The sequence below is a fragment of the Tropicimonas aquimaris genome (assembly GCF_042676185.1).
In the GTDB taxonomy this organism is placed as follows: domain Bacteria; phylum Pseudomonadota; class Alphaproteobacteria; order Rhodobacterales; family Rhodobacteraceae; genus Tropicimonas; species Tropicimonas aquimaris.
The window spans coordinates 55,644-504,364 of record NZ_JBHTJT010000008.1; the positions used below are offsets into that span (position 1 = coordinate 55,644).

Below are 448,721 nucleotides of genomic sequence, written 5' to 3' on the forward strand. Positions count from 1 at the left end.
GGTTCTAAGAACTGGATCACCAACAGCCCGATCGCCGATGTCTGCGTGGTCTGGGCCAAGTCCGAGGCGCATGGCGGCAAGATCAAGGGCTTCCTGCTGGAGCGCGGGATGAAGGGGCTGGAGACGCCGAAGATCGAGGGCAAGTTCAGCTTGCGGGCCTCGATCACCGGCATGATCATGATGGACGAGGTCTTCGTGCCGGAAGAGAACCTGTTGCCGGAAGCCAGCGGCCTTGCGGGGCCCTTCGGCTGCCTCAACCGCGCCCGTTACGGCATCGCCTGGGGTGCGCTCGGTGCTGCGGAGGCCTGCTGGCACATGGCGCGCGACTACACGCTCGAGCGCAAGCAGTTCGGCCGCCCGCTCGCCGCCAACCAGCTGATCCAGAAGAAGCTCGCCGACATGCAGACCGAGATTGCCCTGGGCCTGCAGGGCGCGCTGCGCCTCGGCCGGCTGATGGACGAGCACCGCGCGCCCGCGGAGCTGGTGAGCCTGATGAAGCGCAACAATTGCGGCAAGTCGCTCGCCATCGCGCGCGAGGCGCGGGATATGCTGGGCGGTAACGGGATCTCCGACGAATACGGCGTGATCCGGCACGTGATGAACCTCGAGGCCGTGAACACCTACGAGGGCACCCACGACGTCCACGCGCTGATCCTCGGGCGGGCACAGACCGGGATCCAGGCGTTCCAGTAGGCAGGCGGGACCTGCTGTCACGGAAATTTCGCAACACCCCCATCGACGGTGGGCCGGCCATCGGCCATCCTCGTCGTCGGGCCGTTGTGCGCCCGCCTGACAAAGAGTGCCGACGCCACCCGCCGGCATGCCGAGGCACCGATCATTCCGGGGGATTGCACCGATGACACAGGGAACCACCTTCGAGAACCGCACCTACGAGGAGCTGAAGGTCGGCGACGAGGCCAGCCTGGTCCGGATCGCCCGCGAGGAGGATTTCCTGGTATTTGCCACGGCCTCCGGCAATCACAACCCGATGCACCTCGCGGCCTATGACGGCGATGGCGACGGGGTTCCGGAGGCGATTGCGCCGTCGCTCTGGGTCGGCTCGCTCGTATCGGCGGTGCTGGGCAACTTGCTGCCCGGCGCGGGCACGCTCTATCGCCACCAGAGCTTCGACTTCTCCGGCCATGCCCAGGCGGGCGACGAATTGGTGGTGACCGTGCGGGTGCTGGAGAAGCTGCCGGAGCACGAAGTCCGGCTTTCCACCGAGGTGCGGCGGGCTGCAGACGGGGCGGTGATCGTCTCCGGCGAGGCGCTCATCTCCGCGCCGACCCGCAAGCTGCGGTTCGACGCGCTCGACGTGCCGGGCCTGATCGTGCAGCGCCACCGGCATTTCGAGAAGCTTGTCGCGCTGGCCGCGCCGCTGGACCCGCTGGTCACAGCCGTTATCGCCCCGGAGGAACCGCGTTCCCTGGGCGGTGCGCTGCTGGCCCACGCGCAGAACATCATCACGCCGATCCTGGTCGGTGCGCCGGACAGGATCGCCGCCGCCGCGGCCGAGACCGGGCTTTCGCTGGAAGGCGTCGAGATCATCGACGAGCCCGATCACGCGCTGGCCGCGCATCGCGCGGTGGACCTGGTGTCCGACGGCCGGGCCGGGGCGCTGATGAAGGGGCACCTGCACACCGACGATCTGCTGCGGGCGGCGCTTCGCAAGGAGCGCGGCCTGCGCGCCGGGCGGCGCTTCACCCATGTCTTCGTCATGGACGTGCCCGGCGTGCCGCACCCGCTGCTGGTGACCGACGCCGCGGTGAACATCCAGCCGGACCTGAAGACCAAGGTCGACATCGTGCAGAACGCCATCGATGTCGCGATCTCCATCGGGATCGCGGTGCCGCGGGTCGGGGTGCTGTCGGCGGTGGAGACCGTGAACCCTGACATTCCGTCCTCGATCGACGCGGCGCTCTTGTCCAAGATGGCCGATCGCGGGCAGATCACCGGCGGGCTGGTCGACGGGCCGCTGGCCATGGACAACGCCGTCGACATCGGCGCCGCGCGGACCAAGGGGATCACCTCGGAGGTGGCCGGGCGCGCCGAGGTGCTCGTGCCGCCCGACATCGACTCCGCCAACATGCTCGCCAAGCAACTGGCCTATATCTCGCACGCCGAGGGGGCAGGTCTGGTGCTGGGCGCCAGCGTGCCGATCATCCTCAACTCACGGTCTGATGGCGACATGGCGCGGCTGGCCTCGTGCGCGGTGGCGGCGCTGCACCATGCGCGCATCCGTGGTCTCACGCCCGAACATTGAGCCCGGGGCGCTGCTTCGGCCGGTTCAGGCCGTCCCACGCGCGGGGCGGTCGTGGGCGATGTTGAACTTCATGCCGTCCAGCAATTCCGCCAGGTCAGGGCGTGCGGCGGGGCCGTTCGACAGGCAGACCACCTGGATGATCCCGTCGGGGCGGACGCAGAACACCGCCGGCTCGGCAAAGCGGCGGTCGGTCTCTTCGGGCGACAGCGGTTCGGAGACGTAGAGGCCGAGCGTCCGCATCTGCGCCTCGCCCAGGTCGTAGCCGACATCGAAGCTCCAGCCGAACTCGGCCACGTCGGACTGCGCCTTCGCCTCGGGATCGGCGGAGACGGCGATCACGTCGAAGCCCGCGTCCTCCCAGTCGCCCTTGAGCGACTCCAGGCCCGCGAGGTATTTCTTGCAGCGCCCGCAATGCTTGCCGCGGTAGACCACAAGCAGCGTGTGGCGTTCCCGCGGGCCGCCGACCGCGATCTGCCCACCGCCGAGCTTCGGAAAGGCCATCTGGGGCAGCGGGCCGCCGGCGGCGGGTTTGGTGTCGGTCATCTGGTCTCTCGCTTCGTGAAGGGGCGTTACTTGGTGTCGATCGGCTGCTTGCCGTCGCCGATCTCGTCATAACCGGCCCAGCCGTAGTCGCCGCCCGTGGGAGGCAGATCGCGCTCCTTCACGTCGCGGTGCATGTGGGCTTTCGCGACGAAATTGGCGGTGATCGGCGCGGTGATCAGCAGGAAGGCGGTGATCAGCAATTCATGGAACGACACGCGCTCCATGACGACGGCGAAATAGACCATCGAGGCGATCAGCACGCCGCCGACGCCCAGCGTCGTGGCCTTGGTCGGCGCATGGAGCCGGCGCATCGTGTCGTTGAGCTTTACCAGCCCCCAGGACCCGAGCAGGCCGAAGATCCCGCCGACGATCAGCATGAACGAAATGACTATCTCGGCAATCAGGTTCATGGCTTCCTCACTCGATGATGTTGCCGCGCAGGATGAAGCGGCAATAGGCGACGGTGGAGACGAAGCCGAACATGGCGATCAGCAGCGAGACCTCGAAATAGACCGCGGTGCCGACGAGGATGCCGTAGATGTTCAGCAGGGCGATGGCGTTGATGACCATGGTGTCGAGCGCCAGGATCCTGTCGACGACGCCTGGGGCGAAGCGGATGCGCCAGAGGTTCAGCAACAGGCCGATCCCGTAGCAGGCGATGGCGAAGTAGAGCGCAAAGGTAATCATTCGAAGATCTCCTTCAGGCGCCGCTCGTAGCGGTGCTTGATCTCGTCGCGCACGGCGTCGGGATCGTCCGTATCGAGGCAGTGGACCAGCAGGTGGCTGGCGTCGGCCGAAAGCATCGCGGTCACGGTGCCCGGCGTCATGGTGATCGTGCCGGCCAGCATCGTGATGGCTTCCGGCGAGCGCAGCTCCAGCGGCACCGCGATCCACTGGCTGTGGGTGTTCGCGTTCGACTTGAACAGGATGATCTTCGCCACCGCGATGTTGGCGATGCAGATGTCCCACAGCACCAGCAGGATGTATTCGGCCGCCTTCAGCGGCTTGCCGACCTTTGGGCGGTCCGGCCAGAAGGGCTGCGTGATGCCGGGGATCAGCACGCCCAGAACGACGCCCAGCAGCAGGTTGCCGAGGGTGATGGTGTTGACCAGCAGAAGCCAGATGATCACCAGGAAGCCGGTCAGCTGTGGGTGCGGGAAGACGCGTCTCAGGATGGCTCCGATCATGGTCCTACCCTTCCTCCTGCGGCCCGAGCACCGCCTCGATATAGCGATCCGGATCCCAGATCTGCGCCGCGGTGTCCTCCATCGCCTGCAGCACCGGGCCGGCGGCCAGGGTCAGCAGCACCATCATCGCCAGCGGGATGCCGGCGGCGGTCAGCGCCAGCGGGCGCAGCGGGTGCGCCGGGATCGGGTTGCCGTCGAGATCGAGGTTCTTGGGATTGGCGAAATGCGGATCGAGCGGTTTCCAGAAATACCGGCTGCCGCGCAGGGTGAAGCCCACGATGACCAGCAGCGATGTGATGAGGATGATCGCCCAGATCGTCGGCATCCAGGCCGCGTCCCTGCTGGCGTCGAGGATCAGCAGCTTGCCGAGGAAGCCGCTGAGGGGCGGCATCCCCGCCGAGGCGATGGCGGCGGCAAAAAACAGCGAGGCGACGAAGCCGCCCGGTGCGCGGACCGTCGGCCCTTGCGAGGCGAGGATCAGGTCCACCACCAGGAACAGGGCGGCTGCGGCGAAGGTCGAGTGCAGCAGGTAGAACAGCGCCGCCGCCGTCGCCTGCTCGGTCCCGAGGCCGATCGCGGTCAGCAGCGTGCCCATCGAGGCCAGCACCGCGAAGGCGGCCTGCCGCGGCGGCTGTTTCGCTCCAAGCACGCCGATGGCGCCGATTATCAGCGTCGCCAGGCCTGCCGGCAGGATCAGCCCGATGAAGAAGTCTCCGATCGCCGGCGAACCCGTGCCGAAGACCAGCGTGTACATGCGGATGATCGAGTAGGCGCCGACCTTGGTCAGAATGGCGAAGAGCGCGGCCACCGGCATCGGCGCGTTGCGGTAGGTTCCGGGCAGCCAGAACTGCACCGGAAATGCCGCCGCCTTGATGCCGAACACGATCAGCAGCAGCGCCCCGCCGACCAGCAGCAGCGCCTGGTTGCCCGCGGGCACCTCCCGCACGCCCAGGGCCATGTCGGCCATGTTGAGCGTGCCCGTGACCGCGTAGAGCGTGCCCATCGCGAACAGGAACAGCGTAGAGCCCGCGAGGTTCATCACCACGTACTGCAGGCCCGCGCGCAACCGCACGCCGCCGCCGGCGTGGATCATCAGCCCGTAGGAGGCGATCAGCAGCACTTCGAAGAAGACGAAGAGGTTGAAGGCGTCGCCGGTCAGGAAGGCGCCGTTCACCCCCATGAGCTGGAAGGCGAAGAGCGCATGGAAGTGCCAGCCGCGCCCGTCCCAGCCACTGCCCATCGCGTAGAGGACCACGCCGATGGCCAGAAGCGAGGTGAGCACCAGCATGGTCGCGGCCAATCGGTCCAGCACCAGCACGATGCCGAAGGGCGCCGGCCAGTCGCCCAGCCGGTACACGTGTATGGTGCCGTCGAGGGTGGAGATGTAGAGCCCGCCCGCGATGGCGATGAGCGCCACCGTCATGGCGACGGAGAACACGCGCTGCAGCACGAGGTCGTGGCGCATGGCCATCGCCATGACCGCGGCCACGATGGCCGGCATCACGACGGGAGCGATGATCCAGTTGTTCATCCGAAATCTCCCCTCGGCCGTTGCAGGCCCGGTTCGGTGGGGTCCTCCTCCCAGGGGATCTCGTCCGGATCGAGGTCCATCTCACCCGGCGAGCGGCGCAGGTCGATATGGTCGGTGTCGGATTCGAGGAAGGCCCCGAGCGCGATAAGCACCGCCACCGCCGTCATCCCGAAGGAGATTACGATGGCGGTCAGCACGAGCGCCTGGGGCAGGGGGTCGGTGTAGCCTTCGGCATACTTGGAATAGACCGGCGGCATGTTGATCGCAAGCCGGCCGCTGGCGAACAGGAACAGGTTCACGGCATAGGTCAACAGCGCGGTGCCGACGATGACCGAGAAGGTCCGCCGCCGCAGGATCAGGTAGATCCCGCCGGCGGTCTGAAGCCCGATAACGAGTGCGAGAAGTGCTTCCATCTCAGTTCTCCGGGCCGTCGTCGGCGGCCAGCGCCGAGGGGTCGTAATCCATCGGCGAGACGTTGACCGATTCACCGGTGCGCCGCGCCAGCCGGCTCAGCGAGTAGAGCGCCAGCATCACCGCGCCGACCACCGTCAGGAAAACGCCGAGGTCGAATGCCATTGCCGTCGCCAGTTCGAATTCCTCGATCGGCGGGATGTGGAAATAGCCGTAGGCGCTGGTCAGGAACGGCAGGCCGTTGAACCAGGCGCCGATCCCGGTGATCGCCGCGATCAGCACGCCCCAGCCGATGAAGGCGTGGTAGGGAATGCTGATCCGCTCGGTGGCCCAGGCGAAGCCGGAGGCCATGTACTGCATCAGCAGCGCGATCGCGACGACGAGGCCGGCAATGAAGCCGCCGCCGGGGTCGTTGTGGCCGCGCAGGAAGATGTAGACCCCGACCATCAGCGAGATCGGCATCATCACCCGGGTCGCGACCACCATCATCAGCGGGTGGCGATCCTTGGAATAGCGCATCTCGTGGACCCAGTTGGCCAGCTTGCGCGAGGCCCGCCCTTCCATCAGCGCCTCCTCCAGCGCGTAGATCAGCAGGGCGGCGATGCCGAGCACGATGATCTCGCCGAAGGTGTCGTAGCCGCGGAAGTCCACGAGGATCACGTTCACCACGTTGGTGCCGCCGCCTTCGGGCTTGGCGTTGGTAATGTAATAGCCCGAGATCGTCTCGAAATCGCGGGTCATCAGCGCCCATGCCAACGCCGCCACGGCGATGCCGGCCGCCCCGGCGACGGCCATGTCGCGTCCGCGCCGGCTCCAGCTCGATTCCCGCGGGGTGTGCTTGGGCAGGAAGTGCAGCGCCAGCAGCATCAGGATCAGCGTCACGACCTCCACGGTCACCTGCGTCATGGCGAGGTCGGGGGCCGAGAGCCGCACGAAGATGATCGACACGATCAGGCCGTTGATCCCGATCAGCACCAGCACCAGCAGGCGGGAGCGGTGGTAGGTCATGATCGCCATCGTCGAGGCCGCGAGCAGGATCGCGCCGATGTAGTCGACCATGGTCGGATCCAGGGTCGCCCGCGTGCCCGGCGTGTGCGTGCCCGAGGAGAAGGCATAGAGCCCGGCCGCCACTGTCGCCGTGCCGAGGATCGCCACGAACTTGGTGAGGCGCCCGTCATGCAGGTTGTTGGACAGCCGGCCGGCGCTGCGGTGCAGGGTTTCCACGAGGGATTCGAAGATCCGCTTCGCCTCGGGTTTCGGCATGGCCGCCCAGATCCGATCGAGCGGCGCGAAGGCATAGAGGATCGCAAGGCCGCCGATCGTGGCGATGACGCTCATCAGAAGCGCCGGGGTGAAGCCGTGCCAGATCTTGAGCTTGTGCGCCTCGAGGTGCTGCGCGGTCGTCGCATCGGCCACGACATGCAGGAAATTGCCCACCGTCGCCTGCGGGAAGATCCCGATCACCACTGCCATCACCGACAGCAGGGCGGGCGCGGCCCACATGCCGAACGGCGGATCGTGCGGCTTGGACGGGTAATCGTCGCGCACCGGGCCGAGGAAGACGTGGCCGACATAACGGAAGGAATAGGCCGCCGACAGCGTCGCACCGAGCGTCGCCAGCATCGGAATCACCCAGTAGCTCCCGGCCCATGCGGTGTGCGAGGCCTCCTCAAGCATCAGCTCCTTCGAGAGGAAGCCGTTGAGGAGCGGAATGCCCGCCATCGACAGCGCGGTCACGGTGGCCAGGGTGGCGGTGATCGGCATCAGGTGCCGAAGCCCGCCCAGCCGCTTGATCGAGCGGGTGTGGGTCTCGTGATCGACGATGCCGGCGGTCATGAAAAGCGCGGCCTTGAAGATCGTGTGGTTGATGATGTGGAACACCGCCGCCGTCGCCGCCGCCGTCGTGCCGAAGCCTAACAGCATCGTGATCAGCCCGAGGTGGCTGACGGTCGAATAGGCCAGCAGCGCCTTGAGGTCGTCCTTGAAGATCGCGATGGCCGCGCCAACGACCATGGTCACGAGGCCCGTCGTGGCGACAAGGTAGAACCAGAGGTCGGTGCCCGACAGCACCGGCCAGAGCCGCGCCATCAGGAACAGACCGGCCTTCACCATGGTGGCCGAGTGCAGGTAGGCGGAGACCGGCGTGGGGGCCGCCATGGCGTGCGGAAGCCAGAAGTGGAACGGGAACTGCGCCGACTTGGTGAAGGCGCCGAGCAGGATCAGCAGCAGCGCCGGGACGTAGAGCGGCGAGGCCTGGATCGCCTCGCGCTGCGTCAGGATCTCGGAAATGTCGTAGGTGCCGGCGGCTTCGCCCAGCAGCAGCATCCCCCCGATCAGCGCCAGCCCGCCCATCCCGGTCACCGCGAGCGCCATCCGTGCGCCCTGCCGGCCCGCGCCCGTGTGCCGCCAGTAGCCGATCAGCAGGAACGAGGAAAGCGACGTAAGTTCCCAGAAAATAACCATCATCAGGATGTTGTCGCTCAGGACGATGCCTAGCATCGCCCCCTGAAACAGCATCAGGTAGGTGTAGAACTGGCCCATCGGTTCTTCGCGCGAGAGGTAGAAGCGCGCGTAGAGGATGATCAGCAGGCCGATGCCGAGGATCATCGTGGCGAACAGCAGCCCGAGCCCGTCCAGCATGAAATGCGCGTTGAGCCCGAGCAGCGGCATCCAGTCGAGCCGGTAGGTGACGATCTCGCCGCGCCAGACGGCGGTGGAATGGATCCCCAGCAGGATCAGCGCGGAGAGGGTGGCCCAACCGGCTGACAGGGCGCAGGCGTTCCTGCCGACGCGGATCATAAGTCCGGGAAACAGCGCGCCGATGAACGGCAGGGCCGCGATCAGGGCAAGCGTCACATCCGTGTGCTCTGTCACGTCATCGTCCCCATCTTCTCCTGGTAGGCTGTCGCGCAAGCGTTTCGGGGATTAGTAGGAAATTTGTCGGGAAAAGCAAATCGGTCCTTGTCGAAACCGGCGTCGCAGGCGGGATACATCAACGAATTCGCAGGTTGCAGGAGGGCGCCAGATGCCCCCGTGAGGCGTCGGCGCGCAGGGTGGCTCGGCGCGGCGGCCGGGTCTTGATTCGAAGGCGTCCGGACGATCCGGCCCGGCTGCTTCCGGGAACATGGGAGCGAGGGGGCGTTCCCGGCGGGATCGGGCTGCGCGGCTCCGCTCCTGCGCCGAGATGCCGCTCCGGGGCCGCTCAGGGCCGCTGCGATGGCCTGCTTGCATGACGGCCATTCCGCGGGCTGGTGGCGCGGCGGACGATTGCGATTCCGCTGATCCTTGCCCCGTGGTAAGCGGACACCCTGCGAGGGGTGCATGGGAGCGATCCGGCGCCTATGGCCCGTCGCAGCAATCCCCCCCGGCCGCGCCATCTTCCCTGCGTCGGCCTATCCCAGGAGCCCCAAGATGTACTCGTCCATTCTGCTTGCCATCGACCTGAACGATGGCCCCTCCGCGCACAAGGTCGCCGAGGTGGCATTCCGCCTGGCGAAGGATCACGGGGCATCCCTGCACATCGTCAACGTGATCCCGGATTTCGGCATGTCGATCGTGGGGTCGTATTTCAGCGCGGCCCAGAAGAAGCAGATCATCGACGACGAGCGCAAGCGCTTCGCCGCCTGGGCCGAGGAGGAAGTCCCGGAGGGCATTTCTTACGACCTCACGGTCGTGAAGGGCAGTGTCTACGACAACATCCTCCGGACCGCGGACAAGATCGGCGCCGATGTGATCGTGCTCGGCTCGCACAAGCCGGGGCTGGAGGATTACCTGCTCGGCCCCAACGCCGCGCGCGTCGTACGGCACGCCAAGCAATCCGTGTTCGTGGTGCGCAACTCGGACTGACGCGCCCTGTCGGCCGGTCAGTTCGTCGCGCGGTTGGCGACCCGTGCACCCTCGGCAAGGCCGGGGGCCGGGTAGAGCACGATCTGCTCGCCGGGCTCGAGGCCCGAGGCGACGGCAGCCTCCAGCCCGTTGGAGCGCTCGATCTCTACCGGACGAAGCCGCGCCACGCCTTCCTCGACGACAAAGACGACCTGTCCGCCGTCCTGCCGGAACAGCGCGCTGGCCGGCACGATGGTCGCGTCCCCCGTCTCCCAGACCACGATCCGCACCTCGACGCGGAACCCGTGGCCAAGGGCCGTGCGGGTGTCCGGCGGGTCGGTCAGGGCGATCCGCGCCCGCACCCGTTGCTCCTCCACGCCAAGCGCCGAATACTTGGTGAAGCCCCAGGGATCTATGCGGATCACCTCTCCGGCCAGCGGCTGCGGCCCGCCCCACTTGTCGACGATCACCCGGTCGCCCTCGCGCACCTGCACCGCATCGGTCGACAGGAGTTCGACCACGACCTCGAGATCCTCCTCGATGTTGCCGATCTCCATGAGCGGCGTTCCGACGGGCAGGGTGGTCTCGCTCTTCTGCATGACCTGCAGGATGCGGCCGGTGGCAGGGGCGAAGAGCGGCGTCGCCTTCTCGGTGTTGATCTGCAGCGCGGTGGCCAGCCCCTGGTCGTCGAAGCCGATGAGCTGGGCGCGGGCGTTGGCGACCTCGGCCTCTCGCATCGAGATCGCGGCCTCGGCGGTGTCGAGCGCGGCCTGCGCGGCCCGCGCCGTGCCCTCGGCCCGCTCCAGCGCCGCCTGCGCCAGCGTGCCGGTCTGGGCAAGCTGCTGGGCGCGCTCCAGGTCCGACTGGGCCACGTCGTTGTCCGCGATGGCCTTGTTGAGGTCGGCGCGGGCTACCCGGAGCGCGGCCTCGGCCGCGGTCACGGCGGCGCGGGCCTGTTCACGGGTCCGGATGTCGAGCGCCGAGGGGTTGATGGGCAGCATGTGGGCCACCACGGTCGTGCCGCGCACCACCGCGTCGCCCGGTTCCACCGCGACCCGCAGCAGCCGTCCGGTGACCGGGGTGGAGACGACATAGGGGTCATGCACGCGGGTGCGCGCCTCCTCGTCGATGGTGACGACCAGCGGGCCGCGCGTGACCTCGCCGATATCCACCAGCATCGGGCGCGGCCAGAAGGCGAAGGCCAGGGCACCCGCAACGAGCGCCAGCACCACCAGCGTCAGCAACCTGCGGGATCGTTTCCTGCGTGCCATGACGGTCTCACTCCCCCATCTTGAGCGCCGTGACCAGGTCCACCCGGTCGAGATCGCGCTTCACCAGCCAGCCCGAGAACGCAGCGCTGGCAAGAACGGCGAGCGCGGCCGAGCCCACCGACTGCGCATCGAAGGTCAGCGGAATCGAATAGACCTCGGTCGAAAAAGCCGCCGACACCGCCGCCGCCATGCCATATCCGAGCAGCGCCCCCAGCGGCAGCGCGGCCAGCGTCACGAGGCCGAGCTCGCCCAGCAGCACGAAGGCCGCCTCGCCCCGGCTGAAACCGATCACCCGAAGGCTGGCGAGGTCGTGCACCCGCTCGGCAAAGGCGATGCGGGCCGAGTTGTAGACGATGCCGAAGGTGACCACCCCGGCAATCGCCAGCATGATGTAGCGCATCATCCCCATGCCGCTGTCCATCATCGTCTGTATGGAATCCCGGGTCTCGGCCTTGAGCGCCACCCCGGCGACGCCCGGCATGTCCTTGATTGCCACGAGCACTTCGTCCCGCACCGCGCTGTCGATCCGCAAATAGGCGCCGGAGACCCGGCCCGGCTCCTTCAGCGCGGCGTTGAGGGCCTCCATGTTCATGTAGGCCGGCGAGCCGAGCAGGCTGTCGGCCACCGCCACCACCGGGATGTCGAGCACCGGCCGGCGGCCTTCGCGCACTTCCGCCGTCACCACGTCGCCCGGCGCCGCTTCCAGCACGCGGGCCAGGGTGGTGGAGAGCACGATGCCTTCCTCGGGCAGGGTCAGGGGGCGCTGCGCCTCGTCCATCGCGCGGGCGAGCCGCGGCGCGGACAGCATCCCGTTGATGGTGCCGCGGTGATCGTTCAGCCCGTGGCGCAGCAGCACGGGCACGTTCCGGACCGGCTCTACCTCCTGCACGCCGGGCAGCCGGCCGAGCTCGTAGATCGCCTTGTCGGATTGCGGATGGGTGAAGCTGACCTGCGCGTCGGATCGGTCGAGCACGCTGAACCCCAGATCGATCGATTTCGAGAAGCCGGCCTGGACCCCGATCATGCCCACCGAGAGCGCCATGCCCGTGGCGATGCCGAGCGCGCCGCCGGCCATCCGCATCGGCTGCCGCTGCAACCGGCGCAGCACCATCCGTCCGGGCTGGTCGAGCAGCCGGCTCCAGAGGCCCGCGAGCCGCCCGGTGCCGCTGTAATCGGCCGGGGCGGGCGGGCGCATTGCCACCGCCGGGGCGAGGCGGAACACCCCGCGCAGCACCCCGAACCCGCCCGCGCAGGCCGCGAGGATCGAGGTCATCACGCCGATGACGAAGCTGCGCGGATCGAGCTGGAACACGAGGAAGGGGAACTTGTAGTAGTCCTGGTAGACCCCGGCCATCGCCCGCCCGGCCGCGATGCCGCCGAGCGAGCCCGCAATGGCTCCGGCAATCGCGATCGTCAGCATCAGCTTCAGGTAATGGCTCGCAACCTCCCAGTCGGTATAGCCGAAGGCCTTGAGCAGCCCGATCTCCTCCCGCTCGGCCTGCACGATCCGGCTGATCACGATGTAGAGCAGGAAGGCCGAGACCCCGAGGAAGATCGGCGGCACGGCGATAGCGTTCTTGCGGCCGCCCTCGATCTCCTCCGTGACGAAGAAGTTCGACGGCAGGTCCTCCAGCCCGTAGGCGCCGAGCCCGCCGCGGGGCTCGAGCACCCGGTCGATGGCGTCGAGCGCGCTTTGCAGGTTCACCCCGCGCTCCAGCCCCAGTAGCGCCTCGTTGAAGGCGCCCTGCATGTCATAGGCGGCGGACAGGGCGTCGCGCCCCATCCAGATCACTGCGAAACGAGCGTCGTCCGGCACGATCTCTCCCGGCGCGGTGGTGTAGAGAAACTCCGGGCTCTGGGCGAGGCCGGTAACCCGAAAGGTGTGCCGGGCGCCGTTCATGGTCGCCTGCAGCCGGTCGCCGGGGGCGAGGCCGCGGGCATCGGCGAACCCCTTGAGCAGCAGGATCTCGTCGCCGCGATCCGGGTCGGGCATCCGCCCCGCCGTCAGGTGGATGTCGTTGAGCCGGGCCGGGCCGTGATCCGGCAGCGACACCGCCTGCGCGCGCACCGGCACGATCTCGCCCTCCAGGTCGATCAGCGCCGAGCCCGTGACCCGGCCGACCGCCACGGCGACGCCCGGGATCTCGGCCAGCCGTTCCAGCACCCGGTCGGGCGCGCGCTCCACAGGGGCGAAGACGTCGGCGAGACGGTAACGGTCGTAATAGGCCCGGCGCGTCTCCTCCAGCGTGTTCACGAGGCCCGTCATCATCACCAGCATCAGCACGCCGAGCGCGATGACGGCGGCGATGGCGAGCGCCTGCCCCTTGATCCGCCAGAGGTCGCGCAGGAGCTTTCGGTCGAGCGGGGCGAGCAGGGTCACCATTCGATTTCCTCCGGCGCGAGGCGGGTCTCGTTGACCTGCACGTCACGGATCGCACCGTCCGCGAAATGGATCACCCGGTGTGCCATTGCGGCGGTGGCGGCGGCATGGGTGACCATCAGGATCGTGGTCCCGAGCGAGGCGTTCACATCGGCCAGCACCTTGAGCACCGCCCGGCCGGTGGCGCTGTCGAGCGCGCCGGTGGGCTCGTCGCAAAACAGCACGTCCGGCTGCTTGGCCACGGCCCGGGCGATGGCGACCCGTTGCTGCTCGCCCCCCGAGAGCTGTGCCGGGAAATGGTGGCGCCGCTCGCCGAGCCCCACGAGACGCAGCGCCTCTGCGGGGTCCATCGGGGCGCGGGCGATCTCGGTCACCAGCTCCACGTTCTCCTCGGCGGTGAGCGAGGGCATCAGGTTGTAGAACTGAAAGACGAAACCGACGTGGTCCCGCCGGTAGCGCGTGAGCGCGCCGTCGCCCATCCCGGTCAGCTCACGGTCGCGGAACCGGGCGGTGCCGCCGCTGGCGCGGTCGAGGCCGCCGAGGATGTTGAGCAGGGTGGACTTGCCGGAGCCGGAGGGGCCGAGCAGGACGACGAGTTCGCCGCGCGGCACCACGAGATCCACCCCGCGCAGCGCGTGTACGGCGGCTTCGCCCGCGCCATAGACCTTGGTCAGGCCCTCGGTGCGGAAGGTCGGCAGGGACATGGGATCGTCTTGGCCCGTCATGACCGGAACTCCCTTCCTTTCACGTAGGATAGCGGCTGCAACGAAACAAGCCACGCCCGCCGGGCGGGGCGCGGGGTCGCACGGAGAAGCCACCGCTGGTCTGGCGAGCCGGGCAGGGCGCGACACCGGCCGGAGCGGCTCCCGCCGACGTCCTCCCCCTTGCGGGGTCGGACGCCGTTGGGCCGGGCGCCCTTCGGGCGAAGCGCGGTGTCCTCGGTGTGGGAGGCGGCGACTGGGTATCCGGGCGCGTGTTCGGCCGTTGCACGCTTTGGTGTTCCAGCCTGCACTTGCGATAGAGGAGTTACTTCGCAAAACGGTTCATGTCTATCGTGTAGTGCGCTGAAAATTCGCAGAAATGCCCTGGGGCAGGCATCGAGCCGCGCGCGCAGCGCGCGGCTCGGCCCAACGGGAGGAGACGCATCTGCGATGCGCCGACAACGGGCGGGAGCCCTTCGAGCCCGCGGTCCCTCGGTCAGAGCTGGACAATGGCGAGTTCCACGTTCTTCGAACCGATCACCGAGGAGACATGCCCGCTTCCTCCGGTGTCCTCCATCCGCCAGATGCCGCCCGGGCCGATCTCTCGCACCTCGCCGTCCCCGGCCACCACGCGCAACCGGCCCGCGAGGCAGAAGGCCACCTGCCGGCGCGGCGAGGGATGCTGCGCGCCGCTCCAGCCGGCGGGCAGCACGAGGTAGAGCAGGGCGGCGGCCGGTTCGGCCTCGGAGACCGGCATCGGCGGGGCCGGGGGCGCGAAGTCGGCGGCGCTCATCTCGATCGGGCAGTCCTCAAAATGCGAGATGCCCTCCGCGTCCTCGGTCAGGTGCAGGTAGTTCATCCGGGTCTCCTCCCAGGCAGCGCCATAAATCTGTTTCCTCGCTCAGTCGCCTTCGCAGGCTTGCAAGAACCGTTCGCCAAGCACCAGGTCCCAGCCCTCGTCGTAGTTCGCGGCCGCCGCCTCGCCGGCCGTCCCAAGCCGCTCGAACCCGCCGTGGGTCAGCAGGAGCCGGGTTGCTTTCGGGCTATCGGCGGCGAAATCCAGCGTGATCGATGTGGCGTCGGCCCTGGCGCGGCCGACATACCAGTCCAGTTCGAGCCGCTCATGGGGAAACCAGGTGGTCAGCGTCGCCCAGTCGACGACGCTTCCGTCGTGGCGCCGTTCCCGGATCCTGCCGCCCTGCCGCTTTTCCATCCAGATCTCCAGCGGCAGGCGGCCTTCGGCGGCCGAGAGAGAATGCGACCCGACCGGCCACCACGCGCCGATCTCGGCCGTGAAGAGCCGGAAAGCAGTTTCGGGCGTCACCGGAAGGGCAAGGGTTTTTCGAACGATCAGAACGGTATCGGGCATCGGGCCGGGCTCCTCCTGGGAGATGGGAATGGGCTTCGGTTTGGGCACGGGCGCCGGTCGGGAAGGGGAGGAAAATCGAGCACGGGCGAAGAAACAGGTACGCCGGCGTCGCGGGAAGATAGTTGACCCAAGGTAAGTCTCCGGGTGGCCCGGAGTCAAATCCGATCGTGCCGCCCGCCCTTGCAGCCCCCGGTGCCCGACACTAAGACTCAGTGACAGAACCGCAGCGGCGTTTGCGAGAGCGACCGCCCCCCACCGAGGCAGACCCCCATGCAGCACCCCATTGAGACCTACATGAACCTCGTCCCGATGGTCGTCGAACAGACCAGCCGCGGCGAACGCGCTTATGACATCTTCTCGCGTCTGCTCAAGGAGCGGATCGTATTCGTCAACGGCCCGGTGCACGACGGCATGAGCCAGCTCGTCGTGGCACAATTGCTGCACCTGGAGGCGGAGAACCCCTCCAAGGAGATCTCGATGTACATCAACAGCCCCGGAGGCGTCGTGACTTCGGGCCTGTCGATCTACGACACGATGCAGTACATCAAGCCCAAGGTCTCCACCCTCGTGGTGGGGCAGGCTGCCTCGATGGGTTCGCTCCTGCTGACCGCTGGCGAAAAGGGCATGCGGTTCTCGCTGCCCAACAGCCGCATCATGGTGCATCAGCCCTCCGGCGGCTACCAGGGCCAGGCAACGGACATCATGATCCACGCCCAGGAGACCCAGAAGCTGAAGGACCGTCTTAACAATATCTACGTTAAGCACACTGGTCAGACGCTCAAGAAGGTCGAGGCAGCGCTGGAGCGCGACAACTTCATGTCCGCCGAAGACGCCAAGGAATGGGGGCTGATCGACGAGATCGTCGAGAGCCGAAAGACGGCGGAGGATGGCGCCAAGAGCTGAGGCGCCCCACGACGATCCGGCGCGTCCAAGGCGTGGCCTTGCCCATAGACATTTGGGCATTGTGCCTCGCCGGGGCGTGCCATACTCTTTCCGGGACGGGGCGATCAGGACCGTTCCCTCATATGGGCCGCGGTGCGGCTGAGACAGCGGGCACAGGGCCCTAGAGGATTGGCATGGCGAATTCATCCGGTAGCGACAGCAAGAACACCCTCTACTGCTCCTTCTGCGGAAAGAGTCAGCACGAGGTGCGCAAGCTGATTGCAGGGCCGACGGTGTTCATCTGCGATGAATGTGTCGAGCTCTGCATGGACATCATTCGCGAGGAAACCAAGTCGTCCGGCCTGAAGTCCTCCGACGGGGTGCCGAGCCCGAAGGAGATCTGCAATGTCCTCGACGATTATGTGATCGGCCAGGCCCGCGCGAAGCGCGTGCTCTCGGTCGCGGTCCACAACCATTACAAGCGGCTCAATCACGCGTCCAAGAATGCCGAGATCGAACTGCAGAAATCGAACATCCTGCTGATCGGCCCCACCGGCTGCGGAAAGACCTATCTGGCGCAGACGCTCGCGCGGATCCTCGACGTGCCTTTCACCATGGCAGACGCGACCACGCTCACCGAGGCCGGCTACGTGGGTGAGGATGTCGAGAACATCATTCTCAAGCTGCTGCAGGCATCGGAATACAATGTCGAGCGGGCGCAGCGCGGCATCGTCTATATCGACGAGGTAGACAAGATCACCCGCAAGTCCGACAATCCCTCGATCACACGCGACGTGTCGGGCGAGGGCGTGCAGCAGGCGCTCTTGAAGATCATGGAGGGTACCGTGGCATCCGTGCCGCCGCAGGGCGGGCGCAAGCACCCTCAGCAGGAGTTCCTGCAGGTCGACACGACGAACATCCTGTTCATCTGCGGCGGCGCCTTTGCCGGGCTCGACAGGATTATCGCTCAGCGGGGCAAGGGCTCGGCGATCGGCTTTGGAGCGGACGTCAAGGATGAGGGAAACCAGGACATCGGCGAGCTTTTCCGGCATCTCGAACCGGAGGATCTGCTGAAGTTCGGCCTGATCCCCGAATTTGTAGGCCGTCTGCCGGTGATCGCCACGCTGGAGAACCTCGACGAGGACGCGCTGGTTACGATCCTGACCCAGCCCAAGAACGCCATCGTCAAGCAGTACCAGAGGCTCTTCGAACTGGAAGACACCGAACTGGCCTTCACTGAAGATGCGCTGCGCGCCATCGCCCACCGTGCGATCGAACGCAAGACCGGTGCGCGCGGGCTGCGGTCGATCATGGAAGACATCCTGCTCGACACGATGTTCGATCTTCCCAGTCTCGAGGGCGTTGACGAGGTCGTCGTGAACGAGGAGGCAGTGACCTCCGAAGCCCAGCCGCTGCTGATCTATGCCGAGAACAAGGACAGCGCCTCGGCGAGTTGAGCCATCACGGATCAGGATTGTGAGGGCCTAGCGGTTTCCGCCAGCCCCCGCGAAAAATATTGAAAGCGCGCGACCAGTAAAACCGGTCGCGCGCTTTTTCTTTGGTTGCAATACAATCATCCGAGCGAAACGCGCAGATGACTGCGTTCAGCCCCGGAGCCGCTGTCTGGGGCGGGGCGGCAGTCGCGCTTGCAGCATTCCGGCAGACGAAATGACCTGCCACCTTATGCCCATCGGCATAGCCAATTGAACGTCCTGAGTTCCCAACGAAAGATCTTCAGCCGTACGGTAACACTTCTGGAAAATGCCAGCTCCCATCCAGGATTTCCGCGCGGGGCTGGTAAAGACGGACCGTATAGTTCCAGCCCGGAGTGATGGGGATGCAGTTGATCCGCCCATCGTCACAACCGCCGAAATGGATGGTGTAGGAGCCGTCGTCATTGGGCGCGGCAGACGTATTGTTGTAGCTGTTGCGGCCGAGCTCGTTCGGTTCCAGATATCCGTCGGCATTGTAGACGGTGACCGACCAGAACGCGTCCACGGGTACGTCCCTAACCGTAACGACGTGCGGGGTTTCGCCGTCATTTGCGTCGACGCTTTCAATCACGGCGGAGGCCGTCGTCGCGGGCTGACCGGCCCATCCGGCCATGGCGCCGACCAGGTGGTCGATGGGGTCGACCTCGTCCTTGCGGCCGAAGGCGCGGGCAGCGTCGAAGCCAACCGCGCTCGCCAGATCGCTTACGGCTTTGCGCGCTTCTGCCAAGCTTTCGAGATCCCAGTCCGGAGCCTCGAACGGTCCATCGCCGCCGCCGCTCAAGGCGATACCGTCCTGCGCCGCGTGCGCGACGGCGAGGTCATCTGGATTTGCGGCATCGACGAAGGTGCGAAACAGAACGAAGGAAAAACGCGTGCCCACCTCGTCTTCGGTCAGTTCGTAGGTTCCCGGCGTCGCTTCCACGAAGCTGTAGTGATCCTGATTGATCACCAGCATGGACTGGAAGCGGCCTCCGGCCTCGGGCAGCGTGATCTTGGCCGGTTCGGACAGATCAAGGACAACAGCGGAGTAAAGCGTGTCCTGGTTGGCGCGAATGATCGGCTGATACTCCTCGGCAGATACAACCTGACGTTCATGGGCGATTTCTCCCAAACCGACACCCGGGGCCGTCAGGTGGGCCCGGATCATTGTATCGGATTCGGCGCGCACCAGGCTCCCGATTGTGACCGGCTCAGCAAAGGCGATGGCCGGCGCGCATAACGCAATCATGAATATGGACATTTTCATCTTCATGTCTCCTGTCAGTTCACAAGGCGCGGATCACGGAACTCATGGATGCCGTAGATCATGGTCACCCCAAGTGCCATGATCTCAGTCAAAGGCTTTCTTCCTCCTCTCCGGCTACCGAACGTCTTTGTCCCCAGCGTTCCGTTTTCCGAATGACTTGCTGGCGGTCTCCGCTCCTTGAGTGCTTGTCCGCGAAAGGCCGATTTGTCTGCGCTCCTTCAACTGCGAAGAAACCTGCGAGCGTCGGACGGGCGCAATCAGCGGAGCTCCCGAAAAGATCTTTGAGACAGATTTCTGGCAACGCGGCCTGTGACGCGCAGCTAGACGTCAGGTTGAGAATGAAATTGCCCCGACAAGCAAGTGACTCGGGTGGTCAGTTTCAGCATTTTCCGCAGCGGCTGGCCGGTGCCCCGGGCGGCTTTTTCGGTGCGGTGTGCTGCACGACGCAAGCTCCGATGCGCTCCGTCACAAGGGCCCTCCCTTGATTGAAATCATGTCGGGATCGGGCCTGGCCGTTTAGTCTTACCTTGGGTTAAGCATGGGAGGAGGCAATGACACGGACACTCAACCTGGTAAGCGTTCTTCTGGCGATGGGCGCGTTTGCCATCCAGCCGGCGGAGGCGGAAACCGTCGGCCAGGACGAATACATGAACAGCTGTGCGCAATGCCACGGGGTTGGGGGCAAGGGAGACGGCCCGATGGTCGGATTCCTGACCGGCACCATGCCGGACCTGACCATGTTGGCCGCCGGAAACGGGGGCGTCTTCCCGATCACACGGATCTTTTCGATGATCCAGGGGACGGCCGAGCCCGGGGCCCACGGGACCCGCGAAATGCCGATCTGGGGAAACCGCTACCGGACGAAGGGCGAAGCGGCGGGCAATCCCGATTTCGCGCTGACCGAGGCGGACACCTATGCCCGGTTCCGCATTCTGGCGTTGGTCGAGTATCTCTCGACGATCCAGGCGGAGTAGGACGGGGCGAAACGGAGCGCCGCGGCTGAAAATCCTGCGTGAGGCATCACTATCCGCCTGACGGCGCTACCCGTTCTGCGGCATGGTCCGGATGAACCAAATTCCGCAAGGGGGTGGACCGGACCATGCCAAGGCAGTTGATTTCCACAGGATCGCCCTTCGAGGAGCAGATCGGCTATTCCCGCGCCGTGGTCTGCGACGGATGGGTCTTCGTTTCCGGCACCACCGGCTACGACTACGCGACGATGCAGATGCCGCAAGACGTCGAGGCTCAATGCTCTAACGCGTTGGCCACGATCGGCCGGGCGCTGGCCGAGGCGGGGGCGAGCCTCGATGACGTGGTGCGCGTGCGCTACATCCTGCCCGATGCCGGTGACTGGCCGGCCTGCTGGCCTGCCACGCGGGCGGCGTTTGGCAGGGCCAAACCGGCGGCGACGATGATCACCGCGGGCCTTCAGGAGCCGGAGATGAAGATCGAGATCGAGGTGTCGGCCCGCCTGCCGGACTGATCGGCGGGCTCTGCCGCGCTGATCACTGGACCTCGGGGCGCAGTTGGTCCATACCGGATCGCGACACGCATCCGGAGGCTTTCATGGGTATCCTCAATTCGGTTCTCCGCGCCATCATCTGGTGGGACGGCCAGACCTACGGCACCCAGCTTTTCACCTCTCGCCACGGCCAGAAGGTCGGCGAGGACAAGGACGGCAACGTCTATTACCGCAATGCCGACGACAGCAAGCGGTGGGTGATTTACGATGGGGAGATCGAGGCCAGCAAGGTGCCGCCAGAGTGGCATGGCTGGCTGCACCGGATGTACGACGAGCCGCCCAGCGACCGGCCGCTGCCCCACAAGCCGTGGGAAAAGCCGCATGTCGAGAATCTCACCGGGGTGCCGGAGATGGCCTACAAGCCGGCCGGCTCCCTGCGTCGCACCGATCCGGTGGCACGCAGCGATTACGAGGCGTGGACGCCTGAATGACCATTGCGTTCGCGCGGCGTTGCGACCTCGGGCCGGCCACAATCCTGAGGCGCGGAGGTAGCCATGTCTGAAAGTCCCGGAGAAATCCTCGCCGGTGCGGCGACCCTTGCCGTCGCTTTCGGCTTCCTCGTCTATGCCAGCCAGGGCGCAGGCATGTCGTCGAGCCAGGGCGCGGGCTATGATCTCACCGCCAGTTTCCGCTCGGCCGAAGGCATAAGTGTCGGCACCGACGTTCGGCTCGCCGGTGTCAAGGTCGGCACGGTGTCCGGGCTCGACCTCAACCGTCAGACCTTCCGCGCCGATGTCACGCTAAACGTGGCGGGCGACCTCGAAGTGCCGGAGGACAGCTCCATCGCGATCTCCTCCGAAGGTCTGCTTGGCGGCAACTTCGTCGAACTGGTCCCCGGTGGCTCGCCTTTCAACCTCGAACCGGGATCGGAGATCGAGGATACGCAGGGCGCGCTCAGCCTTCTTGGACTGCTTGCAAAGTTCGTCAGCTCGACCGAGGACGAGTGATGCGCTGGCTGGCGATCGCGTTGCTCGCGGCTGCGCCCGCTTTCGCCCAGCAGGAGGCGCGAAGCGCCAGTGGCGGCGAGATCCGCCTGCTCGACAAGATCAACGGCGAGACCACCGACATCCGGATCGGGCGTGGAGAGACCAAGCTCTTCGGCCGTCTGTCTATCACGCTCGGCGATTGCCGTTTTCCTGCAAGCAATCCAAATTCGGACGCTTTCGGCTGGCTCGAAATTCGGGACGAAGGCACCGGAGAACCGGCCTTTTCCGGCTGGATGATCGCCTCGTCGCCGGCGCTCAAGGCAATGGACCACCCGCGTTACGACGTCTGGCTGCTGCGCTGTAGCAACGATTGAGCCGATGGCAGGGGCCCGGGCGCGTCGAAATCGGCCTGCACGGTCAGGGCCTCGGCCAGTCGCTTTCGATACTCCGCCTGCGTTATCTCCTTGGCCCCGAGGCTGGCGAGGTGCGGCGTCAGGAACTGCGCGTCGAAGAGCGTGAAGCCGCCCTGCCGCAAGCGATCCACAAGGTAGGCCAGCGCGACCTTCGAGGCATCGGTGCGCCGCGAGAACATGCTCTCGCCGAAGAAGGCGCCGCCGAGCGTCACGCCATAGACGCCGCCAACCAGTTCCTCGCCGTCCCAGACCTCCAGCGAATGCGCATGCCCCCCAGCGTGGAGCTGGGTGTAGAGATCGAAGATCGTGCGGTTGATCCAGGTCTCTGGCCGGTCGGCACAGCCCTTCAGGACGCCAATAAAATCTCGGTCGGTCGACACGGTGAAACAGCCGCTGCGAAGTCGCCGCCGAAGGGAGCGGGATATCCGGAAGCCATCGAGGGGAAAGATGCCGCGCATCTTCGGCTCGACCCAGAACACCTCCGTGTCTTCCCGGCTCTCGGCCATCGGGAAGATACCGGAGGCGTAACCGCGCAGGAGGAGGTCAGGGGTCAGGTCCATCGCGGCCGCGTCCGGTAGGCAGAGGCTGCGATGCAGGCCGGCCCGAAGCCGTTGCTCCGGGCGCGGCAGGGTTCGTTGTGCGGGCGTGTCACGCGCCCTGGGCGGCCAGCCATTTCTCCAGCCAGTGGATGTCGTAGTTCCCCGCACGGATGTCGGGTTCGGCCAGCAGGCCGTCGAACAGCGGCAGGGTCGTGTCGATGCCCTCGATCACGATCTCGCTGAGCGCGCGTTGCAGGCGCGACAAAGCCTCTTCGCGGTCCCGGCCGTGGACGATCAGCTTGCCGATCAGGCTGTCGTAATAGGGCGGGATCGTGTAGCCGCCATAGAGCGCCGAATCCATCCGCACACCCAGCCCGCCGGGTGCATGGTACATGCCGACGGTGCCGGGGCTGGGAGTGAAGTTCGGCAGTTTCTCGGCGTTGATCCGCACTTCGATGGCGTGGCCGTTCACGACCAGGTCATCTTGGGTGAACGAGAGCGGCAGCCCTTGGGCTACGCGGATCTGTTCGCGCACGAGGTCGACGCCGAAAATGCCTTCGGTGACCGGATGCTCGACCTGAAGCCGCGTGTTCATCTCGATGAAATAGAACTCGCCGTCCTCGAACAGGAACTCGATTGTACCAGCGCCGATGTAGTTGATGCTGGCCACAGCGTCGGCGCAGATCTTGCCGATGCGCTCGCGGGTGGCGGAGTCGATCGCCGGGCCGGGCGCTTCCTCGAACACCTTCTGATGCCGGCGCTGGAGCGAGCAGTCGCGCTCGCCGAGGTGCACGGCATTGCCCTTGCCGTCGCCAAAGACCTGAATCTCGATGTGGCGCGGCTTGGTCAGGTATTTCTCGATGTAGACCTCGTCATTGCCGAAGGCCGCCTTGCTCTCTGAGCGGGCGGTGCGGAAGGCGTTGGGCAGGTCCGCCGCCGTCCTGGCGAGTTTCATCCCGCGACCGCCGCCGCCGGCGGTGGCTTTGACGATCACCGGGTAGCCGATCTCGGCGGCCACCTTCTCGGCGGTCTCGAGGTCCGGAACGCCGCCGTCGGAGCCCGGCACGCAGGGCACGCCGAGGTTCTTCATCGTCTCCTTGGCGGTGATCTTGTCGCCCATGACGCGGATATGCTCGGCCTTGGGGCCGATGAAGGTGATGTCGTGGTCTTCCACGATCTGCACGAAGGCCGCGTTCTCCGACAGGAAACCGTAGCCCGGGTGAATCGCATCCGCCCCGGTGATCTCGCAGGCCGAGATGATGTTGGGGAAAGACAGGTAGCTCTGGGGCGAGGGCGGCGGGCCGATGCAGACGCTCTCGTCGGCCAGGCGCACATGCATCGCATCGCTGTCCGCGGTTGAATGCACGGCGACCGAGCGGATGCCCATTTCGCGGCAGGCCCGGATCACGCGCAGCGCGATCTCGCCGCGGTTGGCGATCAGGATCTTGTCGAACATCATTCGATGATCATCAGGGGGGCGCCGAATTCTACCGGGGCGCCGTTCTCGACCAGGATACGCTTGACCGTGCCGGCACGCGGCGCGGGGATCTGGTTCATGGTCTTCATGGCCTCGACGATCAGTACCGTCTGACCCTCGGTCACGGTGGTGCCCACTTCGACGAAGGGCGCGGCGCCGGGCTCGGCGGCCATGTAGACCGTGCCGACCATTGGCGAGGTGACGGCGCCGGGCAGTTGTGCCGGGTCCTCGACGGGGGCTGCGGCCTCAGCGGGGGCTGCGGGTGCCGCTGCCGGAGCCGCCGGAGCGGCATAGGCGACCGGTGCCGGCGCCGCGAACAGTTGACGGCACACCCGTACGTTGAGGCTGTCGTCCTCACCGTATTCGCGTTTGACTTCCAGCTCGGTCAACTCGTTTGCCCGCAGCAGCTCCGCGAGCGCCTCGATGAAGGCGACATCCGCGTCCTGACTCTTCCTGGTCATGTGGCCCTTGCCTCTGGTTCCTGAAAAATATGCTTCCATGTAACGGAACGTCACGGCCGTTAAAAGGGACGTTGCGCATAGAAGGCGCCCGCGCCGATGCCCGGAGTCGGGTTTTTGAACGCCGGCTCTGCCTTCTGAGCCACCAATCCACCCGTTCCGCTGCCCAAAATCGCGCCTCTCGCGGAATGCAGCCCTGGCCGCAGGCAAAATCACAAAATTTACCGTTTGATAAAAAATTTGACATGTGCCAGCGTTGAAGAAAGGAAATGTCTCCAGCAGGGGTTTGCACGATGCAAAACAGCCAGAGGACGCCAGGGGTCGTGCCCGGACGACTCGATCAGGCCAGCTACAACCGGAATTTCGACGAGCTTCACCCGCCGCTTGACGCGCACGAGGCCCATGTCGCGGCGGACCGTTGCTACTTCTGTCACGACGCGCCCTGCGTTACGGCCTGCCCGACCGATATCGATATCCCGATGTTCATCCGGCAGATCCAGACCGGCACCCCGGACAACGCGGCCCGGACGATTCTGGAGCAGAACATCCTCGGCGGCATGTGCGCCCGTGTCTGCCCGACCGAGACGCTCTGCGAGGAAGTCTGCGTCCGGCAGGTGGCCGAGGGCAGCCCGGTGGAGATCGGCCAGCTTCAGCGCTACGCGACCGACCACCTCATGGAGCAGGGCATCCACCCCTTCACCCGCGCCGCCGAGACCGGCAAGCGCGTCGCCGTCGTCGGCGCCGGGCCGGCCGGGCTGTCCTGTGCCCACCGGCTGGCGATGCGCGGCCATGACGTGGTGATCTTCGACGCCCGCGAAAAGGCGGGCGGTCTCAACGAGTTCGGCATCGCCGCCTACAAGACGGTCGGGGATTACGCCTCCTTCGAGGTCGACTGGCTGCTGAAGATCGGCGGGATCGAGCTGCGGACCGGCATGAAGCTCGGCGAGAACCTGACACTGGACGAACTCCGCGAGGGTTTCGACGCCGTCTTCCTCGGCATCGGCCTGCCGGGGGTGAACGCCCTGCGGGTCGAGGGCGAGGCCCATGCCCATGTGCGCGACGCGGTGGATTTCATCGCCGAGCTGCGACAGGCCGAAGACCTCTCCAAGCTGCCCGTCGGCCGCGAGGTGGTGGTGATCGGCGGCGGCATGACCGCGGTGGACGCCGCGATCCAGAGCAAGCTGCTGGGCGCTGAGCATGTCACGATGGTCTACCGGCGCGGGCGCGAACGGCTCTCCGCCTCAACCTTCGAGCAGGAACTGGCGGCGGCGCGCGGCGTGCGGATCATCCTCAACGCCCAGCCCGTGGCCTTCAACAGCACGGACGGGCAGACCGTGTCCTCCGTGACTTTCGCCTATACCGAAGACACGCCAAACGGCCTGCAGCCCTCCGAGGAGACCTTCACGCTGCCGGCCGACCAGGTTCTCAAGGCCATCGGACAGTCCCTCCAGGGCGTGCCCGGTGTGGTCGAGACCGAGGGCGGCAAGATCGTGGTGACCGGCCCGGGCCGCACCTCGCTCGACGGCGTCTGGGCCGGCGGCGACTGCGCCGCGGGCGGTGACGACCTGACGGTGACTGCGGTCGCCGATGGCCGCGACGCGGCCGAGGACATCCACCTGGCGCTGGTCGGCGAAGCCGCCGTCGCAGCCGAGTGAGGGAGATTTCACAGATGGCAAATCTTGCGAGCGAATTCGTCGGCATCAAGTCGCCCAACCCGTTCTGGCTGGCCTCCGCCCCGCCGACCGACAAGGAATACAACGTTCGCCGCGCCTTCGAGGCCGGCTGGGGCGGCGTGGTCTGGAAGACCCTGGGCCAGGAAGGCCCGCCGATCGTCAACGTCAACGGTCCGCGCTACGGTGCCGTCTGGGGCGCCGACCGCCGCCTGCTCGGGCTCAACAACATCGAGCTGATCACCGACCGTCCGCTGGAGGTGAACCTCCGCGAGATCAAGGCGGTGAAGCGCGATTATCCCGACCGCGCCGTGGTGGTGAGCCTCATGGTCCCCTGCGAGGAGGAAGCCTGGAAGGCGATCCTGCCGGTGGTCGAGGAAACCGGCGCCGACGGGATCGAGCTGAACTTCGGCTGCCCGCACGGGATGGCGGAGCGCGGCATGGGCTCGGCGGTGGGGCAGGTGCCCGAGTACATCGAGATGGTGACCCGCTGGTGCAAGCAGAACACCCGGATGCCGGTGATCGTGAAGCTGACGCCCAACGTCACCAACATCGTCTACCCGGCCGAGGCGGCAAAGCGCGGCGGGGCGGATGCGGTCAGCCTGATAAACACGATCAACTCGATCACCTCGGTCGACCTCGACGCGATGAGCCCGGAGCCGATGATCGACGGCAAGGGCACGCACGGCGGCTATTGCGGCCCGGCGGTGAAGCCGATCGCGCTCAACATGGTGGCCGAGATCGCCCGCAACCCCAAAACCGCCGGCCTGCCGATCTCGGGCATCGGCGGCGTCACGACCTGGCGCGACGCGGCGGAGTTCATGGCGCTCGGCGCCGGCAACGTGCAGGTCTGCACCGCGGCGATGACCTATGGCTTCCGCATCGTGCAGGAGATGATTGCCGGGCTGTCCGCCTGGATGGACGAGAAGGGCTACACCTCGGTCGACGAGGTCGTCGGCCGCGCGGTGCCGAACGTCACCGACTGGCAGTTCCTGAACCTGAACTATATCACCAAGGCCGAGATCGACCAGGAGGCCTGCATCAAGTGCGGCCGTTGCTTCGCCGCCTGCGAGGACACCTCGCACCAGGCCATTGTGATGAAGGAAGGCCGCGTCTTCGAGGTCGATGACAGCGAATGCGTCGCCTGCAACCTCTGCGTCAACGTCTGTCCGGTGGAGGGTTGCATCACCATGCGGCGGCTCGATGCCGGCGAGGTCGACCTGCGCACCGGAGAGAAGGTCCCGGCCGAGCCCGGTGACTGGACGACCCATCCCAACAACCCGCAAACGGCCTGCGCCGCCGAATGAGGGTCTGACATGGTGGGATATTCAGCGGGGCGCTTCGGCGCCCCGTTCTCGTTTGCCGGGGCTCAGGGCGTGAGCAGCTTGGTGAAGAGCGCCACCAGGTAACGTTCGGCTTCGGGAAAGGGGTCCGAGCCCTCGTCTCCCAGAACGGTGCGCACCTGCACGTCGAAATCCGCGTAGTGCTGGGTCAGCGACCAGATCGAGAAGATCAGATGATAGGGGTGCACCTCGGCGATCCGCCCGGCGGCGATCCAGCCCCGGATCACCTCGACCTTCTCGTCGACCAGCGGTTTCAGCACCGTGCCCAGGGTATCGCCCAGATGCGGGCCGCCCTGCAGCACCTCGTTGGCGAAGATCCGGCTTTCGCGCGGCATCTCGCGACTCATCTCCAGCTTGCGCCGCACGTAGCCCAGGATCTCCGACACCGGATCGCCCTGCGGATCGAGCGTGCGCAGCGGGTCGAGCCAGACGTCGAGCAGCGTCGACAGGAGCGCCAGGTGCATCGTTTCCTTGGTCGGGAAGTAGTAGAGCAGGTTGGGCTTGGAGAGGCCCGCCGCCTGCGCGATCTCGTCCACGGTCGCGCCGCGGAAGCCCTTAGAAGAAAAGACATCCAGGGCCGCGTCAAGGATGGCCTTGTGGTTGCGACGCTGGATGCGGGTGCGGGGCTCGCTCGGGATTCGGGGCGGAGACTTCTCTGAATTCATGCGTCGCTCAAGTTTCCATCAAACTGCCTGCAAAAACGGGAGTCCTGTGAGGCATCTGACTGCGTTTCGTGCCCCGCGCTTGACTGCCCCCCGACCCGTGGTAGCGTGTTCCTGACCATTTGGTCAAACAAACAAGCTCGCACCCCGCAAGAAGGGCAGCCAGCAGGGAGACAACATGGCGCTCGATCGCAACCCCGCACCAAACGATCTCAGTGCGTTCTGGATGCCGTTCACTGCAAACCGCCAGTTCAAGCAGGCCCCGCGCATGTTCGTGGCTGCCGAGGGTATGCATTACACCACAGACGACGGCCGCCAGGTTCTGGACGGTACCGCCGGCCTCTGGTGCTGCAACGCCGGTCACCGCCGCCCGAAGATCGTCGAGGCGATCCAGGCACAGGCGGCCGAGCTGGACTATGCACCGGCCTTCCAGATGGGCCACCCCAAGGCGTTCGAGCTCGCCTCCGCAGTGCGGGACATGGCGCCCGAGCCCTTCGAACATGTGTTCTTCACCAACTCCGGGTCCGAATCCGTCGAGACCGCGCTGAAGATCGCGCTCGCCTATCACCGTGCCCGCGGCGAGGGGCAGCGCACCCGCCTGATCGGCCGCGAGCGCGGCTACCACGGTGTCAACTTCGGCGGGATCTCCGTCGGCGGCATCGTCAACAACCGCAAGGTCTTCGGCACCCTCCTGAACGGGGTGGACCATCTGCCGGCGACGCATCTTACTGAAAACGCCATGACCCGCGGCCAGCCGGAACACGGCGCGCATCTGGCCGACGAACTGGAGCGGATCTGCGCGCTGCATGGCGGCGAGACCATCGCCGCGGTGATCGTGGAACCGATGGCCGGCTCGACCGGCGTGCTGCTGCCGCCCAAGGGGTACCTTGAGCGCTTGCGCGAGATCTGCACCCGGCACGGCATCCTGCTGATCTTCGACGAGGTGATTACCGGGTTCGGCCGGCTCGGGTCGTCCTTCGCCGCGGAGCATTTCGGGGTGATGCCGGACCTCATCACCTGCGCGAAGGGGCTGACCAACGGGGTGATCCCGATGGGCGCGGTGCTGGCCACGGGCCAGATCCACGACGCCTTCATGACCGGCCCGGAGCACATGATCGAGCTGTTCCACGGCTACACCTATTCCGGCAACCCGATCGCCTCGGCCGCCGGCCTCGCCACGCTCGAGACCTATCGCGAGGAAGGGCTGTTCCAGCGGGCGGCGGATCTTGCGCCCTACTGGGAGGACGCCCTGCATTCGCTGGCCGATTGCCGGCATGTCGTCGAACTCCGCAACATGGGGCTGATCGGGGCGATCGAGCTGGAGCCGATCGCCGGCGCGCCGACCAAGCGGGCCTTCAGCGCCTTCCTCGATGCCTATGACAAGGGGTGCCTGATCCGGACCACCGGCGACATCATCGCGCTCAGCCCGCCGCTGATCATCGAGAAGCCGCATGTCGACCAGCTCGTCGGCACGCTGCGCGATGTGCTGAACGCGCTGGACTGAGGCGGGCGCGGTGACCGAGCGGGTGAAAGAAGGGCAGGCGATGGTGCGGCAGATGGCGCCGCGCCTCGTGCCGGGCCATTTCGCCTTTCGCACGCTCCTCGATCCGGATGAGCTGGCCGAGGTCCTGCCGCGCGCGCAGGGCATGTTCCGCGAGGCCGAGGGGATCTCGGTGATCGTGCCGGTGCCGCCCGGCGCGCCCCTCGCGATGCGACAGATCACGCTGGAGGTGCATTCCGCCCTCGACGGCGTCGGGCTGACCGCAGCGGTATCAGGGGCGTTCGCCGCCCTTGGCATCCCCTGCAACATGGTGGCCGCCCACCACCACGACCATGTCTTCGTGCCCGAGGACCAGGCCGAGGCAGCGCTCGACGCGTTGCGCGCCCTGGCCGAGGGCGCGAGTTCGTAGCGAAGAACGGAGAATGAGATGCCTGCACCTGGCGCGAACCTGAAGATCAACGGCACCCGCCTTTGGGACTCGATCATGGAAATGGCAAAGATCGGCCCTGGCGTGGCGGGCGGCAACAACCGCCAGACCCTGACCGATGCCGATGCCGCGGGCCGCGCGCTGTTCCAGAAATGGTGCGACGAGGCGGGGCTGACCATGGGCGTCGACAAGATGGGCACCATGTTCGCCACCCGCGCGGGCGAGGATCCGGACGCGCTGCCCGTCTACGTGGGCAGCCACCTGGACACCCAGCCGACGGGCGGCAAGTACGACGGCGTGCTCGGCGTGCTGGGCGCGCTCGAGGCGGTGCGGACGATGAACGACCTCGGCATCAAGACAAAACACCCGATCGTGGTGGTGAACTGGACCAACGAGGAGGGCGCGCGCTTTGCCCCCGCCATGCTGGCCTCCGGCGTTTTCGCCGGGGTGCACACGCTTGACTACGCCTACGACCGCGAGGACCTCGAGGGCATGAAGTTCGGCGACGAGCTGAAGCGGATCGGCTGGGTCGGCGACGAGGAAGTCGGCGCGCGCAAGATGCACGCCTATTACGAGCTGCACATCGAGCAGGGGCCGATCCTCGAGGCCGAGGGCAAGGACATCGGCGTCGTGACCCATTGCCAGGGCCTCTGGTGGCTGGAGTTCAGCCTCACCGGCAAGGAGGCGCATACCGGCTCCACGCCGATGGCAATGCGGGTGAACGCGGGGCTTGCCATGAGCCGGATCTTCGAGATGGTGCAGGAGGTCACGATGGCCGCGCAGCCCGATGCTGTGGGCGGCGTGGGGCAGGTGACGTTCAGCCCCAACTCTCGCAACGTGCTGCCGGGCAAGGTGGTCTTCACCGTCGACATCCGCACCGTCGACCAGGCCAAGCTCGACGGGATGCGCGACACGATCGAGGCCCGCGCGGCGGAGATCTGCGAGGAGCTCGGCGTCGGCTGCGCCGTGGAGCGCGTGGGCCATTTCGACCCGGTCACCTTCACGCCGGAGCTGGTGGAGAACGTCCGCGCCGCGGCGGAGCGGCTGGGCTACTCGCACATGAACCTGGTCTCCGGCGCCGGCCACGATGCCTGTTGGGCAGCGAAGGTGGCGCCGACGACGATGGTGATGTGTCCCTGCGTCGGCGGGCTGTCGCACAACGAGGCCGAGGAGATCACGCCGGACTGGGCCGCCGCCGGGGCGGAAGTGCTCTGCCACGCGGTGCTGGAGACGGCGGAGATCGTGGAGTGAAACGGCGCGGCCGGGGGCGCTGCCCCCGGTCCCCCGGGATATTTTGCAACAGATGATGCGGGAGCCGTGCAAAAGTGGCGCGGCAGCTCGACAGGGAGACAGACCATGACCACTCTCATCAAGAACGGAACCATCGTCACCGCCGATCTGACCTACAAGGCGGATGTGCTGGTGGACGGCGGCAAGATCGTGGAGATCGGGCCGGACCTGAAGGGCGACGAGGTGCTCGACGCCACCGGCTGCTACGTGATGCCGGGCGGGATCGACCCGCACACCCATCTCGAGATGCCTTTCATGGGCACCTATTCGAGCGACAATTTCGACAGCGGCACCCGTGCCGCGCTGTCGGGCGGCACCACGATGGTGGTCGATTTCGCCCTGCCGAGCCCGGAGCAGGGGCTGCTCGATGCGCTCAAGATGTGGGACAACAAGTCGACCCGCGCGCATTGCGACTATTCCTTCCACATGGCGATCACCTGGTGGAGCGAGCAGGTCTTCAACGAGATGGAGGAAGTGGTGAAGCGCGGCATCACCACCTTCAAGCATTTCATGGCCTACAAGGGCGCGCTGATGGTCAATGACGACGAGCTCTATGCCTCGTTCCAGCGCTGCGCCGAGCTGGGGGCCATTCCGCTGGTCCATGCCGAGAACGGCGACGTCGTGGCCGAACTCTCCGCGCGGCTGCTGGCCGAAGGCAATACAGGCCCCGAGGCACATGCCTATTCTCGCCCGCCGCAGGTGGAAGGCGAGGCCACGAACCGCGCCATCATGATCGCCGACATGGCCGGCGTGCCGCTCTACGTCGTGCACACCTCCTGCGAGGAGAGCCACGAGGCGATCCGGCGGGCGCGGATGCAGGGGAAGCGCGTCTGGGGCGAGCCGCTGATCCAGCACCTGACTCTGGACGAGAGCGAGTATTCCAACCCCGATTGGGACCACGCCGCGCGGCGCGTGATGTCGCCGCCGTTCCGCAACAAGCAGCACCAGGACTCGCTCTGGGCCGGGCTGCAGTCGGGCTCGCTCTCGGTCGTGGCGACGGACCATTGCGCCTTCACCACGGAGCAGAAGCGCTTCGGCGTGGGCGATTTCACCAAGATCCCTAATGGCACCGGGGGCCTGGAGGATCGGATGCCGATGCTCTGGACCCATGGCGTCGGCACCGGGCGGCTGACGCCGAACGAATTCGTCGCCGTCACTTCAACGAACATCGCCAAGATCCTGAATTGCTACCCGAAAAAGGGCGCGATCATGGTGGGGGCGGACGCCGATATCGTGGTTTGGGACCCGGAGAAGACCAAGACCATCTCGGCCAGCACCCAGCAGTCGGCGATCGATTACAACGTCTTCGAGGGCAAGGAGGTGAAGGGCCTGCCGCGCTACACGCTCACCCGTGGCCGCGTGGCCGTGGTCGATGGCGAGGTGAAGCCCAAGGAAGGCCACGGCGAGTTCGTGGCCCGCGAGCCGAACGGCACCGTCAACAAGGCGCTGTCCACTTGGAAGGAACTGACCGCGCCACGGCCCGTGGAGCGGTCCGGCATTCCGGCGAGCGGGGTGTGATGGCGAAAGCACTCCCATCCGGCCTTCCGCGCTCCTGCCGGAGCGCGGCGCAGGGATGACCGGAATCGCGGCGATCTCGGGCGTGCTGGAATCGGCGGTCTATGTCGACGACCTCGACGCGGCCGAGGCCTTCTACGGGGAGACCCTGGGCCTGCCTCGTATCGTCCGGGTCGACGGCCGGCACGTCTTCTTCCGCTGCGGCGCGGGCGTTGTGCTGACCTTCATCCCAGAGGTCACCCGCGTCCCGCCAGCGGACGGCGCGCTGCCGGTGCCGCCGCACGGGGCGGCCGGCGCGGGGCACATCTGCTTCGCGGTGGCGCCATCCGAGATGGACGCCATGCGTGCGGGCCTCGAGACCGCCGGAATCGAGATCGAGGCGGATTTCGCTTGGCCGAATGGCGCACGGTCGATCTACGTTCGGGATCCGGCTGGAAACAGCGTAGAATTTTCCGAACCACACCTGTGGGGCGGGACATGACAAAAAGAGGATCCGCCATCAATGTCGGACCACAGAAGCAGCGGCGAGGGACATGAGCGAACCCAGCATGGAAACCGATAGCGTGAGAACTTCCGGGGCCAAGGCGTCCGAGCGTTCGCCGGTCATCGAGGCCCGCAAGCTCGACCTCACCTTTCAAACCAACGACGGCGCGGTGCAGGCGCTGCGGGACGTCAACCTGACGATCAACAAGGGCGACTTCGTCTCCTTCATTGGCCCGTCCGGCTGCGGCAAGACCACGTTCCTGCGGGTGGTGGCGGCGCTGGAGCATCCGACGGGCGGGCAGATCACCGTGAACGGCATGAGCCCCGACGAGGCGCGGCGCAAGCGGGCCTATGGCTACGTGTTCCAGGCAGCCGGCCTCTATCCGTGGCGGACCATCGCCAAGAACATCAAGCTGCCGCTGGAGATCATGGGCTATTCCCGGGCGCAGCAGGACGAGCAGGTGGCGCGGGTGCTGAAGCTGGTGGACCTCGAGGGCTTCGGCGAGAAATACCCATGGCAGCTTTCGGGCGGCATGCAGCAGCGGGCCTCCATCGCGCGGGCGCTGGCCTTTGATGCCGAGATCCTGCTGATGGACGAGCCCTTCGGCGCACTGGACGAGATCGTCCGCGACCACCTGAACGAGCAGCTGCTGGCGCTCTGGGGCCGGACCGGCAAGACCATCGGCTTCGTCACCCATTCGATCCCCGAAGCGGTCTATCTCTCGACCAAGATCGTGGTGATGTCGCCGCGGCCGGGGCGGATCACCGACGTGATCGAGAGCACCCTGCCGCGGGAGCGGCCGCTCGACATCCGCGACACGCCGGAATTCCTCGCCATCGCGCACCGGGTGCGCGAGGGGCTGCGGGCGGGGCATGCCTATGACGATTGATCCGAAGTCCGGGCGGAGGGCCGTCCGATGAAGAATGCATTCCCCGTTCTCGTGGTGCTCGCCGCGATCCTGGCGCTCTGGTACGCGGCCGTGGCGCCGATGAACATCCGAACCGCGCTGGATCAGGCCGAGCGGGCCGGGGCCGCGGTGGAGCCTGCGGGGGCGCGCGAGCGGCTCGAGGTCTCGGTCTGGCGGCTGATGATCGACAATCCGGACCATGTCTCGGAAGGCTATGCGCTTGACCGTCCCCGCCTGCCCACGCCCGTCCAGGTCGGCGAGGAACTGTGGAAGACCACTGGCGAGATGGTGCTGAAGGGGCGAGCCCTGTCCAAGCGCTCGCTCATCTATCACGCCGGCATCACCCTGCAATCGACGCTCTGGGGCTTCCTGCTGGGCACGACGCTTGGCATCCTTGGCGCGGTGGCGATCGTGCATTCGCGTGTGATGGACATGAGCGTCATGCCCTGGGCGATCATCAGCCAGACGATCCCCATCGTGGCGCTGGCGCCGATGATCATCGTGCTCAGCTCGCAACTCGGGATCGAGGGGCGGGGCGTGCCCAAGGCTATCATCTCGGCATACCTGTGCTATTTCCCGGTGCTGGTCGGCATGGTGAAGGGGCTGCGTGCGCCCACGGCCTCGCAGCTCGACCTGCTTCGCACCTATAATGCCTCGCAGCGGGAGACCTTCTTCAAGCTGCGCCTGCCGGCCTCGCTTCCCTATCTCTTCACCTCGCTCAAGATCGGCATCGCCTCGGCGCTGGTCGGGACCATCGTCGGCGAACTGCCCACCGGCGCGATCTCCGGGCTCGGCGCGCGCATTCTGATCGGCGACCAGTTCGGCACGCCGCTTGCGATCTGGGCGGCACTGCTGGCTGCGGCGATCCTGGCCGGGGCGCTGGTGACGCTGCTTGATGTGCTGCAACGCGTCACGCTCAAGCGGATGGGGATGCAGACATGAACCTTCTGATTTTCTCCGTCATCCTGTGGTGCGGCGTCTGGGCCATGAACCGGCAGATCGCCAATTCCCCGGACCGGGACGACCGCGCGGCGCGGATTTTCGTGCCGGTGGTGCTGGGCGGGGCGACGCTTTTTCTCTGGGAAGGGCTGGTGACCGGGCTCGGGGTATCGCCAGTCATCCTGCCCGCGCCCTCGGACATCGCGGCCACCTTCGCCGCCTCGACGGCCACGTTGTGGGAGGATTTCGTCCAGACCGTGCTCAAGGGGGCGCTCACGGGCTATGTCATCGGCTGCACCGCGGCCTTCGTCATTGCCGTGCTGATCGACCGCTCCAGCTTCCTCACCCGCGGGCTGCTGCCCATCGGAAATTTCGTGGCCGCGCTGCCGATCGTCGGCATCGCGCCGATCCTGGTGAGCTGGTTCGGCTTCGACTGGCAGTCCAAGGCGGCGGTCGTCGTGGTGATGGTGTTCTTCCCGGTCCTGGTGAACACGGTGCAGGGCCTGCGGGAAACCGACGCAATGCAGCGCGACCTGATGCGCACCTATGCGGCGGGCTACCTCCAGACCCTTATCAAGCTGCGGCTGCCGGCGGCGATGCCCTTTGTTTTCAACGGGCTCAAGATTGCATCAACGCTGGCGCTGATCGGCGCTATCGTGGCCGAATATTTCGGCTCGCCGACGCGCGGCATGGGGTTCCGCATTTCCACCGGGGTCGGGAGCTTGTCCATTGACCTCGTCTGGGCGGAAATCGCCGTGGCGGCCATCGTAGGGACGTTGCTTTATGGCGGCGTTTCGTGGATCGAAAAGGCGGTGACCTTCTGGCACCCCTCGCAACGCAGGTAACCAAGCTGCCGAAAAGGCAGATAAAAACTGAAGAGCCAACAAGGAGAGAGAAGATGAAGAAATTTCTTGCGGGAACGGCGCTGTCGCTGATCGCCGGCACGGCCATGGCGGCCGACGAGGTGAAGCTGCAGCTCAAATGGGTCACCCAGGCCCAGTTCGCGGGCTATTACGTGGCGCTCGACCAGGGCTTCTACGAGGAAGAGGATCTGGACGTCACGATCCTGCCCGGCGGCCCCGACATCGCGCCGACGCAGGTCATCGCCGGCGGCGGCGCCGACGTGACCATCGAATGGATGCCCGCCGCGCTCGCCGCCCGCGAGAAGGGGCTTCCGCTGGTCAACATCGCCCAGCCGTTCAAGTCCTCCGGCATGATGCTGACCTGCTGGAAGGACACCGGCATCGAAGAGCCCATGGACCTCGTCAACCGCACGCTGGGCGTCTGGTTCTTCGGCAATGAGTTTCCCTTCATGAGCTGGATGTCCTCGCTCGGGATCTCGACCGACGGCAAGGCCGAGATGGGCGTCGAGGTGCTCAAGCAGGGCTTCAACGTCGATCCGCTGCTGCAGCGGCAGGCCGACTGCATCTCGACCATGACCTACAACGAATACTGGCAGGTGATCGACGCCGGCGTGTCTCCGGACGAGCTCATCACCTTCAAGTACGAGGATCAGGGTGTCGCGACGCTGGAAGACGGCATCTACGTGCTGGAAGAGAACCTCGCCGACCCGGAATTCGAGGACAAGATGGTACGCTTCGTGCGGGCCTCCATGAAGGGCTGGAAATGGGCCGAGGAGAACCCGGACGACGCGGCGATGATCGTGCTCGACAATGACGAGACCGGTGCCCAAACCGAGACCCACCAGAAGCGCATGATGGGCGAGATTGCCAAGCTGACCGCGGGCTCCAACGGCGCGCTCGACCCTGCTGACTACGAGCGCACGGTGTCGACGCTGCTGACCGGCGGCTCGGACCCGGTCATCAGCAAGGAGCCCGAAGGCGCCTGGACGCACCAGATCAGCGACAAGGCGCTGAACTGATCGACGGGACGCCCCGGATGACATGACCTGCCGCTGATGGCAGGCGCGGCGCCGCCCCTCGGGGCGGCGTCGTCGTTTTCGCGGCCGGGTTAGCGGGTGATGTCCAGCGTCGGCGTTCCGGGCGTCTGGATCTGCCGCATGGTGCCGAGGCTGGTGCCGATCCTCCGTGCCGCTTCCCGCTCGGGGTCCGTGCCTGCGGAGGGTGGGACGGTCTGCGCCTCGCTTTCCGTGCTCGCCGATCTGGCCTCCTCCCGCAGGCGTTGGATCTCCGCCGTGGTTTCGGTGGGGATTTCCACGAACTGGGTCAGCGGCGGCACCGGCTCCCGGATATGCGCGACTTGCGATTCCACGCCCTGTGCCTCGCCGTCCCGCTCGCCGAGATCCGCCAGCGGGCGCTCGGGCTCGGAGCGGGTGCGATCCGTGGCGGATGGCCCGCCTGCGGGAACCGGCTGGAGTACCCGGGGATCGGGCTGGGCCGTGGTGGCCCCCTGAACGGTTCCCTCTGCGACTTGCGAGGTGGGCGAGACGGAAGAGGAAGGGGATGTGGCCCGTCGGTCTTCGGCGGTGGCGCTGTGCGGCCCACCGACCGCCGGCAGGAACGGGCTGGAGCCGATGGAGATCATTTTCGGAGTCCTGTCTCGAGGAGCCCCCACCCGGGAGAAGGATGGCGCGAGACTGTGAACCAGGAGTTAACGCGTGGCGCTGGCGACCGGTCGAATCGACCGGAACATGCGGTCAATTCGACTCAAATCCGAGCTGGCCGGGACAGCGGCTCAAAGCGCCTGCGACTGCCGCCAGGAGTTCAGCGGCGCCAGGCTGGAGACCCCCTTGCTGTGATGCCGCGCCATTCGGCGCAGGATCCCTTGCAGGAACGTGATCGCCTGAGGGGCATAGGGGCCCTTGTTCAGCATCACGCAATCGGCGCGCTGGCCCATCGCGGCGTCGGTCACCTCCGCACGGCTGGCGCGCCCCTGTTTCATCATGTTTTCCAAGACTTGCGTCGCCCAGACTGTCGGCACATGGGCCGCCAGGCACAGCCAGAGGATCTCCTCCTGCATCTCCGAGGTCCGGTCCATGCCCAGTTCGACCGACAGGTCGCCGCGGGCGATCATCACAGCCACCGGCAGGCGGCCTCCGGCCTCGACGAGCAGGCGGGGCAGGTTGCGCACGGCGAGGTCGGTCTCGATCTTGAGCATCACCGCCGGTGGCGGCGCGCCGTCGAGCCGCGCGTCGAGCGCGGCGAGCAGATCGCGGACATCGCGGGGCGACTGGACGAAGGAGAAGCCGATGGTGTCGGCGTGCCCCAGTACGAAGTCGAGATCCTGCAGATCCTTTTCCGTCAAAGCGGGGATGTCGACCTCGACGCCGGGCAAGTTGACGCCCTTGCCGTGCTTGAGCTTCTCGCCCTTGGGCCGAACGGAGGTGACGAGGAGGACCACGTCATCGCCGCTTCGGCTGTCGATGCGGGCGCCGATCTTGCCGTCATCGAACCAGACTTCGGTACCCGGGTGAAGCGATGCGACCAGCTCGGGGTGGTTCAGGCTCAGTGCAGGCAGTACGTCCGTGTCCGTGGGCTGGGCAGCGAGGTTCTGCGCGAGCCTAAACCGGTCGCCCTGCCGCAGCTTGATAGGCTCAGTCCGGCCGCCGAGGTCGGTGCGCACCTTCGGCCCGCCGAGATCCATGTTGATGCGGATCTGGCGGCCCAGGTCGCGGGAGACCCGGCGGACATTGGCGATCATCGCCGCCCATGTCTCGGCATTGTCATGGGCGCAGTTGATGCGGACGCAATCGGCGCCGGCGAAGATGAAGCTGCGCGCGATTTCCTCGTCTGCAGCGGCCTCGGTCGGCAGGGTCACCATGATGCGCGTGCCCGGTTCGCCATCGCCGGTGCCGAACATCTCGGCCTGGGCGGCGGCAACCCGCTGCCGGCCCTTGGTGAACTCGGCGGCCGGCGGGTAGCCTTCGGGCGTCAGCCCGGCAATCGAGGCGAGGGAGGCGCAGGCGGCGTCCAGCGCGGGGCGCACGGCCTCCTCGCAATGGCCGAGCGAAGAGAGCCCAAGCGCGATGAGCCTGTCCTGATGCGGACGGAGGTCGATCTTCCGCAGGGCGAGGAAATGCGCGAGATTGCGGGCCGAGGGCAGGAAGTCCGGCCGGTGGATCGCCGGCTGCCAGCTTGCGAGCGTCGCCTCGGCCTCGCGCGAGATGGCGGCGCGGATCTGGGAGACAGAGGCGTAGAGGTCGGCTGCGCTTTCGGTTGGCGGAAGCGGGGGAGCATTCGGCGAGATGTCCATGACGTGCCTCGTCACAGTTCATGTCTGAGACGGCGGTCGCGGCGCTGTCGCTCCAAGGTCTTTCGCCGGTGCCTCCTCAAGTCAACGGAAATCTTGACGCAGCGGCCCGTGAGAGATCATCGGATAGGCGCCGGACCTCAGAGGCCAGGCCCCCGGAACTCGCCAGTATCCACGCCGCCCACGGATTCCGTCGCCATCCTCGCGTAGTCGGGCTCGACCGGACTGCCCGGCTCGTTCACGGCATAGGTGCCGGTGGCCGCGCAACTGACAAGCATGAGAAAGGCGAGGCTGGCGGTAAGAATGCGCATCGGTGTCTCCTGATTACGGCGAGGCAGTCGCCACCACGTCGCGCGGCGATTACTCTCATGGCTAACCGTGAGCGGGGCGTCCGTCCAGCATTTCGCGGCGACGGTGCGTCGCAGGGGGGGCAAAATCGTCGGATATCGCTCAGGAAAACGGCCGCGCAGGGCGCGGCCGGTATCAGGGTTGCCCCTCAGGGCGCAGGACGGGCCTCTCTTCGCGGAGGCGCCGCGAACCTGTGGTCAGATCGCGAGGTATTCCGCCCGCAGCTCGGCGTTTTCCAGCACCTCGGCGGCGGTGCCGTCGAAGACGATGGAGCCGGTGTCGAGGATCACCGAGCGGTCGGCCAGTTCCAGAGCGCGCACGGCGTTCTGCTCCACGATAACCGTGGTGATGCCCTGTTCCTTGATGTGGATGAGGGTCTTCTCGATCTCGTCGACGATGACAGGGGCGAGACCCTCGTAGGGTTCGTCGAGGAGCAGCACCTTGATGTCCCGCGCCAGCGCCCGGGCGATCGCCAGCATCTGCTGCTCGCCACCCGAAAGCGTCACGCCCTCCTGCTTGCGGCGTTCGCCGAGCCGGGGGAAGAGGTCATAGAGCCGGTCGAGCGTCCAGCCGATGGGCTCGACGATCTGTGCCAGCTGCAGGTTCTCCTCGACCGTCAGGCCGGGGATGATCGAACGGTCTTCGGGAACCAGCCCGATGCCCGCCACCGCGGCCTGGTGGCTCTTCATCGTGTGCAGGTGCTGGTGGTCGAGCCAGATCTCGCCATGGGTGACCTGCGGCGAATCCATCCGGGCGATCCCGCGCAGCGTGGTGGTCTTGCCGGCGCCGTTGCGGCCGAGAAGTGCCAGGATCTCGCCTTCGTGCACGTTGAAGGAGATGCCCTGGATGATGTAGCTCTCTCCGTAATAGGCGTGCATGTCATAGATCGACAGGAAGGCCGGCGCGGTCGCCGCAAGGTTGGCGTTCTTTGAAAAGTCCGGTTTGACGTTCATGATTCAGCCTCCGTCCCGGCCGGTGCGCTGACCGCGAGTGCGGGAGCCTCCAGCGGGGATATTTTCGGACAGAAGAAGGGCAGGGCGCGGCATCAGGCGGCCTCGCCGAGATAGGCTTCGCGGACCTTGGGGTTGCCGCGGATGTTTTCGGGGCTGTCCTCGACCAGCGGTGAGCCCTGGGCCAGTACGGTGATCCGATCGGCGAGGCTGAAGACCACGTGCATGTCGTGCTCGATGATGCAGATGGTGATGTCGCGCTTCTCTTTGATCTCCTTGAGCAGGTCGATCGTGTTGTTGGTGTCGGCGCGCGCCATCCCGGCGGTGGGCTCGTCGAGCAGCAGCAGCCGGGGCTCCTGCAGCAGGCACATGGCCATCTCCAGACGGCGCTTGTCGCCGCGCGAGAGGGAGGCGGAATGCATGTGGAGCTTGTCCAGCATGTTGACCTCCTCCAGCATCTGCTGCGCGCGCTCGACGATTTCCCGCTCCCGGGCGACGCTTTCGAAGGCGTGCAACCGGAAGGCCCCGTCGCGCTTGGCGAAGGCGGGGATGACCATGTTCTCGAACACGGTCAGGTCCCCGAAGATCTCGGGCGTCTGGAACACGCGGGAGATCCCCATCTGGTTGATCTCGTAAGGCGTGCGGCCCAGCACCGACTTGCCGTCGAACATGACCGATCCGGTGTCGGGGATCAGCTTGCCCACGAGGCAGTTGAGCAGGGTGGACTTGCCGGCACCGTTGGGGCCGATGATCGCGTGGACGGTGTTTTCCTGCACGCTGAGGTTCACGTCGCCGAGGGCCTGCAGGCCGCCGAAGCGCTTGTTCACCCCTTTGACTTCAAGAATTCCCATCTGTCAGGTCTCCTCATTCCGCCACATGGGGCGTTTCCTTGGGGTGATGCTCGGGATCGGGCGTGTCGGTCTTCTTCTTGCCGCGCCGGAACAGCCGGGCAATCCGCTGGCCGCCTTCGACAAGGCCGCCGGGCAGGAAGGTCACCACGAGCATGAACAGGATGCCGAGCGTCAGGTGCCAGCCCTTGCCGACGAAGGGATGGACGATGAAGACCATGAAGTCTTCCATCCCGTCCGGCAGAAAGGCGAACCACTGGTGCAGGACGTTGTCGTTGATCTTCGAGAAAATGTTCTCGAAGTACTTGATGAAGCCCGCGCCGAGGACGGGACCGATCAGTGTGCCCGCGCCGCCGAGGATGGTCATCAGCACGACCTCGCCGGAGGCGGTCCACTGCATGCGCTCGGCGCCGGCCAGAGGGTCCATCGCGGCGAGCAGGCCGCCGGCGAGCCCGGCATACATGCCGGAAATGATGAAGGCGGCGAGCGTGTAGGGCTTGGGGTTCAGGCCGGTGTAATTGAGCCGCTGCTGGTTCGACTTGACCGCGCGCAGCATCAGGCCGAAGGGCGAGCGGAACAGCCGGATGGCGAGGTAGAACACCACCAGCAGGAGGACGGCGCAGAGGTAGTAGCCGTTGTTGAACGTGAATTCCCAGCCGGCGACCTCGAGTTCGAGGAAGTTGTCGCGCATCGCCCAGCCGAACAGGTGCGGCACGTCTGGCAGGCCGGCGCGATGCAGGATCTGCGGGTCGTCGCCATAGACCTGCAGCCCGGTTTCGCCGTTCGTGAGGTTGAACTTGGGGTTCGACAGCACCGAATAGGCGAGGGCAAAGGACATTTGTGCGAAGGCGAGTGTCAGGATCGAGAAGTAGATCCCCGAACGGCGCAGCGAAACATAACCGATGAGCACGGAGAACAGCCCGGCCACGATGACCGCCAGGATGATCGCCGGGATCACGTTGTAGCTGAGCAGCTTGAACATCCAGACCGCGGCGTAGGACCCGACGCCGAGGAAGGCCGCGTGACCGAAGGAGAGGTAGCCAGTGAGGCCGAACAGGATGTTGAAGCCGATGGCGAAGATCCCGAAGATCGCGAAGCGCTGCATCAGGTCCGGGTAGCCGGCGTTGAATTGCGCGAGCGAGCTGTTCGTCGGGAAGGGGTTGAGAAGGAACGGAGCCGCGAGCGCCAGGAAGGCGACAACGATCAGCAGCATCGTGTCCTTGGAGTTGAGACCGAGCATGTGATTATTCCTCCATCACGCCCTTGCGGCCCATCAGGCCCCGCGGACGGGTCAGCAGAACGATGATGGCGACCAGGTAGATGATGATCTGGTTGATCCCCGGAAGGGTGGTGGTGGCCCATGTGGTGGAGGCGAAGCTCTCCAGGATGCCGAGCATGAAGCCTGCGAGCACGGCGCCGGGCAGCGAGCCCATGCCGCCGACCACGACCACGACGAAGCTGAGCACGAGGAAATCCATCCCCATGTGATAGTTCGGCGCAACGATCGGCCCGTACATGACGCCCGCGAGACCGGCCACGGCGGCGGCGAGGCCGAACATGATGGTGAAGCGGCGGTCGATGTCGATGCCCAGGAGGCCCACGGTTTCACGGTCGGCCATGCCGGCGCGGACCACCATGCCGAAGGTCGTGAATTGCAGGAAGGAGAAGACGCCGCCGATGACCACGACCGCGAACAGGAAGTAGACCAGTCTCCAGATCGGGTAGGGCAGGTCGAGTCCGAGCCAGGAGCCGAGATTCACCACGCCCATCAGTGCGTCGGGCGGCGGGGTCTGGATCGGGTTGGCGCCGAAGAAGTACTTGATGACCTCCTGCAGCACGATGGCCAGGCCGAAGGTCACGAGGATCTGGTCGGCATGGGGGCGCTTGTAGAAGTGCTTGATCAGGCCGCGCTCCATTGCGAAGCCGATGCCGATCATGATCGGAATGGCGACGAGGATGGACAGAGGCACCGCCCAGTCGATGATTGCACCGCCGATCTCCGGGCCGAACCATGACTCGACGTATGGCGATTTCACCTTGAGGGGATTGCCGAGGAAGTCCGTTTTGGTCTCGTCGATCGTCTCGAAAGACAGGCTCAGCAACCGCTGCAGTGTCACTGCGCAGAAGGCGCCGAGCATGAAGAGCGCGCCATGCGCGAAGTTCACGACGCCCAAGGTGCCGAAGATGAGTGTAAGCCCGAGCGCGATCAGCGCATAGGCCGAGCCCTTGTCGAGCCCGTTCAGAATCTGAAGGAGGATCGCGTCCATGTTCCCCACCTGTATCGTGTCCGGGGCCTCGGCTGGGAGATGCCACCAGAATTCAGAGGTGCCGGTCGCGTGTGAAACGCGACCGGCGAGAGTTGTGTGAGCGGATCAGGCGCCGTCGTTGCACTCGCCGAGCGAGGCTTCGTCGCCACCGAACATCGGGTGGTTCGGCGGATACTCGACCTGCGCACGCGGCGTGACTTCAACGACCTCGAGCGTGTCGTACTCGTTGGTCGGGTTCTCGGCGCCCTTCACCACGAGCACGTCCTTGAAGCACTGGTGATCCTCGGCGCGGTAGAGCGTCGGGCCGTTGCCGAGACCGTCGAACTCGAAGCCTTCGAGTGCCTCGACGACGGCGCAGGGCGCAAACGAGCCGGCGCGGGCGACGGCATCGGCGTAGAGCAGGACCTGCGCGTAGCAGGTGTGGGCCGAGTTCGACGGCGGACGGCCGTATTTCTCGCCGAAGGACTTGACGAAGGCCTTGGAGCCCTCGTCCGTAAGCTGCCAGTTCCAGTTCATCGAGCCCAGTACGCCCTTGATGTTCTCGCCAGCGCCGGCTGCCATCAGTTCGGAGTAGAGGGGAACGACGATCTCGAACTGCTTGCCGTTGACCATCTTGTCACGCAGGCCGAACTGCACGGCGTTGGTGAGCGAGTTCACCATGTTGCCGCCGTAGTGGTTGAGTACGAGCACGTCGGCGCCGGAGTTCAGAACCGGCGCGATATAGGACGAGAAGTCGGTTGACGCGAGCGGCGTCAGCACGTTCTCCACGGTTTCCCAGCCCAGTGCCTCGGTCGACGCCTGGATCGACTCCTGTTGGGTCCAGCCCCAGTTGTAGTCGGCGGTCAGGTGATAGGCGCGGCGTTCCTTGCCATAGGCGTTCGCCAGCACCGGGGCCAGAGCAGCGCCCGACATGTAGGCGTTGAAGAAATGGCGGAAGCCGTTGGCCTTACGGTCCTTGCCGGTCGTGTCGTTGGCGTGGGTCAGGCCAGCCATGAAGATGATGCCGGCTTCCTGGCAGAGGCCCTGCACGGCCACCGCAACACCCGAAGAGGAGCCGCCGTTGATCATGACCGCGCCGTCTTTTTCGATCATCGACTTGGCCGCTGCGCGCGCGGCGTCGGACTTGGTCTGGGTGTCGCCGGTCACGAAGGTGACCTTCTTGCCCAGGATGCCAGTTCCGTCCAGCGCCTTGGACGAGAAGGTGTTCAGCATGCCGCCGTCGCCTTCGCCATTGAGGTGCTCGACCGCGAGCTGCTGAGCGCGCAGTTCGTCGGCTCCCTCGTCGGCATAGGGGCCGGATTGCGGAACATTGAAACCCAGGGTGACGGTCGAGCCGGTGGGCTCGTTGGTGAACGCGTGGGCCGAGCTGGCCGTGAAGATCGTGGGCAGTGCCAGGCCGGCACCTGCGGCGGCACCAGTCTTGAGCGCGCCACGGCGCGTCACGTTGTATTTCGACATGTAGTCCTCCCAATGTAGTGTCGCCCGGAGAGTCCTCGGTCCCCGGCTGCCCGTCTTGCAGGCCAGTTCAGTATCCGCCCCAATTGTCAAAGCTGGCAACAAATGCTTTTGTTCGAACGATTTTTTTGTAAAGTTATATACACGCGTTACGAAAATCTTGTAAAAGCATTCTCAATGCAGCGCAGAAAGCCATTGGGATGATGGGGAAAAGTCTATGGCACGTCCCTCACTGACAGGCAGTCGAATCCGCGAGCGACGGACGATGACCGGCCGCAAGCAGGCCGATCTGGCGCGATCGGTGGGTATTTCTGCGTCGTATCTGAACCTGATCGAGCACAATCGGCGAAGAATCGGGGGCAAACTCTTGAGCAATATTGCGCGAGAGCTTGGGGTAGAGCCCTCCGCGCTGTCCGAAGGGGCGGAGGCGGCGCTGCTGAACGCGCTCAGGGAGGCCGCGGCGGACCACGAGGGTGCGGCGGAGGATCTGCCCCGCCTGGAGGAGTTTGTCGGCCGCTTTCCCGGCTGGGCACGGTTGCTCGCCGAGACACGCCAGCGCGCGACCGGGCTGGAACATGCAGTGGATGTACTGTCGGACAGGATGACCCACGATCCGTTCCTTTCGGCCTCGCTGCACGAGGTGATCTCCACCGTGACCGCGATCCGCTCCACGGCGACGATCCTGGCCGAGACGCGGGACATCGATCCGGAATGGCGGGATCGGTTCCACCGCAACATGGCCGAGGAATCCGCCAGGCTGGCGGAGAGCGCGGAGGCGCTGGTGCGCTACCTCGACGAGGCGAGTTCGACCGAGTTTGCAGCCTCCACGCCGCAGGAGGAACTCGACGGCTGGCTGCGGCAATCGGGCTACCATGTCGCCGAGCTGGAAGACGCTCGGCCGACCGATCCGGAAAAGCTCGTCGAACGTGCCGAGAACCTGCGGAGTGCCGCGGCGCGCTCGCTGGCGCTGAACTATCTGCGGCGCTACCGAGAGGATGCCGAGCACATGCCGCTGGGAGCCTTCCAAGAAGAAGCCCGGAAGGTCGGGTTCGATCCGGCGGCGGTGGCGATGCGTTTCGGCGTCGATCTGGGCGCGGTGTTTCGTCGCCTCGCGACGCTCCCGGCGGATCGGATCGGCGGCGAGATCGGGCTGGTGTCCTGCGACGCCTCGGGCACGCTGACCTTCCGCAAGCCGGTGGACGGGTTTCCCATGCCGCGCTACTCGGCGGCCTGTTCGCTCTGGCCGCTTTACCAGGCGTTGTCTCGACCGATGGCGCCCGTGCGGCGGCTGGTCGAGATGGGCGGGCGCAATCCGCGCCTGTTTCTCACCTATTCGGTGTGCCAAAGTCGCCAGCCGGCGGGGTTCGACGGGCCACAAGTCCTGGAGGCGGCCATGCTCATCCTGCCGCAGGACATGGTCGATACGGCCGAGGCGCGGGAGCCTCTGGAGATCGGCACCTCCTGCCGGATCTGCCCGCGCACGGCCTGCGCTGCCCGTCGCGAGCCGTCGATCATGGCAGAGGCGTTTTGACACGCACCTCGTAAGGGGTGATAGTGCGCTCAAGCGGCCGCGGGGAGGCGTGCCGCTTCTTCGGGGGGATGCCGGATGGAAAAACGCGTTTTGCTTGTAGAGGATGAGCCGAACATCATCGAAGCGATCCGGTTCATCCTGTCGCGGGACGGATGGTCGGTGGAGACGCATGTGGACGGCGCGACTGCAGTGGAAAAGGTGCTGGCCGCGCCGCCGGATGTGTTGGTGCTCGACGTGATGCTGCCCGGGCGCTCCGGTTTCGAGATCCTGCGCGACCTGCGCGCCGATCCGGCGACGGCCGAACTGCCGGTGCTGATGCTGACGGCCAAGGGGCAGGAACGCGACCGCGAACAGGCCGAACGCTACGGCGTGAGTTGTTTCATGAAGAAACCCTTCGCCAATGCCGAGGTGCTCGAGACCGTCAATGCGCTGCAGGCCGGCGCCATGGGTCGGGTTTGAGCGGGAAGACCGGATCGGAGACCGATGCCCTGCCGGGCGGCGCATCGCGCCCGGCGCCATCGGCCACGCCCGAGCCCACCAAGGATGGGTGGGAGGAATGGGAGAACCTCGCCCTCGAAGGAGATGACCGCAAGCGTGCCCCGGTGTTTCTCGGGCGGGACATCTATCGCCGGCGGCGCATCATGGACGCGGCCCGGCTGCTTCCGGCGCTCGGCACGGCGCTGCTTCTGCTGCCGATGCTCTGGGCGCGCAATCATGGGACGGCAGCGGGTGTCGTCTATCTTTTCCTGGTCTGGTTCGGTCTGATCCTGGCGGCGGCCTACCTGTCGCGCCGCCTGTCGGAGCCGTTGCGGCAGGTCGACCGACCAGAACAGGACGCTCCCGAGGTCGCAAGCGAGCCGGGATCGGGCTGAGTCATGTCGTTCAACGCGCTCGTCGTCATTTCGCTGGCGTATGTGATCTTTCTGTTCAGCGTGGCCGCCTTCGCCGACCGACGGGCGCGCAGAATCGGTGGCGGCTGGCTGGGCTCACCGCTTGTCTATACACTTTCGCTCTCGGTTTATTGCACGGCCTGGACCTTCTACGGCGCGGTCGGCTACGCGGCGCGCTCGGGGCTGGAGTTCATTACGATCTACCTCGGCCCGACGCTCGTCTTCACCGGCTGGTGGTTGCTGCTGCGCAAGCTGGTACGGGTTGGGCGAAGCCAGCGCATCACCTCGATCGCGGACATGATCTCCTCGCGCTATGGCAAATCGAATTCCCTTGGCGTGCTGGTGACGATGATGGCGGTCGTCGGTACGACGCCCTACATCGCGCTGCAACTGCAGTCGGTGACGTTGTCCTTCGGGGTCTTTGCCATCGAGGACCCGCATGGCTGGAACCCCGCGAACCCGGCTTCGACCGGACTCTGGGTCGCGGGCGGTCTGGCGCTCTTCACCATTATTTTCGGCACCCGCAACCTCAACACGAACGAACGGCACCATGGCGTGGTAATGGCGATCGCCATCGAGGCGGTGGTCAAGCTGCTCGCGCTCATGGCCGTGGGGGTCTTCGTGGTCTGGGGGATCGCGGACGGGCCGGCCGACATGCTGGCGCGGATCGACGCCTCCTCGATCGCCGGCTGGGATATCGAGCCGTCCCGCTGGGCCGGACTGATCTTCACCTCGGCGGCGGCGATCCTCTGTCTGCCGCGGATGTTCCAGGTCATGGTTGTCGAGAACACCGACGAGGCGCATCTCGGCGTCGCCTCCTGGGCCTTTCCGCTTTACCTGTTCCTGATGAGCCTCTTCGTGGTGCCGATCGCCGTGATCGGGCTGGAACACATGCCGGCGGGCTCCAATCCGGATCTCTTCGTGCTCACCTTGCCGCTGCAGGAGGAATGGGACTACCTCGCCGTCTTCGCTTTCCTCGGCGGGTTCTCTTCGGCAACATCGATGGTGATCGTGGCGGCGCTGGCGCTGGCGACGATGGTGTCGAACCACGTGATCATGCCGCTCTACCTGTCGCGCCGTCCCGGCGGCGCGACGATGGCAGGCGATGTGCGAAGGGTCGTTTTGCGGTCGCGGCGCTTCTCCATCGGCGGGGTGCTGCTGCTGGGTTACCTTTACTACCGCTTTTCGGGCGGGTCGACGGCGCTGGCCTCGATCGGTCTGATCTCATTCGTGGGCGTCAGCCAGGTGCTTCCGGCCCTGTTGGGTGGGTTGTTCTGGCGTGGCGGGACGCGGGTCGGCGCGGCGGCGGGGCTGCTCACCGGCTTCGCTGTCTGGGCTTACACGCTGTTCCTGCCGAGCTTCGGCCCGGCCGGCCCGTTCAACGCCGCGATTCTGGCCGATGGCCCGTTGGGTGTGTTCTGGCTCCGGCCACAGGCGCTATTCGGGATCGGCGGGATGGACCCGTTGATCCACGCGGTCTTCTGGTCGATCCTGCTCAACACCATCGCCTATTGCGGCGTTTCCATCGCCACCTTCCCGACCCCTATGGAGCGGCTGCAAGGGGCGCAGGTGGTCAATGTGTTCGAGCACACGCTGGGCGCGCGCGGCTGGAGCCGGGGCAGTGCCGAGGCGGAGGATCTGCTGATGATGGCGCAGCGTATCCTTGGCGCGACCGAGGCGCAGGCGCTGTTCCACGGCGAGGCCGCGGCACAGGGCAAGGCGGGCTACCTGCCGGATACGACGCCGGAATTCCTCGACCGGCTGGAGCGGGAGCTGTCGGCCAGCGTCGGGGCTGCGACGGCCCACGCGATGGTGGCGCAGATCGCGGGCTCCTCCTCGGTGCTGGTGGAGGACCTGATCCGCGTCGCCGACGAGGCGCAACAGATTCTCGAGTATTCCAACCGGCTGGAGGCGCAGTCCGAAGAGCTCGAGCGCACGGCGCGTCAGCTCCGCGAGGCCAACCAGAAACTGACCGAGCTGTCGATCCAGAAGGATGCCTTCCTCAGCCAAATCAGCCACGAACTGCGCACGCCTATGACCTCGGTCCGGGCGTTCGCGGAGATCCTGCGCGAAGGCGGGCTCGCCGAGGAGGAGACGACGCGCTATGCCGGGATCATACACGACGAGGCGATCCGGCTGACCCGCCTGCTCGACGATCTGCTCGACCTGAGCGTGCTGGAGAACGCGCAGGTCAGCCTGACGCTCGGCCCCGCCCGGCTCAAGGAACTGATCGACCGGGCGATTGCGGCAACCGGCGCGATGACGGAGGTGCGCGCGAGCATCGGTCTCGAACTTCACCGGACGCCGGCCGACGAGCAGATTCACCTGGTAACCGATGCGGACCGGCTGACGCAGGTCTTCATCAATCTTATCGGCAACGCGCGGAAATATTGCGATGCCGAGCATCCGGAACTGACGATCCGCGTGCGGCGTCAGAACGGGCAGGCGGTGGTGGATTTCATCGATAACGGCACGGGCATTCCGGCGCGCAGCCAGGATATCATCTTTGAGAAATTCTCGCGCCTGTCCGACCAGTCCGCCGCGGGCGGGGCTGGGCTCGGGCTGGCGATCTGCCGCGAGATCATGGCGCGGCTGGGCGGCGCGATCGAATACCTGCCGGGGCAGGGCGGCGCGGCCTTCCGCGTGACCCTGCCGCTGACCGAGGCCTCTGACACGGCGCGCGCGGCGGAATAGTCTGCGCGAACGGGGCGGGTCTTAACCCTTTGCCAAGGGAGTTCGGTGCAACCTGTTGCGGAACCCTCCCTGCCGCGATCCCGCCGGCGGACCAAGGACAATGTCGCAATGGCCGAGACAGAGGCGCAGTCTGTGCTCCAACGCATGGCGTCTGCCGGACGGGATGCCGCTCCGCGCAGCCAGGCAGTGGTGCCGGCCCGCGTCCTGGCCAACGGAATTAGCCGGGCCCTGCAGTCGGCGATGTCGCTGGGCGCGGTGGCGAACGGCAGCTCGGATCGCACAGGGTCGCTGGCGGAACTACTGGAGCTTCTGCCCGAGAACGGGCTGCTTGCCGTGCTCGACGGCCCGGGAGAAACACAGGGGCTGATGGCGCTGGACAACGCGCTTCTGTCCTCCCTGATCGAAATGCAGATGACCGGCAGCCTGGGGAACCGTCCGCCGCCGCCGCGTCGCGTGACACGCACCGACGCGGCGCTTGTCGCGGATCTGATCGACGCCGGCCTGCGCGAGTTCGAAGCGCCATTGATGGCCGGCCCGGAGTCAGCATGGGCGGTCGGTTTCGGATATGCCAGCCATGTGGAGGATGTGCGTCCTCTCGGTCTGCTGCTGGAGGATCAGGACTACCGGATGATCGCGCTTGATCTCGAGCTGGCGGAAGGGCATCGCAGGGGGAGTGTCGTCCTCGCCTTGCCCGCTGAGGGGCGCGGCCTGCCCGGGCAGGCAACCGCCCCACGGGAGGAGCCGCGCGACAGCGGCTGGGAGAACGCGATGGAGGCCGCGGTGATGGGCGCGGATGTGCGGCTGGAAGCGATCATGCATCGGTTCCGAATGCCCTTTGCGGACATCGCACGGCTCAAGGTGGGAGATGAGATACCGTTACCCGCGGTCTCCATCGATCAGGTGCGGCTGATCGGCCTCGAGGGAGGCACATGTGCCATGGGTCGGCTGGGACAGAGCCGGGGAAACCGTGCTTTGCGGCTCAATTCGCTCGGCGATCTGCCGCTGCGCAGGGAGATCGATGCGGGGGCTCAGGCCGGAACGCATCAGCAGGGGCTGCTGCAGACGGCTGCACCTTTCGAGCCCGTGGCTGTTGCCGGAAAGGCGGGCTCGGACCACGGGGCGGTGACGATGCCCGAGCCGCCGGCCCCGGTATTGCAAGCGAGCGATGTTGGTTTGTTGGACCTCGGGCCGCTGCCAATGGCCGGAGTGCCACCGTTATCGGGCAGTTGAGAGGCCTGGTGTCGCGAACTCCGCCCCCCCCCCCCCGATGGAAGGGCTTGAAGTAGAGATTTGCCACGCGCACCGGCTGCATGGACCACGGATCGGGAAATGACGCGTTCCCGAAATGATGGGACGTTTGCGCTTCCACCCCGAAAAGCGGCGCAAGGCGCAGATTTCTCCGGTCAGGAGGCCTTGCGGACGAGTGCGCCGATGTGATCGAGCTGGTCCCGCAGATTGCCCAGCGGATAGCCGGCGCGTTCGGCGGCCGCCACGAGTTCGTCGGCAGGCTGGGACCCGGCGTTGCCGAACATCCAGGCGACGGTCGATCGGGTTCCGGACGCGCAATAGGCCAGCACCGGTCCCTCGGCCCCCGCAATCGCGTCGCGATTGGCGCGGACGTCGGCTGGCGTCATGTCACGCGAGGCGAGCGGCACGCAGACAAACGCGATCCCGGCCGTCTCGGCCGCAGCGCGCACCGCCTCGGCGTGCATCGGGGGCGGGATCTCCTCGTCTGGGCGGTTGCACAGGATCGTGCGGAAACCGGCCGCTGCAATGGCGGGGATGTCCTCGGGGGTGATCTGGGGCGAGACGGCGAAGGCCGGTGTCAGTGCGCGTATATCCATGCGCTCAATTTGCGTGGCAACGGGGCAAGGTCAAGCGTCATCGGTGTTGATTTGCGTCAAGGACGAAACGCCGCCCGTTTTCTAGCCTGTCGGTCCAGGAACCTGCTCGAAGGAGAACAACAATGGTCGCGGTTCTGGAACGCAAGGCCCAGCTCGAGGCCCGGCTCGTGGCGCTGGAGGAGAAACTGCGCGGGATCGACGCCGAACTCGACAGCCACCAGTCGCGCGACTGGGAAGAACTAGCGGTGGAGCGCGAGACCGACGAAGTTCTCGAAGGCGAGGGCAGGGCCGGTCAGGTCGAGATGGCTGCCATTCGCGCTGCCCTGGCGCGGATCGAGGAGGGCAGCTACGGCGAATGCGTCAAATGCGGCGAGGATATTTCCGAAGCGCGTCTGGACCTTCTGCCCTACACGCCGTTCTGCGCCGATTGCGCGCGCGCCGTCGCCAAGTAAGCCGAGAGCGTTCGGCCCGATGTCGGCCGCAAGGTGGCTTGCCACTTCCGCGGGTCGCGGGTTTGATGGGCGCACCGGTCGAACCTGTCGCCCGGTAAGGGAGTTTCGGGATGGCGGCGCGGCCGGTCGAGGTGGAACGCATTGGATCGGTCGGATTGCTGGCCCTTGCGCCGGGCTGGCCGGGGCCGCGTGTGCGCGCAGGTCTGATGGCCGCCCTTGACGCCTTCGAGGAGGATGCCGAGGTCAAGGCTGCGGTGCTTCTGTTGCCCGAGGTGGCCGGCCGCTGGCGCCCCGAGGCCACCTTGCCCGCTTTGCCTGACCTTTGCGGCAGCCTCGAAAGCTGCCGGTTTCCCGTCGTCGCTGCGCTTGCAGGTTGCGCGCGTGGACCGCTCGCCGAGCTGGCGCTGGCCGCCCATTTCCGCCTCGCCGCCGATGGCCCGTGCCTGGAGTTTCCGGGTATCGCGACCGGCACGCTCGAAGGCGGCGGCGCGACCCAGCGGTTGCCGCGGATTGCGGGAGCCGCGGTAAGCCTGAACCTGTTGCTGGGCGGAGCGCCGTTGTCGGCGGAGGCGGCGAAGGAGGCCGGGCTGCTGGACGGGCTGGTGCGGGGCGATCTGGTGGAGACCGCCCTGGCGCTGGCGGAGCGCCTTGCCGAGGGCGGCGTCGCGCCGCTGCGCGCCCGTGACCGGCGCGAGGGGCAGGCAGACCGGGATGCCTATCACGCCGCCATTTTCGCGGCGCGCGAGCGTGCCGAGCAGCCGGGCTCTGATCGGATCATCGAATGTGTCGAGGCGGCGTTGCTGTTGCCTTTCGAGGCCGGCGTCGGTTTCGAGCGGGCGGCGGCGGATGCACTGCGCAATTCCGACGAGGCCCGCGCCTTGCACCATGTGGTGACGGCCGAGGAGCGGTCAGCCGCGGCCCGGCCCGCGGGGGCGCCTGAGACGGCAACAGTGTCGCTTGAGGCGGATGATGCGGCTGGGGCTGATCTGGCTCTCGCGCTGCTGGAAGCAGGGGTGGCACTGCGGGTTCGCGAACCCGAACCGGGGCGCGCCGTACTCTCGCGCATCGGCAGGGCGCTGTCCGATGCCGTCGGCGAGGGCCGGATTGGGGAGGCCGAGCGCCGCGCCCGACTGGCGCTACTGCGGTCCGATGGTGGTGCGGCCGGATTTGCCCGCAGCGATCTGCACCTGCGTGTCGCATCGGGCGATGGACGCCTGCCGCGTTCGACAGCGCGCCGTGGGGCGCTCGCCACCGTGATCGCGCCGCACGATCCCGTACAGGCGGGGGATGGGGCGAGGATCGTCCTAGGCCGGCCGTTCCGGGTTGGCGATGTGGCGGAGCTCCTGCCTGACCCGCAGGGCTCTGCCACCGAAACGGAATCGCTCGCGGCCCTGCTGCACCGGGTCGGTGCCCGCCCGCTGATCTGCCGGAGGCCTGGGCGCTCTGCCCTGGGGCGGCTCGTCGAGCGGTTCCGGGCTGCCGCCGAGCACTTGCTGGAGGACGGCGCGAGCCCGTCAGAGATCGATGCCGCCATCGAGGCCGCGGGGTTTTCCCTCGGACCGTTCCGGTCGTTGGATCGCGAAGGGTTGCTCGGACCGGTCCGGCGCCGGCAGCAGGCGGCCCACACTCGCGATCCAAGAGACAGATATGTGACCGTCCTCGACCGCCTGGTCGCTGCAGGGCGGCTGGGTCAGGCCAGTGGCAAGGGATTCTACGACTATCCGGCCGCAATCCCGGAGGGACTGCCCTCGGGCGAGGTCGAGCAACTGTTGAACGAGGCTCGGCGGCATGCGGGCACGGTGCCGCAACGGATCTCGGCCGAGCGCATCGTCGAGCGCATTGACCTCGCACTCGCGCTCGCGGGGCTGGAGGTGATCGGCGATGGCCTGTTGCGCGATCCGGCCGAGGTAGACCTTGCGGCCGTTCACGGGCTCGGGTTTCCGCGTCATCGCGGCGGACCGATGTATCAGGCGGGTCTGATTGGATGGAGCGAGCTGCGACGGCGGCTCGGCGTCCTTGCAGCGCGAGAGGATGCCCGTTTCTGGGCGCCGCCCGCGATCCTAGACGAAGCCGTTGCGCGGGGGGGCGGGCTCTCCGCGCTGGCGCCCGCGGCCTGAGCCGCTAGCTCAGGATGACGCCGACGGCCACCATCGCCAGCCCGATGGCCGAGGTGAAGAGCGAGCCGAGATTCCAGGCCACGACCTTCTGCAGCCGCGCGCGCATCGCCTCGTCGCCCAGCCCGGCGCGCTTTGCGCGGGTCACTGCCACGACACAGCCGACGATGCCTGTCAGCCCCAGGAGCGAGATTGCCGCCCCGATCCAGATCAGCAGCTCCATCGAGCCTCCTCCGTCTTGCCTCGCGCCTGCGCTACAGCCTGCGCGGACTGGGCGCAACCGCTCTTGCAGGGGGCTGCGCGGCTCGGTAGGACGGGGTTCCCAAGCGTATTTCACACCGAGAAACAGGGCAGGGGCGGCAATGAGCGACATGACAGGCGATATCGAGAGCGGATCCTCGGCGGATGCGACCTACAAGGTTGCGGCAGGCGAGTTGCGCCAGTTCATCGAACGTTTCGAGCGGCTTGAAGCCGAGAAAAAGGACATCGCCGAGCAGCAGAAAGAGGTGATGGCCGAGGCCAAGGCGCGCGGCTACGACACAAAGGTGATTCGCAAGGTCATCGCGCTGCGCAAGCGCGAGCCCGATGATATCGCCGAGGAAGAGGCGGTGCTGGAGATGTACAAGGCCGCGCTCGGCATGTGAGCTGGCCCCGCCGGAGGGCGATCATGCGCGCAGGAAGCGCACGCCCTCCATCGCGGCCACCTCTGCCACCTCGGCTTCGTAACGTTCGCTGAGGCGGGCAATCCGGTCGGCCGTCCATCCGGGCAGATCGTATTCCTCTTCGACGGCCTCCGGGGTAGCGAATTCCTCGAGGAAGGTTGCAACCACGCGGCGACGCTGCTCGGCGTTGTCCGACGGGTGGGTCTCGAAATAGCGTTCCATTCGTTCGAGGCCTTCCTCCGACATGATGGTCCGGTGGAACTCGTGAACGCCCTGCAACTCCAGCGCGTTCGGATACCCGGAGAGCGTCTCCAGGATATCGTACCAGATCAGCGGCGTATCCTCGTTGCACCAGATCGTCAGCGGGCAGTCGGGCACCGCCCGCTGGAAGCGCGCGACCATGTCGGCCCAGGAGACGTCCTCGGGCTGGATGCGGGCGAGATAGGCCGCGAAGTCCTCTTCCTCCGCGAAACGGGTCTGCAGCGCCGGGATCAGCGTTGCCGGGTTGCGTATGGCGAAGGCGAATTCCGCCGGATCGTCCGGAAAGAGGTTTCGGATCCAGGGCGCGCGTTCCTCCGCGAGGGGGTAGAGCGCCCCGCCGGTGATGGCGCGTTTAGGGACACAGAGAAAGCTGTCGTTTGAAAACAGGAGCCGCTCGGCGGTGTCGTGGTCGATCACCTCGTCGAGCACCTGTTCCTGGATGTGCCGGCTCGCCGGAGCGCCGCGAAGGTGGATCATCGCCTGCCGCAGCACCGGACGGAAACGCCCCGGCGCAGGGGCGAAGGTTCCAGCCTCGGCCAGCATCTCGGTATTCTGGAGCAGGCATCGCAGCGCGCGATCTTCATCGGTGCTGTGGAGTCCGATGTGATAGACGAGCTTCATCGCTTCCCTCATCAAGCCGGCCAAGCGCCGGTGCACGGCCCCTCGGGCAGGGCAGATTTTTGCCGCAACTATAAGCGCTTCGCGGGCAAGGTAAACCTCCGCCCGCCACCGCTTCGGCGCGCGTCGCGCCCAACCTCTTGCACTCGACGCCGCTGTCGGCGTATCTGGACGCTGAGTGCCCCTATAGCTCAGCTGGTAGAGCATCTGATTTGTAATCAGAGGGTCGGGAGTTCGAGTCTCTCTGGGGGCACCATAATCCAAATCTAATACATCGTCTTTTGTCTTTGTTTCAGGTTTGTCGACTCTCTGGTCCACGAACTCTCTTGCGCTTGCCCTTGTTGCCAAATCCACGGGAAGGACTTGTGTCGAGCAGGTCGTTTGCCGGCCAGACTACCGCTTTCAGGATGCTCCGGATCACGGCAAGGGGCCGAGTGCTGTCAACGTGAGGAGTGCTGTCATTGTGATTGGCTCACGTGGTTCTCTTCGACGTCTCGAGATCGGCACCGATCTGATCTCGTACCTCGCCTTCATCGTCTGCTGTTAAGGCCTTTCATGAGCCGTTCGTCGATAGATGGCCCTCGGGTGCACGTTCCGGTCAGTAATAGGCGCGCTGGCCGCAAATATGTTCGATGGTCGAGCGTAGCGCTGCGACCGGATCACAGTATTCAAGGCCGCAGCCATTGCCCCTGCGATGAAGCTTTCGGTTAGGGCCCTGCGGGTGGCAAGGCATTGCCACATTCTCGACCAAATCGACCTGCAGTTTCCTCCCGGGGATGCTCAGATCCGAATGTTTGTGATGAAGGAGGAAACATGACTGCTGCCATCAACACCGAAACGCTGGCCGTAGAACTCAAGACCTATCTGGCCAGCACCATGCCCACCTCGCTTGAAGGCGTTACGGGAGATCTCTGGGATTGGCTTGACCGCAATGAGGAGCGGCTTGGCGACTGGCTCGACAACCTCATGGAACACCTCGGCGACTGGGTCGACCGAAAGTCCGACACGCTCTCGGACGCGAAAGCGGATGCGCTTGGCGATTGGCTCGACAACCTTGAGGCCGATCTCGAGGAGTTCATCGAGAATGGGCTTGGCACCCTCGGGGATCTTGTTGATGACGCAAGCGAAGGCGCCGATACCGACATAGGCCCGATTGTCGGCGACACGGACCTGAACACGCTGGCCGCCGAACTCAAGACCTACCTGGCCAGTTCCATGCCCACCTCGCTTGATGGCGTTACGGGAGATCTCTGGGATTGGCTTGATCGCAATGAGGAGCAGTTGGGCGACTGGCTCGACAACCTCATGGATCACCTCGGCGACTGGGTCGACCGAAAATCCGACACGCTCTCGGACGCGAAAGCGGATGCGCTTGGTGATTGGCTCGACAACCTGGAGGCCGATCTCGAGGAGTTCATCGAGAGCGGGCTTGAGGCGCTCGATGATCTTATCGACGGCACGGAGGGCGATGATGAGATACGCGCCGGCGACGGTGACGACGAGGTCTATGCTCTAAGTGGCGATGACACCGTTCTTGGCGGCAAGGGAGCCGACCGGCTCAAGGGCGGCGCCGATAACGATAGGCTCATCGGTGGTGCCGGTCGAGATAAGCTTTTCGGCGGCGCTGGCGATGACGTGATGCTGGGAGGAACGGGCAAGGATGTCTACCGGGGCGGTGCCGGTGATGACAGCTTCGTCTTCAAAACGCTCAACCATTCCTCCGTCGGCAAGAAGCGGGATATCGTTCACTTCGAGGAAGGTGACGAGATCGACTTGTCCGACATCGATGCTTGCGTGACCGAGGGTGGCGACCAGGACTTCGACTGGATCGGCCGTCAGGGGTTCTCTGGCGAGGAGGGCGAGCTGCGCATGAAGGGAGGCGTGCTCCGCGCTGACGTGGACGGAGACGGAAAGGCCGACTTCGCCATCGAGATCCAGGGGACCATTTCGCTAGACGACCTGATCCTCTGACGCTGAGATCGAATGCGACCAACGGATGCTACTCGTCCGGTGGTCGCAACTTACGGCCTGGCGACGATACTTCAGCGCTCGTCCAGACCAGGCCGCTTTAGGACAGAATGCGAGTACACACGGTGCCTTTGGATCTCGTTGGATAGACGCGGAGATCAAGGTCGAGAGAGACGAACTCGCTGGCATAGCACCTCGGGAAGAAGCGCTGTCTTGAGCTTGTGGCCGCGTGTGCAGCCCAACTTCAACCAACCCGAAAGGTCGCATGACGACCGGACCAGAAACGGGGTGAAGTACCCCGTATCCGAAGCCTCCAGCTTCAAACGGTCCGGTTGTCTGGGGGCAGTGCATCCACTGCCCAGTTCAGGAACGTGGCTGAACCAGCATGTTGGACACTGACCTGATCTGTCCTAGAACTGTTCGGGATAACTGGTTCAGGGAGGATCACCATGAAATTCGCCAACCTTTTGGCGGCCGGAGTTCTACTGGCCGCTCCGCTGCCCGCGCTCGCTCAGGAGCAGCTGTCGATCGCGACCGGCGGCACCGGCGGCGTCTACTACCCGATGGGCGGCGGTCTCGCCGAGGTCATCAACAACCATGTGGAGGGATATGCCGCGACCGCCGAGGTCACCGGCGCCTCGGTGGAGAACATGGGTCTCATCGCCACGGGCGACGCCGATCTGGCTCTTGCGCTCGGTGATACGGTTCAGCAGGCCTATACCGGCACGGGCCGTTTCGAAGGTCAGCAACTCGATATGATCCGCGGCCTGGCCTCGATGTATGCCAACATGGTACAGATCGTGACGCTCGAAGGCTCGGGCATCTCGACACTCGAGGATCTGGTCGGCAAGCGCGTTTCGGTCGGCGCCCCCGGCTCCGGGACTGAGGTGAACGCCCAGGAGATTCTGAACGCCAACGGCATTACCTACGACGACATCGACGAACAGCGCCTGAACTTCAACGAGACAGCTGACGCACTCGCCAACGGCGACATCGACGCCGGCTTCTGGTCGGTTGGCGCGCCGACCTCGTCGATCCTCAACTTGGCGACCACGAACGATATCATCGTCATCGAACTGACCGACGCGCAGATCGAGGCCGCTCAGGAGATGGTTCCGATCTTCGCACGCACCACCCTTGCCGAGGGCGTCTACAACGGCGTCCCCGCCACAACCGTTATCGGCGTCCCCAACGTGCTGGCCGTGTCCTCCGAGATGCCGGAGGAGCTCGCGTACGGAATCACGCGCGCGATGTTCGAGAACATCGCGGACCTGCAGGCCGTGCATCCGGCGGCGAACCAGACGACGGTCGAGTTCACGATGGTGGCGACGCCGGTTCCTCTGCACCCCGGTGCAATCCGCTACTATGAGGAGATCGGGGTTACGATTCCGGACAACCTGCGCCCGTGAGGGGCAGCATTGGAGGAGGGCTGATTGCCCTCCTTCTTTTCGCCACGACCGCCGCGTCCGGCGACCTCGTCGTGACGCGGGAGGATGGTGCAGAGATCGCGCGACTTGCCGTGCCCGAAGGCGATGGCTGGTGCGTGCTCTGGCACCACTCCGTGCAAGGGTTCGAAGTGTCTGACTGCTACGAGAACCGGGGCGGGCACATGGTGCTCGTCCGCTCGCACCTGCCCGATTTCGCGGCGGGGCTCGACCATATTCCGGGCCGGGGCAGGCAGGTCTCGGATGGACAGGGCGGATACTGGATCCTCGACATCGACGAGCGCGTACCTGGCGATGCCTACGTGCTGCGCCCGGGCAGAGGTGCAGTGGACCACAGGCTTCGCGTGCGAGAGACCACCGTTTCGCTATCGCAGGCAGCGCCCCGCGCGCGCCTGCGGATCGAACTGACCGGGAGCGAGGACTGATGGTCACTGATACCGATACCGGTACGGAAGCACGGCGAATCCGGCCTGCGCATCCCCGACCGGTGCTGCGCGCCATCACCGTGATCGGCATCACGCTGTCGCTGTTTCATCTCTATGCCGCGGGCGTTCAGCCGCTCGGTCTGTTTTACCAGAGGCCCATCCATCTGGGCTTCATTCTCGTCCTTTGTTTTCTGATCTACCCGGTCTGGGGGCCGTCGCGGCCGCGCGGGGCGCTCGGTTGGATGATCGACGGCACGCTCGTCGCCTGCTCCGTCCTCGTCGGTGCCTGGCTGCCCGTCAATATCGACACGATCGCAAACCAGATCTTCCCGCGGGACATGGACGTCGTTGTCGGGGTGATCACCGTCCTTGTCGTCCTCGAAGCCGCAAGGCGCGCCGTCGGCCTCGGCATGACGATCATCGGCGCGGTCTTCGTCGTCTACGCCTTTGCCGGATCCCGCGGCGAGTTGCCTTTCCTCGCCGACTGGATGCCCGGAATCCTAAACCACCGCGGCTACTCGCTCGACCGCGTGGCGAGCCAGATGGTCCTGGGTGCAGAGGGCATCTTCGGCATTCCGCTCGGTGTCGCCGCCACGTTCATCTTCGTCTTCGTCCTGTTCGGCGCGTTCCTCGAAGTGACGGGGGCGGGCAAGTTCTTCATCGACCTCGCCTATGCCGCCACGGGCCGGCAGAGGGGCGGCCCAGCCAAGGCCGCGGTGATCGCGAGCGCGGGCATGGGGTCCATCTCCGGCTCGGCCATTGCCAACGTGGTGACGACGGGCGCCTTCACGATTCCCCTGATGAAGCGGCTGGGCTACCGGCCGGCGCAAGCGGGCGGGATCGAGGCCGCGGCCTCCACCGGCGGGCAGATCATGCCGCCGCTCATGGGCGCGGGCGCGTTCTTGATGTCCGAGTTCACCCAGGTGCCCTACGTCGACATCGTGCTTGTCTCGATCTTCCCCGCGGTTCTTTATTTCGGCGCTGTGTACCTGCTGGTGCACATCGCGGCGGCCAAGCAGGGGCTGACCGGCATGGCGCCGGAGGAGCTGCCGAGCGTACGCAACGTTCTCGCCGAGGGCTGGCATTTCCTGCTGCCGCTCGTCGCGTTGGTTGCGTTTCTCGTGGCGGGGTACTCGCCGATGCGAGTGGGGTTTTACGCCATCGTCTCAATCATCGCGGCCGCTGTGGCGCGGGCGCTCTGGACCTTTGCCACCAGCGGACCGACGCTCGACGGATTCGCGGCGCTCTGCCGGCGCGGCGGTGAGCTGTTGATCAAGGCGCTGGAACTCGGCGCGCGCAACGCGGTCGCGGTTTCGATGGCATGCGCGGTGGCGGGGATCATCGTGGGCGTTGTCGGGCTTACGGGGCTCGGGCTCAAGTTTTCCGCCATGATGATCGCCTTCTCTGGCGGCAACCTTGTGCTGGCACTCATCCTGGTCATCCTGGCGAGCCTGATTCTTGGTATGGGCCTGCCGGTGACGGCCGCCTACATCGTCCTTATCATCCTTGTCGGCCCCGCGCTGACGCAGGAATTCGGCATGCCGATCCTGATCGCCCACCTCGTCGTCTTCTGGTATTCGCAGGACAGCAATGTGACCCCACCCGTCGCGCTTGCAGGCTTCGCCGGTGCGGCCATCGCCGGGGCAAAACCGATGGAAACGAGCTTCCAGGCCTGGAAATATGCCAAGGGTCTCTACCTCGTCCCGCTCTTCATGGTCTTCAACGAGTCGATCATCCTCGGCGGCCCGCTGCCTCTGGTGCTCTGGAACGGTGCTATCGCGATCGTGGCGATGTCGGGGTTCGCCGTGGCGCTCGAGGGGTATCTCTGGCGCCCCATGCCGCTCTGGCAGCGAAGCCTTCTCGTTCCCGCCGTCGTGGCCGTCTTCTGGCCATCGATCGCCGTCGAAGCTGCGGGAACCGGGATCATCCTTCTGGTCCTGGGAATGAACTGGAGGCAGTCCAGAAAAGACGGCGGGACGACCGAGGTCCCGCGTCCAACGGGCGCTTCGGCGCCATCGGACTGAAGCCGGCTGACCTGGCCGCAGGGGACAAGACATTCTGCCATTTTACATCGGCCCTTGCGTCTCGGTCGGGACCAGTTGCGGTGCTGGATTCGACACACCGCTCGACCCGTTCGTGCGTCGCGTCGGGCAGCCTCCGGTTCCTGTGCTTTGCGGACAGTGTCAGGTCCGTGGGCTGTCGGCTTCCGCCACGACCGTGCCAGATGCGACTGGAGCGCAAATGTCAGCAAGCTCCCGTGCTTCGGAAAACGGGGCAGCTTCGGACTTGCCGCGCCGCCGCAAATATCGGAGCCTTGTTTCACGTATAGGCAAACCGCCCCATCTTGAGCGATAGCAGGTCGACTTGAGGAGACCGAACCATGGTCCCGGACTTCATCTTGATCGGCGCGGGGCGCAGCGGGACAACCTCGCTCTATCATTATCTTGCCCAGCATCCCCAGATCGCCATGAGCCAGGTGAAGGAGACGAACTATTTCTGCTGGTGTGTCGAGGGCGAGGCCATCGACGACGTCGAAACCGCGGAGGTCACGTATCTTGTGCGCAGCGACGCGGATTACACAAATCAGTTTTCCCACGCGCTGCCCACGCAGTTGTGCGGCGAAGCTTCGCCACGTTACCTGTATGCGCCGGGCGTGGCAGAGCGGATCGCGTCGGATGCGCCGCATGCGCGTCTGATCGCGATCCTCCGCAATCCGATCGAACGCGCCTGGTCGAATTGGATGGGGCTTCGTAACGCAGGGGCGGAAGACCGGAGCTTCGAGCAAATGATCGAAGCCGAGATCAGATCGCTTGAGCGGCCGCTTCAACCTGGCGAACGCTCGATCCTACGTGCAGGAATGTATCACGAGCACCTTTCGCGGTATCTCGAGGTTGTCCCGCGCAACCGGCTTCTCGTGCTCCTGTTCGATGACTTCAAGAGGGCGCCCGGCGACGTTCTGGCATCTGTGTTCAGATTTCTGGAAGTTGACCAAAGCGCTGTCATCAACGTGAGCGTCCGATTCAACCCGACCGGAGTGCCTCGAAATCAGTTCCTGGACAGGATAACCGCAAAGTCACCCCTCACGGCTGCCTTGAAGACATCACTGCCGACCCCGATTGCGCGTCCGTTGTATCGGACAGCGATGCGGCTTCGGGCATCGAACCGGGCGCGTCCCGACATGTCGGCGCAGGCACGAACGAAACTGCAAGAGCTCTACCGGGCAGACACCGAGGCGCTGGAATATTTCCTGGGCCGTGATCTCTCAGCCTGGCTCGGACGATCCGAAGGGTAGGACGCCGCGGACAGGCGGTCCGAATTGGCCAGTGATGCAGCTTGAGATCGCTGTATTGGCCGCGCTGACAGCGCATATCAATGTGCTACGGGCGCGTCGCAATCCTGCCCCGGAGAACCACCGTCGATGCCAAGGAAGACGCGGTTTCGTGACGGTGGTGTGTCCGGGCTGATGACGGCGGCGAGGGGGAAGTCTCTTTCCATATATCGAAACTAAAAGGGAGGAACGCTCAATTGACTTAACGCTTTGAGTGGTTGATCGTGGTTGGAAGGTTATATGTCATAATCAATTTGCGGAGGCGCCGCGGTTCGGCGAATTCGCCAGATTGACTGACAGGTTGATCGACCAGGGAGGACACGATGATCAACACGCGCAGGAGTATTCTGCAATTCATGGGGGCGAGCGCCCTGACGGCCGCGGGACTTGCCAGCATGGCGACCGATGCCTGGGCGGCGGATGTCACGTTGCGCCTGCACCAGTTCCTGCCGGCGCAGGCCGCCGTCCCGAAGAACGTTCTTCAGCCTTGGATGGACAAGATCACGGCGGAATCCGACGGGCGGATCGAGTTCCAGCATTTCCCGGCGATGCAGCTCGGCGGCAAGCCCCCGGAGCTATATGACCAGGCGGTGGATGGTGTCGCCGACATCATCTGGACGCTGCCCGGCTATACCCCGGGCCGTTTCCCGCGCACCGAGGTTTTCGAGCTGCCTTTCACCATGACATCGGCCGAAGCCGCGTCGCGCGCCTATTGGCAGCTCGCCGAAGAAACCATGATGGATCAGGATTTCAAGGACGTGAAAGTCCTCGGCCTGTGGATGCATGGCCCCGGCGTGATCCATTCCAAGGATCCTATCGAGACGGTTGCGGACCTCAACGGGGTCAAGCTGCGGGCACCCACGCGTGTCACCAACCAGATGTTCAGCGCGCTCGGCGCCACCGCGGTCGGGATGCCGATCCCCGCCGTGCCGGAGGCCCTCTCCAAGGGGGTCATCGATGCGACCGTCATTCCCTGGGAAGTGACCGGTGCGCTCAAGACCAGCGAGCTGGTGAAGAACCACACGACCTTCAACGGCGAAGCGCTCTATACGGCGACCTTCGTGCTGGCGATGAACAAGGATCGCTGGGAATCGCTGCCCGACGACCTGAAGGCGGTGATCGACGCCAATTCCGGCCTTGAGTTCTCCGCGATGGCCGGCAAACAGACCCAGGCCGACGACGAGGCACCGCGTCAAATGGCGGCCGACCTTGGGAACAACATCATCGAGCTCACCGCGGAGCAGGTTTCCGAGTGGCGAGAAGCGTCGATGCCGACCATTGATGCCTGGATTGCGGAGATGGATGAGAAGGGTCTCGATGGCACCGGCCTGCGCAAACGTGCGCTGGAACTGATCGAAGCCAATTCCAACTGATCCCGTGGGTCTCCGGGCTCGCGCCCGGAGATCGCCTCCACCAACCTGGAGCCCGGTCCCATGATGTTGAAACACTTGGAACGTCTGGCCCGTTTCATGGCGGTCCTGGGCGGCGTTGTGCTGACAGCACTTGTCGTGTTGACCTGCGTGAGCGTACTGGGCCGCGGTCTGAACACGTTCGGACATTCCGCCTTCCTCGCCTCGATCTCGGAAGGGGCGGCGGGCGCGCTGATCGCCACCGGGGTTGCCCCGGTTACCGGCGATTTCGAGCTCGTGGAGGCCGGTATCGCCTTCGCGATCTTCGCCTTCCTTCCCTATGCGCAACTGCACCACGCCCATGCCACCGTCGATATCTTCGCCACGACGTTTCCACACTGGTTCAACCGCTTCCTTGTGATCTTCTGGGAATGGATTCTGACCGCCGTGATCCTGCTCATCACCTGGCGACTCTACGCCGGGATGGAGGGCAAGATCTCGAACGGCGAGACGACCTTCCTGCTGCAATTTCCGGTCTGGTGGGCCTATGCGGCAAGCCTGGTTGCTGCCGTGGCGGCCTCGATCGTCGGGATCTACTGCGCCATCGCGCGGGTGCTGGATGTCGTCACCGGCCGGAGCCACCTGCCTCACTCCGAAGGAGCGCACCATTGAGCATGCTCGAGCTGGGATACCTGTCCTTCCCGATCCTGCTGGCGATGATCTTTCTCCGGGCGCCGATCGGGCTGGCGATGCTGCTCTGCGGGATCGGCGGGCTCTACTTCGCCATGGGCGGCTCGAACATGTTCATGTCGAAGCTCAAGACCGAGACCTACTCGACCTTCTCAAGCTATTCGCTGTCGATCATCCCGATGTTCCTTCTGATGGGGCAATTCGCAACCCTCTCGGGCATGTCCTCCGCGCTGTTCAAGGCGGCCGAGAGCTGGCTCGGCCACCGCAAGGGCGGGGTGGCGATGGCGGCCGTGGGCGCTTGCGCGGGCTTCGGCGCGATCTGCGGCTCCTCGCTGGCGACTGCCGCCACGATGAGCAAGGTCGCGCTGCCGGAACTGCGCCGCTACGGTTACTCGGGGGGCTTCTCCACCGCGACGCTGGCCGCCGGCGGCACGCTCGGCATCCTGATCCCGCCCTCGGTGATCCTCGTGATCTATGCCATTCTGACCGAGCAGAACATCGCCAAGCTGTTCCTCGCCGCCTTCATCCCCGGCATTCTTGCCGCCATCGGCTATATCATCACCATCTCGATCTATGTCCGCGTGAACCCCAAGGCCGCGGGCACACGAGAGCCGATCCCCTATGCCGAACGGTTCAAGGCGCTGATCGACGTCTGGCCGGTGCTGCTGGTCTTCGGCCTCGTCGTCGGCGGCATCTACCTGGGCTGGTTCACCCCGACCGAAGGCGCGGCTGTCGGCGCCGCCGGGACCGGTGTGATCGCGCTCCTCTCGGGCAGCCTGAGCTGGAGGATCTTTGTCGATGCGATCCTGCAGACGGCGCTCAGCACCGCGATGATCTTCTTCATCGTGCTTGGGGCCGGTCTCTACAATTCCTTCCTCGCGCTCAGCCAGGTGCCGCAGGAATTGTCCGGCTGGGTCGTCGGTCAGGGGTTCAGCCCCTGGACGGTGCTGACTCTGATCCTCGTGTTCTACCTGATCTTCGGCTGTCTGATGGACAGCCTGTCGATGATCCTGCTGACCATTCCGATCTTCTTCCCGGTCATCAGCACGCTTGATTTCGGCATGAGCCCGGAGCACGTGGCGATCTGGTTCGGCATCCTCGTGCTGATCGTCGTGGAAGTCGGGCTCATCACGCCACCGGTGGGGATGAACCTGTTCATTATCAACGCGATGGATCGGCAGACCGCCATGAAGGACACCTACAAGGCCGTTTTGTGGTTCGTGACCTCGGACATCGTCCGGGTGATCCTCCTGGTACTCTTCCCCGCAATCACCCTTTTCCTGCTGCCCGGCTAGACCACGGGCAGCTCCCACCGCGGCTTGATCCGCGCGCAGATAGGTATGACGCATAACAATGATCCCGGATAACGACATGGAGGTGAACCGATGCTGATCGAGGGAAAGGTGGCAATCGTGACCGGTGCGGCAAGCGGCCTTGGGGCGGCGACCGCGCGGCATCTGGCCGAGAGGGGCGCGCGCGTGGGCGTTCTCGACTTCGACGGCGAGCGGGCCGAAGCCGTCGCCGCCGAGGTCGGCGGGGTTGCCGTGCAGGTCGATGTGGCCGACGAGACCGCAGTGGACACGGCCATTGGCGCCGTCGCCGGGCATTTCGGCACCGCTCCCCGCATTGCGGTCAACTGCGCCGGGATCGGCCCGGCGGCCCGGATCGTCGGTCGCGAGGGCAAGACCTCGAGCGATCTGTTCGAGCGGACCCTGCGGGTAAACCTCTTCGGCACCTATTTCGTCATGAGCCACGCGGCGAAGCGGATGATGGAGCTGGAGCCGCTCGAGGATGGCGAGCGCGGCGTGGTCGTGAACACCGCGTCGGTGGCCTGGGAAGACGGTCAGCTCGGACAATCCGCCTATGCGGCGTCCAAGGGCGCCATAGCGTCCATGTGCCTGCCGGCGGCGCGTGAGTTCGCCCGTTTCGGCATCCGCGTCGTGGCGATCGCCCCGGGGCTGTTCCACACCCCGATGATGGAGGGGCTGCCGAAAGAGACCACGGACGAAATCGTCGCAAACATTCCCTTCCCGCATCGCCTTGGCTTGCCGAAGGAATACGCGCTGCTGGCCGAGCAGATCGTCACCAATCCGTTCCTCAACGGAACGACCATCCGGCTGGACGGCGCCGTGCGCCTGCCACCGCGCTGAGGAGCCCGCCATGTCCGAAGAGATGCTCGGGATCGAGGTCGAGGATGGCATCGCCGTCCTGACCATGAACCGTCCCGCCAAGCGCAACGCCATGTGCGATGCGCTGCTCGAGAAGATCGACGCCGTCTTTCGCAATCCGCCGGAAGGGGTGAAGGTTGTCGTGCTGACCGGAACGGCGGGGCATTTCTGCTCCGGCCTGGACCTGAGCGAGCATGTCTCCCGCGATGCCGAAGGCACCATGCGCCATTCGCGCGGCTGGCACGAGGTGATGAACCGGATCAAGTTCGGCGGGTTGCCGGTGGTCTCGGCGATGTTCGGCGCGGTGATCGGCGGCGGGCTGGAGCTGGCTTCCGCCACGCATGTCCGCATCGCCGAGCCGTCGACGATCTTTCAGCTTCCCGAGGGGCGGCGCGGGATCTTCGTCGGCGGTGGGGCCTCCGTGGGGGTGGGACGCATCCTCGGCGCCGACCGGATGACAGAGATGATGCTGACGGGGCGCAAGTACAGTGCCGACGAGGGGCTGGCGCTCGGGCTCGCCCATTACAGCGTCGGCGAGGGCGAGGCACTGCCGCTGGCAATGGAGCTGGCGCGCAAGATCGCGTCGAACGCGCCGCTTTCGAACTACATCATGATCCAGGCGCTCTCCCGGATCGAGGACATGCCGCGCCACGAGGGGCTCTTCACCGAGAGCCTCTGCGCCGCGCTCACCCAGACCAGCCCGGATGCGCTCGAGGGGCTCGCCGCCTTCCTCGAGAAGCGCGCTCCGAAGTTCCGGTAAGCCCATGCCGGATGCCCTCACCGCGACAGATGACGTCCATCACGTCGACGATAGCGCCCTTCGCGCATTCTTCGGCTATCGGATGAAGCGCAGTTTCAACGTGATACAGGCCGATCTTGCCTTGGCGCTGAAGCCATTCGAGTTGCGCATGCTCACCTTCACGGCGCTGACGCTGGTCGTGAGCAATCCCGGCCTGCGCCAGTCGCAGCTCGCGGAAGCGATGGATGTCGAACGGCCGAACCTCGTCACCATTGTCGAGGAACTGGTGCGCCGGGACCTGATCTCCAAAGAGAGGGTTCCGACGGATCGGCGGGCCTATTCGTTGCAGGCGACGCGGCAGGGGCGGATGCTTTGCGCCGAGGCGACGATGGCCGTGACGGCTCACGAGGAGGCGCTACTGGGAGGGCTGGGCGAAGAGATCCGGGCCGGTGCCATCGAAGCAATGAACAGGATCGAACAGGGACGCCAGCGCGACTGACCCCGGAGGGAGGACATTCCGATGAAACGGACGACGAGATTTCGCCCGCATTCCGTGACGCGTGAGGATCGCGCGGACGGAAGCATTCTCCTGACATCGAACCACGCCCTTGGCCCCGTGGTCGAGACGACCGGGGACTGGCTGCACCGCTGGGCGAAGGAGGCGCCCGACCGGGTGTTTCTGGCAGAGCGCTACGGCGCCGGCTGGCGGCGGGAGAGCTACGTCTCGGTTCTGGAGAAGGTGCGCGCCGTCGGGGCGTCGCTGCTGGCGCGGGGCATGGGGGCGGACACGCCGATCCTGATCATGTCCGGCAACGGGGTCGACCACGGGATCCTGTCGCTGGCGGCGCAATACGTCGGCGTGCCGACCGCGCCGGTCGCGGAGCAATACGCGCTGATCCACGGGGCGCACGGACGCCTGCGCGGGGCGATTGATTTGCTGCAGCCGAAGATGGCCTATGTGGTCGATGCCGACCTCTACGTCGAGGCGCTCGGTCTCGATGCTCTGGTCGGGGTGGAGATCGTCTCCAGCAAGCCTGGCCACGTGCTGGGCGTCACGCCCTTCGAGGAACTGCTTGAGGGCGACGCCTCGGTGGACGTCGATGCAGCCCATGCGCGGGTGACGCCCGACACGGTAGGCAAGATCCTGATGACCTCCGGCTCGACCTCCAGTCCGAAGGGGGTTCTGACGACCCAACGGATGATGTGCACCAACCAGACCCAGCTCGCCGATGCGCTGCCTTTCCTGCGCGAGCGTCCGCCCCGGATCGTCGATTGGCTGCCCTGGAACCACGTTTTCGGCGGGTCGCACAATTTCAACATGATGCTCGCCAATGGCGGCTCGCTCTACATAGACGACGGCAAGCCGGTGAAAGGGCTGTTCGAGCGAACGCTGGAGAACCTGTCGCTGGTCACCGGGACGCTCGCGTTCAACGTGCCGCTCGGGTTCGGCATGCTGCTGGGGGCGCTTCGCAAGGATGCGGAGCTGCGCCGGCGCTTCTTCGAGGACCTGGATCTTATCTTCTACGCCGGTGCCTCGCTGCCGCAGGGCGTCTGGACCGGCTTCGAGCGGATGGCGATGGAGGTGAAGGGCGAGGTGCCGCTGATCACCTCCTCCTGGGGGCTGACGGAAACCGCGCCGTCGGCAATGATGCAGATGGAGCCGACGGATCGGTCGGGGATCGTCGGCGTCCCGGTCACCGGAGTGACGGTCAAGCTCCTTCCGGACGCGGACCAGCGCTGCGAGGTGCGGGTGAAGGGGCCGAACGTGATGACCGGCTATTTCGAGGACCCGGAAAAGACCGCGGCCGCCTTCGACGCGGAGGGTTTCTTCATTACCGGTGACGCGATGGTCTTTATCGATCCCGACGATCCGAACAGGGGGATGCGCTTCGACGGCCGGATCTCGGACGACTTCAAGCTGCTGACCGGCACCTGGGTTCGCGCCGCGCAACTCCGGCTCGACATGCTGGCCCATCTCGCGCCGCTGGCCGCGGACATCGTGATCACCGGGGCGGACCGCAACCAGATCGGGGTGATGATCTTCCCGGACCGCGCGGAGCTGGAACGCGAGGGGTTCGAGCTGCACGAGGACCGGGGCGCGCTGACCTGCAGGCTGCTGCAGGGCGAGATCCACCGCCGCCTCGCCGAGCGGGCGCGGGAGGTGTCCGGCAGTTCGTCGCTGGTATCCCGGGCCATCGTCCTGTCGGAGCCGCCATCGATGCCGGAAGGCGAGATGACCGCCAAGGGCAACCTCAACTTCCGCAAGGTGCTGACCCGCAGGAAGGACCTGCTGGAGCGGCTTTACGACGACAACGATCCGGCCGTGGCGCTGGCCTGAGCCCCAACCCATTCCACCCGAAAGGAACGACCCATGGTCGATATCTCCAAGGTCCGCGCGATCGACATTCACACCCATGCCGAGGAACCCTGCGGCTGCCATGCCGACGACGGCTACGACGACCTCCAGGCGACGATGGCGAAGTATTTCCGCGCGCCCTGGGAGCATCCGCCGACGGTGCCGGAAACCGCCGCGCACTACCGGGAGCAGAACATCGCCGCGGTGATCTTCCCGGTCGATGCGGAGCGCGAGACCGGCTACCGCCGCTACAGGAACGAGGAAGTGGCGGAACTCGCCGCCGAGAATGACGACGTCCTGATCCCCTTCGCCTCGATCGACCCGCACAAGGGCAAGATGGGCGCGCGGGAAGCCCGGCGCCTGATCACGGAGTTCGGCATCAAGGGGTTCAAGTTTCACCCCACAATGCAGGGCTTTTTTCCGAATGACCGCATGGCCTATGACCTCTACGAAGCCATCGCCGAGGAGGGCGGCATCGCGCTCTTTCACACCGGGCAGACCGGCGTCGGCTCCGGCATGCGAGGCGGCAACGGGATGCGGCTGAAGTATTCCAACCCGATGTATATGGACGACGTTGCGGTGGATTTCCCGGACATGAAGATCATCCTCGCGCACCCGTCTTTCCCCTGGCAGGAAGAGGCGCTGGCCGTCGCCCAGCACAAGCCGAACGTCTACATCGACCTCTCCGGCTGGTCGCCGAAGTACTTCCCGGAGATCCTGGTGAAGTATTGCAACTCGATCCTGCGGAAGAAGGTGCTCTTCGGGTCCGACTGGCCGATGATCACGCCGGAACGCTGGCTTGCCGATTTCGAGAAGATCGCGATCAAGGACGAGCTGCGCCCGGACATCATCAAGGGCAATGCGGCGCGGCTGCTCGGGCTGGCATGAGATGAAACCGTTCCAGGCGCCCTTGGAGGATATCCTCTTCACCCTGAACCACGTGGCCGCCGCAGGGGAGCTGCCCGATTACGACGCGGAGCTCACGGCCGAGATCGCCGGCCACTTCGCCAGTTTCGCCGAGGCCGAGATCGCGCCGCTCGACGAGCCGGGAGACCGGCAGGGATGCCGGCTCGAGGGTGGGCGGGTGCTGATGCCCGATGGCTTTGGCGAGCTCTTTCAGGCGTTTGCCGAACAAGGCTGGCAGGGGCTGACGGCGCCCGAAGCCTATGGAGGGCAGGGGCTCGACGCGACCTTGCTGGCCGTCACCTCGGAGATCTTCACCGGGGCGAACCACGCGCTGCAGATGGTGACCGGGCTGGTGCCGGGCGCGATCCGGACATTGCTCGCCCACGGCACCGAGTCGCAAAGGGCAGCGCATATCCCGCGGCTGGCGTCGGGCGGCATGCTGGCCACGATGTGCCTGACGGAGCCCGGTGCGGGGTCGGACCTGTCGCGCATCCGCTGCCGTGCGGAACCCGCCGGCGATGGCTGGCAACTGACGGGCGAGAAGATCTTCATCTCGGGCGGCGACCAGAACCTGAGCGAACGCATCCTGCATCTGGTGCTGGCCCGCACCTCGGACGACGGGATCAGGGGGCTGTCGCTCTTTCTCTGCCCCTGCACGCGGCAGGACGGCCGCCGGAACGGCGTCTCGGTCACGCGGATCGAGGAGAAGATGGGGCTGCACGCCTCGCCGACCTGCCAGCTCGTCTTCGACGGTGCCGAGGCCGAGTTGATTGGCGAGGAAGGGCAGGGGCTAAAGGCGATGTTCACCATGATGAACCACGCCCGCGCCGACGTTGCGTTGCAGGGCGTGGCCCATGCCGCCCGCGCCACCGATATCGCACGCCACTACGCGATCGAGCGGGTTCAAGGGCGCGGCCCGGACGGGGCGTCCGTGGCGCTGGAGGCCCATGCCGATGTTGGGCGGATGCTCGACCGGATGGACGCGCTCGCACTTGGCGGCCGGGCGCTCGCGCATCTGGCTGTCGTGGCGATGGAGCGGGGCGATGCGGAAGATCTCGTGGAGGCCCTGACGCCGATTGCCAAGGTTCACTGCACTGAGGCCGGGATCGAGGCGGCGAGCCTCGGTATCCAGGTCCTCGGCGGCTACGGCTATCTGGCTGAATACCGGATCGAGCAGACCTATCGCGATGCCCGCATCACGGCGATCTACGAAGGGGCGAATGGCATCCACGCGCGCGCCCTCGTCACCCGCCTATTGCCCGGTCGCTCCGGCGACGCGCTGGAACGCTTCCTCGAGGCGGAGGCGGGCGAGGCCGTGGAAGGTGTTGCGACCTGGAAGGCCGCGCGGCGGGACCTTCTCGGACGTACTGACCCGACGCCCGCGGCCCATGACTTCATGGCACTGACGGCGGAGGTCCTGTTGCAATGCCTGTGGCAGCGGATGCTCTCGGCCACGGAGCATCACCCCGACCCCGAGAGGATCCGGCGCGTCGGCGCGACGGCGGTTGCGACCGGGCGGGAGCGCATCCTGTTTCACGCGGCGATGGTGCGCCTTGCGGCGTGACCGGTCTGGGTGGGGCGCTAGGCGGGCAGCTTGGCCACGACGTTGTTGATCGCCACGCGAAACACCTGTTCCTCTGGCGTCGACTGTCCGTCCGGGCGCGCCATCAGGCCCACCGGCCCGGATGTGATCGCGTTGTCGAAGGGCAAGCGCACCAGCGATCCCTCGGCGATCTCGTTCGCCACCACGCCCGCAGAAATGATCCAGATCGCATCCGATCGGCGCGCGAAGTTCCTCCCAAAGGCGCCGGAAACGCTCTCGATCCGATGCGGGATGTCGCCCACCCCGTGGGCGATGAGCACCCGCTCCACCAGCGAGCGAATGGCCGACGCTTCCGGGGGGAAGATCACCGTCCACTCTCCGATCCTGCGCATGTCCGGGTCGTCCAGCAACGGGTGGCCGCAGCGCACAACGAACTCGACATATTCGTTATAGAGCTGGGTGAAGGAGATGCCCTTCATCGTGTCGGGCGGGCCGAGGCGGCCGATCACCAGGTCGAGGTTGCCACGCCGGAGCTGGTCGATCAGGTAGGCGTGCGGTCCGTCCGTGATCCGCAGCGTCGTCTCGGGAGCAAGCTCGGCGAACTCGCGCGCCACGTCCGGCATCAACCGCGCCGCCACGCTCGGCAGCGCGCCGACCGAGAGCGTCGCCCTGTCCCCGCGGCCAAGCTGCTCGACACCGTCCAGCCCCTGCTGGAGCGCCGCCACGCTCATCTCGGCGAAGTGGAGAAAGACCTCTCCCTGACGGGTCAGGGCCACGCCGGCCCGGTTCCGCACGAGGAGCGCGGCGCCGATGATCTCCTCCAGTTCCTTGAGTGTCTTGGAGATCGCCGGCTGGGTCAGGTGGAGCCGCTCGGCGGCGCGTTTCATGCTCTGCTGCCGGACGATCTCCACGAAACACTGGATGTGCCGGAATTTGATGCGTCGGTCGATCATGGTTTCATTCCAATTTCGGAAATCAAAGGGTCGAATATCTCATTTTACTTTGTGTGTTCAACAATTCATTTTTTCGGAGAAGCAGGAGGGTCGAACATGCGAACACAGGTAGCGATCATCGGCGGCGGGCCGTCCGGGCTGCTGCTGTCGCAGCTTCTTCATCGCAAGGGGATCGATACGGTCGTGCTGGAGCGGAAAACCCGGGACTACGTCCTGAGCCGCATTCGCGCCGGCATCCTCGAGACGGGCATGGTCGAGCTGATGCGGAAAGCGGGCGTCGGCGCGCGGATGGATGCCGAATGCTTCACCCACGAAGGCACCGTCATCGCCTATGGCGACGAGGAGTTCCGGGTCAGTTTCCGCGAGCACACCGGTAGCGACGTGATCGTCTACGGCCAGACAGAGCTGACGCGCGACCTCTATGACGCGCGCGAGGCCGAAGGCGGCAAGATGGTGTTCAATGTCGAGAACGTCGTCATCAATGACGCCGACAGCGACGCCCCGTTCGTGACCTATACGGTCGACGGTCAGACGCAGCGCCTCGACTGCGATTACGTGGCCGGTTGTGACGGGTTTCATGGTGTCAGCCGCCAGACAATCCCGCTCACCGTGCGCCGCGAATACGAGAAGGTCTATCCCTTCGGCTGGCTCGGCGTCCTGTCCGAAACGCCGCCGGTGCATGAGGAGCTGATCTATTCCTGGTCCGAGCGCGGCTTCGCGCTCTGCTCGATGCGGAATGCAAACCTCAGCCGCTACTACATCCAGTGCTCGCTTTCCGACAGCCCGGAGGACTGGAGCGACGACAACTTCTGGGAGGAACTCAAGCGCCGCATTCCGGCCTGCCATGCCGAGGCGCTCGTCACTGGCCCCTCCATCGAGAAGAGCATCGCGCCTCTCAGGAGCTTCGTGACCGAGCCGATGCGGTGGGGGCGGCTGTTCCTGTGCGGAGACGCGGCGCATATCGTGCCGCCGACCGGCGCCAAGGGGCTGAACACCGCCGCCTCGGACATCCACTACCTCTACCACGGGCTCGTGCAGTTCTACGAGGAGGGCGATCCGGAGGGGATCGACCGCTACTCCGAGAAGGCGCTGGCGCGGATCTGGAAGGCGGAGCGCTTCAGTTGGTCCACAACCAACCTGCTGCACCGCTACCCCGACCAGTCCGGGTTCGATCTGAAGATGCAGCGCGCGGAAATCGAGTTCCTGCGCAGCAGCGAGGCCGCGCAGAAGGTCTTTGCACAGAACTACGTGGGGCTGCCATATTGATGCGGATGATAGTTGCAAATGGCGTTGCGCTGCATGTGCGCGAGGAGGGCGATCCGGACGGGGCGCCGGTTGTCTTCTCCAACTCGCTGGGGACGGACCTGCGGCTCTGGGATGCGATCCTGCCGCACCTGCCGGCAGGCCTGCGGATCATCCGCTACGACAAACGCGGCCACGGGCTGTCGGATTGTCCCGAGGGGCCGTACCACTTGGAGGACCTGGTGTCCGATGCCGAGGGGCTTCTGGAGGCGCTCGCAATTCGGGACTGCGTGTTCGTCGGCCTCTCGGTCGGCGGATTGATCGCCCAGAGCCTCGCCGCAAGGCGCCCGGACCTCATCCGCGCCGCCGTGCTTTCCAACACAGCGGGCACGATGGGCGACGCCGCCATGTGGGAGGCGCGCATGGAAGCGATCCGCATGGGCGGGCTCGACGCCGTCGCCGAGGCCGTCATGGACCGCTGGTTCGGCAAGAGCTTCCGGCAGGACCCGGCGGTCGCGTTGTGGAAGAACATGATGGCCCGGACGCCGCAGGACGGATACCTTGGCTGCTGCGCCGCCATCGCGGCCGCCGACCTGACCGAGAGCACCTCGGCGCTGACCTTACCCGTTCTTGGTATCGCAGGGGCGGAAGACGGCGCCTGCCCGGCGGAGCGGACCGCCGCGACCGTGGGCAGCATCCGCGGGGCCCGGATGGAGACGATCCCGGCCACGGGCCATCTGCCCTGTGTCGAGGCGCCGGGTTCCTATGCCACCCTGCTTACCCAGTTCCTGAAGGAGACCGGACATGTCTGAACGCTACGAGGCCGGCATGTCCGTCCGTCGCAAGGTGTTGGGCGATGCCCATGTCGATCGGGCGGAAGCCAGCAAGTCGGAGTTCGACGCGCCGTTCCAGCAACTGATCACCGAGAGCGCCTGGGGCACGGTCTGGGCGGGCGAAAGCATAAGCCTGCGGGAGCGCTCGATGCTGACGCTGGCCCTGCTGGCTGCGGCCGGGAATTTCGACGAGATCCCGATGCACATCCGCGCCACCGCGCGCACCGGGGCCAGCAAGCAGGATGTGCTGGAGGTGTTCCAGCACGTGGCGATCTATTGCGGTGTGCCGCGGGCCAATCACGCGATCAGGCTTGCCAAGCAGACCTACGAAGAGATGGAAAAGGAGTGAGCCGGTTTCGGCCGGCCGGGGGAGGAGACAGACGATGAGACAGCCTGGGGAGTTCCACCAGCGCGATCGGGAATGGCACCCGCCTGCGGCGACGCCGGAGTACAAGACCTCGGTCACCCGTTCGCCGGAGTACTCGCTGCTGAGCCTCGAACAATCGGCGAGCGAGATCACCGGGCCGACCTTCGGGCACAACGACATCAATCTGCTCGACAACGACATGATCCACAACTACGCCCAGCCCGGCGAGAGCGCCATCGGCGAGCGGATCATCCTGCATGGCCGGGTGCTGGACGAGAACGGGCGCCCGGTGCGGAACACGCTGGTCGAGGCCTGGCAGGCCAATGCCGGCGGGCGCTACCGGCACAAGAAGGATACCTACCTCGCGCCGATCGATCCGAATTTCGGCGGCTGTGGCCGTGTGCTGACCGATGAGGAGGGCTATTATTTCTTTCGTACGGTGAAGCCCGGCGCCTATCCCTGGCGCAACTGGGTCAACAGCTGGCGGCCGGCGCATATCCACCTGTCGATCTTCGGCACATCGTTCAGCCAGCGGCTGATCACCCAGTGCTATTTCGAGGGCGACCCGCTGATCGCCCGATGCCCGATCGTGAACACGATCCCCGATCAGGCGGCGCGGGATCAGCTGGTGGCGGCGCTCGACATGAACGCCACGATCCCGCTCGACTCGATCGCCTACAAGTTCGACATCGTCCTGCGCGGGCGCCGGTCGACCCTGTTCGAGAACCGGCTGGAGGGGAACTGACGATGGTGCAGAAGCTCGACTACCTCAAGGAGACGCCTTCCCAGACAGCTGGGCCCTACGTCCATATCGGGCTGGCGCCCGGCGCGGCCGGCTTCGAGATCTACGACAAGGAACTCGGCTGGGACATCGCCGGGCCGAACGCGAAAGGCGAGCGTATCCGTGTGGAGGGCATCGTCATCGACGGCATCGGCTCGCCGATCAAGGACGTGCTGCTGGAGGCCTGGCAGGCCAATGCCGACGGCATCTACGCCCATCCCGAGCATCCGGGCGAGGTCGAGGACGGGTTCCGCGGCTGGGGACGCGTGATCACCGATTTCGAGACCGGCGAATGGGGGTTCGACACCATCAAGCCCGGCCGCGTGATGGGCCGCTCGGGAAAGCTGATGGCGCCGCATATCAACCTGTGGATCGTCGCCCGCGGCATCAACGTGGGGCTGAACACCCGGATCTATTTCGACGATGAGGCGGAGGCCAACGCCAGCGATCCGGTGATCAACCTGATCGAATGGGAGCGCCGTCGCGCCACGCTGATCGCCAAGCGCGGCGAAAGCGACGGCCAGGTCGTCTACCGTTTCGACATCAAGCTGCAGGGGCAGGACGAGACGGTTTTCTTCGATATCTGAGCCGAAACCGGCGCGCCCCGGGGAGCGTTCCCCCGGATATTTTTGAGCATATGATGAGATAGGGGTCGCACAGGACGGACCCGTAACCGGAGGCCCCAATGACAAAACCCTGTATCCTGTGTTGCGCCATCACCGGATCGGTTCCGACCAAGGCCGACAACCCGGCGGTGCCGATCACGATCAGTGAGCAGATCGAAAGCAGCCAGGAGGCGTTCGAAGCCGGGGCCTCGATCATCCATGCCCACGTGCGAAACGACGACGAGACCCCGTCGAGCGATCCGGAGAAGTTCGCGCGCCTCAAGGAGGGGCTTGAGGTGCATTGCCCGGGGGTGATCGTGCAATTCTCCACCGGCGGGCGGTCGGGGGCAGGCAAGGCGCGTGGGGGGATGCTGTCGTTGCGGCCGGACATGGCCTCGCTCTCCGTCGGCTCCAACAACTTCCCGACCCGCGTCTACGAGAACCCGCCCGACCTCGTGGTCTGGCTGGCGGCCGAGATGCGAGCCTTCGAGATCACGCCGGAGGTGGAGGCGTTCGACCTCAGCCACATCCTGCAGGCAATCCGGATGCACGCGGCGGGGGAGCTGTTCGGCAAGCTCTATGTCCAGTTCGTCATGGGGGTGAAAAACGCGATGCCCGTCGATCGCGAGGTCTTCGACTTCTACGTCCGGATGATGCGGTCCCGCGCGCCCGATGCGGAATGGTGCGCGGCAGGTATCGGCGCGGCGCAGCTCACCGTGAATGAATGGGCCATCGCCGCGGGCGGGCATACGCGGGCGGGGCTGGAGGACAACGTGCGGCTAGATCGGGAGACGCTCGCGCCGTCCAACGCCGCCCTCATCCGCCGCGCCGCCGAACTTTGCGAGAAATACGAGCGCCCGGTTGCCACGCCCGCGCAGGCACGCGAGATCCTCGGGCTGCGTCCGGCATGACGGAGGCGATTGACCCCCGGGCTTGGTCGGGGTTCCAATGGCCTGGATCTGACCGAGACTTTCCGACCTCCCCACAAGGCCAAGAGGCATGAACCCACTGAGCCGGCAAGACCACCTGTTCGGGGCATTGTTTGCCGACCCGGAGGTCGAGAGCCATTGGTCGACGGAGCGCTTCCTTTCTGCCTTTCTGCAATTCGAGAGCGCACTGGCGCGAGCGCTGGCAGAGAGCGGCGTGGTGACCGCGGAGCAGGCCGGTGCGGCGGTGGAAGACATCGCCAGCTTCGCGCCGGATGTCGCGAAGGTGGCCGCGACGACGCTGGTCGACGGTGTGCCGGTGCCGGAGCTGCTTCGGCAACTCCAGGCTCATAGCCGGGAAGAATGCCTGCCGGCGATCCACCGTGGGGCGACCTCACAGGACCTGATCGACACCGCCTTCGTGCTGATCCTGCGGGACATCAATGCCTTGCTGGAGGCCCGCATAGAGTCGGTGATCGACGGCTTCTCCGCGCTCGACGCGAAATGGGGGGCGGGTTCCATGATGGGGCGCACGCGCATGCAGGCCGCCGTGCCGATCTTGGTGTCGGACCGGATCCGGGCCTGGACGGCGCCGCTCAGTGACCATCTGCGCTCCCTGACAGCCTTGCGGCCGCGGCTGGAGGTCCTGCAATACAGCGGTGCGGTCGGAAACCGATCGGCGCTCGGGCCGGACGGCGACGCGGTCGCCCGGGTGCTGGGCCGCGAACTTGGGCTCGGGGAGCCGGGGCGTGGCTGGCACACGGAGCGCGGCGTGTTCGCGGAATACGCGGGGCTGCTGTCGATGATCTCGGCAACCCTTGGAAAGTTTGGCCAGGACATCTGCCTGATGGCTCAACAACAGGACGGCGAACTGGAGATGCTCGGCGGTGGAACCAGTTCGGCCATGCCGCACAAGCAGAATCCCGTGCTTGCCGAGCTTTTGGTCACGCATGCCCGGTTCAACGCGACCATGCTGCCGAACATGCACCACGCGATGATCCACGAGCAGGAGCGCTCCGGTGCGGCATGGACGCTGGAATGGATGACCCTTCCGCAGATGACGGTCACGACCGGCAAGGCTCTGCGGATGGCGGATGATCTCCAGCGCAAGATCGTTCGGCTTGGGGCCTGACCCTTGGGCGCGCCGGCACGACGCTGCGTCGAGACGATGGGTTCTCAACCGGCAGTCAGATTCCGAGTGGCCGGGACCTGCAGCGGCGGCACTGCAACGAGCGGAAGGGCCCTCGAAATACCGCACGCAGGACGGCGTTTGTCCGACTGTCTCATTCGGTCAACGACATTCGAAGTCACCGAAATGTGATATACTGGCGACCAGGAGGCGCAGAGCCTTGTCGGGCATCTGCAAACTGGGAGGATCAGGACATGACCGACGTGAAATCCTTGGCGTTGGCCTGCATTACAGGCGTTGTTCTCTGTGCTGTCGCTGGCCCGCTTCGGGCTCAGCACGTAGCGCCGGAAGCGGACCTCCAGACCGGAGACACGGCCGGGCCGGGTGCGCCGGAGCCAAACCCTCTCGGTATCTTCTCGCATGGCTACGTTCGGGTCGGCGTCGGCTCGACCGACGATGATCCGATGCTTGCCTTCCAGCTCGATGGCGCCGAGAGCAAGTATCGGCTGGGCAACGAAAGCGACTTCTATGGCGAAGCGTCGCTGGGCATCCGCACACCGATGGCCGGCGGCTCGGACTTCGTCGCCGAGATTATGCTCAACGGATGGGCCGATTCCAATTTCCTCGTCTGGGGCGATGATCCGAACGAGGACGGTGGCGTCGCCCAGGCCTATGCCGGCATCGAGCGGCTGGGCAGTGGAGCAGCGGCGGAGGCCTTCCTGTGGGCCGGGCGGCGCTATTACCGGCGGCGCGATGTCCACATGACCGATTTCTATTACGAGAATTATTCGAACGACGGGATCGGTCTGGAGAACCTCGACTTCGGTGGTTTCCACCTCTCCTCGGCACTGTTCTACTACGACGACGACGACCTGGATTACGAGGCCGGGACCCTCGATCTGCGCATCCATGACATCGCGCTCGGCGGCGCATGGCTTGGCGAGATCGGCCTCTCCTATACAGGCACCGATGGGCAGGATGCGCCCTCAGACAACGATGGCTATGCGATCCGGCTCCACGCGGCGAACCTGGAGCTGCCCTGGGGTGAATGGCAGAACGCGCTCATGTACGGGCGGGGATCGGGCATCGGTTTCAACTCTTCCGGCAATCCCGGTGTCTCGTCCGATGACGACCGCTGGCGCTTCGTCACACAGGCTCTCTTCGCCACCACCGAAGAGTTCCAGACCCAGGCAACGGGCGTCTGGCAACGCACACGGATAGGCGATGATACGGAAACCTGGTGGTCGGTGGGCGCCCGCCCGCAATACAACATCACCGACAATTTCGGCCTCGCGGTCGAATTCGGCTACGACGTCGTGGTCCCGGAGGATGGGGACAGCGCGACCCTCGGCAAGGTCACCTTCGCGCCGTTCTACAGCTTCGGAAAGACCGGGTTCTTCGCCCGGCCCCAGCTGCGCGCCTTCGTGACCTACGCCAAGTGGAGCGACCCCGGCGTGATTACCCAGCAGGCAGCTCTCGGGAATGCGACGGACGGAACCACCTTTGGCATTCAGTACGAGAACTGGTGGTAGGATCCGGACCTCGCCCGTGCGCGTGACGTAGGGGCCGAGTGGCCGACCCGGTGCCGCAATGCGGCGCGGCCCGGCCACGAGGGGCGTCAGTTCGAGAGTGTGAGCGCGGGGACGAGGATCACGATCAGCAGCGCCACGCCCATCGTCAGGGCGAAGGGCAGGGCGCCGATGAAGATATCCTTCAGCGAAATGGACCGATCCTCGAGCGATCCCTTGATGACGAAGCAGGCGATCCCGAGCGGCGGGGTCAGCAGTCCGATCTCGACACCGATCACGGTGACGACGCCGAGCCAGACCAGGTCGACCTCGTAGGTCAGGAAGGCCGGGATGAAAAGCGGCACGAGCAGGAGGATGATCGACGTCGAGTCGAGGATGGTCCCGAGGAACACCATCAGCGCGACGTAGATCAGCAGGACCATCGCAAAGCTCGCCTCCATGCCGGTCAGTTCGCTGGCCAGCAGCGAGGGGATGCCGAGGACGCCCAGCATCCGGGAGTACATGCTCGCCGCGATGATGAGAAACAGGATCGATGCGGTGACCCGGCCGGTATCGGCGGCGAGCCGCCAGAGCACGGGAAGCGACAGCTTGCCCTTGAGCGCCGCCGTAATCATCGCGGCAAAGGCGCCGGCCGCGCCCGCTTCGGTCGGCGTGAAGATACCGCCGTAGATGCCGCCCAGCACCAGAACGATCAGCACGATCGCCGGCGCAAGCAGGCGCAGCGATTCAACCAGTCCGAGCCCCGGCCCGTCGTCGGCCACCACGGCACGCCCGGTGAAGCCGGGCGCGAAACGGCAGAGGCCGAGGATGAGCAGGCAATAGAGCGCGGCCAGAACCAGGCCGGGCAGGATGCCGGCGGTGAACATGTCGGCGATGGAGACCTCGGCGATCAGGCCGTAGACGATCAGCAGGACCGAGGGCGGGATCAGCATTCCCAGCACCGAGGAGCCGGCCACGACCCCGACCGAGAAGCGCGCGGAATGGCCGTAGCGCATCATCTCCGGCACCGCGATACGGGTGAAGATCGCGGCCGAGGCGATGGAGATCCCGGTGATCGCCGCGAAGACCGCGTTGGCGGCCACCGTCGCGATGCCCAACCCGCCGTTGAGCTTGCGGAAAGCCGAGTTCGCCACGGTGTAGATGTCCCGGCCGAGGCCGGCCTCGTTCACGAACATCCCCATGAGGACGAACAGCGGCACCACGCCAAAGGAGTAGGAGGCGATGGCGTCCTTGGTGACCAGCGTCATCAGCGACAGCGCCAGCTCGGCATTCGACTTGTAGAGCCAGAGCGCGACGAAGGAGACGGAGGCGAGCGCGATCGCGACATGCATCCCCAGGTAGATCAGGCCGATCATCGCCAGCAGCGAGATCGTGCCCAGCTCAAGTCCGGTCATTGGGTGCCTCCTGCGGGCCGAGAGTGCGGCCCCGCGCAGCGGCATAGCTGCGGGCCAGGTAGTTGAGGCTTCCGAGCGCCGCCCCGACCACGATGCAGGCCAGCGCGGGCTAGATCGGGGCGGTGAAGATGCCGGGGTTGCCGGTAAACAGGTTCCGCTCGATCGCCCCGGTCAGCTTGAACCACATGCCATAGGCGATCCCCGCCATGACCGCGGCGCCGACCATCGAGAAGGCGGTATCGAGGATCCGGCCAAGAACGAGGCTCCTGGCCGCAAGTGTGTGAAACAGGCCGTCCGACCGGATGAAGGCATCGGTCGCGATGGCATTCGGGATCTGCAGGAAGACGAGCGCGACGATGGCAAGCTCCACGATCTCGGGCACGCCCGCGATGGGTTGGGAGGCGAGCGTCCGCATCGCGATGTCGCAGCAGATCAGGATCATCTGTGCGACGACCAGCGTGGTGCCGATCGCCGCACAGGACCGGTTGGCAAGGTTCAGGATCATCCGGATCTCCGGGAGTCGGCGCCGCCGCGAGGGAGGGGGGGGGACGGCGGCGCCGGGGCCCTTACCTTGCCGACCAGTCGCGCAGGACCGGTTGGCCCGCCGCGCGCATGGCCTCGATATAGGCCGACAGGATCTCGTCGCCCGGCGCGCCCATGGCGGTGACCTCCTCGGCCCATTCTCCTGCGATGTTGTCCATGCCCTCGGCCCAGGCGGTGCGCTCCTCGACCGGCACCTCGACGATCGTCGCGCCGCTGGCCTGCATGTTGTCGAGCGCCTTCTGGGCTTCGCTCATCGAGTATTGCGCGAGTTCCTTCCGGTAGATCTCGGCTGATGCCTCGATGGCTGCCTTCACCTCGTCCGGCAGGCCGTCCCAGGTCTGCAGGTTCATGCTGAGCGCCATGGAATTCACGCCGCCGAAGTCGACCTTCACGATGGTCGGCGCGGCTTCGTAGATCTTGAAGGATTCCGCCGCCGTGGCCCAGACCATCGCCCCGTCGAAGATGCCGGTGGCGACCCCGTTGTAGAAATCGGCCAGGGTGGAGGACACGCCCGTCGCCCCGACGCTTTCGACGTACCGCAGGTTCATCCCCGCGCCGCCGAGCTTGTGACCGGAGAGGCTTTCCTTGCCCGCGTAATCGCCCTTGAGGAAGATCTGGTAGTTGTCCACCGCGGCGAGGCTGGTCAGCATGTGCTGGTTGTTGTCGTCCCAGACCTGCAGCATCGCCGGGAACTTTTCCGACAGGTCGTTCACGGTCGCGGAGATCAGGTCGATATCCGTCGACACGAAGGGGGTCGCGTAGGCGATGTCGTAGACCCGCAGGCGGTCGGGATGAAACACCGTCTGGACCACGCCGATATCGGCCAACCCGCTTTCGATGGCTTCGAGCTCTCCCTTCGGCGCGACGATTGCGCCGCCCCAGCCGTAGGTCCATTCGATCTGGTAGGCGCCGGTCTCGGCGAGGCGCTTCTCGACCTCAGGCACGAAGATCTCTTCGAACTTTCCGACCCAGGCCGCCGTGGTCGGGTAGCCCGAAACGGTCGTCAGCCGGATCGTCTCTTGGGCGGTTGCGGTCGCCGTCGCGGCCACGGTCAGCGCGAGCGCCAACGCGAGCGTTGTGCATTTCATGGACTGGTTCTCCTCCCAGTATTTAGCAATGTGCAAATCAGCTTGCTATATGCAAACGAATAAATCAAAAAATACCATGATGCAAATCAGGTGCACCGCAATACGGTGCAACTCGCACATCAGGAGGAGACGCAAGTGCCGGGAAAACATGGGGATGACATTCTTGGAGCAGAGGGCGGCGAGCTCATTTTCGATGCAGGTGCCAGCGCCGCTGCCGCAGAATCATCCGGGGTCGGGGGCAATGCCTGCCGGATGATCGGCTGGTCGCTGTCGGGCTTCCAGAAGGTCGGCGTCCTGACGAATGGCGCGACCGGGCGCAGTTGGCGCATGGCGAGCGACGAGGGGCCCAATCTCAACGGCTGGGACGCCGCGCCGCCGCCGCTCGGGTTTCTCTCGGTCGGCTTCGCGCTCGCCTTTGCCGAGGAGATCGCGGCCCTCGCGCGTCTTCGGAAGGTCGATCTGGGCACCTACGGGATCGAGGTCGACAATTTCTACACGATCGAAGGGCGGATGCGCGACAAGACCATGCGCGGCGGAGCGCTGCCCGTCGTCGTCTCGATCGTGCCGGATCGCGAGATCGACCACGAGGCGGTGGTCGGGCTCGTGCAGGACGCGGTCCATGTCGCCTCGGTGACCGGCGCGATCCGGGGCAGTCACGTGGGCCGGTTCCGCGCCGTGCTCAATGGCGCGGAACTGGACCTGCAGCACGCCAAGCCAACGGGCGCCTTGCCGACGGACCCGCTACCGAACTGCGCCGCCTTTCCTCCCGTCGGGGCGACCGACATACTGATCCCGAACGGCTGGTCGCGAAAGTCCGAGAGCCCGCATCCCTTGCACGTCTCCGCGGCGGGGCATGTCCGGTCGGACCTCGTGCTGGAGCTGACGCAGGAGTTGCGCGCGCCTTGCGGTAGCGCATGGCGGTTCAGGGCAGGGGGAGCGGGCGCCCCGGATGCGGTGTCCTATGTCTCCGCCGGGATCGGGTTCTGTTTCATGACGCAGATGGAGATCCTTGCCGGGATGCACGGTGTCAACCTCGACGCGGTTCGGATCGTTCAGGACACGCGCTTCGGGCCCGGCGGTGCATCATCGGGGACCGGGCGCGTCGCGGCGTTCGAGCCGGTGGAAACTCATGTCTTCATCGAATCGAGGACCGCGAGTCCCGCGCAGGTGGTTGAACTGATCGACTTGGCCGAGCGTGCATGTTACCTTCACGCGCTCTGCCGCACGCCTTTGAAACCGCAGGTGCGCGTGCGCGACCGGATTGGCGAAGCGGGTTGAATGACGGGCGAAAAGGTTGAGAAAACATCGCGCGGCGTCGGCTCCGTGGAAAAGGGCGGGGAGATCCTGCGCGCCCTCGCGCGGCATGGCGCCCCGATCAAGCTGACCGAGCTCGCGGGGCTCACGGGGATGCCGTCGGGGCGGCTGCATCCCTATCTTGTCAGCCTTCGCAACGTCGGCCTGGTCGAACAGACCCTCGACGGCAGCTACCAGCTCGGCCCTTTTGCGCTCGAGATCGGCCTCGTGCGCCTGCGCACGTTGAATCCGGTCAGGATGGCCATTCCCCGCGTGGCCGCGCTGTCAAAATCGCTGGCGCTGAACATCTCCGTCGCCGTCTTCGCGCCGCAGGGTCCGACGATCATCTACATCCAGGAGCACTCCGACATCCTGCATTTCAATATCCGGGTGGGCGGGGTCTATTACATGACCATGTCCGCGACCGGCATATTGTTCTCGGCCCTTCTGCCGCCGTCCATGACCTCCGACCTGATCGAGGCCGAGTTCGCGAGCCGCGAGACCGGGGGCCGGCAGGAGTGGTTCCGGGCGGACCGCGAGACCTTTGCAAGGGAAACCGAACTGGCGCGGCAGCGCGGCTATGCCGTGACCGTCGACATGCCGGTTCCCGGCATCACCGCGGTCTCGGCCCCGGTCTATGACCATACCGGGCAGGTCCAGCTCTGCATCGCCGCGATCGGCCCCAAGCAGATGGTCGATGCAAGCGCCGACGGTCAGGTGGTCCGCGAGCTTTGCGCATTCACCTCGAAGCTGTCGGAAGACCTTGGGCATTTCTGAGGATCTGCCAGCCGGGACGCCCGATCCTTCCGCACTGGCTGAGATCAATGCGCTGATCGGCAGTCGGTTCAGTCAAAGCGCCAGAGGGACCGAGGCGTGCGTCAGCCGTGCATTCGAGAACGCCATGTTCTGGAGGGCAGGGAGGCCACAAGGACCCGCTCCGGAGCCTGAGCCGGGCAGCGTCTTCGAAAGGCTTCAGTCCTGACCCGTATCCCTCGAAAAGGATTTCTCGATTTCGTGCCGGGTCTTCAGCAAAGCTTCTTCGGTCCGTTTGCGGGTTTCCGCAAGGCGGGTCGAGGGCACGGGCACGGAGATCGCATGAAGTTCGCCGCCCCAGTCACGGAACGCGAAGCCTATGCCTGAAATTCCGGGCGTGTGCTCGTCGAGGTCATAGGCAAGCCCGGTCTGCCGGACGCGGGCCAACGTCGTCATCAGTTCCTCCGGGTCCGTGTCGATCCCCCTGCGATCCCACTCGTTCCGGATCAGCTTGCGCGCGACATCCTCCGGAAGCTCGGCGAGGCATGCCCGCCCGTTGGCGCTGGTTGTCAGCGGAAAGACCTCGCCGACCTTGGACACTGTCGTCAGCCGGTGTGTGCCGGGAACCTGATCGAGAAAGACCATTCCCGCCCCGCGCATCACGGCGAGATCGGCGGTTTCGCCCGTGCGTTGCGTCAGCTCGGTCAGAAGAATCCTGCAATGCTCTACGATGTTGTAGCGCGCTGCACCGGCAAGAGAACTGAGCTCCGGGCCGAGCCGCAATCCGCGCCCTTCAGGGTCGCTTATCACGAACTTTTCCGCCGCCAGGGCGCCCGTGATTCTCTGTACCGTAGAGCGGGGCAGTTCAACCTTCTCCGCGATCTGCCCAAGGCTCATTCCAGACTTCGAACTCTTCAGCACACGCAGAATCGCGGCCGCCCTCGAGATGACCTGAATTCCGGATCGTCCATTTTTATCTTCTTTATCAGTCATTTGATTTGGTTCTCGTGGGTCTTTCAAACTGCTCCGAGAACCTTAAGGGCAGAATTTCTGTATCGCAATGCGGTTCTTGTGTTTCGTTATGCGATTTATTTATTGACCGTTATGCGGTGCGAATGCATCATCATTCGGGACAGGTGGGAGGAGCCATCCTGACAATCAAAAACCGACAGCGCCGGGATTCCGGCGAACAGAGGAGTTGTGCCCAATGGTCAAAATTCGCGGCATCGAGTTCCAGGGAAACACCGACAACACCATGGGGCTGGAGTTCTACAACCTGAGCCATCGGTTCGGCTTCCAGAACCCGAACTGGCCCTATTTCGAAGACACCAAGATCGAGCGCATTCACTACATGGCCAAGTCGGGTGTGCTGAGCCAGCGCATCACCACCACGATGCACGCCACTACTCACATCGACGCGCCCGCCCACGTTGTTCAGGGCACGCCCTTCATCGACGAGGTGCCGCTGCCGCATTTCTTCGGCACCGGCATCGTGGTCTCGCTGCCCAAGAAGATGTGGGAGCCGATCACCGGCGACGACCTGGAAAAGGCCTGTGGGCACGCCATTCGCAAGGGCGATGTGCTGATCATAAACACCGGCTGGCACAAGCAGTACGAGGATGGCGACTACTTCGCCTATTGCCCGGGCTTCGTGGCCTCCGCCGGAGAATGGATGGTCGAGAAGGGGGTTAAGGTCGTCGGTCACGACACCCAGGCCAACGACCACCCGCTGGCCACCGCGATCGGCCCGCAGCGCAACGGCCCACTGCTTCCGCACCTCGCGGAAGAGTACAAGGAATGGTCCGGCGGCCGCGATTGGAAGGATGACTTCCCCGACTGGGAGCCCGTCCACAACATCCTGTTCAAGAATGGCATCATGGGCATCGAGAACGTCGGCGGCGACCTCGACGCCGTGACCGGCAAGCGCTGCACCTTTGCCTTCTTCCCCTGGAACTGGGACCGCGGCGACGGCTGCATCGTTCGCCTCGTGGCGATGATCGACAAGGGCCAGAACTACCGGATCGAACCCGGCGAGGACTTCTGAATACTCCCCGACTGGTCGCCGGGAGACCGGCGGCCACTTTTCCACGTTCGCCTGCAGGGAGGAGCAGATGCATCTGAAACGTTTCCAGGACGCCGGAACCTATGAGGCGCCAAACCATCGTGGCTGCCACGGTCTGCGGCTGCAGGGATTCGAAGAAGGCGGGCCGACCAACCAGTGGGTCGGGCTGAGTCAGTTCCTGCCGGGCGGCGGCGCGGGGCCGGACTCGACGCCGTTCGAGAAAGTTTATGTGGTTCTGGACGGAGAGATGACCGTCGTCATCGACGGTCAGGAAACGGTGCTTGGCAAGTATGACAGTTGCACCATCGCACCGAACGAGGTCCGCACGCTCGACAACCGCTCGAACCTGACCTGCACCATGCTGGTCGTCATCCCCTATCCGGCGCCGCAGGCACAGGAGGCCTGAGACATGAATGTTATGGCGAACCCCCTTTCCATGTTCGACGTCAAGGACAAGGTCGCCTTGATCACCGGGGCGTCGGGCGCCTTCGGCATGGTCGCGGCGCGCGTGCTTGCGGGCGCCGGGTGCCGGCTGGTGCTAGTGGCAGGCAACCAGGTCGCGCTGGACGAGATCTCGGAGGAATGCCGCGGAATGGGCGCGGAGGTGCTCGCCGTCAACGCCCGCCCGACCGATGAGGAAACTTGCGAGGGGCTGGTCTCCCAGGCTGTCGATGCCTTTGGCGCGCTCGACATCCTCGTCATCGCCTCGGGCATGAACAAGGTGGCGCTCGTCACCGACATGGAACCCGAGACCTTCACCTCGGTCATGGATGCCAATGTCACGCAAAGCTGGCTGATGGCGCGCGCCGCCGCACGGCGGATGAAGGAGCAGGGCAGCGGCAAGATCGTGCTCGTTTCCTCGGCTCGTGGCCTGCTCGGTCATCCGGCGGGATATACGGCCTATTGCGCTTCCAAGTCCGCCGTCGACGGGATCACGAAGGCCCTTGGGTGCGAACTGGGCGCCTCCGGCATCACCGTGAACGCCATCGCGCCGACGGTCTTCCGCTCCCCGCTGACTGCCTGGATGTTCGAGGACACCGACGAGGCGAAGAAGGTGCGTTCGGGCTTCCTCGCGCGCGTGCCCGTCGGGCGGCTCGGCGAACCCGAAGACCTCGCCGGTCCGCTGCTCTTCTTGTCGAGCAAGGCGTCGGATTTCTACACCGGGCATATACTTTATGCCGACGGCGGCTACACGGCGGGTTGAACCATGGTCGCGAAGAAACAGCAGATGGCGGTGATCGGCGCGGGGCTCATGGGGCACGGGATCGCCCTGACCCTCGCGCGGGCCGGGCACTACGTGGCCATCACCGATCCGGTGAAGGAGGCGCGCGACGGCGTCGCCGCCCGCATTCGCCAGAGCATGGAAGCGATGGGGATCTCCGAGTCGGAGATCACCCGCGCCCTGAAGATGGTGGAGATCTTCGACAGCACCGCCGCGGCGGTCCGGCGGGCGGACGTCGTCTTTGAAGCCGCGCCGGAGAAGATGGCGCTCAAGCAGGCGATCTTTGCCGAGGTCGAGGCGCACGCGCCCGAGACCTGCATCCTCGCCTCCAACACCTCGGTCATGCCGATCACCGAGATCATGTCGGGCCTGCGCCTGAAGGCGCGCGCGCTTGGCACCCACTGGTGGAACCCGCCGCACATGATCCCGCTGGTCGAGGTCATCAAGACCGCCTGGACCGATCCGGAGGTCGCGCAGCGGATGGTCGACCTGCTCGCGGATGCGGGCAAGACTCCGGTGATGGTCGAGAAGGACGTGCCCGGCTTCATCGGCAACCGGCTTCAGCACGCGCTCTGGCGCGAGGCAATAAGCCTTGTGGAGAACGGGATCTGCGACGCCGAGGCCGTGGACACGGTCATCAAGGCGAGCTTCGGGCGTCGGCTTGCGGTTCTCGGGCCGCTGGAGAATGCCGATCTCGTCGGCACCGACCTGACACTCGACATTCACGAGAACGTTCTGGCCGACCTCGAAACCCGCAGGGGGCCATCGCCCTACCTGCGCTCGCTCGTCGAGACGGGAAAGTTGGGGATGAAGTCCGGCGAGGGGTTCCGGACGTGGACGGACGCGGAGGCTGAGGCGGTGCGCGCCCGCGTGGCAAGCCATCTCCGCAAGCTTGAAGGCATACAAGAGACCTGAGGCGAAGCCGGCGAAAAGCCGGGAAAGGGAGGACACATGACCAAGCATTTCAAGACGCCGAACCGCAGGGGCTTCCTGCTGGGAGCGACCGCCACACTGGCGGCGCCGGCCATCCTGCGAAGCACCCGTGCCTACGCGGCCAATCCGGTGCTCAGGGTCGGGCACGTGAGCCCGCGCACCGGCCCGCTTGCGGGCTTTGCCGAAGCCGACGATTACGTTCTGGAGGCCATCCAGAAGACCTTCGCGGCCGGGCTGGAAAACAACGGCAAGACCTGGAGCGTGGAGATCATCTCCAAGGACAGCCAGTCCAACCCTAACCGCGCCGCCGAGGTGGCCGCGGACCTGATCCTCGGTGACGAGGTCGATATCATCGTCGCCGCCTCGACGCCGGAGACGGTGAACCCGGTCTCCGACCAGGCCGAGATCAACGAGGTTCCCTGCATCACCACGGACTGCCCCTGGCAGCCCTACTTCTTCGGCCGCAACGGCGTGCCCGGCGAAGGTTTCATGAACACCTACCATTTCTTCTGGGGGTTGGAGGACGTGATCGCGGCCTTCCTCGACATGTGGGGACAGGTCGATGTCGAGAAGTCGGTCGGCGGCCTCTTCCCGAACGACGCCGATGGCAATGCCTGGGGCGACGCGGAGAACGGGCTGCCCAAGCCGCTCGCCGCGGCGGGCTACAGCCTTGTCGATCCCGGCCGCTACCAGCCGCTGTCGGACGATTTCTCCAACCAGATCGCCGCCTTCAAGGAGGCGGGATGCGAGATCGTCACCGGCAACATGATACCGCCCGACTTCGCGACCTTCTGGTCGCAGTCGGCGCAGCAGGGTTTCGCGCCCAGGATCGTCACCATCGGCAAGGCTCTGCTCTTCCCGTCGGTGATCGAGAGCCTGGGGGAGCGGGGCGAAGGCCTCAGCTCCGAGGTCTGGTGGTCGCCAAACCATCCCTTCTCCTCGTCGCTCACCGGAGCCTCCGCGAAAGACCTGGCCGAGGGATATTCCGCGGCGTCGGGCCGGCCCTGGACGCAGCCCATTGGCTTCAAGCACGCGCTCTTCGAGGTCGTGGCCGACGTGATCCGGCGCGCCGAGGACCTGGAGGACCCGGCGGCTATCGTCGAGACCATCGCGGCCACCAACCTCGATACGATCGTGGGGCCGGTGAACTGGGCCAACGGACCGATCAACAACGTCACCAAGACGCCCCTGGTTGCCGGTCAGTGGCAAAAGGACGGCGACGCCATGGAACTCAAGATCGTCGCGAACTCGACCGCCCCGGAAATCCCGACGACCGGCGAGCTGAAGCTTCTTGGCTGACGCAACTGGGCGACCGGACACGGTCGCCCGAACTCTCCGAGGACCGGATGACGACAATTCTGAAACTCGACGCCGTCTGCAAGGCATTCGGCGCGGTCAAGGTCGCCGATGACCTGAGCTACGAGGTGGCGCAGGGCGAAGCACTGGGCGTGATCGGCCCGAACGGCGCCGGCAAGACCTCGATGTTCAACCTGATCACCGGGACGCTCGCGCCGAACAGCGGCCGGGTGGTCTTTGCCGGCAACGACGTGACATCGCACAACGCGGCCCGGCGCTGTCATGCCGGCATCGCGCGCTCCTTCCAGGTGCCGCAGCCGTTCAGCCACATGACCGTGTTCGAGAACGCGATGGTCGCCGCGACCCAGGCGGCCGGCCTGCGGGAGCACGCGGCGGAGCGCTTCTGCATCGAGGTGCTCGAGCAGACCGGACTGCTGGCCAAGGCGAATACCACGGCAGGGTCGCTCACGCTGCTCGAACGGAAGCGGCTGGAGCTGACCCGCGCACTCTGTGCGAAGCCGAAGTTGTTGCTGCTCGACGAGATCGCTGGCGGGCTGACCGAGGCCGAATGCGTGTCCCTGATCCGCACGATCAAGGACATCCATGCCTCCGGCGTCACGATCATCTGGATTGAACATGTTGTGCATGCGCTTCTTGAGGTCGTCGACCGGCTGATCGTGATCGATTTCGGGCGGCTGATCGCGGAGGGCGAGCCGCATGCGATCATGGACAGCCCGGCGGTCAAGGAAATCTACCTGGGGATCGAAGCCGATGCCTGACGACATTCTCCGGATGCAGGGGCTCGACGCCCATTATCAGGATTTCCAGGCGCTCTACGGCGTCGACATGCATGTCGAGACCGGCGAGGTCCTCGCCATTATCGGCGCCAACGGGGCCGGCAAGACCACCCTGATGCGCTCGATCACCGGGCTGATCGCCAACGGGCCGGGGCAGATCCTCTATCGCGGCGTCGATATCGGCGGGATGCGCGCGGACCAGGTCGCGCGCCTCGGCCTGGCCATGGTGCCGGAGGGCCGCCAGCTTTTCCCCTCGCTCTCGGTTGAAGAAAACCTCGTCATCGGCGGCCAGATGGGGCGGCGGGGGGCGTGGAGCCTCGAGAAGGTCTTCGCGCTGTTCCCGATCCTCAAGGAACGCCGCGCGGTGCCCTCGACCTCGTTGTCCGGCGGACAGCAGCAGATGGTCGCCATCGGCCGGGCGCTGATGTCCAACCCGGACATCATCCTGTTCGACGAGATCAGCCTCGGGCTCGCCCCGATCGTGATCAAGGACATCTACAACGCGCTGCCCGGCATCATCGGCGAGGGCATGAGCGCGGTCATCGTGGAGCAGGACATCACCAAGGCGCTGTCGGTCTCCAGCCGGGTCTACTGCCTGCAGGAAGGGCGCGTCTCGCTAGAAGGGGCGTCCGCCACAATCTCCCGCGAGGAAATCTCCCGCGCCTATTTCGGGATCCAATGACATGGAATGGTTGAACGCAATCGTGCAGGGCGCCCTGCTTGGCGGGCTTTACGCCCTGTTTGCCGCGGGGCTTTCGCTGATCTTCGGCGTCATGCGTCTGGTCAACATCGCGCATGGGGACCTGATCGTGCTGGCGGCCTATCTCGGGCTCACCGTCACCGCCGCGACCGGGCTGCACCCGCTGCTGGCGCTCGTGGTCGTGGTCCCGGCGATGGGGGCGATCGGCTACGCGCTGCAGCGCGGCCTGCTGAACCAGACGCTCGGCGACGACCTGCTGCCGCCGCTGCTGGTCACCTTCGGGCTGAGCGTGATCATCCAGAACGGCTTGCTCGAGGTCTATTCCGCCGATCCGCAGAAACTCGACGCCGGCGCCCTCGAAACGGCCAGCCTGTCCGTCGGGGGGCTGTCGCTGGGCATCCTGCCGGTTCTGACGTTTGCGGTCGCGGTCGCGGTGATCTGGGCGCTGCAGTGGACCTTTTATCATACCTCCCTCGGGCGGGCTTTTCGGGCTGTCTCCGACAACCAGGACATCGCGCAGCTCATGGGGCTCAACCGGCGCCACGTTTTCGGCCTTGCGATGGCGCTTGCGCTGGTGGTCACGGGTATTGCCGGCATCCTGCTCGGTATCCGGACCAGCTTTGACCCCTCGATCGGCGGCGGCCGGCTAATCTTTGCCTTCGAGGCGGTGATCATCGGCGGGCTCGGTAATCTCTGGGGCACGCTGGCCGGGGGGGTCATCCTGGGGGTGGCCCAGACCGTCGGCGCAAAGATCGATCCGGGCTGGCAGCTCCTTGCCGGGCATCTGGCCTTCCTGTTCATCCTGGCGGTTCGCCCGAACGGCCTCTTCCCGAGGGTCGCGGCATGAGCAATCAGGAATACCAGGTCACACGTTCCTCTAAAGCCGCGCGGGTTGCAGCGATCCTCGGCGCCATCGTCGTGGTCATTCTGATCGCCGCGCCCTGGTGGGCCGGGCGTGCCGACATGCGGCTGATGGGCGAGATGTTCCTTTACCTCGCGCTGGCCAGCCTGTGGAACCTGATGGCGGGCTATGCCGGGCTGGTTTCGGTGGGACAGCAGGCCTACGTGGGCTTCGGCGGCTACATGCTCTTTGCACTGACGATGTTCGCCGGGCTGCATCCGCTCACCGCCATCGGTCTCGCCGGGGTGCTCGGCGCGCTGATCTCGGTGCCGGTCGCGGTGCTGATCTTCCGGTTGCGGGGGGCCTATTTCGCCATCGGGACCTGGGTGATCGCCGAGGTTTTCCGGCTCTCTTTCGCGCAGGTCTCGGCGCTTGGCGGCGGCTCGGGATCGTCCCTGCCGGTGGGCATCGTGAAGTCGCTCGCGGATGCGCGGGACACGCGCGAGGCGCTCAGCTACTGGCTGGCGCTCGGCGCCGCCGTGCTGGTGGTGGCCGCCGTCTATTTCTTCCTGCGATCCCGCAGGGGGCTGGCGCTCACGGCGATCCGGGACAACGAACTCGCCGCCAGTTCGCTCGGCATCGACATCTGGCGGACCAAGCTCGTGGTCTACATCGTTTCCGCCGCGCTCACCTCGATGCTGGGGGCTCTCATCTTCCTCCAGAAGCTGCGGATCTCGCCCGACGCGGCCTTCAGCGTCAACGACTGGACAGCCTTCGTGATTTTCATCGTGGTGATCGGCGGCATCGGCACGGTCGAGGGACCGATCATCGGCACGCTGATCTTCTTCGCGCTGCGCGAGACGCTGGCGGATCTCGGCACGGTCTACCTCATCGTCCTCGGGCTTGTCGCGATCGTGGTGATGCTCAAGGCGCCCCGCGGTGTTTGGGGCCTGATCCGCAGCCGCTTCGACCTGCAACTCTTCCCGCTCCGGTATCGCGTGATCCGCAGCGGGTCATCCAAGGGAGCCTGATCCATGGCACGCCAGAAAACCATTATCACCTGCGCAATCACCGGCGCGATCCATACGCCGACCATGTCAGATGCGCTGCCCTACACTGCTGACGACATCGCCGCCCAGGCGGTCGCGGCCTCCGAGGCCGGCGCCTCCGTCCTTCACCTGCACGCCCGCAACCCCGAGAACGGGGCGGTGTCGATCAACACGGACGATTTCGCCAACTTCCTGCCGCGCATCAAGCAGGCGACGAACGCGGTGATCAACATCTCTACCGGCGGCAGCCTCAAGAACACGATCGAGGAACGCATCGCCCCGGCGCTGCGGTTCTCGCCCGAGATGTGTTCGATGAACATGGGCTCGATGAACTTCTCCTTCCATCCGCTGGCGAAGCGCTACGACAGCTTCAAGTTCGACTGGGAGAAGGACTACATCGAGAACTCGGACACCTATATCTTCCGCAACACCTTTGCGGACATCCGGAACGCCGCCACGCAGCTGGCCCCGCACGACATCAAGTTCGAGCACGAATGCTACGATGTAGGGCACCTCTACAACCTGAAATTTTGCATGGATATCGGGCTATTCAAGGCGCCGATCTTCATCCAGTTCATCTTTGGCATCCTCGGCGGGATCGGTCCCGAGGTGGACAACCTCGTCTTCATGAAACGCACGGCCGACCGACTCTTCGGCGAGAACTATCGCTGGTCGGTTCTGGGGGCCGGCGGGGCGCAGATGTCGCTCGCCACGACGGCGAGCCAGATGGGCGGGAACGTGCGGGTCGGTCTCGAGGACAGCCTGTTCATCTCGCGCGGCAAGCTGGCTGAGAGCAACGCCCAGCAGGTCGCCAAGATCCGACGCATCGTCGAGGACCTGGGGTGCGAGGTGGCGACCCCGGACGAGGCGCGCGAGATGCTGGCGCTCAAGGGCGGCGACCGGGTGGCGTTCTGAGCCCGACGGCCGTACGTGGTGATCCGTTCAGGCACCGTAGCGTGCGGCCGCCTGCGCCCGAAGGTGCGCCTTGAAATCCGATGTCAGCTTGGATTCCGCGCGTTCCGCAAGGGTAATGGCGCTGATCACATGTGGCTGTGTCGGAAGTTCGATGGGCGCGATGGCAAGTCCGTCGCCCCCATCGGCCTTGATCGCATAGTTTGGCAGCACGGTCAGGAAATCCGACTGCTTCAACAGCTCGAGAACTGCCTGGGCGGACTCGCTCTGGAAGGCGACGCGCGGCGATCTCACGCCCAGCATCCGCAGCGCGTCTTCCATGTCGGCGAGCAGGATGCTCCGCTCGGAATGGCCCACCCAGGTGATGCCGTCGAGGTCGCCGACGGACGGAGCATCGACCTGCATGACCGGATGTCCGGCCCGGCCGACGATGACGATCCGGTCGCTGAACAGCGGCTCGAGCACGAGTTCGGTGTTTCCCTTGTCGACGAATTTCGACGGCCCGACCACGATGTCGAGCTGGTTCCGGTAGATCCGCTCCATCAGCCCGGAGCGGTAGTCCGGCGTCAGGTCGATCCGGATGTTCGGCCGGGCGGCGAGAAAGCTCGCGACCGCATCGGACATCAGGCTTCGGCACAGGAACGGCGGCGCACCCAGCTTCAGCACGCCGAAGAAGCCGCGGGAACCGAAGTCGACCGTCTCGATCGCCCGGAGCCGCGCGGTTCGGATCGCGCGGCCTTGGTGCGACAGCTCCAGCCCGAGCGCGGTCGGGGTCAGTGGCCGGGTGCTGCGCTCGAAAAGCGGCATGCCGATCCGCGCCTCGAGCGTGCCGATCATGCGGCTCAGGGCCGGCTGCGAGGTGCCGATCCGCTCGGCGGCAAGCTGAAGCGTTCCTGCCTCGACGATGACGGCGAGTTGTTCGAGGTGCCGGGGGTCAATCTGCATATCAAAACCGAATGCTATCATACCGAGATGTCATTGGACTGATATGATAGCGCAGCCAATACTCAGTCAAGCCATGGGGAACGGCGCTGTCGTTTCCAACGCAAGGGAGGAGACTTGCGATGCCCGAGATCGAACCCAAGGACCGGAGTCTGAAGGCTCTGAAGGGCCTGCACCTGTGGCACGCGCCGATGTCGAGCTGTTCGCAGCGCGTCCGCATCGTGATCGAGGAGACGGGTCGGGCGTGGGAAAGCCATCCGATCGATCTCGAGAAGGATGAGCACGCGACGGAAGCCTACCAGGCAATCCACCCGAAGGGCCTTGTGCCCGCGCTGGTCGATGACGGGCGGCTGATGATCGAGTCGATCGACATCATCCAGCATGTCGCGGGCGAAGGGTCCGAGCTGCTGGAGAACGCCGAGGCCGATCTGCTGGAACGTGCGAACGCGGCCCAGGCGGATCTCAAGCTTCTGACTTTCGAATTCCTGTTCAGGGCGGGGCCGCCGCCTTCGAAGGAGCAGGTCGCGGCCTTCGAGGACGGGCACCGGAACACCTGGCTCAAGCAGTTTCGCCGCGATTTCGCAGAGGGCTTCGGCCGCGAGAGGATCGATGCCGCCGTGCGCCGAACGGCGGAGGGCTTCCGGCATCTGGACGCGCTGCTCGCGGACGGAAGGCCATTCCTGTCGGGCGAGACGTTCTCGCTGAGCGACGTTGCCTGGATGCCGAATGTGCATCGCTTCGCCCTGATGGGCTGGCCCTTCGAGCAGACGCCGCGGCTTCAGGACTGGTTCGACCGGGTGTCCCGGCGCCCGAGCTATGGCGCGGCCCTGCTTTCCTGGCAGAACGAGGACGTGGCCGGGATGTTTGCCGAGTACACCCGGACGTGGAGGGCCGAGGGCACCGATATCCGCACATTCGGCGGGCTTCAGAGCTGACAGAACGGCCGCAAAAGATTGCGGATCAAACCGGATCGGCCGCCCCGCGCGCGATCCCAAGGGAGGACTACCATGAACAAGACGCTGATCGTGGCGACACTCGCCCTGACACTTGGAACGACGGCGGCGGACGCGAAAACCCGCCTGCTGGTCAACTGCTTCTGGCCGTCCAGCCATTTCGCCTGCAGCGAGGTCCTGCCGGCATGGATCGACGAGGTCGAGCGCGTGACGGAGGGCAGGGTCACCGGGATCATCCCGCCGAAATCCGTGGCGCCGCCGCCGGATCAGGTCGCCGCGGTGCAAAAGGGCATCGCCGACGTCTCCGTGATGTTCAACGGCTTCTTCGGCGAGAGCGTCACCGGCCCGCTGGTGGCCATGCAGCCCTTCGTGGGGTCCAACAGCGCCGAGGCCATGTCGCGGGCGCTGTGGAGGACGAACCGGGAGTTCTTTGCCGACGAGATCGACACGGTGCACCTGCTGTCGCAATTCGTGATCTCTCCGGCCGAGCTCTACAGCCAGACGGACACGCCGATCAATTCGATCGAGGACCTCGCCGGCCTCAAGATGTGGGTATTACCTGGGCCGCTCGCCGAAATCGCCAAGAAGCTCGGAAGCGGCGTGGTGTCCAGCCCGGCGGTCAGCTCCAACGAGATCATCTCCCGTGGTGTCGTTGACGGGCACCTCGGCCTCGACCCACAGGCGGTGCAGGCGTTCCAGCTCATGCCCTACACGAAATCGACGACCGCCTTCTCGACCCCGATCTATTCGACCTCGTTCTCCGTCTTCGTGAATTCCGACAAGTGGGCGGAGCTCTCGCCGGAAGATCAGGAAGCCATCATGAGCGTGTCGGGGGAGGCCCTGGCGACCGCGTTCGGCGCCCGCTGGGACAAGGCCGCCGCAGCGGCCGTGGCCGCCTATCCCGAGGCCGGCATCGAGGTTGTCGAGGCCGACCCGGCCTTCGAGGCCGCGCTGACCGAGGCCGCCGCCTTCGTGACCGAGGGCTGGCTCAAGGCCGCCGCCGATGCCGGGATGGACGGGCAGGGGGTTCTCGACTTCTACACATCGCAACTTGCCCAGTGATCAACCGAAGCGAAGGGAGGAGGGATCATGGCGGCAAGAACGCTGAACGCGATTGTCCGGGTGCTGGAAGTGTTCTGCAGCGTCGAGCTGCTGGCGATGATGCTCCTGACCTTCGTTGACGTGGTGGGGCGCTACCTGCTGGGCGCACCGGTCTTCGGGGCCTCCGAGATGATCTCGACCATGCTGGCGCTGACGATCTTTCTCGGGCTTGGCATCGCCAACGCGAGGGACAAGCACATCGTGGTCGAACTCGTCGATCATCGCGTGCGGTCTCTTGCGCCGAGGGCCTATGACGTCGTCGTCCAGGGCTTCTCGATTGCCGCGATGTGCCTGATCGTCTTCGTGCTATTCCAGCAGGCCATCGAGGCGGCCCATGCGGGCACGACCACCATCGTTCTGGAATGGCCGCTCGCCTGGATCACAGGCACCGTTGCGGGACTGGCGGCGCTCAGCGTCGTCAGCCAGGTCCTCGGCCTCGTGGTCGGGCGCGGCGGCGCGGCCGGGCATCACCTGGAGGACGTGTGATGGCGACCGCGCTGATCGGATTTGCCGCCCTCCTGCTGCTGTGCTTCGCCGGCTTCCGCGTCGGGTTTGCCACCCTGATCGTGGGCTTCGTCGGCTTCGCCATGGAGCGCGGCTGGGAAGCGTCGTTCGCCATGGTGGGGCAGCAGGTCCTGCATGATTCCATGAACTACAACCTCAGCGTGATCCCGCTCTTCATCCTGATGGGGGTGCTGATCGTGCACGCGCGCATCAGCAAGGATCTCTACGATGCGGCCTATGCTGCGCTCGGCCGTTTCCGCGGCGGCCTGGCCCTGGCCACGGTGCTCGCAGCGGGCGGGTTCTCGGCAGTCTGCGGATCGACGCTCGCCACCGCCGCCACGATGGCAAAGGTCGCCATGCCGCCGATGCGCGCCTACAACTACTCGCGCCGCCTGGCTTCCGGAACCATAGCGGCGGGCGGCACGCTCGGGATCATGATCCCGCCCTCGGTGCCGCTGGTCATCTACGGGCTGATCGCCGAGCAGGACATCGGGCTGCTGTTCATCGCCGGCATCCTGCCGGGGCTGATGCTGGTGGTTCTGTTCCTGATCTGTGTCGGCATCGTGGTCCGCCGCGACCCGTCCGCCGCACCGCCGTCGCCGCCGCTCGACCCTGAGCGCCGCAAGGCGGCGATCCGTGGCACTATGCCTGTCCTGATCCTGTTCCTTGTCGTGCTGGGCGGTATCTACACAGGTGCCTTCACCGCGACTGAGGCCGCCGGGATCGGCTCCTTCGGAGCCGCCGTGATTGCCGTCCTGCGCGGGCACATGCGCAGCTTCTCGGAGTGGCGCGAATGCCTGGTGGATGCGACGACGACCACCGCAACGATCTTTATCGTCCTGCTCGGGGCCATCGTCTTTTCGCAGTTCATCAACCTCTCGGGGATGCCCTACGACCTGCTGGACTACGTGGAGGCATGGGAGCTCTCTCCGACCGGGCTGGTGATTTTCGTCTGCGTCATCGCGATCCTGATGGGGATGGTGTTCGAGGCGATCGGTATCCTCGTCCTGCTGGTGCCGGTGTTCCTGCCCGCGCTGATGATAAACGGGGTCGACATGATCTGGTTCGGGATCCTCGTGGTGCTGGTCAGCGAGATCGGCCTGATCACGCCCCCCATCGGCATGAACGTCTTCGTGGTGAAGTCCGTCCTGCCGGACGTGCCGCTCGGCAAGATCTTTCGCGGCGTGACGCCCTACATCATCGCCCTGACGACCGGCCTCATCCTGGTGCTGGCCATCCCCGGTATCGCGACCTTCCTGCCCAACCTGATGAGGTAATCCCGGTGACGAAGATCAAGAACATCCTCTTCATCATGGCCGACCAGCTCCGGTGGGACTACCTGAGCTGCTACGGGCACCCGCACCTGCACACGCCCAACATCGACAGGCTGGCGGAGCGGGGCGTGCGGTTCGACCGCGCCTATGTGCAGTCGCCGGTCTGCGGTCCGTCGCGGGCCTCCTGCTACACGGGGCGCACGGTGTTCAGCCACGGCGCGACCTGGAACCGGGTGCCGCTGCCGATTGGAGAGCTGACGCTCGGCGATTATCTGCGGCCGCTCGGCGTAAGAACCGCCGTGGTCGGCAAGACCCACATGGTGCCGGACCGGGAGGGCATGGCGCGGCTGGGCCTGAACGGCTCCACCGAGATCGGCATCCGGGTCAGCCAGCCGGGCTTTGATCCCTACGAGCGCGACGACGGCCTGCACCCGACGCCGATGCTGCGCAACAAGGGCGGCACGCTGCATTACAACGACTGGCTGCGGCAGCAGGGCTACGAGGGCGAGAACCCGTGGAACGATTATGCCAACGCGGCCGAAGGGCCCGATGGCGCGCTTCTGTCCGGCTGGCACCTGAAGAATTCGAACCTGCCGGCGCGGGTGCAGGAAGAGCACTCGGAAACCGCCTACATGACGATGCGGGCGCGCGAGTTCATCGAGGAGACGGGCGATCGGCCCTGGCTCTGCCATCTGAGCTACATCAAGCCGCACTGGCCCTACATGGCGCCGGCGCCCTACCACGACATGTTCGGCCCGGAGACCTGGCTGCCGGCGGTCCGCAGCGAGCCGGAGCGCGAGAACCCGAATCCGGTCTACGGCGCGTTCATGGGCATGGAGGTCAGCGAGACCTTCTCCATGCAGGGGGTGCGGGAAACCGTGCTTCCCGCCTACATGGGGCTGATCAAGCAGATCGACGACCACCTCGGGCGGCTGTTTTCCTGGCTGGAAGAGACCGGCAAGGACAAGGACACCATGATCGTGTTCACCTCCGATCACGGCGATTACCTGGGCGACCACTGGATGGGCGAGAAGGAACTGTTCCACGAGGTCTCCGTCCGGGTTCCGCTGATCATCTACGATCCGCGCCCCGAGGCCGATGCCACGAGGGGCACGGTCTGCGATGCGCTGGTCGAGGCAATCGACCTTGTGCCGACCTTCCTCGAGGCGACCGGCGCGCCGATTGCCAGTCACCGTCTCGAAGGGCGCTCCCTGCAGCCGTTGCTGCACGGCTGCACCCCGGAGGACTGGCGCGACGCGGTGTTCTCCGAGATCGACTATGCCTTCTACGCAGCCCGCGAGGCGCTCGATGTCGACGTGTCCGAGGCGCGCGGCTACATGCTTCGGACGGCTCGCTGGAAGTACATCCATTTCAAGGGATTCCCACCGCAGCTCTTCGACCTGCGCCACGACCCGGACGAGTTCGAGGATCTGGGCCGCAATCCAGATTACGAGATGGTCCGTCAGGAGATGCACAGCCGCCTGCTGGACAGGCTCACCAGCCGCAAGAACCGTGTCACGATGACGGACGAGGGCGTGCGCGCGCTGCGGCGGGACGAGGACAGCTCGGGCATCCTGATCGGCAAATGGGCGCCATGAGCCCGTCGTGACCGACCGGATCGACAAACTCGCCAGCCGTGTTGCCGGGTTCGAGTGGTTGGCGCTGGTCAAGCGAACCAGCCTGCGGACGGACGCTTTCGCCGGACTGACCGGCGCCGCGGTGGTCCTGCCGCAGGCGGTGGCCTTTGCCGCCATCGCGGGCCTGCCCCCGGAATACGGGCTCTACACGGCGATGGTGACACCCGTGGTCGCGGCCCTCAGCGGGTCGTCGCTCGTCATGGTCTCCGGTCCGACGACCGCGATCTCCGCCGTGGTCCTGTCGGCGCTGGCGGGCCGGATGGAGCCGGGGTCAGCGGAATTCATCGAGGCCGCGATCCTGCTCGCGTTCCTTGTCGGCCTGTTGCAGACGGCCTTCGCGCTGGTCCGCGTCGGGCGGCTGGCGGGGTTCGTGTCGCATTCGGTGATGACGGGGTTCACGGCCGCAGCGGCGCTGCTGATCGCGGTCAGCCAGCTCGGCCCGGCGCTTGGACTGGAAGGCGGCGGGGCAGGGGGCATCGGCGAACGCCTCGCCTCGGTCGCAGGCCGCCTGCCGGCCTATGACCCGGCGGCCCTGGTCTGCGCCGGTCTGACCTTCGCGACCGTCCTGCTGTGCCGCAGGTTCCTTCCCCGCTGGCCCGGTTTCCTGATCGCGATTGCGGTCGGCACCATCGCCGCAGCCTTGATGGGCGACATGGCCGGCCAGCTCGCCTTCGTCGGGGAGCTTCCGGCTGCATACCGGGCTTCCGGCTGCCGGATTTCGGCGTCGGCAACATGGCGGAGCTGCTGGAGAGCGCCTTCGCCATCGCGCTGATCGGCCTGCTGGAGGCGATCGCGATCGGCCGCAGCCTGTAGCACCGGACCCGCACCGATTTCTCCGCCAACCGGGAGGTCCTCGGACAGGGGCTCTCCAACATCGCGGGCGGCATGTTCCAGTGCTACCCGGCATCCGGCTCCTTCACGCGTTCCAGCGTGAACCTCGAGGCCGGCGCGAGCACCCCGTTCGCGGCTGTCTTCGCAGCTATCTTCCTCGTCCTTCTGGTAGTCCTGTTTCGCCCGGTGATCGAGCATGTGCCGATTGCCTCGGTCGCCGGGCTGATCCTCTACGTTGCGTGGAAACTGCTGGACTTCGCGGAGTTCAATCGCCTGATCCAGACCAGCCGCCGCGAAACGATCATCGCCGGGCTGACCTTACTGACCGGTTTGTTCATGGACCTGGAGTTCGCGATCTACATCGGGACCTTCGCGTCGCTGGCCGTGTTCCTCAACAAGAGCGCCAACCCCGATCTCGCGATCGGCGCGCCGGATCCGGGCGCGGAGCACCGCAAGATCCGCAATGCTCAGTTGTTCGAACTCGAGGAATGCCCGGCAATTGTCATCGCCCGGCTGGACGGGCCGCTCTTCTTCGGGTCGGTGGACTCGCTTAACGGGAAGTTGCGCGCGCTGGCGCGGCGGCGTCCCGAGCAGACCAACCTCGTTCTCATCCTCCACGGCGTGGGCGACGTGGACCTCGCCGGCGTGGAATTACTGGAAATGGAGGCAGAGAGGCGCAGGGCCGTTGGCGGGGATGTCTTCGTCGGCGTCCATTATCCGCCGCTGGCGAAGCGACTCGAGCAATTGGGACTGGTGGAAATGCTCGGGCGCGACCGGATCTTCGATGGCAAGGGCGCCGCAATTGCCGCCGCGGTGAGCCATGTTCCCCTGTCCAGATGCGAGGTCTGCACGGCGCGCGTGTTTTCCGAATGCGCCGCGCGCCCGCAGCCGCCGGAGTTGGACGACAGCCCGGCCCTCGTGGCATGAGTTTTCGTGTCTCCGGAGTGGCTTATCAATGCCGCCCGGGATGGACCGAACCGCGGCCCGCGGATAGATTGCCGATATGACGGCCGACCAGACACTCCTCTTCGCGCTGTTCGGCGCGGTCTTTGCGATGCTGCTCTGGGGGCGGCTGCGCTACGATATCGTTGCCTTTGCCGCGCTCATGGTGGCCGTCGTGCTCGACCTCGTTCCCGCCGACGCGGCCTTCGCCGGTTTCGGACATCCCGCGACGCTCGTCGTCGCACTCGTGCTGGTGGTCTCGGCCGGGTTGGAGCGGTCGGGGGCGGTCTTTCTGATCACCCGGACGCTGGTGGATCCCGCCCGAAGCCTCGGGGCGCATATCGCCTTCATGGGAGGGATCGCCGCGGCGCTGTCTGCGTTCATGAACAATGTTGCCGCCCTGGCGCTGCTGATGCCCGTGGACATCCAGACGGCCCGCAAGGCGGGGCGGGCGGCGCGGCTCTCGCTGATGCCGCTGTCCTTCTGCACGATCCTCGGGGGCATGGTCACGCTGATCGGCACGCCCCCCAACATCATTATCGCCGGCATTCGCGAGGATCAGCTCGGCGAGAGCTTCACGATGTTCGATTTCGCGCCCGTGGGCGGGGTGGTGGCGCTGGCAGGGCTCTGCTTCGTCGCGTTGATCGGCTGGCGGCTGATCCCGAAAGCAGAAGGCGAGGGTGCCTTGTCAGAGACGCGCGAGCGGGTGAAGGACTACATCGCCGAACTCAAGGTCCCGGCTGGGTCGGAGCTGATCGGCAAGCGTCTGTTCGAGACCTACGAGGCGGCGGAAAAGAACGACGTCGCTGTGCTCGGTCTCGCACGGGAGGGCAAGCGGCTTTACGGGACGCAGCGCAACACGATCCTGCAGGCGGGCGACGCGCTCGTGCTGGAGGCCCGGCCCGAGGCACTGGACGAGTTCCGCGCAGCGACCGGTCTGAAGTTCCTCGACGGCGACGAGCAGGAGGTGACCGGCATTGCCGGGGAGGGCCTGTCGATCATGGAGGCGGTGGTGCCGGACCGGGCGCGGATCGTCGGCAAGTCGGCCCGGCAGGTGGGGCTTGCCCTGCATCAGCGCACCGTACTTCTAGGGATATCGCGCGGCGGGCAGCGGATCACGAGGGAAGTGCGCACGACCATCGTGCGGTCGGGCGACATCCTGCTGCTGCTGATGCCGGAGGGAAATGAGGAATCGGTGACGGACTGGCTCCGCGTTTTGCCGCTGGCCGACCGCGGCCTCGTGGTCACGGACCAGCGCAAGGTCTGGACGGCGACCGGGATCTTCGCCCTGGCCGTGGCGGCCGCCTCGCTGGGGCTGATCTACCTGCCGGTGGCGCTCGGCATCGTCGTGATCGCTTACGTGCTGACCGGGGTTCTGCCGATCTCGGAACTCTACGACCGGATTGAATGGCCGGTGATCGTGCTGCTGGGGTCGATGATCCCGCTCGGTGCGGCGCTCGATGCCGCCGGGGGCACGGCGCTGATCGCCAATGCGCTAGTCGACCTGGGGGCGGGCTGGCCGGCCTGGGCGCTGCTGGCGCTGCTGATGGCCGTCACAATGACGCTTTCGGACGTGCTCAACAACACCGCCACAGCCGTGGTCGCCGCACCCGTGGCGATCCAGATGGCCCAAAGCCTCGGCGTCAGCCCCGATCCCTTCCTGATGGCGGTCGCGATCGCTGCGTCCTGCGCGTTTCTCACGCCGATCGGCCACAAGAACAACACGCTGATCCTCGGGCCGGGCGGCTACGCCTTTGGCGATTACTGGCGCATGGGGTTGCCGCTGGAGATCCTCGTCGTGGTAATCGCGGTGCCGATGATTCTGCTGGTATGGCCGCTGTAGCCCTCCGTCTCAATTGAGCAGCGCGCGGTGGGCGTGCCGTGTTCCAGAGCGGTGTCGAGAGGTTGCCGCGCAACGCATCCGCGCCCGTTTGGTTCCCGAAATTATTAGAGAATTTTGCAGCCCCCCAAAGGAACTCACCGGGGGCGTCGTCGTTGTTCGGACAGATGCAAACGGCACCGATGCGCCGCTTGCGAAGCATGTGAAAGGAGACATTCGATGACCCGCTTTTTCACTACGACCGCGACCGTCCTTCTGCTGACCCTGCCGGCCTATTCCCAGGCGCAGACCACGGTCGGTGAAACCGGCGAGGCGAGCCAGCCCGCCGACACGATGAACCAGACCCCCGTGCTTGACGGTCAGGCTGCGCAGTCCGGCGACATGATGTCCGAAGAGCCGTCCACGCTTGCCGGTGACATGTCGATCCCGGCGTCGGACCTGATCGGCCACAGCGTCTACATCCGCTCCGATGCCGAAGTCGGCGCCGATATCGCCACGAGCCTCGAGGATGTCCCGGCCGAGTGGGAGCAGATCGGCGAGGTTGGCGACGTGATCCTGTCGCCCGAGGGCGAGATCGACTCGGTTGCGCTGGATGTCGGCGGTTTCCTCGGTATGGGCGAGAAGAACGTCCAGACCGGGATGGACTCGCTGGAGTTCGTGAAGGAAGCCGACAGCGAGGACTCGTTCTTCGTCGTTTACACCGGCGACCGTTCCAAGCTGGAGATGGAGCGCGACTACGACGAGACCGTTCTGGAAGAGAGCGGCTACAGCTCCTGGACCGCGCAGCGCGAGACCGCGCTGATTGCGAGCGACACCGGCGAGATGTACGAGCCCGAACAGGCCGAAGCCGCAACTGACGAAAGTGCCATATCCGATGACGCGGATCCGATGATGGCTGATGCTGCGGATTCCCCGCTGACCTCGGAGGAACTGCAGGGCATGCCGGTGATCGGCATTGATGGTGAGCGCATCGGCGAAGTTTCCGAAATCGTTCTGGCCGAAGACGGCAAAATCGAGAACCTGATCGTCGAAGTCGGTGGTTTCCTTGGAATTGGCGAAAAGCCGGTCGCGATCCCGTTCGCCGAAATCCAGGTCGAGGAAAATGACGGTCTGGCAGATCAGGTCGTGCGGATCAACAGCACCGAGGAAGAACTCGAGTCCATGGACGTCTGGGAGAGCTGATCCCCAGACGCTCCGCGAAACCGCGCCTTGCTCCGTGGCGCAGCCGGTCCGGCGGTGGAATGCCGCCGGACTTTTGCCTCGCTATTCGCCCCGGAGTGGTCGGGGCCGGGAATTGGCCATTGAGCCACCAAGGCAAATCTCACCCAGATTCATTCCGGCAGGAGGATGCAATGCAGCTCAATTCGAACTTCGGAACGCAGGCAGAGACGGGCAAGCGGGCACTAAGCGCAGCTCCCAAGGTGATTCACGTCTATTCAGACAGCCGGGCCGTCGTCGACTTCGATTCCGCGTCGGAGCGGGAGGGACGGCGGCAAAGAGGCCGCATCCGTCTGCCGCTGGACGCCGAGAGCGTCGGGCCGAGCGCTCCTGATCAACGCGCCGTCAATGCATTGGACGAGACGTCCTTTCGCGACGCTTCCGGCGCCGGTGTGGCTGATGTCACGTCGGGCCGGAGCCCGACCTAGATGGCGGCTTTTCTGGCGGTCGGGGCCACGCTTCTGGCCGGGCTGATCTTTATCGCTGTCACCTCATGAACCTGGGCGGCCGCTGCGCGTCGCGCAATCGGCCGGGATTGACGGGAGACTTTCAATGCAAGGCTGCATTACAGGGAATGAAACCGATGCGGAGCGCCCGGTGCGCAGCATCGTGGAAAAGCTCTCCGACTTCGCGGACGAAGAGTGCGTTTCGATAGGCGACATTGCGGACGCCTTTGGCGCACAATCCTTTCTGCCGATGGTGATGATCCCGGCCATCCTCGTCGTGACCCCGTTGAGCGGTATCCCCCTGTTCTCCTCAGCCTGCGGGCTGACCATCGCGATTGTCGCCGCTCAAATGTTGTTCGGACGCAACCACCTCTGGCTTCCCGGGTTTCTGATGAGGCGGGAGATCAACGGCGAGAAGGCCCAGGGCGCGATGAAGTGGGTGCACCGAATGGCCGACTGGCTGGACAGTCACTCCCGCAAGCGTCTTTCCCCGCTGACGCGTTGGCCGATGCGCAAATGGATTCAGGCACTCTGCCTTGTCTGTGGTCTTTGCATGCCCCTCCTTGAAGTGGTGCCCTTCTCCTCCTCCATTCTCGGCGCGGCGGTATTGCTGCTCTCGACATCCCTGATGACCCGCGACGGGCTCTTCGCCTTGCTGGGGATCGTCGCGATGGGAGGCGCGCTCGTACTGCCGCTGACGGCCTTAGGAATGTTCTGAGCGTTTCAGCGCGCTCCGGACTGGAGGGCAATATCGAGAAGGTTCCGGAAGGCGCGTTCTTCGTCCGCCTTGGCTTGGCGGATCGCAAAGGCTGTCGCGTCCACCGCGTCCTCGGCCGACGCGCCGGGATCTTCCTGGCCGTCCTGCACCATGGTGTCGAACGCGGCCAGAAGATCCGCCCCCGTATCTCCGGCAGCGAGCCGGCAGAGGACATGACGCAGGGCAATGAGCCGGCCTTCGAGCAGGGGATCCGAGACTTCGGACTTGGCGGGCCTCCAGGGTGTCGGGAACGTCAGGAGGCAGTCTGACACGGGCGGAGGCCGCTGTTCAATGGCAGGCGGCAGGAACCAATGGGTCTCGTCAGCGTTGTCCGATTGCCTGAAAACACCTGCGAAGGGAGGTTCGGATGCTTAAGTCCCTGAGAAACCTGCATGGCGGCCCACTTTACGTCGGAGATCGGGACGGCACGTTCAGTGATGCGTTCTTTCGGATCGAGGATGGCGGTCTGACCCACATTCTCGTCGATATCGGCGGGTGGATAAGCTCCGACAGGGTGCTCGTTTCCAGCGAATTTCTTTCTCCGCCGGAGGACGTCCAGGCCGACGCTGGGTGGAGGGTTGCTCTCGACGAGCAAGCACTCGACGCCGCTCCGCGATGGGGCGAGTCCGATGGGGGCGGGGGTATCGACCTGCTGAAATGGCCGCCTGTGATCGTTGGCCCCTTCGGCAGCACAGTGTCGCCGATCCTGATGTACGAGCAGGTCCGCGCATTGCAGGAGCGGGCAGAGACAGCCCCGGCGCCGGCAGCGGCCAGGCCGCAGATGTCTCGAAACCTGCAACGTGTCAGCGCCTGGTTCGGCCTTCCCGCGTTCGACGCATCCGGGGAACTGGGCAAGGTGCATGATCTCGACTTCGATCCGGATAGCCGCCGAATTGTCGCCGTCGTGCTGGAGGCAGACGGAGCGCTTCCAACCCGTGGTCGGGAAATCCCCTATGGCGCCTTGCGGCACCTTGGTGGGGAGGGCACCCATCTTGTCTTTCAGGATCTCGGGGGGCGCGCTGCCGATCCAGCGGGGACCGGCGAGAGCAGGCCGGGCCGAAGGGCATAGTGGCAAGAGCGCCTTCTAGAGTGTCCACGCGGCGCGGTCTCACCATGACTCACGGACCATGTGTTCCGCCATCGCCTCATCATTCCACGATTTTTCCGCGGGAGAGACTCGCCGCGCCTCGGGGTGGCGAGTCTTCAACGGGAACTATTGTTGCGCGTGCTGCCCTTCCGGTTCTCCAAAGTGTCGCCGCGAAACAAATGCAATGCTGCAGGGCAGAATTCGAAAGGTGGTGACCCGGCGGATTCCATGCGTGGCGCGCATTGCCGACCTGATCCATTTTGCAACGTATTGATAAATATGAAATATTTATTTTTCAACCCGACTTGCGCCAGTTGAACGAAAACGTGTTCACACGATATGTTAGCGTAGCGACAGCGCAAAGGTGGCGTTGTCGACCGGGCCGGGAAGACGCCTTTGAAATACCTCCCCGGCAGGCCTCCAACTAGGCCGACCACGCAGACCGAGACACCGTCGCGGACCAATGATCGCTGTCCGCCCGAAATGTAACGCCAGGAGGCGACCATGAACGCACATTCATCCACCACGATTTCCGAACCTTGGGACGGCTTCTCCAATGGCACATGGCGCCAGGCGGTGGATGTGCGTGGGTTCATCCAGGAGAACTACACCCCCTACGAAGGCGACTACAGCTTCCTCGCCGGTCCGACCGAGCGCACCGAGAAGCTCTGGGCCCAGCTGGGGGAGCTGCTGAAGAAGGAGCGCGCCGCCGGCGTCCTTGACGTTTCTGCCGACCGCCCTTCCACGATCACGGCCCATGACGCCGGCTACATCGACAAGGATCTCGAGATTATCGTCGGCCTGCAGACCGATGCGCCGCTGAAGCGGGCGATCATGCCGAACGGCGGCCTGCGGATGGTCGAGAACGGCCTCGAGGCCTATGGCTTCAAGCCGGACGAGATGGTCCACGAGATCTGGACCAAGTACCGCAAGAGCCACAACCAGGGCGTCTTCGACGTCTACTCCCCCGACATCATCGCCTGCCGCAAGTCCGGTGTGATCACCGGCCTGCCGGATGCCTATGGCCGCGGCCGGATCATCGGCGACTACCGTCGGGTCGCGCTTTACGGCATCGACTTCCTGAAGGAAGACAAGAAGCGCGAGCATCGCGAGCTTGACGACGCCGTCTTCGACCACGAGACGCTGCGCCTGCGCGAAGAGCTGAGCGAGCAATATCGCGCGCTCGAGGAACTGCGCGAGATGGGCCTGAAATACGGTGTGGACATGTCCAAGCCGGCCGCCACGGCCCGCGAGGCGATCCAGTTCACCTACCTCGGCTACCTCGCCGCGGTGAAGGAGCAGAACGGCGCCGCGATGTCGATCGGCCGGGTCTCGACCTTCCTCGACATCTACATCGAGCGCGATTTCGCCCGCGGCACGCTGACCGAGAGCGAAGCGCAGGAAATGATCGACGACATGGTCATGAAGCTGCGCATCATCCGCTTCCTGCGCACGCCGGAATACGACGAGCTGTTCTCCGGCGACCCGACCTGGGTGACCGAGGCGATCGGCGGCATGGGCCTCGACGGCCGCACGCTGGTGACCAAGAACTCCATGCGGATCCTGCACACGCTCTACAACCTCGGCCCGGCGCCCGAGCCAAACCTGACGGTGCTCTGGTCCTCCAGCCTGCCGCGTGGCTTCAAGGATTTCTGCGCCAAGGTGTCCAAGGACACCTCCGCCATCCAGTACGAGAACGACGATCTGATGCGCCCGAAATGGGGCGACGACTACGGCATCGCCTGCTGCGTCTCGGCCATGGCCATCGGCAAGCAGATGCAGTTCTTTGGCGCCCGTGCCAACCTCGCCAAGGCGCTGCTCTACGCGATCAACGGCGGCGTGGACGAGAAGTCGGGCAAGCTCATCGCAGGCGGCTTCGAGCCGATCACCGGCGACGTACTCGAGTATGACGAGGTGGTGGCAAAGTTCGACAAGACGATGGACTGGCTGGCCAAGACCTACGTCAAGGCGCTGAACTGCATCCACTACATGCACGACAGATACGCCTACGAGCGGATCGAGATGGCGCTTCACGACCGCGACATCCTGCGGACAATGGCCTGCGGCATCGCCGGCCTCTCCATCGCGGCAGACTCACTCTCGGCGATCAAGCACGCGAAGGTCCATGTGGTGCGCAACGAGAAGGGCCTGGCCGTCGACTACAAGATCGAGGGCGAATACCCGGCCTTCGGCAACAACGACGACAAGGTCGACAGCATCGCCGTCTGGCTGACCGAAGTCTTCATGAAGAAGGTCGAGGCCCAGCCGCACTTCTACCGCAAGTCGATGCCGACGCAGTCGGTGTTGACGATCACGTCCAACGTGGTCTACGGCAAGAAGACTGGCGCCACTCCGGACGGCCGCGCCGCCGGCGAGCCCTTCGCCCCCGGTGCGAACCCGATGAACGGCCGCGACAAGAACGGCTTCGTCGCCGCCGGCGCATCGGTCGCCAAGCTGCCCTATGAGTTCGCCAAGGACGGCATCTCCTGGACGGCCTCGGCCACGCCGACCTCGATGGGCCACACCGAAGCCGAGCAGGTGCGCAACCTGTCCAACTGCCTCGACGCCTATGTCGACGCTGGCGGCTTCCACGTGAACGTCAACATGCTCAGCCGTGAAACGCTGATGCACGCGATGGATCACCCGGAGGAACATCCGCAGCTCACGGTGCGCGTGTCCGGCTATGCTGTGAACTTCGTGAAGCTGACCCGCGAGCAACAGCTCGACGTGATCGGTCGGACGTTCCATAACAAGATGTGAGATAGTCGGGGGGGCCACGTGGCCCCCCCGTCTGCACCGGAGTGAGGACATGACGATTTCCTATCCAGACGACACCTTCGACGGCATCCATGAAGCCGCCTGCCACGGGTTCCTCCATTCGGTGGAATCCGGCGCCGCCGTCGATGGCCCGGGGATGCGCTTCGTGTTCTTCATGGCGGGCTGCCAGTTCCGCTGCCTTTATTGCCACAACCCCGACACCTGGAAGCTGCACAACGGCACCCGGGTGGAGGTCGACGACATGCTGGCCCAGGTCGGCAAGTATTCCCGCTTCCTCAAGTTCGCCGGGGGCGTGACCTTCTCCGGCGGCGAGCCGCTGATGCAGGCGGAGTTCGTCGGCGCCACGGCGCGGGCGATCAAGGAGCGTTGGGGGCTGCACATCGCGCTCGACACCCAGGGCTTCCTGCATGGCAAGGTGCCGGACAGCTGGTTCGACGCGATCGACCTGGTGATGCTGGACATCAAGCATATCGATCCCGTGCGCTACAAGGAGCTGACCGCGCAGGAGCTGCAGCCCACGCTCGATTTCGCGCAGCGGCTGGTGCGGCTGGGCAAGCAGATGCGCATCCGCTACGTGCTGGTGCCCGGATGGTCCGACGCGCCCGACGACGTGGCGAAGATGGCCGACCTCGTCGCCAGCTACGGCGATCTGGTAGAGCTCGTCGAGGTGCTTCCGTTCCACCAGCTCGGCATCTCGAAATGGGATCGGCTCGGGCTCGACTACAAGCTCCGCGACACGCCCACACCGACACATGACGAAGCCGAAGCGGCGCGGGACATCTTCCGCGCTCGCGGGCTCGTCGCGACCTGATCCGCGGGCAGGGCGGGCCGGACGACCCGCCGCCCGCCTGACGACGGACTTCGACACAGATGCAGCATCAGACTTTCGACGCCCTGCTTCCGCAGGCGATGGCCTGGAAAGCCGAGGACATGGGCGTGGCCAAGGCCACCAAGAACCCGGTCTCGACCTTCGTCCTGGCCATCACGGCCGGCGCCTTCATCGGCATCGCCTTTATCTTCTACACCGTGGTCACCACCGGCAATACCGGCATGGGCTGGGGCGCCAACCGCCTGATGGGCGGGCTCGCGTTCAGTCTCGGGCTGATGCTGGTGGTGGTGAACGGCGGCGAGCTCTTCACCTCGACCGTGTTGACGGTGGTCGCCCGTGCCAGCCGCAAGATCACCTGGGCCCAGCTGGCGCGCAACTGGGCGCTGGTCTACGCCGGCAACTTCGTCGGCGCCTTCGGCCTCGTGTTGATCATGCAGATGGCCAAGCACTATGAGCTGGCCAACGGGCAACTGGGGCTCAACTACATGTCCATCGCCCAGCACAAGCTGCATCACGAGTTCGGGCAGGCCGTGGCCCTTGGCGTGATGTGCAATGTCATGGTCTGTCTCGGCGTCTGGATGACCTTCTCGGCGCGCACGGTGACCGACAAGCTGCTGGCCGTCGTCCTGCCGGTGGCGATGTTCGTGGCGGCAGGGTTCGAGCACTGCGTCGCCAACATGTTTCAGATCCCGATGGCGATCCTCACACGGGACGCCGTGGGTCCGGAATTCTGGGAGGCGACCGGCGCGAGCGCCGCGCAATTCGCCGATCTCACCTGGTCGAACTTCCTGATGCACAATCTGCTGCCCGTGACCCTCGGCAACATCATCGGCGGCGGGCTGCTTGTCGGGCTACTCTACTGGTTCATTTACCTGCGTCCCTCCGAAGGACAGCGGCCCTAGTCCGACCGGCTGGGGCGTCGACGGCGCGCAAGCGCCACGCCGGCGGCCAGGCAAGTTCCCAGCATCACCCCCGGGGCCGGCAACGGCACGGGGGCGGTCGGGGAAGGGGCGAAGGAGTCGATGGCCACGACCATACTGAACCCGTCGCGGAAATCGTAGACCCCGGTCGTGTTCGACCAGGCATGCCTGGTGTCGTCGGTATAGCTGTATTCGGTCGCGGTCAGCCGGAACTGCAGGTTCGACGCCGCCGAATGGATCGGGAGAACCATGGCACCGTCCTGCACCTGCGCGACACCGAGGCCGCTACAGAACAGCGTCAGGAAGCCCCGGCACTCCGACCGCTCGACCATCGCCCAGCCGCCGCGCGCCTCCCGAAGTTCCAGATCGACCGAAGCTGTCTGGCTCAGCAGCGCCGCGCCGCCCGACCAGTTCTCCAGCCGCCGGTCGCCGGCTGCGAACTCGGTTATGTAGGGGCCGCCGTCCGCACCGAAGAACCGGAGCCGGGTGACGGTTCCGGTCGCCTCGATGGTCACGGCCAAGCATGGCGATGCGGACAGGCATGCCAGCAGCAATAGTTGGAAAAGGACAGGAGTTTTCACGGATTCACTCGTCAACACGTCGCGACTCCGGATCGTCGCTGATCTCAGGTCTAGCATTAACGGTTTGTTAATACGTCCGGAAACCGCGGCGATGGTTAACGGAACGAATGAGCGCCCCGTTCTGGCGCGATACCCTCAAAAGATCGGAAAAAGACAGACTGCGCTGACCGGAAGTTCCCGGTCAGTGCCGTCGTTGCTTGCTCAATCGGCCGCCAAGCGCCCTGTCAGGCTTCGGCCTCCGCCTCCGCGACCAGTCGCTTCACCGCCAGGAAGCTGTCGGGCGTGACCGAGACCGAGTCGATCCCGTACCCCACCAGCAACCGAGCGAAGGCCGGATCGTTGCTCGGCGCCTGGCCGCAGAAGCCGACCTTGGAGCCGACCTGGTGGGCGCGGGTGATGACGTTTTCGATCATCCACTGCACCGCCGCGTCGCGTTCGTCGAAGAGCTCCGCCAGCATCTCGGAATCGCGGTCGACCCCGAGCGTGAGCTGCGTGAGGTCGTTCGAGCCGATGGAGAAGCCGTCGAACCGCTCGGCGAAATCCTCCGTCCGGATCACGTTCGACGGGATCTCGCACATCACGTAGACCTGCAGCCCGTTCCTGCCGCGCTCCAGCCCGACGCCCTTCATCACCTCCAGCACCCTGTCGGCCTCGGTCGGGGTACGGCAGAAGGGGATCATCACGATGACGTTGTCGAAGCCCATCTCCTCGCGCAGATACCGGATTGCCCGGCATTCCAACTCGAACCCTTCGCGGTATTGCGGCGAGTAGTAGCGCGACGCGCCCCGGAACCCGATCATCGGGTTCTCCTCCGCGGGCTCGAACTGCCGGCCGCCCAGCAGGTCGGCGTATTCGTTGGTCTTGAAGTCGCTCATCCGAACGATCACCGGCTCCGGATGGCAGAAGGCTGCGATCCGGCTGAGGCCGCGGGCCAGTGTCTCGACGAAGTAAGTGGCCTTGTCTTCGTAGCCCAGGGTTAGCGCCTCGATCTCCCCGCGCACGTGCGGGTCGGTCAGGTCGTCGAACCGGGTGAGCGCCAGCGGGTGGACCTTGATCGTGTTGGAAACCACGAACTCCATACGCGCCAGCCCCACGCCCTTGGTCGGCAGCCGCCACCACCGCGCCGCGGCAGAGGGGTTGGCGAGGTTGAGCATGATGTTGGTGCGGGTCTCCGGTATATGTTCCAGAGACAGGTCCTCGACCGTCACCTCCGCGATCCCTTCGTAGATGTTGCCGGTGTCGCCCTCGGCGCAGGACACAGTGACCTCCTGCTCGTCATGCAGCAGGTCGGTGGCGTTCCCCGTGCCGACGATCGCCGGCAAGCCAAGCTCGCGGCTGACGATGGCGGCGTGGCTGGTGCGCCCGCCGTGGTCGGTGATGATCGCCGCGGCGCGTTTCATGATCGGAACCCAGTCAGGGTCGGTCGTGCCGGTGACGAGGATGGCGCCGTCGACGAAGCGGTCGATCTCGGCCGCGCTCTCGATCAGGCAGACATGGCCCGTCGCCACCGCCGAGCCGACGCTCAGGCCGGTCAGCAGCAGCTTGCCCTTGTTGCCGATCCCGTAGGAGCGGATCGCGCCCTTCTCGGCCTGGCTCTGAACCGTCTCCGGACGCGCCTGCACGATGTAGAGCGGTCCGCCTTCGCCGTCGCGGGCCCATTCCATGTCCATCGGGCAGCCGTAGTGGTCCTCGATGGTGCAAGCCATGCGGGCGAGGTCGAGGATCTCGGCATCCGACAGCACCAGCCGCCGCCGCTCGTCGCGCGAGGTCGGCACGTTGCGGGTCGTGGTCTCGCCGTGCGGACCACGGGCATAGACCATCTTCTTCTCCTTCTTCCCGCGACGTTTCTCGAGGATCGGGACCAGATCGGGGCGGTCGAGGAAGGGTTTGAAGACCTGGTATTCGTCGGGCGTTACCGTGCCCTGCACGACGTTCTCGCCCAGCCCCCAGGCCGCGTTGATCAGAACCACCTTGTCGAAGCCCGACTCAGTGTCGATCGAGAACATCACGCCCGAGCCGCCCTTGTCGGAGCGTACCATCTGCTGCACCCCCACCGAGAGCGCCACGTTCCGGTGATCGAAGCCCTGCAGCTTGCGATAGGTGATAGCCCGGTCGGTGAAGAGCGAGGCATAGCAGCGCCGGCAATGGTCGAGCAGGCTTGCCTCGCCGGTGACGTTCAGGAATGTCTCCTGCTGGCCAGCGAAGCTCGCCTCCGGCAGGTCCTCGGCGGTGGCCGAACTTCGGACCGCGACAGAGGGGGCGGCCTGGCCGAGCCGCTGGGCAAGCGCGACATAGGCCTCGGAGATGGCGGCGCGGATGGCGTCGGGCCACTCGCCCTCGGCCACCGCCTCGCGGATGCGTTGTCCGGCCTGGTGCAGGGTGATCCGACCGCTTTCCAGCCGGTCCATGTTGCGGTCGATCAGGGCGTCGAGGTCGTTGTGGGCGAGAAAGGCGCGGTATGCGTCCGCCGTGGTCGCGAAGCCGCCCGGAACCCGGATGCCCTTCGCGCCAAGTTTCTGCACCATCTCGCCAAGCGATGCGTTCTTGCCGCCGACCAAGCCGACATCTTCGCGGGCCAGATCCTCGAACCATATGACAAAATCGGACATGATCTTCCTCCCCGATCGCGCCTTTCCGCGAGCCGGAGCGTATCACATCCGCCGGATGACCTCGTTGACAGGCATCAAGCCCGGGTCCGCATCCGGCCTTCGCCTGTCCGGAAATATACTCGGGGGGAGGCCGGCGCCGTTGCACCGGACGGGGGGCAGACAGCCCCCCGGCAACGCCAACGTCAGGTGCGCACGTCCGGGCCGTTGCGGCCGGTGCGCTCGGAAATGCCGGCAATGGCGTCGGCGGCGGCGATGATGTCGGAAAGCGCCTCCTGTGGGTCCCGGTGCATCGCCGCCGGGTCCTCGCAGAGGTCTTCGAGGTACACCCGCAGCGTCGCGCCGACAGTGCCGGTGCCCGACAGGCGGAACACGGCCCGTCCGCCGCCCTCGAAGCCGATGCGGATGCCCTGGCCGGCGGAATGCGAGCCGTCAACCGGGTCGTCATAGGCGAATTCGTCGGCGCTGGCGACGGTCCGCCCGGCAAAGCTCTGACCCGGCAGGCTGTCGAAGCGGGCGCGCAGGTTGTCCATCAGACCTTCGGCCGCGGCATTGTCCACGCCCTCGTAATCGTGGCGTGAGTAGTAGTTGCGTCCGAACTCCGCCCAATGGTCGTCGAGCATCTGCTGCACCGACTTGCCGGTCGCCGCCAGGATGTTCAGCCACAGGAGCACCGCCCAGAGCCCGTCCTTCTCGCGCACGTGGTCGGAGCCGGTGCCGGCGCTTTCCTCGCCGCAGAGCGTGGCGCGGCCGGCGTCCAGCAGGTTGCCGAAGAACTTCCAGCCCGTGGGCGTCTCGTAGCAGTCGAGCCCGCGCTTCGCGGCGACCCGGTCCACCGCGCCCGATGTCGGCATGGAGCGGGCCACGCCCTTCAGCCCTGCTGCATAGCCCGGAGCCAGATGCGCGTTGGCAGCCAGCAGCGCCAGTGAATCCGAGGGCGTGACATAGGCGCCGCGGCCCACGATCATGTTGCGGTCGCCATCGCCGTCGGAGGCGGCACCGAAATCCGGCGCGTCGTCGCCGTACATGACGTCCATCAGTTCCTTGGCCCAGATCGGGTTCGGGTCCGGATGGCCGCCGCCGAAATCGGGCGAGGGCACGGCGTTCACCACCGAACCCACAGGCGCGCCCAGACGCTCCTCGAGGATCGCCTTGGCATAGGGGCCGGTGATCGCGTGCATCGCGTCGAAACGGATGCGGAAGCCGCCCTTCAATAGCCCCGCGATCGCGTCGAAATCGAACAGCTTCTCCATCAGCGCGGCGTAATCCGCGACCGGGTCGACCACCTCGACCACCATGTCGGCAAGCCGCGTCTCGCCGAGCGTGGCGAGGTCGATATCCTCGCCGACGAGGATGTCGTAGCTCGTGACGGTCTTCGTCGCGTCGAAGATCCTGTTGGTCACCTCTTCCGGCGCGGGCCCGCCGTTGGGTGTGTTGAACTTGACGCCGAAATCCTCCTTCGGCCCGCCCGGGTTGTGCGAGGCCGACATGATGATGCCGCCGTCGGTCTGGCGGATGCGGATCATGTTGGAGGCGGCCGGGGTCGACATCAGCGCGTTCTGACCGACGATGATCCGCGCGCAGCCCTGTGCCGCGGCCATGCGCAGGATCACCTGCGCGGCACGGTCGTTGAAGTATCGGCCATCGCCGCCGAGCACGAGGGTCTTGCCCTCCACGCCGCCGATGCCGGTGAAGATCGCCTGAACGAAGTTCTCGAGGTAGTGCGGCCCCATGAAGACGTCGGTCTTCTTGCGGAGACCGGAGGTTCCGGGCTTCTGCCCCTCGATCGGCTGGGTCTGGACGGTAATGCGTTCCATGGCTCACTCCTGTCGGCCAGTTGCGTCTTGGCCAGTCAATCTCAGGCCTGTGTCATCTTGGGGCAAGTCTACTCTGATCCGACCCGGTTGCGACCGGTGTCGCTCATGATCTCCGCTGCGCGCCGGACCGCGGGGTGGCCGCCAAGCTCTTCGGCCGGAACGGTCAGGCGTCTGCGCCAGTTCGGATGGGTGTCGACGGTGCCGGGCAGGTTTGCCTGCTCGGTCAGGCCGAGGATGTCCTCGAGCTGGAGGGCCACCAGCCGGCTGCGCACGCCGCCAATGAAGCGATGCATTGGGTCGGGATCGTCGCCTTCTGCGCCGGAGAGCGCGTCGAAGCCCCGCACCTCGCCCGCACGCCAGTCCAGACCGTTGTGAAAATCCTCGTCCGATAGGATCCCGATCTCGTGCCGGACCTCCACGTCGCGGCCCCGTCGCCAGCCCACCCAGGTCGGCAGGTCGTGGGTGCCGAAGGAGGCCAGGGCGGCCTCGGTGTATTCCTCCGGGCGGCGGAAGTTGCCGTGGTGATATTGTTCGAACATCGCGACCCGGCAGCCCAGCACGCCGGAGGCCGCCAGTTCCGCCTGCAGCCCGTCGGGGATGTTTCCCAGATCCTCGCCCACCACCGTCGCGCCGGCGCGGGTCGCCTCGATGCGAACCACCGCCAGAAGCGCGTCGCGCGGCATGGCGACATAGGCGCCGGGCTCGGCCCGGTCGTCGGGCACCCAGAAGGCGCGTTCGAAGCCCAGCACATGGTCGATTCGGAGCAGCCCGGCATAGCGCAGCTGGCGGCGCAGGGTCTCCGCGAAGGGGCGGAAGTGCATCCGGGCGAGCGCATGCGGGTTGAACGGCGCCAGGGCCCAGACCTGTCCGTCGGGCGAGAAGGCGTCGGGCGGCGCGCCGAGCGAAACACCGGTGGCAAAGCCCGCGCCCTCGGACCAGGTCTCGGCGCCGTGGGGGTGGGTGCCGACAGCGAGGTCGAGGTAGAGCCCGTACCGCATTCCGGCCTCGCGGGCGATCTGCGCCACATGGCCGAGTTGGGTTTCGCTGCGCCATTGCAGCCAGGTGTGGAACAGGACCGCGCGGGCGTTCTCGGCGCGGAACTCCGTGACCGCAGGTGCGCCGTGGTGCTGCAGCGGTTCGGGCCAGTCCAACCAGTAGGGGCCGTGACGGTCGGCCAGCGCCTGGTAGGTGGCGAACCGTTCAAGCGAGGCGCCCTCGGCGGCGCGCCAGGCCTCGAACGCAGGGTCGCCGCCAGCGGCTTCGAAGGCGGTGAACTCGTCTTCCAGACGCACGCGCAGGCGAAGTCGGGTGTCGGGATAGTCGATCAACGCCCCACCACCGTTCAGCCGCGCGCCCTCCAGCGCGATATGCATGGTGTTGAAGCGCCGCCGGTGTGACGGAGAATAGGGGCTGAAGGCGTTGGGATCGCTCGGGAAACCGGCATGGACCGGGTTCAGGCCGACGAAATCCGCACCGGCCCGGGCGAGCCCCTCGGTGGCGCGGGCAAGGTCGGCGTAGTCGCCGAAGCCGCCCTCTGCCTCGGTTCGCAGACCATAGAGCGGCAGGGTGACACCCCAGCCCGGTTCGGGCAGCGGCAGGCTCGGCGGGGCGACGAGCAGCGTGGTCGCGTCGCCTTCCAGTTCCAGCCTGTGGATGCCGAGCGGCAGCGCCGGCAGGTCCAGCACCGCTCCGGCCGCGAGCGGCATCTCGGTGCCGTCCTCCAGGACCAGCTTGCCGCCATCGGTCGGACGGGCGAGCGGATGGTGGCTTGGATGACCGGGTTCCAGGATCAGCCATCGGGGCAGGGCGCGCCGCGCGGCCTCCGCGAGCAGGCGGTCGAGGGTTTCGCGGGCCGCGTCGTCCGTCTCGGCCGACAGGCCCATGGCGGCAAGCAGCCTGCGCGCCGTGCCGTCCGAGGTCGGCACCTGCGTGCCGTTCTGGTCCCAATAGTCGAAATGGATGCCCGCCAGGTCGGCAAGCGCGACCAGTACGTCGTTCATTCGGCGGCCTCCAGCACGAAAACCGAGACCGACTGCGCGCCGATCAGCACTTCGGTCTTGCGGACCGGTTTCTCGGGGGCGTCGGGGGTCGCGGTGTTGATCGACCAGACCCAGTTCTGACGCTTGGGTGGCACGGGCAGCCGCACCTTGGTGTCGCCGCCTGCGTTGAACACCATGAAGATCGCGGATTCGGTCGCCGCGAAGACGGGGGTTCCTGAGGCTGTGCGCATTTCCACGCAGACGATCCGGAGCGAGGGGTCCACCCAGTCGGACGTCGACATCGGCTTGCCGTCGGCGCGCCACCAGAACAGGTCTTCGCGCCCGTCGATGCGGCGCTCGCGCGAGTGCAGGAACACCTTCTGGCGCAGGATCGGGTGCTCGCGGCGGAACCGGATCAGCCGGGCCGTGAAGGCCATGAAATCCGTGTCCGCCTCGGCCCAGTCGATCCAGCTGGTAGGGTTGTCCTGGGCATAGGCGTTGTTGTTGCCGTTCTGCGAATGGCCAAGTTCGTCCCCCGCCAGCAGCATCGGCGTGCCTTGGGAGAGCATCAGCGTTGCGATCATCGCGCGCTTGCGGCGGTTGCGGCCCTCGATGATCTTGGGGTCGTCGGTCGGGCCTTCCCAGCCGAAATTGTCGCTGTAGTTCTCGGAATGGCCGTCGCGGTTGTCCTCGCCGTTGGCCTCGTTGTGCTTGCCGTTGTAGCTGACCACGTCGTGCAGCGTGAAACCGTCGTGGGCGGTGATCATGTTGACCGACGCGGTGGCCGGGCGGCCGGAATGGTCGAACTCTGCCGCCGAGCCGGTGAGCCGGCCCGCGAGGTCGGGTGCGCGGCCCGGGTCGCCGCGCCAGAACCGGCGCACGCCGTCGCGGAACCGGTCGTTCCACTCGTGGAACGGGGGCGGGAAGCCGCCGAGCCGGTAGCCACCAGGGCCCACGTCCCAGGGCTCGGCGATCAGCTTGACCTGGGTCAGTACCGGGTCCTGCCGGATCGCGTCGAAGAAGCTCGCACCGGGGTCAAACCCGTGATCGGTGCGGCCGAGCGTGGAGCAGAGGTCGAAGCGGAAGCCGTCCACATGCATCACCTCGACCCAGTAGCGCAGGGAATCCATCACCATGCGCAGCACCATCGGGTGGTCGAGATTGAGCGTGTTTCCGGTGCCGGTGTCGTTGATGTAGTAGCGCCGGTCCTGGATCAGCCGGTAGTAGCTGAGGTTGTCGAGGCCGCGGAAGCTGAGCGTGGGGCCAAGCTCGTTGCCCTCGCAGGTGTGGTTGTAGACCACGTCGAGGATCACCTCGAGCCCGGCATGGTGGAGCCGCGCCACCATCTGCTGGAACTCGCTGATGCGGCCTTCGGAGAGGTAGCGCGGGTCCGGCGCGAAGAAGCCGAGCGTCTGGTAGCCCCAGTAGTTCGACAGGTTCTTCTCGTGCAGGAACCGGTCGGTCAGGAAGGCGTGCACCGGCAGCAGCTCGATCGCGGTAATCCCGAGCTTGTGGTAGTACTCCAGCATCGGGTCGGTGGCGAGCCCGAGGAAGGTGCCCTCGGGTGCCACGTGGGGGTGCATCTGGGTCAGCCCCTTCACATGGGCCTCGTAGATCACCGAATCCGCGATCGGGGTGCGCGGCGGGTGGTCGTAGCCCCAGGAAAAGGCGGGGTCTTCGACCACGCAGCGCGGCATGTAGGGGGCGCTGTCGCGGGTGTCGAAGCTCAGATCGCGGGCGTTGGAGCCGATCTGGTAGCCCATCAGCGCATCGTGCCAGACTGGCGTCCCGGTCAGCCGCTTGGCGTAGGGGTCCAGCAAAAGCTTGTTGGGGTTGAAGCGGTGGCCGACGTCAGGCCGGTAGGGGCCGTGGGCGCGCAGGGCGTAGTATTGCCCGGGCCGGAGACCGGAGACATAGCCATACCAGACATCGCCGTCCCGTTCCGGCAGGCGCAGGCGCTGCAGCTCGGTCTTGCCGTCCGCGCTGAACAGGCAGACCTCCATGGCCGTCGCATGCTGCGAGAACACGGCGAAATTCACGCCGTCGCCGTCAAAGGTCGCGCCGAGCGGCGCCGGGCGCCCTCCGGAAATAGCGTATTCGGGATGCCTCACGGGTGTTTTGCCGCCTCTGCAAACAGGGCCGCATAGGCGGCGGCCGATGTGTCCCAACCGACCGGGAACTTCATGCCGTTGCGCTGCATCTGCTGGTAGGCCTTGGGGTCGGCCCAAAGGTCGCAGAGTGTGTCGATGGCGTCTTCCAGCGCCTCGACGCTGTCAGGGGCGTGCTGGATGCCGGTGGCGACCTTCGCCGTCAGCGTGGCAACGGTCGCCGGAATAACGGTATCGGCCAGGCCACCGGTCTTTGCGACCACCGGAACCGTGCCATAGCGCAGCCCGTAGAGCTGGGTCAGCCCGCAGGGTTCGAAGCGCGACGGCACCAGGATCGCGTCGCCGCCTGCGATGATCCGGTGCGAGAGCGGCTCGTCATAGCCGATCCGGACTGCCACGCGGCCAGGATGGCTGCCAGCCGCGGCGAAGAATTGGCTTTCGAGCCACGGGTTGCCGGAACCGAGCAGGGCGAGCTGGCCGCCGCGCTCGATCAGCCGGGGCAGGGCGGCCAGCAGCAGGTCGAGCCCCTTCTGCTCGGTGAGGCGCGAGACCACCACGCAGAGCGGCCCGCCGTCGGGATCGAGCCCCATCTCCGCGATCAGCGCCTCGCGCGCCCTGGTCTTGGCGCGCGGCGCCTTGTAGGTGGCGATGTTCGGGTCGGTCTCCGGGTTCCAGGCGTCTGTGTCGATGCCGTTCAGGATGCCGGTGAAATCCTTGCCCTTGTACTTGAGCGTGCCGTCGAACCCCATGCCGAAGGCTTCGGTGGTCAGCTCCTTCGCATAGGTCGGGCTGACCGTGTTGACCTTGTCGGCATAGGAGATGCCGGCCTTCAGCGCCGAGATCCGGCCGTAGAATTCGTAGCCGCCGGCATTGTAACCTTGCATCGGCAGGCGCAGGCGGTGGATCATGTCGGCGCCGGCCGAGCCGGTGAAGGCGATGTTGTGGATCGTCATCACCGAGCCGGTTGTATGCGACGCACCCATCCGCTGCAGGTAGACCGGTGCGAGGCCGCCCTGCCAGTCGTGGGCCTGCAGGACATCGGGTTTCCAGCCGTGCAGGTGCCCCTCGGCGCATAGCCGCGCGCCCATCCAGCAGAGCGCCGCGAAACGCTCGGCATTGTCCCACCAGTCGTAGCCGTCCGGCGCCGCGTATGGGCCGCCCTCGCGGTAGAACAGGTGGGCCGCGTCGAGCACGTAGAGTTCCAGCCCCGCGGCCTTTCCGAACACCACCTGCGCCGGACCACCGTAAAGGTCACCGTCGGTGATAACCTGCCGCCCCTCGCCGAGCGCGTCGAGCACCGCCGGATAGCCGGGCACCAGGGTGCGCATCTCGACGCCCTGTGCCTTGAGCGCGGCCGGCAGCGCGCCGGCCACGTCGGCCAGCCCGCCGGTCTTGATCAGAGGGGCGATTTCCGAGGCGACGGAGAGAACCTTCATGAGAGCGCGGCTTCCCTTCTGTCGAGCATGTCCTGCGTGATCAGCGTGATCCCCTTGCCGGAGACCCGGAACCACTTGGCGTCTTCCTCGGGATCCTCGCCCACGATGAGCTTGTCCGGGATGATCACGCCGCGGTCGATCACGCAATTCTTCAGCCGCGCATGGCGGTTGATCGTGACATACGGCAGCACGACGGCGTGATCCAGTACCGAGAAGGAATTGGATCGCACCATGGTGAAAAGAAGCGAATTGCGGACCTCGGTGCCCGAGATGATGCAGCCGCCCGAAACCATCGAGGACACGGCGATGCCGCGCCTGTCGGCCTCGTCATGGATGAACTTGGCCGGAGGGACGGATTCCGAATAGGTCCAGATCGGCCATTCGTGATCCCACAGGTCGAGTTCCGGCGTGAAGTCGGTGAGATCGATATTGGCCTTCCAGAAGGCGTCCACGGTGCCGACGTCGCGCCAGTAGGCCGGGGCATCGGGGGTGGATTTCACGCAGCTGTCGGTGAAGCGGTGGGCGACGGCCTTGCCGCCCTTCACGAGCTTCGGGATGATGTCGTTGCCGAAATCGTGGCTGGAGTTCGGGCTCTCGGAATCCTCGATCAGGATCTCGCGCAGGAACTTCCAGTTGAAGACGTAGATCCCCATGGAGGCCAGCGTCACGTTGGGATCGTCCGGCGTTCCCGGCGGATTGGCGGGCTTCTCAAGGAAGCTGATGATGCGCCCCGTTGCATCGACGTCCATCACGCCGAAGGCGCTGGCCTCTTCCCGTGGCACGGTCAGGCAGCCGATGGTGACGTCGGCGCCCGAGTCGACGTGCTGCTGCAGCATCATCTCGTAGTCCATCTTGTAGATGTGGTCGCCGGCGAGGATCAGGATGTAGTCGATGTGGTAGCTGTCGATGATGTCTATGTTCTGGGTCACCGCGTCGGCTGTGCCCATGTACCAGTTTTCGCCGCCTGTCCTTTGCGAGGCCGGCAGGATGTCGAGATACTCGTTGCGCTCGGCCCGGAAGAAGTTCCATCCGCGCTGACAGTGCCGGATCAGCGAATGCGCCTTGTACTGGGTGGCGATCGCCATCTTGCGGATGCCGGAGTTGAGTGCGTTGGAGAGCGCGAAGTCGATGATGCGGCTCTTGCCGCCGAAATAGACCGCGGGCTTGGCGCGCTGGTCGGTCAGTTCCTTGAGGCGGCTGCCCCGTCCGCCGGCCAATACAAAGGCCATCGCCCTCGAAGACAGTCTCACATGTGAATTCGGCATGGTTGGTTTCCCTCCCTCAATGTCTTTCTACGGGCGCTACTCAGTCCTCGTCGTGCACCAGGATGATCGTCGATAGCGGCGGCAGCGTCAGCGGCGCGGAGTGATCCTGACCATGCCAGTCCTTCTCCTCCGTGGTCACACTCCCCATGTTGCCGCGCCCCTGTCCGCCATAGGGCTCGGCATCGGTGTTGAGCGCCTCCCGCCACCGCCCCGGAAGGGGGAGGCCCACGCGATAGCCGCTGCGTTCGACCGGCGTGAAGTTGCACACCACGACCACCGGCGGATCGTCGGGCCCGCCGCGGCGAACCCAGGCATAGATCGAATTGTCCATGTCGTTGGCCTCGAGCCACTCGAACCCGCCGGGCTCGCAGTCCTTGAGATACAGGCTCGGCGTCTCGCGGTAGAGATGGTTGAGATCCCTGACCAGCCGCTGCACGCCGGCATGGGTGTGGTACTCGGCCGCCTTCCAGTCGATCTGGTCCTTGTAGTTCCATTCCGACCACTGGGCGATTTCGCAGCCCATGAAGAGCAGTTTCTTGCCCGGGTGCCCCCACATGAACCCGTAGTAGGCGCGCAGGTTGGCAAACTTGTCGCCCTCCAGCCCCGGCATCTTGGTCAGCATCGAGCCCTTGCCGTGCACCACCTCGTCATGGCTGATCGGCAGGATGAAGTTCTCGCTGAAGGCATAGTGGATGCCGAAGGTCATCTGGTGGTGGTGATGCCTGCGGTGGATCGGTTCGCGCTCGATATAGTCGAGGGTGTCGTTCATCCATCCCATGTTCCACTTGAACCCGAAGCCGAGCCCGCCCGCGTCCACCGGCTTGGAAACGCCAGGGAAGGAGGTGCTTTCCTCCGCCGCGGTCAGGATGCCGGGCACCTCGCCGTAGCAGATCATGTTGGTGCGCTGGAGCAGGCTGATCGCCTCGTAATTCTCGCGGCCCCCGTCCTTGTTGGGGATCCACTGACCCTCCTGGCGGGAATAGTCGCGGTAGAGCATCGAGGCGACGGCATCCACCCGGAGCCCGTCGACGTGGTATTCCTCCAGCCAATACAGAGCGTTGGAGATCAGGAAGTTGGCAACCTCGGTGCGGCCGAAGTTGTAGATCATCGTGTTCCAGTCCTGGTGGAACCCCTCGCGCGGGTCGGCATGCTCGTAGAGCGCGGTGCCGTCGAACTGCGCCAGCCCGTGAACGTCGGCCGGGAAATGCCCCGGCACCCAGTCCAGGATGACGCCGAGCCCGGCCTTGTGTGCGGCATCGACGAGGTCGCGGAACTCGTGGGGAGGCCCGTGGCGGATCGTCGGCGCAAAGAGCCCGATCGGCTGGTAGCCCCAGGAGCCATCGAACGGGTGCTCGCTGATCGGAAGGAACTCGACATGGGTGAAGCCCATGTCCTTGGCATAGCCGACCAACTCGACGGCCGCCTCCTTGTATGACAGCGGGCGGTTGCCCTCTTCGGCAATCCGCTTCCAGGAGCCGAGGTGCACCTCGTAGACCGAGATCGGGGCGTCATGGGCGTTGCTGGCGGAGCGGGATTTCATCCACTTGCCGTCGTGCCAGCCGTAGCCGGAGATGTCGCGCACCACGCTCGCCGTCTCCGGCGGATGCTGCGAGCCAAATCCGACCGGATCGGCCTTCTGTGCTATCAGCTGCCCCTGGGCGCCGATCAGTTCGTACTTGTAGGGAGCGCCCTCGCCGATGCCGGGAATGAAGATCTCCCAGACCCCGGTGGAGCCCCGCAGCCGCATCGGATTGCGGCGGCCATCCCAGCAATTGTAGTCGCAGACGACGGACACCCGCCGTGCATTCGGCGCCCAGACCGCGAAATGGGTGCCGCGGACGCCCTCGTGCTCCATCACGTGGGCGCCAAGCACCTTCCAGACGCGCTGGTGGGTGCCTTCGGCGAGCAGGTATTCGTCCATCTCGCCGATCACCGGGCTGAAGCGGTAGGGGTCCTCGTGCTCCCAGGTCTCGCCGGCGGCGTTGCGGCCACGCAACATGTAGGGCGCGCGTGCGGGCACCGGGCCGCAGAACACCCCGGGCGCGCCATCGACGGGTGGCAGCGGGTGGCCGGTGCCGTCCATGACCGCTTCCATGGCGCGGGCCCCGGGGTCGTAGGCCGTGACCCAGACCTGGCCCGCGTGGTCCTGCGGGCCAAGGATCGCAAAGGGATCGTGCAGCGCGCCATGGGCGATCTGCTGTGCGGTCTCGTGAGACAGCGGCGCTTGCGGGGGTGGGGCGGAGGTGTCGGTCATCATGATTTCAGGCTACTCCTTCGCACCACTTCCGCAAGCAAAGACCTCAACCTGCGGCGTCTTCGACCGTCGGCGCGGCCTCGGCGTGCCAGACATCTGCCATGTAGCCGCGGATTGTCCGGTCAGAGCTGAACCAGCCCGACCGGGCCGTATTGAAGGCCGCCATCCGCGCCCAGTCCTTCGGTGCCGCAAAGGCCGTGTCGGCCTCGCGCTGCGCCCGCCAGTAATCGGTGAAATCGGAGCAGACGAGGAAGTAGTCGTGGTGCACGAGGTTGTCGACGATGCCATGATAGCGGCCCGGTTCGTCGGGGCTGAATCGGCCGGCGCGGATCGCCTCGATCGCGCGCGCAAGGCGCGGGTCGGCGGCGATCGCCTGGCCGGAATGGCCGCCGATCTTGCGGCGCTCCATCACCTCGTCGGCGGTCATGCCGAAGAGGAAGAAGTTCTCGGGCTTCACATGCTCGCGGATCTCCACGTTGGCACCGTCCAGCGTGCCGATCGTCAACGCGCCGTTGAGGGCGAACTTCATGTTGCCGGTGCCCGAGGCTTCCTTGCCGGCGGTCGAGATCTGTTCGCTGAGGTCGGAGGCCGGTATCAGCTTCTCGGCGAGGCTCACGTTGTAGTTCGGCGGGTAGACCACCTTGAGATAGCGCGAGGTCAGCGGGTCGCTGTTGAGCACCTTGGCGACGTCGTTGGTCAGGCGCACGATCTCCTTGGCGAAGACGTAGCCCGGCGCCGCCTTGCCGCCGAAGATCTTCACGCGCGGCACCCAGCCCTGGTTGGGGTTGTCTCGGATCTCCAGCCAGTGGGCGATGGTCTCCAGCAGGTTCAGGTGCTGGCGCTTGTATTCATGAATCCGCTTGATCTGCACGTCAAAGATGGCCTCGGGGTCGATGCCGACCTCGAGCTTCTCGGCGATCCAGTTCGCGAGGTCGTTCTTGTTCTGCCGCTTGGCAGCGGCGTAGCTCTCGAGGAAGGCCGCGTCGTCGATGTGGGGCTCGAGCTTCTCGAGCTGCTCCAAGTCGTCGACCCAGTCGTCGCCGATCGCGTCGGTGATCAGCGTCGACAGCCGCGGGTTGCACGACAGCAGCCAGCGGCGCGGGGTGACGCCGTTGGTCTCGTTGACGATACGGTTGGGATGAAGCTCGTGCAGGTCCTTGAAGACCGTCGACTTCATCAGCTCGGTGTGCAGCGCCGACACGCCGTTGACCCTGTGCGCCATGATGAAGCTGAGCTCGCCCATCTTGACGTGCCCGTCGTCCACCGCGGTCACCTTGCGGGTGCCCACGTCCTTCATGTGCAGCTCGTTGATGCGGAAGATGAGCTGCAGGTGGCGGGGCAGGAGGCGGCCCATCAGGCCCTCGTCCCAGCGTTCCAGCGCCTCGGGCAACAGCGTGTGGTTGGTGTAGGAGAGCGTGTTCCGGGCGATGCCGACGGCTTCCTCGAAATCGATCCCGCGCTCGTCCACCAACAGGCGCACCAGCTCAGGCCCGGCGATGGCCGGGTGGGTGTCGTTCATCTGGATCGCGGCCTTCTTGGGCAGCAGCCTCAGGTCGTCATACTCGCTCTCGAAGCGGCGCAGGATGTCGCGCAGGCTCGCGGAGGTGAAGAAGAATTCCTGCTTGAGCCGCAGCTCCTTGCCCTGTTCGGTCGTATCGTCGGGGTAGAGCACGCGGGAGAGCGTGCGCGCCAGCGCCTCGGGCTCGGCGGCGGCGGCATAGTCGCCGCGGTTGAAGCGCTGCAGGTCGAAGCCGTGCATCGGACGCGCTTCCCACAGGCGCAGCGTGTTGCCCCAGCGGCCCCGCCAGCCGATGATCGGCGTGTCGTGGCCCATCGCGATCAGCATCTCGGAGGGATACCAGTTCGCCCGCTTGCCGATCTCCTGGACGTGGCCGCCGAAGCCGATGTCGATGGAAACCTCGGGGCGCTCGAATTCCCAGGCGTGGCGCTGGCTCAGCCAGTCTTCGGGCTCCTCCACCTGTCGGCCGTTCTCGAATCGCTGACGAAACAGGCCGTTTTCGTAGCGGATGCCGTAGCCCATGGCCGGGCAACCGATGGTCGACATCGATTCCATGAAACAGGCCGCGAGTCGTCCGAGGCCGCCGTTGCCGAGCGCGGCATCCGGTTCGTCCTCGAGGATCGCCTGGTAGTCGACCTTGAGCTCCTGCAGCGCGTCGATCGCCGCCTCCTCGAGGCGCATGTTGATGATCGCGTCCTTCAGCAGGCGGCCGATCAGGAACTCCATCGACAGGTAATAGACCCGCTTGTGCTGGCCAGCGTAGGTGCGGCGGGTGGCCTCGAACCAGCGATCGACGATCTTGTCGCGGACGGCAAAGGACAGGGCCATCCGCCAGTCATAGGTCTGCGCGTGCGCAGCGTCCTTGCCGAGCGTGTAGACAAGGTGATGGAGGATCGCGTCTTTCATCTGGGCGGGTGTCATCTGTCGTCCTCGGTTGGTGCCACGGGAGGGGAGGGCGGCACGTGTCGTTCAGCGAGGTTATTCCCGAGCCACCGAACCGGCGCAACCCCGGCCGCGCCCACAGGGCCGCCGCCCCGCCCAACGGAGCGGGGCTGTTGCGGAATCGCTCACGGCACAACGCCACCCGGGCGCCCGCTGCCGTGAATTCAGGCAGGCTGCGTGAAGCGGGTGAAGGGCTCGGCGCCGGTCGCGGCGGGGGGCAGGGCGTCGAACCCCGGGCCGGCCTCCGCCAGCCAGCGCTCCGAGGCGGGCAGCAAACGGCGGTAGTGCTCGGCCACCGTCCGGCGCAGGTCGGTGTCGCCGGTCGGGTCGACCCCGGCGGGCAGATCCGGGAACTTCAGCACCAGCCGCCGCCAGCGGTGCAGGAGCAGCAGTCGCGCCGCCATGGCGTCGAGCGGGGCGAGGTCGGCGGGGAAAGCGTCGAGGGCGGCGAGGTCGCTGCGCATCCGGCGGCGGGCGTCGAGGTGCTGTCGTGGAAGCGGGATGCTGCCCGAGAGGTCGAGCTTGCCGGTGATGCTGAGCCCGGACCCCTGCTTCGGGGCGGCCTCGGCCGGCCAGAGCACCGTGCCCGGCGCGAGCAGCAACCCGCCGCGCGCATCGGGCGCCACCCCGATCGTCAGCACCCAGTCCTGCATGTCGCCTGTTCTGGGCGCGGCATAGATCTCACGCGAGGCCTTGCGGTATTCGCTCAGCCGGTCGCGGCTCAGGCGGTGAAAACTGGCGCGGCCTTCCCGCTCACGCTCCAGCCATCCGTCGGCAGCAAGCCGCGAAAGCGCCGCCCGCATGGCGCCAGACGCAATTCCCACGCGTTCGAGCAATTCCGACAGCCGCGCGGAGGCGATCCGGCCGCCATGCGGCTCCACCGCGTCGCCCAGAACCGTGACAATGAGAGACCAGACACGCGGTCGCCCTTCGGCAAGCAGCGATCGTATGAGGGGGGCGACTGGGTCAGGCGACGGCAGGTCCATGAGCGGCACATTCTGCCAGCCCATGGGGGGATGCAAGTGGCTGTTCGCCGAGCGAAAATGTTAGCCGTTCAGTCACCCGGATGGCTGGGTGAGAAGCGCCCGTAGGAGCCGAGCGCGAAGACGAGCGGCGAGCCCGGGGTATGGGTGACCCGGTCCACCTGGCCGATGACCACGGTATGGTCTCCCGCGCCATGGGCGGCGAAATGCCGGCACTCCAGCCGGGTCAGGCAACCGGCGATCTCGGGCACGCCACGCGCGTCCTCGCGCCAGTCGATACCGTCGAAATTGCGCGCCTCGGCAGCGAAACGCTCCGACAGGTCGAGCTGGCGGGCTTCCAGCACATGGATCGCGAAATCATGCGCCGCGACGAAGGCGTCGTGGCGGGGCGAGGTAATGGCCGGCGACCACAGCACCAGCGGCGGGTCGAGCGAGACGCTGGTGAAGCTGTTGGCGGTGAAGCCGAGCGGCCCGTCGGCATCGCGGCAGGTGACGACGGTTACCCCCGTGGCGAAGGCGCCAAGAGCGGTGCGGTATTCGCGCTCGCGGCCCGGTCCGGGGGCGAAACTGTCGGTCATCTGTCGGTCCTTCCGGCTCTGTTCGACGCGCCGCCTGGTGCGGATCAGGGAACCTCGTGCCCGAGCGCGGCGGTATAGAGCGTGAACCACGTCTGGCGGTCCATGTCGACCTTGAAGGCGTCGGGAATCCTGCGGATTCGCTCCAATGTGTTGGTGCCGATCACCGGCAGGATGCAGGCGGGATGCGCCAGCAGCCAGGAGATCGCCACCGCCATCGGCTCCACGCCGTCTCGCTCGCCGATCGCGCGCAGCGCCTCGTTCATCGTGTTGTGCCCCGAGGACAGCAGCGCGCCGCCCGCGAGCGGGGACCAGGCCATCGGCGCGACGTCCAGTTCCTGCAGGAATGCGAGGTCGCCGTTGGTCATCGGGGCGTTGGCCAGCAGGCTGATCTCGATCTGGTTGGTGGCGAGCGGCGTGTCCATCGCGCTCTGCAACAGTCGCCAGTCATGCGGGCGGAAGTTCGATACGCCGACCGCGCGCACCTTTCCCGAGGCGACCGCTTCGTCCAGCGCCCGGCCGGTTTCGTAGTGATCCATCATCGGGTCGGGGCGGTGCAGCAGCAGCAGATCGATCCGCTCGATGGCCATGTTCCGCAGCGACGCCTCTATCGAGGACAGGATGTGCGAGGCGCTGGTGTCGTAATACTTGACCCGCCGGTCGGCATACCGGCCCATGGGGGCCACGATGCCGCATTTGGTCACGATCTCGATTTGCCGGCGCAAGTGGGGCGCTGCCGTGAGCGCGGCACCGAGCCGCGCCTCCGCCGAATAGCCGCCATAGATGTCCGCCTGGTCGAAGCTGGTGAGGCCGGCCTCGAGGCAGGTCTCGATCTTGGCCTGCACCCGGGCGGGCGAGGGGTCGGGGTCGTCCAGCAGCCGCCACATCCCATAGACGATCCGGCTCAGTTCGAGGCCGACGGTCAGTTCCACGCGCTCCATGGCGATCCCTTCCAAGATGTGTCACGGCGAGTCTGCGATGCCCCAACACGACCACAAAGGGCGGCCTGCGAACACCCCTTTCGGCAGGGTAAAGGCGCATCGCCTGTAAGCCTCGGCTCCTGCCCGTGTACCGTGCGATGCATGCCACCCGTGCGGCGTCGCGCCCCCGGCTTTGGGGATGCACCCGCGCGCCGCCTGTGGTTGAGTGCGCCACGAAGGGCCCTGTGGCGGGCCGGGCAAGTGCGGAGGCGGGCGCATGAACGGTGCGGAATCCCTGGTGAAAACCTTTCTGGCCGGAGGCGTGGACGTCTGTTTCGCCAATCCCGGCACGTCGGAGATGCATTTCGTCGCGGCGCTCGACACCCATCCCGACATGCGGTGCGTGCTGAGCCTGTTCGAGGGCGGCGTTACCGGGGCGGCGGACGGCTATCACAGGATGAGCGGCAAGCCCGCGGCGACCCTCCTGCACCTCGCGCCGGGGTTCGGCAACGGCTACGCCAACGTGCACAACGCCCGCAAGGGGCACAGCGCGATGATCAACGTCGTGGGCGAGCATGCAGACTACCACCTGAAATACGACGCCCCGCTGAAGGGCGATATCGAGGGTGTCACGCGCGGGGTCTCGCATTGGTTGCGCACCTCGGCCGACGCGCTCTCCGTGGCGCAGGACGGGGCCGAGGCGATCCGGGCGGCGCGGGCCCGCAATGGCCAGATCGCGACACTGGTGCTGCCGGCCAACACCGCCTGGGAGGAGGCCGGGGCGCCGGCCAAGCCGCTGCTGCCGGTGCGCCTGCATCGCCCACGCCCGGATCAGATCGCCGCGGCCGCCAAGGCTCTCCACGCGCCGGGGGCGGCGCTCTTCGTCGGCGGCCTCGCGCTTCATGGCGAGTTGGCGCGCGTGGCGGGCCGGATCGCGGCCCATACCGGGTGCCGGCTGATGGCCGACCTCTTCGTGCCGCGCATCGAGCGTGGGGAAGGGGCGGTGGCGATCGAGTGCCTCCACTACCCGGTGCTGGAGAATGTCGAGATCCTGCGGGACGTTCGGCACATGGTGCTGCTCGGCGCCGGAGAGCCTGTGGCGTTCTTCGCCTATCCCGACAAGCCCTCGACCCCCACACCCGCGGATTGCCGGATCCTGGATCTCTGCGGGCCGGACATGGACATCGCGTGGACGCTGGAAGCGCTTGTCGAGGCGACGGGCGCATCCGGAGCCGCGCCTGCCACGCTTCCGCTCGATCTGCCGAACCTGCCCACAGGCCCGATCGATGCGGTGAAGGTGGGGCAGGTTATGGCGGCGCTGATGCCCGAGGGGGCCATCGTGGCCAACGAGGCGATCACCTCGGGCCACCCCCTGGCCAAGGTGACGCGAACGGCTCGCCGACACGACTGGCTGACCAATCCCGGCGGCGCCATCGGCGCGGCCCTGCCGCTCGCGGTGGGCGCGGCCGTCGCCTGCCCGGACCGCCGGGTGATCGCTCCCACGGGCGATGGCTCTGCCATGTACACCCTGCAATCGCTCTGGACCATGGCGCGCGAGCGGCTGGACGTGCTGGTCATCGTCTTCGCGAACCGCGGCTACCAGATCCTCCGCGGCGAGCTTGCCAACGTCGGCGTCAACAGCGTTGGGCGCAATGCGGAACGCATGTTCAACGTCGAGGATCCCACGCTCGACTGGGTGGCGCTTGCCGCCGGTCACGGGGTGGAGGCCGCGCGGGTGACGGATGCGGAGGGCTTTGCGGAGGCCTTCCGTCGCGGTGTCGGCGAGCCTGGCCCCTTCCTGATCGAAGTGGTCCTTTGACGCTTCGCCCGGCCAAGCCGTGGGAATTGGGTATTTCAGCCAAGAAGAAGCCCCCGCTCTCGTCTTCTTGGTGAAAGTACCCGGACCGGACGCTTGCAGCATGCCTCGTTGCCGGGAGCGGAGAGCTATTCGGCGGCCATGTCCAACATTGCGGTGAAGCCGGCGAAGCGCCGGGCCGCGCCTTCGCCGAGATGAGTGACAACGCCTCCCGCAATCGTCATCTCGACCGCGCGGGTCTGGGTGTTGACTGCGACGACATCGGCACGGCAGCCGAAATCGAGAGAGCCGCGATCGGTCAGGCGCAGGATCTCCGCCGGACGTGACGAGATCATCGCCCAGGCGCCGGGCAGGCTGCGCAGGCCCTTGTCGACCAGCGACCACGCCGCGGCCGCCAGCGAGGGGTAGTGCTCGTCGGATACCAGCGCATCGCAAAGCTGTTGTTCGACAAGATCCACGGCGCGGATGCCTCCGGTCTTGTTCCCGCCGGACAGAACGTCGTATGCCGAAAGGATCACCGGGTCGTTCATGGCCTTGGCCGCCGCGGCGGCCTGGCGCGAGCTGGGCATGGCGGCGATGTTGGCGCCGATCATGGAGTAGGTCTCGCGGGTCTCTCCGTCCGGATCGGCCTTGCTGCCATAACAGACGCCCAGCACGTCGAAGGCTTCCGCAAGCCGGCAGAGATGCCGCGGAACCTCGGAATGGCGCGCGATCATCTCCTCGATCCCGTCCCGGAGATCGCTCGGTGTTCGGCCGGCCCGCCGGGCGCGAACGGCGAATGCCTCCGGGTCGCAGCGCGCCATTTCCAGTGCCTGCTCGAGGCTATTGTCGAAGAGCACGAAATCGACGCCATACCGGCGGATGGCGGCCAGCATGCGGTCGGCAATGCCGAGAAGATGCGTCTCGCATCTCAGTTGCAGCCGAAGATCGGTGCCGAGGGCAGGCTTGCAAGCAAGATGAGACGCCAGCAGTCGCTCGGCGAAGTCCGGTCCTTCGGTGCCGCCTTCCCAGGACCAGCCCTGTGTCAGCCAGCCCGTGGTGACGCCTTGCGCGGCGGCGTAGCGGTCGATGGCGGACAGCACACGCTTGAGGTCGGCATGCGGTTCGGGCGAGAGGTGGCGCGGGAGCGCATTGCCATTCAGATCGATGATGCCCGGCAGCAGCAGGTAGCCCCGCATGTCCACCTCCGGCAACGGACCCTTGGTGATCCGGCCATCGGCAATCGCCAGCGAACGGCGCTGGATGGCGCCGTCGCGGAGGATATGCGCGCCGGTCAGGCGCACCGGGGGCAAGGCCGTGTGCATCGGGTGAGTGCTCTTAGTTGCCGCTTCGTCACTTTGTCTCACCGGGATACGCATATTCTGTATCGCGATTGTGACGAAACGACCGGTTTTCAGGGCGTTTTCGCAGGAACGTGATGTGGTCTGAGGCGTGCGATCCCGTGCCAGGCTACGTTCTTGCACGCGCGGTTCGTCGGGGCACGGACGTGACAGCTGAGCTGCGTCGCACAGCTGTCACTCAAGGGGGCGCAGCAGTTCGTGCGCCGCAGACGGGGCCGTCAGTCCTGGTCGCCGGTATCGATGAGCCAGCCGCCCGGGCCGGCGAGATGGTCCGGCAGGACAACGACCAGCGTTTCGTGGATCAGGCAACAGGCGAGGAAGGTCATGATGACTTCTCCGACGGTGATCTGCGACAGCCAGTCCATGATGTCTTCCTCCGCTACCTGATACAGCGCTGACCATGCCGCCCAATTGGGGCGGTGGCGTGGCGGCGGAGGGTTCGAACGGGGACAATTCGGACCGCCCCGTGTCCTACCGTGCCTTTGACCGCCGATTGTTTCGCCAATCCCGTGCGCAGGCATCCGGCCGAGGGCAAGGGGGGCTTGGATCATAGGTGTCGTGGGTATACCCAGAGCCTGATTTCATCGACTGGCGGGTCGCTCGCATGCTCCATGCCTACCGGAACACCGAACGGGGCCTGCGCCCGATTACGTCGCAGGACGAGGGGCTCGAGGATTGTGTCTGGATCGACCTGTTCGGTCCCCAGCCAGGGCAGATCGAGCGGGTCGAGGCGCTCGGCGTCACGGTTCCGAGCCTGATGGAACTGGAGGAGATCCAGATCTCCAGCCGGCTCTACCGGGAAGGCACCACCGATTACATGACCGTCGTGCTGCCCGGTCTGACGCCCGAGGGGCGCCGGCGCTCCCTGCCGGTCTGTTTTATTCTGGCTCCCGAGCGGCTGGTCACCGTCCGCTACCACGATCCGGAGCCTTTCCGGCGATACGTCGCCAATTCCGGGCGGGACGGCATCGGCTCGGCCACGCCGGGACGGGTCGCCATGGGGCTGGTCGAGGATATCGTCGACCATCTCGCCGACACGCTCGAGGAAATCGGGCGCAAGCTCGACGAGGTGTCGCTGCAGGTGTTCGACGAAGGCGGGCTCGGTCGCGCCAACATCTTGCAGCGATCGTTGATTGCGGCCGGTCTGCTGGGGGAGCGGATCGGCAAGGTGCGGCTCGCGCTTCTGACCCTCGAACGGGCGCTCAACTATATCGAACAATTTCCGACGGAGAAGGAAACCAGCCGGGACGCCAAGCGGCTCGCCCGCGGACAGGCGCGGGACATCGCGGCGCTGGAGGTCCATGCCGATTTCCTGTCGCAGCGCGTTTCCTTCGTCACCGACGCGACGCTGGGGCTGATCGACCTGGAGCAGAACAAAGCGGTTTCGGTGCTCTCCGCACTGGTGGCGCTGTTTGCGCCTGCGACTCTGATATCGTCGATCTACGGGATGAACTTCGCCTGGATGCCCGGGCTCCACAGCGAGTGGGGGTTTCTTCTGGCCGTCCTTCTGATGGTGGGGTCCGGGGCGATCGGGTATCTGTATTTCAAATGGCGGGGCTGGCTCTGAATCGGGGGGGCGGCTGAGGGAGGGCAGGATCATGTGTAATGAGGCAGGCAGTTGGGACCGCCGCCGCGGGGCGCCGTGGATGCGAGGCGTCCCGACACGGTGGGCGCGGTCGGGATTCCGGGCCGGAATGGTGAAAGAGGGCTGACATGGCGGGGCGGCTGTTCGCAGTGGTCGGACCTTCGGGCGCCGGAAAGGATACCCTGATGGCGGAGGCCAGGCGCCGCCGGCCAGATCTGCATGTCGTGCGCCGGGTCATCACCCGGCCCGAGGTGCCGGGGGGCGAGCAATTCGACTCGGTCAGCGTGGAGGAGTTCCAGCGTCGCAAGGCCGCGGGCGATTTCGCCCTAGACTGGGAGGCGCACGGGCTGTTCTACGGGATCCCGAGCAGTATCGACCGTGCAGTGTCCGAAGGGCGCGACGTGCTGTTCAACGGCTCTCGCGGTGTGATGGGGCGGGCCTGGGAGGAATTTCCCGGCCTGTCGGTGATCCTGGTAACGGCTTCCGTACCGGTGTTGGCCGAGCGTCTGGCCGCGCGCGGGCGCGAGACCCGGGATGGCATGGCGACGCGGCTGGCACGAGCGGCCTATGAAATCCCCTATGGCCCGCCGATCCGTGTTGTCGAGAACAACGGAGAGCTCGAGGCCGCGGTGCAGGCCTTCCTATCCGTGCTTCAGCCGTTCAACGTATAGCGGTGCAGGTTGTGGAAACGCCCGTCCTGGCCTTCGCCGAAGAGGCAGATGTCCCGGATACGCAATGGGGCGGGCAGGATCGGTTCGAGTACGGGGGAGAGAAGGATTTTGATCTCCTCGGCCTCCTCGTCGGGCAGCGGGCCGGAGAGCGTGAGGTGAAAGCGGTATTCCTCCATCACGTAGGGATAGCCCCATTGCTGGAGCAGCACCTCCTGCCGTTGGCTGAGGCCTGCCTGCCGCCGCCGTTCCAGTTCGGCCTCGCTCGGCACGGCGCGGAAGGCGTCGAGCGCCTCGACCACGCGGGCGGCCAGCAACGCGAGCGGGGTGGGGTCGCCCTCGGGGACGAGGGCAAGAAAGCCGTCGATCCGGTCAAGCCGCAGCCCGTCCACCATCACCGGTTCGAGAGAGGAGGCGAGCGCCTCGACCGCGTTGTGCAGCTCGGAGACGTCGAAGCCCGGCGCCAGCCGGAAGGGCGGTTTGAGCGTGGCGTGCAACCCGTATCGGTGCGGGTTTTCGGTGATCTTCGCCACCGGCATCGGCAGGCCGGGCAGGGTGGTGCGCGCCACCTTGCGGCCGCCGCGCGGGTCCCAGCCGAGCCACGCGGCACCGAAATCCGCAAGCGCACCGGGCGGCGGAGCATAGTAGAGCGCGTATCGCGTGAAACCGTCCATGGCTTGCCTCCTGTCTCGCGCCTAGCACGTCACGGCTCTGGCCGCGAGATCATAGAAGAACGGAACCTCTCATGTCGCTGACAATTCTCGCCAATGCCCGCATCGTGCTTCCCGACAGCGTGCAGATGGGCAGTCTGAGGATCGACGGCGGGCGGATCGTCGATATCGCGGCGGGCGGCGGCGTGCCCGAGGGGGCGGTCGATTGCGAGGGCGACCTTGTGATGCCGGGGCTGATCGAGCTGCACACCGACAACCTCGAGCGGCACATACAGCCACGGCCAAAGGTCGACTGGCCCCACGCGGCGGCGATCGTGGCCCATGACGCGGAACTGGCCAGCGTCGGCATCACAACGGTCTTCGATGCGATGCGGGTGGGCTCGGTGCCGAACCCGCGCAACGATTACGCCGCCTATGCCCGCGGTCTGGCGACGGAGTTGCTGCAACTGCGCGCCGAGGGCGTGCTCCGGATCAGCCATTACCTCCACCTGAGGGCCGAGATCTGCTCGCAGACCCTGATCGAGGAAATGGCGGCCTTCGGCCCTGTGGACCGGATCGGCATCGTCAGCCTGATGGATCACACACCAGGACAGCGACAGTTCCGGGATGTCTCACGCCTGAAGCAGTACGTGCAGGGCAAGCACGGCATGTCCGACGGCCAGTTCCTGCAGCACGTGGCCCATCTACGCGCTCTCCGCGACAGGTATGGGGAAGCCCACGAGGCCGCGGCGGTGTCGGAGGCGCGGCGCTATGGTGCGGTGCTGGCCAGCCACGACGACACCATCGGCGAGCATGTCGAGGTCTCGGCGGCACACGGGGTCCGGTTGGCGGAATTCCCGACCACGCTGGAGGCGGCCTCCGCCTGCCAGGACCACGGGATCGCGGTGATGATGGGGGCGCCCAACCTGATCCGGGGCGGCAGCCATTCCGGCAATGTCGCCGCCAGTGCCCTGGCGGAGGCCGGGATGCTGGATATCGTCAGTTCGGACTACGTGCCCTCGGCGCTTCTCTCGGCGGCCTTGATGCTGGGCGATCTCTGGGGGGATCTGCCGCGCGGCGTGCGTACCGTGACCACGGCGCCGGCGGATGTGGTCGGGCTTACGGATCGCGGGCGGGTGGAGATTTGCGCCCGCGCCGATGTGATCCGGGTGCACAGCATCGCTGGCGCAGGCGCGGTTCGGGGCGCCTGGGTTGCCGGTCGTCGCGTGGCCTGACCTGCGGAGGCGGGAGCCCTAGGCGCCCGCCCGAAGCTGTCAGAGCCCGAAGCCCACGTCGGTGCGGCTGCTGGCGTTGAGCACGGCCATGCAATCCGGCGCCTCGCCTTCGGTGGCGGAGCATTCGGTGACGTTGTTGATCAGAAGGCGGTTGATGCCTTCACAGGGCTGATCGGCGAGATCGAACTGGACGACCTTGGTCTTGCCGTCGGTCAGCGCCCCGAACTCGAGGATCAGCAGCCGCGAGACGATGTCGCTCGCGTCGAAGACGGCAACCTCGAACGAGATCGCATCGAGATCCGTGCCGGTTGCGTTGCGCGCGACATAGGTCATGCGGCAGCCGTTCTCGGAATCCCGGACGTTGTTCAGTTCCAGCCCGAAGCCGCTGTCCTGGGCAAGTGCAGGGGCGGCGCTCAGGCCTGAAATGGCGACCATGGCCAAGGCCGCAATGGATTTCGGCATCATCGGATTGCTCTCTCAAGGTAACCAAAAAAACGCTCGTTCCTTAGGGTTAGCACGTTGCCGGCGGTGCGCAAACCTTTCTGAGCAGGGCGGTTGCGACCGCGTGGGGTGCGGCGCGGGCCTTTCAGGGGCGCTGCATTCGGGAAACACCCGGCCCGAGAGGCGGCCTGCGGCGACAGATCGTCTGTCATGGACTTGCGGCCCTGAGATAGGTCTTGGCGGGCAACACCTGTCGATGCACTGGCCGCCCGGGGGCCGCCGCATCTCACGACAACCGCAACCGGGACATGGGATGTGACGATGACGACCATCAGGAACACGCCTTGGGACGCGCTGGAAGTGGGGATGGAGGCCGAGCTGCGCCGGGTCTGCCGAGCCGACGACTTCTTCGTCTTCGCCAACATCACCGGCAACATGAACCCCAAGCACTTCCCACGGTTCAAGAATGTCGAGGGGGCGCTTCAGGAGCCGGTGGCCCCGGCGATGTGGATCGCCACGCTGGTCTCGTCGGTGCTCGGCAACAAGCTTCCCGGGCCGGGCACACTCTACAAGTCCCATTGCCTGGAGTTCTTTGAACGCGCCTTCGCCGGTGACGAGGTTGTCGTCCGGATCAAGCTGACTGAGAAGAAGGACGATTGCATCGCCGTTTTCGAATGCGCCATCGACACCACCGACGGCAAGAAGCTGGCGCGGGGCGTGGCCGAGGTGATCGCGCCGACCGACCCGATGGACTACAGCTTCGACGACATCCCCGGCCTGATCGTCGAGCGGCATGTCCATTTCGACAAGCTGCTGGCGGAGGCGCGGCCGCTGCCGCCGATCCGGACGGCCGTTGTGGCGCCCGAGAGCGAAGACGCGCTGCTCGGGCCGTTGCTGGGTTACGACAACACGCTGATCGATCCGATCCTGATCGGCGATGCTGCCAAGATCCGGGAGGCGGCCGCCAAGGTCGGCCGGGACATCTCTGCCTTCGAGCTGATCGACGAGCCACGCCACCAGGCGGCGGCAGCGCTCGGTGTCCGCCTTGTCAACGAGGGGCGTGCGGCGGCGCTGATGAAGGGCAACCTGCACACCGACATCCTGCTGGCGGAGATCGTTAAGCGGGATGGCGGGCTGCGGGTGGGGCGGCGGCTGAGTCATGTCTTCGTGATGGACGTGCCGGGGCTCACCCACCTGCTGCTGATCTCCGACGCCGCGATCAACATCGCGCCGGACCTCGAAACCAAGGTGGACATCACCCAGAACGCCATCGACCTTGCCCATACGCTTGGCATGGCCGAGCCCAAGGTCGGCATCCTCTCGGCGGTAGAGACGGTGAACCCGAGGATCCCCTCTACGCTCGAGGCCGCAGCCCTTTCCAAGATGGCCGAGCGCGGACAGATCACCGGGGCGCTGGTCGATGGGCCGCTGGCGATGGACAACGCGATCAACCTCGAGGCAGCCCGCACCAAGGGCATCCAGTCGATGGTCGCGGGGCAGGCCGAGATCCTGATCGCGCCGAACCTCGAATCCGCCAACATGCTCGCCAAGGAGCTGACCTTCATCGCCCATGCCGAGGCCGGCGGCATCGTAATCGGGGCGAAATGCCCGGTGATCCTGACCAGCCGTGCCGATGACGACAAGGCGCGGCTCGTCTCCTGCGCCGTGGCTGCGCTTTATGCCCATCGCAAGCCGCCGGCCTGACCCGGATCGACCTTCGCAAATCCGCGCAGTCCCCTGAAAACACGGGAGTCATTCGCAAACATGTAGCGCGCTCGGGCGCGATCTGCTCATACTAAAATCGAGGAAATCCTGCTGGGGGACGGGGACATGGAAACGACCGGCGTTGCGGCGTTGTACGAGAATATCAGCATGCCGCTCTTCTCCATCGGGATGGCGTTTCTGATCCTTCTGGTGTCGCTGCCGGGGGCGGCAGTGCTCGGCTATTTGACCGGCGCCCGCCGGCGTCGGGTTCTGCTCGATTCCGGTCGCCCGGTGGACAAGGTGACAGGGGAGACCACTTTGGGGGCGGCACTGGCATTGCTCGGGCTTCTGCTCGCCTTCAGCTATGGCAACGCGCTGAATCTCTCCCAGACACGGAAGGCGTTGCTGACCTCGGAAGCTGCGGCTATCGGAACCGCTTTCCTGCGAGCGGATTACCTGGCCGAACCCGGCAGGACAAACCTGCAGGTTGCGCTGCTCGAGTATGCTCGGACACGGCTTTTGCCGGGGGACGACTCCATCAACACGCTTGAGGAAGCGCAAAGCTTCCTTTCCACGACGCTGGAGTTGCAGGCGAAACTCTGGCCCCTGACGCTGGAGGCCACGGCCGACCCGCTGCCTCCGCCAATGAAGGCCTTTGTCGCAGGCGCGGTGAACGAGGCGTTGGATGCACATCTCTACAGGGTGGAGACGCTCTCTGTCCCGGTCTCCGAGCTGGCACAGGCCATGTTGCTCGCTGCGGCTTTGCTGGCGTTGTTCCTGCTAGGCAACCGGGCTGGGACGATCGGGCGAAGGCTCAGCTGGCGCACGTTTGCTTTCTCGGGCTTCCTGTTGTTGGTGATGGCCTCGATCCTGGACATACAGCGGAGCAGCGAGGGTCTGATCCGGACCGATCCCACGGCAATGCTGGTGACGATATACGACATGGAGCAGGCGCTCGCCGGCCGCAGCTGACCGGCCCGCCCGGGGGGCGCGTCCGATCGTGCAATTGACCCTCTCCGGCAGGGCGCCGATAACCCGCCCGAGGTCCGCTGTCCTCCGCAGGGGTGTGACGGCGCGGGGCCCAATCTGCGAGGCATTCATGAAGACGAGACAGCTGGGCGCGAAGGGATTCGACGTGAGTGAGGTGGGGCTGGGCTGCTGGCAGCTTGGCGCCGACTGGGGCAGCGGCGTGGCGCGCGACATCGGGCTCGAGATCCTGACCACAGCCGCAACGCATGGCGTAAGCTTCTTCGACACCGCCGATGTCTATGGGGCAGGGCGCAGCGAGGATATGATCGGGCAGTTTCTGAAGCATTGGGACGGAGCTCCGATCCGTGTGGCCACCAAGTTCGGGCGGGGCCCGGACGTCTATCCGGACGGCTATTCCGAGGACGCCCTGCGCCGTGGGGTCGAGGCATCGCGTGAACGTCTGGGCGTGGAGGCCTTGGACCTCGTGCAACTCCATTGCATCCCGACCGAGGTGATGCGTCAGGGCGAGATCTTCGACTGGCTGCGCAAACTGCAGGACGAGGGCGCGATCCGGCATTTCGGCGCCAGCGTCGAGACGGTGGAAGAGGGGCTGATTTGCCTTGAGCAGGAGGGGCTGCTGTCACTGCAGGTGATCTTCAACCTCTTCCGGCAGAAGCTGGTTACCGAACTGCTTCCGCAGGCGGCGGCGAGAGGCGTCGGGATTATCGTCCGGCTGCCTTTGGCGAGTGGCGTGCTCAGCGGCAAGTTCAATGCCCAGACGACCTTCGATGCGAAAGATCACCGCAACTACAACCGCGACGGCGCGGCCTTCAATGTTGGCGAGACCTTCTCCGGCCTGCCGTTCGAGAAGGCGGTGGAATTGGCCGAGGCGCTCAAGGGAATGCGGCCGGAAGGCATGACGCTGGCCAAGATGGCGCAGCGCTGGATTCTCGATCATCCTGCGGTGTCCACGATCATCCCGGGGGCCTCGGCGCCGGACCAGATTCTGCGCAATGCTGCGGCCTCGGACGTGACGCCTTTGCCCAAGGCATTGCACGAGGAGCTTGCAGCGTTTTACGCGGCGGAGATCAAGGACCACATCCGCGGCGCGTACTGAGGCGTCTGATCGCGGGGGGCTGTTAGGCCCCCGATGGTCTTTCCGAAAGGCCGCCGGGGCGTCAGAGCGGGGCGAAGCCGTGGATCAGCTGTCGCAGCCCGAGCCAGGCGCCGATCATGATCGCGCCGAGGGTCAGTGGGGCCGAGAAGGCTAGCAGCGAGAAGGCCGAGAGCCCCTGTCCCACGGAACAGCCGATCGCGACGGCGCCGCCCGCGCCCATCATGACCGCGCCGCCGATCTGGCGGCGGAGTTCCCTCGGGTCCTCGCAGGCTTCCCAGCGGAAATGCCCCTTGCGCAGGCTGCCGATGAAGGCGCCGCAGAGCACGCCGGCCACCGAGCCGACGCCGAAGGAGAGGTTCATGCCCGAGGCGAGCATGGCGTAGAGCACGGTGTCGCCGAGCGGGGCCGAGAAGGTATGGCTCTCGACCGGGATGGCGCCGAAACTGCGGTGGGACATGTAGGCGGTGGCGGCCCAGCCCGAAACGATCGACAGGCCGACGACCGCCGCCCAACCCATCGCCTTGCGGCTCGCTCGCACCCGCGCTGGCGCAAGCGCGGCGGCAAGGATCGCGGCCCCGATCAGGATCCCGATGGCGGCGGGGGTGAGGCCCGTTGCGTCGGACAGAAGATGCGCGAAGCCCGCGGGCGTGCCGGTGCCCAGCAGGGTGTCGGGAAAGACCGCGACCCGCAGCGCGGCAAACGGACCGGAAATCACCGAATAGGCGGCGATCGCCATGACTAGGACGATGATGAAGGCGCGCAGGTCGCCGCCGCCAACCCGGGCGAGCACCCCGTAGCCGCAGTTTCCGGCCAGCGCCATGCCATAGCCGAAAACGAGGCCGCCGACGATATGGGCGACCGGGTTCCAGCCGGTTCCGAGGTTGAAACTGTCGGTCGGCTCGAAGATCCCGGCTCCGGCGAGGCCGAAGGCGCCGATGATCGCGACGCCGATCGCAACCGCCCACATGCGCATCCGGATGTCGGACCCGCCGTAAAGAGCGTCTTCGATTGCCCCAAGTGTGCAGAAGCGGCCGATACGGGCTGCAAGCCCCAGGCCCAGGCCTCCCACGAAACCAAGCAGCGCGACAAGCACGCTGTCTTGCAGGATCTCGCCCATAAACAGCCCTCCCCAGCTGTTCAGGCCGGGTCGATGCCCTGTCGTGGCAGTCGGCCGACGGCCTAGTCTGCGCTCTCTTCCTTGCAGAAAAGGTCGTAAACGACCTCGAGTATCTTGCGGGGCCGGTCATCGGTCAAGGAGTAGTAGATCGTCTTTCCGTCGCGCCTCGGGGTTACGAGACCCTCGAGCCTAAGCCGGGACAATTGCTGGGAAACCGCTGCCTGGCGGACCGACAGCAGGTTCTCGAGTTCGGTGACGGATTTCTCTCCCGTGACCAGGTGGCACAGGATCATCAGCCGCCCCTCGTGGCTGATCGCCTTCAGGAAGTTCGACGCCGTGGTCGCCTTGGAGACGATCTTGTCGATTTCCTCTTCGGTTGTCTTGGCGTCGATGATCGGCAATCCCATGGCGTCCAATCTACTTTCATCAGCTTCACAGAGCCCAAAATTGCATTTGGGCGCGGAGTTTTCAATGCTGTCTGGTGGCGTTATCGGCATTCCTGAAGGCGTCTTGGCGGAAACGCCAGCGGATTGTGCGGGTTTGACCGCATTTCCGGCCGGTTCGGTCGTGTCCGGCCGGTGTGTTGGCGGCTTAGCCACCGGTAGCTGCAGGAGGGCGGTAGGCCGTATTGTCCTGCAGCATCCTTTCGATCAGGCCCCAGAAAAAGTCTTCGCCGGGGTAACCTTCAAGCCTGGAAATCTCCTGCCCGTCGGCGTCGATCAGGATGAAGGTCGGAGTGAAATTGACCCGCCGTTTCAGGCGCAGCGCGTCGATCTGGTCGCCGCGCAGATCGACTCGGCGCAGCGGCGCTTGGGCGCCTTCCGGCGTCTTGGGGTAGATCGGTCCGATCTCCTCGTTCCAGCGGGCGCAATAGCTGCAACCGACCTGCTCCACCATCACCAGTTCCAGGGCCTGACCAGGCAGCGCAGCCAGCGCCATCAGGGCGGAAACGGCGAGGGTGCGAAGAATTCCGGGCATGGGGCTACGCCTCTGATTGACGGGTCACATTCGGTAAAGATAATATGAATATATCAATGGGACAAGGGAGGGACGTCCATGCTCGAGGTTTCCTGGGCGGGAGCCGCGCTGGCGGGCCTCTTGTCCTTTCTGTCTCCCTGCATTCTGCCGATCGTGCCTTTCTACCTGTCCTACATGGCTGGCGTGGGCATGAACCAGATCAGCACCGAGGGGGCAATCCCGCCGGAAATTCGCCGCCGCGCGGTGATTTCGGCGATCTTCTTCTCGGCCGGGATCATCACGATCTTCATGGCGCTCGGCGCCTCTGCCTCGGCTTTCGGACAACTCGTGTCGCAATACATGGACGTGCTGCGAATCGTGGCGGCGGTCGTGATCATCGCCATGGGGCTGCATTTCCTGGGCATTGTCCGGATCGGCTTTCTCTACCGACAGTTCAGGGCGGAGGCCGGGGACACCGCCCGGATGTCCTGGCTCGGGGCCTATGTCATCGGCCTGGCCTTCGCCTTCGGCTGGACGCCCTGCGTCGGCCCGGTTCTGGCGGCGATTCTGTTCACGGCAGCGACCGAGGCCGAAGGCGCAATGCGGGGCGCGATGCTGCTTCTGGTCTACGGCATCGGGATGACGCTGCCCTTCGTGCTGGCAGCCTTCTTCATTGGGCCGTTCATGCGCTGGATGAAAGGCTTTCGAAAGCACCTTCCGAAGATCGAGAAGGCGATGGGTGTCCTGCTGATCGTCTTCGGGGTGCTGATCGGGACGAACTCGGTGAACCTGATTGCCGAATGGATGCTGAATTACCTGCCTGCGGTCGGCTGAGACCGTAGGGCCATCTTATTGTCATGGGAGGATATGCGGAATGTTTAGGAGAATGTTCGGTGCCATGGTGGCGCTTCTGCTGGCCGCGCCGATCCTGGTTGCGGCCGAGATCGGCGACGACGGTCTGCACAAGCAGCCCTGGATGCGCGACACTTTCAAGGATCTGCGTGAGGATCTGGGCGAGGCCAACGCCGAGGGAAAGCGGCTGATGGTGATCTTCGAGCAGCGCGGCTGCATTTACTGCAAGAAGATGCATGAGGAGGTTTTCTCCAGGCCCGAGATTTCGGACTTCATCGCAGAGAACTACTTCGTCGTTCAACTCAACATGCATGGACAGACCGAGGTCACCGATTTCGACGGCGAGGTCCTAAGCGAATCGGACATGGCCAAGAAGTGGGGCCTCATGTTCACACCGCTGATTCTTTTCCTGCCGGAGGAGGTGCCGGAAGGCGAGCCTGCGAACCGCGCCGCCGTAGCCAACATGCCGGGCGCCTTCGGGGCCAGCACCACAATGGATCTGCTGGTCTGGGTCAAGGAACAGGGCTACGAGACCGACGAGGACTTTCAGCGCTATCACGCACGCAAGATCAAGGAGCGGCAGGGCTGAACGACCTTTTGTGTCTGATTTCGAAGGGAAAATGAAACCTTTGTCTGCCGGATCGGGTTCGCGCGCACAGATCGACAGCATCGCAAAATTCAAAAAACAGAATTTGTTGTTGCGTGGATCGTTTTCTGTGCGCTACGGTACGCGGAGCGATCCAGATCAGACATCGCACGAAACGCGAAGGCGTCGCTACGGGAGGACATATGAAACGCGCTATTTCAGCGGCAGTCGCCGCCATGACTCTGGCTATCCCGGCCATGGCCGAGACCGTCGATCCGAACGACGTGGTTTACGAGGAGGGTGCTGTAACGGCGTCCCTTTCAGGTGCACCGGGCAACCCGGAGGAGGGAGCCAAGGTCATCAGTGAGAAGTCGGTCGGCAATTGCGTGTCATGCCATCAGATCAGCGCGATGCCGGACGTGCCCTTCCAGGGCAATGTCGGCCCGACGCTCGACGGTGTGGCTGATCGCTGGTCGGAGGCCGAGATCCGCGGGATCGTTGCCAATGCCAAAATGACCTACGACGGTACGATCATGCCCTCGTTCTACAAGACAGGGGATTTCATCCGGCCCGGTGTCGGCTTCACGTCGAAGCCGCTGGCGCCGGAAGACGTCACCCCGCTGCTCACAGCGCAGCAGATCGAGGATGTCGTCGCCTATCTGGTGACGCTCAAGGAATAGCATTGTCCGACCGGGCTGGCCCGTTCCTGGTCAACCGGTCCCAACCAAGGAGAGAGAGATGAACTTCTCACGACGCGAGACGCTGGCCCTGGGCCTCGGCGCCGCCGCGATGGGCTTCATGCCCTTCCGTGTGAACGCCGCCGCCGAGGATGCCATTGCCGCCTTTACCGGGGGCGCCGAGCTCGGCTCCGGCGGGCTGACCCTGACCGCACCGGAGATCGCCGAGAACGGCAACACCGTTCCGATCGCTGTGGATGCTCCCGGCGCGGCCGCAATCCTGCTGCTGGCCACCGGCAACCCGACCCCCGGCGTGGCCGAGTTCAAGTTCGGCGAACTCGCGGGCAGCCAGATGGCCTCTACCCGCATTCGCCTCGCCGGCACGCAGGACGTCGTCGCAATTGCCAAGATGGCGGACGGCAGCTTCGTTCAGGCTTCTTCGACCGTAAAGGTCACCATCGGCGGCTGCGGCGGCTGAGAGAACAGGAGACATAGAAAATGGCAGATGGTGTCAAACCCCGCGTCAAGGTGCCGAAGTCTGCGGCCGCCGGTGACGTGATCGCGATCAAGACGCTGATCTCGCACCCGATGGAATCGGGGCAGCGCAAGGATGGCGACGGCAATCCGATCCCGCGCTCGATCATCAATCGGTTCACCTGCGACTTCAACGGCAAGAACGTCATCGACGTGACGCTGGAGCCGGCGATCTCGACGAACCCGTATTTCGAGTTCGACGCGATGGTGCCGGAAGCGGGTGAATTCAAGTTCACCTGGTACGACGACGACGGCTCCGTCTACGAAGACGTCAAACCGATCTCGATCGGCTGAGCCTCGCCAGGGCAAGGGAAGGAAAGCCCGGCTCCCGGAAGTACTCCGGGGGCGGGCAACCCACAGGGAGGACACGAGACATGAAATTCAAGGCAATGACGGCGCTTGCCGGTGCACTTGCCATCTCCGCCGTCGGAGCCGCGAATGCTGACCCCGTCGAAGATACGCTGGTGATCAACGACGAGCTCGAGATGGTCACCAAGACGGCCGCGCCGGAGCACATGGAATATATCGACGAGATCTATTCCGGCTGGCATTTCCGCGAGGATGACACGCGCGACATGCAGCGGGACGATTTCGACAACGCGGGCATGCTCGGGGTCGAGGCGGCCATGGATGCCTGGGACACGGTCGAAGGCACAGCCGGCAAAGCGTGCTCCGACTGCCACGGTGCGATCGACGAAGACCAGATGGTAGGAGTCAGGGCGGTCTATCCCAAGTGGAACGAGGCCGCGGGTGAGGTCTGGACCATCGAGATGGCGATGAATTCTTGCCGTACCGAGCAGATGGGCGCCGAGGCTTGGGGCTATAACAGCGCCGACATGATAAACATGACTGCGTTGATGTCCTATGTCTCCCGCGGACTGCCCGTCAATGTGGCCATCGACGGCCCTGCCGCCGAGACCTGGGAGAAGGGCAAGGAGATCTACTACACGCGGTTTGGTCAACTGGAGCTCGCCTGTGCGAACTGCCACGAGGACAACTACGGCAACATGATACGTGCCGACCACCTGAGCCAGGGCCAGGTCAACGGCTTCCCGGCCTACCGCCTGAAGGACGCCAAGCTCGTCGGGTTGCATAACCGGTTCAAGGGCTGCATCCGCGACACCCGCGCCGAGCCGTTCGACATCGGCAGCCCGGAGTTCGTGGCGCTGGAGCTTTATGTGACGTCTCGCGGCAACGGTCTGTCTGTCGAGGGACCGTCGATCCGCAACTGAGCTGACATGCCCGCATCGGCCAGAAGCCGGTGCGGGTTTTTTGTGTTCAGAAATATTCAAAATTGCGCATGTTTGCCGCATTGACAGGGCAGCCCGCGCCACCACGAGGAAAAGAATCGCATGATCTCGCGCCGTGACTTTCTGCAGGTCTCGATGGCTGCCTCCGCCATCGTCGGGGCTTCCGGTTTCGGAAGCTGGGGCCGGCTTGCCGCCCAGCAGGCGTTGACCCAGGACCAGCTCCTGGACTTCGACACCTTCGGCAACGTGACCCTGATCCATGTCACCGATATCCACGCGCAGCTCAAGCCAATCTATTTCCGCGAGCCGGAGATCAACCTCGGCGTGGGCGATGCGCGCGGCCAGATCCCGCACATCACCGGGGCGGAGTTCCGCAAGCTCTATGGTATCGAGGATGGCAGCCCCTCCGCCTATTCGCTGACCTACGACGATTTCGCGGCGCTCGGGAAGGAATACGGGCAGGTCGGGGGGCTCGACCGGGTCTCCACCGTGATCAACGCCATCCGCGCGGCACGTCCCGACGCGCTGCTGCTCGACGGCGGCGACACCTGGCACGGCTCCTATACCTGCTATCACACTCAGGGCCAGGACATGGTCAACGTGATGAACAAGCTCGCGCCCGACGCGATGACCTTCCATTGGGAGTTCACCCTGGGCTCGGAAAGGGTGCACGAGATCCTCGCCGATCTGCCCTTCGCGGCGCTCGGCCAGAACATCTTCGACCAGGAATGGGACGAGCCCAGCGAGAATTTCGAGAGCTACAAGCTGTTCGAGCGTGGCGGAACGCTGGTCGCGGTGATCGGCCAGGCCTTCCCCTACATGCCGATCGCCAACCCCGGCTGGATGTTCCCCGAATACTCCTTTGGCATTCGCGACGAGCGGATGCAGGAGATGGTGGACGAGGCGAGGGGAGAGGGCGCCGAACTGGTCGTCGTGCTCAGCCACAACGGCTTCGACGTCGACAAGAAGATGGCTTCGCGCGTGTCGGGCATCGACGTGATCCTCTCAGGCCACACCCACGACGCCGTGCCCGAGCCGGTGCTGGTGGGCGAGACGATCATCATCGCCTCCGGTTCCAACGGCAAGTTCGTCTCCCGCGTGGATCTCGACGTGCGCGACGGCAAGATGATGGGCTTCAAGCACAAGCTGATCCCGATCTTCTCTGACGTGATCGAGCCCGACGCCGAAATGACCGCGCTGATCGACGAGCAGCGCGCGCCCTATCTCGACCAGCTCACCGAGGTGATCGGCCAGCTCGACATGGACGCGGTGCTCTACCGCCGCGGTAATTTCAACGGCTCCTGGGACGACCTGATCTGCGACGCGCTGCTCTCGGAGCGCGAGGCCGACATCGCCATGTCGCCCGGCGTTCGCTGGGGGCCGTCGCTGATGCCGGGGCAGGAGATCACCCGCGAGGACATCTGGAACGTCACTTCGATGACTTATCCGAACGCCTACCGCACCGAGATGACCGGCGAGTTCATCCACGTCATCCTCGAGGACGTGGCCGACAACCTGTTCAACCCCGATCCGTATTACCAGCAGGGTGGCGACATGGTCCGGATCGGCGGCATGGGTTACGACATCGACATCACCAAGCCGCAGGGCAGCCGTATCACCAACCTGACCCTGCTCAAGACCGGCGAGGCGATCGACCCGGCCAAGACCTACATGGTCGCTGGCTGGGCGAGCGTGAACGAGGGCACCGAGGGCCCGCCGATCTGGGACGTGGTCGAGAGCCACATCCGCAAGCTCGGCACCGTCTCCACGCGGCCGAACAATTCCGTCACCGTCACCGGCGCCTGACGCCGGCGTCACCAAACATCGCCGCGGGGCCACCCCGACGGCCGAACGCAACATCAAGGAGGGACATCCCCGATGACCACCAAAGACAAGGCGCCCAGCCCGTCGCGGCGGCAGTTCCTGACCGGCGCCGCCGCTGTCGGTGCCGGCGCCGTGGCGGCCGGCGCCAGCCGCGCCGCCGGACCCGATCCGCTGATCACCGAGGTTCAGGAATGGGCCACTGGCATGGGGGCTGGCGTCGATGCGACGCCCTACGGCCTGCCGATCGAATTCGAGGGCGACGTGGTGCGCCGCAACGTGGAATGGCTGACCGCCGACACGATCTCCTCGATCAATTTCACGCCGATCCACGCGCTCGACGGCACGATCACCCCGCAGGGCTGCGCCTTCGAGCGGCACCATTCGGGCGCGATCTCGCTGCGCAAGGAAGACTACCGGCTGATGATCAACGGTCTCGTCGATCAGGAGCTGGTCTTCACCTATGCCGATCTCGAGCGCTTCCCGCGCGAGAACCGGGTCTATTTCTGCGAATGCGCGGCGAACTCGGGCATGGAATGGGCCGGGGCGCAGCTTAACGGCGCGCAGTTCACCCACGGCATGATCCACAACATGGAATATTCCGGGGTTCCGCTTCGCACGCTTCTGAACGAGGCGGGCGTGAAGCCGGAAGGCAGCTGGGTCTATGTGGAAGGCGCCGACGCCTCATCCAACGGCCGCTCGATCCCGCTGGAAAAGGCGCTGGACGACGTTCTGGTGGCTTTCAAGGCCAATGGCGAGGCGCTGCGCATGGAGCATGGCTACCCGGTGCGCCTCGTGGTGCCCGGCTGGGAAGGCAACATGTGGGTGAAGTGGCTGCGCCGGATCGAGGTGACGGACGCCGCCGTGGAAAGCCGCGAAGAGACCTCGAAATACACCGACACGCTGGCTGACGGTACCAGCCGCAAATGGACCTGGGAGATGGACGCGAAATCCGTCATCACGTCGCCCAGCCCGCAGGCCCCCATCACTCACGGGCCGGGGCCGCTCGTGATCACCGGCCTGGCCTGGTCCGGTCGCGGAGCGATCACCGGGGTCGACGTTTCGGTCGACGGCGGCAAGAACTGGCAGAAGGCCCGTCTTGCCGCACCAGGTCAGGACAAGGCGCTCACGCGCTTCTACCTCGACACGGTCTGGAGCGGCGAGGAGATGTTCCTGCAATCGCGGGCGCGCGACGAGACCGGTTATGTCCAGCCGACCAAGAACCAGCTCCGCGAGGTGCGCGGGCTGAACTCGATCTATCACAACAACGGTATCCAGACCTGGTGGGTCAACGCCGACGGGGAGGCCGAAAATGTCGAAATTTCCTAACCAGCTTGCCCTAGTGAGCCTGGTCGGCGTCTCGGCCATCGCTCTGGCGGTCGGGATGTCGGAGCGCGCCGCCCACAAGGCGGCGGAGACGGCCCACGAGGCGGCGCTGCATGCCGAGGCGGTGGCGAAGTCCGCCGTGCCGCACGATCCGGCGGGAGCCGAGGTCGCCGATGCGGCACCGGCGAAAGAAGCCCCGGCCGAAGAGGTGGCCGAAGCACCCGCTCCGGACGCCCCCGCGGAACCGGTGGCCGTGGCCGTGGTCGATGGCGCGACCGACAAGCTCGACGGCCAGGGCGACACCGATGCGATGACGGGCGAGGACACCGCTGCCGCGCATGGCAAGTTCGGCCTTGGCCGCGCCGCGCTGCCCGAGGAGGTCGCCGCCTGGAACCTCGACATCATGCCCGACGGCACCGGGCTGCCCGATGGCGAGGGCGATGTCTGGACCGGCGAGGAGGTCTTTGCCGACAATTGCGCGGTCTGCCACGGCGACTTCGCCGAGGGCGTCGACAACTGGCCCAAGCTGGCGGGCGGCATGGACACGCTGGACCGTGAGGATCCGCTCAAGACGGTCGGCTCCTACTGGCCCTACCTGTCCACGGCCTTCGACTACGTTCGCCGCTCGATGCCCTTCGGCGCGGCCCAGACGATGAGCGACGACGACGTCTATGCAATTGTGGCCTACATCCTCTATTCCAACGACCTGGTGGATGACGATTTCGTCCTCTCGAAAGAGACCTTCCTGGAGGTCGAGATGCCCAATGCCGAAGGGTTCATCGTCGACGACCGGGCGGAAACGGAGCTGGGGATGTTCAGCGCCGAGCCTTGCATGGAGAACTGCAAGGAGAGCGTCGAGATCACCATGCGCGCGGCCGTCCTCGACGTGACGCCGCAGGACGCGGGCGTCCCAGCGGGAACCGCCGAGGCCGAGCCCGTGCAGGTCGCTGCCGCGGCAGAGCCGGCGGCCACGCCGGAAGCGGTGGCAGCCCCTGCTGCCGAGGAAGCCCCTGCTGCCGAGGAAGCCGCCGCAGCCCCTGCTGCCGAGGAAGCCGCCGCAGCCCCTGCCGCTGCTGCCGATGCGCCCGATCCGGAGCTCGTCGCCGCAGGCGAGAAGGTGTTCAAGAAGTGCCAGGCCTGCCACCAGGTGGGCGAAGGCGCGGTGAACAAGGTTGGCCCCACGCTCAACGGGATCGTCGGCCGCGCTGCCGGTTCCGGAGAGGGCTTCAAGTATTCCAAGGTGATGGCGGGTGCCGGGGCGGACGGCCTCGTCTGGACCGACGAGACGCTTGCCGAATACCTGGCCAACCCGAAGGCCTATCTGAAGGGCAACCGAATGTCCTTTGCCGGCCTGAAGAAGGCGGAGGATACTGCAGCGGTCATCGCGTATCTCAAGGCGCATCCCTGAGGGGGACTGACGCAAGACCATCTGCTTCGGCCCCGTGGGGCCGGGGCTGACTGCGCAGGACGCCACCTCGGGGCCACGGATCGGTCGGGGCAGGGCTGTCAGGGACCAGAAGACGGACAACAGAGGAGGAAGAAATGCGCTACCATATCTCTACCATCGCAGCGGCGGCTTTCGCGCTGGCGTTGCCGGCCAGTGCCCAGGAGGCTGTTCTGCATGATTTCGACGGCTCCTTCGAGGATGCGACCTTTGCCATCGAGTCGGCCATCGTCGGGCGAGGGCTGGTTGTCGACTACGTGAGCCATGTCGGCGAGATGCTCGCCCGCACCGGCGCCGACGTGGGCAGCGACGTGACCATCTTCGATGCGGCCGACGTCTTCCTGTTCTGCTCCGCGGTGGTGTCGAGGAGCGTGATGGAAGCCGACCCGATGAACGTGGTCCACTGCCCATACAACGTCTTTGTCCTGGAAAAGGACGGGAAGGTGCAGGTCGGTCATCGGACCTATCCCGAAGGTCCGATGCAGGAAGTGCAGCAATTGCTGGACGAGATCGTGCGGGAGGCCGCCGACGGGTAGATCCGATCCGGGCCGGGTGACCCGGCCTGCGAATTCGTCAAAGCCAGATAAAGGCGAGGACGGGGGTGCTGCCTCCGTCGCGGCATAAGGCGCGCCATTTGCGGGCTATTTGCACGCAGGCGATGCGGCGGACCTTGTCCGGATGGTCCAGTGCGATTTCATGGCGTCGCACCCGGGGGCTCGGCGCTTGACCTCGGGCGCGGGAACCGCAACCTGAGTGCAAGTGCGCTCGTTGCCCGGGCGAGAGTTCCCGTCCGCGGCACGGCAGGGGAGCCGCCATCATGCACGCCGCCGCTCAGGACGCCGTCATCGCTTTTCTGACCGATCCCGCCAACGAGCGCGGGGCGGAGCCGGTGAAGGTGATCCGAACCCACATCTCGGTCGTCGTGCTGAACGGGGACCGGGCCTACAAGCTCAAGCGCGCGGTCCGGCTGCCTTACACGGATTTTTCGACGGCCGACCTGCGGCTCGCCACCTGCAAGGCGGAATTCGCGCTCAATACGCCCACGGCGCCCTCGCTCTATCTCGGCGTGCGACGGATTACCCGTGCGGCGGGGGGCGGGCTGGAGTTCGACGGGCCGGGAGCGCTCGTGGATGCGGTTGTCGAGATGGTGCGGTTCGACGAGCGCGACCTGTTCGACCGGCTGGCAGAAGGGGGCGCGCTGACGCCCGGGCTCATGGCCACGCTGGCGCACGGGATCGCGCAGTTCCACGCCGAAGCTCCCGTGATCCGAGCGGGTGGCGGGGCAGAGAACATGGCCGGCGTCCTGGACATCAACCGGGCCGGCTTCGCGACCGGCGAGGTGTTCGGCGAGGCCGAGGTTGCCGCCTTCGACGCCGCCTTTCGCCAGCGTCTGGAGCGGCACGCGGCCGTTCTGGACGCGCGCGAGGCGAGGGGGCTCGTGCGGCGATGCCACGGCGACCTGCACCTGCGCAACATCTGCCTTTTCGACGGCCGGCCGACCCTGTTCGACTGCATCGATTTCAACGACCAGATCGCCACGGTCGACGTGCTCTATGACCTCGCGTTCCTGCTGATGGACCTCTGGCATCGCAACCTGGGCGGCCTGGCAAACCTCGTGGCCAACCGCTATTTCGACGAGATCGGGGAGGATGCCGGCTATGAGTTGCTGCCGTTCTTCATGGCCGTGCGGGCGGCGGTCCGGGCGCATGTAACGGGGACCTTCGCGAAGGATTGCGGGGCGGATGCGCCGCGCCAGGCGGCCATCGCGCGGGAATACTTCGATCTCGCGCTGGAGCTGCTGGACGCGGAACCCTGCGGGGTAACGGCCATCGGCGGATTCTCCGGCAGCGGCAAGACGACAATCGCCGAGACGCTGGCCCCGCGGATGCCGCCGCCGCCCGGCGCGCGGGTGGTGGAAAGCGACCGCACCCGCAAGGCGATGTTCGGCGTGCCGGCCGAAACGCCGCTGCCGCCCGAGGCCTATGACGCCGAGGTATCCGACGAGGTCTACGGCCGGCTGGCGGCCCGGTCGCGGGCGCTTGTCGAGGCCGGTGCGAGTGTGGTCGTCGACGCGGTCTTCGACCGCTCGGATCGCCGCGCTGCGCTGGCGGAGGCGTTGTGCGGGCACCGGTTTGCCGGTTTCTGGCTGGCGGCGGATCCGGATGTCCTCCGCCACAGGATCGAGGTCCGGCCCAAGGGCCCGTCCGATGCCACGGTCGAGGTGCTGGAGGCCCAGTTGGCCCGCGCGACCGGTTCGGTGGAATGGTCCGCGATCCCGAGCGAGCAATCCGCCGAAGAGGTGGTGCAGGCGATGCTGGCAGGATGCCTCCAGGGCCGGTGACGCGGATCGAGCGTGGCCTGCGCTCCGCAATCCCGGCACTTTGTCGAAACACTGTGCCCTGAATTCCGGCCGGGCGTGTTAGGCTGGCCGAAATCGCTCGCGGCGCGCAAGCCGTCGCCTTTCCGTCACCAGGGAGCGCCCCATGCCGATGATTTATGTCGAAGCGAGACCAGTCGCGCTCGGGCTCGTTCCGCTCGGGGCCGATCACCTCTATCTCGTCTATCGGAGCGACTTCGGCCAGGACTACGTCATCGGCGGCGGCCCGGACGGGCCGGAGGGTGTCGTGGGCGGCGGGTTCGACATTCAGGTTAACCAGCCCATCGAGAGCTCTCCGGAAGCGCGCGGCGGCGAGAGCCCGTCGGATCGAGATGCGGTGGCGCTTGACTTTCCGGACCTGACGGTGGACGAGGCCTGGGCGCTGATGGTGCGTTACGCGCGGATGATCGACGAGGCCGACATCCGCTACGATTTCACCTCCACCAACAGCAACGCCCTGATCGGCGCGCTGGTCGAGGCGGCAGGGGGTGATGACGATTTTCCGCCCGATACCGGCAGCCCGCTCGGCCCGGTGGGGCTGTCATCTGCGGAGGATATCCTGTCCAGCGTCACGCCGCCGGCGGACGGCGTGCTGCGCGGAACGGCGGCGGACGATTCCTTCGTGATGGCAGAGGTGCATGGCGAGGAGATCCGCGGCCGCGGCGGCGACGACCTGCTGGTGGGCGGCGGCGGGGACGACAGCCTCTATGGCGGTGCGGACGACGATGTGGCCCGCGGCGGTACCGGCAGCGACCTGCTCGCCGGTCAGCGCGGCGCGGACCGGTTGTTCGGCGGGCGCGGCAGCGATACGCTTGCCGGCGGAGCACAGGCCGACCTGCTGAACGGCGGGCTGGGGGCGGATGTGCTGACGGGCGGTGGCGGCGCGGATCGGTTCATCTTCAGCGCCAAGGTCTTCGGGCAGGACATCATCGCCGATTTCCGCCCGGTCGCATTGGGCGGGGCCTCGGACCTTCTTGTCCTGTCCACGGACGAGGTTGCGGATGCGGACGCGTTTCTCGCAGCCTGCCGAGAGGAGGGCGGGGACACCGTCTTCGATGCCGGTGGCGATGGGCTGAACACGATCACTCTGGCGGGCGTCAGCCTTTCGGACCTCGGGGCGGCGGATCTGGAGTTCGTCTGAACCTCGCCTGGTTCAGGGCATCAGCACATCCCTACGGGTATAGATGGCCTCATCGGCCATCCCGTCGTCATAGGTCAGCCGCAGCCGGATTGTCTCGACGCTGCCGAGCGGTGCGGTGACATAGATCGGATGCGCATCGCCGGTGATCGCATTCGGCGTGGCGGTGTCGGTGTGGCAGGGCTCCATCTCCAGCGGCGTCTCCGCTGGCGCGTCGTTGAAGCCGTAATGCACCGTCTCCAGCCCGCAACGCCAGGCGAGGACGGAGGTGAAGTAGACGAGGTCCTGACCATCGTATTCCCGCACGGCGATCCAGCTTGCCCTTTGCATGTTCAGGATCGGGCGAACCTCGGCGGCGGTCGTGAAATCCTCCGCAGCGAGCGGCGTGGCCAGAAGCGCGGCAAGGCAGGCAAGGGCGGGGCGGATCATGGCGGCCTCCTGAGCGTCTGTGACGACGGGAAAAGCCTGCATCGGGGGCGGCCGTCTGGCAACCAGGGAGAGGCACGGCGCCGAAAATTGCCGCGCTCGGTTCTTCATCTGGCCCTTGTTGCCGCCTATGGTCGCGGGAAGAACGAACCGCGGACGGCACGGGCAGGATGCAGACCATTTCGGGGAAACCCTTCAACATCGCGGCCATCGCCCAGGGCGGTCGGCTGCAATACGAGGCGTTGCTTCTGGTTGCCTCCCTGCGGGCCTGCGATCCGGACTTCCCGGGCCGGATCATCCTGCTGGAGCCGCAGCCCGGTGGCGCCTGGCCGGAGGATCCCCGGATCCGGGGCGAAGCGACCCGTGTCGCCCTCGACCGGCTTGGTGCAGAAATCATCCCCTTCGAGGCCCGTCATTTCGGCGCGGCCTATCCGCAAGGCAACAAGATCGAGGCACTGGCGGCCCTGCCGGAAGGGGAACCCTTTCTCTTTCTCGACAGCGACACGCTGATCACCGGCCCGCTCTCTGTTGTGCCCTTCGACTTCGACCGGCCCTCGGCCTCGATGCGGCGGGAACCGACCTGGCCCGAGATCGAGCTTTATGGACCGGGCTACAACGAGATCTGGAGCAGCCTCTACCGCCGCTTCGGGCTCGATTTCGACAGCTCGCTCGACCTTTCCCAGTCCGACGGCTACTGGCAGCGATACCTCTATTTTAACGCGGGCTGGTTCTTCTTCCGCGACCCGCAGGCATTTGGCGCGCGGTTCCTCGAGTTCGCCCGGTCGGTGCGGGGTGACCCGCCGGAGGAACTGGTCTGCCAGTCGCTCGACCCCTGGCTTGACCAGGTCGTTCTGCCGCTGGTGATTCATTCCTTCGGGGGCGGCCGGCCGGGGCCTGAGCTCGCGGGAATGGACGGCGATGTAACCTGCCACTGGCGGGTCATGCCGCTGCTCTACGCGCGCGAAAGCGACCGGGCCGTCGAGGTGCTCGAGCAGGTCGCGGCTCCGAACTGGATCAAGAAGGCGCTGAAGGAGCACGAGCCCTTCCTGCGGATGATCTACCAGGGGCGCGGGCACAAGGTGCGGGCCATGTTCGACCGCGCGAACCTGCCGCGGCCGGAGCAGAAGATCCGCAACAGGATCAAGGCCGCGAAGCTCTGGATGCGCTGATCCCGGCCACCTGCCGGACGGGGTGCGCCAAGCCGCTTTTCGCAGGCGCAGCATCTTTTGCTTGATCGCGGAGGCCGGGCGCGTTTAATCTGGCGTTGGTGGCAACGGCGCCGCCTTTCCCGAAGACCGGGCCCATGAGCAAGGCTGCTCGACCTGTCGCGACATTCGTCGCGCGCATGTCGGCGGCCTTTTTGCATTTGAAAGGCGATCAAGATGAAGAACTTTCCGATGTTCCTCCGCATGGACGGTCGGCGGGTGGTGATCTGTGGCGGTGGGGGCGAGGCGGCGCGCAAGACGCGGCTGGTGCTCAAGACCGAGGCCGAGATCGTCGTTTTGGCGCCGGAGCTGGACCCGGAACTCTCGGGGCTGGTGGCCTCGGGGCGCGCGGTGCACCATCCGGCATTGCGCGAGGATACCTTCGACCGCGCCGCGCTGGCCTTTGTCGCCACCGGCTGCCCGGGGCTCGACGCTGCGCTGGCGGATGCCGCGCGCCGGGCAGGGGCCGTGGTCAACGTGGTCGACCGGCCTGGCATGTGCGATGCCTTCACGCCTTCGATCGTGGACCGCGACCCGGTTGTGGTGGCAATCGGCACAGAGGGCGCCGCGCCGGTGCTGGGGCGTGCGATCAAGACCGAGGTGGAAACCATGCTGCCGCCCCGTCTCGGGCCGTTCGTGGCGCTGGCCGGGCGCCTGCGGGATGCAGTCGCCGAGCGGATCGCGCCGTCCGCGCGCCGCGGCTTCTGGGAATGGGCGTTTTCCGGCGAGGCCTATCGCGCGCATATCGACGGGCGGGAGACGGCTGCGGCCGAGCTGCTGAAGGCGGCCATCGAGGCCGCGCAGGTTCCGGCCACCACCGGCCATATCGCGCTGGTCGGCGCGGGGCCGGGGGCGCGGGACCTGCTGACCCTGCGGGCCGTACAACGGCTGCAGCAGGCCGACGTGATCTTCTATGACCGGCTGGTCGACCCGGAGGTGCTCGAGCTGGCCCGGCGCGACGCGGATCGGGTGTTCGTGGGCAAGGAGGTCGGCGCCAGCAGTTGGCCGCAGGACCGGATCGACGCGCTGATCGTCGCCGAGGCGTCGCGCGGGCGGCGGGTTGTCCGGCTCAAGTCCGGCGATCCGTCCGTCTTTGGCCGCGCCGGGGAGGAGCTCGCCGCCGCCCGCGCCGCGGGCATCGAGGTCGAGCTCGTTCCAGGCATTACCGCCGCCTCGGCGGCTGCCGCAAGCCTGCAGCAGCCGCTGACCGAGCGGGGCGAGATCGACACCTTCGTCGCCACCACCGGCACCTGTCGCCCCGGCGACGCCAACCCGCAGCGCGCTGGGCTGGCGCGTCCGGGCAGCTCGGTGGCGTTTTACATGGCCGTGGAACGAGCCGCACAGGTGGAGTCCGACCTGCTGGCCGATGGGGTTCCGGCCTGCTGCCCGGTCGACATCGTGGCCTCGGTCAGCACGGAACGCGAGCGGCATGTGCGGGCGACGCTCGGCACGCTGTCGGAAACGGTCGCGGGCGAAGGCATCCAAAGCCCGGCGATCCTGTTCCTGCGCTATCCAAAGTCGATGGCGGTTGCCGGTTCCGAACAGGCCCGCGCGGTGGCCTGAGCAGGCAGCTCGCGCTGTCCTGTCGTCTGGACATGCCACGCGCATTGCCGCATCACGGCTGCGTAGTGAGCTTTCCCGAGGATCCGACCATGACGACCCAGGCTTTGGCGCACGGCGTGGCGCGGGCAGAGACAGGCATCGCGCGCGTCGAGGTCGACACCGGCACCGGCGGGTTGAACAGCCTGAGCTTCGCCTTCGGCGGTGGCGAGATCGTGCCGCTGCACCGCGCGCCGTGGGTGGACGAGGGGCGCGAGGACGAGCTTGCGTTGATGGACCCGGTGGAGCGCCGGCTCGCCGGCGATTTCTTCTGCGCGCCTTTCGGCGGCAACGATGTGGAGCCGGGGCCGATCCACGGCTGGGCCGCGAACAGCCCCTGGCGGGTCGTGAGCGCGGGGGACGGGGCGCTCGACCTGCGGCTCGATCGGCTGGTACAGGGGGCCCAGATCACCAAGTCGCTGCGGCTTGGCCGGCAGGTGCCGGTTCTCTGCCAGGAGCACCGCATCCTCGGCGGCGAGGGGCGGCTGCCGGTGGCGCATCACCCGATGATCCGGATGCAGGGCGGGGCGCGGTTTTCCTGTTCTGCCAAGCGCTTCGCGGTCACACCTGATGCGCCGCTCGAGGCTGGCCGCAACCGGCTGGCATGTCCTGCACGGGGAGCGGACCTTTCCGCCTTTCCGGCGGCGGGCGGCGACACTGTCGATCTCCACGCCCTGCCGATCGCCGAGGGTTGCGAGGATTTCATCCTGTTGGTGGAGGCGGCGGGTAGCCCGCTCGGCTGGAGTGCTGTGGTGCGCGATGCCGAGGACGACGTGGTGTTGATCCTGAAGGACCCGGCGACGCTTCCGGTGACGATGCTCTGGCACTCCAACGGTGGGCGGGACTATGCGCCCTGGGACGGGCGTCATACCGGCGTGCTGGGCATCGAGGACGGGTGTGCGCCCGGCGCAGGCGGACACAGCGCCGCGTTTCACCCCAACGCGGTCTCGGCCGCAGGGGTGGCGGATGCGCTGGACCTGGCGCCGGGGCGGGAGCACCGGATCGCCCATGCCATCCTCGCCTTCCCGCGCCCCAGGGGCTGGCGGGAGGTGGCCGAGGTCACGCTGGAGGGCGGGCGCCTGCGGGTTGCGGACCAGTCCGGCGATGTGCTGCAGTTCGAATCCGAGCCGGCGTTTGCGGCCGTCGGCCTCTAGCGCCGCGCCTGCGCCCCCGCCTCAGCGGATGCGCAGGGTGGTCTCCGGATCGAAGAACACGGCCTTCGTCATGTTGAAGGAGATCGGGGAGAAGCTCCCGAGCTGGATTTTGGCGTCGGCGCGGAACCGCGCGATGCATTCCTTCCCGCCGAGCGGCGTCAGGGCAAAGGTGTCCGATCCGGCGGGCTGGCTGACCTCGATGTAGCAGTCGCGGGTCTCGATCCGCGGCGAGGTACGGTCCGCGCCGTCGGGGTCGGTCATCGCCTCCGGGCGGATGCCGAAGACAACCGGCTTGCCGAGACGCTCGCGCATCGCGGCAGTGTCGGGGGCGGGCAGGGCGATCTCGCTGCCGCCATGGCCCTTGATCCGGACCTCAAGCCCCTCCGGCCCCTGGTCCAACATCCCGTCGATCAAGTTCATCGAGGGCGAGCCCATGAAATCGGCCACGAACATGTTGTTTGGGTTGTTGTAGACCTCGTCGGGCGTTCCGAACTGCTGGAGATAGCCCGCCTCAAGAACCGCGATCTTCGTGGCCAGCGTCAGCGCCTCGATCTGGTCGTGCGTCACGTAGACGATGGTGGTTCCCATCCGCTGATGCAGCCGCTTGATCTCGGTCCGCATGTCGACCCGCAGCTTGGCGTCGAGGTTGGAGAGCGGCTCGTCGAACAGGAAGACCTGCGGATGGCGCACCAACGCCCGACCCATGGCGACACGCTGGCGCTGCCCGCCGGAGAGCTGGGAAGGTTTGCGGTCGAGCAGTTCGCCGATCTGCAGGATTTCGGCCACTTCTTCGATGGCTTTTTCGCGCTCCGCCTTGTCGATCCCGCGGATCTCCATTCCGAAGGCGATGTTTCCGCGCACAGTCATGTTCGGGTAAAGCGCGTAGGACTGGAACACCATCGCGATATCGCGCTTGGAAGGGTGCAGCCCCTCGACGTTTCGCTCGCCGATGCGGACCTCGCCGGAGGTGATCTTTTCCAGCCCCGCGATGCAGTTGAGCAGGGTGGACTTGCCGCAGCCCGATGGGCCGACGAGCACGAGGAAGCCGCCGTCCTCGATCTCGAGGTCGATGCCCTTCAGGACATCCACAACCCCGAAGCTCTTGGTCAGTTTTTCGATGGTCAGTGAGGCCATGGGATCATCCCTTCACGGCGCCGGCCATCAGGCCACGCACGAAGTAGCGTCCGGAGACGATGTAGACAACAAGGGTGGGAAGGGCGGCGAGGATCGCGCCGGCGAAGTGCACGTTGTATTCCTTCACACCCGTCGAGGAGTTCACCAGGTTGTTCAGCGCCACGGTGATCGGCGTGGAATCGTAGCTGGAGAAGGACGCCCCGAAGAGGAAGTCGTTCCAGACGTTGGTGAACTGCCAGATGATGGTGACGACGAAGATCGGCCCGGAGGAGGGCACGAGGATGCGCCAGAACACTTGGAAGAACGAGGCGCCGTCGATCTGCGCCGCACGCACGAGTTCTGTAGGGAAGGCGGCGTAGTAGTTGCGGAAGAACAGCGTGGTGAAGCCGAGCCCATAGACCGTATGCACCATCACCAGCCCCGGGATCGTGCCCGCCAGCCCCAGCATGCCGAGGATCCGCGCCATCGGGATCAGCACGATCTGGAAGGGGATGAAGCAGGCCAACAGCATCAGCCCGAAGACGAGGTTGGCGCCGCGGAACGACCACTTGGTCAGCACGTAGCCGTTGAGCGCGCCGAGGAAGGTCGAGATCAGGACCGCCGGCACGACCATCAGGATCGAGTTGAGGAAATAGGGGCGCAGCCCCGTCGCCTCGACCCCGACCTGAGTGGTGGACCAGGCGGCCTTCCACGGCTCGAAGGTGATCGCCTTGGGAGGCGCGAGCATGTCGCCGCCGTGGATTTCGTCCAGCGTCTTGAGCGAGTTCGAGACCATCACCCAGAGCGGCAGCAGGTAATAGAGCACGAAGAAGATCAGCAGCGTGTAGATCAGCGCCCGCACCAGGCGGCCGGACTGGATCGCGTTGTCCTGGCTTGGAATGCTCATCGTCTGTCGGCCCCCGCCCGGATTTCGCTGTAGAGATAGGGGATGATGATCGAGAAGATCATCACCAGCATGATGATCGCCGAGGAGGCGCCCACGCCCATCTGGTTACGGGTGAAGGTGTAGGAATACATGAAGGTCGCCGGCATCTCGGTCGCCCGGCCCGGGCCGCCGCCGGTCATCGCCACGACGAGGTCGTAGGACTTGATCGCGAGGTGGGTCAGCACCACGAAGGCCGAGAGGAACACCGGGCGCATCATCGGGATGATGATGCGGCGGTAGATCAGCACGCCCGAGGCGCCATCGACCTGCGCGGCCTTGATGATCTCGTTGTCGACCCCCCGCAGCCCGGCGAGGAACATCGCCATCACGTAGCCGGAGCTCTGCCAGATTGCGGCGATGACGATGGTGTAGATCGCCATGTCACTGTCCTTGATCCAGGTGAACTCGAAGCTCTCCCAGCCCCATTTGTGCATGGTGTTCTGAAGCCCGATGCCGGGGTCGAGGAACCATTTCCAGGCGACGCCGGTGACGATGAAGGAAATCGCCATCGGATAGAGATAGACGGTGCGGATGAAGCCTTCGTTGCGGATCTGCTGGTCGAGCAGGATCGCGAGGAAAAGGCCGAGCACCGAGCTGATGAGGATGTAGAGCGTGCCGAAGATCGCCAGGTTGACCAGGGCGATGTTCCAGTGCTTCAGCCCGAACAGCTTGACGTAATTGGCCAGCCCGATGAAGTCGTTGTTGGGCAACATGCGCGAGTTCGTCATCGACAGCCATCCCGTGTAGAGGATGAAGCCGTAGACGAACAGCAATACGGCGGCGAAGCTAGGGGCCAGCACGATGCGTGGCACCCAGTCCTGAAGGCGGTCTCTCATGAAGGCTCCCTCGGTCCTGAGGGGCCGGCAGACAGGCCGCCGGCCCGGATCGCGGTCGCGCGGGGGCAGGCCCCGCGCGGCGAGACGAGGTTACTGCGCGGCCTCGACGGCGGCGGCGAGTTCTTCGGCGGCTTCCTCGGCGCTGTATTCACCGTTCAGATGCGCGGTGACGACGTCGAAGATGGCGCTCTTGATGTTGGAGCTGGCGCCGTGGCCATGCGCCATCGAGCCCTGCAGCGTGCCGTTGGCAGCGGCTTCGGCCAGGTCGGCCATGCCCTTCTTGCCGCAATCGTCGAAGGCTTCGTCCGAGATGTCGGTGCGTGCGGGGACCGAGCCCTTGACCGTGTTGAACGCGACCTGGAAGGCCGGGTCCATCACCGCCGACGCCATCAGCTTCTGTGCGGCGACCTTGTCCTCGGAGACGTCGAACATGGCGAACTGGTCGGAGTTGAACAGGACGCTGCCTTGCGTGCCGGGGAAGCGGATGCAGACGAAATCCTCGCCCGGCACCTGCTCGGCCCGCAGGAACTCGCCCTTGGCCCAGTCGCCCATGGCCTGCATCCCGGCCTCGCCGTTGATCACCATTGCCGAGGCGAGGTTCCAGTCGCGGCCCGAGAAGTTGTCGTCGAAATAACCGCGCAGAACTTCCATGCGCTTGAAGGCCTCGACCATCTGCTCGGAGGAGAGCGCCTCCGGGTCCTGCTCGATGATGGCGGCCTTGTAGAAATCGTCCCCGAGGCCCAGCACGACCGAGTCGAAGATCGTGCCGTCCTGCCAGGGCTGGCCGCCGTGGGCGAGCGGGATGATCCCGTTCTCCTTCATCTTGTCGAGCACGGCGATCAGCTCTTCCCAGGTGGTCGGAGCTTCGCCGCCGGCGGCATCGAGCGCCTCCTTGTTGATCCACATCCAGTTCGTGGAGTGGACGTTCACCGGCGCGGCGATCCACTTGTCGTCATACTTGGAGAATTCCTGCAGCGCCGGCGGCACCACGTCGGCCCATCCTTCTTCCGCAGCGAGATCGGACAGGTCGCCCAGGAAGCCCTCGGCCGCCCAATCCTTGATGTCGAAACCCAGCATCTGCACGGCGGTGGGCGGGTTGCCCGAGGTGACGCGAGAGCGCAACACGGTCATCGCCTCGACGCCGGAACCGCCGGCGACCGGCATGTCCTGCCAGGTGACGCCCTTGGCCTCGAGGTTCTCCTTGAGCACGTTGAGCGCCGCGGCCTCCCCGCCGGACGTCCACCAATGCAGGACCTCCACTTCTTCGGCCTGGGCCAGCGGCGCGGCGGCACAGAGTACGATTGCCGAGGCCGTAGCCTTCAGGGCTAGTCTGAGTTTCATGGTTTCCTCCCAATGAAAACACGCAGGTTCGAAAGTGAGCTTTATAACGATTTAACTTGGCATATCTGTCAACACTGTTTTCGCAAACAGTCTTTCGCTATCTTTCATTGGCGGTATGATCCAAGGTCAAGCCGCGGTGTCGCGGGATTTGAATCGTTTTAATCTTCGATGTCGAGCCAGCCCATGCCGACCGGCGACCACGAACAGCCCTCCGTCCGAAGCGGCCCCCCGAGGCCCACGCTCAAGACCATCGCCGAGATGTCGGGGCTGGCCGTGGCAACGGTGTCGCGGGCCTTGGCCGATGATCCCAAGATCGCCGAGGCGACCCGCAAGCGGGTGGCCGAGATCGCGCGCCTGGTCGGCTACGAGCCGGACCGCGCGGCGCGGCGCCTGCGCACCGGCCGGACGATGGTGATCAACCTGATCCTCGACCCGCATTTCGAGGTGCTGGGCTTCGGCAACGCGCTGCTTGTCGGTCTGACCGGCGCGCTGGAAGGCACCGGCTACAACCTCGTGGTGACGCCCCATTTCACCGAGGAGGATGTCCTGCCGCCGATTCGCCGGATCGTCACCAACCGGCAGGCCGACGGATTGATCTTCACCCGGACAGCGCCTTTCGACGAGCGGGTGCGGTTCCTGATGGAGCAGGGCTTTCCCTTCGTCTGCCATGGGCGGACAGAGTTCACCGAGCAGCACCCCTGGGTCGATCATGACAACGAGGCCTTCGCCTATGCCGCCGCCAGCCGGCTGGTCGCGCAGGGTTGCCAAAGGATCTGCGCGCTGTTGCCGCCCGAAACCCTGACCTTCCGACAGCACCTGCGCTACGGCCTCATGCGCGCGGTGCGCGAGACCGGGGTGGGATTCCATATCCCCGAGGAAGTCACGCTCGACTCCCCGATGGACCGGATCCAGGCCTGGGCGCAGGCCATTGCCACCACCCCGGACAGCCCGGACGGTTTCATCTGCGGGGGCGAGGCATCCTGGCTCGCGATCCGAAACGGCTATCGCGCCGCGGGGCAGGGCGCACGCTTTCGTGCCGTAGCGAAATCCATCTCCGGCATCCTCTCCCAGATCGACGCCGGCGCCGACGTAATCCACGAAGATATCGAGGAGGCCGGCCGGCTCCTGGGCGACCGCCTGCTGCGCCGCATCGCCGAGCCGCACCTGCCCCCGCCGCAGACGCTCCAGGCGCCGGTCATCCAGTTCCGGGACTGACCACAAGCGCGGCCGGAGCGCACAGCGCGCTCCCAGCCTCTTCTTGGCTCAAATACCCAATCCGACAGTTTGCTCCCGGCGCGTGGCGGGGGCAAGTCGAAGCGGCGTCAATGAGCGATCATCACGTGCCGCACGGCGGTGTAATCCTCCAGCGCGAACATCGACATATCCTTGCCGTATCCCGATTGCTTCAACCCGCCATGCGGCATCTCGTTGACCAGCATGAAATGCGTGTTGACCCAGGTGCAGCCATAGCTGAGCCGGGCCGAGGCCTCCATCGCCCGCCCGATATCGGTGGTCCAGACCGAGGAGGCGAGCCCGTAGCGGCTGTCGTTGGCCCAGGAGATCACGTCGTCGTCCGCGCCGAAGCGGGTGATCGAGACGACGGGACCAAAGACCTCGCGCTGCACGATCTCGTCGGTCTGCAGCGCGCCGGCGATGACCGTGGGCTTGTAGTAGAAACCGGGCCCGTCATGCAGCCCGCCGCCGGTGGTGACCTCCATGTGGCCCTGGTCGGCGGCGCGCTGCACGAAGCTGGCGACGCGGTCGCGTTGGCGCTGGCTGATCAGCGGCGGGATCTCGTTCACGGTGTCGTCTGCATTGTCGTAGATGATGCCGGAGACCGCCCCGGAGAGCTCCGCCACCAGCTTCTCGTAGATGCCGGCGCCGGCATAGATCCGGCAGGCGGCGGTGCAGTCCTGGCCGGCGTTGTAATAGCCGAAGGCGCGCAGCCCCTCGACGACGCGGGCAAGATCGGCATCGTCGTAGACGATCACCGGCGCCTTGCCCCCCAGCTCCAGGTGGGTGCGCTTGACCGAATTGGCCGCCGCAACAAGCACCTTCTTGCCCGTCGCGATATCGCCGGTGATCGAGATCATGTCGACGCCGGGATGGTTGATCAGCGTGTTGCCGACGCTCGCCCCCTGGCCGACGATGACGTTCACGACGCCCTCGGGCAGGATCTCGGATAGCACGCCGGCCAGCTTGAGCGCGGTGAGCGGCGTCTGTTCGGAGGGTTTCAGGACGACGGTGTTGCCGCCCGCCAGCGCCGGGGCGAGCTTCCAGGCCATCATCATCATCGGGTAGTTCCAGGGCGCGATGGAGGCCACGACGCCGACCGGGTCGCGCCGGATCATCGAGGTGTGGCCCTCCATGTATTCCCCCGCCAGCGGCCCGTGCATGTTGCGCACCGCGCCCGCGAAATAGCGGAAGCAATCGGCGATGGCGGGGATCTCGTCGCCGCGCACCGCGCCGATCGGCTTGCCGCAGTTGAGCGCCTCGAGCTGCGCCAACTCCTCCGCATTCGCCTCGACCGCGTCGGCAATCGCCAGCAGCTTTTCCGAGCGCTCCGCCGGGGTAGTGCGGGACCATTTGGCAAAGGCCTTGCGCGCCGCCGCCACCGCCCGGTCGATCTGCTCGCCGCTGGCTTCCGGCATCTTGACGATCAACTCGCCGGTTCGCGGGTTGAGCACCATCTCCTCGGTCTCTGTCCCGGCCTCGAAATCCCCGCCGATCAGCATGTTGGTTTCCATGGTTGTCTCCCTGTTGTCATTTGCCCTGTCCGGCCACCGTGTCGGTGCCGCGGGTCAGGTAATAGGCGCCGAGGATCGGCAGGAGCGTCACCAGCGCCACCATCATGGCGACGACGTTGGTGACCGGGCGTTCGCGTGGCCGGACCAGCTCTTCGAGCATCCAGATCGGCAGCGTCTGCTGCTGGCCCGCGGTGAAGGTAGTGACGATCACCTCGTCGAAGCTGAGCGCGAAGGCGAGCATGCCGCCGGCCAGCAGGGCGGTCGCGATGTTGGGCAGGATCACGTATCGGAAGGTCTGGAACCCGTCCGCGCCGAGGTCCATCGAGGCCTCGATCAGCGAGCCCGACGTGCGCCGGAACCGCGCCACCGCGTTGTTGTAGACGACCACGACGCAGAAGGTCGCGTGGCCTAGAACGATGGTCCAGAAGCTGAACGGGATGTCGGCGAGGTGGAAGGCCGAGCGCAGCGAGATGCCGGTGATGATGCCGGGCAAGGCGATCGGCAGGATCACCAGCAGCGACACCACCTCGCGCCCGAAAAACCGCGTGCGGCTGACCGCGGCGGCGCAGAGCGTGCCCAGCACCAGCGCGATGGCGGTCGAGATGGCGGCGACCTTCAGCGAGAGCACCAGCGCCTCCCAGACGTCGGGCCGTTCCCAGGTGACACCGATCCACTTCGTCGTGAAGCCCGGGGGCGGCCACTGGTAGGACTTGTCCTCCGTGGTGAAAGCATAAACGAAGATCAGCAGGATCGGCAGGTGCATGAAGGCCAGCCCGGCGGCGGCGGCGATCTTGAGGGCGAGGGGCGCGCGGTCAGAGTGCATCGAAGGCCCCCATGCGCTTGGCCGCCCAGAGGTAGATGGCCATGATGACGATCGGCACCACGGCGAAGGCGGCGGCGAGCGGGATGTTGCCGGCCGTGCCCTGGTAGGCATAGACCGCCTGGCCGATGAAGCGGCGCGAGGTGCCGACGATCTGCGGGATGATGTAGTCGCCCAGCGTGAGCGAGAAGGTGAAGATCGAGCCCGCGATCACGCCGGGCAGCGCCAGCGGCAGCAGCACGTGGCGGAAGGTCTGACCCGGCGTCGCGCCGAGATCGCCCGAGGCTTCCAGCATCGAGGCCGGAACGCGCTCCAGCGAAGCCTGGATCGGCAGCACCATGAAGGGCAGCCAGACATAGAGGAACACGAGGAAGGTGCCGGTGGCGCTGACCGAGAGCGAGTTGCCGCCCACCACCGGTATCGCGAGATAGGCATTGAGCAGCCAGCTCAGGTGCAGAGTCTCGAAGAGCCAGTTCAGGATGCCTTCCTTGGCGAGGATCAGCTTCCAGGAATAGACCTTGACCAGGTAGCTCGACCAGAGCGGCAGCATCACCCCGAGGTAGAACAGCGCCTTCCACTTTCCGCGGGCATAGCGCGCCGCGTAATAGGCGATGGGGAAGGCGACGATGGCGGCGGCGATGGTGACGGAGGCGGCCATCACCACGGTGCGCAGAATGATGTCGAAATTCGCGGGGGTGAACAGCTCGCGATAGGTCTTGAGCGTGAACTCGTACTGGATCAGCCCCGAGAACTCGTCGATGGAGAAGAAGCTCTGGGCCAGCAGGGCGAAGAGCGCGCCGAGGTAGACGATGCCGAGCCAGAGCGCGGGCGGCCCGAGCAGCAGTAGGATCACCAGCCGCGGGTTGCGCCAGAGCAGGTCCGAGAGCGCGGGCAGGATGCCGCGCCGGCCGGGGTCGATGGCGTGTTCGCTCATTCCGTGGCCTCCATCATGTGAAGGTCCTCGGCCGCCCAGCTCACATGCACCTGCTCGCCGGGCTGAGGAATGCGCGCGCCCTTGGGCAGGAGCGCCACCATCGAGAGGTCTTCGAGATCCAGGGACACCCGCGTCGCGGCGCCGAGGAAGGCGGTGGAATGAACGGTTGCGTGCAGCCCGTCGGCACCCAGCCCGGCATCGCCCAGCCGGACGGCCTCGGGGCGGAGCGCGCCGTGGCGCCACTGGCCGGTGACCTTGGCGACGAGATGCGGCGGCAACACGTTGGAGGAGCCCACGAAGTCGGCGACGAAAGGCACTTCGGGGCGGTAATAGACGTCTTCCGGGGCGCCGATCTGCACGATCTTGCCGGCGTTGAATACCGCCACCCGGTCGGCCATGGAGAGCGCCTCGCCCTGGTCGTGGGTGACGAAGACGAAGGTGATGCCGAGCTTGCGCTGCAGCGCCTTGAGTTCCTCCTGCATTTGTTCGCGCAGCTTTAGGTCAAGCGCACCGAGCGGTTCGTCGAGCAGCAGCACCCGGGGGCGGTTGATCAGCGCGCGGGCCAGCGCCACCCGCTGCCGCTGGCCGCCAGACAGCTCGGATGGCTTGCGGCTGCCGTAGCCGGGCAGGGCGACCATCTCCAGCGCTTCCTCTGCGGCGCGGTGGCGCTCGGCCTTGGGCGTGCCGGCGATCATCGGCCCGTAGGAGACATTGTCGATCACGTTGAGATGCGGGAACAGCGCGTAATCCTGGAACACCGTGTTGACGTGGCGCCGGTAGGGCGGCACGCCGTGGGCGCTCTCGCCGAAGATCGAAACCTCGCCCGCGGTCGGCTGCTCGAAGCCGGCGATCAGCCGCAGGCAGGTCGTCTTGCCGGAGCCGGAGGGGCCGAGCATGGCGAAAAACTCACCCTCGGCGATGCTGAGGTCTACGTCGTCGACGGCGCGCACGTCACCGTAGTGGCGCGAAACGCCTGAGAATCGAACCGCTGCTGTCATGGGTCTTCCGTTCAAGGGCCCACCGCCCGCAACCGGGCGGTGGGTCGTTGCCGTGAGTGGTGTTTCAGCGGCCGCCGATCACGCCGATGTAGTCCGACACCCAGCGATAGTAGGGCACGCACTCGCCCTGGCTTTCGCAGCTCGAGACCGGGGTCTGCCAGAACTTGATCTTCTCGAAATCGTCCATGCCGTTGGTGGTGCAGCCCTCCGCTGTCTGCATGCCGCGGCCGTCGGTGCAGGCGTCCGGCACCGAGGGGTTGGCGCCGAACCAGACCGAGAGATCGGACTGCAGGTTGGACGAGAGCGTGTGCTCCATCCACATGTAGCTGCAGTTGGGGTTCTCGGAATCGACGTGCATCATCGTCGTGTCGGCCCAGCCCGTCGCACCCTCCTCGGGGATGACGGAGGCCACCGGCACGCCGTCGGCCTTGAGCAGGTTGACCTGGAAGGGCCAGGAGCCGGAGGCCACCATGCCCTCGTTCTTGAAGTCGTCGATCTGGATGAAGGCGTCGTGCCAGTAACGCGAGACCAGCTCCCGCTGCCCGCGCAGCAGGTCGAGCGCGGCGTCGTACTGCTCCTGGTTCAGCTCGTAGGGCGAGGTGATCCCCAGTTCGGGCTTGTGGAACATCAGGTAGTTCGCCGCGTCGGCGATGTGGATCGGGCCGTCATAGGCCTGCACGCGGCCCTTGTTGCTTTCGCCGTCGGCCAGCGTGGTCTCCTCGAACACGACCGACCAGCTGGTGGGAGCTTCGGGGAAGGCCTCGGTGTTGTACATCAGCACGTTCGGGCCCCACATGTAGGGCGTGCCGTAGTGCATTCCGCCGACGTAGTGCCACGGCGCTTCCTTCAGCCGGTCGTCGACGCTGTCCCAGCTCGGGATCAGGCTGATGTTGACCGGCTGAACGCGCTTGCCCGCGATCATGCGCAGCGAGGCGTCGCCGGAGGCGGTCACGAGGTCGAACCCGCCCTCGTTCATCAGCGCGACCATCTCGTCGCTGGTGTTGGCGGTCTTCACGTTGACCTTGCAGCCAGTGGCTTCCTCGAAGCTGGTGACCCAGTCGAAGGCGGCGTCGGTTTCGCCGCGCTCGATGTAGCCGGGCCAGGCCACGATATTGACCTGGCCTTCGCCTTCTCCGATCTCGGTGAGCATCTCCTGGGCCGTGGCCTGGGATGCGATGAGGCTGACACTGGTCAGCAGTGCCAGCGTCCTTGGCGTCGCTTGCATTGTGGTTCTCCTGTTGGACTTGGGCGCGCCCCATTCCGGGGCTTCATTGGGAGAAACGATGCGGGCGGGCGCTTGCTTTCGCAAACGCAAAATACAAAACGCAGGTATCGGAGAAACCGATATCGCCCTCTAACGCTGCTGCGCGGACTGGTGTTCCTGCGCGATGGCGATGAAATCCCGCGCCGCGGGGGAGAGCGGCGAGCCCTTGCGCCAGGCCATGCCGACCTGGACCACGGGCAGCGCGCCGGAGACATCGCGGGAGACGATGCGGTCGCCTTCGAGCGACCACGGGCGATAGACAAGGTCCGGAAGCAGGGCGATGCCCGCGCCGGTGGCCGCGAGGCTGCGCACGGCCTCGACGGAGCGGGTGCGAAAGGCGATCCGCGGCCGGGTGCCGAGCGCCGAGAGCAGCTTGACCGCCGCTTCGCCCATCTCGTCGATGTCCAGCATGATGAGCTGCTCGCCTGTCAGGTCGTCGAGCGAGATGCTGTCCTGCGCCACCAGCCGGTGCCCAATGGGAAGCCAGAGCCGGTAGGGCGAGACGTCGAGAATCTCCACCTGCAGCGCATGCCGGTCATAGAGGTTGGAGGTGACCATGACGGCGACATCCAGCTCGCCGCCGACCAGCAGGTGTTCGAGGTATTCGCCCTTGTCCTCGATGGCGGAGACCTCGACCAGCGGGTTGGCCCGGCGATAGCGCGCCAGCAGGTCGGACATGACGTAGCCCGCCATCAGTGAGGTCACCCCGAGGTTCAGCCGGCCGGTCAAGGCCTCGCCCTCGTGTTCCAGCGCCCGCCGCGCGCCGGAGACCTCGGCGAGGATCGCGGTCGCATGGCGCAGGAACTGGTGGCCCTTGTGGGTGATGTTGAGGCCGCGCGGGTGGCGGTCGAACAGGGTGACGCCGAGGTCTTCCTCGAGGAACCGCACGGCCTCCGTCACCGCGGATTGCGAGATCGACAGGGCCTTGGCGGCATGGCTGATCGAGCCGTGTTCGGCGACGGCAACGAAGTACTGGATCTGACGCAGGGTGAAGGCCAAGGTGTCTTGCGGTCCGGTTTTCGGGGCGGGGCCAGTAAATCACGTTCGCCGCGGGCGGTCACCCTCCCGGCGCCCGATGGGGCGCAGGGTCAGTTGGCGCCTGCCAGGAGCGCGGCGCCGCCGACGATGCCGAGGATCCGCGCCGCATCGGCCACGGTGGTCACCCCGCTGTCGTAGCAGGCGATGGCGTCGCCTGGCAGCAGGAACGGATCGTAATCGTCGCGGTCCTGGCGCACGCGCATGTCCTCCACGTCGCGTTCGACCACGATGGAAACATCGGTCAGCGGGTTGCGGGAGAACAGCGCCGCGGAGCGGCTGGCATTGGTCGCGCGCACGCCGCCGACGCAGTTGGTTCCGACGATGCCCTGCATCATTCGGGTGCCGTAGGGCACCGAACGCGCCTCGCGGCCGACGGCGGCCGGCGCGTTGCCTTGGGTGGGCTGGATGAGGTTCGACAGGAACAGGCTGATGCCCGGCGGGCTGATCGGGCTCGGCACCATCAGCTCGTCCTGGAAGCAGAGACGGCTCGGCACGATGACCTCGTCGCCACTCACCAACATAACATCCTGGAAGGCGCGGCCCTCGATCACCGGGCGCAGGTCGAAGCGATAGCTGCGTCCGCCACGGCGCAGCTCCACCGCCGAAAGGTCGGCGTCCGGGCGCACCCCTCCGGCCCGGCGCAGGGCAACGGTCAGGTTGCGGGCATCGGTGGACGCTCCGCGGGCGTTGATCCGGCGTTCGTCCGTCAGGGTGCCCTCGGGCTTGCCGAGGTCCATCGGGCTCGGCTCGAAGACGGCGCCGGCCACGGTGACTCGCACCGGGCCGAGATCCGAGAGCAGCACCGAAACCCGCGGCGCCTCGTTGTAGAACTCGCCCCGCTCCAGGGCCGAGGCAATCTCGGCGGCCAGAGATTCCGGCGTGCGCCCGTCGGCACGGAAGGCGCCGATGAACGGCAGCTTGATCGTGCCCTCGCGGGAGATGATGTAGTCGCCGGAGAAGATGGCCGGCTCGCCCAGCATCGCCTGGTCGCCCTCGACATGCACCTCGACGAGATCGCCATCGGACAGGCTCTCGCGGCGAAGCTCGGCGGGCAGGGGGCTCGCGGCCTTGGAGCCGTCGCCGCCCGCCCACGGGCGGCAGCGATCCGCGTTCATCTGCTTGGCGACGAGGATGTCCGCCGCCTGGCTGCGCGGCACGGGCGGGCGGTACTGCGCCTGGTAGGCCGCGTCGGCAGCGGCCCGATCGACGATTTCCAGATTGTCCGCCTTGCCCTGCGGACCACAGCCGTTCAGCGCGACCGTTCCGAGAACCGCAAGGATTATACCGGCTGCCTGTCTCACGTTTTTTTCGTCTTCTGCTCTGTCCTTGTGGGCACGATAGTCCCTGCGGCGAGCCAAGTCTATCCGCAGGGTCCGGACTATCCGAAGGGATAGGAGCCTGTCCGGGCTGGACCTCGACGTGTCCGTCGGCGTCCGCGCATCGCGACCCGCCACGGGATAGACAGTCCTCACCGGTCGTCAACGTGGCGGCAGTTCGAGGACAGGTTTCAAACCGCATGACTTTGCAAGACCATATCGCCAGGCTCGGCCCATTCGCCCGCGACCTTTTGGCGTATTCCGTGTCCGAGGTCGCCGCGAAAGCCTCGCGCCTGTTCGTCGTGGTCGCCGTCGCCCGCACCATGGAGGCAGAGGCGATCGGTCTTGCCGCTGCGGCGCTCGCCGCCTCCGATATCCTGAAGTCGCTGACCGAGAACGGCGCCGTCCAGCGCATCATTGCCGCGCCCGCCGCCCAGCTGGAAAACACCTGCCGGACCGCGCAGCGCATCTTCTGGTTCTGGTGTCTGGGTCTCTTCACGCTGCAATGCGCCGTCGCCGCCGTGTTCTTCGCGGCCACCGGCAGTGCAGTGATCCCGATGCTGATCGTGATCCTCGCGGCCGAATACCTCTTCATGCCGGCGGGCCTGGTTCAGGTCGCCCTCGCGATGCGCGAAGGCAAGCTTCAACAGACCGCAGCCATCGCCGCGGGGCAGGTCGTGGGCGCGAATGTCGCCTGTGTCGCTCTGGCGATCGTCTGGCCGGGGCCGCTGGCCCTCGTCCTTCCGCGCCTGCTGTCGGCGCCGATCTGGCTGATAGCGGTGCGCCGCCTGCGCCCCTGGTCGCCTGACACCACCCAGCCGCTCGCGCCCCTGCGCCCCTTCCTGACCTACGGATGGGCCGTGCTCGGGGTCGAGGTCGTCAAGGCCCTGCGTCTTCAGGCCGACAAGCTGCTGGTGGGCGTCCTGATGGGGGCCGAGGTGCTGGGGCTCTACTTTATGGCCTTCAACGCCGGCCTCGGGCTCGCCAATTCCTTCGCGATGGCCTTTGCACAGGTGCTCTTCCCCCACCTCTGCGCCAGCGACGACCGCGCCTCCTCGCTCCAGCGTGCGCTGATCATGGCGCTCTCGGTCATCGGCCCGATGGTTGTGCTTCAGTCGCTCGCCGCGCCGCTCTATGTGCCGCTGCTCTTCGGCCCGGACTGGCAGGACCTCAGCGGGGTCGTTTCGATCCTCTGCCTCGCGGCGATCCCCGGCGTGATCTGGGCGGCGACGGCGCAGTGGCTTCGCGCCGACAACCGCCCCGAGATCGAGTTTGCCGCGACCCTGGTCATGACCCTCGCGCTGATCGTCAACACCGTCCTGATGGCGCCGCATGGGCTGGTGGCGCTGGCCTGGGGCTACCTCGTCGTTGCCACGCTCACCCAGCTCGTCGCAGCCGCGCTGCCGTTCGTCGGCGCCCGCAAACCTGCCATGTCGGAGGCCTGATCCATGCCGCTCTTCACCGTTGTCATCCCCTGCTACAACGCGGCCGGCACCCTGCCGGAAACCCTGGCCAGCCTATCGGCCCAGAGCTTGACCCACTGGGAGGCGATCTGCGTCGACGATGGCTCGACCGACGGGACCGCGGCTCTGATCGACCGCATCGCCGAGACCGACCCGCGCATCCGCCGTATCGCCAACCCGGGCAAGGGACCGAGCGCTGCGCGCAACCATGCCGCGCTGGAACTGGCCCGCGGCGACTGGATCGCCTTTCTCGACGCCGACGACATCTGGTCGACCGAGAAGCTCGCCCGCACCCATGCCGCCTGCCTCGCCAGCGACCACGACGCCTGCTTCTCCCGCATCGCCTTTTTCGATACCGAGCCGGCCGCGGCCCGGGTCTTTTCGACCGTGCCCGCGACCCCGCTGGGGATCGACGACCTGCTCGGCGAGAACCCGGTCTGCACGATGTCCAACCTCACGGTCCGTCGTGACGTTTTTGCGGCCACCGGCGGGTTCGACGAGGACATGGTCCATAACGAGGATCTGGAATGGCTGATCCGGCTGGTCGGCCAGGGCTATCGCCTCGGCGGGCTGCAAGATCTGCTGGTCTGGTACCGCGCCAGCCCCACCGGCCTTTCCGCCGATCTCGACCGGATGCGCCAGGGGCGTGCCGCCGCGCTGGCCACCGCCCGCCGCTTCGGTGCGGTGCCTGCGCCGCGCCACGAGGCGGTGCACCTGCGCTACCTCGCCCGCCGCGCGCTGCGTCTGCAATCCGGCAGGGTGCTGCCGCTGCGCCTTGCGCTCTCCGGCATTCGCACAAGCCCCACCGGTTTCTTCTCCGACCCGCGCCGCGGCGCGCTGACCGCGCTTGCCGCCGCGCTCTCCCCGCTGCTCCCAAGGCAGCTCTCCCGCACCCTCTTTGCCCGCTGACCGAAAGGACATTCCGATGCCCAAGGCCTCCATCGTCGTCCCCGCTTACAACGTCGCCGCAACGCTGCCCGCGACCCTTCAGTCGCTGCGCGCCCAGACCTTCGACGATTTCGAGATCGTGCTGGTCGATGACGGCTCGACCGACGAGACGCTGGAAATCGCCCGGAGCTTCGCTTGCGACCGCCTGCGGATCGTCGAGCAGGCGAACCGCGGTCTTGCCGGCGCCCGCAACAGCGGCATTGCGGCCGCCCAGGGCGAGGTGATCGGGTTCTGTGACAGCGACGACCTGTGGCATCCGACCAAGCTGGAGCGCCATGTCCGCCATCTGGATGCGCGTCCGGAGGTCGGCGTCAGCTACAGCGCCTCGGCGATGATCGACGAGGCCGGCTGCGCGCTCGGTCTCAGCCAGACGCCGCGGCTGACTGGTGTCGATGCGGCCCACATCTTTCGCCGCAACCCGGTCGGCAACGGCTCCGCCCCGGTGATCCGCCGCGCCGCGCTCGACGCAATTGCCTGGCGTCCGGCAGGCGAGTTCTCCCGCGACTGGTGGTTCGACGAGAGCTTTCGCCAGTCCGAAGACATCGAGTGCTGGCTGCGCATGGCGCTGACGACCGACTGGGCCTTCGAAGGCATCCGAGGCGACCTGACGCTCTATCGGATCAACTCGGGCGGTCTCTCCGCCGGCGTCGAGGCCCAGCTCCGCGCCTGGGAGCGGCTGGTGGAGAAGCTGACGCCGCTGGCGCCCGGCTTCTTCGCGTCCCACACCCCGGCCGCGCGCGCCTACCAGCTGCGCTACCTCTGCCGCCGCGCCATAAGCGATGGCGATGCCGCTGCGGCCGCTTCGCTCGCCCGTCGCAGTTTCGAAAGCTCCCGCCGCCCGCTCTGGGAAGAACCCGCCAAGAGCGCGACGACCTTCATCGCCGCGCTGGCGCTCGGCGCGCTGGGAGCCGATCGTTTCCAGTCCCTGCGCAACGCCCTCACGGGCCGCGCCGCGACGTCCGAACAAACCCTTTGAAGGAGTTAGATATCATGAGCCCCAGGACCATTGTTCATCTTGTTGACGACACCACTGCCGGCGGCGTGATGCGCATGCTGGACTTCATCGCGACCAACCCCGAGATGGCCCGGCTCGGCCGCCACCGGGTGCAGGCCGTGGCGCGCGGGCGCCTCGCGGCGCCGCAGCTCGACGAGGAGATCATCGTCTCCCACCTGTCGGTGAGCTGGCGCAACCTGCCGATGCTGGTCGGTCTGAGGGCCCGCTATGCAGACCGCACCCTGATCCATGTCGAGCACAGCTACACCGCGGCTTTCACCGGCCTGAAAGTCCGCCACAAGGCGCGCTTCTTTGCGCTGCTGCGCACGGCCTATTCGCTCTTCGACCGCGTTGTCGCGGTAAGTGAGGGGCAGGGGCGCTGGCTGGCCGGGCGCGGGCTGGTCCGCAAGGAAGCGCTGGCGGTGATCCCCTCCTGTGTCGATCTCGAGCCCTTCCTTGCGCTGCCGGCCCGCTATGGCGCACCGCGCGTCATCGGCGCGATCGGCCGTTTTGACGAGCAGAAGGGCTTCGACACGCTGATCCGGGCCTTCCGCGAAACCACCAATCCCGAACTGCGCCTGCGGCTGATCGGGGACGGGGCGGATCGTGCCGCACTAGAAGAACTCGCCCGCGGCGACAGCCGGATTTCCTTCCACGGTTACAGCAGCCACCCCGCCGCCGAGATGGCGAAGCTCGACATCGTCGCAATGCCCTCCCGCTGGGAAGCCTACGGGCTGGTCGCACTCGAGACGCGCGCCGCGGGCCGTCCGCTGCTGGTGGCGCGGGTCGACGGGCTGCAGGATCACGTCGCGGGCGGCGCCCGCGAGGTTGCTGGCGGCACAGTCGCGGCCTGGCGCGACGCGATCGCGACGGCCTGCGAGACCGGGCCGGCGCTGCACATCGGCGTCGCCTGGGGCCGTACCTCGGCAGCCGAGGTCCAGAGGAGAACGCCCGAGCTCTGGGCCGACCTCCTGACTGAAACTGCCGGTCACCAGCACTCGCGACACGCAGCCTGACCGGCGGAGGCGCGACAGAGGAAGACCGGACCCGACCCCCGGGGGTATCCGGCCGGCCGAACGCAGCAACGACCGCGTGCCGTGCCGCCCTGTCGCGCCAAACCTCCACCTTCACGCCCGGCTTGAAAGAGCCGGGCTTCTTTATTGTGGGGGGGCGCGTGGCCGGATGGTCGCTTGGTATCGAGGAGTTGCCTTTCCACGTGCGATCGCGTTGCCCGCGCAATCTTCCCGCTTTCCCTGTTCGGCCATCATGCGCGGATTGGACGGAAGAGCATTCCTGACTTCGGACAAGCACCTTGACGATGACCGCGCTCGCCTCGCGGACGGCTGGTCGTCGTTCTTCGGCAGCGCCAGGCGCCTCGGACAAACCGATACTCTGCGCTGCTTCGAGGCGGCTGCCCGCCGCGCCCGGATCTGGACATTGTTTCAGGGGTGGGGAGGGAGGCCCGTTGCCGGCGCGGGCCGAAATGGCCTCCGCGACACGCGCCGCGGCCCGGAGTCCGGTGCTTCGATGGATGCCGTCTGGCCGGCGCGGGCGCGACGGCTATCCGGCGCCTGTTTCCTTAGGGTGAGGCGGAGCGGGATCGTGCGGCGCTAGATCCGGAAATCACGCCGGCTCGGGGCCGGGATGAAGGGCGATAGAGGGGCGGCGGAGGAACGGGTCGGCCGCAACCTGAGCCACTGGCCCCCGGATCAGGCGGCCTGGCTCTGTAGCGCGCGTTGCTTCATCCGCTCCATCTGCTCGTCGGCCAGCTCTCGCGCGTGCAGGCCGAGCACCATGAGGCCGGGCCACATCATGTAGGCTTCGATCTCGATGTTTTCGCCCATCGACAGCAGGACCAGCGTCATGACGATGCCGAGTGGCAGGCGTCCGCGGGGCCCTCGCGCGGCATCGAGCAGGGCGAGGCATGTCTGCCAGAGCAGCGGCACGAGCATCGCCAGGAAGCCCACGAGCCCCTTCACGAACAGCAGGCCCCACCAGGTGTGGTGACTGCCGATCGGCATGTATTCCACGAGGTGCGGCCCCGGCTGCACGGTGCCGTGGCCGAACCAGAAAGCCTCGTTCTGCCAACGCTCTCCGGCGATACGTTGAAGTGTTTCACGAACCCGCGTGCTGTCGGCCCGCGCGCCCTTGAAGGCGGCGACGCCATCCTTGAACCCCTGCAGCAGTGCCGGCCCGATGACCGCCAGCGACGCCGTGATCAGCGCGACGATCTGCCAGGCCCAGCCGCGCATGATGAGCGGCAGCATCCGCGGCCCGATAGTGCACGCCACAAGGCCGACAAGGCCCATGCGGGACTTCGACATCAGGATCATCGCGATGCCGGCGGCGATGCCGGCGGCGCGCCAGCGGCGGTCCTTCTCCTCCAGTGCGAACAGCACCATGACCACCCCGAGCAGCGCAGCGAAGGGCGACCAGGGGGCGAAGAACTGCCAGCGCGGTGTCCAACTCGAAGGATCGTAGGTGAAGAAGTAGACGCTGAAATATTCCGGGCCCGGGCCGCCGACGGCCTTGAAGGGCGAGGTAAAGATCTTCTCCGGCATCCCGATGTAGGGGGCCACGGCGAGGATCGGCAACAGGGCCAGCGTCCACAGGCCGACGATGCATTGACCGCGTGCGAGGATCTCTCGGCGGATCGGCAGCACGGCCCCGATCAACGGGAACAGCGCGAGCAAGGCCCAGCCCTTGGCCCAGCCGATGCTGGACTTGATGGTCTTCTTGAGGCCGAGCCCCCAGTCGATATGGCCGATCCAGAGCGCGACCAGCATGACCAGCATGCCGAGGATCCAGGCCCAGACCACCGGCGGGATCGTTCCGGTCGCCCGCAGGTCCGGCCGGATCGCCGGGCCGAGATAGAGCGACAGGAGGGCGAGACCGCCAAGCGACCACGCCAGCACCGGTCCGACCACGTAGAGCGCGCCGATGAAGTAGAAGGGCCAGGTCCAGGCGAGGGTCTTGAGAACCATCGCCTCGGCCGGGTTGGCCGGGCGCAGCTTGGGCGTGGCCTCGCTCATGCCAAGTCCTGCGCACTCGTCGGGGCGGTCGGCTTTCCGTCGGCCAGCAGCCGCGAGATCAGGCGGGCGCGGACCCAGCCGAGAATCAGCCCGAAGAGCAGCATCATGGTCGCCGCGATGCCGGCCGCAACGGCGAGCATCCGCTTGGGCGACGTCGGGTCGGTGGGGAGCGAGGGGTTCTCGAGCACCTGGACCAGCGGGTAGGAGGCGAAGAGATCGACCTTGGAGGTCTTGGACCGCGCCGCGGTCGAGGCGAAGACCGCCTCGGCGACGGAGAAGTCGCGTTGCAGGTCTTCGAGGCGCGCTGCGGGCTCGATCAGGTCCATCACGCGGGCGTCTGCCTCGACGAGCTGCTGCTGGAGGGCCGCAAGTTCGGCGGCCTGGCCGGAGCGCTCGCTGTCATACTCGACCAGGCGGGCCAGCAATTCCGCACGACCGCCAACGGGCGAGATGTCGAGACGGGCGACTTCGGTCACCGGCATGCCGGTGATCTCGACCGCCTTGTCGAGCGCCCGCATGCGCGTCGCATCATGGCTGTCACGGGCTGCCTTGAGGGCAGGATGGCTGCGGCCGTACCGGCCTTCTGCCTCGGCGAGGGTGGCGGCGTGTTGGCTCATCTCCTTGATGATCGTGTTGAACTCGCTGTCGGCGTGCAGCTTGAGCGTTGCCGCCGCAGAGCGCGGGTCGATCCCCAGCGTGGCGCGCAGGGCTTCTGTTGCCTGGGTGCGCTCGCTGAGTTCGGATGAAACCTCGGCGATCCGGGCACGCAACGCGTCGGTCTCGCGCACGAACTCTTCATACTGGCCGGCGTTGATGAGGCCGGTTTCGCGTTGCAGACGGCTGATTTCCTCGCGGGTGGCGGAAACCGAGCTGCGGTACTCCTCGAGCGCCCCGCGGCCGCCGTCCTCGCGCACGGTCAGCTCGTCGCTGCGCAGGGCGTCGATCTCGGAGAAGAAGGCTTCGAGCAGCGCATCGCCGCGAGCTTGGGAATCCTCGGGCGAATTGCCGGTGACCTCGACATGAATCAGGCTCGTCTGATCCACGAGATTGACCCGCGGCATCCCGAAGTCCTGGCGCGCCATGCCGACCTTGCCGGCAGCGGCCTCAAGGATGCGGTCGGCGGCGAGCAGGCGCTTGTAGGTCTCCGTCGGACTGACCGAACTGCTGGCGAAGGGCGAGTTGGCAAAGGAGGAGGCTTGCCCGATCCGGTCGAGGTTGACGGAAGCCGACGCGCCGGAGCCGGGCAGGATCAGCGACATTGTGGAGGTAAAGCGCAGCGGGGCGGTCGACAGGTAGCCCACGATTGGGGCCCAGATCACCGCGGCGCCGAGCAGGAAGATGAAGAGATAGCGCGGCAGCCGTCCTGCATCGTTGAGCCGCCCGCCGCGAAAGATCCGCGCGGCGCTCAGCTCGCGCAGCGGCATCCGGAAAATCCAGAAGTTCCGCGACGGCTTGGCGGCGGGTGCATCGGGCAGGGCGGCGGTGCAGTCGGTCATGGCGGCTCTCCTTTGCCGCCTTGTCTACATGCCTGCGGAGATTGATGCTGGGCCGCCGAAGGATAGACGACGGCGCATTCGGAGCCGGACCTATCCGTTCGGATGGGGGTGGCGCTCAGAAGAGTCCGGATTCCTTGGCCACCATGGCGGCTTGGGTGCGGTTCGCCACGCCGATCTTGCGATACAGCGTCTTGACGTGGAGCTTCACGGTCGGCTCCTGCACATCCAGATCGCGCGCGATTTCCTTGTTGGACTTGCCCTGGGTCAGCCCCTCGAGCACCTGCAGCTCGCGCCGGGAGAGTTTCTCGGCCAGCTCGTGCTTCGGCGCCTCCTCCTCGGCGGTCATGAAGTCGAGTGGGGCGTATTGCTCGCCCATCGCCATGAACCGGACCGCGTTGACCAGCGACTTGGCCGAGAGCGTCTTGGGCAGGAACCCTGCGGCGCCGAGCGCCAGCGCCTTTTCCGCCACGTCCCGCGCCGCCACGCCGGAGATCAGCGCCACGCGTTGCCCGCGTCCGGTGGTGATCGCCCGCTCCAGTCCCGCGAGGCCGTTCATCCCCGGCATGTTGTAATCGAGCAGGACCAGGTCGAAACTGTCGTCTTCCGCGATCCGGGCCGCCGCGTCGTCGAGGTTCGAGGCGCTGGCGGTGGTGATGTCGCTCTCGCTCTCGAGGAAGGCCACGAGGGTGTCGCGGAGCAGGTCGTGATCGTCGGCGATAAGTATCTTCATCTTGTCCTCTGAAGCGGAACATCTGGGCAATCATATCGCGGGCTCGTCGAAAGTCCCACGATGAAATCACCAGGCACGGCGGCGAAGTCGTTACCATTCGGGTATTTTCTCTACCCGAAAGGCGAGGGCGGCTGGCGCGTTCGGCCAGCCGTCGCCCCCGAGTGGACAGCCGGCCAGCCGATAGGCCCCGCATCCTCTCCCTCCGCCACGTTGAGAGACGGCGGCCGGGGCGGCATCCATGGTGACCAACCGATATCCCCACCGGAGACACCGATGCCCTTCGACGCTGCCATTACCGCTACCGCCCCCTTCCACACCGACGCCAAGGACGTAGCTACCGCTCCGGCACGCGAGCCCATGGCGCGTATCCCGCTCTTCGATCTCGCGATTGTCGATGCGGATGCGGACCAGGCGATCGACCACCTGCTTGACGGGCAGCGCCACCGGGTCGCCTTTCTCAACGCGCATTGCGCTAACGTCATGGCGCGAGATGCGGCCTATGCCCAGGCGCTGGCGACGGCGGACGTGGTGCTTCCTGACGGGATAGGCATCGATCTGGCGGCGAAAATGACCGGACAGCAGCTCAGGGCCAATCTGAACGGCACCGATTTTACACCGCGCCTGCTGCGCGAGGCGGCACGGCGCGGGCTCTCCGTGTTCCTGTTCGGCGCGGCTCGGGGCGTGGCGGACGAGGCGGCCGACAAGCTCTGCCTCGACATCCCCGGCCTCCGTATCGCCGGCACGCGAGACGGGTTCGAGGGCGCGGGTGACGACCAAACCGCGATCGAGGCCATCAACCGCTCCGGCGCCGACATCCTGATCGTCGCGATGGGCGTGCCGCGGCAGGATATCTGGCTGGAGCAGTACGCGGACCGCCTTACGCCGAAACTGAGCCTCGGGGTCGGCGCGCTGTTCGACTTCCTCGCCGGCCGGGTGCGCCGTGCGCCCGCCGCGGTGCGCAGCGCGCGCATGGAATGGGCCTGGCGCCTGGCGATGGAACCGCGCCGCATGGCGGGCCGCTACCTCGTGGGCAACGTGACCTTCATGGTGCGCGCGGCCGCCCATGCGGTGGCCTCCGCAAACCGCGACGCCGTGGCCAAGCGGGCGCTGGACGTTGCGCTGACCGGGGCGGCGATCCTTGCGCTGTCGCCGCTTTTCGCGCTTGTGGCGCTCGCCATCAAGCTCGACAGCCGTGGGCCAGTCTTCTTCCGCCAGACACGGGTCGGACGGGATGGCCGCGTCTTCCAGATGCTGAAATTCCGTTCCATGCATGTCGACGCCGAGGCCCGCCGGGCCGCGCTGCTCGCGCAGTCCGACCGCGAAGGCATCTTCTTCAAGTCCCGCCACGATCCCCGCGTCACCCGCGTCGGCCGGATCATGCGCCGCTACTCGATCGACGAGCTGCCGCAGATCCTCAACATCCTGAAGGGCGAGATGTCGGTCGTGGGGCCGCGCCCCTCGCTGCCGCAGGAAGTCGCCGCCTATCCGATCCGTGCCCATGGGCGCCTCGCCGTCCGGCCCGGCCTGACCGGCCTGTGGCAGGTCTCTGGACGCGCCGACATCGGGGCGGAAAAGATGTTCGACATGGACCTTGCCTATGCCGCGTCCCGTACCATCCTGCTCGACATCGCGTTGATCCTGATGACCTTCCGCGCGGTCTTCTCCGGGCGTGGCGCCTATTGACATGGACATTGCCCGAGGGCCGGCAAAGCGCCGACGGCATGGCGACCTATCCGTTCGGATAGGTCGCTATACCCTTGACCAACTGGCCCATATGGCGATCCGTGCTAGGGACGACATACGCAAGCAGCGAACAGGATCAGGACATGCGCAAGCTCCACGGACTCTCGACAAGCCTCGCAGCCATCGCATTCACCGCGTCAATTTCCGGCGCAGCCGGTGCGGCGGACCTGCCGCAACCGGAAGGTGAGGTCGTCCTGACTGTAAGCGGTGCGATATCGACAACAAACGGCGACGACGTGGCCCGGTTCGACCTGGACATGCTCAGCGCCCTGGAGAGTCGCACCATTGCCACCACCACGATCTGGACCGAAGGGGAACAGGAGTTCACCGGCGTCGGTCTGGATACGCTGCTCGACCTGCTCGGGGTCACCAGCGGAACACTTTCGGCCACCGCGATCAACGACTACTCGGTCACGATCCCGGTGGCCGACGCCATCCCGGACGGTCCGATTGTCGCCTATGCCAATAACGGCGAGCCGATGTCGGTGCGCGACAAGGGGCCGCTCTGGATCGTCTATCCCTACGATTCCAACCCCGAGTACCAGGCCGAAAGCATCTATTCACGAAGCATCTGGCAGCTTGACCGGATTGAGGTTCAGCCGGAATGAGCCAACTGGTTCGATAAAGACACAACTGAAGGGGCACCATGAAAGACCGGTTCAGGACTTCCACTCTTCACGGTGCGCGACCGATCCTGGTCGTCGTTGCAGCCTTCGCCTTTGCCGGCGCCATCCTCATGCTGTCGAGCGAGGTGTCGCGCAAGCTGAGATCGCTGGACGTTGCGCATTCCGACAACGTTCAATGGACGCTGTCCCAGCTTGAAGTGGAATTCCTGCTGTTCCAGATGTCTCTGCGCGAAGCGCGGGACGGCTCCGAGACATCGCTGCTTCAGATGAAGCGGCGCTTCGACGTGTTTTACAGCCGGGTCGCCACGCTTCGGAACGGCACGGCCTACCAAGACCTCAAGAATGACTATTCCTTCGCGCTCAGCCTGGTCCCAGTGGAGCGCTTCCTGAGAGATACGGTCCCGGTGATCGACGGTCCGCGCGAGGTGCTTTTCGCGGAGATCCCGGCGCTGGACTCCTCCGTTGCGGAGCTTCGGGAAGACGTGCGCAATCTCTCGCTGCGCGCCCTCGAGCTGTTTGCCAAGACCTCCGACGAGCGGCGGGACGCGGTTTCGGCCACGCTGCTGAAGCTCGCCATCACGCTGGCTGCGCTGGTGTTGCTGCTCGTCCTGCTGTCTTTCGGACTGTGGCGGATGAACCGGTCCGCCGTGCAGAGCGGGCGCGAACAGAGGCTGCTCGCCGCGCGTCTGCGGGCGATTATCGGCACCTCGCTCGACGCGGTGATCGAATCCGACGGCAAGGGCGTCGTCAAGCAGTTCAACGGCGCGGCGGAGCGCGTCTTTGGCTATACCGAGAAGGAAGCGATCGGCCAGTCGCTGGTGGACCTGATCGTTCCCGACCATTACGCGGCGGCGCATACCGCCGGCATGAAGCGGTTCATGGAGACCGGCAAGCAGCGCGTCGTCGGTGTGGGGCGCGTCGAACTGGAGGGCAAGCGCAAGTCGGGCGAGGTCTTCCCGGTGGAGCTGTCGATCGACACGATCGAGAGCGAGGATGGGGTCAGCTTCGTCTCCTTCCTGCGCGACATCACCGAGGACAAGCGGGCGGAGAAGGAGCTGGTCACGGCACGCGACAAGGCACTGGCCGGAGAAAAGGCCAAGGCGGATTTCCTCGCGGTGATGAGCCACGAGATGCGCACGCCGCTCAACGGGTTGCTGGGAACCATGTCGTTGCTGCGCGAGACCGACCTGACATCCCGGCAATCGACCTATCTCGACAATATGGACGCCTCCGGCCACCTGTTGCTGCACCACGTCAACGACGTGCTCGACATCTCCAAGTTCGAGGCCGGGCGGATGGAGATCTCCTCGGAGGTCTTCGACCTGGCGGAACTTCTCAGCGACGTGGTCGCCGGACAGAGCAGCGTTGCCGCCGCCCACGGCAACACGCTGGTTCAGGTCTGGACCTCGCCCAAGCCGGGCGAAGTGCGCGGCGATCCGGTGCGGCTGCGACAGGTGCTGCTTAACCTCGTCAACAACGCGCTTAAGTTCACCCACGCGGGCGAGGTCCGGCTGGAGGCCGAGGTGAGCGGCAGCGGCCGGCGTCGGATGGCGGAGTTTCGGGTCATCGATGACGGGATCGGCATCTCCGACGCCGACCAGGCGCGGATATTCAACGATTTCGAGACCATCGACACTTCCTACGGCCGCAAGACCGGCGGCACGGGGCTCGGCCTCGGAATCTCGCGGCGCCTCGCCAAGGCGATGGACGGCGAGATCGGCGTCGAGAGCATCGAGGGCGAGGGTAGCCTGTTCTGGGTGCGGATCCCGCTGGAGATCGCAACCGGTCAGAAGACGGCTGCGCTGGATCGGACAAGGAAGGATCAGGAGGGCAATCTGTCGATCCTCATCGTCGAGGACAACGAGATCAACCGCAGCGTGCTGCACGGTATGCTGACCCAGGACGGCCACAGCGTGTCCGAGGCGTTCGATGGCCGGGAAGGCGTCGCGGTTGCAGGCGCGCAGGCGTTCGACCTGATTCTGATGGACATCAGCATGCCGGTCATGGATGGCATCGCCGCGACCCGCGCGATCCGTGACGGCGACGGCCCGAATCGCGACACGCCGATCCTCGCCGTCACCGCACATGCAATGCCCGCCGACCGTGACGTTTTCCGTGACGCCGGCATGGTCGGGCTGGTCACCAAGCCGATCGAGCGCGACAGCCTCCGGCACCAGCTCAGCCTGATCGAGAAGCGCACCGGCCCGGACATGCCGGCCCCCGCAGTAGCGGCCAGCAAGTCGGACGGGCCGGTGGATGACGCCTTGCGTGATCTGGTCGAGACCCTCGGGGCGGACAAGGTCACGGGCCTGGTCGGCAGCTTCGTGAACGAACTCGACGCTGGTGCGGCGCTTTTTGCATCCGACGCGATGGATGCGGAGCCGCTCGGCGATCTGATCTCGCGCGCACACAAGATGGCCGGCTCCTGCGGGACGTTCCAGGCCAAGTCCCTGCACCGGGCTCTCGGCGACATCGAAACCCTGGCGAAATCCGGCGACGAGGCCGGCGCCCGGGCCGCGATGCGCGCCTTTCCGCACCTCTGGCAAGCCGAGCGCACGCAATTCACGCGCCGCCTGTCCTGACGGCGCGCTGGCTGCCGGGCGTTACTCGGCGCTTCCGGAGAGGTAGCCCCGGATCGCGCTTCCAAGACCTGCGGGATCGATCATTCCGACCCGCGTGACCGGCCCGTCGGCCTCGGTGCCGGCGACCTCGTCCACCACCCGGCGGTATTCCTCAAGGTAACCTTCCGGCAGGCCATGGGCGATGCCCTGATGGCAGTCGATGCAGGTCATGCTCTCGTCGATCGCCTTCTGGTGCTCGGTGGCGGCGCGGGTCTCCTGGATGGTGAAATCCATGAACTCGAAGGCGTGACAGTTGCGGCATTCGCGGCTGTCGGTCTTCTTCATCTTGGTCCAGACCGCGCTGGCCATATGCAGCCGGCGCTCGTCATATTTCTCGTCGGTGTCGATCGTGCCCATCAGCTCGTGATAGACGTCCTTGCTGGCCATGATCTTGGCCTTGACCTTGTGCTGCCACTCATGGGGCACGTGGCAGTCGGGGCAGGTCGCGCGCACGCCGGAGTGGTTGTTGTAGTGCACCGTCTCCGTATATTCGTCGAAATTCTTCGTCATCGTGTGACACGAGGTGCAGAATTCCTCGGTGTTGGTCTCTTCCAGCGCCCAGTGGAACCCGCCCCAGAACATCACCCCTGCAACGAAGCCCGCAATTATCAGAAAGCCGAAACTGAGGACGCTGCTGGGTCGCCAGAACCATTCCCAGGTACGCCGAAGGAAACCGGGCCGCTTGCCGTCTGTGCTGTGCTCTGCCATCGCTTGTATTCCTTGTCTGACGTCTGACGTCTGGCTCAGCGGCCGGTGGACGGTTCGAAGGTGTTTTCCACCAGTTCCGGCGCGTTGGCCTGCGGCACATGGCACTGGTTGCAGAACCAGCGGGTGCCGGCGATGTGGTCCATCTCGTTGCCATCGCGGTCGAGGTAGTGGGTCATCGAAAGCGTGGGCGCGCCGCGGTCGCCGGCATTGGTCCAGTCATGACAGCTCAGGCATTGGTTGGCGCGAAGGTCGATCTGGTACTGGTCGATCGAATGCGGGATCAGCGGCGGCTGCTGGCGGTACTCGCGGTTGAATCGTTGGGTCTCCTGCTGGAAGACCTGCTCGACCGCGACCGGATCGTCGACCGCGGCGCCGCGCAGGGTGGAGAGTCCACCGGCCGACTGCGCGAGGCCAGTGCCGACAAGGGCGAGGGACGCCGCGAGGGCGAAGGCGCCTGCGAGGTTCGGCTTTTTCATCATGGTTCTCCGTTGCTCAGTTCACGCTGCTGTCTGTTTGGGCGGCCGGGATGTGGCGGCCGCATCTGTCGGGGTCTCGACGTGGTCGTCGAAACGGTGAGTGAAGGCGAAGACGTCCATCGCGCAGACGTCGATGCATCGCCCGCAATTGGTGCAGTCGGGCGACAGGATCAGGGGAGTGCTCGCGCCCTTGCCCCTGAGGGCGGGCGAGATCACCTGGTTTTCCGGGCAGACCTCGTAGCAATCCATGCAATCGTCGCAGGCGTCGCGGCGCACCGCGCTGACCCGCAGCAGGCTCTTCGCGCCGATGAGGCCGTAGAACGCGCCCACCGGGCAGACATGGCCGCACCAGCCGCGCCGGGCCACGACAAGGTCGAAGACGAAGATCGCTGCAACGAGGGCCCAGACGAACCCCATGCCGAAGACCAGCCCGCGGTGCACCATGGTGACCGGGTTGATGACCTCCCAGGCGATGGTGCCGGTGAGGGCCGAGACGATCAGCACCGTGGCGAGGATCCAGAGCCGGGCGGACCGCTTGGGCTGCCAGCCCTTCTGCAGGCCGAGCTTCACGTGCAGCCAGTGCGCGGCGTCGGTCACGGGGTTGATCGGGCATACCCAGGAGCAATAGACGCGGCCTCCGATCAGCGCATAGGCGACCAGCACGATCAGCCCGCCGATCAGGGCCGTGGTTTCCGGCCAGTGGCCGGCGGCCATCATCTGCGCGAGGATCAACGGGTCGTTCAGCGGCAGGAAGCCGAAGGTCATTGAGCCCGCCAGGTTGCCCTGCACCCACCAGATGCCGAACCACGGACCGAGCAGGAACAGCAGCAGGAAGAACGCCTGGCTGAGCCGGCGCAGCACCAGGTACTTGTGCGCCCCGAACCACCCCTTCTTCTCCAGGGCTTCCTGTCCGGTGGGCAGATGGACCTTGCCGGTGGTGCTCATTGGCTCACCTCCGGCAGTTGGAAAGTCGGTCGGAAGCCGCCACCGCTGCCGTCGATCGCGCCGAGGCCGGGCTCGTAGCCGCCGGGTGCTGCGAGGTTGTCGGTGCCGGGGCCGGGCAGGCGGTCGGGCAGGTCGATGATGCCCTCGACCACCGGGGCGCCCTTGGCGTCCTTCTCCTCCCAGCCCTTGCGGTAATGCTCGGCCGGCGCACCACGGGCCAGCCGCAGGGGTAGCACCTTGATCGCGGCCTCGGGCAGCACGCATTTCTTCTCGCAGATGCCGCAGCCCGTGCAGGCCTCGGCGTGAACCGTCGGCGCAAAGATCGCGTGGTGGCCGGAGCGCTCGTTGTGGCGCACGTCCAACGTGATCGCCTCGTCGATCATCGGGCAGACCCGGTAGCAGACGTCGCAGCGCAGGCCGAGGAAGTTCAGGCAGTTCTCCTGATCGACCAGCACGGCCGTGCCCATCCGCGCGTCCTCGATGTCGGTCAGCTCCTTGTCGAGCGCGCCGGTAGGGCAGGCGGCGACGCAGGGGATGTCGTCGCACATCTCGCAAGGCACATCGCGAGCTGTGAAGAAGGGCGTCCCGGTGGCCGGCCCGTCCTCTCCCAGAGCCGCGAGGGTCAGCGTGTCATAAGGGCAGTCCCGCACGCAGAGGCCGCAGCGGATGCAGGCGGCGAGGAAGTCGTCCTCGGGCAGCGCCCCCGGCGGCCGCAGGGCCTGATCCGGAAGCGCCCGTGCATCGCGCGACACATAGGCCAGGAGCGACCCCGCCACCGCACAGCCCGCGGCCATGCGCGCGCTGTCGGTCAGGAACCGACGGCGGTTGACGGTGCTGGGCGTGGCGGCGGCCATGGCTCACTCCTGCGTGCTTCGAGGCAACGCGCGTTTCCTGTTGCGCGATCAGGCCCGTTCGACCTTGCAGGCGCATTTCTTGAAGTCGGTCTCCTTGGACAGCGGGCAGGTCGCATCGAGGGTCAGCTTGTTGGTGAGCTGGCTCTCGTCGAACCAGGGCATGAAGACCAGACCGCGTGGCACCTTGTTGCGGCCCCGCGTCTCGACCCGGGAGTTCACTTCGCCCCGGCGGGTGGAGAGCACGATCTCCTGGCCCCGGCGCAGCCCGCGTTCGCTGGCGTCGTCGGGGTGCATGAACACCACCGCAGACGGAAAGGAGCGGTGCAGTTCGGGCACCCGGCGGGTCATCGAGCCGGAATGCCAGTGCTCCAGCACGCGGCCGGTGCAGAGCCAGAGGTCGAATTCCTCGTCCGGCTCCTCGGCGGCGGCCTCGTAGGGGGCGAAGATGATCTTGGCCTTGCCGTCCTTGTGGCCGTAGAACTTCACCTCCTCGCCTTCCTTGACATAGGGGTCATAGCCCTCGCGGAAGCGGTAGAGGGTCTCCTTGCCGTCCACGACTGGCCAGCGAAGCCCGCGGGCCTGGTGATAGGTGTCGAACGGCGCGAGGTCGTGGGCGTGACCACGGCCGAAAGCGGCATATTCCTCGAACAGGCCCTTCTGGACGTAGTAGCCGAAATCGGCGCTCTCGTCGTTGTCGAAGCCCTCGGCGGTCTCGGAAAGTGGGAACTGATCAACCACGCCATTGGTGAACAGCACCTCGTAGAGCGTCTTTCCGGCAAGCTCCGGCTTCAGCGCCACCAGTTCCTCGCCCCAGGCCTCCTCGACGGTGAAGCGCTTGGAGAACTCCATCACCTGCCAGAGGTCGGACTTCGCCTCGCCCGGCGCCTTCACCTGCTGGCGCCAGAACTGGGTGCGGCGCTCGGCGTTGCCATAGGCGCCTTCCTTCTCCACCCACATTGCAGTGGGCAGGATCAGGTCGGCAGACAGCGCGGTGACGGTCGGGTAGGGGTCGGAAACAGTGATGAACGTCTCGGGGTTGCGATAGCCCGGGAAACCTTCTTCGTTGATGTTGGGCGCGGCTTGCATGTTGTTATTGCACTGCACCCAGTGGCACTTGAGCTCGCCGTCCTTGAGCATCCGGTTCATCAGAACGGCATGGTAGCCGGGCTTGGGCGGGATGGTGCCCGCGGGGATGTTCCAGGCGGTTTCGCAGATCGCGCGATGCTCGTCGTTGGCGACCACCATGTCGGCCGGCAGACGGTGTGCGAAGGTGCCGACCTCGCGGGCGGTGCCGCAGGCCGAGGGCTGGCCGGTGAGCGAGAAGGGCGAGTTGCCCGGCTCGGAGATCTTTCCGGTCAGCAGGTGGACGTTGTACATCAGCCCGTTTACCCAGGAGCCGCGCGTGTGCTGGTTGAAGCCCATGGTCCACAGGCTCATCACCTTGCGGTTCGGGTCGGCATATTGCTGCGCCAGCCGCTCGAGCTGCGCCACCGGCACGCCGGACAGCTCGGAGACATACTCGGCGGTGTATTCGGAAACCGCCGCGGCGTATTCCTCGAAGGTCATCGGCGTCAGCTCGCCCGAGTTCGGGTTGGCCGCCTGCATCTGCAGCGGGTTGTCGTCGCGCAGGCCGTAGCCGATGTCCGTCGCCGTCTTCGTGATGTTGACGTGCTTGTCCATGAACTCCTGGTTCACGGCGTCGTTCTGGATGATGTAGTTGGCGATGTAGTTCAGGATCGCCAGGTCGGTCTGCGGCGCGAAGATGATGCCATTGTCGGCCAGTTCAAAGGATCGGTGCTCGAAGGTGGAAAGCACGTGCACCTCGCAGCCCGGCTTGGTCAGGCGGGTGTCGGTCAGGCGCGACCACAGGATCGGGTGCATCTCGGCCATGTTGGAGCCCCAGAGCACGAAGGTATCTGCGTGCTCGAGATCGTCGTAGCAGCCCATCGGCTCGTCGATGCCGAAGGCGCGGATGAAGCCCACCACGGCGGAGGCCATGCAGTGCCGCGCGTTGGGGTCGATGTTGTTGGACCGCAGGCCCGCCTTCATGAACTTGGCGGCGGCATAGCCCTCCCAGACGGTCCACTGGCCGGAGCCGAAGATCGACACGCCGGCGCCGCCTTTTTCCTTGATCGCGTCCTTCCACTTCTCGGCCATCACGTCGAAGGCCTCGTCCCAACTCACCGGCTCGAACTCGCCGTTCTTGTCATAGGCGCCATTGGATTTGCGCAGCATCGGCGTGGTCAGGCGGTCCTCGCCATACATGATCTTGCTGAGGAAATAGCCCTTGATGCAGTTCAGCCCGCGGTTGACCGGCGCGTCCGGGTCGCCCTGCGTGGCGACGACCTTGCCGTCCTTTGTGCCCACGAGAACCGAGCAGCCGGTGCCGCAGAACCGGCAGGCGGCCTTGTCCCAGCGGATGTCGGGCGTCTGGATCTGGGCCTGGGCGGGCGCGCCGGGCAGGGTGATCCCCGCTGCGGAGGCCGTCGCAGCCGCTGCGGTCGATTTAAGGAAGGTCCGGCGGGATTCCGACATTGTCATGCTCAGGTGCTCCGGTTCAGAGGGTGCAAGGGGTGGCGACCGGCTGTGGCCGGCTGTCGCCGCCCTCGGGGTCTTCGAAGTGGTGATAGGTCAGGGTGACGGAGATCACCCCGGGGATCTGGTGCATGTCCATGATCAACTCCGAGGCGCGTTTCGCACCGGTATCCTCGACGACGACGACGAGGCGTTCGTCCTCGGTCACGGCATGGACCTCGGCCCCGTCCATCGCCTCGATGGCGGCCCGGGTGGCCGTGCCGCGTCCGGGGGCGGCATGGATCAGGCATCCGCAGATATTCATTGGGTGACCTCGCATTCGGCAGGGGCGCGATGGGAAAGGGAAACCGCCCCGACGGGGCAGATGGAGATGCAGCCGCCGCATCCGGTGCAACCTTCGTCATCGACGATCGGCTGGGCCCGTCCGCCAAGCGCCGGCCGGAAGCGGATCGCCCGCGGTTCGCAGGCGTCCTCGCAGGCGCGGCAGGACACGGCGTTGAGCGACAGGCATTCGGCCGAGATGGCCGCGACCCAGGGCCAGTCTCCCAGCCGGTCTGCGGACAGCGCGTCGGTCGGGCAAGCGCGGGCGCAGTCGCCGCAGAAGGTGCAGGCGCCCAGGGCAAGATCGAGGCGCACGGCGCCCCGGTTGTCGGTCTGGATGATGGCTTCCGGGCAGGCGGCGGCACAGTCGCCGCACCCGGTACAGGCGCGCTCGAATCCTGCAGGCCGCGCGCCCGGCGGACGCAAAAACTCACCGCCGCGGAGCGATCCACGCAGAAAGTCGCGTCGGCTTGTCGGGATTGGCATGAAGGCATCCGAACTGGCTGTATGTTCTCGGAGCCTATTATCAGGGCGGCGCTGAATCAATCTTGACCAAAGTCAAGGCACACAAAGAATCACAATCACATCAGCAGGGTCCGCGATGCAGTAGAGGCAGGGCAGGAAACGCCAGTGTTCGCCGGGGAGAGCACCTGCGGCATGTTAGGGGCGGCAAACGAAAAACGCCCGAGGCGCATCTGGGCGCCTCGGGCGGGTGTGTTGCATTCCTAGTGCGTCGCAGAGGGTGCAGGATCCTAGGCCGCAGAGTCCCGAGTCAGCTTGTCCTGGGTGCGCAGCTCGAAGTCGGATGCGTCGTGGCGCTCGTGCAGTTGCTCGGAGGGATCCCCCGCGAGCCGGTTCACGATGCGACCGCGCTGGACGGCAGGACGTGCCAGGATCTCTTTCGCCCAGCGGCGCAGGTGGGTGTAGCTCTCGACGTCGAGGAATTCGCCGGCGTTGTAGGAGTTGCCGAGTACCAGGTTCCCGTACCAAGGCCAGGTCGCGATGTCCGCAATGGTATAAGTGTCGCCACCAAGATACCGGTTGTTCGCCAGTTCACGGTCCAGAACGTCCATCTGGCGCTTGGCTTCCATCGTGTAGCGGTTGATCGGGTATTCGAACTTCTCGGGCGCATAGGCATAGAAATGCCCGAAGCCGCCGCCGAGATAGGGGGCCGATCCCTGCAGCCAGAACAGCCAGTTCATCACCTCGGTGCGGGCCGCAAGATTCTTGGGCAGGAAATGTCCGAACTTCTCCGCGAGGTAGAGCAGGATCGCGCCGGATTCGAACACGCGCAGGCCGGTTTCCGTGTCGAACAGGACAGGGATCTTGGAATTCGGGTTCAGCTCCACGAAGCCGGAGGAGAATTGCTCGCCCTTGCCGATACGGATCAGAAAGGCATCGTATTCCGCGCCGGTCTCGCCGATCGCCAGAAGCTCCTCGAGCAGGATCGTCACCTTCTGCCCGTTTGGCGTGCCCTGCGAGTAGAGCTGCAGCGGATGCTTGCCGCGCGGCAGCTCCGCCTCGTGGGTTGCGCCGGCGATGGGGCGGTTGGTGCTGGCCCATTCACCGCCATTCTCGGCGTCCCAGGTCCAGACGGCAGGTGGTTGGTAGGTGTCGTTCCCTGTCATGGGGTATCTTCTCCTGCTCAGTGAGTCTCGGCCCGCATTTGTGCGAGTTTGTTCAATATGTCGATGTAACCGTCTGCGCCCTGCGCGCCAGTGACGAGGTGCCGACGGTCGAAAACCATGGCCGGAACGCCACGGATGCCTTGCTGGAGCCAGAAATTCTGCTCGGTGCGCACGTCGGAGGCATGACGCTGCTCCGTGAGCACCGCCAGCGCCTCGGCCTGGTCGAGCCCGACCTCACCCGCGATGTCGGCCAGCACCTCGTGGTCCGAGATGTCGCGGCGGTCGGTGAAATAGGCCGCGAAGAGCGCCTGTTTCAGCGGATGCTTGCTGCCTTGCAGGTCGGCCCAGTGCAGAAGCCGGTGGGCGTCGAAAGTGTTCGGCATCCGCATGTCGTCGGTGTAGTTGAACGCAAACCCGAGGTCGGCGCCGATCTCGGCCAGCCGCTGGCGGTTGCGTTCGGACTCCTCCGGCGATGAGCCGTACTTTTCCGCGATGTGCTCGCGCAGGTTCTGGCCTTCGGGTGGCATCTGCGGGTTCAGTTCGAACGGATGCCAATGGATCTCGTGCCTGGTGCCGGTGGCCTCCAGCGCCCGGGCAAGCTGCCGGTAGCCGACGATGCACCAGGGACAGACGACGTCGGACACGATGTCGATCCGCAGTGTTTCGGAAGCGTCGGTCATGGACGCGTCTCCTTGGTCAGGTCCCGCCCGAAGGCCGGACCCCGTTCGGCGATCAGCTCGCCTTTTTCCATTCGAATTTCCGGAACACCTCGTCGACCGGCGTGTTCACCAGATGATTCACGTAGTTGGACATCACCTTCTGCGCTACCCCGAGAACGACTTCGAGCACCTGCCGCTGCGTGAACCCTGCATCGAGGAACGCCCGGACGGCCGCTTCGTCGACATCGCCACGGTTACGCACGACCGACAGGGTGAAGTCGCGCAGCGCCTCGAGTTTCGCCGTAGGAAGCGGCGTCTCGTTGCGCAGGGCTTCGGTGATCGCGTCGTCGACCTTCATCATCTTGGCGATCGCGGTGTGAGCCGGAACGCAGTAGTGGCAGTTCTGCTCGACGTTGATGGTCTGCCAAACGACGGTCTTTTCCTCGGCGTCGAAGCTGGAGCCCATGAACTGCTCGTGTGCGAAATTGTAGGTCGCCAGAAGGCCCGGCGCCTCGGCCATGGCGGCGTGCAGGCCGGGGATGCGTCCGTTCTTTTTGCGGCTCTCGGCCAGCAGCGGCTTCGACGCCTCGGGCGCGGTGGTTTCGTCGTGGAGTGTGTACTCGGTCATTTTGGTCTCCTGCGGTCTGGCCGCACTTGCGTAAGCGGATCGGGACTGCGCCGGCTGTGCGTCGCGATCCCTGTCCGCGCTTCGATGACCCTCACCTAGGTGCCTTTGAGTGTTTGCTCAATTATAGATTTGAGCACTCACTCAAACGTGAGCCCTGCGCGCTCGCTCTGACGGGACAATGCCCGCGGAACTGCTTATGTTCCCCGTCGATGACACGAGCCATGCCATATAACCGCGAGACCGCCCTTGAGGCGGCGATGACGCTTTTCTGGAAGAAGGGCTATCACGCCACTTCGCTGAAGGATCTGGAAGCGGCGCTGAACATGAAGCCCGGCAGTATCTACGCGGCCTTCTCCAGCAAGGAGGGACTCTTCCTCGAGGCGCTTGCCCGTTACTACGAGACCTCCCGAGGCGCGTTTGTCGCGGAGATGGCCAAGGCCGGCTCGCCGCTTGAAGGGGTTGCACGGCATATCCGGAGCTATGCCGATATCCCCACGGACCATCCCCGGGCGCAGGCGTGCATGCTCTTGAAGACCCTCGTGGACACGCGCGCGACCGAACCGGCAATTGCCGAGAAATCGCGGGAATACCTCTCCGGGATGCGGGACGCGATGACCGAGGTCTTCGAGCGCGCAATCGCGGCGGGTGAGCTTCCCGAGGATACCGATCCCCAGCGGCTCGCGCGCCGCTTGCAGGCCTGCATCATGGCGCTGCGCTTTGAACTTCACCAGGGCACCCGGCAGGCTGACCTCTCGGCGCTGGCTGAGGACATGGCGCGAGAGTTCGAACGGCTGCGAAAGGTCTCGGCCTGAGCTTCGCTCTCGGTTCCAGTGATTTGCTTCAGCCTGCGTTCCCCTTGTGGAAGGCGGACTTGTCCAGACAGGCGGGCAATCTGCGATCGCTTTCGGCGTTCGGGAACCAGATCGTTGCACGCGATTTGATCTCGGTCAACGACGTGTCCTCTGAAATTTAATAAATCAGATATATAATTTGTGCTGGGCGTCTCGGGGAAGGGAGAGCTTGGCGTCTGGCCAGGTTAATTACCAGAATCTCTAACTATGGGGGATGGAGATGGCCCAGAAATCGCAAAGAAATTACCTTCAGGACGTGCTTGAGGACATTCCTTGGGAAACGCCATGGAGCACGCCGGAGGCTCGCAAGGGGGCAGCGTCTGTTTTGCCTCTGACTGGAGATATATCTTATCTGGACTCCGTTCTGGACAGCGTGGCCGCATCCCTCGCGGCATCGGGGTCCAAGACGTCCAAGGCGGCGATCTCAAGGGCCGGACAGGCCACCGACGCGATTGCCGGGATCACGGGCTCTGCCCGTGCCTCTGATCTCTGGGACCGGGTCGTTGCAGATCTCGCAGACCGGATCGGAGGCAAGCCTGACGGCGCCGGAACTGGCGGCGACGGCAACGCCTATGGCGGCGAGGGCAACCCACTGCAGGGTGGCAGCGCTGACAAGGGCGGTGACCGCACCGGCGTCGGCGAAAAGCCCGACAAGGGCAACGACGGCGAGGGCAACGCTGACAGGGGTGGCAACGGCAACGCCTACGGCGGCGATGGCAACCCTAACGCGGGTGGCAAAGGCAACGGAGAGGGCGGTGGCGACGGCATCCCCGACAAGCCCGATGACGCCGGCAACCCCGGCCACGGCAAGGGTGACGGCACCGGCGACGGTGACGGGGTTCCCGACAAGCCGGCTCCGGCTCCGACACCGCCGGACGTTCCGCTGCTGGATCCCGAAACGGTCCAGTACAAGTCCGCCTATACCTTCAGGATTGGCGACATAACCGTCGGCTGGAATGGTGAAACGCTCGCCACGCGACAGGAGAGCCTCTCCGACACACCGGCGATGACCTCCAAGGCTGGCGTTGAAATGTACGCCATCGACAGCCAGTTCGGCTTCTACGTGACCGACTTCATCGGCGCGCAGGACAAGGACTTCGACGATGACTTCGGCGAAGGCTTCGTCGGCGAACTGGCAGGCGGCGGCATCGCCGTGTCCGACGCCCGGACCGACACCTTCTCGGTGCCGGCGCGGTTGGGGACATGGCTGGAAGGCATCGGCGGCAACTTCGTCAAGGCATCCACCGAGCACTACTCGGTGATGCAGGCGATCCTGTCCGACCAGGCCTATCCGGGTGACACGAGCGGCTACTACCAGCTCGACGACGATCTCCGGATCATCGACTACCGGACCGGTGACGACGGCATGCCGGTGGACGCCGATGGCAACCCGAGCAGCTCGCTGGTCGAGGATGTCATGCACGGCTTCTACGTGAAGGAACTGATCGGGGCGCTGGAGGTCGCCGGTGGCTACACCGAGCCGACAGACCTCTACAAGGACTTCGATCGTGCCGGCGCCGTCGACGTCTACTCGGCCTACATGACCGACATCGAGATCGACGGCGTGATGCGGAACGTGGCGGTCGTGGACATCGGCAACGATGGCACCATCGACTACTACGACAGCAACCTGAACGGTTACGGCGTCTTCGGTCTGGCGGATGTTCTCAAGCCGAACGAAAGTTCGATCATCGAGGATATCGCGGTCGGCGATGACTACTCGGTCACGCTGAAGGACGACGGCAAGTTGCTCTATCGCTGGGGCAACGCGGTCAAGCGGCCGAACGACGTCCGGATCGATGCCAAGCTGGATCTGCCGGATGAATGGCAGGTCGACGCAGACGGAGACGGTTTCGCGGATGTTCTGTATCGGGTCACGGCCGCCGAGCTGGTGGTGAACCATACGGTCACCAACAACCCGAACGACCAGATCCGGCCGGAGGACTTCGAGAACGAAGCCGCCATCGGTATCCTGCCAAGCTACGCGGTGGACGAGAACGGCAATTGGGTCTCGACCGACGACTTCTATGCCGGTGACGGGACGTTCCTGCCGGCGGGCACGGTCCTCCGCGACTTCTCGTTGATCGACGCCGTCGACGGCTCGATGCTCGACACGATCGGCGGGCTTTCTTCCGACCTGTTGGGCGGCTTCACCGAAGCCTGGTACACCACGATGGATCGGGAACCGTTCATGGCCGACCTGAACGAAGACGGGACCGAGTACGACATCGGTCCGCGCTGGCGGCTCCAGCCTGACAAGTACGGGCAGGATCTTCCGAGCGTGATCATCCCGCAGGATCCGAGCGAGGCCCCGCCGGTTGCCAATGGAGAGGAGAAGTACGAGGTCGGTGTCGACACCACGACCGTGCTGAACCTGCTCGACTGGAACGGCACGTCTCCGATGACCCTGAGTGCCGGCTGGATGACCGATGCGGGCGAGGTTTCCGCCAACGGCGTGAACATGACCGCTGACTTCGATGTCGCCTTCTACATCAAGGGGGACATGAAGCCGGTGAACCTCTACGATGCCCAGCTTCTCATGGAATATGAGGAGGTTGCCATCGAGGCCGCTGACAGCGTCATCGTCGGAAGCACCGGCGGCGACACCCTCGTCGGTTCCGGAAGCAATACGTTCTACCTCAGCGGTGCCGGTTCGGAGAGTGCCGATGGAGCGGCGGACCTTCTGGTTCTCGGTTACGGCGAACTGACGGCCGCCGGGGTCGGCACCAACGACGTCTACGCCTTTGCGGCGGACGACGGGGATGCCGTTGGACTGATCGGGTTCGATCTCGATCCGGACAACTACAACATCCACCTGACGCAGAAGATCGTCGAAGACGATCTGGAGTTGAGCTTCGACGGTACGCAGATCGCCACCCTCTACGGTGTGGACGAGTACCTCGGATCCGACGCCTTCTACTTCGCGTAGGTGAGTCAGGCGGTCACTGCATGGAAATCAGCTCCATGCTACCAACGGGAGGCACCGGGCATCGCCCGGTGCCTTTTTTCTGGAATGAATCTTCTGACGGCGCGGACCGGCGCTTCCCAGCCTCGAGGGGCGACCCGAGGCGCGATTCTCGTCGCCGGCTTCAATCGTGGCAGCCGGCAGCCGCCTTGTATAACGGGCCCTCGGCCGGGTGCTGCGGGGCACCCCTGGACGGAGCCTTGTCGATCGGGCTGGCATCGTTCAGCCGCCTGAGGATCAGCGCGCCGGCCGGACAGGCGGCGCGCGGCCCTATCCCGAGCCCAATGGTGAGAAAGGCAGTGATGCTGGAGCAGACTTCTTCGGGAGGAATTCCGAGAAAACCGTTGCCGGGAACGTCATCCTGCCGGCTTCGGAGGTCCTCCGCGAAGGCCTTCACCAGCCTCTCGCTGACCTGCCGCCCGAGGGCCGACGGGTCGAGCGACGGGCTCGCGGACCCGATCAGCCCCTCGATCGGTCCTTCGCTGATGGCACTCGCGAGAATTTCGCGCCCAAGCCTCTCCTCCAGCCATGTATTGCCCGCCACTTTCGACTCGCCCTGGTCCAGGGCAATCGATTCCGCCAGAAGGGCGAGCGTCAGATTTTCCAAAGACGGCATGCATGACTCCTTGCGATCGCGTCGTGCAGTCAAACAAGGCCAGCGTTAGTGCAGCGTGATCCGGCGGAAGGTTATTCGAGGCCGCGGAGGAAATCGGCGTCGGAAAGCCCGGCGCTGCGCATCATCGAGACCGGATATGTCTCGTCCTCGATCAGGCGCCTGACGGTGAATTCGGGTTCGACCGACCGCAGCAATTCGATGGAGCGGCGCGTCGCTTCCTCGTTATGGGCCAGAGAATAGAGCCCGATAAGGTACCGCAACGGCGGCCGGAACGCGGGGTTCAGCGAGCGTGAGGTCTCGAGATGGGCCGTGGCCTCCTCGAGCCTGCCGGTGACGGCGGCGGTGAGGGCGACCTGGAATTCCGTCCAGAACCGGAAAGAAGCGTTGTAGGACAGCATCTGCGCCGTCTTGGCGGCGGAATAGGCCTTCTCGCTGTCGCCGGTGTACAGCAGAGCGGTCGACCAGGACCACCAGGCGAGCGGGTTCGATGGGTTCGCCGTGACCGCGATCTTGGAGAGCTCGCGGCTCGCCTGTCCGTCGCGTTCCAGCGCCATCCGCGCATTGGCGACCGAGCAAAGCACGTTGGAATTGGTCGGCTCGTCGGCGAGTGCGTCCGCACAGAGCCGCCGGACGGCCTCGGCCGTCTTCGCGCGGTCGACGTCGCAGAACTCCACGTAGCGGATCACTTCGAGCTGCGCGAGCCAGGCGTCGAACAGGCCGCGGGCCTCGATCTCCCGCGCCCGGAGGAGGAGCCGCTTCGCCTCGTCGAGATCCTTGCGCCGCATGGTGAACATCTTGCGCAGCGCGGTGTTGGCTAGGGCGTCCGCATCATGGTCGTGCTGGCGGTTCGGGGCGGAGCGACAGACGAGGCCCATCACGGCGACCACCGCCCGGTGGCTGAGCGCCATGTGCGCGATGCCGACAACGCCCTGAGAGGCGGGTTGGCGGGCGATCACGCTGTCGGTCCAGACGGCGCGTTGCGTACCGCTTTCCACGATCGACATGCGCAGACCCATTTCTTCCGTGCTGCCAGTCGAGAACGCCTCGACCTCGGCCACGAGCAGGTCGGGTTCAGCCGCACTGGGCGTCGCGAAATGTGCGTCGATATCGAAGTTCTCGCGCAGGGATTTCGAGAAATGGTCGCAGAATTGCTTCTCGAACATCCGCAGCGCCGAGCCCTGCGCGCTGCCGAGTTGGAGCACGATCTGCCGCTGCGTGCGGTGATGATGGGCGAGGGGGGTGGAAGGCGCGCGCGGGGGCGGTGCCTGCGTCGGCTCGGCGCCCGTCGGCTGGCGTTTGCTGCGCATCAGCGTCAACCAGTCGTTGAACTCCGGGCTGTCGACATCGAGCCCCTCCAGGAATTCGGCATCGGGCGTATCGCTGTCGATCACCGTGACCCGTCGGGTGTCGAGGCCGACATTCACCCGGTCGGTCAGCAAGGCCGCGTCGAGGGCTTCGGAAGAGCGGCGCAGCGTCCGCAGTGTCTGGCGCAGGTTGGCCTGGCTGGACTTGGTTTCCCCCTCCCAGAGCTTGTCCTGCAGCCAGACGCGCGTGCGGGTCATGCGGGCCTCGGTGGCCAGCAGCGCGAGCAACCCCTGGGCCTTGCGTCCGACAGGAGTCACTTCTTCGCCCGCCCGGGTCTCGACCCGGAATCGGCCGCAAAGATGGATCGTCAGTTCCGGGTCCGTGGTCATGGCTAATCCGTCCGACCGGGGCGCGTTGGCCACCCTCTGTCCTTACGTTAACGATTTCGCGGGTGCCCGTGAAGTCAGCGTGAGTCAATTGAAAAGTGCTTTGTTCAAGGGGGGATGTCGGTCACACTGGCGGAATTTCGAGGGACAGAGGGTTTGGATATGGCAAATGGGCTGGCAGCCGGAGGTGGTTTCGGCGGCGGATTTGGAGGCGGTTTCGGGGGCGGCTTCGGCGGAGGTTTTGGCGGCGGCTTCGGGGGCGGTTTCGGCGGCGGATTCGGAGGTGGTTTCGGAGGCGGCTTCGGCGGAGCAGGGGGCGCGGCCTCGCCGCTTCTGTCCTCCGCGCTGACGACATCGCACGACGCGCTGGCCGGCTACTGGAACACGGGCTCCGGCCTGACCAGGCCATCACGGACCTCTGTTGGAAACGACCTGAGTTACCTGTCTCCCGGCCGGCGGGCCGAGGTGCTGCTGGGCCAGATGCTCGGCCCGCTGTCGGTGAGCAACCCCGCCAAGGGGGCGGCGAGGCTGCGGGTCGGAGAGGCCGATCTCTTCGAGATCCGGAGGCCGGGCGAAAAGGATTTTGAGGAGCAGATGCGTTACCTGCGCAACTACGCAGACCTGCGCTCGGACCGCATTCCGGAGATCGTCGCCCAGACGGCGACCATCATGCCGTTCTTCGGCACGCTGACCCATCTGAACGAGACCGCCCGGAAGTCGACGCTGGACCTTCTGGTGCTGACCCAATCCCTTGCTATCGCGCTGGAAATGCAGGTGAAGCATTTCTGCTGGGCAGCCCGGCCGGTGGAGCGCAGCGAAAAAGTCCAGCCGATCATCCAAACGCCGGACCATTCGAGCTTCCCCTCCGGCCACGCCACCGAAGCCTTCGCGCTGGCGACCGTGCTGGACCGGTTGCTGATTGGCGACAAAGGGCCGGTGCAGACCCGCATGGCCTATCTCGCCGCATACCGGATCGCGGTGAACCGGACGATTGCCGGTGTGCACTACCCGGTGGATTCCGCGGCTGGCGCGGTGCTCGGCTGCACCATCGGCGAGCTGGTCCTTGCCGCGGCCGAGGGGCGGCACATGCGTCCGCGCGGCTATGGCGGGAAGGGGCCGGGGCAGTGCAAGCTCGACGCCAAGGCGGATTTCGACCTGAGATGGCTCGCCCATTCCTTTTTCGACGAAGCATGCGAAGAAGGTGGCGGGGTAAAGGTCGAGAAGATCCCGCTGATCGCCGAGCTCTTCAAGGAAGCCAAGAGCGAGTGGCCGTCGTGACCCGCTGGAGCGCGTGGCGCCCGGTGCGGGAGCCGGGCGAGTCGCCCTATCACGACTGGTGGAGCAGGATGGAGCGCGGCAGCGGGCATCCCGCGCCCGCGGGCCGGATGCATGACGTGGTGCCCCTGCGCGCGCTCCTGCCCGGTGCACGCGGCAAACCCGTCGATCCCCGCCTCCGAATGAGCAATGCCCTGACCGCGCCGACCCCGCCGGGCACCTGGAACGCCGGGTTCAAGGCGCATCTCGAGGCGCAGGGCGACTGGCTGCCGCCTCTGGAGCGTCTGCCCGTGGTGCCAGAGGGCACGGTGATGGTCGGGGTGATCGACGCCGACATCCCGCTCGGCCACACCCGCCTTTGCGATGCCGCTGGCAACACCCGCATCGCCGCCGCCTGGCAGATGGGGCTGCCGGACGGGCCGGATTACCTTCCGTTCGGCCATGAACTCTACGCCGCCGATATCGACCGCTATCTGAGCGAGTACCGGTCCGGGCCGGAGAACCGGCTCGATCAATCGGCTTTCGACCGCCGCACCGGGATGGTCAACATGAAGGACCGATACGCACGCCGCGCGCTGGCCAGTCGCTATTCGCACGGCGCGCATGTGCTGGACGTCACGGCAGGATGCCGGCCCGAGGGCGACCAGGATCCGATTGCCCAGACCCGGGTCCTCGCGGTCAACCTGCCGCCGCGGATCGCCTTCGGCGCGTCGGGCGAGTTCCTCGACTATTACATGGTGCATGCGCTCCGCCGGATCGTCGACCTGAGCGATGCGATCTGGCTGCGGAACCACCCCGAGCCGGGCGACGGCCCCTACGGCTATCCGCTCGTCGTCAACCTGTCCTTCGGCCGTCAGGCCGGGATCAAGGACCGCAGGGGGATATTCGCGCGCGCGGTCAGGCAACTGCTTGAACTGCGGCGGGCGGATTATGCGCCGATCGACGTCGTGACCCCCGCGGGCAATGACAACCTCGAGCGGATGCACGCGGTTGCCAGCCTCGCACCCGGCCCGAATGGGGCGGGCGAGGCGTCGGAACTCGAGCTGCGCATCCAGCCGGGGGACCAGTCCTCCGGCTATGTCGAGATCCTGTTCGAGGCGGATGTCGAGGGGCTCGATCCGCGCTACGCGCCGCTCGAGATCGATGTCGTGCCCCCAGGAGGAACGTCTCAGCCGCGGCGGACCCGCGTGAACGCGCGGTCGCTTTGGGGAGAGGTGGCCGAGATCCACTGCGGGATGGACCCGGCCGACCGTCAGGACGGCAAGCAGCTCTTCCGCATCCTCGTCTGCGTCGCGCCGACGAGCCGACCGGGTGACACCGGGCCTTGCGCTCCGTCCGGCGCGTGGAATATCCACCTTCGCAACAGGGGCGTGCACCGGCTGGAGATCGACCTCAATATCCAGACCGATCAGGCTATTCTGCCCGGCAGCACCGCCGGCCGTCGCGCCTATTTCGACAGCCCCTATTACCACCGCTACAACGAAGCCGGGCGGATGCTCGACACGGCGGCGACCGAGCCGGTGCCCGTCAACAGGCCTCCGGGCGCGCCGCCGGGCACTCCGGTTGTGCTGCGCCACAGTACGATCAACGCCACCGCGTCGAGCACGCAGGTCGCCTGCCTCGGCGGCTACCGGTTAAACGACGGCCGCGAGGCGCCCTATTCCTCCACCGGCGCGGGGGTGCCGCTGCCGAAAGATGGGCGCAGCGCGCCAACGGCGGCGCTTCCGACCGAAGACGGGGCAGCGATCTACGGCCGGCTCGCTGCGGGCTCGGCCGACGGATCGGTCGTGGCCATGCGGGGCACGAGTTTCGCGGCGCCACAGGCGGTCCGCTTTGTCGCGCTCGCGCGGCTGAGGGGTGAGCTGGCGAAATCCGGCACCGAGCTGCTGACAGAGCAGGCCAGCAGGGACGAGGCTCAGGCGGGTTTCCCGACAGGCCGCATGACCGTCAAGTCCGGCGCGGGCCGGATGCGCTCTCCCTTCCCGGAACCCGTGAAACGACTCTGAAAGAAATTTTTGACGTGCCTTCAGGTCCTTGCGGTTGCGTGGGGGCCGCATCACGCATGATTCACGCAGCGGCTGTCATGGTGTCCCTGCGCTTCATTTCCAGACTGATTTGCTCGCTTCGCTGGGAGATCTGCCATGACCAGAGTGATCAAAGTATTCGCATCAGACAGGTCTGACCTTATGGCGTTTCTTGCCAACAGCCAGACCGGCTTCGGCCCGGGCTCCTTTGTCCTCCCGCAGCGTCGCGGGGTCGCGACCATTGTCTTCGCGGACAAGTGGGCTGTCGAACTGCTTCGGTCGCGCCGGACGCAGGGTCGCCGTCTCGAATTTCTCGACATATTCTCCGACCCGCGGGATTGCCTCGAGTTCGACGCCGAGTCGGTCAGCGCCCTGTTCAATACCTGAGATCGCGCCAAGGCGCGTCAGGAGAGCATTTTCTCCAGCACTCCGACGATCATCGCGTGGTCATCCTCTGACGCCAGACCGGAGACGGTGACCGCGCCGATCACACCCACTCCCTTCACGCGAATCGGAAAGCTGCCGCCATGGTCGGCGAAGTCCATGGGGTCGAGGCCGAGCGACGTGCCGACCACGTTGCCCTTGGCGGCGTTGCGCATCCCCACCAGCATTGACGAGCGATGCTTGCGGAGCACGGTATTGCTCTTGCGCCGTGCCCAGTGGTCGTTGTCCGGGGCGCTCCCCGGCAGAGCCGCGTGAAACAGCGTGCGGTCCGGGGTGCGGATGTCGATCACCACCGCCGCCGCTTCAGCCTGCGCGGCCGCGACGAGCGCGGAGCCAAGATCCAGCGCGGTCACCTCGTCGAACGCCTCGAACACGAGCGTCGCTTCCTGGAGTTCAAGCTGTTCCATCGTGGGAGCCTTGGAAGGGGTGGGCATGATCGGTCGTCCTGTAAATGGAGGCCATGGGCGTTTTGGCCTTTCCGTTTCGGTTCGCGTCTCCGGTCGACCGCCCGTGATCGGCGGTTTTCGTCCGGCCCCCCCCCCCCCCCCGCCTGCGCGCCTCGGGGGCGGGGCAAAACCCACCATGCCCGCCGGCGACTCACTTGAGAAGGCCCCCGGCCAAAGTGCCGCGTTCAACAGGCTGGGATGATTCCCGAAATCCCAGCTCATTGTGCCCGCATCTCCCCCTGTTATCGAAGAATTCTTGCCGTGAGGTGGCAGGCTCACGGGCCGATCACGCAGGCACTGCTAGGTTGATTTCACTGACACGCACACACCCCTTTACGAGTAATTCTGTTACCCCGGAAGATTACATTGTTGTTCCCTAGTAGCGGTCCTGGCCACGCATTCCCCATCGCGTTGGCCGGGACCTTTTTTGTTTTGGGTACCTGTCGGGTGGCCACTCTTCGGTTGGAGCCGGCCGTTGCCGGGGCCGCAATCCGAGCCCTCTCCGAAGTTATAGAGCTGTTTCGGTCGAACCGGGCGGAAGCGAGGTTACGGTCGGACGAAGCTCGCCCTGAGGCTCCCTTCACCGCTCGCCCCGTCAAAATGTCCGATGGCCGGCAGGCGGGCCGCAGGGTAGTGCGGTTTTGAGCCCGCGGCATCTGCGGGTAGTCTGGGGCGCGGCGTCGCCTCGCCCGGACGGTGCGACAGCGAAGGATCGCCAAGATGTTCAGGATCGACGAAGACCTCATGCCACTGGTTCTGACCGGGCTGACACTTGCCGGGATGCTCGTCGCGACCATCACGCATTGGGCGCTGCCGTCCGAACTGGCCTGGGCGGGCGTCGTGGGATATCTCGCGCTTCTGGTGGTCTACGCAGCGGGCGGGGTTCCGGCCGGGCTGCGTGCGCTCACCGCGCTCTGGAGGGAGCACGAGCTCGACATCGACCTGCTGATGGTGGTCGCGGCGCTCGCCGCGGCGCTCGTCGGGGCGGCCTTCGAGGGCGCGGTGCTGCTGGCGCTCTTCAGTCTGTCCACGACGCTGGAAGAGCGCGCGATGGGGCGCGCGCGACGGGCGATCGAGTCTCTGATGGAGCTTCGACCTGACAGGGCGCTGCGCCGAACCGCTTCCGGAACCGAAGAGGTTCCGGTCGAGGATCTCGTCCCGGGCGACGTGGTGATCCTGCGGCCTGGCGCGCGGGTGCCGGTCGATGGGGTCATTATCGAGGGCGAGGGCGAGATCGACGAATCCACCATAACCGGCGAGTCCGTGCCCGTTCGCAAGGCGGCGGGCACCCATGTCTTCGAGGCGACGGTAAACCAGAACGGCGTGCTCGCGGTGCGGGTCGACCGGCCGCTTGGGGAAAGCACCGTCGCCCGGATGATCGCGCTCGTGACCGAGGCGCAGGCCGCACGGGCGCCTTCGGAGAAGTTCTCCGACTGGTTCGGACAGCGCTACACCATTGCCGTGCTGAGCGGGTCGGTGCTGGCCTTCCTTGTGTTCCTCGCGCTCGGAAACGGCTGGAACGAGGCGCTCTATCGTGCGGCGACGCTTCTGGTCGCAGCCAGCCCCTGTGCCATCGTGATCTCGGTGCCCGCGGCGATCCTCTCGGCGCTGTCGGCTTCGGCGCGGGGCGGGGTGCTGTTCAAGGGCGGCGCAGCGCTTGAGACGCTGGCGTCGGTCTCGACCTTTGCCTTCGACAAGACGGGCACGCTCACCACAGGGCGGCAGGAACTCACCGGCATTCACAGTGACGGCGACGAGACCGAGCTGCTGGCCCGTCTCGCCGGACTCGAGGCCCATTCCGAGCACCCTGTCGCCGATGCCATCCGGTGCGCCGCGAAGGAGCGGCAGATCGAGCCCATCGAGGTGCGCGAGGCAAAGGCCGTGCCCGGAGAAGGCATGGTTGGCGTCGATGCCGAGGGCATGGTCTGGGCCGGCAACGAAAGGCTGGCGCAGCGCATGGCCCGCCACAGCGCGCCGATGGATTGCCCGGCCTTCCTCGCTGCGGTTCACGACACGCCGATGACGCTCGTGCTGATGGGGCGGGGCGCGCGGATCCTGGGCGTCGCGACGGTGGAGGACCAGCCGCGCCATACGGCCCGCGCCGGCCTTGCCGCGCTGCGCGAGCGGGGCGTGACACAGATCGCGATGCTGACCGGGGACCGGCAGGCAGTGGCGGACCGCGTGGGGGCGGAACTCGGCATCGCGCCGGAGTCTATCCATGCCGGCCTCCGTCCCGAGGACAAGGTGGCGCTCGTCGCCGACCTCGCCAGCCGCGACCGGGTTGCCTTCATCGGCGACGGTGTGAACGATGCAGCGGCTCTGGCGCGTGCAGACGTGGGTATCGCGATGGGCGCGGCGGGCTCCGAGGTCGCGCTGCAGGCGGCAGACGTGGCGCTGTTGTCGGACGATCTGCGCCGGCTGGCGGCGGCGCATCGGCTCGCGCAGCGGGCCGCGCGGATCATCCGGCAGAACCTGATCTTCGCGACCGGAGCGATGGCGACTCTGGTCACCGCCGGGCTGTTCTTCCACCTGCCGCTGCCGATCGCGGTGATCGGGCACGAGGGCGGCACGGTGCTGGTGGTGCTCAACGGATTGCGGCTTCTGGCCGACCCGATCCGCAATCCCGAGGATGCATGCGGACCCGGGCAACTTGCCGCACGCAAGGCCGCAACAGCGCAGCCTGCAACGGCCCGGGGATGATCCGCGGACGCGTTGCACGCCGCCCGGAGCGTCTGCTCTTTCTTGCCTGACCAACCCGCTTGGCTTAGGGCAGGCGCGCGTCCGGGCGGCCATGCCCAGCTTCGCACCGATCCACGGAGGATGACACGATGCCCACCCGGGAAAGCCCCGCAACCGTAGACGGCGCTGCGCGTGCGGCCAGCTTCACCGACGTTTTCCTGCCGGCCTGGCTGGACATCGCCTTGCCCGCGGGGGAGGGGCCGGCGCCGGTGGTGGAGGAACTTCCCGACAAGGGCGGGCCGTCGACCACGCTGGCGCAGGCGCGCACCGCGTTCTTTCTCGCGCATCTCGGCCATCTTGGCGGGAAGCCGCGGTTGATCGATGCCGCGCGCCGGATCAACGGCTTTATCACCCGCTACCTGCGGGACCCGGACGGCGGCTGCGTCTTTGCGGTCAATCCCGACGGCTTGCGGATCGGCAGCATCGAGGCGACGACCCGCCGGACCTATGATCAGACATTCGTGCTGCTGGCGCTGGTCACCCTGCGCCGTGCCGATCCCGAGGCAGTGTCGGAAGAAGAGATCGAGCTTTGCTGGTCCTTCATCGAGAATTCGCTGACCGATACGGCCAATGCCGCGCTCTGGGAAAACGACCGGATGGCCGCCGCAGGCGCGCAGCCCGGCGATCTGCGCGCGCAGAACCCGCACATGCACATGCTGGAGGCCGTGCTCCAGTGCCTGGAGCTGACGGGCGATCCGGTCTGGGCCGACCGGGCGCGGGCTCTGGTACGGGCGGGCGAGCGTTTCTTCTTCGATCCGGCCACCGGGGCCGTGCGGGAATTCGTGGGCCATGACCTCGTGCCGATCGACACCGTCGACGGCAACCGCCGCGAGCCGGGGCACCAGTACGAATGGGCCTGGCTGCTGATGCGGTATGCCGATCTCACCGGCGACGAGTCCGCGCGCCGCTTCGTCGGACCGATGGCCGATTTCGCCGCGGCGCACGGCTGGCAAACCGAAGGTCCGATGGCCGGCGCCCTGTTCGACGCGCTCTCCGCGGACGGGCGGGTGACGGAGGCGACACACCTTCTGTGGCCGCTGACCGAGGCCGGGAAGTATTTCGCCGCCCTTGCGCGCGATACCGGCGACCCGGCCGCCGGAGAGAAGGCGCGGGAAATCGCCGACGTGATCTTCGGCCGGTACTTCGCGCCCGGCGATCAGCCGTCCTGGGTCAACCAGTTCGATGCGCAGGGCAATGTCACCTGGGACGCGGGGCTGTCGCGCCTGCTCTACCACGTGGGGATCTTCGTCGCCGAGGGCGCATCTGCCGGCCTTTGGCCGCTGACCTCCAGCGACCGCGCCGCCGGCTGACGGGTTATCCCCGGTTTCGACCGGCCAGATTTGCAGAGGTGGGCCGGGCGGTGAGTCGTTTCTGCCCGCCTTCAAATGGGGCGGCCCGCCGGCGTCGCTTTCCTTTCTCGGATCCCATCGATCGATCAAGGGCAATTTCGGGCGGCATGTGGCCGCCCCGAACCGACCTTCCAAATCGCTTTGGGTTCTGCGGCGCGCCATCGGACTTCCGGTTTGGCGGCGCCTTTTGCGCCTCTCGCAACGTCGGTCTGAAAATGTAAAAATTTGTCTTTCTCGCATCCGAAAATTGATATATCAGTTTCCCAGGGGGAGAGGCTGTTCTCGGAACCAGCCGATCCCGACATTCGGACGAAACGCGGGGAGGGCGTTGTGCAGGAGCGAGCGGGAAAGCTGTCGACGCTGCCGGAGCCGACCCCGACGATTTCCGAGTTGCTTGTCGGAGTCCGCCTGGATCCTGAAAAGAATATCACTTTTCAGGTGTTCGACATCCTGCGCGACCTGATCGTCTCGGTGAAGCTGCGCCCAGGGCAGCGGCTTTCGGAGAAGGAGATCGCGGCAGCGCTCTCGGCCAGCAAGACGCCCGTGCGCGAGGCGATGATCCGGCTGGACGAGATCAGACTTGTAAAGATTGTTCCGCAGAGCGGGACATATGTGACGAAAATCTCGGTGAAACGCTACAGGACGGCGTGCTTCATCCGGCTTCAGCTCGAACTTGGCGCGGTCCGTGCGGCGGCCTGTTCGCCGAACGCGAAGCTGGGCTTGAAGATCCTCGACAGGATGCTGGCGCAACAGGCCAAGGCCGTCGCCAGCGAGGATTACGAGAGCCTCTTCCGTCTCGACGAGGGGTTTCACTTCCAGCTCTTCGAGATGGCGGGGTTCGGGGACGCCTGGACCACGGCGCGCCGCACCCAGTTCGACGTGAACCGGGCCCGCCATGTCCGGCGGCTGCACGGGGTCGTCAACGGGCCGGAGATCCTCGCGGAGCATAGCGCGATCGTCGAGGCGATCCGGGCGCAGGACCCGGACAGGGCCGAGGCGGCGCTGCGCGCTCATATCGGCGACCTGGAGCAGCAGATCAGCGTGCTGTTCCGGGACAAGGCAATGCTCGGGACGATCGAGGCGCCCGAAGACGACTGATGGCGCAGGTTGCGGCAGTTCTGCGCTGCCCGACGTAGGCAAATACATTCTACATCGCAGAAAACCCAAGGGAGGAATCCATGCGATTTGCAAGACTTACAGGCTTTGCTCTGGCAACTTCGGCGCTCTGCAGCGTTTCGACGGCCTGGGCCAATGACGACCTCCGGATCGTCGACGAGCCGCTGGAGCTGACGGTGCACCTGCACCATTATCTCTACACCAAGTACGAGGAAGACTGGCCGATCGAGCAGAAAGCCCGCGAAATCACCGGTATCCACCTCAAGAACGCCACGGTCGGCTCGAACTCCACCAACAGCGAAGAGGCGATGAACCTGCTGCTGGCGACAGGCAAGCTGCCCGACATCGTCGGCTCCTATCTGATCAAGGATTTCGTGAACCAGTACGGCCCGCAGGGCGCCTTCGTTCCGCTCAACGATCTGATCGAGGAGCATGCGCCCAACGTGAAGGCGCTGTTCGAGGCGAACCCCAAGATCAAGTCGGCCATCACGGCGGCTGACGGCAATATCTACTATCTCCCCTACACGCCGGACGGCAAATTCGGCCGGGGATATTTCATCCGCTACGACTGGCTGGACAAGCTCGGCCTCGAGGTTCCTGGAACGGTGGACGAGTTCTACGAGGTTCTGACTGCTTTCCGGAACCAGGATCCGAACGGCAACGGCCAGAAGGACGAAGTGCCCTTCTTTGCCCGCCAGTGGGAAGAGCTGATCCGCCTGGTGACGCTGTGGGACGGCCGTTCCTCCGGCTCGGACACCTACCACGACTTCTATGTCGACGATGGCCAGATACGGCATCCCTACATGGGCGAAGGGTATCGCGAAGGCATCAAGAACCTCGCCAAGTGGTACAAGGAAGGCCTGATCGACGCCGAGGTTTTCACCCGCGGCTCCTCCTCGCGTGAATACCTGCTGTCCGAGAATCTTGGCGGGTCCACCCACGACTGGTTCGCCTCCACCGCCGGCTATAACGACGTCCTGCAGGAGAAGGTGCCGGGCTTCGATTTCCGCGCCTTCGTGCCGCCGGCCTCGATCTCGGGCGTGCAGATGGAAGAACACCGCCGGATCCCGGTCAAGCCGGACGGTTGGGCGATCAGCGCCACCAACCAGCACCCGGTCGAGACCATCAAGTATTTCGACTTCTGGTTCGGTGGCAAAGGCCGCGAGATGGCCAATTTCGGTGTCGAGGGGCTGACCTATGACGTCATCGACGGCGAACCGGTGTTCAAGGAAGAGTTCCTGAGCAACGGCCGGCCAATCAACTCGCAGCTCTACGAGATCGGCGGGCAGCTCGCTGCGCGCGGCTACTACCAGGACTATCGCTACGAGATCCAGTGGACCAACGAGAAGGCGCTCGAAGGCATCGCGCTCTACGAGGCCGGCGATTACCTGATCGAGGACTTCCTCGGCGTTGCCTTCAACGAGGAAGAGCAGAAGGTCTACGACAAGTACTACTCCGCCGCCCAGACCTACATGCTCGAGAAGCAGCAGGCCTGGATCCTCGGCGCCTCCGATGTCGAAGCCGAGTGGGACGATTACCTCGCCCAGCTCGATCGCATGGGCATGGGCGACGTGCTCGAGGTCATGCAGTCGGCTTACACCCGTCAGTACGGCGGCTGATCCAGACACCGGCGCTCCCGCTGCATGGCGGCGGGAGCGCCACTCCGCACGTTTGCAACACCAGACCCAAGGATACCCCCATGTCGCCCACCGCCACGAATGACGCCACGCCCAGCAAGTCCGAAGACGCAGGCAAGCGGAAGCTGACCGTCCTCGTCTCCGGAACCGGCTTTGCCGGGCAGGGTCATGCGGATGCCTTCCGCGGTGCGGGCGTTGAGGTCGTGGGCATGGTCGGCCGCACGCCGCATGTGGTGTCCGAGGTGACCGGGAAGATGGGCATCCCCTTCGGCGGCACCGACTGGCAGGAAGCGCTGGAGACCTGCAAACCCGACATCGTCTCGATCGCGACGCCAGGCGGCGCCCATTACGAGCCGATCAAGAAGGCACTGGACGCCGGCTGCCACGTCTTCGTCGACAAGCCGATGACCGAGAGCGGCGAGACCGCGGTGGAGCTATACGAACTGGCCAGGGCCAAGGGCGTCAAGACGGCCTATGCCGCGAGCTTCCGGTATTCGCCCTCCGTTCTGCACGCGAAGCGCCTGGTCGCCGAGGGGGCGATCGGCGAGCCGACCGAGGTCGAGTGCATCTCGCATTTCAACCTCGAGCGGGAGATCCCCTTTGGCTGGTCCCACCGCAAGGAGGATGGCGGCGGCCGGCTCAACAACAATTTCACCCACACCCTGTCGATCGCGACCTCCGTCGTCGGCGACAAGATCCTGTCGATCATCGGCGAGGTGCGGGACGACCTTGGCCGCGCGCCCATCGTCGAGGGCGTGCACAACTTCGCCACCCGGCGGAACTTCATCCCCAAGGACCTGAACGACCCCTCGCTCAAGTGGGGCGAGAGCAATGTCGAATGGTCCTACACGGTGCTCGCGCAACTCGAGAGCCCCTTCGCGAAGCAGCCCGTCTCGGTGCTCTTCAAGCACGGCGGGCTGGTGCCTCGGTTCCACGAGGATCACATCGTGTTCTACGGCACCAAGGGCGCGATCTACATCAAGGGGCATTACGGCAGCGGCCAGCTCTACCTCTACGGCGCCGACAAGAGCTGGAACGAGGTGCCTCTGCCGCAGGACATCGCCGCCAGCATCCCCGACGTGAAGGGCGAGACCGAGCAGTGCTGGCACTACCTGGCGCGGGAATTCGTCAACGACATCCGTGGCGAGACCGTGGAGCCCTATCCGACCTTTCAGGAAGGCAGCCAGTACCAGCAACTGATCGACCTGATCCGGAAGAACAGCAACTGGACGGACGTGTCCTCGCTGGCCTGAGCGAGGCCGGTATCAAGGGGCCGCCGCGCACCGGCGCGCGGCGCCCCGCCAACAGACAAGACAGAGGTCGCCCCATGAAGATTACCAGTGCAAAAGTGTTCGTCGGCGGGCCCGGAAAAAACTACGTCACGCTCAAGATCGAGACGGATCAGGGCATCCACGGCCTCGGTGATGCGACGATCAACGGGCGAGAGACCCTGACGGCGGCCTACCTGCAGGACTACACCGTCCCGAACCTGATCGGGAAAGATCCGCGCAACAGCGAGGACATCTGGCAGTTCTTCTACCGCGGCGCCTATTTCCGGCGCGGCCCGCTGGCGATGACCGTCTTTGCTGCCGTCGACATGGCGCTCTGGGACATCAAGGCCAAGATCGCGGGGCTGCCGCTCTACCAGCTCTTCGGCGGCAAGAGCCGGGAGGGGGCGCTGGTCTATGCCCATGCCACCGGCTCCGATCTCGAGGACCTGATGGACTCGATCTCCTATTACGTTGAGCAGGGCTACAAGGCAGTGCGGGTACAATGCGGCGTGCCGGGCATGCCGAGCGCCAGCTACGGCGTCTCAGAGGGCAAGGGGCAGAACCGCAACTACATTACCGATTTCAGCGGCATCATCCCGAAGGAAGAGATCTGGGACACCGATCTCTACATGCGCTACATGCCCGGCGCGCTGGCCGAGATCCGCGACCGTTTCGGCCCCGACCTCAAGATCCTGCACGACGTGCACCACCGCCTGCTGCCGCGCGAGGCGGCGGAATTCGCCAAGGCGGTGGAGCCGGTACGGCTCTACTGGCTGGAAGACCCGACACCGGCCGACGATCAGGACGCGCTGCGCCTGCTGCGGCAGCATTCCACGGTGCCGATCGCCATCGGCGAAGTGTTCAACTCGATCTGGGATTGCAACAAGCTGATCGAGAACGAGTTGATCGACTTCATCCGCGTGGCCGTGAGCCATGTCGGCGGCATCACCCACGCGAGGCGGATCGTCGATCTGGCGGCGATGCACCACGTCCGCACCGGTTTTCACGGCGCCCCGAGCCATTCGCCGATCTGCATGGCGGCGCAGGCGCATCTGAACGTCTGGGCGCCGAATTTCGGCATCCAGGAATACCTGGTGCTGGGCACGCCGGAGTGCGATGCGCTCTTTCCCTCGGAGCATTACCTCAAGGACGGGCTGTTTCATGTCAGCGACGCGCCGGGCCTCGGGATCGATTTCGACGAGAAAGAAGCGGCGCGGTATAGCTACAAGCCCGGAAGCCTGCCCGTCGCCCGTCTCGAAGACGGAACGCTCTGGAACTACTGAGGCCGTCGAGGGGAGAGCAGCATGGCAGACAGGGACGGGATCACCGATGTCGTCACCAACGTGGAATACGAAGGTCCGCTGTGGGAACGGATCCGCGAGATATTCGCGCCGGCGACCGTCATCCGCGTCGCGACCGGAGACCTCGACGGGCTGAAACAGGCGATGGACCGGGCCGATGTCGCTATCCTCGCCGAGCTTCCGGCGCCCGAGGAAATCAAGGGACGCCGGCTCGAGTGGGTTCACATCACCCATGCCGGGCTCGACCGCGTGGCGCGGCCCGAAATCCTGGAGCGCGGGATACGGCTCTCTGGTTCGGCCGGCTACTCGGTGGAAACGCTGGCCGAGCATGCGCTCTTCTTCATGCTGGCGCTCTCCTGCCGGGCGATGGACCTCTTCGACAGTCAGAGGCGCGGGGCATGGGAGAAGTCCGGCCGCCAGCACCTTCGCAGCCTCTACAAGCAGACCGTCGGGATCGTCGGGCTGGGTCATATCGGCAAGGCGCTGGCGGTGCGTTGCGAGGCGATGGGGATGAACGTGCTGGGCTTTCGCCGCCGCGATGGCGAGGCGGTCCCCGGCGTCCACGAGATCTATTGTGAGGAGCGCGGCGGGAGCCTTGGGGACATGCTGGCCCGGTCGGATTACGTGGTACTGGCCGTACCGCTGACCAACGCAACGCACGGGATGATCGGCGCGGCGGAGCTGGCGCTGATGAAGCCAACCGCGCATCTCGTGAATATCGCGCGCGGCAATGTCATTGACGAGCCCGCCCTGATCCGTGCGCTCGAAACCGCACGGATCGCCGGCGCCGGGCTCGACGTGTTCGCGCAGGAACCGCTGCCCGCCGAAAGCCCGCTCTGGCGCCTGCCGAACGTCATCGTCACCCCGCACACCTCTCCGCGCGAGCCGGACCGCGACGAAAGGGCGGTTGAGCTGATCGCCGAGAACTATCGCCGTTTCCTCGCCGGCGAGCCGCTGAAGAACGAACTTACGGCCGGTTCGATCTACACGGCGTGATGCCTCCGGGCCGGTTTCCGCCGGCTCGGAAATTTATCTTGCTTTCCGCCGCTTGCGCCCCGAGGCTGATGCGAGGGGTCACGATCGATCACACGGCCGGCCCTTGGGCGGCCTGCCTCCAGAAAAGGAGCCACGATGTTCTACGACCGACTGACCCTCCGCCGTTTCCTGCTGCAGGAATACCGCACCCACGGGGTCGAGAAGGATCTCGTCTTCCTGCTCGAAGACATTGCCACCGCCTGCCGCGAGATCTCCTTCGCGATCCGGAACGGGGCGTTCTTCGGCACGCTCGGCAGCGCGGCGTCCAAGAACGTGCAGGGCGAGACCCAGAAGGAGCTCGACATTTTCGCCAACGACCAGTTTGTCAACCATATCCGCAACTGCAGCCGGGTGGCGGCGCTGGTCTCTGAAGAAGTCGAGGAGGTCATCTGGCTCAAGGACAGCCCGGCGGCAGGCGATTACATCGTCTATTTCGACCCGCTCGACGGCTCGTCCAACCTGGACGTCAACCTCTCCGTCGGCTCGATCTTCTCGATCGTGCAACTGCCCGAGGCCATCGCGGCCGGCGACGTCGCCTCCGTTCTGCGCCCGGGCACCGAGCAGATCTGCGCCGGATACTCGATCTACGGCCCCGCTACGACGCTGGTGCTCACGCTCGGTCACGGGGTGCATGAATTCGTCAACCACCTCGGTACCGGGGAATTCCGGATCGTCTCCGGCCACATGAAGGTCGCTGAGGAAAGTGCGGAATTCTCCATCAACGCCTCTCGCTTCGGCGACTGGGACGCGCCGGTGCGCCGCTATATCGAGGAGTGCCTCGAAGGCGAGGCTGGGCCTCGGCGCAAGCGGTTCGGGATGCGCTGGAGCGGGTCCATGGTCGTCGACATTCACCGCATCCTGACGCGCGGTGGCGTCTTCCTCTATCCGGAGGACCGAGACAACCGCGCGACCGGCGGCAAGCTGCGGCTGCTCTACGAGGCCAACCCGATGGGTTTCCTGATAGAGCAGGCGGGCGGGATCGCCTCGACCGGCCGGGCACGGATCCTCGAGGTCCAGCCGACCTCGATCCACCAGCGTACGCCCGTTGTCCTCGGCTCGCGCAGCGAAGTCCTGCGGATCGAAGAGCACCACAGGCAGATGGACGGGGTCGCGGCGGCAGACTGACCGCCGCCGGCTGACGGCATATTGCAGCGCAGATTGCGAAGAAGCCGTGGGCGGCGCAGTCAGGGGCTTTCAACTGCGTGCCGTGTGGTGAAGCGCATCCCGTTTAACAGACTGTCTTTCAGTGCCTTGCGGCGCCATTTTAAGTCATTGCCTTAGTTCTCCAAACTTCGTCCTCTCTGCACATTCGACTGCCAGACTCGACTCAGCCGCTGTCCGGCCAGTGCGCGTGCTCGCAGACTTCGGAAGTCACCGGACAGCGCCGTCTGTCCAAGCGACGTTTCGGAGGGTGGTCCGACCATGACAATCAAGAGCATTCACGGCTGCATCGGCTGCGGGGAATGCGTGAAATCCTGCCCCTGCGATGTGCTTCGCCTCGACCCAGGCAACGGCAAGGCGGTCATCGCCTATCCTGCAGATTGCCAGATCTGTCACCTGTGCCGGATGTACTGCCCCGTCGACGCGATCGAAATGGCGCCGGAGAAATCCATCCCCGTGATCGTCGCCTGGGGATGAACATAAAACGCGATCCGAAAGCCCTCGTCCTTTTCGCGGCCCTTCGCATGTTCGTTCTGCTCCCGGTCGTTCTGCATTTTGCGGCGGACGTGCCGCGCCGCTCGTTGCTGAAAGAGGGGCTGTCGGTGCTGACAGTGTTGGCCCTTGTTGCGGTGTTTGCGCAGTTCTTCCTCGCCCGCAGCCTGCCCATCGTACTGCGCCTCTTCAGGGCGCCTGCGGTGCAGCGCGTGCACAGGGTGGTGGGCTACATCGCCATTGCGCTGCTCGCCGTGCATCCCTTCCTGATCGTCCTGCCGCGCTATTTCGAAGCCGGGGTCCGGCCGCTTGACGCGCTGTTAACGATGCTCACCGATTTCGAGAGCCTTGGCGTGGTCCTCGGGCTTGTCGCCTGGGCACTGATGGTGCTGCTCGGCGCCGCCGCCTATTGGCGGATGTGGCTGATCCGGCGGCATGGGATCCGCTACCGCGCGTGGCGCTACCTGCATGGCGGCATAGCAATCGGCTTTGTCGTGATCGGGCTCTGGCACGCGATCGAACTTGGGCGGCACACCGGCCTGCTGCTGGGGGGCTTCCTCGCGATGCTCGCGGCTGTGGGTATCGCCGTATTGCTTCGCCTCTATCTGTCCGAACGCTCGCGGCTTGCGCGCTTTGTCCAGGGAGTTTCCTCATGAGCCGTTCAGACATCTCCGCCAACCCGAGCCGCCGTACCTTCATCGGTCTCGCCGGAGCGGCCACTGGACTGGCCGCGGCCGGGTTCGGCGCCGGCTGGGCCGAGAACCCGTCCCGGATCGATACCGCCGCCATAGACGGCACCGCGCATGAAACCGATGTTCTGGTGATCGGCGGCGGCATGGCTGGCCTGTTCGCTGCCGTTAAGGCCCACGATGCCGGGGCGCGGGTGTTGATGGTCTCGAAGGGGCGGCTCGGCGCCTCCGGCATGACACCCTTTGCCAAGGGGTTCTTCGTCTTCGATCCGGAGACGGAGAGCGGCAGCATCGACGATTTTGTCGACGGCGTGTCGCGCTCGGCGCTCGGGACCAACAATCCTGTCTTCACCCGGCAGCTGGCCGAGCATGCGTTGAAGCGAGCCCGAGAGCTGCGCGACTGGGGCTTCTTCGATCAGACGCTATCGCATCGACCGTTCCTAAAGCCGATCGCGGCCCGCGGCATCGCGCAGCTGGAGCGGGTCATGGTCACCCACCTGATCCGCGAGGCGGGCCGGATCGCCGGCGCCGTGGGCTTCAGCCTCGATGGCGTGGGCGAGGTCATCACCCTGCGCGCCCGCGCCGTGGTGCTCTGCACCGGGGCGGGAGGCTTCAAGCCGAATGGCTTCCCGGTTTGCGACCTGACCCACGACGGAACGGTCATGGCCTACCGCATCGGCGCCTGGGTGACCGGGAAGGAATGGAACGACGGCCATGTCACTCGTTCCACGAACCCCGCCGCCTGTTTCGACGCCTGGGGCGACATGTTCGAACGGGTGCCCGGGACCAACGGGGTGGAGATCCACCACGACCTCGGGGTCGACATGAACTATGTCGCATACCGGACCGGGAATCCGCTGGCGGGCGGACCGCCGGCCAGTGTCGACACCGCGGCAGTCAGCGGCGGGCCGGTGACGCCCGAGGAATTCCGGCGCAGGCCAGGTGGGCCAGCAGGGCCGGAAGGCGAGGGCGGCCCGCCTGAGCGCGGCGGCATGGACCGGCGTCCGCCGCCGCCGGGCGGCAAGGGCGGCGGGCCCGGTCCGATGCAGGGCGGGCAGATGGGCGGCGCCTCCGCCGGCATGGCCATCCACAAATCCGAGGGGCTGGTGCCGGTCGACGACCGCGGGGCCTCGACGGTTCCGGGGCTCTACGCTGCCGGGGACGCGCTCGGCTCGCACATGGCGGGCGGGATCTACACCCAGATCGGTTCCTCGCTGGCCGGTTCGGCGGTTCAGGGGGCGATTGCCGGAGAGGCGGCTGCGGGTTACGCGCGCGTGGTCGACCTTGCCGAGGTGCCTTCGGTCCGGCTGGACGGGATCAGGGCGGAGATGCTCGCGCCGCTCATGCGCAAGGCGGGTTATGGCCCGACCTGGGTGACCCAGACGCTGCAGGGCATCATGATCCCCAACTTCGTGCTCTACATCAAGAAAGAGAGCCTGATGCGAGCCGCTCTGGCCTATGTGGAAGAGCTGCGCGACCACTATGTGCCGATGCTGCGCGCGGGCGACCTGCACGAGCTGCGCCTGGCGCACGAGACGGCGAACATGATCGTTTCCGCAGAGATGAAGCTGCGCGCCTCGCTGATGCGCACCGAGAGCCGGTGCAGCCACTACCGCCTCGACTACCCCGAAACCGATGAAGAGGACTGGCGTGCCTGGATCAACATCCATCGCGGCGAGGACGGGACAATGCAGCTGGAGAAGCAGCCCTTCGACGCCTGGCCGTTGCTTGGATAGATCGCATTGCATGGCGCGCGATGGGGAAGCGCGCTCCATGCAATGGATCAGGCCGGAAGCCGGGTGCCTGTGTTGCGAACCAATGGCACCCGGTCAAAGATCCGGCGGCCGATCGTGGTGTGCGGGCTTGGGGTAATCTCGTGTCCAGGGCGGGCTGCGGTTGGAGTTCGGGGGGCGCAGCCGCCCTGGACAGGGCTCCAGAGATTTTTTACCCGGTCGCTCGCGGGCTTGCTTGCCGCGTTCTGCAATCGGGGTCCGTGAGTGGGAGAGGTCTGGAGCGGTGTCTGCGCCGGCTCGTCCGTCATGGCCGCCGGCAGAAGGGTGATGATCGCGGCGCCGCTGTCCGGGTAGATGCCGGGAAAGCGCCGCTTGACGTGGGCAAGTTCAGCCGCGTTCGGAAGACGCCAGTCGGTGAAGCCGAAACGGGCGTCCGCGTTGTATTCGTTGACCCAGGCAAGGGCGTCGTACCAGTCGAGCCGGCCAGGGCAGGTAGCGAGCGTCCAGGTCAGACCGGTCTCGGCATCGCAGAGAACCGCCGTGTGCAAGGGCGTGTGCCCCTTGGTCGTGCGTCCTGCACGAGCGCTGGTCCGCGAGGCGATCTCGAGCCTGACCATCCGTTTCCGATCCCTTCGGTTCATCCGCCCTGCCGGCGCGGAGTTGGAACCGGCCCGGCAGGTGACCCAAGTCTCGACCCAGAATGTGTAGAGAGTAGGGAGATGCGCCTTGATGCGTGACCGTTTGGTGCGTCTTGCACGGAGGCGCCTTCTGTCAGACTTGGCATAGAGCCGCGGCACAGAGCGCGCGCCGCGGCTCCGGCCGCTTCATTCGGCCGAATGCATGTCCCAGATCGGCAAAACAGGCGCGTTCGTCGATCATCTTGGGCACCTCGTCGGACATGGCTATGCCGAACCGCTTGATCTCGCAGACCGTCCAGCGCGGCGTGGGGATCTCGATCGCCGGGGTGTCGCAGAAGGCGGGCTACTCGTAGTCCAAATCCGGATCCTCCCAGACGCCGATCAGGTCCGGGGCGCCGAATGTGTTGGTCCAGGTGGCGTTGGCGATGTCCACCGTATTGCCGGTCTCGAGGAGCTTGCCGCCCATTGGGACGCCGTTGGAATGTCCAGATCGGCCGGAAGGCGGCGGCTGGGCGTATCGGCATGGATGAATATGCCGCTCCGCGAAGACCCGGACCAGCGCCCAAGAGGCGAAGGTCGCGAATGTATCCTTTTGCATCTTGGCGTCAAATCTCGCGGCCGGCGTGTTCTCGCGCGGCCAGACCGCCTCGCGCCCGCCAGTGCCCGGCTCCGGCGCGCCGCTGGAGTGCATGCCGTAGAAGCTGTCCCCCTGAGCAGTCGCCATGCCGATGTGCGCATCGGTGGCGCCGACCATGCCGACCTTCAACGGGTTCACCTCGAGACCCTTCTCGATCTGAAAGCCACGCCTCCGCCCGGGCGTATTCCCCGGCGAGCATCTCGGCGTCCTTGGCCCTGGTGCCGTTCAGGTTCGCCGCATCCTGGCTGTCGAAAGCGGCGAACGCGTCATTGTAGCCGGGGAACGGGAGTGCCTCGTCGTCGCCCATGATCCAGGTCACCTCGTAGAGCGGTTCGAACTGGGCGCGCAGCGAGGCGATCTCCATTCCTAAGCAGCAGAGACACGCTGCGCGATCGAAGAACGCGGTAAGGTTCCGATCAATTCAGATCGTGCGCAATTCAGCCGCTGTGCGGATTTCCGACGTCGCCAGCAAGTCATCCGGGAGGGGGGGGATGAAGCCGTGGTGCGCCTGCCAATGTCTGCGAGGGGCAGTTCTCCGAACAGGTCCGATAGCTTCCGGACACCTGTCCAGTCTGGTCCGGTCCTGAGACGCTGGCGCCCGGGTAACGGACATTCGGCCATTACCGGCCCGCAAGAGCGTCCGCAGCATGCGGTCCACACGTATCGTCCGCAAATGCACATGCCGCGGTTGGCCCATTACTACCCGGAATGGCCTGTAAATGGTTCGCCGGAATGTCCTCTCCGTCTCTGCGCAGTCATCCACGGTCGGAGGCTGGTCGGAATGTGCGTCCATGAAGGAGCATGCGCGCCAGGTAATGCGCACATGGCCGCGCTGGTGGGCCGGGCAGACGAGGTGGGTGGTGGCTCGGGTGATCTGGTGGGCCAGGTATCGCAGCCGTACTTGCTCCACGCCCCGCGCCTGCAAGCCGTTATCGTGTAGGCCGCGGTTGGAGAGGCGCAGCGCCGTGAGCTCAAGACCGATGCGCGATGGTTTACGGAATCTGCTCTGCCCGTTCTTCGCTTGGTCGATCGTCAGGTCGAAGGGAGAGGCCGAATCCGTCAGGCCAGGTGATGCTCATGCCTGCGGCCATGTGGCAGCGAGGCCGGTAGGGCAGGAAGCGAGGGCGTTTGCACGCGCCTCCGGGACGCGGGGCGCCCCGGAGCGGGGATGTGTCTGGGTCTGCCGCCCATCGGAGGGGCAGGCAAAGCCGAGGGTGTCCGGCGCCGCGATGCCGGACGCTCAGGCCAACTCGAAACGGATCTCCTTGGCCCCTTCCCACAGCACCAGGTTGCCGAGCTTCATGAGGTTCTCGTGGCCGCTGGTGATCGTGATGAAGTGGTTGCCGGCAAGCTGGCCCATCTTGGACGAGAAATCCACACCGCCGTAGGCCAGCAGGATCTCGGTCTCGGAGATGCCGCCGGGGTAGAGGATGAAATGGCCCGGCGCGGGGTGCGAGGTGTGGTTCTCGTAGGTGACGCCGAAATCATGGTCGCCGAGCGGAATCCAGACGCCCTCGCCACTCCAGCGGACGTGGACGATCTGGCTGGTGTAGGGGAGGGTCTTGCGGAAGGCCTCGCAGGTCTTGGGCGCGGCCTCCTCCTCGAGCACGGCGTCGAACTCGTAGGGGCCGGCATGGATCTTCAGCTTGGTCATGGTTTGCCTTTCTTCAGGATTGGAAGCGTTCGAAGGAGAATGCCGCGAGATCTTGCCGGAGCTGCCCGGAAAGCGCGGCGGCCGCGGCTTCGCGCCCCATGAAGGGGCCGAGCGTGTAGCCGTTGGCGGTGGCGGCGACGGTGATGCCGGGGTGGCCGGGCAGGGCGCCGATCAGCGGCGCACCGTCGATGTCGATGTTCATCGCGGCCCAGCTGCGCAGCACCCGCAGGCCACCGACCGAGGGGACCGTCCGGGCGGCGATCCAGAGGTTGCCTTCGAGGCTGGATGGTAGCACGCGGGATTGCCCGGCAGGGCCGGTCTCCGCAGTCCAGGCGCCGCCGATCAGGATCGTACCGGCCCGGGTCTGTTTCATGGTCAGGTGACGGTCCACATGGGCGACGAGGCAGGGCAGGATCGGCGCGGTGCGCTCGGTGACCACCATTTGCAGAGGCGCGCCCTTTAGCGGGATCTCCGCACCCAGCATGCGGCCGATCTGCGACGACCAGCCCCCGGACGCGATCAGGATGCGCGGCGCGCGGATGGTCCCGCGCGGCGTCTGGACTGCGTAGCCCGTTCCATCTCGCGCAATCGCGGTGACGGGGGCCTGTTCCTCGAACACTGCGCCGCGTGCGCGGGCCTCGGCGATCAGCGCCAGCGAGGCGGCGAGCGGGTTGATCTTGCCCTCGCCGGGGCACCAGGCGGCAGCGACCATCCGGTCGGAAATCTCCGGCGCGATCTGTCGCAGCCGGTCTGCGCCGATGATCTCGGTCCGGATGCCGACCCGCGCTTCGGCCTCGGCCTTGCGTTCGAGGAACGGGATCTGCGCCTCGGTCTCGGCCACCATCAGGCCGCCGGTCGTCGCCATCTCGAAATCCGCGCCGAGGCTCTGTTGCAGGTCGGCCCAGAGCGCGATGGATTCCTGCTGAAGGGGCAGGGTGCGCAGTTGCAGATCCCCGCCGCCCACGGCCTTCTGGCCGAAGTCCCAGGACAGCAGCTGCAGATGCAGGCTGCCGGCGTTACCGCCCGACGCTTCTGCGTTCAGCCATCCGCGCTCCAGCACCGTGACCCGCGCGCCTGCGCGGGCGGCAAAAAGCGCGGCGGAGATGCCGGTGATGCCGCCGCCGATCACCAAGAGGTCGGCTGTCTCCTGTGCCAGGTGGGCCTCGGGCGGCGTGCCGGGGCGCGCGGCCGGGGCGCTTTCCCTGTGGCCGCCCCATTCCGGCTTCTCGATGCCGAGGGCGGAGACGGGCACCGGCTTGGCGGGGACCTGCGGGGCGAAGAGCCGTTCGGGGCCGGTCGGCTGCCCGGCCTCTGCCAGCAGCCGCTGCGCGGCGGGCAGGCAGTACCGCCCCTGGCAGCGGCCCATGCCCATCCGGGTCGCCCGCTTGAGCGCACCGGGGTCGCAGGCGCCGTCGCGCATCGCGGCCCGCAGCCGCCCCGCATCGACCGCCTCGCAGCGGCAGATCATGGTCGTGTCCGGGCAGGGCGCACGGCGGGGGGCGTCGAAGAGCGTCCAGAGCGCGGCCTGGAAGCGCTGCGCCCGGTGTAGCCGCGCGGCGCTGGCCGGCGGCGTTTCCAGCCCGAGGTGGCGCGCGATGGCGGCGGCCGCCAGCGCGCCCTGGGCCTCCGCGGCGGGCGCGCCCCCCATGCCGCCCGCATCGCCGGCGATCCAGAGACCGGGGACCGAGGTGGCCCCGTCCGACGTTCGTGTCGGGACGGGCAGCCCATTGCGTGGATCTGGTGAGAGGTCGGCCCCCAGCAGGCGCGCCAGGTCGAGCTGCGGAGCAAGGCCTTCGCCGATGCAGACCGTCCCGGCCGCGATCAAGCGGGCCTCTCCGCCGGTGACGGGCGCGACAAGCGCCCCTGCCTCCGTGATCTCCGTCACCTCCCAGCCCGTCAGAACGGGCACGCCAGCACGGACCATCCCGAGCCTTTGCTGCACCCCCTTCAGGATCAATTCGGGCGAGGCCATCCCGGCCCTCAGAAGCGCGCCGGGGCCGCGAAGCCGGGCCCGTTCGACCAGGGCCGCGACCTTGCCGCCGAGTTGCAGGATCTCGTCCGCAAGTTGCCAGCCGAGGGGGCCGTTCCCGGCGATCAGCACAGGGGCCGGCGGCAGCACGCCGTAGCGCCGGACCAGCGTCTGCGCGCCGCCGATGCTGAGGACGTTGGACCGCGTCCACCCCGGCACCATCGGCGGCAGTTCGTATGCGCCGGTCGCCAGCAAAACGATGCGCGCGGTGATCTCGAGGCCAGCGGTCTCCCCGTGACTGCGCAGGATGAACTGTTCGCCCGCGCGGGCATGCCAGACGATCTGTCCCTGCGCGACTGGTACACCTGCGGCCTCGATGGCCGCGCGCAGGGCGGTGCCGGCGCGGTGTTGTGCGCCGGGGGGCGTGTCGGCGCGAAACCCCTCGGTGCGGGGCTTGTAGAACTGTCCGCCCGTGGCGTCGCGCTCGTCGAGCACCTGCACGCGCAAGCCCGCCTGCACCAGGGCCAGCGCGGCGCGCAGGCCGGCCGGCCCGGCGCCGACGATCACGCAGTCCACCGTCAGGGACGCCGGCGGGGTCGCCTCTCCGGCCCATCGGCCGGGCAGGGTGGTGAGGTCGTCCTGCTGGTGGACGTCCATGCCCGGTTCGACCTTGGTCATGCAGGCCAGCCGGCCCACCTGACCATCCACCTGGACGGCGCAGTCCTGGCAGACCCCCATGCCACAGAACATCGCGCGATCCTGACCGGCGCAACCCGAGCCGAGCTTGCGGATCCCCGCCGCGGTCAACGCGGCCGCGATGCTGTCGCCGGGGCGGGCCTCCAGCGGCGCGCCATTCCAGGTGAAGCGCATGAAGCTCAGGCCTCGACGGTTTCCAGCAGGCCCACCGCCTTCAGCGCAGCGAGCAGCTCCGGCATGTCCGCCTCGGGCAGAGGCAGGCGCGGGGACCGCGGATCGCCAGTTGGCAGTCCCATCAGCTCCAGCGCCTTCTTCGTGGCGGAGACGTAGCGATGCCCGCCGACCAGCCGGATCACCGGCAGGATCCGCGCATAGATCTCGCGCGCGGCATCGTAATCCTGCGCGTCGGCCGTCAGGGTGAAGAGCCGAGCGCATTCCCGCGGCAGGATGTTGGAGCCGACCGCGACCCAGCCCTGCGCGCCGTTCACGAAGCTCTCGAACCCCATGATCCCGCCAAAGACGCACATCCGGTCACCACACAGGTCGATGATGTCGCGCACCCGCGTCACGTCCATCGTGCTTTCCTTGATGTAGTCGACGCCCTTGAGCGTGGAGAGCCGCGCCACGATGGGCGGGGTCAGGTCGACATTGGCCGTGGCCGGGTTGTTGTAGAGCATGATCGGCAGGTCCGTCGCTTCGCTGATGCGGGCATAGTGACGATAGAGCTCATCCTCGGTCGGGGTCGAGTAGAAGGGCGGGATGATCATCACCCCGTCGGCGCCGACCGCCTCCGCCATGCGGCAGTTCTCGATCACGTCCTCGGTGCGCTCTGCACCGGCGCCGATCAGCACGGGAACGCGGCCGGCCACCGTATCGACGACGCAGCGGGCCACCGCCTCGCGTTCATTCACCGTCAGCGACAGGAACTCGCCCGTCGAACCCAGCGGTATCAGCCCGTGGATCCCTTCAGTCACCTGCCAGTCCGTGTAGCGTGCCATCCGGGCAGGGTCGAAAGCGCCCGCGTCGTCATAGGCGGTGACCATCACGGAAAATGTACCGCGGAAGCCTGTCTTCATTGCGGGGTCTCCTTCAAGTTCAGCAATCTGAGTGGGGTATCGCGTAGCAGCGCGTCGATCAGGGGCGGCCGGAAATCCAGCCGCAGCATGAGCGCACGGACGTTGCGCAGGATGTGTCCGTATCCGTGCCCGCCGCATTGGCGCAGGCGGGTCTTGGTGCAGATGTCATGGGAGATGGTGATCTGCGCGCCAAATCCCTGCCGGTCGAGCTCCCGGATCAGGCGAAGGCGGCCGAGATCGGTCGGAAGCTCCACCGCGTCGGTCATCCAGTAATGCGATTGCTCGATGCCGAAGAAATCCCATTCCACCACGCAGCCGCGCTCCAGCAGCGGAAGGATGCCATGGCCATCGGAATGGGTGCGGTCCATGTGGCAGAGGATCACCCGGGAGAGGTCCGCGCCGCTGGCTGCGAGGATGTCGAGGATCCGGGCGCAGGCCGTTTCGTGCCGGCCGGGGTGCAAGCTGATGGCGGCTCCGCTGCGCTGCTGCGCCTCGGCCGCGGCCTCCAGCGCGCGGGTCTCGAAATCGGTCAACGGCCATGAGCAGCCGATCTCGCCGATCAGCCCGGCGCGGATCTCCGTGCCGTCGAGCCCCTCCGTCACCTCCTGCGTGAAGCGATGGGCCAGCGCCTCCGCGCTCAGCGCGCGCGTTGCGCTGTCCACGAAGGCCTCGACATAGGTTCCGGCACAGGCAACTACATGCACGCCGCTGGCGCGGGAGGCGCGGGCCAGCCCATCGGCGTCACGGGCTAGGCCGAAAACGCTCTGGTCCACCAGCAGACTGCCGCCATCGGCGGCATAGAGCGCCAGTTCGCGCGCTGCCACGTCGGCGTCCGTCTGGTGTGCATTGGCCGGGGTCTCGTTGGACCGGTAATCCACCTGCCAGCGATCCTCGAGAGCGATCCCGGCGTCGCGATCGCCGTCGACCTGCGGCGGCACGATGTCGAACAGCAGGTGTTCGTGCATGAGCGCTGGCCCGACCGTGTCTGCCGACACGTCGCCAAGTACCGTCCGGATCACGACGCCGCCCTCTCGTTAAAGGATCTTCGACAGGAAGAGCCGGGTGTGCTCGCTCTGAGGATTGGTGAAGAAATCCTCGGGCGGGGCCTCCTCGACGATCACGCCGTCTGCCATCATCAGCACCCGGTCGGCGGCGGCGCGGGCAAACCCCATCTCGTGGGTCACGACGATCATGGTCATGCCCTGGCGGCTCAGGTCGATCATCACGTCGAGGACCTCCGAGATCATCTCGGGATCGAGCGCCGAGGTCGGCTCGTCGAACAGCATGACCTGCGGGCGCATCGCCAAAGCGCGGGCGATGGCAACGCGCTGCTGCTGGCCGCCGGAGAGCTGGCTGGGATAGGCGTCGGCCTTCTCGGGCAGCCCGACCCGCTGCAACAGATCCCGGGCATGGGTCTCGGCCTTCGCGGGATCCTCACCCATGATCTTGACCGGACCGAGCGTGATGTTGCGCAGCACGTTCAGGTGCGGGAAGAGGTTGACGGACTGGAACACCATGCCCATGTTGCGCCGCTGCCGGGCGACGCGCCGGTCGCTCAGCTCGGTCTTCTTGCCCAGGACGTCCTGACGGTATCCCATCAGCTCGCCGCAGGCGTGGATGGTGCCGCCCTCGATGGTTTCCAGGTGATCGATGCAACGTAGCAGGGTCGACTTGCCGGAGCCGGACCGGCCGGCGATCACCACAACTTCGCCCTGCCGCACCGTCAGGCTGACGTTCCGCAGGACGTGGTTGGAGCCGAAGCGCTTCTCGACGTTGCGGATATCGACGATGGGCGGCCCGAGCTCGCGCGGCTTGGCCGGCGCGTCGGGGACCACGTCTGTTTCCATGCGGGTCATGTCATCGTCTCCCATGTCAGACCTGGGCCGCCTGGCCACTCAGGACCGGATCGGACTTCTTTTCGTTCGGATCGGAGACGGGACCGAAGGGCTTGTCGTAATGCGCCTCGAGCTGCTTCTGGATCAGGCCCCAGACCGTGGTCATCAGCAGGTACCAGCAAGCCGCGCACATGTAGGCCTCCAGCACCTTGAACTAGAGTTGCGCGAGCTGCTGGGTCCGGCGGAACAGTTCTTCCATCGAAATGACCGAGGCAAGCGAGGTCGTCTTGATCATCAGGTTGAACTGGTTGCCCAGCGGCGGGATGATGATCCGCGTGGCCTGCGGGATGATGACGTAGCGCATCCGCTGAAACCAGGTCATGCCGAGCGCGCGGCTCGCATCCTCCTGACCCCGGTTCACCGACAGCACGCCCGAGCGCACGATCTCGGCGAAATAGGCGGCCTCATGCAGCGACAGCGCGACGATGGCGCTCTCGACTACGCCGAGACGGATCCCGACCTTGGGCAGCACGGTGTAGATGATGACCATCTGGACCAGCAGCGGCGTGCCGCGCCACACCCAGATGTAGGCGTTCGCGGTCTGCCGGAGGATCCAGGTCTTCGACATCTTCATGAAGGCAACGACGACGCCGAGCGAACAGCCCAGCACCATGGCGACGATCGACAGCCAGATCGTGGTCCAGACCCCGTGCAGCATGTAATCGCTGAACAGGAAACGCATGAAATGGTCCCAGCTCCAGGACATGAGAACCCCCCTTCAGGGTATGGGGTGGCGCGCCCGCGCCACCCGCGTTTCGATCGGTTGTCCGAAACGATCAGTCGCCGGTGTAGAAATAGGTGAACTCTCCCGGCCAGCGGTCCCAGACGTCGATCTTGGTGGTGCCGTAGGCTTCCATCATCGCATCGTAGGTGCCGTCCGCCTTCATCGCGTTCAGCGCATCGGCCACGGCCTGCGCCAGGTCCGGCTCGTCGAAGGCGAAGGCGCCGGGGGTGCCGGGATAGAGGCCGGTCGCGGCCTTGGTGAACTGGCCCTTCTCCTGGTAGTAGGAGCCGATCGCGTCACCGGCGAAGACCGCATCGATCTGGCCGCCGCCGAGCGCGAGGAAGGTCTCGCCGTAGGTGTTGAAGGCGCGAATATCCATCGGCTCCAGCCCCTCGGCCACCTGGGCGTCGTTGATCTCGTTCAGCTTCTTCTCCTCGAAGCCCGCGATCTCGACGCCGACGGCATGGCCGGCCAGGTCCTTGGGCTCGCTCACGCCCAGCGGGTTGCCGGCGGCGGAGATCAGCGCCAGCGCGTTGACCGAGTAGGGCACCAGCTGCATGAAGCCCGCGCGCTCGTCGGTGAAGTAGAGGCCGGTGTTGATCATGTCCCAGCGGTCGGCGTCGAGGCCGGGGATCTGAACGGCGAAGTCGACGTTCTGGTAGACCGGCTCGAGGCACAGGCGCTTGGCGATCTCGTCGCCCATCTCGCGGTGCAGGCCGGCGATGTTGCCGTCGGCGTCGATGTACTGCTTGGGCGGGATGGTGGCGTTGATCGACATGACCAGCTTGCCTTCTTCCACCACTGGCAGGCCGGTCGGACAGTCCTGTGCAACGGCGGCGCCGCCGGTCATGGTCAGAAGGACGGTCGCAGCCATCCGGGTCGCTTTGGTATTCATCATTGTGAAGGTCCTCTGTTGAAGTGAAGCGGGGCCGCTTGACCGGCCTTTCTGTTGTGTTTCGGATCAGGGTTTGCCGGCGCCGCCGCACCAGCCGGTGACGACGCGGGTGGTCACGTCGACCATGCGGAGGAAGTCGGCCACATCGACCCACTCGTCGCGTTTCTCGTTCTGGCTGAGATCGCCGCAGAGGCAGCCAAAGGCGACGCAGGGGATGCCGGCCTCGACCGGCGGATTGCGAATGTCGCTCGATGTGTGCATGGCGTTGACGTAGGGCTGCTCGCCGGTGACCTCGCGGACGGAGCGCGCCGTCACCTGGAAGAGCGGGTGTTCCTCGGGGACATGGGCGCCGGTGACGCCGGTGAGCCAGTCGATCCTGGGCGGGTGCGCCCTGAGCCAGCCATCGGCCTCGGAGGCGCGGGCGACGGCGGCCTCGACCTCGGCCTGCACTTCCGCCAGCGTCTCGCCTGGCGGGAAGGAGAGGGCTCCCCCCATCACGCATTCATCGGCGATGCGGGCGAGCTTGGTCATCTGGCCGCACTGGATGCGGGAGATGTGGAGGTTGGTGGCCCGTCCGACCCGCGCCTCGATCTGCGGCTGACGGATGCGTCTGGCGCGATCCTCGGCCAGGGCCATCAACGCGCCGTGGATCAGGATGGCCTTGTCCACCGGGTTGGCGGCAAGGTGGGAGAACGCGGTCTGGCCGGGTTCGGTGGTGTCGGGTGCCTGGCCGGTGACCGTGATGCGGAACTCGAGCTGGCCGGATGCCAGCGCCTTTATCTCGCGCATGCCGACCCCGGATTCCGCAGGGTGAAGATAGAGTGCCGCGTCAGCGGTCAGCCCGTCGTGGAGCAGGGCGGCGACGCCGCGGGCATAGCGCTTGGAGGGCGTCGAGGCAAAGACCGCGCGGCCCATCGGCCGGCCGCTCGCGGCCGCGGCCTCGATCGCCAGGACGGCAGCGGCGCACCCCGCAAGGTCGTCCGCAACGCCCCAGCCATAGAGCCGGCCACCGTCAATTTCCCCGGCAAAGGCGTCGTGGGTCCATTGATCGGCATCGGTGACGGGTTCACCGTCCGGGTGGGCAAAGATCAGCAGGCTCGGCAGGTCGTCCCGGCCTTCCAGCGTGCCGACCACCGCGCTGCGCTGCTCGGGGTTGCGGGAGGAATCGGCGGCGAATTCTCCCTTCACCGGGACGCTCGCCGGGTCATAGTGATGGCGGCTCACCTTGCACCCCGCCTGCGCCAGTCGTGCGCCGATCACCTGCTGAACCGCTTCCTCGCCGCGCGGCTGTGCGGCGATCATCTCGCGCAGGAAGGTGATGGCGCTCTGGCTGTCGGCCTCGGGGGCGGCGGTGTCGCTCATGACTGATCCTTTGCAGTTCCGTGTTCCGACGGTATACAATAGATATCGGACCGTACACCGAAAGAGCGCAATAGATTTTGATTTGTATCCATGGAATAAGAGGGGCCAGGGATGAGAAGCGTGCTCAAAACGATGAAATTGTCATCGCGGAACCGGCGCTGTGCCTGCCGTGACGACATTGTTGGAAAGTTGACGACATGACGAAGCAGACGCCCGCGCTCGACACCGCTCCCGAATCCGCAAAAGCCACCATCGCTCCTGCCTTCCCGAGGCGCGGCACGCTGTCAGAGCAGGCTTATGACGCGATTTCGGAGATGATCGAGCGGCGGGAGCTCGCCACGGGGAGCCTGATCGTCGAGCAGCAATTGGCGGACCAGCTGGGCATTTCCCGAACCCCGCTTCGGCAGGCGCTCCAGAGGCTGGAAGCGGAGGGCGTGCTGGTGAAGTCGGCCAACCGCTCCTTTCAGGTGCGCAAGGTCGAGCTGCGCGAGTATTTGCAGAGCCTGAAGGTGCGGGAGCTTCTGGAAAGCGAGGCGGCGGCGCTCTGCGTCGATCGCGTGGATCGGGAGGCTATCTCGGCGGCGCGGGCCAACCTGCAGGCGGTGGAGACGCGCCGGCCCTATGACATGCTGGCGCACTGGCGCTCGGACGACGAGGTGCACGGGCTGGTCATCGAGAATTGCGGCAACAAGGTCATGGCGGAGCTGATCCACGGGCTGCGCGCCAGTACCAAGATGTTCGAGATCGACCGTCTCTACGAGCGGCTGGAGCCGGATTCGCGCCAGCACGCCGAGATCCTGGACGCGCTGGAGGCGCGGGATGCCAAGGCGGCGCGCAAGGCGGTGGCGAATCATATCCGCTCGCTGTTCCAGTTCGCCATCGAAACCATCGCCTGAAAGGGCCGAGTCCGACCTCGCAGGCGCAGCGCCGAGGGTTCGGAACGCCCGCGAATCGGGCGTGCGGGGCGGAGCCCGGTGATTGCACGCATCGGCTTGGCTGGTGGGTGATGAAGATGCCCGGAGGAGGGGTGATGGGCAGCACGTTTCAAGGTCTCCTTTGCTAATTCAATACATTCAGTCAAGGCATTGTATTTAATTCATAATTCTTGAGATCACGGCGTCTCTCCAACTTTTCGGGGAACCACTTCGAACTTTCGGAGTTGACAAAAAAACGCCTGCAGCCAAACGGGTTGCGGCGGATTTCTGCCGATGGCTTGACCCTATGGCAGATTTCCAATTCTGCAGCGCGGCATGGCGCATTACCTACCCGCGATCGACGATGGAGAGTCCTTTGATCAAGAACGAGATTTCCTTCCCCGGGAAAACGGTCGGCCTGGACCGCCGTACCTTTCTGGGAAGGCTCCTCGGAACCGCCGCGCTCGGCTCGCTGGTCGGCGGGGCTCCGGCTTTTGCCCAGCAGGCTGACGCGCCCGCCGCCGAAGGCGTGCCTGTTGCGACGCCGGCGGACGTGCCGTTCTCTTTCGACACTCTGACCGAGATGATGCGCGCCGAGAGCCGCGAGGCGCCGGTCGAGGTGGAAAAGATCGGTAACTTCCTCGCCGAGCTGGATTACGACGAGTTCCAACGCATCCGGTTCGACCCGGAGCGGACCCGCTGGGCGGACAATCCCGATTTCCACATGAACGCGTTCCACCTCGGGTGGCTCTTCAAGGAGCCCGTGCATGTGTATGAAATCATTGACGGTAAGGCCCGTCCGATGTCGTTCTCCACGGCCGATTTCATCTATTCCGACCTGAAGACCGACGTTCCCGCGGATTTCGAGATGTCGGGCGTCGCGGGCATTCGCCTGATGACCCCGCTCAACCGGGCAGACAAGTTCGACGAGCTCGTGTCCTTCCTCGGTGCTAGCTATTTTCGGGCCCTTGGGCGCGGCAGCGTCTACGGGCTCAGCGCGCGCGGGCTCGCCGTCAACACGGGGCTGCCGGAGGGCGAGGAATTTCCACGGTTCTCCGACATCTGGCTCGAGCGCCCCGCCAACGGAACCGGTAGCGTGACGCTCTACGCGGCGCTGCGCAGCGCCTCGGTGACCGGCGCCTATCGCTTTGTCATCCGCCCAGGCGAGACGACGGAGATGGACGTGACCGCGCGGCTCTTCCTGCGCAAGGACATCCGCCAGCTGGGCATCGCGCCGCTGACCTCGATGTATCTTTTCGGCGGTGCCGACCCCGGCGCCTTCGACGATTTCCGCCCCGCGGTGCACGACAGCGAGGCGCTGGTCCTGAACACGGCTTCGGGAGAGACCTTCTATCGCCCGCTGAACAACCCGCCGCAGCTCGCCAGCTCCTTCCTCGGCGCGCAGAGCCCGGCCTCCTTCGGTCTGGTCCAACGCGACCGGGCGTTTGAGACCTATCTCGATGCGGAGGCGCATTACGACCAGCGGCCCTCCGTCATCGTGAAGCCGCTCAACGACTGGGGGCAGGGCAGCGTGAGCCTGCTGGAAATCCCGTCGGACCTCGAGGTGAACGATAACATCGTTGCGATGTGGGTACCCAGCCGCGAGACCAAGGCCGGCGAGGAGCTGGAGTTCTCCTACAGGTTGTATTGGGGGCTGGCGCCCGAGGGGAACGGATCTCCAGATCTTGCCCGGGTTTTGCGCACGCGAGTCGGAAAAGGCGGCGTTTCGGGGGTGGATGGCCCCTCCGATCGGCGGAAATTCGTCGTCGACTTCGCCGGCGGCACCCTGGCGGAACTTTCTGGTGAGGCAAAAGTTGCTCCGAATGTCAGTATCCAGAATGGCGAGGTCGTCGAGACCGTCCTGTCCCGAATCGAGGACACAGGCTCGTGGCGACTGGTCATCGAAGCGCGCGCCGCTGATGGCGCTGTCGTGGAGATGAAGGCCTCCCTTGAAGGATACGGACACGCGTTGAGCGAAACCTGGTTGTACCAATGGGTAAACAAATGAACGACACACAGTCCGTGAGAGACACCAAGGCGCCGGAGCTCGATTGCCTGCCTCCGGAAGCGCCGCTGGCGATGCCGCCACAGGTGCTGGCGCCCCGCAGTTCGAGCCGTCTGGCGATGCTGATGCGGCTGGTCTTCGGCTGGCAGTCGGCCTGACATGCGCAAACCGATCCCTGCGTCCGGCAAGACCCGTTCCGCGCGCCTGATCGCCCTGATCGGCGCGATATCAATGGCGCTGGTCGCCGCTGTCCTGATGGCCGACGTCGCGGCACAGGACAGCGTTGGCGTCTTCGACTGGTTTCGCATCGTCCTGATCTTTGCAACCACCGCCTGGCTCGGCTGGGGGGTGATGCTTGCGTTGACCGGGCTTGCGCCATGGCGGGCCCGGCCCGTGCCGGCCCTTCAGGGTGCGCAGCCGCTGGCCGTCGTGCTGGTTCCGATCTGCAACGAGGATCCGGTTCTGACCTTTGCGCGGGTCGCTGCCATCGACCATTCGATCGCCGCGGCCGGCGTGTCGCTGGATATCGCCATTCTCTCCGACACCCGCGACCCCGAGGCGAATGCGCGCGAACGCGAGGCCTTCGAGCGGCTGCGGCGTGAAGTGAGCGGGCAGGGACGGGTGTTCTACCGTGTCCGAGAGGACGGGCGTGGCCGCAAGGCGGGCAATGTCGAGGACTTTATTCGCCGCTCAGGCGGCGCCTATGAATATGCGGTGATCCTCGACGCCGACAGCCTGATGAGCGGTGCGGCGATCCGGGACATGATCGCCCGGATGGAGGCCGATCCGGACCTCGGACTGCTGCAGACCTTGCCCCGCATCGTCGGTGCGCGCTCCTTCTTCGGGCGGATGATGCAATTCTCGGCGGCCTTCCACGGCCCGGTCTTCACCCGCGGCCTTGCCCGTATGCAGGGCGCGACGGGCCCCTTCTGGGGGCATAACGCGATCGTCCGCGTCCGCGCCTTCGCCGAGAGCTGCGGCCTTCCGGCGCTTGCCGGGAAACCGCCCTTCGGCGGGCATATCCTGAGCCACGATTACGTCGAGGCCGCGCTGCTGGCGCGGGCCGGGTGGCGAGTCGAGGTCGATCCCGCGATCGCCGGCTCCTACGAGGAAGGGCCGGAGAACGTGCTCTCTCACGCCCGGCGCGACCGCCGCTGGTGCCAGGGCAACCTGCAGCATATCCGACTGCTTCTCGCGCCCGGTCTCGCGGGCTGGAGCCGTTTCGTGTTCCTGCAGGGGATCGTCGCCTACCTGGTCTCGCTCCTCTGGGCCGGTTTCCTGCTCAGCTCGCTGGCCGCTGCCGCGCTGGCGCCGCCGCCAGACTATTTCCCCGAGCCGTACCAGCTGTTTCCGGTCTTCCCGAGCGACCTGACACAAGAGATCCTGGCGCTGGTCCTGGGGATCGTGGGCCTGCTGATCCTGCCGAAATTCGCCGTCTGGGCGGAGGCCGTGCTGACCGGCCGGGCCGAGGCCTATGGCGGGCCGAAACGGGCGCTCGCCTCGGTGGTGACCGAGATCGCGCTGACCTCGCTGCTGGCGCCGGTCCTTCTGGCCTACCAGACCCGGGCGGTGCTGCAGGTGCTCGCCGGGCAGGACGGCGGCTGGCCGGCCAATGCGCGCGGAGAGGGCATCCTGCATCTGGGCCAGACCCTGCGCGCCTGCCTCTGGGTCGTGGTCTGGGGCGCACTGGCCTATGTCGCCGTTCTCCAGATCGCTCCCGAACAGGCGCCCTGGCTGCTGCCGGTCTGCCTGCCGATGATGCTGGCGCCTGTGCTGGTGGCCTGGACCTCCCGGCCGCTGACCCACTCCGTCTTCTCGGTGCCGGAAGAGGCCGAGGTGCCGGCGGTGGTCATCGCGTTCCGCGAGATAGCCGCCCGGTGGCTGACGATGGCCTCCCCGGAGGACACCGCGTCGGGCAAGCAGGCGGCCTAAATCGTGTCGACCCGTTCTAACGCAATGCCCGCTTCCGCAGGGCAGGGCATACCTGCGCCCCGGCGTTGGCGTGACACCCGGATTGACGCGTTTCGCGGGGTGGCGCTGGTGATGATCTTCATCAACCACATGCCCGGCAATCCGTACGAAAAATACACGATCGGCAACTGGGGTTTCTCGGACGCAGCCGAAGGTTTCTTCATCATGTCGGGCATCGCCGCCGGTGTCGCCTATGCCAAGGGGCTCGAGGTCACCCAGCGGGTGCGCGCAGGCCTCTGGCCCGGCGTCGCCCCGATCTGGCGGCGAGCATGGACGCTCTACCTGGTGCACCTGTTCCTGACGGTTTGCGTCATCGCGATCTTCGGCATCGCGGCGGCGGCCTACGGGATGCCGGATCTGCTGCAGATGCACAACCTCGGCGCCGTCTTCGAGCGGCCGGAAGACGTGCTCTACGCGATTCCGTTGCTTGGCCATCAGATCGGCTATGTGAACATCCTGCCGGTCTATTGCGTGCTGCTGCTCTTCACCCCGGCCGCGATCCTGATGGGATTGCGCCGCCCGATGCTTCTGCTAGGGGTCTCGGTGGCGCTGTGGTTCGGCGCGGGCTGGTGGCAGGTAAGCTTTGCGAACTTCCCCGAAGGCGGGGTCTGGTTTTTCAACCCGCTGTCCTGGCAGCTGATCTTCGTGATCGGCCTGTTGATCGGAATGCGTCTCCGGCGAGGCGCGCGACTGGTGCCACGCTCCCGCTGGCTGTTCGGCCTCGCTTCGGCCTTCCTGCTCTTCGTGATTGCATGGAAATACCAGCCGGATCTTCGCGCATTCATGAACCACCAGTTGTGGCGGCTCTGGGAGGCCGGCGCGCCGTTCCATGTCGTTTCGCACGAGAAGAGCTACCTTGCCCTGCCACGGCTGCTCCACAGCCTCGCGCTCGTCTATGTGCTGTCTTGCATGCCCGTCGTCGTACGGTTCTCCGAGTCGCGCGCTGCCGCGCCGCTACGGCTGATGGGGCAGCACGGGCTGGTCGTTTTTGCGGCCGGCACGCTGATCTCCCTCGGCTTCCAGACCCTGATCCACGGATTCGGCCAGACGCCCTGGCTGGGCTGGATACTCCCGCCGGCCGGCCTCGCAATGCTGCTCGCCACGGCCTGCGTGGCACAGGGGCGCCGTCAGCAGGACGGCGGACTGCTGCCTTCCCGGATGCCGCCGCTGTCGCCCTTCGCTCGGCGCGAAACGGGTGGATTTGCCGAGGCGGGCGCGCTGGACCGTTAGCAAGGGCGGGCGCCGCGCCTTCCGGAGGGGGCGAGGCAGGGGCCGGCCGCAACTCCCGTTCAGCCGTTTAGCCCTCCATCCACGAGACATGCGCCGCCACGATCCGCCAACCTTCGGGCAGACGGACCCAGCTGTGGCTCTGGCGGCCGATCCGCGCCACGCCGTCGCGGGTGAACTCGGTGTTGGCCGTCGCGAAGTCGCGTCCGAAGGTGGTGATGACGGTGCGCGTCAGCGTCCGGTCGAGGCCCTTGGAAGGTCGCGCTTTCCGGAAGGCGAGAATCTCGTCCTGACCGTAGAGGTTCTCCGTTGCGCCATAGCGGATGACATGCGGGCTCGACCAGAAGAGCGCGTCGAGCGTCTCCACTGCGTTGCCCGTGAGCGCGGTCTCGTAGCGATGGAACGCCTCGGTCACTTCGGCCAGAACATCCGGCAGGTTGATCTCGGCCATCGTCACACCGCCAGCGCCGCCGGGCGCGCCACGCCGGGGCGCAGCAGGCGGGGCAGAGGCGCCTCGAAACTCGGCTTGCCGCGCTTGACGCCCCAGATCGGCCGTCCGATCTCGGCCACAGCATCAGCACGGCTGGCGCAGGGCAGGGCGACCAGGTCGGCGATCCCGCCTTCGCGGATCACAGGGTCGCGCCCCAGAAGCCGGAACGGCTCTTCGCTGACCATCGCAAAGCAACGGGCCAGCGCCTCCGGGCTGCCGAGTTGGGCCACGTTGGCAAAGAGGTTCGCCATGCGCGGCAGGGAGCAGTCGCCGTAGGGCGTGAAGGGGTTCAGCACGTTGTTGGTGGCGACGGTGCAGCACAGCCCCGCCTCGTGGAACCTGTGGGCCGGGGCCACGCCGCGCGGCACGCCGTGGTCGTGATCGCGGCCGGTCATGAAGAGGTCGGTCGCGGGCAGCACCGTCAGGGCGATCCCGGCATCGCGCATCAGGGCGATCGTATCGGTCAGGGGACCGGGGGACAGCATCGAGAGCTTGGTGACATGACCGATGGCGACGCGGCCCTGCATGCCGTGGGCAATGGTCTCGCGCGCGACCCAGTCGAGGTGCCGCCAGCTCGTGTCGAGGTCGAAATCGAGGTGGAAGTCGAGATCGACATCATAGTCCCGCGCCATCGCGAAAAGCGCCCTGATATGCCCCTCGGGATCGCTGTCGGTATAGGGGCAGCCGCCCAGAAGGTCTGCGCCCTCGTCCAGAGCCCGGCGCAGAAGCGCCTCAGTTCCGGGGTAGTTCAGCAGGCCCTCCTGCGGGAACACACAGATCTGCAGGTCCACGCCCCAGGCGTAATCCGCCTTGAGCTGGCGCACGGCCTCGAACCCCGCGAGGCCGACACCCGGGTCGATCTCGACCTGCGTCCGGATGAGCGTCGTGCCTTGGCCGATGGCCTTTTCCAGCACGCGGGCGCCGCGGGCATGGACATCCGCGGTCGTGAAGTCGCGTTTGGCGGCGCTGACCGCTTCGATGGCGCCCTTTAGCGTGCCCGAAGGGTTCGACGTGCGGTCGAGGAGGCAAGCCTTGTCGAGATGCAGGTGGCTGTCGGCGAAGCCGGCGATCACCAGCCCGCCGCCTGCATCAAGCGCGCGGGCGTCGGTCGCGATGCGCGGTGCGATGGTCTCGATCCGCCCGTTCCTGATGCCCAGGTCCTGCGGAACGCCGCCGTCCTCCAGCAGGGCGTTGCGGATCACGAGGTCCAGCGTCATGCGACGTCTTCCTTCAACAGGGGGGCTTCGGCCTCCGCCGTCCCGCCGCCGAGATAGGCCGCGATCAGCGCGTCGTCGCCCTGCAGCTCCTCGGCCGTGCCCTCGGCCACCACGCGGCCCTGTTCGAGCACATAGGCGCGGTCGGCCACCGCCAGCGCCAGGGTCGCCATCTGGTCGACGAGCAGGATGGTGATGCCGTCGTCGCGGAGCTCGGCCAGAATGGCGTAAAGCTCCTCGATCATGGCCGGCGCAAGGCCGAGGGAGGGTTCGTCGAGCAGCAGCAGTCGAGGCTTGGCCATGAGGCCGCGCGCGATCGCCATCATCTGCTGCTCGCCACCGGACAGCAATCCGGCGGGGGTGTTCATCCGCTCGCGCAGACGCGGGAAACGCGTGAGGATCGCTTCGAGCTCGGTGGGGTCCGGGCGCTCCTTGCGCTTGTAGGCCCCGAGTTCGATGTTCTGTGCGACCGTCAGGTCGGGAAAGACCTGACGCCCCTCGGGCACCAGCACGAGGCCGCGTTCGACGATCTGGTGGGCGGGCCTGCCCTCGATGTTCCGGTCTTCCAGGATGATCTCGCCGGCGCTCGGGGCCATCAGGCCCGACAGCGTCTTGAGAAAGGTCGACTTGCCCGCGCCGTTCGCGCCGAGAAGCGCCACCAGCTCCCCCTGTCCGACCCGCAGGTCGACTTCCTGCAGCACGTCCGCCGCGCCGTAGCCGGCGCAGAGCTTGCGGGTGATGAGGCGCTCCATCGCGCCCGGCACGTAGTCCAGCTCCCGCGGCGGGGCATCGAGCGTACCTTCGCCGAGATAGGCGGCGATGACCTTTTCGTTGCTGCGGATGGCCTCGGGGGTGTCGAAGGCGATGGGCTGGCCCGCATCCATGGCAAAGATCCGGTCCGAGATGCCCATGACCATCTCCATGTCGTGCTCGACCAGAACCACGGCGATCCCGCAATCGGCCAGCTTGCGCAGCAGCCCTGACAGCGCGCGCTTGTCCGCGTGCATGAGGCCCGCGGCCGGTTCGTCGAGCAGCAGGACATGCGGGCGCATGGCGAGCGCGCGGGCGATCTCGACCAGCCTGCGGTCCACGTGGGGCAGGTCGTTCGCCGGGGTTGCGGGATCGCCTTCGTATTCCACGAGCGCCAGCAGACCGCGCGCGAGGGCGCGGCGTTCCGGGGTTGCCAGCGACGAGAAGGGCGCCCCGCCGCGACCGCGAGGCAGGCCCGCGATCACGTTCTCCTCGGCGCTGAGCGCTCCGAAGAGCCGCGTCGCCTGGTAGGTGCGCGCCACGCCGAGCCGGGCGGTGGCGTGCATCGACCAGCCGGCGACGTTGTGGCCTGCGGTCTCGATGCGGCCGGTTTCCGGCACGTAGAAGCCGGAGACCATGTTCAGCAGCGTCGTCTTGCCTGCTCCGTTCGGCCCGATGACGGCGGTGACCTCGCCGGGCGCGGCATCGAAGGTCGCCCCGTCCACGGCCTTGAGCCCGCCGAAGGTGATGCCGAGGCCCTCGACCTTGAGCCCGCCCCTGGTTTCGGGGCGGATGAAGTCGAGCACCGTCTCTAGCGGGGCGGCCGGCGTTGTGTCGGTGGCGCGCGGCAGGAAGGCCGCGACGGTGCCGACCACGCCGCGCGGCGCGAGCAGGAGAACGGCGATCAGAAGCGCGCCGAAGAAAAGCAGCCGGTATTCGGCCAGCCCCGACAGCATCTCCGGCAGGAAGACCACGATGGCCGCGCCGACGAGCGGGCCGAGCACCGTGCCCGCGCCGCCGAGGATCACCGCGAAGAGGAACAGGATCGATTGCGACAGCATGAAGTTCGAGGGCGCGATGAACTGCATCAGCGTGGCAAAGAGCCCGCCTGCCAGTCCCGCCGTCCCGGCGGCGATGGCAAAGGCGGTGAGCTTGGTGATGAAGGGGTCGAAGCCGAGGGAGCCCGCCGCGACCTCCTGGTCGCGCAGGGCGGCCATCGCCATGCCCCATCCGCTGTCGGATAGCGCGCGGTAGGCCAGAAGTGTTGCGCCCGCGAGGACAATGGACAGGATCACCAGTTCACGTTCGCCGAAGGAAAGCCCGAAGAGCCCCGGCATGTCGAAACCCATCAGGCCGTTCTGGCCGCCGGTGAGGCTGCGCCACTCGATGGCGACATGCTCGACGATGAAGGCGAAGGCGATGGTGACCATGGCGAGGAACGGCCCGGCCATCCGCACCGCCGGCACGGCGAGCAGCGCGCCGACGCCCGCGGAGAGCGCGGTCGCTAGCGGCAGGGCCAGCCAGAAGCTCAGCCCCGCCTGCATCAGGATCGCATAGGCATAGGCCCCGATGGCGAAGAACCCGACCTGGCCGAGCGAGACGAGGCCGGTGAGGCCGTAGAGCGCGTTGAGACCCACGCAGAGGATCGTCCAGATTGCCACGAGGCCGATCACGAATTGCGTGTAGCCTCCGATCACGCCGAGCGACAGGATCGCCGCCGCGGTGAGCGCGAGGATGGTCAGGTCGAGCGGACGCGGGCGGAAAAACGATCTCATCGGTTCACACCTTCCGCAGGGCCGCCTTGCCGAAGAGCCCGTTAGGCTTCACGGCAAGCACCGCGATCAGCAGCGCGAAGGTGAGGATGTAGGTGTGGGACGAGCCGAGATAGGTCGTCACGAATGCCTCGACGAGCCCGTAGAGGAACCCCGCAAGCATCACGCCCGAGGCCGAGGTCATGCCGCCCAGGATCGCGACGGCGAAGGCCTTGATCCCGAAGAGCGTGCCCATGTCTGAATGCACCGAGAAGAGCGGCGCCATCAGCAGGCCCGCGGCGCCCGCGAGCATCGCCGAGAGCGCGAAGGAGCCCGAGATCATCAGCGAGGTGTTGATCCCCATCAGCCGCGCGGCATCGGGGTTTTGCACCACCGCCAGCAGCGCGCGGCCCTGCCGGGTGCGGCGGAAGAGAAGCTGGAGCGCCACGGCGACGCCGATTGCGACGGCCGGTATGAGGAGCTGTTGCGGGTAGACGCCGGTTCCGAGAATCTGCCAGCTCGACTCGACGAGAGGCGATGGCAGGCTGCGGGGCTCGTTGCCGAAGGTGAAGAGCACGGTGTTGTCGAGCAGGATGCCGCCCGCGACGGTGGCCATGAGCCAGGCCTCGGAGCCGCGCGCCGCGAAGGGACGGACCAGGCAGAACTCCACGACCAGGCCCATGCAGGCACAGCCCAGAAGCGCGAGCGGGTAGGCCAGGATGACTGGCAACCCGGCGCGCTCGGTCAGGACAAAGCCCAGCACCGCGCCCAGCATGACCATTGAGCCCTGGGCGAAATTCACCCGGGAGCAGACCGAATGGGTGATCTGAAATCCAAGTGCGATCAGGCCGTACATCGCGCCAAGGCCGATGCCGGTCACGAGGGCGGTCACGAATAGGGTCATTGGGGGCTCCGGGTCCTGGCCTTGAAGAAGGAACGGTCCCGGCGCGCGACCGGGACGGGGGCGGCAACCCTCGGGAGGAAGGCTGCCGCGCCTGGGTCAGTCGGCGAGCGGGACGATCTCGCCCTCGACGAAGTTGGCGAAAATGTAATCCTGCGGGCCGAGCGCGTCCTGATCCTCCGGCGTGAAGGGCATGTCGTAGGTCTTGATGACCCCCTCGACGCCGGAGATCTCGTACATCGCCTGGCGGATCGCCGGACCCTCTGTGGAGCCGGCCTTCTCGATCGCGGCGGCCAGAAGCAGCGTCGCGTCATAGGCGTTGGCGATACCGGTGGCCGGGGTCACGTCGGCGAGGCTCTCGATCTCGGGGAACCGCTCCTGCAGCTTCATGAAGAGCGGATGCGCGGGATCGGTGAAGAGGAAGGTCTGGATGAAGTGCACCTTCTCGCCCGAGGGCCCCGCAAGCTCGGTGAAACGGCCGCCGGAGGGGCCCCAGTGCGAGGCGACCGGCACGTCCCAGCCCATCCGGTCGAGCGACTTCACGACTTGCGCCGAGGGCGCCACGTTGGCCACGAGGAAAAGGCCGTCGGCCCCGTTTTCCTTCAGCCGCGTGAGCTGCGGAACGACATCGACATCGTTGGATTCGAACTTCTCGATTCCGGCGTGCTCCATGCCGCGCTTCTCCAGCGCAATCATCAGGCCTTTTTCGTTCGACTCGCCCCACGGGTTGTTGATGAGGATCATGCCGGGCTTCTTGGAGCCGTACTTGGTGACGAGGTATTCGGTGATCGCCTCGTCGACGAACTCGTCCACTGCCGAGACGCGGAAGACGTAGTTCTCCTCGGCCCCGTTCTTGGTGATCGGCGTGCCCGCGGCCCAGGGGCCGACGAAAGGCACCTTGGCGTCGTTCGCGAAGGGCACGATGGCGAGCGATACCGGCGTGTCGAGGCCGCCGATCATGGCGGCGACGCCTTCGCGCTGCACCAGTTCGCGCGCGGCAATCAGGCCCTTGCCCGGGTTGCTCTCGTCGTCGCGGCTGACGAGCTCGAGCGGCCGGCCCAGCACGCCGCCTTCCGAATTGATCTTGTCGAGCGCGAGCGTGATCCCGCGGGTGATCGCCTCGCCGGACTTCGCGGATTGACCGCTGAGCGCGGCCACGAGGCCGATCTTGATCGGGTCATCCTGCGCGGCGGCGGGCAGGGCGGAACCCAGGGTCAGTGCGGCCGCACCTGCAAGCAGCAGGCGGCGCGTGAGGGGAAGGCAGATAGGCATCATATGTCTCCGTGAGCACAACAGCGGGTGCCATCAGGGGCGTGCCGGGGCTTCGGGGTGTCAAACGCGCAGGGGCAAACGGGCTGCATTTCCGCAAGCCATACAGCGCCTGCACAGAGATGAGGCAGATTGCATGCAATTTTTGTATTTAATTTTCGCATGCAGATTACAGGGGCCGCGATCTGTGGCAGGTCTCGAATCGACTGATCGAAGGAGAAACCCATGTCTGAATCGCTCAAGATCGACTACGACGCGCTGCCCGAGGAGGCCCGGATCGTGCATGACTTCCTCGAAGCCTCGATGAAGCCCGACCCCGAGCGCGCGGCGACCTACGTGGCCGAGGGCGTGGTCATCACCTTTACCGGCGGGCGCGTCTTTGATCATCCGTCCGGACCCACGGCCTTCAACGCCATGCGCTATGCCTGGGTGAAGAAAGACATGCGGCAGTTCGACGTGGCGCAGGGCGCCGAGGGCACCGTGGTCTATTCCACGGGCTATCTTTATGGCGCCTGGCCGGATGGCACGCCGTTCGACGGCAACCGCTACGTGGACCGGTTCGTTGTCGAGAACGGCAAGATCGTGAAGATGGACGTCTGGAACGACAGCGCCGAGCGGATTTTGACCGCCCGCGGCATAGAGGCCTGAAGTGGCACGTCAGCCTTTCGCGCGGACGGGGCTGGCATAGGGTTCCAAAGCATCGAGATGCGAGAACCCGTTCAGGTCGGCTCCGTTGAACTGCGCGCGCGAGGCGACCTGATCGAGATGTTGCCGCGCCACCCTCTGCGCCGTCACGACATCGCCGGACTTGAGCGCCGCGACGATGTCGCGATGTTCCTGGATGCCGCATTGCGTCGAATGTGGCCGCGAGAATTGCGACAGTGTAAAGCCGCAGCGATAAGCGATCTCGTTCACATAGCGGATGAGCACCGGGCTGCCGGTCAGCTCTGCCAGCAGGATGTGGAACTCGGTGGCCAGCCGGATCGAGATCGCCGGCGGACCGTCGCTGGCCTCGGCCTCTCTCTCGATATGGGCAAGCAGGGCCTCTTCCTGAGACGGTGCCAGGTCGGCGGCGAGACGGGCGATCACCAGGTCCTCGACCTGCGCCCGCAGCTCGAACAGGTCGCGCGCCTCCTCAAGGCTCGGCTGCGCCACCGCCGCCCCGCGGTTGTGCCGCAGTTCCACCAGCCCCTCCACCGAGAGCCGCTCCAGCGCCTGTCGAATGATCGTGCGGCTCGCCCCGAAGCGCTCGCCCAGCGAATCCTCGGGCAGTTTCATGCCGGGCAGCAGCGCGCGCTCCAGGATCGCGGAGCGCAAGGCCACGCAAATCAACTCGGTACGGCTCTTCTGCTGCTCCCGGGACGTCATCGGCTCGCTCCACTTGATCGCTAGCTGAATGGCACCTCGGCCGCGGCTTCTCAATAGGTCGCGGTGTCACGATGGACAATTCGCCCGCTCAGGCGCGCCCGGTGACCTGCATCCCGGAGCGCGGTGGGATACGGCGAGAAACCGAAGGTTCCCGGTGGAGAAGAAGGGCGACCGAGCCGCCAGATCGTTGGCCAGCGTCATCCGTATCGCCGCCCTGCTTGTTCGGAAGGGCGGCGGCGTCTGAACTGGCCGCGGTTGCCTTCATGGCTCAGGCTTACCGCGATCCCGTTTGAACCTGTGCGTGACGGCGCAGGCATCACCCGCCGGCTTCATCTCCTAGCCGGCCCTTTCGTCATCGGGGATCACCTGTTTCGCGGCGGCCGCCGCGCCTTGTCGTCAGTTCGGCATGATCGCTCCGATGGCGTACATGCCGTCATCGCCCTTGAGGAGCATCAACGTGACCTCGTCGCCGGGTGAGACCTCCCCCATCATCTCGGCATTTTCCAGAAGTGGCAGGTCCATCGTCATTGCCGGCCATCCGATCTCGGGGATCGGGCCGTGGCTGACATTTGCCGTGCCGTCTCCGATTTCATTGATAGTGGCCGTGGCGTGAACCGCGCCTTCCATCTGCTGGTCGGACATCGGCATGTTGGCGTGGTCCATTCCGTGCGGCGCTTGTGCGAGCGCGGCGCCTGTCGAGAGGGCGAGGATGGTCACGGCTTGAAAAAGAGTCTTCATGAGCGTCCTTTCAGGTTTAGGGATGGTTACTCCGCCGGGACAGGCGCCTGGCCGGAGGGTTGGGTTGAAGTGGTAGAGGCGATCTCCCGATTGACACGGGGGAGCGCGAGCTGTTTCCAGATCACGAAGATCGCGGGGATCACGAACAAGGTCAGGATCGTCGCCGTGACCATGCCGCCGATCATGGGGGCCGCGATCCTCTGCATGATCTCCGACCCGGTGCCGGTGCCGTACATGATCGGAATCAGCGCCGCGAAGATCGTGGCAACCGTCATCACCTTCGGGCGCACGCGCAGCACGGCGCCTTCGAATACGGCCTCCTCGATATCGTTCCTGTCGAGCCTGCGCCCTTCACCCTGCGCAAGCTTGCGCCTCTTTTCCCATGAGAGATTCAGGTAGAGGAGCATCACGATGGCGGTCTCGACCGCGACGCCGGCGAGCGCGATGAAGCCGACCAGCACCGCGACCGAGGTATCGAAGCCGAGATACCACAGGAACCAGACACCCCCCGACAGCGCCACCGGCAATGCCGCGAGGATGATCCCGACCTCGATCGCGCGATTGAAGGCCATGAACAGCATCAGCGTGATTATGAGCAGGGTCGCCGGGGCGACGATGGTGAGCCGCTCCTGCATCCGCTCGATATATTCGTACTGGCCGGACCAGCTTAGCGCATAGCCCGGCGGCAGGGTGACCAGCTCGGCGACCTGCGCCCGCGCTTCGGCGACGTAGCTGCCGAGGTCCCGCCCGGCGATGTCGATGAAGACGAAGCCGGTCCGCCGGGCATTCTCCGAGCGGATCATGCCCGGGCCGTCGACGATGCGGATCTCGGCCAGCGCCGCAAGCGGCACATGGGCCCCCGAGGGCGTGACCACCGGCAGGGTTTCCAGCCGTTCGGGGCTGTCGCGCCACGATTGCGGATAGCGGAGGTTGATCGGAAACCGCTCCAGCCCCTCTACGGATTCCGAGACCTGCATGCCGCCGATGGCGGTCTGCACGACGTTCTGCACGTCCTGCACGCTCATCATGTAGCGTGCCGCGGCCGAGCGGTTGACGTCGATTTCGATGAACCGCCCGCCCACGGGCCGCTCGGCATAGGCCGAAGCGGTGCCCTCGATCTCGCGCACGGCGTCCTCCACGGCGATGCCGATTCGCTCGATCTCTTTCAGGTCCGCCCCCGAAATCTTGACGCCCACGGGCGTCTTTATCCCGGTCGCCAGCATGTCGATCCGGTTCTTGATCGGCTGGATCCAGACGTTGGTCACGCCGGGCACCTGCACGACCCGGTCCAGCTCGTCGCGGATCCTTTCCATCGTCATGCCGGGGCGCCATTCGCTTTCCGGTTTCAGCTGGATCGTTGTCTCGATCATCGTCAGCGGCGCGGGGTCCGTGGCGGTATCGGAGCGGCCGAGTTTTCCGTGGACGGTCTCGACCTCTGGCACTGTCGCGATCAGGCGGTCGGTCTGCTGGAGCACTTCGCGTGCCTTGCCGATTGAGACACCGGGATAGAGCGACGGCATGTAGAGGAAATCGCCCTCGTTCAGCTCGGGCATGAACTCCGAGCCGAGCCTCTGCATCGGATACCACATCGAAGCGACCACGGCGGCCGCGAGCATGCAAGTCGCCCAGGGCCAGGCGATGGCCGCGTCGAGGAACGGGCGATAAAGGAACACGACCACACGGTTCAGCGGGTTCTTTCGTTCGGGCACGATCCGCCCGCGCACGAAATAGCCCATTAACACCGGAACGAGCGTGATCGACAGGATCGCCGCGGCAGCCATCGCATAGGTCTTGGTATAGGCGAGCGGCTGGAACAGGCGGCCTTCCTGGTTCTCCAGGACGAACACCGGCAGGAAGCTGACGGTGATGATCGCCAGCGAGTAGAACAGCGCCGGGCCGACCTCGGAGGCGCACTCCTGCACGATGCGCCAGCGGTTCTCGGCTGTCAGCTTCGCCTTCTCGAGACGCCTGTGCATCGCCTCGATCATGACGATCGAGGCATCGACCATTGCGCCGATGGCGATGGCGATGCCCCCGAGCGACATGATGTTGGCGTTCACGCCTTGCGCCTTCATCAGGATGAAGGCCGCAAAGATCCCCAGTGGCAGCGACAACAGGATCACCAGCGACGAGCGCAGGTGCAGCAGGAACGCCGCGCAGACGAGCACGACGACGATGAATTCCTCCGTCAGCTTCTTCTGCAGGTTCTCGATGGCGCGCTCGATGACACCGGAGCGATCATAGGTCGTGACCAGTTCGACGCCCTCGGGCAGGTTCGGCCGCAGTTCCTCGATACGGGTCTCGACCGCCTTGATCGTGGCCAGAGCATTTCCACCCCAGCGAAGGATGACCACGCCGCCCACCGCATCCCCCTCGCCGCCAAATTCGCCCACGCCGCGGCGCATCTCGGGGCCGAGTCGGATATCGGCCACGTCCCCGAGGGTCAGCGCCGCACCGCGGTCGTTGACCATCAGTGGCGCACTCGCGAGATCGGACAGCTCGTCGATATAGCCCGAGGAGCGCACCATGAACTCGGCCTCGCCCATCTCGATCACGCTGCCGCCGGTTTCCCGGTTGGCCGACCGAATGGCGCCGGCGAGTTGATCGAGCGTAATGTCGTAGGCGCGTAGCTTGTTGGGGTCGACGACCACCTGGTACTGTTTGACCATGCCGCCGATCGTGGCGACTTCGGATACGCCCTCGACCGCCTGGAGTTCGTATTTCAGGAACCAGTCCTGCAGCGTCCGAAGCTGGGCGAGGTCATGGTTTCCGGTCCGGTCGATCAGCGCGTATTGGTAGATCCAGCCAACACCGGTCGCATCCGGTCCGAGTTGCGGCGAGACCCCTTCGGGCAGGCTGCCGGTGATCTGGCCGAGGTATTCCAGAACGCGGGACCGCGCCCAGTAGAGGTCCGTTCCGTCCTCGAACACGACATACACATAGCTGTCGCCAAAGAACGAGAAGCCGCGCACGTCCTTCGCGCCCGGCACGGCGAGCATCGCGGTGGCGAGCGGGTAGGTGATCTGGTTTTCCACGACCTGTGGTGCCTGACCGGCGTAGGGCGTGCGGATGATCACCTGCACGTCCGAAAGATCGGGGATCGCGTCGACCGGCGTCTCGCGGATCGCCCATATCCCGGCGGCGGCCATCATGAACGCCAGGGCGACGATGACGAACCGGTTGGCGATCGACGCTCGGATGATGGCGGGGATCATTGCGTGATGCCTTCAGGAGCAGCGACGCCGACGAGCGTCATGGAGAAGTCGGCATTGCGATCGAGCAGAAGCGTCAACTCCGCACCAACAGGCAGATCGGCCGGATCAACGCGATCAGAGATGGCGAAGTCCATGGTCATCCCGGGCATGCCGATCTCGACCATGGGGCCATGGGTGACGTTGGCCATCCGCGCCTCCGGGTCGACCGAGTTGATCTGACCCGACACTTTCATCGGCGGATCCACCGGTTCGGCGGCCGCAAGCAGCATCGTCATACTGTCCGGCCGGGTGAAGGTGAGCGTCATCTCGGTGCCGGTACGCAGTTTCGCCGGTTCGAGCGACGGATCGATCTCGAAGTCCATCGTCATGCCCGGCATGCCGATCTCCTTCATCGGTCCATGCGTGACAGTGGCCGTGCGGGTGGCACTGTCGACAGCGTCGATGGTGCCGGAAACCACGATGGGCTGGGCTTCGTCAGATTGAGCGGGTTCGGTGGATGCGGGCTCAGGGTCGCCGACGGCGCGGACCGCGATGACAGAGAACATTCCGGCCTCGTCCTTTGCCAGATCGAACTCGATGGGCGCGTCGATCGGAACCGTGGCCGGATCCAGACCGGATACGGACAGATCCATCTGCATCGCCGGCCAGCCGAGTTCCGGTATCGGATCATGCGCCAGGGTGAGTTTGCCATCGGGCGTGACCGCCAGCGCCATGCCGGTCCCGGTCGCCGAGACACCATCGTCCGGACCCAGTTCCAGCAGTCCCAGCCGTCCGTCAGCGCCGCGCGCGGCCGTGAAGACAACCTTTTCACCTTCCTTGACCCGATCGAGCGTCACGTCCGCCCGGACCGGGAACCGGGAAGTCATCGCGGGCCAGTCGAGGCTTTCCAGCGCGTCGTGGGTGACGGTGGCCATGCGGTTGGCCCGATCGAGCGCGACCAGCGTTCCGGTGCCGCGCGCCGGCGCCTGATCTGTCGGAGCCATCCGCATGAAGCCGGCGCTCAGCGCGCTCTCGCTGTCGATGAGAAACTGCGCCGACGCGACGACCTCCTCACCCGAGGCAAGCCCCTGCAGGATTTCGGTGCGCCCGCCCTCGCCGAAATTGTCGCGCAGCCCCGTGGTGACGAGGCGCGGACGGAACGTGCCTTCGCCGGTCTTCAGGATCACGCGTTCGGCTGCTCCGGTTCGGATCACGGCCTCGGAGGGAACGGTGAGAACCTGGTGGCTGGTCTCGGGTAGAAGACTCACGCTTCCGAACATGCCCGGGCGCAGCAGGCGCTCGGTGTTGTCGAAGCGCAGGCGGACCGGCAGGGTGCGGGTGCGCGGATCGAGCTCCGGATAGACGTAGTCGATCTCGCCCACGAAGCTGCGCCCCGGGAGATGTTCGAACCGGGCTACGGCGCGCATGTCTTCCGACAGGCGGGCAATGTCGCGCTCGAACACATCTACGATCAGCCAGACACTGCTCAGATCGGCGACGGAGAAGGCGCGCGTTCCCGGCTGGAGAAACATGCCGTCCGCCGCCTCGAGCGAGATAACGACACCGTTCTGCGGCGCCTCGATCTCGATGTTGCGCGCAAGCTCGCGCGTCCGTTCGATCTCGGCCAGTTGGCGGGGGGACATTCCATGGCTCAGCAGCTTGTTGCGCGCGGAATCGAGGATGCGGGGGTCGCGGTCTTCGAGCGCCCGGATCAGATCTCCGGTTGCCGCCGCCACGAGCGGCGAGAACAGGTCGAACAGGATCTGGCCTTCTTCGACCCGGTCTCCCACCGCGCGGACTTCGAGGCGCTCTATCCAGCCTTCCACGCGGGTATGGACGTGGCTGGTCCGGTGCTCGTCATAGCCGACGAAGCCCACGGTCTCGATGCGCTGCGCGACATCGGTCACCTGTGCCAGCGCGGTGCGGACACCGATCGCGTTTATCTCGGCCGCGCTCAGCGTGACCTCCCCGGGGTCGCCTGACGGTTCCTGCCCGGCATAGACCGGGATCAGGTCCATTCCCATCGGCGACTTGCCCGGCCCGTCGCGGCGGAAATTCGCATCCATCGGCGCGACCCAATAGAGGATCTCCGGCTCGTCGGAGCCGTTCTGGGTCGCTGGATTTAGGTAGAGCCGCTCAAGATAGACCCCGCCCGCCGTGCCCCCGGCCAAGGCAAGAAAAGTGAGCGCCGCATAACGTCCGCGCATGACAACCTCCAGACGGCCGACCCTCTTTGGATCGGCGCAAAGACTAAGACTTACCAGCCAACCCTCATGTCAGGGCCGTTGGCGCGATGTCAGAGTGTCCGGGGAGGGCGTTCGGGCAGAGAGGCTGCCTGCAACCTTATGGATGAAGTGACGAATGGGCGCTGGTTCGTGCTGAGTGCGATGATTGCGCGAGCCGGAAGCTGCACGAATTGCTGCTCTGCGGGGCAGCATCCGGTGGAATGGCACCCAGATGCCTGCGCCGTATCCGACGGGCAGTGCTCTGAGCCAGCGTCTTTTGCGGCCACATGATGCGCGGCGTGCGCCGCGTGACCTGCCGTCGGTGACGCCGCTTCCTGAGCGACGGCGCTGGCTGCATGAGCGGTGTGCTGCGACCCGCCGTTAAAAACAGAAAGACTGCCGATCACCAGCGAGAGGCCGGTGATCAGTACGATGATTCGCCATGTGGCGGTTCTGGCAGTCGACCTTGTCACGCGACTCGTTTATTTCGAGCAGACCGATCGGACAATATACATTCGCGCGATCAGCCCAAGGAAAGCCCTTCTACCATAGCGTTTCGAGCTGTCCCGCCCGGTTTCGAAAACGCGACATGCCAAGGCCGCGGACCGTTGCTTGCTCACGGAGTCGGTCTTTCGGAATCGAGCAGATAGGTCGCCATCGCGGTCAGATCCGCGTCGGTCAGGAAGGCGGTCCCCCCCTGAACCACTTCGCCCATGCTGCCGCCAAAGGCGTCCCCGTCGGGCATGACGCCGGTGCGCAGTGCGAATGCGAGGTTTTCCACTGTCCACCCTTTGGCGCGAAGGTCGGCTGTCAGGAGAGAGGGCGCATTCCCGCCTCCGGGGAGGTTCTCGTTGCCGGCGAACGCTGCGGCCCTAGACCTCGCACCTGCAAGGTTTCGAGGCGTATGGCAAGCCCCGCAATGGGCCGCGCCCCGCACCAGTTCGCGTCCCCGGTTCCACGCGGTACTCCGGCCGTCAACCGGGTCCGTTTCCGGGCGGGTCAGGAACACGGCCCGCCAGAGCTTGAGGCCCCATCTCTGGTTGACCGGAAACGGCACATCATGCGCCGGGCTGGGCGCGGGCACCGGTGGCACGGTTTGAAAGGCCGTCCAGAGATCCGCAATCTCCTGATCGGAAAAGTTCGCGTAGAACGGATAGGTGAACGTGGGGAAATAGGGCTCGCCATACGGCGAGATCCCCTGCCGCACCGCCTTTGCGAAGTCTTCGACCGTCCAGGCACCGATGCCGTGGTCAGGGTCCGTCGTCAGGTTGGGTGGATAGAAGACGCCAAACGCCGTTTCCAGCGGCGCCCCTCCTGCCAGCGGCGCGCCGCCTCCCGTGATGTCTGTATGGCAGGCGATACACCCGCTTGCCCGCGCCAGGTACGCGCCACGGTTCACGTCGCCCGTCAATGCGATCGCGGCGGGCTCCCGTCCGACCGGCCAGACCATCAGGCCGATCACGACGGCCCCGCCTGCAACTGCGAGGATCGCCGCAAAGCGCAGCAGAGCCAGCATGTCACTTCTCCTCGGCACGAAACCTCGTGTGGCAGGCCGTGCAGGCCTGGCTGACCATGGCAAAGGCCATGCCGGCGGGCATCTGGCCAATATGCTCGGCGCTCATCATCGGCGCGCCACCACCCATCATTGACTGGCCGCCCATCATGCCCTGGCCGCCCATCATCCCGCCCTGCGCCGGCATGCCACCGACGCCGTTGTCCGCGGCACGTTCCAGCCCCTCGGCAAAAATCTCCAACTGCTGCGCAAGCTCGTTGAACGCTTCCCAATCCTGCCAGATCTCGGGCCGCGCCTCCGAGGGGGCATCGGTGCTGCCTTCGGGGAACTTGGAGGTCATGGCCTCGCCGGCGTGGCTGGCGATTTTCGCCGCTCCCAAGCGCACCGCATCCGCGTCATATGGCGCGGTGCCCTGCATCATCGGGGCAAGGGCCTTCACCGCGTCCGCCATGGCGGCCATCCCGTCCATGCGCTCCTTGACGACGCCCATCGCGCCGCTGTGGGCAAAGGCCGTGGCTGCAATCAGAGAGATGCTGGCAGCAAGGCTCAGATTTTGTTTCGTTTTCATTGATTTCACCCTGTATTGTCCTGTGGTTTGAAAGGTCTCGGATCAGGACCTGACGCGCGGCAGCGGTGGATCGAAGCCATGCTCGATGCCCGGCTCGATGCGCCCGTGCGGCAACAACTCCAAACCGCCAAGGGCGACAAGCGGGAGTGGTTGCGCGAATATCTCAAGGATGCCCTGGAAATGGCAGTCGATCGCGGGGTCACAGGAGGCATCGACGTCCTCGCCGAGCCTAGTCGGTTGGTGATGGCCTGCGCCCAGGGGCGGGTCAAGTGACGCCGCAACGTGATGATCGGCGAATTGAGAGAGCGCAGGGGAAAGCAGCTGTAGCGTAATCAGGATGCAACCAAGCACGAGGGGCAGGGCGCGGCTGCAGATGGATATAGCCAGGTCGCGATTCATCACCTGACCCCGTTCTTTCGCTGCAAGTCCCATGTGTTGAGCGTACACTGTTTTCCAGCCCCATTTCTGAATTGAGTTTCAGGTGCGGGCGGACGCATGTCGAGATCCAGAAACCGTAGCGCTTCACGACAATTCCGACCAATGGAAACTCGCCATAGAGGCAGTGAAGAAGCGTGTCGGGAGTGAAGGTGTTCCAAGGCCCCACGAGAGCGGAAACACCAAAGCGCATTTGCCGATATTGCAAGGCTTTCAGGGGAGAGGTGGCAGTCCGTAGGGGCTTGGAAAGTGCATTTTTTTCAGACTGTTTTTTCAGACTGTTAGGTTGGCGAACGTGCCGATTTAAGTGTGGCGAAATCGATAGAGAATTTCGAGGTTTGGCGAACCCCAAAAGCCCACAGAGTCGTGGCGCACATATCCGCAAAAAAGGACTGACCGGCTCTCAGCGGTCTGGGGTCGGTTCACGATGACAGGCAAGTATCGCAAAGGATTTCCCGGAGCTTCGCCATACATCGACCGGCACGGCAAGCGCCGATGGCGGTATCGCAGCCGCGGTTTTTCTAAAGAGTTGGGGCGCGAGTACGGGTCTGCGGAGTTTGTTCCGCGCTACGAGGCTGCGCGGCAAGGAAGAAGGTTGGGTGCGGGTGTCCGTCGTCAGGTGATATGGAACACGAGCGCCTGATCTCGAACGGAGGGTCTGGCTCGTTGAGGTTTCAGTTTATGCCGCTGTCTGGCGATGCAGCAAGCGGCGCTTCTCGATGGTCCTGGCTTTGATCTCCTTTCGTCGTCGGAGGATGGTCTCGGCCCTGCCGAGGTAGACATCGGCAGGGGTCAGGTTGCTGAGGCTCTCGTGGTAGCGGCGGTGGTTGTAGTGGTCGATGAACTCGCCGATGGCCTGCTCGAGCGCCCCAGGCAGATAGTAGTTCTCGAGCAGGACCCTGTTCTTCAGGGTCTGATGCCAGCGCTCGATCTTGCCCTGGGTTTGCGGGCGGGATCAGCCGCACATCGTGGCCAAGCTTACCGATCTCGCGGCCCCAGAAATGCGCCCCGCCACTGGCTTCCATTGCCACAACCCAGGACGGCAGATGGCTGAAAAACTCCAGCACTTGGGCGCGCCGCAGTTTCTTGCGCAGGACAGGCTGGCCCGAGCCATCAGCCCCATGCACCTGAAAGACATTCTTCGCCAGATCGAGCCCGACCGTGATAATCTCCGACATGACCGCTCTCCTTTGTGGATCGATGCAGACCCACCTTGGCACGTTGATGCCGTCGGGGGGCGGTCACATCATCAGAGCCCCTGCGAATCCTCTTGTCCGATATCAAAAAATGGCGCCTGCCGACGAGGCCTTTCGGTCGCCTCTACCTTGTGAAGGCCTGAACGTTCCCTGCATCAACGTTCAGGATGTTTCCCGTCGATTTTGCGGACGCCTCCGACACGAGGAAGTATGTGGCCTCGGCGATATCCTCTGGAAGTACGGAGCGTTTGAGCAGCGAGCGTTGGCGGTACATTTCCTCGAGCCCTTCCTTGTCCGTGTCGTAAGTGCTCGCGCGCTGATCCAGCCATTCGCCGGACCAGATGCGCGACCCGCGCAACACCGCATCCGGGTTGACCACGTTGACACGGATTCCATTTGGTGCGCCTTCGAGCGCCAGGCATCGGGCGAGGTGGATCTCGCTCGCCTTGGCGGTGCAATAGGCCGAGGCGTTGGGAGAGGCGGCCAGCCCGTTCTTTGACGCAACGAAGACCACCGCGCCGCCTATCCCCTGCGACTTCATCAGCCTGAAGGCAGCTCGCGACACCAGGAAATAGCCCGTCGACAGGATCGACATGTTGCGGTTCCACAGATCGAGACTCGTCTCCTCGATCGGAGCGGAGGAGGCGATGCCGGCGTTGGAGACCAGCAGGTCCACGCCGCCAAACTCCCGGGCCGCCGTGGCAAAGGCGGCGTCGATTGCGGCCTCGTCGGTCACATCGAGCGCCACGGCACTCACCACGTCCGCCGAATGGCGGCGGGCCAGCTCAACCTTGGTTTCTTCCAGGGCTCGTTCATCGATATCGGTCAGCATGACGCAGGCGCCTTCGCGCAGGAACCGTTCGGCGGTGGCTGAACCGATGCCACCAGCCGCCCCGGTGACCAGTGCGACCCGCCCCGCGAGCGACTTGGGCTTCGGCATCCGTTGCAGCTTGGCTTCCTCGAGCAGCCAGTACTCGATGTCGAAGGCTTCCTGTTCCGGCAGGCCGCGATACTCGGAGACCGCCGAGGCGCCGCGCATCACGTTGATCGCGTTGACATAGAACTCGGCCGAGATCCGCGCCGTCGCCTTGTCCTTGGCAAAGGTGATCATGCCGACACCTGGGACCAGGTAGACCACGGCGTTGGGGTCGCGCATCGCAGGACTGTTGTCATGTTTGCAGCGCTCGTAATAGGCGGCGTAATTTTCCCTATAGGCGGCAACCGAGCTCGCCAGCCCGTCCAGCAAGGCTTTGACATCCGGCGAACCGGGATCGAAATCCACCACCAGCGGGCAGATCTTGGTGCGGAGGAAGTGGTCGGGGCAGCTTGTTCCGAGCGCGGCCAGCGTGGGCATGTCAGCCGCGTTCACGAATTCCAGGACCGCCGGCTGGTCGTCGAAATGACCAACCATGTGCTGGGCGCCCGAGACCATGCCGCGGATCGCGGGCATCAGTTCGGAGGCGATGGCGTTGCGTGCCGCCTCGTCGAGCGACGTATGGATCGCGCGGCCAAACGCAGCTTGGCCGGCGGTGCGGTTCTCGAACCAGGCGATGGCGCGATTGATCGTCTCGATGGTGAGCTCGTAGCAATCCCTGGCCGTGTCCGCCCAGGTGAAGAGCCCGTGGGATTCAAGAATCACCCCCTTGGCGTCCGGGTTCTTGCGGCAGAAATCCTCGAGCCAGAGGCCGAGCTCGTAGCCGGGCCGTTTCCAGGGGAGCCAGCCGATCTCGTCGCCGAAGATCTCCTGCGTGATGGCCCGGGAATCGGCAGAGGCGGCAATCGCGATGATGGCGTCGGGATGGACGTGATCGACATGGGCTTTCGGCACGTAGGCGTGCAGCGGCGTGTCGATTGAGGCGGCGCGCGGGTTCAGGTTGAAGGTGCAATGGGGCAGGTAGCCCACCATCTCATCTTCGTGCTCGGGGCCGCGGTAGAGACCTTTCAGCGCCTCCAGCTTGTCCATGTAGAGCGTCGAGAAGCCCGAGAGCGTGATGGAGCCGAGATCGCCTCCCGAGCCTTTGACCCAGAGAACGTCGCAGGGCTTGCCGGTCAGGGGATCTGTCTCGGTGACCTTGGCCGAGGTGTTTCCTCCACCATAATTGGTCACGCGCTTGTCAGACCCGAGCAAGTTCGATCGATAGAGCAAACGCTCCGACTCGCTCATCGGTCCGGCGAGTACCTCGTCCCACAAGTTCTGCAACAGCTTATTTTCCGGCAGTTTTGTCATGTACTCTGCTCCTCCCGAGCGCACGCGAATGCTGTATCTTCTGAGGGGAGGCTGATAATCTGGCTGCGCAAAGTCAATCAAAAACGCTCATATTTGCTGAATTCTGCGCTGCGGAAGATCGTATATGATCGAAATTGATTGACAGTGAGTGTTTTGAGGATCAACGTATCCAGCAAGGAGGACGTAATGCACGAGTCGGAGCGCCACAGGGTCATTCTATCGGCCGTTCAGGACAGGCCTGTGGTCACCGTGGCCGATCTGTGCACGTTGACCGGGGCTTCCGAGGCAACGGTTCGACGCGACATCGCGGCGTTGCACATGCAAAAGAAGCTGCGCCGCGTGCGCGGTGGCGCCGAAGCGATCGCTCCACCGAAGTTCGTTGGCCTGGCAGGCCATCCCTTCGCCATGAACCAGACACGCAAGATCGCCGAGAAGCAGGCTATCGCGCTGGCGGCTGCGGATCTGTGCGAGGACGGCGAGTCCATCATCATCAACGGCGGGACAACGACCTTTCAGATGGTGCATCCGCTGGCCAATCGTCGGCTTCAGGTCTTCACCAACAGCTTTCCGATCGCAGAACACCTGCTGAAGAATTCCAAGAACACGGTGATGGTGCCGGGCGGCGTGATCTATCGCGAGCAGAACATCATCCTGTCGCCGTTCGGCAATGACGTATCGAGCAACTTCTACGCCCGGCGCATGTTCATGGGTATCCACGGGATCGGGCGGCTCGGCCTGATGGAGGAAGACCCGCTGCTGATCCAGGCGGAACAGAAGCTGATCGGACAGGCCGACGAGCTCGTCGTGATGGTCGACTCGTCCAAGTTCCGAAACCGCTCGAGCCTCGTGCTCTGTCCGCTGGACCGGATCGACACCGTGATCACCGACGATGGCGTCGATGACGAGAGCGCCGCGCTGTTGGAGGCAGCCGGTGTTCGCCTGATCGTCGCGACGGTGGATGCGCAACGCAACACCACCCCGCAGGCCGGATAACGGACGGGCTGCGGGCGGGAAACCAGAAGCTCAAGGGAGGAAACCAAGGATGAGCATTTTCAAGAAAGCCCTGACCACAGCCACTGTTGCGGCAACGATGTTTGCCGGAGCAGCCCATGCCGACGACATGCGCATCGCGCTCGTGGTCAAAGCGCTCGGGATCGGATTTTTCGAGGCAGCCGCGAAAGGCGCCGAAGAGGCCGCGGCCGAGCTTGGCGGCGTCGAGGTCATCTATACCGGACCGACCGACACCACCGCAGAGGGCCAGATCGAGGTGATCAACTCCCTGATCGCCCAGCAGGTGGACGCGATTGCCGTCTCCGCCAACGATACCGACGCTCTCGTGCCCACGCTCAAGAAGGCAATGCAGCGCGGGATCACCGTGATCTCCTGGGATTCCGGGGTGGCCGAGGACGGCCGGCAACTGCACCTGAACCCGTCCTCCAATGCGCTCATCGGCAACATGATCATCAAGCTTGCCGCCGATCACATGCCCGATGGCGGCGATGTGGCCATCCTGTCCGCCACCACCACCTCGACGAACCAGAACATCTGGATCGAGGAAATGAACAAGGTCATGGGCAACTATCCGGGCATCAACGTGGTGGCGACGGTCTACGGCGACGACCTGGCCGACAAGTCCTACCGCGAGGCCACGGGCCTGATGCAGACCCATCCCGACCTTAAGGCGATCATCGCGCCGACCTCGGTGGGCATCGTGGCCGCGGCCCAGGCCGTGGTCGATGCCGGCAAGGTGGGGCAGGTGAACGTGACCGGCCTCGGGCTGCCGTCGGAGATGGCGGGTGCCATCGAATCCGGCGCCTCCAAGTCCTTCGCGATCTGGAATCCGATCGACCTCGGCTACTCCGCCACCATGCTGGCGCATGCCCTTGCCTCCGGTGCTGCCGAGGCAGCCCCCGGCGCGGAAATCCCGATGGGGCGCATGGGCACGCTGACGCTTGATGAGAACACCAATGGCGCGATGGCCGATCCCTTCGTCTACGACGCCTCCAATATCGAAGAGTTCAAGAGCATCTTCTGATCCTCTTCCTCCCGGGTTCGGCGCGTCCGGCGCCGGACCCATCTCTCATCACACATTGAACGGCTGGACCACGAAATGTACCTCAGCCCTGATGTCAGCAAGGCTGCCGATGCCCTCATGACAGATCCGATCCTTTCCCTCGACGGCATCACCAAGATCTTTCCGGGCGTTCGTGCGCTCTCCGACGTCAAGCTGGACCTCTATCCCGGTCAGGTGACCGCGCTGGTCGGAGAAAACGGCGCCGGCAAGTCGACTATCGTCAAGGTGCTTACCGGCATCTATCAGCCCGAAGAGGGCACGATCCGGGTCGACGGCAAGGAAACCCGCTTCCCGACCGCTCAGCATGCCGCCGACGCCGGTATCACCGCGATTCACCAGGAAACAGTACTCTTTGACGAGCTCTCCGTGGCCGAGAACATCTACATTGGCCATGCCCCGCGCGGCAAATACGGGTTGATTGACACCGCAAAGATGCGGCGCGACGCAGGGGAGTTGCTCGACCGGATCGGCGCCGAGATCGACCCGGCGGTCCTGCTCAAGGACCTGGGTATCGCCAACAAGCACCTCGTCGCAATCTCCCGCGCCCTCAGCATCGATGCGCGCGTCGTCATCATGGACGAGCCAACCGCGGCGCTGAGCCAGAAGGAGATTGAGGAGCTCTACGAGTTGGTCGACCGGCTCAAGGCCGAGGGCAAGGCGATCCTCTTCATCAGCCACAAGTTCGACGAGATCTTCCGCATCGCCGACCGCTATACCGTGTTCCGCGACGGTCAGTATGTCGGCGCGGGCGCGATGGCGGATGTAACCGAGGACGACCTCGTTCGCCTGATGGTGGGGCGATCGGTCGAAAACATCTTCCCGGAGCGCGACTCGACGGCGGGAGACGAGATCCTGAAGATCGATGGCTATTGCCATCCGACGGAGTTCGAGAACATCTCGTTCACCCTGCACAGGGGCGAGATCCTGGGCTTCTACGGGCTGGTCGGCGCCGGACGCTCAGAGGTCATGCAGGCGCTCTTCGGCATCACGAAGCCCTCGGCGGGGACAATCTCCGTCGACGGACAGGCACGCAGCATTCGCTCCACCGCCGATGCCGTGGAGGCCGGCATTGTCTATGTGCCCGAGGATCGCGGCAAGCAGGGTGCGGTCATCGGCATGCCGATCTTCAAGAACGTGACCCTGCCGTCTTTAGGCCGCACTTCGAAGAACGGCTTCACACGGTTGGCGGAGGAATTCGCCCTGACGCGGAAGTACACCGAGCGGCTCGACCTGCGGGCGGCCTCGCTCGATCAGGATGTCGGCAACCTCTCTGGCGGCAATCAGCAGAAGGTGGTGATCGCAAAGTGGCTCGCCACCGAGCCCAAGATCATCATCCTCGACGAGCCTACCAAGGGGATCGATATCGGCTCCAAGGCGGCGGTCCATGCCTTTACCGCGGAACTGGCCGCGCAAGGGTTGGCCGTGATCATGGTCTCCTCGGAGATCCCCGAGATCGTCGGCATGTCCGACCGGGTGATCGTCATGCGCGAGGGGCGCATGGTTGCGGAACTCCAGGGCGACGAGGTGACCCCCGAAACCCTCGTGCGCCACGCCGCAGGCATCTCGGAGGGCAAGCAATGATCTCCCAGTTCGCTAAGTCTCGTGAAGTCATCCTCGTGGCGGCGATCGTCTCGCTGCTGGCGCTGATTGCCACCCGCTTCCCGGCTTTCGTGGAGCCCGGAAACCTGGTGAACGTGTTCAACGACACCTCGACGCTCATCATCCTGGCGATGGGCCAGATGTGCGTGATCCTGACCCGCTGCATAGACCTCTCGGTCGCGGCGAACGTGGCGCTGACCGGCATGGTGGTGGCCACGCTCAACACGCTGATGCCGGGGCTTCCGGTTGCCGCCATCCTCCTGATCGCCCTCGTGCTCGGCGCCTGTCTCGGCGCGATCAACGGGCTGCTGGTCTGGAAGCTCCAGATACCTGCCATCGTGGTCACGCTCGGCACGATGACCATCTTTCGGGGCATCGTCTTCCTGATTTCCGACGGCAAATGGATCAACGCGCACGAGATGAGCGCGGGCTTCAAGGACTTCCCGCGGATGGAGTTTGCGGGCCTCCCGATGCTGTCCTGGATCGCGATCGTCGTCGTGATCTGCTTCGTCGTCATGATCAACCGGACGCCGCTCGGCCGTTCCTTCTTTGCCGTCGGCGGCAATCCGAACGCGGCGGTCTATACCGGCATCGACGTCGGCCGGACGCAGTTCCTTGCCTTCACCATCTCCGGCATGATGGCCGGGCTGACGGGCTACCTCTGGGTGTCGCGGTTCGCCGTTGCCTATGTGGACATCGCTGGCGGCTTCGAGCTCGAGGTGGTCGCGGCCTGTGTCATCGGCGGCATCTCCATCGCCGGCGGCGTCGGCTCCGTGGCAGGCACGCTGCTCGGCGCGCTGTTCCTCGGCGTGATCAAGAACGCCCTTCCGGTCATCAATATCTCGCCCTTCTGGCAACTCGCGATCTCGGGCAGCGCGATCATCATCGCCGTCGCCTTCAACGCGCAGCAGGGCCGCAGCAAGGGCCGGGTCATCCTCAAATCCGCGGAGCATACGGCATGACCGACGCAACCCATCACCATGTTCCCGACCGCCTGACCACGCCGCTTCAACGCACGCTGAAGAGCTGGGAGGCGCTGCTGCTGGCGGTCGCGGTGGCGATCTTCCTGCTCAACTCCTTTGCCTCGCCTTACTTTCTGAACGCCTGGAACCTGAGTGACGCGACCTTCAACTTCACGGAAAAGGCGATGATCGCCTTTGCCATGGCGCTGGTCATCATCTCGGGCGAGATCGACCTTTCGGTCGCGTCGATCATCGCGCTCACCTCGACCGCAATGGGAGCGGCGGCGGAGTTCGGCGTTGGCACGCCCGGCATCGTCGCCATCGGGCTCGCCGTCGGACTCGCCTGCGGTGCCTTCAACGGTGCGCTCGTCACCGGGCTCGGCCTTCCGTCCATCGTGGTCACCATCGGCACGATGAGCCTGTTCCGCGGCATCTCCTACATCGTGCTGGGCGATCAGGCCTTCATGAACTACCCCGACAGCTTTGCCTGGTTCGGCCAGGGCTATGTCTTCTGGGTGATCACGGTGGAGCTCGTCTTCTTCTTCGTATTCGCGGTGATCTACGGCGTGGTGCTGCACAAGACGAACTTCGGCCGCGCCGTCTATTCCATCGGCAACAACCCCGTCGGCGCGCTGTTTTCAGGCATCCGGGTCAAGCGGGTGAAGTTCATCCTGTTCCTGCTGACCGGGTTGATGGCGGCGATTGCCTCGATCTGTCTGACCTCGCGGCTCGGATCGACGCGGCCCTCCATTGCCTTCGGCATGGAACTCGAGGTGGTCACGATGGTGGTCCTTGGCGGGGTCAACATCCTAGGCGGGTCCGGCTCGATCCCCGGCGTAGTGATCGCGGCCTTCGTCATGGGCCTCGTGACCTTCGGCCTCGGCCTTCTGAACGTACCGGGCATCGTGATGTCGATCTTCATCGGCCTACTGCTGATCGGGGTGATCGCGCTGCCGCGGTTGTTTGCTCAGATACGCCAGACGAGGAGTTGAGCCGTGGAGAAATATGCCTTCCGCATGCGCCTCAACCCTGGCTGCAGGGACGAGTACAAGCGCCGACATGACGAGATCTGGCCGGAGCTGGAGGCGCTGCTGCGCGAGGCCGGAATCTCGGATTACTCGATCCACCTCGACCCGGAGACCAACCTGCTCTTCGGGGTTCTCTGGCGCGAAGACTACCACGGTATGGGAAGCCTTCCGGAGAGCCCGGTGATGCAGCGCTGGTGGGCGCACATGGCGGACATCATGGAGACTGAAGCTGACAACAAACCGGTCGTGATCGAGCTGGAAACGGTGTTTCACTTGCCATGAGCACATACCGAAATGTCGCCGTTATCGATATCGGCAAGACCAACGCGAAGCTTGCCTTGGTCGACATGGACGCCTTGGCAGAGATCGACGTGCGCACAACCCCGAACGTCGTCCACGAAGGGCCGCCCTATCCGCATTTCGACATTGACCGTCTCTGGGCCTTTATCCTCGAAGGCTTGGCGGGATTCCACGAGACCCACGGAATCGATGCGATCAGCGTGACGACCCACGGGGCTTCGGTTGCATTGCTGGACCAGATCGGTGGCTTGGCTGCGCCGGTCCTCGATTACGAATTCTCCGGGCCGGACGACTTCTCGGATGCCTATGAAGCGATCCGGCCAAAGTTCGAGCGGACTGGTGCGCCGCGTCTGCCCATGGGACTCAACGCGGGCGCGCAGCTGCATTGGCTGCTTAATTCGCAGCCGCGACTCCGGGAGCGGATCAACAAGGTCGTGACCTATCCCCAGTTCTGGGTGGCCCGTCTGACCGGCATCGCCTGCACGGAGGTCACTTCGCTCGGGTGTCATACCGATCTCTGGGAGCCGGAGGCGGGGCGGTTCAGCACCTTGCCAGAACAACTCGGTCTTTCGGACAAGATGGCGCCTGTCCGCGTACCGACGGACAAAGTGGGTGCAGTCGTTCCAATGCTGGCCCGGGCCACAGGACTGGCTGAGGGCACGCCCGTCTTCTGCGGCATCCACGATTCCAACGCTTCGCTCTACCCGCACCTTCTCGCCCTCGACGCGCCGTTCTCCGTCCTGTCGACCGGCACCTGGGTGATTGCCATGGCAGTCGGAGGACATGCTACGCAGCTCGATCCGTCGCGCGATACGCTGATCAACGTGAATGCGCTAGGGCAACCGGTGCCTTCCGCGCGGTTCATGGGCGGGCGGGAATACGAGCTCCTGATGCAGGGTCAGCCCGTCACACCCACGCCCGAGGATCTCGATACGGTGCTATCGCGGGGAGCCATGCTTCTGCCATCGGTGGTGTCTGAGAGCGGGCCGTTCCAGGGGCGGCGCCATGAATGGACCGTTCCGGAAGACGCCCTATCGCCGGGAGAGCGGGCGGCCGTCATCTCGCTCTACCTGGCGATGATGGCGGAGACCTGCCTGGGAATGATCGGGGCCGGGGGCCAGACGCTCACGGAAGGGCCCTTCTCCCGCAATCGGCTCTTCCTCGACATGCTGGCCGTAGCGACCGGCCGACCCGTTCTTCTTCCGGGCGGGTCGGCTACCGGGACAAGCATCGGGGCCGCGCTTCTGACCCGCGGGCCGGGAGCGACGCTTTCCGAGAAACCAGGAAGCCACGCGCCGCTTGAGAAGAGGCAGGCTCAGGCGCTTCAAACCTATGCCGAGACCTGGCGCATGGCCTGCGCGGAACCGCTGGCCACCAGCGCCTGAATACAAGGAAACAGAGCAATGACCCGTCCCGAATACACCGCCGCGCAGGACGCATTCGCGCAGTGGGGTGTCGACACCGAAGCCGCGATGGAGCGGCTCGCCACGATCCCGATCTCGGTGCATTGCTGGCAGGGCGACGACGTGGTGGGCTTCGAGGGTGTCACCGCGGGCAGCGGTGGCGGCATTCAGGCCACCGGCAACTACCCGGGCCGCGCCCGAACGCCCGACGAACTTCGCGCGGATCTCGTGTTCGCTTATGCCAACATACCCGGTTCGCACCGTCTGAACCTTCATGCCTGCTATCTCGACAGCAACGAGACTCCTGACCGGGATGCGCTCGAGTACCGGCACTTCGCGTCCTGGGTGGATTGGGCGAAGGAGAACGGACTCGGGCTCGACTTCAACCCGACTTTCTTTGCCCATCCCAAGGCGGGCGACAACCTGACGCTCTCCCATCCCGACAAGGGCATTCGCGAGTTCTGGATCCGTCACGGCCAGATCTGCCGCGAGATCGCGGCGCAGATGGGCAGGGAACTGGGCTCTCCCTGCGTGAACAACATATGGGTGCCGGACGGCTACAAGGACAACCCAGTGGACCGGATGGCGGCGCGGTCCCGGCTGGAAGCGTCGCTCGACGTGATGCTGGACAAGCGCTTCGACAAGGCGCACCTGCTCGACGCCGTCGAAAGCAAGCTCTTCGGGCTGGGCGTGGAGGCCTGCACCGTGGGCAGCCACGAGTTCTACCTCGGCTATGCCATCCGCAAGAACACGCTGCTCTGCCTCGACATGGGCCACTTTCACCCGACGGAGAACATCGCCGACAAGCTTTCTTCCGTGGCGCTCTCGGTGGACGAGATCCTGCTCCATGTCAGCCGCCCGATGCGGTGGGACAGCGACCACGTGATCCTGCTCAACGACGACATCCTCGCCATGGCGCAGGAGCTGGTCTTCGGCGATCTTCTGGAGCGCACCCATATCGGTCTCGATTTCTTCGACGCCACGATCAGCCGCACCGCGGCCTGGGTCATAGGCACGCGCAACATGCAGAAAGCGCTGCTGCGCGCGCTGCTGCAACCTGTCGAGATGCTGCAGGCCAAGGAGGCCGAGCTGAACTTCTCCGACCGCTTCATCCTGACCGAAGAGCTAAAGGACCTGCCCCACGGCGCAGTCTGGGAGGCTTTCTGCGAGCGCCAGTCCGTCCCGAGCGGAAAGACCCTGCTGAACACGCTCAACACCTACCAGGCCTCCGTGGCCGATCGCACATAAGGAGGGCGAAATGCCCGAATTCGCTCACGCAATTTCCTTCGTCGAAGATGCGGCCCCTTTCGTCCGGCTGTGCTGGGACATGGGCTGGAACGAAGCCAATGGCGGCAATTTCAGCTGGCGTCTGCCGACCGAGGAAATCGAAGCCATCCTGCGCCGGCGCTTCCCGAACGCTCCCCGCCATCCGAGCGTCCAGTTGCAGCAAGCGCAGCCGGAACTGGATGGTGACTATTTCCTGGTCACCGGTTCGGGACAGTTCTTTCGGCATGCCGTCGATCATCCAGATGAGGTGTTCGGGATTGTGCAGATCGTCGACAACGGCACCGCCTATCGCCGCGTGTGGGGCTATGTGATGGGCGGGCAACCGACCTCGGAATTCGCCACCCACCTTGTCGGACACGCCATCCGAAAGGAGGCCTCCGGTGGGCGCGAGCGGGTCATCCTGCACTGCCATGTGCCGGAATTCATCGCGCTCAGCTTCCTGATGCCGCTGGACTCCCGAGAGCTGACCATGGCGCTTTGGCAGAAGATGCCTGAATGCATCGTGATCTTCCCCGATGGGGTGCGGGTGGTGCCGCCCTTGCTGCCCGGAACGGTCAAGATCGCGGAGGCGTCGGCGGTCGAGCTGAGGAAGAGCCGCGTGATTTCCTGGAGCCACCACGGGATCTTCGCTTCCGAAGAGAGCCCGGAGAAGGTCTTTGCTCTCGTCGAGACGATCGAGAAGGCATCGGCGATCCACCGCCGTGTTCTCTCGGCGGGCGGTCCCCTGCGCGGTATCGAGCTGTCGCTGCTCCGGGAGCTTTGCGACAAGTTCGGTCACATCATGGTCTCGGAGCCGGCCTTTCTCGACTGACCGGGACGGCGCGTTAGAGAAGGTCTGCTGATCGACAGTTCCCGGCACCATTCGGTCGCCGGGAACGCATGCAGGGTCGCCTCAGCGCGCCAGCCAGCCGCCATCGACGTTGAGGATGGCGCCGTGGACATAGTCCGCCGCCGGAGAGGCAAGGAACACCATGGCACCGGCGATGTCCGAGGCATCGCCCCAGCACCCCGCAGGAATGCGGCCGAGGATCTCGGCCGAGCGCGCAGGGTCGGCACGCAGGTCGGCGGTGTTGTCGGTGGCGATGTAACCCGGTGCGATGGCGTTCACGTTGATCCGGCTGGAGGCCCATTCGTTCGCCATCAGCTTGGTGATCCCGGCCACGCCGTGCTTGGAAGCGGTGTAGGAGGGCACGCGAATGCCGCCCTGGAAGCTGAGCATCGAGGCGATGTTGATGATCTTGCCGCCTGTGCCGCGCGCAATGGCTGCGCGCGCGAAGGCCTGGCAGGTGAAGAACACCGCCTTCAGGTTCACGTCCATCACATCGTCCCAGTCCTGCTCCGGGAAATCCACGGTATCGGCCCGCCGAATGATCCCGGCGTTGTTGACCAGGATGTCGACCTGCCGGTCCTCAAAGACGTCCTTCGCCGCCATCGGGTCGGAGAAATCCAGCTTCATCGCCTCCGCACTGGCGATCATGCCAACCGTCTCGGTGCAATCCGAACGCCCCGCGCAGATGACATGCGCCCCGGCGCCACCGAGGCCCACGGCCAATGCCCGGCCGATTCCCGCATTGGCGCCGGTGACGAGCGCAGTCTTCCCTTCAAGCGAGAAGGAGATCATTTCAGATCCTCGATGGCGACCATGTCCATGTCGGTGAAGCTCATGTTGTCCCCCGCCATCACCCAGCAGAAGGTGTAGGAGCCGGTGCCTGCACCGGAATGGATCGACCAGGGCGGGGAAACCGCGATCTGCTCGTTGCCGACGACGAGGTGGCGGGTTTCCTGCGGCTGGCCCATGAAGTGGAACACGCGCTGCCCCTCGGCCACGTCGAAATAGAGATAGGCTTCCATCCGGCGGTCATGCAGATGCGCGGGCATGGTGTTCCAGACCGAGCCGCCGTGCAGCTGGGTGTAGCCCATCATGAGCTGGCACGACTTCACGCCGTCGGGGTGGATCGACTTGCAGATGGAGCGGTGGTTCGACGTTTCCTGTGCGCCGAGCGTGACCTGCTCCGCGTCCTCGGGACGGATCAGGGTGGCCGGGTAGCTCTGGTGCGCCGGGGCGGAAGCGATGTAGAATCGCCCGTCTCCCGCGAAGGTGATTGGGCCCATTCCCATGCCCAGATAGAGCATGTCGCCTTTGTTCAGCGTCCAGCTTTCGCCGCCGGCAGAAACGGTCCCGGTGCCGCCGATGTTGAGGATGCCGACCTCGCGGCGGTCGAGGAAGGAGGCGGTGCCGGTCTCGGGCACCGCGTCGAGGGACAGTTCCGCGCCGGCGGGGACGGCGCCGCCGACGATCAGCCGGTCGTAATGGGTATAGGTGAGGCGGATTTCCCCGTCGGCGAAGGCGCTCTCCACGAGAAAGGTCTCGCGCAAGGCGGCCGTGTCGAAGGATTTAGCGGTCTTGGGATCAACCGCGTAGATGGATTTGACGCTCAGCATCGGTGGTCCTTTCATAGAAAATCGTCGCGGCGCGGCGTGAAGCAGTCGACCAGCAGGCCGGCTTCGACGCAGACGCAGCCATGTTCGGCGTTGGACGGAATCACGAAGCAATCGCCGGCAGAGATGCGGCGTGTCTCTCCGTTCATGGTGAAGTCGAAGACGCCTGACTCGACATAGGTCGATTGGGTGTGCGGATGGCTGTGCAGCGCTCCGACGCCGCCTGTGGAGAAGCGGAACTCCACCACCATCAGGTCCTGAGTCTCGGCGCGGACCCTGCGTTCCACACCTTCACCACTGTCGACCCATACGTCGATTTTAGAATTATCTTCAGTCATTTGCTTTGCCTCCCGGGGCGCTTCTGGGGGTTGTGCGACAGGTTGGTCATTGACGGGATCTCTATAACTGACATATTAGATTTGCAACTGATACGTTAGGAATCGATCTGATATGTCAAAAAATGTCTCCGACGCACCGTTGCGGCCGTCCGACATCCCGGTCAGTCAGCGCGTCTACGAACAGATCCGAGAGAGTATCATTTCCCTTGAATGGAAGCCGGGAACGAAGCTGTCGGAGAAGGACGTTGCCTCGGAGATCGGCGTCTCCAAGACGCCCGTTCGCGAGGCTTTCATCCGCCTGTCGGAAGAGGGGCTGATCGAGATCCGGCCAAAGAGCGGCAGCTACGTTTCCGAGATCAGCTTCGAGAAGGTCTATGAGGGCCTGATGCTGCGCCGCGCCATTGAAATGGCGGTCGCCGCCGAGGCCGCCAATCGGCGCACGACCCTCGATCTCGTGAACCTTCAGCAGCTTGTCGAGAGGCAGGTCGAAGCGGCAAGCGCCCGTGACGGCGTGGCATTTTTCGAGCTCGACCGGGATTTCCACCAGGCCCTGGCAAACATCGCCGCGATGCCCTCGGCGATCCGGCTGGTCCACATGGTGCGGGGCGCTGTCAGCCGGGTTCAGCGACTGAGGATCTCGCGCGGTGAGAACCGCCACATGCAGGTGATCGAAGAGCACCGGGCGATTGTTGCCGCCATGGAAAGCCGGGACGCCAGCGCTGCGTCGGCCGCAATGGATGCTCACCTCAACTGCGTCGAGATGTTCGCCAAGATCATCCGCAGTCCTGAAGTTCAAGAACACGTGACGCCCAAGGCGTCCTGAAGCGCCCTGGGAGGGGAGGAGACTAATGACAAACGTCGTGCTGGAAAGGGTTGTGAAGCGCTATGGCTCCGTCGAGGTGGTTCATGGCGTGGATCTGGAGGTTAAGGCCGGGGAATTCGTCGTGCTGGTCGGCCCGTCGGGCTGTGGCAAGTCCACGATTCTCCGCATGATCGCCGGGTTGGAGGACATATCCGGCGGGCGGGTCTCGATCGGCGACAAGATCGTCAACCGCGTCGCCCCGAAAGACCGGGACGTGGCGATGGTGTTTCAGAACTACGCCCTCTATCCGCATCTCTCCGTGGAGCAGAATATCGGCTTCGGCCTGCGCCTGCGCGGTTTTGCCAAGGAGCAACGGCATGAACTGGTGCAGGAGGCGGCCTCCATCCTCGGGCTGACCGAGTACCTCGACCGCCGGCCCGCCGACCTTTCGGGTGGGCAACGCCAGCGGGTCGCGATGGGCCGGGCGATCGTGCGGGATCCGGCGGTGTTCCTCTTTGACGAGCCGCTCTCGAACCTCGACGCCAAGCTGCGCAACAAGATGCGAGCCGAGATCAAGCGCCTCCACGGCCGCCTCGGGACCACCTCGATCTATGTCACCCACGATCAGGTGGAAGCCATGACGCTGGCGGACCGGATCGCCATCCTGAAGGACGGCTACATCGAACAGGTTGGCACGCCGATCGAGATCTTCCAGAACCCGGCCAATGCCTTTGTGGCCGGCTTCATGGGCTCCCCGCCGATGAACCTCATTCCGGGCAGCCTCGCCGGCGCGGCCCGATCGCCGGTCCTGAAGCTGCGCGATGGCACCGTGGTGACCTTGCCGGCGATCGCCCTTGGCGGCTTCAGCGAAGGATCGGAGGTCCAGCTTGGCCTTCGGCCGGAGATCATCCGCCTTGCCGATCCGAACGCGACGGTCGCCCCGGCGGCGCAGGTGCGGGTGGACCTGGTGGAATCCCTCGGGATGGAGAGCCTGATCCACGCAACGCTCGGCGACACCGAGATCGTCATCAAGGCGCCCGGTGTCGTGCTGCTGGAAGCCGGCTCCACAGTCGGGATCGAGATCGATGCCGAGAACTGCCACCTCTTCACCGGCGCTACCGGCGCCCGTATCGAGCTTGCGAGGGCGGCATGAGCGTCATGACCGACCCGGGAGTGTCACATACATCCGTGTTGACGCCGCCGTCCGAATTCGACCTTCCGCCGCTCTCGCTGGGGCAAAGGTTCTTCGCCAGCATCGTGCGCAACTGGCAGATCTACCTGATGCTGGCGCCGATGGTGATCTACTTCCTGATCTTCGCCTATCGGCCGATGCTCGGGCTCACCATCGCCTTCAAGGATTTCTCGCTGTTCAAGGGAATCTGGGGCAGCCCCTGGGTGGGGCTGGAGCACTTCCGGACCCTCTTCGAAGACCCCTATTTCTGGCGCGCGGTCAAGAACACGGTGATCATCTCCGGCCTCAGCCTGATCTTCGCCTTCCCGGCGCCGATCATCCTGGCGCTGATGTTCAACGAACTGCGGCACCAGGGCTTCAAGCGCATGGCGCAGACCATCGCCTACCTGCCGCATTTCATCTCCATCGTCATCGTCGCCGGTATCGTGGTGAACTTCTTCGCCCCCTCCGGCATCGTGAATCTGATCCTGATGAAACTGGGCGCGGAGGATCCCACCTACTTCCTGACCAAGCCGGAATGGTTCCGGCCGATCTTCATCGGCTCGAACATCTGGAAGGAAGCGGGCTTCGAGTCGATCATCTACCTCGCGGCCATCGCCGGTGTCTCGCCCTCGCTCTACGAAAGCGCCAAGGTGGATGGAGCAACGCGGTTCCAGATGATGTACCTCATCACGCTGCCCTGCATCCTGCCTACGATCCTGATCATGCTGATCATCCGCATCGGCAATCTGCTGGAGGTGAGCTTCGAATACGTGATCCTGCTCTACCAGCCGGCGACCTACGAGACCGCCGACGTGATCACTACCTGGATTTATCGCCAGGGCCTTCAGAACAACAATTACGACGTCGCGACGGCTGCGGGTGTGTTCAACGCGGTGGTGGCCTTCACCCTCGTGATCACCGCGAACCGCCTGTCCAAGCGCCTGTCCAAGACGTCGCTGTGGTGAGGACAGACAGATGAGCATCTCTACCGGATCCTTCGACCTCTACAGCCGCGGCGACAAGTTCTTCGGCTGGGCCGTGACCATCCTGCTGGGGCTTTTCGTGGCCTCGACGCTCTATCCCTTCGTCTATGTGCTCTCCGCCTCCATGTCCTCGGGCGCGGCGGTGGCACGCGGCGACGTTGTGCTGACACCCAAGGAGATCACCTTCGACGCCTTTCGCTACGTGATGGCGGACCGGCAGTTCTGGGTCGCCTACGGCAACACCTTCTACTACACGATTGTCGGCACGCTCACCTCGCTCGCCTTCATCATCCCAGGCGCCTACGCGCTGAGCCGGCCGCAGCTGCCCTTCCGCTCGGGCTTCAACCTCTTCGTGGCCTTCACGCTGTGGTTCAACGCGGGCATGATCCCGGTCTTCCTGAACATCCGGGATCTGGGCATCCTCGACACGCGCTTCGCGATCATTATCGCCTTCGCCGTAAATGCTTTCAACGCGATCCTGATGCGGAACTTTTTCGAAAGCGTGCCGCGCTCCTTCGAGGAAGCCGCGCGGATGGACGGTGCCAACGATTTCCAGATCCTCTGGCGGGTCTACATGCCGCTCTCGAAGCCCGCGATCATCACCGTCGCGCTGTTCTGCGCCGTGTTCCGGTGGAACGGGTACTTCTGGGCGATGGTCATCCTGCGCGACCAGGACAAGCTTCCGCTGCAGGTCTATCTCAAGGAGATCATCGTCGAGCTCAACATGAGCGACGAATTCGCGACCGATCTGCTGTCCTCGAGCTACTCCTTCGAGACCGCGATCGCCGCCATCATCGTGCTGTCCATCATCCCGGTCATCATCGTCTACCCCTACATCCAGAAGTACTTCCAGAAGGGCGTGATGCTGGGCGGTGTGAAGGAATAACGCCAACTGCGGGGCTGCCGCCCGGCCGGGCGGCTCCCCATACGACACATCAAATCCTTAGGGAGGAATATAGATGACACTCAAGACCCTTCTCATGGGGGCTGTGGCTTCGGCTGCGCTTTTGACACCTGGCAGCTACGGACCGGCCCAGGCCGAGCCCATCGTCAGCGAGCCCCTGGAACTCGACGTATTCATGCACTTCCGCGACAAGTACGGTTGGAACACCGACTGGCCGGTCGCGCAGAAGGTCTCCGAGGCGACCGGCATCACCCTGAACGGCACCGCGCCGGTCGGGGCAGGGGACAGCCGCGAGCTGTTCAACCTGATGATCGCCTCCGGTGACATACCCGACATCGTGGGCGGCGAATTCAGCGGCGCCGGCGTGAAGGAGGCTTTCGACCAGTACGGCATGGAGGGCGCCTTCCTGCCCCTTAACGACCTGATCGCCGAGCACGCGCCCGACATCCAGAAAGTGCTGGATGAAAACCCGACCATCCGCTCCGCGATCTCGGCGCCGGATGGCAACATCTACTACATCCCCTACCTGCCGGACGGCGATGTCGGCCGCGTCTGGTTCGTGCGCCAGGACTGGCTCGATGCGCTCGGTCTGGAGCAGCCCAAGACCGTGGATGAGCTTTATGACGTCCTCGTCGCCTTCCGCGACAAGGATCCGAACGGGAACGGTCAGGCCGACGAGGTGCCGTACTTCAACCGCCACGCCGAAGAGGCGATCCGCCTCGTCAACCTGTGGGGCGCGCGGTCGACCGGGTCGGACAGCTACCACCAGTTCTATATCGAGGACGGCAAGGTGGTGCATCCCTATGCCCACGAGAACTTCAAGGTGGGCATCTCGAACGTCGCGGCCTGGTACCAGGAAGGGCTGATCGACAAGGAGATCTTCACCCGCAAGTCGCGTGCGCGCGACGAGCTTCTTGGCGGCAACATGGGCGGCGTGACCCACGACTGGGTGGCCTCCACCGCGGCCTACAACGACAAGCTCGCCGCTGAGATCGAGGGCTTCTCCTTCCTGCCGATGGCGCCGCCGGCCGACATCAACGGCGAAGTCTGGGAAGAGCATGGCCGGATCAACGTGAAACCCTCCGGCTGGGCCATCGGCTACAGCAACGAGCACCCCGAGGAGACGATCAAGTTCTTCAACTTCTACTTCACCGAAGAAGGCCAGCGGATCGCAAACTTTGGCGTCGAGGGGCTGACCTACGACATGGTCGACGGAAAACCGGTGTTCAAGGACAGCGTGCTGAATGGCGACGGTTCGGTCGTGGCGCAGCTGTGGGAGATCGGAGCGCAGATCCCGATCGGCTTCCCGCAGGACTACGAGTACGAGCGCCAGTGGACCAACGACCTCGCCCTGAAGGGAATCGAGATGTATACCGAGGGCGGATACGTGGTCGAGCAGTTCCCGGGCATCGCCATGAATGCCGAGGAAAAGGCCATCTACGACAAGTCCTGGCCGAACATCCTCTCCTTCATGCAGGAAAGCTACGAGAAGTGGATTCTCGGCGCGGCCGACGTCGAGGCCGAGTGGTCCGACTACCAGGCGCAACTTGAGCGACTGGGCTACTCGGATGTCCTGGCAGCCCTGCAGACCGCCTACGAGCGGCAGTACGGCGGCTCCAACTGACCACCTGCAACACCCTGGCGGCGGGCGCCTTCGTGCCCGCCGCTTCCCGCGATACAAGTCGGTCGAGGATGGCATGGCGAACAAGAACAGCACCAAACACGAGCACGAAGACCTGCCAAGGTCGCCCCTGCTGCAGCCCGACGAAAACGTTCTGACGGTTCGGTATTCGCCGGACGAGCGTCGCGAGGTGATCGAGAACCCGCCTCGGTTCCAGTGGATCCCCCCACAGATCGGACGCCACAGCTACGAGCTTCAGCTCCAGCGCCTCTCCGTGAGCGGGCAGCCGGAAGGCAAGCCGACGTATTTCACCGGGATCGCCTTTCCGTTCTTCACGCCGGCGGAGCCGGTGGAACCGGGCTCCTACAGCTGGAGATACCGGACCGTTTCCGATGCGCGCGGCCCCAGTGACTGGAGCCAATCCCGCAGATTCATCGTGCCGGCTGACGCGATCGTGGCGCCGGTTGCATTCGACCGGAAACGGGCCGCCGGCATTCGCCCGCGCCTTGCCATCGCGGCCGACGGCCACAAGGCGTTGATCTCCAGACTGGACGAGATGCCGGCCTGGGCTGCGTTCGTCGAGCGGAGCGTGTTGTCCTGGGTCGAGAAGGACATTCCCGCCGAGCCCGAGGCCTATCCGAACAACCTGCGCACGGCCGAGCTCTGGCGTCGATCCTACATCACCTGCCAGGAGGCGCTTTATGGCATCCGCAACCTGGCGGTGGCCGGCGTTCTGCAACGCGATGCAAAGCTGACAGCGCGCGCCAAGGACTGGCTCCTCGCGGTTGCCCAATGGGACCCGGAGGGTCCGACCTCGCGCTCCTACAACGACGAGGCGGCGTTCCGCTGCGCGACGGCGCTCGCGTGGGGCTATGACTGGTTGCGTACGGAACTTTCGCCAGACGAGGCCGACGCCGTGCGTTCGGCGCTTAAGGCGCGTGGGGAACAGGTCGCGCGGCACGTCATGCACGCCTCGCGCATCGACTCCTTCCCCTATGACAGCCACGCGGTGAGGGCGGTGTCGGCCGTCATGGTACCCGTTGGTCTTGCGCTGGCTGGCGAAGACGCGGAGGGCACGGAATGGCTCGACTTTGCGGCCAACTACCTTGCCGGGCCCTACAGCGCCTGGGCGGACGAAGAAGGCGGCTGGGCCGAGGGCATCCACTACTGGACCACGGCCATGTGCTACGCGCTCGAGGCCGCGACGCTCCTTCGAAACGCGACCGGATTGAACGTCTTTGATCGCCCCTTCTTCCGCAACACCGGCAATTTCCCCCTGTACTGCCGCCCGGCCTGGACGCGGCGCGGGACCTTCGGAGACGACTCCACGCTCGGCGATGCGCCAAGCCCGAAGATCGCCCGCAACATGCGCCTGTTAGCCGCCGCGACCGGCACGCCGGAGTTTGCCGGCTACGCCGACCAGATCGAGACCCTCTCGGACAGCGACGAGAGCGCGTTCTACAATTATGGCTGGTGGGATTTCCGCTTCGACGATCTCCTGAGAGAGGCCAGCTTCGGACCCGTGGACGCCGCAAGCATGCCCCCCGAACCTCGGATCAAGCTCTTCCCGGGCGTGGGCTGGACCTCGCTCCAGTCCCGCATGGATGATCCCGATCACCAGATCCACTGCGTGTTCAAGTCCAGCCCCTTTGGCTCGATCAGCCATTCCCACGCCGATCAGAATGCGTTCTGCCTCTCGGCCTTCGGTGACGACATCCTGGTGCAGAGCGGTCACTATATTGCGCACAATTCCTCGATGCACCGCAAATGGCGTCGCCAGACGTTGTCAAAGAACGCCCTGCTGATCGACGGACAAGGCCAATACGCCGATGTCGACAAATTCCTCGCCCGGCAGGCCTCGGGCGCAATTGTGGCCCATGGAGATCGGGAGAACCACCAATGGGCCGTAGGTGACGCCACCGATGCCTATCGGCAGATGATCCCCGACCTCCTCCGGGCGGAACGACAGCTGCACATGATCTTTGGATGTGCCTTCGTCGTGATCGACCATGTGGCGGCCAGCCGGTCTGTTCCGGTCTCCTGGTTCGGGCATACACTGGGGCAGGTCGAGACCGGCGATCGTTCGGCGACCATTGATACAGCACACGCTATGACCGGGATCGAAGTTGTCTACAGCAGCGGTTCTGTCGAGGGCCTCTCGGTGATCGGAGGTTTCGACGATGTCGATGCTGCGGAGGTTGAAGGGCTGGAGACGTCGCGACGGCTGTCAATCGATTTGGCGCCAGCCAAGTCCCACGTTCTTGCGACCCTGATTCTGCCTGTTCGAAAGCAGGAGACGCCAAAGGTCATGTGCTTCGTTGAAGACCAGGGGTTCGGGAGGATCCTCTATTGCGTACGTCAGCGCTTTGACCCGGTCTGCGTTCCTCTGGCTCCGCAACCAGGTTGAATTGGCATTGGCAGAGCTAAGTCGGCCCCTGACAGTTTGGCGAAAACGGCCAAGATTTGCCGCGGGTCGAGGAAGTCGGGGGACAACAATGATAACGGAGATGAAGTCGATGCCGGACATCCGGAAACGGATGCCAAGCGGGGGGCATGCCAGACGCTTTCTGGAGGCGCTCATCTGGCCGACCGGGCCCTATTGCCCCCATTGCGGATCGGTGTCTTCCACTCATCTTCGAGGTGCCACCTGCCGGCCGGGATTGTATCAATGCCGCGATTGCCGCATTCAGTTCACAGTGACCACCCACACGCCAATGCACGGCGGGTCTTGACCCGCAAAGCTGATCCGAACCGAATGCGAGTTTTCGGGCACATTTCCGACAGGGAGATCCGGCGGCTGAAGCAGCTCGAGGATGAGAACACGAAGCTTAAACGACTGGTTGCGGACCTGGCGCTGGACAAGACGATGCTTCAGGATGCTCTGCGAAAAAAGTGGTGAAGCCCGTCCGTCGCCGCGAGATCGTCCGACATTACCAGGAGGTCTTCGCGCTGTCCGAACGCAGCGAAGGTCGGCGCCCCGCCCTCCCGGCAGATTTCTGTATCCGCGAGAAGCGCAGACCCTGCGTTGTACAAGACCGACGTGATCGGCCCTGAGCTGCCGTTCAAATCGGTGCGGTGCGGCCCACCAAACCGGACTTTCGCTGCACGCGCGCTGCCATGTCCCCGTCCGAGTTGGCTGTGAGGGACATAGCGGCCCAATGCCGATGCAGCGAAATTTCCCTGTGGGTGGCGACCGAGTTTCTGAACCAGGCGCGGCAGTGCGGCAAGTTTTGCCAAAAGTTGCCATTTCAGGCGGGCAACCTCGCCACAATCCGAAGCGGTCTTTCCCCGCACGAGCGTCCTGCACTACACGGCGGCTGGCGCGCTGCTCCCTCTTTATCCTGCGGGCATCCCGAGAAATTGGCGACGATCCCATCCTCCTCTGATACGTTGTTTCCAGAGGGGCCCGCCAAATCTGCCGATGGACAGCGTTCGTTTCAAAGAATTCACGTTGCAACGGCGCGCAAGGCGCCTTGTGCGGGGCGACGAAGACCTCGCCATCGGGGCGCGCGCCTTCGATCTTCTCGATCTTCTGATCGCCTGCCGGGACCGCGTCGTCGGACGCGACGAGATCATGGCGGCGGTCTGGCCGGACAGCGTCGTAGGCGAGAACAATCTCAACGTGCAACTCGCGAACCTGCGGCGGCTCTTGGGGGCCGGCGCCATCGTCACGGTGCCGGGGCGGGGCCTGCGCTTCGCGCTGGAGGTCGCATCGACGGGTCCGCTGGCACTGGCCCTTCCGGACCGTCCCTCGGTCGTCGTCCTGCCCTTCGCGGATCTCGGAGGCGATCCCGCGCTGTCGTGGCTTGCCGACGGCTTCGTCGAGGATATCACGACCGAATTGTCCCGGTTCCGCGACCTCTTCGTCGTGGCGCGCAACTCGGCCTTCGTCTACCGCGACATGCCGCGCGATCTCAGGGTCATCTCGCGCGAACTGGGCGTCCGCTACGTCGTCGAAGGCAGTGTCCGCGCAACGACCGAGCGCGTGCGTGTCACCGCGCAGCTGATCGACGCCCAGACCGGGGGGCATGTCTGGGCGGAGGTCTTCGACCGCGACCTTGTCGGGCACTTCGACACGCAGGCACGGGTGGCGCGGGCCATCGTGACCTGTCTCGCGCCGCAGATCGACCGGGCAGAGGCCGAGCGCATCCGCACCGCCGCGCCCGAGGATCTGACCGCGCACGGCATCGCGCTGCGGGGCTGGTCCCTGGTATCGGCAGGCGACATGGCCTACGACCCCGCATCGCGCGACAAGGCGGCCGAGCTTGGCCGGCAGGCGCTGGACCTCGATCCGACCTCGGGCCTCGCCTGGCGCGTGCTGGCCTGGGTCGCCTGGTGGAATGTCTATCACGCGACGACACCCTCCGTGCCCGACACGCTCACCAAAGGAATCGGCGCGGCGACGAACGCTATCGCCGCCGATCCGACGGACCACCACGCGCGGCGGCTCAGGGCGCTTCTGCACTTCATGAACCAGGATGCCAGGGCCGGCCTGCCCGAGCTTCGCCAGGCGCACGAGATGAACCCGAACTGCGCGGTGACGCTGGCGTGGCTTGGGCTCTACGAGGGCTTTCACGGCGATGGCGAACGCGGGGTGCCGCTGGCCGAGGCCGCGCTGCGCCGCTCTCCGCGCGATCCCTCGCGCGGCTCCCTCCTCGCGGCGCTAGGTTTCGCGCAGTTCGCGGTGCGCAACTACGACGCGGCCGCGCAGGCGGCGGAGGCGGCGCTGGCCGAAGCCGCGGGAAGCGCCACACCCCTGATCCTCAGCACGATCGCTTGGGTCGGCGCGGGCCGCATCGACCGGGCCGGGGCGGCCTTCGCGCGCGTTGCCGAGATCGCGCCAACCCTCGTCGAGGCACGGCTGGCCGGGCGGTGGCTGACCTCGAACCCCGACTACCTCGCGCGGGCGCACACGTTCTTTCGCATCGCCGCGGGAGTCGCTCCGCCCGAGGCGGCCGACGCGCTGCGTTAGCGACGAACCCGGATTTAGATCGTTTTAGCCGGTCTGGGTGACGCCGGTCCGCCGATGCACCCACCATTCGCGTCGAGCGGCGGCTGAGCCAGCCGTGGCCCCGAACCGAAGGAGGACCCCACAATGCCATTCTACCTGTACCAACTGACCTACTCCAGCGATGCCATCAAGGCGATGGTCGAGAAACCCCAGGACCGCGAGGCCGCGGCGCGCAAGCTGGTCGAGGCGCTGGGCGGCAAGCTGCACCACCTGTTCTTCGCTTTCGGCGAGTACGACGTCGTCTGCCTGATCGAAGGCCCCGACGACAAGTTCATGATGGCGGGGGCCGCCGCCGTCGCCTCGGCCGGTACGGTTTCGAAATCGGCGACGACGAAGCTGATGACCTCGGCCGACGCGATGGCGGCTATGACGAAGGCGGGCGAGGTCACCGGTGCATACCAACCGCCGCACGGGTGAGTGGCTCCCGGGGGCCGGAACGGCATCGGTCGTACGGTCCTTTTCGGCCAGCACAACGCTGCGGGCCCTGCGACGCCCGAAGACGCCATATCGCTGTGCTGAGCCGGTCCGCGTAGATCAGCTTTAGAAGTTTAATAGCCGGTGGTGTAGCGAGCGACGCGCAAATCTGCCCCATTGGAAAAAGCCGCCCCAGATCGCGGCCACCTGACAGTGAGAGACACCATGAACAAGTCCATGACGATGACCGACACCGCCGCCGCGTTCTTCGACACCATCGAGACGGGCAAGGGCTGGGCCGCCTGCGCGCCTTTCTGCACGCCGGGCGCCACCTTCTCCTGCCAGTCAGACGCCCTGGCGGAGATTGGCACAATCGAGGCCTATGCCGGCTGGATGGAGGGTCTGCTGAAGCTGGCACCGGACGGCCGCTATGACATGAAGGCCTTCGCCGCCGACGAGGCGCGCGCCACGGTGCTGGGTTTCGCAGTATTCCACGGGACCCACACGGCCGAGGGCGGGCCGGTACCGCCGACCGGGCGCAGCGTGGCGGCCGACTACGTCTATGCGATGACGTTCGACGGCCCGAAGATCAAGCACATGACCAAAATCTGGAACGACGCCCAGTCGATGCGTGCCCTCGGCTGGACCTGACGCCACCGGCGCGGGTGCGCGTGTCTACGCTCGCATGTCTCGGATGCCGCCGCAGCGGCCCAAGTTGCGCGCACTTGGGTTGTCAGAGTCGGCACCGCGGCGCTTGAGGGAGAGCAGGAGGAGCGCGCAGCCGCCTACAAACGCGGCCGGCACCGGGAGTGCGTCGACGAATACTGCCAGCGCATGCTGATGGGTTATTCGTCCTTCACCCGACTGCGCACCGTGCGCAGCCACGGCGACTGAGACGGTGACCCGTTTGCCTCGACCTCTTCGACAACAAGCAAGGAATCGACGCAATGACCCTTCAGATCATCGGCTCCGGCTTCGGTCGGACGGGAACAATGTCGACCAAGATGGCGCTGGAAGAGTTGGGCTTCGGCCCCTGCCACCACATGGTCGAGGTCATGGGCAACCCAGACCAGCCCGCGCATTGGCATGCCCTTGCCGCAGGGCATGATGTCGAGTGGGCACAGGTGTTCGCGGGGTACACGTCGCAGGTGGATTTTCCCGGCGCGGCCTACTGGCAGGATATGCTGGTGGCCTCTCCCGACGCGAAGGTGATCCACACCGAGCGTCCGGAAGACGACTGGTGGGCCAGCTATTCCAGGACTATCGGCAAGTTCTTTGCGCATTACAAATCGCTTCCAGTGCCACCGCCCTTGATCGAATTGTTCGGGACCATGGAGATCCTGCTGGTCGACGGGGTGTTCGGTGGCCTCGATCGCGAAAGCTCGGTCGCTGCCTATCGGCGGAACAATGAAAAGGTCCGCGCCACCGTGCCATCCGACCGGCTGCTGGTCTTCACGCCTTCAGATGGCTGGGAACCGCTCTGCCGCTTCCTCGATGTGCCGACACCAGACACCGCGTTCCCGCGCAGCAATGCCCGCGACGAGTTCTGGGCGATGTTCGGCGGCGAGCCGGCGGATGCCGAACGGAAAGAAGCCTGACATGACGACTGACATCCACGCCATCGCCACGGCCTACACCGCCGCCTGGAACAGTGGCTCGGCCGATGCGGTCGCGTCCTTTTACGCCGAAGACGGCGGCATCGTCATCAACCGGGGCACGCCTTGGGAGGGGCGCCAGGGCGTCGCCGCGATGGCGGCGGGGTTCTTCGCCGATGTGCCGGACCTGAACCTTGTCTGCGACGGGCTGCGTGTCGCCGGCAATCATGTCCTGTATCTCTGGACCTTCACCGGCCACCATTCAGAGACCCGCAAGCCGCTGCGGATCACGGGTTGGGAGGAATGGGAGATTGACGCGAGCGGCAAGGTCGCGGCCTCGCGGGGATGGTTCGATCCGGAGGATTACGCTCGGCAGGTGGCGGGATGAGCGACCCCTTCGCCGATGCCGATGTGGTGAAGCCGGTTTCCGTGCAACCCGCACCTTCACGCCGCAATGATGGAGACACGCATGTCCGCCACCCCCGAACCACGCCGCCGCATCTATACCGATTCCGTGTCCGACAGCGCCCGCTGGGACGCGTTCGTGCCGCGCGCGGGAGATATCGTGGTCTCGACCCCGCCCAAGTCGGGCACGACCTGGACACAGGGCATCCTTGCCATGCTGATCGCAGGCGACCCGGAGGTGGACGCGCAGACCTCGATGAAATCGCCCTGGATCGACATCAACATTCGCGATCTCGGCGAGGTCATGGCGAGGCTCGAGGCGCAGGAACAAAGGCGGCAGGTCAAGACGCACACGCCTTTCGATGGCATCCCCTTCTGGCCGCAGATGCGGTATGTCACGGTCTATCGGCACCCGATCGACGTGCACTTTTCCTATCGCAAGCATCTGGCCAACATGGCCCGCGACGTGGGGCAGGCCCCCCTGTCCGAAAACCCGTCCGAGAGCTTCAGGGAATTTCTGGCGGAAGACCTCGATCATCGCGGCCTCGGGGCGATCCTTGACCACTACCGATGCACCCTGGCGCGCGAGCCGCGCGAGAACCTGATCCGGCTGCACTATGCCGACATGCTGCGCGATCTCCCGGGGGCTGTGGCATCGCTGGCCGCTCATGTCGGCATCGCTCATCCGACCGGGGTCATGGTGGCCATCACCGAGGCTGCGACATTTGCCAGCATGAAGGCCAACGCGGCCCGTTTCACGCCGTCAGCCGGACAAGGATTCTGGAAGGCCGATACAGGGTTCTTCGACAGCGCGACATCGCGAAAGTGGGAGGGGGTGCTGACCGATGATGACCTTGCGGCCTACGATGCAAGGATGAACGCAGAACTGACGGTTGAGGAACGCGCCTGGCTTGAATGGGGAGATGCAGGCCGTGGGTGAGGGTCGAGCGGCCCTCACCAAGGCAGGGGGGCAACGGTGCCACGCGTCGTGGCGCCGGGAGGGCAGTCAATCGGCGCGACCCAATCGGAAACCGGGTCGAGTTGTTTGCGCAGATCCCCAAGTACCGTGGGAAAGTGAAAGGCAAGGCGTGCCGAAGTTGAGCAATCAACGTTCGTCGGGCGTCGACGTCTGCATGGAAATGACCCCGACCCGCGATGCCGCGAAGGAGAACCGCCTTGCCTGACATGCACGACCCGTTCGTCCACCATCCCGAACTGCGTGACCGGATCGCAGATCCCGAAACCTCGCTCTTCCGGACCTTCCGGGCCGAGGACCTCATCGTACAGGAGCCGCATCTGAGCGACTGGGTTTATCCCGAAGCACGGCGCGAGGCGATCCGGGCCGAGGCGCTGGCCGGACATTCGGGTGACCTGTGGATCTTCGGCTACGGTTCACTGATGTGGAACCCGGCCCTGCTCTTCGCCGAGGTGCGGCGCGCGCATGTTGCAAACCATGCCCGTCGCCTGATTCTCGTGGAATACCGGGGCGGCCGCGGAACCGCAGAGGCACCGGGCCTGATGGCGACGCTGGACTCGGGCGACGGCTGCGACGGGCTGGCCTTCCGGATCGCCGCCGCGGATGTGGAGACCGAGACCGATATTCTCTTTCAGCGCGAAATGCTGGCCCCGGGCTACCTCGCCCGGTTCATCCCGGCCAGGATCGGCGATGAGGAGGTCCGAGTGCTGTCCTTTCTCGCGGATCACGACGTACCCGATGTCCGCCCGGACCTGACACACGAGGAGCAGGTCCGCTACGTCGCCCACGGGGCTGGAGACCTCGGCACCAGCCGGGACTACCTCGCCAGCATCGTCGGGCATCTGGGCGAACTCGGCATCGTCGACCAGCCTTGCACCGATCTTCTGAACGCGGTCGATACCTATCTGGCGACTGCCGGAAAGGAGCCTGCCCCATGACCGCCCTCGTCCCCTTTTTCGACGGCCATAACGACTTTCTCCTCCGACTGATGAAGACGCCCGCCCCACGAGAGGAGACATGGCTCGGCGCGGGCGGCCACGGCCATCTCGACCTCGCCCGGATGAAGGCCTCGGGCTTCGCGGGCGGGCTTTTCGCGATCTTCGTGCCGCCGGCGTCCGGTGGTCCGCCGCCCGACTTCAAGGCGCTGATGGCCGACCCGCCCTATGCGCTGCCGATGCCGCCCGAGATGACGCACACGCAGGCCCAGCCCGACGCGCTGGCCATGGCCGGGCTTCTGCACTGGATGGAGCGGGCGGCGCCGCAGGATTTCCGCGTCTGCCGTTCGGTGCCCGAGATCCGCGAAGCGATGGAGGCGCGTGTGATCGCGGGTGTCATGCACATGGAAGGCGCGGAGGCGATCGGGCCGGATCTCGACGCGCTTTACCTCTTCCACGACATGGGCCTGCGGTCGCTCGGCCCGGTCTGGAGCAGGCCCACGATCTTTGGCCACGGGGTTCCGATGGCCTTTCCCGGCGCGCCCGATACGGGTCCCGGCCTTACGGAGAGGGGCCGCGACCTCGTCCGTCTCTGCGACGAACTCGGCATCCTGATCGACCTGTCGCACCTGAACGAAAGGGGCTTCGACGACGTCGCCCGCGTCTCGAATGCACCGCTCGTCGCGACGCATTCCAACGCCCACGCGCTCTGCGAGAGCCCGCGCAACCTGACCAACCGGCAGCTTCACATGATCCGCGAGCGCGGCGGCATGGCGGGGTTCAACTTCGCGACCTTCTACCTGAACGCGGATGGCAGGGCCGATGGCGGCACAGGCTGGGACACGATGCTCCGCCACCTCGACCATCTGATCGCCGAGGCAGGCGAGGATCACGTGGGGCTCGGCTCGGACTTCGACGGCTGCGTGCTGCCCGATCTCATCGGCGACGTGACAGGAGTTCCGCTGTTCTTCGAGGCGATGGGTGCGCATGGATACGACGCCCCTCTGATCGCGAAGCTCGCGCGCGAGAATTGGATGAACTGTCTCGACAAGTGCCTGACCTGATGCGGCACCAGTGGACAGGCACAAACCCTGCCGCCCGCAAGAGGCCGAGGACAAGGAACGTGCGATGAAAACGATCGAAATTGTAAACTGCGACCGACTGCCCCGAAAGGATGACCTGAACCCCATCCTGGCCCAATACTATGCCAACATTGTCCAGCGGATGCAGGACATGGGTCTCGAGATCGATCCAGCCGCGCCGCAAAGCGCGCTTGCTGAATTCTGGACACACGCGGAGGACTACCTGCCGCCCGATGGCTGCCTTGTTCTGGCGCGCGACGAGGCCGGTCAGATTGTCGGATGCGGCATGATGAAACGGTTGGACCCCGATACTGGAGAGTTGAAACGGGTCTTCGTCACCCAGGCTGCGCGGGGCACCGGCACCGGTCGTCGGCTGATCGAAGCGCGAACAGCGGCTGCGCGCCAGATGGGTCTGAAAAGGCTGGTCGCCGATACGCTAACGCCCAATGTCGAGATGCGCAGTCTCTACCCCAAGCTCGGTTTTGTCGAGGTCGCGGGGCCTCTGGAAACAACGACCTATCTCGATCAGCCGATGCTGCGTCCACATCTGCACTATTTCGTCATGGACCTGGAGAGGCCGTAACGCGTCCTGCGCCGCGACCTTCCCGTTACCTTTGAGCAATCGACTGCCAGCAATGTGCATCCGGCATGTTACTCTGATCGGCGTGGTTCTTCGCTTGGCGTTTACAACGAAGGAAATGGATGATGATCAGCGACACCAACGGTTTGCTTGATGCAGTTCGCAGGCAAGTGGGCGATCAGACGGCTCAGATCCTGTCGCTCGACCGCAAGGGTTTTGAAGACGGTTTTGCTGATGCCGTGACCGGCGGTGATGGGGTCAATCGCCATTCGGGAATAGCGCGAACGAGTTCAGGCGAGGTGGAGTTCAAATTAGTAGCAAAGACCTGCGCTGAGTTTTCACAGGGCGCCAACCCAAGTTCATGGCTTTATTGGAAGCGCGAACCTCTGGCATACGAGAGCGGCCTCCTCGATGCTCTTTGTGGATTGGCGGCTCCTCGGTGCTTTGGCTTCCATGGCGGACAGGCCGGCGGCCGCGAACAACTTGCTGAAACGCATCAAGTCGCTCATGAATCTTGCAATCGACCTCGAGTGGCGTGCCGACAATCCCGCCTCCAACGTTAAGCCGTGCAAAGCCAGCTCAACGGGATTTCACACCTGGACGGAGGGCGAGATCGAGAGATTCTACGCGACGCACGCGGTCGGTACTGTCGCGCATACGGCGATGACTTTGATGCTTTACACAGGGGCAGCTCGTGCCGACGTGGTAAGGCTCGGACGTCAGAATCTCGCGTCCGGTCGGCTACGGTACCGGAGGCAGAAAACCATCAGAACAAACGGTCTGCTGATCGATATCCCGGTTCATCCAGAGCTTGGGAAGGTCATCAGGGCGCTTCCCTACAATCGGCTGACTTTCCTCGAGACGGACTACGGAGAATGTCGGTCAGCCACCGGGTTTGGAAACCTCATGCGGAAATGGTGCGATGAGGCCAACCTCCCCAACTGCACGTCACATGGGTTGCGCAAGGCTATCGCTCGGCGAATGGCCGAAGCCGGCGCGACACCCCATGAGATCATGGCGGTTACCGGGCACAAGTCGCTCAAGGACGTCATGCTCTACACGTCTGAGTTCAATCGTGGTAGTCTTGCAGACTTGGCGATAGGTCGGCTGTAGCAGAACCAATCGCGAACAATATCTTGGCGAACCTTGACTTAGGTTCGTCAGGAATAACCGCAAGAGGTTGAAATTGAATAGTTCTGGGATGTGGGTGGCAGTCCGTAGGGGAATCGAACCCCTCTTTCCAGGTTGAAAACCTGGCGTCCTAACCGATAGACGAACGGACCGCATCGGCGTGACGCGGTATGTAGAAAAGCTGGCCGCGGGGTGCAAGGGGATTTTCGTGCGGATGGCGGAAATCTCACGGGAGGCTCCGCTGTAATACCGATGCCCCGATCAGACGGGGGCGGCATCTTCCAGGCGGAGTTGCGGCGCGCGGCGGCCGTTCCATTCGTTGACTTCCAGCCGTCCGGCCAGGTGAAACCTTGCGCCTGCGTGCCCCTCGAGCCGGGGGCCGAGCGGGGTGTCGAAAGCGCCAAAGCAAATGACGTCGAGCTTCGCGCCGAGCCCGTCGCCGGTCGAGAGCTTCAGGTGCGATTCTCCGACCCGGCGCGCATGCAGGATCGCCACGTCGGGGATCGCGAATCGCGGGGCAGGGGCGGAGGCGCCGAAGGGGCCGGCGGCCTCGATCTTCTCGATCAACTCGACGCTGGCCGCGCCCGGCATCAGCAGGCTGTCGAGGGCGAGGTCGCGCGGGCCGCCCGCGCCGGCGCCCTGCTTGGCCAGCAGGTCGGAGAGCCGTTCCATCGCGGGTTCCAGTTTGTCTGCCGCGACCGACAGGCCGGCCGCCATCTTGTGTCCGCCGCCCTTGATCAGAAGCCCCTCCAGCGCCAAGCGCTGGATCGCGGCGCCGAGGTCCACGCCGCTGACCGAGCGGCCGGAACCCTTGCCTTCTCCTTCGGTCAGGCCGATCACGACCGACGGGCGGTTAGTGGCTTCCTTCATCCGGGAGGCGACGATTCCGACCACGCCTGGATGCCAGCCCTCGCCGGCGGCCCAGACCAGCGGGCCATCCATTCCGCGCGTCTCGGCCTGCGCCAGTGCCGCGGCAGTGACCTGCGCCTCGATCTCGCGGCGCTCGTGGTTGAGCGCATCCAGCCGCTCTGCGAGGGCCTGCGCTTCGGCGGGGTCATTGGTGGTGAGAAGACGCGCGCCCAGGTCTGCCTGGCCGATCCGTCCACCCGCATTGATTCGTGGCCCGAGCAGGTAGCCGAGATGATAGGCCCGCGGCGCCTCCTTCATGCCTGCGACATCGGCCAGCGCCCGCAGGCCCGGCCGTTCGCGCCGCGCCATGACCTTGAGCCCGCTGCGCACCAGCGCACGGTTCACCCCGATGAGCGGTGCGACATCTGCCACTGTGGCCAGCGCGACCAGGTCGAGCATCGCCATCAGGTCAGGCCCGCGCGCGCCGGCCTCGCGCATCCGCCGGTTCACCTCGACCAGCAGCAGAAAGACCACGGCCGCCGCGCAGAGGTGCGCCAACGCGCCGTCCTCGTCCTGCCGGTTCGGATTGACCACGGCCACCGCGGGGGGCAGCGTCTCGCCGCCGAGGTGGTGGTCGAGCACCACCACGTCGGCCCCCTCTGCGGCCGCGAGGGCGTCGTGCGAGAGCGTTCCGCAGTCGACGCAGACGATCAGATCGTGCCTTGCCGCGAGATCGCGCATTGCCGGCGGGTTGGGACCATAGCCCTCGTCGATGCGGTCGGGAATGTAGAGCGTCGCCGGCCGGCCGAGCGCGCGCAGCCAGCACAGCAGCAGCGCCGCCGAGCTGCCGCCGTCCACGTCGTAATCTGCGAAGACGGCAATCCGCTCCCTCCGCTCCAACGCCGTCATCAGGCGTGCGGCGGCGGCGTCCATGTCCTTGAGGCTGCGCGGGTCGGGCAGCATGTCCCGCAGGGTCGGGGCGAGGAAGGCATCGACGGCGTCGATCTCCACGCCCCGGCGGACCAGCGTGTGACACAGCGGCCCGGGCATCCGGGTCGCTTGCGCCATCGCCTCGGCGCGGCGTTCCTGTTCGATGCTGGGGCCGACCCAGGTGCGCCCGGTGAGCGACTGCTCGACCCCCAGAAATGCCGCCATGCCGGGATCAGACCGGGTTGGAATAGATCATCCGCCGCACCGACCCGGTCTTGGACCGCATCAGCAGCGTTTCGGTGGTGAACCGGTGCGGGCTGCGCTTGATGCCGTGGACCAGGTTGCCGTCGGTCACGCCGGTGGCGGCAAAGACGACGTCGCGGGTCACCATCTCGTCGCGGGTGTAGATGTGGTCCAGATCCTCGATCCCGGCCTTCGCGGCGCGCGCCCGCTCGTCGTCGTTGCGGAACAGGAGCTGGCCATACATCTGCCCACCCATGCATTTCAGAGCCGCAGCGGCCAGCACGCCCTCGGGCGCCCCGCCGGAGCCCATGTACATGTCGATATTGGTCAGCTCCGGCTCGGCGCAGTGCATCACGCCGGCCACGTCGCCGTCGGTGATCAGGCGGATCGCCGCGCCGGTCTTGCGCAGGTCCTTGATCATGTCCTCGTGGCGGTCACGGTCGAGCACGCAGACATTGATCTCGGAGGGGTCGCAGCCCTTGGCCCTGGCAAGGGCATGGACGCGCTCGGCCGGGTCCATCTTCAGCGTCACGACGTCGAGCGGGTAGCCCGGGCCGATGGCGAGCTTGTCCATGTAGACGTCGGGGGCATGCAGCATCGAGCCACGCGGGCCCATGGCGATCACGCAGAGCGCGTTGGGCTTGTCATGGGCGGTCAGCGTGGTGCCTTCGAGAGGGTCGAGCGCGATGTCGACCTCGGGGCCCTCGCCGAGCCCGACCTGCTCGCCGATGAACAGCATCGGCGCTTCGTCGCGCTCACCCTCACCGATGACCACCGTGCCGCGGATTTCCATCCGGTTGAGCTGTTCGCGCATGGCGTTGACGGCGGCCTGGTCGGCGGCCTTCTCGTCGCCACGGCCGACCAGGTGCCCGGACGCCATCGCGGCGGCTTCGGTGACGCGCGCGAGGGAAAGCGAGAGCAGGCGGTCGTGGAACTCGGGAGGGTTGTGCATCTGTGTCTTCCTGAATCAAAGGGTTTGATCGGTCAGCTTCGGGGTAGCGGCGCTGTCAGCCGGGGTGCAAGCGTCGTTAGCGCTATCGCGGCAAACAGCCTCGCTTTTTTTCCAAAGACCGTCGAAAGCCCGGGCTTCAGACGTCCTCGATGCGGATCGCCACGGCCTCACCCTGGACGACGCCGGTGCCGGCAAAGCCCGCGAGCGCGCGGTCGAGCGCGTCGCGGCCCGTCTTGTGGGTCACGAAGACGACGGGGGCGGCGGTGTCGTCGTGGTGGGTCTGGCGCATGCGGTTGATGCTGATGCCGGCGTCACCGAGAACGGTCGCGACCTTGGCCATCGCGCCGGGCTTGTCGGTCAGCATCATGCGCAGGTAGTAGGGAGCCGGCGCCGCGGCGCGGGCCGGACGGGCCTTTTCCAGCCCGGCGGCCGGTTGCCCGAAGGTCGTCAGACGGGTGCCGCGGGCGATCTCGATCACGTCGCTCATCACCGCGCTGGCCGTCGGGCCCTCGCCGGCGCCGGCGCCGCGCAGCACGATCTGGCCCACGCTGTCGCCTTCCAGAACGACCATGTTGGTGCCGCCCTGGAGCTGGCCCAACGGGCTGTCGGCCGGCACGAGGCAGGGCGACATGCGCTGTTCCAGCCCGCGCCCGGTCATCTGCGCCACGCCCAGCAGCTTGATGCGGAAGCCCATGGCGGCGGCGGTGCGGATGTCCTGGATCGAGATCTTCTGGATCCCCTCCAGCTCGACATTGCCGAAATCGACCTGCGTGCCATAGGCGATGGATGCCAGCAGCGACAGCTTGTGGCCGGCGTCGATGCCGCCGACGTCGAGGTTGGGGTCGGCTTCGAGATAGCCGAGCTGGTGCGCCTCGTCGAAGATTTGGTCATAGGGCAGGCCCGAATCCTCCATCCGGGTCAGGATGTAGTTGCAGGTGCCGTTCATCACGCCCATGACGCGGGTGATCTCGTTGCCGGCGAGCCCTTCGGTCAGCGCCTTGACCACCGGGATGCCCCCGGCGACGGCGGCCTCGAAGCGGATCACCCGGCCGAGTTCCTCGGCGCTTTCCGCCAGCTCCTGCCCGTGGATCGCCAGCATCGCCTTGTTGGCCGTCACCACGTCCTTGCCGGCGGCGAGCGCGGCTTCGGTCGCGGCCTTGGCGGGCCCGTCGGCGCCGCCCATCAGCTCGACGAAGACGTCGACGTCGTCACGCATTGCGAGCTTCACAGGATCGTCTTCCCAGGCGTAGCCCTTGAGCGAGACGCCGCGGTCCTTGTCGCGGTTGCGGGCCGAGACGGCGGTGATCTGGATCGGCCGGCCGGTGCGCGCAGCCAGTAGGTTGGCCTTCTGGCGGACGATCTTCACAACGCCGGTGCCGACGGTGCCAAGCCCTGCGATGCCGAGGCGAAGGGGTTGGGTCATGTGCGGGTCTCCGGTCTGCGTGGTGATCGATATCTGGAGCCGCCGGGAAGCGGCCCGGCGTGACTTAGCGCGTTCAGCTATCCGGTGCAACGAGCGGGGTGAGCCCGCGCAGCCGGCTGTGCGCTGCGTCGATTTCCGCGCGCTCCTCGGGCAGCAGGACGGGCCCGGCGAGCCCGCTTGCCCGCCCCTCGAGCGCAGCTGCGCGGGACTGGAGCGCGACCTGCGTGCTCTCGTCCACGGTGCCGGCGGCCGCCGCGGCCAGCAGCGGTGCGTTGTCCACCAGCTCCGGCTCCGGCGCCAGCCTGCCTTCCTCGGTCAGCGCGGCGTCGAGTTCCGGGAATTGCGCGCATCCGGCAAGGGCCGCGAGGCACAGCAACAGGATCGGGGCAGGGGCGGTTCGCGGCATCTGGGCTCCGGTGAAGCGGTTGGCGCACCCTATCCACGCAGCCGAAAAGGGCAAGCGGAGGATCGGCTCTTGAATTGAACGCCCGTTCAAGGGAAGGTCGTTCAATGGCACGCAAGACAGGATCCCACGCCGAAATCACCGGTCCGCGTATTCGCGCCGCGGCGCTGGAGCTGTTTGCGCGGCATGGCTACGCGGCGGTCTCGATGCGCCAGATCGCGGCCGAGGTCGGGGTGCAGGCCGGGGCGCTCTATACTTACACCGCCGACAAGCAGTCGCTGCTGTTCGAGCTGATGCGCAATCACATGGAGCACCTGCTCGGCTGCTGGGAGGAAGAGCCAAGGCCGGACGACCCGCTGGCGTGCCTCGAGGCCTTCACCCGGTTCCACATCCGCTACCACCTCGACCGGCCGGACGAGGTGTTCATCTCCTACATGGAACTGCGCAACCTCGAGCCGGAGCATTTCGCGGTGATCGAGGGGCTGCGCCGGCGATATGAGCGGGAACTGGAGGCGATCCTCGCCAGTGGGCGGGAGGACGGCTGCTTCATCGTGCCCGATACCAAGGTCGCGACCATGGGTCTGATCGCGATGCTGACCGGCATCGGCACCTGGTTCCGGGATACCGGCCGGCTCAGTCGGTTCGATGTCGAACAGCTCTACTGGGACATGGTGCGCGGAGCCGTTGGCGTGCCCGACGCTGCGGCCGGACCCGGGCGGGCCGGATCCGGCGGTGACGCGGCGCTCAGTGCTGCGGCCGAATGAAGCTGCCGTTGCGCAGCTCCCGGAACGCCTGTTCAAGCTCGGCCTGCGTGTTCATGACGATCGGCCCGTGCCAGGCGACGGGTTCCTGGATCGGCGCGCCAGAGATCAGCAGGAACCGCAGGCCTTCTGGCCCGGCCTGAACCGTCACCTCGTCGCCATTACCGAAGCGAACCAGGGTACGGTTGCCCGACATGTCGCGGATGTTGACCTCCTGTCCGCGAACCTCTTTCTCGAGCAGGATGCCGGTAGGTTTCGAGGCGTCCGCAAAGGCGCCGGCCCCTTCGAACACATAGGCAAAGGCGCGGCGGTAGGTGTCGACGGGGAAAGTCTTCTTCACCCCTGCAGGCACCCAGATGTCGAGAAACTGCGGATCGGCCGCGATGCCGTCGACCGGCCCGGTCTTGCCCCAGAATGAACCGACCACCACGCGGACGCGGGTGCCGTCATCCTCGAGGATCTCGGGGATCTCGTCGCCCTGCACGTCCTGATAGCGCGGCGCCGTCATCTTGAGCGACGAGGGCAGGTTGGCCCAGAGCTGGAAGCCGTGCATCTGGCCGCGGGCGTTCCCCTCGGGCATCTCCTGGTGGAGGATGCCGGAGCCGGCGGTCATCCACTGCACGTCCCCGGCGCCGAGCCGGCCAGCGTTGCCGAGGCTGTCGGAATGCTCGACCGTGCCGCTCAGCACATAGGTCACGGTCTCGATGCCCCGGTGCGGGTGCCACGGGAACCCTGCCTCGAAATCCTGCGGCCGGTCGTTGCGGAAGTCGTCGAGCAGCAGGAACGGGTCGCTCTGTGCGGGGTCGCCAAAGCCGAAGGCACGGTGAAGATGGACACCGGCGCCTTCCATGGTCGGACGGGCAAGGCTGGTGTGGTCGACAGGTCTGATGGACATGGCTGCGTCTCCTTGTTCGACGCAAAAGTAGGTCGCCGATGGGGGTGTGACAATCCGCACAGCTGATCGCGGGCGATCAGGTCACTGTGCGCAGACGCTCAGGCTCACGGCAGCTCTCGCCTTGGCGCGCAAGGCGCGCTATGGAGCCGCCATGAACGACGATATGCCCGAGATCCTGGCCACCATCACCCCGTCCACCCCTCGAAGGGTCGTCGGGATCATCATCCTGTGCACCTTCGGCAGCCTGCTGGTCTATGTCGGCGTCACGCGGCCGCCGGAGGATCTGCTGCTGCAGCTCTTCATGCTGGTCGTCGGGGGCGGCGGGCTGGCTCTCTCCGAAGCGATGCGGCGGGCCACCGCCAACCGGATCGAGCTGACCGAGACGGAGCTGCGGGACAGCCGCGGCGAGGTGTTGGCGCGGATCGACCAGATCGTCGCGGTCGACCGGGGCACCTTTGCCATCAAGCCGTCAAACGGTTTTCTGCTGCGGCTGTCGGACAGCGGGGGCGGAAATCGCTGGGCTCCGGGGCTCTGGTGGCGTCTCGGGCGTCGGGTCGGCGTCGGGGGGATCACCTCCGCCTCCGAGGCCAAGGTCACATCCGAGATCATTACCGCACTGGTCGCGCGGCATCACTTCGAGAAAAACGCGCCATCCGAGTGATCAGGAGCGACCGCCGGCGAAGGCGCGTCCGCGGCGCGCTCGCGCCGGATCAGTTGTTGTTGTTGCAATCCTCGAACGAGCCATCCGAGAGCTCGAACTTGACCTGCCCGGTCAGTCGGGGGCGCGTGAAGACGACGTTCTCGTAGGTCTGCGCGCCGAGCCCGACGTTGAAGGCCGGCGTGTAGGCCATGAAGGTCTCGGTCATGATCAGCTGGTCCGCCCACTGGAAGTAAGGCACGATATCGCCCTTGCCCGCCAGGTCCTCGTCGGTCAGGGGCAGCCGGCCGGTCGTCGCCTTGGACCAGCAGACGGCAAGCTGGCGCGTGTCGTCGCTGTCGCATCCGTCGGTGCATTCGATGATCGAGACGCGGAGTTGCGTCGGGTAGACGCCGTCGGTCAGGTATTCGTAGACGCTGTCCAGCCCGTCGAAATAGTCCTGGTCGATGGCATTGAATTCCCTGCTGATCATGTCGGAGATCGTGTAGGTCGCCTTGAGGTTGACCGTCTGCATCCGGAAGGCATCGAACCACACGAAGGACCCGACGTAGATGTAGCAAAGCGCCGGCAGGATGATCGCCGCCTCGACGGAAAGCGATCCGTCGGCGCGCACCAGGAAGTGGCGGAGCGGGGCGGTCAGGCGGGATGTCGCGGAACGGAACATGCGAAAGCTCCCCTCAGCTCGGTTCGTTGACGAAGGCTGACATCGAGATCAGCGCGTAATGGTCGGGGTCGATCCGCTGCAGGTGCAGTCCGAGCCCGGTCAACGGGAAGAGCGGCTGCTGCAGGGCGCATACCCGCACCATCATCAACTCGTGCTCGATCCCTTCCTCGAATGTCGTGACGGGCTGGATGTTCTGCACCTTGTCGACGCAGGTCGTGGCGTCGGGTAGGGGCGCCCAGGTCGTGGTCGACACCGGGCTCAACTCGATCAGCAGGTTGGTCTTGCAATCCGGGAGCACCGCGGCGGTGTCGCAGATGTAATCCTTGAGGTCGTCGTGTTTCGGATCGGACCAGAGGCCGAGGCGAAGGGTGCGGACGGCGATGTCCGTGGCGCGGTCCAGCATGACCTGGCGAACCATCAGCAGGCCGATCTCGAAGGCCGACATGAAGAGGACCATGAAGATGGGAAACAGGATAACAAATTCGATCGAGGCGTTGCCATCCTCTGGCCGCGACCGATGAAGGATCCGTGCCTTCAAGTTACTTACAATCCGCTTCATGCACATGGCCCCGGTTACAATCTGGGAGCGTCTCCGTGACGGAGCCGCCGGGCAGTTCTATGGCAGGTTCGGCCCCCGGACAGCCTTGCCTTGTCGGAGTGAAGAAACCTGTCCGACATGGGCTGCCCGCAGCGCCGAAGATCTTGTATTTTAAAGGAACATCAGACCTGTGGCGGAATTGGGGCGGAGGCGGCGCAGAACTGCGGATTTTGCAATTCTGCGCGACAGTGCCCATGCACGACGCCGATCAGTGGGTCAGGCGCAACTGATTGATCTGCAGCGCGATCGCCGCGAAGGCAACCGAGATGTCCAGGCTCTGGACGTCGTAGAAGTAGGTCTCCGCCGAGGCGCAGTCCGACAGGGTGGCGTCGCCCTGGCCATAGGTGTCCATGCCGATCGTGAAGATCGTCACGCCGGCATCCTTGGCGGCCTGACAAATCTCGGAGGTCCGGCTGTTCTTGAGGGTCGAGCCGTAGGATTCGACGATCTGGTCGTAGTAGGTACTGGAGCTGCCGCCGATCGCGTCTCGCTTGATGTTCTGGGCGAAGTTGTTGACGGTCATGTCGGCCCAGACTTCCGGCCAGGTCATGTACTTGGCATTGGAACCGTCGGGGTAAGTGTACCACTGGTCGCGATCCTCGTGCCAATAGTCGTAGGAACCGGACCGCTCGGGGTAGTGGTAGGTGTAGTCCTTGGAGGAGCTGTCGTACATCAGCGGCGAGTTTCCGGAGCGATAGCCGTCCTTGATGTCGTACTGGTTGGTGTTCTCGCCGTCCGACATCACCACCATCACCTTCATGGTGTTGTCCCGGTCGTAGGAGAACGGCTGGCCGCGCAGTTCCTCGTCGGCGATCCCCTTGTCGGCAAGCGCGGTAAGGGCGTCCTGCATGCTCGGATCAAGCAGGGCGGCGCCCCATTTCACGCCAAGCTCGATGGAGGTCCAGCCATTGGCCTGCATGTCGTCGATACGGCCCTTGAGATACTCAGCATCGGTTGACCACGGCGTGATGGTGCGGCTGTTCCAGGTGGAGCACACTAGGTCGTTCGAACTCGCCGTCCAGCTGGTGCCGGAGGGGTCGAAATGCGCGGTCTGACGGTAGGTCTTGGTCTGCGACATCGTGGTCGAGTCGAAGTCGTCCTCGTCGAAGGTGACGCAGTAGGAGCTGCTGTGATCGCCGGTATGCGTGATCGTGTCCATAAGATCCTTGCCGGCGGTAACCTGGGTGGCGAAGGGGACGATGGAAATCGCGGTGGTGCCGTCGGTGTCGTCCGCATCGCGCGCAACGGCGTCGATGAAGTCCTCGGCCGCCGGTTTCAGGAGGTTGAGCCGGTAGTCGCTGTTGGAGCCCATGGAGCCGGAGTTGTCGAGCACCAGGACGATCTCGATGTCGGCGAGGGTCTCGTCCGCGGTTCCGCTGCCCGGAACGGTCAGCGTCTTGATGCCGACCATGTCCATGAACATCGTGTCGATCTCGGCACTCGCATTGGCGGTAACGGAGCGGTGGTTGATGCCTTGCGTGACGACAACGCTGTCCAGGTGATCGCCGAGCCCCGCCTTGTCGAAGTAATCCTCCACGACCTCTTTCGGAACAAGCGTCTGATCGAGGTCGGCGGCGGCGAGCACGGCGCGGTCGAGCGTGCTCTGCAACAGGGCGCGGTTGTATTCGAAACGGATCGTGTCCAGCGCCATGCCGATTGCGAGCATCATGCAGATCATGATGTAGAGACTGAAGACGATGAGGGATCCATCCTCGTCGCGACGGAAGCCTCCCAGCTTCAAACGCAGGCAGCCCGCCTTGCTGTCATGCAAAGAGTGGGCGCCGGGGGCATTTGTCTCGCGGGGGGGCATGGCAACGCGTTTTAGCTGAAAACTCTTACTCGGCATTGGCTCACCTGACGGGTTGAATCCTGAGGACGGCCCATTCTGGAAGCCGCCAAGGTCATTAGGCAGCGCAGGCTGTCAGAAATACGGCCCGCGCAAGGCGGGCGCGGGCCGTATTCTGTCCGGATTGTGGCGAGTGATTGTTGACGCTGCGGCAGCCTGCCGTTCGCGTAAATCGTCGCTCTGCGGTTCGGGCGCCTAGTTGGTCAGGCGGAGCTGGGTGATGGTCCGGGCGATGGACGCGAAGGCGGTGGAGATATCCGTGGATTCCACGTCGTAGAAATGTGACGCGCTCGAGGCGCAATCGGCCAGCGTGGCGTCGCCCTGACCATAGGTGTCCATTCCGATCGTGAAGACGATCACGCCCTTCGCCTTGGCGGCGCTGCAGATTTCCGAGGTGCGGGTGTTCTTGGTCCCGGAGGCGATCGAATCCACGATGTCGTTGTAATAGCTGTTGGCGGTGCCGCCGAGCGCCGCGGACACGATGTCCTGCGTATACTTCTTGACGCCCATGTTCTCCCAGACCTCGGGCCAGGTCCAGCGCACGGCATCGTTGGCGCTGTTCGGAGTCGATCTCCAACGGTCTTCGCTGACGCGGTAGTACTTGTCGCTGCCGACGCGGGTCTCATCATAGTAGGTATACCGCGTCCTGCCCGACTCCTCGTAGACGAAAACTGTGGACGGACCCTCGCGATAGGGCGCCCTGATATCATACTGGTTGGTGTTCTCACCGTCGGACATGACGACAAGGAACTTCTGGGTGGCCCGTCGCGTGTAGTCGAAGGGCTGGCCGCGGAATTCCTCGTTCACGAGCTTCTTGTCGGCCATGGCCGAGAGCGCGCTGCGGGAGGACGGGTCGAGCAGGGTCAGGCCCCATTTCGTCGCGACCTCGATGGAGGTCCAGCCCTGACCGACCATCGAGTCGATCTGCGCCTTGAGCGCCCCGGCGTTGTTGGACCAGGGCAGGATCTCGCGGCTCCCGAGCGTGGAGCAGACCCGGCCGGAATCGTAGGGCGGCGTGCGCGTGCTGCTGGGGTCGAAATGCGCGGTCCGGGCCAGCGTCTGGGTCGTCGGGAGAGACGTCGTCTTGAAGTCCGCATCCTCGAAGGTCACGCAATGCGAGTAGGCATGTTCGGAGGTAACGCCCGGGTAATGGGACAGAAGCTCCGCTCCGGCGGTGACCTGGGTCGCAAAGGGCACCAGCGAGATCGATATCCGCTTCTCGTCAGTGTCGGCTTCCAGGATCGTGTCCACGAATTCCTTGGCGGCCGGTTTCAGCAGGTTCATGCGGTAGTTGTTGTTCTGTCCCATCGACCCCGAGTTGTCGAGAATGAGGGAAATCTCCAGGTCCGTGACGGATTCCTCCGCCGTCCCGCTCGACGGAGCGGCAAGGCTGGTGATGCCGACCATGTCCATGAACATCGTCGGGATCATCAGGTTGCTCTGTGTCGAGACGATCTTTTCATTGGTGACATTGGTCACCGTGATCGTGATCGCGTCCTCGTCGATACCGGCGCGCCGGAAGTGATCCTTTACTACCGCTTCCGGCGAAAGGGTCTGTTCCAGGTCAGCCGCGGCCAGAATGGCTGTGTCGGTCGTGTTCTGAATCTTGATGCGTGCGAATTCGGTGCGGACGATGTCGATTGCCATGCCGATGGCAAGCAGCATGCAGATGAGTATGTAGAGCGTGAAAACGATCAGTGCGCCGTCTTCCCGTTGCCCGAAGGCCCCGACGCGGCGCATGGCGGCACGAGCGCCAAAGTTGCGGCAAGCTGCCGTCTGGGACGAATGCAACATGAATAACACCCTATACCTCACATCGATATGGGCGCCCCCACCCATGGACTACTTTTTGCCATAAAGTCGCCACGCAAGTCACTCGTTTCGCGAAGAATTCACTCCCGGACGTGCGAATGTACCGGTTTTCCACGAGTTTTTTCGCTGTGATGTCCACCGGCTTGTTTCCGCCCGGGAAATGATCGAGGGCATTCTCATCGACTGTCCCGGACGGGCGCGTTGGGTCTTGGTCGGGCAACGTGGCTTCGGAATGATTCGCTCCGGGGCGGAAAGGCGCCGGGACGGCGTCGGGATCGGTCGGATGCGGTTGGTGGAGTCCTGCGTGCTCCACGGGCGCCCATCAGCCGGGGCAGGGTGCTCCCGCCCGTCGTCGACGCATCGCAGATGCGCCTCCTCCCGTTGGGCGTGGCGCGCGCTGACGCGCGCGCCGGTCGATCTCGCCCACGCCGGTCGGGGCGGGTCGGGTCACTTCTGTTTCAGGTAATGTCCGGAGACATAGCCCTGGAGGCTGCGTGCTTCCCTCAGCGAGACCTTGCACCAGGGGGTGCCGCCGATGCGGTCGCACCCGTGGTTGCGGAGGATGGTGCCGTTCGGCAGGCCCACGATGATGCGATAGCCTGTGCCGGGGCCGCTGCGCAGCTTCAGCATCTCCTCGCCGTTCAGGCCGGACACCTCGACCGTGGTCGCGGCCATGGCCGGTTCCGCGCCGACACCGGTCGCGCATACCGCCAGAGCCAGCGCGGCGCCGCGCATTGCATTTGTCATCTGCTCACTCCTGCTCATTCTTGATTTGCGCCGATCCTAGCACGCGCCGACGGGCAAGGGGAGGCGGAGGATCGGCAGAGATGTCGCCCGCAGGCCCCCTGATGTCGCCCGGCAGGATTGCCAAGCGGCAGGACGGTTGCTTTGCTGGAGCGAGGCCAGCGGGGAGCGGCATGCGCTACAACGCCTTTCAGATCCTGAAGCAGGGGCTTTCGGGCAACCGCGGCTGGCGGCCGGCCTGGCGCAAGCCTGATCCGAAGCCGGAATATGACGTCGTTATCATCGGCGGCGGCGGGCACGGGCTGGCGACGGCCTATTACCTGGCGGCGGAACACGGGCTGCGCAAAGTCGCGGTGCTGGAGAAGGGCTATCTCGGGTCCGGGAACGTCGGGCGCAACACCACGATCGTGCGGGCGAACTACGGGCTGCCGGGGAACTCGCAGTTCTACTCGCATTCGCTCCGCCTCTGGGAGGGGCTGGAGCAGGAGCTGAACTACAACGTGATGCATTCCCAGCGGGGCATCATCAACCTGTTCCACTCCGACGGTCAGCGCGACGCGGCCGCCCGGCGGGGCAACGCCATGCTCAACCAGGGGGACGACGCGATCCTGCTAGACCGGGCGGAATGCCGGGCGATGCTGCCGTATCTCGACCACGACCAGACGCGGTTTCCGATCTATGGCGGGCTCTACCACCCGCGCGGCGGGACGGCGCGGCACGATGCCGTGGCCTGGGGCTACGCCCGCGGAGCCGACCGGCAGGGCGTCGACCTGATCGAGACCTGCGAGGTGACGGGCATCGACATCGCGGGCGGCAAGGTCACCGGGGTTCAGACGACGCGCGGCGCGATCCGGGCGCGAAAAGTGGCGATCGTGGTGGCCGGGCGCTCCAGCCAGGTGGCCGCGATGGCCGGGCTGCGCCTGCCGATCGAGAGCCACGTGCTGCAGGCCTTCGTGACGGAGGGGCTGAAGCCGGTGATCGACCACGTGGTGACCTATGGCATGGGGCATTTCTATATCAGCCAGTCCGACAAGGGCGGTCTCGTCTTTGGCGGCGACCTGGATTTCTACCCGTCCTATGCGGCGCGGGGCAACCTGCCGATGGCCGAGCACGTGATGGAGGCCGGGATGACCCTGATGCCGATGCTGGGCCGCGCGCGCGTGCTGCGCTCCTGGGGCGGGATCATGGACATGTCGCCCGACGGCTCGCCGATCATCGACCACGCGCCGGTGGATGGGCTCTTTCTGAACTGCGGCTGGTGCTATGGCGGGTTCAAGGCGGTGCCGGGCTCCGGGCATTGCTTCGCACACCTGATCGCAACCGGGCAACCGCACCCGGCGGCGGCGCGCTACCGGCTCGACAGGTTCGAGACGGGGCGGGGATTGATGGACGAGGAGGGCACCGGTGCGCAGCACAATCTGCATTGAGGCCATGCGGGCCGCGCTCCCTGGCCTTCCCCGGGGAGGGGGCGTCATGCCGGAAGGACCATGCTGATCCGCTGTCCCCTCTGCGGCCCGCGCGACCTGCGCGAGTTTTCCCCGCGCGGCGCGGCGGTGACGCTGGAACGTCCCGACGCCGAGGCGCTGCCGGAGGAATGGCATGCCTATCTCCACCTGCGCGACAACCCCGCCGGACAGAGCCGTGAACTCTGGTGGCATGGCGCGGGCTGCGGGGCGTGGCTGATCGTGGAGCGGAACACGGTGACCCACGAGGTGATCAGCGTTTTGCTGGTAAACGGGGAGCCCGAGCAATGAGGGTGGATGGGCGCGGCCGCATCGACCGGCGGGTCTCGCTGCCTTTTACCTTCGACGGGAGGCTGCTGACCGGTCATCCGGGCGATACGCTCGCCTCGGCGCTGATGGCCAATGGCATTCACCTGGTGGGGCGGTCGTTCAAGTATCACCGGCCCCGCGGCGTGATGACCGCCGGCTCCGAGGAGCCGAATGCGCTGGTTGAGGTCGGGCGCGCAGGTGCCGCGGTGCCGAACGTCCGCGCGACGGTGCAGGAGCTCTACGAGGGGCTGGAGGCGCGGAGCCAGAACCGCTGGCCGAGCCTCGGGGCGGACCTCCTGGCGGTGAACGGCCTGCTGTCGCCGTTTCTCGGGGCCGGGTTCTACTACAAGACCTTCATGTGGCCGCGTGGCTTCTGGGAGCGGGTCTACGAGCCGCTGATCCGTCGCGCCGCGGGCCTCGGGCGGCTGCCGGAGACCGCCGACACCGAGCGGCACGAAAAGGCCTTTGCCCATTGTGACCTGCTGGTGATCGGCGCGGGGCCTGCGGGGCTGATGGCGGCGCTCGCGGCGGGCGAGGCGGGGGCAGATGTGCTCCTCGCCGATGAGAGCAACGAGCCGGGCGGGCGGCTCCTGTCCGAGGTCGAGGAGATCGGCGGCGGGTCTGCCGCCGGCTGGGCGGAAGAGATGGCGACACGGCTCCGTGCCATGCCCAACGTGCGGGTCATGACCCGGACCGCCGTCACCGGCGCCTATGACGGCGGTGTCTATGGCGCGCTCGAGCGGGTAGGGGAGCACCTGGCCGCGCCCGCGCAAGACCTGCCGCGCGACTGCTTCTGGCGCATCACCGCGCGGGCGGCCGTGATGGCGACGGGCGCTATCGAACGCCCCATCGCCTTTGCCGACAATGACCGGCCCGGGGTGATGATGGCCTCGGCGGTGCGCAGCTATCTCAACCGGTTCGGCGTCAGCCCCGGCGCCTCGGTGGCCGTCTTCGCGGCCAATGACGACGCGCACCGCACCGCGCGCGACCTTGCGACGGCGGGTGTGCAGGTGGCGGCGCTGATCGACCCGAGGGAAGGCGCGGCCTGCGACGGCGATTTCCCGGTGCTTGCGGGGGCGGAGGTCGTGGGCACGCGCGGCCGCAAGGGGCTGCGGCAGGTGCTGGTGCGGCAGGACGGCAAGACCCGGGCCATCGCCGCCGAGGCGCTGGCCATGTCGGGCGGCTGGAACCCTTCGGTCCACCTGAGCTGCCACATGGGCGCGCGGCCGGTCTGGAGCGCGGCGCACCACGCCTTCCTGCCCGCGCCACGGGATGCGCCCGGCGCGCTGCCGGGGCTGATCCCCGCGGGGACGGCCAATGGCGTGTTCGACACGGCGGGGTGTCTGCGGGACGGGCTGCGGGCGGCGGGTCTCGCCCTCGAACACCTCGGCCTGCCGGTCCCTGAACTGGATGTGCCGCCGGCGGAGCAGGACGCGGGCCGCAGCAGCCCGATCTGGGTGGTGCCCGGCAAGGGGCGCGCCTGGCTTGATTTCCAGAACGACGTGACGACCAAGGACGTGGCGCTGGCGGTGCGCGAGGGCTTCGACAGCGTCGAGTACATGAAGCGCTACACCACGCAGGGCATGGCGCCGGACCAGGGCAAGAACAGCAACATCAACGCGCTCGCCGTGCTGGCCGATGCGACCGGCCGGAGCATCCTGGAGACCGGCACCACCACCTACCGCCCGCCCTTCCAGCCGGTGCCGATCGGCGCGATGGGGGCGGGGGCGCAGGGGCATGGGTTTGCGCCGGAGCGGTTGACCACCAGCCATTCGGCCAGCCTCCTTCGCGGCGCGCCGATGGTGGAAGCGGGGCTCTGGTATCGGCCGAGCTATTTCCCCGCGCCGGGTGAGACGACCTGGCGGCAATCCTGCGACCGCGAGGTGCGGATGGTGCGCGAGGCGGTGGGCATCTGCGATGTCTCTACGCTCGGCAAGATCGAGCTGCACGGGCCGGACGTGGGCGCGTTCCTCGATCTCGTCTATGCCAACCGCGTGTCGACGCTGAAGCCGGGGCGCGTGCGCTACGGGATCATGCTGCGCGAGGACGGTCACGTGATGGACGACGGCACCATCGCGCGGCTCGACGGCGACAGGTGGGTGATGACCACCACGACCGCCGCCGCGGGGCAGGTGATGCAGCATCTCGAACTCGTGCAGCAGGCCTTCCTGCCGCGGGCGCGGCTGCGCTTCACCTCCGTCACCGACGCCTGGGCGCAATTCGCGATTGCCGGCCCGCGGGCGCGGGAGGTGCTGCAGGCGGTGGTGGACGAGGACGTCGGTGGCGCGGCCTTTCCTTTCATGTCCTGCGGCGCGGTCCATGTGGCGGGCACCCCGGCGCGGCTGTTCCGGATCTCCTTCTCCGGCGAACTCGGCTACGAGATCGCGGTGCCCGCCCGTGATGGCGCGAGCCTCTTCCGCTTGCTGCTGGCGGTGGCCGAGGGGCTTGGCGGTGGCCCCTACGGCATGGAGGCGCTCAACGTGCTGCGGATCGAGAAGGGCTTCCCGACCCATGCCGAGATGCACGGCCGCACCACCGCCTTCGATCTCGGGCTGCAGGGGATGCTGTCGCCCAAGAAGGCGGATTTCATTGGCCGGGCCGGAGCGGCGCGGCCGGGGCTGCTCGGCCCGCGCCGGGAACAGCTCGTCGGCCTCGTTCCGCTGGAGCCGGACTGGCGTTTGCCGGCAGGCGCGCATCTCTTTCGCAAGGGCGCCTCGGCGACGCCGGAGACCGACCAGGGCTACATCACCTCCTCGGCCTATTCGCCGACGCTCGGCACGCACCTGGCGCTCGGCTTCCTCGCAGGCGGACGGGAACGGCATGGCGAGGTTGTGCGGATGGTGGACCGGTTGCAGGAGACCCAGGCCCTCTGCGAGGTGCGCGACCCGGTCTTCTTCGACCCCGAAGGAGGGCGGATGCGTGATCAGGCTGGCAGCTGAAACCCCGCTCGGCGGGCTCTGCGTCTCACATGGCGACCTGACGCTGACCGAACTGCCGGCCGTCAGGCTGACCTTGCTCGCGCCCTGGCCGGGCGAAGCACGGGCGATGAGCCACGCGCTGCAGGCGGCGCATGGGGTGTATTTCCCGGAGCCGGGAGAGACCCTGGAGAATGGGGGGACCCGGATCCTCTGGGCCGGCCGGGCACAGGCGCTTCTCGCCGGGCCGGCGCCTGCTAAGGAGCTGTCGCATCACGGGGCAGTGGTCGACCAGACCGAGGGCTGGGCCGGGATCAGGCTGGAAGGTGCGGATGCCGCGCTGGTGCTGGCGCGACTCTGCCCGCTGGACCTGCGCGGCAAGGCGTTCCAGGCAGGGCGCACGGCGCGCAGCCTGCTGGGGCATATGAATGCGCAGATCACGGCCGTCGACGGGGGCTTCGAGTTGCTGGTGATGCGCTCGATGGCACGGACCGCGGCCACCGAGATCGAACATGCGATGCGGAATGTGGCGGCGCGCGGTTGAGCCGCCTTTTCCATCCGTATAATCCGAGGGATCGCCACGGGGCCACTGGACTTGGCGGCGGCCGCAACCGATATTGAGCGAATGTCCCTGCCACCTGGATTCTTAGACGAGCTACGCACCCGCACCTCGCTTTCGCAAGTGGTCGGGCGCAAGGTGACGTGGGACATGCGGAAATCCAACCAGGCCAAGGGCGACTGGTGGGCCCCTTGCCCGTTCCATCAGGAAAAGACAGCTTCCTTCCACGTCGACGACCGCAAGGGATTCTACCATTGCTTCGGCTGCCAGGCCTCGGGCGATGCGCTGGCCTTCGTGCGGGAGACGGAGAACGTGGGTTTCATGGAGGCGGTGGAAATCCTGGCCCAGGAAGCCGGCCTGCAGATGCCCGCGCGCGACCCGAGGGCGCAGCAGACGGCAGACCGGCGGAGCCAACTCACCGAGGTGATGGAAGAGGCGGTGAAATACTTCCGGCTCCAGCTTAAGACCGGCGCCGGGGCCGCCGCCCGTACTTACCTGAGCGACAGGAGGGGCCTTTCGCCCGAGGCGCTGGAGCGCTGGCAGATCGGTTTCGCGCCGCCGGGGTGGCAGAACCTTTGGGATCACCTCACAGCCAAGGGCATCGCGCCCGACCTGATCTTGGGCTGCGGCCTTGCCAAGCCGTCCAACCAGGGACGCAACCCCTACGACTTCTTCCGCAACCGGGTGATGTTTCCGATCCGCGATGCGCGCGGCCGGGCGATCGCCTTCGGGGCGCGGGCCATGGACCCCAACGACAACGCCAAGTACCTGAACTCGCCGGACACCGACCTCTTCGACAAGGGCCGCAGCCTCTACAACCACGGCCCCGCACGCGAGGCCGCCGGCAAGGGGCACCCGCTGGTGCTGGCCGAGGGCTACATGGACGTGATCGCACTCAGCGAGGCGGGGTTTGCGGCCACGGTGGCCGGACTCGGCACAGCGATCACCGAAGATCAGCTCCGCCTGATGTGGCGCATACATCCCGAGCCGGTGGTCGCCATGGACGGCGATAGCGCGGGCCTGAAAGCGGCATTGCGGCTGATCGACCTGGCCCTGCCGCTGCTGGAGGCCGGCCAGTCGCTGCGTTTTTGCCTGATGCCGAATGGCCAGGACCCCGATGAACTGCTCAAGGCCAAGGGTCCGCAGGCGATGCAGGCCCTGCTCGACGACGCGCAGCCCATGGTTTCCCTGCTCTGGCAGCGGGAGATCGAGGGCAAGGTGCTCGACAGCCCGGAGCGGCGCGCGGCGCTCGACAAGGCGCTCAGGGAAACGATCAGGAAGATCGCCGACCCAGCGATTCGCGCCCATTATGCCGAAGAGATTCGCGACCGGCGCAGCACGCTCTTCGGCTTCAACCGCGCGCAGGGCGGCAATGGCGCGGGGCAGGGGCGCAAGGGCGAGTGGCGGGCGCCGTGGCGCGGCCGAGGCTCACAGCCGGCGGCGGCCGTTCCGGTGGCCGGCACGCGGGCCTCGCTGCTGGCCGCGGCGGATGCCGACCAGGCGCTGCTCCTGCGCGAGGCGGTGATCCTCGCCACGCTGATCCGCACGCCGGCGATGCTGGAGGAATTCACCCATGCGCTGGAGGAGATGGACTTCGCCGGGCATGACCATGCGGGGATCGCCGGGTTGCTGCTGTGCTGTGGCCCGGAGGACACGCAGGAGAGCATCGAGGCCCTGATCTGCGAAAGGATCGGCCCGGATGCCCTTGAAAGGCTGCACTCGGCGCGCCATGTCACGTTGGCCCCGTCCGTTCGCAAACCCGGCGACGTGGAACTGGCTCGCCTGTGCCTGACCGAGGAATTCGCCAAGCTTGCCGCCATGCGCGGCGCCCTGCGCGAGATCGAAGAGGCGATGGCCGGTTTCGCGGATGCGCCCGAAGCCTGGATCGACCACCGCCTGACCCTTTCGGCCCGGGCGGGGGAGATGGCTTCGCGCAACCAGGAAGGCGACCGGGCGGATTTCGATATTGCCGAGAATGGTGCCCGCATCGACCGGGACGAACGCTCGGACCTTGAGGCGCTGCTGAACGCCATCGGGTTTGCCGGACCCGGTGAGAGAGGTCGGCAGCGTGAGTGACAACCAGGCCCCGGATCTTGGAATTCCGGGCCGCTGTGCATATGCCGGGTGGCGCATCGCGAATCGTGCGCTATTGATTCGTTTACATCGAGAACGAATCAGCCTCCCGCGAGATCAGGAGATCTGAATGGCCGCCAAGGACACCGAAGACCGCAAGACCGACGATTCCGATCAGGACGTGACCCTCGACATGAGTCAGGCGGCGGTCAAGAAGATGATCGCCGAAGCCCGGGAGAAGGGCTACATCACCTACGACCAGCTCAACCAGGTGCTGCCGCCCGACCAGGTGTCTTCCGAGCAGATCGAAGACGTCATGTCGATGCTCTCCGAAATGGGCATCAATGTCATCGAGGCCGAGGAAGCCGAGGACGAGGAAGGCGGGGACGCTGCCCGCAAGAGCGGCTCCACCGAGGTCGTGGAAACCTCGAGCTCCCGCGAAGTGGCCGTGGCCACCACCGAGACCGAGAAACTCGACCGCACCGATGACCCGGTCCGGATGTACCTGCGCGAGATGGGCTCGGTCGAGCTGTTGTCCCGCGAGGGCGAGATTGCCATCGCCAAGCGCATCGAGGCTGGCCGCAACACCATGATCGCGGGCCTCTGCGAGAGCCCGCTGACCTTCCAGGCCATCACCATCTGGCGTGACGAACTCCTCGCCGAGGAAATCCTGCTGCGCGACGTGATCGACCTCGAGACCACCTTCGGGCGTGGGCTGGACGAGGAGGAGGGTGACGAGCCGGTTGTCGAGAACCTCGACGTCGATGCCTCGTCCGAATCCAAGAAGGACGAGCCCGAGTACGACGCCGACGGCAACCCGATCCGCCGCGAGGAAGAGGACGACGAGGACGAGCAGGCCAACATGTCGCTCGCCGCGATGGAAGCCGCGCTCAAGCCGCGCGTGCTCGACATCCTCGACCGCATCGCGCGCGACTTCACCGATCTGGAAGAGATGCAGGACGCGCGCATGTCGGCCACGCTGAACGAAGATGGATCGTTCTCAGCCTCCGAAGAGGCGCGTTACCAGAAGCTGCGCTCCGAAATCGTCGAACTGGTGAACGAACTTCACCTGCACAACAACCGGATCGAGGCGCTGATCGACCAGCTCTACGGCATCAACCGCAAGATCATGTCGATCGACAGCTCGATGGTAAAGCTGGCCGACCAGGCCCGCATCAACCGCCGCGAGTTCATCGAGGCCTACAAGGGGTACGAACTCGACCCGTCCTGGATGGAGCGGATGTCGGCGCAGCCGGGGCGTGGCTGGGCCGCGCTGTTCGAGCGCTCGGCCGACAACGTGGCCGAGCTGCGCGCCGAAATGGCCCAGGTCGGCACCTATGTGGGCGTTGACATTCCGGAGTTCCGCCGGATCGTCCAGCAAGTGCAGAAGGGCGAGAAGGAAGCCCGCCAGGCCAAGAAGGAAATGGTCGAGGCCAACCTGCGCCTGGTGATTTCCATCGCCAAGAAATACACCAACCGCGGGTTGCAATTCCTTGATCTCATTCAGGAAGGCAACATCGGCCTGATGAAGGCCGTGGACAAGTTCGAGTATCGCCGCGGCTACAAGTTCTCGACCTATGCCACGTGGTGGATCCGCCAGGCGATCACCCGCTCCATCGCTGACCAGGCCCGCACGATCCGGATCCCGGTCCACATGATCGAGACGATCAACAAGCTGGTCCGCACCGGTCGCCAGATGCTGCACGAGATCGGCCGCGAGCCGACGCCGGAAGAACTGGCGGAAAAGCTGCAGATGCCGCTGGAGAAGGTCCGCAAGGTAATGAAGATCGCCAAAGAGCCGATCTCCCTCGAGACGCCGATCGGCGACGAGGAAGACAGCCAGCTCGGCGATTTCATCGAGGACAAGAACGCCGTCCTGCCGCTCGACTCCGCCATTCAGGAAAACCTGAAGGAAACGACGACGCGGGTTCTGGCCTCGCTCACCCCGCGCGAGGAGCGGGTTCTGCGGATGCGCTTCGGCATCGGCATGAACACCGATCACACGCTGGAAGAGGTCGGCCAGCAGTTCTCGGTGACCCGCGAGCGGATCCGCCAGATCGAGGCGAAGGCGCTGCGCAAGCTTAAGCACCCGAGCCGCTCGCGCAAGCTGCGCAGTTTCCTGGACCAGTAACGCCAAGACCACGGGAGCCGCGCCAATGTCGCTTCTTTCACGCCTGTTCGGCAGCGGTGGGTCGACCCCAGAGGTCGAACCCGAAACCTACAACGGGTTCCGGATCCTTCCGGAACCCATCAAGGAATCCGGCGGGCTCCGGGTCTGCGCGACGATCGAGAAGGATTTCGACGGCGAGACCCGCAGCCACCGGCTGATCCGCGCCGATGTCTGCAACAACGAGGACGAGGCGCGCGAGATCTCGACCGCAAAGGCCAAGAAGCTGATCGACGAACGCGGCGACGCCCTCTTCGGATGAGCTGCCAGTTGCGTTGCGTCAAATGAACTTGAACGGCGTTGCTCCTTTGAGGTGACCATGGTTTCCGGTAAGCTGTGATCACGGGGTGGAGCGGACGGCAGGTGCGCATTTTCGTACCGTTGCGTGCCGTCACCTTTCACGCCGGAACGCTTCCCTTTGACGAAGGAGGTCGGGAAGATGACACATCGTAAATTGCTTCTTTTCATAGCTTTGGCCCTGGCGGTCGCGCCTCAGGTTTCGGTTGGACAGACAGTCCAAAGAATGTCCACCGCAAGTGGGCTCTCGGCGATCGGCCCCGGTCCAACGTTCGAGGTCTGGACGCGCGCCGGCATGGGCAAGACGGATTACTTCTGCGCGGCGGGCGATTTTGCCAAACGGCGCCTTGGTGCCGACAACTCCGATTATCTGACGGTCGTCGGCGGTCGCGCCCCCAGCAAATATGCGAACAATCGCGAAGCTTACACCTTTGCACTCGGTCCGTCGGGGCCATCCTCTTCGGTCGTGGAGATGGGGGCCGGTCCGCGGAGTGGGCAGACCATCACCGTGAGGCAGGCGCGAGTGCTGTGCAGTCAGGCCCGTGTCAATCAGCAAAGAGGCCGATAGGCCGCGAGACCGCTCCGGGATGAGTTTCAGGATACCCGAGCGCGAGCCGACCGGCACCGGAGACCTTTGCGCATGAATCATGTCTTCGAGATCGAGACCCGGGGCCCCGGCCTCTACGAGTTCACAACCGATCTCTCGGCCTGGCTGGCATCGCTCCCGCCGCGCGACGGGGTGTTGACGCTCCTGGTGCGGCATACCTCCGCCTCGCTTCTGATCCAGGAGAATGCCGACCCGGAGGTGCAGGGCGACCTCCGGGAATTCTTCCACCGCCTTGTGCCGCCGAGCAACGACCCCTCCATGCGCTACCTGCGGCACACCTACGAGGGGCCCGACGACATGCCCGCACATATCAAGGCCGCGCTCCTGCCGGTGTCGCTCGGCATCCCGGTCATTGGCGGGCGCATGGCCCTCGGCACCTGGCAGGGCGTCTACCTCTTCGAACATCGCACCCGTCCGCACCGCCGCGAAGTTGCCGTTCACCTGGCCTGATCCGCTGGATGAAGCCGCGATGGCAAGTGGCAGAAAATCCTGTGGATTGCCCCAATATCCGGTGTGTGGACAAATCCTCTACCCAAGCCATGGCCGATTCCCTATAGTCGGTCCAACAAGAGGGGGAGCACCCCCAGGAGCAGAGGTAAGGGGGACGCGATGCGCTGCCCGTTTTGTGGAAATGTTGACACCCAGGTGAAGGACTCCCGCCCGGCGGAAGATCACGTGGCCATCCGGAGGCGGCGCTTCTGTCCGGCCTGCGGCGGCCGGTTCACCACTTATGAACGGGTGCAATTGCGCGACCTGGTCGTGATCAAGTCCAATGGGCGGCGCGAGGATTTCGACCGCGACAAGCTGGAACGCTCGATCCGGATCGCGTTGCAGAAGCGCCCCGTCGAGCCGGAGCGCATGGACCAGATGATCTCTGGCATCGTGCGGCGTCTGGAGAGCATGGGCGAGACGGACATTCCCTCCAAGGTGATCGGCGAGATCGTCATGGAGAGCCTGGCCCGGATCGACACCGTCGCCTACGTGCGCTTTGCCAGCGTTTACAAGAACTTCCAGGCTGCGGACGATTTCGACAAGTTCGTCAGCGAGTTGCGACCGAACCTGCCACCCCAGGAATAGGCATGCAGGACACGGCCGCGATCGATCGCCGCTTCATGGCGATGGCGCTCGGTCTCGGCGCGCGCGGGCTTGGCCAGGTCTGGCCGAACCCGGCGGTCGGCTGCGTGATCGTCAAGGGCGGCCGCGTTCTTGGGCGTGGCTGGACGCAACCGGGCGGCCGCCCCCATGCCGAGACGGAGGCGCTGGCCCAGGCCGGCGACGCGGCGCGCGGCGCCACCGCCTATGTCACGCTGGAACCCTGTGCCCATCACGGCAAGACCCCGCCCTGCGCCGAGGCGCTGGCCGAGGCTGGCGTCGCCCGCGTCGTCAGCGCCCTGACCGATCCCGATCCGCGGGTCGCAGGGCAGGGGCACGCGCGGCTCGCCGCCGCAGGTGTCGCGCTGACGGCCGGTGTGATGGAGGCGGAGGCTCGGCGCGGCAACGAGGGGTTCCTGAGCCGCATCAACCGCGGCCGCCCCCACCTGACGTTGAAGCTCGCGACCTCCCTTGACGGACGCATCGCGACCGCGACCGGCGAGAGCCAGTGGATCACCGGCCCGGAGGCACGGCGGGCAGTTCATGCGATGCGCGCCAGCCACGATGCCGTGCTGGTCGGTGCGGGGACCGCGCGGGCTGACGATCCGAGCCTCACGGTCCGCGGCCTTGGCATCGACCGCCAACCGGTCCGCATCGTCGCCTCGCGCCGGATCGACCTGCCTACCGAGAGCCGCCTCTTCACCCGGATCGAGGAGGCCCCCGTCTGGATCTGCCACGGCCCCGATGCCGATGCCCAGCGCCACGCTGCCTGGGCCGGGCGTGGCGCTCGCTTGATCGACGTTTCCCCGAACGGCGGCCGGCAGATCGATCCGCTCTCGCTCCTGCAGGCGCTTGGCGCGGCCGGCCTGACGCGGGTGTTCTGCGAAGGCGGCGGGGCGCTCGCGGCCTCGTTGCTCAATGCGGGGCTTGTGGACGAGTTGGTGACCTTCACCGCGGGCATCGGGCTCGGCGCGGAGGGCCAGCCGGGGCTTGGCGCGATGGGGCTGGATCGTCTGGCGGAAGCGCCGAGGTTTGCGCTGGACCGGCTGGACCGGATCGGCCCGGACGTGCTTGCCCGCTGGCGTCCGGCCGAACGCGCCACTACCTGACGACCTCGCCGCACGGCACACAATTCTTCGGACGAAAAATCACCCAACGCTTACCGCCAGAGCGCGGCTCGGCTGGCGAGCAGGCCCTGCAGCCTGGAGAGAGAGCGGTTGAACGGTCCGGGCTTCGGCAGCGTGCCGCGCGCCAGCCGCTCGACCACCACTTCGGGCGGGCAGGGCAGGCCGCTGACCGGGTCGCGATAGCGGGGGTAGGCGATCAGCGCCGCATGGGCCAGCGCGGCGAGCGAGGGGCGGGCCATCCGCCGTGCCGGCACCGCCCCGAGATCGCGAGTCAGGCCCCAGCCGGCGTAGAACGGCGCGCCGAGGCAGGTGACCCTGCGCCCGCGCAGCAGCGCTTCGAACCCCATCAGCGAGGTGAGCGTCCAGACCTCGTCGACCTCTGCCAGCAGCGCGGCGGCATCGCCATGCCGGATCACCGCATCGGCAAGGGCTTCGAGCTCGCTCGAGGGCACCGCGCCAGGGCGCAGCCCGGCCTCGACATCGGGATGCGGCTTGTAGACCAGGACGGCGTCCGGGTTGGCCTCGCGCGTGGCACGCAGCAGGCCGAGGTTGTCGCGGATCTCCCCGCACCCGAGACAGACCGAGGCATCGTCCTCGACCTGGCCGGGCACCAGGATCCTCCGACCCTCCGGCAGGCTGGGGAGGGCCTCGGCGGCGAGGTTGTATTTCGTGAGCCCGGCCTCGGTGAGGCGGAGCACCAGCCGCTCGGCCCGGCGGAGCCCTTCGGGGGGCAGCGCCGCGGCCTCGGCGATAAGCATCTCCAGCCGGCTCTCCCGGGAGGGATCGTAGTAGATGCCAAGGTCGTCGGCGACCAGTGACAGCGGAGGCACCAGTTCCGCCCCGAGCCCGCGCGAGCGCAGGAACCCGTCCTCGACGCGGATCAGCGGCACGTTGGCCCGCTCTGCGGCGTCCTGCAACTCCGGCCTCACGCTGCCTGCCCAGGCGAGCACCGGGCGTCCGTCCTTCCTGGCCTGACGGCAGGCCGATGTTGCGTCGCGGAAGCGCAACCGGCAGGTGCCGCCGAAGAAGCCTTGCAGAGTCGGGCGCTTCCAGAGTCGCATGCCGGTCGCGACATAGCCCGCACGATCCTCGCGGAAGGCCCGGACCCGCGCCTCGAGCCCATCGATCGCTTCTTCCAGTGTGCAGACCCGGTCGCGGCAGGGATCGTACCAGGTCGGATAGAGGATCATTGCCCCGGCAAAGAGCTGCGCGCGGGTGAGGCGGCGCTGGCGTCGGTCGACGGGCCGCACATCCTCGGTAAGCCCCCATCCGGCGTAGAAGGGCTGGCCGAAGACCTTGGGTCGATGGCCGGCGAGGATGGCTTCGAAGCCCAATTGGGAGGAGACGGTATGGACCTGCACCGCGCCATCGAGCAGATGCCAGGTCGAGACCGGGCCGGTGCAGACCTCGATCCCTTCGGGCAGGTCCTCCGGGTCGAAATGGCCCGGGCGATGGCCGGCGGTCGTCTCGGGATGAGTACGCACGAGGATGCGGGCGCCGGGATTGTCGAGCCGCGCCTCCGTCAGCATCTCGGCAAAACTGGTGGCCGAGGCGCCGGCGTGGCGGATCGAGGCATCGCCGCGGGTCTGGTCGATCACCAGGATATAGCCCGGCGCCGGCGGGGGCAGGTCCGGGTCGAAGGCGTTGTACTTGCTCAGATGCCCCCGGCGTATCCGATCCATCGCCAGCCGGGCGCGGTCCAGCAGGGCGGTGTCGTCAAGCGGCTCGTTGGCAAGGATCTCCTCGAGATCCGAGGGCTGGGCGCTGTCGAAATGCACTCCCGAGGTGTCTATTTGGAGCCCTATGGGTGGCTCACCGGCGCGGCCGAGATGGATGGAGCGGAGAAAGGGATCCTCGATCCGAAGGAGCCGCGCGCCGCTTCGCGCCGCCATCGCCTCGCCCCGCGCGGCGGTCGGGCTGTGACCCCAGACGCCGACCCAGTCCTCCGGGCCGGGGCGCCCGGTGGTGACGTTCCAGCCGGCGAGCGCCAGTATGCGCCGCAGACGCCGGTTCAGGAAGCCGCCGTTGTAGATGAAAAGCCGCCGCGGAGAGGTCTCCGCGGCGGCATCGATGGGGGTATTTTCCACGCGCGCGGCCTACTTGCCGGCGAGTTGGGAATAGTTCGCCAAGGGCGTCAGGCTGCCCGTAACCGCCGAGAGCGTCTTCTGCCAACGCACGAAGGGCGCCTGCGTGACGTAGAGCGTGTCGTCGTCGCGGATCGCGAAGTCGCGGGCCTCGAACATTCCGTTCGGCTCGGTCAGGTCGAGCACGTAGACCATGCGCTGATCGCCCACGAGGTCGTTGCGGCCCAGCACGGCACGCGCGATGGACTCGGGCTCGTTGCGGAACACGAAGACGCCGGTCGGGTCGGCGAGGTTGCTGTTGAGCCCGCCCACCTGCGCGATCGCCTCGATGGCCGAAAGGGTCTGGGTCTCGAAGCGGATACGGTTCTGGGAGCCGGTCGCCCCGAGCACCGAGAAGGAGCGGGTGTCTTCCTCGACCAGGATGCGGTCGCCGCCGCGCAGGGCGATGTCGAGCCGAGGATCGGCGAAGAGATCCTGGAACCAGACCTTGGACTGGTGGCTGCCACGCATCACGGTGATCTGGGCAATCTCCGGCGTAACAGTAACCCCGCCAGCCTCGGCCAGCATTGCGGAGAGCCGCCGGGTGGGGCGTTCGATCGGGTAGACGCCCTGCGAGGCGATGCCGCCCATGACCGAGACCGTGGCGCCGTCGCCGGCGAGCCGGGTGACGATCACCTGCGGGTCCGGCGTCTGGGCGTCGAGCTTCTCGGTGATGATCTGGCGCAGGCGTTCGGGCGTGTTGCCGGCAGCGCGGATGCGCCCGGCATAGGGCACGAAGATGAAGCCGGAGCCGTCGACCTGCACCTCGTCGAGAGCGGTTGCGGCCTGTCCGGCGCTCGACAACAGACCGTCGTCAACGTTCTCCCAGACCCTGAGGCCCAGCGTGTCGCCGGGGCGGATGGTGTCGGAGCCCACTTCGCCGGCGTTCAGGAACTCGCTGGAAAAGCCCAGCACCGGGGTGACGGAGGTGGCGCGGGTAACGCGGTCGTTTACCGATACGACGAAGGCATCGCCGTTCTCGAGAACCGAGCCGGAATAGATTTCGGATTTGCTGGGGCCGGATCGCGGCAGCGCGCAGCCGCTGGCAACCGATGCCACCAGGCACAGGGCCAACGCCTTGGCCCAGCGGGATTGTCTCTTGTTCACTGCTCGGGCTCCTTGGACGGATTTGTGCCTCAAGTTTTGCGGACAAACCTACAGCAGACCGTGGAAAAGGGAAGGCCGCCGCGCAGCCGGGCGGCGAGTGTTGCGCCGGCGCCGCGCCCGTTCGCGCAACGGGCGCGCGATGCAAAGCTCACTTGACGAGCCGGAGCTGTTGCCGGGGCGCCGAGTTGCCGGAGGCGAGGGCGTCATAGGGGTCCTGCGGGGCGAGGATCATGTCCACCACCTGCCGCAGGAGCTCGCGCCGTCCGCGCGCGGAGTAGAAGCCGCCGGTGACCTGCGAGGTCTCCAGCAGGTAGGAGCGATAGGTGCGGTAGGCGCGGCTGTCGGGGCGGGTGGGGGCGGCGAAGAACTCCGCCAACGGCTGATCGGAGACGAATTCCGGCTTGTCATAGACCGCCGCACCGAAGCTGCGCAGCGGCAAGCCGCGCCAGAGCACCTGTTGGCCGGCGGTCGAATTCACTGTGACCGCGCTGCGGGCGTGATCGAGCAGCATGGCCAGCTTGCCGCCGGGGACGAAATGCACCCGTTCGGACACGCCGGCCTCTGCGGCCAGCCGAGCGATGTCCGGCCGGAGCGGGCTGCGCCCGTCTTCCAGCGGGTGCGCCTTGAAGACGAGGTGGTGATGCCGCGGCGCGCCGGTGGCGAAGGCTTCGATGCAGAGCTGCAGGAATTCTTCCATCGTCTCGAAGGGGCCATGCGCCTGGAAACTGGAGTCGTGTTCGAGCTGCAGCAGCACGAGGTGATAGGGCGCGCCGGCGCGCAGGATGGCGCGGGTGGCGAGGTGGCGCTCCAGCCGGTGCGCGGGCAGCAGCAGGAGCCGCTTCAGGTGCAGCCGGAATTCCTGCCGAACGTTCAGGGCGCGATGCGGGCGAAAGCCGGCGTAGCGGCGGTTCCGGAACATGACGTGCCAGTGGTAGAGCGCGCCGAACCAGATGTGCTGTCGGGTGTCGCCCCAGTGGCTGGGCGGATCCGGCAGGTCAGGGTCGGAATGCGCGAGCGCCGCCCGCATCGCGTCGACGCCGAGCTGCATCAGCCGGGAATGGCCGTTGGAGCCGCCGCGCTCGTAAGTGACCCAATAGGGGCGCAGGTAGCCCTCCTCGAAGACATGAACCGTCAGGCCGCGCGCGCGGGCCTGCCGCACGGCCTCGGCGTGGATCGGGCGGATGTCGCCATAGAGCACCAGGTCGGTGATGCGCTTCTCGTCCAGCAGCGCGGCGCAGCGCGCGGGCCAGGCATCCGGGCCTTCCGCAAAGGGCAGGTAGCTCGGCCGGTCGGGCCAGAAGGCCGCGTCGCCCGCGTTGAATCCGACCCGCCAGACCTCCGCCCCGGCGGCGCGCAGCATCGCGCCGAGCTGGCCAAAGAACGGCCCGTGCGGCCCCTGCAGGAACAGGAACCGCCGGGCAGGCGCGGGGGCGCTTTCGGTGGGCGTGCCGGGCTGTCTCATCGCCTGGCATCTATCGCGCCCCCGGCGGCGCCTGTCACCCCTTTCCTGAGGGGTCGGGCGAGATATGCACGCCGCGTGTCGGCCTGGCCTCGACCCGGGCGGGAGTGACGGTTTGGCGCTTGCCGCCGGTCCCGCGCGCCGTTACCTCACGGGAAAGCCACGAAGGAGTCCCCCATGTTCACCGGAATCGTGACCGACATCGGCGAAATCCGGGCGCTGGAGCGCCGCGGCGATCTGCGGGCGCAGATCGGCACAAGCTACGACATGGACACCGTCGACATGGGCGCCTCGATCGCCTGCGCGGGGGTCTGCCTGACGGTGGTCGACAAGGGGCCGGACTGGTTCAGCGTCGACATCTCGGCCGAGACCGTGAGCAAGACCAACATCGCCGACTGGACCGTCGGCGGGCGTATCAACCTCGAGCGCGCGCTCAAGGTGGGCGACGAGCTCGGCGGGCATATCGTGTCGGGCCATGTCGACGGGGTGGCCGAGGTGATCGCCATGGCCGAGGAGGGGGACAGCACCCGCGTCACCTTCCGGGCGCCCGAGGCGCTCGCCAAGTTCATCGCGCCGAAGGGTTCGGTGGCGCTCGACGGCACCTCGCTGACGGTCAACGAGGTCGATGGCCGGGATTTCGGCATCAATTTCATCCCCCACACCAAGGAAGTCACGACCTGGGGCCGGGTGAAGACGGGCGACCGGATCAACCTCGAGATCGACACGCTCGCCCGTTACGTGGCGCGGCTGGCCGAGGCCGGCTGACCTCGGCGCCCGCGTTTCTAGCGGCGTAGAGCACGAAGATTTCATGTCTCCGGCGGGGGTATTTCCGCCAAGAAGACGCAGAAGCTGCGCAGGGCGGTTGAAGATTGCCCGCGTGACGGCTTATCTGAGCGGCACCAGAGCAGGAGGTTCCGCCATGATGCAGCAAATGCCACGTCCCGTCCGAGATATCGACCCCAAGGGGGCGCGGCGGCTCGGCGATCTGCCGGACTGGGATCTCAGCGATCTCTACACCGCACCGGACGCGATGGAGCTGAAGCGGGACATGGACTGGCTGGAACAGGCCTGTCTGAGCTTTGCCGAGGATTACGAGGGCAAGCTCGCCGCGCTTGATGCCGCGGGACTGCTGGAATGCGTGCTGCGCTACGAGAAGATCGAGGTGATCGCCGGGCGCATCATGTCCTTTGCGGGTCTGCGCTATTACCAGAACACGATCGATGCCGAGCGGGCGCAATTCCTTGGCAATTGCCAGGAGAAGATCACCAATTTCACCACGCCGCTGGTCTTCTTCAGCCTGGAGCTGAACCGTATCGAGGACGAGGCGCTGGCCACTCTGCTGGCGGAGAACGAGGATCTGCACCGCTACAAGCCGATCTTCGACAAGCTGCGCGCGATGAAGCCCTACCAGCTCTCCGACGAGCTGGAGAAGTTCCTGCACGACCAGTCGACCGTCGGCGCTGCGGCCTGGAACCGGCTTTTCGACGAGACCATGGCTGGGCTGCAATTCGAGGTGCAGGGCGAGACCCACAGCCTGGAATCGACGCTGAACTTCCTGACCGAGAAGGACCGGGAGCTGCGCGAGGCCGCCGCCCGCGAACTGGCCCGCGTTTTCTCCGAGAACCTTTCGCTCTTTGCCCGCGTGCACAACACCCTGGCCAAGGAGAAGGAGATCGAGGATCGCTGGCGTGGGATGCCGACACCGCAGACCGGCCGTCACCTGTCCAACCAGGTCGAGCCCGAGGTGGTCGAGGCGCTGCGCAATGCCGTGGTCAACGCCTACCCGCAGCTCAGCCACCGCTACTACGACCTCAAGCGCAAGTGGCTCGGGCTGAACGCGCTGGAGGTCTGGGACCGCAACGCGCCGCTGCCGATGGAGGACACCCGGATCGTCGACTGGGAGGAGGCGAAGCAGACCGTTCTCGACGCCTATGCCGGGTTCAGCCCGCGCATGGCCGAGATCGCCGCGCCGTTCTTCGAGAAGGGCTGGATCGACGCCGGGGTGAAGCCCGGTAAGGCCCCCGGCGCCTTTGCCCACCCGACCGTCGTGGACGTGCATCCCTACGTGATGCTCAACTACCTCGGCAAGCCGCGGGACGTGATGACGCTCGCCCACGAACTCGGGCACGGCGTGCACCAGGTGCTGGCCGCGGGGCAGGGCGAACTGCTGGCCTCCACGCCTCTCACCCTCGCCGAGACCGCGAGCGTCTTCGGCGAGATGCTCACGTTCCGCAAGCTTCTCTCGCAGGCCAGGACCCCGTCGCAGCGCAAGGTGTTGCTGGCCGGCAAGGTCGAGGACATGATCAACACCGTGGTCCGGCAGATCGCCTTCTACGATTTCGAGTGCAAGCTGCACGAGGCACGCCGCAAGAGCGAGCTGACCCCGGACGAGATCAACGCGCTCTGGATGTCGGTGCAGGGCGAGAGCCTCGGCCCGGCGTTCAGCTTCATGGACGGCTACGAGACCTTCTGGTCCTACATCCCGCATTTCGTCCACTCGCCCTTCTATGTCTATGCCTATGCCTTCGGCGACGGGCTGGTGAACGCGCTCTACGCGGTCTACGAGGAGGGTGACCCGAGCTTCCAGGAGAAATATTTCGAGATGCTCAAGGCTGGCGGCTCCAAGCATCACAAGGAGCTGCTGGCGCCCTTCGGTCTCGACGCCACCGATCCTTCATTCTGGGACAAGGGGCTGGCAATGATCTCCGGCATGATCGACGAGTTGGAGGCGATGGAGGGCTGAGCGTGGATCAGATCCCGCAGGCTTCGAGGATCTGCTCCCGGAAGGCGCCGGTGCCTGTCATCGGCGCTTCGAAGATCACGTCGCCCGAGGGGCTGGTCAGCTCCAGCGTGCTTCCCTGGGCGAACTCCCGCAGCACGGTGTCGCTGGTCTCCAGCCGGCCGACAAAGGCCTTGTCGGCCTCGTAGTAGAAGCCCAAGATCGGGTGCTTGGCGCGGTTGCCGCCGGACAGGACGATCCACATCATCATGTCGTCCGCAGTGTCGTCGGCGTTCTTCATCCCCGCGTGCGGTCCGCCCGTGAGCACCAGCGACAGCCACGTGCCGGTGTTGCGATTGCAGCCAAGCGTCAGCGTCTTCTCTCCAACCGTGATCAGGCCGCCCGCACTCTCCCCGTTGGTGGCGATCGCCGAGCTCCAGGTTTGCGCCTCGGCGGCGGTGCCGGCGGCGACGAGCAGCGGGAGGAGAAGGGAACGGAGAGAAACGCGCATCTGAAAAGCCCTGTGGTCCGGATTTCGACGGGCACCGGCCTCCCGGCGCCCGCGTTCCCAGACACATAGCATCCGGGCGACGATTCGCCATCCGCGCCGGGGATGGCGGTCCGAGGCTAGAAAGGGTCGAAGGCGACGAGGCCGTAGTCGAAGCTCTCGAGGCGGTAATCCTCGATCCTGAGCGTGAAATCCTCGGCCCGGAGCAGCGTGTCGCCCTTGCGGTAAAGCAGGTCGACCTCGTTCTCCCGCACGCCTTCGAGGGTGATCAGATCGGACTCGGTGAAATCGGTCACCCGGTCATCGCCCGCCGAGATGATGAAATGGTCGAACCCCTTGCCGCCGGTCAGTATGTCGTTGCCCGCGCCGCCGGTCAGCGTGTCGTGGCCGCCGCCTCCGATAAGCCGGTCGGCCCCGGCGTCGCCGAACAGCCGGTCGTCGCCCGCGCCGCCATAGATCATTCAATGCCTTTCGGAAATACTCCCGCAAGGCGTATCACGAAAAGACACTGAAATCTCTTCCGGAATTCCGGACCGGCGGGCTCAGTCCAGTTCGGTCCAGGGCCAGGGCTTCACCTCGCTCGCGGCGGTCTGGTAGCGCGCCGCCTTGGCGATCCAGATGCCGAGGTCGGTGCCGAAATCGGCCAGCCGATCGTTCGGCTTGCGGTGGTTAAGCAGCATGATGATCAGCTGCACCACCGTCGCCACGCCAAGCACAGTCTGGGCGATACCGATCATGAAATAGATGATCAGCATGTAGACCAGCCGCAGCAGCAGCGGCTCCTGCGGGCCTGCGTGGGGCTGCGGCCCGTGCAGGCGGCCGTCGATGTCTTCGTTGCGCATGGGGCGGCTCCGTGTCCGGGACGGCCCGACATTAACGCCTGTGCCGCAACGTTCAACACCCCGAATGGCATGGTCGTGGCCGGGCAGGCTTGGCAGCGGGCAGGGCGCGTGTTTCTCTCCCGCCCGCGACAACAGGGGGCGGTCTGATGCGGGTTTTCGGGAAATGGCTGGGGCGGGTGCTCTTCGGGCTCGCTGTGCTGCTGGCGGCGTTTCTGACCGTCGCGCCCGGATACGTGGAGCGGAGCCGGAACGCGGTGGCGCCGCACGATCCCTGGCCGGTCAGCGCCGAGGCGCAGGCGCTGCACGAGACGCTGCTGGTGGGCGACTGGCACGCCGACAGCCTGCTGTGGAAGCGCGACCTGCTGAAGCGCGCGTCGCGGGGGCAGGTGGACCTGCCGCGCCTGATCGAGGGCAATGTCGGTCTGCAGGTCTTCACCGCCGTCACCAAGAGCCCCGCGGGCCAGAATTACGAGGCCAACGCGACGGACGCCTTCGACAACATCACCGCCCTCGCCATCGGCCAGCTTTGGCCGATGCGGACCTGGGGCAGCCTGCTGGGTCGTGCGCTCTACCAGGCCGAGAAGCTGCACCGCTTTGCCGAGGCGAGCGACGGGCAACTCCGCATCATCCGCACGAAGGGCGACCTGGAGGCCGTGCTCGCGGCCCGCGCTTCGGGCGAGACGGTCGTGGGGGCGCTGCTCGGGATCGAGGGCTCGCACCCGCTGGAGGGTGATCTGGCCAATCTCGACGCGCTGGAGGCCGCCGGGCACCGGGTGATCGGGTTGCAGCACTTCTTCGACAACGAGATCGGCGGCTCGCTGCACGGGCTGGCCAATGCCGGCCTCACCGATTTCGGCCGCGAGGTGGTGGCCGAGATCGAGCGCCGCGGCATGGTGATGGACCTCGCCCATTCCAGCCCCCGCGTCGCGGCCGAGGCGCTGCAACTCGTCTCCAGCCCCGTCATCGTCAGCCACACCGGGATCTATTCCCATTGCGAGGTGAAGCGGAACTTCCTCGACTCGCTGATGGTCGAGGTCGCCCGCTCGGGCGGCGTGATCGGCATCGGCTACTGGAAGGACGTGACCTGCGACGACAGCCCCGCCGGCGTCGCTGGTGCGATCAAGGCTGCCATCGATGTGGTGGGCGAGGACCACGTCTCGCTCGGCTCCGATTTCGACGGCTCCGTCGCCACCGCCTTCGACACCTCCGAACTGCCCGCGCTCACCCAGGCCCTGCTGGACGCCGGCCTCACCGAGGCGCAGATCAGAAAGGTCATGGGCGAGAACATGGTCCGAGTACTGCGGGCGCGTTTGCCACAGTGAAATGATCCGCGCGATCCGGAAGGGAGCGCGGGCAGGGACCCTGCCGGCCTTGTAGGGCCTGCCTGCGGTCTTCTATCAATGGGGGAGCACCGAGGTGCTCCCTTGTAACGCGGGAGCGCTGTCGTCCGATGCCCGCCGCGCCGGAGAGCCGCCATGGTCTGGATCATCGCCCATGTCGTCATCGTCACCCTGTTTCTGGGGCGCATCCTTCTGCGCCCGCACCGGCTGCCCGAATCCCGCATGGCGTGGATGGTCGTCGTGTTGGCGGTGCCCTACCTCGGCGCGCTGATCTATCTGCTGCTGGGCGAAACGAGCATCGGGCGCGAGCGTACGGCGCGAGTGCGGCGCGTCCTCGACACTCTTCCCCGGCCCGAGGCGGCGCCGGGATGGGAGATGCCCGACGACACCGGAGCGGTTGCCGGCAGCTACGCGCCGCTCTTCAACGTCGGCAAGTCGATTAGCGGCCATTCGGTGGCGAGTGGGAACAAGGCGGTTCTGATGGCCGATTCCGACGCGACGATCGAGGCCATGGTGGCAGATATTGATGCCGCCACCGACCATGTCCACCTGATGTTCTACATCTGGCTCGCCGACGGCAACGGCACCCGGATGGCCGAGGCGCTGAAGCGGGCCGCGGCGCGGGGCGTCCGCTGTCGGGCGATGGTGGACGACCTGGGTTCGCGCGATCTGGTCCGCAGCCCGCTCTGGTCCGAGATGCAGGAAGCGGGCGTGCAGCTGGCGCGGGCGCTTCCTGTCGGCAATCCCCTTGTGCGCATCTTCGACGGCCGGGTCGACCTGCGCAATCACCGCAAGATCCTGGTGATCGACAATCGCACCACCTATTGCGGGAGTCAGAACTGCGCCGACCCGGCGTTCCTGCCCAAGGCGAACTATGGCCCGTGGGTCGATGCGATGATGCGCTTCGAGGGTCCGGTCGTGCGCCAGAACCAGCACCTGTTTGCCAGCGACTGGATGTCGAGCGTCGACGAGGACATCAGCGACTTGCTGCAACGGCCGATGCCGCCAGCCGTGCCGGGCTTTCCGGCGCAGGTGGTGGCCACCGGGCCGACGTTCCGCGACTCCGCGATGCCGGAACTGTTCACGACGCTGATCCACGCCGCGCGGCGGGAGCTGTTTATCACCACGCCCTATTATGTGCCCAACAGCGCCATCCAGTCTGCGCTCTGCGCCGCCGCCAACCGAGGCGTCGACACCACGATCATCTTTCCGGCCCGCAACGACGATTTCGCCGTCGGCGCCACAGCCCGAAGCTATTACGAGGACCTTCTGATCGCGGGGGTCAAGATCGGTGAATACCAGCCCGGCCTGCTTCACACCAAGTCGCTGACGCTGGACGGGGAGGTGACGCTGATCGGTTCCGCCAACATGGACCGGCGCAGTTTCGATCTGAACTACGAGAACAACATCCTGCTGCACGACCCGGCCACCACTGCCGCGATGCGCGCCCGCCAGCAGGAGTACCTCGCCAGCAGCCGCGCCGTGACGCTCCAGCAGGTTCAGGCCTGGAGCATCTGGCAGCGTATGTGGAACAACCTGCTCGCCATCGTCGGGCCGGTCCTGTAGCCCTCCGGCCGGTGCGGGTCAGGCCGGCCCGGGATCGGCGGCGAAGATTATGTCCATCGCGGCCTGGGTGCCACGGCTGAATTCCAGCGGGCAGGGGTAGGGCGCGCCGCTGCGCAGGCTCTCGCAGAAGTTCTGCACCTGCAACACGTAATGGTTCACCCCCGGCCAGCGCTCGGTGATCGTTTCGTTGCCGCGGATCAGGTCGAGCCGCGCCTCGCCGTGGACATTGGCATTGAACGGATAGTCGAGCCGCAGCAGCCCCTTTTCGCCGTGGAACACCATCTCCTGGTAGGGCGCGAGGCGGGTGGAGAGCATCATCGACATCTCGAAGGAGGGGAAGACGAGCTGGCTGCGCGACGTAGTGTCGTATCCGTCGACCCAGGTAATCCGCGCGGTAGCGGAGACCGGTTCCTCGCCGGTCACGAAGCGCACGGTGCCGAGCGGATAGACCCCGATGTCGGGCAGTGCGCCGCCGCCGCTCTGCGCCTGGTTGCGGATGTTGCCGGGGTCGGGGTTGTTGTAGGAGAACGCGCCGCGCACGTCGGTCAGCTTGCCGATGGCGCCGTCCGCGATCATCTCCTTGGCGCGGATCCACTGGGGGTGGTGTACCACCATGTAGGCCTCTGCCGCGAGCTTCCCGGCCGCGTCGCGCGCCGCGATCAGCCGGTCGAACTCCCCGGCCTCCAGCGTGATCGGCTTCTCGCAGAGCACCGGCTTGCCCGCCGCCAGTGCCCGCAGGGTCCATTCCACGTGCAGGTGGTTGGGCAGCGGCACGTAGACCGCGTCGATCTGCGAGTCGGTGAGCAGGGCGTCGTAGTTCTTGTGGATGCGGATGCCCGGGAACAGCTCCGAGAACGCCGCCGCCTTCTCGTCCGAGGAGGTCGCCAGCGCGGCCAGCTGCGCCCCGCGGGCGGCGTGGATCGCCGGCCCCATGTGCTGCCGGGCGAAGTTCGACGCCCCCAGAATACCCCAGCGGATCGTTTTCATGACAAACCTCCTCGTGTGTCTCCCGGATGCGCCGGCTCGACGCCGGGGCATCCGCCCGCGGCCACCATCGGGCGGGACTGGGGCGTTGTCAAAGGGCGTGGTGAGTCGCGCCGTCACAGGGGTGTCGGTGTCGTCGGGTGTGCCTGTGTAAAAATGCGAGGAAACCGCCTGTTTCCATGCGGGTACCCCAATTATTTCACAGTTTGAATGTATTCTGCGGGGGCCGGGTCGGGGTGTTGCGCTAACGGTGAAGGATGGTCGCAGTTACTTCGCCCGGAAGAGGGGCGATAACCGCTCTGCTGCGTTGCGGCACAGGCAGCGCGACGGGGCAAGAACATCCATTCGAGCGAGGTTGAAATGGTCAGCAGGTCCACAGTGAAATCCCTCAAGCCGGTGGCGACACCGGCCAATGCCGACAGCCAGCCGGTCGCCCGCACCGTCCCGGCGCCGGCGGCCTCCAGGCCCCAGCCGACGCATCGCCGCTACCACAACCTCGATCGCTCGATCCGCGCCAAGAACGCACAGCTCACCAACGGCATGTCCGTCAACGCGTCACAGGCGGCCTGGACCGACTGGGCCAAGCATCTCGCCCAGGCGCCGGGCAGGCAGCAGGAACTGGCCGAGAAGGCGGTCGACAACGCGCGCAAGCTCTGGTTCGGCGTCATGGGCATCGGCGAGGGGTTCGCGCCGAAGAAGGGCGACAACCGCTTCAGTCACGAGGGCTGGGACGCCCCTCCGTTCTCGTTCTGGAAACAAAGCCACCTCGCGATGGAGGATTGGTGGGGGGAGGCCACCACCGAAGTGCGCGGAATGCGCCACAAGTCGAGCGAGCGCGTGGCCTTTCAGGCGCGGCAGATCCTCGACGCCTTTTCCCCCTCCAACTACCTGTTCTCCAACCCCGAGGTGATCGCAAAGACGCTCGAGACCAGCGGCCAGAACCTCGTGGCGGGGGGCCGCAACCTCACCGACGACCTGATCCGGGAACTGACCGGCGAGAAGGAGCCGATGCCGGAGCAGTTCCGCGTCGGCGAGACCATCGCCTGCACGCCGGGCCAGGTGGTCTATCGCAACGAACTGATGGAGCTGATCCAGTACACGCCGACCACGGCGAAGGTGCAGGCGGAGCCGATCCTGATCGTGCCGGCCTGGATCATGAAGTACTACATCCTCGACCTCAGCCAGCACAATTCGCTGATCAAGTACCTCGTCGACGAAGGCTTCACCGTCTTCGCGATCTCCTGGGTCAACCCGGATGCCAGCCTCGCCGATTGTGGGCTGGACGACTACCGCAAGCGCGGGGTGATGGCGGCGCTCGACGCGGTGACGGCGATCGTGCCGGACCGCAAGGTCCACGCCTGCGGCTACTGCCTCGGTGGCACGATCCTGTCGATCTCGGCGGCGACGATGGCCCGCGACGGTGACGACCGGCTCGCTTCGGTCTCGCTGCTCACCGCGCAGACCGACTTCACCGAGGCCGGCGAGGTGATGATGTTCCTCGACGAGAGCCAGATCGCCTATCTCGAGGACATGATGTGGGATCAGGGCTATCTCGATCAGGACCAGATGGCCGGCGCCTTCCAGGCACTGCGCGCCGAGGACCTGATCTGGGCCCGTGCGATCAACCGCTACTTGCTGGGCGAGCAGGAACGGCCCTTCGACATCTCCGCCTGGAACGCCGACGCGACGCGCATGCCCTACCGGATGCATTCCGAGTACCTGCGCGGCCTGTTCCTGGAAAACCGGCTCACCGGCGGGCGTTACGCGGTGGAGGGCAAGGTGATCGCGCTCTCCGACATCTCCGCGCCGTTCTTCGTGGTGGGCACCGAGAAGGACCACATCGCGCCGTGGAAATCGGTCTACAAGATCCGGCTCTTCAACGACGCGGAGCAGACCTTCGTGCTGACGGCAGGCGGGCACAATTCCGGGATCGTCAGCGAGCCGGGCCATGCGCGCCGCAGCTTCCGTGTGGGTGTGCGCAGCCCGGACGAGCTCTATCAGGACCCGGATAGCTGGGTGCAGAGCCACGAGCCGCAGGAGGGCTCCTGGTGGCCGGTCTGGGCCGAGTTCCTGCGCGGCAAGGGCAGCGGCCAGCAGGTGCCGCCGCCACCGATGGGCAATGCCCGGGCCGGGTTCAAGCCGCTCTGCAAGGCACCGGGGACCTACGTCCACCAGGCCTGACGCGGCTCGCGCGGGTCAGTGAGCGCCTCCGCGCCACTGACCCGGCGCCGTGGCGTTGGTCGTCCAGTGCTCCTGACGGAAGTAGCGGCTGCCATCCGCCAGCCAACTGGCCGGCGGCCAGGTGAACGCCACCAGCAGGACCAGCAGCCCGACGATCCCGAGCGCCAGAAAGGCCTCGCGCCGATGGCCGCCCGGATGCGCGGGCGTGCCGCCCAAGAGCGAGCGATAGACCGGCAGGTGCACCAGCACGTGCCAGGCGACGAGCCCAAGGAACAGGACCGCGGCTGTCGCGTGCAGCGTCTCCCAGCCACCCCGGTCCAGCCCCACGACCTGCCAGCCGGACTGGTTGGCGATCCGGCCCGTCGGCGCGATGTAAAGGATGATCCCGCTTAGCAGCAGGACCGGAAAGGTCAGGCTGACCCCGAAAACGGCAAAGGCCCGGCCAGTGAAATGCGCGTAGCGCTGCGGAACGGCAGCCTGCGGCGCGGTGGAATGCGCGGCGTTCATCTCTTTCTCCCTCCAGCGGCGGATCCTGCCGGAAGGGCAGGAGATCCGCCCATGGTTGGAACGTGGGAGAGCGGTGCTTCCGTCGCAAGTGGGGGTGATTTCCGGCGTGCACGAAAAGGCCCCGCCTGCGGAGCAAGCGGGGCGTTCTGTGTCGTCACGGGGGCGCCCGGTCAGGCGGCCGTCATGATGCCTTTTTCGCGGGCGAGTTCCTTCATCCGCTTCTGCAGCTTTTCGAAGGCGCGCACCTCGATCTGGCGGATCCGCTCGCGGCTGACGTCATAGACGCCGCTGAGTTCCTCCAGCGTCACCGGCGGCTCGGCCAGGCGGCGCTGCGTGAGGATGTCCTTCTCGCGGTCGTTGAGCGCGTCCATCGCCTCCAGCAGCAGATCGCGGCGCACCGACATCTCGTTGCTCTCGGCATATTGCTCGGCCTGGTCGGCGTCCTCGTCCTCCAGCCAGTCCTGCCACTGGGTCGTGGTGTCGCCGTCGGAGCCCACGGTGGCGTTGAGCGAGGCGTCGCCCCCCGACAGCCGCCGGTTCATCGAGATCACCTCTTCCTCGGTCACGCCGAGATCGGTGGCGATCCGGGTCACATTCTCCGGCCGCATATCGCCCTCTTCAAGGGCTCCGATGCGCGACTTGGCCTTGCGCAGGTTGAAGAACAGCTTCTTCTGCGCCGAGGTCGTGCCGAGCTTAACCAGGGACCACGATCGCAGGATGTATTCCTGGATCGAAGCGCGGATCCACCACATGGCGTAGGTGGCCAGTCGAAAGCCCTTTTCAGGGTCGAAGCGCTTGACGGCCTGCATCAGTCCCACGTTGGCCTCCGAGATCACCTCGGCCTGGGGAAGGCCGTAGCCGCGGTAGCCCATGGCGATCTTGGCGGCGAGGCGCAGGTGGCTCGTCACCATCTTGTGCGCGGCCTCGGTGTCCTGGTGATCGACCCACCGCTTGGCCAGCATGTACTCTTCTTCCGGCTCCAGCATCGGAAACTTGCGAATTTCCTGCAGGTACCGGTTCAGCCCCTGCTCCGGAGAGGGGGCGGGAAGGCTCGTGTAATTACTCATCTCTATCGTCCCTCCTAGCCTGTCGGATACTTCGCACGACGTTGGTGCAAAGTTCTTGAGGTAATATGTATGAACTGAACCGTTCGGTTCAAGTGAGCGCGTTTGCGATAACGGCGCTTCCTTGTCTCAACTATAGACCCGCGCCCGCCGCCGCGTAAGACGGCTGCAATGTCTCTCACGGGGTGTTCACTGAATATTACAAGGCCTTCCCGGTGGGTTTTGTTTCCGAAAACCTCCATTCCGGCCGCCGTGTCTCGCTGGAAACCCGCCCCGTGGCACAGTTGAGCCATACTCCGGCCAATCTGCAGCGGTTACCTGCATCAGGCGTCAGTCCTCCACGGGCAGCGCGCAGAGCCGGATTCACGTCAGGACATTTCAATCAATGAAGACCTTTTCCTTCGCTGCGTTCATCCTGGTCATGTTCGTGATCTTCGTGATCAACACCGGCGTCGCCTCGCATCTGGCAGGCCCGGTCCTGAAAAACGGCGAGACGCCCGATTCCGCGCAGCGCGCCTCGGCGTTCAAGGGGATGATCACCGGCATGCTGTCCGGCAAGGAGATCCTGATGGGGTATCGCCGCTTCGACGCGGCGGTCGAGGACGGCAAGCTCGTCTTCCACGGCGGCGCTTTCACCTTCGAGGATCGCGACGCCCCCGAGACCTTCGTGCCCTATGTCTTCGAATTCGACGGCACCGCCTTCACCGGGATCTCGCCGCGCCACGTTCCCGATGTCGAAGCCTATTTCGCCCGCTACGACGCGGCCTATCCGGTCCCGACGGCCGCCCCTGCCTCCGATTGCGTGAATCCCCGGCCGGAGGGCGTCACGGCGGAGGGCGTGCCGCTCCGGGCGCCGATCCTGTGCCGCCTGCCGTCCCTGCTGCCCGATGGCGAGACGGCGATGATCGGCATCCTGTATCCGGATCCCACCGCCCTGCCGCTGGCCGATGGCGATGCAACCTGCCGGGGCGAGGTTCGGCACTGGCAGAGCCTGCCCGGTTTCGAGGACATCGGGATCGTGTTCTGCGTCGTGATGGACCGCGCGTTCGAGCGGGATGCCTACAGCGCGGTGAACTGGATGGATGTCATCTTCTACCAGGCCTACGGCACCCGGCTGCTGAACATGCGGGCCGACCGGAGGAACTTCCAGAGCATCGAGCGCTAGTCCCGGCCCGCCGGGCTCAGGACGTTCCGCCCTGCAGCTTTGCGACCAGCCCGGCCATATCCTCCGGTAGCGGGCTCTCGAAATCGAGCCGCTCGCCGCTGACCGGGTGGACGAAGCCGAGGGTGGCGGCGTGGAGCGCCTGCCGCGGGAAGGCGTCGACCGCGGCCGCGGCGTCCGCGCCAAGCGCCCTGGCCGAGGCCTTGCGACGGCCGCCGTATACCGGATCGCCGATCAGCGCGTGGCCCACGTGGGACATGTGCACGCGGATCTGATGGGTGCGGCCGGTTTCCAGCCGACATTCCACCAGCGCCGCCGCCGGGGGCGTGCCGAATGGATCGAGCACCCGCAGCCGGGTGACGGCGTGCCGCCCGCCGTCCCAGACCACGGCCTGCCGCTGGCGGTCGTGGCGGTGGCGCGCCAGCCGGGTGGTGATCCGCAGGACCTCCGCGCTTTCCCAATGGGTGCCCCGGATTCCGCGCAGGCGCGGATCGGCCGGATCGGGGCAGCCGTGAACCAGCGCGAGGTAACGGCGTTCGGCGGTATGCGCCTCGAACTGCGCGGCGAGCCCGTGGTGCGCGGCGTCGGATTTCGCCACGACCAGCAGGCCGGAGGTGTCCTTGTCGATCCGGTGCACGATGCCCGGCCGCCGCTCACCGCCGATGCCGGAGAGCGTGTCGCCGCAATGGTGCAGCAGCGCGTTGACCAGCGTGCCGTCGGGCGAGCCCGGGGCAGGGTGCACGACCATCCCTGCCGGCTTGTCGATCACGATCAGCGCGTCATCCTCGTAGACCACCTCGAGCGGGATCTCCTGGGCGCGGGTCTCGACCGGCGCGGCCTCGGGTAGGGTGATCTCCACCGCGTCGCCGGCCGCGACCTTGGCCTTGGGGTTGGTCTCCGCCACGCCGCCGACGCGCACCTGGCCTTCCCCGATCAGCTTCGCCAGCCGCGAGCGGCTGAGCGCGGCCTCTTCGGGCACGTGCCGGGCCAGCGCCTTGTCGAGGCGCTCCGGGGTCGGGCTGGTGATCTCGATCCGGAGGGTCCGGAGCGGCTCGGTCATGGCGGGTCCTTTTCGGGTTTGCAGGGCCGATACGCTGCCCGGGCCCCCGGCGCAAGCGCCGCCTGCCCACTGGCGCTGGCCCCGCACCTGCCGTATCAGCGGGAAAACGCAACGGAGGCCCAAGCCGTGGAACAGCCCAAAGAGCCCGACCTGAGTGCCGAGGACGCCCGCACCCTGCGCTTCCTGCGCGGCCTGGTGCTAGTGCTTACGGCGACCATGATCCTCGGCATCGGGACGCTGGTGGTGCTCTTCGCCACCCGGTTCCCCGGCGGCGAGCGGATTGTGCCCGCGGCGGCGGAGGGCCTGCGCCTGCCCGAGCGGATCGCACTGCCCGACGGCGCACGGCCGCTGGCGGTGACGCAGGGCGACGGCTGGTGGGCCGTGGTGACCGACGCCGACGAGATCCTGATCTACGATGCCGCGACCGGCGCGGTGCGCCAGCGGGTCGCCGTAAAGTAACCGGCCACGCGACGGGCGGAAATTCCTGCATCCGGAGCGACTTCCGGCGTCATTGACATGTTGCGGTCACCTGATACCGCCAGAGTGAGGCGGTGTCCGCGACGCTGCCGGACGCTGCAAGAGCAAGACGGGAGGACCGAGATGACCGACGCGCCTGACGACACGCCGCTCGACGACATGCACAAGGACTGGCTCGAAGCCGAACTCGAGGAAACCCTCGACGAGACCTTCGAGATGGAATTCAGCGAGCCGATGCTGAGCCAGGAGATCCGAAAGATCTATCGCAAGGCGCATCCGGAATCGCTCGACCGGCGCACGTATTTCACCAACCTGCTGCGACTCCAGGCCGAGATGATCAAGATGCAGGACTGGGTCGAGGCCACCGGCGCCAGGATCTGCATCCTCTTCGAGGGCCGCGATTCCGCCGGCAAGGGGGGCGTCATCAAGCGCATCACCCAGCGGCTCAACCCCCGCGTCGCCCGCGTGGTGGCGCTGCCGGCGCCGAACCGGCGCGAGCAGAGCCAGTGGTATTTCCAGCGCTACGTGCCGCACCTGCCGGCCGGCGGCGAGATCGTGCTCTTCGACCGCTCCTGGTACAACCGCGCCGGCGTCGAGCGGGTGATGGGCTTCGCCTCCGAGGACCAGGTGGAGATGTTCTTCCGCGACGTGCCGGAATTCGAGCGCATGCTGGTCCGCAACGGCATCATCCTGCTGAAATACTGGTTCTCGATCACCGACGCGGAGCAGCAACTCCGGTTCCAGGTGCGCATTCACGACCCGATGAAGCAGTGGAAGCTCTCGCCGATGGACCTGCAGAGCCGGGTCCGCTGGGAACAGTACACCAAGGCAAAGGAAGACATGTTCGCCCGCACGAACATCCCCGAGGCGCCCTGGTACATCGTCGAGGGCAACGACAAGAAGCGCGAGCGGCTCAACTGCATGGAGCACATCCTGAGCCGGATCCCCTACGAGCCCGTCGAACACGAGAAGGTCGAACTGCCGGAGCGGAAATACAACCCCGACTACGAGCGCAAGGTGTTGCCGGACGATCTCTACGTCCCGAAGATCTACTGAGCGGGCAGGGGGCGCGCCCTTGCGGGCGCGTGCCTCCGGCGGGGATATTTCCGGACAGAAGAAGTCCGCCGCAGGCGCGGTCGAATGCTGTCGGGATTGGGGGAGATGGTACCGCCTCCCTGGCTTGAACAGGGGACCTCTGGATCCACAATCCAGCGCTCTAACCAACTGAGCTAAGGCGGCACAGGGCGGTCGTTTAGCCGCTGTGCGCGGACTGTGCAAGCCCTTCCGCCGCCTCTTTGCAGATTTTCCCTCTGCGGCCGGCAGAGGCCTCCGGCGCGTTTTCGCTCTGGCAACGGCCACAGGGTCGGGCATAAAGAGGGGCAAGCCGACGACAGGGAGATCAGCATGGGTATCGACAAGGAAAGCGACCTTTCCGCCAACCTCCAGATCGGACCGACTTCGCTCGGCATGGTGCGTATCTATGTCGAGGGCGAGGGGGTCGAGCTGCCGCTGGATTTCGAGCCCGAAGAGGCCGAGGAGATCGCAGAGGAACTGCGCGCCGCGGCGGAGCGGGCCCGCCAGATGGGACGCAAGAAGAAGTAGGCTCAGCCGGTCTCGTCGTCCGAGATCAGGCCGCGCACCCCGGGGTCACGCAGGGCCTGCAGCCGACGCGCGGCGTGGCGGGCGAACTTCTGGGTGATCACCTTGCGCCGCGCACCGGCGAGCTTCGATTCCGGCCCCATGCGCAGGATCTCGGCGTCATAGGCATCGGCGAGGATCAGGCCGGTTTCCGGAGGCAGAAGGTCGGTCGGGAAATCGCCGTCGACGGCCCAGAAGAACCGGTCGCACCACTCCAGGTAGCCCTGCCACTTGCGGTCAGAGGTGAAGTCGACCCGGCTCGACTTGCACTCCACTACCCAGATCTCCCCCTTCGCCCCGAGCGCCATGACATCGACCCGCAGCCCGGGCGAGGGCACCAGCTCCTCCACGGTGACGAAGCCATGGCCGCGCAGATGGCGGCAGACACCGCGGGCCAGCAGTTGGCCGGGCTGCATCTGGTCTTGTGGAAGGGGAGTGGCAAAGGACATGGGGGGAATGTGAACAATTGGGGAACGCTTCGCAAGTGCCGGAAATGGGATCGGGTGGGGGAGAGACCGTCGGAGCGGAAAATGACCTCTGACCTCTTGCCGAAACCTCCGCCGGCCCCTATCTCCGGCGCTGGCGGATCTGTCCTTCCCGTGCGGGGCCAAAATTCCAGTGGCCTTAAGCAATTCCGAGGGAGCTGGCTCTGTCCGGACCCTGGTTCGGTTACCTGGCGCCCACCTGTATATACAGGTCCTCGGGAATGAAACGCCCCCACGGTTGCGTACGGTCCCCGCCACGTCTTTCGCACCGCCTGTTCCGGTCGAAATGACCGGAACGGCGGTCGGAAACGACCGGACGGACGGTCGTTTGACGGTTTTTCTTGCAAACATCGGCGACGAAACGACGAACGCCCGGGGATTTCCGGGCGTTTCGGTCATTTCTGCCTCGGGATTCGGTCGTTTTAGCCGCGCTTCTCGCCGGTCGTCACCGCAACGGTGCCGTCCTGCGGGACGGTCGGGGTGGCGAAGGTTATGCGTTTGCCACGGCCGGAATCGCCGTCGTCGTGGCTCATCCGCATGATCGAGATGCCAAACTGGACGCCGGCGAACACGATCCCGTTGAACACCCAGAGCATGACCACCGCGATGTAGCCGCCGCTCGAGTGGGTCACCAGGTGCCGGAGGTTCGCGACGTTGACCCCCATCAGCAAGGACACGAACACGGCCGAGAGCAGAAAGCCGATGATGACCTGGCGGATGTAGAGGCGGACGAGCTGCGGCATGGCCGGTTCCCTGGCTGCGAAAGGTTCGAATTCGTTCATTTCCAAAATAGCGCATCCGGGCGGCGCCGCCAAATTAAAAATATTGAATATGTTTTCCGCCGGTGGTGTCTTGCCGCTCTCATCCCCCGTCGGGCTTGCCGAATGTCAGCCGCAGGAGCTGGCCGCGCAGGGGGGGATCCTCGGCGTCACCGCCGAGCATCCGGTCGACCGCGTCATGGGTGGCGCGCCAGATCGGCACCGCCTTCACCAGCAGGTCGCGCCCCGCGTCGGTGAGGGCCAGGCGACGGCTACGGCCATCCTTCGGGTCGGAGAGGATCTCCAGAAGTCCGCGCCGATTCAGGGGCTTGAGGTTCGCCGTGAGCGTCGTCCGATCCAGGGCGAGCAGGTGGGCCACGTCGCCCATGCGCGGTGGCTCCGGGCGGTTGAGCGACACCAGCAGGGAGTACTGACCGTTGGTCAGGCCGAGCGGGCGCAGCGCCTCGTCGAAGCGCCGGCCGATGGCGCGGGCGGCGCGTTGCAGGTGCAGGCAGAGACATCTGTCGCGCACCTCGTGGGTGATCTCGAGAGGCAGGTCGTCACGCATGGACTATAATTTACGTTGACATCAACATAATGGTCAACCACGGTGGCCTCATTGAATTACGATTGTTGAATCGCGGCACCATATTGGGAGGTCTCTCCATGAATACCTACATTAATCTGCCCGTGGAGGACCTCGGGCGCAGCCGCGCCTTCTTCCTGGCCCTCGGGCTGACCTTCGACGAACGGTTCTGCGACGAGACGGCGCTCGGCATGGTGCTGGGGCCGTCGAGCTTCGTGATGCTTCTGACGCGGGCGAAATTCGCCGGGTTTACGCCGCGTGCCATAGCCGATGCGCGGGCCGTCAGCGAGGTTCTGGTCGCGCTCGAAATGGAGAGCCGGGAGGCGGTGGACGCGATGGTGGCGACGGCGCTGTCCAGCGGCGGGGCGGCGGTGCGCGCGCCGGAAGACCACGGGTTCATGTACGGTCATGCCTTTGCCGATCCTGATGGCCACATCTGGGAGCCGTTCTGGCTGAACCGGCAGGCGATGGAGCAGGCGCAATGACCGAGCCTTGCCCCGTCGTGCATTTCGAGATGCCCTACGAGGACGCGGGCCGGATGGCCGCGTTCTACGAGCAGGTCTTCGGCTGGAAGACCAACGCGCTCGGCCCCGAGATGGGGCACTACGTCCTGGCGGAAACCACCGAGACCGAGGCCGGGCGGGCTCTGACGCCCGGCGCGATCAACGGCGGGTTCTTTCCGCGCCGGGACGACCGGCCGGCACAGGGCCCGCTGGTGGTGATCGGCGTGGCGGACATCGCCGCGGCGATGGAGCGGATCGGCGCCTCGGGCGGCAAGGTGCACGGCACGCCGCACGAGATCCCCGGGGTGGGGCTTTACGTGGCCTTCACCGATTGCGAGGGCAACTCGGCCAGCATGCTGCAGCCTCTGCGGGCGACGGCATGATCTCGGATCTGCGCACCTGCCTGTGGTTCAACGGCGACGGGGGCGCGGCGGCGGAGTTCTATGTCTCGCTGCTGCCCGACAGCCGGATCGACCATGTGGGCCGGAGGGATAGCGCAGCCGCGCCGCGGGTCATCCGGATGACGCTGGGCGGGGTGCCCTACATGATCCTCGACGTGCCGCCGGCCGAGGGGATGCCGCAGGTCACCCACGGGCCCGCGGCCTCGATCTCGGTCCTGACCGGGGATCAGGCCGAGACGGACCGGCTCTGGGCGGCGCTCACGGCAGGGGGCGGCGCGGAGAGCGTGTGCGGCTGGCTCACCGACCGGTTCGGAGTGCTCTGGCAGATCGTGCCCGAGGCGCTGCCGCGCATGCTGGAGTCGGAAGACCGCGCCGCTGCGGGACGTGCCCGGGAAGCGATGATGCAGATGGGAAAGCTCGATATTGCGGCGCTTGAAGCGGCCTTCGCAGGCGATTGAAACATCAAAATTTCATGAGGAAACAATGACGTATGTAGCAGGTTTCGTGCAGGCCGTGCCGGAGGCGAACAAGGCGGCCTATCTGGAGAGCGCGCGGCGCGCCTGGCCGCTGTTCAAGGACCATGGCGCGGTGGAAATGCGCGAATGCTGGGGGGACGCGGTACCGGACGGCGAGCTGACCTCCTTTCCCATGGCGGTCAAGGCGGAGCCGGGCGAGACGGTGGTGTTTTCCTGGGTGAGTTTCCCGGACAAGGCCACGCATGATGCCTGCATGGCCTCGATGGAAACGGATGCGCGCTGGCAGGAGATGTTCGACCCGCAGGCCATGCCCTTCGACATGAAGCGCATGATCTTCGGCGGGTTCGACGTGGCCTTCGAGGGCAGGTTACGCGCGCGTAAGCGCGCGCCCGGCCCAACCCTGTTCCCGAGCCCGCAAGGGCGAGGGGCAGGGGCGGGAGCCCCCGGCCGGGGTCAGAACTTCTCGGGCTGCGCCTCGCGGGCCATGTGGTCGAGCACGGCGTTTACGAATTTCGGCTCGCGACCTTCGGGGAAGAAGGCCTTGGCGATATCGACGAATTCGGTGATCACCACCTTGGGCGGCGTCTCGGCGGCGACCAGCTCGGCCCCGGCGGCGCGGAACAGCGCGCGGAGCGTCGGGTCGATGCGGTCGATCGGCCACTTGGCCACCAGCGCCCGGTCGGTCATCTGATCGATCCGGGCCTGTTCGTTCACCGCCCGGTCGACGAGGGCGCGGAAGGTCTTGGAATCGCCCTCGGCCATCTCGTCACCCTCGTAGGTGGCGCCGAAGCGGTAGGTCTCGAATTCGGTCTCGACGGCCTGCGTGGTCTGGCCGGAGACTTCCATCTGGAACAGCGCCTGCACCGCGTAGAGGCGGGCGGCGGATTTCATCTGGCGTTTGTCGCTCATGCCGTGGTCGGCCCCTTGGCCTCGCCCGCGAGCTGAATGTCTTCGCGCAGCGGCTTGAAACCGATGTCCTTTTTCTCGTTGCCGAAGCGCCGGGTGAGGGCGATCAGGTGCAGGGCCGCGGCGGCCGCGCCGCCGCCCTTGTTCTGGCCCGCCGCCTCGGAGCGCACCACAGCCTGCTCGCGGTTCTCGACTGTCAGGATGCCGTTGCCAATGCAGGCGCCCTCGAGCCCGAGCAGCTGGATCGCGCGGGAACTGTCGTTGCAGACGGTGTCGTAATGGGTGGTCTCGCCCCGGATCACGCAGCCGAGCGCGACGAAGCCGTCGAAGTTGGCCTGGCGCCAGGCGATGCGGATCGCGGTGGGGACTTCGAGCGCGCCGGGGACCTCGACCAGCTCCCAGCTGCCGCCGACCTTCTCGATCTCGGCCTTTGCGCCGGCGACGAGCTCGTCGGCGATGTCCTTGTAGTAGGGGGCGACCACGATCAGCAGTTTCACCGGCCGGTCGAACGCGGGCAGCGGCAGGACGTGGTGGGTTTCGGCCTGGGCCATGGGTTACTCCGTGATCGGGCGGGTGCCGGTGATCGTCAGCCCGTAGGCGTCGAGGCCGACATAGCGGGTGGAGGGAGAATCCGTCAGCAGGATGAGTTCGGAGACGCCGAGGTTCGACAGCATCTGGGCGCCGAGCCCGGTCTGCTTGACGATCGGCGGCCCTTCCTCCTCGTCGAGCTGCAGTTTGTGGTGCGGGTTGCGGAACAGGCAGACCGCGCCGCGGCCCTCGCGGGCGATGATCTCCATCGCGCGGCCGAGCGTGTCGGGGCGGGTCACGCCGATGCCCAGCAGGTCTTCCATCGCGTTAAGCGCGTGGGTGCGGACCAGGACCGGCTCGGGCGTGGTGATGTCGCCCTTGACCAGCGCGACGTGCTCGACGCCCTCGGAGCGGTCCGTGAAGACGTGCATCTTCCAGGTGCCGCCGAAGACCGAGCTGACCTCGCGGGTCTCGGTTTCTTCCATCAGGTTGTCGTGGCGGCGGCGGTAGGCGATCAGGTCGCTGATCGTGCCGATCTTGAGCCCGTGTTTCTGGGCGAAGGAGACCAGCTCGGGCAGACGCGCCATGGTGCCGTCGTCGTTCATGATCTCGCAGATCACGCTGGAGGGGTTCAGCCCGGCCAGGCGCGAGATGTCGACCGCGGCTTCGGTGTGCCCGGCGCGGACCAGCACGCCGCCTTCGCGGGCGCGCAGCGGGAAGACGTGGCCCGGGGTGGCGATGTCGGCGGCGGTGGAGGCGTGGTCGATGGCGACCGAGACGGTGCGTGCGCGGTCGGCAGCGGAGATGCCGGTGGTCACGCCCTCGCGGGCCTCGATGGAGACGGTGAAGGCCGTCGAATGGCGGGAGGAATTGTTTTCCGCCATCAGCGGCAGGCCGAGCGCGTCGATCCGCTCCGGCGTCAGGCACAGGCAGATCAGGCCGCGGCCATGGGTGGCCATGAAATTCACCGCGTCCGGGGTGGCCATCTGCGCGGGAATGATCAGGTCGCCCTCGTTCTCCCGGTCCTCGTGGTCGACGAGGATGAACATCCGGCCGTTGCGGGCGTCTTCGATGATTTCCTCGACCGAGGAAATGGCGTCGCGATAGAGGGATTCGGTGGTTTCGGTCATGGCGGTCCTTCCTTGTGGGCGCACATAGGCGATGCAGGGCAGGAAGGCCAGAGGTTGCGGCCCGACGCAGCGTTGCGACCGATGGCCGGGCCTGTGGCCTGGCGGGCTCCTCTGACCGCGGCGCGGCAGGCTTCATGTGTGGGGGAATGACTTGTTTGTAGTATGACCCCGAGCGGATCTCCGCTGAGTCGGAGGCACAATATGTAGTGAAATATTGATTATATGGAGGTAAAAGTACTATATGTTGTGTTGTAGGGGGAGTTCCTCTGTTCGAAAGGTCACACGATGATCATACGTTTCTCAATCGCCGGAAAGGTAAGCTATGGCGATTTGCTCCGCACTCTTGCACTTCTCCTGATGGCATTACGCCTGTTCCTGTAGAACCGCTGGCTCTGCTCGGCGCTGAATGGTGTCCTTTTGGAGGGCGATCAGGCGGCGCCGCCGCGGGTGTCGAAAAGCGCGGCGCAGGCGTCGAAGAAGGCGGAGCGGATCGGCGGCGGCTCCATCATCAGCTCGTGCTCGGCGCCGGGCACCTCGGAGAGCGTGCCGCCGGACCAGTCGGCCATCAGCCTTCTGATCGCCGAGATCTCCACGATCCGCTCGTTGCTGCCCATCCAGGTGATGCAGGGCGTCGCGGGCGGCGGCAGGCGGCGCAGGCGGCGGCCCTCGCGAAACGCCTCGTTGAGCCAGGTCATCGAGGGGCCGCCGAGCGCAAGCTCGGGCTGCATCTCCACCTGGCGCCGCATCCAGGCGAACATCTCGGGGTCGGTGGTCAGGGTGTTGTTCTCGAACGGGGCGTCGAGCACGTAGGTCACCGGTTTGGTCGAGGGCGCGTAGCGGCTGCCGAAGCCTGTGACATGGGCCGAGGCGGTGATCAGCCCGGCGAAGGGGCGCGTGGCGGGGTGCAGCTTGATGCCCCACATCGGGGCGGAAAAGGCCACGGCGTCGACCGGCAGGCGCTCGTGCAGCGCGCGCAGCCCGATGGCTCCTCCCATCGAATGGGCCAGCAGGAAGAACGGCTCCGGCAGGCCCTTGGCGCGGGCGAAGCGGACCAGCTCGGCGACGTCGAGCTGGTATTCGGAGAAGCGGCTGACATGGCCGGTGGCGGGATCGTCGAGCTGCCGGTCCGAGAGCCCCTGGCCCCGCCAGTCGAGGGTCACGCTGGCATAGCCGCGTGCCTGCAGCTCGGCGGCGGCGGGGCCATATTTCTCGACGAATTCCGTCCGCCCGGTGAACAGCAGCACGGTGCCGCGGCAGTCGGCGGGCGGCGGGGCCAGCAGCGCCAGGCGCAACCGCACACCGTCGGGCGCGACGACCCACACGGCCTCGGCCCCCTCGGGGGCCGCGGCGATGCCGTGGTAAAACGGTGCTTGCGTCATCCGTCCTGCCATGTGGTGCCGGGTCTCAGGCGAGGGCATTCCCGAGCGCCATCGCGACGCCCATGTCGCCGTCGACGGTCAGCTTGCCGGTCATGAACGCGGCGGTCGGGTTGGTCTCGCCTTCGAGGATCGCCTGGAAGGTCTCGGCGTCGGCGGTGAGGGTCACGTCCGCATCCTCGTCGCCGGCATGCACGCCGGTGCCGTCGATCATCAGCGCGCCTTCGCCCTCGATCACGAATTTCGCGGTGCCGGGCACATTGCCGTCCAGACGCTCGCTCAGGACGGCGACGGCCTTGTCGATAACTTCACTCACGCGCATTTCCTCCAATGGTTGTGATTGCGAGGGTGATTGGCATTTCCCGCAACCGCGCTAGACTGACCTACGTTATGGTTCGCATCGCCCCATCTCTCAACCGGATCGTTACGGCATTTCTTGCCGCCCTCTGGCTCGCACCCGCGGCATTCGCCCAGGGCGCCGATTCGACCGAGGTCGAGCGGCTTCTGGGAGAGCTTGCCCAGCCGGAGCAGCAGGGCTGGCAGCAGATCGAGGCCAGTATCATGCGCGAATGGTCCAAGTCCGGCTCGCCGGCGATGGACCTGCTCCTGCAGCGCGGTCAGCAGGCGATGGAGGAGGGCGACATGGAGGCGGCGATCGAGCACCTGAGCGCGCTCACCGACCATGCCCCGGATTTCGCCGAAGGCTGGAACGCACGGGCGACCGCCTTTTTCCACGCCGGAGAATATGGCCTGTCGCTGGCCGATATCGAGCGGACGCTGGCGCTGAACCCCGACCATTTTGGCGCGATCACGGGGCTCGGGATCATCCTGGAGGAGCTCGGATACGAGACCGAGGCGCTGGAGGCCTACCGCGCCGTCGAGGCTATACATCCCCATCTCGAGTCCGTAAGACAGGGCATCGAGCGGCTTGAAAGCAAGGTCGAGGGCGAGCGCCTCTGAGCCCGCCCGGGCCACCCGAAGGGACCGGAGATGTTGCGAGAAACCACCGTGACCGCGGTGCTGGGTCCCACGAACACCGGCAAGACCCATTACGCTATCGAACGCATGCTGGCGCATCGCACCGGCGTCATCGGCCTGCCGCTGCGGCTGCTGGCGCGCGAGATCTATGACCGGATCGTCGCGATCCGCGGGCCTTCGGTTGTGGCGCTGGTCACCGGCGAGGAGCGGATCGTGCCGGAGCGGGCGGCATACTGGGTCTGCACCGTGGAGGCGATGCCAACCGATATCGGGGCCGATTTCCTGGCGGTGGACGAGATCCAGCTCTGCGCCGACCCCGAGCGCGGCCATGTCTTCACCGATCGGCTTATGCGGGCGCGGGGCCTGCACGAGACGGTGTTTCTCGGCTCCGACACCATGCGCCCGGCGATCGCGGCGCTGGTGCCCAAGGTGCAGTTCATGCGCCGGGAGCGGTTTTCCGACCTCCTGTACACAGGCTCGAAGAAGATATCGCGGATGACGCCGCGCTCCGCCATTGTCGGTTTCTCGGTGGAGAACGTCTATGCCATCGCAGAGCTTTTGCGCCGCCAGAAGGGTGGGGCGGCGGTGGTGATGGGGGCGCTCAGCCCGCGCACCCGCAACGCGCAGGTGGAGCTCTACCAGTCCGGCGAGGTCGACTACCTGGTCGCCACCGACGCGATCGGCATGGGGCTCAACCTCGACATCACCCACGTGGCGCTTTCCGGCCTGCGCAAGTTCGACGGGCGCCGGATGCGCGAACTCGCGCCGAACGAGCTGGCCCAGATCGCCGGACGGGCAGGGCGCTACAAGACCCACGGCACCTTTGGCGTGACCGGCGAGGCCAGCCCGCTCGACGAAGGCGTCGTGGAGGCGATCGAGGAGCACCGTTTCGCCCCGGTCCGCAAGCTGCAGTGGCGCAACAGCGATCTGGAGTTCGGCTCGGTGGGGCGGCTGATCGGCTCGCTGGAGCAGCGCACCGAGGACGAATGGCTTACCCGGACCCGCGATTCCGACGACCTCGTGGCGCTCAAGAGCCTTGCGGGCGAGACCGAGGTTACGGGGCGCGTCAGCAACGCCCGGGACGTGCGGCTGCTGTGGGACGTCTGCCGGATCCCGGATTTCCGCGGCATCAGCCATGCCGAACACGCTAGCCTGCTCGGCCGGATATTCGGCTTCCTGCACGATGTCGGGCGGGTGCCGGACGACTGGATGGCGCGCCAGGTCAAGCGGATCGACCGGAACGATGGCGATATCGACACGCTGTCAAAAAGATTGGCATACATCCGCACGTGGACTTATGTCGCGCAACGTTCGGGCTGGCTGGACGACGAAACCCATTGGCGCGGCGAAACCCGCGCTGTAGAAGACCGCCTGTCGGACGCCCTTCACGGTGCGCTGACGCAGAGATTTGTAGATCGGCGCACCAGCGTGCTGCTGCGCCGGTTGAAGCAGAAGGAGGGCCTGGTGGCCGAGGTGAACGACAAGGGCGAAGTGACGGTCGCAGAGCAATTCGTGGGCCGTCTCGAGGGCTTTCGGTTCAGTCAGGACAAGTCCGCGACGCCCGAAGAGGCGAAGATGCTGCGGCAGGCGGCGATGACGGCGTTGAAGCCGGAGTTCCACCTCAGGGCGGACCGCTTCTACAACGCGCCCGATACCGAGATCGACTTCACCGAGCAGGGCGGCCTGATGTGGGGCGAGCATGCGGTGGGCAAGCTGGTCAAGGGCGCCGAAGGCATGAAGCCTGCGGTCGTGGCCTTCGTCGAGGAAGACGCCGGGCGCGAGGTCTCCGATAAGGTGGCGCGGCGCCTGCAGCATTTCATCGATCGCAAGGTGGCCACGCTGTTCGAGCCGCTGCTGGCGATGAGCCGGGACGAGACGCTCTCCGGCCTGTCCCGCGGCTTCGCCTTCCAGCTGATGGAAAGCTTCGGCGTTCTGCCGCGCGATGGCGTCGCCGCCGATGTGAAGGCGCTGGACCAGGAGGCGCGCGGCCAGCTGCGCAAGCATGGCGTGCGCTTCGGCCAGTACACGGTCTTCCTGCCGGCGCTGCTGAAGCCCGCGCCGACCCGGCTGCGGCTGGTGCTCTGGTCGCTCTGGAACGGGCTGGACGAGTTTCCCGAGGCGCCGCCGCCGGGGCTGGTGACCGTGCCGGTGCCCGAGGGCACGCCGCAGATCCACGCCGCCATGTCGGGCTACCGCATCGCCGGTGCGCGGGCGATCCGCATCGACATGCTGGAGCGCCTTGCGGACATGCTGCGCGGCGAGGACAGCCGCGGCGGCTTCGAGGCCAAGGCCGATATGCTGTCGATCACCGGTATGACGCTGGAACAATTCGCCGACCTGATGCAGGGTCTCGGCTACCGCGCCGAGAAGGGCGAGCGGGAGAAGGTCCGGGCGCCCAAGCCCGAGCCGGTGCCGGAAGCGGCGCAAGCCGCTGACGCCGCCGAGGAGGGGGCATCCGCCCCTGACGAGGCGGCCGCCCCCGAGACGCCGGACGCGGATGCCAGCGGTGCGGACGCGCCTGAGGCTGCCGTCGAGCCAGAGGTGAGCTCCGTCGATGAAGCCGTTGCTTCCGAAGGGGAAACCTCTGTCGAGCTATCCGAGGGTCCCGCCGAGGCGACCGATGCCGAGGCCCCCACGGAGGAGGCCGAGGCCCCCGCAGAGCCCGAGACCGAGGTGTTCTATTCCTTCACCTGGGCGCCGCGCCGTCAGGCCGGTGGTCGGCCGCGCCGTCAGAACGGCGAGGGCGAGGAACGCCAGGGTGGCAAGCCGCGCGGCAAGGGCGCGAAAGGCGGCAAGCGCCCTCCGCGTCACCAGGACGGCAAGGGCCGGGGCGACAAGTCCCAGGGCGCCAAGACCTACCAGGCCCGCCCGCCGCGGAAGGAAAAGCCGATCGACCCCGACAACCCCTTCGCCGCTGCGCTGATGGGGCTGACGGAGAAGAAATGACCGGGGCATCGGCCGCATGAGCGACGCCTCCGCCAGCCAGGTTGACGGGGTTGGACCGGCGACGCTCAGGATCGACAAGTGGCTTTGGCAGGCGCGGTTCTTCAAGACCCGTAGCCTCGCCGCCCGGCAGGTCTCCGAGGGCAAGGTTCGGGTCAATGCGATCCGGATCTCCAAGCCGGCCCGCAGCGTCGGGCCTGGCGATGTTCTGACGTTTCCGCAGGGGAATGCGATCCGCGTCGTCCGGATCCTCGCCCTCGGCATCCGCCGCGGACCGGCCAGCGAGGCGCAGGCGCTCTACGAGGATCTCTCACCACCCGAAACCCAGCCGGCCCAGCGGCCATTGGGCGAGGGCGGGCCCCGGCCGACCAAAAAACAACGTCGCAGACTCATCAATTCCCGTCCCGACCCGCTTGATTAGCCCCGCAGCCTCCGCTACCTGACACCGAAAAGCTAATCCGGAGACCCCCATGACCTACGTCGTCACGGAAAACTGCATCGCCTGCAAATACACCGACTGCGTCGAGGTCTGTCCCGTCGACTGTTTCTACGAGGGCGAGAATTTCCTGGTCATTCATCCGGACGAATGCATCGACTGCGGTGTCTGCGAGCCGGAATGCCCCGCCGACGCGATCCGTCCGGACACCGAGCCGGACATGGAGAAGTGGGTCGAGTTCAACCGCAAGTACTCGGAGCTCTGGCCGGTGATCGTGACGAAGAAGGATCCGCTCCCCACGGCGGAGGAGATGGACGGCAAGCCGGGCAAGATGGAGCTGTTCTCCGAGACGCCAGGCGAGGGCGGCTGAGCTGCGATTCGGCTCGCTGCGGCCTCGCTGTTTGCAAACCCGCCTTGGGCCATGCCGAAAAGCCTGCGCGGCTTGCGGATTTCCGCCGATTGCGCCTCGCAGATCATCCTGCAGATCAAGGCGCTCTGCCCGCGCCGCGGCGCGGCGCTTTGAATTTGACCAAATCTGTGCTATATAGGTCATACGACGATGACTGACGCCGCCCACAGCGACTGCTCGCCTGTACGGCAGACTCTTGACGCCCTGGTCCATGGCCGCTCCGGAAGAGGTTCTTCCCGGTGCGGGCTTTTTTGGCCTGTCGCGTCCTGGTGAGGGAACTACATGACCAAAACGAAGAAACCTGATTTCCGCCCGAACGATTATGTTGTGTACCCGGCGCACGGCGTCGGACAGATCATCTCGATCGAGGAACAGGAAATCGCGGGGCTCTCTCTCGAGCTGTTTGTCATCTCCTTCGAGAAGGACAAGATGACCCTCCGTGTGCCGACGAACAAGGCCACCGAGGTCGGCATGCGCGGACTGAGCTCGCCCGACGTGGTCTCCAAGGCGATGACCACGCTCAAGGGCAAGGCAAAGGTCAAGCGAGCCATGTGGTCGCGCCGGGCCCAGGAATACGAACAGAAGATCAACTCGGGCGACCTGATCGCCATCGCCGAGGTGGTGCGCGACCTGCACCGCACCGACGATCAACGGGAACAGTCCTATTCCGAGCGTCAGCTTTACGAAGCCGCGCTGGAGCGTCTGACCCGCGAGGTCGCTGCCGTGTCCGGTGTCGGCGAGACCGACGCCCAGAAGACGGTTGACGCCGTTCTGGTGGGCCGCGCCGCCTGATCCGGCGACCCCATCATGCGAGACTGGAAGAGGGGCCTCCGCGGCCCCTTTTTCGTGTCCGGGTCGAACTGGGGCGAGCTGTCGGGTGGGATCAGGCGAGCAGTGCCGTTGCCGTGGCGAGGGTGACGATCTCGGCGACCTGCTGGGTCGCACCGAGGATGTCGCCGGTCTGGCCGCCGAGCTTGGCCCGGGCGAGTGCCGCGCAGGCGAGCGTCGCCAGCCCGGCCAGTGCCGCCAGCAGCAGCGCCTGCGGCCCCAGAAGCGCCAGCGACAGCCCGAGCGCCAGCGCCATGGCCAGCACCGCCGCGCCCGCGCCGGGGCGCCCGATGCTGCGCGACAGCCCGTCCGTCCGGGCGTTGGGCAGCGCGGCCATCACCCCGGTCATCGCCGCCCGGCTGAGCAGCGCCGCGCCCAGCAGCGGGGCCAGCAGCAGGGGCCCGAGCGCTGCGAGCAGCGACCAGCGCAGGCCGATGGCCAGCACGAGCGCCAGCACCCCGTAGCTGCCGATCCGGCTGTCCTTCATGATCTCCAGCCGCCGTTCGCGGGTCCAGCCGCCCCAGAGCCCGTCGGCGCTGTCGGCAAGCCCGTCCTCGTGCATCGCCCCGGTCAGCACCACCTGCACGGCGAGCGCCATCCCGGCGGCAAAGGCCGGGGGCAGCCCGAGCGCCATCAGCCCGAGCGCAAGGCCCCCGGCGCCGAGCGCCACCGGCAGCCCGGCCAGCGGATAGGCCCAGGCGGCAGCGGCGCCGCGGGTGCTGGCGTGCTCGGCGGGCACGGGCACCGGCAGGCGGGTGAGAAGCGCGGTCGCCAGGGCCACGTCGGCGAGGGGGGTAGGACGAATGGTCATCTTCGCTCCGCAAGCACTTGTCGCCAAAGCCATATGGGCGCAGAAGCGCGGAAACAAGACCGAGGCGCAAGATGACACGAACCCCTCCCTTCACCGACATCCAGGGACTCCGCAAGGCTCTCGCCGACCTGCCACATCCCGACGCCACGGCGGCCGAGGCCGCCGCCGGGCGCAACGCGATGCTGACCAAGCCGCCGGCGGCCCTCGGCCGCCTGGAAGAGCTGGCGCTCTGGTACGCCGGCTGGCGCGGCGATGCGCGGCCGCGGCTGGAAGCGCCGCAGGTGGTCGTCTTTGCCGGCAACCACGGGGTGGCGGCGCGCGGTGTCTCTGCCTTTCCGGTCGAGGTCACGGTGCAGATGGTGGCCAATTTCGAGGCCGGCGGGGCAGCTATCAACCAGCTCGCCAAGGCCTTCGGCGCGACGATGGACGTGGTGTCGCTGGAGCTTGACCGCCCGACCGGGGATTTCACCGAAGGCCCGGCGATGAGCGAGGCAGAGCTGATGGCGGCGATGGTGGCGGGCTGGCAGGCGGTCGATCCGCAGGCCGACCTACTGGTCACCGGCGAGATGGGGATCGGCAATACCACCGCTGCGGCAGCGATTGCCGCTGGCCTCTACGGCGGCGGGGCGGAGGCCTGGGTCGGCCGGGGCACCGGTGTCGACGACGCCGGGCTCGCGCGCAAGCGGGAGGTCGTCGATGCCGGGCTGGCGCGTCATGCCGAGGCCAATGGCGATCCACTGGAGATCCTGCGGCGGCTCGGCGGCAGGGAGATCGCGGCCATGGCGGGGGCGATCCTCGCCGCGCGGCATCATCGCATCCCGGTCATCCTTGATGGTTTCATCTGCTGTTCCGCAGCTGCGGTTCTGGCCGAGGCGGCGCCGGGCGCGCTGGATCATGCGGTCGCCGGCCATGTGTCGGCCGAGGGTGCTCATGCGGCGATGCTGGAACGTCTCGGAAAGGCGCCGCTCCTGAGCCTCGGGCTGCGGCTCGGCGAGGGGTCTGGCGCGGCGCTGGCGATCGGCGTGCTCAAGGGCGCCATCGCCTGCCATTCCGGCATGGCGACCTTCGGGGAGGCGGGCGTCTCGGACAGCGGCGCCTGACGTGCCATCCGTCGCCCGATCTTTCGTCCGAAAGATCGTCCGCGCGCGCCTTGCGCGCGTGGCCCGGCCCAACCGGAGGAGCGGCATCCGCAGGATGCCGTGACGACGGGCGGGAGCCATCCGGGCCCCGGCGACATCAGTCGACCATGCGTCCACCGGCGGGATCGTGGGTGTCCCGGGCTTCAAGCTCATGCACCTCCAGCGCGGTCACCAGCGCCGTCTCCAGCACCTTGTTGAGCTCGCGCGCCCGGGCGAGGTAGGCGGGGTTGTCCTTCAGCGACTTCCCCGGCTCCCAGAGCGGTGCCAGCTCCCGCAGCGTCATCCGGTCATGCTTGTAGAAGGCGCGTTCGACCTCGTTGGCCTCGAACTCAGAGAAGTCCATGTTCTCGAGCACGTAGCGCGCTGCCCGGAGTGAGCTGTCGAACATCTCGCGGACGATGTCGTCGGCGCCGGCCTGGTAGAGCTCGTAGACATGCACCCGGTCATGGGCGCGGGCCACGATGTGCAGGTCGGGCCGCTGCGAGCGGGCATAGCGCACGAGCCGGGTGGTGGCGTTCTTGTCGTCGAGCGCGGCGACCAGAACCCGCGCCGTCTTGAGCCCCGCGGCATGCAGAAGCACCGGCCGCGTCGGATCGCCGTAGAACGACTTGAATCCGAAGTGCCGCATCAGCTCGATCGCCGCGAGGTCGTGGTCGAGCACGGTGCAGCGCAGTCCGGCCATCTGCACCATGCGGTTCACCACCTGGCCGAAGCGGCCGATGCCGGCGATGATTACCGGCGACTGTTCGTCGATCTCGTCGTGCTTGCGGTGCACGTCGGTGGCCGAGGTGTGCTCGCCCAGCCGGTGCGAGATGAAATCGTAGAGGATGAACAGGAGCGGCGTCAGCAGCATCGACAGGGCCACCACCAGCAGCAGGGTCTGCGCCAGCCGGTTCGGCAGCACGTTTTCCTGCAGGCAGAAGGAGATCAGCACGAAGCCGAATTCCCCGGCCTGTGCCAGTCCGAGCGTGAAGAGCCAGCGGTCGCGCTTGCGCAGCCCGAAGAGCCGCGCCAGCAGCAACAGGATTGCGCCCTTGGTCACCACCAGCAGCAGGGTCAGCCCGATCACCGTGCCGATATTGGCGAGCATGATCTCGAAATCGATCCCGGCGCCCACCGACATGAAGAAAAGGCCCAGCAGCAGCCCCTTGAAGGGTTCGATATTGGCTTCGAGTTCGTGGCGGAACTCGGAGGTCGCGAGGACGACACCGCCCAGGAAGGCGCCGAGCGCTGGCGAGAGGCCGATCAGGGTCATGATGTAGGCGATCCCGAAGACCAGCAGCAACGCCGTCGCGGTATGGATTTCGCGCAGCTTGGCCATGTCGACGAAGCGGAAGAGGCGGGGCGAGAGGTAGATGCCGCCGATGATCACCGCAGCGATGACGGCGAGAATGACCAGCGTCGCCTGCCAGCCGGCGAGGCCCTCGATCAGCGACATATGTGCCCCGTGGGCCGCGTCCGTTGCCTCCTGGCTGCCGGGGCGCTGGATCGCCCCGGTCGGGTCCAGGTGGGGCACCGCGGGCATCGCCAGCAGCGGCAGCAGCGCCAGCATCGGGATCACCGCGATGTCCTGGGTCAGCAGCACGGAGAAGGTTGACTTGCCCCCTGGCGTCTTCATCAGGCCCTTTTCCGAGAGCGTCTGCAGCACGATAGCGGTGGAGGAGAGCGCCAGGATCAGGCCGATCGCGAGTGACATGTTGAAGGTCTCGCCCATCAGCATCGACAGCGCGGTCACCGCGGCGGTCGTCAGGCCGATCTGCATGCCGCCCATCCCGACCAGCTTGTCGCGCATCTCCCAGAGGATTCGGGGTTCAAGCTCGAGCCCGATCAGGAACAGCATCATCACCACGCCGAATTCGGCGTAGTGGCGCAGCGCCTCGGCCTCGACCCCGGTTGAGTGGAGCAGGGGCGCGACCAGGATGCCGGCGAGCAGGTAGCCGAGCACGGAACCGAGGCCCAGTCGGGCGGCGATGGGCACACCGATGATCGCGGCGCCCAGCAGGATCGTCGCGTCATCGAAAAAGCCTTCCATATGCCTGTCCTTTTCACGCCGCGCGGGCGTCTGTTCGGCCGCTCCGCGGGCCGTGCCGACTGGCCCCACGTGCGGCGGAAGTGGTCCAGCGGGTCAGCACCGGGACCGTTGCGTTTCACGCAAAGCTTAGGGGCTGGCAGAGGATGCGCAACGGGTTTGTGGCCGAGGGCAACGCGCAAACCTTTTCGTGGACGCCCTGGGGTTCGGCTCACGGGGGCCGCCCGCGGCGTGGCCGGGATCGCTGGCGGTGGAGAGGCCCTGTCAGCCCTTGGGCATCGTCAGGGTGATGTTGCGCCCGCTCTTCGAATAGAGCAGCTCGCTGGAGCCGATCGCGGCAACCCTTCCGCCGTCGAGCCTGTCGCCGACCTGCACCTTGAGGTACTTGCCGGAGGGCAGGCGGACCAGCGCGCGGCGCTGGTTCGAGGTGCCGTAGACGCCGATCAGCGAGACCTTGTTCAGGGCCAGCGCGTTCTTCACCGTCGCCTGCTTGGCAACGGCAGCATTGATCGGGCCGGTGGGCTTGGCCTTGTTGCGGTTGGGCACCGCCGGGCCGGTGGCGCGGGCCGCGGAGGCGGCCGCCGCGGCTTCGGCGGCTTCCTCGGCGCGGGCGGCGGCCGCGGCCTGGGCGCGCGCCTCTGCCTCGGCGCGGGCCTTGGCAGCCGCTTCGGCCTGGGCGCGGGCCTGGGCCTGCGACTGGGCCAGCGCCGCCTGTTGGGTCTCCAAGACACGCGCCGCCTCGGCTTCCATGACGGCCACGTCCGCGGCTTCCTGCAGCCGCTGCGCTTCGGCCTCGGCAACGCGCTGCGCACGGTCGGCGATCTGAGCGATGTTGGCCGGCCGCAGGCGCGGGATCGGCGAGGCGGGAATGGCGCGTCGCGTGGCCGTGGCGAGGTCGGCGGCGAGCGCGGCCTCCTCGGGCGAAAGCTCGGCTCCGGTGTCGTCGGGCTCGCCTTCGGCATCGGCGAGTTCCTCGAGCGTCGCGGCGTCGGCGGCGGCCAGGCGCAGCACTTCGTCGAGCTGCTCGGCTTCCTGCTGCTCCGAAACCGGGCGGCGGAGCGGGCGGACCTCGGCGAGTTCGGACAGGGTGCGGCCGCCGAGCGTGGCGCGTTCGGTGGTTTCCTCCAGGTCGCCGGGCCGGCCGCGCGGACGGAAGCCGGCAAGCGGGTCGTCGGCATCGGCCGTGGCCACCTCGGCGGGCGCATCCAGCGGCGCCACCCGCTTCGGCGGGACGATGAAGGGACGGCCGGAGCGGATCAGGACGCCACCGGGCGAGATCACGCCTTCCTCGGTCGGCACCACCAGCCCGTTCTCGTCGAAGCTGCGCTCGTCGTCGGGGTGGCGCGGTGCGACGGGCAGGCGGGGCCGGGTCTCCGGGAGAGCTGCGAGATCGGGCAGGGCGAACGCGTCCTTATCGATCCGGTTGGGGTCGATCGAGGCGATCTCGAGGTTCTCGAGGTCGTCTTCCTGCGGCAGGTATCCCTGTTCCGGCGCGCGCTGCCAGATGCCGGTAGAGGCATAGATCGCGCGCGTGGTCAGCGGATCGTCCGTGGCGCCCTCGGCCGGTGCGGTCCCGGCGGGCGTGTCGGTCAGAAGTGCCAGCGTGTCGGCGACGGTGGGCGAGGTTGTGGCCTCTGCCGGCGCGCCGACGGTTTCGGTGGTGACTGCCGCGGAGAGGTCGTCGACCAGGGGTTCGGCGGGGATGTCGGCCTCGGCTTCCGCGAGGTCCGGCTGTTGCGGCTCCTCCGTCACGGGGGCCGCATCCGGGGCGGGGGCGGCGAGCGTGGCTGTCTCCTGCTCCGCGGGCTGGCCGGGCTGCAGGGCAGTGCTGTCGGTGGCCTCCGGCGCGATGTCGGGTGTTTCGGGCTCGATCAGCGGCGCCGGGGTGCTGTCGGCGAGCTGCATGGAGGGGGTGTCGTCGGAGCCATCGAGCACCTGCGCCCAGAGCCCCGCGAGGCCGAGCAGAACCACCGCGCCGATCGCGACGCCGACCAGCAGGCGCGCCTTGCGCTTGCGGGCCGGCTGCTGCGCGCCGAAGACGCTGAGATCGTCCCTGCCTGTGCGGGCCTTGGCCGGGCTGCGCGGCGGCGCGGCGGGGGATTTGGCGGGCGCGCGGCTGGCAGCGGCCGAGCCGGCGATGCTGGCGGCGATGCCTGCGGCGCTCTTGGGGGCGTCCGATCGGGCCGGCTTGGGGCCTGCCGCAGGCTTGGCGCCGCGAGGCGGAGCCGCCAGCGGGGGCTTCGCTGCCTGCGTGCGGATCGAGGCGAAAGTCGGTGGCGGGGCGAGGTCGTCGTCCTCGTCCTCGACTTCGCCCTCGTCGTCGGGGGCCTTTGCCGCTGCGGGCGGCTCGGCTTCGTCTGCCGGAACCTTGGCCTCCGCGGACGGCTCGGCTTCGCCCGTCGGAGCTTCGGCCTCCGCGACGGGTGCATCCGCGTCCTCGACCTCGATCATCGGGGCGGGAATGTCCTCTTCGGCGGTGATCTCTTCGGGCTGGTCCTCGAGCGTCTCGGCTGTCTCGACGGGGGGCGGCGCCTCGGCGCGGGCGGGTTCGGCGACGTCGTCCGGCGTGTCCGCGTCGAGGATTTCCTCGTACGGGGCCTCGTCCGCCTCCGCCTCTTCGGGTTGCGCCTCGGTGTCCTCGCTGAAGAGGTCTCCGACCGCGGCATCGGCGGTAACGTCCTCCGCCGCCTCCGGCTCGACCTCCACCTCAGAGGCCGTTTCCGGCTCCGGAGCGGCGGCGGGGTTTTCTGGCTCGTCCGGCAGGATCGGCTCGTCGGCAGGCTCTTCGGGGCCCTCGGCCTCCGCGACGGGCATGTCGTCCTCGACCGGTGCTTCCGGGAGGTGACGGTGCTCCGGCTCCGGAGTCTCGCCCAATGGCAACCATTGTGCGGCCTGGCCGGTCGCGCCGAAGAAGGCGGCGTCGGGGAAATCCTCGTCGGATGGCTCGGCGTTGAAGGAGACCGGGTTGAACCGGTGCAGGCTGGCGAAATCCTCGGCTTCCTCGAGGGTTTCACGGGCGACGGCGGCGATCCAGAGCCGCCCGCCCTGGACCTTGCAGTCATAGACCAGCTCGTCCAGCTCGTAGGGCGTGGCGCCGATCAGCGCCTCGGCCGCGCGGACGCGAGGCTCGGCGCCGGGCTCGTCGGGCAGAACCTTGTAGAGAACCTGCGAATTGGGCAGCACCAGCGCCGTGGCGAAGGGCTCCTCGCCGGCGGCACTTTCGCCAAGCGCGCGCAGATCCGCCAGCCGGGCCGCGAATTCGGGGTCTTCAAGCGACACGCTGCCAAGCATGTGCGCGGAAACACCCGATGGATCGCTCTGGTAAAGCGATATTCCCTCTGGGCTCAAAGTCAGGGCGAAGGTCGGGGTCATCACACCTATCTGGAGTGGGATCGGACTACAGCGCAACCCGATTGCTGCCGTGACGTATTTCTATAGCAGCTTTTTGCTGAAAGAAACAGGATTGCGGCCAAGGATCCGCCCGTGAGCCGCGTCCTATAGGAACTGACATGAAACGCACGACCAGGAGCGGAAGAATGAGATTGAGAGGTTTTGGCGGGCAGGCGCTGGCGATCGGCATGGGTCTGGCGCTGGCGGCAGGCAGCGCGTTGGCGCAGGCATCCGAGCCGGGGCCGGTGCCGCAGATCATGGTGAGCGGCGAGGGCCGGGCGACGGCGGCGCCGGACATGGCGACGCTGCAGCTTGGCGTGACGGCCAGCGACCCGGAGGCGGCGGCCGCGGTGCGGGCGATGAGCGCGCGCATGGCCGAGGTGATGGATCGTCTCGCGGCGGCGGGGATCGCGCCGCGTGACATGCAGACCAGCGGGCTGTCGGTGCACCCGAGGTGGGACAATCGCGGTCCATCCGAGGGTGGCGCGCCGAGGGTGGAGTCCTTCGAGGCGAGCACGGAGGTCACCGTCCGGCTGCGCGACCTCGACGGGCTGGGGCAACTGCTCGACGCAGTGGCGCAGGACGGGGCGAACCTGTTTCACGGGCTCAGCTTCGGCCTGCAGGAGCCGGGCGCGTTGCAGGACCAGGCGCGCAAGGACGCGGTGGCTGACGCTCTCCGCAAGGCGGCGCTTTATGCCGAGGCGGCCGGGGTCGAACTCGGGCCGATCCTGCGCATCGAAGAGGCCGGTGGCGCGGTGGAACCGCGCATGATGCGTGCGGAGGCGAGCGGCTTTGCCGATGCCGCGGTGCCTGTGGCCTCCGGCGAGGTCGCGCTGAACGCCGGGGTGACGATCACCTTCGCCCTGTCGGCCCATCCGTGACAATCCGGGCGGCAATCGTCGGATTGTCGCCCAAACCTTGCCATCTTCGCGCGCGATCCTGATCCGGGTTCAAATGAATTTCAGGATGGATTCGCGATGGATGGACGGCTCCTGCTGGTGGCCTGCGTGGGCATTCTCGGCGGTGCCTGGCTGCTGGGCACGGAAGAGATCACGCTGGGAAACAGCGGCGGTCCGAGCGCGCGGGTTGAGGCCAGCTCACAGGTTATCGACCTGCGCCACAACGAGATCCGCCAGACGCTGCTCCGCGAGGGCTACGACCTCGACGACCCGGCGAGCTTCGTGCGTCAGCGGGACGGCATCCGGGTCGTCGGCGGGCCGGTCGCGGCGACGGAGCACGGCGGCCCTGTCTTCATAGAGAGCGTCATGGCGGGCTATCACCGCCCCGTGGTTTCCGAAGCGCCCGGCAAGGTCACCGAGGCTCGGGCGATCGAGGATTGCCGCTTCTCCGCCCCGGCGGCGAGCGCGCGGGTAGCCAATGTCTTTTCCAACGCCTCGCTGCACGGCGCGTCCTTCTACGCTTTCGACTTGGCGGAGCTCGACCCTCTGGCGCTGCGGTACATCGAGACGCGGAACGAGCAGGGCGAGACGGCGCCTTCGGGCATTTCCTCGATCGCCGCCAAGATCGCCGAGAAGGCGACAGAGATGCAGTCCATGCCGAGCCTGACCAAGTCCGGCGGATTTCAATACAAGGTAACCGAGGTCGTGGTGACCGAGACGGAGATGCCGGTGCATCTGGTGCTGCAGGCCGGCGCGGGGCGCGTGTTGTGGAACCTGCATCTCGCGGAGGGTGCAGAGGTGAGTGGTATTTCGTTGCTCGGCGGGCATCTGCCGGCGGTGGCCAACGTTCCGAAGCGTGTTCCAGTAGAGGTGCTGGACGATGCGGGGCTCGCGGCCTGCGGCGTGACGCGGGTGCGCCTGCCGCTGGCCAGCGATCCGATCTTTGCCGCCGTCGACGAGGGCGCGCTGACGCTCGATCGGGCGCGGGCCGGGCTGGAGGACATGCGGCAGCAGGCGGAGGCCTGGAACGGCTGGTTCGAGGGGCAGTTCGGCCTGCGCTCGGACCAGAGCCGGATAGGCTATGAAGAAGCCGCGATCATGGCCGTGGTCGGCCCCTTGCCCGAAACGCCCGACGCGCGCGTGGTGCATCACACCCTGCGCCGGGCCCCGGTGGCGATGGCGCCGGCGGAGGAGGTCTTTGCCAAGGATCCGGGCGCGGCTGAGAACCGGGTGGCCAAACTGTCGATCGAGCGGGTCGAGGCCCTGACAGCACAGGCCGCGTCTCTGACCGGCACGACGAACTGAGGGAGGACGGGATGCGGGCCTATCTGATGTATGTTTTGCGGCGGGCGCTCTTCGTCCTTTGCTGTCTCGGCACCGGGCTGCTGGGCTGGCCCGGTCTGGTCGGGGCGCAGGAGAGCCTGCTCAACTCCGGGCGGATCGACACCTCCGGCGCGCGCCGGATCACCGTGACGCCCGCGGCGCCCGCGGCCACGGAGACGGAGAGCGGCGGTATCGGCGGGATGGTCTCGGGGTTTCTCGGGCGTTTCCTTGGGGACGACACCCTGCCGGTGGACGCGGGCGTTCCGGAGATCGAGGCCGGGGCTCTGGAGGCGCTCGGCGAGGGCGGGCTGGACCCGGCGGCCGCGATGGACCTCGCCACGGCGCTGCGGGATCTGCCGGAGAACCTGGCGCTGATCGAAGAGGAGCGCGACAAGGCGCTGGAGCGCGCCTCGGCCTTCGGGGCGATGATGTACGAGATGAACAAGGCGGAGGGCGACGAGGCCCGCGCCGCGCGGGAACAGGCCGAGGCCGCCACGGCGGCCCGCCCCCGGACCGAGGGCGAGCGGCTCTTTGCGGAGTTCGGGTGGCACCCCGGGGCCGAGACGCCCTACGAGGTGAGCCGGGCGGCGCTGGCGGCGCGGCCCTGAGGCCGGTCGCCCGGGGCGCGTGGCCCCGGGCCCGTCAGGTCAGGCGGTGGCCTTGGTCAGCGCCTGGTCGAGATCCGCGATCAGGTCGTCCGCATCCTCGATGCCGATGGACAGCCGCACCATGTTGGGCGCGGCGCCTGCGGCCTCCTGCTGCTCCGGCGAGAGCTGGCGGTGGGTGGTGGAGGCGGAGTGGATGATCAGCGAACGCGCGTCGCCCAGGTTGGCGACGTGGCTGAAGAGCTCCAGCGAATCCACCAGCTTAACGCAGGCGTCGTAGCCACCCTTGATCGCCACGGTGAACAGCGCGCCCGCGCCCTTCGGACAGACCGTCGACACCCGGTGGTGATAGGGCGAGGAGGGCAGGCCAGCATAGGTGACCTTCTCGATGCGGGGATCGGCTTCCAACCATTGGGCCACCTTCATCGCGTTGGCGACGTGTTTCTGCATCCGCAGCGACAGGGTCTCGATCCCCATCAGCGTGTAATGCGCGCCCTGCGGGTTCATCGTCATGCCAAGGTCGCGCAGGCCGACGGCGATGGAGTGGAAGGTGAAGGCCATCGCGCCGAGCGCCGGGTGGAAGGCGAGGCCATGGTAGGCGGGCTCGGGTTGGCTGAGCGAGGGGAACTTGTCGGAGGCCGACCAGTCGAACTTGCCCGAATCCACCACGCAGCCACCGGTGACGGTGCCGTTGCCGGTCAGGTACTTGGTCGTCGAATGCACCACCAGCGTCGCGCCGAGCGCGATCGGGTTGCACAGATAGGGCGTGGCCGAGGTGTTGTCGACGATCAGCGGGATGCCGGCCGCGTCGGCGATCTTGGCCATCGCCGGGATGTCGGTGATGTAGCCGCCTGGGTTCGCGATGGATTCGCAGAATATGGCGCGGGTGTTCTCGTCGATGGCGGCGCGAACGGCGTCCTCGTCATCCATGTCGACGAAGGTGCAGGACCAGCCAAAGCGTTTGATGGTCTGGGTGAACTGGGTGATCGTGCCGCCGTAGAGCTTGGTCGAGGCGACGATGTTGAGCCCTGGTCCCATCAGCGGGAACAGTGCCATGATCTGCGCCGCGTGGCCCGAGGAGCAGCAGATCGCGCCGGCGCCGCCTTCGAGGTGGCAGATCCGCTCGGCCAGCGCCGAGACGGTGGGGTTGGTCAGCCGCGAATAGATGTAGCCCACTTCCTGCAGGTTGAAGAGCGCGGCGGCGTGTTCGGCATCGCGGAACACATAGGCCGTGGTCTGGTAGATCGGCACCTGGCGGGCGCCGGTTGCCGGGTCGGGCGCGGCGCCCGCGTGGATCTGGAGAGTGTCGAAGCCAAGCTGGCGGCCTTCGGTCATGGGGCTGTCCTCCCGTTGGGTTCCCTGCGATGTGGCGCGCACACTAGGCGATGCCCGTGGCGGGAGCAACGGGGGCGACGCGGGCGGGGGCCGGCAAGTCCGTGTTTTGAATGCTGAAAATGGAATGTGTTTTCGCCGATTGCACGGGGGCGACGGGTCGCAGGGCGAAATCCGGCAATCGTGACGTGGGGGGAGTGTGTTAAGGTGGGGATGCGAACAGAACTGGGGGACATCATGAAACGGAATTTGCTTGCCGGCGCGGCGTTGCTGGCGGCCAGCATGGCACCTGCCGCGGCGGAGACACCGGAGGAGCGCGGCGCGTACCTGGTGCGCGGGCCGGCCGGGTGCGGCAATTGCCACAGCCCGATGGGGCCGCAGGGCCCGATTGCGGAACAGGAACTCGCCGGTCGACTGGTGGAGCAGAACGACGCCTTCACGGCGATCGCGCCCAACATCACGCCGGCCGGCCGCATCGCGGGCTGGAGCGACGAGGACCTCGGCCGCGCCATCCGAGAGGGAGTCCGCCCCGACGGATCGGTGATCGGCCCGCCGATGCCGTTCCTTTTCTATCGAAACCTTTCGGACAGCGACGTGGCGGCGATTGTCGCGTTTTTACGGACAGTTCCGGCGGTCGAGCATGATCCGGGCACTTCCGTCTACAATGTTCCGCTGCCGCCGGCCTATGGCCCGCCAGTGGAGAGCGTGCCCGACATTCCGCGCGGGGTAACGGTGGAATACGGCGAATACCTCGCCGGGCCGGTGGCGCATTGTATGGAATGCCACACGACCTTCGGCCCCGCCGGACCGATGCTGGACACCGATTTCGGCCGCGGCGGCTTCGAGTTCCACGGTCCGTGGGGCGTCTCGGTCGCGCCGAACATCACCAGCCACGAGGACGGGCTGGCCGGGTACTCGGACGAGGAGATCGCGACCATGATCACCAAGGGAACCCGGCCCGACGGCTCGCCGATGCTGCCGCCGATGCCGTTTGGCTACCTGGCGCAGATGACAGAGGAGGACCTGCAGGCGATCATCCTCTACCTTCGTAGCGTGCCGCCGCTGCCCGACAAGTCGTGATCCATTCCTGATACGGGGAAGGCCGCCCCGGGGGCGATCCATCGCGCCCGGGGGGGGGCGGGTTCCCTGGGTGTTGGGCGAGTGTGAAAGGTTTTGCAGAGGCCGATCAGCAAGGCCGTATCAGACAGTTTCAGCCCAAATGTCAGGCGCTTCCGAGTCAAACCGAACGTTGCATGCGATGCGTAGCAAGGTCCAGTGTGCGGTCATTGCAGGCATTCCCGGCCGAGGCCGCGACAACCGCAACCAGCGCAAAGCAGGCAGTCGCTCGTTTCCAATTAGGTCCGGTGTGCGGACGTGTCACCCGTTCGCGAGATATGGTCCGCAGGTGCAGCACGGTCTCGCCGATTTCTGCGAATGGCAAGTTCGACCTGGTTGCAAGGTCAACCGCGTGGGGAAAGTCATCCCTCATTCGCCGCTGATCGCTAGCCGCGACCGCATCGCTCCAGTGTCCAGAAGTGTTACTCGGCCATAACTGCGGGCGATCCGTCCTTCACGTTCCAGCGCCTGGAGCTTGCTAACGACGGCGGCACGCGACAGATTGGCGAGCTGCGCAAGATCGCTCTGAGTGACGTCGATCTCCGGGTTCGGGTCTTCGGGGTTGTCGGCTTGGCGCACGTCGGCGAGGCGCAGGAGGATCGCGGTTATGCGCTCTCCGGGATCTCGAAGCATCTGGTCGTCGACGACCCCGAGGGTGAGTTCGAGATGTTGTCCGCAGAGCTGCCCGATCCAGCGCCAGGTTTCAGGTTCCTCGGCAATCAGGCCTCGTAGTTCCGAAAGCGACAGGTGAACAAGGGTGCTGTCTCGCGTGGCAACGATCGTTGCGATCTGCGGTCGGGCGTCGAAGATTTCGGCCTCCCCGAACCAGAATCCGGGTCGAAAGAAATGGGCGAGACTCGGCCCGCGCTCGTAAGGCGCGATTTCGAAGGCAAAGCCACCTGAGACCACCCCGTACAAACCGTCGTACGGTGCTCCGATCCGATACACGGCTACGCCGCGTTCCGCTGAGCGCAACTGGCAGCGCGCGAGCAGCGCGTCCGCGAAGCGCGACGGTGTTCCACTCAGCCAGCCCCGGCGCTTGAGAAAGACCCGTGCCTCGTCGATCTTGGTATTCGACATGCTCAATGCCCATGAGAATTGTCTGCAGGCGACAGTTTCGCCCGAGGGTAGTGTGGTAGACAAGTGGGAAGTTAGAGATCGTCCCGCGATAACGTGGGCCAACGAGAGAGCTGGGGAGTACAGAATGGATCGGAGAACTGCTTGGAACTCGGTGTCGGCATGTGTCGCGGCGCTGGTGCCGCTTGTGGCGAGCAACGCTTTCGCCCAAGACGTCGAATAGAACCCGCTTCGCGAGGCCTACTTCGGCAACCTGCACGTCCACACTGCATGGTCGTTCGACGCCAATATCAACGGTGCCATCGCCGGACCCGACGAAGCCTACCGCTGGGCAAAGGGCGAGGCCATTCCCGGCGGCGGCGGCGGCCCTGACCTGAAGATCCTTCGTCCGCTCGACTGGTATTCTGTAGGGGATCATGCGGAATACCTTGGGGCGGTTCGACTCATGGCCGACCCCGATAGTCCGGTCAGTGAGCATCCACTGGCGGACGCGATCGGTGGCGACGACCCGGAGGCATCCTTTGCGGCTTATACCGAGATCCTTGACGGCATCTCCAACCGGAGAAACGATCCGATCCTCGGCGATCCCGAACTCCTGATGAATGTCTGGGAACAGATCATCGACATCGCCGACGATCACTACGAACCCGGCGCATTCACCACATTCGCGGGGTTTGAATGGACCTCCAATCCAGGTTGGCGCAACCTCCACCGGGTCGTGATTTTCCGCGACACCGAGAGCATTTCCGATCATGCCTTCTCGGCAATCGAGTCCGACCGGGAGGAAGACTTGTGGGCCTGGATGGACCTTCAGCGCGAGAACGGAGCCGAGCTTCTCGCCGTTCCCCATAACGGCAATGCCAGTGACGGGCTCATGTTTCCTATCGGAGCCTCCTACGGCGGTAGCGACATAGACAGCGCCTACGCTGAGACGCGGATGCGGAACGAGCCGCTTTACGAACTGACGCAGATCAAGGGAACCTCCGAAACCCTTCCCGTCCTCTCGCCGAATGACGAGTTCGCCAATTTCGAGATCTGGGACTACACGCTCGCCTCGACAGCGACGCCGCCGGAGAACAAGGTTGGCGGATACATGCGCGAGGCATTGATCCGGGGCATGGCGCTAGCGGCCGAGGGCAAAGGCAACCCGTTCAAATACGGCTTCATCGGCGACAGCGACACCCACAACTCGGCGTCGGCGATCGAGGAGGACAATTACACCGGCAAGTTCGGTTTCGAGAACAACCCCGAACACCGCCTCGAAGGGCCGCCGGGGGTCAGTGAGGCCGCTGCCCAGCAGGTCCGCGAGTTCAGCAGCGGTGGGGTTGCCGGCGTCTGGGCGGAGTCGAACACACGCGAGGCGATCTTCGACGCGATGGTCCGGAAGGAGACCTTTGCCACGTCGGGCCCGCGTCTCAGAGTGCGAATGTTCGGCGGGTTCGACTACGCCGACGGCGTGCTGGACGGCGCCGACTGGCTGCAGGCAGCCTATGATGGTGGCGTGCCGATGGGCGGTGATTTGCCGTCAGCTTCCGAAGGCACCGCGCCGACTTTCCTCGTTGCGGCGATCAAAGAACCCGACGGCGCCAATCTCGACCGCATCCAGATCGTCAAGGGTTGGGTCGAGAACGGCGAACAGATGGAGAAAATTTACGATGTGGCTCTCTCGGATGACCGGACCGACGGCAGCGAACCGGTGGGAAACACAGTAGACGTGGCCGCTGCCAGTTACACGAATGACATTGGTGCGGCCGAGTTGATGGCGACCTGGACTGATCCCGACTTCGACCCTGCGGTGCCGTCACTGTACTATGCCCGTGTTCTGCAAATCCCGACACCGCGCTGGTCAACCTACGACTCTGCAAAACTCGGTGTGGAGATCCCGGAGGGTTTGCCCGCGTCGATTCAGGAACGCGCCTGGTCCTCTCCGATCTGGTACGCGCCAGAAGGCTAAGACACTTGGGTCCGGCAAGACCGAGTTCTTTCCAACAACTCGGTTGGGCACGACAAGGGCGGCGCTTTCCTCGTGGCGTCGCCCTTTCTTGTTGAGTTTGCTCCGTGCTCACTACGGTCATCTGAGCCATTTCGTCAGATGGCCGTAAGATCGGAAAAGCGGTCGTGTCTGACCGGACAGCCCGGCAAACGCCGCCGCGCAGCAGCCCGGAAGCCAGGGACGACAGCTAGCTGCGCAAAGCAGACCTTGGGCCGGGCGTAGCACTTCGCAGGTGCGGCAAAGGCACAGAACGCGCGAACGGCCCTGAGCTGACATTTGGTCATGGTGCCGCGAACGACAGACTCCGGTCCGACGGGATGTACCCTGGAAGCCCAAGTTTAGCGGATGAACGCCAACCGAGATCTGACGGCATTACCTAACGTAGACCAGATGCGCGTCCAACATTCGATCTGACGTTTCGACCTTCCAAGGCCAATATCAGCCAGATTTCTTGCCCTACCGTTTCGGCTTGTACGCTTCGAGGGTCTCAAGGACCCGGGATCGAGTTTCCGGTGCATGCTCAAAGAAACGACTGGCAACTTTGTTGGCAGGGAAGCCGGGCCAAGTCTGGTGCATCTCGTCAATAGCCGCACGTGCGGCCGCGAGCTCGCCGTTTTCGTGTTGGGCCGTGGCGAGCATCATTAGGCTCGGCGCGCTGACCGGGAGGCCGCGTTCGGCCGCCATGGAGAACGCCTCGATACATGCCGGATAGTTCTGCAGCATCAATTGTGACGTACCCCAGATACTGTTGGCGCCGAACCTACCGCTCCCAAAGCGGGGGCGTTCCGGGTCCGAGACCTCTGCCGCGAGAATGGGGTCATTCGAAATAATCGCCGTGATGCCCACTAAGTCCAAAACGTGGCCGTCCTCCGGTGAGAGGTCAACGGCTATCCGGGCTCGGCGCAGCGCTGCCTCGGTGTCGCCGCTTACCGCAAGAGTCCAGCCCATGGTCGCTTTCGCCCAGCCATCAGTTGGGCCGCGTTCCAAGGCGCTCTCCGCCATACTGCTTGCTTCGGCAAGCAGTTCGGATGCGCGTGTGGGGTCATCGGACAGATAGGCCAGAAGCGCCAGGATCTGTGCCGCGCCCGCATATCCGCTGGGCAGGTCAGGGTCGAGATCAATGGCGTGCCGAAATGAGGTGAGCGCAATTTCCTGGCGCTTCAAATCGAAGAGCGGAAAGAACATTCCACGCGTTTGTTCGGCGAGATTGGTGGCCTGCACACTGGGCATGGATCGTTCCCGGAGCGCAGCAAGCTTGGCACTACTGTTATCCGTAGCGTTTTGAGTGAGTGCTGGACGAAGATCTGTTGCGAAGAAAACACTTGCGATCAGAGCGACAAACAACGCTCCGAGCGCAACCATCCATTTCCGCGAGCCGGAGTGTTTGTGGCCGGCCTCAGTTGTCTGGGGTCCAGGCTCTTCGGGTACAATGCGCGGCGGCGGATGCACCGCTGTAAGTGTCGGCTTGTAGCCGCCCGTGGGGATGAGGATGCGGATGTCGTCTCCGGCTCCCTCGCCCTCATAGTATTCCCGGAGCAAGCGCCGCAGGCGTCCGGCCTCGACCCGAACAAGACCCAGCCCGCCGCCATCGCCGTCCAGTCGCCGCCCGTAGACTTCCACTGCAATGGCTTTGCCACGAATTTCGTCGCCATATCCGGAGAGAGTCTCCTCTACGACGTAGGTAAGAAACTGCCTCAAACGTGGCGACGAGGCCAAGACATCGCTCTCGACAACCTTGTTCAAGGCTGCGCGCGCCTGATCGACGAATTCAGGCGGAAGTTCTTTATGTACAATGCCTTGAGTCACTGTTGGGATGCCCGCCCTAAGTCCAGCTTACCCCAGCTTACCCCAGCTTACTCTGTCTGGCGAGCATGCTGGGTTACCGTCGGAAAAGCGCTCAGGCTACCACCCGCCAACCTAGAGGCAACGTTGATCCTTCGTCATGATCTGCCAGAACTCACCGATTTGATCCTCGCGCTTTCGCTGGATCACCCGTCACTCAGGGAGGCCCTGAGTGACTATGAGATGGCCTGCTCAAGCGAGAACGACGAAACGCTCAGTTCTGAATTGCGCGCTGAATGGGCCAACATCCGCAAGGAACTGGTCCGCGAAATCGAACGCCAAGCGCGGCGCATTTCCGCTACCCCCGACCAACAGAGGACAATGGAATGACCAAAGACAACCGCAAAAACCCGCAACGGCCGGGCAACGTCGAGAACAACGACCCGCAGGACCCCTCCCGCCGTGATCTGATCAAGGGCGCCGGAGCCGGTGCCGGTGCGGTTGCGGCGGGTGCTGTCGGTCTCGGCGCGGGGCAAGCTGAGGCACATCCCGGCGAAGGGCCGTTGGGCGAAAACCTGAAAAACCCCTATGGCGGTCGTCCGGCTGGCGGCATCTCCTTGCCTGAGTATTTCCGGCCGACGAAATATATGACCGGTTCCAACGCCAACTACTTCCCGCTTAGCGAGCAACTGGGACCGGACGAGATGCGGATCTCGTTCTGTGGCTCGACGCCCTATCCGCCGCGCGAGGACCAGGCCGGTACCTGCATCATGGTCGAGCTTGGCAACGGCAAGCGGTTCTTCTTCGACTTCGGTTCGGGCTGCGTGCGAAACATCGTCGGCATGCAGGTGCCGGGACAGTTGATCAACGACATCTTCATCTCGCACCTCCACGTCGATCACTATGCCGACATTCCCTACATCTATCCGTTCCGGGCATGGTCGGGCGGCTACACCCCCCTTCGCATCCATGGACCTTCCGGGCGCACGCCGGAGCTTGGCACCCAGGGAATGGTCAACGGCATGAAGCAGATGCTGAAGTGGCACTTGGAAGCATTCGATGTGTTCCCGATCGGCGACGGCTACGAAATCGAGGTCAACGAGTTCGATTTCCGTCAGGAAGGTGGTGTCGTCTACGACGAGGATGGAGTCGTGGTTCGCTCCTGGCCACGTAGCCACGCAAAAGACGGCGCCGTTGGGTACCGCCTCGACTGGAACGGCCTCAGCTTCGTCTGGACCGGCGATGGGCGCCCTGACGAGTTGTCCCGGAAATATGGAGAGGGTGCCGACGTGTTCGTGACCGAAATGTCGGGTCAGGATATCGGCCAACTGATGACCTACAAGTACGGTATCCCGCAAGAGCTCTTCAACTACACGATCGATACGCACCACACCTCTCACTACGCCGTTGGCAAACTCTTCGCGGACGCACGTCCCCGGCTCGGCATGGTGACGCACTACACGCAGGACGAGGATATCGATGCAGAGATGCTGGCTGGTATCCGGGCGCACTACGACGGCCTGTTCCAGTGGGGTATCGATGTGGCCGTCGTGAATGTCACCAAGGAGGCAATCTGGTATCGCAAGGCTGTGATTCCCGGCAAATCGGGAACGGTACCGCCGTTCCGCGAACTGCAAGCCGAGGTCGAGGCCGGCCGGCTGGAACTGCCCGAGGAGATCACACTGCCGAACCCACGCCTGACCCGCGCCGAACAGCAGGATCAGAAGTACCGCGACATGGAGATCGATCCGCGGGAATACTACCCCGAGGATGTGTTCAGGGCGCCGGACGGTGAGTGGCCGAAGGACCTGACAATCAAGGTGTCCGACGTACTCGGTCCGCGCGACAAGTAATCGGAACAGGTGTCAGCATGATCGAATTCGGCTCGGCCTCGGCTGTTCCCGTCACCATTCTTACCGGCTTTCTTGGAGCCGGTAAGACCACGCTGCTGAATCGGATACTGACCGGCAACCACGGCCTTCGGGTCGCGGTGCTGGTCAATGATTTCGGGTCAATTAATGTCGACGCCGACCTCGTGGTCGGCATCGAGGACGACGTGATGAGCCTGGCGAATGGCTGCGTCTGCTGCTCGATCCGAGATGACCTGATCGAGACAGTCGAGGCGGTCCTCGAACGCCCCGAGCGGCCGGAATATATCCTGCTGGAAGCCAGCGGCGTGTCAGATCCGTCCTCTATCGCTATGACGTTCACGGACCAACGGTTCCGCGACAAGATCCGGCTCGACAGCATCATGTGTCTTGTCGATGCCGAGCAGGTCTTTGCCGCCCAGGAACAGATGGAGTTGAAGCTGCGCCAGATCGCCTTCTCCGACATGGTTATTCTCAACAAGGTCGACCTCGTCGAGCAGAAGACCGTTCAGAAGGTCCATGACTGGCTGAAATCGCGGTTTCGCCGGTACCGTCTGGTTGAAGCCGTCAATGCCGATGTGCCGCTGGAGATTCTCCTGTCGGTCGGACGCTTTGCCGCCGAGCAACTGGATGCGGAGGTGCCTGACCACGTCCATGGCCCTCGCTGCGGTTGCTCCGAACATGCGCATCACCATGACCACGCGGCGAAGTTCTCAACCACGATGCTACGCTCGGATCTTCCCGTTAATCTCTCCGGCCTGCGAGACGCAATCAAAGGACTGCCCGGAGAAGTCTATCGGGTGAAAGGGTTTGTCTACAGCGAGGAAGACCCGGAGCACCGGATCGTAGTGCAGGTCGTCGGCAAGCGCATTGATATCGCACGCGACGGGAAATGGGGAACGCGCAAGCCGGAAACTCGTTTGGTCGCGATCGGTGCGCCCGGAGCCGTTTCAGAAGACACCTTGGGAAGAGTGTTTCTCGAAGTGGCATAAGGAAGACTACGCTTTCCACGTTCAGCTTGCGAAATACCGTCGAAAAAGAGTGAACCGGACCTTCGTTGAAATCGCAGCGAAGGTCCGGAGACCGCCCTTCTTGACCGAAGTCACCATCGCGAACCCTCGAATTTCGCGCTCGCAGCGAAGGTCAGGAAGGTCGGCGATCTGCCTGATCGACTACAACGCAGCATCAGTTAATTGGGGCTCATAAGGCAAACCGCTGCATCAGGACCAGATGTCCGCTGTTCAAACGACAAGGGTCTATCGCCATTGACCTGACCGAAGCGTCAGCCATGCCCGGCACAAGACAGTTGTCATTTCGCGAGGGCCGTGCAAAATTCAATCAAACGTTTGATTGAATTTTGAGTCGCCATGTCACAAAGAGCGGAAGACAGTTCGAGCCCCTCGGAGCAGACGCGCAAGGCGCTTCTGGATGCCGCCATCACGCTCTTCGGCCGCGAAGGCTTTCGCGGCACCAGCACGCGGGCGATCGCGCAGGCGGCGGAGACCAACGTCGCCTCCATCGCTTATCACTTCGGCAGCAAGGAGGGGCTGCGCATCGCCTGCGGCGCGGCCATCGCCGAGCGGATCGCCGAGGTGGTCGGGCGGGCAGGGGTGCCGGAGGTGGAGACGCCGGAGCAGGTGCTGAAGGTCTTCGAAGCTGTGATCGCCGCCTTCGTGCATTTCCTGCTGCTGGAGCAGGGCAGGTCCGATTTCGTCGCCTTCATGATGCGCGAACTGGCCGAGGACGGCCCGGCGGTCGAGGAGGTCTATCGCGCAGCAATCGAGCCGCGGCACCGGGCGTTCTGCCGGATGTGGGAGGTTGCGACCGGCTGGCCGGCGGAGAGCGAGCGCACCCGGCTCACGGTCTTTTCGCTGATCGGGCAGGTGCTCTATTTCCGGATCGGCCAGAACGTCGTGCAGCGGCGGATGGACTGGGACGGGATGGACGAGGCGCGGGTGCGCCAGATCACGGAGGTGCTGGTGGCCAACCTGCGCGCCAGCCTCGAGGCCAACAGGAGACCTGGGTCATGAGCGATGTCGTCTGTTCGATCCCGCTGATTGCCACGTTCTTTGCCGCCTGCACCGGGTTGCCCCCGCTGGCGACGGGCTACGTGGAGGGCGAGTACCGGCTGATCGCGCCGATCACCACAGCGCAGGTGGAAGAGCTGCGGGTGGCGCGCGGCGACAGGATGGCCGCGGGCGACGTGCTGGCGGTGATGGAGACCCGCGACGCCTCGATCGCCCTGGCGGAGGCGACGGCGGCGCTGGAGGCTGCGGAGAGCGAGTTGGCGAACCTGCGCGAGGGGCGGCGCCGGGAGGAGATCGAGGTGATCGAGGCGACGCTGGCCTCAACCCGCGCAGAAGCGGCCGAGGCCGAGCGCGAGGCCGAACGGCTGGAGGGGCTCGCTGCGCGCGGCATCTCTCCCTCGGCCGAGGCAGAGGACGCACGCACAAGGGTCGACGTGGCGCGCGCCCGGATTGCCGAGGTGGAGGCGAACCTCGCCGTGGCGAAACTGCCGGCCCGCCGGCACGAGATCGAGGCCGCTGAGGCGGCGGTCGCGCAGGCGCAGGCAGGGGTGGCCTCGGCCGAATGGCAGTTGGAGCGCCGCACCCTGATCGCGCCCGCCGACGGCGCCGTGTTCGAGATCCTGCGGACGGTGGGCGAGATCGCCGGGCCACAGGCTCCGGTGCTGACGATGCTGCCCGACGGCGCGGTGCTGCTGCGGCTCTACGTACCGCAATCCGAGGTCTCGCAGCTCTCTATCGGGTCGGTTCTGGACGTCAATTGCGACGGCTGCCCGGAGGGTCAGACCGCGCATGTGACCTATGTGGCAGACGCGCCGGAGTTCACCCCGCCGGTGATCTACTCTCTCGAAAACCGCCAGAAGCTGGTCTACCTGGTCGAGGCACGGCCAGACGCCAGCGCAGCGCAGCTGAAGCCGGGGCAGATCGTCGACGTGCGCCTGTCGGAGGCGCCGTCATGAGCGCCGAGCCGGCCATCCGCGTCGAGGGGCTGGTCAAGCGGTTTGGCGGCCGGGCGGTGGTCGACCACGTCTCGATGAGCGTGAACCGCGGGCAGATCACCGGGTTTCTCGGCCCCAACGGGTCCGGCAAGACGACGATGATCCGGGTGATGTGCGGGCTGCTGACCGCCGACGAGGGCTCGGGCGAGGTGCTGGGCTACAGGCTCGGGCGCGACACAAGGCGGATCAAGCGCGAGATCGGCTACATGACGCAGCGCTTCTCGCTTTACGAGGACCTGACGATCCGCGAGAACCTTGCCTTCGTCGCGGGGCTGTATGCGCTGCGCCCGGTGCAGCGGGTGGTGGACGAGGTGCTGGAGGGGCTCGGGCTGACGAGCCGCCAGCACCAGCTCGCTGGCACGCTTTCGGGCGGCTGGAAGCAGCGGTTGGCGCTCGCCTCCTGCGTGATGCACAAGCCGCAGCTCCTGCTGCTCGACGAGCCGACCGCCGGTGTCGACCCCAAGGCGCGGCGGGATTTCTGGGAGGAGATCCACCACCTCGCGGCGGGCGGCATGACCGTGCTGGTCTCGACCCATTACATGGACGAGGCGGAGCGCTGCCATTTCGTCAACTACATCTCCTATGGCCGGCTTGTCGCTTCGGGCACCGTGGAGGAGGTGATCGCCCATGCCGGGCTCACCACCTTCCTGCTCGAGGGGCCGATGGACAAGGTGACAGCAGCCGAACGGATGCTGCGCGGGATGCCGGGGGTGGACGAGACGGCCCCCTTCGGCACCTCGCTGCACATCGTGGGCAAGGACGCCGTCGCGCTAAAGGCGTCGGTTCAGCACGCCGCGGCCGAGACGGGCACGCGAATGAGCGCCACGGAGACCAGCCTGGAGGATGCCTTCATCCGCTTCATGAACCAGTCCACGGACAACATGGCATGAGCTGGTTCTCCCTCCGCCGCCTGAGTGCGCTGCTCGCCAAGGAGGTGATCCAGATGCGGCGCGATCGGATCACGTTTGCCATGATGATCGGCGTGCCGCTGATGCAGCTCATCCTGTTCGGCTTCGCGATCAACAACGACCCCAAGGACCTGCCGGCCGCGCTGGTGGCGCCCACGCAGGACCGCTACTCCCGGGCCATCGTCACCGCGCTGGAGCTGACCGGCTATTACCGGTTCGACCACATCACCAGTTCCGCCACCGAGGCCGAGGCGCTGATCGAGCGCGGCGCGGTGTCCTTCGTGGTGACCATCCCGTCGGATTTCGACCGCAGGGTGGACCGGGGCGACAAGCCGCAGATCCTGATCGAGGCCGACGCCACCGACCCCGCCGTGGCCTCCGGCGCGATCTCGACGCTGGGGCAGGTGGCCTCCGAGGCACTGCTGCACGAGAGCGGGCAGGACGTGATGGCGGAGGAGGCGGCGCGCGGACAGCTCGAGGTGGTGGTTCACCGGCGCTACAACCCCGAGGGGATCACGCAGTACAACATCGTGCCGGGGCTGCTGGGCGTGATCCTGCAGATGACCATGGTGATGATGACCTCCATGGCGCTTACCCGCGAGGTGGAGCGCGGCACGATGGAGAACCTGCTCGCCATGCCGGCGACGGGGCTGGAGATCATGCTCGGCAAGATCCTGCCCTATCTCGGCGTCGGCGCGGTGCAGGTGGCGCTGGTGCTGGGGGCGGCCAAGGCGCTGTTCGGTGTGCCGTTCGTGGGCTCGCTGTGGCTGCTGCTGGTGGGAGTGTTCATCTTCGTGCTGTCGCTGGTGCTGCTGGGCTACACCATCTCCACCGTTGCCCGCACCCAGATGCAGGCGATGCAGCTCACATTCTTCTTCTTTCTGCCGTCGCTGCTGCTGTCGGGGTTCATGTTCCCGTTCCGCGGCATGCCGGCCTGGGCGCAGGTGGTGGGCGAGCTGTTCCCGCTCACCCATTTTCTGCGGATGATCCGGGCGGTGATGCTGAAGGGGGCGGATCTGGCGAACGTCTCCGCGCCGATGGCGGCGCTGGTTGTCTTCGTGGTGGCCTACGCGGTGCTGGCGCTGACCCGGTTCCGGCGGACGCTGGACTGAAGAGCGCTGCCGGGCACGATCCTGTCGCGTTGGGGCTTTCGGTGCCGCCGCCGCCGCGCCATGGTGAGCGGGCCGGCGCGGCCCGCGCCACATGTTTCGCACACCCCGAGGCCAAGATGTCGAACGATCCGCTGCTGCAGCCCTATCGCCTGAAGCACCTGACCCTGCGCAACCGGATCATGACGACGAGCCACGAACCGGCCTATCCCGAGGAGGGCATGCCCAAGGAGCGCTACATCGCCTATCACGCCGAGCGGGCGAAGGGCGGGGTGGCGCTGGCGATGACGGCGGGCTCCGCCGTGGTCTCGCGCGACAGCCCGCCCGCCTTCAACAACGTGCTGGCCTGGAAGGACGAGGTGGTGCCCTGGATCCGGCGTCTGACCGATGCGCTGCACGAGCACGGCTGCGCGGCGATGATCCAGCTGACGCACCTGGGGCGGCGCACGGGCTGGTCCAGGGGCGACTGGCTGCCCTCGGTCGCGCCGGGGCCGCATTACGAGCCGGCCCACCGCTTCTTTCCGAAGGTGCTGGAGGAGTGGGACATTGCCCGCATCGTGGGCGATTTCGCCGACGCCGCGGAGCGGATGCAGGCCGGCGGCATGGACGGGATCGAGCTGGAGGCCTACGGGCACCTGATTGACAATTTCTGGTCGCCGCTGACCAATGCGCTGGACGGCCCCTACGGGCCGCAGACGCTCGAGAGTCGAATGAAATTCGGACTGGAAGTCATTGATGTCATTCGAAAACGCGTGGGAAATGATTTCATCGTCGGGGTCCGTTTCACCGCGGACGAGAACGCTCCCGGCGGGATCGACCCGCAGATGGGGCTGGCCATGGCCGAGCGGCTCAAGGCGACCGGACAGGTGGATTTTCTCAACGTGATCCGCGGCCGCATCCACACCGACCCGGCGCTGACCGGGGTGATCCCGCTCCAGGGAATGAAAAGCGCGCCGCATCTGGATTTCGCCGGCGCGGTGCGCGCGGCGACGGGGCTACCGACTTTCCACGCCGCCCGCATTCCCGACGTGGCAACCGCCCGCCACGCGGTGACCGCGGGCCTGCTCGACATGGTCGGCATGACCCGCGCCCACATCGCCGAGCCGCATATCGTACGCAAGATCATGGCCGGTCGGGAGGACGATATCCGGCCCTGTGTCGGCGCCAACTACTGCCTCGACCGGATCTACGAGGGCGGCGAGGCGCTGTGCATGCACAACGCGGCGACAGGCCGCGAGCTGACCATGCCGCACGAGATTCCGGCCGCAGAGACCCGCCGCAGGGTGGTCATCGTCGGTGCCGGACCGGGCGGGCTCGAGGCGGCCCGGGTAGCAGCCGAGCGGGGGCATGCCGTCACCGTCTTCGAGGCGGCGGGCGATCCGGGCGGGCAGGTGCGGCTGGCGGCGCGCTCTGAGCGGCGGCGGGAAATGATCTCGATCATCGACTGGCGGATGGCACAATGCGCCGCGCGGGATGTCACCTTTCGGTTCAATACCTGGGCGGAAACCGATGATGTCGCGTCGGAAAATCCGGATGTGGTGATCGTCGCCACGGGTGGCCTGCCGAACACGGAGCTGTTCGAGACCGCGGGCGAGAACGACTTGCTGACCACGACCTGGGACCTGATCGCCGGCGACGTGAAGCCTGCGAAATCGGTGCTGCTCTACGACGAATCCGGCGATCATCCCGGGCTTCAGGCGGCACAGGTTGCGGCCGAGGCCGGGGCTGCCGTCGAGGTCATGACACCGCATCGGAGCTTCGCGCCCGATATCATGGGGATGAACCTCGCGCCTTACGTCGATGCATTGCAGGCGAAGGGGGCCACCTTCACCGTGGCGCAGCGGCTCCTTGGGGTTGCCCGCGCGGGCAACCGCCTCCGGGCGACCGTCGGGTCGGATTACGGCGGGATGCGGCGGGAGATCGAAGTGGATCAGGTCGTGGTGAACTACGGCACGCGCCCGCTCGACGAGCTCTACTTCGCGCTCCGGCCGCTGTCGACGAACCTTGGCGAGGTCGATTACGAGGCGCTGATCGCGGGCCGCCCGCAGGAGGTGCGCCGCAACCCGGAGGGCGCGTTCCAGCTTTTCCGTATTGGCGACGCGGTCGCGCCGCGCAATACCCACGCCGCGATCTACGATGCTCTGCGGCTGGTGAAGGACCTCTGATGCGAAGCTCCAAGGTGATCCATGTGGTGTCGGCCCATGCCGAGGGCGAGGTGGGCGACGTGATCGTGGGCGGTGTCGCGCCGCCCCCGGGCGCGACGCTCTGGGAGCAGCGACTCTTCCTGGCCGAGGACGGCGCGCTGCGGAATTTCGTGCTGAACGAGCCGCGGGGCGGGGTGTTCCGCCATGTGAACCTGCTGGTGCCGCCGAAACACCCCGAGGCCGATGCCGCCTTCCTGATCATGGAGCCGGAGGACACGCCGCCGATGTCGGGCTCGAACACGATCTGCGTGGCCACGGTGCTGCTCGACACCGGTATCCTGCCGATGACGGAGCCTGTGACCGAACTGCTTCTGGAGGCTCCCGGCGGGCTGGTGAAGGTGCGCGCCGAGTGCCGGGACGGCAAGGCGGAGCGGATCACCCTGCGCAACCTGCCGTCCTTTGCCGCCCGTCTCGACGTGCCGCTGGAGGTGGAGGGGCTGGGGACGCTGACGGTCGACACCGCCTTTGGCGGCGACAGCTTCGTCATCGTCGATGCCCGCGCGCTTGGCTTCGCGATCCGGCCCGACGAGGCCCGCGACCTGGCGCAGCTCGGCGTGCGGATCACAGCAGCGGCCAATGCGCAGCTCGGCTTTCATCACCCTCTGAACCCGGACTGGCGCCATATCTCCTTCTGCAACTTCGCCGCGCCGCTGGAGGCGGTGGCCGACGGGTTCGCCAGCCGCTCCGCGGTCTGCATCCAGCCGGGCAAGATCGACCGCTCGCCGACCGGGACGGGGGTGTCGGCCCGAATGGCGGTGCTGGCGGCGCGCGGGCAATTGCGCGAGGGGCAGTGCCTGAGCGTACGTTCGATCATCGACTCGCTCTTCGTCGGGCGGCACGCCGGCGAGACGAAGGTCGGGTCTCTTCCCGCGATCCTGCCCGAGATCAGCGGCCGTGGCTGGGTCACCGGCACCCACCAGCACATGCTCGATCCGTCCGATCCCTGGCCGGACGGCTACCGGCTGGGCGACACCTGGGGGCAGGCGACCGGCTGAAACGCTGGCCCGCGCTCTGGTCAACTCGCGGAGAACATGCAAGGTTTCGCGCGGCCAAGCGCCGAGCCCAGAAACAGAGCGAGAGACCCCAATGCAAATTGCCATGATCGGCGTCGGGATGGTTGCCCGCACGCATGCCGACGCCATCGCCGCCACGTCCGGCCGCCTGAGCCTCCGCGGCGTGCTCTCCTCCCGCCAGGAGCGGGCCAAGGCGTTCGCCGCCTCGGTGACGGAGACGCTCGGGGCCGCGCCGAAGGTCTATGCCGACCTGGCGGAGCTGGCCGCTGACGACGGCGTCGACTTCGTGCTGGTCTGCACGCCGCCAGATGCCCGGATCGAGATCATGAAGACGCTCGCGGCGGCCGGGAAGCCGATCCTGCTCGAGAAGCCGTTGGAACGCGACAGCGCGGCCGCGCTGCAGGTCGTCGAGATCTGCGAGGCGGCGGGCGTGCCGCTCGGCGTCGTGTTCCAGCACCGGATGCGGGAGAGCTCGCAGAAGGCCGCGGAGATCGTCGAGAGCGGGGTGCTCGGCCCGATCGCGCTGGTCGAGACCACGATCCCCTGGTGGCGGCCGCAGAGCTACTACGACGAGCCCGGCCGCGGCACCTATGCCCGCGATGGCGGTGGCGTGATGATGACCCAGGGCATCCATACGATGAACCTGATGCTGTCGCTCACCGGCCCGGTGACGACGGTGCAGGCGATGACCCGCACCACCGGGATGCACAAGATGGAAGCGGAGGATTTCGTCTCCGCGGGGCTCGAGTTTGCCTCAGGGGCCGTGGGGTCGCTGGTGGCGTCCACCGCGAGCTACCCGGGCGGGGCTGAGTCCATCGTCCTGCATGGCCGGGACGGCAGCCTGCGCCTCACCTCGCGGCAGATCGTGCTAGATTGGCAGGACGGCCGGCAGGAGGTCATCGACACGGGAACCAACGGCGGTTCGGGTGGCGGCGCCAACCCGATGGCCTTTACCCACGGATGGCACCAGGCCGTCATCGAGGACTTCGCCGAGGCGCTCGCCGCGGGGCGCCCGCCCAAGGTCACCGGCCGCGAGGCGCTCGACGTGCATCGGCTGATCGACGCGGTGGTCGAGTCCTCGCGCCAGAAGCGCGCGCTGCGGCTTGAAGACCTGGCCTAATCCCGGCGGTTGAGGCGCACCGACAGGCGGCCAGCAATGTGACCGCCTGTCAGTACGTCAGTGATACGTCGGAAATGGGTATTTGAGCCAAGAAGACGTGTCCTCCTACTCTTCCTGGTCCAAATACCCATGGTCTCCGCGTGCCAAGTGTCATGCCTTCGGCGTTGAGCGTGACACAAGACAGGCCGGCGGCGGGATTGGGATCAGCCGACGATCATCTGCTTGAGCTTCAGGGTCTCGTATTCAAGCTCGCGCAGGCGGAATTTCACGACGTCGCCGATGGAGATCATCCCGGCGATATGCTCGCCATCGAGCACCGGGATGTGACGGAAGCGGCCCTCGGTCATGCGGTGCAGCAGCTCCAGCAGCGGCGTGTCGGGGGAGGCCGTGACGACCTTGGTTGTCATCAGGTCGCCTGCGGTCTCGTCGAAGGTGTTGTCCGGCTCGTCCGCGAACCCGCGCACGATGTCGCGTTCCGTCAGGATGCCGACCATGTGGCCGTTCTGATCCTTCACCACCACGGAGCCGATCCCGTGTTCCTTCATCACCTCGGTGACGCGATGGATGGAATCGGTGGGACGGACGGCAATGACGTCATGCCCCTTGGAGGCCAGGATGGTCTCTGCGGTCGCCTTGGACGGGCCTGTCACCGCCGCCTCGACCGACTGGCTGTGTGTGTGAGGATTCTCGTGGCCGAAGTGGGGGGCGTTTTTCTTGGTTACCATCGCTTTCTCACTTTTTCGTTTCAGCGTCCGATCTTGAGCGGGACGGGGAAGGGCGCTCTGCTCCCTCCAAGGTATCTTAGACCCAGTTTCGGCCCATCCCACAGAAGATTCTTCGCGGGTCCGCCATGCCGCGCTGTCGGGGCTTGCGCCGGAAGGCGTGGAGGCAAACGAAAACGGGCCGGGGAATGCCCCGGCCCGCGATTGTGCGATGCAGGTCGGCTCAGCCGCCGAAATCGTCGAGCATGATGTCCTCGCGGTCCACGCCGAGGTCCAGCAGCATGTTGATCACCGACTGGTTCATGATCGGGGGACCGCACATGTAGTATTCGCAATCCTCCGGCGCGGGGTGGTTCTTGAGGTATTCCTCGTAGAGCACGTTATGGATGAAGCCGGTGTAGCCGCCCCAGTTGTCCTCGGGCAGGGCGTCGGACAGCGCGACATGCCAGGTGAAGTTCGGGTTCTCGGCCGCGAGCTGGTCGAAGTCCTCGACGAAGAACATCTCCCGCTTCGACCGCGCGCCGTACCAGAAGGTGATCTTGCGGTCGGTCTTGAGCCGCTTGAGCTGGTCGAAGATGTGGCTGCGCATCGGCGCCATGCCGGCGCCGCCGCCGATGAAGACCATCTCCTTCTTGGTGTCGCGGGCGAAGAACTCGCCGAACGGGCCCGAGATGGTGACCTTGTCGCCCGGCTTGAGGTTGAAGATGTAGCTCGACATCTTGCCCGGCGGGATCCCCTGGCTGCCCGGCGGCGGCGAGGCCACGCGGACGTTGAGCATGATGATGCCCTTTTCCTCGGGGTAGTTGGCCATGGAGTAGGCGCGCTCCACCGGCTCGTCGACCTTGGATTCGTACTGCCAGAGGTTGAAGCGGTCCCAGTCCTCCCGGTACTCCTCCTCGACGTCGAAATCGGTGTACTTCAGCTCGTGGGCCGGGGCCTCGATCTGGATGTAGCCGCCGGCTCGGAAGTTGACGTTCTCGCCCTCCGGCAGCTCGAGCACGAGCGCCTTGATGAAGGTCGCGACGTTCTCGTTGGAGCGCACGGTGCACTCCCACTTCTTGACGCCGAAGACCTCTTCGGGGACCTCGATGTCCATGTCCTGCTTGACCGCCACCTGGCACGAGAGGCGGTCGCCGCAGGCGGCCTCGCGCTTGGTGATGTGGGTCTCTTCGGTGGGCAGGATGGAGCCGCCGCCGGAGTGGATGCGCACCCGGCACTGGGCACAGGTGCCGCCGCCGCCGCAGGCGGAGGGGACGAAGAGCTTCTGCTCGGCCAAAGTCTGCAGCAGCTTGCCGCCGGCGGGCACGTGGATCGTCTTTTCGCCGTTGATCGTGATCGCCACGTCGCCAGTGGAGACCAGCCGCGAGCGGGCGAGCATGATCACGGTGACCAGCGCCAGCACGATCAGGGTGAAGAGGGCAACGCCCAGGATGAAAGTGGTCATCTTGCGCCTCCCGTCAGAGTTTCACGCCGCTGAAGGACATGAAGCCCATGGCCATCAGGCCCGCGGTGATGAAGGTGATGCCGAGGCCCTGCAGCCCGTCGGGGATGTCGGAGTACTTCAGCTTCTCGCGCACGCCGGCCATGGCGGTGATCGCCAGCGCCCAGCCGAAGCCGGAGGAGGCACCGTAGGTGACCGACTCGGCGAAGCCGTAGTCGCGCTCCACCATGAAGAGCGAGCCGCCGAGGATGGCGCAGTTCACGGTGATCAGCGGCAGGAAGATGCCGAGCGCGTTGTAGAGCGGCGGGAAGTACTTATCGAGCACCATCTCGAGGATCTGCACCATGGCGGCGATGACGCCGATGTAGGAGATCAGGCCGAGGAAGGTGAGGTCGACGTCGCCGAAGCCGGCCCATTCGAGCGCGCCGGGCTTGAGCAGGCCGTTCAGGATCAGGTTGTTGGCCGGCACGGTGATGGTCTGCACCACCATGACGGAGATGCCGAGGCCGAGCGCGGTGGAGATCTTCTTGGACACGGCGATGAAGGTGCACATGCCGAGGAAGAAGGAGAGCGCAAGGTTCTCGACGAAGATGGCCTTAACGGCAAGGGAGATCAGTCCCTCCATCAGTGCGCCTCCACGGTCTGGATCTTGAATTCACGGTCTTCGACCTGCTCGGGCTTCCAGGTGCGGAAGGCCCAGATGATGAGGCCGATGATGAAGAAGGCCGAGGGCGGCAGCAGCAGCATGCCGTTCGGAACGTACCAGCCGCCGTTGTTGACGGTCGGCAGGACGGTGATGCCGAAGAGCGTGCCGGCGCCGAAGAGCTCGCGGACAAAACCCACCAGCATAAGGATCAGGCCGTAGCCGAGCCCGTTGCCGACACCGTCGATGAAGCTGTCGATCGGCGGGTTCTTCATGGCGAAGGCTTCGGCGCGGCCCATCACGATGCAGTTGGTGATGATCAGGCCCACGAAGACCGAGAGGGTCTTGGAGATCTCGTAGAGATAGGCCTTGAGGATCTGGTCCACCAGGATCACGAGGCTGGCGATGATCACCATCTGCACGATGATCCGGATCGAGCCGGGGATGTGGTTCCGCAGCATCGAGATGAACATCGAGGAGAAGGCCGTCACGAAGATCACGGCGAGCGCCATGACGAAGGAGACCTTGAGAGAGGAGGTCACCGCGAGGGCCGAGCAGATGCCCAGCACCTGCAGTGTTATCGGGTTGTTGTCGACCAGTGGGTCGACCAGGTAGGTGCGTCGGGTCTGCGCCATCACACGTCTCCCGCCTTGAGGTTTTCGAGGAAGGGGGCGAAGCCGTTTTCGCCCATCCAGAAGCGAACGAGGTTGTCGACGCCGACGGAAGTCAGCGTGGCGCCGGCCAGCGCGTCGACCTGGTGGTTCTCCATGTCAGGCGAGGGCAGGCCCTTGGACACGGTGATCTTCAGCGCCCCGCTGTCGTCACGCAGTTCCTTGGCGCGCCATTGCGCCTTCCAGGCCGGGTTGTCGACCTCGGCGCCAAGGCCGGGGGTTTCGGCATGGTCGTAGAACTGCAGGCCGTAGATCTGGTTGCCGTCGTCTTCCAGCGCGATGAAGCCGTAGAGCGTGGACCACAGGCCGTAGCCGTGGATCGGCAGGATGATCTTGTCGAGGTTACCGGCCTCGTCGTTAAGCAGGTAGACCGTGGCGAAGTTGGTCTGCCGGCCGATGCCCGCGGGGTCCTCGTCCAGCGCACGCGACAGCTCCGGATCCGATGCCGCAGCGCGGTCGTCGAACTGGGTTGCGTCGAACTCGTCGGTGAAGGTGCCGGACCGCAGGTCGACGACGCGCGGTTCGAAGGCCGCGAAGGCCTCCTCGATGTCTTCGCCGGCGTCGTAGAGGCCGGCGACCTGCAGGATGTTGATCCGCTTGTCGTTGAGCTTGTTGGCTTCCTGCAGCGGGCGCAGGTTCACTGCGGCGAAGGCCACGACCATGGAGCAGAACAGGCAGAGCGCCGCGGCGACGAAGATCGTCTTGGGCACCGAGTCCACGGGGAGCGCCTTCCAGCGGGCGAGGAAGCCCTGGTTCTCGTCTTGCTCAGGCATTGCGCTTTACCCTCCGCGTGATGTTGGCCCGCACGACGAACCAGTCGATCAGCGGGGCGAAGATGTTTGCGAACAGGATGGCCAGCATCATGCCTTCCGGGAAGGCCGGGTTGATGACGCGGATCATGACGACCATGAAGCCGATCAGCACGCCGTACCAGAAGCGGCCCACGTTGGTGTGCGAGGCGGTCACCGGCTCGGTGACCATGAAGGCGAGGCCGAAGGCCCAGCCGCCCAGCACCATGTGCCACCAGAAGGGCATGCCGAACATCGGGTTGGTGTCCGATCCGATCAGGTTCAGCAGCAGGCTGAAGCCGATGGTACCGGCGGTGCAGCCCACTACCAGGCGCCAGTTGGCGATCTTGGTGACCAGCAGGAAGGCGAGGCCGATCATGCACATCACGAAGGAGGTTTCCCCCAGGCAGCCCTGGATGGTGCCCCAGAAGGCGCTCCAGAAGGTGATGTCGTAGTTGGCGAGGCCCGGAACGCCCTCGGCGGCGGTGATGCCGAGCGCGGTGGCGCCGGAGAAGCCGTCGACCGGGGTCCAGATCGCGTCGCCCGACATCTGCGCGGGGTAGGCGAAGTAGAGGAAGGCGCGGGCCACGAGCGCGGGGTTGAGGAAGTTTTTCCCCGTGCCGCCAAAGACTTCCTTGCCGATCACGACACCGAAGGAGATGCCGAGCGCGACCTGCCAGAGCGGGGCGGAGGCGGGCAGGATCAGCACGTAGAGGATCGAGGTGACGAAGAAGCCCTCGTTGACCTCATGGCCGCGGATCACGGCGAAGAGGATTTCCCAGAACAGGCCGACGACCATCGTGACGACGTAGATCGGCAGGAAATACAGGAAGCCGTGGAACATGCTGGAGAGGATGTTGTCGGGGTTCAGCCCGAAACCGATCGCCTGCATGAGCCCGATGCGCCAGCCGGTCATCGCCTCCTCGCCGATCGCGGCGAGGGCCACGTTGGCCTGGTGACCGGTGTTCCACATGCCGAAGAACAGGCAGGGCATGGTCGCCAGGAAGACGTAGATCATGATGCGCTTCATGTCCGAATAGGTCCGGGCATGGGGCGCGACGGTGGAGACCGTCTTGGGCGAATAGAAGAAACTCTCGACCGCCTCGTAGAGCGGGAAGTACTTCTCGTACTGCCCTCCCTTCTCGAAATGCGGTTCGATCTTGTCGAAGACCCCACGAACGAACTTCATCGCTCAGCCCTCCTTCTCGATCTTGGTCAGGCTGTCGCGAAGCGCCATCCCGTATTCGTACTTGGCCGGACAGGCGAAGGTGCAGAGCGCGAGGTCTTCCTCGTCGAGCTCCAGCGCACCGAGCGCCTGCGCGGTGTCGGTGTCCATCACCAGTAGCGCGCGCAGGAGCTGCGTCGGAAGGAAATCCTGCGGCATCAGCTCCTCGAAGATGCCGATCGGCACCATCGCGCGGCGGCCGCCGTGCAGGTTCGAGCCCATGTCGAACTTCCCGGTCCGGTTGAAGGCCGAGGCCAGCACCGGCAGGAAGGCGAACTGGTCCCGACGCGGGGCGATCCAGCCCATGAAGGTCTGCTTCTTGTCCTCGGTGATCAGCGTCACGCCGCGGGCGTAGCGGCCGAGGAAGTCGAACGGGCCACCGTCCGACATCCGGCCCGTCAGGACCGAGCCGGAGATGACGCGCACCGGCCCGTCGCCGGTCACCTCGCCGGCGGTCAGGTCGGAGAGGTTGGCGCCGACGTTGGTGCGCACCAGCCGCGGATTGGCGGCGCGGGGGCCGGCCAGAGCAACGACGCGCGCGCAATCGAGAAAGCCGGTCTGCATCAGCCGGCCGACGGCGATCACGTCCTGCCAGCCGATGGTCCAGACCGTGCGGCTGGACGACGGCGTGTCGAGGTAGTGCATGTGGGTGCCGGCAAGCCCGGCGGGATGCGGGCCGGCGAAGGTCGCGACCTCGACGCCGGGCACGTCGCCGCCGGGAATCGCGGCCCCCGGCGCGTGGCAGAGCCAGGTCTTGCCCTCGGAGAGCTGCGCGATGGCCGCAAGGCCGGCGCTGAAGGCGTCCGGCGATTCCGCGATCACGACCGCCGGATCGGAGGCGAGCGGCTCGGTGTCCATCGCGGTCACGTAGATCGCGGCGGGCCGGGTCGCGGGATCGGGGATGTGCGAATAGGGGCGGGTGCGGAACGAGGTCCAGAGGCCCGAACGGCAGAGCTTGTCAACGATAGCCTGCGGCTCCGCGTCGGCCGGCAGGGCGCCGAAATCGACACCCTGGTCAAAGATGTCGTCCACGTCGATCACGACGCTCTGCAGGACCCGGCGAGCGCCGCGGTTGATCGCCCGCACGCGCCCAGTCGCCGGCGCGGTGAAGACCACGTCGGGCGTGTCCTTGTGCCGGTAGAGCGGGTCGCCGCGGCGCACGCTGTCGCCCTCGGCGACGATCATCCCGGGCTTGAGCCCGAGCGTGTCGGCGCCGATCACGGCGACGGAAGCGATCTCCGGCCCGTCGTGTATCTGCTGGTCTGGTTCCCCGCTGATCGGCAGGTCCAGGCCCTTCTTGAAGGTGAATTCGGCCATGTGTTCCGCTGCGCTGTCCATTTCGGTACGATCATACTCCCGATCCGCGTCCGACATTACCTGCGCCAGGGTCTGGCGTCACGCCATGCATGGGCATGCGGATGAGTTCCGACCCTCTTAGCGGCGCTCACGCTGCGGTGCAACAAGCTGCACGTGGGCCAATTGCCTCAACCGGGGCATCTGCCGCAGTCATGGGCGCGGCGGTCGCGTTGACAGACCGGTGGAAAAGGTGCCAGACCCCCGGCGACATGACTTGAACAGATGCGGGACTATCGCCATGCGGCTTCTCTACGTGCTTCCCCTGGGCCTGTTGCTGACGGGGTGTTTCGACGAGGAGACAGGGGAAACCTACCGCCTGGAAGGCGAAACCATGGGCACGACCTATCATGTCGTCGCCGTGGACGTGCCCGAGGACGTGACCGAAACCCAGCTTGCCGTCGCCGTCGAGGAGACGCTGGAGGCGGTCAACGCCTCGATGTCGAACTGGGATCCGAATTCGGAGGTCTCGCTGTTCAACGCCGATACCGGGACCGACCCGGTGGAGATCTCGGCCGAGTTCGCCCATGTGATGGCCGCCGCCAACGACATTCACGCCATGTCGAACGGCAAGTTCGACGTGACGCTGTTCCCGCTGATCGAGCTTTGGGGCTTCGGCGCCAAGAAACCGGGCGACCCGATTCCCTCCGACGCGGAGATCGCCGCGGCGCTGGAGCATGTCGGGCAGGCGCGGTTCCTGACGCTGTACGAGGGCACCCTTGCCAAGTCGGACCCTGCGGTTTCCGTGAACCTGTCGGCTATCGCCAAGGGCTATGGCAACGACGCGGTGGCGGAGGCCCTGCGCGGCTTCGGGGTGGAGAACTACCTGGTGGAAATCGGCGGCGACCTGGTGGCCGCGGGCGTCAACGACAAGGGCGAGCCCTGGAAGATCGGCATCGAGACGCCCGACGCGGCCTCTAACGCGGTCGAGATGGTGTTGCCGGTCTCCGATCTCGGCATGGCGACGAGCGGCGATTACCGCAACTTCTTCGAGCAGGACGGCGTGCGCTACTCCCATCTGATCGATCCGACCACGGGGCGCCCTGTCACCCACCGGGCGACGTCGGTCACGGTTCTGGCGGAGAGCGGCATGGTGGCCGATGCGCTGGCGACGGCGATGATGGTGCTGGGCGAGGACGAGGGCATGGCGGTGGCCGAGGCCAACGACCTCGCGGTCTACTTCATCTCGCGGGCCGAGGCCGGCGCCGATCAGGAATACGTGAAACAGGCCAGCCCGGCGTTTGAAAAGCTGCGCGCCGGCGAATAAGATCGACGCAGCCCGACACAAGGATCCCAGACCATGGCCACTTTCGTGCTCGCCTTCGTGCTGCTCGCCCTCGTTATCGGCGGCATGTCCATCGGCGTGATGCTGATGGGGTCGCGGATGCGCATCAAGGGGAGCTGCGGCGGGCTCAACGCGATCTCGGGCGCCGACAAGTGCGTGGTCTGCCAGAAGGACATCGACCCCGACAGCCCGCTGCGCGACAAGCTTCAGTGCAAGCGGGCGCAGAAGATCGTCGAAGAGATGTGACGATCAGATTTCCAGCGGAATGAAGGCGAGAGCGACAAAGGCGAGCAGCGCCGGCACGCCGTAGAGCCACGCCTTGAGCACCCACAGCGGACCCTGGGCCTTCCAGTTCTGGCGGAACGCCCGGCCGGCAAAGACCATAACCAGCAGGAGCAGCGTCGCCGTCAGCGGCGTGAGGGTGAGCGTGTCGGGCATCGGGACCTTTGGAGCGCGGGAACGTCGCCCGGATGGCATAGATGCCGTCCGGGTTCCAGTGCCGAGCGTCAGTCCTCCTCGGACTCCGCTTGGGCGAATTTCTCCGCGTGAGCGGAGATTTCGGCCCGCGTGGCGGTGACCAGGACGTCGTGGTCGGGCTCGGAGAGCAGCCGGGCGCCATCGGCCTCGACCGCGGCGCAGAAGGCGCGGCTCGCCTTGTCGGTGACGATCAGCAGCGTCATGCCCAGCTTGCCGGTGTCGCCCTTGCCGACGCTGCGGACGGAGACGTAGTCGACCTCCGGCGTGCGGGGCAGGCGGCGCAGCATCAGGTCGATGGCCGCCGCGGCGCGATAGCGTTCGGCGACGAGCGCGGCGATATCCACCAGTTTGCGCGGGACATAGGCGATGCGCTTGCCGACCTCCGGCGCCATGAAATCCAGAACGCCCTCGAGCGATAGCTCGTTGCCTTCGATCGCCTTGCGGCGCGCGGCCGCGTCGGCCGAGCCGCCCTCGACCCGTTCGAACAGCTCGAAGCCCTTTGCGCTCTGCACGCCGAAGCGGGTGTCGACGATGGTCCTGACCAGGAAGGCGTAATCCTCGCGTCCCTCGGAGATCTTCATGCTGGAGGCTCCGCCGAGCTGGACCATCGCTTCGGGGGGCATTCGGGAGGCGGCGGCGAGGCCGAAGCCGAGATGAGTCGGGTCCGAGAGCTGCAGGGAGATCCGGGCGATGACGCGGGTCACGGCGAGGTCGTCCGCCGCATCCATGGGGGCGGTCAGTTCCGCCATGATTTCCGTCATCGCGTCGTCATCGGCGACTTCGAGCGCGGGCAGAGCCGCAATCCACTCCCCGAGATAGGTCGTCAGGTCCGACTTGGCGTCGAGTTCGAAGAAGCGTGCGTCGAGGGCCTCCATCTCGGGGGCGATGCCGCCCTCGAACCCGGTCAGCTTCTGCGCCTTCCGGGGATGGCGGGACACCCAACGCCGCATTTCGTCGAAGATCTTGCGGTATTCGCCGGCCCCTGCGGCGCGCAGCCCCTTGGACACGTCGGACAGGATGAAATCCAGATTGGCAAGGCTGTTGCCGATGAACTGGGAATGCCCCCCGTCCATCACCTGCGCGAAGTAGTAGTCGCAGTGGTAAAGCTGGATGGCCTCCTGCGGGATGTCGTTCCGCGAATAGGCGCCGCCCGACACCAGGTGGTTCACGTAATCGACCACGGCCGCGACCAGACGATGAGGCTCGTCTTCAAGCGCTGCGACGGCGGAACGGGGCACGACAATGCTTTGCACACGACGGGCGCCGTTTGCCGGGCTGGACTGTCGGTCCGAATTCGCCGGGCGGAGACGGGCGAAGAGCTTCTGGAACATGGGAACCTCAAGAATCGTGCGGGCCGTGCCTTTTCCGCATGAAACGCCCTGAGGTTGGCGAATTTGTGGTCGGCGGGTGGCCTCATTCTGGACAGTCGCCCGGAAGGGCCGTGTTTGGTGCCGTATGCGCAACCATGGCGCGAAAAAACCGTGTAAAATCGGTCGGTGACGGGCCGGGTGGGCCGGCCCGTCGGGAACGATCAGTCCTCGCCGAAGACGCGGGCGAAGATCGTGTCCACGTGCTTGGTGTGGTAGCCGAGGTCGAACTTCTCGTTGATCTCGTCCTCCGAGAGCGCCGCGCGCACCTCCTCGTCGGCCAGCAGTTCCTCGCGGAAATCGGTGCGGTGGTCCCAGACCTTCATCGCGTTGCGCTGGACCAGCCGATAGGCGTCCTCGCGGCTCACGCCCGCCTGGGTCAGCGCCAGCAGGACGCGCTGCGACATGACCAGGCCGGGGAACTTGTTCATGTTGTCGAGCATGTTTTCCGGGTAGACCAGCAGCTTGTCGATGACGCTGGTCAGCCGCGCCAGCGCGAAGTCGAGCGTGATCGTGGTATCCGGGCCGATGTTCCGCTCGACCGAGGAATGGGAGATATCGCGCTCGTGCCAGAGCGCCACGTTCTCCATCGCCGGGATCACCGCCATCCGAACCAGCCGGGCGAGGCCGGTGAGGTTCTCGGTCAGCACCGGGTTCTTCTTGTGCGGCATCGCGCTGGAGCCCTTCTGGCCCATGGAGAAGAACTCCGCCGCTTCCAGCACCTCGGTGCGCTGCATGTGGCGGATCTCGATGGCGATGTTCTCGACCGAACTGGCGACGACGCCGAGCGTGGCAAAGAAGGCCGCGTGCCGGTCGCGCGGGATCACCTGCGTCGAGATCGGCTCTGGCACGAGGCCCAGCTTGGCGCAGACATGCTCCTCGACCGCCGGGTCGATGTTGGCGAAAGTGCCGACCGCGCCGGAGATCGCGCCGGTTGCGATTTCGGCCCGCGCGTCGCGCAGGCGGGAGAGGTTGCGGTCCATTTCGGCGTAGAAACGCGCGAAGGTCAGACCCATGGTGGTGGGTTCGGCATGGATGCCGTGGGAGCGGCCGATGCGGACGGTGTCCTTGTGCTCGTAGGCGCGGCGCTTGAGCGCGGCGAGCAGCCCCTTCATGTCCTCGATCAGGATGTCGGCGGCGCGCACCAGCTGCACGTTGAAGCAGGTGTCGAGCACGTCGGAGGAGGTCATGCCCTGGTGGACGAACCGCGCCTCATCGTTGCCGATAATCTCGGCCAGGTGGGTGAGAAAAGCGATGACGTCGTGCTTGGTGACGGCCTCGATCTCGTCGATCCGGGCGACGTCGAACTCGACGTCCTTCGCCTTCCAGACGGCTTCGGCATTCGCCTTGGGGATCACGCCGAGCTCGGCCTGGGCGTCGCAGGCATGGGCCTCGATCTCGTACCAGATGCGGAATTTCGTCTCGGGCGACCAGATGGCGACCATCTCGGGGCGGGAATAACGGGGGATCATCGGCGGGCCCTCGGCGTGATTGTTGGCGCGATTGTCGAACGCGTCCGGGCATAGAGGCTTCGGCATGGCTCGGCAAGCGGTCAGCGGGTCGGGGGCAGCGGCCGATCGGCGCGGAGGCGGGGCGCGCATTTCCGCACAGGCGCCCTGCGGCCGGGCACGGAACAATTCGGGCGGGGCGCGCCTACATCCCTTGAAGCGAAGAGACATTCTCAGGAGACGCAAGATGACAGATAGCAGCAAATTGTTCGAACCGGTCAGGATGGGGGCGGTGGAACTGCCCAACAGGATCCTGATGGCGCCGCTCACCCGCAACCGCGCACACCCGGACGGAATGCCGAAGGAGCTGGCCGCGACCTATTACGCGCAGCGCGCCAGCGCCGGGTTGCTGCTGACTGAGGCGACGCAGATCTCGGCGATGGGCAAGGGCTATCTGGACACGCCGGGCATCTACGCGCCGGAGCATGTCGCCGCCTGGAAGACCATCACCGATGCGGTCCATGCCGCGGGCGGGCGGATCTTTGTCCAGCTCTGGCATGTCGGCCGGATCAGCCATTCCTCGCTGCTGCCCGACGGGCGCGCTCCGGTCTCGTCCTCCGCCGTTCGGGCCGAGGCGCAGACCTTCACGGCCAATGGCTTCGAGCCGGTCTCCGAGCCGGAGGCGCTGAGCGCGGAGGGCATCGCCGAGGTGATCGCCGATTACCGCCACGCTGCCGAGATGGCGAAGCAGGCCGGGTTCGACGGGGTCGAGATCCATGCCGCCAACGGTTACCTGCTCGACCAGTTCCTGCAGGATGGCGTCAACCGGCGCGAGGATGCCTATGGCGGCTCGGTCGAGAATCGGATGCGTCTGCTGTCCGAGGTGATCGACGTGGTGTCCGAGGTCTGGGACCGCGACCGGATCGGCGTGCGCCTGTCGCCGCTGGGCCAGGCCAACGACATCCGCGACAGCGATCCCGAGGGGCTGTTCGGCCCGGTCTACGAGATGATCGGCGGCAAGGGGCTGGCCTATCTCCACGTCGTCGAGGCCTTCCCGGGGTCGGACGCCAGCGAGGCGGACCGCGCGCTGCTCGGACGTCTGCGGGCGCGCTACGATGGTTTCTACATGGCCAACGGCGGCTATGACGGCGAGGGTGCGGCGGAAGCCGTGGCGAGCGGCCACGCGGACGCCGTCAGCATCGGGCGCGCCTTCATCGCCAATCCCGACCTGCCGGAACGCCTGCGCCGGGGGGCTGCGCTGAACGCGCCGGACCAGTCCACCTTCTACGGTGGCGGCGCGGAGGGCTACGTGGACTATCCCTTCCTCGACAGCGACCGCACGGCGGCCTGACCGTCCTGACAGAGCCCCGCGGAGATCCCGCGGGGCGTCTGCGTCTTGCCTCCGCCGCGCCGCCCTGCGATCAACGGATGCGTCCCGGGACGGGACGAACCGGGCAGGGGAGACGCATGGACGAGGTCAAAGCGCCGCAGCTTGAGGATTTCGCCGGGCTCTGGCGGCTGGAGCGGCGGATCGACGATCACCGCGCCGGCGTTGTGATGCGGCTGGACGGCGAGGCGCGTTTCACGCCCCGGGACGCGGGCCTCGACTACAGCGAAACCGGCACCCTGATCGCCCCCGGCGCGCCGCCCCTGCAGGCCACGCGCCGCTATCGCTGGATGGCGCAAGGATCAGATATCGAAGTCTTTTTTGAGGATGGGCGGCCCTTTCACGCCTTCCGGCCCGGCGGTGCCCCTTCCGCTTCGCATTGGTGCGACCCCGACAGCTATCGCGTCGCCTATGACTTCTCGGCATGGCCGGCATGGTCGAGCCGCTGGAGCGTCGACGGGCCGCGGAAGAATTACACGATGCAAAGCTGGTATCACCCTACGTGATCTTGCGGTGCGCGCTGCTTTGCGGCACATCTGGCGAGGACAATCCATACGTACGAGGAGATCGGGGATATGGCCCAGGCAACTTTCGACAAGGCCCTTGTGGAGGCGATCGGCCCCAGCGAGGGAACCGCGCTGCGCATCAAGCAGGCGGTGCTGGTGGTGCTGGGCATCGCCCTGCTGGCGATTTCGGCGCAGATCAAGTTCCCGGTTCCCGGCTCGCCGGTGCCGGTCAGCCTCGGCACATTCGGCGTGCTGACCATCGCCGCCGCCTATGGCCCCCGCCTCGGCCTGACCACCATGCTCGGCTGGATGCTGGTCGGTGCACTCGGCTTCGACGTTTTCGCAGGCACCTCGGCGGAAATGAATGGCCTTGAGTACATGATGGGCGGCACCGGCGGCTACCTTGTGGGCTACGTGCTGGCCACCGTCGCGCTCGGCTGGTTCGCCCGCTTCGGCTGGGACCGCTCGGCGCCCAAGATGGCCGTCGCCATGCTGGTCGGCAACGCGCTGATCTACGTGCCCGGCCTGCTGTGGCTCGGCCAGCTCTACGGCTGGGACCAGCCGATTCTGGCCTGGGGCCTGACCCCGTTCCTCGTCGGCGACGCGCTGAAGCTGGCGCTGGCCGCGATGCTGCTGCCGGCCGTCTGGAAGCTGGTGGGCAAAGCCCGCGGCTGATCGGCGAGATATCGACGCTTTTCGAGAAGGCGCTGCTTCGGTAGCGCCTTTTTCTTTTGTTTCAGGAGGTTTCCATCCGGAACTTCAGGAAGGTCGCGCCGGCCAGTTCGACCTGTCCGACAGGGGCTGCGCCAAGCCGTGACAGCGCGCCGAGATGTCGCCGGGTAGGCGGAAGCAGGAAGGTGACGAAGGGGATCCGCGGATCCTGCCGGGCGAATGCGAGCGCCATGCGGGCGATGGGCAGGCCGAGCCCGAAGCAGTCAGGCCGCAGCACCAGCCCGAAGTCCCACTCGTTCCCTTCCTTCTGGAACCCGCCCCATCCGACATAGGCCCCCTCGCGCAGGAAGGCCCAGTGGCCGAGCCCGTCGCGCCGCCAGCAGGCCTCCTTGGCGGCGACGAACGACTCGGCTGCGGACCTGTCAAAAGGAACCGTGAGCAAGGGCAGGTGTTCCGCCACCCGCGGATCGGACATGTGCGCTGTGATCTCCTCCGGGGCGATCTCGGTCAGGCGCACCCACGAGATTGCGGGGTCGGTCATGCCAAGCATTTCCTTTTGCGACGCAGCGGGGCGCCCGTTCACCGCAGCCCTGTTTTCTCCAGCATCCCGAGCCGCTTGGCCTCGTAGTAATAGCCGCGTGCGTACCAGGAGATCGCCTCGTCCGGGTCGCCGTCCGAGACCAGCCAGGCGCCGCGCAGGTACTTGCCGGCGTATTTCAGGTTGGTTTCGGGATCGAGCAGCTCGGAGGGCGGGCCGTCGTGGCCCATGGTGCGGGCGGTCTGGGGCAGGATCTGGAGCAGGCCGTAATAGGGGCCGTTGCGGGCTGCGGGGCGGTGGGTGCTTTCGCGGATCGCGAGCCGGTGGATCAGCTCGGGCGGCAGGTCGTATTCGGCGGCGTATTTGTTGATTAGAACCCGGAGTTCCGGGGTTTCGTTGGGATGGAGCGGGGTGTTGAAGCTCTGCCGGCGATCGGCACCACCGCCGCCATCTCCGCAGGCCGAGAGGAACAGGGCGCAGAGACAGGCCAGCGGGGCCAGCGACTTACCGGGAGTCTTGCAACGCATCGAGGGGCTCCAACCGTTGTTTCGATTCCGATAGCCAGTGGTTCGGAACCGGGCAAGAGGGGGCGAGTGACCCCGGGGAGCACGCACCTCCCGATACGCGATTTTCCGCCAATCCGATTGTGTGCTGACCGAACGAGGGGCAGGCCGCGTCAGACCCGTTGCTTTCCACATGGCGACGGCGACCGTGTCGCATTTTTTCCCACTCAATCACAGCGTTCTGTTCCGCCGGGTGTCGTTTCCTGTTATCGGAGGGGCGACGGGGCGGCATGGCCCTCAAGGCTGTCGAGACGGCTTGGAGAATGCCGCTGTTTGCGCTAACAGTGGCGCGGCGCCTGAGAGGATGGCGCATGGCAGGAGCATGAACATGGTCGCACGCATCATCCCCGTGGAGCCCTTCGATCTGGTAATTTTCGGCGGCACCGGGGACCTGGCCCGCCGCAAGATCCTTCCCGGGCTCTACCGGCGCCTTGCCGATGGACAGATGCCGCCCGAGGCGCGGGTTATCGGCGCCGCCCGCAGCGAGATGGACGACGAAGGCTTCCGGAAGCTGACCCGCGAGTCGCTGGAGGAATTCATGCCGGCCAGTGCGCTGGACAAGGAGCGGGTGGAGGAATTCCTGTCGCTGCTGAGCTATGTGCAGGTGGATGCCAAGGGCGACGGCGGCTGGGCCGAGCTGAAAGAGCATATTCGCCCCGACGTGGTGCATGCCTTCTATTTCTCGGTCGCGCCTTCGCTGTTCGGGCCGATCGCGGAGCGGCTGAAGGATCACGCCATCGCCGACGACAATGCCCGGATCGTGGTCGAGAAGCCTTTCGGCCACGACCTCGCCTCGGCCAAGGCGCTCAACCAGAGCCTGGCCTGCCATTTCGACGAGACGCAGATCTACCGGATCGACCATTACCTCGGGAAGGAGACGGTCCAGAACCTGATGGCCGTCCGCTTCGGCAACATGCTGTTCGAGCCGCTGTGGAACAGCCAGTACGTGGATCACATCCAGATCACCGTCGCCGAGACGGTGGGCGTGGGCGGGCGTGGCGAGTATTACGACCGCTCCGGCGCGATGCGTGACATGGTGCAGAACCACCTGCTGCAACTGCTCTGCCTGATCGCGATGGAGCCGCCGGCGCGTTATGACCCGGATGCGGTGCGCGACGAGAAGCTCAAGGTGATCCGCGCGCTCGACCCGGTGCGGCCCGATGATCTGGTGCGCGGTCAGTACCGGGAAGGATCGGATGGTCCGAGCTATCTCGCGGACGTGGGCGATCCGCGGAGCCGGACCGAGTGCTTCATCGCCATGCGCATGTCGGTGTCGAACTGGCGGTGGGCGGGCACACCCTTCTACATCCGCACCGGCAAGCGGCTGAAGGCGCGGGCCTCCGAGATTGCCATCGTCTTCAAGGACGCGCCGCATTCGATCTTCGACGTGCCGCAGGGGCGTCACTCCAACGTGCTCACGATCCGGCTGCAGCCCAACGAGGGCATGCAGATGACCGTGACCATCAAGGAGCCGGGACCGGGGGGCATGCGACTGATCGACGTGCCGCTCGACATGTCCTTTGCCGAGGCGCTCGGCGAGCAGGCGGCGGACATTCCCGATGCCTACGAACGCTTGATCATGGACGTGATCCGGGGCAACCAGACATTGTTCATGCGCGGCGACGAGGTCGAGGCCGCCTGGGCCTGGACCGATCCGGTGATCGCCGACTGGGAGGCCCGCGGGCACGTGCCGAGCCCCTACGAGCAGGGCAGCTCGGGCCCGGACGACGCGCTCATGCTGCTGCACCGGGACGGCAGGCGATGGAGGGAGATCCGGCCATGAAGTTCATCGAATACCCCGACCGCGACCTGATGATGATCAACCTCGCCGACCGGCTGTCGAGCGAGCTGAAGAACACGCTGCTGACCCAGGACCGCGCCACGCTCTGCGTGCCCGGCGGCACCACCCCCGGGCCGGCCTTCGACTCGCTCTCGGCCTCCAAGCTGGACTGGAGCCGGGTGACGGTGCTCCTGGGCGACGAACGCTGGGTGCCGGAGGATCATCCGCGCTCCAACACGCGGCTGGTGCGCAAGCGGCTCCTGGTGAACCAGGCGGCGTCGGCCAGGCTGCAGTCGCTCTACATGGATGCGCCCACGCCCGAAGACGCGCTCGAGGAACTCGGTCAGAGGGTGGAGGCGGTGCTGCCGATCACCGTGCTGCTGCTGGGGATGGGCGGCGACATGCACACCGCCTCGCTCTTCCCGGGCGCGGACCGGCTGGAAGAGGCACTGTCGGACGACGCGCCGCCGGTGATGGCGCTGCGCGCCGAGGCGGCGGGCGAGCCGCGCATGACCCTGACCGCGCCGGTGCTGCAGGGCGCGCTCTCGACCCATATCCTGATCACCGGACCGGAGAAACGCGCGGCGCTGGAGAAGGCGCGCAGCTTGTCGCCTCGCGAAGCGCCGGTGAAGGCGGTATTGGGTGACGCAACCGTTCACTGGGCAGAATAGGTATTTCCGATGTGGAATGAGCTGAAATCACACGGCGCTTCGGTCTCGGAGCGCTCCATCCTGTCGTTGTTCGACGATGCCGAACGTGCGTCGAAGTTCTCCGCCACTTTCGGCGACATGCTCTTCGACTTCTCCAAGACCAACATCGACGCGACCGGCCTGGACCTGCTGATCCGGCTGGCCGAGGAGGCCGATGTGGCCGGGCGCCGGGACGCGATGTTCGAGGGCGCGAAGATCAACGAGACCGAGGGGCGGGCGGTTCTGCACACCGCGCTGCGCAACCTCGACGGCGGGCCGGTCATGGTCGACGGCCAGGACGTGATGCCCGAAGTCCGCGGCACGCTCGACCGGATGGAGGCTTTCGCCACCGACGTGCGCACCGGGTCTTTCCTCGGGCAGGGCGGCAAGATCACAGACGTGGTGAATATCGGCATCGGCGGCTCCGACCTCGGGCCGGTGATGGCGACGCTGGCGCTCGCGCCCTATGCCGACGGGCCGCGCACGCATTTCGTCTCCAATGTCGACGGTGCCCATATCGCCGACGTGCTGCGCCCGCTCGACCCTCGCACGACACTGGTGATCGTGGCGTCGAAGACCTTTACCACGATCGAGACAATCACCAACGCCAACGTGGCCAAGGCCTGGATGTCGGAAAAGGTCGACAACCCGGCGGGCCAGTTCGCGGCGCTCTCGACGAATGCCGATCTGACGGCGGCCTTCGGCATCGACGCCTCCCGCGTCTTCGGTTTCGCCGACTGGGTGGGCGGGCGCTATTCGATGTGGGGGCCGATCGGGCTGTCGCTGATGATCGCCATCGGCGGGCCGGCCTTCCGCGCCTTCCTGCGCGGGGCGCAGGCGATGGACACCCATTTCCGCGCCGCCGAGTTGCGGGAGAACCTGCCGGTTCTGCTGGCGCTGGTCGGCATCTGGCATCACCAGGTCTGTGGCTACCCGACCCGCGCCGTGCTGCCCTACGAGCAGCGGCTGATCCGCCTGCCGGCCTACCTCCAGCAGCTCGAGATGGAGAGCAACGGCAAGCGGGTGTCGATGGACGGCAAGGACCTGGAGATCGTCTCCGGACCGATAGTCTGGGGCGAGCCGGGCACCAACGGCCAGCACGCCTTCTACCAGCTCATCCACCAGGGCACGGGCGTCGTGCCCTGCGAGTTCCTCGTCGGTGCGACGGGGCATGAGAACGACCTCGCCCACATGCACCGGCTGCTGGTGGCCAATTGCCTCGCGCAGTCCGAGGCACTGTTGCGCGGCCGGTCGCTCGAGGAAGCCAAGGCGATCATGAAGGCCAAGGGGCTGGAAGGGGCCGAGCTGGAGCGGCAGGCCCGTCATCGCGTCTTCCCCGGCAACCGGCCCTCGACAACGCTCGTCTATCCGTTGCTCACACCCGAGGTTCTGGGCCAGATCGTGGCGCTCTACGAGCATCGCGTCTTCGTCGAGGGCTTGATCCTCGGCATCAATTCCTTCGATCAATGGGGCGTGGAGCTCGGCAAGGAACTGGCCAAGGCGCTCGAACCGATCGTCGCGGGCGAGCAGGGAACCGAGGGCAAGGATGGCTCCACAGCCGCGCTGGTGGAGTTCATCCAGCGACATTCCTAAGCGGTCCGTCCCTGGCCGGGCGGTCACCATTGGGTATTTTTGCCAAGAAGAACGGAGGGCGGCCGTTATCGGCCGTCCGTTTCGTTTGGCGTTTCAGGGTTCGGGGCGCGCGTTGTCGCGTTCCCGGAGCGCTGCCTTCATCGCGTCGGAAAGTGGGAACTTCCCGCTACCGTCGCGCTGCAGCAGGACGACCAGTGCCGAGCCCTCGACCCGGCAGTCCGGAGCGAAGACCGCGTATTCCATGCGGAAGCTGGTTGTCCGGAAGGAGACCGTTCGCGCGGTGACGATGTAGTCTTCTCCCGAAAACATCGGCGCGTGATACCGCGCCTCGACCGATTTCAGCACGAGCTCCGGCGAGTCCGCGTCGTAGTTGCTGATGCCATAGTCGCGGCAATAGGGCAGGCGGAGACTCTCGAACCAGCGCAGGTAAGCGGTGTGGTTCACATGGTTCAGCGCGTCCAGTTCGGAGAAGCGCACGCGATCCGCCATGCCGTAGCGCCAGGTGTCGGGAATGCCGTGGCGGGCCAGTTCCTTCGGTTCGAGGGGTGTGAGAAAGGGCAGGGGCATGGGCGTCTCCGGTGCGTCTCGCCCGGTGAAACCCGAGGGCAACCGAAGGTCAAGAGCGGGAGGAGGCGTTCGAAGAGAGACTGGAGCGGGTGAAGGGAATCGAACCCTCGTCTTAAGCTTGGGAAGCTCCTGCTCTACCATTGAGCTACACCCGCGAAGGTCTTCGAATTACGCAGCCCGTGCGACGTCGTCAAGATGGGAACTGCATGTGCCTCAGGCGCGACGCCTGCGGCGCCGGCCGCCGCCATCTCCGCCGCCGGCGTTGAAGGCGACCTCGGGCAGGGTCACGACGCGGCGCAGCTCCGGGAAGGGGGCAGTGGCGTGGGGCAGGGCGTTGGCGGCGACGAAATGTTCCTGGAAGCGCGGCTCGATCGCCGTCTCGACCTTGGTGATCTGCCGCACGACCTGTTCGATGCGGCCACGGGCGGCACGGTTGAGCAGGGCGATGCGCGCGCCGGTGCCCGCGGCGTTGCCGGCCGAGGTGACGGCTGCAAGCGGGGCGTCGGGGATCATCCCCAAGACCATCGCGTGCTTCGGGCTGATATGGGCCCCGAAGGCGCCGGCGAGGACGATCCGGTCGACGCTGTCCACGCCCATCTCGTCCATCAGAAGGCGCGCGCCGGCATAGAGCGCCGACTTGGCGAGCTGGATGGCGCGGATATCGCCCTGTGTCACGGTGATGCGCGGACCGCCGTCGGACGTGCCGTCGTGGACCAGGTAGGCGTGGGTGCGGCCTTCGGGCTCGCAGCGGGAGGTGCCCGTCTGCTCGGCCGAGCCGATCAGGCCCGAGGCATCGAGCAGCCCTGCCATCCGCATTTCCGCCACGGCCTCGATGATTCCCGAGCCACAGATGCCGGTGACGCCGGTGACCGCGGTGGCGGCGGCGAAGCCCGGGTCATCGGACCAGAGATCGCTGCCGATGACGCGGAAACGCGGCTCCTTGGTTGCCGGGTCGATCTCGATGCGCTCGATGGCGCCGGGTGCCGCGCGCTGGCCGGAGCTGATCTGCGCGCCCTCGAAGGCCGGGCCGGTGGGAGAGGAACAGGCGAGCACGCGGTCGCGGTTGCCCAGCAGGATCTCCGCATTCGTGCCGACGTCGATCACGAGGGTCAGCGCGTCCTGCTTGTCGGGTTCCTCGGAGAGCGCGACGGCCGCGGCATCGGCGCCGACGTGGCCCGCAATGCAGGGCAGAAGGTAGGTGCGGGCCTGCGGGTGCAGCGAGGTGAGGCCGAGTTCGTCGGCGGCGAGGCTGAGCGACTCCGAGGTGGAGAGCGCGAAGGGTGCCTGGCCCAGCTCCACCGGGTCGAGGCCGAGCACGAGGTGGTGCATCACCGGGTTGCAGACGATCACCGCCTCGACGATCTCCGTCGGGTCGACCCCGGCCTCGGTCGCGATCTCGCTGGCGAGGCCATTCAGCGCCACGCGCACGGCAGCTGCCATTTCGGCCGCGCCGCCGGGGTTCATCATCGCATAGGAAACCCGGCTCATCAGGTCTTCGCCGAAGCGGATCTGCGGGTTCATGAGCCCGGCCGAGGCGAGGACCTCGCCGGAGGTCAGGTCGCACAGGTGCCCGGCGATGGTGGTCGAGCCGAGATCGATGGCGAGCCCGAGCAGCGGTGTGTCGACAAATCCCGGACGGATGTCGAGCAGGCGGGGCGGCCCGTCGTGGGGACGGTGGACGGTGACCGTCACCTGCCACTTGCCCTGCCGCAGGGCGGGTTGCAGCGTGGCCAGGACGCGCAGGGGAACTTCCACACCCTCGATGCCCCAGCTTGCCCGAAGCGCCTCCCGCAGCCGTTGAAGATCGCCCGAGGGGTCGTGCATGTCGGGCTCGGCAACATCGACGAGGTAGCGGTGGGTTGCCGGGTCCATCTCGATCACCCGGCCGGTGGCGGCCTTGCGCACGACCTGGCGGTGCACCTGGCTTTCGGGGGGCACGTCGATCACCACGTCCGACTGTATCGTTGCCTGGCAGCCGAGCCGGCGGCCTTCCGGCAGCCCGCGCTTCTCGTCGTATCGCGCCTCGACCGCGTTCCAGCCGGAAAGCGCGTCGCGCGCGACGCTGACGCCGTGCTTTGGAAACTCGCCGAATGCCGGGGTGACCTGGCAGCGCGAACAGATGCCACGGCCCCCGCACACGGAATCAAGATCCACGCCCAGCTTCCGGGCGGCCGTGAGGACCGGCGTTCCGGCCGGAAACCGGCCGCGCTTCCCGGATGGGGTGAAGATCACGAGCGGGTTGGTATCGGTCACGGGCAAGGTCCTGTCGATCTGGCTGCGGCTGCAAACACTAGCCCCCTCCGCCACGAGCGAAAGCCCAAACGCGGCGCATTCCGATCCGGCAGCGCCATCGCGCGGCTGAGTTACTCGAAGAGCGAGCCCTCGATGCTCTCGCCGGTCATGCGTTGGAACATGAACTGGTTCCAGTAGGGCGTCCAGCAGACCAGGACCTTTCCGGTGCCGCTGAACACCCGCATGCGTTTCTGGCCAGAAATGAAGTTTCTCGGGAAGCGCGCGGAGCGCTGCGAGGAGAACTTCAGGCCCCGGGTCCGGCCAAGGACCAGCCGGCCCTGCACGCGCAGTTCCTCGTCCTTGACATCGAGGCATTCGACAGGGCCGGGGGCATTGATCGTCACTTTGCCGCTGCCGTGCATCGTCGTCTTCCAGTTGAAGAACCCGTCGCCAGCCCAGAGGCTGGCAAAGAACGGGTCGCGCCCAAGGCCGAGATCGACCGATCCCTCGGAGGCCCAGAACACGCCCGGTTCGAGGATCCAGTATTCGTCGGGATGGACATCGAAAGTGTGAAAGCCGGTGAGCGATGGCTGCAGATGCACGGTGCCGTTGCCGGAGTATTCCGGACGGATGCGCGCCTCGGGGGCAAACATCGAGCGAAAGACGGTCCGCACCCCGGGCAGGCGCGGCGTCATGGTGATCTTGCCATACATGTTGGACAACGCGCCTGAGCGGGCGCGCACCATCTCGTCGTTCAGGCGAATGACGACCTGGCGCATGCCTTCGATCTCGCGCACCGAGAACTCAGCCATCCTGCTTGTCTCCAGTGTCGGCGGCCGTCAGGCTGGGCAACCCCTCGTCCCATCGCATCTGCCTGTCCCAGAGTAGTTGGAACGGTGTCGGCTCGAGCCCCGATTCGCCGCGCAGGGGCTGATCCAGTGTCACGATCACGAACAGGATCACGCCGAGAAAGACCGATGAAATCGTGCCGATGAGGAACTGCTGGTGCGGTCGCATGCGCAGCAGGACCACCAGCAGGACGCTGACGCCGGCGCCCATCAGCACCGCGTACCACAGCACGTTGGGGATCGCGGTGGTGACGCCGTTGAGCCGCTCCTGGCGCGCGTCGTTGAACTCGCCCAGACGCCGGATGACGGCGGCATGCATGACGGTCTCGCCGCCCTCGGTCGGCCGGTATCCGTAAAGCGTCTGGCTCATCGCGCTGGCGCGGTTCTGCCCGCCGTCGAGAAACTGCCCCTCGCGGTGCGCCGGCCAGTCCCGGTAGACGGTGTAGAGCACGTAGTCGCGCAGCATCGCCTTCATGCTGGAGCGCGTCGGGTCGGAATAGCTGTCCATGTCGTTGTAGAGAACGGCGATCGCGCTGGCCTCCGCCTCGATCGCCATCTGCACACGCGTGTTGTTCTGGTAGGCGGAGACGGTCAGCAGGCCGAGGAGCAGGCCGTAGAACAGGTTGAACCCGGCGGACCCGAAGCTCAGGTTCTGGTTGAACTCGGGGCCGGTGCCGAAGAGCAGCCGCAGGACGGGTTTCACAACAAGGATGCCGAAGAACATCGCGGCGACCGCCGCGAGCATGAAATAGATCGCAAGCTGAACCTGCGGAATCTCGTAAACAATCTCTGGCATGGTGACCCTGCCGGTCTGTCGAACCCTCCCAAGGTGATAGATTTATTGGCGCCACCTGCATAGAAAAATGTAAGTCTTGCGTGCAGCACGTATGAAATCTTCCTGTAACCCGGAGGGGGGAAATGGACCGTATCTCCGTATCGACCAGGCGAGGTGCAAGGGTGGTATCGCGCGGCTTGCCCGTTGCGGCGACCGTTGCGGCGCTCGCGCTCGGCGCCGGTGCGGCCGTGGCACGCGACATCACCGTCGTGACCTTCGGTTCAGCCTCGCTCGCGGGAACCTACCATGCCGTGGTGGGTGCGATCTGCGACCTGGCGAACCGGACCGGCCGAAGGGACCTGCGGTGCAGTCCCGAGCCGACGCCGGGCTCTGTATACAACCTCCTCGCGATGCAGCGGGGGGAACTGGATTTCGCGCTGGTGCAGTCCGACTGGCAGCGCCGCGCGGTCGAGGGCACGGGTCCCTTTGCCGAAACCGGACCTATGGAGGACCTTCGGGGGGTGATGTCGCTCTATCCGGAGGCTGTCACGCTTCTCGTCCGGAAGGGCGCCGGCATCAACGGAATCGAGGATCTCGCTGGCAAGACCGTCGATATCGGCGACCCTGTCATCGCGCGTCGTGCGACCAACGAACGGTTGCTTGCCGCACTCGAGTTGTCGGACGAGGATCGGGCGAAATTCGTCGGGCTTGCGGGAAGTGCCGTGCGGGCGGAGTTTTGTCGCGGAGCGGTCGATGCGGTCCTGCTTGTGCTGGGCCATCCGAACGCATCGGTCCAGTCGGCGCTTTCCGACTGCAACGGCGAGATCGTTTCGATACGCGGTCCCGTGGTCGACGCCCTGCTGGCCGAGAGCAGCGATTTCGCCCGGACAGAGATCTCGTCCGATACCTATGGCGGCCTGTTCGCCGATATCGACACGATCTCGGTATCCGCCACGCTGGTCACCCGAGCCGACACGTCTGACGAGACCGTCGACTACTTCTCCAGGATGATTCTCGACAACCTTGGCTTGCTCGCCACGTCGAACCCGGTGTTGCGGGAGCGGCCGCTCGAGCGCCTCAAGGGCGACGGGATGACCGCAGCGCTTCATCCTGCCGCCGAAGCCGTCTTTGCCGCAAAGGCCGGTGCGCCCGGACAGTAGATTCGGCGGTGAAGGGTCGGATCAGGCCCGCCGGCGCCTCCGGCCGCCGCGGCCCGCTCCGGCCGCCGCCGCCGCCTTGCTGGCCTCGGCAAAGGTCGCGCCCTCCTTGACCGCGTCGAGCACCCGGGAGAAGCCGATCCAGGCGCTGCCGTTCGGATCGTGGTCCATCAGCATGTTGGCGGCGCGGATCGCCTCCATCTCGACCGAGCGCACCGGGTTCATGATGGCAGAGGTCATGCCGGCCCCGATCGCCATCGGCAGGAAGGCCGCGTTGACCCCGTGCCGGTTCGGCAGCCCGAAGGAGATGTTGGACGCGCCGCAGGTGGTGTTCACGCCCAGCTCGTCACGCAACCGCCGCACCAGCGTGAAGACCTGCCGCCCCGCGGTCGCCATCGCGCCCACCGGCATCACCAGCGGGTCGACCACGATGTCGTGGGCGGGGATGCCGAAATCGGCCGCGCGCTCGACGATCTTCTTCGCGACGGCAAAGCGCACGTCCGGGTTCTCGGAGATCCCGGTGTCGTCGTTGGAGATCGCCACGACCGGCACGTTGTATTTCTTCACCAGCGGCAGAACCAGCTCGAGCCGTTCCTCCTCGCCGGTCACCGAGTTGAGCAGCGGCCGGCCCTCGGCCATCGCGAGGCCGTTTTCCAGCGCGCCGGGCACCGAGCTGTCGATGCAGAGCGGCACATCGGTCACCGCCTGGATGCGGGCGATCAGCTCCTTCATCAGCATCGGCTCGACGAAATTGTTGTCCGCGTAGCGCGGGTCCTCGGCCATCTTGTTGGTGAAGACGGCGCCGGAGTTCACGTCGAGCACCATCGCCCCGCAGGCGACCTGCTCCAGCGCGTCCTTCTCCACGGTCGAGAAGTCGCCGGCTTCGAGCTCTGCGGCGAGCTTCTTGCGGCCTGTTGGGTTGATCCGCTCGCCGATCACGCAGAACGGCTCGTCGAAGCCGATGGTGACGGTGCGTGACTTGCTCTCGATGACGGTGCGGGTCATGCGGCGGCTCCTGTGAGTTGCGCAAGATGGGGCTGAAGGGCGGGGTCGTCGTAATCGGCGATGCTGGCGGAGGCGCCGGCGGCGCGCAGGGTGGCGTCGTCGAGCAGGGAGCGGATGCCGATCGTCTTGACCCCGGCTCCGACGGCGGACCGGATGCCGGACGGGCTGTCCTCGAAGGCGAGCGAGGTCGCGGGATCTGCGCCGAGCCGGCGAAGCCCTTCGGCATAGGGGGCCGGGTCAGGCTTGCCGCGGACGCATTCGTCCGCGATGACCAGCGTGTCGATCCGCGCCGCGATCCCGAGCGCCTCGAGCACCGCCTCGCCATTGTCGCGCGGCGCATTGGTCACCACGGCCTTCGGCCAGCCCATGCGGTCCGCAAGGTCCAGCAAGGCGACGGTGCCCTTCACCGGCGGATGGCCGGGGCCGAGCCGCCTGCGGTACTCCGCCTCCTTCTGGACTGCCAGCACGTTCGCGTCCTCTCCCGGGAACAGCTCGCCGAAGATATCTGCATTCAGACGGCCATGTATGTGACTGCGATAGAACGCGAAATCGATTTGCTTGCCGCGCTCGGCGAACATGTCGGCAAAGACTTCCGCATGGAGGTGATCGGACTCGATCAGGGTTCCGTCCAGATCGAAGAGCAGGGCTGTGGTCATCGGGTCACTCAGGCTGTGGCTGCGGCCGCGCGGGGGACTGCGCCGCCATGTTCGGCCGTCCAGTCGGCCGTTGCCTTGATACCCCCCAGCGGGAAGAAGTGCACCTGTTCGATGGCGAAATCCGGATTTGCGGCCTTGTGGCGCGCCAGGTCCGTGAGGATCTCGGTCGGCTCGAAGGGCGTAACCAGTTTGGTCACGTCGCGCGCGCGCCGCTGCAGGACCCGGAGACTGGGGCCCACGCCACAGGCCACGGCGAACCTGATCATCGTCTGCAGCTTGGCCGGCCCCGCGATGCCGATGTGGACCGGCAGGTCAATCCCGGCGGCGCGCAACCCCTCGGCCCAGGCGATCACCGGTTCGGGCTCGAAGGCGAATTGCGTGACAATGGCCATGTCCGCGTCGGTGCGCTTCGAGAACTCCTGTTTCCAGCGAAGAGCTTCCATGACGTTTTTCACCGATCCGTCCGGATCTATGTCCCGGTTGCCCTCCGGATGGCCGGCGACGTGCAGGCGGGTGAAGCCGGCCTTGTCGAACTCTTCAGTTTCAAGCAGTTGCAAGGAGCAGTGGAAGTCCCCGCGGGGCGCGTCGACACCGCCTGCGAGCAGCAGCGCCTGGGCCACGCCGGCCTCTCCCTGGTAGCGGGCGATCCAGTCGGCCAGCGTGGTGCGGTCGGCGATGATCCGGGCCGGGAAGTGCGGCATTACCGGGAATCCTTCGGCCGCGAGGCGCTTGGCTGTGGCCACCATCTCGTCGATCGGGGTCCCGTCGATATGGGCGATGTAGACGCGCGTGCCGGCGGGCAGCAGGCTGCGGAAATCCTCGATCTTGGCCGCGGTGCGAGGCATCACCTCGATCGAAAACCCCTTCAGAAAGGCTTCGAGATCGGAGGCACCGCCCCTTGAGGCCTTCGTCTTGCGAAACGGTAGCAGGGCCATCGCGGTCTCCCAGATATGTGCCGGGGTCAATCCCATCCGGCATGTGTGATCAGGTGCTTCAGGCGGGCATCGTCATATGCCGCCTCCAGACGCTCCACTTCCGACCGCAGCACCACCTCGGCGGAACCGTCGATGTTTCCCGAAGCGGCCTTGCGCCATTCCGCGAGATAGGCGTCGCTGTCCTTTGCGCCGATTGCCATGGCGCAGCGATCGATCGCCTTCTCGAAACGCTCGGACAAAGGCGCCTTGGCACCGCCGCGGCCGCGGCCGACAATCACCTGGGCGGGTATGTCGCGCCAGTAGACGATGGTGACTTCGGGCATGGGTCCGTGTTTCCGTTCGTGCGTTTCTTCCGGTTTACGACGCCGATCCCGGGTGCCGCGTGCGTTTTTCGACATCACAGAGGGCGCGGGCGACGTCGAGGCAACTCACTGCCGGCGAACCCGCCCCGAGCCGGCTCTGCGCAGGCGCAAAAAGCCCTGCGGCACGGGGTGCCGGACGAGGGGACGGGCTTGCACGAGACCGGTTGGATCGCTACCTTAGGGACAACTTGATATGGAGGGCGTGAGATGGCGCCCAAGCGTCCCATAGGTGCGGGCGCGTTCCCGAAACCGGTCGTAACCCTCGCACCCGAACCGCCCGATCCGGTAGCCCCCTATGCGGCTCTGGATCTGGGAACGAATTCCTGCAGAATGCTGGTTGCCCAGCCGAAGGGCAGCCAGTTTCACGTCGTGGACAGTTTCTCGAAATCGGTGCAACTCGGCAGTGGGCTTGAGGCCAGCGGCCGGCTGTCGCGCGCCTCGATGGCGCGGACCGTGCAGGCGCTGCGGATCTGCAAGGCGAAGTTCCAGAAGCACAAGGTGCAACGCATGCGCCTGGTCGCGACGGAAGCCTGCCGCAGAGCCAAGAACGCCCGGGATTTCATACGATTCGTGAACCGTGAAACCGGACTGCAACTCGACATCATCGCCCCGGAGGAGGAGGCCCGCCTCGCCGTCGTCTCCTGCGCGCCGCTGGTCTCGGTCAAGACCGAGCAACTGCTCGTGGTCGACATCGGCGGCGGCTCGACGGAGCTTGTCTGGATCGACCTGAGCCGCGTGCCCGGGCCGGACCGCGCCCGCGCGATCATGCGGCTGCACAAGGGGTTCGACACCGGCGACCATCCGTTCCCCACCGCCAAGGTCGTGGACTGGATCTCGGTGCCGCTCGGGGTCGCGACGCTCAAGGATCTGTTCCGCGACGTCGAGGACGACGCCGGACGCTTTGCGCTGATGAGCTGGTATTTCGAGGAGCAACTGGCCGATTTCTCGCCCTATGCACACGAACAGGCGCGCGAAGGCTTCCAGATCATCGGCACCTCCGGAACGGTTACCACGGTGGCAGCCAGCCATCTCGGCCTGCGCCGGTACGATCGCACCAAGGTCGACGGTCTGAGGATGAGCTCCGACCAGATCGACGCGGTGATCCGCGGCTATCTCGAGCTGGGCGAGGAGGGCCGCCGCGCCGATCCGCGCATCGGCAAGGACCGTCAGTCGCTCATCATGTCGGGCTCGGCGATCCTGCAGGCGCTGATGCGGGTCTGGCCGACGGATCGGCTCTCGGTGGCGGATCGCGGTCTGCGCGAGGGGCTGCTCTATGCGCAAATGTCGTCGGACGGAGTTCTGGAAGACGGGCCGTTCTGACGCCGCACGAGGCGGCTGTCGGCGGCGCGGATAATTTCAGACAGAGGACGCGTTGGGGTTGCGCTCTTCTTCTGTCTCGAAATATGCCCGCCGGAGGCTTGAGAGCTTTCACGCGAGACGCGAAGGGCAGGGGATGGCAAAGAAGACCAGCGGGCGCGGCCAGCGCGATCTGAAGGTGAAGGTGAAGACGGCGCGGGGGCGGAAGCTCAGCTCGACCCGTTGGCTCGAACGACAGCTCAACGATCCCTATGTGGCGCGCGCCAGACGCGAGGGCTATCGCGGGCGTGCAGCGTTCAAGATCCTCGAACTGGACGACAAGTTCCGCTTCCTCGTGCCGGGCGCCCGCGTTGTCGACCTTGGCTGCGCGCCGGGCGGCTGGTGCCAGGTGGCCGTTGCCCGCGTGAATGCCTTGGGCGAGAAGTCCGGCAAGGCGATGGGCACTGTTCTCGGGGTCGATCTCAAGGAGGTGGAGCCGATTGCCGGGGCCGAGACCCATGTGCTCGACTTCATGGAGGACGGCGCCGACGACAAGGTGAAGGCCTGGCTCGGCGGCGAGGCGGATGTGGTGATGTCCGACATGGCCGCGGCCTCCTCGGGGCACAAGCAGACCGACCACCTGCGGATCATCGCCCTGTGCGAGACCGCGGCGCATTTCGCCTTCGACGTGCTGGCTCCGGGCGGGACCTTCGTGGCCAAGGTGCTCGCGGGCGGCGCGGAGGGTGAGTTGCAGAAGCTGCTCAAGCAGCGTTTCACCAAGGTGGCGAATGTGAAACCCCCGGCAAGCCGCTCCGATTCCTCGGAGAGATTCGTGGTGGCGACCGGGTTTCGCCCGGCGGAGAGCGACCTCCCCGCCGATCCGGAGGCCTGACTACCGCACCACGAGCGCCAGCGCCAACCAGAAGGCGATCGGACCGCCCCAGCCGGCATGGGCGAAGACCAGCGTGGCGAGCCCCAGCGTGACTATGAAATTCCCGATCAGCGGGATCTGGGCATGGAGCGGGAGCGAGGAAATCCGGGCCCGCAGATCCTCGGCCGGGAGCTCGACAATCAGTCCGGTTAGAATCCGGAGTACGAGAGCGAGACAGAGGCGGTAGGGATAGGTGACGGTACAGGTCATCATCGTGAGAACATCCTGGTAAACTCGTTCAATCAGCTGCGAGGGGCACAAATCGTTTCTACCCAGACTTGGGTTTCTCAAGCTTTAATGCATTGTTTCCAAATGATTTACGTTCGCATCGAGAGGATAGCAACGAGCGGTTCGCTTGAAAAGATGCCTCATTGTTGCCGCTGATGTGTCCTTCGCAGGGCAAGGTTCCGGCATTCATTCGGTGGAAATGGGCCGGATGGCCCGGACCGGATTCGCAGGAGAGATGCCATGACCATGTCAGCCGGAGCGCGATTCGCGGCACTCGGCCGGAAACGCGAGATGGATGGCGACTTGGGGAAGCCCGAGACCGCGCACGCGATACTTGCCGAAACGCTGGTCGAGACGTCCATGGGCTGGCGACCGGTCGAAGAGTTGCGGGCGGGCGACATGGTGCACACCTTTGACGGCGGGCTACGGTGCCTTGCCTCGGTCGCGCGGGCGCCGGTCACGTCGGAGCGGCCCTTGGGGTTGATCCATGTGCCGGGGGGCACGTTGAACACCTGTCTCGGGCTGGCCTTGCTGCCGGGCACACGGCTGCTGCTGGATCTGCCGGAACTGACCCTGCCGGACCAGGCGGCCGGTGGCCCGGTGCTGGTTCCCGCGGGCGCATTGGTTGGCTGGCGCGGCGTGACGATGCGTCGTGCCCGGGCGGGCGCGCTTGCCGTGGCGCTGCGATTCGAAGAGGAGGAGGTCGTCTTTGCCAACACCGGGGCGCTGATCCATTGTCCGGCCGCGGGGCAATGCCGCGACGGGGGTGACATGGCGCCGCTCTCCGGCTTCTTCGCCGAACTTGCGATGGACGAGGCCCGCAGGCGTCTCGGGCTTCCGGAAGAGCTTCCGGGCCGGCCGGCCGGGCTCTCGGGGCAATCGGCTTATGCGTGACACCCTTTGGTGGCCCTGCGCGAGCATGGTCAACGGGGAAGGGGTTGTGACGCAAAGGCTTGAGCTTTCTTTGCTTTGACGCGATTGGTGGTCTACTTCTTGATGCGGAAGGGTTCGGGCGAGGCGGGACTCGTCGGATGGCCCGGGGCAGCAGGGAGAGACAGCCACCATGCCAACGACGCGCAGACGTAGCGGCCATTTGGCCGCGTTCCTTGCGGGATGCCTCCTGGCCGCGAGTTCAATCGGCTTCGCCGCGACGGCGCAGGACGATGCGCCGGCCGCACGTGTATCGGTCGCGGCGGCCTATACCGAAGAGCTGACCGACGAGGCGTCGTTCATCGGCAAGGGCGTGGCGCTCGACAAGGTCGAGATCGTCGCCCGGGTCAGCGGGTTTCTCGACGAGCGGCTGGTGGCGGAAGGGGCCGAGGTGGCGGAGGGCGAACTGCTGTTCCGCATCGAGCCCGATGCCTACGAGGCGGCGCTGGCCTCCCGGCAGGCCGATCTGTCGCGCGCCGAGGCCAACCTGGAACTCGCCCAGATCGAACTGGCACGCCGGCGGGAGCTGGTAAGCCGGCAGGCCTCGCCGCAGAGCGAGGCAGATGTCGCCCTTGCCAACGAGAAAGTGGCCGAGGCGGAGGTCGCCTCCGCGAAGGCGGCGATCCGCGCCGCCGAGCTGGACCGCAGCTATACCGAGATCCATGCGCCGTTCCCCGGCAGGATCGGCACCATCTCCAGCAGCGTCGGCGATCTCGTGGGCCCCACGACCACGCCCCTTGTGACACTGGTCCGTGAGCGGCCGATCCAGGTGGCCTTCACATTGTCTGAACGGCAGTTGCTCGACGTGCTGGAGCGGCTTCAGGCCGGGCTTCCCGAGCTTGCAGGCACCGACAAGACCCCGGATGTCTTTGTCACGCTGCCGAACGGGACTCGGCTGGAAGAACCCGGTCGGATCGTTTTCGTCGACAACCGGATCGATCCGACGACCGGAACCATCGCGCTCCGGGCGCAATTTTCCAATGAGCGCCGGCTGATCGTCGATGGCGCCTTCGTGGATGTCAACATCCAGGCGCTGCGCCCGCAGACGCGGCTGCTGATCCCGCAGGCCGCCGTGCAGCGCGACCAGCGAGGCGACTTCGTGCTGGTGGTCACGCCGGACCAGCGGGTAGAGCAACGCTATGTCACCCTCGGGCGAACCCACGAGGCGGCCTTCATCGTCACGGACGGGATGCGCGAGGGCGAGACGGTGATAGTCGAGGGGCTCCAGCGGGTGCGCCCGGGCGTTCAGGTCGAGCCGATCCTCGCCGGCACGGCGCCGTCGGAGGATTGAGCTGATGTTCTCCGCGATTTTCATCCGGCGCCCCAAGACCGCGCTCGTGATCTCGCTGGTGCTGACCGTGATGGGCTCGATCGCCTATTGGGTGCTGCCGGTGGAACAGTTCCCCGAGATCACTCCGCCGGTGGTCCGGGTGAGCGCGAACTACACCGGCGCCAATGCCGAGACGGTGGAGAACACCGTGGCCGCGCCGATCGAGGCGCAGGTGAACGGTGTGGACGACATGCTCTACATGTCTTCCGACAGTTCCGACACCGGCTCATACTCGCTGTCCATCACCTTCGAGGTCGGCACCGACCCAGATATCGCCTCGGTCAACGTGCAGAACCGGGTGGCCCAGGCGACGGCATCGCTGCCGACGGAAGTGACGAGTCGCGGTGTCGTCACCCAGAAGGCGGCGACCAACATGCTGCTGGTGGCCACGCTCTATTCGCCGGGAGGCACCTATGACGAGGTCTTCCTGTCGAACTACGCCTCGATCAACCTCAAGGACGCGCTGGCGCGGGTCAAGGGCGTGGGGCAGGCCGATGTGCTGACCAACTTCGAATACTCCATGCGAATGTGGATGGATCCCGACCGCATGGCCAGCCTCGGCATCACCCCGGGCGACCTGATCTCCGCGATCCGGGAGCAGAACCTCGAGGTCTCGGCCGGCCAGATCGGCGCGCCGCCGGCGCCGGAGGGGCAGCAGTTCCAGTACACGATCAAGTCCAAGGGCCGGCTTGATACGGTCGAGGAATTCGAGAACATCATCGTGCGCACCGGCGGCGCCGGGGCCATCGTGCGGATCAAGGACGTGGCGCGGGTGGAGTTGGGCGCGAACTACTACAACGCCTCCGGCCGCTTCAGCGGGCTGCCGTCCACCGTGCTGGCCGTCTACCAGGCGCCGGGCGAGAACGCGCTCGCGGTGTCCGAGGGGGTGCTGGCCGAACTCGAGCGCCTTTCGAGGCTATTTCCCGACGATATCGCCTACGAGGTGCCCTACAACTCCACCGACTTTGTCGAGAAATCTCTTGACGACGTGGTCACCACGCTGATCCTGACCTTCATCCTCGTGATGTCGGTGGTTTTCGTGTTCCTCGGGTCGTGGCGGGCGACGATCATCCCGATGGTGGCGATCCCGGTCTCGCTGATTGGCACCTTTGCCTTCCTGCTGGCCTTCGGGATGACGCTGAACACCGTCTCGCTCTTCGCGCTGGTGCTGGCCATCGGCATCGTTGTGGACGACGCCATCGTCGTGGTCGAGAACGTGGAACGCATCATCGCGGAGGAGGGGCTGTCTCCGCCCGAGGCCACGGCCAAGGCGATGGGCCAGATCACCGGCCCGGTGATCGCGACAACGCTCGTGCTGCTGGCCGTCTTCGTGCCGGTGACCTTCATGCCCGGCATCACAGGGCGGCTCTATTCGCAGTTCGCCGTGACGATCTCGACAGCGGTGGTGATCTCCTCGATCAACGCGCTGACGCTGTCGCCCGCGCTCTGCGCCCTCGTGCTCAAGCCCCGCAGCGGTTCGCCCAAGGGGATCTTCGCTGTCTTCGAGCGGGGGATCGGCGGCGTGCGGGACGGCTATTCCAGTGTCGTGCGGCGCTTCGTCCGGGTCTCGCTTCTGAGCCTCGTGGCGATCGGCGCGGTGATCGCGCTGACCGGATCGCTTTTCATGGCGACGCCCAAGGGGTTCATCCCTTCCGAGGACAACGGCGTGCTCTTCGTCGACGTCCAGCTTCCCGACGCCGCATCGCTGGCGCGGACCGAGGTCGTGACCGATCGGGTCAACACTCAGCTCGAGGCGATTCCGGGCGTGGCCAACACGGTGCTGGTGAACGGCTTCAGCATGCTCTCGGGGTCCGGCTCCAACGGCGCGATGATCATCGTCAACCTCGATCCATGGGGCGAGCGGACCGAGCCAGACCTCCACGCCGACGCGATCCTGCAGAAGATCTTCGACATCGCCAACCAGGAGGCAGCGGCCAGCGTCATCGCCTTCAACCCGCCGCCGATCTCCGGCCTCGGCCTCTCGGCCGGGGTGGAGATGAAGGTGCAGCAGACCGGCGGCGGCTCGGCGCAGGATCTCTCCTCGGCGCTTGGCGGGCTCGTCTATGCGGTCAACCAGCGGCCGGAGATCTCGCAGGCCTACACCACCTTCAGGGCCAACGTGCCCCAGGTCTTCGTCGATCTCGACCGCGAGAAGGCCAAGTCGCTCGACGTGCCGATCAGCGAGGTGTTCCAGACCCTGCAGGCCTATCTCGGCTCCTACTACGTGAACGACTTCAACCTCTTTGGGCGGGTCTACAAGGTGCTGATCCAGGCCGAGGGCGACCAGCGCGCGCAGATCGAGGACATCTCGCGTCTCTACGTGCGCTCCACCACCGGCGAGATGGTGCCGCTCGGCACGCTGGTCGACGTGGAGAACATCCTCGGGCCGGTGCTGCTCAACCGCTACAACCTGTTCCGCTCCGCCACGGTGACGGCTGTGCCGGCGGAAGGGCTGTCGACGGGCGATGCCATCCGCGTGCTGCAGGAGGAGGCCGCCACGGCGCTGCCGCCGGGCTACAGCTACGAATGGACCGGCACGGCGCAGCAGCAGCTTGCCTCCTCGGGCATGGTGCAGGTGATCCTGCTCATGGCGATCCTCTTCGGCTACCTCTTCCTCGTGGCGCAATACGAGAGCTGGACGATGCCGGTGGCGATCCTGCTCTCGGTGACGGTCGCGCTCTTCGGGGCGGTAGCGGCGGTGGCGGTCGCGGGGGGCGACATCAATCTCTACACCCAGATCGGGATGATCATGCTGATCGGGCTCGGGGCGAAGAACGCGATCCTGATCGTGGAATTCGCCATGGAACGGCGCGACGCCGGCTTTTCGGTGCTGGAAGCCGCCGCGGAGGCCGCGCACCAGCGTTTCCGGGCGGTGATGATGACGGCGCTGTCGTTCCTGCTCGGGGTGGTGCCGCTGCTCACCGCCTCCGGCGCCGGCGCGGCCAGCCAGCGCGCCATCGGGATCGCCGTGTTCGGCGGCATGCTTGCGGCGACGCTGATCGGCGTGATCCTCGTGCCGGTGCTTTACGTGGTGCTGCAGAACATGCGCGAACGGGTGAAACGCCTGTTCGGGGGGCGGCCCCCGGCCGAACCGGCGCCGGAACCCGAACAGGGCTGAGGTTCAGGCCCGGGCGGCGACCTGACGCCGCCCGCCGGCCAGCAGCCACAGGCAGAAGGCAAGCTCCGCTATGGCCGGGACAATGTAGGCCGCGACGAAGGGGGGCACCATCGACGGTGCGACGAGCCGCAGCGCCGTCCCGGTGAGATAGACCACGCCCGCAGCCCCGATCAGCCAGCCGAGCCATCCCGGAAAGGCCGGGCTGCGCCGGAGCAGCACGCTCGTCAGCAGGCAGTTCACCCCGAAGAACGCCAGCCCGACATCGTAGCTGACCCCGTGCAGTGCGAGCAGCGTGCCGGCGAGGGGCGGCGGTGCGCCGGGCGTCGTGGTCGCCAGATGGAGGGCGGCGTAGGGCAGCATCAGGCTCATGCCGATGATCGCCGCCTGCACGAGACGAAAGGCCGTCGCGAGGCCCGCCAGCAGCATCCCGGCAGGCGCGAGGATTACGAAGAGCAGCCCGGCCAGCGCCACGTCGCTCAGCGCCATCACGGCATCGGCGACAAGGCCGAGGCGAAAACGACCCTCGTTTGCAAGAATGGCCGCGCTCTGCAGCGCCGGGGTTTTCAGCGCCAGAACCGGGCCGCGCACCGCCAGCTCCGCCCAGAGGCCGCATACGATGATCAGCAGGTAGAAAAGCCCCGCGAGGCGGAACAGGCCGCGGCTGGCCCTGGGAAAGTCGGACATGATCTTGGCACTCCCTTGCGTAGATCTGCCCTCAGAATGCGCCATGCGTCACGGCATTGAAATTGCCTGTTCGTGCAGAAGTCCCATGCATTCCAGCATGGATGCGCCGAACCGCTAGTCCTCGATCTGCGGCGGCGACCAGCGGGCCTCGCGCTCCTCGATCGCGGCGATGCGCTGTTCCGTCTTCGGGTGGCTCAGCAGCCAGGCCGGGGTGCCCGCGCCGAGCCCGCCGGTCAGGTGCTCGAGCTTGGAAAACAGGCTCTTCTGCGGCTCCGTTCCGATGCCGGCCTTGACCAGCAGGGCCGAGGCATAGGCATCGGCCTCGAACTCGTCCTGCCGGCTCAGGCGGGCGGCCAGCAGCGTGGTCAACATTGTGGCGATCCAGACACCCAGACCCGGCAGGAACCGGTTCAGCATCGTCGCCAGCGCCATCCGTATCGCGTTCTGCCCCGAAAAGTCGATCATCCGCCGCCGCGAATGCCCGAGCGCCACGTGGCCCAGTTCGTGGGCGATGACGCTCGAGATCTCCTCGGCGCTGACCTCGCCCGCACGGTAGCGGTCATAGAAGCCACGGGTGATGAAAATCCGCCCGTCCGGCGCGGCCAGCCCGTTGATCGGCGCGACCTCGTAGATATGAACCCGAATCCGTTCCAGCCCCAACGCCTCGGCCATCCGGTTGGTCAGTCCGCGCAAGGTCGGGTCGGCCAGTTCGGTCGAACGCGCATCGAGATCGCGTGCCGTCTTCCAGGCCGAGAACCGATACATCACCAGCCCGTAGGCCAGCATCAGCAGGAGGGGCGTAAGCTTCAACATTACCAAGATATGGGGCGAAGACGGGGCCGCAGCAAGCCGAAGCGACCGGGACGCTGGATCGGCGCGGGGTGCGGCGCGGGCAGCCGGAACAGCGGCCGGCCTCCGCCCCGACGCCGATTTTTCAGAAAGGCAGCATGTTAACGCCGCATTTCGAAATGATGGTGAAGATGTTCAAGACCCGTGTTCCCGAGTTCCAGACTGCGAGTTGTTTCATGCGCGACATCATCGATTCCCTGCACGCAATCATGCTGCGCCTGCTTGGCGCCATCGGCATCCTCTATCTTCTGGCGATCCTGGCGGGCATACCGGTCGGTCTCGCCCTCGGGCGCCATATCGGCAGCTCCATCGCCGTCGGCTTTGCCGGTGCGGGCGTCTGCCTGTTCCTCGCTGTGCCCCGGATGACGCCGCCGTGGCTGCGCCGGCCGGAGCACCCCGGCCACGGGCTGACGATCCTGCTGGCGATGTTCGCGGTCCAGATCTTCGTCTTCGCGCCGATGGCCGGTATCGCCGTCGCCGGGTTCGATCTGCCGGTGTCCTCGCTTCCGGCCTACATGACCGCCGCCGTCGCACCCTCCGTGGCCGCCTCCCTGATGGTGGTTGCCTCGGGGCTGGTGCTGGGCAACTGGCGCGATCCCGCGCCCGGACGGACCATGACGCGCGAGGAGGAGGTCCGGCCCAACATCGTCGGTCTGCGCGGCGCGGCCATGCCGAACCCGACCAAGGGCTGAGGGCAGGGGCCTGCGGTCAGCCGGGTGACCGCGCGCCGCGCCGAACCGCCAGGATCAGCACCGCCAACACGATCAGCACTGCGCCTCCCAGGGCGGCGGGCGCGGGCATCTCGCCAAAGGCCAGGATGTCGAAACCGAGCGCCCAGATCAGCCCGGTGTATTCCAGCGGCGCCAGTCGCGAGACGGGCGAGCGGGCCACGGCCTCGGTCGCGGCCACATGCGCCATCCCTCCCAGCAAACCAGCCCCTGCCAGCAGCGCCAGCGCCGGCAGGTCTGGGGTCGACCAGCCGAAGGGCAGGCTCGCCAGCCCGATCGCCGTGCCGGTCACCGCGAAATAGAACGCGATGGTGGAGGGTTTCTCGCTCCGGGTCATCGCGCGGACATGGACCCGCACAACGGCCTGGGTGGTGGCAAAACCGAGCCCGGCGGCGATCCCGATCAGCGCGCCCTGGCCCGGGGCCGTCAGCGCGCCGCCGATCATCGCGGCGAGCCCCGCCACCGCGAGCGCCATCGCCCCGACAACCCGTCCGCCGATCTGCTCCCGCCCGACGAGCGCGGCCAGCACCAGCGTCAGGATCGGCGCGAGGTAGGCGAGCGCCTGCGCAGTGGCGACCGGCAGATAGGCCAGCGACAGGAAGGACAGCGCCATCGATAGGCCGCCGAGCAGGTTGCGGGTGACGTGCAGCCGCGGCTGCGATGTGCGGAGCGCGGCGGGCAACTCGCCGCGCGCCGCCATGTAGGCCAGGATCGGCACCAGCGCGACGGCCGAGCGCCAGAAGATGATCTGCCCGAGCGGCACCTCTCCCGACACCGCCCGGACGCAGGCGGACATGGCCGTGATGAGGAACATCGCGGCAAGATAGAGGGGCAGGCCCTGGGCGCGCGGCACGGCGGTCTCCGAGGTGGCGTGAAGGTGTTTTGGCGATAACGGGCGCGACCGGGCCTGGCAACCGGCCTAGCTGAGCAGGCGCATGCCGCGGTCGATCCCGTCGAGGGTCATGGGCACCATGCGGCCCTCGAAGATCTCCCGCACCATTCCGATCGACTGGGTGTATTGCCAGTGCCGTTCCGGCGTCGGGTTGATCCAGAGGTGATCCGGCCATTGCTCCCGCGCCCGCCGCAGCCAGACCTCGCCCGATTCCGCGTTCCAGTGCTCGTTGGCGCCGCCCGGGTGCAGCAGTTCATAGGGACTCATCGAGGCGTCCCCGACGAAGATGCACTTGTAGTCGGGCCCGTAGGTGTTGAGCACCTCCCAGGTCGGCGTCTGCTCGGTCCAGCGACGCTGGTTGTCCCGCCAGACGCCTTCGTAGAGGCAGTTGTGAAAGTAGTGGTATTCGAGGTGTTTGAACTCGGCGCGCGCGGCGGAAAACAGCTCCTCGACCACCTTGACGAACGGGTCCATCGAGCCGCCGACATCGAGGAACATCACGACTTTCACCGCATTGTGCCGCTCGGGGCGCATCTTCACATCGAGATAGCCGTGATCGGCGGTGGCCCGGATCGTCTCGTCGAGGTCGAGTTCCTCGTGGGCGCCGTGCCGGGCCCACTGGCGGAGGCGCTTCAACGCCACCTTGATGTTGCGTGTGCCAAGTTCCACCGTGTCGTCGAGGTTCCGGAAATCGCGCCGGTCCCAGACCTTCACGGCGCGCTTGTGGCGGCTTTTCTTCTGGCCGATCCGCACGCCCTCGGGGTTGTAGCCATAGGCGCCATAGGGCGAGGTGCCGGCAGTGCCGATCCACTTGTTGCCGCCCTGGTGGCGGCCCTTCTGCTCCTCCAGCCGCTGGCGGAGCGTTTCCATCAGCTTGTCGAAGCCGCCAAGGGCCTCGATCGCGGCCATCTCCTCCTTGGACAAGTGCTTCTCGGCCATCTTCTGCAGCCAGTCGGCGGGAAGGTGGACCGCCTCCAGGACCGTTTCGACGGGGATTGCCTCGAGCCCTTCGAAAGCGGCGGCGAAGGCGCGGTCGAAACGGTCGAGGTGACGCTCGTCCTTCACCATGGCGGTGCGGGCGAGGTAGTAGAAACTCTCGATGTCGTAGGTCACCAGTCCCGCCGCCATGCCCTCGAGAAAGGCGAGATACTCGCGAAGGCTCACCGGAACGCCGGCGTCGCGCAGATTCTGGAAGAAGGGGAGAAACATGCCGTGGGCTCTCCTGCGGGACTGGTCCCAACACTCGACGTTGCGGCGGGGGGCGTCAACCGGTGCGGAATGCCTGAGGGAGCCGAGCGCATCGCTGGTGGACAGGGGGGCTGCCCCCCGGCGACCTGTGAGGACTCGTGGCAAACGGGAGAAGGACAGGCGGGGCGTTGTGGCGGTGGGGTGGCGCCCGAAGGGCGCCCGGCCCAACCCTCTCGCCGAGCGCGTCAGCGCGAGGTGGAGGGGCGGGAGTGCCCGGGGTGGCTCAGAGCATCCGTTCGAGGACGATCGTCGCGAAGAGGCCGAGCAGCCCCAGGGCGATTGCGTAGCCGGCGGCATATTGCGCGATGTCGGCGGGCTTGCCGCCCCGCTTCTTCGCCAGGTATCCGCCCCGAAGCGCCCCGGCGAGGGCGCAGAAAATCACGATCATCGTCCGTCCTCGGCTGTTTCGGATCGCGGCTTAGCGGTCCGAGGGGCCGGGGGCAAGGGCGGCGATCTCGGTGGCGCGGGCCCAGACCACGTCGTCGGCGCCGAAGCCGTAGCGCGCCCAGCCGAGCGCCTCGGTGCGTTCCGCGCGGGCCTCGGCCGTCCGGCCCTGCAGGGCCAGCGCCTCGGCGCGCATCATCATCAGTGTCGACAGCAGGGCGGCATTCTCGGCCTCGCGGACCGCGGGCAGGCTCTCCTCGACCAGGCCGATGGTGGCGGCGGTCTGCCCGGCGCTCAGCGAGAAGGCGGCGAGCTGCATGGCGACATGGGCTGCCTGGATCTGGGTGTCGGGCAAGCGGCGGTAGATCTCGGCTGCCTCGATGAAGGCGGCGAGCGCCAGTTCGGGCTCGCGGCTCAGCGACAGGCGGCCGAGAGCGTAGAGCGAGAAGGCCATCCGCGTGTCGCGCCAGCCCGCGGCCCGGGCCAGATCGACGGCGCGCTCGGCGGCAACCCGGCGCTGCACCATGTTGCCGCGCGGGCCGAGGGCGTCCTCGATCGCTTCGATCCAGATGCGCGGCGTTGGCGGGGTCGGCGCCGGGCCGCTGCGCTGGCCGCCAGGATTCAGCCGGGCGAGGATGCCGGGCAGGGCGGCGGCCACCTCGGCCTTGCTCATGCCGTTGGACAACGCATCGTCGTAGTAGACGCGCAGCATCAGCATGTCGAAGCCGGTCAGCACAGTGTGGAAATTGTCGTCGTTGAACACCGAGTCCGGCAGCCGGTAGAGATCGTTGAGTGGGCCGAGCGCCTGGGCGATCTCCTCGTGCAGGCAGTCGCGGGCCTCCTGCGGAGACACGTCGCCCGGCAGGAAGACGGAGGCGCGCTCGCGGGTTTCCAGCGTGGTCCAGTCGACGGTCTCGGACCTGCGCTGGCGGCGGAACTCCGACCAGCCGCTAACGCGGGGCACGACGAAACACGCAGCTTGGGGGACGGCGCGCTGCAGTTCCTTGCGCGGCAGGACCTCCACCACGATCGACGGTTCCTCGCCTTCCCGCGCAGAGCGGATCGGGATGCCGGCTTCACGCTGCAGGCGGGTGAGCAAGCGGGAAAGGTCGCGCTGCAGGGTGGCGTCCGCGGAGCCGCGCAGGCCGACGGTGATCTCGCCTTCGAACCGGGTCAGGCGGGGCAGTTCCCGGCCGCTTTCCAGCATGAAGGTCAGGTCGAGGAAATCTCCCGCGAGCTGGGTGTTGGTCCGGACGGAGGCGCTCGACCGCGGCGTCCCGAAGGCGCGCATCGGGGGCAGCGGCTCGTCGAAGCTCGCGCGCCTCTGGGCGATGTCGGCCGAGGGCGAAGGGGCGCAGGCGGCGAGCACCAGTGCGGTCGCCGCCATGGCGAATGCACGCACCCTCACGCCACCACCCGGTTGTAGCGGATGAACGGGGTCAGCGTGCCGATCCGGTCATAGAGCTTGCGGGCCGTGCTGTTGAACTCCTGTGTCAACCAGTAGACGGAGGGGCAGCCGCAGGCATCGGCCTCGGCATAGACGGCCTCGATCAGCGCCCGGCCGACGCCGTGCCCGCGAACGTCGGGATCGGCGTAGAGATCCTGCAGGTAGCAGGTGTTCTCGACGCGCCACATGTGGCGGTGAAACAGGAAATGCACCAGCCCGACCGGGCGGCCGTCGATCTCGGCCAGGCGGCCGTGGAAATCCTGCGGGTCGTCGCCCAGGAGCCGGGCGAAGGAGGTCTGGTAGACGTCTTCGCTGACCGAGCTTTCATAGAACTCGAGGTAGCCCGTCCACAGCCTCCGCCATTCGGGTTCGTCGGACGCCTCGATGGGGCGGATGCGGATCTCTGCTCGTCCGGGCATACGGTGTTCTCCCGTCTTTTCGTTGCGGGCAACGCTATCCGAGCGGTCGGTGGCAGGGAAACGAATTGCGCCGGCATTTCCGTAACAAGCCAGAGAGCGTTGCAGGAGCGCCGCTTTCGCAGGCAGCGCGGATTGACATCGCATCATCCTTCCCCCAGAGGCGCCCCATGCGCTCGGCGGAGGGGATCGTGGACAGGCGGGACAGTATCGACACCTTCGGTGCGCTGGCGCTGATCGGGTTCTCTGCCTTTCTGGGCATGAATCAGGTCGTGGCCAAGGTGGTGAACGAGGGGCTGCAGCCGGTGTTCTGGGCCGGTCTGCGCTCGGCCGGAGCGGTTCCGATCCTGTGGCTGATGCTGCGGCTTCGGGGCAGGCGCGTGGAGCTGGCGCGGCATACCTGGACGGGTGGGCTGCTGATCGGGGCGGCGTTCACGACGGAATTCCTGCTGCTGTTCCTGGCGCTCGACATGACAACGGTGGTGCGATCCTCGGTGATTTTCTACTCGATGCCGGTCTGGCTCGGGATCGCGGCGCATTTCCTCTTGCCGGGGCAACGCCTGACCCGCCGCCGGATGGTGGGGCTGGTGGTGGCATTCGCCGGCGTGGCCTGGGTGATCGCCGGGCGTGGCGGGGCCGGCAGCGAAGGCAGGCTGGCCGGCGATCTCTGTGCGCTCGGGGCGTCCTTCGCCTGGGCCGGCGTGGCGCTCTGCGCCCGGGGCACCGCGATCCGCGAGGTCTCGCCGGAGACGCAGTTGCTCTGGCAGGTCGGGGTTTCGGCGCCGCTGTTGCTGGCGCTGTCGCCGCTCTTCGGGGAGTTCCTCCGGGAGCCGGAGGCGCTGCACTGGTGGGGCCTGGGGTTCCAGATCGTCTTTGTCGTGGCCCTCGGATTCTCGGCCTGGCTGTGGCTTCTCGCCATCTACCCGCCGGCCGCTGTTGCGGCCTTCAGCTTCCTGTCGCCGGTCTTCGGCGTTGCGCTCGGCTGGCTGCTGCTGGACGAGCCGCTGCCGCCCACGCTGCTCGGCGGGCTGGTGCTGGTGGCGACGGGTCTGATCCTCATCAACTACCGCGGGCGCACGCCGGGCTGAGCCCGGTCAGGTGCCGCAGAAGGTCCGGTGCACGCGCTCGGTCTCGGTCGGCGGGCGTGCAAGATCCGCGTCGGCCTCCGCGAGGTCTTCGAAGGGGCGGGACAGGGCCGCGACGAGCCGGGCGGCAGGGGCCATATCGCCCTGCGTTGCGGCGTCGATGGCCTGTTCGACGCGGTGGTTGCGCGGGATGATCGCCGGGTTGGCGGCCCGGAGCCGGGCCTGAAGCCGGTCGGGTGCGGTGTCCTGCTCGAGGCGCTTGCGCCAGTCCGCCTCCCAGGCGTCGAAGGCGGCCGGGTCAAGGAACTCGTCGCGGGGCGTTCCGGCTGCCAGGGCGCGGAAAGTGTTGGTGAAATCGGCCTGGTCCTCGACCATCCGCGCCAGCAGGTCGCCGATCAGCGCGTCATCGCCCGGCTGTTCGGTCACCAGCCCGATCTTGGCGCGGAAGACCGCGCTCCAGTGCCGGCGGACAAGGGCCGGGTAGCGCTCCATCGCGGCTTGCGCGGCGGTGATCGCAGCCTCCTGGTCCGGGTCGATCAGCGGCAGCAGCGAGGTGGCAAACTGGGCGAGGTTCCAGGCCAGGATGTCCGGCTGGTTCTGGTAGGCATAGCGCCCCTGATGGTCGATCGAGGAATAGACCGTCGCCGGGTGGTAGCTGTCCATGAACGCGCAAGGGCCGTAGTCGATGGTCTCGCCGGAAATCGAGGTGTTGTCGGTGTTCATCACGCCGTGGATGAAGCCCACGCCCATCCATTGCGCCACCAGCCGCGCCTGCCGCGCGATGACCGCGTCCAGCAAGCCCAGCGGGCCGTCGGCCTCGGGGTAGTGGCGGGCGATGACGTGCTGGGCGAGCAGCCGGACCGCCTCGGCGTCGCCACGGGCGGCGAAGAACTGGAAGGTGCCGACGCGGATGTGACTCGACGCGATCCGGGTCAGCACGCCGCCCGGCTCGATCTCGACACGCCGGACGCGCTCGCCGGTGGCGACCACGGCGAGCGAGCGGGTCGAGGGGATGCCGAGCGCGTGCATGGCCTCGCTGACGATGAACTCCCGGATCGCCGGGCCGAGCGGCGAGCGCCCGTCAGAACCCGGCCGGCTGAAGGCGGTGGGGCCGGAGCCCTTGAGCTGGATGTCCCGGCGGCGGCCCTGGCTGTCGACCATCTCGCCCAGCAGCAGCGCGCGGCCGTCGCCCAGCACCGGCGAGAAGCCCCCGAACTGGTGTCCGGCATAGGCCTGCGCCAGCGGGTCGGAGCCGCTCGGCACCGCGTTGCCGGCCAGCACCTGCACGCCCTCGGGGCTCTGCAGCGCGTCCGAGGAGATCCCAAGCTCGGCCGCAAGCCCGCGGTTGAGCAGCAGAAGTTCCGGGGCGCGCACCGGCACCGGCGGCTGGCGCACGTAGAAGCGCTCCGGCAGGCGGGCATAACTGTTGTCGAACGGGATCTCGAGGGGCATGGGCGTCTCCTTGAGAGGAAACATAGGTGGCCCGTGGGCCGATGTCAGGGGTGGCGCAGGTCTGCGGTCATCAGGCAGTAGCGATCCCGCCGCTCGAATCCGAGTCGGCGGTAGAGCGCATCGACCGGGCTCTCTCGGTCGGCTTCGAGGTGCAGCGCCTTGACGCCCGCTTCCCGCAGCGCCGGGACCAGCGCGGACAGCGCCTCGCCGCCCATGCCCTTGTCGCGCACGGCAGGGCGGATCCAGAACTCGTCGACGAAGCCATCGATCCCGCCCATCTCGATCGACCAGCCGAAGCTGATCGCGATGTAGCCCACCGGCGCATTGCGCGGCCCTATGATGTAGACGACACCGTGGGGCGAGCCTTCGAGCAGCGGCGCGAGCGCCGCGGTGCGGGTGGTGTCGTCCTGCTCGATCCCGGTCTCGTCATGGAAGGACGCGACCATGCCGAGCAGTCTGGGCAGGTCTTCGGCGCGGGCCATGTGCAGCTTGGTCTTCATTCCAGACCCTCCAGGGCTCGGGCTTCGGCTGTGTCGATCCAGGTGGCCTTGCAGGCGCCGTAAGCGGCGTGATTCTCCGCGTGCAGCGAGGCGCAATGGCGTTTGCGGGATTCATAGGCGGTTGCGAGCAGGGGATCGGCGCGCAGCGCGTCGCGGAAGGCGAGGTGGCGGCGGATCTCGGGGCTGCCGGACAGCCAGCAATGGGCATGGAACAGCCGCCGGCCGGTGCGCGGGTCGTTGCGACGGCAATAGCGGCGACCCGGCAGGCCGAATTCGCCCATCCACTCGTAGCCAAGCGCCTCGATGGTGGGGCGCAGGCTGTCTAGATCGGTGCCGGGGGCGATCTCCGGCAGAAGGTCGATGATCGGTTTCGCCGCGAGCCGGTCGACCGAGGTGGAGCCGATGTGGTGCAGCGCAACCAGCGCCGGGCCGAGCGCCGCGCTCCAGCGCTCCGCCTCGCCCTCGGCGAGCCAGGCCCAGGCCGGGTCGTGGGAAGCGATCTCTACCGTCACAGGCGGGCCAGCCTTTCCAGAAGCAGGTCAAAGAACCCCTCCGCGTCGACCTTGCCGATGAACGTGGCGTTGGGCGCGCGGTCGGTGACGCCCCACCAGTCGGCGACGGTCATGCCGCGGGTCAGCTCGCTGAGCGTCTCGATCTCGACGTTGATGTGCCGCCCCTCGAACAGTTCCGGCTTCAACAGGTAGGCGATCACGCAGGGGTCGTGCAGCGGGCCGCCGGCGCCGCCGTACTTCTCCATGTCGTAGCGCTCGAAGAAGTCGAGCCAGCCGCAGGCGGCGCGCGCCACCGGCGTGTCGACCTTGGCGAGCTCGTCGAGCCAGCGCCGCGTGATCAGCGCCTGGTGCGTCGCGTCGAGCGGCAGGATCGTGATATCCGTCCCGGAGTTCATAACGATATCAGCGGCTTCCGGATCGACGAAGATGTTGAACTCGGCGGCCGGCGTGACATTGCCGACCTCGAAATAGGCGCCGCCCATCAACACGATCCCGGCCAGCCGCTCGACGATGTCGGGGGCGCGTTCGAAGGCCAGCGCGATATTGGTCAGCGGCCCCAGCGGGCAGAGGGTCACCGTGCCCGGGGGCTCGCGGCGGACGTGGTGGATGATCGCTTCCACCGCTGGCTGGGCGGCAACGTGCATCTTCGGGTCGGGCAGGTCGGCGCCGTCGAGCCCGGTCTTGCCGTGGACATGCTCGGCGGTCACCAGCGTCCGCCGGATCGGCCGGTCGGCGCCCTCGTGGACCGGCACGTCGGTGTGCCCGGCCAGCTCGCAGATCACCCGTGCGTTGCGCGAGGTCAGCTTCAACGGCACGTTTCCCGCCACCGCGGTGATCGCCAGCACCTCCAGCTCCTCCGGGCTGGCCAGCGCCAGCAGGATCGCGATCGCGTCGTCCTGGCCGGGGTCGGTGTCGATGATGATCTTGCGCCGCGCCATGCCGGTCTCTCCTTCGTGCACAGCGCGACCTTGGAGGCGCCCCGACCAAAAGTCCAGCCGCCGGACGGGCAGAGATCGCCGCCGCGCATGGCGGCAATCCGCCGGTTCTGTCGCGCCCTGTGCAGAACACATCAAATCGTGATCAACCTGCCGGAACGGGTCCGTTAGCCTGCGCAGAGATTTGCATTCATTTGGAGGAGATTGACTCGATGATCATCAAGGGAAACAGCAAGAACAACGTGCTGAAGGGCGGACCGGAAGACGACGTGATCAAGGGGCTCGGCGGCAACGATACGCTCTATGGCTATGACGGGGATGACGAGCTTTTCGGCGGCGCCGGCGAGGATGAGCTCGAAGGCGGCGCGGGCCGGGACTTGCTGCGCGGGGGCGACGACATCGACGATCTTGACGGTGGCGACGGCGACGACGTGCTATACGGCGACGATGGCGACGACGACCTCGACGGCGAGGGTGGCGACGACATCCTCTATGGCGGCGACGGCGATGATGACCTCGACGGTGACGACGACGAGGACGACAGCAGCGCCGGCGGGAACGACGAGCTTTTCGGCGGCAACGGCAACGACGACATCGATGGCGGCGGTGGCAACGACCTGTTGAAAGGCGGCAGCGGCGCGGACGACCTGGACGGCGGCAAGGGCAACGACAAGCTCTACGGCGGCAACGGGAACGACGACCTCGACGGCGACGGCGGCAGGGACATGCTGAGCGGCGGCGCGGGCCGGGACGATCTCGACGGGGGCAACGGCAACGACCGCCTTATCGGCGGCACCGGCAATGACGAGCTAGAGGGCGGCAACGGGGCCGACACATTCGTGTTCACCCGGGGCGACGGCAGCGACAAGATCGACGATTTCGACGCTTCCGAGGACATCGTCCAGATCAATAACGGCGCGTCGAAATTCTCCCAGCTGACGATCCGGCAGGATGACGACGACGCCATCGTGACCTTCGCCAACGTGACGATCCGTTTCGACGACACCGACAAGAGCGAGTTGACGAAGGACGTGTTCGACCTGTGAAGCCGGCGCAGGCGTGCCCGAATGTCAGTCGATCAGGGCCGTCTCGACCCTGGCGCCGGCTTCCAGTGTCTTGTGCACCGGGCAACGGTCCGCGATGTCGAGCAGCCGTGCGCGCTGCCCGGCATCCAGTGCCCCCTCGAGCCGGATCCGGCGGGTGAACCTGTCGATCCGGTTCGGACCCGTCAGGTCGCTGTCCTGCGCATGGACCTTCTCGTGCGTCACGTCGACCGAGACATACTCCAGCGGCCATTCCTTGCGGCGGGCATACATGCGGATTGTCATCGAGGTGCAGGCCGCCAGTGCCGCCGAGAGAAACCCGTAGGGCGACATTCCGCGATCCGTGCCGCCATAGGCGAGAGGTTCGTCTGCGAGCGTATGGTGGCGCGGCCCGTGGCTGATGTCCTGCAGGAAGCCGTCGGGATCCGCTTCCGAAGCCCGGACCACCCCTTCCGGCGCCCCGGGGGGCGGCGCGGGCGGACGCAGCTCGATATAGCGTCCGGCCCAGGCCGCGATCACCTCGGCGGCGTATTCGGCATCCGCGGCCCGGCTGACGAGATGATCCGCATCGTCGAGGGTGACGAAGCTCTTGGGGTGACGTGCCGCCATGAAGATGCGGGTCGCGTTGTCGATGCCCACGACCGAGTCGCGCGGCGCGTGCAGCACCAGCAGCGCCTTGCGGAGGTTGGCGATGTGGGGCGCGAGATCGGCCTTCAGCACATCCTCGACGAAGTCGCGTCCGATGCAGAAGGACCGCCCGCCGAGGTCGACCGGCGCCATGCCCTCGGCCTCGATCCGTGGCAGGGCGTCGGCGAAATGGTGGGTGACATGGCCGGGCTCGAAGGGCGCGCCGATCGTGACCACCGCCTTGAGGCTGTCGACCTCGCCCGCCGCCTTGAGCACCGCGGCCCCGCCCAGCGAATGGCCGATCATCAGCGTCGGCGCCATGCCGCGCGCTTCCAGATACGCCGCTGCGGCCTTCAGGTCTGCGGCGTTCGAGGTGAAGGTCGTGTTGGCGAACTCGCCTTCGGAATGCCCCAGCCCGGTGAAATCGAACCGCAACACGGCGATCCCCATGCCCGCCAGACGTTGCGCAATCCGCCGGGCGGCGGCGATATCCTTGGTGCAGGAGAAGCAATGGGCAAAGATGGCCGTGGTCAGGTGGGGCCCTTCCGGCATGTCGAGCCTGGCGGCCAGCGGCGTGCCGTGGGCACCTTCGAAGGTGATCCGTTCCATGCTGTCTCTCCCGGGGGCGATTGCGTGCTTGATCGAAGGGTGGTGCTGCGGCACACCGAACGAAAGACCTGTGTCACCCGCGTCACGGGAAGGTGACGGGGCGTAACCGGAGCTTGAGCCAATGGGCATTTGGAGCATGATCTTCTGGGCCGTCGCCGTCTGCGGCTTCGCCGTGCTGGCCGGCGGGTTTCTCGGCCCCCTGCATCCGGCTGGAGAATCGCTGGCAGTGCTGCGCGGGCCGGTGACCTTTATCGGAGCGCTCTGGATTGCCCTCGGCTGGCGCACCGGCGTGGCCTCGCCGCTCTGGCTGGTGCCGGTTACGCTGGTCTCGCTGCCGGTGCTGACGGGCTATACCCGCTACGAGGCCGTCTCCCCGCCGCCGGAGACGGTGACGGTCTACCAGAAGAACATGTCCTACCGGATCGCCGACACCTCTGCGCTCGAAGCCGACATCCGCGAAGTTGCCCCGGACGTGCTCACCCTTCAGGAACTCATGCCCGAGGCGCGGGGGATGCTGGACAACCTCTCCGATATCCTGCCCAACGCGCGGGTCTGCGAGCCCACGCGGGTCGGCTCGGTGGCCCTGGCCACCCGTTGGCCTGCCGTCGAGGGCTCCGAGATCTGCGTCGGGGGGCTCGCCGCACTCCAGGTCGAGACGCCGGAAGGGCGGGCCTGGGTGGTCTCGCTCCATCTCGAATGGCCCTGGCCCTTCGGTCAGTCGGCCCATGTCCGCGCGCGGCTGAAGGTGCTGGAGCAGCTCGACGGGCCGGTGGTTCTGGGCGGCGATTTCAACATGGTGCCCTGGTCTCACGCCATGCACCGCATTGCCTCGAGCATCGGAGCGGAGCGCGCCGGCAAGGTGCGCCCGAGCTTTCCGCTCAACCCCGTGCTCGTGCTGCCGATCGACCACGTCCTGATCCCGGCCGGCAATCGCGGCGCCACAACGCTGCGCCCCTTGCTCGGCTCCGACCACCGCGGCCTCGTCGCCCGCTACTGACGTCGCCATCACAGGTTGGGAAACATCCTCGGGACGGGGCGCAGGGGGCGTGGCTTGCCCCGCGCCGATCAGGCGCCGCCCATCAACCTGTCGTCGAAGGGGTAGGAGGTCAGGTTCTCGAACCCGTCCTCGGTGATCAGCACCTGGTCTTCCAGCTTGATCGAGAAATCCCCGCCGACCTCGCCAACCAGCGCCTCGACGCAGAGCACCATGCCCGCCTCCAGCGCATGGTCCCAGGCGCCCTCGTGGTAATGGTCGGGATAATCGACGTGGGGCCACTCGTCACAGAGCCCGACACCGTGGAACTTGCAGGAGTACTTCTGCGCCCAGTATTCCGGCGCGAGCTGGTGGCCGCCCTTTACCAGCTCTCCGATCGTCACCCCGGGGCGGAGCATCGCCATGTTCTCGGTGATGTGCTCCACCGCGTGGCGCATCGCCGCCACCATATCCTGCCGAGGGGGCGCGTCGCCGATCCACCAGGTGCGGGAGATGTCGGTACAGATGCCGTAGGGGCCGATCAGGTCGGTGTCGAAGGCGAGGATCTCGTCCGGCTGCAGCACCCGAGGCCCGCATTCCTGGAACCACGGGTTGGTGCGCGGGCCGGTGGAGAGCAGGCGGGTCTCGATCCACTCGCCGCCGCGCCGGATGTTCTCGGAATGGAGTACGGCCCAGATCTCGTCCTCGCTCATGCCGGGCCGGGCCGCTGCCTCCATCGCGGCCATCGCGGCCTCGCAGGTATGGATCGAGCAACGCATGGCGCGGATCTCGTCCGGCCCCTTCACGGCGCGCGCGTGCTCCGTCACCTCCTCGCCGTCCATGACGTCGAACCCCGCGGCCTCCAGCGCGCGGAGCCCGTGCATCATGATCTTGTCCACCGCCAGCCGGTGGTTGCGGCCGGCATGGGCAGCCATCACCTCGGCCACCTGGTCGGCGAAGTCGCGCGCTGCCTCGGGACCGCGGTCGCCGACGGAGAAATAGAACATCGAGGCCCCGGACCGGACCTCGCGCACCAGCGGATTGTGATCGGCCAGGAAGGGCGAATTGCGGTATTCCCAGAGCACCATGTGCCCGTCGGCGCAGAGCAGGCAGGCCCGGAACGGGTTGTGCGCGTTCCACAGCTGCATGTTGGTGGTGTCGGTGGCGTAGCGGATGTTGAGCGGGTCGAACATCAGCAGGCCGCCATAGTCGCGGTCCGCGATGTGCCGGGTCAGCCGCTCCCAGCGATAGCGCCGCATCTCGGCCAGGTCGGGCAGGGCGAGCCCCGCCGCCTCCCATTCCCGCAAGGCGAGCAGCGTCGGGCCGATCTCGATACGGTCGTTGTCGTTGGGGCTGCCGTCGGCAAGGGTGGCGCCCCGGCTGGGGTCGATCTTGCGGCGGTCCCGGGAATGAAGGTTCATGGCGCGGCCTCCTGTTCCCCGAGGCTCGGTCGACCATGGCGCGGCTGTCAGGTCCGGATGCGACCATCGCGGTCGCATTCGGGCCGGAATGCAGGGCTAGAAGGCGAGCGCCGTCACCGCGAAGGGATGGATCAACCCGGCCATGGCGATGGACACACCCATCGGGAACATGCCCCGGGCGCGGAGCGCGACCCATCTGGCCTGTTGCGCCCCCGGTGCGGCGCGGAGCGTCAGGACGAGGCCGAGGCCGAGCACGATCGACACGGACAGGACGAGTCCGAAGAGGTTGAGCGTTCCCGGCGGGATCAGCAGCATCATCGCCGCCAGCGCCTTGGCGTCGCCGCCGCCGAAGAAGCCCACCGCAAAGGCGGCAAAGCAGACGACCAGCACGAAGAGCGCTGCGACCAGCCGTTCCATCGAGGACTCGACGGGTAGGAACGGCACCGAGAGGACGAAGATCAGGACCAGCGCGCCGACCAGCCGGTTGGGGATGCGCATGTAGCGCAAGTCGCCATAGGCCATCCAGAGCATGAGCGGGGCCGCGAGGAGCAGGGGCAGGAGTTCCATGCCGGGGCTCACGCGATCCGCCGCAGGTCGCCCTGCGGACGCTGCCTCGGCCCCTTGAGCAGGAGGTAGAGCAGGTCCGGCAGCCCGTCGGTGGACGTCTTGGCATAGACGTTGCGAAGGTGAGTCCGCAGCGTGGCGTGTGAGATCGAAAGCTCTTCGCAGATCCCATTGTTGGGCAGGCCGCGGCTCAGCAGCAGGCAGACGCGGTATTCCGCACGGCTCAGACGCGCCGGGTTTTCATGCCCCAGAAGATCGACCGAATTGAAATCGCGCTCCTGCCGTTTGTCCTCCAGCGCACTGGCTGCGAAAACCCCGTGGCTGCGATTTCGCCAGGCCTCGCTAAGGGTCTCTGCCAGCATATTGAGCAATGCATGCTGATTGCGCGAAAGCGGATCCAGAAAATGGAATTCCACGAAATCGGAAAAGCCGTGATCCGTCTGAAGTGGAATGACCACCAGTTCCTGAAGCTTGCGCCGGGAGTGAAACAGTTCCAGCGCTGGGTCGGTCTCCACCTCGACGACGGAGCGCAGCCAGACGGTGCCGGAGCGCGCGATCGACATGAACTCGCTGAGGATCGATGCGGCGAAGGAACGGGTCAGGCGCGGCTTCGGCGACGCGGTCGACAACGTGTCGTAAGTCACACATTTCGCTGCCTGAAAACTTCCGTGCCGGACCCGCGAAAGGGTCATCGCCTCGGCCCCCACACCCTTGGCGATCGCTCCGAGCGCGGACTCGATGGTGTCCTCTCCCTTAAGTGCCTTGCACCAACGGAAGACCGCATCGATCAGTGAGACCGCGCTTGCGCCCTGACTTGTCTGAAATTCTTCCCCCGAACCGAACATCTATTTGCACCCCGAAAAAAACCAACACAACACACCACACGCTGCTCGGGGAAGATTCTTGCCTGTTCGTTCGTTGCCTCTAGGTCAGTTAACGATGCTTTAACGAATGTGTCAAATTCTTGTCGGGAATGTATCACAAAATTGAAACAAAAATCCTGAGCTTTTTAATTGTTCATGCGCAGCGCCACAATCCCCGCGTTTGCCGCGGGAATTGTGGCCGAAGAATGCCTTGGCTGCGCGGTCAGTTGGCCGCGAAGTAGTTCACGTAGCGGATCACCACCGGGCCGAGCGACAGCAGGATGAGCGCCGGCAGCATCAGGGAGGCAAGCACGCCGGACATCTTGACCGGCAACTTGTTGGCCTTCTCCTGGGCCTGCACTTCGCGGTAGTTGCGCAGCTCCTCGGCATAGACGTTGAGCGCCTCGGTCATGCTGGTTCCGAGCTGCATCGACTGGCGCACGACGTTGACGAAGGAGTGGACGAAGTCGAGCCCGACCCGGTCGGCCATGTCGCGCAGCGCGGCGTCGCGCGGCCGGCCCGCCTGGACCTCGTGCTGGACGCTCAGAAACTCGTAGGCGATGTCGGGCGAAACCTCCCGCAACTCGTTGCCGACGCGGGTCATGGCCGCGTCAAAGCCGAGCCCGGCCTCGACCGCGATCTGCAACAGGTCGAGCGCATTGGGAAAGCCGTAGCGAATCCGCTGCTGGCGGGCCTCGACGCGGGAGTCCAGCCGGCGCAGCGGCCCGAAGTAGCCGATGGCGAGGAGCAGGGTCAGCCACTGGAACATGCCGAGGTTCGACATGTTGTTCAGCCGAACGGCGAGGCCTTCGGGGACGACCTCGGGCATCTCGCGGCTCAGGGCCGCGAGCACGAGGAAGGCCGCCGGCAGCGCCAGTGCCAGCACGATCCGCGTGAGCATGAAGCGCACCACGCTGTTCGGACCGTCGCGGCCGGCCTGCTTGAGTTTCAGCCGCAGCGCGCTGCGTTGCGCCGCGTCCGAGGGCACGAAGGATTTCAACAGGCCTGTCGGATCTGCCTCGATGGGCTTCAGGATTCCCTGATCGAGCCGCGCCTGGCGGCGCCGGTCCGACGCGGCGAGCCGGTCTGCAGCCGGGTTGGGGCTGCTGGCTGCCGTGCTCAGGCCGTAAACGAAGAGAAGCGAGCCGAGCGCGACACCAAGGAGGATCAGCATCTCGCCGCTGATCCCGTAAGACGTGAGGATGGGGTAAATGCGTTCCATGATCGTCCCCTCAGAGCTTGAAGTTCACGAGTTTGCGCAGCACCAGCGCATTCGCGATCACCAGGGCGATCACGGTGATCGCCATCGGGCGGAACATCGGGTCCGACATGACGCCACCGTAGTAATCCGGCGTCGCGGACATGGTGAAACCGAAGATCACCAGCGGCAGGGCGGACAGGAACCAGGCCGAAAGCCGCCCTTCCGAGGAGATCGCGCGGATTTTGCGGCGCATGGCGATCCGGTTGCGGATGGTGCGCGACAGCACGCTGATCACCCGCACGAGGTCGCCCCCGGTGCCGTATTGGATGCCGATGCTGGCGGAGAGGTAGTTGACGTCTTCCACGTCCACCCGTTCGGCGAATTCCTTGAACGCGTCTACCAGGTCCTCGCCGTAATTCACCTGGTCGTGGATCAGGCCGAACTCGGTGCCGATCGGGTCCGGCATCTCCTCGGCGACGGCGGCGATGGAGGTGGCCAGCGGGTGGCCGACCTTCAGGCCGCGAGCCATCAGTTCGAGCGCGTCTGGCAGCTGCAGCACCAGCTTTTCGGTGCGCTGGTTGATGCGGAAGTTCAGCACCGTCAGCGGCAGGAAGAAGGCGGGAAGGATGGCGAGAAGCGCCACGGTGCCGATCGGCGCGAATCTCGCACCGACGAGGGTGATCGCCCCCCAGAGCATAAGGCAGGACGCCACGAACATCCGTGCGCTGATCATCCAGCCGGCCTTGCGCAGCTTGACCGTCAGGTCGCCGACAAATGGAATGCGGGCGAGCAACCCGTGTTGCGGCGTGGGCTTCAGAAGGGCCAGAAGCTCCGCGGTGGAGCGGCCCTCGGCGATCATCCGCATCCGGCGGCTTCGGGCCTCGTCGCGGTTCTCCTGCGGGCTGAACAGCTGGCCCAGCCCCGAGACGAAGACGAGCGCACCGACGGCAATGCCGCAGTAGACGACGTAGATGATGTCCTGGTCCGTCAATTGATCCAGCATCGCTCAGTTCTCCCTGACGGTGAACATCTCGTTCGGCAGATCGACACCGGCGGCGCGCAGGCGCTCGGCGGCGAAGGGGCGGATGCCCGTTGCGGTGAACTCGCCCAGCACGGTGCCGTCCTCGGCGACGCCGCGGCGGCGGAAGACGAAGAGGTCCTGCATGGTGATCACGTCGCCTTCCATGCCGGTAATCTCGGAGATCGACATCACCTTGCGGCGGCCGTCGGAGAGGCGCGAGAGCTGCACCACGAAGTCGAGACCGGAGGCAACCTGGCTGCGCACCGCCGAGAGAGGCAGTTCCAGCCCGATCATGGTGACCATCTGCTCGATCCGGCCGAGCGCATCACGGGTCGAGTTGGCGTGCACCGTTGTCATCGATCCGTCATGGCCGGTGTTCATCGCCTGCAGCATGTCGAAGGCCTCGGAGCCACGCACCTCGCCGACGATGATCCGGTCGGGGCGCATGCGGAGCGCGTTGCGCACGAGGTCGCGCTGGATCACGGCGCCGGTGCCCGAGGGGCTCGGCGGCCGGGTTTCGAGCCGGACGATGTGCTCCTGCTGGAGCCTCAGTTCGGCGGCGTCCTCGATGGTCACGATCCGCTCGTGATGGCCGATCGAGGCCGACATGGCGTTGAGCATCGTCGTCTTGCCCGAGCCGGTGCCTCCGGAGATCAGCACGTTCATCCGCGCGGCAACGAGCCCTTGCAGAAGGTCGGCGGCGGTGCGGTTGAGCGCGCCGCTTTTGACCAGCATATCCATGGTCAGCGGCTGCTTGGAGAACTTGCGGATCGAGATGCTCGGCCCGTCGATGGAGCAGGGGCGGATGATCGCGTTGACCCGGCTGCCATCCTCCAGCCGCGCATCGACCCACGGATTGGCCTCGTCGATGCGCCGGCCGATCCGCGAGACGATCTTGTCGATGATCCGCAGCAGGTGTTTCTCGTCGAGGAACCGCACCGGGGTGCGCTCCAGGACCCCGCCGCGCTCGACGAAGACGCTGCGATGGCCGTTGACCAGGATATCGTTGATCGTGGGATCAGCCAGCAGCGGCTCCAGCGGGCCGAGGCCGAGCACCTCGTGCATCAGCTCGTCGACGATCCGCTTGAACTGCTCGGACCGCATCGGGTTTCCTTCCTCGGTCAGCACCTGGCTGACCAGCGTGGCGACCTCGCGACGCAGGTCCTCGGGCTGGATCTTGTCGATCACCGACAGGTTCAGCCGGTCGAGCAGGGCGTCGTGCAGCCGGCTCTTGAGCTCGAGGAAGGCGCTCAGCTCAGCATCCTCGGCGGAGTTATTCACCACCGGTGGCACTTCGGCCTGGTCGATCCTGGCCTCCGGCATAAGCTGGACCACGTTGCCGTCGGAGCCGGACGTCGATCGCTTGCTGAAATTCTTGAACATGGCGTCGTGCTCCTTAACCTTTGATCCGTGCGACCGCTCTTTGGTCTATCGCGTCCGTGAGTGAGGTGCCGAGTTTCCGGAAGGCGCGGGTCAGCGCCGAGCGGCTGGCGACCTCGGACAGGGGTGCGCCGCGATCCAATGCCAGGCGGGTGGCCTTCGGGTCGGGGGGCAACCAGTATTTCAGCGGGCGTTCGAGGATCTTCTCGGCCTCGCTGTGGAGCCGGCCCTTGATCAGCGGCTTCTTCTCGAAATTGACCACCATGTCGATCGCAAGGCCGAGGTTGTCCTCGGTATAGGCGTCGATCAGGCGGCGGGCCTGCTGGAACGAGGGCACTGCGGTGTCGGTCACGAGCAGCATTCGGTCGCTGAGTTCCAGCACCGGCGAGATCCACCCCACCAGCGCGCGCGGCATGTCCACGATCACGTGGTCGTGGCTGCGCGCCAATGTCTCGAGGATCGCCTTGACCTGCGCATTCGTCAGCGCGTCGAGCGGCGCAAATTTCGAGGGCGCGGGCAGGACCGAAAGCCCGGAGGACAGTTTGACGAGGGATTGCTCCAGGAAGGTCGCATCGGGCAGCGTGTCCTCGCTGGCCATCTGGTAGAGGCTGTCGTTCCGCGCGGCGTCGAGGAAGCCCGCGACAGCGCCGAACTGCAGGTCCAGGTCGACGACGACGACGCGCTTGCTGGGCTTCTTCTTGAGACGGCCCTGCCGGCAGAGCAGCATGTCCGCGAGGTTGACGGCGACGGTGGTTGCCCCGGCACCGCCACGCGCCTGCGCGACCGAGATGATCCGGCCCAGTTTCGGAGCGCCGCCGCCCATCGCTACCGCCGGCGCATGGGAGGCTGCTGCATGGCTGAGCGCCGCCTTCAGATCGTCGAACGAGGCCGTGTCGGGCAGCACCGCATCGGCGCCGGCGCGGGTGAGGTTGTGCGCCGCCTGCAGTGAGGCCGAGGCCTCGGTGAGCGCCACGATGGTCGCGCGGCGGGTGGCCTGGCTCCGGATCAGCCGGACGGCCTCCTCGTCGGCCTGCGAGCCGGTGTTGGCGCGGAACAGGATCATCGAATGCTTGTGCGCGAGTTTCACCGCATGGCCGTTGATGGCCGAGAGCGGCAGTCCCACCTCCTCGACATGAAAGGCGGGGTCGTCGCGGATCTCGTCCGCAAGTTGCCTGGCCGTCGGGTCGATGAACCCAACCAGAACGATTGAATTGGAGCTAATGGTCATCACAATCTCCTTTCTCTATCCCGCCGATCCGTGGGCCAGGTCTTCACCCGGCATCGACACGCTCATGGCAGGAAAAGCGATGTCCCCGCCCAGTCCTGACGGCGCGGTTGCGCCTGTCAGTCCGACCAGCGCACCGAGCGGCGAGATGAACTGGAAATCGAGATTCTGGATCTCGACGGTCACGACGGGCACGTAGGGGCCGCCGAGGAACCCGAGATTCGGGTCGTAGGCGTAGCTGAACCGGAGCACGTCCGGGCCGGCGTCATTTGGCAAAGTCCCGCGGATGATCGGCCAGATCTCGGCGACGGTTGGGTTGGCGATGGCGCCGGAGCACGAGATCGTTCCCGTAGTCTGGCAGATGGCACCCCCGGCGTTGCAGCGGGTTCCATAATCCGGCGCCGGGAGCGTGACGCTGTCCGAAATCCGGTGGAATTCGGGCACGCCGGCACAGGCCGGGGGACGGACGGCGGCCACGCGGGCCGCGACATGCATCGCCTTCTCCGTCGTCACGTAGTGGAATGCCAGGCGGCCGAAGTCGATCAGCCCGAACAGGATGAGCAGGAAGAGCGCCAGCACCAGGGCGAATTCGACCAGCGTCGTGCCGTCCTCCTCGCGTCGGAACGCGCGCAGGCGCTGGCGCGCAGAGCGATATGTGCAGCGCGCTGTCATGTTCCGAAGATCCGGCTCTGGTCGGAGACATCCGTGGTGAAGGTCGTCCGGCTGCCGCCGGCGAGTTCGAACAGGCCAGCGAACGGGAAGGTGACGGTTAGGTTGGCCGTGACCTGGGCCACACCGACCTGCGAGACGCGGTAATCGCCCGTGAAGCACGTCAGGCTCGGTGTGACCGAGTTGATCGTGATGCCACTCGGGAAGATCGCGTCGCCAGTGGAGGAGTCGCGCACGATCCCTTCCACCTTGGTCTTCCACGCCGCCACGGAGCCGCCGGAGCTGCAGACGTCGGACGGCACGACCCGGGCGAGGTAGCGTGTCGCATCGCGCACCCCGGCGCCCGTCGCCTGGTAGGACCACATCAGCCGTCCACCCTCGATGATCACCGCGAAGATGAGCAGCAGGATCGGCAGCAGGATCGCGAACTCGACCAGTTGCGCGCCGGACTCGGAGCGGGCGAAGCTGCGGGCGTTTGCAGGGATCGGTCGCGTGAGGCGCTTCATCATCATCACCTGTAGAGCTGCACGACATCGTGGAACGTCGCCCCGGAGCCGCCGCCGCCCTGGCCACCGGCCGAGCCGACGATCTCGCCAAGGATGTCGAACTGTTGGGCGCCGCTCACCTTGCCGGGCTGGAGCAGAAAGATCTTGACGAATTCCTGAACGGGCACGTTGGTCGCGGCTCCCTGGATCTGGTTCGCAGCGCAGTCGATGCCGGCGACGATGATGCTGCGGCGATCCGGATCGGGCGCGGCTTTCGGCGCGCATTGCGGACGCCCGCTCTCGCTGTTGCCGGGCAGGATAGCGTTCGTGGAGAGAGGGCCGCCACTGAGCTCGATCTCCTTGAGATAGTACTCGTAGCGCGTGGCGTTCAAAGGCAGTGCGGGAGGCGTTGTACCAGCGTAGTTGATCGCCTCGTAGTTGGCGCGACCGGTGGCCCAGATGCCGTTGCCAAAGCGACCGCAGCTGGGGAAGCAGTCGTCGGGTGGAAGCGGAACCGAGAGCGGCGTATCGTCCTTTTTGCTGACGACGTTCTCGTCGGCCTTGCAGCCCTGGGTGACGAGGCCGTCGATCACGTTCGGCGCCGGCGCATAGTTGGGGTCGTTCTTTTCCTTGTTCATGGTGGCGGAATACATGTCGAACCGGACGTTGATCGCCGCATCCTCGATGCCGACCTTCTGGCCCGGCTCCATGTCGACGCCCCTCTGAACGAAGCACTGGGTAATGCTGCCGACGGCGCCGATCAGGCAGCGATCGAGCTGCGGACCTTTCAGCCCGCCGCAGGGACCATTCGGGTCGACCTTCACGTTCTGCGGGTCGAGAAATCCGAAATCGCCCGGCCCCCAGGCCGCGCCCTGTCCGCCGGTGCGCAGCAGCACGGTGTCACCCTTGTGGTCGTCTGCCGACCAGGTGGGACCGGGCACGCAGAACATCATCGGGGTGATGTCGCAGGCATACATGGTGAAACCGGCCACGGCCGAGGCACGCACCACACCCTCGGGCCCTGCATTGCCGGTGAGCGCCGAAAAGGCAGCGGCGAAGGTCATGTCGACGGTGCTGGCCGTTGCGGTGGCTCGGACATAGGCGGCCTCGCGCGGGTCGCTCGCAACATCGTTCATCGCCGAGAGATCGCTGGCGGGGAGCGACTTGAAGAAGGTCAGGGCATAGTCCGCATCGCCGGACAGCACGCTGTCGCCGGAGCCGAAGCTCTTGTGATCGGTGATGAAATTGGCGGCCGCGGCACGGGCTCTGTCGATCGAGTCGTCGCGGCCGTCCAGTTCGCCGGCCGCTGCCAGCGCCACGTTGTCGGCGAAGGCCTGAAGTTCCGTCTGGGTAATCCCGATGCGCCCGAGGTCGAAGGACATGGCGACGAGGCCGAGAAACACCCCGAGCGAGAGCCCGAAGAACACCAGGATGGTTCCTTCGGTGGACTTGCGCAGGTCGCGAATGGAGCGAAGCGGTTTCATGGCGTGTTCCCTCGGGCTGCCGCGCGTCAGCGCAGTTCCTGGACTTCCGGAACGTTGCCGCGGCGCACCACGACCGTCCGCGAGACCCGGTCCTCCAGCGGCGCATCCATCAAGATGTCGCTTAGGCGGATCAGTTCGAGCTTCTGGGTTTCGGCGGCCTCGAAGTTGCGCAGCGTCAGGCTGAGCGTTCCCGCCTGCTGGGCGAGCGCGAGCCGCTGGCCCTGCTCGGGCGTGACGGCGACGGTCACGGTGCGGGCGACCTCGGGCGTGTCGACGTGCTCGTCAGCGTCCTGATCGACACCGATGACGCGGATGTTCTGAAGAATGGTGACGGCGCGGAGGTCGTCACGCGACCCTTGGGTCAGCAGGACATCGACGAAATCGCCGGGCGTGACGAAGCCGCCAACGGCGGTTTCGGCGGATACCTTGATGGCCATGGCGCGCAGGTCTGCGCCGAGCGACTGGCCGATGGTGACCTTCTCGCCGAAGTCGGACACCTTGACCTTCATGATCAGCTCGCCCTGCGAGATCGCGCGCCTGGCGCGGCGCGTCGGCTGGCCGCGTTCCGGCAAAAGCTCGTCGCGCGCGGTGAAAACGCCAGCAGGCACCGCGTCGCGGGGCCATTCGATCGTTTCGAGCAGATGCGCCTCGATGGATTGGCCGAGCGAGATGTCCTGCCGGGCGACTAGTACGCTGACCGTCGCAGCCGTTTCCGCATCCATCGCGGCGGCTTTGCTGCGCTCGACATAATCGCGGGCGAAATAGGCGGACCCACCGGCAACGGCGAGGCCCACGAGGGTTGTCAGAATGGCGCTCAGTCGCATGATTGGTCCTTTCAGGGAGGTCCGGACTGATGATTTCCGGAATAGAGTGGCGGACGGCGGCGCAGCAGTTTTCCAGGACGGACCGATGAAAGAGCGCGCGGCGCAGCACGCAAATCGTCCGGCCAAGACACAGCCGCCTCCCGTACGACCTGAATCGTCTGTCGGAAGGCGGCGTGCCCTCTAGCCACTAGAAGCCGGTGGCTTGCGGGGCCAGTTTCGTTTCTGCCTCGCCCATCTTGTCGCCGACTGCCCCACCCAATTCGGTCAGGGCAGCGGTGCCGAGGCCGACGGCCAGAACAAGTGCGATGCCGTACTCGACAAGGGTCACGCCCTTTTCGTCTTTGGTGAAACGCTTGAAAGTGCGCGTCAGGTAGTTTTTCATTACTTTCCCTCCAGGATATTGCCGGTAACCGGCTTAAACACAGCCGCCGAGACACTCCGGCCAGCTTCCTCAAGGGTTTCAGGTCAGGAGAGGTGGTAACTCGTCCTGCTGTGGTAGAAAATCTACCTGTGGTTGAATTGCTTTTCGTTTATGTGTTTTTCGGGCTGCGATGTTCGGGGTCCGCGACGCGGACAGAGCGCTCTCCCGCTTCGATCAAACGTTCGCCACATTGCTGGGCGATACTCCGTCGAAGCAAGGCCGTGGCCGGACTCCCGGCGCTCAACAGGGGTGGAGACCCGACAATGCCGATCGACATCCTCGCTCACACGGTCAACACCACCGGCGGGGGCAACTTCGTCGTTCAGAACACCACGCTGACGGCGACCATCGTCGATGCGAATACGATTACCTTCGATGGCGGCGCAACGTTCCAGAGCTATACCTACCTCGGGCAGGGCAATTATCGCGGCACGGGGCAATCCGGCGAGTTCATCGAGGTTGGGGGCGAGATCTATGCCTATGCCACGGACAATCCGACCGGCCCCCTGCGAACCGGCAACTGGCGGATCTCCGCGGGCGATCTCGACCCGACCGACCCGCCGTGCTTCCTGGCCGGTACGCTGATCGCCACACCGCAGGGTGAGGTTCCCATCGAACGGCTCTCGGCGGGCGACAGCGTGGTCACGGCCTCGGGTCGCGTCGCCCGGATACTCTGGGCCGGGGCGCGGCGCGTCCCGGCCGCGTCGCTTCGGCGCGATGCCAGCCTGCGGCCCGTCGTGATCGGCGTGGGGGTGCTCGGAAACGACCGGCCGCTGACGGTGTCACAGCAGCACCGGATTCTCGTCACCGGGGGCAGGGTGCAGCTCTGGTTCGGTCTCGAGGAAGTCCTGGTCCCGGCGAAGGCTTTGCTGGTCTCGGGCCGGGCCCGGCTCATGGGAGACGACGCCGGTATCGTCTATCATCACCTCCTGCTCGAGCAGCATGACATCCTGCTGGCCAATGGCGTGGCGGCGGAGAGCCTGTTCCTCGGTCCCCGCGGCCTTGGGCCGTCCGGGAGAGAACTCGCGAAGCTGTATCCCGGCCTCGCCCCGGGTCAATTCCACGCCAAACCTGCCCGGCCCTTTGCCAGCATCGTGGAAGGCCGGGCTTACTTCGCCAGTGCGCCTCACCGCGGGATTGGCCGGACGACTCTGCCCTCCGGTGTCTCCCCGAGGCAGAACTCGACCGACAACCGGGCTTTCAATCGTTGCTGTTGAAGCAGTCGCGGTAGATCTTCCAGGCGCCGTCGTCCTGCCGTTTCAGGATCGTCAGGAACTTGCCGTCAAGTTGCACCTCCTGACCGTCCCGCATGCGGGTCGAACTGTAGACCCCACGCGCGAACGCCCAGTCGCCGGCAACCTCGATGTCGATGGGCTCGATCTCCATTGCCGTGACCGCTCCGGGCACGAACGCCTTGGGAACGGATTCCTGCAGAACCTCGAAGCCGCGTGCCGGACTGCCCGGCGGCATCTGGATGCCCTCGGCGTCCCAGAGCGTCAGCCAGGTCGCGGCGTCCGCCTCCACGCGAGCGGCGCTGTAGGTCTGCCAAAGGCCCCGGATCGCGGCTTTGTCCGCGGCGTCGTCGGCATAGGCGGGCAAGGCCGTTCCCACACCAAGCGCGACAGCAGAGCAGGCAGCCAAAGCGCAATTCGTCCAACGATGCTGTCTCATGTGAACCTCCCGATGTCAGGTCCGCGCGCCATGACAATGGTATCATTACGTAACGTCACTTTGCCATGACGCAGATCAGGCGAGGCGCCGCTTGCTCCTTGGCGGTATGCAGTGTCAGACCTCCACCTGTCCCGGCGTCCCGGGCGCGTTTCAAGCCGGCCTTTATGTCAGATCTCGCTCAGCCTCGGACGATCCTCAACCGGGTGGTCCCGAACCCGCCCTGGGAGGATCCGCGCACGCGGCGCCTGCCGGGGATCTCGCCGCTCGACATGGCGAACTGGCTTTGGGTCCTCGACAGCTATCCCGCTCAAATGGCGGAGCGGGAGCGCCTGCTGGCGGACGTCACGCCCCGTGTCCACGCGCTGCCCGATGCTGCCAGACCGGCCGCGCAGGAACTCTACGATCTGGTGCTCGCACAGCTTGCCGCGCGCGGGGATTTCTCTCGCAACGGCGGGGTGATGCGCTGCCCGGATGGCCGGCTGGTGCGTCTGGAGCGCGATGCGCCACTCCTGACGTTGGGTCGGCTGGTGCAGGAGGATCTGTGCCTTCTTGAGAAACCGCCGGGCGGAGCAGAGCACCTGCTCACGGCCGCTGTTCTGTGCTTCCCGGCAAGCTGGACGCTCTCGGAGAAACTGGGCCGCCCCATGATGGCGATCCACCGACCGGTCGCCGAATACGATGCCGAGCTTGCGCGGCGTGTGCAGCGCTTGTTGGACGGGGTACGGCCGGGCCGGCCGCTTTGGCGCGCCAACCGGCATCATTACCGGGAGGCGGCGCTGTTTCATCCCTTGCGGGAGGGCGAGGTTCGCGCCGAGGCGAGCGGCGAGTCGCCCTATCTGCGCTCGGAGCGCCAATGCCTGCTCAGGTTGCCCGAGACAGGCGCTGTCGTCTTCTCGATCCACACCATGGTGTTGCGTCGGTCGGACCTGCCCAAGGACTCGCCCGAGAGCGTCTAGAGTGTAGTCTGGAAATACCCCGCGCGGCCGTTGCAGACGGGAAGGCCGTTGCGCTCTTCCAGCACCAGACCGAGCGCGCCTCCGCTCAGGCGGTGCACCACGAAGCGCTCGCCATCCTCCAGGCCGAAGGCGGTGCCTTCTTCAGGCAGGGCCTCGGTCGCGCGCACATGGGCGACAAAGGCGAGCACGCGCTTCATCAGCCAGTCGAACCGCACCCGGGCAGGGGCGACGCGCAAGGTGCAGCCGATCAGGCTCTCCGCCCCCCGGATGTCGAACTCCGGCAGCAGTCCATTCGCCTCGGCACCGTCCGCTGGCGATGGCGTGCCGATGGGCGTCGGGTGCAGGAAAAGGGGCAGCGGAAACAGCATGCCGTCCATGGCGCGGAAGCGCGGGGCGGGAAAGATGCGGTCGGACTGGCTCCAGTAGACGGCGAGAGGGTGGCTCGACTCCGCCAGCCAGGAGGCGGCGATATGGCCCGCCATCAGCATCAGGTCGTAGGCTTCACGCGAGGCCGAAAAGTTACGGTTGCGCAGGGGCGAGGTCTCCTGGGGTGCGGTGCCATCGACGGCCGCTTCGCGTGGCGTGGGTGTGCAACGCAACTCGAGACTGATCGCGGCCCTGTGGCGGGCGACCAACCCGGCCCAATCTTCGTGGAGCAGCTCCTGCAGCCTCGAGTCGATGGCTGAATCCAGCCGGGCCGAGGTGATGGACAGGTCGCGTTCCCTGAGTTCGATGGACAATCCCCGGGCATGCAGCGTGGTGCCGTGCCGCGCGGGGTACTGGTCGAAATGCAGCCCCGAGGGGCCGAGGATCGTGTTAAGCCGCACCCGCAGACCGGGCGCGTCTGCCACGGCGGGACGCGGCAGAAGGAGCGTGACGGAGATGCGATCGGGCAGGTGCATGGCGGTGGGCCTTTTCACGTGGGGATTTTGCCGCACGATGCCCGGCGTTTGCGGTCGGATCGTGGCAAGGGCAGGGAAATCGCGAGGAGCGGCGGGGAGGGGGCTCGTGCTGCGGCGCGGCGTGCCCGGGTGATGCATCTTTGCGGATCCATGGTATGTTGGTCGTCTATCGAGCGCGACAGGGAGGAAGCGCCATGACAAGACTTCTCAAATGCGGGGACCTCATGCCGGGGTGTGATTTCGAAGCCCGTGCCGAGACCGACGAAGAGCTGCTCGAAATGGCGGCGAAACATGCAAAGGAGGTGCACCGGGTCGAGGTGACACCCGAACTGGCCCAGCAGGTGAAGGAAGCAATCCGGCTGGAGTGATCCTGCTGCCGCCGTAGCCCCGCAGTTCAGCAGACAGGCGCCTTCGGGCGCCTGTTTTGCGTTTCAGGGGCGGCTGCATTGGCAAGAAGCCGCGCAGGGCTGGCGGCGACCTGCCGAATGCCGAGGACAAAGATCGTGCGGATATCACATTCGCAAAATGTAATATAATGAGGGCGCACAGCCCGGTGGAAGTCTCGGGTGACACTCAACAAAGGAATTGCAGGCCCATGAAAGTCACATTTGCACTCGCCGGTATTCTGGCGGCGTTCTCTCTTTCCGCAGCCCACGCGGATCACAACAACCCCTGGGCGTCGGAGGAGGATACTGTCCTTGGCCAGAACCACGACGACAATCAGTCGTTCAGCGACGACCGTCCCGGCGAGGACGAGATGAAAGGTGTGGCGAATTCCCGTGGCCGCGACAGCGTCACCGGACCGAAAGGCAAGCGAGCTCAGTAACGGACGCCTGCCACGACCGCGGAGCCCGGCTGGGCCGCGACGCGCCCTCCCGGGGGGAGGGCGCTGAGGGTCAGGCGATGAAATCCCCCGCGCTGACGCTGTTGGGGTCCACATCCTCCAGGTAGACTTCCGCGTTCTTGTTCAGGCGAACCAGCGTGTCGTTGCCGTTGTCGCGTGACAGGATCTTGAGGTCGCCGGGGCGGTTGGCGGCGAAGATGGTCAGGCTGTCCTGGCTGGCGTCGTAGTCGCCGACGTAGTCCGACCCGAAATCGGTGCCGTAGAACCGGAAGCTGTCGGCGCCATCGTTGCCGAACATCCAGTCGTTGCCGCCGTAGATGCGGAAGACGTCGTTGCCATCCCGGCCGCTAAAGCCGTGATCCTTGTTGCTGTCGATGATGACATCCCGCTCATCCGAGCCATCGACCCTCTCGATGCTCTTGAGCGTGTCGGTGCTGCCGAAGCCATCCTGTACCTTGCCGGTCTTCATGTTGGCGCGGATGCCGGCGAAGCCGCCGTGGTCGTCGTCCCGGTCGTAACGGACCCGGTCCCAGCCGCCGCGGCCATCAAGGAGGTCGTTGCCGGCATAACCGATCAGCGTGTTGTCCTTGCCGTCGCCTCGAATGACATCTCTGAGGAAGGTGCCGCGCACTTCCTCGATGTTCTTGACACTGTCCTTGAAGCCGTCGGGTCCGATGACCTCTCCTGCCTTGAGATCGGCCCGGATGCCCTGGATGGCGCCGGTGGGGTTCCAGTACCAGTCTTCGTATCTCAACTGGTCGTAGCCTGCCCCGCCGTCATAGGAATCCTTCCCGCCTCCGTCGATGATGGAGTCGTGGCCGCCCCTGGCGTTGACCGTATCGTTGCCGCTGCCGGTGCGGATCTCGTCCCAGCTCAGTTCAAGATCCCAGGTGTCCGGCTTTCCGTTCTGGGCGCCGACATGGGTCGAGTCAAACCCGTCGAGAAATTCAAAGACCCTGTTGAAGTCCTCTTCGCGGTTATACCAGCCCTGAACCGCGACCAGTGGCACGTCGATATCCGCCACCTTGATTTGCAGGTTGCCGCGCGGATCAAGCATCCGGATCTCGGTGATGGATCCGGCGTTGAATTGGTCCTCACCCGCATAGCGACCGTCCTCCGGCTTGTAGGTCGCGGCCCCGTTGGTCAAGAACTCGATGCGATAGGCGTTGCGGTCGTCCTCGAAATCGCGCCCCAGCGATTCATTGTAAGTCAGCACGATCTTCTTCGCCTTGACGTCGACGTCGTAGTATCTGGTGTCCCAGCGAAACGCGTGAATTCCCTTGTTCGCGTTGTAGTAATTCCAGGTCGCCATGTGTCCCCCCTCCCAAGCTGAAATTGTCGTGGCAAAAGTTACCCTTTGTAACATGACGTTAGGTAAATCTCAACGTTCACGCGTTTTTCCCGGGATTGTCGCGAACCGGGCGACAGCAAGAGGCGTGGATTGACCGTCGGGACAGGTCAGTCCGCATGAAAAAGGGGCGCCCCGAAAGGCGCCCCTGCTGTCACTGTCCCTGATCTCTTGCGGATCAGCAGCTGTAATACATCTTGAATTCGACCGGGTGCGGCGTGTGTTCGAAGGCGTAGATCTCTTCCCACTTGAGATCCATGTAGCCCTCGATCTGGCTCTTGGTGAACACGTCGCCGGCGAGCAGGAACTCGTGGTCGGCGGCCAGGCACTCCATGGCTTCACGCAGCGAGGCACAGACGGTCGGGATGCCCTCGAGCTCCTCGGGGGGGAGATCGTAGAGGTCCTTGTCCATGGCTTCGCCCGGATCGATCTTGTTTTTGATGCCGTCGAGGCCAGCCATCAGCAGGGCCGCGAAGCAGAGATACGGGTTCGACGACGGGTCGGGGAAGCGGGCCTCGACGCGCTTGGCCTTCGGCGACTCGGCCCACGGGATCCGGACGCAGCCGGAGCGGTTGCGGGCGGAATAGGCGCGCAGAACCGGGGCTTCGAAGCCGGGGATCAAGCGCTTGTAGGAGTTGGTCGACGGGTTGGTGAAGGCGTTCAGCGTCTTGGCGTGCTTCAGGATGCCGCCGATGTACCACAGGGCCTCGTCGGAGAGGTCGGCGTACTTGTCGCCCGCGAAGAGCGGCTTGCCGTCCTTCCAGATCGACATGTTCACGTGCATGCCGGTGCCGTTGTCGCCGGCGATCGGCTTCGGCATGAAGGTGGCGGACTTGCCGTAGGCGTGGGCCACGTTGTGGATGACGTACTTGTACTTCTGAAGCTCGTCGGCCTGCTTGGTCAGCGAGCCGAAGATCAGGCCGAGTTCGTGCTGGCAAGACGCCACTTCGTGGTGGTGCTTGTCGACCTTCATGCCCATGCGCTTCATGGTCGAGAGCATCTCGGAACGCAGGTCCTGGGCGTCGTCGGTGGGGTTGACGGGGAAGTAGCCGCCCTTGATCCCGGGACGATGGCCCATGTTGCCCATCTCGTATTCGGTGTCGGTGTTCCAGGCGGCGTCGATCGCGTCGACCTCGTAGGACACCTTGTTCATGCCGACCTGGAAACGGACGTCGTCGAACAGGAAGAATTCCGCTTCCGGGCCCATGTAGGCGACGTCACCGATGCCCGAGGCCTTCAGGTAGGCTTCGGCCTTCTCGGCGGTGCCGCGCGGGTCCCGGTCGTAGGGCTCGCCGGTGTCCGGCTCCACGACGGTGCAGTGGACCGCCAGCGTTTTCTCGGCATAGAACGGATCCATGTAGACCGAGGTGGTGTCCGGCATCAGCTTCATGTCGGACTGATCGATGGACTTCCAGCCGGCAATCGAGGAGCCGTCGAACATGAAGCCTTCTTCCAGGAAGTCCTCGTCGACCTGATCCGACATCACGGTGACGTGCTGCAGCTTGCCGCGCGGGTCTGTAAAACGGACGTCGACGTATTCGACGTCCTCGTCCTTGATGGTCTTGAGAACCGCTTCTTTGCTCATGGTGACCTTGGTCCCTTTGTCAGTATTGGATGGATTGCGGGTTTGCGTGGCGGGTCAGAGCGCGTCGTCGCCTTCTTCGCCGGTTCGGATGCGGATCGCCTGTTCGACCGAGGAAACGAAGATCTTGCCGTCGCCGATCTTGTCGGTCTTGGCGGCGGTCATGATGGCCTCGATGGCGGCCTCGAGCTGATCGTCGGGCAACACGACCTCGATCTTCACCTTCGGCAGGAAATCCACGACATATTCGGCGCCCCTGTAGAGTTCCGTATGCCCCTTCTGCCGCCCGAAACCCTTGACCTCGATCACGCTCAGCCCTTGCACGCCGACATCCTGAAGGGCTTCCTTCACGTCGTCGAGCTTGAAAGGTTTGATGATGGCTTCGATTTTTTTCATGGTGGCGGCCGACTCCCTGTGATCCGTCCCGGTAAATGCAGAGACCATCAACCCGGAGGGGGAACAATTCAAGAGCCGCGGCGGCATTGCGGCGAAAGGCCGTTTCGTGAATGAGTGGTTAAAAACTGTGCAAACTGCCTGCGTATGAGGCGAATAATAAATCGGGTGGGCCGAATTTGATGACCGAACTTCTTACATCTGCACAAATGCGCGCCATCGAGCAGACGGCATTCGACCTCGGGGCGGCCACAGGGTCGGAGTTGATGGAGCGTGCCGGGCAGGGCGTCGTCGAGGCGATGCTGACGGATTTTCCCGAGCTGGAGCAGGGAGCGCGACGCGCAGTGATTCTCTGCGGACCGGGCAACAATGGCGGTGATGGCTTTGTGGTGGCGCGCCTTCTGAAGGAGCGGGGTTGGACGGCGGAATGCTTTCTGTACGGTGAAGCCGACCGCCTTCCCCCCGATGCCCGCGCGAATTTCGAGCGCTGGTCGGCGCTCGGGCCGACCACAGATTTCCACGACTGGCGCTTCGCCCTGCGCTATGGCGTCGGCTCCAACGAGGCGGAGGCGCCGGCGGCAATCATTGACGCGCTGTTCGGCACCGGTCTGGTCCGACCGCTGGCGGACGATCTCGACCGGTCGCTGCGGGAGTTGGACGCCGCCTTCCCGAAGGGCGGCGCGAAGCGGATCGCAGTTGATGCACCCTCGGGGCTGTGCATGGATTCGGGTCGGCCTCTGGTGTCGGGGACAAAGGTCGACCTGCCGTTGAAGCAGGACCTGACTGTTTCCTTCCATCGGCTGAAACTGGGCCATGTGCTGGCCGAGGGGCCGGAATCCTGCGGAGCGCTGCGGGTCGCCAATATCGGGCTCGACCAGGCGGCTTTGCGCGCGGCGCGCAGCGAATTGCGCGAGACGCTCGGCGCGGCGGTGACAAAGGCGATCCCGCGCGCCTATGAGCTGCGCAAGGGGGGGGAGGATGCGCCGGGGGTCCACAAATACGACTATGGCCATGCGCTGGTCCTGTCCGGCGGCCCCGGGCACACCGGGGCGGCACGGCTGGCGGCGCGCGGCGCATTGCGGATCGGCGCCGGACTGGTCACCGTGGCCGCGCCTGGCTCGGCAATGACCGAATGCGCCTGCCACCTGACCGCGATCATGCTCGCCCGCTGCAATGGTGCCTCGGACCTCGGCGCGATCCTGGGCGACGAGCGGCTCAACGCGCTCTGCCTCGGGCCGGGGCTGGGCGTGGGGTCTGCAACCCGGGACATGGTGATGACAGCGCTCGGAAGCCGGCGCTGCTGCGTGCTCGATGCCGATGCGCTGACCTCGTTTGCGGGCTC

At 66.1% G+C, this 448,721-nt stretch carries 416 protein-coding genes, 4 tRNA genes and 9 pseudogenes (2 of these 429 cut by a window edge); 231 read left to right on the forward strand and 198 right to left on the reverse strand.

Features of this window, described 5'->3' with window-relative positions; genetic code table 11:
• Together ACFQ2S_RS06705 and ACFQ2S_RS06710 are read left to right on the forward strand one after the other, a co-directional pair.
• On the forward strand, nt 1–693 hold the 3' portion of the coding sequence (locus ACFQ2S_RS06705; RefSeq protein ID WP_386073688.1) for an acyl-CoA dehydrogenase. 534 nt of this gene lie to the left of the window's left edge; only the last 693 of its 1,227 coding nucleotides appear in the window; the start codon falls outside the window, past its left edge; it ends in the stop codon at nt 691–693.
• A gap of 163 nt (nt 694–856) precedes the next feature.
• Nucleotides 857–2,263 carry a bifunctional enoyl-CoA hydratase/phosphate acetyltransferase gene (locus ACFQ2S_RS06710; protein ID WP_386073689.1) on the forward strand — a complete coding sequence of 469 codons (1,407 nt, stop codon included), beginning with the start codon at nt 857–859 and terminating at the stop codon, nt 2,261–2,263.
• Nucleotides 2,264–2,287: 24 nt separating this feature from the next.
• Here ACFQ2S_RS06710 and ACFQ2S_RS06715 read toward each other — a convergent pair whose 3' ends face one another.
• The 7 genes from ACFQ2S_RS06715 to ACFQ2S_RS06745 are packed head-to-tail and all read right to left on the reverse strand — an operon-like array spanning nt 2,288 to nt 8,791.
• Entirely contained in the window at nt 2,288–2,806 is a 519-nt protein-coding gene (locus ACFQ2S_RS06715; RefSeq protein ID WP_386073690.1) for a redoxin domain-containing protein, read from the reverse strand.
• 26 nt (nt 2,807–2,832) lie between these two features.
• On the reverse strand, nt 2,833–3,216 hold the full coding sequence (locus tag ACFQ2S_RS06720; RefSeq protein ID WP_386073691.1) for a Na+/H+ antiporter subunit G: 384 nt from the start codon (nt 3,214–3,216) through the stop codon (nt 2,833–2,835).
• A 7-nt stretch (nt 3,217–3,223) separates the two neighbouring features.
• Nucleotides 3,224–3,493, reverse strand: coding sequence for a K+/H+ antiporter subunit F (locus ACFQ2S_RS06725; RefSeq protein WP_089232369.1), 270 nt, complete (start codon nt 3,491–3,493; stop codon nt 3,224–3,226).
• Nucleotides 3,490–3,981 carry a Na+/H+ antiporter subunit E gene (locus ACFQ2S_RS06730; RefSeq protein ID WP_089232606.1) on the reverse strand — a complete coding sequence of 164 codons (492 nt, stop codon included), beginning with the start codon at nt 3,979–3,981 and terminating at the stop codon, nt 3,490–3,492. The genes ACFQ2S_RS06725 and ACFQ2S_RS06730 overlap by 4 nt, the downstream gene beginning before the upstream one ends.
• A 16-nt stretch (nt 3,982–3,997) precedes the next feature.
• Complete coding sequence (locus ACFQ2S_RS06735; protein ID WP_386073692.1) at nt 3,998–5,524, reverse strand: monovalent cation/H+ antiporter subunit D; 1,527 nt, start codon at nt 5,522–5,524, stop codon at nt 3,998–4,000.
• Entirely contained in the window at nt 5,521–5,937 is a 417-nt protein-coding gene (locus ACFQ2S_RS06740) for a Na+/H+ antiporter subunit C (protein WP_089232367.1), read from the reverse strand. Before ACFQ2S_RS06740 ends, ACFQ2S_RS06735 begins: the two co-directional genes overlap by 4 nt.
• Before the next feature lies 1 nt (nt 5,938).
• Entirely contained in the window at nt 5,939–8,791 is a 2,853-nt protein-coding gene (locus ACFQ2S_RS06745; protein WP_386074300.1) for a monovalent cation/H+ antiporter subunit A, read from the reverse strand.
• Between the two features lie 555 nt (nt 8,792–9,346).
• Between ACFQ2S_RS06745 and ACFQ2S_RS06750 the strand changes: the two genes are divergently transcribed.
• Entirely contained in the window at nt 9,347–9,781 is a 435-nt protein-coding gene (locus ACFQ2S_RS06750) for a universal stress protein (RefSeq protein WP_386073693.1), read from the forward strand.
• A gap of 17 nt (nt 9,782–9,798) precedes the next feature.
• On the opposite strand, the gene ACFQ2S_RS06755 is transcribed toward ACFQ2S_RS06750, so the two are convergent.
• The 5 genes from ACFQ2S_RS06755 to ACFQ2S_RS06775 all read right to left on the reverse strand — a co-directional run bounded on the left by ACFQ2S_RS06755 (nt 9,799) and on the right by ACFQ2S_RS06775 (nt 15,481).
• Entirely contained in the window at nt 9,799–11,031 is a 1,233-nt protein-coding gene (locus tag ACFQ2S_RS06755) for an efflux RND transporter periplasmic adaptor subunit (protein ID WP_386073694.1), read from the reverse strand.
• Between the two features lie 7 nt (nt 11,032–11,038).
• Nucleotides 11,039–13,414: an ABC transporter permease gene (locus tag ACFQ2S_RS06760; RefSeq protein WP_386073695.1), complete on the reverse strand. Its 2,376-nt coding sequence runs from the start codon at nt 13,412–13,414 to the stop codon at nt 11,039–11,041.
• Nucleotides 13,408–14,136: an ABC transporter ATP-binding protein gene (locus ACFQ2S_RS06765; RefSeq protein WP_386073696.1), complete on the reverse strand. Its 729-nt coding sequence runs from the start codon at nt 14,134–14,136 to the stop codon at nt 13,408–13,410. Before ACFQ2S_RS06765 ends, ACFQ2S_RS06760 begins: the two co-directional genes overlap by 7 nt.
• 472 nt (nt 14,137–14,608) lie before the next feature.
• Entirely contained in the window at nt 14,609–14,971 is a 363-nt protein-coding gene (locus ACFQ2S_RS06770; RefSeq protein WP_386073697.1) for a cupin, read from the reverse strand.
• Nucleotides 14,972–15,013: 42 nt separating this feature from the next.
• Nucleotides 15,014–15,481 carry an SRPBCC domain-containing protein gene (locus tag ACFQ2S_RS06775; RefSeq protein WP_386073698.1) on the reverse strand — a complete coding sequence of 156 codons (468 nt, stop codon included), beginning with the start codon at nt 15,479–15,481 and terminating at the stop codon, nt 15,014–15,016.
• A gap of 270 nt (nt 15,482–15,751) precedes the next feature.
• On the opposite strand from ACFQ2S_RS06775, the gene ACFQ2S_RS06780 reads away from it, so the two are divergent.
• Together ACFQ2S_RS06780 and clpX are read left to right on the forward strand one after the other, a co-directional pair.
• Nucleotides 15,752–16,384 (forward strand): ATP-dependent Clp protease proteolytic subunit, encoded by a 633-nt coding sequence (locus tag ACFQ2S_RS06780; RefSeq protein ID WP_386073699.1) that lies wholly within the window; start codon nt 15,752–15,754, stop codon nt 16,382–16,384.
• A gap of 173 nt (nt 16,385–16,557) precedes the next feature.
• Nucleotides 16,558–17,820: an ATP-dependent Clp protease ATP-binding subunit ClpX gene (clpX, locus tag ACFQ2S_RS06785; RefSeq protein ID WP_386073700.1), complete on the forward strand. Its 1,263-nt coding sequence runs from the start codon at nt 16,558–16,560 to the stop codon at nt 17,818–17,820.
• A gap of 277 nt (nt 17,821–18,097) precedes the next feature.
• Here the strand turns inward: clpX and ACFQ2S_RS06790 are convergent, their stop codons facing one another.
• A complete protein-coding gene (locus ACFQ2S_RS06790; protein WP_386073701.1) occupies nt 18,098–19,102 on the reverse strand; it encodes a DUF1214 domain-containing protein in 1,005 nt (334 codons plus the stop codon).
• Between the two features lie 551 nt (nt 19,103–19,653).
• On the opposite strand from ACFQ2S_RS06790, the gene ACFQ2S_RS06795 reads away from it, so the two are divergent.
• The 5 genes from ACFQ2S_RS06795 (at nt 19,654) to ACFQ2S_RS06815 (ending at nt 21,924) form a co-directional block, all read left to right on the forward strand.
• Nucleotides 19,654–20,076 (forward strand): c-type cytochrome, encoded by a 423-nt coding sequence (locus tag ACFQ2S_RS06795; RefSeq protein ID WP_386073702.1) that lies wholly within the window; start codon nt 19,654–19,656, stop codon nt 20,074–20,076.
• A gap of 125 nt (nt 20,077–20,201) precedes the next feature.
• A complete protein-coding gene (locus tag ACFQ2S_RS06800) occupies nt 20,202–20,585 on the forward strand; it encodes a RidA family protein (RefSeq protein WP_386073703.1) in 384 nt (127 codons plus the stop codon).
• Nucleotides 20,586–20,668: 83 nt separating this feature from the next.
• Nucleotides 20,669–21,055, forward strand: a complete 387-nt coding sequence (locus ACFQ2S_RS06805) for an NADH:ubiquinone oxidoreductase subunit NDUFA12 (protein ID WP_386073704.1) — start codon at nt 20,669–20,671, stop codon at nt 21,053–21,055.
• Between the two features lie 63 nt (nt 21,056–21,118).
• Nucleotides 21,119–21,571 (forward strand): outer membrane lipid asymmetry maintenance protein MlaD, encoded by a 453-nt coding sequence (mlaD, locus tag ACFQ2S_RS06810; protein WP_386073705.1) that lies wholly within the window; start codon nt 21,119–21,121, stop codon nt 21,569–21,571.
• Nucleotides 21,571–21,924, forward strand: a complete 354-nt coding sequence (locus ACFQ2S_RS06815) for a DUF2155 domain-containing protein (protein ID WP_386073706.1) — start codon at nt 21,571–21,573, stop codon at nt 21,922–21,924. The genes mlaD and ACFQ2S_RS06815 overlap by 1 nt, the downstream gene beginning before the upstream one ends.
• Here the strand turns inward: ACFQ2S_RS06815 and aat are convergent.
• The 3 genes from aat to accB all read right to left on the reverse strand — a co-directional run bounded on the left by aat (nt 21,888) and on the right by accB (nt 24,440).
• The gene (gene aat, locus ACFQ2S_RS06820; protein WP_386073707.1) at nt 21,888–22,523 is read right to left on the reverse strand and encodes a leucyl/phenylalanyl-tRNA--protein transferase; all 636 of its coding nucleotides are present in this window, start codon (nt 22,521–22,523) and stop codon (nt 21,888–21,890) included. The genes ACFQ2S_RS06815 and aat overlap by 37 nt on opposite strands.
• A gap of 88 nt (nt 22,524–22,611) precedes the next feature.
• The gene (accC, locus tag ACFQ2S_RS06825; RefSeq protein ID WP_386073708.1) at nt 22,612–23,958 is read right to left on the reverse strand and encodes an acetyl-CoA carboxylase biotin carboxylase subunit; all 1,347 of its coding nucleotides are present in this window, start codon (nt 23,956–23,958) and stop codon (nt 22,612–22,614) included.
• The gene (gene accB / locus ACFQ2S_RS06830) at nt 23,958–24,440 is read right to left on the reverse strand and encodes an acetyl-CoA carboxylase biotin carboxyl carrier protein (RefSeq protein WP_386073709.1); all 483 of its coding nucleotides are present in this window, start codon (nt 24,438–24,440) and stop codon (nt 23,958–23,960) included. The genes accC and accB overlap by 1 nt, the downstream gene beginning before the upstream one ends.
• A 290-nt stretch (nt 24,441–24,730) precedes the next feature.
• Between accB and ACFQ2S_RS06835 the strand changes: the two genes are divergently transcribed.
• The gene (locus ACFQ2S_RS06835; RefSeq protein ID WP_386073710.1) at nt 24,731–26,092 is read left to right on the forward strand and encodes an NAD(P)-dependent oxidoreductase; all 1,362 of its coding nucleotides are present in this window, start codon (nt 24,731–24,733) and stop codon (nt 26,090–26,092) included.
• Between the two features lie 14 nt (nt 26,093–26,106).
• Nucleotides 26,107–27,414, forward strand: coding sequence for an NAD-dependent dihydropyrimidine dehydrogenase subunit PreA (gene preA, locus ACFQ2S_RS06840; RefSeq protein WP_386073711.1), 1,308 nt, complete (start codon nt 26,107–26,109; stop codon nt 27,412–27,414).
• 62 nt (nt 27,415–27,476) lie between these two features.
• On the opposite strand, the gene ACFQ2S_RS06845 is transcribed toward preA, so the two are convergent.
• On the reverse strand, nt 27,477–28,115 hold the full coding sequence (locus ACFQ2S_RS06845) for a TetR/AcrR family transcriptional regulator (RefSeq protein ID WP_386073712.1): 639 nt from the start codon (nt 28,113–28,115) through the stop codon (nt 27,477–27,479).
• Between the two features lie 175 nt (nt 28,116–28,290).
• On the opposite strand from ACFQ2S_RS06845, the gene ACFQ2S_RS06850 reads away from it, so the two are divergent.
• The 9 genes from ACFQ2S_RS06850 (at nt 28,291) to ACFQ2S_RS06890 (ending at nt 37,057) form a co-directional block, all read left to right on the forward strand.
• Complete coding sequence (locus ACFQ2S_RS06850; RefSeq protein WP_386073713.1) at nt 28,291–29,616, forward strand: aspartate aminotransferase family protein; 1,326 nt, start codon at nt 28,291–28,293, stop codon at nt 29,614–29,616.
• Nucleotides 29,617–29,626: 10 nt separating this feature from the next.
• Nucleotides 29,627–30,022 (forward strand): ACT domain-containing protein, encoded by a 396-nt coding sequence (locus ACFQ2S_RS06855; RefSeq protein ID WP_386073714.1) that lies wholly within the window; start codon nt 29,627–29,629, stop codon nt 30,020–30,022.
• 18 nt (nt 30,023–30,040) lie between these two features.
• Nucleotides 30,041–31,291: a Zn-dependent hydrolase gene (locus ACFQ2S_RS06860; RefSeq protein ID WP_386073715.1), complete on the forward strand. Its 1,251-nt coding sequence runs from the start codon at nt 30,041–30,043 to the stop codon at nt 31,289–31,291.
• A 105-nt stretch (nt 31,292–31,396) separates the two neighbouring features.
• Entirely contained in the window at nt 31,397–32,848 is a 1,452-nt protein-coding gene (gene hydA / locus ACFQ2S_RS06865; protein WP_386073716.1) for a dihydropyrimidinase, read from the forward strand.
• A gap of 55 nt (nt 32,849–32,903) precedes the next feature.
• Complete coding sequence (locus ACFQ2S_RS06870; RefSeq protein WP_386073717.1) at nt 32,904–33,326, forward strand: VOC family protein; 423 nt, start codon at nt 32,904–32,906, stop codon at nt 33,324–33,326.
• Nucleotides 33,327–33,393: 67 nt separating this feature from the next.
• Complete coding sequence (locus ACFQ2S_RS06875; RefSeq protein WP_386074301.1) at nt 33,394–34,218, forward strand: ABC transporter ATP-binding protein; 825 nt, start codon at nt 33,394–33,396, stop codon at nt 34,216–34,218.
• A gap of 27 nt (nt 34,219–34,245) precedes the next feature.
• Complete coding sequence (locus tag ACFQ2S_RS06880) at nt 34,246–35,178, forward strand: ABC transporter permease (protein ID WP_386073718.1); 933 nt, start codon at nt 34,246–34,248, stop codon at nt 35,176–35,178.
• Entirely contained in the window at nt 35,175–36,020 is an 846-nt protein-coding gene (locus ACFQ2S_RS06885; protein ID WP_386073719.1) for an ABC transporter permease, read from the forward strand. The genes ACFQ2S_RS06880 and ACFQ2S_RS06885 overlap by 4 nt, the downstream gene beginning before the upstream one ends.
• Nucleotides 36,021–36,073: 53 nt before the next feature.
• Nucleotides 36,074–37,057: an ABC transporter substrate-binding protein gene (locus ACFQ2S_RS06890; protein WP_386073720.1), complete on the forward strand. Its 984-nt coding sequence runs from the start codon at nt 36,074–36,076 to the stop codon at nt 37,055–37,057.
• Between the two features lie 89 nt (nt 37,058–37,146).
• Here ACFQ2S_RS06890 and ACFQ2S_RS06895 read toward each other — a convergent pair whose 3' ends face one another.
• The 8 genes from ACFQ2S_RS06895 to ACFQ2S_RS06930 form a co-directional block, all read right to left on the reverse strand.
• The gene (locus tag ACFQ2S_RS06895; protein ID WP_386073721.1) at nt 37,147–37,680 is read right to left on the reverse strand and encodes a hypothetical protein; all 534 of its coding nucleotides are present in this window, start codon (nt 37,678–37,680) and stop codon (nt 37,147–37,149) included.
• Nucleotides 37,681–37,830: 150 nt separating this feature from the next.
• A complete protein-coding gene (locus tag ACFQ2S_RS06900) occupies nt 37,831–39,348 on the reverse strand; it encodes a pyruvate kinase (RefSeq protein WP_386073722.1) in 1,518 nt (505 codons plus the stop codon).
• Between the two features lie 137 nt (nt 39,349–39,485).
• The gene (locus tag ACFQ2S_RS06905) at nt 39,486–39,656 is read right to left on the reverse strand and encodes a hypothetical protein (protein WP_386073723.1); all 171 of its coding nucleotides are present in this window, start codon (nt 39,654–39,656) and stop codon (nt 39,486–39,488) included.
• Between the two features lie 234 nt (nt 39,657–39,890).
• Nucleotides 39,891–40,646 (reverse strand): ABC transporter ATP-binding protein, encoded by a 756-nt coding sequence (locus tag ACFQ2S_RS06910; protein WP_386073724.1) that lies wholly within the window; start codon nt 40,644–40,646, stop codon nt 39,891–39,893.
• Nucleotides 40,647–40,738: 92 nt separating this feature from the next.
• A complete protein-coding gene (locus ACFQ2S_RS06915; RefSeq protein ID WP_386073725.1) occupies nt 40,739–41,494 on the reverse strand; it encodes an ABC transporter ATP-binding protein in 756 nt (251 codons plus the stop codon).
• A 13-nt stretch (nt 41,495–41,507) separates the two neighbouring features.
• Nucleotides 41,508–42,731, reverse strand: a complete 1,224-nt coding sequence (locus ACFQ2S_RS06920) for a branched-chain amino acid ABC transporter permease (protein ID WP_386073726.1) — start codon at nt 42,729–42,731, stop codon at nt 41,508–41,510.
• A gap of 4 nt (nt 42,732–42,735) precedes the next feature.
• Nucleotides 42,736–43,758: a branched-chain amino acid ABC transporter permease gene (locus ACFQ2S_RS06925; RefSeq protein ID WP_386073727.1), complete on the reverse strand. Its 1,023-nt coding sequence runs from the start codon at nt 43,756–43,758 to the stop codon at nt 42,736–42,738.
• A gap of 105 nt (nt 43,759–43,863) precedes the next feature.
• Nucleotides 43,864–45,216 carry a substrate-binding protein gene (locus ACFQ2S_RS06930; protein ID WP_386073728.1) on the reverse strand — a complete coding sequence of 451 codons (1,353 nt, stop codon included), beginning with the start codon at nt 45,214–45,216 and terminating at the stop codon, nt 43,864–43,866.
• Nucleotides 45,217–45,430: 214 nt separating this feature from the next.
• On the opposite strand from ACFQ2S_RS06930, the gene ACFQ2S_RS06935 reads away from it, so the two are divergent.
• The 5 genes from ACFQ2S_RS06935 (at nt 45,431) to ACFQ2S_RS06955 (ending at nt 51,558) form a co-directional block, all read left to right on the forward strand.
• Nucleotides 45,431–46,744: a short-chain fatty acyl-CoA regulator family protein gene (locus ACFQ2S_RS06935; RefSeq protein WP_386073729.1), complete on the forward strand. Its 1,314-nt coding sequence runs from the start codon at nt 45,431–45,433 to the stop codon at nt 46,742–46,744.
• Between the two features lie 75 nt (nt 46,745–46,819).
• Nucleotides 46,820–47,203: a response regulator transcription factor gene (locus ACFQ2S_RS06940; RefSeq protein ID WP_386073730.1), complete on the forward strand. Its 384-nt coding sequence runs from the start codon at nt 46,820–46,822 to the stop codon at nt 47,201–47,203.
• A complete protein-coding gene (locus ACFQ2S_RS06945; RefSeq protein WP_386073731.1) occupies nt 47,200–47,616 on the forward strand; it encodes a hypothetical protein in 417 nt (138 codons plus the stop codon). The genes ACFQ2S_RS06940 and ACFQ2S_RS06945 overlap by 4 nt, the downstream gene beginning before the upstream one ends.
• Before the next feature lie 3 nt (nt 47,617–47,619).
• The gene (locus ACFQ2S_RS06950) at nt 47,620–50,328 is read left to right on the forward strand and encodes an ATP-binding protein (RefSeq protein ID WP_386073732.1); all 2,709 of its coding nucleotides are present in this window, start codon (nt 47,620–47,622) and stop codon (nt 50,326–50,328) included.
• Nucleotides 50,329–50,436: 108 nt separating this feature from the next.
• A complete protein-coding gene (locus ACFQ2S_RS06955; protein ID WP_386073733.1) occupies nt 50,437–51,558 on the forward strand; it encodes a FliM/FliN family flagellar motor switch protein in 1,122 nt (373 codons plus the stop codon).
• A gap of 173 nt (nt 51,559–51,731) precedes the next feature.
• Here the strand turns inward: ACFQ2S_RS06955 and ACFQ2S_RS06960 are convergent, their stop codons facing one another.
• Nucleotides 51,732–52,172 (reverse strand): TIGR01244 family sulfur transferase, encoded by a 441-nt coding sequence (locus tag ACFQ2S_RS06960; protein ID WP_386073734.1) that lies wholly within the window; start codon nt 52,170–52,172, stop codon nt 51,732–51,734.
• Nucleotides 52,173–52,294: 122 nt separating this feature from the next.
• Here ACFQ2S_RS06960 and ACFQ2S_RS06965 point away from each other — a divergent pair, with 122 nt between their 5' ends.
• Both ACFQ2S_RS06965 and ACFQ2S_RS06970 read left to right on the forward strand, forming a co-directional pair.
• Nucleotides 52,295–52,624, forward strand: coding sequence for a TraR/DksA family transcriptional regulator (locus ACFQ2S_RS06965; protein WP_386073735.1), 330 nt, complete (start codon nt 52,295–52,297; stop codon nt 52,622–52,624).
• 110 nt (nt 52,625–52,734) lie between these two features.
• Nucleotides 52,735–54,741 carry a 3-hydroxyacyl-CoA dehydrogenase family protein gene (locus ACFQ2S_RS06970; protein WP_386073736.1) on the forward strand — a complete coding sequence of 669 codons (2,007 nt, stop codon included), beginning with the start codon at nt 52,735–52,737 and terminating at the stop codon, nt 54,739–54,741.
• Nucleotides 54,742–54,745: 4 nt separating this feature from the next.
• Here the strand turns inward: ACFQ2S_RS06970 and ACFQ2S_RS06975 are convergent, their stop codons facing one another.
• The gene (locus tag ACFQ2S_RS06975) at nt 54,746–54,961 is read right to left on the reverse strand and encodes a hypothetical protein (RefSeq protein ID WP_386073737.1); all 216 of its coding nucleotides are present in this window, start codon (nt 54,959–54,961) and stop codon (nt 54,746–54,748) included.
• Between the two features lie 139 nt (nt 54,962–55,100).
• Between ACFQ2S_RS06975 and ACFQ2S_RS06980 the strand changes: the two genes are divergently transcribed.
• Nucleotides 55,101–55,382: a DUF2312 domain-containing protein gene (locus ACFQ2S_RS06980; protein ID WP_386073738.1), complete on the forward strand. Its 282-nt coding sequence runs from the start codon at nt 55,101–55,103 to the stop codon at nt 55,380–55,382.
• Between the two features lie 21 nt (nt 55,383–55,403).
• Here the strand turns inward: ACFQ2S_RS06980 and ACFQ2S_RS06985 are convergent, their stop codons facing one another.
• Nucleotides 55,404–56,282: a hypothetical protein gene (locus ACFQ2S_RS06985; RefSeq protein WP_386073739.1), complete on the reverse strand. Its 879-nt coding sequence runs from the start codon at nt 56,280–56,282 to the stop codon at nt 55,404–55,406.
• Between the two features lie 177 nt (nt 56,283–56,459).
• On the opposite strand from ACFQ2S_RS06985, the gene ACFQ2S_RS06990 reads away from it, so the two are divergent.
• From ACFQ2S_RS06990 to ACFQ2S_RS07060, 15 genes are all read left to right on the forward strand, one after another.
• Nucleotides 56,460–56,535 (forward strand) — tRNA-Thr (locus tag ACFQ2S_RS06990).
• Nucleotides 56,536–57,092: 557 nt separating this feature from the next.
• On the forward strand, nt 57,093–58,250 hold the full coding sequence (locus ACFQ2S_RS06995) for a calcium-binding protein (protein WP_386073740.1): 1,158 nt from the start codon (nt 57,093–57,095) through the stop codon (nt 58,248–58,250).
• 446 nt (nt 58,251–58,696) lie between these two features.
• Nucleotides 58,697–59,656: a TAXI family TRAP transporter solute-binding subunit gene (locus ACFQ2S_RS07000; RefSeq protein ID WP_386073741.1), complete on the forward strand. Its 960-nt coding sequence runs from the start codon at nt 58,697–58,699 to the stop codon at nt 59,654–59,656.
• Nucleotides 59,653–60,117, forward strand: a complete 465-nt coding sequence (locus tag ACFQ2S_RS07005) for a DUF1850 domain-containing protein (protein ID WP_386073742.1) — start codon at nt 59,653–59,655, stop codon at nt 60,115–60,117. The genes ACFQ2S_RS07000 and ACFQ2S_RS07005 overlap by 4 nt, the downstream gene beginning before the upstream one ends.
• Nucleotides 60,117–62,141: a TRAP transporter permease gene (locus ACFQ2S_RS07010; RefSeq protein ID WP_386073743.1), complete on the forward strand. Its 2,025-nt coding sequence runs from the start codon at nt 60,117–60,119 to the stop codon at nt 62,139–62,141. The genes ACFQ2S_RS07005 and ACFQ2S_RS07010 overlap by 1 nt, the downstream gene beginning before the upstream one ends.
• A gap of 356 nt (nt 62,142–62,497) precedes the next feature.
• The gene (locus tag ACFQ2S_RS07015; RefSeq protein WP_386073744.1) at nt 62,498–63,409 is read left to right on the forward strand and encodes a sulfotransferase family protein; all 912 of its coding nucleotides are present in this window, start codon (nt 62,498–62,500) and stop codon (nt 63,407–63,409) included.
• 359 nt (nt 63,410–63,768) lie between these two features.
• Nucleotides 63,769–64,818, forward strand: coding sequence for a TRAP transporter substrate-binding protein (locus ACFQ2S_RS07020; RefSeq protein ID WP_386073745.1), 1,050 nt, complete (start codon nt 63,769–63,771; stop codon nt 64,816–64,818).
• Nucleotides 64,819–64,878: 60 nt separating this feature from the next.
• The gene (locus ACFQ2S_RS07025; protein WP_386073746.1) at nt 64,879–65,466 is read left to right on the forward strand and encodes a TRAP transporter small permease; all 588 of its coding nucleotides are present in this window, start codon (nt 64,879–64,881) and stop codon (nt 65,464–65,466) included.
• Nucleotides 65,463–66,779: a TRAP transporter large permease gene (locus ACFQ2S_RS07030; RefSeq protein ID WP_386073747.1), complete on the forward strand. Its 1,317-nt coding sequence runs from the start codon at nt 65,463–65,465 to the stop codon at nt 66,777–66,779. Before ACFQ2S_RS07025 ends, ACFQ2S_RS07030 begins: the two co-directional genes overlap by 4 nt.
• Nucleotides 66,780–66,869: 90 nt before the next feature.
• The gene (locus ACFQ2S_RS07035) at nt 66,870–67,634 is read left to right on the forward strand and encodes an SDR family NAD(P)-dependent oxidoreductase (protein WP_386073748.1); all 765 of its coding nucleotides are present in this window, start codon (nt 66,870–66,872) and stop codon (nt 67,632–67,634) included.
• A 10-nt stretch (nt 67,635–67,644) separates the two neighbouring features.
• Nucleotides 67,645–68,412 carry a crotonase/enoyl-CoA hydratase family protein gene (locus ACFQ2S_RS07040; RefSeq protein ID WP_386073749.1) on the forward strand — a complete coding sequence of 256 codons (768 nt, stop codon included), beginning with the start codon at nt 67,645–67,647 and terminating at the stop codon, nt 68,410–68,412.
• Between the two features lie 4 nt (nt 68,413–68,416).
• Nucleotides 68,417–68,890: a MarR family winged helix-turn-helix transcriptional regulator gene (locus ACFQ2S_RS07045; protein WP_386073750.1), complete on the forward strand. Its 474-nt coding sequence runs from the start codon at nt 68,417–68,419 to the stop codon at nt 68,888–68,890.
• A gap of 21 nt (nt 68,891–68,911) precedes the next feature.
• Entirely contained in the window at nt 68,912–70,729 is a 1,818-nt protein-coding gene (locus ACFQ2S_RS07050) for a feruloyl-CoA synthase (protein WP_386073751.1), read from the forward strand.
• A 33-nt stretch (nt 70,730–70,762) separates the two neighbouring features.
• Nucleotides 70,763–71,635 (forward strand): amidohydrolase family protein, encoded by an 873-nt coding sequence (locus tag ACFQ2S_RS07055; protein ID WP_386073752.1) that lies wholly within the window; start codon nt 70,763–70,765, stop codon nt 71,633–71,635.
• A 1-nt stretch (nt 71,636) separates the two neighbouring features.
• Nucleotides 71,637–73,217 (forward strand): acyl-CoA dehydrogenase family protein, encoded by a 1,581-nt coding sequence (locus tag ACFQ2S_RS07060; protein WP_386073753.1) that lies wholly within the window; start codon nt 71,637–71,639, stop codon nt 73,215–73,217.
• A gap of 17 nt (nt 73,218–73,234) precedes the next feature.
• Here ACFQ2S_RS07060 and pcaQ read toward each other — a convergent pair whose 3' ends face one another.
• Entirely contained in the window at nt 73,235–74,149 is a 915-nt protein-coding gene (gene pcaQ, locus ACFQ2S_RS07065) for a pca operon transcription factor PcaQ (protein WP_386073754.1), read from the reverse strand.
• A gap of 96 nt (nt 74,150–74,245) precedes the next feature.
• Between pcaQ and pobA the strand changes: the two genes are divergently transcribed.
• The 8 genes from pobA (at nt 74,246) to ACFQ2S_RS07105 (ending at nt 81,564) form a co-directional block, all read left to right on the forward strand.
• Nucleotides 74,246–75,415, forward strand: coding sequence for a 4-hydroxybenzoate 3-monooxygenase (gene pobA / locus ACFQ2S_RS07070; RefSeq protein ID WP_386073755.1), 1,170 nt, complete (start codon nt 74,246–74,248; stop codon nt 75,413–75,415).
• Complete coding sequence (pcaD, locus tag ACFQ2S_RS07075; protein WP_386073756.1) at nt 75,415–76,203, forward strand: 3-oxoadipate enol-lactonase; 789 nt, start codon at nt 75,415–75,417, stop codon at nt 76,201–76,203. The genes pobA and pcaD overlap by 1 nt, the downstream gene beginning before the upstream one ends.
• Nucleotides 76,196–76,573 (forward strand): 4-carboxymuconolactone decarboxylase, encoded by a 378-nt coding sequence (gene pcaC, locus ACFQ2S_RS07080; protein WP_089232313.1) that lies wholly within the window; start codon nt 76,196–76,198, stop codon nt 76,571–76,573. The genes pcaD and pcaC overlap by 8 nt, the downstream gene beginning before the upstream one ends.
• Before the next feature lie 34 nt (nt 76,574–76,607).
• Nucleotides 76,608–77,336: a protocatechuate 3,4-dioxygenase subunit beta gene (gene pcaH / locus ACFQ2S_RS07085; RefSeq protein WP_386073757.1), complete on the forward strand. Its 729-nt coding sequence runs from the start codon at nt 76,608–76,610 to the stop codon at nt 77,334–77,336.
• A gap of 2 nt (nt 77,337–77,338) precedes the next feature.
• A complete protein-coding gene (pcaG, locus tag ACFQ2S_RS07090; RefSeq protein WP_386073758.1) occupies nt 77,339–77,959 on the forward strand; it encodes a protocatechuate 3,4-dioxygenase subunit alpha in 621 nt (206 codons plus the stop codon).
• Between the two features lie 98 nt (nt 77,960–78,057).
• Nucleotides 78,058–78,888: a BKACE family enzyme gene (locus ACFQ2S_RS07095; protein WP_386073759.1), complete on the forward strand. Its 831-nt coding sequence runs from the start codon at nt 78,058–78,060 to the stop codon at nt 78,886–78,888.
• 88 nt (nt 78,889–78,976) lie between these two features.
• Entirely contained in the window at nt 78,977–80,035 is a 1,059-nt protein-coding gene (locus ACFQ2S_RS07100) for a 3-carboxy-cis,cis-muconate cycloisomerase (protein ID WP_386073760.1), read from the forward strand.
• A 251-nt stretch (nt 80,036–80,286) separates the two neighbouring features.
• The gene (locus ACFQ2S_RS07105; protein WP_386073761.1) at nt 80,287–81,564 is read left to right on the forward strand and encodes a carbohydrate porin; all 1,278 of its coding nucleotides are present in this window, start codon (nt 80,287–80,289) and stop codon (nt 81,562–81,564) included.
• Between the two features lie 86 nt (nt 81,565–81,650).
• Here ACFQ2S_RS07105 and ACFQ2S_RS07110 read toward each other — a convergent pair whose 3' ends face one another.
• From ACFQ2S_RS07110 to ACFQ2S_RS07120, 3 genes are all read right to left on the reverse strand, one after another.
• Nucleotides 81,651–82,955 (reverse strand): TRAP transporter large permease, encoded by a 1,305-nt coding sequence (locus ACFQ2S_RS07110; protein ID WP_386073762.1) that lies wholly within the window; start codon nt 82,953–82,955, stop codon nt 81,651–81,653.
• A 109-nt stretch (nt 82,956–83,064) separates the two neighbouring features.
• Nucleotides 83,065–83,460: a TRAP transporter small permease gene (locus tag ACFQ2S_RS07115; protein ID WP_386073763.1), complete on the reverse strand. Its 396-nt coding sequence runs from the start codon at nt 83,458–83,460 to the stop codon at nt 83,065–83,067.
• A 61-nt stretch (nt 83,461–83,521) separates the two neighbouring features.
• A complete protein-coding gene (locus ACFQ2S_RS07120; protein ID WP_386073764.1) occupies nt 83,522–84,586 on the reverse strand; it encodes a C4-dicarboxylate TRAP transporter substrate-binding protein in 1,065 nt (354 codons plus the stop codon).
• A 135-nt stretch (nt 84,587–84,721) separates the two neighbouring features.
• Here ACFQ2S_RS07120 and ACFQ2S_RS07125 point away from each other — a divergent pair, with 135 nt between their 5' ends.
• Nucleotides 84,722–85,864: an OsmC family protein gene (locus ACFQ2S_RS07125; RefSeq protein ID WP_386073765.1), complete on the forward strand. Its 1,143-nt coding sequence runs from the start codon at nt 84,722–84,724 to the stop codon at nt 85,862–85,864.
• Nucleotides 85,865–86,656 carry an IclR family transcriptional regulator gene (locus ACFQ2S_RS07130; protein ID WP_386073766.1) on the forward strand — a complete coding sequence of 264 codons (792 nt, stop codon included), beginning with the start codon at nt 85,865–85,867 and terminating at the stop codon, nt 86,654–86,656.
• Nucleotides 86,657–86,851: 195 nt separating this feature from the next.
• On the opposite strand, the gene ACFQ2S_RS07135 is transcribed toward ACFQ2S_RS07130, so the two are convergent.
• Nucleotides 86,852–87,625 carry an IclR family transcriptional regulator gene (locus tag ACFQ2S_RS07135; protein WP_386073767.1) on the reverse strand — a complete coding sequence of 258 codons (774 nt, stop codon included), beginning with the start codon at nt 87,623–87,625 and terminating at the stop codon, nt 86,852–86,854.
• Between the two features lie 214 nt (nt 87,626–87,839).
• Between ACFQ2S_RS07135 and ACFQ2S_RS07140 the strand changes: the two genes are divergently transcribed.
• The 10 genes from ACFQ2S_RS07140 (at nt 87,840) to ACFQ2S_RS07185 (ending at nt 96,447) form a co-directional block, all read left to right on the forward strand.
• Nucleotides 87,840–88,676, forward strand: coding sequence for a cyclase family protein (locus tag ACFQ2S_RS07140; RefSeq protein WP_386073768.1), 837 nt, complete (start codon nt 87,840–87,842; stop codon nt 88,674–88,676).
• A 67-nt stretch (nt 88,677–88,743) separates the two neighbouring features.
• Entirely contained in the window at nt 88,744–89,100 is a 357-nt protein-coding gene (locus ACFQ2S_RS07145; RefSeq protein WP_386073769.1) for a cupin domain-containing protein, read from the forward strand.
• A gap of 3 nt (nt 89,101–89,103) precedes the next feature.
• The gene (locus ACFQ2S_RS07150; RefSeq protein WP_386073770.1) at nt 89,104–89,898 is read left to right on the forward strand and encodes an SDR family NAD(P)-dependent oxidoreductase; all 795 of its coding nucleotides are present in this window, start codon (nt 89,104–89,106) and stop codon (nt 89,896–89,898) included.
• Nucleotides 89,899–89,901: 3 nt separating this feature from the next.
• The gene (locus tag ACFQ2S_RS07155; RefSeq protein WP_386073771.1) at nt 89,902–90,831 is read left to right on the forward strand and encodes a 3-hydroxyacyl-CoA dehydrogenase family protein; all 930 of its coding nucleotides are present in this window, start codon (nt 89,902–89,904) and stop codon (nt 90,829–90,831) included.
• Between the two features lie 36 nt (nt 90,832–90,867).
• A complete protein-coding gene (locus ACFQ2S_RS07160; protein ID WP_386073772.1) occupies nt 90,868–92,148 on the forward strand; it encodes an ABC transporter substrate-binding protein in 1,281 nt (426 codons plus the stop codon).
• A 47-nt stretch (nt 92,149–92,195) separates the two neighbouring features.
• The gene (locus ACFQ2S_RS07165; RefSeq protein ID WP_386073773.1) at nt 92,196–92,924 is read left to right on the forward strand and encodes an ABC transporter ATP-binding protein; all 729 of its coding nucleotides are present in this window, start codon (nt 92,196–92,198) and stop codon (nt 92,922–92,924) included.
• Entirely contained in the window at nt 92,917–93,624 is a 708-nt protein-coding gene (locus ACFQ2S_RS07170; RefSeq protein ID WP_386073774.1) for an ABC transporter ATP-binding protein, read from the forward strand. Before ACFQ2S_RS07165 ends, ACFQ2S_RS07170 begins: the two co-directional genes overlap by 8 nt.
• A 1-nt stretch (nt 93,625) precedes the next feature.
• Complete coding sequence (locus tag ACFQ2S_RS07175; RefSeq protein WP_386073775.1) at nt 93,626–94,489, forward strand: branched-chain amino acid ABC transporter permease; 864 nt, start codon at nt 93,626–93,628, stop codon at nt 94,487–94,489.
• The gene (locus tag ACFQ2S_RS07180) at nt 94,486–95,514 is read left to right on the forward strand and encodes a branched-chain amino acid ABC transporter permease (protein ID WP_386073776.1); all 1,029 of its coding nucleotides are present in this window, start codon (nt 94,486–94,488) and stop codon (nt 95,512–95,514) included. Before ACFQ2S_RS07175 ends, ACFQ2S_RS07180 begins: the two co-directional genes overlap by 4 nt.
• A 3-nt stretch (nt 95,515–95,517) precedes the next feature.
• A complete protein-coding gene (locus ACFQ2S_RS07185) occupies nt 95,518–96,447 on the forward strand; it encodes a BKACE family enzyme (RefSeq protein WP_386073777.1) in 930 nt (309 codons plus the stop codon).
• 27 nt (nt 96,448–96,474) lie between these two features.
• Here ACFQ2S_RS07185 and ACFQ2S_RS07190 read toward each other — a convergent pair whose 3' ends face one another.
• Complete coding sequence (locus ACFQ2S_RS07190; RefSeq protein WP_386073778.1) at nt 96,475–97,389, reverse strand: LysR family transcriptional regulator; 915 nt, start codon at nt 97,387–97,389, stop codon at nt 96,475–96,477.
• Between the two features lie 119 nt (nt 97,390–97,508).
• Here ACFQ2S_RS07190 and ACFQ2S_RS07195 point away from each other — a divergent pair, with 119 nt between their 5' ends.
• The 12 genes and pseudogenes from ACFQ2S_RS07195 (at nt 97,509) to ACFQ2S_RS07250 (ending at nt 108,850) form a co-directional block, all read left to right on the forward strand.
• Nucleotides 97,509–98,321: a glutathione S-transferase family protein gene (locus ACFQ2S_RS07195; protein ID WP_386073779.1), complete on the forward strand. Its 813-nt coding sequence runs from the start codon at nt 97,509–97,511 to the stop codon at nt 98,319–98,321.
• Nucleotides 98,322–98,393: 72 nt separating this feature from the next.
• Nucleotides 98,394–99,401 (forward strand): hypothetical protein, encoded by a 1,008-nt coding sequence (locus ACFQ2S_RS07200; protein WP_386073780.1) that lies wholly within the window; start codon nt 98,394–98,396, stop codon nt 99,399–99,401.
• A 27-nt stretch (nt 99,402–99,428) separates the two neighbouring features.
• Nucleotides 99,429–99,926, forward strand: coding sequence for a TRAP transporter small permease (locus ACFQ2S_RS07205; protein ID WP_386073781.1), 498 nt, complete (start codon nt 99,429–99,431; stop codon nt 99,924–99,926).
• Nucleotides 99,926–101,221, forward strand: coding sequence for a TRAP transporter large permease (locus ACFQ2S_RS07210; protein ID WP_386073782.1), 1,296 nt, complete (start codon nt 99,926–99,928; stop codon nt 101,219–101,221). Before ACFQ2S_RS07205 ends, ACFQ2S_RS07210 begins: the two co-directional genes overlap by 1 nt.
• A 5-nt stretch (nt 101,222–101,226) precedes the next feature.
• Nucleotides 101,227–102,816 (forward strand): alkaline phosphatase family protein, encoded by a 1,590-nt coding sequence (locus tag ACFQ2S_RS07215; RefSeq protein ID WP_386073783.1) that lies wholly within the window; start codon nt 101,227–101,229, stop codon nt 102,814–102,816.
• 7 nt (nt 102,817–102,823) lie between these two features.
• On the forward strand, nt 102,824–103,627 hold the full coding sequence (locus tag ACFQ2S_RS07220) for a SulP family inorganic anion transporter (RefSeq protein ID WP_386073784.1): 804 nt from the start codon (nt 102,824–102,826) through the stop codon (nt 103,625–103,627).
• A 62-nt stretch (nt 103,628–103,689) separates the two neighbouring features.
• Nucleotides 103,690–103,983: pseudogene (locus tag ACFQ2S_RS07225) on the forward strand (SulP family inorganic anion transporter); the annotation flags it as partial.
• Between the two features lie 39 nt (nt 103,984–104,022).
• Entirely contained in the window at nt 104,023–104,613 is a 591-nt protein-coding gene (locus ACFQ2S_RS07230) for an STAS domain-containing protein (protein ID WP_386074302.1), read from the forward strand.
• Nucleotides 104,614–104,689: 76 nt separating this feature from the next.
• The gene (locus ACFQ2S_RS07235) at nt 104,690–106,471 is read left to right on the forward strand and encodes an SLC13 family permease (RefSeq protein WP_386073785.1); all 1,782 of its coding nucleotides are present in this window, start codon (nt 104,690–104,692) and stop codon (nt 106,469–106,471) included.
• Between the two features lie 216 nt (nt 106,472–106,687).
• Nucleotides 106,688–107,650, forward strand: a complete 963-nt coding sequence (locus ACFQ2S_RS07240; RefSeq protein WP_386073786.1) for a PRC-barrel domain-containing protein — start codon at nt 106,688–106,690, stop codon at nt 107,648–107,650.
• A 170-nt stretch (nt 107,651–107,820) separates the two neighbouring features.
• Complete coding sequence (locus ACFQ2S_RS07245; protein WP_386073787.1) at nt 107,821–108,114, forward strand: hypothetical protein; 294 nt, start codon at nt 107,821–107,823, stop codon at nt 108,112–108,114.
• Nucleotides 108,115–108,238: 124 nt separating this feature from the next.
• Complete coding sequence (locus ACFQ2S_RS07250) at nt 108,239–108,850, forward strand: exopolysaccharide biosynthesis protein (protein ID WP_386073788.1); 612 nt, start codon at nt 108,239–108,241, stop codon at nt 108,848–108,850.
• A gap of 5 nt (nt 108,851–108,855) precedes the next feature.
• Here the strand turns inward: ACFQ2S_RS07250 and ACFQ2S_RS07255 are convergent, their stop codons facing one another.
• Complete coding sequence (locus ACFQ2S_RS07255) at nt 108,856–109,161, reverse strand: hypothetical protein (protein WP_386073789.1); 306 nt, start codon at nt 109,159–109,161, stop codon at nt 108,856–108,858.
• 95 nt (nt 109,162–109,256) lie between these two features.
• Here ACFQ2S_RS07255 and ACFQ2S_RS07260 point away from each other — a divergent pair, with 95 nt between their 5' ends.
• The 4 genes from ACFQ2S_RS07260 to focA all read left to right on the forward strand — a co-directional run bounded on the left by ACFQ2S_RS07260 (nt 109,257) and on the right by focA (nt 114,485).
• Nucleotides 109,257–109,958: a PRC-barrel domain-containing protein gene (locus ACFQ2S_RS07260; RefSeq protein WP_386073790.1), complete on the forward strand. Its 702-nt coding sequence runs from the start codon at nt 109,257–109,259 to the stop codon at nt 109,956–109,958.
• 522 nt (nt 109,959–110,480) lie between these two features.
• Nucleotides 110,481–112,736 (forward strand): formate C-acetyltransferase, encoded by a 2,256-nt coding sequence (gene pflB, locus ACFQ2S_RS07265; RefSeq protein WP_386073791.1) that lies wholly within the window; start codon nt 110,481–110,483, stop codon nt 112,734–112,736.
• A gap of 49 nt (nt 112,737–112,785) precedes the next feature.
• Nucleotides 112,786–113,565, forward strand: coding sequence for a pyruvate formate-lyase-activating protein (gene pflA / locus ACFQ2S_RS07270; protein ID WP_386073792.1), 780 nt, complete (start codon nt 112,786–112,788; stop codon nt 113,563–113,565).
• 59 nt (nt 113,566–113,624) lie between these two features.
• The gene (focA, locus tag ACFQ2S_RS07275) at nt 113,625–114,485 is read left to right on the forward strand and encodes a formate transporter FocA (RefSeq protein ID WP_386073793.1); all 861 of its coding nucleotides are present in this window, start codon (nt 113,625–113,627) and stop codon (nt 114,483–114,485) included.
• Here the strand turns inward: focA and ACFQ2S_RS07280 are convergent.
• From ACFQ2S_RS07280 to ACFQ2S_RS07335, 12 genes are all read right to left on the reverse strand, one after another.
• Complete coding sequence (locus tag ACFQ2S_RS07280) at nt 114,482–115,024, reverse strand: hypothetical protein (RefSeq protein WP_386073794.1); 543 nt, start codon at nt 115,022–115,024, stop codon at nt 114,482–114,484. The two genes, focA and ACFQ2S_RS07280, sit on opposite strands and share 4 nt — an antisense overlap.
• A 284-nt stretch (nt 115,025–115,308) precedes the next feature.
• The gene (gene ppsA / locus ACFQ2S_RS07285; RefSeq protein WP_386073795.1) at nt 115,309–117,693 is read right to left on the reverse strand and encodes a phosphoenolpyruvate synthase; all 2,385 of its coding nucleotides are present in this window, start codon (nt 117,691–117,693) and stop codon (nt 115,309–115,311) included.
• A gap of 182 nt (nt 117,694–117,875) precedes the next feature.
• Nucleotides 117,876–119,507, reverse strand: coding sequence for an alpha-D-glucose phosphate-specific phosphoglucomutase (locus tag ACFQ2S_RS07290; protein ID WP_386073796.1), 1,632 nt, complete (start codon nt 119,505–119,507; stop codon nt 117,876–117,878).
• Between the two features lie 68 nt (nt 119,508–119,575).
• Nucleotides 119,576–121,507 carry a 4-alpha-glucanotransferase gene (malQ, locus tag ACFQ2S_RS07295; protein ID WP_386073797.1) on the reverse strand — a complete coding sequence of 644 codons (1,932 nt, stop codon included), beginning with the start codon at nt 121,505–121,507 and terminating at the stop codon, nt 119,576–119,578.
• On the reverse strand, nt 121,504–123,597 hold the full coding sequence (gene glgX / locus ACFQ2S_RS07300) for a glycogen debranching protein GlgX (protein ID WP_386073798.1): 2,094 nt from the start codon (nt 123,595–123,597) through the stop codon (nt 121,504–121,506). Before glgX ends, malQ begins: the two co-directional genes overlap by 4 nt.
• Entirely contained in the window at nt 123,594–125,030 is a 1,437-nt protein-coding gene (gene glgA / locus ACFQ2S_RS07305) for a glycogen synthase GlgA (RefSeq protein ID WP_386073799.1), read from the reverse strand. The genes glgX and glgA overlap by 4 nt, the downstream gene beginning before the upstream one ends.
• Entirely contained in the window at nt 125,027–126,295 is a 1,269-nt protein-coding gene (gene glgC / locus ACFQ2S_RS07310; RefSeq protein ID WP_386073800.1) for a glucose-1-phosphate adenylyltransferase, read from the reverse strand. The genes glgA and glgC overlap by 4 nt, the downstream gene beginning before the upstream one ends.
• Before the next feature lie 40 nt (nt 126,296–126,335).
• A complete protein-coding gene (glgB, locus tag ACFQ2S_RS07315) occupies nt 126,336–128,549 on the reverse strand; it encodes a 1,4-alpha-glucan branching protein GlgB (RefSeq protein ID WP_449369412.1) in 2,214 nt (737 codons plus the stop codon).
• A gap of 46 nt (nt 128,550–128,595) precedes the next feature.
• Nucleotides 128,596–130,989 carry a glycogen/starch/alpha-glucan phosphorylase gene (locus tag ACFQ2S_RS07320; protein ID WP_386073802.1) on the reverse strand — a complete coding sequence of 798 codons (2,394 nt, stop codon included), beginning with the start codon at nt 130,987–130,989 and terminating at the stop codon, nt 128,596–128,598.
• A gap of 185 nt (nt 130,990–131,174) precedes the next feature.
• The gene (locus tag ACFQ2S_RS07325) at nt 131,175–132,020 is read right to left on the reverse strand and encodes a PaaX family transcriptional regulator C-terminal domain-containing protein (RefSeq protein ID WP_386073803.1); all 846 of its coding nucleotides are present in this window, start codon (nt 132,018–132,020) and stop codon (nt 131,175–131,177) included.
• 44 nt (nt 132,021–132,064) lie between these two features.
• The gene (locus ACFQ2S_RS07330; protein ID WP_089232272.1) at nt 132,065–132,571 is read right to left on the reverse strand and encodes a flavin reductase family protein; all 507 of its coding nucleotides are present in this window, start codon (nt 132,569–132,571) and stop codon (nt 132,065–132,067) included.
• 44 nt (nt 132,572–132,615) lie between these two features.
• Nucleotides 132,616–133,509, reverse strand: coding sequence for an aldo/keto reductase (locus ACFQ2S_RS07335; RefSeq protein WP_386073804.1), 894 nt, complete (start codon nt 133,507–133,509; stop codon nt 132,616–132,618).
• Between the two features lie 256 nt (nt 133,510–133,765).
• Here ACFQ2S_RS07335 and ACFQ2S_RS07340 point away from each other — a divergent pair, with 256 nt between their 5' ends.
• The gene (locus tag ACFQ2S_RS07340) at nt 133,766–135,307 is read left to right on the forward strand and encodes an acetolactate synthase large subunit (protein ID WP_386073805.1); all 1,542 of its coding nucleotides are present in this window, start codon (nt 133,766–133,768) and stop codon (nt 135,305–135,307) included.
• A 125-nt stretch (nt 135,308–135,432) separates the two neighbouring features.
• Here the strand turns inward: ACFQ2S_RS07340 and ACFQ2S_RS07345 are convergent, their stop codons facing one another.
• Both ACFQ2S_RS07345 and ACFQ2S_RS07350 read right to left on the reverse strand, forming a co-directional pair.
• Nucleotides 135,433–136,608: an alpha-D-ribose 1-methylphosphonate 5-triphosphate diphosphatase gene (locus tag ACFQ2S_RS07345; protein ID WP_386073806.1), complete on the reverse strand. Its 1,176-nt coding sequence runs from the start codon at nt 136,606–136,608 to the stop codon at nt 135,433–135,435.
• 254 nt (nt 136,609–136,862) lie between these two features.
• Nucleotides 136,863–137,009 carry a hypothetical protein gene (locus tag ACFQ2S_RS07350; protein WP_386073807.1) on the reverse strand — a complete coding sequence of 49 codons (147 nt, stop codon included), beginning with the start codon at nt 137,007–137,009 and terminating at the stop codon, nt 136,863–136,865.
• A 188-nt stretch (nt 137,010–137,197) separates the two neighbouring features.
• On the opposite strand from ACFQ2S_RS07350, the gene ACFQ2S_RS07355 reads away from it, so the two are divergent.
• Together ACFQ2S_RS07355 and ACFQ2S_RS07360 are read left to right on the forward strand one after the other, a co-directional pair.
• Nucleotides 137,198–138,211, forward strand: a complete 1,014-nt coding sequence (locus ACFQ2S_RS07355; RefSeq protein ID WP_386073808.1) for a CorA family divalent cation transporter — start codon at nt 137,198–137,200, stop codon at nt 138,209–138,211.
• A gap of 203 nt (nt 138,212–138,414) precedes the next feature.
• Complete coding sequence (locus ACFQ2S_RS07360) at nt 138,415–138,900, forward strand: phosphonate metabolism protein/1,5-bisphosphokinase (PRPP-forming) PhnN (RefSeq protein WP_386073809.1); 486 nt, start codon at nt 138,415–138,417, stop codon at nt 138,898–138,900.
• On the opposite strand, the gene ACFQ2S_RS07365 is transcribed toward ACFQ2S_RS07360, so the two are convergent.
• Complete coding sequence (locus ACFQ2S_RS07365) at nt 138,882–139,571, reverse strand: DUF1045 domain-containing protein (RefSeq protein WP_386073810.1); 690 nt, start codon at nt 139,569–139,571, stop codon at nt 138,882–138,884. The genes ACFQ2S_RS07360 and ACFQ2S_RS07365 overlap by 19 nt on opposite strands.
• Before the next feature lie 71 nt (nt 139,572–139,642).
• Between ACFQ2S_RS07365 and ACFQ2S_RS07370 the strand changes: the two genes are divergently transcribed.
• Nucleotides 139,643–140,782, forward strand: coding sequence for an alpha-D-ribose 1-methylphosphonate 5-triphosphate diphosphatase (locus ACFQ2S_RS07370; RefSeq protein ID WP_386073811.1), 1,140 nt, complete (start codon nt 139,643–139,645; stop codon nt 140,780–140,782).
• Between the two features lie 39 nt (nt 140,783–140,821).
• Here ACFQ2S_RS07370 and ACFQ2S_RS07375 read toward each other — a convergent pair whose 3' ends face one another.
• Complete coding sequence (locus tag ACFQ2S_RS07375; protein ID WP_386073812.1) at nt 140,822–141,247, reverse strand: hypothetical protein; 426 nt, start codon at nt 141,245–141,247, stop codon at nt 140,822–140,824.
• A 297-nt stretch (nt 141,248–141,544) separates the two neighbouring features.
• Here ACFQ2S_RS07375 and ACFQ2S_RS07380 point away from each other — a divergent pair, with 297 nt between their 5' ends.
• The 3 genes from ACFQ2S_RS07380 (at nt 141,545) to ACFQ2S_RS07390 (ending at nt 145,013) form a co-directional block, all read left to right on the forward strand.
• Nucleotides 141,545–142,927: a bifunctional enoyl-CoA hydratase/phosphate acetyltransferase gene (locus ACFQ2S_RS07380; RefSeq protein ID WP_386073813.1), complete on the forward strand. Its 1,383-nt coding sequence runs from the start codon at nt 141,545–141,547 to the stop codon at nt 142,925–142,927.
• Nucleotides 142,928–143,053: 126 nt separating this feature from the next.
• Entirely contained in the window at nt 143,054–143,899 is an 846-nt protein-coding gene (locus ACFQ2S_RS07385) for a hypothetical protein (RefSeq protein ID WP_386073814.1), read from the forward strand.
• Nucleotides 143,900–144,026: 127 nt separating this feature from the next.
• Nucleotides 144,027–145,013, forward strand: coding sequence for an aldo/keto reductase (locus ACFQ2S_RS07390; protein ID WP_386073815.1), 987 nt, complete (start codon nt 144,027–144,029; stop codon nt 145,011–145,013).
• 61 nt (nt 145,014–145,074) lie between these two features.
• Here ACFQ2S_RS07390 and ACFQ2S_RS07395 read toward each other — a convergent pair whose 3' ends face one another.
• The 3 genes from ACFQ2S_RS07395 to ACFQ2S_RS07405 all read right to left on the reverse strand — a co-directional run bounded on the left by ACFQ2S_RS07395 (nt 145,075) and on the right by ACFQ2S_RS07405 (nt 147,108).
• Entirely contained in the window at nt 145,075–146,130 is a 1,056-nt protein-coding gene (locus ACFQ2S_RS07395) for a YeeE/YedE family protein (RefSeq protein ID WP_386073816.1), read from the reverse strand.
• Nucleotides 146,131–146,192: 62 nt separating this feature from the next.
• Nucleotides 146,193–146,537, reverse strand: a complete 345-nt coding sequence (locus ACFQ2S_RS07400) for an ArsR/SmtB family transcription factor (protein WP_386073817.1) — start codon at nt 146,535–146,537, stop codon at nt 146,193–146,195.
• Between the two features lie 184 nt (nt 146,538–146,721).
• Nucleotides 146,722–147,108: a thioredoxin fold domain-containing protein gene (locus tag ACFQ2S_RS07405; protein ID WP_386073818.1), complete on the reverse strand. Its 387-nt coding sequence runs from the start codon at nt 147,106–147,108 to the stop codon at nt 146,722–146,724.
• A gap of 78 nt (nt 147,109–147,186) precedes the next feature.
• Between ACFQ2S_RS07405 and ACFQ2S_RS07410 the strand changes: the two genes are divergently transcribed.
• From ACFQ2S_RS07410 to ACFQ2S_RS07465, 12 genes are all read left to right on the forward strand, one after another.
• Nucleotides 147,187–147,921 carry a cytochrome c biogenesis CcdA family protein gene (locus ACFQ2S_RS07410; RefSeq protein WP_386073819.1) on the forward strand — a complete coding sequence of 245 codons (735 nt, stop codon included), beginning with the start codon at nt 147,187–147,189 and terminating at the stop codon, nt 147,919–147,921.
• A 40-nt stretch (nt 147,922–147,961) separates the two neighbouring features.
• Nucleotides 147,962–148,528: a thioredoxin family protein gene (locus tag ACFQ2S_RS07415; protein ID WP_386073820.1), complete on the forward strand. Its 567-nt coding sequence runs from the start codon at nt 147,962–147,964 to the stop codon at nt 148,526–148,528.
• 200 nt (nt 148,529–148,728) lie between these two features.
• Nucleotides 148,729–149,205, forward strand: a complete 477-nt coding sequence (gene soxX, locus ACFQ2S_RS07420; RefSeq protein ID WP_386073821.1) for a sulfur oxidation c-type cytochrome SoxX — start codon at nt 148,729–148,731, stop codon at nt 149,203–149,205.
• Between the two features lie 58 nt (nt 149,206–149,263).
• The gene (gene soxY / locus ACFQ2S_RS07425) at nt 149,264–149,680 is read left to right on the forward strand and encodes a thiosulfate oxidation carrier protein SoxY (protein WP_386073822.1); all 417 of its coding nucleotides are present in this window, start codon (nt 149,264–149,266) and stop codon (nt 149,678–149,680) included.
• A gap of 20 nt (nt 149,681–149,700) precedes the next feature.
• Nucleotides 149,701–150,030, forward strand: coding sequence for a thiosulfate oxidation carrier complex protein SoxZ (gene soxZ, locus ACFQ2S_RS07430; RefSeq protein WP_386073823.1), 330 nt, complete (start codon nt 149,701–149,703; stop codon nt 150,028–150,030).
• An 80-nt stretch (nt 150,031–150,110) separates the two neighbouring features.
• Complete coding sequence (soxA, locus tag ACFQ2S_RS07435) at nt 150,111–150,968, forward strand: sulfur oxidation c-type cytochrome SoxA (protein ID WP_386073824.1); 858 nt, start codon at nt 150,111–150,113, stop codon at nt 150,966–150,968.
• 120 nt (nt 150,969–151,088) lie between these two features.
• Nucleotides 151,089–152,792: a thiosulfohydrolase SoxB gene (gene soxB / locus ACFQ2S_RS07440; RefSeq protein ID WP_386073825.1), complete on the forward strand. Its 1,704-nt coding sequence runs from the start codon at nt 151,089–151,091 to the stop codon at nt 152,790–152,792.
• A gap of 72 nt (nt 152,793–152,864) precedes the next feature.
• Nucleotides 152,865–154,136 (forward strand): sulfite dehydrogenase, encoded by a 1,272-nt coding sequence (gene soxC, locus ACFQ2S_RS07445; RefSeq protein WP_386073826.1) that lies wholly within the window; start codon nt 152,865–152,867, stop codon nt 154,134–154,136.
• A 307-nt stretch (nt 154,137–154,443) separates the two neighbouring features.
• Nucleotides 154,444–155,541: a c-type cytochrome gene (locus tag ACFQ2S_RS07450; RefSeq protein ID WP_386074303.1), complete on the forward strand. Its 1,098-nt coding sequence runs from the start codon at nt 154,444–154,446 to the stop codon at nt 155,539–155,541.
• Nucleotides 155,542–155,675: 134 nt separating this feature from the next.
• On the forward strand, nt 155,676–156,113 hold the full coding sequence (locus tag ACFQ2S_RS07455; RefSeq protein ID WP_386073827.1) for a DUF302 domain-containing protein: 438 nt from the start codon (nt 155,676–155,678) through the stop codon (nt 156,111–156,113).
• Nucleotides 156,114–156,394: 281 nt separating this feature from the next.
• Entirely contained in the window at nt 156,395–157,918 is a 1,524-nt protein-coding gene (locus ACFQ2S_RS07460; RefSeq protein ID WP_386073828.1) for a bifunctional aminoglycoside phosphotransferase/ATP-binding protein, read from the forward strand.
• Between the two features lie 142 nt (nt 157,919–158,060).
• Complete coding sequence (locus ACFQ2S_RS07465; protein WP_386073829.1) at nt 158,061–159,095, forward strand: calcium-binding protein; 1,035 nt, start codon at nt 158,061–158,063, stop codon at nt 159,093–159,095.
• Between the two features lie 12 nt (nt 159,096–159,107).
• On the opposite strand, the gene ACFQ2S_RS07470 is transcribed toward ACFQ2S_RS07465, so the two are convergent.
• The gene (locus ACFQ2S_RS07470) at nt 159,108–159,521 is read right to left on the reverse strand and encodes a hypothetical protein (RefSeq protein ID WP_386073830.1); all 414 of its coding nucleotides are present in this window, start codon (nt 159,519–159,521) and stop codon (nt 159,108–159,110) included.
• Between the two features lie 167 nt (nt 159,522–159,688).
• On the opposite strand from ACFQ2S_RS07470, the gene ACFQ2S_RS07475 reads away from it, so the two are divergent.
• From ACFQ2S_RS07475 to ACFQ2S_RS07485, 3 genes are all read left to right on the forward strand, one after another.
• Complete coding sequence (locus ACFQ2S_RS07475; RefSeq protein WP_386073831.1) at nt 159,689–160,687, forward strand: hypothetical protein; 999 nt, start codon at nt 159,689–159,691, stop codon at nt 160,685–160,687.
• 213 nt (nt 160,688–160,900) lie between these two features.
• A complete protein-coding gene (cysG, locus tag ACFQ2S_RS07480) occupies nt 160,901–162,286 on the forward strand; it encodes a siroheme synthase CysG (RefSeq protein ID WP_386073832.1) in 1,386 nt (461 codons plus the stop codon).
• Nucleotides 162,287–162,375: 89 nt separating this feature from the next.
• Nucleotides 162,376–163,476: a hypothetical protein gene (locus tag ACFQ2S_RS07485; RefSeq protein ID WP_386073833.1), complete on the forward strand. Its 1,101-nt coding sequence runs from the start codon at nt 162,376–162,378 to the stop codon at nt 163,474–163,476.
• A gap of 21 nt (nt 163,477–163,497) precedes the next feature.
• Here the strand turns inward: ACFQ2S_RS07485 and ACFQ2S_RS07490 are convergent, their stop codons facing one another.
• The 4 genes from ACFQ2S_RS07490 to ACFQ2S_RS07505 form a co-directional block, all read right to left on the reverse strand.
• Entirely contained in the window at nt 163,498–164,610 is a 1,113-nt protein-coding gene (locus ACFQ2S_RS07490) for an ABC transporter ATP-binding protein (RefSeq protein WP_386073834.1), read from the reverse strand.
• 4 nt (nt 164,611–164,614) lie between these two features.
• Complete coding sequence (locus ACFQ2S_RS07495) at nt 164,615–165,496, reverse strand: carbohydrate ABC transporter permease (RefSeq protein ID WP_386073835.1); 882 nt, start codon at nt 165,494–165,496, stop codon at nt 164,615–164,617.
• Nucleotides 165,493–166,371 (reverse strand): carbohydrate ABC transporter permease, encoded by an 879-nt coding sequence (locus ACFQ2S_RS07500; RefSeq protein WP_089232242.1) that lies wholly within the window; start codon nt 166,369–166,371, stop codon nt 165,493–165,495. The genes ACFQ2S_RS07495 and ACFQ2S_RS07500 overlap by 4 nt, the downstream gene beginning before the upstream one ends.
• A gap of 90 nt (nt 166,372–166,461) precedes the next feature.
• Nucleotides 166,462–167,712, reverse strand: a complete 1,251-nt coding sequence (locus ACFQ2S_RS07505) for an ABC transporter substrate-binding protein (RefSeq protein ID WP_386073836.1) — start codon at nt 167,710–167,712, stop codon at nt 166,462–166,464.
• A gap of 183 nt (nt 167,713–167,895) precedes the next feature.
• On the opposite strand from ACFQ2S_RS07505, the gene ACFQ2S_RS07510 reads away from it, so the two are divergent.
• Nucleotides 167,896–168,927 (forward strand): LacI family transcriptional regulator, encoded by a 1,032-nt coding sequence (locus tag ACFQ2S_RS07510; RefSeq protein ID WP_386073837.1) that lies wholly within the window; start codon nt 167,896–167,898, stop codon nt 168,925–168,927.
• A gap of 107 nt (nt 168,928–169,034) precedes the next feature.
• Here ACFQ2S_RS07510 and ACFQ2S_RS07515 read toward each other — a convergent pair whose 3' ends face one another.
• The 7 genes from ACFQ2S_RS07515 to ACFQ2S_RS07545 all read right to left on the reverse strand — a co-directional run bounded on the left by ACFQ2S_RS07515 (nt 169,035) and on the right by ACFQ2S_RS07545 (nt 176,814).
• Entirely contained in the window at nt 169,035–170,459 is a 1,425-nt protein-coding gene (locus ACFQ2S_RS07515; RefSeq protein ID WP_386073838.1) for a gamma-aminobutyraldehyde dehydrogenase, read from the reverse strand.
• Nucleotides 170,460–170,475: 16 nt separating this feature from the next.
• Nucleotides 170,476–171,282: an ABC transporter permease gene (locus ACFQ2S_RS07520; protein WP_386073839.1), complete on the reverse strand. Its 807-nt coding sequence runs from the start codon at nt 171,280–171,282 to the stop codon at nt 170,476–170,478.
• Nucleotides 171,272–172,213, reverse strand: a complete 942-nt coding sequence (locus ACFQ2S_RS07525) for an ABC transporter permease (RefSeq protein ID WP_386073840.1) — start codon at nt 172,211–172,213, stop codon at nt 171,272–171,274. Before ACFQ2S_RS07525 ends, ACFQ2S_RS07520 begins: the two co-directional genes overlap by 11 nt.
• The gene (locus tag ACFQ2S_RS07530; protein WP_386073841.1) at nt 172,210–173,211 is read right to left on the reverse strand and encodes an ABC transporter ATP-binding protein; all 1,002 of its coding nucleotides are present in this window, start codon (nt 173,209–173,211) and stop codon (nt 172,210–172,212) included. Before ACFQ2S_RS07530 ends, ACFQ2S_RS07525 begins: the two co-directional genes overlap by 4 nt.
• A 64-nt stretch (nt 173,212–173,275) precedes the next feature.
• Nucleotides 173,276–174,436 carry an ABC transporter substrate-binding protein gene (locus ACFQ2S_RS07535; protein ID WP_386073842.1) on the reverse strand — a complete coding sequence of 387 codons (1,161 nt, stop codon included), beginning with the start codon at nt 174,434–174,436 and terminating at the stop codon, nt 173,276–173,278.
• 129 nt (nt 174,437–174,565) lie between these two features.
• A complete protein-coding gene (locus tag ACFQ2S_RS07540; protein ID WP_386073843.1) occupies nt 174,566–175,474 on the reverse strand; it encodes a LysR family transcriptional regulator in 909 nt (302 codons plus the stop codon).
• Between the two features lie 89 nt (nt 175,475–175,563).
• Complete coding sequence (locus ACFQ2S_RS07545; RefSeq protein WP_386073844.1) at nt 175,564–176,814, reverse strand: polysaccharide biosynthesis/export family protein; 1,251 nt, start codon at nt 176,812–176,814, stop codon at nt 175,564–175,566.
• A 215-nt stretch (nt 176,815–177,029) separates the two neighbouring features.
• Here ACFQ2S_RS07545 and ACFQ2S_RS07550 point away from each other — a divergent pair, with 215 nt between their 5' ends.
• Genes ACFQ2S_RS07550 through ACFQ2S_RS07565 form a run of 4 tightly spaced genes read left to right on the forward strand, consistent with a single transcriptional unit; the run spans nt 177,030 to nt 181,250 of the window.
• Entirely contained in the window at nt 177,030–178,274 is a 1,245-nt protein-coding gene (locus ACFQ2S_RS07550) for an oligosaccharide flippase family protein (protein ID WP_386073845.1), read from the forward strand.
• Between the two features lie 3 nt (nt 178,275–178,277).
• Nucleotides 178,278–179,201, forward strand: a complete 924-nt coding sequence (locus ACFQ2S_RS07555) for a glycosyltransferase family 2 protein (protein WP_386073846.1) — start codon at nt 178,278–178,280, stop codon at nt 179,199–179,201.
• 16 nt (nt 179,202–179,217) lie between these two features.
• Nucleotides 179,218–180,216 (forward strand): glycosyltransferase family 2 protein, encoded by a 999-nt coding sequence (locus ACFQ2S_RS07560; RefSeq protein ID WP_386073847.1) that lies wholly within the window; start codon nt 179,218–179,220, stop codon nt 180,214–180,216.
• Nucleotides 180,217–180,230: 14 nt separating this feature from the next.
• A complete protein-coding gene (locus tag ACFQ2S_RS07565) occupies nt 180,231–181,250 on the forward strand; it encodes a glycosyltransferase (protein WP_386073848.1) in 1,020 nt (339 codons plus the stop codon).
• 693 nt (nt 181,251–181,943) lie between these two features.
• Here the strand turns inward: ACFQ2S_RS07565 and ACFQ2S_RS07570 are convergent.
• The 3 genes from ACFQ2S_RS07570 to ACFQ2S_RS07580 all read right to left on the reverse strand — a co-directional run bounded on the left by ACFQ2S_RS07570 (nt 181,944) and on the right by ACFQ2S_RS07580 (nt 185,492).
• On the reverse strand, nt 181,944–183,266 hold the full coding sequence (locus tag ACFQ2S_RS07570; protein WP_386073849.1) for an O-antigen ligase domain-containing protein: 1,323 nt from the start codon (nt 183,264–183,266) through the stop codon (nt 181,944–181,946).
• Nucleotides 183,263–184,762, reverse strand: coding sequence for a GumC family protein (locus tag ACFQ2S_RS07575; RefSeq protein WP_386073850.1), 1,500 nt, complete (start codon nt 184,760–184,762; stop codon nt 183,263–183,265). The genes ACFQ2S_RS07570 and ACFQ2S_RS07575 overlap by 4 nt, the downstream gene beginning before the upstream one ends.
• 115 nt (nt 184,763–184,877) lie before the next feature.
• Nucleotides 184,878–185,492, reverse strand: coding sequence for a response regulator (locus tag ACFQ2S_RS07580; RefSeq protein ID WP_386073851.1), 615 nt, complete (start codon nt 185,490–185,492; stop codon nt 184,878–184,880).
• Nucleotides 185,493–185,765: 273 nt separating this feature from the next.
• On the opposite strand from ACFQ2S_RS07580, the gene ACFQ2S_RS07585 reads away from it, so the two are divergent.
• The 3 genes from ACFQ2S_RS07585 (at nt 185,766) to ACFQ2S_RS07595 (ending at nt 190,443) form a co-directional block, all read left to right on the forward strand.
• On the forward strand, nt 185,766–187,175 hold the full coding sequence (locus ACFQ2S_RS07585; RefSeq protein ID WP_386073852.1) for a sugar transferase: 1,410 nt from the start codon (nt 185,766–185,768) through the stop codon (nt 187,173–187,175).
• Nucleotides 187,176–187,318: 143 nt separating this feature from the next.
• Nucleotides 187,319–187,843, forward strand: a complete 525-nt coding sequence (locus ACFQ2S_RS07590; protein WP_386073853.1) for a molybdopterin-dependent oxidoreductase — start codon at nt 187,319–187,321, stop codon at nt 187,841–187,843.
• A gap of 38 nt (nt 187,844–187,881) precedes the next feature.
• Nucleotides 187,882–190,443 carry a PAS domain-containing hybrid sensor histidine kinase/response regulator gene (locus ACFQ2S_RS07595; protein WP_386073854.1) on the forward strand — a complete coding sequence of 854 codons (2,562 nt, stop codon included), beginning with the start codon at nt 187,882–187,884 and terminating at the stop codon, nt 190,441–190,443.
• 21 nt (nt 190,444–190,464) lie between these two features.
• Here ACFQ2S_RS07595 and ACFQ2S_RS07600 read toward each other — a convergent pair whose 3' ends face one another.
• From ACFQ2S_RS07600 to ACFQ2S_RS07645, 10 genes are all read right to left on the reverse strand, one after another.
• Entirely contained in the window at nt 190,465–191,190 is a 726-nt protein-coding gene (locus ACFQ2S_RS07600) for a NapC/NirT family cytochrome c (RefSeq protein ID WP_386073855.1), read from the reverse strand.
• 35 nt (nt 191,191–191,225) lie between these two features.
• Entirely contained in the window at nt 191,226–191,666 is a 441-nt protein-coding gene (locus tag ACFQ2S_RS07605; protein WP_386073856.1) for a nitrate reductase cytochrome c-type subunit, read from the reverse strand.
• A 21-nt stretch (nt 191,667–191,687) separates the two neighbouring features.
• Entirely contained in the window at nt 191,688–192,611 is a 924-nt protein-coding gene (gene napH, locus ACFQ2S_RS07610; RefSeq protein ID WP_386073857.1) for a quinol dehydrogenase ferredoxin subunit NapH, read from the reverse strand.
• The gene (gene napG / locus ACFQ2S_RS07615; RefSeq protein WP_386073858.1) at nt 192,608–193,465 is read right to left on the reverse strand and encodes a ferredoxin-type protein NapG; all 858 of its coding nucleotides are present in this window, start codon (nt 193,463–193,465) and stop codon (nt 192,608–192,610) included. The genes napH and napG overlap by 4 nt, the downstream gene beginning before the upstream one ends.
• Nucleotides 193,466–193,513: 48 nt before the next feature.
• Nucleotides 193,514–196,006, reverse strand: coding sequence for a nitrate reductase catalytic subunit NapA (gene napA, locus ACFQ2S_RS07620; protein WP_386073859.1), 2,493 nt, complete (start codon nt 196,004–196,006; stop codon nt 193,514–193,516).
• A 16-nt stretch (nt 196,007–196,022) separates the two neighbouring features.
• Nucleotides 196,023–196,304, reverse strand: coding sequence for a chaperone NapD (locus ACFQ2S_RS07625; protein WP_386073860.1), 282 nt, complete (start codon nt 196,302–196,304; stop codon nt 196,023–196,025).
• Nucleotides 196,301–196,807 carry a ferredoxin-type protein NapF gene (gene napF, locus ACFQ2S_RS07630; protein ID WP_386073861.1) on the reverse strand — a complete coding sequence of 169 codons (507 nt, stop codon included), beginning with the start codon at nt 196,805–196,807 and terminating at the stop codon, nt 196,301–196,303. The genes ACFQ2S_RS07625 and napF overlap by 4 nt, the downstream gene beginning before the upstream one ends.
• 266 nt (nt 196,808–197,073) lie before the next feature.
• Nucleotides 197,074–197,949, reverse strand: coding sequence for a glutathione-dependent disulfide-bond oxidoreductase (gene yghU / locus ACFQ2S_RS07635; protein ID WP_386073862.1), 876 nt, complete (start codon nt 197,947–197,949; stop codon nt 197,074–197,076).
• 17 nt (nt 197,950–197,966) lie between these two features.
• Complete coding sequence (locus tag ACFQ2S_RS07640) at nt 197,967–198,629, reverse strand: DsbA family oxidoreductase (RefSeq protein WP_386073863.1); 663 nt, start codon at nt 198,627–198,629, stop codon at nt 197,967–197,969.
• Between the two features lie 52 nt (nt 198,630–198,681).
• Complete coding sequence (locus ACFQ2S_RS07645; RefSeq protein ID WP_386073864.1) at nt 198,682–199,236, reverse strand: carboxymuconolactone decarboxylase family protein; 555 nt, start codon at nt 199,234–199,236, stop codon at nt 198,682–198,684.
• Between the two features lie 221 nt (nt 199,237–199,457).
• On the opposite strand from ACFQ2S_RS07645, the gene ACFQ2S_RS07650 reads away from it, so the two are divergent.
• Nucleotides 199,458–200,048, forward strand: coding sequence for a TetR/AcrR family transcriptional regulator (locus ACFQ2S_RS07650; RefSeq protein ID WP_386073865.1), 591 nt, complete (start codon nt 199,458–199,460; stop codon nt 200,046–200,048).
• Between the two features lie 412 nt (nt 200,049–200,460).
• Nucleotides 200,461–203,016 carry a hypothetical protein gene (locus ACFQ2S_RS07655; protein WP_386073866.1) on the forward strand — a complete coding sequence of 852 codons (2,556 nt, stop codon included), beginning with the start codon at nt 200,461–200,463 and terminating at the stop codon, nt 203,014–203,016.
• Nucleotides 203,017–203,176: 160 nt separating this feature from the next.
• Here the strand turns inward: ACFQ2S_RS07655 and ACFQ2S_RS07660 are convergent, their stop codons facing one another.
• Both ACFQ2S_RS07660 and ACFQ2S_RS07665 read right to left on the reverse strand, forming a co-directional pair.
• Nucleotides 203,177–203,668 (reverse strand): hypothetical protein, encoded by a 492-nt coding sequence (locus ACFQ2S_RS07660; RefSeq protein WP_386073867.1) that lies wholly within the window; start codon nt 203,666–203,668, stop codon nt 203,177–203,179.
• Between the two features lie 71 nt (nt 203,669–203,739).
• Entirely contained in the window at nt 203,740–205,362 is a 1,623-nt protein-coding gene (locus tag ACFQ2S_RS07665) for a hypothetical protein (RefSeq protein ID WP_386073868.1), read from the reverse strand.
• 159 nt (nt 205,363–205,521) lie between these two features.
• On the opposite strand from ACFQ2S_RS07665, the gene ACFQ2S_RS07670 reads away from it, so the two are divergent.
• The 3 genes from ACFQ2S_RS07670 to ACFQ2S_RS07680 all read left to right on the forward strand — a co-directional run bounded on the left by ACFQ2S_RS07670 (nt 205,522) and on the right by ACFQ2S_RS07680 (nt 209,045).
• Nucleotides 205,522–206,637, forward strand: a complete 1,116-nt coding sequence (locus ACFQ2S_RS07670; protein ID WP_386073869.1) for a phosphatase PAP2 family protein — start codon at nt 205,522–205,524, stop codon at nt 206,635–206,637.
• The gene (locus ACFQ2S_RS07675; RefSeq protein ID WP_386073870.1) at nt 206,625–208,640 is read left to right on the forward strand and encodes a hypothetical protein; all 2,016 of its coding nucleotides are present in this window, start codon (nt 206,625–206,627) and stop codon (nt 208,638–208,640) included. The genes ACFQ2S_RS07670 and ACFQ2S_RS07675 overlap by 13 nt, the downstream gene beginning before the upstream one ends.
• 135 nt (nt 208,641–208,775) lie before the next feature.
• Nucleotides 208,776–209,045, forward strand: coding sequence for a hypothetical protein (locus ACFQ2S_RS07680; RefSeq protein WP_386073871.1), 270 nt, complete (start codon nt 208,776–208,778; stop codon nt 209,043–209,045).
• 17 nt (nt 209,046–209,062) lie between these two features.
• Here the strand turns inward: ACFQ2S_RS07680 and ACFQ2S_RS07685 are convergent, their stop codons facing one another.
• On the reverse strand, nt 209,063–209,536 hold the full coding sequence (locus tag ACFQ2S_RS07685; RefSeq protein ID WP_386073872.1) for a heme-degrading domain-containing protein: 474 nt from the start codon (nt 209,534–209,536) through the stop codon (nt 209,063–209,065).
• Nucleotides 209,537–210,268: 732 nt separating this feature from the next.
• On the opposite strand from ACFQ2S_RS07685, the gene ACFQ2S_RS07690 reads away from it, so the two are divergent.
• From ACFQ2S_RS07690 to ACFQ2S_RS07740, 11 genes are all read left to right on the forward strand, one after another.
• The gene (locus ACFQ2S_RS07690) at nt 210,269–212,248 is read left to right on the forward strand and encodes a heavy metal translocating P-type ATPase (RefSeq protein WP_386073873.1); all 1,980 of its coding nucleotides are present in this window, start codon (nt 210,269–210,271) and stop codon (nt 212,246–212,248) included.
• A gap of 128 nt (nt 212,249–212,376) precedes the next feature.
• Nucleotides 212,377–213,597, forward strand: a complete 1,221-nt coding sequence (locus ACFQ2S_RS07695) for an AGE family epimerase/isomerase (protein ID WP_386073874.1) — start codon at nt 212,377–212,379, stop codon at nt 213,595–213,597.
• A 369-nt stretch (nt 213,598–213,966) separates the two neighbouring features.
• Nucleotides 213,967–214,734: a GntR family transcriptional regulator gene (locus tag ACFQ2S_RS07700; protein ID WP_386073875.1), complete on the forward strand. Its 768-nt coding sequence runs from the start codon at nt 213,967–213,969 to the stop codon at nt 214,732–214,734.
• 80 nt (nt 214,735–214,814) lie between these two features.
• Nucleotides 214,815–216,371, forward strand: coding sequence for an extracellular solute-binding protein (locus ACFQ2S_RS07705; RefSeq protein WP_386073876.1), 1,557 nt, complete (start codon nt 214,815–214,817; stop codon nt 216,369–216,371).
• 80 nt (nt 216,372–216,451) lie between these two features.
• The gene (locus tag ACFQ2S_RS07710) at nt 216,452–217,642 is read left to right on the forward strand and encodes a Gfo/Idh/MocA family protein (protein ID WP_386073877.1); all 1,191 of its coding nucleotides are present in this window, start codon (nt 216,452–216,454) and stop codon (nt 217,640–217,642) included.
• Between the two features lie 74 nt (nt 217,643–217,716).
• A complete protein-coding gene (gene manD / locus ACFQ2S_RS07715) occupies nt 217,717–218,943 on the forward strand; it encodes a D-mannonate dehydratase ManD (protein ID WP_386073878.1) in 1,227 nt (408 codons plus the stop codon).
• A gap of 21 nt (nt 218,944–218,964) precedes the next feature.
• Complete coding sequence (locus tag ACFQ2S_RS07720) at nt 218,965–219,957, forward strand: D-2-hydroxyacid dehydrogenase (RefSeq protein WP_386073879.1); 993 nt, start codon at nt 218,965–218,967, stop codon at nt 219,955–219,957.
• A 135-nt stretch (nt 219,958–220,092) separates the two neighbouring features.
• Nucleotides 220,093–221,121, forward strand: a complete 1,029-nt coding sequence (locus ACFQ2S_RS07725; RefSeq protein WP_386073880.1) for a class 1 fructose-bisphosphatase — start codon at nt 220,093–220,095, stop codon at nt 221,119–221,121.
• 297 nt (nt 221,122–221,418) lie between these two features.
• Nucleotides 221,419–221,634 carry a 4Fe-4S dicluster domain-containing protein gene (locus ACFQ2S_RS07730; protein ID WP_386073881.1) on the forward strand — a complete coding sequence of 72 codons (216 nt, stop codon included), beginning with the start codon at nt 221,419–221,421 and terminating at the stop codon, nt 221,632–221,634.
• A 47-nt stretch (nt 221,635–221,681) separates the two neighbouring features.
• Nucleotides 221,682–222,305 carry a ferric reductase-like transmembrane domain-containing protein gene (locus ACFQ2S_RS07735; RefSeq protein ID WP_386073882.1) on the forward strand — a complete coding sequence of 208 codons (624 nt, stop codon included), beginning with the start codon at nt 221,682–221,684 and terminating at the stop codon, nt 222,303–222,305.
• Nucleotides 222,302–224,074, forward strand: coding sequence for an FAD-binding protein (locus ACFQ2S_RS07740; RefSeq protein ID WP_386073883.1), 1,773 nt, complete (start codon nt 222,302–222,304; stop codon nt 224,072–224,074). The genes ACFQ2S_RS07735 and ACFQ2S_RS07740 overlap by 4 nt, the downstream gene beginning before the upstream one ends.
• A 47-nt stretch (nt 224,075–224,121) precedes the next feature.
• Here ACFQ2S_RS07740 and ACFQ2S_RS07745 read toward each other — a convergent pair whose 3' ends face one another.
• From ACFQ2S_RS07745 to ACFQ2S_RS07800, 12 genes and pseudogenes are all read right to left on the reverse strand, one after another.
• Nucleotides 224,122–224,688 carry an Lcl C-terminal domain-containing protein gene (locus tag ACFQ2S_RS07745; protein ID WP_386073884.1) on the reverse strand — a complete coding sequence of 189 codons (567 nt, stop codon included), beginning with the start codon at nt 224,686–224,688 and terminating at the stop codon, nt 224,122–224,124.
• 154 nt (nt 224,689–224,842) lie between these two features.
• Nucleotides 224,843–225,505 (reverse strand): annotated as a pseudogene (locus ACFQ2S_RS07750) (DUF3604 domain-containing protein); the annotation flags it as partial.
• A 25-nt stretch (nt 225,506–225,530) separates the two neighbouring features.
• Nucleotides 225,531–225,710, reverse strand: a pseudogene (locus tag ACFQ2S_RS07755) (DUF3604 domain-containing protein); the annotation flags it as partial.
• Nucleotides 225,711–226,586: 876 nt separating this feature from the next.
• On the reverse strand, nt 226,587–227,000 hold the full coding sequence (locus ACFQ2S_RS07760; RefSeq protein WP_089232190.1) for a DUF3830 family protein: 414 nt from the start codon (nt 226,998–227,000) through the stop codon (nt 226,587–226,589).
• Nucleotides 227,001–227,013: 13 nt separating this feature from the next.
• Nucleotides 227,014–229,839 (reverse strand): FAD-dependent oxidoreductase, encoded by a 2,826-nt coding sequence (locus ACFQ2S_RS07765; RefSeq protein WP_386073885.1) that lies wholly within the window; start codon nt 229,837–229,839, stop codon nt 227,014–227,016.
• Nucleotides 229,840–229,844: 5 nt separating this feature from the next.
• On the reverse strand, nt 229,845–230,741 hold the full coding sequence (locus ACFQ2S_RS07770) for a dihydrodipicolinate synthase family protein (protein WP_386073886.1): 897 nt from the start codon (nt 230,739–230,741) through the stop codon (nt 229,845–229,847).
• The gene (locus ACFQ2S_RS07775; protein ID WP_386073887.1) at nt 230,738–231,760 is read right to left on the reverse strand and encodes a phosphotriesterase family protein; all 1,023 of its coding nucleotides are present in this window, start codon (nt 231,758–231,760) and stop codon (nt 230,738–230,740) included. Before ACFQ2S_RS07775 ends, ACFQ2S_RS07770 begins: the two co-directional genes overlap by 4 nt.
• 15 nt (nt 231,761–231,775) lie before the next feature.
• The gene (locus tag ACFQ2S_RS07780) at nt 231,776–232,588 is read right to left on the reverse strand and encodes an amino acid ABC transporter ATP-binding protein (RefSeq protein ID WP_449369413.1); all 813 of its coding nucleotides are present in this window, start codon (nt 232,586–232,588) and stop codon (nt 231,776–231,778) included.
• A gap of 25 nt (nt 232,589–232,613) precedes the next feature.
• Nucleotides 232,614–232,769 carry a hypothetical protein gene (locus ACFQ2S_RS07785; RefSeq protein ID WP_386073888.1) on the reverse strand — a complete coding sequence of 52 codons (156 nt, stop codon included), beginning with the start codon at nt 232,767–232,769 and terminating at the stop codon, nt 232,614–232,616.
• Nucleotides 232,770–232,790: 21 nt separating this feature from the next.
• Entirely contained in the window at nt 232,791–233,342 is a 552-nt protein-coding gene (locus ACFQ2S_RS07790; RefSeq protein WP_386073889.1) for an amino acid ABC transporter permease, read from the reverse strand.
• Between the two features lie 70 nt (nt 233,343–233,412).
• The gene (locus tag ACFQ2S_RS07795; protein ID WP_089232184.1) at nt 233,413–234,258 is read right to left on the reverse strand and encodes an ABC transporter substrate-binding protein; all 846 of its coding nucleotides are present in this window, start codon (nt 234,256–234,258) and stop codon (nt 233,413–233,415) included.
• A 63-nt stretch (nt 234,259–234,321) separates the two neighbouring features.
• A complete protein-coding gene (locus tag ACFQ2S_RS07800) occupies nt 234,322–235,617 on the reverse strand; it encodes a M20 family metallopeptidase (protein WP_386073890.1) in 1,296 nt (431 codons plus the stop codon).
• Nucleotides 235,618–235,814: 197 nt separating this feature from the next.
• Here ACFQ2S_RS07800 and ACFQ2S_RS07805 point away from each other — a divergent pair, with 197 nt between their 5' ends.
• The 5 genes from ACFQ2S_RS07805 (at nt 235,815) to ACFQ2S_RS07825 (ending at nt 241,737) form a co-directional block, all read left to right on the forward strand.
• Nucleotides 235,815–236,513, forward strand: coding sequence for a GntR family transcriptional regulator (locus ACFQ2S_RS07805; RefSeq protein WP_386073891.1), 699 nt, complete (start codon nt 235,815–235,817; stop codon nt 236,511–236,513).
• Between the two features lie 394 nt (nt 236,514–236,907).
• Nucleotides 236,908–238,539, forward strand: a complete 1,632-nt coding sequence (locus tag ACFQ2S_RS07810; RefSeq protein ID WP_386073892.1) for a glucan biosynthesis protein — start codon at nt 236,908–236,910, stop codon at nt 238,537–238,539.
• Entirely contained in the window at nt 238,536–238,694 is a 159-nt protein-coding gene (locus tag ACFQ2S_RS07815; protein WP_386073893.1) for a hypothetical protein, read from the forward strand. The genes ACFQ2S_RS07810 and ACFQ2S_RS07815 overlap by 4 nt, the downstream gene beginning before the upstream one ends.
• Nucleotide 238,695: 1 nt before the next feature.
• On the forward strand, nt 238,696–240,468 hold the full coding sequence (mdoH, locus tag ACFQ2S_RS07820; RefSeq protein ID WP_386073894.1) for a glucans biosynthesis glucosyltransferase MdoH: 1,773 nt from the start codon (nt 238,696–238,698) through the stop codon (nt 240,466–240,468).
• A 3-nt stretch (nt 240,469–240,471) separates the two neighbouring features.
• Nucleotides 240,472–241,737 (forward strand): OpgC family protein, encoded by a 1,266-nt coding sequence (locus ACFQ2S_RS07825; RefSeq protein WP_386073895.1) that lies wholly within the window; start codon nt 240,472–240,474, stop codon nt 241,735–241,737.
• 67 nt (nt 241,738–241,804) lie between these two features.
• On the opposite strand, the gene hpxZ is transcribed toward ACFQ2S_RS07825, so the two are convergent.
• From hpxZ to ACFQ2S_RS07850, 5 genes are all read right to left on the reverse strand, one after another.
• On the reverse strand, nt 241,805–242,185 hold the full coding sequence (hpxZ, locus tag ACFQ2S_RS07830; RefSeq protein WP_386073896.1) for an oxalurate catabolism protein HpxZ: 381 nt from the start codon (nt 242,183–242,185) through the stop codon (nt 241,805–241,807).
• A gap of 2 nt (nt 242,186–242,187) precedes the next feature.
• Nucleotides 242,188–243,441, reverse strand: a complete 1,254-nt coding sequence (locus tag ACFQ2S_RS07835) for an amidohydrolase family protein (RefSeq protein ID WP_386073897.1) — start codon at nt 243,439–243,441, stop codon at nt 242,188–242,190.
• Nucleotides 243,438–245,963, reverse strand: coding sequence for a branched-chain amino acid ABC transporter ATP-binding protein/permease (locus ACFQ2S_RS07840; protein WP_386073898.1), 2,526 nt, complete (start codon nt 245,961–245,963; stop codon nt 243,438–243,440). The genes ACFQ2S_RS07835 and ACFQ2S_RS07840 overlap by 4 nt, the downstream gene beginning before the upstream one ends.
• A 4-nt stretch (nt 245,964–245,967) precedes the next feature.
• Nucleotides 245,968–246,843 carry a branched-chain amino acid ABC transporter permease gene (locus tag ACFQ2S_RS07845; protein ID WP_386073899.1) on the reverse strand — a complete coding sequence of 292 codons (876 nt, stop codon included), beginning with the start codon at nt 246,841–246,843 and terminating at the stop codon, nt 245,968–245,970.
• A gap of 96 nt (nt 246,844–246,939) precedes the next feature.
• On the reverse strand, nt 246,940–248,112 hold the full coding sequence (locus ACFQ2S_RS07850) for an ABC transporter substrate-binding protein (RefSeq protein WP_386073900.1): 1,173 nt from the start codon (nt 248,110–248,112) through the stop codon (nt 246,940–246,942).
• 222 nt (nt 248,113–248,334) lie between these two features.
• On the opposite strand from ACFQ2S_RS07850, the gene ACFQ2S_RS07855 reads away from it, so the two are divergent.
• Complete coding sequence (locus ACFQ2S_RS07855; protein WP_386073901.1) at nt 248,335–248,757, forward strand: nuclear transport factor 2 family protein; 423 nt, start codon at nt 248,335–248,337, stop codon at nt 248,755–248,757.
• Between the two features lie 9 nt (nt 248,758–248,766).
• Here ACFQ2S_RS07855 and ACFQ2S_RS07860 read toward each other — a convergent pair whose 3' ends face one another.
• The 6 genes from ACFQ2S_RS07860 to ACFQ2S_RS07885 all read right to left on the reverse strand — a co-directional run bounded on the left by ACFQ2S_RS07860 (nt 248,767) and on the right by ACFQ2S_RS07885 (nt 257,715).
• Complete coding sequence (locus ACFQ2S_RS07860) at nt 248,767–249,477, reverse strand: GntR family transcriptional regulator (protein ID WP_386073902.1); 711 nt, start codon at nt 249,475–249,477, stop codon at nt 248,767–248,769.
• A 396-nt stretch (nt 249,478–249,873) separates the two neighbouring features.
• Nucleotides 249,874–250,215, reverse strand: a complete 342-nt coding sequence (locus ACFQ2S_RS07865; RefSeq protein WP_386073903.1) for a copper-binding protein — start codon at nt 250,213–250,215, stop codon at nt 249,874–249,876.
• Nucleotides 250,216–250,241: 26 nt separating this feature from the next.
• Nucleotides 250,242–253,430, reverse strand: coding sequence for an efflux RND transporter permease subunit (locus tag ACFQ2S_RS07870; protein WP_386073904.1), 3,189 nt, complete (start codon nt 253,428–253,430; stop codon nt 250,242–250,244).
• On the reverse strand, nt 253,427–255,616 hold the full coding sequence (locus ACFQ2S_RS07875) for an efflux RND transporter periplasmic adaptor subunit (RefSeq protein ID WP_386073905.1): 2,190 nt from the start codon (nt 255,614–255,616) through the stop codon (nt 253,427–253,429). The genes ACFQ2S_RS07870 and ACFQ2S_RS07875 overlap by 4 nt, the downstream gene beginning before the upstream one ends.
• A gap of 634 nt (nt 255,617–256,250) precedes the next feature.
• Nucleotides 256,251–257,150 (reverse strand): c-type cytochrome, encoded by a 900-nt coding sequence (locus tag ACFQ2S_RS07880; RefSeq protein WP_386073906.1) that lies wholly within the window; start codon nt 257,148–257,150, stop codon nt 256,251–256,253.
• A 1-nt stretch (nt 257,151) separates the two neighbouring features.
• Nucleotides 257,152–257,715, reverse strand: coding sequence for a c-type cytochrome (locus ACFQ2S_RS07885; protein WP_386073907.1), 564 nt, complete (start codon nt 257,713–257,715; stop codon nt 257,152–257,154).
• 78 nt (nt 257,716–257,793) lie between these two features.
• On the opposite strand from ACFQ2S_RS07885, the gene ACFQ2S_RS07890 reads away from it, so the two are divergent.
• The gene (locus ACFQ2S_RS07890) at nt 257,794–257,988 is read left to right on the forward strand and encodes a hypothetical protein (RefSeq protein ID WP_386073908.1); all 195 of its coding nucleotides are present in this window, start codon (nt 257,794–257,796) and stop codon (nt 257,986–257,988) included.
• Between the two features lie 841 nt (nt 257,989–258,829).
• On the opposite strand, the pseudogene ACFQ2S_RS07895 reads toward ACFQ2S_RS07890, so the two are convergent.
• The 3 genes and pseudogenes from ACFQ2S_RS07895 to ACFQ2S_RS07905 all read right to left on the reverse strand — a co-directional run.
• Nucleotides 258,830–259,099: pseudogene (locus tag ACFQ2S_RS07895) on the reverse strand (integrase core domain-containing protein); the annotation flags it as partial.
• Nucleotides 259,095–259,328, reverse strand: a pseudogene (locus ACFQ2S_RS07900) (IS110 family transposase); the annotation flags it as partial. The pseudogenes ACFQ2S_RS07895 and ACFQ2S_RS07900, both read right to left, overlap by 5 nt.
• Nucleotides 259,329–259,470: 142 nt before the next feature.
• A complete protein-coding gene (locus ACFQ2S_RS07905; RefSeq protein WP_386073909.1) occupies nt 259,471–261,573 on the reverse strand; it encodes a bifunctional rhamnulose-1-phosphate aldolase/short-chain dehydrogenase in 2,103 nt (700 codons plus the stop codon).
• 186 nt (nt 261,574–261,759) lie between these two features.
• Between ACFQ2S_RS07905 and ACFQ2S_RS07910 the strand changes: the two genes are divergently transcribed.
• The 9 genes from ACFQ2S_RS07910 to rhaD all read left to right on the forward strand — a co-directional run bounded on the left by ACFQ2S_RS07910 (nt 261,760) and on the right by rhaD (nt 271,037).
• Nucleotides 261,760–262,566 carry a DeoR/GlpR family DNA-binding transcription regulator gene (locus ACFQ2S_RS07910; protein WP_386073910.1) on the forward strand — a complete coding sequence of 269 codons (807 nt, stop codon included), beginning with the start codon at nt 261,760–261,762 and terminating at the stop codon, nt 262,564–262,566.
• Between the two features lie 49 nt (nt 262,567–262,615).
• Nucleotides 262,616–263,608, forward strand: coding sequence for a rhamnose ABC transporter substrate-binding protein (gene rhaS, locus ACFQ2S_RS07915; protein WP_089233137.1), 993 nt, complete (start codon nt 262,616–262,618; stop codon nt 263,606–263,608).
• Between the two features lie 117 nt (nt 263,609–263,725).
• The gene (locus ACFQ2S_RS07920) at nt 263,726–265,228 is read left to right on the forward strand and encodes a sugar ABC transporter ATP-binding protein (RefSeq protein WP_386073911.1); all 1,503 of its coding nucleotides are present in this window, start codon (nt 263,726–263,728) and stop codon (nt 265,226–265,228) included.
• Complete coding sequence (locus tag ACFQ2S_RS07925; protein ID WP_386073912.1) at nt 265,225–266,208, forward strand: ABC transporter permease; 984 nt, start codon at nt 265,225–265,227, stop codon at nt 266,206–266,208. Before ACFQ2S_RS07920 ends, ACFQ2S_RS07925 begins: the two co-directional genes overlap by 4 nt.
• On the forward strand, nt 266,205–267,200 hold the full coding sequence (locus tag ACFQ2S_RS07930) for an ABC transporter permease (RefSeq protein ID WP_386073913.1): 996 nt from the start codon (nt 266,205–266,207) through the stop codon (nt 267,198–267,200). The genes ACFQ2S_RS07925 and ACFQ2S_RS07930 overlap by 4 nt, the downstream gene beginning before the upstream one ends.
• A gap of 3 nt (nt 267,201–267,203) precedes the next feature.
• Nucleotides 267,204–267,518 carry an L-rhamnose mutarotase gene (gene rhaM / locus ACFQ2S_RS07935; RefSeq protein ID WP_386073914.1) on the forward strand — a complete coding sequence of 105 codons (315 nt, stop codon included), beginning with the start codon at nt 267,204–267,206 and terminating at the stop codon, nt 267,516–267,518.
• Nucleotides 267,515–268,921, forward strand: coding sequence for an FGGY-family carbohydrate kinase (locus ACFQ2S_RS07940; protein WP_386073915.1), 1,407 nt, complete (start codon nt 267,515–267,517; stop codon nt 268,919–268,921). The genes rhaM and ACFQ2S_RS07940 overlap by 4 nt, the downstream gene beginning before the upstream one ends.
• Before the next feature lie 18 nt (nt 268,922–268,939).
• Nucleotides 268,940–270,187, forward strand: a complete 1,248-nt coding sequence (locus ACFQ2S_RS07945; RefSeq protein ID WP_386073916.1) for an L-rhamnose isomerase — start codon at nt 268,940–268,942, stop codon at nt 270,185–270,187.
• A 10-nt stretch (nt 270,188–270,197) separates the two neighbouring features.
• Nucleotides 270,198–271,037 carry a rhamnulose-1-phosphate aldolase gene (gene rhaD, locus ACFQ2S_RS07950; protein WP_386073917.1) on the forward strand — a complete coding sequence of 280 codons (840 nt, stop codon included), beginning with the start codon at nt 270,198–270,200 and terminating at the stop codon, nt 271,035–271,037.
• Nucleotides 271,038–271,118: 81 nt separating this feature from the next.
• On the opposite strand, the gene kduD is transcribed toward rhaD, so the two are convergent.
• Genes kduD through ACFQ2S_RS07965 form a run of 3 tightly spaced genes read right to left on the reverse strand, consistent with a single transcriptional unit; the run spans nt 271,119 to nt 273,003 of the window.
• Entirely contained in the window at nt 271,119–271,847 is a 729-nt protein-coding gene (kduD, locus tag ACFQ2S_RS07955) for a 2-dehydro-3-deoxy-D-gluconate 5-dehydrogenase KduD (protein WP_386073918.1), read from the reverse strand.
• The gene (kduI, locus tag ACFQ2S_RS07960) at nt 271,844–272,668 is read right to left on the reverse strand and encodes a 5-dehydro-4-deoxy-D-glucuronate isomerase (RefSeq protein WP_386073919.1); all 825 of its coding nucleotides are present in this window, start codon (nt 272,666–272,668) and stop codon (nt 271,844–271,846) included. The genes kduD and kduI overlap by 4 nt, the downstream gene beginning before the upstream one ends.
• Before the next feature lie 11 nt (nt 272,669–272,679).
• Nucleotides 272,680–273,003: a cupin domain-containing protein gene (locus tag ACFQ2S_RS07965; RefSeq protein WP_386073920.1), complete on the reverse strand. Its 324-nt coding sequence runs from the start codon at nt 273,001–273,003 to the stop codon at nt 272,680–272,682.
• 112 nt (nt 273,004–273,115) lie between these two features.
• Between ACFQ2S_RS07965 and ACFQ2S_RS07970 the strand changes: the two genes are divergently transcribed.
• The 19 genes and pseudogenes from ACFQ2S_RS07970 to ACFQ2S_RS08060 all read left to right on the forward strand — a co-directional run bounded on the left by ACFQ2S_RS07970 (nt 273,116) and on the right by ACFQ2S_RS08060 (nt 290,598).
• Nucleotides 273,116–273,826, forward strand: a complete 711-nt coding sequence (locus ACFQ2S_RS07970; protein ID WP_386073921.1) for a GntR family transcriptional regulator — start codon at nt 273,116–273,118, stop codon at nt 273,824–273,826.
• 25 nt (nt 273,827–273,851) lie between these two features.
• Nucleotides 273,852–274,958 (forward strand): ABC transporter ATP-binding protein, encoded by a 1,107-nt coding sequence (locus tag ACFQ2S_RS07975; protein ID WP_386073922.1) that lies wholly within the window; start codon nt 273,852–273,854, stop codon nt 274,956–274,958.
• Nucleotides 274,955–275,944, forward strand: a complete 990-nt coding sequence (locus tag ACFQ2S_RS07980; protein ID WP_386073923.1) for an ABC transporter permease — start codon at nt 274,955–274,957, stop codon at nt 275,942–275,944. Before ACFQ2S_RS07975 ends, ACFQ2S_RS07980 begins: the two co-directional genes overlap by 4 nt.
• A gap of 10 nt (nt 275,945–275,954) precedes the next feature.
• A complete protein-coding gene (locus tag ACFQ2S_RS07985; RefSeq protein ID WP_089233125.1) occupies nt 275,955–276,848 on the forward strand; it encodes a carbohydrate ABC transporter permease in 894 nt (297 codons plus the stop codon).
• 73 nt (nt 276,849–276,921) lie between these two features.
• A complete protein-coding gene (locus ACFQ2S_RS07990) occupies nt 276,922–278,490 on the forward strand; it encodes an extracellular solute-binding protein (protein WP_386073924.1) in 1,569 nt (522 codons plus the stop codon).
• Between the two features lie 73 nt (nt 278,491–278,563).
• A complete protein-coding gene (locus ACFQ2S_RS07995; RefSeq protein ID WP_386073925.1) occupies nt 278,564–280,894 on the forward strand; it encodes a heparinase II/III domain-containing protein in 2,331 nt (776 codons plus the stop codon).
• A gap of 88 nt (nt 280,895–280,982) precedes the next feature.
• Nucleotides 280,983–281,207: pseudogene (locus ACFQ2S_RS08000) on the forward strand (transposase); the annotation flags it as partial.
• A 65-nt stretch (nt 281,208–281,272) separates the two neighbouring features.
• Nucleotides 281,273–281,415: pseudogene (locus ACFQ2S_RS08005) on the forward strand (IS3 family transposase); the annotation flags it as partial.
• 547 nt (nt 281,416–281,962) lie between these two features.
• Nucleotides 281,963–283,459 (forward strand): winged helix-turn-helix domain-containing tetratricopeptide repeat protein, encoded by a 1,497-nt coding sequence (locus ACFQ2S_RS08010; RefSeq protein WP_386073926.1) that lies wholly within the window; start codon nt 281,963–281,965, stop codon nt 283,457–283,459.
• 123 nt (nt 283,460–283,582) lie between these two features.
• Nucleotides 283,583–283,915, forward strand: a complete 333-nt coding sequence (locus ACFQ2S_RS08015; RefSeq protein WP_386073927.1) for a GYD domain-containing protein — start codon at nt 283,583–283,585, stop codon at nt 283,913–283,915.
• A gap of 222 nt (nt 283,916–284,137) precedes the next feature.
• Nucleotides 284,138–284,563: an ester cyclase gene (locus ACFQ2S_RS08020; protein WP_386073928.1), complete on the forward strand. Its 426-nt coding sequence runs from the start codon at nt 284,138–284,140 to the stop codon at nt 284,561–284,563.
• Between the two features lie 296 nt (nt 284,564–284,859).
• On the forward strand, nt 284,860–285,510 hold the full coding sequence (locus ACFQ2S_RS08025) for a sulfotransferase family protein (RefSeq protein WP_386073929.1): 651 nt from the start codon (nt 284,860–284,862) through the stop codon (nt 285,508–285,510).
• 1 nt (nt 285,511) lies between these two features.
• Entirely contained in the window at nt 285,512–285,895 is a 384-nt protein-coding gene (locus ACFQ2S_RS08030) for an ester cyclase (RefSeq protein WP_386073930.1), read from the forward strand.
• Between the two features lie 81 nt (nt 285,896–285,976).
• Nucleotides 285,977–286,852, forward strand: a complete 876-nt coding sequence (locus tag ACFQ2S_RS08035) for a sulfotransferase domain-containing protein (protein WP_386073931.1) — start codon at nt 285,977–285,979, stop codon at nt 286,850–286,852.
• Nucleotides 286,853–287,097: 245 nt separating this feature from the next.
• The gene (locus ACFQ2S_RS08040) at nt 287,098–287,826 is read left to right on the forward strand and encodes a gamma-glutamylcyclotransferase (protein WP_386074305.1); all 729 of its coding nucleotides are present in this window, start codon (nt 287,098–287,100) and stop codon (nt 287,824–287,826) included.
• Nucleotides 287,823–288,887, forward strand: a complete 1,065-nt coding sequence (locus ACFQ2S_RS08045) for a dipeptidase (RefSeq protein ID WP_386073932.1) — start codon at nt 287,823–287,825, stop codon at nt 288,885–288,887. Before ACFQ2S_RS08040 ends, ACFQ2S_RS08045 begins: the two co-directional genes overlap by 4 nt.
• Before the next feature lie 64 nt (nt 288,888–288,951).
• The gene (locus ACFQ2S_RS08050) at nt 288,952–289,488 is read left to right on the forward strand and encodes a GNAT family N-acetyltransferase (protein WP_386073933.1); all 537 of its coding nucleotides are present in this window, start codon (nt 288,952–288,954) and stop codon (nt 289,486–289,488) included.
• 122 nt (nt 289,489–289,610) lie between these two features.
• The gene (locus tag ACFQ2S_RS08055) at nt 289,611–290,048 is read left to right on the forward strand and encodes a hypothetical protein (RefSeq protein ID WP_386073934.1); all 438 of its coding nucleotides are present in this window, start codon (nt 289,611–289,613) and stop codon (nt 290,046–290,048) included.
• Nucleotides 289,993–290,598, forward strand: coding sequence for a tyrosine-type recombinase/integrase (locus tag ACFQ2S_RS08060; RefSeq protein WP_386073935.1), 606 nt, complete (start codon nt 289,993–289,995; stop codon nt 290,596–290,598). The genes ACFQ2S_RS08055 and ACFQ2S_RS08060 overlap by 56 nt, the downstream gene beginning before the upstream one ends.
• 95 nt (nt 290,599–290,693) lie before the next feature.
• Here ACFQ2S_RS08060 and ACFQ2S_RS08065 read toward each other — a convergent pair.
• The 5 genes from ACFQ2S_RS08065 to ACFQ2S_RS08085 form a co-directional block, all read right to left on the reverse strand.
• A tRNA-Glu gene (locus ACFQ2S_RS08065) sits at nt 290,694–290,768 on the reverse strand.
• A gap of 109 nt (nt 290,769–290,877) precedes the next feature.
• The gene (recJ, locus tag ACFQ2S_RS08070; RefSeq protein ID WP_386073936.1) at nt 290,878–292,620 is read right to left on the reverse strand and encodes a single-stranded-DNA-specific exonuclease RecJ; all 1,743 of its coding nucleotides are present in this window, start codon (nt 292,618–292,620) and stop codon (nt 290,878–290,880) included.
• Nucleotides 292,621–292,627: 7 nt separating this feature from the next.
• Nucleotides 292,628–293,590, reverse strand: coding sequence for a class II fructose-bisphosphatase (gene glpX / locus ACFQ2S_RS08075; RefSeq protein ID WP_386073937.1), 963 nt, complete (start codon nt 293,588–293,590; stop codon nt 292,628–292,630).
• A 136-nt stretch (nt 293,591–293,726) separates the two neighbouring features.
• A complete protein-coding gene (locus ACFQ2S_RS08080; RefSeq protein WP_386073938.1) occupies nt 293,727–295,013 on the reverse strand; it encodes a homoserine dehydrogenase in 1,287 nt (428 codons plus the stop codon).
• A gap of 73 nt (nt 295,014–295,086) precedes the next feature.
• A complete protein-coding gene (locus ACFQ2S_RS08085; RefSeq protein ID WP_089232072.1) occupies nt 295,087–295,419 on the reverse strand; it encodes a hypothetical protein in 333 nt (110 codons plus the stop codon).
• A 104-nt stretch (nt 295,420–295,523) separates the two neighbouring features.
• Between ACFQ2S_RS08085 and ACFQ2S_RS08090 the strand changes: the two genes are divergently transcribed.
• Nucleotides 295,524–296,180: a TetR/AcrR family transcriptional regulator gene (locus ACFQ2S_RS08090; RefSeq protein ID WP_386073939.1), complete on the forward strand. Its 657-nt coding sequence runs from the start codon at nt 295,524–295,526 to the stop codon at nt 296,178–296,180.
• On the opposite strand, the gene ACFQ2S_RS08095 is transcribed toward ACFQ2S_RS08090, so the two are convergent.
• The gene (locus ACFQ2S_RS08095; RefSeq protein WP_386073940.1) at nt 296,161–297,072 is read right to left on the reverse strand and encodes a pirin family protein; all 912 of its coding nucleotides are present in this window, start codon (nt 297,070–297,072) and stop codon (nt 296,161–296,163) included. The genes ACFQ2S_RS08090 and ACFQ2S_RS08095 overlap by 20 nt on opposite strands.
• Before the next feature lie 151 nt (nt 297,073–297,223).
• Between ACFQ2S_RS08095 and ACFQ2S_RS08100 the strand changes: the two genes are divergently transcribed.
• On the forward strand, nt 297,224–297,733 hold the full coding sequence (locus ACFQ2S_RS08100) for a hypothetical protein (protein ID WP_386073941.1): 510 nt from the start codon (nt 297,224–297,226) through the stop codon (nt 297,731–297,733).
• A gap of 49 nt (nt 297,734–297,782) precedes the next feature.
• Here the strand turns inward: ACFQ2S_RS08100 and ACFQ2S_RS08105 are convergent, their stop codons facing one another.
• The 5 genes from ACFQ2S_RS08105 to ACFQ2S_RS08125 all read right to left on the reverse strand — a co-directional run bounded on the left by ACFQ2S_RS08105 (nt 297,783) and on the right by ACFQ2S_RS08125 (nt 303,397).
• Nucleotides 297,783–298,394 (reverse strand): TadE/TadG family type IV pilus assembly protein, encoded by a 612-nt coding sequence (locus ACFQ2S_RS08105; RefSeq protein ID WP_386073942.1) that lies wholly within the window; start codon nt 298,392–298,394, stop codon nt 297,783–297,785.
• 13 nt (nt 298,395–298,407) lie between these two features.
• Nucleotides 298,408–298,932 (reverse strand): TadE/TadG family type IV pilus assembly protein, encoded by a 525-nt coding sequence (locus ACFQ2S_RS08110; RefSeq protein ID WP_386073943.1) that lies wholly within the window; start codon nt 298,930–298,932, stop codon nt 298,408–298,410.
• A gap of 268 nt (nt 298,933–299,200) precedes the next feature.
• Complete coding sequence (locus tag ACFQ2S_RS08115; RefSeq protein ID WP_386073944.1) at nt 299,201–300,763, reverse strand: TadE/TadG family type IV pilus assembly protein; 1,563 nt, start codon at nt 300,761–300,763, stop codon at nt 299,201–299,203.
• Between the two features lie 270 nt (nt 300,764–301,033).
• Complete coding sequence (locus ACFQ2S_RS08120; RefSeq protein ID WP_386073945.1) at nt 301,034–302,632, reverse strand: TadE/TadG family type IV pilus assembly protein; 1,599 nt, start codon at nt 302,630–302,632, stop codon at nt 301,034–301,036.
• A 465-nt stretch (nt 302,633–303,097) separates the two neighbouring features.
• Nucleotides 303,098–303,397 carry an SH3 domain-containing protein gene (locus ACFQ2S_RS08125; protein ID WP_386073946.1) on the reverse strand — a complete coding sequence of 100 codons (300 nt, stop codon included), beginning with the start codon at nt 303,395–303,397 and terminating at the stop codon, nt 303,098–303,100.
• A 170-nt stretch (nt 303,398–303,567) separates the two neighbouring features.
• Between ACFQ2S_RS08125 and ACFQ2S_RS08130 the strand changes: the two genes are divergently transcribed.
• The 11 genes from ACFQ2S_RS08130 to ribD all read left to right on the forward strand — a co-directional run bounded on the left by ACFQ2S_RS08130 (nt 303,568) and on the right by ribD (nt 315,985).
• Nucleotides 303,568–304,821 (forward strand): sarcosine oxidase subunit beta family protein, encoded by a 1,254-nt coding sequence (locus tag ACFQ2S_RS08130; protein ID WP_386073947.1) that lies wholly within the window; start codon nt 303,568–303,570, stop codon nt 304,819–304,821.
• Nucleotides 304,822–304,881: 60 nt separating this feature from the next.
• A complete protein-coding gene (locus ACFQ2S_RS08135) occupies nt 304,882–305,148 on the forward strand; it encodes a sarcosine oxidase subunit delta (protein ID WP_386073948.1) in 267 nt (88 codons plus the stop codon).
• Nucleotides 305,145–308,105 (forward strand): sarcosine oxidase subunit alpha family protein, encoded by a 2,961-nt coding sequence (locus ACFQ2S_RS08140; RefSeq protein ID WP_386073949.1) that lies wholly within the window; start codon nt 305,145–305,147, stop codon nt 308,103–308,105. The genes ACFQ2S_RS08135 and ACFQ2S_RS08140 overlap by 4 nt, the downstream gene beginning before the upstream one ends.
• Nucleotides 308,086–308,625, forward strand: a complete 540-nt coding sequence (locus ACFQ2S_RS08145) for a sarcosine oxidase subunit gamma (protein WP_386073950.1) — start codon at nt 308,086–308,088, stop codon at nt 308,623–308,625. The genes ACFQ2S_RS08140 and ACFQ2S_RS08145 overlap by 20 nt, the downstream gene beginning before the upstream one ends.
• 81 nt (nt 308,626–308,706) lie before the next feature.
• Nucleotides 308,707–310,716 carry a DNA primase gene (dnaG, locus tag ACFQ2S_RS08150; protein WP_386073951.1) on the forward strand — a complete coding sequence of 670 codons (2,010 nt, stop codon included), beginning with the start codon at nt 308,707–308,709 and terminating at the stop codon, nt 310,714–310,716.
• 127 nt (nt 310,717–310,843) lie between these two features.
• Nucleotides 310,844–312,844 (forward strand): RNA polymerase sigma factor RpoD, encoded by a 2,001-nt coding sequence (gene rpoD, locus ACFQ2S_RS08155; RefSeq protein ID WP_386073952.1) that lies wholly within the window; start codon nt 310,844–310,846, stop codon nt 312,842–312,844.
• Between the two features lie 25 nt (nt 312,845–312,869).
• Complete coding sequence (locus ACFQ2S_RS08160) at nt 312,870–313,142, forward strand: HlyU family transcriptional regulator (RefSeq protein ID WP_386073953.1); 273 nt, start codon at nt 312,870–312,872, stop codon at nt 313,140–313,142.
• Between the two features lie 177 nt (nt 313,143–313,319).
• Entirely contained in the window at nt 313,320–313,745 is a 426-nt protein-coding gene (locus tag ACFQ2S_RS08165) for a hypothetical protein (protein ID WP_386073954.1), read from the forward strand.
• Nucleotides 313,746–313,817: 72 nt separating this feature from the next.
• Nucleotides 313,818–314,234 (forward strand): secondary thiamine-phosphate synthase enzyme YjbQ, encoded by a 417-nt coding sequence (locus tag ACFQ2S_RS08170; protein WP_386073955.1) that lies wholly within the window; start codon nt 313,818–313,820, stop codon nt 314,232–314,234.
• A 159-nt stretch (nt 314,235–314,393) separates the two neighbouring features.
• The gene (gene nrdR, locus ACFQ2S_RS08175) at nt 314,394–314,861 is read left to right on the forward strand and encodes a transcriptional regulator NrdR (protein ID WP_089232055.1); all 468 of its coding nucleotides are present in this window, start codon (nt 314,394–314,396) and stop codon (nt 314,859–314,861) included.
• Between the two features lie 2 nt (nt 314,862–314,863).
• A complete protein-coding gene (ribD, locus tag ACFQ2S_RS08180; RefSeq protein ID WP_386073956.1) occupies nt 314,864–315,985 on the forward strand; it encodes a bifunctional diaminohydroxyphosphoribosylaminopyrimidine deaminase/5-amino-6-(5-phosphoribosylamino)uracil reductase RibD in 1,122 nt (373 codons plus the stop codon).
• 50 nt (nt 315,986–316,035) lie between these two features.
• On the opposite strand, the gene ACFQ2S_RS08185 is transcribed toward ribD, so the two are convergent.
• From ACFQ2S_RS08185 to ACFQ2S_RS08195, 3 genes are all read right to left on the reverse strand, one after another.
• Nucleotides 316,036–318,090 carry a capsular polysaccharide biosynthesis protein gene (locus ACFQ2S_RS08185; RefSeq protein WP_386073957.1) on the reverse strand — a complete coding sequence of 685 codons (2,055 nt, stop codon included), beginning with the start codon at nt 318,088–318,090 and terminating at the stop codon, nt 316,036–316,038.
• Nucleotides 318,091–318,099: 9 nt separating this feature from the next.
• Entirely contained in the window at nt 318,100–319,233 is a 1,134-nt protein-coding gene (locus ACFQ2S_RS08190) for a polysaccharide biosynthesis/export family protein (RefSeq protein WP_386073958.1), read from the reverse strand.
• Between the two features lie 148 nt (nt 319,234–319,381).
• The gene (locus tag ACFQ2S_RS08195; RefSeq protein WP_386073959.1) at nt 319,382–320,695 is read right to left on the reverse strand and encodes a capsule biosynthesis protein; all 1,314 of its coding nucleotides are present in this window, start codon (nt 320,693–320,695) and stop codon (nt 319,382–319,384) included.
• 174 nt (nt 320,696–320,869) lie between these two features.
• Here ACFQ2S_RS08195 and ACFQ2S_RS08200 point away from each other — a divergent pair, with 174 nt between their 5' ends.
• Together ACFQ2S_RS08200 and ACFQ2S_RS08205 are read left to right on the forward strand one after the other, a co-directional pair.
• Entirely contained in the window at nt 320,870–321,457 is a 588-nt protein-coding gene (locus ACFQ2S_RS08200; protein ID WP_386073960.1) for a riboflavin synthase, read from the forward strand.
• A gap of 157 nt (nt 321,458–321,614) precedes the next feature.
• Nucleotides 321,615–323,435 carry a M3 family oligoendopeptidase gene (locus ACFQ2S_RS08205; protein ID WP_386074306.1) on the forward strand — a complete coding sequence of 607 codons (1,821 nt, stop codon included), beginning with the start codon at nt 321,615–321,617 and terminating at the stop codon, nt 323,433–323,435.
• 7 nt (nt 323,436–323,442) lie between these two features.
• Here the strand turns inward: ACFQ2S_RS08205 and ACFQ2S_RS08210 are convergent, their stop codons facing one another.
• From ACFQ2S_RS08210 to ACFQ2S_RS08220, 3 genes are all read right to left on the reverse strand, one after another.
• Nucleotides 323,443–323,922: a hypothetical protein gene (locus ACFQ2S_RS08210; protein ID WP_386073961.1), complete on the reverse strand. Its 480-nt coding sequence runs from the start codon at nt 323,920–323,922 to the stop codon at nt 323,443–323,445.
• Between the two features lie 116 nt (nt 323,923–324,038).
• Complete coding sequence (locus tag ACFQ2S_RS08215; protein ID WP_386073962.1) at nt 324,039–324,380, reverse strand: hypothetical protein; 342 nt, start codon at nt 324,378–324,380, stop codon at nt 324,039–324,041.
• 81 nt (nt 324,381–324,461) lie between these two features.
• Nucleotides 324,462–324,761 carry a DUF4389 domain-containing protein gene (locus tag ACFQ2S_RS08220; RefSeq protein WP_386073963.1) on the reverse strand — a complete coding sequence of 100 codons (300 nt, stop codon included), beginning with the start codon at nt 324,759–324,761 and terminating at the stop codon, nt 324,462–324,464.
• A 146-nt stretch (nt 324,762–324,907) separates the two neighbouring features.
• Here ACFQ2S_RS08220 and ACFQ2S_RS08225 point away from each other — a divergent pair, with 146 nt between their 5' ends.
• Together ACFQ2S_RS08225 and cls are read left to right on the forward strand one after the other, a co-directional pair.
• Nucleotides 324,908–326,083 (forward strand): dipeptidase, encoded by a 1,176-nt coding sequence (locus tag ACFQ2S_RS08225; RefSeq protein WP_386073964.1) that lies wholly within the window; start codon nt 324,908–324,910, stop codon nt 326,081–326,083.
• Nucleotides 326,084–326,236: 153 nt separating this feature from the next.
• Nucleotides 326,237–327,667, forward strand: coding sequence for a cardiolipin synthase (gene cls, locus ACFQ2S_RS08230; RefSeq protein ID WP_386073965.1), 1,431 nt, complete (start codon nt 326,237–326,239; stop codon nt 327,665–327,667).
• 18 nt (nt 327,668–327,685) lie between these two features.
• On the opposite strand, the gene ACFQ2S_RS08235 is transcribed toward cls, so the two are convergent.
• Entirely contained in the window at nt 327,686–328,654 is a 969-nt protein-coding gene (locus ACFQ2S_RS08235; protein ID WP_386073966.1) for a Gfo/Idh/MocA family protein, read from the reverse strand.
• Between the two features lie 375 nt (nt 328,655–329,029).
• Here ACFQ2S_RS08235 and ACFQ2S_RS08240 point away from each other — a divergent pair, with 375 nt between their 5' ends.
• Nucleotides 329,030–330,832 carry a PHA/PHB synthase family protein gene (locus tag ACFQ2S_RS08240; RefSeq protein ID WP_386073967.1) on the forward strand — a complete coding sequence of 601 codons (1,803 nt, stop codon included), beginning with the start codon at nt 329,030–329,032 and terminating at the stop codon, nt 330,830–330,832.
• Between the two features lie 15 nt (nt 330,833–330,847).
• On the opposite strand, the gene ACFQ2S_RS08245 is transcribed toward ACFQ2S_RS08240, so the two are convergent.
• Together ACFQ2S_RS08245 and rpoH are read right to left on the reverse strand one after the other, a co-directional pair.
• Nucleotides 330,848–331,339 carry a DUF4405 domain-containing protein gene (locus tag ACFQ2S_RS08245; protein ID WP_386073968.1) on the reverse strand — a complete coding sequence of 164 codons (492 nt, stop codon included), beginning with the start codon at nt 331,337–331,339 and terminating at the stop codon, nt 330,848–330,850.
• Nucleotides 331,340–331,509: 170 nt separating this feature from the next.
• Nucleotides 331,510–332,406: an RNA polymerase sigma factor RpoH gene (rpoH, locus tag ACFQ2S_RS08250; protein ID WP_386073969.1), complete on the reverse strand. Its 897-nt coding sequence runs from the start codon at nt 332,404–332,406 to the stop codon at nt 331,510–331,512.
• A 382-nt stretch (nt 332,407–332,788) separates the two neighbouring features.
• Here rpoH and ACFQ2S_RS08255 point away from each other — a divergent pair, with 382 nt between their 5' ends.
• Nucleotides 332,789–333,568, forward strand: coding sequence for a hypothetical protein (locus ACFQ2S_RS08255; protein WP_386073970.1), 780 nt, complete (start codon nt 332,789–332,791; stop codon nt 333,566–333,568).
• 16 nt (nt 333,569–333,584) lie between these two features.
• Here the strand turns inward: ACFQ2S_RS08255 and ACFQ2S_RS08260 are convergent, their stop codons facing one another.
• Nucleotides 333,585–334,625, reverse strand: coding sequence for an RluA family pseudouridine synthase (locus tag ACFQ2S_RS08260; protein ID WP_386073971.1), 1,041 nt, complete (start codon nt 334,623–334,625; stop codon nt 333,585–333,587).
• 126 nt (nt 334,626–334,751) lie between these two features.
• Here ACFQ2S_RS08260 and ACFQ2S_RS08265 point away from each other — a divergent pair, with 126 nt between their 5' ends.
• Nucleotides 334,752–335,084, forward strand: a complete 333-nt coding sequence (locus ACFQ2S_RS08265; protein ID WP_386073972.1) for a DUF6476 family protein — start codon at nt 334,752–334,754, stop codon at nt 335,082–335,084.
• A 141-nt stretch (nt 335,085–335,225) separates the two neighbouring features.
• Nucleotides 335,226–336,158 carry a polyphosphate kinase 2 gene (ppk2, locus tag ACFQ2S_RS08270; protein WP_386073973.1) on the forward strand — a complete coding sequence of 311 codons (933 nt, stop codon included), beginning with the start codon at nt 335,226–335,228 and terminating at the stop codon, nt 336,156–336,158.
• Between the two features lie 106 nt (nt 336,159–336,264).
• Here ppk2 and ACFQ2S_RS08275 read toward each other — a convergent pair.
• Nucleotides 336,265–336,341 (reverse strand) — tRNA-His (locus ACFQ2S_RS08275).
• 165 nt (nt 336,342–336,506) lie between these two features.
• On the opposite strand from ACFQ2S_RS08275, the gene ACFQ2S_RS08280 reads away from it, so the two are divergent.
• Complete coding sequence (locus tag ACFQ2S_RS08280; RefSeq protein ID WP_386073974.1) at nt 336,507–336,704, forward strand: DUF6324 family protein; 198 nt, start codon at nt 336,507–336,509, stop codon at nt 336,702–336,704.
• 2 nt (nt 336,705–336,706) lie between these two features.
• Here the strand turns inward: ACFQ2S_RS08280 and ACFQ2S_RS08285 are convergent, their stop codons facing one another.
• From ACFQ2S_RS08285 to ACFQ2S_RS08295, 3 genes are all read right to left on the reverse strand, one after another.
• The gene (locus ACFQ2S_RS08285) at nt 336,707–337,156 is read right to left on the reverse strand and encodes an MmcB family DNA repair protein (RefSeq protein ID WP_386073975.1); all 450 of its coding nucleotides are present in this window, start codon (nt 337,154–337,156) and stop codon (nt 336,707–336,709) included.
• A gap of 491 nt (nt 337,157–337,647) precedes the next feature.
• Complete coding sequence (locus ACFQ2S_RS08290; RefSeq protein WP_386073976.1) at nt 337,648–337,968, reverse strand: hypothetical protein; 321 nt, start codon at nt 337,966–337,968, stop codon at nt 337,648–337,650.
• A gap of 118 nt (nt 337,969–338,086) precedes the next feature.
• On the reverse strand, nt 338,087–338,551 hold the full coding sequence (locus tag ACFQ2S_RS08295; protein ID WP_386073977.1) for a MarR family winged helix-turn-helix transcriptional regulator: 465 nt from the start codon (nt 338,549–338,551) through the stop codon (nt 338,087–338,089).
• A 98-nt stretch (nt 338,552–338,649) separates the two neighbouring features.
• Between ACFQ2S_RS08295 and ACFQ2S_RS08300 the strand changes: the two genes are divergently transcribed.
• The 4 genes and pseudogenes from ACFQ2S_RS08300 to ACFQ2S_RS08315 form a co-directional block, all read left to right on the forward strand.
• Nucleotides 338,650–339,054, forward strand: coding sequence for a VOC family protein (locus tag ACFQ2S_RS08300; RefSeq protein ID WP_386073978.1), 405 nt, complete (start codon nt 338,650–338,652; stop codon nt 339,052–339,054).
• Nucleotides 339,051–339,455, forward strand: a complete 405-nt coding sequence (locus ACFQ2S_RS08305) for a VOC family protein (RefSeq protein WP_386073979.1) — start codon at nt 339,051–339,053, stop codon at nt 339,453–339,455. Before ACFQ2S_RS08300 ends, ACFQ2S_RS08305 begins: the two co-directional genes overlap by 4 nt.
• Entirely contained in the window at nt 339,452–339,931 is a 480-nt protein-coding gene (locus tag ACFQ2S_RS08310; RefSeq protein ID WP_386073980.1) for a VOC family protein, read from the forward strand. The genes ACFQ2S_RS08305 and ACFQ2S_RS08310 overlap by 4 nt, the downstream gene beginning before the upstream one ends.
• Nucleotides 339,932–339,956: 25 nt before the next feature.
• A pseudogene (locus tag ACFQ2S_RS08315) lies at nt 339,957–340,211 on the forward strand (DUF1428 domain-containing protein); the annotation flags it as partial.
• Between the two features lie 191 nt (nt 340,212–340,402).
• On the opposite strand, the gene nusB reads toward ACFQ2S_RS08315, so the two are convergent.
• From nusB to ACFQ2S_RS08340, 5 genes are all read right to left on the reverse strand, one after another.
• Complete coding sequence (nusB, locus tag ACFQ2S_RS08320; RefSeq protein WP_386073981.1) at nt 340,403–340,858, reverse strand: transcription antitermination factor NusB; 456 nt, start codon at nt 340,856–340,858, stop codon at nt 340,403–340,405.
• Entirely contained in the window at nt 340,855–341,406 is a 552-nt protein-coding gene (locus ACFQ2S_RS08325; RefSeq protein WP_386073982.1) for a 6,7-dimethyl-8-ribityllumazine synthase, read from the reverse strand. The genes nusB and ACFQ2S_RS08325 overlap by 4 nt, the downstream gene beginning before the upstream one ends.
• A 3-nt stretch (nt 341,407–341,409) precedes the next feature.
• The gene (gene ribB, locus ACFQ2S_RS08330; RefSeq protein WP_386073983.1) at nt 341,410–342,513 is read right to left on the reverse strand and encodes a 3,4-dihydroxy-2-butanone-4-phosphate synthase; all 1,104 of its coding nucleotides are present in this window, start codon (nt 342,511–342,513) and stop codon (nt 341,410–341,412) included.
• A 428-nt stretch (nt 342,514–342,941) separates the two neighbouring features.
• Nucleotides 342,942–343,892, reverse strand: coding sequence for an alpha/beta fold hydrolase (locus ACFQ2S_RS08335; protein WP_386073984.1), 951 nt, complete (start codon nt 343,890–343,892; stop codon nt 342,942–342,944).
• 25 nt (nt 343,893–343,917) lie between these two features.
• On the reverse strand, nt 343,918–344,205 hold the full coding sequence (locus ACFQ2S_RS08340; RefSeq protein ID WP_386073985.1) for an SCP2 sterol-binding domain-containing protein: 288 nt from the start codon (nt 344,203–344,205) through the stop codon (nt 343,918–343,920).
• A gap of 74 nt (nt 344,206–344,279) precedes the next feature.
• Between ACFQ2S_RS08340 and ACFQ2S_RS08345 the strand changes: the two genes are divergently transcribed.
• The 5 genes from ACFQ2S_RS08345 (at nt 344,280) to ACFQ2S_RS08365 (ending at nt 349,447) form a co-directional block, all read left to right on the forward strand.
• The gene (locus tag ACFQ2S_RS08345; RefSeq protein ID WP_386073986.1) at nt 344,280–344,849 is read left to right on the forward strand and encodes a tetratricopeptide repeat protein; all 570 of its coding nucleotides are present in this window, start codon (nt 344,280–344,282) and stop codon (nt 344,847–344,849) included.
• Nucleotides 344,850–344,879: 30 nt separating this feature from the next.
• The gene (locus ACFQ2S_RS08350) at nt 344,880–347,813 is read left to right on the forward strand and encodes a helicase-related protein (RefSeq protein WP_386073987.1); all 2,934 of its coding nucleotides are present in this window, start codon (nt 344,880–344,882) and stop codon (nt 347,811–347,813) included.
• A gap of 16 nt (nt 347,814–347,829) precedes the next feature.
• Nucleotides 347,830–348,231 (forward strand): RNA-binding S4 domain-containing protein, encoded by a 402-nt coding sequence (locus ACFQ2S_RS08355; RefSeq protein WP_386073988.1) that lies wholly within the window; start codon nt 347,830–347,832, stop codon nt 348,229–348,231.
• A 49-nt stretch (nt 348,232–348,280) separates the two neighbouring features.
• Nucleotides 348,281–348,616 (forward strand): ferredoxin FdxA, encoded by a 336-nt coding sequence (gene fdxA, locus ACFQ2S_RS08360; RefSeq protein ID WP_386073989.1) that lies wholly within the window; start codon nt 348,281–348,283, stop codon nt 348,614–348,616.
• 321 nt (nt 348,617–348,937) lie between these two features.
• Complete coding sequence (locus tag ACFQ2S_RS08365) at nt 348,938–349,447, forward strand: CarD family transcriptional regulator (RefSeq protein ID WP_089232026.1); 510 nt, start codon at nt 348,938–348,940, stop codon at nt 349,445–349,447.
• A gap of 91 nt (nt 349,448–349,538) precedes the next feature.
• Here the strand turns inward: ACFQ2S_RS08365 and ACFQ2S_RS08370 are convergent, their stop codons facing one another.
• Nucleotides 349,539–350,294, reverse strand: a complete 756-nt coding sequence (locus ACFQ2S_RS08370; protein ID WP_386073990.1) for an adenosylcobinamide-GDP ribazoletransferase — start codon at nt 350,292–350,294, stop codon at nt 349,539–349,541.
• Nucleotides 350,295–350,365: 71 nt separating this feature from the next.
• On the opposite strand from ACFQ2S_RS08370, the gene cobT reads away from it, so the two are divergent.
• Complete coding sequence (gene cobT / locus ACFQ2S_RS08375) at nt 350,366–351,394, forward strand: nicotinate-nucleotide--dimethylbenzimidazole phosphoribosyltransferase (RefSeq protein ID WP_386073991.1); 1,029 nt, start codon at nt 350,366–350,368, stop codon at nt 351,392–351,394.
• 136 nt (nt 351,395–351,530) lie between these two features.
• Here the strand turns inward: cobT and ACFQ2S_RS08380 are convergent, their stop codons facing one another.
• A complete protein-coding gene (locus ACFQ2S_RS08380) occupies nt 351,531–353,465 on the reverse strand; it encodes a cation:proton antiporter domain-containing protein (RefSeq protein WP_386073992.1) in 1,935 nt (644 codons plus the stop codon).
• Between the two features lie 261 nt (nt 353,466–353,726).
• A complete protein-coding gene (locus tag ACFQ2S_RS08385; RefSeq protein WP_386073993.1) occupies nt 353,727–356,834 on the reverse strand; it encodes a hypothetical protein in 3,108 nt (1,035 codons plus the stop codon).
• 164 nt (nt 356,835–356,998) lie between these two features.
• Here ACFQ2S_RS08385 and ACFQ2S_RS08390 point away from each other — a divergent pair, with 164 nt between their 5' ends.
• The 3 genes from ACFQ2S_RS08390 (at nt 356,999) to ACFQ2S_RS08400 (ending at nt 359,682) form a co-directional block, all read left to right on the forward strand.
• Nucleotides 356,999–357,733, forward strand: a complete 735-nt coding sequence (locus ACFQ2S_RS08390) for an SIMPL domain-containing protein (protein WP_386073994.1) — start codon at nt 356,999–357,001, stop codon at nt 357,731–357,733.
• A gap of 96 nt (nt 357,734–357,829) precedes the next feature.
• Nucleotides 357,830–359,056, forward strand: coding sequence for a hypothetical protein (locus ACFQ2S_RS08395; protein ID WP_386073995.1), 1,227 nt, complete (start codon nt 357,830–357,832; stop codon nt 359,054–359,056).
• Between the two features lie 11 nt (nt 359,057–359,067).
• Nucleotides 359,068–359,682: a hypothetical protein gene (locus tag ACFQ2S_RS08400; protein WP_386073996.1), complete on the forward strand. Its 615-nt coding sequence runs from the start codon at nt 359,068–359,070 to the stop codon at nt 359,680–359,682.
• A gap of 39 nt (nt 359,683–359,721) precedes the next feature.
• Here the strand turns inward: ACFQ2S_RS08400 and ACFQ2S_RS08405 are convergent, their stop codons facing one another.
• Complete coding sequence (locus tag ACFQ2S_RS08405) at nt 359,722–361,014, reverse strand: O-acetylhomoserine aminocarboxypropyltransferase/cysteine synthase family protein (protein ID WP_386073997.1); 1,293 nt, start codon at nt 361,012–361,014, stop codon at nt 359,722–359,724.
• A gap of 234 nt (nt 361,015–361,248) precedes the next feature.
• On the opposite strand from ACFQ2S_RS08405, the gene ACFQ2S_RS08410 reads away from it, so the two are divergent.
• Nucleotides 361,249–362,091: a c-type cytochrome gene (locus ACFQ2S_RS08410; RefSeq protein WP_386073998.1), complete on the forward strand. Its 843-nt coding sequence runs from the start codon at nt 361,249–361,251 to the stop codon at nt 362,089–362,091.
• A gap of 405 nt (nt 362,092–362,496) precedes the next feature.
• Here the strand turns inward: ACFQ2S_RS08410 and ACFQ2S_RS08415 are convergent, their stop codons facing one another.
• Nucleotides 362,497–363,207: a Crp/Fnr family transcriptional regulator gene (locus ACFQ2S_RS08415; protein WP_386073999.1), complete on the reverse strand. Its 711-nt coding sequence runs from the start codon at nt 363,205–363,207 to the stop codon at nt 362,497–362,499.
• Between the two features lie 235 nt (nt 363,208–363,442).
• On the opposite strand from ACFQ2S_RS08415, the pseudogene ACFQ2S_RS08420 reads away from it, so the two are divergent.
• Nucleotides 363,443–365,158 (forward strand): annotated as a pseudogene (locus ACFQ2S_RS08420) (DUF3604 domain-containing protein); the annotation flags it as partial.
• Between the two features lie 495 nt (nt 365,159–365,653).
• Here ACFQ2S_RS08420 and ACFQ2S_RS08425 read toward each other — a convergent pair.
• Nucleotides 365,654–367,003: a tetratricopeptide repeat protein gene (locus ACFQ2S_RS08425; protein WP_386074000.1), complete on the reverse strand. Its 1,350-nt coding sequence runs from the start codon at nt 367,001–367,003 to the stop codon at nt 365,654–365,656.
• Nucleotides 367,004–367,126: 123 nt separating this feature from the next.
• On the opposite strand from ACFQ2S_RS08425, the gene ACFQ2S_RS08430 reads away from it, so the two are divergent.
• The 10 genes from ACFQ2S_RS08430 to ACFQ2S_RS08475 all read left to right on the forward strand — a co-directional run bounded on the left by ACFQ2S_RS08430 (nt 367,127) and on the right by ACFQ2S_RS08475 (nt 378,223).
• The gene (locus ACFQ2S_RS08430) at nt 367,127–367,369 is read left to right on the forward strand and encodes a hypothetical protein (protein ID WP_386074001.1); all 243 of its coding nucleotides are present in this window, start codon (nt 367,127–367,129) and stop codon (nt 367,367–367,369) included.
• Entirely contained in the window at nt 367,366–368,832 is a 1,467-nt protein-coding gene (gene gntH, locus ACFQ2S_RS08435; RefSeq protein WP_386074002.1) for a guanitoxin biosynthesis MBL fold metallo-hydrolase GntH, read from the forward strand. The genes ACFQ2S_RS08430 and gntH overlap by 4 nt, the downstream gene beginning before the upstream one ends.
• A gap of 17 nt (nt 368,833–368,849) precedes the next feature.
• A complete protein-coding gene (locus ACFQ2S_RS08440; protein ID WP_386074003.1) occupies nt 368,850–369,839 on the forward strand; it encodes a CobW family GTP-binding protein in 990 nt (329 codons plus the stop codon).
• A gap of 375 nt (nt 369,840–370,214) precedes the next feature.
• Nucleotides 370,215–370,877, forward strand: a complete 663-nt coding sequence (locus tag ACFQ2S_RS08445) for a CerR family C-terminal domain-containing protein (protein ID WP_386074004.1) — start codon at nt 370,215–370,217, stop codon at nt 370,875–370,877.
• A complete protein-coding gene (locus tag ACFQ2S_RS08450; protein ID WP_386074005.1) occupies nt 370,874–371,830 on the forward strand; it encodes an HlyD family secretion protein in 957 nt (318 codons plus the stop codon). The genes ACFQ2S_RS08445 and ACFQ2S_RS08450 overlap by 4 nt, the downstream gene beginning before the upstream one ends.
• A complete protein-coding gene (locus ACFQ2S_RS08455; protein WP_386074006.1) occupies nt 371,827–372,759 on the forward strand; it encodes an ABC transporter ATP-binding protein in 933 nt (310 codons plus the stop codon). The genes ACFQ2S_RS08450 and ACFQ2S_RS08455 overlap by 4 nt, the downstream gene beginning before the upstream one ends.
• Entirely contained in the window at nt 372,756–373,889 is a 1,134-nt protein-coding gene (locus ACFQ2S_RS08460; RefSeq protein WP_386074007.1) for an ABC transporter permease, read from the forward strand. The genes ACFQ2S_RS08455 and ACFQ2S_RS08460 overlap by 4 nt, the downstream gene beginning before the upstream one ends.
• A gap of 116 nt (nt 373,890–374,005) precedes the next feature.
• Nucleotides 374,006–376,051 carry an oxidoreductase gene (locus tag ACFQ2S_RS08465; RefSeq protein ID WP_386074008.1) on the forward strand — a complete coding sequence of 682 codons (2,046 nt, stop codon included), beginning with the start codon at nt 374,006–374,008 and terminating at the stop codon, nt 376,049–376,051.
• A complete protein-coding gene (locus tag ACFQ2S_RS08470) occupies nt 376,051–377,085 on the forward strand; it encodes a trans-3-hydroxy-L-proline dehydratase (RefSeq protein WP_386074009.1) in 1,035 nt (344 codons plus the stop codon). The genes ACFQ2S_RS08465 and ACFQ2S_RS08470 overlap by 1 nt, the downstream gene beginning before the upstream one ends.
• A 91-nt stretch (nt 377,086–377,176) precedes the next feature.
• Nucleotides 377,177–378,223, forward strand: a complete 1,047-nt coding sequence (locus ACFQ2S_RS08475; protein WP_386074010.1) for a Gfo/Idh/MocA family protein — start codon at nt 377,177–377,179, stop codon at nt 378,221–378,223.
• A gap of 203 nt (nt 378,224–378,426) precedes the next feature.
• Here the strand turns inward: ACFQ2S_RS08475 and ACFQ2S_RS08480 are convergent, their stop codons facing one another.
• The 7 genes from ACFQ2S_RS08480 to ACFQ2S_RS08510 form a co-directional block, all read right to left on the reverse strand.
• Nucleotides 378,427–378,948: a CBS domain-containing protein gene (locus tag ACFQ2S_RS08480; RefSeq protein WP_386074011.1), complete on the reverse strand. Its 522-nt coding sequence runs from the start codon at nt 378,946–378,948 to the stop codon at nt 378,427–378,429.
• Between the two features lie 220 nt (nt 378,949–379,168).
• Entirely contained in the window at nt 379,169–380,389 is a 1,221-nt protein-coding gene (gene nqrF, locus ACFQ2S_RS08485) for an NADH:ubiquinone reductase (Na(+)-transporting) subunit F (protein WP_386074012.1), read from the reverse strand.
• Between the two features lie 13 nt (nt 380,390–380,402).
• Nucleotides 380,403–381,011, reverse strand: a complete 609-nt coding sequence (nqrE, locus tag ACFQ2S_RS08490) for an NADH:ubiquinone reductase (Na(+)-transporting) subunit E (RefSeq protein ID WP_089232009.1) — start codon at nt 381,009–381,011, stop codon at nt 380,403–380,405.
• Nucleotides 381,011–381,664, reverse strand: a complete 654-nt coding sequence (locus ACFQ2S_RS08495) for an NADH:ubiquinone reductase (Na(+)-transporting) subunit D (RefSeq protein WP_089232008.1) — start codon at nt 381,662–381,664, stop codon at nt 381,011–381,013. Before ACFQ2S_RS08495 ends, nqrE begins: the two co-directional genes overlap by 1 nt.
• A complete protein-coding gene (locus ACFQ2S_RS08500) occupies nt 381,664–382,473 on the reverse strand; it encodes a Na(+)-translocating NADH-quinone reductase subunit C (RefSeq protein ID WP_089232007.1) in 810 nt (269 codons plus the stop codon). The genes ACFQ2S_RS08495 and ACFQ2S_RS08500 overlap by 1 nt, the downstream gene beginning before the upstream one ends.
• The gene (locus ACFQ2S_RS08505; RefSeq protein ID WP_386074013.1) at nt 382,466–383,677 is read right to left on the reverse strand and encodes an NADH:ubiquinone reductase (Na(+)-transporting) subunit B; all 1,212 of its coding nucleotides are present in this window, start codon (nt 383,675–383,677) and stop codon (nt 382,466–382,468) included. The genes ACFQ2S_RS08500 and ACFQ2S_RS08505 overlap by 8 nt, the downstream gene beginning before the upstream one ends.
• 3 nt (nt 383,678–383,680) lie before the next feature.
• Nucleotides 383,681–385,030 (reverse strand): Na(+)-translocating NADH-quinone reductase subunit A, encoded by a 1,350-nt coding sequence (locus ACFQ2S_RS08510; RefSeq protein WP_386074307.1) that lies wholly within the window; start codon nt 385,028–385,030, stop codon nt 383,681–383,683.
• Nucleotides 385,031–385,307: 277 nt separating this feature from the next.
• Between ACFQ2S_RS08510 and ACFQ2S_RS08515 the strand changes: the two genes are divergently transcribed.
• Together ACFQ2S_RS08515 and nqrM are read left to right on the forward strand one after the other, a co-directional pair.
• Nucleotides 385,308–386,333 (forward strand): FAD:protein FMN transferase, encoded by a 1,026-nt coding sequence (locus ACFQ2S_RS08515; RefSeq protein ID WP_386074014.1) that lies wholly within the window; start codon nt 385,308–385,310, stop codon nt 386,331–386,333.
• Between the two features lie 33 nt (nt 386,334–386,366).
• Nucleotides 386,367–386,597 carry a (Na+)-NQR maturation NqrM gene (gene nqrM, locus ACFQ2S_RS08520; protein WP_386074015.1) on the forward strand — a complete coding sequence of 77 codons (231 nt, stop codon included), beginning with the start codon at nt 386,367–386,369 and terminating at the stop codon, nt 386,595–386,597.
• A 3-nt stretch (nt 386,598–386,600) separates the two neighbouring features.
• Here the strand turns inward: nqrM and ACFQ2S_RS08525 are convergent, their stop codons facing one another.
• The 3 genes from ACFQ2S_RS08525 to purB all read right to left on the reverse strand — a co-directional run bounded on the left by ACFQ2S_RS08525 (nt 386,601) and on the right by purB (nt 389,667).
• The gene (locus tag ACFQ2S_RS08525; RefSeq protein WP_386074016.1) at nt 386,601–386,789 is read right to left on the reverse strand and encodes a hypothetical protein; all 189 of its coding nucleotides are present in this window, start codon (nt 386,787–386,789) and stop codon (nt 386,601–386,603) included.
• A 68-nt stretch (nt 386,790–386,857) separates the two neighbouring features.
• A complete protein-coding gene (locus ACFQ2S_RS08530; protein ID WP_386074017.1) occupies nt 386,858–388,066 on the reverse strand; it encodes a DMP19 family protein in 1,209 nt (402 codons plus the stop codon).
• Between the two features lie 293 nt (nt 388,067–388,359).
• Entirely contained in the window at nt 388,360–389,667 is a 1,308-nt protein-coding gene (gene purB, locus ACFQ2S_RS08535; protein ID WP_386074018.1) for an adenylosuccinate lyase, read from the reverse strand.
• Nucleotides 389,668–389,890: 223 nt separating this feature from the next.
• On the opposite strand from purB, the gene ACFQ2S_RS08540 reads away from it, so the two are divergent.
• The 3 genes from ACFQ2S_RS08540 (at nt 389,891) to ACFQ2S_RS08550 (ending at nt 392,211) form a co-directional block, all read left to right on the forward strand.
• Nucleotides 389,891–390,994, forward strand: coding sequence for an alkene reductase (locus tag ACFQ2S_RS08540; RefSeq protein WP_386074019.1), 1,104 nt, complete (start codon nt 389,891–389,893; stop codon nt 390,992–390,994).
• A 116-nt stretch (nt 390,995–391,110) separates the two neighbouring features.
• Nucleotides 391,111–391,536 (forward strand): DUF6314 family protein, encoded by a 426-nt coding sequence (locus tag ACFQ2S_RS08545; RefSeq protein WP_386074020.1) that lies wholly within the window; start codon nt 391,111–391,113, stop codon nt 391,534–391,536.
• Between the two features lie 69 nt (nt 391,537–391,605).
• The gene (locus ACFQ2S_RS08550) at nt 391,606–392,211 is read left to right on the forward strand and encodes a biotin transporter BioY (RefSeq protein WP_386074021.1); all 606 of its coding nucleotides are present in this window, start codon (nt 391,606–391,608) and stop codon (nt 392,209–392,211) included.
• 61 nt (nt 392,212–392,272) lie between these two features.
• Here ACFQ2S_RS08550 and ACFQ2S_RS08555 read toward each other — a convergent pair whose 3' ends face one another.
• Both ACFQ2S_RS08555 and ACFQ2S_RS08560 read right to left on the reverse strand, forming a co-directional pair.
• Complete coding sequence (locus tag ACFQ2S_RS08555) at nt 392,273–392,749, reverse strand: GNAT family N-acetyltransferase (RefSeq protein ID WP_386074022.1); 477 nt, start codon at nt 392,747–392,749, stop codon at nt 392,273–392,275.
• Nucleotides 392,750–392,787: 38 nt separating this feature from the next.
• Complete coding sequence (locus ACFQ2S_RS08560) at nt 392,788–393,273, reverse strand: transglycosylase SLT domain-containing protein (protein ID WP_386074023.1); 486 nt, start codon at nt 393,271–393,273, stop codon at nt 392,788–392,790.
• Between the two features lie 364 nt (nt 393,274–393,637).
• Between ACFQ2S_RS08560 and zwf the strand changes: the two genes are divergently transcribed.
• The 3 genes from zwf to pgi are packed head-to-tail and all read left to right on the forward strand — an operon-like array spanning nt 393,638 to nt 397,371.
• Nucleotides 393,638–395,092 (forward strand): glucose-6-phosphate dehydrogenase, encoded by a 1,455-nt coding sequence (zwf, locus tag ACFQ2S_RS08565; protein WP_386074024.1) that lies wholly within the window; start codon nt 393,638–393,640, stop codon nt 395,090–395,092.
• Nucleotides 395,089–395,760 (forward strand): 6-phosphogluconolactonase, encoded by a 672-nt coding sequence (pgl, locus tag ACFQ2S_RS08570; RefSeq protein ID WP_386074025.1) that lies wholly within the window; start codon nt 395,089–395,091, stop codon nt 395,758–395,760. The genes zwf and pgl overlap by 4 nt, the downstream gene beginning before the upstream one ends.
• 9 nt (nt 395,761–395,769) lie before the next feature.
• Nucleotides 395,770–397,371, forward strand: coding sequence for a glucose-6-phosphate isomerase (gene pgi, locus ACFQ2S_RS08575; RefSeq protein WP_386074026.1), 1,602 nt, complete (start codon nt 395,770–395,772; stop codon nt 397,369–397,371).
• Nucleotides 397,372–397,464: 93 nt separating this feature from the next.
• Here the strand turns inward: pgi and ACFQ2S_RS08580 are convergent, their stop codons facing one another.
• The 5 genes from ACFQ2S_RS08580 to ACFQ2S_RS08600 form a co-directional block, all read right to left on the reverse strand.
• Nucleotides 397,465–397,938, reverse strand: coding sequence for an acyl-CoA thioesterase (locus tag ACFQ2S_RS08580; RefSeq protein ID WP_386074027.1), 474 nt, complete (start codon nt 397,936–397,938; stop codon nt 397,465–397,467).
• A gap of 81 nt (nt 397,939–398,019) precedes the next feature.
• Nucleotides 398,020–398,093: transfer RNA gene (locus ACFQ2S_RS08585), tRNA-Gly, on the reverse strand.
• A 58-nt stretch (nt 398,094–398,151) separates the two neighbouring features.
• Entirely contained in the window at nt 398,152–400,191 is a 2,040-nt protein-coding gene (locus ACFQ2S_RS08590; RefSeq protein ID WP_386074028.1) for an ASKHA domain-containing protein, read from the reverse strand.
• A gap of 110 nt (nt 400,192–400,301) precedes the next feature.
• A complete protein-coding gene (locus tag ACFQ2S_RS08595; RefSeq protein ID WP_386074029.1) occupies nt 400,302–400,982 on the reverse strand; it encodes an AIM24 family protein in 681 nt (226 codons plus the stop codon).
• A complete protein-coding gene (locus tag ACFQ2S_RS08600) occupies nt 400,975–401,814 on the reverse strand; it encodes a bestrophin-like domain (RefSeq protein ID WP_386074030.1) in 840 nt (279 codons plus the stop codon). Before ACFQ2S_RS08600 ends, ACFQ2S_RS08595 begins: the two co-directional genes overlap by 8 nt.
• 122 nt (nt 401,815–401,936) lie before the next feature.
• Between ACFQ2S_RS08600 and ACFQ2S_RS08605 the strand changes: the two genes are divergently transcribed.
• Nucleotides 401,937–402,953: a TAXI family TRAP transporter solute-binding subunit gene (locus ACFQ2S_RS08605; protein ID WP_386074031.1), complete on the forward strand. Its 1,017-nt coding sequence runs from the start codon at nt 401,937–401,939 to the stop codon at nt 402,951–402,953.
• A 21-nt stretch (nt 402,954–402,974) separates the two neighbouring features.
• On the opposite strand, the gene ACFQ2S_RS08610 is transcribed toward ACFQ2S_RS08605, so the two are convergent.
• Genes ACFQ2S_RS08610 through ACFQ2S_RS08625 form a run of 4 tightly spaced genes read right to left on the reverse strand, consistent with a single transcriptional unit; the run spans nt 402,975 to nt 405,869 of the window.
• Nucleotides 402,975–403,955 (reverse strand): methyltetrahydrofolate cobalamin methyltransferase, encoded by a 981-nt coding sequence (locus tag ACFQ2S_RS08610; protein WP_386074032.1) that lies wholly within the window; start codon nt 403,953–403,955, stop codon nt 402,975–402,977.
• Nucleotides 403,952–404,611, reverse strand: coding sequence for an HAD family hydrolase (locus ACFQ2S_RS08615; protein WP_386074033.1), 660 nt, complete (start codon nt 404,609–404,611; stop codon nt 403,952–403,954). The genes ACFQ2S_RS08610 and ACFQ2S_RS08615 overlap by 4 nt, the downstream gene beginning before the upstream one ends.
• 8 nt (nt 404,612–404,619) lie before the next feature.
• The gene (locus tag ACFQ2S_RS08620; RefSeq protein ID WP_386074034.1) at nt 404,620–405,546 is read right to left on the reverse strand and encodes a methylenetetrahydrofolate reductase; all 927 of its coding nucleotides are present in this window, start codon (nt 405,544–405,546) and stop codon (nt 404,620–404,622) included.
• Between the two features lie 26 nt (nt 405,547–405,572).
• Entirely contained in the window at nt 405,573–405,869 is a 297-nt protein-coding gene (locus tag ACFQ2S_RS08625; RefSeq protein WP_386074035.1) for a virulence factor, read from the reverse strand.
• Nucleotides 405,870–406,115: 246 nt separating this feature from the next.
• Between ACFQ2S_RS08625 and ACFQ2S_RS08630 the strand changes: the two genes are divergently transcribed.
• Both ACFQ2S_RS08630 and ACFQ2S_RS08635 read left to right on the forward strand, forming a co-directional pair.
• Entirely contained in the window at nt 406,116–407,228 is a 1,113-nt protein-coding gene (locus ACFQ2S_RS08630) for a Ppx/GppA phosphatase family protein (protein ID WP_386074036.1), read from the forward strand.
• Nucleotides 407,229–407,361: 133 nt separating this feature from the next.
• Nucleotides 407,362–408,096 (forward strand): RlmE family RNA methyltransferase, encoded by a 735-nt coding sequence (locus ACFQ2S_RS08635; RefSeq protein ID WP_386074037.1) that lies wholly within the window; start codon nt 407,362–407,364, stop codon nt 408,094–408,096.
• Here ACFQ2S_RS08635 and ACFQ2S_RS08640 read toward each other — a convergent pair whose 3' ends face one another.
• Nucleotides 408,097–408,348, reverse strand: a complete 252-nt coding sequence (locus ACFQ2S_RS08640; RefSeq protein ID WP_386074038.1) for a hypothetical protein — start codon at nt 408,346–408,348, stop codon at nt 408,097–408,099.
• 255 nt (nt 408,349–408,603) lie between these two features.
• Here ACFQ2S_RS08640 and ACFQ2S_RS08645 point away from each other — a divergent pair, with 255 nt between their 5' ends.
• From ACFQ2S_RS08645 to ACFQ2S_RS08655, 3 genes are all read left to right on the forward strand, one after another.
• Complete coding sequence (locus ACFQ2S_RS08645; protein ID WP_386074039.1) at nt 408,604–409,257, forward strand: Hint domain-containing protein; 654 nt, start codon at nt 408,604–408,606, stop codon at nt 409,255–409,257.
• A gap of 169 nt (nt 409,258–409,426) precedes the next feature.
• A complete protein-coding gene (locus ACFQ2S_RS08650; RefSeq protein ID WP_386074040.1) occupies nt 409,427–410,584 on the forward strand; it encodes an efflux RND transporter periplasmic adaptor subunit in 1,158 nt (385 codons plus the stop codon).
• A 4-nt stretch (nt 410,585–410,588) separates the two neighbouring features.
• Nucleotides 410,589–413,741 carry an efflux RND transporter permease subunit gene (locus tag ACFQ2S_RS08655; protein ID WP_386074041.1) on the forward strand — a complete coding sequence of 1,051 codons (3,153 nt, stop codon included), beginning with the start codon at nt 410,589–410,591 and terminating at the stop codon, nt 413,739–413,741.
• A 3-nt stretch (nt 413,742–413,744) separates the two neighbouring features.
• On the opposite strand, the gene ACFQ2S_RS08660 is transcribed toward ACFQ2S_RS08655, so the two are convergent.
• A complete protein-coding gene (locus ACFQ2S_RS08660) occupies nt 413,745–414,425 on the reverse strand; it encodes a DUF4386 domain-containing protein (RefSeq protein ID WP_386074042.1) in 681 nt (226 codons plus the stop codon).
• 114 nt (nt 414,426–414,539) lie between these two features.
• Nucleotides 414,540–415,238 carry a M48 family metallopeptidase gene (locus ACFQ2S_RS08665; RefSeq protein ID WP_386074043.1) on the reverse strand — a complete coding sequence of 233 codons (699 nt, stop codon included), beginning with the start codon at nt 415,236–415,238 and terminating at the stop codon, nt 414,540–414,542.
• 134 nt (nt 415,239–415,372) lie between these two features.
• Here ACFQ2S_RS08665 and ACFQ2S_RS08670 point away from each other — a divergent pair, with 134 nt between their 5' ends.
• Nucleotides 415,373–415,966: a hypothetical protein gene (locus ACFQ2S_RS08670; protein WP_386074044.1), complete on the forward strand. Its 594-nt coding sequence runs from the start codon at nt 415,373–415,375 to the stop codon at nt 415,964–415,966.
• Between the two features lie 16 nt (nt 415,967–415,982).
• On the opposite strand, the gene ACFQ2S_RS08675 is transcribed toward ACFQ2S_RS08670, so the two are convergent.
• The 5 genes from ACFQ2S_RS08675 to ACFQ2S_RS08695 all read right to left on the reverse strand — a co-directional run bounded on the left by ACFQ2S_RS08675 (nt 415,983) and on the right by ACFQ2S_RS08695 (nt 420,392).
• Entirely contained in the window at nt 415,983–416,855 is an 873-nt protein-coding gene (locus ACFQ2S_RS08675) for a DMT family transporter (RefSeq protein WP_386074045.1), read from the reverse strand.
• A gap of 66 nt (nt 416,856–416,921) precedes the next feature.
• A complete protein-coding gene (locus ACFQ2S_RS08680; RefSeq protein WP_386074046.1) occupies nt 416,922–418,103 on the reverse strand; it encodes a vWA domain-containing protein in 1,182 nt (393 codons plus the stop codon).
• Between the two features lie 262 nt (nt 418,104–418,365).
• Nucleotides 418,366–418,530 carry a hypothetical protein gene (locus tag ACFQ2S_RS08685; protein ID WP_386074047.1) on the reverse strand — a complete coding sequence of 55 codons (165 nt, stop codon included), beginning with the start codon at nt 418,528–418,530 and terminating at the stop codon, nt 418,366–418,368.
• Nucleotides 418,531–418,560: 30 nt separating this feature from the next.
• Nucleotides 418,561–419,913 (reverse strand): DUF2927 domain-containing protein, encoded by a 1,353-nt coding sequence (locus ACFQ2S_RS08690; protein ID WP_386074308.1) that lies wholly within the window; start codon nt 419,911–419,913, stop codon nt 418,561–418,563.
• Nucleotides 419,914–419,930: 17 nt separating this feature from the next.
• Nucleotides 419,931–420,392 (reverse strand): GNAT family N-acetyltransferase, encoded by a 462-nt coding sequence (locus ACFQ2S_RS08695; RefSeq protein ID WP_386074048.1) that lies wholly within the window; start codon nt 420,390–420,392, stop codon nt 419,931–419,933.
• Between the two features lie 188 nt (nt 420,393–420,580).
• On the opposite strand from ACFQ2S_RS08695, the gene ACFQ2S_RS08700 reads away from it, so the two are divergent.
• Complete coding sequence (locus tag ACFQ2S_RS08700) at nt 420,581–421,477, forward strand: DMT family transporter (protein WP_386074049.1); 897 nt, start codon at nt 420,581–420,583, stop codon at nt 421,475–421,477.
• 6 nt (nt 421,478–421,483) lie between these two features.
• Here the strand turns inward: ACFQ2S_RS08700 and ACFQ2S_RS08705 are convergent, their stop codons facing one another.
• Genes ACFQ2S_RS08705 through ACFQ2S_RS08720 form a run of 4 tightly spaced genes read right to left on the reverse strand, consistent with a single transcriptional unit; the run spans nt 421,484 to nt 424,876 of the window.
• Nucleotides 421,484–422,926, reverse strand: a complete 1,443-nt coding sequence (locus tag ACFQ2S_RS08705) for a protein adenylyltransferase SelO (protein ID WP_386074050.1) — start codon at nt 422,924–422,926, stop codon at nt 421,484–421,486.
• A gap of 44 nt (nt 422,927–422,970) precedes the next feature.
• On the reverse strand, nt 422,971–423,426 hold the full coding sequence (locus ACFQ2S_RS08710; protein ID WP_386074051.1) for a GNAT family N-acetyltransferase: 456 nt from the start codon (nt 423,424–423,426) through the stop codon (nt 422,971–422,973).
• On the reverse strand, nt 423,423–423,938 hold the full coding sequence (locus ACFQ2S_RS08715) for a GrpB family protein (protein WP_386074052.1): 516 nt from the start codon (nt 423,936–423,938) through the stop codon (nt 423,423–423,425). The genes ACFQ2S_RS08710 and ACFQ2S_RS08715 overlap by 4 nt, the downstream gene beginning before the upstream one ends.
• Nucleotides 423,935–424,876: a nucleoside hydrolase gene (locus tag ACFQ2S_RS08720; protein WP_386074053.1), complete on the reverse strand. Its 942-nt coding sequence runs from the start codon at nt 424,874–424,876 to the stop codon at nt 423,935–423,937. Before ACFQ2S_RS08720 ends, ACFQ2S_RS08715 begins: the two co-directional genes overlap by 4 nt.
• Before the next feature lie 209 nt (nt 424,877–425,085).
• On the opposite strand from ACFQ2S_RS08720, the gene ACFQ2S_RS08725 reads away from it, so the two are divergent.
• Nucleotides 425,086–425,919 carry a calcium-binding protein gene (locus ACFQ2S_RS08725; protein ID WP_386074054.1) on the forward strand — a complete coding sequence of 278 codons (834 nt, stop codon included), beginning with the start codon at nt 425,086–425,088 and terminating at the stop codon, nt 425,917–425,919.
• Between the two features lie 24 nt (nt 425,920–425,943).
• Here the strand turns inward: ACFQ2S_RS08725 and ACFQ2S_RS08730 are convergent, their stop codons facing one another.
• Complete coding sequence (locus ACFQ2S_RS08730; protein ID WP_386074055.1) at nt 425,944–427,152, reverse strand: bifunctional alpha/beta hydrolase/OsmC family protein; 1,209 nt, start codon at nt 427,150–427,152, stop codon at nt 425,944–425,946.
• Between the two features lie 121 nt (nt 427,153–427,273).
• Between ACFQ2S_RS08730 and ACFQ2S_RS08735 the strand changes: the two genes are divergently transcribed.
• Complete coding sequence (locus ACFQ2S_RS08735) at nt 427,274–428,149, forward strand: endonuclease/exonuclease/phosphatase family protein (protein ID WP_386074056.1); 876 nt, start codon at nt 427,274–427,276, stop codon at nt 428,147–428,149.
• A 68-nt stretch (nt 428,150–428,217) separates the two neighbouring features.
• Here ACFQ2S_RS08735 and dddP read toward each other — a convergent pair whose 3' ends face one another.
• The 12 genes from dddP to ACFQ2S_RS08795 all read right to left on the reverse strand — a co-directional run bounded on the left by dddP (nt 428,218) and on the right by ACFQ2S_RS08795 (nt 439,644).
• Nucleotides 428,218–429,546, reverse strand: a complete 1,329-nt coding sequence (gene dddP / locus ACFQ2S_RS08740) for a dimethylsulfonioproprionate lyase DddP (RefSeq protein WP_386074057.1) — start codon at nt 429,544–429,546, stop codon at nt 428,218–428,220.
• Nucleotides 429,547–429,642: 96 nt separating this feature from the next.
• Nucleotides 429,643–430,113, reverse strand: coding sequence for a prepilin peptidase (locus ACFQ2S_RS08745; protein WP_386074058.1), 471 nt, complete (start codon nt 430,111–430,113; stop codon nt 429,643–429,645).
• An 8-nt stretch (nt 430,114–430,121) separates the two neighbouring features.
• On the reverse strand, nt 430,122–430,955 hold the full coding sequence (locus tag ACFQ2S_RS08750) for a helix-turn-helix transcriptional regulator (protein ID WP_386074059.1): 834 nt from the start codon (nt 430,953–430,955) through the stop codon (nt 430,122–430,124).
• Between the two features lie 241 nt (nt 430,956–431,196).
• Nucleotides 431,197–432,195, reverse strand: a complete 999-nt coding sequence (locus ACFQ2S_RS08755; RefSeq protein WP_386074060.1) for a type II secretion system F family protein — start codon at nt 432,193–432,195, stop codon at nt 431,197–431,199.
• Between the two features lie 10 nt (nt 432,196–432,205).
• Nucleotides 432,206–433,177 carry a type II secretion system F family protein gene (locus ACFQ2S_RS08760; protein ID WP_386074061.1) on the reverse strand — a complete coding sequence of 324 codons (972 nt, stop codon included), beginning with the start codon at nt 433,175–433,177 and terminating at the stop codon, nt 432,206–432,208.
• 3 nt (nt 433,178–433,180) lie between these two features.
• Entirely contained in the window at nt 433,181–434,578 is a 1,398-nt protein-coding gene (locus tag ACFQ2S_RS08765) for a CpaF family protein (RefSeq protein ID WP_386074062.1), read from the reverse strand.
• A 13-nt stretch (nt 434,579–434,591) separates the two neighbouring features.
• Nucleotides 434,592–435,803, reverse strand: coding sequence for an AAA family ATPase (locus ACFQ2S_RS08770; RefSeq protein WP_386074063.1), 1,212 nt, complete (start codon nt 435,801–435,803; stop codon nt 434,592–434,594).
• Nucleotides 435,804–435,818: 15 nt separating this feature from the next.
• A complete protein-coding gene (locus tag ACFQ2S_RS08775) occupies nt 435,819–436,472 on the reverse strand; it encodes a TadE/TadG family type IV pilus assembly protein (RefSeq protein WP_386074064.1) in 654 nt (217 codons plus the stop codon).
• Nucleotides 436,469–436,975, reverse strand: coding sequence for a TadE/TadG family type IV pilus assembly protein (locus ACFQ2S_RS08780; RefSeq protein ID WP_386074065.1), 507 nt, complete (start codon nt 436,973–436,975; stop codon nt 436,469–436,471). Before ACFQ2S_RS08780 ends, ACFQ2S_RS08775 begins: the two co-directional genes overlap by 4 nt.
• Nucleotides 436,976–436,980: 5 nt before the next feature.
• Nucleotides 436,981–438,438 carry a pilus assembly protein TadG-related protein gene (locus tag ACFQ2S_RS08785; protein ID WP_386074066.1) on the reverse strand — a complete coding sequence of 486 codons (1,458 nt, stop codon included), beginning with the start codon at nt 438,436–438,438 and terminating at the stop codon, nt 436,981–436,983.
• 26 nt (nt 438,439–438,464) lie between these two features.
• Nucleotides 438,465–439,262, reverse strand: coding sequence for a Flp pilus assembly protein CpaB (gene cpaB, locus ACFQ2S_RS08790; protein WP_386074067.1), 798 nt, complete (start codon nt 439,260–439,262; stop codon nt 438,465–438,467).
• A 187-nt stretch (nt 439,263–439,449) separates the two neighbouring features.
• Nucleotides 439,450–439,644 carry a Flp family type IVb pilin gene (locus ACFQ2S_RS08795; RefSeq protein WP_386074068.1) on the reverse strand — a complete coding sequence of 65 codons (195 nt, stop codon included), beginning with the start codon at nt 439,642–439,644 and terminating at the stop codon, nt 439,450–439,452.
• A gap of 302 nt (nt 439,645–439,946) precedes the next feature.
• On the opposite strand from ACFQ2S_RS08795, the gene ACFQ2S_RS08800 reads away from it, so the two are divergent.
• Nucleotides 439,947–440,900 carry a Hint domain-containing protein gene (locus tag ACFQ2S_RS08800; protein ID WP_386074069.1) on the forward strand — a complete coding sequence of 318 codons (954 nt, stop codon included), beginning with the start codon at nt 439,947–439,949 and terminating at the stop codon, nt 440,898–440,900.
• On the opposite strand, the gene ACFQ2S_RS08805 is transcribed toward ACFQ2S_RS08800, so the two are convergent.
• Entirely contained in the window at nt 440,884–441,354 is a 471-nt protein-coding gene (locus ACFQ2S_RS08805; RefSeq protein ID WP_386074070.1) for a YybH family protein, read from the reverse strand. The two genes, ACFQ2S_RS08800 and ACFQ2S_RS08805, sit on opposite strands and share 17 nt — an antisense overlap.
• 164 nt (nt 441,355–441,518) lie before the next feature.
• On the opposite strand from ACFQ2S_RS08805, the gene ACFQ2S_RS08810 reads away from it, so the two are divergent.
• Nucleotides 441,519–442,310, forward strand: a complete 792-nt coding sequence (locus ACFQ2S_RS08810; protein ID WP_386074071.1) for a heme-dependent oxidative N-demethylase family protein — start codon at nt 441,519–441,521, stop codon at nt 442,308–442,310.
• Here the strand turns inward: ACFQ2S_RS08810 and ACFQ2S_RS08815 are convergent.
• Nucleotides 442,307–443,230, reverse strand: a complete 924-nt coding sequence (locus ACFQ2S_RS08815; RefSeq protein ID WP_386074316.1) for a hypothetical protein — start codon at nt 443,228–443,230, stop codon at nt 442,307–442,309. The genes ACFQ2S_RS08810 and ACFQ2S_RS08815 overlap by 4 nt on opposite strands.
• Before the next feature lie 176 nt (nt 443,231–443,406).
• On the opposite strand from ACFQ2S_RS08815, the gene ACFQ2S_RS08820 reads away from it, so the two are divergent.
• Both ACFQ2S_RS08820 and ACFQ2S_RS08825 read left to right on the forward strand, forming a co-directional pair.
• Nucleotides 443,407–443,580 (forward strand): DUF1059 domain-containing protein, encoded by a 174-nt coding sequence (locus ACFQ2S_RS08820; protein WP_386074072.1) that lies wholly within the window; start codon nt 443,407–443,409, stop codon nt 443,578–443,580.
• A gap of 227 nt (nt 443,581–443,807) precedes the next feature.
• The gene (locus ACFQ2S_RS08825; RefSeq protein ID WP_386074073.1) at nt 443,808–444,038 is read left to right on the forward strand and encodes a hypothetical protein; all 231 of its coding nucleotides are present in this window, start codon (nt 443,808–443,810) and stop codon (nt 444,036–444,038) included.
• 70 nt (nt 444,039–444,108) lie between these two features.
• Here the strand turns inward: ACFQ2S_RS08825 and ACFQ2S_RS08830 are convergent, their stop codons facing one another.
• The 3 genes from ACFQ2S_RS08830 to ACFQ2S_RS08840 all read right to left on the reverse strand — a co-directional run bounded on the left by ACFQ2S_RS08830 (nt 444,109) and on the right by ACFQ2S_RS08840 (nt 447,382).
• Nucleotides 444,109–445,368 carry a hypothetical protein gene (locus ACFQ2S_RS08830; protein WP_386074074.1) on the reverse strand — a complete coding sequence of 420 codons (1,260 nt, stop codon included), beginning with the start codon at nt 445,366–445,368 and terminating at the stop codon, nt 444,109–444,111.
• A 214-nt stretch (nt 445,369–445,582) separates the two neighbouring features.
• Nucleotides 445,583–446,989, reverse strand: coding sequence for a type I glutamate--ammonia ligase (gene glnA, locus ACFQ2S_RS08835; RefSeq protein WP_386074075.1), 1,407 nt, complete (start codon nt 446,987–446,989; stop codon nt 445,583–445,585).
• A gap of 54 nt (nt 446,990–447,043) precedes the next feature.
• Entirely contained in the window at nt 447,044–447,382 is a 339-nt protein-coding gene (locus tag ACFQ2S_RS08840; protein WP_386074076.1) for a P-II family nitrogen regulator, read from the reverse strand.
• A gap of 179 nt (nt 447,383–447,561) precedes the next feature.
• On the opposite strand from ACFQ2S_RS08840, the gene ACFQ2S_RS08845 reads away from it, so the two are divergent.
• A protein-coding gene (locus tag ACFQ2S_RS08845) for an NAD(P)H-hydrate dehydratase (RefSeq protein ID WP_386074077.1) crosses the window boundary here: on the forward strand, nt 447,562–448,721 show its 5' portion. 460 nt of this gene lie beyond the right edge of the window; the window shows 1,160 of its 1,620 coding nt (coding positions 1–1,160); the start codon lies at nt 447,562–447,564; its stop codon lies beyond the right edge, outside the window.

Coding starts and splice junctions, on each gene's coding strand:
- ACFQ2S_RS08095 (WP_386073940.1), bottom strand. CDS start 297,072: ATGTCCATCAGACCTGTCGACCACACCAGCCTTGCCCGTCCGACCATG.
- ACFQ2S_RS07495 (WP_386073835.1), bottom strand. CDS start 165,496: ATGAGCATTCCAAGCCAGGACAACGCGATCCAGTCCGGCCGCCTGGTG.
- ACFQ2S_RS07720 (WP_386073879.1), top strand. CDS start 218,965: ATGGCAGACAGGGACGGGATCACCGATGTCGTCACCAACGTGGAATAC.
- ACFQ2S_RS08600 (WP_386074030.1), bottom strand. CDS start 401,814: ATGCCAGAGATTGTTTACGAGATTCCGCAGGTTCAGCTTGCGATCTAT.
- ACFQ2S_RS08205 (WP_386074306.1), top strand. CDS start 321,615: ATGCAGCAAATGCCACGTCCCGTCCGAGATATCGACCCCAAGGGGGCG.
- ACFQ2S_RS07585 (WP_386073852.1), top strand. CDS start 185,766: ATGCCCTTCGACGCTGCCATTACCGCTACCGCCCCCTTCCACACCGAC.
- ACFQ2S_RS08830 (WP_386074074.1), bottom strand. CDS start 445,368: ATGGCGACCTGGAATTACTACAACGCGAACAAGGGAATTCACGCGTTT.
- ACFQ2S_RS08195 (WP_386073959.1), bottom strand. CDS start 320,695: ATGAGACAGCCCGGCACGCCCACCGAAAGCGCCCCCGCGCCTGCCCGG.
- ACFQ2S_RS06850 (WP_386073713.1), top strand. CDS start 28,291: ATGGCGCTCGATCGCAACCCCGCACCAAACGATCTCAGTGCGTTCTGG.
- ACFQ2S_RS08140 (WP_386073949.1), top strand. CDS start 305,145: ATGAGGGTGGATGGGCGCGGCCGCATCGACCGGCGGGTCTCGCTGCCT.
- ACFQ2S_RS08305 (WP_386073979.1), top strand. CDS start 339,051: ATGACCGAGCCTTGCCCCGTCGTGCATTTCGAGATGCCCTACGAGGAC.
- ACFQ2S_RS07410 (WP_386073819.1), top strand. CDS start 147,187: ATGCTCGAGGTTTCCTGGGCGGGAGCCGCGCTGGCGGGCCTCTTGTCC.
- ACFQ2S_RS07990 (WP_386073924.1), top strand. CDS start 276,922: ATGACACTCAAGACCCTTCTCATGGGGGCTGTGGCTTCGGCTGCGCTT.
- ACFQ2S_RS08215 (WP_386073962.1), bottom strand. CDS start 324,380: ATGATCTATGGCGGCGCGGGCGACGACCGGCTGTTCGGCGACGCCGGG.
- ACFQ2S_RS06805 (WP_386073704.1), top strand. CDS start 20,669: ATGGGTATCCTCAATTCGGTTCTCCGCGCCATCATCTGGTGGGACGGC.
- ACFQ2S_RS07350 (WP_386073807.1), bottom strand. CDS start 137,009: ATGGACTGGCTGTCGCAGATCACCGTCGGAGAAGTCATCATGACCTTC.
- ACFQ2S_RS07150 (WP_386073770.1), top strand. CDS start 89,104: ATGAATGTTATGGCGAACCCCCTTTCCATGTTCGACGTCAAGGACAAG.
- ACFQ2S_RS08400 (WP_386073996.1), top strand. CDS start 359,068: ATGCGGGCCTATCTGATGTATGTTTTGCGGCGGGCGCTCTTCGTCCTT.
- ACFQ2S_RS08100 (WP_386073941.1), top strand. CDS start 297,224: ATGAACGACGATATGCCCGAGATCCTGGCCACCATCACCCCGTCCACC.
- malQ (WP_386073797.1), bottom strand. CDS start 121,507: ATGAACGACGTACTGGTCGCGCTTGCCGACCTGGCGGGCATCCATTTC.
- ACFQ2S_RS07345 (WP_386073806.1), bottom strand. CDS start 136,608: ATGCACACGGCCTTGCCCCCGGTGCGCCTGACCGGCGCGCATATCCTC.
- ACFQ2S_RS08705 (WP_386074050.1), bottom strand. CDS start 422,926: ATGCCCCTCGAGATCCCGTTCGACAACAGTTATGCCCGCCTGCCGGAG.
- ACFQ2S_RS07460 (WP_386073828.1), top strand. CDS start 156,395: ATGCACGCCGCCGCTCAGGACGCCGTCATCGCTTTTCTGACCGATCCC.
- clpX (WP_386073700.1), top strand. CDS start 16,558: ATGGCGAATTCATCCGGTAGCGACAGCAAGAACACCCTCTACTGCTCC.
- ACFQ2S_RS06795 (WP_386073702.1), top strand. CDS start 19,654: ATGACACGGACACTCAACCTGGTAAGCGTTCTTCTGGCGATGGGCGCG.
- ACFQ2S_RS07365 (WP_386073810.1), bottom strand. CDS start 139,571: ATGGACGGTTTCACGCGATACGCGCTCTACTATGCTCCGCCGCCCGGT.
- ACFQ2S_RS08325 (WP_386073982.1), bottom strand. CDS start 341,406: ATGGCCCAGGCCGAAACCCACCACGTCCTGCCGCTGCCCGCGTTCGAC.
- pgi (WP_386074026.1), top strand. CDS start 395,770: ATGTGGAATGAGCTGAAATCACACGGCGCTTCGGTCTCGGAGCGCTCC.
- ACFQ2S_RS07795 (WP_089232184.1), bottom strand. CDS start 234,258: ATGATGAATACCAAAGCGACCCGGATGGCTGCGACCGTCCTTCTGACC.
- ppsA (WP_386073795.1), bottom strand. CDS start 117,693: ATGTCCGATTTTGTCATATGGTTCGAGGATCTGGCCCGCGAAGATGTC.
- ACFQ2S_RS07595 (WP_386073854.1), top strand. CDS start 187,882: ATGAAAGACCGGTTCAGGACTTCCACTCTTCACGGTGCGCGACCGATC.
- ACFQ2S_RS07205 (WP_386073781.1), top strand. CDS start 99,429: ATGGCGGCAAGAACGCTGAACGCGATTGTCCGGGTGCTGGAAGTGTTC.
- ACFQ2S_RS07110 (WP_386073762.1), bottom strand. CDS start 82,955: ATGACCGGACTTGAGCTGGGCACGATCTCGCTGCTGGCGATGATCGGC.
- napG (WP_386073858.1), bottom strand. CDS start 193,465: ATGGCCGCCGCCACGCCCAGCACCGTCAACCGCCGTCGGTTCCTGACC.
- ACFQ2S_RS08755 (WP_386074060.1), bottom strand. CDS start 432,195: ATGGAACGCATTTACCCCATCCTCACGTCTTACGGGATCAGCGGCGAG.
- focA (WP_386073793.1), top strand. CDS start 113,625: ATGCAGCATCAGACTTTCGACGCCCTGCTTCCGCAGGCGATGGCCTGG.
- ACFQ2S_RS07850 (WP_386073900.1), bottom strand. CDS start 248,112: ATGCCTATCTGCCTTCCCCTCACGCGCCGCCTGCTGCTTGCAGGTGCG.
- ACFQ2S_RS07600 (WP_386073855.1), bottom strand. CDS start 191,190: ATGGCAGAGCACAGCACAGACGGCAAGCGGCCCGGTTTCCTTCGGCGT.
- ACFQ2S_RS07800 (WP_386073890.1), bottom strand. CDS start 235,617: ATGAGCGACACCGCCGCCCCCGAGGCCGACAGCCAGAGCGCCATCACC.
- ACFQ2S_RS07040 (WP_386073749.1), top strand. CDS start 67,645: ATGTCCGAAGAGATGCTCGGGATCGAGGTCGAGGATGGCATCGCCGTC.
- ACFQ2S_RS08650 (WP_386074040.1), top strand. CDS start 409,427: ATGCCAACGACGCGCAGACGTAGCGGCCATTTGGCCGCGTTCCTTGCG.
- ACFQ2S_RS07645 (WP_386073864.1), bottom strand. CDS start 199,236: ATGACCGAGTACACACTCCACGACGAAACCACCGCGCCCGAGGCGTCG.
- ACFQ2S_RS07665 (WP_386073868.1), bottom strand. CDS start 205,362: ATGACCACGGACCCGGAACTGACGATCCATCTTTGCGGCCGATTCCGG.
- ACFQ2S_RS07000 (WP_386073741.1), top strand. CDS start 58,697: ATGAAATTCGCCAACCTTTTGGCGGCCGGAGTTCTACTGGCCGCTCCG.
- ACFQ2S_RS07325 (WP_386073803.1), bottom strand. CDS start 132,020: ATGGGCTGGCAGAATGTGCCGCTCATGGACCTGCCGTCGCCTGACCCA.
- ACFQ2S_RS06880 (WP_386073718.1), top strand. CDS start 34,246: ATGAAGAATGCATTCCCCGTTCTCGTGGTGCTCGCCGCGATCCTGGCG.
- ACFQ2S_RS07330 (WP_089232272.1), bottom strand. CDS start 132,571: ATGACCGACAGTTTCGCCCCCGGACCGGGCCGCGAGCGCGAATACCGC.
- ACFQ2S_RS08645 (WP_386074039.1), top strand. CDS start 408,604: ATGACCATGTCAGCCGGAGCGCGATTCGCGGCACTCGGCCGGAAACGC.
- ACFQ2S_RS08785 (WP_386074066.1), bottom strand. CDS start 438,438: ATGAAACCGCTTCGCTCCATTCGCGACCTGCGCAAGTCCACCGAAGGA.
- ACFQ2S_RS08480 (WP_386074011.1), bottom strand. CDS start 378,948: ATGGTAACCAAGAAAAACGCCCCCCACTTCGGCCACGAGAATCCTCAC.
- ACFQ2S_RS07885 (WP_386073907.1), bottom strand. CDS start 257,715: ATGAAAACGAAACAAAATCTGAGCCTTGCTGCCAGCATCTCTCTGATT.
- ACFQ2S_RS07135 (WP_386073767.1), bottom strand. CDS start 87,625: ATGACTGATAAAGAAGATAAAAATGGACGATCCGGAATTCAGGTCATC.
- ACFQ2S_RS08560 (WP_386074023.1), bottom strand. CDS start 393,273: ATGCGTTGCAAGACTCCCGGTAAGTCGCTGGCCCCGCTGGCCTGTCTC.
- soxA (WP_386073824.1), top strand. CDS start 150,111: ATGAAATTCAAGGCAATGACGGCGCTTGCCGGTGCACTTGCCATCTCC.
- ACFQ2S_RS07535 (WP_386073842.1), bottom strand. CDS start 174,436: ATGCAAGCGACGCCAAGGACGCTGGCACTGCTGACCAGTGTCAGCCTC.
- ACFQ2S_RS08105 (WP_386073942.1), bottom strand. CDS start 298,394: ATGTTCCGTTCCGCGACATCCCGCCTGACCGCCCCGCTCCGCCACTTC.
- ACFQ2S_RS07055 (WP_386073752.1), top strand. CDS start 70,763: ATGGTCGATATCTCCAAGGTCCGCGCGATCGACATTCACACCCATGCC.
- ACFQ2S_RS08725 (WP_386074054.1), top strand. CDS start 425,086: ATGATCATCAAGGGAAACAGCAAGAACAACGTGCTGAAGGGCGGACCG.
- ACFQ2S_RS07650 (WP_386073865.1), top strand. CDS start 199,458: ATGCCATATAACCGCGAGACCGCCCTTGAGGCGGCGATGACGCTTTTC.
- ACFQ2S_RS06985 (WP_386073739.1), bottom strand. CDS start 56,282: ATGAAGCTCGTCTATCACATCGGACTCCACAGCACCGATGAAGATCGC.
- ACFQ2S_RS07525 (WP_386073840.1), bottom strand. CDS start 172,213: ATGAGCGAACACGCCATCGACCCCGGCCGGCGCGGCATCCTGCCCGCG.
- ACFQ2S_RS07760 (WP_089232190.1), bottom strand. CDS start 227,000: ATGACCAAGCTGAAGATCCATGCCGGCCCCTACGAGTTCGACGCCGTG.
- ACFQ2S_RS08225 (WP_386073964.1), top strand. CDS start 324,908: ATGCGGGTTTTCGGGAAATGGCTGGGGCGGGTGCTCTTCGGGCTCGCT.
- ACFQ2S_RS07340 (WP_386073805.1), top strand. CDS start 133,766: ATGAACGGTGCGGAATCCCTGGTGAAAACCTTTCTGGCCGGAGGCGTG.
- kduI (WP_386073919.1), bottom strand. CDS start 272,668: ATGCTGAGCGTCAAATCCATCTACGCGGTTGATCCCAAGACCGCTAAA.
- hydA (WP_386073716.1), top strand. CDS start 31,397: ATGACCACTCTCATCAAGAACGGAACCATCGTCACCGCCGATCTGACC.
- ACFQ2S_RS08555 (WP_386074022.1), bottom strand. CDS start 392,749: ATGACCGACCCCGCAATCTCGTGGGTGCGCCTGACCGAGATCGCCCCG.
- pcaD (WP_386073756.1), top strand. CDS start 75,415: ATGCGGATGATAGTTGCAAATGGCGTTGCGCTGCATGTGCGCGAGGAG.
- ACFQ2S_RS08495 (WP_089232008.1), bottom strand. CDS start 381,664: ATGGCGCAGACCCGACGCACCTACCTGGTCGACCCACTGGTCGACAAC.
- ACFQ2S_RS07860 (WP_386073902.1), bottom strand. CDS start 249,477: ATGACGTCCCGGGAGCAGCAGAAGAGCCGTACCGAGTTGATTTGCGTG.
- ACFQ2S_RS06770 (WP_386073697.1), bottom strand. CDS start 14,971: ATGAACTACCTGCACCTGACCGAGGACGCGGAGGGCATCTCGCATTTT.
- ACFQ2S_RS08540 (WP_386074019.1), top strand. CDS start 389,891: ATGACAGATAGCAGCAAATTGTTCGAACCGGTCAGGATGGGGGCGGTG.
- ACFQ2S_RS06995 (WP_386073740.1), top strand. CDS start 57,093: ATGACTGCTGCCATCAACACCGAAACGCTGGCCGTAGAACTCAAGACC.
- ACFQ2S_RS08280 (WP_386073974.1), top strand. CDS start 336,507: ATGGGTATCGACAAGGAAAGCGACCTTTCCGCCAACCTCCAGATCGGA.
- ACFQ2S_RS07155 (WP_386073771.1), top strand. CDS start 89,902: ATGGTCGCGAAGAAACAGCAGATGGCGGTGATCGGCGCGGGGCTCATG.
- napA (WP_386073859.1), bottom strand. CDS start 196,006: ATGACAATGTCGGAATCCCGCCGGACCTTCCTTAAATCGACCGCAGCG.
- ACFQ2S_RS07370 (WP_386073811.1), top strand. CDS start 139,643: ATGTCGCTGACAATTCTCGCCAATGCCCGCATCGTGCTTCCCGACAGC.
- ACFQ2S_RS08160 (WP_386073953.1), top strand. CDS start 312,870: ATGTCGCTTCTTTCACGCCTGTTCGGCAGCGGTGGGTCGACCCCAGAG.
- recJ (WP_386073936.1), bottom strand. CDS start 292,620: ATGGCGGCATTTCTGGGGGTCGAGCAGTCGCTCACCGGGCGCACCTGG.
- ACFQ2S_RS07375 (WP_386073812.1), bottom strand. CDS start 141,247: ATGATGCCGAAATCCATTGCGGCCTTGGCCATGGTCGCCATTTCAGGC.
- ACFQ2S_RS08720 (WP_386074053.1), bottom strand. CDS start 424,876: ATGGCGCGGCGCAAGATCATCATCGACACCGACCCCGGCCAGGACGAC.
- ACFQ2S_RS07390 (WP_386073815.1), top strand. CDS start 144,027: ATGAAGACGAGACAGCTGGGCGCGAAGGGATTCGACGTGAGTGAGGTG.
- ACFQ2S_RS06965 (WP_386073735.1), top strand. CDS start 52,295: ATGGTCGCGGTTCTGGAACGCAAGGCCCAGCTCGAGGCCCGGCTCGTG.
- pcaQ (WP_386073754.1), bottom strand. CDS start 74,149: ATGATCGACCGACGCATCAAATTCCGGCACATCCAGTGTTTCGTGGAG.
- accC (WP_386073708.1), bottom strand. CDS start 23,958: ATGTTCGACAAGATCCTGATCGCCAACCGCGGCGAGATCGCGCTGCGC.
- ACFQ2S_RS08020 (WP_386073928.1), top strand. CDS start 284,138: ATGAACAAGTCCATGACGATGACCGACACCGCCGCCGCGTTCTTCGAC.
- ACFQ2S_RS08050 (WP_386073933.1), top strand. CDS start 288,952: ATGAAAACGATCGAAATTGTAAACTGCGACCGACTGCCCCGAAAGGAT.
- ACFQ2S_RS07975 (WP_386073922.1), top strand. CDS start 273,852: ATGACAAACGTCGTGCTGGAAAGGGTTGTGAAGCGCTATGGCTCCGTC.
- ACFQ2S_RS07145 (WP_386073769.1), top strand. CDS start 88,744: ATGCATCTGAAACGTTTCCAGGACGCCGGAACCTATGAGGCGCCAAAC.
- ACFQ2S_RS07250 (WP_386073788.1), top strand. CDS start 108,239: ATGCAAGGCTGCATTACAGGGAATGAAACCGATGCGGAGCGCCCGGTG.
- ACFQ2S_RS07235 (WP_386073785.1), top strand. CDS start 104,690: ATGACGGCCGACCAGACACTCCTCTTCGCGCTGTTCGGCGCGGTCTTT.
- ACFQ2S_RS06935 (WP_386073729.1), top strand. CDS start 45,431: ATGGCACGTCCCTCACTGACAGGCAGTCGAATCCGCGAGCGACGGACG.
- glnA (WP_386074075.1), bottom strand. CDS start 446,989: ATGAGCAAAGAAGCGGTTCTCAAGACCATCAAGGACGAGGACGTCGAA.
- ACFQ2S_RS08390 (WP_386073994.1), top strand. CDS start 356,999: ATGAGATTGAGAGGTTTTGGCGGGCAGGCGCTGGCGATCGGCATGGGT.
- ACFQ2S_RS07980 (WP_386073923.1), top strand. CDS start 274,955: ATGAGCGTCATGACCGACCCGGGAGTGTCACATACATCCGTGTTGACG.
- ACFQ2S_RS07095 (WP_386073759.1), top strand. CDS start 78,058: ATGACAAAACCCTGTATCCTGTGTTGCGCCATCACCGGATCGGTTCCG.
- ACFQ2S_RS06960 (WP_386073734.1), bottom strand. CDS start 52,172: ATGGATATACGCGCACTGACACCGGCCTTCGCCGTCTCGCCCCAGATC.
- ACFQ2S_RS07245 (WP_386073787.1), top strand. CDS start 107,821: ATGCAGCTCAATTCGAACTTCGGAACGCAGGCAGAGACGGGCAAGCGG.
- ACFQ2S_RS06765 (WP_386073696.1), bottom strand. CDS start 14,136: ATGACGGGCCAAGACGATCCCATGTCCCTGCCGACCTTCCGCACCGAG.
- nrdR (WP_089232055.1), top strand. CDS start 314,394: ATGCGCTGCCCGTTTTGTGGAAATGTTGACACCCAGGTGAAGGACTCC.
- ACFQ2S_RS07470 (WP_386073830.1), bottom strand. CDS start 159,521: ATGATCCGCCCCGCCCTTGCCTGCCTTGCCGCGCTTCTGGCCACGCCG.
- glgA (WP_386073799.1), bottom strand. CDS start 125,030: ATGAAGGTTCTCTCCGTCGCCTCGGAAATCGCCCCTCTGATCAAGACC.
- ACFQ2S_RS08170 (WP_386073955.1), top strand. CDS start 313,818: ATGAATCATGTCTTCGAGATCGAGACCCGGGGCCCCGGCCTCTACGAG.
- ACFQ2S_RS08625 (WP_386074035.1), bottom strand. CDS start 405,869: ATGCCCGAAGTCACCATCGTCTACTGGCGCGACATACCCGCCCAGGTG.
- nusB (WP_386073981.1), bottom strand. CDS start 340,858: ATGAGCGACAAACGCCAGATGAAATCCGCCGCCCGCCTCTACGCGGTG.
- ACFQ2S_RS07140 (WP_386073768.1), top strand. CDS start 87,840: ATGGTCAAAATTCGCGGCATCGAGTTCCAGGGAAACACCGACAACACC.
- pgl (WP_386074025.1), top strand. CDS start 395,089: ATGAAGTTCATCGAATACCCCGACCGCGACCTGATGATGATCAACCTC.
- ACFQ2S_RS06925 (WP_386073727.1), bottom strand. CDS start 43,758: ATGGACGCGATCCTCCTTCAGATTCTGAACGGGCTCGACAAGGGCTCG.
- ACFQ2S_RS07580 (WP_386073851.1), bottom strand. CDS start 185,492: ATGAAGATACTTATCGCCGACGATCACGACCTGCTCCGCGACACCCTC.
- ACFQ2S_RS07165 (WP_386073773.1), top strand. CDS start 92,196: ATGACGACAATTCTGAAACTCGACGCCGTCTGCAAGGCATTCGGCGCG.
- ACFQ2S_RS07590 (WP_386073853.1), top strand. CDS start 187,319: ATGCGCAAGCTCCACGGACTCTCGACAAGCCTCGCAGCCATCGCATTC.
- ACFQ2S_RS07395 (WP_386073816.1), bottom strand. CDS start 146,130: ATGGGCGAGATCCTGCAAGACAGCGTGCTTGTCGCGCTGCTTGGTTTC.
- rhaD (WP_386073917.1), top strand. CDS start 270,198: ATGCCCGAATTCGCTCACGCAATTTCCTTCGTCGAAGATGCGGCCCCT.
- ACFQ2S_RS07415 (WP_386073820.1), top strand. CDS start 147,962: ATGTTTAGGAGAATGTTCGGTGCCATGGTGGCGCTTCTGCTGGCCGCG.
- ACFQ2S_RS07020 (WP_386073745.1), top strand. CDS start 63,769: ATGATCAACACGCGCAGGAGTATTCTGCAATTCATGGGGGCGAGCGCC.
- ACFQ2S_RS08090 (WP_386073939.1), top strand. CDS start 295,524: ATGGCACGCAAGACAGGATCCCACGCCGAAATCACCGGTCCGCGTATT.
- ACFQ2S_RS08370 (WP_386073990.1), bottom strand. CDS start 350,294: ATGACCATTCGTCCTACCCCCCTCGCCGACGTGGCCCTGGCGACCGCG.
- ACFQ2S_RS08640 (WP_386074038.1), bottom strand. CDS start 408,348: ATGATGACCTGTACCGTCACCTATCCCTACCGCCTCTGTCTCGCTCTC.
- ACFQ2S_RS08615 (WP_386074033.1), bottom strand. CDS start 404,611: ATGACCACAGCCCTGCTCTTCGATCTGGACGGAACCCTGATCGAGTCC.
- ACFQ2S_RS07380 (WP_386073813.1), top strand. CDS start 141,545: ATGACGACCATCAGGAACACGCCTTGGGACGCGCTGGAAGTGGGGATG.
- ACFQ2S_RS08595 (WP_386074029.1), bottom strand. CDS start 400,982: ATGGCTGAGTTCTCGGTGCGCGAGATCGAAGGCATGCGCCAGGTCGTC.
- ACFQ2S_RS07765 (WP_386073885.1), bottom strand. CDS start 229,839: ATGCGCTTCACCTGGAATGGCGCGCCGCTGGAGGCCCGCCCCGGCGAC.
- ACFQ2S_RS07805 (WP_386073891.1), top strand. CDS start 235,815: ATGACGAAGCAGACGCCCGCGCTCGACACCGCTCCCGAATCCGCAAAA.
- ACFQ2S_RS07170 (WP_386073774.1), top strand. CDS start 92,917: ATGCCTGACGACATTCTCCGGATGCAGGGGCTCGACGCCCATTATCAG.
- ACFQ2S_RS08165 (WP_386073954.1), top strand. CDS start 313,320: ATGACACATCGTAAATTGCTTCTTTTCATAGCTTTGGCCCTGGCGGTC.
- ACFQ2S_RS08235 (WP_386073966.1), bottom strand. CDS start 328,654: ATGAAAACGATCCGCTGGGGTATTCTGGGGGCGTCGAACTTCGCCCGG.
- ACFQ2S_RS08780 (WP_386074065.1), bottom strand. CDS start 436,975: ATGAAGCGCCTCACGCGACCGATCCCTGCAAACGCCCGCAGCTTCGCC.
- ACFQ2S_RS07690 (WP_386073873.1), top strand. CDS start 210,269: ATGTTCAGGATCGACGAAGACCTCATGCCACTGGTTCTGACCGGGCTG.
- ACFQ2S_RS07565 (WP_386073848.1), top strand. CDS start 180,231: ATGAGCCCCAGGACCATTGTTCATCTTGTTGACGACACCACTGCCGGC.
- ACFQ2S_RS08770 (WP_386074063.1), bottom strand. CDS start 435,803: ATGACCATTAGCTCCAATTCAATCGTTCTGGTTGGGTTCATCGACCCG.
- mlaD (WP_386073705.1), top strand. CDS start 21,119: ATGTCTGAAAGTCCCGGAGAAATCCTCGCCGGTGCGGCGACCCTTGCC.
- soxY (WP_386073822.1), top strand. CDS start 149,264: ATGAACTTCTCACGACGCGAGACGCTGGCCCTGGGCCTCGGCGCCGCC.
- ACFQ2S_RS07905 (WP_386073909.1), bottom strand. CDS start 261,573: ATGACAAAACTGCCGGAAAATAAGCTGTTGCAGAACTTGTGGGACGAG.
- nqrM (WP_386074015.1), top strand. CDS start 386,367: ATGGCCACTTTCGTGCTCGCCTTCGTGCTGCTCGCCCTCGTTATCGGC.
- ACFQ2S_RS07875 (WP_386073905.1), bottom strand. CDS start 255,616: ATGCGCGGACGTTATGCGGCGCTCACTTTTCTTGCCTTGGCCGGGGGC.
- ACFQ2S_RS06800 (WP_386073703.1), top strand. CDS start 20,202: ATGCCAAGGCAGTTGATTTCCACAGGATCGCCCTTCGAGGAGCAGATC.
- ACFQ2S_RS06955 (WP_386073733.1), top strand. CDS start 50,437: ATGGCCGAGACAGAGGCGCAGTCTGTGCTCCAACGCATGGCGTCTGCC.
- ACFQ2S_RS07550 (WP_386073845.1), top strand. CDS start 177,030: ATGACTTTGCAAGACCATATCGCCAGGCTCGGCCCATTCGCCCGCGAC.
- ACFQ2S_RS08380 (WP_386073992.1), bottom strand. CDS start 353,465: ATGGAAGGCTTTTTCGATGACGCGACGATCCTGCTGGGCGCCGCGATC.
- ACFQ2S_RS07035 (WP_386073748.1), top strand. CDS start 66,870: ATGCTGATCGAGGGAAAGGTGGCAATCGTGACCGGTGCGGCAAGCGGC.
- ACFQ2S_RS07695 (WP_386073874.1), top strand. CDS start 212,377: ATGCCCACCCGGGAAAGCCCCGCAACCGTAGACGGCGCTGCGCGTGCG.
- ACFQ2S_RS08610 (WP_386074032.1), bottom strand. CDS start 403,955: ATGACCCGCACCGTCATCGAGAGCAAGTCACGCACCGTCACCATCGGC.
- pcaH (WP_386073757.1), top strand. CDS start 76,608: ATGAGACAGCCTGGGGAGTTCCACCAGCGCGATCGGGAATGGCACCCG.
- pflB (WP_386073791.1), top strand. CDS start 110,481: ATGAACGCACATTCATCCACCACGATTTCCGAACCTTGGGACGGCTTC.
- ACFQ2S_RS07500 (WP_089232242.1), bottom strand. CDS start 166,371: ATGAGAGACCGCCTTCAGGACTGGGTGCCACGCATCGTGCTGGCCCCT.
- ACFQ2S_RS07725 (WP_386073880.1), top strand. CDS start 220,093: ATGTTCTACGACCGACTGACCCTCCGCCGTTTCCTGCTGCAGGAATAC.
- ACFQ2S_RS08825 (WP_386074073.1), top strand. CDS start 443,808: ATGAAAGTCACATTTGCACTCGCCGGTATTCTGGCGGCGTTCTCTCTT.
- ACFQ2S_RS06740 (WP_089232367.1), bottom strand. CDS start 5,937: ATGGAAGCACTTCTCGCACTCGTTATCGGGCTTCAGACCGCCGGCGGG.
- ACFQ2S_RS08025 (WP_386073929.1), top strand. CDS start 284,860: ATGACCCTTCAGATCATCGGCTCCGGCTTCGGTCGGACGGGAACAATG.
- ACFQ2S_RS07510 (WP_386073837.1), top strand. CDS start 167,896: ATGCCGACCGGCGACCACGAACAGCCCTCCGTCCGAAGCGGCCCCCCG.
- ACFQ2S_RS07605 (WP_386073856.1), bottom strand. CDS start 191,666: ATGAAAAAGCCGAACCTCGCAGGCGCCTTCGCCCTCGCGGCGTCCCTC.
- ACFQ2S_RS07120 (WP_386073764.1), bottom strand. CDS start 84,586: ATGAAATGCACAACGCTCGCGTTGGCGCTCGCGCTGACCGTGGCCGCG.
- ACFQ2S_RS07870 (WP_386073904.1), bottom strand. CDS start 253,430: ATGATCCCCGCCATCATCCGAGCGTCGATCGCCAACCGGTTCGTCATC.
- ACFQ2S_RS08220 (WP_386073963.1), bottom strand. CDS start 324,761: ATGCGCAACGAAGACATCGACGGCCGCCTGCACGGGCCGCAGCCCCAC.
- ACFQ2S_RS07855 (WP_386073901.1), top strand. CDS start 248,335: ATGTCTGAATCGCTCAAGATCGACTACGACGCGCTGCCCGAGGAGGCC.
- ACFQ2S_RS06750 (WP_386073693.1), top strand. CDS start 9,347: ATGTACTCGTCCATTCTGCTTGCCATCGACCTGAACGATGGCCCCTCC.
- ACFQ2S_RS06875 (WP_386074301.1), top strand. CDS start 33,394: ATGGAAACCGATAGCGTGAGAACTTCCGGGGCCAAGGCGTCCGAGCGT.
- soxX (WP_386073821.1), top strand. CDS start 148,729: ATGAAACGCGCTATTTCAGCGGCAGTCGCCGCCATGACTCTGGCTATC.
- ACFQ2S_RS08760 (WP_386074061.1), bottom strand. CDS start 433,177: ATGCTGGATCAATTGACGGACCAGGACATCATCTACGTCGTCTACTGC.
- fdxA (WP_386073989.1), top strand. CDS start 348,281: ATGACCTACGTCGTCACGGAAAACTGCATCGCCTGCAAATACACCGAC.
- ACFQ2S_RS07240 (WP_386073786.1), top strand. CDS start 106,688: ATGACCCGCTTTTTCACTACGACCGCGACCGTCCTTCTGCTGACCCTG.
- rpoH (WP_386073969.1), bottom strand. CDS start 332,406: ATGAGTAATTACACGAGCCTTCCCGCCCCCTCTCCGGAGCAGGGGCTG.
- ACFQ2S_RS08810 (WP_386074071.1), top strand. CDS start 441,519: ATGTCAGATCTCGCTCAGCCTCGGACGATCCTCAACCGGGTGGTCCCG.
- ACFQ2S_RS08550 (WP_386074021.1), top strand. CDS start 391,606: ATGGCCCAGGCAACTTTCGACAAGGCCCTTGTGGAGGCGATCGGCCCC.
- ACFQ2S_RS07360 (WP_386073809.1), top strand. CDS start 138,415: ATGGCGGAGGCCAGGCGCCGCCGGCCAGATCTGCATGTCGTGCGCCGG.
- ACFQ2S_RS07490 (WP_386073834.1), bottom strand. CDS start 164,610: ATGGCCTCACTGACCATCGAAAAACTGACCAAGAGCTTCGGGGTTGTG.
- ACFQ2S_RS08410 (WP_386073998.1), top strand. CDS start 361,249: ATGAAACGGAATTTGCTTGCCGGCGCGGCGTTGCTGGCGGCCAGCATG.
- dnaG (WP_386073951.1), top strand. CDS start 308,707: ATGTCCCTGCCACCTGGATTCTTAGACGAGCTACGCACCCGCACCTCG.
- ACFQ2S_RS08730 (WP_386074055.1), bottom strand. CDS start 427,152: ATGGAACGGATCACCTTCGAAGGTGCCCACGGCACGCCGCTGGCCGCC.
- ACFQ2S_RS07010 (WP_386073743.1), top strand. CDS start 60,117: ATGGTCACTGATACCGATACCGGTACGGAAGCACGGCGAATCCGGCCT.
- ACFQ2S_RS07815 (WP_386073893.1), top strand. CDS start 238,536: ATGAACGACACACAGTCCGTGAGAGACACCAAGGCGCCGGAGCTCGAT.
- ACFQ2S_RS08750 (WP_386074059.1), bottom strand. CDS start 430,955: ATGTTCGGTTCGGGGGAAGAATTTCAGACAAGTCAGGGCGCAAGCGCG.
- ACFQ2S_RS08440 (WP_386074003.1), top strand. CDS start 368,850: ATGATCGAATTCGGCTCGGCCTCGGCTGTTCCCGTCACCATTCTTACC.
- ACFQ2S_RS08060 (WP_386073935.1), top strand. CDS start 289,993: ATGAATCTTGCAATCGACCTCGAGTGGCGTGCCGACAATCCCGCCTCC.
- ACFQ2S_RS06790 (WP_386073701.1), bottom strand. CDS start 19,102: ATGAAAATGTCCATATTCATGATTGCGTTATGCGCGCCGGCCATCGCC.
- accB (WP_386073709.1), bottom strand. CDS start 24,440: ATGACCAGGAAGAGTCAGGACGCGGATGTCGCCTTCATCGAGGCGCTC.
- glgB (WP_449369412.1), bottom strand. CDS start 128,549: ATGACCGACACCTCCGCCCCACCCCCGCAAGCGCCGCTGTCTCACGAG.
- ACFQ2S_RS08695 (WP_386074048.1), bottom strand. CDS start 420,392: ATGCCCGGACGAGCAGAGATCCGCATCCGCCCCATCGAGGCGTCCGAC.
- ACFQ2S_RS07405 (WP_386073818.1), bottom strand. CDS start 147,108: ATGCCCGGAATTCTTCGCACCCTCGCCGTTTCCGCCCTGATGGCGCTG.
- ACFQ2S_RS08605 (WP_386074031.1), top strand. CDS start 401,937: ATGGACCGTATCTCCGTATCGACCAGGCGAGGTGCAAGGGTGGTATCG.
- ACFQ2S_RS07890 (WP_386073908.1), top strand. CDS start 257,794: ATGCTCGATGCCCGGCTCGATGCGCCCGTGCGGCAACAACTCCAAACC.
- nqrE (WP_089232009.1), bottom strand. CDS start 381,011: ATGGAGGGACTGATCTCCCTTGCCGTTAAGGCCATCTTCGTCGAGAAC.
- ACFQ2S_RS08035 (WP_386073931.1), top strand. CDS start 285,977: ATGTCCGCCACCCCCGAACCACGCCGCCGCATCTATACCGATTCCGTG.
- ACFQ2S_RS07735 (WP_386073882.1), top strand. CDS start 221,682: ATGTTCGTTCTGCTCCCGGTCGTTCTGCATTTTGCGGCGGACGTGCCG.
- ACFQ2S_RS06720 (WP_386073691.1), bottom strand. CDS start 3,216: ATGAACCTGATTGCCGAGATAGTCATTTCGTTCATGCTGATCGTCGGC.
- ACFQ2S_RS08395 (WP_386073995.1), top strand. CDS start 357,830: ATGGATGGACGGCTCCTGCTGGTGGCCTGCGTGGGCATTCTCGGCGGT.
- ACFQ2S_RS06860 (WP_386073715.1), top strand. CDS start 30,041: ATGCCTGCACCTGGCGCGAACCTGAAGATCAACGGCACCCGCCTTTGG.
- ACFQ2S_RS08665 (WP_386074043.1), bottom strand. CDS start 415,238: ATGTTGAAGCTTACGCCCCTCCTGCTGATGCTGGCCTACGGGCTGGTG.
- ACFQ2S_RS07790 (WP_386073889.1), bottom strand. CDS start 233,342: ATGTCCTGGAGCTGGGACCATTTCATGCGTTTCCTGTTCAGCGATTAC.
- glpX (WP_386073937.1), bottom strand. CDS start 293,590: ATGCACAACCCTCCCGAGTTCCACGACCGCCTGCTCTCGCTTTCCCTC.
- ACFQ2S_RS08525 (WP_386074016.1), bottom strand. CDS start 386,789: ATGCCCGACACGCTCACCCTCACGCCGCTGACGGCGACGCTGCTCCTG.
- ACFQ2S_RS08840 (WP_386074076.1), bottom strand. CDS start 447,382: ATGAAAAAAATCGAAGCCATCATCAAACCTTTCAAGCTCGACGACGTG.
- ACFQ2S_RS07175 (WP_386073775.1), top strand. CDS start 93,626: ATGGAATGGTTGAACGCAATCGTGCAGGGCGCCCTGCTTGGCGGGCTT.
- ACFQ2S_RS08805 (WP_386074070.1), bottom strand. CDS start 441,354: ATGAGACAGCATCGTTGGACGAATTGCGCTTTGGCTGCCTGCTCTGCT.
- ACFQ2S_RS08040 (WP_386074305.1), top strand. CDS start 287,098: ATGCACGACCCGTTCGTCCACCATCCCGAACTGCGTGACCGGATCGCA.
- ACFQ2S_RS07115 (WP_386073763.1), bottom strand. CDS start 83,460: ATGATCCTGAACCTTGCCAACCGGTCCTGTGCGGCGATCGGCACCACG.
- ACFQ2S_RS07455 (WP_386073827.1), top strand. CDS start 155,676: ATGCGCTACCATATCTCTACCATCGCAGCGGCGGCTTTCGCGCTGGCG.
- ACFQ2S_RS07025 (WP_386073746.1), top strand. CDS start 64,879: ATGATGTTGAAACACTTGGAACGTCTGGCCCGTTTCATGGCGGTCCTG.
- ACFQ2S_RS07100 (WP_386073760.1), top strand. CDS start 78,977: ATGAACCCACTGAGCCGGCAAGACCACCTGTTCGGGGCATTGTTTGCC.
- ACFQ2S_RS08710 (WP_386074051.1), bottom strand. CDS start 423,426: ATGAAGACCAAGCTGCACATGGCCCGCGCCGAAGACCTGCCCAGACTG.
- pflA (WP_386073792.1), top strand. CDS start 112,786: ATGACGATTTCCTATCCAGACGACACCTTCGACGGCATCCATGAAGCC.
- ACFQ2S_RS08455 (WP_386074006.1), top strand. CDS start 371,827: ATGAGCGCCGAGCCGGCCATCCGCGTCGAGGGGCTGGTCAAGCGGTTT.
- ACFQ2S_RS07050 (WP_386073751.1), top strand. CDS start 68,912: ATGAAACGGACGACGAGATTTCGCCCGCATTCCGTGACGCGTGAGGAT.
- zwf (WP_386074024.1), top strand. CDS start 393,638: ATGGTCGCACGCATCATCCCCGTGGAGCCCTTCGATCTGGTAATTTTC.
- ACFQ2S_RS07195 (WP_386073779.1), top strand. CDS start 97,509: ATGCCCGAGATCGAACCCAAGGACCGGAGTCTGAAGGCTCTGAAGGGC.
- ACFQ2S_RS08515 (WP_386074014.1), top strand. CDS start 385,308: ATGCGGCTTCTCTACGTGCTTCCCCTGGGCCTGTTGCTGACGGGGTGT.
- ACFQ2S_RS08285 (WP_386073975.1), bottom strand. CDS start 337,156: ATGCAGCCCGGCCAACTGCTGGCCCGCGGTGTCTGCCGCCATCTGCGC.
- ACFQ2S_RS07450 (WP_386074303.1), top strand. CDS start 154,444: ATGACGGGCGAGGACACCGCTGCCGCGCATGGCAAGTTCGGCCTTGGC.
- ACFQ2S_RS08505 (WP_386074013.1), bottom strand. CDS start 383,677: ATGAAGTTCGTTCGTGGGGTCTTCGACAAGATCGAACCGCATTTCGAG.
- ACFQ2S_RS08680 (WP_386074046.1), bottom strand. CDS start 418,103: ATGTTTCTCCCCTTCTTCCAGAATCTGCGCGACGCCGGCGTTCCGGTG.
- ACFQ2S_RS07185 (WP_386073777.1), top strand. CDS start 95,518: ATGGCACGCCAGAAAACCATTATCACCTGCGCAATCACCGGCGCGATC.
- napH (WP_386073857.1), bottom strand. CDS start 192,611: ATGAGCACCACCGGCAAGGTCCATCTGCCCACCGGACAGGAAGCCCTG.
- ACFQ2S_RS07130 (WP_386073766.1), top strand. CDS start 85,865: ATGACGGGCGAAAAGGTTGAGAAAACATCGCGCGGCGTCGGCTCCGTG.
- ACFQ2S_RS07400 (WP_386073817.1), bottom strand. CDS start 146,537: ATGGGATTGCCGATCATCGACGCCAAGACAACCGAAGAGGAAATCGAC.
- ACFQ2S_RS06970 (WP_386073736.1), top strand. CDS start 52,735: ATGGCGGCGCGGCCGGTCGAGGTGGAACGCATTGGATCGGTCGGATTG.
- ACFQ2S_RS07475 (WP_386073831.1), top strand. CDS start 159,689: ATGCAGACCATTTCGGGGAAACCCTTCAACATCGCGGCCATCGCCCAG.
- ACFQ2S_RS07640 (WP_386073863.1), bottom strand. CDS start 198,629: ATGACCGACGCTTCCGAAACACTGCGGATCGACATCGTGTCCGACGTC.
- cls (WP_386073965.1), top strand. CDS start 326,237: ATGGTCTGGATCATCGCCCATGTCGTCATCGTCACCCTGTTTCTGGGG.
- ACFQ2S_RS06775 (WP_386073698.1), bottom strand. CDS start 15,481: ATGCCCGATACCGTTCTGATCGTTCGAAAAACCCTTGCCCTTCCGGTG.
- cpaB (WP_386074067.1), bottom strand. CDS start 439,262: ATGCGACTGAGCGCCATTCTGACAACCCTCGTGGGCCTCGCCGTTGCC.
- ACFQ2S_RS07290 (WP_386073796.1), bottom strand. CDS start 119,507: ATGGAACGCATTACCGTCCAGACCCAGCCGATCGAGGGGCAGAAGCCC.
- ACFQ2S_RS08080 (WP_386073938.1), bottom strand. CDS start 295,013: ATGACCCAACCCCTTCGCCTCGGCATCGCAGGGCTTGGCACCGTCGGC.
- cobT (WP_386073991.1), top strand. CDS start 350,366: ATGACACGAACCCCTCCCTTCACCGACATCCAGGGACTCCGCAAGGCT.
- ACFQ2S_RS08405 (WP_386073997.1), bottom strand. CDS start 361,014: ATGACCGAAGGCCGCCAGCTTGGCTTCGACACTCTCCAGATCCACGCG.
- ACFQ2S_RS07965 (WP_386073920.1), bottom strand. CDS start 273,003: ATGACTGAAGATAATTCTAAAATCGACGTATGGGTCGACAGTGGTGAA.
- ACFQ2S_RS08800 (WP_386074069.1), top strand. CDS start 439,947: ATGCCGATCGACATCCTCGCTCACACGGTCAACACCACCGGCGGGGGC.
- ACFQ2S_RS07995 (WP_386073925.1), top strand. CDS start 278,564: ATGGCGAACAAGAACAGCACCAAACACGAGCACGAAGACCTGCCAAGG.
- ACFQ2S_RS08130 (WP_386073947.1), top strand. CDS start 303,568: ATGCGCTACAACGCCTTTCAGATCCTGAAGCAGGGGCTTTCGGGCAAC.
- ACFQ2S_RS08510 (WP_386074307.1), bottom strand. CDS start 385,030: ATGGCCGAATTCACCTTCAAGAAGGGCCTGGACCTGCCGATCAGCGGG.
- mdoH (WP_386073894.1), top strand. CDS start 238,696: ATGCGCAAACCGATCCCTGCGTCCGGCAAGACCCGTTCCGCGCGCCTG.
- manD (WP_386073878.1), top strand. CDS start 217,717: ATGAAGATTACCAGTGCAAAAGTGTTCGTCGGCGGGCCCGGAAAAAAC.
- ACFQ2S_RS07930 (WP_386073913.1), top strand. CDS start 266,205: ATGACCGACGCAACCCATCACCATGTTCCCGACCGCCTGACCACGCCG.
- ACFQ2S_RS07660 (WP_386073867.1), bottom strand. CDS start 203,668: ATGCCGTCTTTGGAAAATCTGACGCTCGCCCTTCTGGCGGAATCGATT.
- ACFQ2S_RS06915 (WP_386073725.1), bottom strand. CDS start 41,494: ATGGGAATTCTTGAAGTCAAAGGGGTGAACAAGCGCTTCGGCGGCCTG.
- pcaC (WP_089232313.1), top strand. CDS start 76,196: ATGTCTGAACGCTACGAGGCCGGCATGTCCGTCCGTCGCAAGGTGTTG.
- ACFQ2S_RS08775 (WP_386074064.1), bottom strand. CDS start 436,472: ATGACAGCGCGCTGCACATATCGCTCTGCGCGCCAGCGCCTGCGCGCG.
- ACFQ2S_RS06845 (WP_386073712.1), bottom strand. CDS start 28,115: ATGAATTCAGAGAAGTCTCCGCCCCGAATCCCGAGCGAGCCCCGCACC.
- kduD (WP_386073918.1), bottom strand. CDS start 271,847: ATGATCTCCTTCTCGCTTGAAGGGAAGACTGCGCTCGTCACCGGCGCC.
- ACFQ2S_RS06940 (WP_386073730.1), top strand. CDS start 46,820: ATGGAAAAACGCGTTTTGCTTGTAGAGGATGAGCCGAACATCATCGAA.
- ppk2 (WP_386073973.1), top strand. CDS start 335,226: ATGACCGACGCGCCTGACGACACGCCGCTCGACGACATGCACAAGGAC.
- ACFQ2S_RS08470 (WP_386074009.1), top strand. CDS start 376,051: ATGCGAAGCTCCAAGGTGATCCATGTGGTGTCGGCCCATGCCGAGGGC.
- napF (WP_386073861.1), bottom strand. CDS start 196,807: ATGCCAATCCCGACAAGCCGACGCGACTTTCTGCGTGGATCGCTCCGC.
- ACFQ2S_RS08745 (WP_386074058.1), bottom strand. CDS start 430,113: ATGGAACTCCTGCCCCTGCTCCTCGCGGCCCCGCTCATGCTCTGGATG.
- purB (WP_386074018.1), bottom strand. CDS start 389,667: ATGATCCCCCGTTATTCCCGCCCCGAGATGGTCGCCATCTGGTCGCCC.
- ACFQ2S_RS07710 (WP_386073877.1), top strand. CDS start 216,452: ATGTCGCCCACCGCCACGAATGACGCCACGCCCAGCAAGTCCGAAGAC.
- ACFQ2S_RS07530 (WP_386073841.1), bottom strand. CDS start 173,211: ATGACAGCAGCGGTTCGATTCTCAGGCGTTTCGCGCCACTACGGTGAC.
- soxB (WP_386073825.1), top strand. CDS start 151,089: ATGATCTCGCGCCGTGACTTTCTGCAGGTCTCGATGGCTGCCTCCGCC.
- ACFQ2S_RS08135 (WP_386073948.1), top strand. CDS start 304,882: ATGCTGATCCGCTGTCCCCTCTGCGGCCCGCGCGACCTGCGCGAGTTT.
- ACFQ2S_RS07385 (WP_386073814.1), top strand. CDS start 143,054: ATGGAAACGACCGGCGTTGCGGCGTTGTACGAGAATATCAGCATGCCG.
- ACFQ2S_RS08260 (WP_386073971.1), bottom strand. CDS start 334,625: ATGACCGAGCCGCTCCGGACCCTCCGGATCGAGATCACCAGCCCGACC.
- ACFQ2S_RS07570 (WP_386073849.1), bottom strand. CDS start 183,266: ATGAGCGAGGCCACGCCCAAGCTGCGCCCGGCCAACCCGGCCGAGGCG.
- ACFQ2S_RS07015 (WP_386073744.1), top strand. CDS start 62,498: ATGGTCCCGGACTTCATCTTGATCGGCGCGGGGCGCAGCGGGACAACC.
- ACFQ2S_RS07210 (WP_386073782.1), top strand. CDS start 99,926: ATGGCGACCGCGCTGATCGGATTTGCCGCCCTCCTGCTGCTGTGCTTC.
- ACFQ2S_RS08685 (WP_386074047.1), bottom strand. CDS start 418,530: ATGATCGTGATTTTCTGCGCCCTCGCCGGGGCGCTTCGGGGCGGATAC.
- ACFQ2S_RS06735 (WP_386073692.1), bottom strand. CDS start 5,524: ATGAACAACTGGATCATCGCTCCCGTCGTGATGCCGGCCATCGTGGCC.
- ACFQ2S_RS08290 (WP_386073976.1), bottom strand. CDS start 337,968: ATGCCGCAGCTCGTCCGCCTCTACATCCGCCAGGTCATCATCGGCTTT.
- ACFQ2S_RS07320 (WP_386073802.1), bottom strand. CDS start 130,989: ATGACACCCGCCCAGATGAAAGACGCGATCCTCCATCACCTTGTCTAC.
- ACFQ2S_RS08350 (WP_386073987.1), top strand. CDS start 344,880: ATGTTGCGAGAAACCACCGTGACCGCGGTGCTGGGTCCCACGAACACC.
- ACFQ2S_RS08045 (WP_386073932.1), top strand. CDS start 287,823: ATGACCGCCCTCGTCCCCTTTTTCGACGGCCATAACGACTTTCTCCTC.
- ACFQ2S_RS06870 (WP_386073717.1), top strand. CDS start 32,904: ATGACCGGAATCGCGGCGATCTCGGGCGTGCTGGAATCGGCGGTCTAT.
- ACFQ2S_RS08210 (WP_386073961.1), bottom strand. CDS start 323,922: ATGCGCGTTTCTCTCCGTTCCCTTCTCCTCCCGCTGCTCGTCGCCGCC.
- hpxZ (WP_386073896.1), bottom strand. CDS start 242,185: ATGGCCGAGATCAACCTGCCGGATGTTCTGGCCGAAGTGACCGAGGCG.
- ACFQ2S_RS07465 (WP_386073829.1), top strand. CDS start 158,061: ATGCCGATGATTTATGTCGAAGCGAGACCAGTCGCGCTCGGGCTCGTT.
- ACFQ2S_RS08620 (WP_386074034.1), bottom strand. CDS start 405,546: ATGGCCCTGCTACCGTTTCGCAAGACGAAGGCCTCAAGGGGCGGTGCC.
- ACFQ2S_RS07230 (WP_386074302.1), top strand. CDS start 104,023: ATGGACCTGGAGTTCGCGATCTACATCGGGACCTTCGCGTCGCTGGCC.
- ACFQ2S_RS08820 (WP_386074072.1), top strand. CDS start 443,407: ATGACAAGACTTCTCAAATGCGGGGACCTCATGCCGGGGTGTGATTTC.
- ACFQ2S_RS08200 (WP_386073960.1), top strand. CDS start 320,870: ATGTTCACCGGAATCGTGACCGACATCGGCGAAATCCGGGCGCTGGAG.
- ACFQ2S_RS08475 (WP_386074010.1), top strand. CDS start 377,177: ATGCAAATTGCCATGATCGGCGTCGGGATGGTTGCCCGCACGCATGCC.
- ACFQ2S_RS07840 (WP_386073898.1), bottom strand. CDS start 245,963: ATGAGATCGTTTTTCCGCCCGCGTCCGCTCGACCTGACCATCCTCGCG.
- ACFQ2S_RS08795 (WP_386074068.1), bottom strand. CDS start 439,644: ATGAAAAACTACCTGACGCGCACTTTCAAGCGTTTCACCAAAGACGAA.
- ACFQ2S_RS07105 (WP_386073761.1), top strand. CDS start 80,287: ATGACCGACGTGAAATCCTTGGCGTTGGCCTGCATTACAGGCGTTGTT.
- aat (WP_386073707.1), bottom strand. CDS start 22,523: ATGGACCTGACCCCTGACCTCCTCCTGCGCGGTTACGCCTCCGGTATC.
- ACFQ2S_RS06975 (WP_386073737.1), bottom strand. CDS start 54,961: ATGGAGCTGCTGATCTGGATCGGGGCGGCAATCTCGCTCCTGGGGCTG.
- ACFQ2S_RS06920 (WP_386073726.1), bottom strand. CDS start 42,731: ATGCTCGGTCTCAACTCCAAGGACACGATGCTGCTGATCGTTGTCGCC.
- ACFQ2S_RS06835 (WP_386073710.1), top strand. CDS start 24,731: ATGCAAAACAGCCAGAGGACGCCAGGGGTCGTGCCCGGACGACTCGAT.
- ACFQ2S_RS06980 (WP_386073738.1), top strand. CDS start 55,101: ATGAGCGACATGACAGGCGATATCGAGAGCGGATCCTCGGCGGATGCG.
- ACFQ2S_RS07845 (WP_386073899.1), bottom strand. CDS start 246,843: ATGACCCTATTCGTGACCGCCCTCGTGACCGGCATCGGCCTTGGCGCG.
- ACFQ2S_RS08255 (WP_386073970.1), top strand. CDS start 332,789: ATGAAGACCTTTTCCTTCGCTGCGTTCATCCTGGTCATGTTCGTGATC.
- ACFQ2S_RS08735 (WP_386074056.1), top strand. CDS start 427,274: ATGGGCATTTGGAGCATGATCTTCTGGGCCGTCGCCGTCTGCGGCTTC.
- ACFQ2S_RS07485 (WP_386073833.1), top strand. CDS start 162,376: ATGACGACCCAGGCTTTGGCGCACGGCGTGGCGCGGGCAGAGACAGGC.
- ACFQ2S_RS06905 (WP_386073723.1), bottom strand. CDS start 39,656: ATGCGCATTCTTACCGCCAGCCTCGCCTTTCTCATGCTTGTCAGTTGC.
- preA (WP_386073711.1), top strand. CDS start 26,107: ATGGCAAATCTTGCGAGCGAATTCGTCGGCATCAAGTCGCCCAACCCG.
- ACFQ2S_RS07555 (WP_386073846.1), top strand. CDS start 178,278: ATGCCGCTCTTCACCGTTGTCATCCCCTGCTACAACGCGGCCGGCACC.
- ACFQ2S_RS08670 (WP_386074044.1), top strand. CDS start 415,373: ATGTTAACGCCGCATTTCGAAATGATGGTGAAGATGTTCAAGACCCGT.
- ACFQ2S_RS08335 (WP_386073984.1), bottom strand. CDS start 343,892: ATGACGCAAGCACCGTTTTACCACGGCATCGCCGCGGCCCCCGAGGGG.
- ACFQ2S_RS06710 (WP_386073689.1), top strand. CDS start 857: ATGACACAGGGAACCACCTTCGAGAACCGCACCTACGAGGAGCTGAAG.
- ribB (WP_386073983.1), bottom strand. CDS start 342,513: ATGACCGAAACCACCGAATCCCTCTATCGCGACGCCATTTCCTCGGTC.
- ACFQ2S_RS08545 (WP_386074020.1), top strand. CDS start 391,111: ATGGACGAGGTCAAAGCGCCGCAGCTTGAGGATTTCGCCGGGCTCTGG.
- ACFQ2S_RS07780 (WP_449369413.1), bottom strand. CDS start 232,588: ATGGAAACAGACGTGGTCCCCGACGCGCCGGCCAAGCCGCGCGAGCTC.
- ACFQ2S_RS07920 (WP_386073911.1), top strand. CDS start 263,726: ATGACAGATCCGATCCTTTCCCTCGACGGCATCACCAAGATCTTTCCG.
- ACFQ2S_RS07910 (WP_386073910.1), top strand. CDS start 261,760: ATGCACGAGTCGGAGCGCCACAGGGTCATTCTATCGGCCGTTCAGGAC.
- ACFQ2S_RS08365 (WP_089232026.1), top strand. CDS start 348,938: ATGACCAAAACGAAGAAACCTGATTTCCGCCCGAACGATTATGTTGTG.
- pcaG (WP_386073758.1), top strand. CDS start 77,339: ATGGTGCAGAAGCTCGACTACCTCAAGGAGACGCCTTCCCAGACAGCT.
- ACFQ2S_RS06755 (WP_386073694.1), bottom strand. CDS start 11,031: ATGGCACGCAGGAAACGATCCCGCAGGTTGCTGACGCTGGTGGTGCTG.
- ACFQ2S_RS07945 (WP_386073916.1), top strand. CDS start 268,940: ATGACCCGTCCCGAATACACCGCCGCGCAGGACGCATTCGCGCAGTGG.
- ACFQ2S_RS07940 (WP_386073915.1), top strand. CDS start 267,515: ATGAGCACATACCGAAATGTCGCCGTTATCGATATCGGCAAGACCAAC.
- ACFQ2S_RS08765 (WP_386074062.1), bottom strand. CDS start 434,578: ATGTTCAAGAATTTCAGCAAGCGATCGACGTCCGGCTCCGACGGCAAC.
- ACFQ2S_RS07770 (WP_386073886.1), bottom strand. CDS start 230,741: ATGAAGACAGGCTTCCGCGGTACATTTTCCGTGATGGTCACCGCCTAT.
- ACFQ2S_RS08460 (WP_386074007.1), top strand. CDS start 372,756: ATGAGCTGGTTCTCCCTCCGCCGCCTGAGTGCGCTGCTCGCCAAGGAG.
- ACFQ2S_RS08385 (WP_386073993.1), bottom strand. CDS start 356,834: ATGACCCCGACCTTCGCCCTGACTTTGAGCCCAGAGGGAATATCGCTT.
- ACFQ2S_RS07560 (WP_386073847.1), top strand. CDS start 179,218: ATGCCCAAGGCCTCCATCGTCGTCCCCGCTTACAACGTCGCCGCAACG.
- ACFQ2S_RS06760 (WP_386073695.1), bottom strand. CDS start 13,414: ATGGTGACCCTGCTCGCCCCGCTCGACCGAAAGCTCCTGCGCGACCTC.
- ACFQ2S_RS08310 (WP_386073980.1), top strand. CDS start 339,452: ATGATCTCGGATCTGCGCACCTGCCTGTGGTTCAACGGCGACGGGGGC.
- ACFQ2S_RS07835 (WP_386073897.1), bottom strand. CDS start 243,441: ATGACGCTGGACCTCGTGATCCGCAACGCCCTGCTGGAGGACGGCGGC.
- ACFQ2S_RS06900 (WP_386073722.1), bottom strand. CDS start 39,348: ATGGACATCTCGCCGAATGCTCCCCCGCTTCCGCCAACCGAAAGCGCA.
- ACFQ2S_RS07515 (WP_386073838.1), bottom strand. CDS start 170,459: ATGGAAACCAACATGCTGATCGGCGGGGATTTCGAGGCCGGGACAGAG.
- ACFQ2S_RS08085 (WP_089232072.1), bottom strand. CDS start 295,419: ATGCCGCGAACCGCCCCTGCCCCGATCCTGTTGCTGTGCCTCGCGGCC.
- ACFQ2S_RS07925 (WP_386073912.1), top strand. CDS start 265,225: ATGATCTCCCAGTTCGCTAAGTCTCGTGAAGTCATCCTCGTGGCGGCG.
- nqrF (WP_386074012.1), bottom strand. CDS start 380,389: ATGACCACTTTCATCCTGGGCGTTGCCCTCTTCACCCTGATCGTGCTG.
- ACFQ2S_RS08450 (WP_386074005.1), top strand. CDS start 370,874: ATGAGCGATGTCGTCTGTTCGATCCCGCTGATTGCCACGTTCTTTGCC.
- ACFQ2S_RS07505 (WP_386073836.1), bottom strand. CDS start 167,712: ATGAAACTCAGACTAGCCCTGAAGGCTACGGCCTCGGCAATCGTACTC.
- ACFQ2S_RS06715 (WP_386073690.1), bottom strand. CDS start 2,806: ATGACCGACACCAAACCCGCCGCCGGCGGCCCGCTGCCCCAGATGGCC.
- ACFQ2S_RS08055 (WP_386073934.1), top strand. CDS start 289,611: ATGATCAGCGACACCAACGGTTTGCTTGATGCAGTTCGCAGGCAAGTG.
- ACFQ2S_RS07740 (WP_386073883.1), top strand. CDS start 222,302: ATGAGCCGTTCAGACATCTCCGCCAACCCGAGCCGCCGTACCTTCATC.
- ACFQ2S_RS06950 (WP_386073732.1), top strand. CDS start 47,620: ATGTCGTTCAACGCGCTCGTCGTCATTTCGCTGGCGTATGTGATCTTT.
- ACFQ2S_RS06780 (WP_386073699.1), top strand. CDS start 15,752: ATGCAGCACCCCATTGAGACCTACATGAACCTCGTCCCGATGGTCGTC.
- soxZ (WP_386073823.1), top strand. CDS start 149,701: ATGGCAGATGGTGTCAAACCCCGCGTCAAGGTGCCGAAGTCTGCGGCC.
- ACFQ2S_RS07335 (WP_386073804.1), bottom strand. CDS start 133,509: ATGGAGCGCGTGGAACTGACCGTCGGCCTCGAACTGAGCCGGATCGTC.
- ACFQ2S_RS07575 (WP_386073850.1), bottom strand. CDS start 184,762: ATGACCGACTGCACCGCCGCCCTGCCCGATGCACCCGCCGCCAAGCCG.
- ACFQ2S_RS07880 (WP_386073906.1), bottom strand. CDS start 257,150: ATGCTGGCTCTGCTGCGCTTTGCGGCGATCCTCGCAGTTGCAGGCGGG.
- ACFQ2S_RS06910 (WP_386073724.1), bottom strand. CDS start 40,646: ATGAACGTCAAACCGGACTTTTCAAAGAACGCCAACCTTGCGGCGACC.
- ACFQ2S_RS07985 (WP_089233125.1), top strand. CDS start 275,955: ATGAGCATCTCTACCGGATCCTTCGACCTCTACAGCCGCGGCGACAAG.
- ACFQ2S_RS07865 (WP_386073903.1), bottom strand. CDS start 250,215: ATGAAGACTCTTTTTCAAGCCGTGACCATCCTCGCCCTCTCGACAGGC.
- ACFQ2S_RS08465 (WP_386074008.1), top strand. CDS start 374,006: ATGTCGAACGATCCGCTGCTGCAGCCCTATCGCCTGAAGCACCTGACC.
- ACFQ2S_RS07190 (WP_386073778.1), bottom strand. CDS start 97,389: ATGCAGATTGACCCCCGGCACCTCGAACAACTCGCCGTCATCGTCGAG.
- ACFQ2S_RS08355 (WP_386073988.1), top strand. CDS start 347,830: ATGAGCGACGCCTCCGCCAGCCAGGTTGACGGGGTTGGACCGGCGACG.
- rhaS (WP_089233137.1), top strand. CDS start 262,616: ATGAGCATTTTCAAGAAAGCCCTGACCACAGCCACTGTTGCGGCAACG.
- glgC (WP_386073800.1), bottom strand. CDS start 126,295: ATGCCGAATTCACATGTGAGACTGTCTTCGAGGGCGATGGCCTTTGTA.
- ACFQ2S_RS07685 (WP_386073872.1), bottom strand. CDS start 209,536: ATGCCCACCCCTTCCAAGGCTCCCACGATGGAACAGCTTGAACTCCAG.
- ACFQ2S_RS07785 (WP_386073888.1), bottom strand. CDS start 232,769: ATGTGCGCGGCTTGCTGGTACCTGCTGATGACCACGGTCTGGGGCCTG.
- ACFQ2S_RS06930 (WP_386073728.1), bottom strand. CDS start 45,216: ATGTCGAAATACAACGTGACGCGCCGTGGCGCGCTCAAGACTGGTGCC.
- ACFQ2S_RS07730 (WP_386073881.1), top strand. CDS start 221,419: ATGACAATCAAGAGCATTCACGGCTGCATCGGCTGCGGGGAATGCGTG.
- ACFQ2S_RS07705 (WP_386073876.1), top strand. CDS start 214,815: ATGCGATTTGCAAGACTTACAGGCTTTGCTCTGGCAACTTCGGCGCTC.
- ACFQ2S_RS08295 (WP_386073977.1), bottom strand. CDS start 338,551: ATGCGTGACGACCTGCCTCTCGAGATCACCCACGAGGTGCGCGACAGA.
- ACFQ2S_RS06815 (WP_386073706.1), top strand. CDS start 21,571: ATGCGCTGGCTGGCGATCGCGTTGCTCGCGGCTGCGCCCGCTTTCGCC.
- ACFQ2S_RS08635 (WP_386074037.1), top strand. CDS start 407,362: ATGGCAAAGAAGACCAGCGGGCGCGGCCAGCGCGATCTGAAGGTGAAG.
- ACFQ2S_RS08245 (WP_386073968.1), bottom strand. CDS start 331,339: ATGAACGCCGCGCATTCCACCGCGCCGCAGGCTGCCGTTCCGCAGCGC.
- ACFQ2S_RS08655 (WP_386074041.1), top strand. CDS start 410,589: ATGTTCTCCGCGATTTTCATCCGGCGCCCCAAGACCGCGCTCGTGATC.
- ACFQ2S_RS08125 (WP_386073946.1), bottom strand. CDS start 303,397: ATGACAAATGCAATGCGCGGCGCCGCGCTGGCTCTGGCGGTATGCGCG.
- ACFQ2S_RS08415 (WP_386073999.1), bottom strand. CDS start 363,207: ATGTCGAATACCAAGATCGACGAGGCACGGGTCTTTCTCAAGCGCCGG.
- dddP (WP_386074057.1), bottom strand. CDS start 429,546: ATGAACCTTCATTCCCGGGACCGCCGCAAGATCGACCCCAGCCGGGGC.
- ACFQ2S_RS07160 (WP_386073772.1), top strand. CDS start 90,868: ATGACCAAGCATTTCAAGACGCCGAACCGCAGGGGCTTCCTGCTGGGA.
- gntH (WP_386074002.1), top strand. CDS start 367,366: ATGACCAAAGACAACCGCAAAAACCCGCAACGGCCGGGCAACGTCGAG.
- ACFQ2S_RS07520 (WP_386073839.1), bottom strand. CDS start 171,282: ATGCACTCTGACCGCGCGCCCCTCGCCCTCAAGATCGCCGCCGCCGCC.
- ACFQ2S_RS08120 (WP_386073945.1), bottom strand. CDS start 302,632: ATGTTGCATTCGTCCCAGACGGCAGCTTGCCGCAACTTTGGCGCTCGT.
- ACFQ2S_RS06885 (WP_386073719.1), top strand. CDS start 35,175: ATGAACCTTCTGATTTTCTCCGTCATCCTGTGGTGCGGCGTCTGGGCC.
- ACFQ2S_RS08580 (WP_386074027.1), bottom strand. CDS start 397,938: ATGCCCCTGCCCTTTCTCACACCCCTCGAACCGAAGGAACTGGCCCGC.
- ACFQ2S_RS07680 (WP_386073871.1), top strand. CDS start 208,776: ATGACCAGAGTGATCAAAGTATTCGCATCAGACAGGTCTGACCTTATG.
- ACFQ2S_RS07670 (WP_386073869.1), top strand. CDS start 205,522: ATGGCAAATGGGCTGGCAGCCGGAGGTGGTTTCGGCGGCGGATTTGGA.
- soxC (WP_386073826.1), top strand. CDS start 152,865: ATGACCACCAAAGACAAGGCGCCCAGCCCGTCGCGGCGGCAGTTCCTG.
- ACFQ2S_RS08030 (WP_386073930.1), top strand. CDS start 285,512: ATGACGACTGACATCCACGCCATCGCCACGGCCTACACCGCCGCCTGG.
- ACFQ2S_RS07200 (WP_386073780.1), top strand. CDS start 98,394: ATGAACAAGACGCTGATCGTGGCGACACTCGCCCTGACACTTGGAACG.
- ACFQ2S_RS07180 (WP_386073776.1), top strand. CDS start 94,486: ATGAGCAATCAGGAATACCAGGTCACACGTTCCTCTAAAGCCGCGCGG.
- ACFQ2S_RS08445 (WP_386074004.1), top strand. CDS start 370,215: ATGTCACAAAGAGCGGAAGACAGTTCGAGCCCCTCGGAGCAGACGCGC.
- ACFQ2S_RS08500 (WP_089232007.1), bottom strand. CDS start 382,473: ATGCCTGAGCAAGACGAGAACCAGGGCTTCCTCGCCCGCTGGAAGGCG.
- ACFQ2S_RS08630 (WP_386074036.1), top strand. CDS start 406,116: ATGGCGCCCAAGCGTCCCATAGGTGCGGGCGCGTTCCCGAAACCGGTC.
- ACFQ2S_RS06895 (WP_386073721.1), bottom strand. CDS start 37,680: ATGATCTCCATCGGCTCCAGCCCGTTCCTGCCGGCGGTCGGTGGGCCG.
- ACFQ2S_RS08660 (WP_386074042.1), bottom strand. CDS start 414,425: ATGTCCGACTTTCCCAGGGCCAGCCGCGGCCTGTTCCGCCTCGCGGGG.
- ACFQ2S_RS07745 (WP_386073884.1), bottom strand. CDS start 224,688: ATGGTCAGGCTCGAGATCGCCTCGCGGACCAGCGCTCGTGCAGGACGC.
- yghU (WP_386073862.1), bottom strand. CDS start 197,949: ATGACAGGGAACGACACCTACCAACCACCTGCCGTCTGGACCTGGGAC.
- cysG (WP_386073832.1), top strand. CDS start 160,901: ATGAAGAACTTTCCGATGTTCCTCCGCATGGACGGTCGGCGGGTGGTG.
- ACFQ2S_RS06725 (WP_089232369.1), bottom strand. CDS start 3,493: ATGATTACCTTTGCGCTCTACTTCGCCATCGCCTGCTACGGGATCGGC.
- ACFQ2S_RS08690 (WP_386074308.1), bottom strand. CDS start 419,913: ATGGCGGCGACCGCACTGGTGCTCGCCGCCTGCGCCCCTTCGCCCTCG.
- ACFQ2S_RS07045 (WP_386073750.1), top strand. CDS start 68,417: ATGCCGGATGCCCTCACCGCGACAGATGACGTCCATCACGTCGACGAT.
- rpoD (WP_386073952.1), top strand. CDS start 310,844: ATGGCCGCCAAGGACACCGAAGACCGCAAGACCGACGATTCCGATCAG.
- pobA (WP_386073755.1), top strand. CDS start 74,246: ATGCGAACACAGGTAGCGATCATCGGCGGCGGGCCGTCCGGGCTGCTG.
- ACFQ2S_RS07625 (WP_386073860.1), bottom strand. CDS start 196,304: ATGAATATCTGCGGATGCCTGATCCATGCCGCCCCCGGACGCGGCACG.
- ACFQ2S_RS07970 (WP_386073921.1), top strand. CDS start 273,116: ATGTCAAAAAATGTCTCCGACGCACCGTTGCGGCCGTCCGACATCCCG.
- ACFQ2S_RS08300 (WP_386073978.1), top strand. CDS start 338,650: ATGAATACCTACATTAATCTGCCCGTGGAGGACCTCGGGCGCAGCCGC.
- ACFQ2S_RS07260 (WP_386073790.1), top strand. CDS start 109,257: ATGCTTAAGTCCCTGAGAAACCTGCATGGCGGCCCACTTTACGTCGGA.
- ACFQ2S_RS06890 (WP_386073720.1), top strand. CDS start 36,074: ATGAAGAAATTTCTTGCGGGAACGGCGCTGTCGCTGATCGCCGGCACG.
- ribD (WP_386073956.1), top strand. CDS start 314,864: ATGCAGGACACGGCCGCGATCGATCGCCGCTTCATGGCGATGGCGCTC.
- ACFQ2S_RS07060 (WP_386073753.1), top strand. CDS start 71,637: ATGAAACCGTTCCAGGCGCCCTTGGAGGATATCCTCTTCACCCTGAAC.
- ACFQ2S_RS08345 (WP_386073986.1), top strand. CDS start 344,280: ATGGTTCGCATCGCCCCATCTCTCAACCGGATCGTTACGGCATTTCTT.
- ACFQ2S_RS08015 (WP_386073927.1), top strand. CDS start 283,583: ATGCCATTCTACCTGTACCAACTGACCTACTCCAGCGATGCCATCAAG.